The organism is Pseudomonas nitroreducens (genome assembly GCF_024170165.1).
GTDB classification, from domain to species: Bacteria; Pseudomonadota; Gammaproteobacteria; order Pseudomonadales; family Pseudomonadaceae; genus Pseudomonas; species Pseudomonas nitroreducens_C.
In genome coordinates, this window is sequence record NZ_JALJXP010000007.1 from 1 (window position 1) to 380940 (window position 380940).

A 380940-nucleotide genomic window follows, 5' to 3' on the forward strand; every position below is an offset into this window, starting at 1 on the left:
CAAACTGGCCCGGATTGCCTTTGCTCTGATGAAGACTCAACAGCCGTATCGGCCTACGGCCGATACGGTGGGGTAGACATAGAATCTCCTACAGGTGAGCATCTGTCGCAGCGAGGCGCCCGTTGCAGGCGCCAAGCGAAACGCTCCGAAACACCCACCCTCTCCGCCCGTACCCGCAGCCACTCGACACCACCGCCGCGCTCAGGGATAAAGGCTCCACTTCGAAATTGGAGTGAGCCATGCGTTTCCCCTCGATGACCGCCCTGCGCGTGCTCGACGCCGTTGCCCGCCTGGGCAGCCTGTCCGGCGCGGCCAGCGAACTGAGCCTCACCCGCAGCGCCGTCAGCCACCAACTGCACAGCCTCGAAGACTGCCTGGGCATCCCGCTCACCGAGCGGGTCGGCCGCGGCATCGCGCTGACCTACCACGGCGAATGCTTCGCCCGCGAAACCCAGCGCGCGCTGGCGATCCTCAACGAGGCGCGGCGTTTCGCCAATGCCGAGGAAGTCTCCGGCCGCCTGTGCGTGAGCTGCACGCCGGGCTTCGCCACCTACTGGCTGTGCCACCAGATCGGCAAGTTCCAGCGCGCCCACCCGCAGGTGGAGCTGAACCTGGTCTCGCCGCGGGTGCCCGACGACGTCAGCGACCGCGACGTCGACCTGTTCATCGCCTACGGCGTGGGCGACTGGACCGACCTGCATGTGGACCTGATCGCCACCCTGGACACCTTCCCGGTGTGCAGCCCGTCGCTGATCAACTCCGTTGGCGGCCTCGACTCGCCGGAAGACCTCGCCAGCCTGCCCTTCCTGCACATGGTCGATCACTCCGACTGGCTGCTGTGGACCGCTGCCGCCGGAGTGAAGAACCTCAACGTGCGCAACGGCATCGTCTTCTCCGACGCGCACCTGGTGCAGTCGGCGGCCATCGCCGGGCAAGGCGTGGCCATGGGCGATGCGCTGGTCAGCGGCGATGCCATGGCCAAGGGGCAGCTGGTGCGACTGTTCAACGTCGCCATCGAACCGCCCAACCGCTACTACTTCGTCACCGACCCGGCCAAGTCCGAACGCCCCGACGTACGGGCCTTCAAGGCCTGGATGAAGGCCGAGCTACGGATGTCCGAGCAGTTCCGCCACAGCGGCCGGACAGCCGTGATAGGTGAATGATTTCGAACAATGAGGGCGAAAAAACGCGATTGAAGCGGAGAGAGATTTGACAATACTGCGTTAAAAAAAGGCCGCTGATTTTTACCCGATCCTCACCCGGCGGCCGCTCGAACAAGAACAAGAAATCGAGGTAAGTGCAGTGGAGCGACAGCCCCAACTACGTGCCATCGGCATCGGCAAGAGCTACGGCAGTTTCAACGCGCTGGACAACGTGTCCATCGACATCCAGCAGGGCGAGTTCCTCACCCTCCTCGGGCCTTCGGGCTCCGGCAAGACCACCTTCCTGATGATCCTCGCCGGCTTCCAGGACCCGTCCCGCGGCAAGCTCGAAGAGGGCGGCGCCGACATCACCCGGCGCCCCGCCGAGAAGCGCAACTTCGGCATGGTGTTCCAGGGCTATGCCCTGTTCCCGCACATGAGCATCGAGGACAACGTCGCCTTCCCGCTGAAAATCCGCGGCGTGAAGGCCGAAGAGCGCAACCGCCGCGTACGCCACATGCTCGACGTGGTCGGCCTCGGCGAGCACCTCGGCAAACGCCCCGGCGAGCTCTCCGGCGGCCAGCAGCAGCGCGTGGCCATCGCCCGCGCGCTGGTCTTCGAGCCGGACATGCTGCTGCTCGACGAACCCCTCTCGGCCCTGGACAAGAACCTGCGCGAGCAGCTGCAGGCCGAACTGCAGCGCATCCACCGTCAGGTCGGCACCACCTTCGTCTTCGTCACCCACGACCAGAACGAAGCCCTCGCCCTGTCCACCCGCATCGCCATCTTCAACCGCGGCCAACTGGCCCAGGTCGACGACCCGCAGACCATCTACAACCAGCCCAGCAACCGCTTCGTCGCCGAATTCCTCGGCAAGATGAACCTGTTCCCGCTGAGCCAGGTGGGCCGCGCCGGCGAGCTGGCCTGCGGACGCTTCGGCGAGGCCGAGCTGCGCGCCAGCTATTCCAACGCCATGCAGGCCGAAGCGCCGCTGCTGGCGGTGCGCCCGGAACACATGCAGCTGCATAGCGCACCGCCACAGGTAAATGGCCACAACGTGGTGCAGGCCGTACTCACCGCCAAGACCTACCAGGGCGCCAGCACCGAGCTGTGCCTGGGTGCCGGCAGCGAGGGCAAGCAACCGATGAGCCTGGCCGTGCACGCCGACCACCAGGCCTCGCGCCTGGAACAGGGCGCCAAGGTCTGGCTGAGCTGGCCCATCGAGAAAAGCCTGCTGATCGCCTGAGTCGCCGAACGCGTTCCTCCCCTATTCGCCATCCCACCTGATCGGGAGCTGCCTCCATGTTCAATCCGAAAGAGTTCAATCCGCACCAGCAAGACTGCATCGAAGTCCTCATCGAAAAGACCCGTCGCGGGCAGATCGACCGCCGCACCTTCCTCAAGGGCATGGGCCTGATGGCCGCCCTGCCGCTGGCCCTGCGCAGCGGCGTGAGCTTCGCCGCCGGCGACAAGCCGCTGGTGGTGGTGAACTGGGGCGGCGATGCCATCAAGGCGTTCGGCAAGGCCTGGACCGAGGGCTTCTCCAAGGCCACCGGGATCCCGGTGAAGATCGACGGCAGCGGCCCCACCGAGGGCGCCATCCGCACCCAGCTGTCCAGCGGCCGGGTGAGCTGGGACGTGGTCGATGCGGAAAGCTCGATCCTGCAGAACCTGGGCAAGGAAGGCCTGGTGCAGCCCATCGACTACAACGTCGTGTCCAGGGACAAGGTGCTGCCCGGCTTCGCCTACGAATACGGTATTGCCGACTACATGCTCAGCTACGTGATCGCCTACGACAGCGAGCGTTTCGGCGACAAGGCACCCAAGACCTGGGCCGACTTCTGGGACGTGAAGACCTTCCCCGGCAAGCGCACCCTCTACAAGTGGATGAACGGCATGCTCGAGGCCGCGCTGCTGGCCGACGGCGTGGCGCCGGACAAGCTCTACCCGCTGGACGTGCCGCGCGCGATGAAGAAGATCGACGAGCTCAAGCCCCACGTGCTGGCCTTCTGGGGCTCGGGCGCGGAGACCCAGCAGCTGCTGATCGAGGGCGAAGTGTCCATGGGCGCCATCTGGAACACCCGCGCCCAGGTGATCACCGAGGACAGCGAAGACCGCATCAAGTGGACCTTCGACAACGCCCTGCTGGGTTGCAGCAACTGGGGCGTGCTCAAGGGCAACCCGGCCGGCACCGAGGCGGCCATGAAGTTCATCGCCTACGCCCAGGACCCGCAGTCCCAGGTCGAGCTGTTCAAGATGTTCGGCAACGGCCCGGCCAACCCCGCCGCCGCCGCGCTGATCCCGGACGACCGCAAGCACCTGAACTGCACCGACCCGGCGAACCTGCCCAAGCAGGTGATGCTCAGCCACGAGTGGTACACCGACCACTACGCGGCGACCCTGGAGCAGTACCTGACCCACATTTCCAAGTAATGCGGAGCGCAGGTCATGGCCGATAACGCCCCCTCGCGGCTCAAGCTGGGCGCCCTGCTGCTGCCGCTGCCGGTGGTTCTGATCATCTTCTACGTACTGCCCTTCCTCGGCGTGCTCGGCTGGAGCGTGACCCTGCCCGAGCCGGGGATCGAGCAGTACCAGCGGATCATGACGGACCCGGCGATCCACGACGTGCTCTGGCGGACCTTCCGCCTGTGCACCACGGTCAGCGTGGTTTCCCTGCTGATCGCCTACCTGATGGCCTACTGCTGGGTCTACAGCCCGCCGCGCTGGCAGCGCGTGGTGGAAATCTGCGTGTTCATCCCGTTCTGGCTGTCGGTGCTGGTGCGCGCGTTCGGCTGGCTGATCGCCCTGCGCAGCAACGGCCTGCTCAACGAGTGGCTGCAGTACCTGGGGATCACCAGCGAGCCCTTGCAGCTGACCCGCAACGAGCTGGGCGTGGTGATCGGCATGGTGCACTTCATGGTGCCCTTCGCGCTGTTCCCGCTGGTGTCGACCATGCGTCGCCTCGACCCGCGCGTGCTGCTGGCCGCGCGCGGCCTGGGCGCCGGGCAGATGCGCACCTTCTGGAGCATCTTCGTGCCGCAGACCATCCCCGGCATCCTCGGCGCCTTCATCATCGTCTTCGTGTTCTGCCTGGGCTTCTTCATCACCCCGGCGATCCTCGGCGGCGGGCAGACCGTGATGGTGGCCGAGTACGTCTACCTGCAGATGTTCCAGACCAGCAACTGGGGCCTGGGCGCCGCACTCTCGGTGGTGCTGCTGGCACTGGTCAGCGGGATGATCTGGGCGCTGCTGCGCATGACCCGCGTCGACAAGCTGGTGGGATAAGGAGCCGCAGAAATGAACGCACACGAAACCAAGGCACCGAGCCGCCTGCTGGCGACCATGGCGATGATCTTCATGGTCTTCCCGTTGCTGGCGGTGATCCCGGTGTCCTTCACCAGCAAGCGCTTCCTGTCGATGCCCAACGGCAACTGGTCGCTGCGCCACTACCAGGCACTGCTGGACAGCCCGGAATGGCTCTCGGCGATCGGCCAGAGCCTGATGGTCGCCACCGCCACCTGCATCATCGCGACCGCACTGGCGGTGAGCTTCAGCCTCGGCATCTGGTACCTGCGCTCGCGCCTGGCGACCCTGCTGATCGGCCTGGTGCTGCTGCCCATGGCGATCCCGCCGATGATCTCGGCGATGGTCCTGTACTTCATGGAAACCAAGGTCAGCCAGTTCGCCCCCGGCCTGGGCTATGACACCCTGGTCGGCCTGACCATCGCGCACATCGTGATGGTCGTACCCTATGGCGTGGTGACCATGCTGGTGGCCCTGAGCCAACTGGACCGGCGCATCGAACTGGCCGCGCGCAACCTCGGCGCGAGCCTGGGCCAGACCACCTTCATGGTGGTGCTGCCGAACCTCAAGCTGGGCGTGGCGAGCACGGCGCTGCTGTGTTTTGCGCTGAGCTGGGAAGAGATCGCGGTGACCCTGTTCGTCACCAGCACCGAGGTGAACACCCTGCCCCGGCAGATCTGGTCCGGCCTGCGCGACAACATCGATCCGGCCGTGGCGGCCATCTCGGTGGTGCTGATCGCCCTGACCTTCGTCGCGCTGATCGGCCGGATGATCGCCCAACGCATCGCCGCGCGGCCGGTAGGTAGCTGAGCGTAGGGCGCATAACGCTCGACGTTATGCGCCGCCCAGCGGCGCGAAAATCACACAGGGAAGCTCTACGTAGGATGGGTGGAGCGCAGCGATACCCATCGATTTCCGGCACGAGCAGCATGGGTATCGCTCCGCTCCACCCATCCTACACAGCGTTCATCCTGCGAAACTGTTGCGAAGCGCGCCGGCGGATCACTCCGCCTTCTTGCGAATCCAGTACAGGTAGGTCCCCGCCTCTTCCTGCTGCTCCACCAGCTCGTGGCCGAGGAAGACGCAGAACTTGGGGATGTCGCGGCGCGTGGAAGGGTCGGTGGCGATCACCTTGAGCAGGCCGCCGGCCGGCAGGTCGCGCACCTTGTTGTGCAGCATCATGACCGGCTCGGGGCAGTTCAGGCCGGTGGCGTCGAGAATCGCATCGACAGGCTGGGACATCACGTCACTCCAGAAAAACCAATGGCGCATTGTCGCGCAAAGCGCACCGTGCGGTCACCCTGCGTCCGTCCGGGTCACCGAACCTTGGTTGGGGGTGGGCGCCGCTGACGCCGGGCATGCTGGCGCATTGGCCTGCGTTGTCCGCCCGGACAGCCGCCTCTCGACTGGAGCCCCGATGCGCGCCCTCCTCTGCCTGTGCCTCGTCCTGCTCGCCGGCTGCGCCGCCCGCGACCAGGTCCCCGATTTCAACGCCAGCAAAGGCAAAGATCTGCCCGCCACCTGGTTCGAGGCCGTCATCACCGCCCGCGACGGCACCAGACTCTCCGCCACCGTATTCCAGCCGGCGCTGAAGGCCGGCGAGAGCGCTCCGCTGATCGTCCACACCCACGGCTGGGGCGGCTGGCGGGTCACCGGGCCGGACGGCTACTACGGCAAGAACATGATGTCCGGTCGCGCTGCGCTGCGCGCCTGGAAGGCCGGGTTCTGGGTGGTCAGCTACGACCAGCGCGGCTGGGGCGGCAGCGACGGGCGCATCGAGATGATGAACCCGCAGTTCGAGGTGCAGGATGCCAGTGCGGTGATCGACTGGGCCGCCGCGCACCTGGCCCGGCTGACCCTGGATGGCCCGAATGATCCGCGCGTCGGCATGCTCGGCGAAAGCTACGGCGGCGCCGTGCAACTGCTGGCCTCGGCGGAAGACCCGCGCATCGATGCCATCGTGCCCATCGCCACCTGGTACGACCTGGCCGACGCCCTGGCGCCGGACGGCCAGCTGAAGATCGGCTGGGGCGGCGTGCTGGTGAGCCTGGGGCTGGCCACCGGCTATGACCTGGGCAAGTTCGTCCAGGCCGATTACCTGCACACCACCGGCGGACGCATGGCCGCGCCGGTGCAAGCCGAACTGCACGCCAACAGTCTCGCCAGCTATTGCGCGGCCGGCCGCCGGCCCCACGCCGATGCGCTGCTGATTCAGGGCCTGCGCGACACGCTGTTCCCGCTGGACCAGGGCCTGCAGATCCGCCAGTGCCTGAAGCAGGGACCGGCGGACGTACGCCTGCTGGGCATGCAGGGCGGGCACATACTGCCACCGCCGTTGCAGGCCTGGAGCGGGCTGCCGCCGTTCAACAACGAACCGGTGATCCATTGCGGCTCGCGGGCGATCAACCTCTACACCGGCATAGTCGCCTGGTACGAGGAAAAGCTGCGCAAGCGCCCCGGCGCCGCCGACGGCGTGCCGGACCTGTGCATCAGCCTCGATCTGGACCAGGGCGTGGCGCTGGACGAGCTGCCTGCTCCCGGCCCCACGGTGACATTGCCGGACACGGCCATCCGCCCGGCAGTGAGCGGCCTGCTGCAACCTTCACGGTTCATTCCCCTGCAGCGCGTCAGCGAGCACAGCGCCCTGCTCGGCAGCGCCGAAATCCGCCTGGCCCAACCACTGACCGAACGCCCCGACGCGCAGCTGTTCGCCGCCCTGGCGATCCGCAGCGCCGATGGGCATACCCGGCGTCTGGACGAACAGGTGAAACCGCTGGCGAACCAGGGCAGCACACGGCTGAACGCCGTCAGCGCGAGCCTCGCGCCGGGAGATGAGGTTGGTTTGCTGGTGAGTGGCTTCAGCGACCAGTACCTGTTCAACAGTTCCTGGCGTGTTTCCCCAGTGGAGCTCAAGGGAGAGGTGCAGCTACCCAGTCTCGTGTCGCTGCAACCGCCCATGGCCGTGCGCCCCTGACTCCTCTGCCGTACGGTTCGCGAGCAAGCTCGCTCCTACAGGTCAAGCTCGGTGCGCCCCTTGTAGGAGCGAGCTTGCTCGCGAACAGAGCCGCACCAACGCTTCCCGTATCACAACTAACGCAACGGCCCGTCCGGCGCCTCGTCCAGCTGCGCCAGCAGCATCGGCTGGCCATCACCTTCGGCGGGCAGCAGCGCCCACTGCTCCTTCCTGCCCAGTCGCCGGTATACCTGCTTCACCTGGCTGCCCAGCGGCAATGGCGCCTTGAAGTGGGCATCCAGGCGCACGTTCTCGGCCAGGCGGCGCCCGGTCAGGCTGCGTGCCAGGCCCCACATGCCATGGGCGAAGGGTTTGCCGAAGCCGTAGTGCGAGGCCATCAGCCGCGACAGGTGCAATGGGTTGAAGTCGCCGCTCAGCCCGGCGTAGCGCCAGCCGACGATCTTCGGCACGCGCCACTGCACGCCGGAATGGACCGGTGCTTCCAGGGTGTGCCACTGGGCGCGCTCGGGCAGCGGATCGGGCTCGGTCCCGCCATCGAGGAAGTCGCCCCGGCGCAGGTAGGTGGTGATCGACTGCCAGTAGAGCATGTCGTGGTGCCAGGCCTCGGTGAGCACATCCACCTCCAGGCCCAGCGCGTTGCGGCGGCTGGTGAGAATGCGGCAGTCGAACTGCAGCGGCTCGTGCTCGTCGAGCATCCGATAGCGCTGGATATGGCTGCGCAGGTGGATCAGCCCGACCACCGACAGCGGCATGCGCGAGCGGCTGAGCAGGCGCAGGTGCAGCGGCAGGCTGATGACCTGCGGATAGAGCAGCGGTACGCCCAGCGCCGGGTCGAGGCCGAAGTGCTGGCGATACGCGCGCAGGTGGCGCAGGTCGAACTTCAGGGTGCGGCTGTCCATCGCCAGGTACGGCACGCGCTCGCCCTGGCCGAGGCCACGGCGCGGCAGCAGCATGCGGCTGTAACTGCCCAGGAGGGAGGGCAACTTTCGCTTCACGAACGGCTCCGGATGAATTCGCGCCGCCTAGCATGGGCAATGCCGGGCGGCGCGACAAGCCACCAAAGGTCGGGTGGCGTGACCGGACTGTTCCGAGTCGCTAGCGCTCGCCCTTCTCCAGGCGGCGCAGATGGCAGGTCACTTCCTCGCGGTCATGGTAGAGCTGCTTGCAGCCGATCTGCACCTTCAGCCCACGCTCGCGGAAGGCGTCCTCCAGGCGATCGAGGATGCGCCGCACCTCGGCGTAACGCTGCTTCATCGGCAGCTTGAGGTTGACGATGGCCTCGCGGCACAGTCCTTCGCCGATCCAGGTCTCGATCATCGCGCCGGTGCGCGCGGGCTTCTCGACAATGTCGCAGACCATCCAGTCCATGCGCTGACGCGGGCGGAAGGCATAACCATCGACGCGCTGGTGCTCGACCAGCCCGGAGTACATCAGGTTTTCCGCCATCGGCCCGTTGTCCACGGCGACCACGCGCATCTCCCGGTTGACCAGCTGCCAGGTCCAGCCGCCAGGCGATGCGCCCAGGTCCACGGCGAGCATGTCCGGCGCCAGGCGGCGGTCCCAGTCGGCGCGGGGAATGAAGTGGTGCCAGGCCTCTTCGAGCTTCAGCGTCGAACGGCTGGGCGCCTCGCGGGGGAACTTCAGGCGTGGGATGCCCATGGGCCACATGGCGCAGTTGCGCGCCTCGGCCAGGCCGATGAAGGCCTCGCGGCCGGAGCGGAAGGTCAGCAGCAGGCGCGGCAGGCTGGGGTCTTCCACCAGTTTGCCGGCTTTCACCAGGGCGGCGCGCAGGGGCTTTTCGAACTTGCGGCAGAAAGTCGAGAGCTCTTTGCCATCATTGGTGTCGAACACTTCCAGCCACAGGCTCCCACACTGCGGAAAGCCGGCCAGGGCTTCGAGGATCGCGCCGGTACGATCCGATTCCGGCAGCGCGGTGAAGCCGTCACCACGCGCCCACTGGCGCGGAAAGATCAGCTCGGAGAAGCGCAGCTGGCGCATCAGGCGATCGGCGCCGTCGGCGTCCATGCAGATGAATTCGGCATAGGCGGTGGCCGGCTTGGCTCGGGCGTAGCCGGGGATGTCCAGGCGCGCAGCGTGCTCGGACAGCTCAGCGCAGACCTCGTTCTCGAAGCCCGGGCGGCAGTGCAGTAACAGGGTATTCATCGGGGTGTCTCCTTGGCCGCGCACTATAGAGGCTACCCGCGAAGGATTCATGCAGATTCGCCGGAAATCTCCCACGACCAACGTCATTTGTTCTGAACCAGCCTCCGGATCAACCGGTCAAGAACAGATGGCAATACCCCTTCGGGCGGTCTAGCTTGAGTGGTCTGGCCCAGCCTGCCAGAAGACTGCCCGATGATTGCCCTGCCCGGCGAAGAGTGCCATCGATCGCAACCTGTCCCAATGGACCAGGCCTGCGATGGATCAGGACGTTAGCGCCCTCCTTCGCCAAGTATCGCCAGTGCGCCGTTGAATCGGCCGCGCCGCCGATCACGAGCAGAATCCAAGCCTGAGGAGAATGTCATGCCCGCAGTGGATAGCCTGAACAGCCTGCGCACCCTTGAGGTCGCCGGCAAGACCTATCACTACTACAGCCTGCCTGAAGCGGCGAAGAGTCTGGGGGACCTGGGCAAGCTGCCCATGTCCCTGAAAGTCCTGCTGGAAAACCTGTTGCGCTGGGAGGACGACAACACCGTCACCGGCGACGACCTCAAAGCCCTGGCCGGCTGGCTGAAGAGCCGCAGCTCCGAGCGCGAGATCCAGTACCGCCCCGCCCGCGTACTGATGCAGGACTTCACCGGCGTGCCGGCGGTGGTCGACCTGGCCGCCATGCGCGACGCCATGGCCAAGGCCGGCGGCGACCCGCAGAAGATCAACCCGCTGTCCCCCGTCGACCTGGTCATCGACCACTCGGTGATGGTGGACAAGTTCGCCAGCCAGTCCGCCTTCGCCCAGAACGTCGAGATCGAGATGGAGCGCAACGGCGAGCGCTACGCCTTCCTGCGCTGGGGACAGAACGCCTTCGACAACTTCCGCGTGGTGCCACCGGGCACCGGCATCTGCCACCAGGTCAACCTGGAGTACCTGGGGCGCACCGTATGGACCAAGGACGAGGACGGCCGCACCTACGCCTTCCCCGACACCCTGGTCGGCACCGATTCGCACACCACCATGATCAACGGCCTCGGCGTGCTCGGCTGGGGCGTTGGTGGTATCGAGGCGGAAGCGGCCATGCTCGGCCAGCCGGTGTCGATGCTGATTCCCGAAGTGATCGGCTTCAAGCTCACCGGCAAGCTGAAGGAAGGCATTACCGCCACCGACCTGGTGCTGACCGTCACCCAGATGCTGCGCAAGAAAGGCGTCGTCGGAAAATTCGTCGAGTTCTATGGCGACGGCCTCGCCGACCTGCCCCTGGCCGACCGCGCCACCATTGCCAACATGGCCCCGGAATACGGCGCCACCTGCGGCTTCTTCCCGGTGGACGAGATCACCCTGGGCTACCTGAGACTGTCCGGCCGCCCGGAAGACGCCGTTAAACTGGTGGAGGCCTACAGCAAGGCTCAGGGCCTGTGGCGCGAGAAAGGCCACGAGCCGGTGTTCACCGACTCCCTGCAACTGGACATGGGCGACGTCGAGGCCAGCCTCGCCGGGCCCAAGCGCCCGCAGGACCGCGTCGCCCTCGGCCATGTCAGCCAGGCCTTCGACGACTTCCTCGGCCTGCAGATCAAACCCGCCTCCACCGAGGAAGGCCGCCTGCTCAGCGAGGGTGGCGGTGGCGCCGCCGTGGGCGCGGCAGCCCTGACTGGCGAAGCCGACTACCAGCACGACGGCCACACCTACCGGCTGAAGAACGGTGCCGTGGTGATCGCCGCCATCACCTCCTGCACCAACACCTCCAACCCCAGCGTGATGATGGCCGCCGGCCTGCTGGCGAAGAAGGCGCTGGAGAAAGGCCTGCAACGCAAGCCCTGGGTGAAGAGTTCGCTGGCCCCCGGCTCCAAGGTGGTCACCGAGTACTTCCACGCCGCCGGCCTGACCCGCTACCTGGACGAACTGGGCTTCGACCTGGTGGGCTACGGCTGCACCACCTGCATCGGCAACTCCGGCCCGCTGCTCGACCCTATCGAGAAGGCCATCCAGCAGGCCGACCTGACCGTCGCCTCGGTGCTCTCCGGCAACCGCAACTTCGAAGGCCGCGTGCATCCGCTGGTAAAAACCAACTGGCTGGCCTCACCGCCGCTGGTGGTCGCCTACGCGCTGGCTGGCACCGTGCGCACCGACCTGAGCAAGGACCCGCTGGGCACCGGGAAGGACGGCCAACCGGTCTATCTGAAGGACATCTGGCCGACCCAGCAGGAAATCGCCGACGCCGTACAGAAGGTCGACACGGCGATGTTCCACAAGGAATACGCCGAAGTCTTCCAGGGCGATGAGAAATGGCGTGCGATCCAGGTGCCGGACGCCCAGACCTACACCTGGCAGGACGACTCCACCTACATCCAGCACCCGCCGTTCTTCGAGCACATCGCCGAGGCACCGCCGAAAGTCGCGAACATCGAAGGCGCCAGCATCCTCGCGGTACTGGGCGACTCGGTGACCACCGACCACATCTCCCCTGCCGGCAACATCAAGAAGGACAGCCCCGCCGGCCGCTACCTCAGCGAGCACGGCGTGGCCTACGCCGACTTCAACTCCTACGGCTCGCGCCGTGGGAACCATGAGGTGATGATGCGCGGCACCTTCGCCAACATCCGAATCAGGAACGAGATGCTCGGCGGCGAGGAAGGCGGCAACACGCTGCATGTCCCCACCGGCGACAAGCTGGCGATCTACGACGCCGCCATGCGCTACCAGCAGGACGGCACGCCGCTGGTCATCGTCGCCGGCAAGGAATACGGCACCGGCTCGTCCCGCGACTGGGCGGCCAAGGGCACCAACCTGCTGGGTGTGAAAGCGGTGATCGCCGAGAGCTTCGAGCGCATCCACCGCTCCAACCTGGTGGGCATGGGCGTGCTGCCGTTGCAGTTCAGGGACGGCCAGGACCGCAAGGCACTGAAACTGACCGGCAAGGAAGTACTGAGCATCAGTGGCCTGTCGGGCGAGCTGAAGCCGCACATGAGCCTCAAGGTCGCGGTGAAACGCGAGGACGGCAGCCAGGACAGCTTCGAGGTGCTCTGCCGCATCGATACGCAGAACGAAGTCGAGTACTTCAAGGCCGGCGGCATCCTCCACTACGTGCTGCGCAGCCTGATCTAAAGCGCTGCGGCGGCCTGCAACGGGCCGCCGCCCTCCTTCTTTCGTTTCATTTCCGTGACCAGTGGCGATACGCTATCGTCCATCTCTTGACGTCACTCTTCTGACATTTTTTTTGTGATCGCCATCAAATTTCCGATCCGGCAGCCGATAAGCTGGACAGACGTACCAATTCGCCTTTCTCCGAGATCCCAGCCTGATGCGCAACAACCAGCCGATCACCCAGCGTGAACGCACCTTCCCCGCCGAACAGCGGCTGATCTCCACCACCAACGACCGCGGCGTGATCAGCTACGTCAACGATGCCTTCAGCGCCATCAGCGGCTTCTCCCGTGAGGAACTGGTGGGCGCCGCGCACAATCTGGTGCGCCATCCGGACGTGCCGCAGGCGGTATTCGCCCACATGTGGACGACCCTGAAGAAAGGCCGCCCCTGGATGGGCATCGTCAAGAATCGCTGCAAGAACGGCGACCACTACTGGGTCAGCGCCTACGTCACGCCCGTCTATGAGCGCAACGAGATCGTCGGCTATGAATCGGTGCGGGTGAAGCCCACCGCCGAACAAGTGCGTCGCGCCGAAGCGCTGTATGCGCGGATCAATGCCGGCAAGTCGGCCATCCCCGCCCGCGACCGCTGGCTGCCTGTGCTGCTGGACTGGTTGCCGTTCATCCTGATCGGCCAGATCGGCTTCCTCATCGGCGCCTGGCTGAATTCCCACTGGGGCTTCCTGCTCGCCGCGCTGCTCTCGATCCCGCTCGGCCTGGCCGGACTTGGCTGGCAGCAACGCGGGCTGAAGCGCCTGCTGCGCCTGGCCGAGCAGACCACCTCCGACCCGCTGATCGCGCAGATGTATACCGACAGCCGTGGCGCCCAGGCACGCCTGGAAATGTCCATCCTCAGCCAGGAAGCTCGGCTGAAGACCTGTCTGACCCGTCTGCAGGACACCGCGGAAACCCTCACCGAGCAGGCCCGCGAAGCCGACTCCCTGGCCCACCACAGCTCCGCCGGCCTGGATCGGCAGCGCCAGGAGACCGAGCAGGTAGCGACCGCCGTCAACCAGATGGCCGCCACCACCCAGGAAGTCGCCGACAACGTGCAGCGCACCGCCGACGCCACTCGCCAGGCCAACAACCTGACCACCGAGGGCCGGCAGATCGCCGCCGAAACCCGCGAGGCCATGCAGCGTCTTTCCAGCTCGGTGGGTGAGACCGGCGAAGCGGTCAGCCAGCTGGCCCGCGACAGCGAGCAGATCGGTGGCGTGGTGGACGTGATCAAGGGCATCGCCGACCAGACCAACCTGCTGGCGCTCAACGCCGCCATCGAAGCCGCCCGCGCCGGTGAGATGGGCCGCGGCTTTGCGGTGGTCGCCGACGAAGTGCGCCAGTTGGCCCAGCGCACCGCCGAGTCCACAGGGCAGATTCACCAGCTCATCGCCAACCTGCAGAACACCGCCACCGAGGCCGTGCGGGCCATGGACTCCGGCCGCCGTCAGGCCGACGAAGGCGTGGAGCGCGTGCTGCAGGCGGACAACGCCCTGGTGGGCATCAGCGACGCGGTGGCCAACATCACCGAGATGGCCACCCAGATCGCGGCCGCTGCCGAGGAACAGAGCGCCGTGGCCGAAGAGATCAACCGCAACATCAGCACCATCGCCAACCTTGCCGACCAGACCTCCGGCGAAGCCCAGCGCACCGCCCTGCTCAGCGAGGAGCTGACGCAGACTGCGCATCGCCAGTACTCGCTGGTGGAGCGGTTCAACCGCTGAGGCCGGACCTGTAGCCGCTATCCTACAGGGAAAGCCCTGCGCTAAAGCTCCCCTCTCCCCCGCCCTCTCCCTTCAGGGAGAGGGCGGGGGAGAGGGAAAACCAAGATACGGACCTTCAGAGACTGACGGTTGCTCCTACAGGTGGTACCTGCCAGCTACTTGAAATCCCACTGCATCTGCGCCGGGATGCTGACGTCCCGCGAGGAGTGCACGCACACGTCGACGTAGTCGGTGAAGCGCGGCGGCGCAGCGATGCCCTCATCCAGCAGTCGCTGGTTATCGAACAGGTAGTTGAGGTCGGCGAAGCCGCTGTACAGGCGCAGCGCCCGCAGCACCAGGCGCGGGTTGGCCTTGCCGATGCGGCTCTCGAAGCTGCCGGCCAGTTCGCGCAGGTCTTCGCTGCTGACCTTGCGATAGCGCTCCCCCACAGGCTCCTCGCCACGGGCATCGGCATAGGCACGGTCAATTTCGCCGAAGGTGCACGCCGAACTGTGTCCGGCGGAGATGTGGTATAGGCCATGACTCAGCGTCGGTTTGAGTGCCAGGGCCACCAGCGCTTCGGCGCAATAGTCCACCGGGATAACGTCGATCTGTTCGTCCAGGCCGCAGGTGAAGCTCTCCAGGGCAAAGCCCATGCGGAACACCCAGAAGATACTCCCCGAAGCGCGGCAGCCCAGCTCGCGGTGCCCAACCACGATGGACGGGCGCGCCACCACCAGCGGCAACGACGGCAGCTCTTCGCGCATGCGCCGCTCGATCTCGGCCTTGGAGGCGGTGTAGTCCACCAGTTGCTCTTCGCTGTCGGGGAAGTCCCAGGACTCGCGCACCGGCGACTCACGCTGCGGGCCGCAGCACATGGCGGTGCCTACGTGGAGGAAGCGCTTGAGATTGCGCGACTGGCTGAGCAGCCGGGCGAAGGCGAAGGTGCCCTCGACGTTTACCGGCCAGATGCTCGGGTTCTTCGAGAACGAGGCCACTGCCGCGCAGTTGATCACCTGCTCCACGCGCATCAGGCGAGCGCGCTCGCCCTGCATCCAGGCGGTGTCGAGCAGGTCGCCGCAGAGGATCTGACTCTCCCGGAGGCTTTCCAGCGCAGTCTCCGGAACGCAGTGCAGACGCAGGTTGTCACGCAGCCGTTCCAGCCCCTGCTCAGGCGATTCGGCACGGACCAGGAACAGCAGCGCCGGGCTGTGGCCATCGGCGATCAGGTGGGCGGCGACGGCGCCGCCGAGGAAGCCGGTGGCGCCAGTCAGCAGCAGGCTGTGCGCGGCACCGGGAGAGTAGCGCAAGGGTTGGGGGGCAATGCGTTCAGCGTAATCGGGGTTCATGGCAGCGTTCGGCCTGTCCTCTGGAAGCGGGGCGTCGACTGCGGGGAGCCGACGCCGGCGAGGATAGGAATGCCTGCCTTAAGGGCCGCTTAGCGCAATAGAAAAGCTTCGATCCTGGCGGCAGCGCTTTCCAGATGCTGCTCGTGGGTCAGCCCGGAAGCCTTGAGTGGCTTGAGATCGTGGTCGGCAGCCAGCAGCCAGTGCAGGTGGATCGAGGGCGAAAGTGAATACGCCTCTACGCTGGGACGATCACCCAGGGCATCACGCTCGCCCTGCACGATCAGTGTCGGCGTCTGCAGTTCAGCGAGGTGGGCAACCCGGGGCTTCTCCGGCTTGCCGGCGGCATAGAACGGGTAACCGAGACAGACCAGCGCGTCGGCCCCCAGCTCGTCCGCGAGCAGGCTGGCCATCCGTCCGCCCATGGACTTGCCACCGATTGCCAGCTTGCCCGGCGCCTCGCTGCGGATCTGCGCGAAGACCTGTCGCCAGCACTCGAGCAACTGCTTCTGCGGATTCGGCGGACGGCGCTTCCCGTCCTCCCGGCGCATAGCCATATAGGGGAACTCGAAGCGCACCACCGAGATACCTCTTTCGGCCAGGCGCGCGGCCATGCCGTCCATGAATGGACTGTCCATCGGCGCGCCCGCTCCGTGAGCCAGAACCAGCGTGGCTGACAGTTCGCGCCGTGCCGGGTTCCGCAGCAGCGACAAAGGACCGCAGGCGCCCGCGACAGAGGTCTCAGGTGCCAATTGATCCGAATCAATATTCCGGGAAGTGCCTTTATCCATCCTTCACTCCGCTAATTTCGAAATTAGTACCTATCCCAAGGGGGAGGGGCGGCATACGCCGTAAGCCGTAAAAAACCTTGCCGGGATGGGCATAGCCCATAACCGTGGATGGAAGCCCATAAATGAGCACAACCAATCAGACCGCTTATAACTATAAGGTGGTCCGCCAGTTCGCCATTATGACAGTGGTGTGGGGGATCGTCGGCATGGCCGTCGGTGTCCTGATCGCCGCGCAACTGGTGTGGCCGGACCTTAACCTCGGCTTACCGTGGACGAGCTTCGGCCGCCTGCGTCCGCTGCATACCAACGCGGTGATCTTCGCCTTCGGCGGCTGCGCACTGTTCGCCACCAGCTACTACTCGGTGCAGCGTACCTGCCAGACCCGCCTGTTCTCCGACACCCTGGCTTCCTTCACCTTCTGGGGTTGGCAGCTGGTGATCCTCTGCGCGGCCATCACCCTGCCGCTGGGCATGACCTCCTCCAAGGAGTACGCCGAGCTGGAATGGCCGATCGACATCCTGATCACCATCGTCTGGGTTTCCTACGCCATCGTCTTCTTCGGCACGCTGATGAAGCGCAAGACCAAGCACATCTATGTGGGCAACTGGTTCTTCGGCGGCTTCATCCTGACCGTGGCGATCCTGCACGTGGTCAACAACCTGGAAATCCCGGTCAGCCTGACCAAGTCCTATTCGCTGTACTCGGGCGCCACCGACGCGATGATCCAGTGGTGGTACGGCCACAACGCCGTGGGCTTCTTCCTGACCGCCGGCTTCCTGGGGATGATGTACTACTTCGTGCCCAAGCAGGCCGAGCGTCCGGTCTATTCCTATCGCCTGTCCATCGTGCACTTCTGGGCACTGATCGCCGTCTACATCTGGGCCGGTCCGCACCACCTGCACTACACCGCCCTGCCGGACTGGGCGCAGTCGCTGGGCATGGTGATGTCCCTGATCCTGCTGGCTCCGAGCTGGGGCGGCATGATCAACGGCATGATGACCCTCTCCGGGGCCTGGCATAAGCTGCGCACCGACCCGATCCTGCGCTTCCTGGTGGTCTCCCTGGCCTTCTACGGCATGTCCACCTTCGAAGGCCCGATGATGGCCATCAAGACCGTCAACGCCCTCTCCCACTACACCGACTGGACCATCGGCCACGTACACGCCGGCGCTCTGGGCTGGGTCGCCATGGTCTCCATCGGCTCGCTCTACCACATGATCCCGAAGGTCTTCGGTCGCGAGCAGATGCACAGCGTCGGCCTGATCAACACCCACTTCTGGCTGGCCACCATCGGCACCGTTCTGTACATCGCCTCGATGTGGGTCAACGGCATCACCCAGGGTCTGATGTGGCGTGCAGTGAACTCCGACGGCACCCTCACCTACTCCTTCGTCGAAGCCCTGGCCGCCGGCCACCCCGGCTTCATCGTGCGGATGATCGGTGGTGCCATCTTCCTGCTGGGCATGCTGGTCATGGCCTACAACACCTGGCGCACCGTAGCGGCTGCCAAGCCGGCTGAAATGCAAGCCGCGGCGCAGATGGCCTGAGGAGACCGACATGAAACACGAAATACTCGAGAAAAACGTCGGCCTGCTGGCCCTGTGCATGGCCGTCGCCGTGAGCATCGGCGGCCTGACCCAGATCGTCCCGCTGTTCTTCCAGGACGTCACCAACACCCCGGTGGAAGGCATGAAGCCCTACACCGCGCTGCAACTGGAAGGCCGTGACGTCTACATCCGCGAAGGCTGCGTGGGCTGCCACTCGCAGATGATCCGCCCGTTCCGCGCCGAGACCGAGCGCTACGGCCACTACTCGGTCGCTGGCGAAAGCGTCTGGGACCACCCGTTCCTGTGGGGCTCCAAGCGTACCGGCCCGGACCTGGCCCGCGTCGGCGGCCGCTACTCCGACGACTGGCACCGCGCGCACCTCTACAACCCGCGCAACGTGGTGCCGGAATCGAAGATGCCCGCCTACCCCTGGCTGGTCGAGAACAAGCTCGACGGCAAGGACACGGCGAAGAAACTGGAAGTGATGCGTGTCATGGGCGTGCCCTACACGGACGACGACATCGCTGGCGCCAGCGATTCCGTCAAAGGCAAGACCGAAATGGACGCGGTGGTCGCGTACCTGCAGGTCCTCGGCACCTCCATCAAGAACAAGCGGTGACAGCATGGATATCGGGACCATTCGCGGCCTCGGCACCGTCATCGTGATGGTGGCCTTCGTCGGCGTACTGCTCTGGGCTTACGGCGGCAAACGCAAGGAGCGCTTCGACGCAGACGCGCTGCTGCCCTTCGCGGATGACCCGGTGGCCAAGCGGCACGCTGAGAATGAGCAAGCTTCTAGGAGCAACAACGCATGACTACCTTCTGGAGTCTGTACATCACTGTTCTAACAGTCGGCTCGCTGATCGCCCTGCTGTGGCTGGTATTCGCCACCCGCAGCGGGCAGTCCTCGAACACCACCGACCAGACCATGGGCCACGCCTTCGACGGCATCGAGGAGTACGACAACCCGCTGCCCAAGTGGTGGTTCCTGCTGTTCGTCGGCACCATCGTGTTCGCCGCCGGCTACCTGGTCCTCTACCCGGGCCTGGGCAACTGGAAAGGCGTCCTGCCGGGCTACGACGGCGGCTGGACCCAGGACAAGCAATGGGAGCGCGAAGAAGCCCTGGCCAAGGAAAAATACGGGCCGATCTTCGCCAAATACGCCGCCATGCCCGTGGAAGAAGTCGCGAAAGATCCGCAGGCGATGAAAATGGGCGAGCGTCTCTTCGCCACCTACTGCTCCATCTGCCACGGCTCGGACGCCAAGGGCGCCCAGGGCTTCCCGAACCTGACCGACAGCGACTGGCGCTGGGGCGGCACCGCCCAGGACATCGAGACCACCATCCTCGGCGGCCGCCACGCGGCGATGCCGGCCTGGGGCGAAGTGCTGGGCGAGAAAGGCGTGCAGGACGTCGCTGCCTTCGTCACCGCCAACCTCGATGGCCGCAAGCTGCCCGAGGGCGTGACCGCGGACAACGTCGACAACGGCGGCAAGCTGTTCGCCACCACCTGCGTCGCCTGCCACGGTCCCGAAGGCAAGGGCAACCCGATCATGGGCGCGCCTGACCTGACCCACCCGGGTGCCTTCATCTACGGCTCCAGCTACGCACAACTGCAGCAGACCATCCGCCACGGCCGCCAGGGCCAGATGCCCGCGCAGGAGCAATACCTGGGCAAAGACAAAGTGCACATTCTTGCCGGTTACATCTACAACATTTCCGGCCAGGCGAAGTAAACTCCGCGCCCCAACTCGCGCCCATTAAAACGGGCGCGAGTTTCTCACCTCCGCAATATCGCGACGAAGTGTCGCACCCTCTCTATCTCCTTTCTTCACAGCCTTCGGGTTCACGTCTAAGCTGAATTCCATTCGCAAACCTGCAATACGACTAACCTGACCCACTTTCCAGGTTGGTACGGGCGACCCGAAACAGGCGCAAACAGCGGCGCAAAGCGCTTCGGAGCAGGCGTCGAACCGGCACCGCACCAAGGCTCGGCGCGTTGCAATGGCCACCTGCTTTCTCCATACTTGCCGCCGTTTTTTTGTCCATAAAATCCAAAAACCGTGGAACCTTAGAATGAGCACAGCAATCAGTCCGACTGCTTATAACTATAAGGTCGTCCGCCAGTTCGCCATCATGACGGTGGTCTGGGGGATACTTGGAATGGGGGTGGGTGTTTACATCGCCTCACAGTTGGTTTGGCCCCAGTTGAACCTGGACCTTCCCTGGACCAGTTTCGGGCGCCTGCGTCCGCTGCACACCAACCTGGTGATCTTCGCCTTCGGCGGCTGTGCTCTCTTCGCAACTTCCTACTACGTCGTACAGCGCACCTGTCAGACCCGCCTGGTCTCTGACAGCCTCGCGGCCTTCACCTTCTGGGGTTGGCAAGCGGTGATCGTGCTGGCCGGCATTACCCTGCCGCTGGGCTACACCTCCTCCAAGGAGTACGCCGAGCTGGAATGGCCGATCGACATTCTGCTGGCCATCGTCTGGGTCACCTACGCACTGGTGTTCTTCGGCACCGTGATGAAGCGCAAGACCAAGCACATCTACGTGGGCAACTGGTTCTACGGCGCCTTCATCCTCGTCACCGCCATGCTGCACATCGTCAACAGCGCGGAACTGCCGGTCACCTGGTTCAAGTCCTACTCGGTCTACGCCGGCGCCACCGACGCGATGATCCAGTGGTGGTACGGCCACAACGCCGTGGGCTTCTTCCTGACCACCGGCTTCCTCGGCATGATGTACTACTTCGTTCCGAAGCAGGCCGAGCGTCCGATCTACTCCTATCGCCTGTCCATCGTGCACTTCTGGGCACTGATCACCCTGTACATCTGGGCCGGTCCGCACCACCTGCACTACACCGCCCTGCCGGACTGGGCCCAGTCCCTGGGCATGGTGATGTCCCTGATCCTGCTGGCTCCGAGCTGGGGTGGTATGATCAACGGCATGATGACCCTGTCGGGCGCCTGGCATAAGCTGCGCACCGACCCGATCCTGCGCTTCCTGGTGGTCTCCCTGGCCTTCTACGGCATGTCCACCTTCGAAGGCCCGATGATGGCCATCAAGACCGTCAACTCCCTGTCGCACTACACCGACTGGACCATCGGCCACGTACACGCCGGCGCTCTGGGCTGGGTAGCGATGATCTCCATCGGTTCCCTGTACCACCTGATTCCGAAGGTCTTCGGCCGCGAGCAGATGCACAGCGTGGGCCTGATCAACGCGCACTTCTGGCTGGCTACCATCGGCACCGTGCTGTACATCGCCTCGATGTGGGTCAACGGCATCACCCAGGGTCTGATGTGGCGTGCGATCAACGCCGACGGCACCCTCACCTACTCCTTCGTGGAAGCCCTGCAGGCCAGCCACCCGGGCTTCATCGTCCGTGCACTGGGCGGCGCCTTCTTCGCCTCCGGCATGCTGCTGATGGCCTACAACACCTTCCGTACTGTGCGCGGTTTCAAGCAGGCTGACGCCGATGCCGCTGCCCAGATCCCCGCTGTAGGAGCTCACTGATGAAGCACGAAGTAGTCGAGAAGAACATCGGCCTTCTGGCCTTCTTCATGGTCATTGCGGTGAGCATCGGCGGTCTGACCCAGATCGTCCCGCTGTTCTTCCAGGACGTCACCAACAAGCCGGTCGAAGGCATGAAGCCGCGCACCGCGCTGGAGCTGGAAGGCCGTGACATCTACATCCGCGAAGGCTGCGTAGGCTGCCACTCGCAGATGGTCCGTCCGTTCCGCGCCGAGACCGAGCGCTACGGCCACTACTCCGTCGCCGGCGAAAGCGTCTGGGACCACCCGTTCCTGTGGGGTTCCAAGCGTACCGGCCCGGACCTGGCCCGCGTCGGCGGCCGCTACTCTGACGACTGGCACCGTGCGCACCTATACAACCCGCGCAACGTAGTACCGGAATCGAAGATGCCCTCCTACCCCTGGCTGGTGGAGAACAAGCTCGACGGCAAGGACACGGCGAAGAAAATGGAAGCCCTGCGTACGCTGGGCGTGCCTTACACCGACGAAGACATCGCCGGTGCCCGTGATGCCGTCAAAGGCAAGACCGAGATGGACGCTGTCGTCGCCTACCTGCAAGGCCTCGGCACCATCATCAAGAGCAAACGGTGACAGTGATGGATATCGGGACCATTCGCGGTATCGGCACTGTAGTAGTGATGGTCGCCTTCGTCGGCGTCCTGCTCTGGGCCTATGGCGGCAAACGCAAGGAGCGCTTCGACGAAGACGCCCTGCTGCCCTTCGCGGATGACCCGGTCGCCAAAAAGCACGTCGAGCAAGAGCAAGCTTCTAGGAGCAACAAAGAATGACAACCTTCTGGAGTCTGTACGTCACCGTACTTACCCTGGGCACCATCTTCGCCCTGGCGTGGCTGCTGTTCGCCACCCGTCGCGGTCAGCGCAACGAAGCCACCGATGAAACCGTAGGCCATGCCTTCGATGGCATCGAGGAGTACGACAACCCGCTGCCGAAGTGGTGGTTCATGCTGTTCGTGGCCACCTTCATCTTCGCCCTCGGCTACCTGGTCCTGTACCCGGGCCTGGGCAACTGGAAGGGCCTGCTGCCGGGCTACCAGGACAAGGCCGAATTCGCCAACGGCGAACAGGGCTGGACCGGTGTGCACCAGTGGGAAAAGGAAATGGCCAAGGCCGATGAGAAATACGGCCCGCTGTACGCCAAGTTCGGCGCCATGCCGATCGAGGAAGTGGCCAAGGACGAGCAGGCCCTGAAAATGGGTAACCGCCTGTTCGCCTCCAACTGCTCCGTCTGCCACGGTTCCGATGCCAAGGGTGCCCACGGCTTCCCGAACCTGACCGACGCCGACTGGCGCTGGGGCGGCGAGCCGAAGGACATCATCGCCACCATCGAAGGCGGTCGCCACGCGGCCATGCCGGCCTGGGGCGAAGTCATCGGCGACCAGGGCGTTCATGACGTCGCTGCCTTCGTCACCACCAAGCTGGACGGCCGCAAGCTGCCCGAAGGCGTGACGGACGAGCAGGTCGCCAACGGCCAGAAGATCTTCTCCACCAACTGCGTGGCTTGCCACGGCGCCGAAGGCAAAGGCACCGCCGCCATGGGCGCGCCGAACCTGACCCACCCGGCTGCGTTCATCTACGGCTCGAGCTTCGCTCAGCTGCAGCAGACCATCCGCTACGGCCGTCAGGGCCAGATGCCGGCTCAGCTGGAGCGTCTGGGCAAAGACCAGGTGCACCTGCTCGCTGCCTACGTGTACAGCCTGTCCCATGGCGAAGGCGAGAAGAGCGCCGAATAAGCCTCTCTTTCCTACACCCATTGCGACACCCAGCGGCGCCGGTTTCTACACCGGCGCCGCTCTATTTCTGGGTCCATAATTCCTTGCGCGACCAACTGTCGCACGGTTGCAACACCCTCCACGCCGTATCATTGTTAGGCGTGCAAGCATATTTCTGACCCTCTCGGCATGTATCGACAGGGCGCCCTCCCGCTGCCGTGGAATGCACTGATGAGCAAACAGATTCCGGTCCAGGACGTCACTCCGCCCACCAAGGGCAAGGGTGAAAGCGTCGACCTTTATGCCTCCCGGGAAAAGATCTACACCCGAGCCTTCACAGGTTTCTTCAGAAACCTCCGAATGGCTGGGGGCGCCCTCCTCTTCCTCCTCTACTTCGGCACCGTGTGGCTGACCTGGAACGGTCGCCAGGCGGTTCTCTGGGACCTGCCCGAGCGCAAGTTCTACATCTTCGGCGCGACCTTCTGGCCGCAGGACTTCATCCTCCTCTCCGGCCTGCTGATCATCAGCGCCTTCGGCCTGTTCTTCATCACCGTGTTCGCCGGCCGCGTCTGGTGCGGCTATACCTGCCCGCAGAGCGTGTGGACCTGGATCTTCATGTGGTGCGAGAAAGTCACCGAGGGTGACCGCAACCAGCGCATGAAACTCGACAAGGCGCCCATGAGCGGCAACAAGCTGCTGCGCAAGATCGCCAAGCACGGCCTCTGGCTGCTGATCGGTCTGGTTACCGGCCTGACCTTCGTCGGCTACTTCGCCCCCATGCGCGAGCTGCTGAGCGATCTGGTCACCGGCCAGGCTGACGGCTGGGCCTACTTCTGGGTCGGTTTCTTCACCCTCGCCACCTACGGCAACGCCGGCTGGCTGCGCGAGCAGGTGTGCATCTACATGTGCCCTTACGCGCGCTTCCAGAGCGTGATGTTCGACAAGGACACCCTGATCGTCTCCTACGACCCGCGGCGCGGCGAAAAGCGCGGCCCGCGCAAGAAGACCGTCGACTACAAGGCCCAGGGCCTGGGCGACTGCATCGACTGCACCATGTGCGTACAGGTCTGCCCGACCGGCATCGACATCCGCGACGGCCTGCAGATCGAGTGCATCGGCTGCGCCGCCTGCATCGACGCCTGCGACAGCATCATGGACAAGATGAACTACCCGCGCGGCCTGATCAGCTACACCACCGAGCACAACCTGTCGGGCCAGAAGACCCACCTGGTGCGCCCGCGCCTGATCGGCTACGCCATCGCCCTGTGCATCATGATCGGCCTGCTGATCACTGCCGTCGTCATTCGCCCGCTGGTAGGCTTCGACGTCAGCAAGGACCGCGTGCTCTACCGTGAAAACGCCGAAGGCCGGATCGAGAACGTGTACAGCCTGAAGGTCATGAACAAGGACCAGAAAGACCATACCTACGTGCTCAGCGCCAAAGGCATGGATGGCCTGATCCTGGAAGGCAAGAAGGAGATCTCGGTCGCCGCCGGAGACATCTTCACCATGCCGGTGGAGCTGTCCATCGATCCGGAGAAGCTGCCCTCCACCACCAACGAGATCAGCTTCACCATCCAGTCGGTGGACGACCCGTCCATCAGCAAGGAATCCAGCAGCCGCTTCATCGGCCCACGGGTTCGTTGAACGCCCGCTGAACGAATTGGCACCCCATGTTGCGCATGGGGTGCCAGCACCGAACGAAGCACGTAGAATTTCGCCCGCCCCTTCACCGGGCAGCGCCCTTGCGGCACTGCCAGCGAGAGAAAAGAGACCATGCAATCGGCCATGAAAACGCCCGTGGAACCCTGGTACAAGCACCTCTGGCCGTGGATCATCATCGCCATGCTGGGCACCTCGATCGCCCTCAGCCTGACGATGGTCAACATCGCCGTGAACAACCAGGATTCGCTGGTCAGCGACAACTATTACGAGGCCGGCAAGGGCATCAACCGCTCCCTCGACCGCGAGCACCTGGCCCAGCAGCTCAAGCTGCGCGCCAAGCTCAGCTTCGACGAGCTGACCGGCGAAGTGGACCTGCGCCTCACCGGCGACAGCCGCCCGGCCACGCTCACCCTGAACCTGCTCTCCCCCACCCTGGAGTCGCAGGACAAGCACCTGGTGCTGCGCGCCAGCCCCGCCGAGCCGGGTCGCTATACCGCCAGCCTCGACGCTGCCGTGAAGGGTCGCCGCTTCGTCGAGCTGCTCGGCGAAGAGAAAGGCCAGACCTGGCGTCTGTTCGAGGAAGAGAAGATCGCTCCCGGCGGTAGCTTCGACCTCGGCGACGAGCCCCTCAGCGGAGATGAAGCCGAGCGCCCATGAGCGCCCCGCTGCCCTGTTACCACTGCGCGCTGCCGGTTCCCCCCGGCAGCCGCTTCGTTGCGCCCGTTCTGGGCGAAACCCGCGAGTTCTGCTGTCCTGGCTGCCAGGCCGTGGCCGAGGCCATCGTCGCTGGCGGTCTCGAAGGCTATTACCGCCATCGCACCGAAGCTGCGCCCAACCCTGACGCCCTCCCCGAACAGCTCAGCGACGAGCTGAAGCTGTTCGACCGCCCCGACGTGCAGCAACCCTTCGTGCAGCACCAGGGCGAGCTGGCCGAAACCACCCTGATCATGGAAGGCATCAGCTGCGCCGCCTGCGGCTGGCTGATCGAAAAGCACCTCAAGGGCCTGCCCGCCGTTGCCGAGGCCGGCCTCAACCTGTCCAACCATCGCCTGCATGTGCGCTGGTCCGACAGTGAATTGCCGCTGAGCGAGCTGCTCGCCGAGCTGCGCAGAATCGGCTATGCCGCCCACCCGTTCCAACCGGACCGCGCCGCCGAGCAACTGCACCAGGAAAACCGCAAGTCCCTGCGCCAGCTGGGCGTTGCCGGCCTGCTGTGGTTCCAGGCGATGATGGCGACCATGGCCACCTGGCCCGAATTCAACATCGACCTGAGCCCCGAGCTGCACGAGATCCTGCGCTGGGTGGCGATGTTCCTCACCACGCCCATCGTCTTCTACTCCTGCCAGCCGTTCTTCCGCGGCGCGGTACGCGACCTGCGCACCCGCCACCTGACCATGGACGTCTCGGTGTCCCTGGCGATCGGCGGCGCCTACCTGGCCGGCATCTGGACCGCGGTCACCGGCCATGGCGACCTGTACTTCGACGCCGTCGGCATGTTCGCCCTGTTCCTGCTCGCCGGCCGCTACCTTGAACGCCGCGCCCGCGAGCGCACCGCGGCCGCCACCGCACAGCTGGTCAACCTGCTGCCGGCGTCCTGCCTGCGTCTGGACGACAGCGGCCAGAGCAGCCGCGTACTGCTCAGCGAACTGCAGGTCGGCGACCGCGTGCTGGTGCAGCCCGGCGCGGTGATCCCGGCCGATGGGCTGATCCTCGATGGCCAGTCCAGTGTCGACGAATCCCTGCTCACCGGCGAATACCTGCCGCAGGCACGACAGAGCGGCGACAACGTCACCGGCGGCACCCTCAACGTCGAAGGCCCGCTGACCGTGCAGGTCAAGGCGCTGGGCGGCGACAGCCGGCTCTCCGCCATCGTCCGCCTGCTGGAGCGCGCCCAGTCGGACAAACCGCGCCTCGCCGAGCTGGCCGACAAGGCCGCGCAATGGTTCCTCATCGCGCTGCTGGTGCTCGCCGCCGTGGTCGGCCTGTTCTGGTGGCAGCACGATGCCTCCCGCGCCTTCTGGGTGGTCCTGGCGATGCTGGTGGCGACCTGCCCCTGTGCGCTGTCCCTGGCCACCCCGACCGCACTGACCGCCGCCACCGGCAGCCTGCACAAGCTCGGCCTGCTGGTGACCCGCGGCCACGTGCTGGAAGGCCTGAACCACATCGACACAGTGATCTTCGACAAGACCGGCACCCTCACCGAAGGCCGTCTGACCCTGCGTGCAGTCCGGCCGCTGGGGGCGCTGGACAGCGATGCCTGCCTGGCCCTGGCCGCCGCACTGGAGAACCGCTCCGAACACCCCATCGCCCGCGCCTTCGGCCGCGCGCCGCAGCCCGCCGAGAATGTCGAGAGCCATCCCGGCCTGGGCCTGGAAGGCCTTGTGGGCGAGCGCCGCCTGCGCATCGGCGAGCCAGCGTTCGTCTGCGCCCTGAGCGACAGCGAAGCGCCCCAGCACCCGCAGGAGCCCGGCCAGTGGTTGCTGCTGGGCGATGACCGCGGCGCCCTCGCCTGGCTGGTGCTGGACGACCGCATCCGCGACGACGCCGCCGACCTGCTCGACGCCTGTCGCGCCCGCGGCTGGCGCACCCTGCTGCTGTCCGGCGACAGCTCGCCCATGGTCGGCCGCGTTGCCGCCGAACTGGGCATCGACGACTGCCGCGGCGGCCTGCGCCCTGACGACAAGCTCGAAGTGCTGCGCCAACTGCACCAGGAGGGCCGTCGTGTGCTGATGCTGGGCGACGGCGTGAACGACGTGCCGGTGCTGGCCGCCGCCGACATCAGCGTCGCCATGGGCTCGGCCACCGATCTGGCCAAGACCAGCGCCGACGCCGTGCTGCTCTCCAATCGCCTGGACAGCGTGGTGCAGGCGTTCAGCCTGGCCCGCCGCACGCGCCGGGTAATCATCGAGAACCTGATCTGGGCAGGGCTGTACAATGGCCTCATGCTGCCCTTCGCCGCCCTCGGCTGGATCACACCCGTGTGGGCCGCGGTGGGCATGTCGATCAGTTCGCTGACCGTGGTGCTCAACGCCCTGCGCCTGACCCGGCTGCCCAAAGGCGCCGGCGCCCCGCCAGCGACCACTGCCCTGCCCGTCGCCCCGCAAGCGGCGCAGGCGCTGCCACGGAGTTGATATGCCCGCTCTCTACATCATGATCCCGGTCGCGGTGGTGATCGTCGGCATCTGCATCGCGATCTTCTTCTGGGCAGTGAACAGCGGCCAGTATGACGACATGGACGGGCCGGCCCACAGCATCCTCTTCGACGACGAAGACCCCAAGCACCAGGCCGGCATCGACGAAGCCGAGGGTGACGACTCGCACGCCAGCCCCCCGCAGGACAAGCGCGATGCCTGAACTGGCGCCACTGCTGGCGTCCGCGTTGATCCTCGGCCTGCTCGGCGGCGGTCACTGCCTGGGCATGTGCGGCGGCCTGATGGGCGCGCTGACCCTGGCCATCCCGCCGGAGCAACGCGGCCGCCGCCTGCGCCTGCTGCTGGCCTACAACCTCGGGCGCATCCTCAGCTACGCCTGCGCCGGCCTGCTGCTCGGCCTCGCCGGCTGGGCCGTGGCGCGAACGCCGTTCGCTTGGGCATTGAGGGTGATCGCCGGCCTCCTGCTGATCGCCATGGGCCTGTACCTGGCCGGCTGGTGGAGCGGCCTGACCCGTATCGAAGCCCTGGGCCGCGGCCTGTGGAAGCACATCCAGCCCTACGCCAGCCGCCTGTTGCCGGTCGCCACGGTGCCGCGTGCACTGCTGCTCGGCGCACTCTGGGGCTGGCTGCCCTGCGGCCTGGTCTACAGCACCCTGCTCTGGGCCACCAGCCAGGGCTCGGCAGTGGACAGCGCCCTGCTGATGCTCGCCTTCGGCCTGGGCACCTGGCCGGTGCTGCTCGCCACCGGCCTCGCCGCCGAGCGCATCACTGCCCTGCTGCGCAAGCGCAGCGTGCGCATGACCGGCGGCGTCCTGGTGATCCTCTTCGGCCTGTGGACCCTCCCCGGCCCGCACCAGGCCTGGATCATGGGCCACGACATGCACGCCAGCGCCGGCCTGCCCCACCATAAAGCCGCTTGATACAGGTCAACAGGCCACTGTCGGACACTCCCTAGACTGCGCAGGAAAAGCTCGCCACCGGGGAACATCGGCATGCTCGACAATATTCGCTGGGACGCAGATCTGATACGCCGATACGATCTGGCCGGCCCGCGCTACACCTCCTATCCCACCGCCGTGCAGTTTCACGAAGGAGTCGGACCCTTCGACCTGCTGCATGCGTTGCGCGATAGCCAGAAGGCCCAGCGTCCGCTCTCGCTCTACGTGCACGTGCCGTTCTGCGCGAACATCTGCTACTACTGCGCCTGCAACAAGGTCATCACCAAGGATCGTGGCCGCAGCGCCCCGTACCTCGCCCGCCTCATCCATGAAATCGAGATCGTCAGCCGTCACCTGGGTCGCCAGCAGCAAGTCGAGCAGCTGCACTTCGGCGGAGGTACCCCGACCTTCCTGAGCCCCGGCCAGCTGCGCGAACTGATGGCGCAACTGCGCACCCATTTCCACTTCGTCGAGGGCGACTTCGGCGACTACGGCATCGAAATCGACCCGCGCGAAGCCGACTGGTCGACCATGGGCCTGCTCCGCGAGCTGGGCTTCAACCGCGCCAGCATCGGCGTGCAGGACTTCAACCTGGACGTGCAGCAGGCGATCAACCGCCTGCAGAGCCTCGACGAGACCCGCGCCATCATCGATGCGGCGCGCACCCTGCAATTCCGCTCGATCAACATCGACCTGATCTACGGCCTGCCCCGGCAGACCCCGGACACCTTTGCCCGCACCGTCGAGCAGGTCATCGCCCTGCAGCCCAACCGATTGTCCGTGTTCAACTACGCGCACCTCCCCGAACGCTTCCCGCCGCAGCGGCGGATCAAGGCCGAGGACCTGCCCTCCCCCGGGCAGAAGCTGGAGATGCTGCAGCGCACCACCGAGCAGCTCGAGGCTGCCGGCTACCGCTACATCGGCATGGACCATTTCGCCCTGCCGGATGACGAGCTGGCGATGGCCCAGGAAGACGGCACCCTGCAGCGCAACTTCCAGGGCTACACCACCCACGGGCACTGCGACCTGGTGGGCCTCGGAGTGTCATCGATCAGCCAGATCGGCGATCTCTACTGCCAGAACAGCAATGACATCGCCGACTACCAGACAACTCTCGACCAGGGCCAGCTCGCCACGCGCCGCGGCCTGCACTGCAACAAGGACGACCTGATCCGCCGCGCGGTGATCCAGCAGCTGATCTGCCACTTCCAGCTGAACTTCGAGGATATCGAGGACCTCTACAACATCGACTTCCGTGGCTACTTCGCGGAAATCTGGGACGACCTCGAACGCTTCGCCCGCGATGGCCTGATCACCCTTGGCCCACACGGAATCGACGTCAGCGCTTGCGGACGGTTGCTGGTGCGCTCGCTGTGCATGCTGTTCGACCGCTACCTGCCGATGCAGAACCTGCAACGCTTCTCGCGGGTCATCTGACCCGCAAGCTCTCTCTCGCACGACCGACGGTACGGGGCCAACTGTCGCACCCTTTGCTACTGGATGTGTCCTTTGATCCAAGGAGTTGGAACAGCCCTGAACCGCACTTTTCGAAAGAGTTCGAGCCTGTTCCAACTACTACGAACCCTTCTCACCCGTCGCTGAAAGCACCGATTCAGACAGGTCGCCAACTGGCGCGGGACTTGCCGTCTGCGGTACCCTTGGTTTTTGTGTGCCATCCCATTCAAGGAACACTCATGGCCGAAACCATCAAAGTGCGCGCCCTGCCCCAGGCGCACTGCAAGGATTGCAGCCTGGCTCCGCTCTGCCTGCCCCTGTCGCTGAATACCGCCGACATGGACGCCCTCGATGAAATCGTCAAACGCGGCCGCCCGCTGAAGAAAGGCGAGTTCCTGTTCCGCCAGGGCGATGCCTTCGGCTCGGTCTTCGCCGTACGCTCCGGCGCGCTGAAGACCTTCAGCATCACTGATGGCGGCGAAGAGCAGATCACCGGTTTCCACCTGCCCAGCGAGCTGGTCGGCCTGTCCGGCATGGACACCGAGAGCTACCCGGTATCGGCCCAGGCCCTGGAAACCACCTCGGTCTGCGAGATTCCCTTCGAACGCCTGGACGAGCTGTCCGAGCAACTGCCGCAACTGCGCCGCCAGCTGCTGCGCTTGATGAGCCGCGAAATCCGCGACGACCAGCAGATGATGATGCTGCTGTCGAAGAAGACCGCCGACGAGCGCATCGCCACCTTCCTGGTGAATCTGTCCGCGCGCTTCCGCGCCCGTGGCTTCTCGGCCCAGCAGTTCCGCCTGGCCATGTCGCGCAACGAGATCGGCAACTACCTGGGCCTGGCGGTGGAAACCGTCTCCCGGGTGTTCACCCGCTTCCAGCAGAACGGCCTGATTGCCGCCGAAGGCAAGGAAGTGCACATCCTCGACTCCATCGAGCTGTGTGCACTGGCCGGCGGCCAGCTGGAAAGCTGACAGACACGAAAGCTGACCCATTGGTTGACTTTCCGGTCATCGAAAACGGGCTCGCCGACTGGCGGGCCCGTTATACTTTGGCCTCTGCAAAAACCGCATCAGGTGCACATCCAGCATGATCCTCAACCAACTCGACCTGAAGTCCGTGATCCGTGCCGTTCCCGACTTTCCCAAGCCCGGCGTCATGTTCCGCGACATCACCCCGCTGTTCCAGTCGCCGCGAGCCCTGCGCTTCGTCGCCGACAGCTTCATCCAGCGCTACGTCGAGGCCGACTTCACCCACATCGGCGCCATGGATGCGCGCGGCTTCCTGATCGGTTCGATCATCGCCTACGAGCTGAACAAGCCCCTGGTGCTGTTCCGCAAGCGCGGCAAGCTGCCGGCCGACGTCCTGGCCCAGGCCTACGAGACCGAGTACGGCGAAGCCCTGCTGGAAGTCCATGCCGACAGCCTCTGCGAAGGCGACAGCGTGCTGATCTTCGATGACCTGATCGCCACCGGCGGTACCCTGCTGGCTGCCGCACAACTGGTTCGCCGCATGGGCGCCAGCGTGTTCGAAGCCGCCGCGATCATCGACCTGCCGGAACTGGGCGGTTCGACCAAGCTCAATGACGCACAGATCCCCACCTACAGCCTGACTGCCTTCGCCCTCGACGAGCAGTGACAGGCCTCTGTCGGCAAGAAACGGGCGCTGCGGCGCCCGTTTTCGTTTCCGCGCCTCCTCTCCCCGCCCCGCTCGCCGCCGCCCCATCCAATGGCTGGTCGTGACCCGCTTGGCCTGAATCGACCCGGCCATGGCCACATATGACCTTTCGATTGTCCGACAAGACTCCGAACATGACATCAGCTAATGACACATTACGAGGTGGCATAGCGAACTAACGACAGGGCTTGCCTGGGTCGCCGCCCCTGCCGCGCGCGCCCTCCCGCACAACAAGAAGGAGTTAGTCATGAACGCCAGCACCACGCCGATCCGCGCCAATTTCCCGGTCCGCCGCATGGATTTCAGCTTCAGCGAAACGCCGAAATACTGGTGGGACGGGCAACCCTTCATGACCCACTTCATGAACAACCTGTCCTCGCTGTTCCCCTACGGCGAGAAGTTCTTCGTCGACAGCGTGCGGGCCGTGCGCGAGCGCATCCAGGACCCGCAGCTGCAGAAGGACGTCAGCGCCTTCATCGGCCAGGAAGCCATGCACTCCAAGGAGCACGCGGCCTACAACGAGTATGCCGACGAGCACGGTATCGACCTGGAGACCCTGGAACTGCGCATCAAGGTGCTGCTCGAATCCATCAGCAAGGTCACCACCAAAAAGCATCAGCTGGCGATCACCTGCGCCCTGGAGCACTTCACTGCGACCATGGCCGAGCAACTGCTCAAGCGTGAAGACCTGAGCAGCCAGATGAAATCGGACAAGATGTACAAACTGTGGATGTGGCACGCGGTCGAGGAGAACGAGCACAAGGCGGTGGCCTACGACGTCTACCAGCAGGTCTATGGCGGCTACTTCACCCGCACTGCGGTGATGCTGCTGACCACCGGGATCTTCCTCGGCGTCATCGCCGGCTTCCAGATCAACCTGCTGCGCCGCGATGGCCAGCTGTTCAACTGGCGCAGCTGGAAACACGGCCTGGGCGTGCTGCTGCACCCGCGCCGCGGTTACTTCGTCAATCTGATCCGCCCGTGGCTGGACTACTTCCGCCCTGGCTTCCACCCCTTCGACCACGACACCAAGGCACTGGAAACCCGCTGGAAGGAAACCCTGGATTTCGCCGGCTGATTTTCATGCGCCCAGGAAAACGCCAGGCAATCGCCTGGCGTTTTTCATTCAACCCATCGCGCCGAATGACGGTTTCTGTAGGAGCGAGCTTGCTCGCGAACGGACGCCGCTCCGGTGCTGAGAGGTTCGCGAGCAAGCTCGCTCCTACAAAGCATGACCGGGCGTCAGCCCTCCTGCCGGCGCGGCAGATCATCCACCGTATCGAACCAGGACAGCTGCGACGAGCACCAGACATGACACTGCGGCTGGATCAGCTCCGGCTCGTCCAGCGTCACGGTGTTGAGTCCCACCGTCTCGCCGGCGCGCACGCGGAACTCCAGCGGCGTACCGCACTTCACGCAGAAGCGCCGCTCGCCGTCCTCACTGGAGCGCCACATCCCCGGCTCGACGGCGGTATAGGCGAAGCCCGTCAGCGGAATCACCGCCCAGGGCACCGCCGGCGCGGCATTGGACTTCTGGCAGATGCGGCAATGGCAGTAACCGGTCTCTTCCGGCTCGGCATCCACCCGGTAACGTACCGCGCCGCAAGCGCAGCCGCCGAACAGGGGCAAAGGCAACATGGTGAGGCTCCCGCTAAGACCGAAGAAGACTCACAGCCTAGCCAGCAGGCCGAAGCTCTGCAGCACCGCAACGCCGGTGAAGAGCAACAGGATTTGTCTTTCTGCCAGGGCACAGACTTCCTCGCGCTGCTCCAGCGGACGCTCCAGGTAGTCCAGCGACTGCTGGAACAACTGCCGGCTGATCAGCCGCGACAGCTGGTTCAGCCCGTTCTCGTCGATGTCCGGCAACAGGTGGAACTGGCGGATGTCCTCGGCCATGTCTTCGCCGAACTCGTCCATCACCCGCGCCAATGCTTCGCGCAAAATCGGCGACGGCCCGTGCAGTTCGCGGACGCCGATGATGAAAGCCTGCGGGTTGCCCTCGACGAAGTCGAAGAACAGCCGCACCGTCTCCCGCGTCACCCGCTGGCCGCGCTCCAGGTCCAGGCCGAAAGGCACGCTGGCCACGCCCTCCCCCGGCTGCGCACGCTCGGCAGCCTCGCGGCGCAGATCGCGCAGCGGCTGGCGCAGCTGGGCGGCGATGTCGCGGATGATCGCCAGCCCCAGATCATCCACATCACCGAAGTGCCGGTAGAAGGTATTCGGGTTCAGCCCTGCTTCCCGCGCCAGCTCGCGCAGCCCCAGGCTGCTCAGGCTGCGCCGGCTGGCCGCCAGGCGCAGCGCCGCGTCGATCAGCGCGCGCTTGCCGGCGGCCTCCGCAGGCCGTTCTTCCTGTCCGATGTCCATGTGTCTGGCGCCCGACCCCACCTAAGGTTGGTTGTTCATGCGGTATACAGATGTCTACATTTCACCACGTAGACAGTTGTATACGCCAGCAATAATCATAACAGGAGCGTGGCCATGAGTACGGTTGTGAGTACCCAACCAAAGACTGCCCCCAGACACTGCAAGGTCGCCATCATCGGCACCGGGTTTTCCGGGCTGGGCATGGCGATCCGCCTGAAACAGGAAGGCGAGAACGACTTCCTGCTGTTCGAGAAGGACGCCGGCGTCGGCGGCACCTGGCGGGTCAACAACTACCCGGGCTGCGCCTGCGACGTGCAATCCCACGTCTACTCCTTCTCCTTCGAGCCGAACCCGGACTGGACGCGCATGTTCGCCCGCCAGCCGGAAATCCGCGCGTACCTGGAGAAGTGCTGGGCCAAGTACCGCCTGGAAGACAAGACGCTGCTCAACACCGAGATGGCGCGCTTCGAGTGGAACGAGGAACAACAGCTCTGGCACCTGTTCGACGCCGCCGGCAACCACTACACCGCCAAGGCCGTGGTCTCCGGCATGGGCGCCCTGTCGATTCCCTCGATCCCGGCGCTCAAGGGCCTGGAGAACTTCCAGGGCAAGGCCTTCCACTCCCAGCAGTGGGACCATGACTACGACCTGAAGGGCAAGCGCGTCGCGGTGATCGGCACCGGCGCCTCGGCCATTCAGTTCGTCCCGGAAATCCAGCCGCTGGTGGCCAAGCTCGACCTCTACCAGCGCACCGCACCGTGGATCCTGCCCAAGCCCGACCGCGCCATCAGCGACAAGGAACGTGCGCGCTTCCGCCACTTCCCGGCGGTACAGAAACTCTGGCGCGGCGCCCTCTACAGCATGCTCGAAGGCCGCGTACTGGGCTTCACCTTCGCACCCTGGGCGATGAAGCTGGTGGGCAAGCTGGCCGAGCGCTTCATCCGCCAGCAGGTCAAGGACCCGGACCTGCGCCGCAAGCTGACCCCGGACTACACCATCGGCTGCAAGCGCGTGCTCATGTCGCACAACTACTACCCGGCGCTGGCGGCTGCCAACTCCTCGGTGATCGTCGACGGCATCCGCGAGATCAAGGCTGGCAGCATCATCACCAGCGATGGCCGCGAGCGCCAGGTAGACGCGATCATCTTCGGCACCGGCTTCACCGCCAATGACCCGATCCCCCGCGGCGTGGTGTTCGGCCGGGACGGCATGGACCTGCTCGACACCTGGAAGAACGGCCCGGAAGCCTACAAGGGCACCATGACCCGCGGCTTCCCCAACCTGTTCTTCCTCATGGGCCCAAACACCGGCCTGGGCCACAACTCGATGGTCTACATGATCGAATCGCAGATCGCCTACGTGCTGGGCGCCATCAAGCTGATGGATCGCCGCGAGCTGCAGAGCGTCGAAGTGAAACAGGAGGTGCAGGAGCGCTGGAACGAGAAGCTGCAGCGCGGCCTCAACCACAGCGTGTGGAATACCGGCGGCTGCAAGAGCTGGTACCTGCACCCGGTGAGCGGGCGCAACTGCACCCTGTGGCCGGGCTTCACCTGGCGCTTCCGCGCCCTGACCAGCCAGTTCGACCCCGGCGCCTATCATCTGAAGGCCAAGCCCCTGAGCAGCCCCGTCGTCCAACCGCAACGCCACGCCGAGGAGGTACCGGCATGAAGAACTTCGAGAACAAGGTCGCCGCCATCACCGGCGCAGGCTCCGGCATCGGTCGCGCCCTGGCCGTGGAGCTGGCCTCCCGCGGTTGCCACCTGGCCCTGGCGGATGTGAATGCCGCCGGCCTCGAGGAAACCCGCCAGTTGCTCTCCTCCTCCGGCGTACGGGTATCCATCGACACCGTGAACGTCGCCGACCGCGAGCAGGTGCACACCTGGGCCGACAAGGCCGCCCGCGAGCACGGCAAGGTCAACCTGGTGTTCAACAACGCCGGCGTCGCCCATGCCGGCACCGTGGAAGCCAGCGACTACGAAGAGTACGAGTGGATCACCAACATCAACTTCTGGGGCGTGGTCTACGGCACCAAGGCCTTCCTGCCGCACCTGAAGGCTTCCGGTGACGGCCACATCGTCAACGTCTCCAGCGTGTTCGGCCTGTTCTCACAGCCGGGCATGAGCGCCTACAACGCGACCAAGTTCGCCGTGCGCGGCTTCACCGAGTCGCTGCGCCAGGAGCTGGACATGGAGCGCGGCGGTGTCTCGGCCAGCTGCGTGCACCCCGGCGGGATCAAGACCAACATTGCCAAGACCGCGCGGATGAACGACAGCATGGTCAAGGTCACCGGGCAGAACGCGGAAGCAGCGCGCACCCAGTTCAACGACCAGTTGCTGCGCACCACCCCGCAGAAGGCCGCGCAGGTGATCATTCGCGGCGTGGAGCGCGATTCACGGCGCATCCTGATCGGCTCGGACGCCCACGCCATCGACCTGATGCTGCGTCTGCTGCCGGTCTGGTACCAGAAAGTGGTCACCGGCAGCATGAAGCTGGCCAGGCGCTTCGCGCCCAAGCCCAAGCGCAAGTCCGCCGCCGAGGGCTACGAGGCCAAGTAACGCGTCATTCCCAGGAGTCCCTCTTTCCCTGTCGGGCCGGCGCCCATCCCCCTTACCCCCGGATGGGCGCCGTTTTTTTCGGCACCCGGATCACTCCGTCATCCGAAAGCCACTGCGTATACTGGCGGTCCGCCCCCTGACCTGCGCCCAAGGACGACGACCATGAGCCAGACGCTCCCCACCTTCCGCTATCACCCCGACCCACTGGCCACCGGCAGCGTGATCGCGTCGGAAGAGGCCTGCCTGTGTTGCGGGCAGAAGCGCGGCTACGTCTACACCGCCTCGGTGTACACAACGCACGACCTGCCGGAAAACTGCCTGTGTCCCTGGTGCATTGCCGACGGCAGCGCCGCGCAACGCTTCGAGGCGAGCTTCGCCGATGACTACCCGTTACTGGATGCCGGCGTGCCCGATGCCGTGGTGCGCGAAGTCTGCGAGCGCACACCCGGGTTCGCGTCCTGGCAGCAGGAACACTGGCTGAGCTGCTGCGGTGACGCCTGCGCCTTCCAGGGCGATGCGAAGCGCGAGGACATCATCGCTCTGGGAGCCGCCGGTCTGGCCGGGCATTTCCCCGACTTCGGCTGGCCAGAGAAGACCTGGCTGCAGGTCGTCGAGCACTACCAGCCGGCGGGCAATCCGGCGATCTACCACTTCCGCTGCCTGCACTGCAGCAAGGCGCACTTCGGAATGGATTTCACCTGAGTCCGAAGAGGCCGCTCAGAGTCCCATCTGCTTGGCGATGATCTCGTTCATGATCTCCCGCGTGCCGCCACCGATGGAAAGAATCCGGTTATCGCGGTAGAGCCGCTCCACCAGGCTTTCGCGCATGTAGCCCATGCCGCCCAGCACCTGCACGGCGTCGTACGTCACGCGGTCGGCGATGTCGGTGGCGAAGTTCTTGGCCATGGAGATTTCCTTGATCACGCTCTTGCCGGCCGCCATCTTCGCCGCCTGGCGGTAGGTGAACTCGCGCGACACCTCAACCTGGGTAGCCATTTCCGCCAGCCGGTGCTTGAGCACCTGGAATTTGCCCACCGGCTTGCCGAACGCCTCGCGCTCGCGGCTCCGGGCCAGCGCCTCGTCCAGCGCCAGCTGCGCAGTCATGTTGGCCATGATCGCCAGCGCCAGACGCTCGCTCTGGAAGTTCGCCATGATGCAGGCAAAGCCCATGTTCTCCGCGCCAATGAGGTTCTCCACCGGCACCTTGCAGTCATCGAAGAACAGCTCGGCGGTGTCCGACGCCCACCAGCCCATCTTCTTCAGCTTGCGGCTCACGGTGAAGCCAGGCGTGCCCTTCTCCACCAGCAGCAGGCTGACGCCGCCGAAGCCATCACCGCCGGTACGCACGGCCACGGTGTAGTAGTCGGCGCGCACGCCGCTGGTGATGAAGGTCTTGCTGCCACTGACGCGGTAGTGGTCACCGTCGCGCACGGCGCGGGTCTTCAGACTGGCGACATCGGAGCCGCCGGACGGTTCGGTGACCGCCAGTGCCATGATCTTTTCACCGGCCAGCACCTGCGGCGCTATACGCTCGCGCAGCTCCGGGCGGCCCCACTTGATCAGCGGCGGCAGACCGATATCCAGCGAGCCCAGCCCCGCCACCAGTCCGCCGGAACCACAGCGCATCAGTTCTTCGCTGGCCGCGACCTTGGCGAACAGGTCGCCCTCATGACTGCCGCCGAGCGCCTCGGGATAGCCGATGCCGAGGATGCCGGCCTCGCCCGCCTTGCGGTACAGCTCGCGGGGAAACTCCTCGGCCTCCTCCCAGTCGGCGACGTGGGGCAGGATTTCACGCTCGACGAAGCGCCGCACGCTGTCACGGACCAGGCGGTGATTGTCATCGAAGTATTCGGCGAACACGGACATGGCAAGGCTCCAGACGATTTGACTGAAACTTACCGAGCGCTTGCTTGGTTTTCAAGGCGGGACACCCGCCATCGGCTAGGACAGATGCGCCGTCCCGAACCGCTCGCGGTAGGCCGAAGGCGCCACGCCCGCTGCGCTGCGGAAGGCATTGCGGAAGCTTTCCACGGTGCCGAAGCCACATTGCCCGGCAATTCGCTCGACGCTGTCGGCGCTGCTTTCCAGCAGTTCACGGGCTCTGGCCATGCGCTCGTGCTGCAGCCAGGCCTTGGGCGTCATGCCGGTTGCCTCGCTGAAACGACGCAGGAAGGTGCGCTCGCTCATGGCCACGCGGCTCGCCAGCTCGCCGACGCTGATCGACCGGTCCAGTCGTCGCCGGGCCCAGTCCAGCAGCCCGGCGAGGTCATGCCGAGGCGCCTGCGCCACGGGCGCGGGAATGAACTGAGCCTGCCCTCCGCCGCGCTGTGGCGACATCACCAGGCGCCGCGCGACGGTGTTGCCGACCTGCGCACCGAAGTCCCGTGCCACCAGGTGCAGGCAGGCGTCGATGCCCGCCGCACTGCCGGCCGAAGTGATCAGCTGACCGGCGTCCACATAGAGCACCTGCGCATCGACCTCGATGGCCGGGAAGCGCGTCGCCAGTTCTTCGGCGTAGCGCCAATGGGTGGTCGCCCGCTGGCCGTCCAGCAAACCGGTGGCGGCCAGGACGAAGACCCCGGAGCAGATCGACAGCAGCCGCGCACCTTCATCATGGGCCTTGCGCAGCGCCTGTAGCAGTTCGGCAGAAGGCGCCTCCGCTCGATCACGCCAGCCCGGCACGATGATCGTGCCTGCCGTGTCGAGCGACTCCAGCCCGCCATCGGCGAGCACGCGGATGCCGCCCAATGCGCGCATGGGTCCTTCATCGACGGCAACGACGCGGTGGCTGTACCAGGGGAAGTCGAACTCGGGACGCGGCAGGCCGAAGATCTCCACGGCGATGCCGAATTCGAAGGTACACAGGCCGTCGTAGGCGAGTACGGCGACTTTCAGGGGATCACGGCGCATTTGGCGGAAAACTTCCTATCACTGTCAAAACCGCCACTGTAGCCGACTCCGCGAGCCACATACAGTGCTGCCATCTTCCACAGGAGCCTTGCCATGCCCAGCCTCGTCAGCCAGTTCCCCGCGGCCCTGCCCGCCGACGCCCTCGCCCATTTCAGCCACCGCCTGGCGTTCGAGACCGACTGCTCGGACGTGAACCATGCGCGACAGAACGGCGAGCAGGATTTCGTCCTGCTTGATGTGCGCCATGCTGCCGCCTTCGCCCGCGGGCACGTACCCGGAGCGCTGAACCTGCCCACCCGCGAGATCGATGCACGGCGCATGGCGCAGTTCGCGCCGGGCACCCTGTTCGTCGTCTACTGCGCCGGGCCGCACTGCAATGGCGTGCACCGCGCCGCCGCGAAGCTCGCCGCGCTGGGATGCCCGGTGAAGGAGATGATCGGCGGGGTGACCGGCTGGCTGGACGAAGGTCTGGCGCTGGTCAGTGCGTCGGGCAAATCGCTGCACGCGGAAGGTGAAGGCATCGGCTGCGCCTGCTGTGGCCGAATGCAACAAGGCCGGAATTGCTCCGGCCTTGTTCGACATTCAGGAACTGCGCGAGCGACTCAGCGACTGATCGGCCGGCGCCCGGCCAGGGCGTGGGCCAGGGTGCCGCCGTCCACCAGCTCCAGTTCGCCGCCCAGCGGTACGCCATGGGCGATACGCGACAGCACAAGGTCGCCGCCGCCGAGCAACTGGGCGATGTAGTGGGCAGTCGCCTCGCCTTCCACCGTGGGGTTGGTGGCGAGGATGATCTCGCTGAAGCTACCGGCCTTGATCCGCGCTTCCAGCTCGGGAATGCCGATGGCTTCCGGGCCGAGGCCGTCCAGCGGCGACAGGTGCCCCTTGAGCACGAAGTAGCGGCCACGGTAGCCGGTCTGTTCGACGGCAAACACGTCCAGCGGGCCTTCCACCACGCACAGCAGGCTGTCGTCACGGCGCGGGTCGGTGCACTGCGGGCAGAACTCGTCTTCGGACAGGGTGCGGCACTGCTTGCAATGACCGACGCCCTCCATCGCCCGGGTCAGCGCCTGCGCCAGACGCAGGCCGCCGCTGCGATCACGCTCCAGCAGCTGCAGCGCCATGCGCTGGGCACTCTTCTGCCCCACGCCGGGCAGGGTGCGCAGGGCGTCGATCAGTTGGCGGATCAGCGGCGTGAAGCTCATGGGGCAGTCTCAGGATTTTTCAGAGGGGTAGAACGACTGTAGGAGCGAGCTTGCTCGCGAACCCTGCCAGGCCGTGAAGGGCCGGTAGAGCGTTCGCGAGCAAGCTCGCTCCTACAGGTCTGCGGGATGCCTGGATCAGAAGGGCATCTTGAAGCCGGGCGGCAGTTGCATGCCGGCGGTCATGCCGGACATCTTGTCCTGGTTGTTCTGCTCGATCTTGCGCACGGCGTCGTTCACCGCGGCGGCGATCAGGTCTTCGAGGATTTCCTTGTCTTCCTGCATCAGGCTGTCATCCAGGGAGACGCGCTTGACGTCGTGGCGACCGGTCATCACCACGCTCACCAGGCCGGCGCCGGATTGACCGGTCACTTCGGCGTTGGCCAGCTCTTCCTGCATCTTCTGCATCTTTTCCTGCATCTGCTGGGCCTGCTTCATCAGGCCGGCCATGCCACCTTTCATCATGTCGAGTTCCTCGATTCGTTCAGTCGTCGGCGCAGGCTCAGGCCTTCGCCTCCAGGGGTTCGATAGTACCGTCGCGGACGACCGCGGCGAACTGTTGCTTCATCTGTAGCACATACGGGTCGGCAGCGATCGATGCCTCGGCCTGGCGCTGACGCTCGGCGCGCTTGCGCGCGGCGGCCTGGGCCGGGGTTTCCTGCTCGGGCTTCTGCTGGGTGACCTGCAGGGTCAGGGTGCGCCCGTGGAACTGGTTCAGCGCGTCGTTCAGGCGGCGCAGCTGGGTCGCGTTGAACAGCGCGCTCTGGCCCGGGTCCAGGTGCAGGTGCCAGTTGTCACCGTCAACGGCCACCAGGGTGCAGTTGGCGCCGATGCTGGCGGTCAGGCCGGCCAGCCCCAGACGCGGGAACAGTTCCAGCCATTCGGCGGCAAGGCCGGTGGCGGGCATGGCGGCGGGCTCGGGTTCCGGCTCGGCCTGCTCCTGCGGCGCCTCGCTCTCGAGGTAGCCGTAGGACTCCATGTCGACTTCGTAGTAGTCCTCGGCGGGCGGCGGCTCGTCGTCGCGATCGTCGTCCTCCGCCGGGGCTTCGGCTACCACCGGAGCGGGTACTTCGACCGGAGCCGGCGCTGCCGCTACAGGTGCAGGTGCAGGTGCAGGTGCAGGTGCAGGTGCAGGTGCAGCAGGCTCTACCGGCGCGGGAGCGGTAGCAACCGGTGCCGAGGGCTCGTCCCACGGCAGGTCGACCGGCACTTCGGCAACCGGCGGCTGCGGCTCGACGGCCGGAGCGACAGGCTCTGCTGCGACGACCACTTCCGGTTGCGCTTCGACTGGAGCGGGGGCCGCTTCGACGACCGGCGCGGGAGCAGCAACAGGCGCAGCCTCCACCACCGGAGCCGGAGCCGGAGCCGGAGCCGGAGCCGCCTGAGGCTGCGGCGCGGCAACGGCCGGGGCAACCTCGGCGACCGGCGCTACAGGAGCGACCGGCGCTGGCGCAACGGGAGGCGGAGCAATGGCTGCAACCGGCGCTGCAACGGCGGCGCCGGCCACTGGGTTCGGGTTGGAATCAGCCGTGGCCTTGCTGATCCCCAGGTCCTTTAGTGGTGACCTGGGCGCGCCGTCGGCATCGGCCGGGCGGAACGCCAGCATGCGCAGCAGCACCATCTCGAAACCGCCACGGGGATCGGGCGCCAGCGGCAAGTCGCGGCGGCCGATCAGGCCCATCTGGTAATAGAACTGCACGTCCTCGGCCGGCAGGGCCTGGGCCAATGCCAGCACGCGGTCGCGATCGCCCTGGCCGTTGTCCACGGCCTCGGGCAGCGCCTGGGCGATGGCCACGCGGTGCAGCACGTTGAGCATTTCGGCCAGTACGCCGCCCCAGTCCGGGCCCTGCTCGGCCAGGTGGCGGACGGCTTCCAGCAGCGCACGGGCATCGCCTTCCAGCAGTGCGTGGAGCACACCGTAGACCTGCCCGTGATCCAGGGTACCAAGCATGGCACGCACGTCGGCGGCCAGCACCTTGCCTTCGCCGAAGGCGATGGCCTGGTCGGTGAGGCTCATGGCATCACGCATGGAGCCATCGGCCGCACGGCCGAGCAGCCACAGCGCATCGTCCTCGAACGGCACATTCTCGGCGCCCAGGACGTGGGTGAGGTGCTCCACCACGCGCTCCGGCGGCATGTTCTTCAGCGAGAACTGCAGGCAGCGCGACAGGATGGTCACCGGCAGTTTCTGCGGGTCGGTGGTGGCCAGCAGGAACTTCACGTGGGGCGGCGGCTCCTCCAGGGTCTTCAACAGGGCGTTGAAGCTGTGGCTGGAGAGCATGTGCACTTCGTCGATCAGGTAGACCTTGTAGCGCCCGCGACTTGGCGAATACTGCACGTTGTCGAGCAGCTCGCGGGTGTCTTCGACCTTGGTGCGGCTGGCGGCGTCCACTTCAATGAGGTCGACGAAACGGCCTTCATCGATCTCGCGGCACACCGAGCACTGCCCGCAGGGAGTCGAGCTGACGCCGGTCTCGCAGTTCAGGCACTTGGCCAGGATGCGCGCAATGGTGGTCTTGCCCACGCCGCGGGTCCCGGTGAACAGGTAGGCGTGGTGCAGGCGCTGGTTGTCCAGCGCATTGATCAGGGCCTTGAGCACATGGGTCTGGCCGACCATTTCGCGGAACGAGCGCGGACGCCATTTGCGGGCAAGAACCTGATAACTCATTGAAATCCATCGCGACGGGTGAGCAGAAGTGCGCTAATCCTAGCGAAGCGGACCGTAAATTGCACCCGATGTCCGCACCGGTCGCTGTCGCATCTTGGCAAGGGCCGGGCTACACGGCATTGTGTTGTCGTTCTGCCATCAACGGAGCCTTGATGCGCTTCCTCGCCACCACCCTGCTGTTGACTGCCACTCTTGCCCAGGCCGACGACCGTCCCCTGCGCTTTTCGGTGGTCGACAGCTGGGCGATGCCGCTGGCCCAGATCGAGAATGGCGAACTGACCGGCGGCATCATGTTCGAGCTGTTCAACGAGACGGCACGCGAACTGGGCCGCCCGGCAGCCTTCCACATCGTGCCGCGGGCCCGCATCGAGCAGGCCCTGCTGAGCCGCTCCGTCGACGTGCGCTGCTACGTGTCGCGCACCTGGACCGAGCATGAATTCAACGACTACCGCTGGACTGCACCGCTGATGGTGCAACGCGACCTGCTGGTGGTTCGCGATGCCCCGGCCGACAAGCTGGAAACCCTGCCAAGCCAATCCGTCGGCACCGTGCTGGGCTATCACTACCCGCACCTGCAACCGCTGCTGGACAGTCACTGGTTGACCCGCGACGACGCGCGCAACCAGGAACTGGTACTGAAGAAGCTGCGTATCGGCCGCTATCAGTACGCGATCAGCAGCGAGTTCGCGCTGAACTGGTTCAACCGTGAATTGCCCGAGGCGGAGCGCCTGCGAATCGCCAGCGTGATCGAGGAAACGCCGCTGTCGTGCATGGTGCTGGACGCGCCCGAAGTCCGCGCCGACGAAGTGCTCTCGGTGCTGGCGAAGATCAAGGCATCGGGGAAGATCGAGGAAATCCTGGGGCACTATCGCTGAGGCGACAGGTGCATCGACAGGAAGGGGCGAAGGATTTTCCAGGCCCCGAAATGGAGGCGGCCCCGCCAGCCACACCCCGGCACACAATGTCCCCGCCTTGGCTGCTTCCTTCCGGACCTGACCAGGTAAGCGAGTAATCGTTGCGGGGGGACCGACAGGGCCACCATCACGAGAAGCTCGCCAGATCAGCGAGCCGCGCCATTGTAGCGGCTTGAGCGCAACTTACAAGCACTTCAAGCACTTAGCGACGCTCCTCGAGCAATTCCTGACCTTCATCACGAATTTGCCTTTTCGTTAAGGGAATTCCCCTACAGCCAATTCAGAAAATTCTAACGGTGCCGACGCTATAGGAAGAACCCGTCGCTCAAAGGCGGGCCATGACCGAGCGAGGAATGCCAGCATGTCCGTTGCACTGCGATCCACCACTCTCGTTGCCCTGCTCTTCTCGGCCCCGCTGATGGCCTACGATGGCGTCATCAATTTCAGCGGCGCCGTGGTCGAGCCCACCTGCCAGGTCGGCCTGAGCGAAGTCACCGCGAAAAGCGCGCGGGTACGCCTGAGCGAGTGCAACCGGGTCATGACGATGATGCTGAACGAGCCGCGCGGCGCGATGCCCAGCGTGCACTACCGGCTGACCGATGCGCGCGGCAAGGCGCTGGGGAACGGCGTCAAGGCCACCGGCGATACCGGCAGCGTCATCCGCGAGATCGCCAGGGACGGCGTCGCCGCAGGCCAGCGCAATGTGGTGCTGGTGGCCGAGTACCTGTAAAGGGCGTTACTGCCCCTGGAGCAGCCCTTCGGGCCGAGGCTGGGTGGAGACCTCCAGGTTCGGCCCGATGAACAGCTCCATCTTGCTGTAACCCGGACGGGTGCTGAAGGTCGAGTAGCGCTCCGCCCCCTGGTGGAACTGGAAGGCGACGCGGTATTCGCCCGAACGCAGCAGGCGCAGCGGGAAGGCGCGCGCTTCGCCCGGCTTGATCTCGCCTGCGAGGGTTTCCTCGCCGTTTTCCTTGAAGCTGTAGCTCACCGTCGGCCCGCCCACGCCTTCGTAATGAAGGACGATCTGCGGGCGCTCGGTCCAGGCCACGTAGGCCCCGAACAGCACCACCAGCGCGCCAACGCCGAGCAGGCGCTGCTTTCTTGCCTTGTCCATCTCGCTCTCCGTCAATCGCCGACCCACCCCGCCCTGCGTCGCAACGCAGCTCGGGGTGGGCCTGCCGATCAGTTCAGGCTGTCGACCAGAGCCTTGGCGGGCACCAGGCGCACCGCCTTCTTCGCGGCGATCTCGATGGTCTTGCCGGTCTGCGGATTGCGGCCGGTACGGGCAGCGCGTTCGCTGACCTTGAGCTTGCCGATACCCGGCAGGGTCAGCTCACCGTCGTTCTCCAGGGCGTCCTGGGCGATCTGCGCCAGTTGCTCGAACACCCCGCGCACGGCGGCCTGGGTCAGGTCGAGGGATTCGGCGATATCGCGAACCAGTTGGTCCTTGGTCATGGGCATGGATTGACTCCTTGATGCATTGATCTTGATGCGTTGATCGGGATGAGAGACGTGTCAGGCGCCGAGGCCATGGTCGGCCAGCAGCTTGATCAGCTGTTCTTCGTCCATTACGGCGACGCCAAGTTCCTGGGCCTTGGCCAACTTTGAACCCGCTCCCGGTCCTGCAACGACGCAATGAGTCTTGGCCGAGACGGAGCCGGCCACCTTGGCGCCCAGGCTTTCGAGCTTTTCCTTGGCGACGTCTCGGCTCATGGCTTCCAGGGTGCCGGTCAGCACCCAGGTCTGGCCGGCCAGCGGCAGGCCTTCGACCACCTTTCGCTCGCTGCGCCAGTGCATGCCGAACTCCGCCAACTGCGCTTCAACCGCCTTCGCGCGCTGGACGCGAGCGGCATCGGCGAAGTACTCGCGTACCGACTGCCTGGCCTTCTCGTTCACGCCCTTGAGGGTGCTGAGGTCGAGCCAGTCCTGACTGAGGGTGACCAGCGCATCGAGGCTGCCCGTGCGGTCGGCGAGCTTTTCGGCGCCGGTGGCGGCGATGAAGGGAATGTTCAGCTTGTCGATGAACCCGGCCAGCGTGGCGACGGCAGCGAACTCCGCGGAGACCTCGCCCTCGTCCTGCAACTCGATGCCGCGCTCCAGCAACTGGGCGATCACCTCGCGGTTGTGCTCGTCGCCAAAGAAGTTATGGATCTCGTAGGCCACCTCGCCGCCGACGTCCGGCAGGTAGGTGAGCACTTCCGGCAGCGCCTGCTGGATACGCGCCAGGGAACCCAGGGAGCGCGCCAGCAGCTTGGCGGTCTCCTCGCCCACGTCCGGGATGCCCAGGGCGAAGACGAAGCGCGCCAGCGCGGGTCTGCGGCTGTCGGCGATGGCCGCGAGCAGGTTGCGCGTGGAGACTTCGGCGAAGCCCTCCAGCTCGATGACCTGCTCGAAGGTCAGGGTGTAGAGGTCGGCCGGGGATTTCACCAGGCCCTTGTCCACCAGTTGCTCGACGATCTTGTCGCCGAGGCCGTCGATGTCCATGGCGCGGCGCGAGACGAAGTGGATGATCGCCTGCTTGAGCTGCGCCTGGCAGAACAGCCGGCCGACGCAACGGTAGATGGCGCCTTCGCTGACCGACTCCTTGCCCTTGCTGCGCTTGACCAGCTGGGTGCGCTCGACCTGCGAGCCGCACACCGGGCACTGGGTGGGAATTGCCACTGGCCGCGCGTCGGCCGGGCGGCGCTCGGTCACGACCTGCATGACCTGCGGAATCACGTCGCCGGCGCGGCGGATGATCACGGTGTCACCGATCATCAGGCCCAGGCGTGCCACCTCGTCCATGTTGTGCAGGGTGGCGTTGGACACCGTCACGCCAGCCACCTGCACCGGCTTCAGGCGCGCCACGGGCGTTACCGCGCCGGTACGGCCAACCTGGAACTCCACGTCGAGCAGCTCGGTGAGTTCTTCACGAGCCGGGAACTTGTGGGCGATGGCCCAGCGCGGCTCGCGGGCGCGGAAGCCCAGTTCACGCTGGAAGTCGATGCGGTTGACCTTGAACACCACGCCGTCGATCTCGTACGCGAGGCTGTCGCGACGGGTGCCGATATCTTCGTAATAGGCGCGGCAACCTTCTACGCCCTTGGCCAGTTTCAGCTCGCGGCTGATCGGAATGCCCCAGCCCTTGAAGGCTTCGAGGATCTCGACCTGTGTACCGGGCAGCGCGCCACCCTCGACGCGGCCGAATCCGTAGCAGCAGAACTCCAGCGGGCGGCTGGCGGTGATCTTCGAATCCAGCTGACGCAGGCTGCCGGCCGCGGCGTTGCGCGGGTTGGCGAAAGTCTTGGCGCCGGCTTCCAACTGCCGCTCGTTGAGCGCGTCGAAACCGGCCTTGGACATGAACACCTCGCCGCGCACTTCCAGCACCGTCGGCCAGCCCTCGCCTTTCAGGCGCAGCGGTACGTTGCGGATGGTGCGCACATTGACGCTGATATCCTCGCCGGTAGTGCCGTCGCCACGGGTGGCGCCCCGGGTCAGCACACCGTTTTCGTACAGCAGGCTGACCGCCAGGCCGTCGAGCTTGGGCTCGCAGCTGTATTCCACCTCAGCGCCGCCACCGAACAGGTCCGATGCTGGCAACTGATCCGCCAGGCCTTCGCGCACGCGGCGATCGAAGTCATTGAGGTCCTGCTCCTCGAAGGCGTTGCCCAGGCTGAGCATCGGCACTTCATGGCGCACTTCGCCGAAGGCAGAAGCTGCCGCGCCGCCGACGCGCTGGGTGGGCGACTCCGGAGTGATCAGCTCGGGATGCTCGGCCTCCAGCGCCTTCAGCTCGCGGAACAGGCGATCGTACTCGGCGTCCGGCACGCTCGGCTCATCGAGCACGTAGTAGCGGTAGTTGTGGTCGTCGAGTTCGCTGCGCAGCTGAGCGATACGTTCGGCAGCGGATTGGGAGTCGGTCATGCGGGAATCTCGGGCGGCAGGAGGTTGCGGCTAGAAATGCGAAGCCCCAAGGGTCGCTTGGGGCTTTTTGTGCAGCGTGCGGAAAGCTTAGCGCTTCTGGGTCAGGGCGCGTCGCTCGAAATCGATGATGCGCTGACGGTAGTGCTCGATGGTCTGCGCGGTCATCACGCTGCGCTGCTCGTCCTTCAGCTCGCCATTGAGCTCCTGGGCCAGCTTGCGGGCGGCGGCGATCATCACGTCGAACGCCTGCTTGGGGTGGCGCGGGCCCGGCAGGCCAAGGAAGAAGCTCACCGCGCGGGTGCTGAACTGGTCGATGTTGTCCAGATCGAAGGTGCCCGGCTTGACCGCGTTGGCCATGGAGAACAGCACTTCACCGTTGCCGGCCATGCTCTCGTGGCGGTGGAAGATGTCCATCTCGCCGTAGCGCAGGCCGCTTTCGAGGATGTTCTGCAGCAGCGCCGGGCCCTTGAAGCCGTTCTCGTCGCGGCTGATCACGTTGATGATCAGCACTTCGTCGACCGGCGCCTGCGGGGCCGACGGAGCGGCAGCGGCGGGAGCTGCGCGCTCCTTGTCCTTCCTGCGGTCTTTCTTCGGCTTGTCCTTCTCTGCCGGCGCTTCGTCCAGCGGATTGGGGAAATCCTCTTCGTCCAGCGGGCCGAGCAGGTTCGGCGCCGGGTCGTCCAGGTTCAGGTCGCCCTGGCGCGGCTCGCCGCGGCGCTTGCCGCGCGACTCCTTGGCGCTGACCTTGGGCAGGTCTTCCTCGTCCAGACCCGGCTCGAGGTGTTCGACCACACGGGAAGGCCCGAGCAGTTCCGGGTTGGTTTCGTCCCCGTCATCGGGCTGGTTGGCAAACTGGCGATCCAGCTTGAAACGCAGCTTGCCCTTGCCACCCCGCATACGACGCCAACCGTCGAACAGAATGCCGGCGATGACGATAAGCCCAATGACGATCAGCCATTCGCGCAGACCGATATCCATCTAATCCCGTAGCCCCTGAACAAAAAATGATGATGAAGAAAAGGACATCCTATCCCTTGAAAACGTGGAGCCAACTTCATGTTCTGACTGATGTTTTCCACGCGATACAAAAGTGGGCGTTAAGCTAACACGCTCTCACATAACTTTACACTGCCTATGGCGACACTCCGCGGCACTCTTTGCAACTTTTCATAGCCGTTGCCACCTGTGCGCGTGAAGCCAAGTCTACCCCAATCAAATCAATGCTTTAGGCATGAAACAAAGCATCTTGCCAGCATAGCTCAAGTTCAACCGGGCGATCACGCTTCGGCGAGCGCAACAGCCTCTTCCACATCCACCGCCACCAGGCGCGAACAACCCGGTTCGTGCATGGTCACGCCCATCAACTGATCGGCCATCTCCATGGCGATCTTGTTGTGGGTGATATAGATGAACTGCACTTTCTCCGACATCTCCTTCACCAGCCGCGCATAACGGCCGACGTTGGCATCGTCCAGCGGTGCGTCGACTTCGTCGAGCATGCAGAACGGTGCCGGGTTCAGCTGGAAGATCGCAAACACCAGCGCCAGAGCGGTCAGGGCCTTCTCGCCACCGGACAGAAGATGGATGGTGCTGTTCTTCTTGCCCGGCGGCCGCGCCATGATCGCCACCCCGGTATCGAGTAGATCCTCGCCGGTAAGTTCCAGATAGGCATGACCGCCGCCGAAAACCTTGGGGAACAATGCCTGAAGGCCAGCATTGATCTGGTCGAAGGTTTCCTTGAAGCGGTTGCGGGTTTCCTTGTCGATCTTGCGGATGACGTTTTCCAGGGTATCCAGCGCTTCCACCAGGTCGTCGTTCTGGTCGTCCAGGTAGCGTTTGCGCTCGGATTGCTGCTGATACTCCTCGATCGCCGCGAGGTTGATCGGGCCCAGGCGACCAATGCGCGCGGCCAGCTCTTCCAGGCGGGTTTCCCAGACCTTCTCGGCGGCGTCATGGGGCAAGGTGCCCAGCACGCCATGCAGGTCGTAGCCATCCTCGTGCAGCTGTTCCTGCAGCGACTTGCGCCGCACGTTCAGGGCCTGCCACTCCATGCGCTGCTGCTCCAGCTGGCCGCGCAGCAGTTGCGACTGCTGCTCGGCCTGGGTGCGGCGCTTCTCGGCGTCGCGCAGCTGGCGATCGGCATCTTCCAGCGCCAGGCGCGCGTGCTTGAGTTCATCTTCCACGGCCATGCGCCGGTCGAGCAGCTCTTCCAGGCGCATGCGCAGCTCTTCCAGCGGCGCGGCACCCTCCTCCAGGTTGAGGTTGAGCTGCTCGCAACGTTCGATCAGGCGCACCGCCTGGCCGTCCAGGCGCTCCAGCGCCTGGCGGGTGGATTCGTGCTGGGCGCGCAGGGAGCCGACGCGCACGGCCAGCTGGTGGGCATGATCCTTGTGCTGGCGGGACTCCTGGCGGATGCGGTCGAGCTTCTCGCGCATACCGTCGCGCTCGGCGAGCAGCGCTTCGCGGCGCTCGGTATCCACGGCCATGGCGTCCAGTGCTTCCTGCAGGCTCAGCCGGGCTTCACCCAACTGTTCCTGTTCGACGGCGTGCTGCTCGGCCAGCTCGGCCAGCTCCTCGTCCAGACGGCGGCGGCGCAGGGTCAGCTGTTCGACCTTGGCCTGCTGCGCGGACAGCTGCGCCTTCAGCTCGCCCTGGCGGCGTCCTTCGTCCTGCAGGCGGCGGCGCACCTGGTCGCGGCCTTCCTCGGCCTGGCGCTGTTCGTCGCGCAGGCGCACCAGTTGTTCTTCGACTTCGGCGAGGCGCTGTTCCAGCGTCTCGCGCTCGGCGTACAGGCGTTCAAGCTCCTGGCCACGGGCCAGAACACCGCCATCGGCGGATTCGCCACGGCGCACGCGCAGGAAGTTGCGGCCAACCCAATAGCCGTCGCGACTGATCAGGCTTTCGCCATCCCCCAGCGAAGCACGCCCGGCCAGCGCCTGCTCCAGGGTTTCGACCGGGCGCACGCGGCCCAGCCAGTAGCTCAGGTCGACGTTGGTCTCGACCTTGTCCAGCAGGCTGCCGGGACGGGAAACGGCACCAGCGGCCAGATCGAGCAGACGTAGCTCGCCCTTCTCCAGCGCGTCGAACGGCAGCCCCTTCAGGTCATCCAGCAGCACGCCGTGCAGGTCGGCGCCGAGCACGGTTTCCACCGCCAGCTCCCAGCCCGGCTGCACGCGCAGGCCTTCGGCCAGGCGCGGGCGCTGCTCCAGCCCTTGCTGGCGCAGCCATTGCGCGGTGCCGTCGCCCGGATCGAGCGCGGCCTGCTGCAGCGCCTCCAGCGAGGCAATACGGCCATTCAGGCGTTGCAGCTCGCCCTGTGCCTGGTGCTGCGCGGCGCTGCTTTCCTGCAGGGACTGGCGTACGCGCTCCAGGCGCTCGGCCAGTTCCTGCTCTTCGATCTGCGATTCTTCCAGCAGCAACTCGATGGCGGCGACCTGCTCGCCCAGCTCGAGGATCGCGGCATCCTCCGGATCGGCGGCCAGTTGCGCACGCTCGTCGTTCAGGCGGCGCTGGCGCTCGCCCTGGCGCTCCAGGCTCTGTTCGAGATGCTGGATGCGCGACTGCTGCACTTCCGCCTCACGACGCGGTTCGGCGCTCTGCTGGTTGAAGGCATCCCAGCGCTGCTGCCAGTCATGCATGCGCTGTTCGGCGTCTTCCAGGCCGACGGTGGCCTCCTCGGCGGCGGCGGCGCTGATTTCCTGCTCCGGGGCCAGGCGCTCCAGCTCCTCGCCCAGGGTGGCGAGCAAAGTGCGGTCGTGGCCCAGGTGGGATTCGGTCTCCTGGCGGGTCTTCTCCGCCTCGCGCAGGTCGTCCTGCAACTGGCGCAGGCGCTGCTGGCCGTGCTGGATGCTCTGCTCGACGCGGGCGATGTCTCCGCCCACGGAATAGAAGCGGCCCTGCACCTGGTTGAAGGTTTCCGACAGCTCGTGGTGGCCGTCACGCAGACGCTCGATGCTGGCGTCGGCGCTGCGCTGCTCGGCCACCAGCGCCTCGAAGGCCACTTCCTGGTCGCCGATGACCTTTTCCTTCTGTCCGACCTGCTCGTTCAGGTCGCGCCAGCGCAGGGCGCCGAGCTGGGCCTTGAGGGTGCGTTCCTCGGCCTTGAATTCCTGGTACTTCTCCGCCGACTGGGCCTGGCGGTGCAGGCGTTCCAGCTGGCGTTCCAGCTCTTCGCGCAGGTCGGTGAGGCGTGCGAGGTTTTCCTGGGTGCGGCGGATACGGTTCTCGGTCTCGCGGCGGCGCTCCTTGTACTTGGAGATGCCGGCGGCTTCCTCGATGAAGTTGCGCAGATCCTCGGGCTTGGCCTCGATCAGCTTGGAGATCATGCCCTGTTCGATGATCGAGTAGCTGCGCGGCCCCAGGCCGGTACCGAGGAAGATGTCGGTGATGTCACGGCGGCGGCACTTGGTGCCGTTGAGGAAGTAGGTGTTCTGGCCGTCGCGGGTCACGCGGCGGCGGATGGAAATCTCGGCGTAGCTGGCGTATTCGCCCAGCAGGGTCTGGTCGGAGTTGTCGAACACCAGTTCGATGGACGCCTGGGTCACCGGCTTGCGCGTGTTGGATCCATTGAAGATGACGTCGGTCATCGACTCGCCGCGGAGGTTCTTCGCCGAACTTTCGCCCATTACCCAGCGAACGGCGTCGATGATGTTGGACTTACCGCAACCGTTGGGACCGACCACGGCCGCCATGTTGCTCGGGAAATTGACCGTCGTCGGATCGACGAAGGACTTGAAGCCCGCCAGCTTGATGCACTTGAGCCGCATGCGCCCTTCCCCTCTCTCTTCTTATCTTTCCGCCAGTGCGGCCAGGACCAGTTGGCTGTTGTGCCGACCGTAGTCGAGCAGGACCTCGCGGATACCCGCCTCGTCGCGGCCCACCACCGCGCGCAGCAGGCTTTCGAAGCTGCCGATGAACTGACTCATCTCGCCTTTGCGGCGCTCCAGGGCCAGATGATAGGTGCGACTGATGGCCGGCAGGAGATTTTCCACGGTTTCCTGCAGGTAGGGGTTGGCGGCGAACGGGAAGGCAGCGCGCATGATGTCGAAGCTGGATTCGACGAAGGCATTGATGTCGCCGCGCTCGAGTTCGTCCAGCAGGCGCTGCTGGATCGCCATGAAGGGCGCAAGGTCGGCCTCTTCGCGCCAGGTTCGCGCCACGCTGCTGGCGAGCATGATGTACAGCTCCATCACCAGCGAGTAGAGGCTCTCGACGTGCGCGGCGGACAACTCGGACACCTGCGCGCCCCGGCGCGGCAGGATGACGACCAGATGGCGGCGCTCGAGGATCAGCAGCGCCTCGCGGACCGAGCCGCGGCTGACGTTGAGGGTCTGGGTGACCTTCTGCTCCTGGATGCGCTCGCGTTCCTTGAGCTCGCCCCGGATGATGCGTTCGGCAAGGTGATGCGCGATCTGCTCAGCCAGGCTGTCCGGGGCCTTGAACGTCATGGTTGTCCTTAAGAATCGGGGCGCTTTCGAGGGGGCATTGCGGACGCGAAGTGTAACACAGGGTGTTACCGCACCATCCCCCGCCCAAGGGGAACGACAGAACAAAGGTTGGTGCATCCGCCGGAGGGAACAGGCGCAGGATTGTCTGACAATCCTACACAAGAGACGTATCGGGAGTCGTCCATGTTCGCTTTGTTCCTTTCCTCTGCCTGGATGTTGCGTCTCAAGAAGGCCGGCTACTGGATCTGGCTGGTTCCCGTCTTCGGTATTCCCGTCAGCTACTGGTGGTCCTACGGCAGCGAGTATCCCAATGCCTGGCCCTGGCTGGTGATCACCGTGGTGTTCGGGGTGATCCCGCTGCTGGACTTCCTGGTCGGCCGCGATCCGGCCAACCCCGACGAGGTGGAGGAAGTCCCGCCGATGGAGCGCGAGGGCTACTACCGCTTCCTCAGCCTGCTGACCGTGCCGCTGCTGCTGGGCATGCTGGTCTACGGCGGCTGGGTGCTGGCCACCTACGACGCCTGGAACTGGGTTGGCCAGCTCGGCTGGATCCTGTCCGTGGGCACGGTCATGGGCGCCATCGGCATCACCGTCTCCCACGAACTGATCCACAAGGACCCGGAGCTGGAGCAGAACGCCGGTGGGCTGCTGCTGGCAGCAGTGTGCTACGCGGGCTTCAAGGTGGAACACGTGCGCGGTCACCACGTGCATGTGTCCACACCGGAAGACGCCTCGTCCTCGCGCTACGGCCAGAGCCTCTATGCCTTCCTGCCCCACGCCTACAAGCACAATTTCCTCAACGCCTGGCGGCTGGAGACCGAACGCCTCAAGCGCAAGGGCCTGCCGGCGCTGCACTGGCGCAACGAGTTGATCTGGTGGTACGTGATCAGCGCGCTGTTCCTGGTCGGCTTCAGCGTCGCCTTCGGCTGGATCGGCGCGCTGTACTTCATCGGCCAGTCGGTGATGGCCTTCACCCTGCTGGAGATCGTCAACTACGTCGAACACTACGGTCTGCACCGCCGCCGTCTGGACACCGGGCGCTACGAGCGGACCACCCACGAGCACTCCTGGAACAGCAACTTCCTGCTGACCAACCTGTTCCTCTTCCACCTGCAGCGCCATTCCGACCACCACGCCAACGCCAAGCGCCGCTACCAGGTGCTGCGCCACTTCGACGAGAGCCCGCAGCTGCCCAACGGTTATGCCGGGATGATCGTCCTCGCGCTGTTCCCGCCGCTCTGGCGCGCGGTGATGGACCGCCGGGTGCGCGCCTACTACGCCGGCGAGGAATACCAGCTGAGCGCTACCCAGCAGGCCTGATCGACCCGATCCACGCCTTGGCGGCAGGCTCTAACCGGGCTTGCCGCTTTTTTTCTTTCTGCCTGCTTGAGCCCGCCGCTCTAAGTAGGATGGCGTGGAGCGCAGCGATACCCATCAAGTCTCGCGCGGCGACAGCATGGGTATCGCCCAGGCTCCACCCATCCTACTCAGCGTCCCTTGCCATATCGTGCCTGTGGCGCCTCCTGCAAAGCACCCGACCACACCGCTTGTCACCTGCCGAAAAACTTTCTGACCATTGAGACAGAAATTTTATTGACTCAAAAGTCAGCTTTCCATAGATTCGCCTCCAGTGCCCTACCAAAAACAAGAATCAGCCTGGAGGCAAGCCTTGATCAGGTTCCTGCTCAACCGCGAGCTGCGCGTCGAAGACCGCCTCGATCCCAATCTCACCGTGCTCAACTACCTGCGCCAGAACCTGGGCAAGACAGGCACCAAGGAGGGCTGCGCCTCCGGTGACTGCGGTGCCTGCACGGTGGTCGTCGGCGAACTGATTGGCGAAGAAGGTGCCGAGCGCATCCGCTACCGCACCCTCAACTCCTGCCTGACCTTCGTATCGTCGCTGCACGGCAAGCAGCTGATCAGCGTCGATGACTTGAAGCACCGTGGCGAACTGCACGGCGTACAGCAGGCCATGGTCGACTGCCACGGCTCGCAGTGCGGCTTCTGCACCCCCGGCTTCGTCATGTCGCTGTTCGCCCTGCAGAAGAACACCGCCGGCGAGACCGCCGACGAGCGCAAGGCCGAGGCCCACGAAGCGCTGGCCGGCAACCTCTGCCGCTGCACCGGCTACCGTCCGATCCTGGATGCCGCTGAGCAATCCTGCTGCCAGAAGCAGCCGGACCAGTTCGACGTCGCCCAGCCCGAGATCATCGCCCAGCTGAAAGCCATCGCCCCGCGCGAAACCGCCGAGCTCAACAGCGGCGACAAGCGCTGCCTGCTGCCGCTGACCATTGCTGACCTCGCCGATATCTACACCGCCAACCCGCAGGCACGCCTGCTCGCTGGCGGCACCGACCTGGCCCTGGAAGTCACCCAGTTCCACCGCGAACTGCCGGTGATGATCTACGTCGGCCACGTCGAGGAAATGAAGCGCGTCGAAGTCTTCGAAGACCGCATCGAGATCGGCGCCGCGACTCCGCTGACCGACTGCTACGAAACCCTGGCCCGCGACTACCCGGACTTCGGCGAACTGCTGCACCGCTTCGCCTCGCTGCAGATCCGCAACCAGGGCACCCTGGGCGGCAACATCGGCAACGCCTCGCCCATCGGCGACTCGCCGCCACTGCTGATCGCCCTCGGCGCGCGCCTGGTACTGCGCAAGGGCAACGAGCGCCGCGAGCTGCCGATCGACGAATACTTCATCGACTACAAGGTCACCGCGCGCCAGGAAGGAGAGTTCATCGAGCAGGTCATCATCCCGCGCCCGCAGGCCAGCCAGGCGTTCCGCGCCTATAAGGTCTCCAAGCGCCTGGACGACGACATCTCCGCCGTCTGCGCCGCCTTCAACCTGACGGTCGAGAACTGCAGGATCACCGCCGTACGCACCGGCTTCGGCGGCATGGCCGCCATCCCGAAACGCGCCAGGGCCTGTGAAGCCGCGCTGCTCGGCCAGACCTTCAACAGCGCCACCTTCGAACGCGCCGCACTGGCGCTGAGCGAGGATTTCGCCCCGCTCACCGACTTCCGTGCGAGCAAGGAATACCGCCTGCTCACCGCGCAGAACCTGCTGCGCAAGTGCTTCCTGGAACTGGAAGCCCCTCAGGCCGTGACCCGGGTGACCCACTATGCATAAGCCCCAGAAGAGCCAGGAAGAACTCACTGCGCTGTTCCGCGCCGACCTCACCACCGGCGTCGGCCGCAGCGTCAAGCACGAGAGCGCGCCCAAGCACGTCAGCGGTGAAGCGCAGTACATCGACGACCGCCTGGAATTCCCCAACCAGCTGCACGTCTACGCCCGCATGAGCGACCGCGCCCACGCGCGCATCACCAAACTGGACGTTAGTCCCTGCTACCAGTTCCCGGGCGTCGCCATCGCCATCACCAAGGACGACGTGCCCGGCCAGCTGGACATCGGCCCGGTGGTAGCCGGTGACCCGCTGCTGGCGGACGGCAAGGTCGAGTACGTCGGCCAGATGGTCATCGCCGTCGCTGCCGACAGCCTGGAAACCGCCCGCAAGGCGGCCATGGCCGCGATCATCGAATACGAAGACCTGGAGCCGGTGCTCGACGTGGTCGAAGCGCTGCGCAAGAAGCACTTCGTGCTCGACAGCCACCAGCACAAGATCGGTGACTCGGAAGGCCAGCTGGCCACCGCACCGAACCGCATCCAGGGCACCCTGCACATCGGCGGCCAGGAGCACTTCTACCTGGAGACGCAGATTTCCTCGGTGATGCCCACCGAAGATGGCGGCGTGATCGTCTACACCTCGACGCAGAACCCCACCGAAGTACAGAAGCTGGTTGCCGAAGTGCTGGGCATCTCCTTCAACAAGGTGGTCATCGACATGCGTCGCATGGGCGGTGGCTTCGGCGGCAAGGAAACCCAGGCGGCCGCGCCGGCGTGCCTGTGCGCCGTGGTCGCGCGCCTCACCGGGCGCCCGGCGAAGATGCGCCTGCCGCGCGTCGAAGACATGCAGATGACCGGCAAGCGCCATCCCTTCTACGTCGAATACGACGTGGGCTTCGAGGACGACGGCCTGCTGCACGGCATCAACATCGAACTGGCCGGCAACTGCGGCTACTCGCCGGACCTCTCCGGCTCCATCGTCGACCGTGCGATGTTCCACTCCGACAACGCCTACTTCCTCGGCAACGCCACGGTGAACGGTCACCGCTGCAAGACCAATACCGCGTCGAACACCGCCTACCGCGGCTTCGGCGGGCCGCAGGGGATGGTCGCCATCGAGGAGATCATGGATGCGGTCGCGCGCCATCTGGGCAAGGACCCGCTGGAAGTGCGCAAGCGCAACTACTACGGCAAGGACGAGCGCAACGTCACCCACTACTACCAGCAGGTGGAACACAACCTGCTGCAGGAAATGACCGAGGAGCTGGAAGCCAGCTCCGAGTACGCCAGGCGCCGCGCCGAAATCCGCGAGTTCAACGCCAATAGCCCGGTGCTGAAGAAAGGCCTGTCGCTGACCCCGGTGAAATTCGGCATCAGCTTCACCGCCACCTTCCTCAACCAGGCCGGTGCGCTGATCCACATCTACACCGACGGCAGCATCCACCTGAACCACGGCGGCACCGAGATGGGTCAGGGCCTGAACACCAAGGTCGCCCAGGTGGTGGCCGAGGTCTTCCAGGTCGACATCGACCGAGTGCAGATCACCGCGACCAACACCGACAAGGTGCCCAACACCTCGCCGACCGCCGCGTCCTCCGGCGCCGACCTCAACGGCAAGGCCGCACAGAACGCTGCCGAGATCATCCGCCAGCGCCTGGTGGAATTCGCCGCCCGGCACTGGAAGGTGACCGAGGAAGACGTCGAGTTCCGCAACAACCAGGTGCGCGTGCGCGACCTCATCCTGCCGTTCGAGGAGCTGATCCAGCAGGCCTACTTCGGCCAGGTATCGCTCTCCTCCACCGGCTTCTACCGCACGCCGAAGATCTTCTACGACCGCAGCCAGGCGCGCGGCCGGCCGTTCTACTACTTCGCCTATGGCGTGTCGTGCTCGGAGGTGATCGTCGATACCCTCACCGGCGAGTACAAGATGCTGCGCAGCGACATCCTCCACGACGTCGGCGCCTCGTTGAACCCGGCCATCGACATCGGCCAGGTGGAAGGCGGCTTCGTTCAGGGCATGGGCTGGCTGACCATGGAAGAGCTGGTCTGGAACGCCAAGGGCAAGCTGATGACCAATGGCCCGGCGAGCTACAAGATTCCGGCCATCGCCGACATGCCCATCGACCTGCGGGTGAAGCTGGTGGAGAACCGCAAGAACCCGGAGCAGACGGTGTTCCACTCCAAGGCCGTCGGCGAGCCGCCGTTCATGCTCGGCATCTCGGTGTTCTGCGCGATCAAGGACGCCGTGGCGAGCCTGGCCGACTACCGCGCCCAGCCGCAGATCGACGCCCCGGCCACCCCCGAGCGCGTGCTCTGGGGCGTGGAGCAGATGCGCAAGCTGAAGCTGGCCCAGGCCGAGAAGGCTCCGGCTCAGGTCGAGCCGGCGTGATGTGACCATGGGGCAGCGCTGGCAGGGAGAGACGTCCCCACTTCCGTCCTCCGCCCTGCCAGCGCCGCCCCACCCTAATGAAGAACCGTGGCACGCCAATCGCGCCCCACGAACGAACAGACCGTAGGGCGCATAACGCGGAACGCGTTATCCGCCGTCGCCATTTCGGCGGATAACGCCCGAGGCGTTATCCGCCCTACGATTACCCCTTGAGGTTCGCAACGATGAACTGGATCAGTGCCCTCGCCGACCTGCAACAGCGCGCCGAAGCCAGCGTGCTGGTGACCATCATCGAAGAACGCGGCTCGACCCCGCGCAACGCCGGCTCGAAGATGGTGATCAGCGCCGACAAGGCCTACGACACCATCGGCGGCGGCCACCTCGAATTCAAGGCCATGCAGATCGCCCGCGACATGCTGCTGGCCCGCGAGCGCGAACCCAAGCTGGAGCGCTTCAGCCTCGGTGCCAGCCTCGGCCAGTGCTGCGGCGGCGCCACCGTGCTGTTGTTCGAACCCATGGGCCAACCGCAGGCGCACATCGCCGTGTTCGGCGCCGGCCACGTCGGCCGTGCCCTGGTGCCGCTGCTCGCCAGCCTGCCGTGCAAGGTGCGCTGGATCGACTCGCGGGAAGCCGAGTTCCCCGGCCACATCCCCGAAGGGGTGACCCGCGTGATCAACGAGGAGGTGATCGACGAGATCGACGAGATGCCCGCCGGCAGCTACTTCATCGTCATGACCCACAACCACGCGCTGGACCTGGAGCTGACCGCGAAGATCCTCGAACGCAACGACTTCACCTACTTCGGCCTGATCGGCTCCGACACCAAGCGCGCCAAGTTCGAACACCGCCTGCGCGACCGTGGCTTCGCCGCCGACACCGTGCAACGCATGCGCTGCCCGATGGGCATCAGCGAGGTGAAGGGCAAGCTGCCGGTGGAGATCGCCGTGTCCATCGCCGGCGAGGTGATCGCCACCTACAACGCCACCTTCGGTCAGGAGACCGGCAAGGGCGAGAACACCGTGGCCAAACTGTTACCCACCAGCCGCCGTGCGCGTACTGCCGAAAGCGGCGCCTGAAATTTCCGTAGCATGGGCGCGTGCCCATCCCGCCCCGGCGCCTGCACGCGCCCCGGCCCCGAAACACGACTGAAGAGAGATCGATGAGCACTCAAGCCAAAGCCTACCGCGCCAGCATCCTGCACAGCGTCGCCGACCCGGCCGAAGTCGGCGTGGAGAAGTCCTACCAGTACTTCGAGGACGGCATCCTGCTGGTGGAAGACGGCAAGGTCGCCCGCCTCGGCCACGCCGCCGACCTGTTGCCGCAGCTGGGCGGCGTCGAAGTGGTGGAATACCGCGACGCGCTGATCACCCCCGGCTTCATCGACACCCACATCCACTACCCGCAGACCGGCATGATCGCCTCCTACGGCGAGCAGCTGCTGGACTGGCTGAACACCTACACCTTCCCCACCGAGAAGCAGTTCGCCGACCCGGCCCATGCCGCCGATGTCGCCGGCATCTTCCTCAAGGAACTGCTGCGCGCCGGCACCACCACCGCGCTGGTGTTCGGCACCGTGCACCCGCAGTCGGTGGATGCGCTGTTCGGCGCCGCCGAGAAGCTCGACCTGCGCCTGATCGCCGGCAAGGTGATGATGGACCGCAACGCGCCGGACTACCTGACCGACACCGCCGAGAGCAGCTACACCGACAGCAAGGCGCTGATCGAGCGCTGGCACGGCAAGGGCCGCCTGCTCTACGCGGTGACCCCGCGCTTCGCTCCCACCAGTACCCCGGCACAACTCGACGCCGCCGGCCGCCTGCTCAGGGAGCACCCGGGCGTCTATATGCACACGCACCTGTCGGAAAACCTCAAGGAAATCGAGTGGGTCAAGGAGCTGTTCCCGGAGCGCAAGGGCTACCTGGACGTCTATGACCACCACGGCCTGCTCGGCCCGCGCTCGGTGTTCGCCCACGGCGTGCACCTGTGCGACGGCGAATGCCAGCGCCTGGCGGAAACCGGATCGGCCGTGGCCTTCTGCCCGACCTCCAACCTGTTCCTGGGCAGCGGTCTGTTCGACCTGGCCAAGCTGGAAAAGCACAAGGTCAAGGTCGGCCTGGGCACCGACGTCGGCGCCGGCACCAGCTTCTCCCAGCTGCAGTCGCTGAACGAGGCCTACAAGGTGATGCAGTTGCAGGGCATCAAGCTCGACCCGTTCAAGTCGCTGTACCTGGCCACCCTCGGCGGCGCCCGCGCGCTGGAGCTGGAGGACAAGGTCGGCAGCTTCGCCCAGGGCAACGAGGCCGACTTCGTGGTCCTCGACTACAAGGCCACCCCGCTGCTGGACTACCGCCTGCAGCAGGCGAAAACCCTGGAGGAGAAACTCTTCGCACTGGTCATCCTCGGCGACGACCGTACCGTGAAGGAAACCTTCGCGCACGGCCGCAACGTGCATCGCCGCGGCTGACCCCTTACGGCTCCGGCGCCGGGTCCTCGCTCAGGACCAACCCGGCGCCGGGGCCGCTTTTCTTTCCGGTACCCTCGCGCGTTACATCCCGCACGAATATCCCCTGCAGGAGCGGGCCATGCGCGCGATCGCGGGCATGGCCCGCTCCTGCAAAGAGCCTCTGCGTTAGCCGGCGATATCGGAATCCCGTAGGGTTCGCGAGCAAGCTCGCTCCTACAAGGAGCGCACCGATGCTGGCCTGTAGGACCGAGGGGGACGCCCAGTCCTTGCTCGCGAACCGCACGGCACTGCGCCAACAGGCGCTCCTACTCCCGCACCTCGACCAGCACCGGACAAGGCGCCCGCTCGATCACCCGCTGCCCCACCGACGGGTCCAGCAACCGTTCGATGCGCCCCAGGTGCCGGTGACCGATCACGATCAGGTCGCACTCCAGCGTCTCGGCCTCGCGCAGGATCGCCCGTGCCGGGTCGCCCGCCACCACGCCACCCGTCGCAATACCGGGTTGCAGCTGCGCCAGCGCAGCCTCCACCAGCGCCTGGGCTTGGTGCTGCTCCTGCTCGGCCGGCGGGTATTCCATGACGTCCTCGCGCGGCATGGCAAAGGCGCGATCCACAACGCAGACCACGTGCACCTGCGCCCCACTGCAACGTGCCAGCTCCCCGGCAGTCGCGATGATGCGCGGCGACTGCGCCGCACCGTCGATGGCCAGCAGAATCCGGTTGAACATGCCTTTCTCCCTCTACGAACGAAATCCGCCGCCATTCTTCGGGCCGGCGCGCGGAGCGTAAAGGCACGCAAAACGTAATGGACCATTGCATGAAACGCACGCTTGCCCATCGGGCCCATCGCAATGGAACATGAATGGCAACGCGCCAACCCTCCGGAGTCGCCATGGCCCTGCCCGATCTCAACCTGCTGGTCGCCCTCAACATCCTGCTGGAAGAAGGCAGCGTGGTCGGCGCCGCACGGCGCATGCACCTCAGCCCGCCGGCGATGAGCCGCACGCTGTCGCGCATCCGCGAGGCGGTGGGCGACCCGATCATGGTCCGCGCCGGCCGCAACCTGGTGCCGACGCCGCGCGCGCTGCAATTGCGCGAGGAAGTCAGCGACCTGGTGGAACACGCCATGCGCCTGTTCAACGCCAAGGAAAACCTGCGCATGGACCAGCTCGAACGCTGCTTCGTGCTGCGCTCCAACAACGTACTGGTGGGCGGCTTCGCCTCGCGCATGCTGGCGGTGATGAAGGAAGAAGCGCCGCGCTGCAGCCTGCGCATCGCCCCGGAAGCCGACTTCGACGACGAAGCCCTGCGGCAGAACCGCATCGACCTGTACATCGGCGCCACCTCGACGCTGGAGCCGGAAATCCGCACCCAGACGCTGTTCACCACCAGCTTCGTCGGCCTGGCACGGCGCGATCATCCGATCTTCGACGACGAGATCACCGCCGAACGCTTCGCCTCCTTCCCGCAGATCAGCGTCTCCCGCCGCGGCCGTGCCATCGGGCCGATCGACGAGGAGCTGGCGAACCTGGGCCTGCGCCGGGAAATTCGCCTCACCGCGCCGACCTTCCACTCTTCGATCTTCGCCCTGCTGGAATCCGACCTGGTGCTGCCCATCGCCGAGCACTCGCTGTGGCGCCTGGATCGCCTGGGCTTCGCCCTGCGCCAGTTCGACATCCCGCTGCCGCTGAAATCGGTGGTGATCCTGCAGGCCTGGCACCCGCGCTTCGACAACGACCCGGCGCACAGCTGGCTGCGGCAGACGGTAAAGCGGGTCTGCATCGAATTGCGCGAGAGCTCCGGGCTGTTGAGCTGAACGCCCTACAAGTGCATCAGACGCACTGATTAGCTGCAATCATTTCAATTTTCACAGCTATCCCCCTTCCCTAGACTCGGTCGCAAATACCCGAGTTGATTCCTATGCCTTGCACAGCACCGCCCATCGGCGGCGGCATCGGCCACCCCCGTGGAGGCCGGCCATGACCGCGCTCGCGCCGATTTCCGCCGCCAGCCCGCAACCGGCGAAGCCCGCCGCCCCGGTTGCCCAGCCATTCGGCCTGCGCATCGTGGTCGGCATGATCGGCGTATTGATCGCCTCCCTCAGCGCCGGCCTCAACGAGAAAGTCACCGACCTGGCCATGACCGACGTGCGCGGCGCGCTGTCCATCGGCCACGACGAAGGCACCTGGCTGATCGCCCTGTACTCGGCAGCGCAGGTCGCCGCCATGGCCTTCGCGCCGTGGTTCTCGGTAACCGTGTCGCTGCGTCGCTTCACCCTTGGCGCCATTGCCTGCTTCGCCCTGCTCGCGCTGCTCTGCCCCTTCGCGCCGAACGTCGAGACGCTCTACCTGCTGCGCTTGCTGCAGGGCTTCGCCGGCGGCTGCATGCCGCCGATGCTGATGACCGTGGCGCTGCGCTTCCTGCCGCCGGGGATCAAGCTCTACGGCCTGGGCGCCTATGCGCTGACCGCCACCTTCGCGCCGAACCTCGGCATGCCCCTGGCCGCGCTGTGGACCGAGTTCGTCGGCTGGCAATGGGTGTTCTGGCAGGTCATTCCGCTCTGCGCGGTGGCGCTGGCCGCCGTCGCCTGGGGCATCCCGCAGGACCCGCTGCGCCTGGAGCGTCTGAAGCAGTTCGATTACCTGGGCCTCGCCCTCGGTCTGCCGGGCATCCTGATGCTGGTGATGGGCCTGCTGCAGGGCGAGCGCCTGGACTGGTTCGAGTCCGACCTGATCACCCTGCTGGTGGTCGGGGGCGCCGGGTTGCTGGTGGCGTTCTTCATCAACGAATGGACGCATCCGCTGCCTTTCTACCGCCTGGACATCCTCAAGCGGCGCAACTTCACCCACTCGCTGATCACCCTGGCCGGCGTGCTGGTAGTGCTCGGCGCCTGCGCTGGCGTGCCGGCGTCCTACCTCGCCTCGGCCCACGGCTATCGCCCGCTGCAGTCGGCGCCCATGGCGCTGCTGGTGGCGCTGCCGCAGCTGGTCTCGCTGCCCTTGGTGGCTGCGCTGTGCAATATCCCGCGGGTGGACTGCCGCTGGGTGCTGGCCATCGGCATCAGCCTGTGCGGCCTGTCGGCGTTCGGCATGAGCCAGCTGACCAGCGAGTGGACGCGGGAGAATTTCTACGCCCTGCTGGCGTTGCAGATCATCGGCCAGCCGATGGCCATCGTGCCGTTGCTGATGTCCGCCACCAGTGTGGTCGCGCCCATCGAAGGACCGTTCGCCTCGGCCTGGTTCAACAGCGTGCGCGGATTTTCGGCGGTGCTCGGCAGCGCCGTGGTGTCGATCCTGATGACCTGGCGCGAGCACTACCACTCCAACCGCCTGGTCGATCACCTGGGCAACGCCTCGCAAGCCCTCGGCCTGCGCCTGGAGCAACTGGGCGGTGCCGAGAACATCGGCCGCCTGGCCGGCCAGGTGCGCGGCCAGGCCGGCGTACTCGCCGCCTCCGACACGCTGCTGGCGATGGCCTGGCTGGCCGCCGCCCTGCTCGTGCTGATTCCCCTGATGCCGCTGCGGGTCTACCCGCCGCGCCCTGTCGTGCCTAATCAATGAAAGGTCTGCCCATGTCGAAACTGAGCTCCCGCCGCGGCAGTCTGGCCCTGGTTGCCGTGCTGCTTCTCGCCCTCGTCGTCTTCCTGCTGCTGCGCCTGCTGGGCCCCAGCCGCGAGCAGAGCACCGACGACGCCTACATCCATGCCGACTTCACCCTGGTGGCGCCGAAAGTCGCCGGCTTCATCGAGGAAGTGCTGGTGGAAGACAACCAGTCGGTGAAGGCCGGGCAGGTCCTGGCGCGCATCGATGCCCGCGACTACCGCGCCGCGCTGGATGCCGCCGAAGCCGACGTACTGGCCGCCGAGGCGCGGCATCACCACGTCGCCGCCGACCTCGAACGCCAGCAGGCGGTGATCGCCCAGAGCGCCGCCCAGGTGCAGGCGGATCAGGCCGCGCTGACCTTTGCTGCGCAGGAACTGAACCGCTACCAGCACCTCGCGACCCAGGGCGCCGGGACACTGCAGAACGCCCAGCAGGCGCGCTCGCGCGTCGACTCGGCCAAGGCCGTGCTGGACAAGGACAAGGCCGCCGCCCTTGCCTCCCGCAAGCAGCTCGACGTGCTGCTCGCCCAGCAGGCCGAGACCCTCGGCGCGCTGAAACGTGGCCAGGCACAGCTGCAGCAGGCACAACTGAACCTGTCGTACACCGAGATCCGCGCGCCCTTCGACGGCATGGTCGGCCGCCGCGCCGCTCGCGTCGGCGCCTACACCACGCCGGGTAACGCATTGCTCGCGGTAGTGCCGCTGCAGGACGCCTATGTGGTCGGCAACTTCCAGGAAACCCAGCTGACCGACGTGCAGCCCGGCCAGCGCGTCGAGATCAGCATCGACACCTTCCCCGGCGAGAAACTGCGCGGCCACGTCGACAGCATCGCCCCGGCCACCGGCCTGAGCTTCGCACCCATCGCCCCGGACAACGCCACCGGCAACTTCACCAAGATCGTCCAGCGCATCCCGGTGAAGATCGTCCTCGACGCCGACCAGCCGCTGCGTGACAGGCTGCGCGTAGGCATGTCGGTGATTGCGCGCATCGACACCGACAAGCAAACCGGCCAGCACGTCGAAAAAGCACAGAAGGTAGCCGTGCAATGATCGCCGCCCGCACGCCCCTGTTCATTGCGCTGCTGGCACTCGGCGCCTGCAGCGTCGGCCCGGACTTCCAGCGCCCGGACGCTGCCGACGCGGTGAACTGGTCCGCCCGGCGCGGCGACGCGCCGAGCCAGACCCTCAATGCGCCGCTGGAGGCGCAGTGGTGGACGCTGCTGGGCGATGCGCAGCTCAACGACCTGCAACGCCGCGTGGCGGCTGCCAACCTCGACCTGCGCGAAGCCGACGCGCGCCTGCAGCAGAGCCGGGCGATCCGCCAGGCACTGGGCGGCGATGCCGTGCCCAACGTTGGCGCGGAGCTGGGCTACCAGCGCAAGCGCAACAGCGAGGCCGGCCTGAGCGACCCGTCCGGCAAAGCCGGCAAGGACAACTTCAACCAACTCGACGGTGGCTTCGACCTGTCCTGGGAGCTGGACTTCTGGGGCCGTGTGCGCCGCGAGCTGGAAGCCGCTGACGCCAACGTCCAGGCCACCGAAGAAAGCCGCCGCGACGTGCTGGTCTCGGTGCTCGCCGAGACCGCGCGCAACTACCTGCAACTGCGCGCCGAGCAGGACCTGGAAGCGATCATCCGCGGCAACCTGGAGATCGCCCGGCGCAGCCTGGAGCTGACCCGCCTGCGCCGCGCCGATGGCGTCGCCACCGAACTGGACGTCGCCGAGGCGCTGACCCAGGTCGCCAGCATCGAAGCACGCCTGCCCGACAGCCAGAAGCGCCAGGCGCGGCTGATCAATGCCCTGGGCTACCTGCTCGGCGAAGCACCCGGCGCGCTGCAGGCCGAACTCGCCCAGGCCAGGCCCGTACCACAACCACCGCGCGGCGTGCCGGTAGGCCTGCCTTCGGAGCTGGCCCAGCGCCGCCCGGATATCCGCCGCGCCGAAGCCGCGCTGCATGCCGCCACCGCCAGCATCGGCGTGGCGAAGGCAGACTTCTATCCGCGCATCAGCCTCAACGGCAGCTTCGGCTTCCAGGCGCTGCAACTGTCGAATTTCGGTGACTGGAACAGCCGCACCTTCGGCATCGGCCCGAGCCTGTCGCTGCCGATCTTCGAAGGCGGCCGGCTGAAGGGCATGCTGGCCCTGCGCGAGGCGCAGCAGCAGGAGTCGGCCATCGCCTACCGTCGCACCGTGCTCAACGCCTGGCGCGAAGTGGACGACGCACTCACCGACTACGCTGCCGACCAGCGCCGCCTCGCCAGCCTCGATACCGCCGCCGAACACGGCCGCACCGCCCTGGCCAACGCCCGCGAACAGTACAAGGCCGGCGCGGTGGACTTCCTCAACGTGCTCAGCGCCCAGCGCGAACTGCTGGCCACCGAGGAGCAGCAGGTACGTGGCCGCGAAGCCGTGGCCACCACGCTGGTGCTGCTTTACAAGTCACTGGGTGGTGGCTGGCAGCAGGCCGAGGAAAGCGTGCAGAACCTGTAGGAGCGGGCCATGCCCGCGATCGCGCCCATGGGGCGCTCCTGCGGGGAGCGACAATCCAATCCCCGGAAACGAAAAAGCCCCGCAGATGCGGGGCTTTTTTCTGGCTCGGCGATCAGGCCGCCGAGTCGGCGTCGGCCTTGCTGCGGCGCGGCTTCTTCTTGCCCGCCAGCAGGTGCGAGAACACCGCATGCAGGTCGCCGGAAGCGCCGTCCACGTCCAGGTTCAGCTTGTCGTCGATGTGCGCCATGTGGTGCATCATCAGGGTCACGGCCTTTTCCTTGTCGCCCTTCTCGATGGCGTCGAGGATCTCGTTGTGCTCGTCGAACGAGCAGTGCGAGCGGCCACCGCTTTCGTACTGGGCGATGATCAGCGAGGTCTGCGATACCAGGCTGCGCTGGAACACCACCAGCGGCGCGTTCTTCGCCATCTCGGCGAGCTTCAGGTGGAACTCGCCGGACAGGCGGATGCCGGCGCCACGGTCGCCACGGGCGAAGCTGGACTGCTCCTGTTTCACCATGTCGCGCAGTTCGGCGAGGGTATCGCTGCTGGCGTTGTCCACGGCCAGCTCGGTGATCGCGCGCTCGACGGTGCGGCGGGCGAAGAGAATCTGCCGGGCTTCATCGATGCTCGGGCTGGCCACCACGGCGCCACGGTTGGGGCGCAGCAGCACGACCTGTTCGTGGGCCAGGCGCGACAGGGCGCGACGGATGATGGTGCGGCTGACGCCGAAGATTTCGCCGAGGGCCTCTTCGCTCAGCTTGGTGCCGGGAGCCAGGCGCTGTTCGAGGATGGCGTCGAAGATGTGCGCGTAGACGATCTCGTCCTGAGTGCCGCTGCGCGCCTTGCCATTGCGCGGCTGCTTCCTGATCTGTTGCAACTGGTCGGTCATCGGAGTCGAACCCTGCTCAGCCGGGTTGAACCGGCGCGAAATCCGTGGGGGCATGAGTGGAGCTGGCCGCGGGCCAGGCATGGGGCACAGTGTACACAAAGTGGCCACTATCGTGCAGCCGTCACGAGTGACTCCCGATCGACCCCAAGGCCGCGCGGCGCAGGAACCTGGCGAAGGTCAGCGTGCGACCATTCCGACGCTTTGCTTGTAAAAATCTTTCAGCAAGACACTAAACATTATTTGAACTTTTTGTACACAACTGCATAATCGCGGCGTGACTTCCTGACCCAAAGGTCAACATTCACACCCTCACAACTCTTTCCGTTAGCGCAAGGGACGCAGGTGAACCAGCCGACGGCAAGGGACCAACAACAAGAGCGTTGAGGAGTACCGCTGTGGAAAGCACCAAACAAGAACAACAAGCCTTTGCAACCAGCCCGCCTGCTACCGGCCTGCTCGAACGCCTGTTCAAGCTCAGCCAGCATGGCACTACCGTGAAGACCGAGCTCGCCGCGGGTCTCACGACCTTCATCACCATGGCGTACATCATCTTCGTCAACCCCAACATCATGGCCGACGCCGGTATCGACCATGGCGCCGCCTTCGTCGCAACCTGCCTTGCCGCCGCGCTGGGCTGCTTCCTGATGGGCCTGTACGCCAACTGGCCGGTGGGCCTGGCGCCGGGCATGGGCCTCAACGCCTTCTTCACCTACACCGTGGTCAAGACCATGAACTACAGCTGGGAGATCGCGCTGGGCGCGGTGTTCATCTCCGGCATCGCCTTCATGATCCTGACCTTCTCGCGCATCCGCGAATGGCTGCTCAACAGCATCCCGGTCAGCCTGCGCTTCGCCATGGGTGCTGGCGTCGGTCTGTTCCTCGGGCTGATCGGCCTGAAGACCGCCGGCATCGTGGTCGCCAGCCCCGCCACCCTGGTGCACCTGGGTGACCTGACCAGCCCCGGTCCGCTGCTCGCCGCCATCTGCTTCCTGATGATTGCGGTGCTGGAATACCGCCGCGTGTTCGGCGGCATCCTGATCAGCATCCTCACCGTCACCGTGGCCGGTATCGCCCTGGGTATCGTCCAGTTCGGCGGCGTGTTCTCCATGCCGCCGAGCCTGGCGCCGACCTTCATGGCGATGGACATTTCCGGCGCGTTCAACGTGACCATGATCAGCGTGATCCTGGCCTTCCTCTTCGTACACATGTTCGACACCGCCGGCACCCTGATGGGCGTCGCCCAGCGCGCGCACCTGGTGCGTGAGGACGGCCGTATCGAGAACCTGTCGAAAGCCATGAAGGCCGACAGCACCTCCAGCGCCTTCGGCGCAGTCCTGGGCGTGCCGCCGGTGACCAGCTACGTCGAAAGTGCCGCGGGCGTTGCCGCCGGCGGCCGTACCGGGCTGACCGCCGTGGTGGTGGGCGTGCTGTTCGTCGCGGCGATGTTCTTCGCCCCGCTGGCCGGCATGATTCCCGCCTACGCCACCGCCGGCGCGCTGATCTACGTCGCCATGCTGATGATGGGCGGCATGGCCCACATCGACTGGAACGAGCACACCGAAACCATCCCGGCCATCGTCACGGTGATCATGATGCCGCTGACCTTCTCGGTCGCCGACGGTATCGCCCTGGGCTTCGTGACCTACGTGGCGATGAAGGTCTTCACCGGCCGCCACAAGGACGTGACCATCAGCCTGTACGCGCTGTGCGCGATCTTCGTGGCGAAGTTCATCTTCCTCTGAGGCAGCACTCCCCCGCTGCAAGCACAAACCCCGGCCACGGCCGGGGTTCGTGTTTCAAGGGCATTCGCCCAGAGGTCAGCCCTGTGCCGCGGCCAACTCCAGTCGCACCAGGAAGGAGGTACCGACGCCCGGACGGCTGTCGATCAGCAGTTCGCCCCCCATCGCCTCCACCAGGCTCCGCGACAGCGCCAGGCCCAGGCCGCTGCCACCCCGCCGCACCTGCTGGCTGTCCAACGGCTGAGCGAATGGATCGAACAACCCCTCCTGTAGCTCTGGAGCAATCCCCACCCCCGTGTCTGTCACCTCGATCTGCACGCCGACCAACCCCTGGGCATGCCCGCGAGCCAGCAGACGCAGCCTGATGCTGCCCCTGTCGGTGAACTTCAGGGCGTTGCCAAGCAGATTATCCAGGACGATGCGCAGGGGTTGCGGGTCGCACCAGACGCGCGTCTGCAGCGCCAGTTCGAAATCCGCCTCCACCGCGATCCCCTTGGCCCGTGCCGGCTCGCTGAGCTTCTCCAGCTTGCGTTCGAGCATGACGCGCAGGTCGACTTCCTCGGCCACCAGCGGCAGTCGCCCGGCATCGGCACGGCTGAGCATCTGCAGGTCATCGAGCACATGCAGCAAGTTGTTCGCCAGTGATCGCGCCACTCCCAGCGGCTCCCGGCGCAGATCGGGGTCGCCCTGGTTCAGCGCGAGGTCAAGCATGGCCGCGATGCTCTGCAAGGGGCCCTGCAATTCGCTGCCCATGCTGGCCAGGAACTGGCTCTTGCCGCGACTGACGGACTCCACGCGCGCATTGGTATTACGCAACACGCGGATCAGTTCATCGCGCTGGGTGATGTCGACCGCGCCGGTGATGGCACCGACCAGCACACCCTGGCTGTTGCGGTAAGGCCGGGACCAGAAGTGCACGACATGGCGTGCTGCGTTGCTGTGGAATTCGAGGTCGATGTCCAGCGGTTCGCCGCTGGCAATGATGTCCGTCAGTTGCTGGGCCAGCATCCGTCCCTCGCTCTGGCTGGCGAAGATTCCCAGGTCGGCCAGGGTGCTGCCGATCATCTCTTCCCGCGTCTTGCCCGGGATGGTATGGGCGGCTTTGTTGCAGTAGCGGATCCGGCCATCCAGGCCGCGCACGCTGATCGGATGCGGCAGGGCGTCGAGCATGCTGCGCATCAGGTCGAGCTCCAGCCGCTCTTCCTCTTCGAAGGGCGCGCCCTGGGGCTCCTCTTCCCGCACTCCGCCCTCGACCAACCCGTGGCGGCGACCGATATCGATCAGCTCCACCAGCGACTTGGCGTGCAACTTCTGCATCAGCCGCACCTTGTAGGTGCTCACGGTCTTGTCGCTGATCGACAGTTGCTCGGCGATGGCAATGTTGCTCAGGCCCCGCGCCAGCAACTGCAGGACGCTCAGCTCGCGAACCGAAAGCCCCTTGAGCAGCTCACCATGCCCGGCCTCCTCGGCCGCGCTGACACTGCCCAGCGCATGACTGGGGAAATAGCTGTGCCCCTGGGCGATCGCCCGCACCGCTTCACGCACCGATTGGGGGTTCTCCTGCTTGCTGACGAATCCGGCAGCACCGGCGGTCAGGCAGCGTCCGGCGAAGTATTCGGAATCCTGCGAGGTCAGCACCAGCACCTTCACCGGCGACTCCTGCGCCACCAGGCGCTGCAGAACTTCCAGCCCGCCCAGCCGTGGAATCGACAGTTCGAGGATCATCAGGTCCGGCTTGCACAGGCGCACCTGTTGCAGCGCATCGGGCCCGTTGTCCGCCTCGCCGACCACCTCGTGCCGGTCCGCTTCCATCATCAGCCGCAGCGCATGGCGGGTTACCGGTTGTTCATCGACGATCAGAATCCTGCTCATACCACCCCTCGGAACGGTTTTTTCCCCTCACTTCTTCTAGTCCAAATGCGCCCATCGCGCCTGCGACGCCTGAACAATCGGCTGATCGACAGGCAAAAAAAAGCCCGCAGTGTGGGCGGGCTGAGGAAGACTCCACGAAGAGTCCGGGGGGAAGTCCTACGGGCGGGGACTAGCTGCCGCGGTAGGTGGAATAGCTGTAGGGGGAGATCAGCAGCGGCACGTGGTAGTGGTCGCTTTCCGAGGCGATGCCGAAGCGCAGCACGACCTGGTCGAGGAACGCCGGCTGGGGCAGTTCGACGCCACGGGCACGGTAGTAGTCGCCGGCATTGAACAGCAGCTGGTAGACACCGGCGCGGAAATCCTCGCCCTGCAGCAGCGGCTCGTCGCAGCGGCCGTCGTCGTTGGTCACGCGGGTGGCGATCAGCTCCAGCTGCTGGCCTTCGACGCGGAACAGCTCGATCTTGATGCCGTGGCCGGGGCAGCCGTGGGCGGAATCCAGTACGTGGGTGGTCAGGCGTCCCATGGGCTTATCGGTGTCCTGCGGCGGAGCCGGCCGACACCTTCCTCCTCTGTCTTGTTGATGCGAATGAGCGGGCCGCCATCGATGCAGCCCGCGGGGGCGTTTGGGTGAAGCGAATATACCCATCGGCACAATTGATTGTATACAAAAAACTGATTCAAACTGCCAAAAAGCACCTCAGGCGCCCTCCAGGCAGCAGGCGCACAACGCCTCGCAAAGCCCGCCGAGCCCGTGCCAGGACAGGGCACACCCGGCCTCCACGCGCTAACGCACGCTGACGAATGGAATGAAACGACCGTTGCGCAGATTGTATTTACAGACCGCCCCACATTTTGTATACAATGCACCCATCAACGGCAGCGCACAGTCCACCGACCCGGCGCCGACCGCCAACCACAAGAAGGAACACTGCAGTGAGCGCTGACTACCCACGCGACCTGATCGGTTACGGCAACAACATTCCCCACCCGCACTGGCCGAACGATGCGCGCATCGCCCTGTCCTTCGTCCTCAACTATGAAGAAGGCGGCGAGCGCAACATCCTCCATGGCGATGCCGAATCCGAAGCCTTCCTCTCCGAGATGGTGGCCGCCCAGCCGCTCAAGGGCGAGCGCAACATGTGCATGGAATCGCTGTACGAATACGGCAGCCGTGCCGGCGTGTGGCGCCTGCTCAAGCTGTTCCGCAAACACGACCTGCCGCTGACCGTGTTCGCCGTGGCCATGGCCGCCCAGCGCCACCCGGAGGCGATCCGCCAGATGGTCGCCGACGGCCACGAGATCTGCAGCCACGGCTACCGCTGGATCGACTACCAGTACATGGACCCGGAGCAGGAGCGCGAGCACATGTTCGAGGCCGTGCGCATCCTCACCGAGCTGACCGGCCAGCGCCCGCAGGGCTGGTACACCGGCCGCCTGGGCCCGAACACCCGGCGCATCGTCCGCGAGGACGGCAACTTCCTCTACGACTCCGATACCTACGACGACGACCTGCCCTACTGGGACCCGGCGAGCACCGCCGAGAAGCCGCACCTGGTGATCCCTTACACCCTGGACACCAACGACATGCGCTTCACCCAGGTGCAGGGCTTCAACAAGGGCGACGACTTCTTCGAATACCTGAAAGACGCCTTCGACGTGCTCTACGCCGAGGGTGCCGAGGGCGCGCCGAAGATGCTGTCGATCGGCATGCACTGCCGCCTGCTCGGCCGTCCGGCGCGTATGGCCTCGCTGGAGCGTTTCATCCAGTACGTTAAGGGTCACGAGAAGGTGTGGATCGCCCGCCGCGTCGACATCGCCAAGCACTGGCACGAGAACCACCCGTTCAAAGCGCAGGAGAACCAGGCATGAGCCGCTTCCAGACCCTGACCCCGGCCAGCCTCGACCGCGCGGCATTCGTTACCGCCTTCGCCGACATCTACGAGCACTCCCCGTGGGTCGCCGAGAAAGCCTATGACCTGGGCGTCGACGACAGCCTGAACGACATCGAACTGCTGCAGCAGCGCATGGCCGACATCCTTCTGTCCGCCAGCCATGAAGCGCAGTTGGCGCTGATCAACGCTCACCCGGACCTCGCCGGCAAGGCCGCCGTGCGCGGCGAACTGACTGCCTCCAGCACCGCCGAACAGGCCGGCGCCGGCATCCAGGACTGCACCGCCGAGGAGTTCGCCCGCTTCACTGAACTCAACGACGCCTACAAGGCCAAGTTCGGCTTCCCCTTCATCAAGGCCGTGAAGGGCAGCAACCGCCACCAGATCCTCGCGGCGTTCGAAGAGCGCATCCACAACACGCCGGAGCAGGAGTTCCAGACTGCCCTGGCGGAGATCAACAAGATCGCGATGTTCCGCCTGCAGCAACTCTGAGCGAGCGGACCTTCACTCCCCTTCCCAGTGTCGGGGCCAATGTGAACAACGATATAAGAAGACCAGCCATGCGTACCCTGAAGATCGAGCCGTTGACCAAGGAAGCCTTCGCCCCGTTCGGTGATGTCATCGAAACCGAAGGCAGTGATTTCTTCATGATCAACAACGGCTCCACCCGCCGTTATCACAAGCTCGCCACCGTCGAAACGGCGCAGCCCGATGACAAGGCGATCATCAGCATCTTCAGCGCCGAATCCCTGGAGATGCCGCTGCGCATCCGCATGCTGGAACGTCACCCGCAGGGCAGCCAGGCGTTCATTCCGCTGCTCGGCAACCAGTTTCTGATCGTGGTCGCGCCAGTTGGCGATGTACCTGTATCGGGTCTCGCCCGCGCTTTCCTGTCCAACGGCAAGCAGGGCGTCAATTACCACCGCGGCGTCTGGCACCACCCGGTGCTGACGATCGAAAAGCGGGATGACTTCCTGGTGGTCGATCGCAGCGGTTCTGGCAACAACTGCGACGAGCATTTCTTCACCGAGGACGAACAGCTCCTCCTCGACCCCCAAGCGAACTAATAAGAGAGGCCCGCGCAGCGCGACGGCGATGCCCGGGCAAGAGGTAAAAAACTGTGGAAGCACATCTCATCGAATGGCTGAACCTGCTGGTCCGCTGGATCCACATGATCGTGGGTATCGCGTGGATCGGCGCCTCGTTCTACTTCGTCTGGCTGGAAAACAACCTCAACCGCGCTAACCCGCGCGAAGGGCTTTCCGGTGACCTCTGGGCGATCCATGGTGGCGGCATCTACCACCTGGAGAAGTACAAGCTCGCCCCGCCGAAAATGCCGGACAACCTGCACTGGTTCAAATGGGAGGCCTACTCCACCTGGATGTCGGGTGTCTGCCTGCTGACCATCGTGTTCTACCTGAACCCGACCCTGTACCTGATCGCTCCGGGCAGCGACCTGGCTCCGGCTGCCGCCGTGGCCATCGGCATCGGCTCGCTGATCGCCGGCTGGTTCGTCTACAGCACCCTGTGCGACTCGCCGCTGGGCAAGAAGCCCGCCCTGCTCGGCGCCATCCTGTTCGGCCTGCTGGTCCTCGCCGCCTACCTGCTCAGCCAGGTGTTCAGCGGTCGCGGTGCGTACCTGCACGTGGGCGCCATCATCGGCACCATCATGGTGGGCAACGTGTTCCGTGTGATCATGCCGGCCCAGCGCGCGCTGGTTAAGGCCATCGAGGAAGGCCGCGAGCCCGATCCGGTACTGCCGGCCAAGGGCCTGCTGCGTTCGCGCCACAACAACTACTTCACCCTGCCGGTGCTGTTCATCATGATCAGCAACCACTTCCCGAGCACCTACGGCAGCCACTACAACTGGCTGATCCTGACCTGCATCGCGGCGCTGGCGGTGATCGTGCGTCACTACTTCAACACCCGCCACAATGGCAACGGCATGGCCTGGGCCCTGCCCGCCGGCGCCGTCGGCATGATCGCCCTGGCGTTCGTCACCGGCCCGAACTTCCCCAGCAGTGACACCACTGCCAGCGCCCAGCCGGCGAAGGTGGAGTACCAGCCGCTGCCGGAAACTGCCATCGGCGGCAAGACCCCGGCCGAACGCGCCAAGGACGAGGAAGCCGCCAAGGCTGCCGCTGCCCAGCAAGCCCAGGCTGCTCCGGCACAGGCTTCCACGGCCGGCTCGACCGAAGGCTTCGACAAGGTCCACCACGTCATCCAGGAACGCTGCGCCGTGTGCCACTCGGCCAAGCCGACCAGCAACCTGTTCAGCACCGCGCCGGCTGGCGTGATGTTCGACACCCCGCAGCAGATCCAGCAGCTCGCCCCGCGCATCCAGGCGCAGGCCGTGGCCTCGCAGGTGATGCCGCTGGGCAACATCACCCAGATGACCCCGGAAGAGCGCAAGCTCGTCGGCGACTGGATCTCCCGAGGCGCCCAGGTTAATTGAGCCTGCGGCACGGCCAGGAAAACCGCACCTTCGGGTGCGGTTTTTTTATGCCCGCGAGATGACGTGTGCCCACCATGGCGCGGATATCGAACCGATCGCGGACGAAGTCCGCTCCCACGCGAATGCCAAACCTGGCGTAGGAGCGGACTCTGTCCGCGATTGCTTTCCGCCGGAACAAATGCCCCTGAAACAAAATATGTAGTCCACTCGACCAATGGCTACAAAAATGCCAACACCAGGAAACACGCGGCCTAGAGCCACGCAGCACCATGGAGACAAAACGTGACCGACGAGTTGTATACAAAAATCGATTGAACGTAATACACATCGCGTTTATAAAGTCCCGCACCGCTTCACCCGCTCGGCCCCGGGGGTGAGATCGGCCAGTACTTCCCGGTTGTCGTGCCCGTCCGGCAACCAGCGACTGACAACAATAAAAACCGAGGTGTTGCATGTCCGTGGTAACTGAGCGCTCCCATACCGGCTCGCCCGTCGACCAGCGTCTGCCCTTGCTGCAACTGCTGCTGGTCGGCTTTCAGCACGTTCTCCTGATGTATGGCGGCGCCGTCGCCGTCCCGCTGATCGTCGGCCAGGCCGCCGGTCTCTCCCGTGAGGAAATCGCCTTCCTGATCAACGCCGACCTGCTGGTCGCCGGCATCGCCACGCTCGTGCAATCGCTGGGCATCGGCCCGGTGGGCATTCGCATGCCGGTGATGATGGGCGCCAGTTTCGCCGCCGTCGGCAGCATGGTCGCCATGGCCGGGATGCCCGGCGTGGGCATGACCGGCATCTTCGGCGCGACTATAGCCGCGGGCTTCTTCGGCATGCTCATCGCGCCGTTCATGAGCCGCATCGTGCGTTTCTTCCCGCCGCTGGTGACCGGCACCGTGATCACCTCCATCGGCATGTGCCTGTTCCCGGTGGCGATCAACTGGGCTGGTGGCGGCAAGGCCGCGGCCAATTTCGGCGCCATTGAATACCTCGCCCTGTCGTCCTTCGTGCTGGCGGTGATCCTGCTGATCAACCGTTTCATGAAGGGCTTCTGGGTCAACGTCTCGGTACTGATCGGCATGCTGCTGGGCTACATCATCGGCGCCAGCATGGGCATGGTCAGCCTCGACGGCATCGAGCAGCGTCCGTGGTTCGACGTGGTCACCCCGCTGCACTTTGGCGCGCCGGAATTCCATCTCGCGCCGGTACTGTCCATGTGCCTGGTGGTGGTGATCATCTTCGTCGAGTCCACCGGCATGTTCCTCGCCCTGGGCAAGATCACCGACACCGAAATCTGCCCCAACCGCCTGCGCCGCGGCCTGCTGTGCGACGCCAGCGCTTCGTTCGTCGCCGGCTTCATGAACACCTTCACCCATTCCTCGTTCGCCCAGAACATCGGTCTGGTGCAGATGACCGGCGTGCGCAGCCGCTACGTCACCGCCGCCGCCGCGCTGTTCCTGATCGCCCTGTCGCTGCTGCCCAAGGCCGCCTTCCTGGTCGCCTCGATTCCGCCGGCAGTACTCGGTGGCGCCGGCATCGCCATGTTCGGCATGGTCGCCGCCAGCGGTATCCGCATCCTCCACGAAGCGGACATCGTCGACCGCCGCAACCAGCTGCTGGTGGCGGTGAGCATTGGCATGGGGATGGTGCCGGTGGTGCGTCCGGACTTCTTCGCCGCCCTGCCCCAGTGGATGGAGCCGATCACCCACAGCGGCATCGCCATGACCGCGATCTGGGCCGTGGTGCTGAACATCCTCTTCAACATCCTCGGCGAGCAAGGCCGCGACGCCCTCTGCGGGCATCACTGAGTCGTTTTCGCGGGCGTCTCCCGGACGCCCGCACCAAGCCGCGTCCAACTCCTTCGCGGCTTTTTTTCGCCTGCGATCCGGGGCTCAGGCTTCCGGTCGGTAGCCCAGACGCAGCCCGCCCCACTGGCGACCGCGCACATAGATCGGCACCGAAAGATCGTGCATCAGCTCGCCGGTATCGCGGCAGTAGGTCTGCAGCAGCATCGGCTGGTTGTGGCTGCCGCAGCGCACGCCGGTGCGGTCATTGAACAGGCGCTTGCTGCGACTCTTGAGCATGTCCACCTGCAGGTCGCCGCTCGGCGGATGGCTGAACGCCTGGTTGTGTGTCGGCACATAGCCCTCGGCGGTGCAGGCGATGGCGAACACCAGCCCTTCGTGGCGTTGCAGCAGGTCTTCCTGGATACGCGGCAGCACCTCGTCGGTATAGCGGTCGAAGCGCGTGCGGAATTTCTGCGGGCGGGTGCCGGGCAGCGGCTGGTAATCGCGGTCGAACAGGTCGTCGAAGCCGATCCGGCCGTTCTCCATGTCCGCCTCGAACTTCGCGCCGATGGCCTGGGCGCCGGCGCGGGCGAGGTCGTAGGCGCGCTGGTGATAGTCATCCAGCGCCACTTCGGCGAGGCGCTCGCTGATGGTTTCCGCCTGGCTTTCCAGCTGCATGGCGGCGTCGGCCAGACGGTGGGTCTGCTCATCACTGGCGCGCAGATCGCCGCGCACCTGTTCCACGGCGGCGAACAGGCTGTCCAGCTGGTTGCGGTTGATCTCCGCGCCCTCGGCGATCTCGGTGATCTGGGTTTCCACGGTCGCGGCAAGTCCGGCGATATCCTGCAACTGCCGCCCGGTGCTCTCCACCTGGCTGACGCCCAGGCCCAGGTCATCGGTGAGCTGGCGAATCTGCTCCACCACCTCGCCGGTCTGGCGCTGGATGTCCTCGATCATCTGCCCGACCTCGTCGGTGGCCTCGGCGGTGCGCCCGGCGAGGCCACGAACCTCCTCGGCCACCACGGCGAAACCACGGCCGTGCTCGCCGGCCCGCGCCGCCTCGATGGCTGCGTTGAGGGCCAGCAGGTTGGTCTGGCTGGCAATCGACTGGATCACCTGGGTGACCCGCTGGATATCCTCGCTGCGCGCGTTCAATGTCTCGATCAGCGCACGGCTGGCGCTGGCGCGCTGGCTCAACTGGCGCATGCAATCGATGGCGGCCTGCAGCTCGCTGCGCCCGCTGTCACTGCCGGCGCGGGCGAGCGTGGCGGCCTCCTTCGCCTGGCGGGCCAGGTTCGAAGTGGCGCGCTCGGTGTGGATCATCACCTCGGCGCTGCCGACGATCTGCTCGGCGGCCACTACCTGGGACTCCAGCTTCTCCACCAGGCGCTGTACCGAGAAGGACACCCCAGCAGCGGACAGCGCATTGCGACTGGTGCCCTGGGACAGCTCGCGGGTCAGCTCGGCGACATCCGGCAACACCGCCAGCGCACTGGCCGGAGCCGCCCCCTCGCGAATGAACCAGGGCCCCCAGAGCAGCACCGCGGCCAGCAGCAGACACAACGACAGCGGCCAGCCGCCCAGCGCCTGGGCGATGAACAGCAGCACCAGGCCGCAAGTCTGCAGGGTAAGGATGAGGACGATACGCGGACGCGCGATATCCATGGCGGCGGCTCTCTTCAGGCGGGCCCGACCGCTGCGCAGCGCAGGCACGCTGCCGGGGAGCCCGATTATTCTTGTCAGAGCCATTAGGCCGCCTGCTTCGAGCGACGGCTATCGTTCCTTAGTGGTAGACGAGGCGATGCTTGAGTCGCTACAGGCAGCTGCGTGCAGCCAGCGTGATCGCATCGTCCGGACTCGGCGCATGGCGTCGATGGAGCACAACATCACTGCCCTTGTCCGCCGCCGTCGCCTCCAGCAGCACCTCGGCGGTATCGCCGGATGCGGCGGGGATCAGCAGCCGGTAGCCAAAGCGGATTTCCTTCACCGTCGCCGACGCACGTATCGACTGCCATTTCGGCAACAGGCAGGTCATGTAGACCGAAGGCGACCTGCCACTCTCCAGCCGCAGCGCCGGCGCCTCTTCCTTCAACGCGCCCGGCGACGTGCAGCCCGCCAGCAGCGCACAGAGCAGTGTCACTCGCAGCTTCATCGGCTGACTCCCCCGTGGAATGAAGGCCTGAGGTTAGCACCCGCCCCCAGCCCGGGCAGTTCGTATCTGGACGGAAATAATCAGTAACAACTAAACTACAGAAGATGGCGGAGTGCCATATCTGCCGAATGACATTCGCCCGCCCCTCCCTCCCGATTCAAGGCAACCCACATGTCGCTGTTTCTCGACGATCGCATGCTGCGCGATTTCGCCACGGAAGACTTTACGCTCCAGCAACCCTTCCCCTGGTTCTCGTTCCAGGATGTCCTGCGACCGGAAGCCTTCCAGGCGCTGTACGACGACTTCCCCAGCCTGGCCATGTTCGAGAAGCACAACGGCATCGAGCGCGCGTACGGACAGCGCCCCCACAACCGCTATTACCTGGCGTACGAGCAGTCGATCTACAACAACCGCGAGGCTGGCAGTGAAGGCGTGGTTGCATTGAGCGACCTGCCGGTGGTCTGGCAACAGTTCATGCTGGAACTGCAGGGCAACTCCGAGTACGCCGCCTTTGCCAAGCGCATGCTCGGCGTGGACGATTTCGTCGTGCGTTTCGCCTGGCACGTTGGCGTCGCCGGCTCCGAAGTGTCGCCGCACCGCGACAGCTATACCAAGCTCGGCACCCACATCTTCTACTTCAACACCTCGGCCGACTGGCTCCCCGAGTGGGGCGGCTCGATCCTGGTGCTGAAGGACAAGAAGGTGCAGCAGGACAACCCTGACCTGGCCGACTTCGCGCAGGCGATAGGCTGCGATATCCGCGACAACCGCAGCTTCCTGTTCAAGAACACCGAGAACGCCTGGCACGGCGTGGAGAAACTGAGCTGCCCGGAAGGCCACTACCGCCGGCTGTTCAACGTCGTATTCGAACCGGTCGAGCGCGCCGCGCAGGGTCGTCGCACCAAGGCCAGGGCAAGCGGCTGGCGCCGCCTGCTCAGTCCCGCCTGATCAGACGGGCTGTACCTCCAGTCCCGGAGAAACCGGCGCCTTGCGAGGCGCCCGGACTTGATCGGATGCAGCGCCCAGGGCTCCGGCCAGCGGTAGCCACAGCCACATCCAGACAACGTTCGGCGCCGCGATGAAGAAGTGCATCTCCACCATGAACACGACCGTCGACGCCGAAAGCACCGAGAACCACAGTGGCGCCATGCCCGCGCGACTGCGCCAGAGCGTCCACAGACTGGCCAGCAGCATCACCAGCAGCGACGCCAACCCGACTCCGCCAAACTGATACAGCACTTCCAGGTAGAGGCTATGGGGATTGTGCACCACCTGCCCGGTGCTGAGCACCACATCGCCCAGCACCGAATGCGCCCCATGGCCGAACCACCAGTGCTCCCCCACGCGCTCGATGACCGTCTGCCAGACCTCGTCCCGATGGGTCAGGCCCCGCGAACCGAATTCGTAGGCCAACTGGTGATAGCCGCCGACGACCGCAGCAACCCCGCCCAATCCGATCAGCCCCAGCGCCAGCCTGCGCACGCGCCCCTGGGTAGCCACCAGAACCAGCACCACGGCACCGATCAACGCGGCCATCCACGCAGCCCGGGAGAAGGTGAAGTAGATATAGATGCCCTGCAGCAACGCACACAGCGACCACAACGAGATCATCGGCCAGCGACGACTGCGCACGGCGAGCCAGAGTGCGACGATGAAGCTGAAGGCATAGTTCATGCCCGCCTCGATCGTGATGCCGAAGTCGGCAATGCCCGGAACGCCGGAGTCATGAATATTCATGGTTCGGTAGGCAAGGGAAAACTCGCCTAACTGGGCCTTGTGCAGCATCGAGAAGGTCGCGAAACCAGCACCGGCAAGTGCCCCCGCGCTCAGCACGACACGCCAGAACCGGCCGTCCTTGCCGCCCACTGCGATGACCACCAGGCTGAACAGCAGGATCATCAGCAACTGGCGCACCGAGCTGGAAGAGTTCGCGGCCAGCGCGTTGGCCAGCAAGCCCAGCCAGAACAGGCCGAACAACAGGACGAGCACCGACATCCAGCGCGCCCGCTCACGAAGCAGGGCAACCGAACATGCCAGGACGGACAACGCCGTCATCAACCGCAGGCTCTTTTCCCAGTTGCCCGAGTCGGTGGGCCACCAGAATCGCCCGACCAGTAGACTCACCAGCAGGAGGCCCGCGAGAACTACACCTACTACTTTCAATCCCTGTGCAATTCGTTGGATCTGCATAACGTGTGCAAGGCTCGCTCAGACTGACGCGGCACTATACACGGCGCCTGCAATCTGCTGAAACAATTGCCCGACATACAGGCGGACGGCTGGCATCCGGCGTGCAGCCCCCGCGACCGAAGGGTAAACTGTCGCCCCTTTTTACCGACCAGCCTCCGAGACGACCAACCGGGGCCGGGCTTTCAAGTTGACGATGCCATGAACCACCAGCCCCTGCGCCCCGAGCCCTCCCGCCGCTTCTCCGTGGCGCCGATGATGGATTGGACTGACCGCCATTGCCGGTTCTTCCTGCGCCAGCTGTCCAGCCACGCACTGCTCTATACCGAAATGGTCACCACCGGCGCCCTGCTGCATGGCGATGCCGCGCGCTTCCTGCGCCACGACGAGTGCGAGCACCCATTGGCGCTGCAACTGGGCGGCAGCAACCCGGCAGACCTGGCGGCGGCGGCGAAGATGGCCGAAGCCGCAGGCTACGACGAGGTGAACCTGAACGTCGGCTGCCCCAGCGACCGCGTGCAGAACAACATGATCGGCGCCTGCCTGATGGCTCATCCGGCACTGGTGGCGGATTGCGTGAAAGCCATGCGCGATGCGGTAGCGATACCGGTGACGGTCAAGCACCGCATCGGCATCAACGGCCGCGACAGCTACGAAGAACTCTGTGACTTCGTCGGCCAGGTGCGCGACGCCGGCTGCCGCAGCTTCACCGTGCACGCGCGTATCGCCATCCTCGAAGGCCTGTCGCCCAAGGAAAATCGGGAGATCCCGCCGCTGCGCTACGACATCGCTGCACAGCTCAAGCGCGATTTCTCCGAACTGGAAATCGTCCTCAACGGCGGCATCAAGACCCTGGAGGAATGCCGTGAGCACCTGCAGGTGTTCGACGGCGTGATGCTCGGTCGCGAGGCGTATCACAATCCCTATCTGCTGGCCCAGATGGACGCCGCGCTGTATGGCTCCGAGCAGCCGGCCATCACCCGCGCCGAAGCCCTGGCGCGGATGCGCCCCTACATCGAGCGACACCTCGCCGAGGGCGGCGCGATGCACCACGTAACCCGCCACGTGCTTGGCCTGGCGCAGGGATTCCCGGGGGCCCGACGCTTCCGCCAGCTGCTCTCGGTGGACGTCCACAAGACCAAGGATTCCCTCGGCTTGCTCGATCAGGCCGGAGAACTTCTCGCCGGTCACTGAGTCCCGTTGAGCGTTGCATCGGCCTCGGGTAAGGTCGATGCACTCTCTATGGAAGACGCGCCATGACCTCCAAGCTGGAACAACTCAAGCAGTACACCACGGTTGTCGCCGATACCGGCGATTTCGATGCCATTGCCCGCCTGAAGCCGGTGGATGCCACCACCAACCCGTCGCTACTGCTGAAGGCCGCCGCCCTGCCCCGCTACACCGAGCACCTGGCCCGCGCCACCGAAGGCGCGCAGGGTGACGCCGGCCTCGCCTGCGACCGCTTCGCCGTCGCCGTAGGCAAGGACATTCTGGGTCTGATTCCGGGGCGCATCTCCACCGAAGTGGACGCCCGCCTGTCCTTCGATACCGAAGCCACGCTGCAGCGCGCGCACCGTCTGATCGAGTTGTACGACCAGCAGGGCATCGGCCGCGAGCGGGTGCTGATCAAGATCGCTTCCACCTGGGAAGGCATTCGCGCCGCCGAGCAGCTAGAGCGCGAAGGCATCCAGACCAACCTGACTTTGCTGTTCTCCTTCGCCCAGGCCGCGGCCTGCGCCGACGCCGGCGTATTCCTGATCTCGCCCTTCGTCGGGCGCATCTATGACTGGTACAAGAAGGCCAACAACCGCGACTACGTCGGCGCGGAAGACCCAGGCGTGCAATCCGTCTCGCGCATCTATCGCTACTACAAGGCCAACGGCTACGAGACCGTGGTAATGGGCGCCAGCTTCCGCAACCTCGGGCAGATCGAGCAACTCGCCGGCTGCGACCGCCTGACCATCAGCCCGGACCTGCTGCAACAGCTGGCCGATTCCGAAGGCGAACTGCCGCGCGCGCTGCAGCCCGGCGGCGGCGAGGCTCGCCAGGTGCTGGACGAGAGTGCCTTCCGCTGGCAGATGAACGAAGACGCCATGGGTATCGAGAAGCTGGCCGAAGGCATCCGCCTGTTCGCCCGCGACCAGGAGAAACTCGAGGCGCTGCTTGCCGGCCGCTGATCGCGGCAGAAAGCTTCGGACGAGCAAAAAAAACCGGCGCCCCAGGGCGCCGGTTTGTTTTGGGGCTCAACGAATCAGTGACGCTCCAGCGCGCTCACCAGATCGTGGAAGGCCTCGCGGTTGGTCTCATTCAGGCCCATCAGGATACGGTGGGCTTCGAGCACCTTGCCGCGCACCACCTCCTCGGACTGATCCTGGGGAGGCAGATCGGTCAGGCAATCCGAGCACGGAATCGGGCGATCAACGATGTTGAACACCTGATCGAAGCCCATCGATTGCAGCAGCCGGGTGATGTCCGCATTGGTGGTGACCAGCGTGGGCAACAGACCGACCTTCTGCCGCGAGAGAATGGACAGCTTCGCCAGGAGGCCCAGCGTGGTGCTGTCGATGCTCTGGGTTTCCGTGAGATCGATGATGATCGCCGAGAAATTCAACGCGGCGAAGATTTTTTCAATGGTGGCATCCAGCGCCGAACACAGGGTCAGTCGGACTTCGCCCACGAACTTCAGGACAAATGAGCCATCCTGCTCGGCGAACTGGATTTTACCGGTACTCATGCAAGGTTCCTGCTCAACACCAGCAAGGCAATATCATCCGGCATCTCGGACAACTTGGCCAGTCCGAAGACTTGGCGCAGGCCATCCAGGGTTCCGCCGGCGGCGACGACCTGCTCGGGCAGGGCCGTCTCCTTTTCCTTCAGCGTAGCCCCCGGAAGGACGTCGAGAATTCCGTCCGAGAACAGGGAAAGGCTGAAGGACTTGGGTAGATCGAGGACATGATCCTCGTAAGTCGCTTCGTCGAACAGCCCCACCGGCAGGCCACGGCCTTCCAGGTAGCGGGCTTCGCCGTCGACATAGAGCACAGGCAGCGGCAGGTGGCCGCCAATGCTGTAGGTCAGACGGTCGGTCTCCAGGTCGATCACGCCACCCAGCATGGTCACGTGCTTGCCCAGGTTGCAGTTGATCAGCCCGCGGTTGATGTGGCCGAGAACGTCCGACGGCTTGAACTCCGGCAACATGTCGTTGCGCTTGGACTCGTACAGCAGCCGCGTGGTCATGAACTTCAGCAGCACGGTGACGAAGGCGGACGAAGCACCGTGGCCGGAAACGTCGGCCAGATAGAAGCCGATGCGGCGGGCGTCCACGCGGAAGTAGTCGACGAAGTCCCCCGACAGGTACAGCGACGGGATGATCTGGTGGGAGAAGGCCAGGCCTTCAGATTCCCACGGCGTCTCCGGCAGCATGTTCATCTGCACCTGGCGACCGGCGTTCTGGTCTTCCTGGAGCAGGTTCAGGCTGGCCTGCAACTCGCGGTTGGCGGTTTCCAGCTTCTCGCGGTAGCGGCGGTTTTCCGAGCGCAGGAAAGCGCGGTCCAGGGCACGGCGTACCGAGTGCTCCAGGACGGCAAGGTCTTCCAGCGGCTTGATCAGGTAGTCGGCGGCGCCCAGGCGCAGGGCCTCGACGGCGTCGCTCATGACACCGGCACCGGACAGCACGATCACCGGGGTTTCCACCGCCATCTCGGTGACGCGACGGATCAGCTCGAGGCCGTCCATCTGCGGCATGCGCAGATCGCAGATCACCAGATCGGGGAGTTCGTGCTCGAAGACTTTCAGGCCTTCCAGGCCGTTGGTGGCCTGTGTGACCTTGAATCCGCTGTCTTCCAGGTAGGCGGCGAGGCTTTCGCGGACGACGTCGTCGTCATCGATAATCAGCAGCGAGGCACTGGCTTTGTGCATGGGTCATCCAGGCAAACGGCGCCGGGGTTGTGGTTTGGCGCTCATTCTAGGGAACAGCGGCGCGGGTCGGTCGCGACAAGGCGCAGACACTACTCCCATCCGCTCAAGGGTTCAAGCAGGCGCCGCCCGCACCACGAATGGCGCGGGCTGGAGGACAGGAGAGGTCTGTGTGCAAGGCCGATCAGAAGTCGTCTTCGACCTCGCCGTCCTTGACCTTGAACTCGCGGTTCTGCAGGTAGGCGTTGCGGATGAAGGTGTACTTGTCGCCGCTGATCAGCTTCTCCGACTTGAGCAGGTCGGCGCGGGTATCGACCACGTCCACGGCACGCATGCTGTTACGCACCGGCACATTGTCGATGTACGGATACGGGCCGGTGTAGGCATCCGGAATCAGCGAAGGTGCATCGCGCAGGGTGCTCGGGCCCAGCAGCGGCAGCATCACGTAAGGGCCGCTGCCCACGCCGTAATGGCCGAGGGTCTGGCCGAAGTCTTCGTCGTTGCGGCGCAGGCCCATGTGGGTGGCCACGTCGAAGACGCCAGCGAGGCCGAAGGTGGTGTTGAACAGCAGGCGGCTGGTGTCCACGCCGGCGTCGCGGAACTTCAACTGCAGCAGGTTGTTGACCAGGTTCTTCACGTCACCGATGTTGCCGAAGAAGTTGTGCACGCCATCCTGCACGAAGTTCGGCGTGACGTACTGGTACCCCTGGGCCAGCGGCTTGAGCGCGTAGGTGTCCAGGGTGTCGTTGAAGGTGAAGATCGGGCGGTTGACGCTTTCCCACGGGTCGTCTTCGCTGGCAGCCTGGGCCAGGAACGGGAGGGTGGCAAGGCCAGCGGCGGCGAGCAGGCTGAAGCAGCGTTTCGTCCATTGGACGCCTAGTGGGCGCATCGGGAATTCTCCAGTGAATGTGAATCGGGCCAGCCATGGCGGCCGCGCTATGCGGGCAGAGTATATAGAGGCGAAACGGTTTTGCAGACCCGAACCGATCTCACAGGATTTCGATTCAGGGGCACAGGATGCCGTTTCGCTTGCTTGCAATTGAAAGCATAGTGCCACTTCAGTCGGGATACCGTGCGTCGATGACAATTTCCAGCGCATCGGAGCGCCAGAACTCCTGGTCCCACTCCACCAGCCGGCCGTCTTCCACATAGCTGGAGCGCTCCACGTACAGCCCTGGCGAGCCCGGTGTCAGTTGCAGCGGCGTTGCCCGCGCCTCCACCAGCGCCGTGGAGTGCATGGCCAGCTCGGAACGAGACAGCCTCAGCCCCAGTTCCTCGCGCAGCACGCGGGTGAGCGAGGTATCCAGCCCATGATCGAGCAGGCCTGCGCACCAGCTGGCGTCCAGGGTGATTTCCTCGAGCATCACCGGCCGCTCGTCGACCCAGCGGCGGCGCAGGATGCGGAATACCTCGGCCTCTTCAGCCACCCCCATGCGCCGCGCCAACGCCGGCCCGGCCGCGCGGCGTTCGGCAGCCAGCACCTCGGTACGCGGCACGCGGCCCTGGGCCTCGACGTAATCCATGAAGCCCGTGGTCCGCGTCGGGTTGTAGCGAATGCGCGGTGGCGAGACAAACCAGCCCCGGCGGTTCTCGCGGTACAGCACCCCTTCGGTCTCCAGTTGCTGCAGCGCCTCGCGCAGGGTCACGCGGGTGCAGCCGAAGCGCTCCGCCAGCTCGCGCTCGGCGGGCAGGCGCTGGCTCAGGGCGGCATTGGCAATGTCCTGCGCCAGTTGGTCGCGGATGCGCAGGTAGTGAGGCGTAGGTTCGACCGGCATGGGCATGTTCCGCAATAAGGCGCGGCGATTATAACGGCATGGCGGCGGACTTCATCGGACCGTCACATTGGCCCGCTAATCTGGCCTAGACCAATTACCAGAAAAGCCCACCATGCCTGCAACCGCCGACCTTCCGCGCTTCACGACCCTGCTGTTCGGACTGTCGGGCGACCTGGTGGACTTCGGCGCAAGGACGCTGCCGGTTGCCCTGCAACGCACCTGCCCCGATTGTCCGCCGGAACGCCTGATCAGCGCACTCGCCCTGCCCCCGCAGGACGCGCTGGACCTTACCCTGGGCCGCCGTGCCGAGCCCCAGGAGCGCAACCGCTTCCAGTCCGCCCTGGACGCCGCCGCCCAGGCCCACGCCGAAGCCACTCCCGGGGCCCTCGACGCCCTGCAGACGCTGCACCAGCGCGGTGTGCCCTGCGCCTGGCTCGATGAGCTGCCCGGCGCCACTGCGCTGCACCTGGCCACCGCCCTCGACGACCGCCTCGCCACCGGTTTGGACATCGCCGGGCGCCAATGGCCCGCGCCGGATTCCTGCTGGCAGGCGCTGATGCAGCTGGACAGCCCGCACCTGGACGGCTGCGTGCTGGTCAGCGGCCAGCCGCGCCTGCTCCAGGCGGGCCTCAACGCCGGCCTGTGGACCATCGGCCTGGCCACCAGCGGCCCCCTTTGCGGCCACGCGCCGGGAGACTGGGACGCCCTCGGCAACCTCGACCGCGACCGCCTGCGCGCCCAGGCGACGCTGGGCCTGTACCGCCTCGGCGTGCACTCGGTGATCGATCATCTGGGCGAGCTGGATTCCTGCCTGCAGGACATCGCCGGCCGCCGCCTGAAAGGAGAAAAGCCATGAAGCAAGAGCGCCACCGCTTCCTCGACGAACTGGCCGAGCGTTTCGCCAGCCACGGCGCCGAGCCTTACGGCGAGGCTGTCAGCCAGGCCGAGCACGCGCTGCAGTGCGCCACCCTGGCCGAGCGCGCCGGTTGTTCCGACAGCCTGGTGATCGCCGCCCTGCTCCACGACATCGGCCACCTCTACGAAGACCCGCAGCTGATCGATGAACAGGACCAGCGCCACGAGGAGTTCGGCGCCAACCTGCTGCGCGAGCTGCTGCCCGAATCCGTCTGGCAGCCGATCCGCCTGCATGTGGCCGCCAAGCGCTACCTCTGCGCGGTCGATCCGGCCTACCACGCCGGCCTGTCCTGGGCTTCACGGCAGAGCCTGGCACTGCAGGGCGGGCCGTTCGACGAGCGCGGCTCCAGCGCCTTCCTCAACGCGCCCTTCTCCCAGGACGCGCTGACCCTGCGCCGGCTGGACGATCTGGGCAAGGACCCGGCCATGCGCACGCCGGAGCTGGAGCACTTCTTCCCGCTGCTCGAACGTCTTCTGCGAATTGATCGGCATCAGGCAAGGGTGCGCGCGGCGGGTTAAGCTCAAAGGCATGGCGATGGACCTTTTCCCCGCTGGGCGAGGTCCATCTTTGGGTACGTATCGCAGAAGGACACCACCATGCCGACACAACGCCTCCAGGAAGAACTCCAGGCCCTGCGCGACCAGCTGGAACGTCAGCCGCCGCTGAACGCGGAAGAGCGCGAATCGCTGCAAGCGCTGATCAAGGACATCGAGTTGCAGCTGGCCAACGAAGAGGCGCTGGCCGACGAGACCCTGATGGACAACGTCAACCTGGCCGTGGAGCGCTTCGAGGCGAGCCACCCGACGCTGGCCGGCACGCTGCGCTCCATCGTGCAGAGTCTGGCGAACATGGGGATCTGAGCCCTGGTTCGCCGCCCCTAGACGTGAAAAACCCGGCTTCGGCCGGGTTTTTCGTATCCGCGTTTTGCAGGCGCACCGAGCCTTACTGGCGCACCAGCCGGCGATTGTCCGGCTGCACCGCTTCGCTGCTGCGGTAGGGATTGATGTCCAGCCCGCCACGGCGCACATAACGCGCGTAGACGGTCAGGCGGGTCGGCTGCAGCAGACGCTGCAGGTCGAGGTAGATGCGCTCGACGCACTGCTCGTGGAAGTCCTGGTGCTGGCGGAAGGACACGACGTAGGCCAGCAGGCTCGCGGCATCCAGCGCCGGGCCGTTGTACTCCACGACCAGGGTGCCCCAGTCCGGCTGGCCGGTGACCGGGCAGTTGGATTTGAGCAAGTGGCTGTAGAGCACTTCGTCGACACGACGGGTGTCGTCGCAGCGCAGCAGTTCCGGGCGCGGGTGATCGTAGCTCTGCACTGCAATGTCCAGGTCATCGACGCAGGTACCTTCGATGACTGCCACGCCTTCGCTCGCCACTTCGTCCAGACCACGCACACGCACGCCCACCGGCGCGCCGGCAGCAGCGGACAGGTCACGCTCCATCACCGCGCGCACGGCTTCGGCGTTGTCGAAGGCGGTCTGGTTCAGCGAATTGAGGTAGAGCTTGAAGGACTTGGACTCGATGATGTTCGGCGACTGCGCCGGGATCGAGAACTCGCCGATGGCCACCACCGGCTTGCCCGAGTCGGTCAGCCAGGACAGCTCATAGCAGTTCCACAGGTCCACGCCCTGGTACGGCAGGGTTTCCGCGGTCAGGCCCAGCTCCGCCCACTTGGTGGTGCGGGAGATCGGGAACAGCAGCTCCGGCGCGTAGCTGGAGACGTATTCGCTGGATTTGCCCAGGGGCGAGTGTTCGGCGGGATGCTGCATGGGGGATGACCTGCTGGATCGGCAATGCGGGTGGTGGCGCGAGGCGGCGAGTGTATACAAATCCGCCGGTCCTTTCAGCAGCTCGCGGACGAGCCGGGCCAAGCGGTTTCCCTGTAGGAGCGAGCCGTTGGTGCGTCAGAACCCCATCCGCACGCCGGCGACCCAGTAGCCCTCCTCCTGATCTTCGCCCTCGGCACGGGCGATATCGCCACTGCGGCCGTAGGTCTTGTTCCACACGTAGCCGAAGTACGGCGCGAACTCCCGGCGCACTTCGTAGCGCAGGCGCAGGCCTGCCTCCAGTTCGCTGCCACCGGCACCCACGCCAGTGTCGCGGTCATCGGCCAGCGCCAGGTTGTACTCCAGCGAGGGTTCGAGGATCAGCCGCTGGGTCAGCAGCAGTTCGTACTCGGTCTCCAGGCGCAGGGACGGATCGCCGCGCTCGCTGAGGAACAGGTTGGCGTCCACCTCGAACCACTGCGGCGCCAGGCCCTGGATGCCCAGTACGGCGTAGCTGCGCGACGGGCCCGGCTGGTCGTCGTGACGCACGCCCACCTGCCAGTCCCAGAAGTCCGCGACCATGCGCTGATAGAGCAGCTGCACTTCGTTGTCGGTGGTGGGGCCACCGGCGTCGCGCTCGCCTTCCAGCTTCAGGCGCAGCTTCTGGTAGTCGGTGCCGTACCAGCCCTGGGCTTCCCAGCCCAGCGCCTGGTCGTTGCCGTGGAAGCGGCTTTCCAGGCGCTGGATCAGCAGCGAGCCCAGGGGCATGTCGTCCATCTCGGCACTTTCGGCGGGCAAGGCGAGGCCCAGGGTCGCCGCGCAGGCCACCGTTGCTATGCGTTTCATGGCGGTTCCTCAGAGGCTGGCGCTGGCGGGGGCCGGCTCGACTATGACCTTGCGCATCATGCCGGCGGCCATGTGGTAGATCAGGTGGCAGTGGAAGGCCCATTCACCCAGTGCGTCGGCGGGCACGTCGACGTCCAGGGTGCTGCCCGGCGCCACGCTGACCACGTGCTTGAGCGGGTTGAAGCGGCCGTTGCCCTTGTCCAGCTGCATCCACATGCCGTGCAGGTGCATGGGGTGGGTCATCATGGTGTCGTTGACGAAGCGGATGCGTACGCGCTCGCCGTAGGTCAGGCGGATCGGCTCGGCCTCGGAGTACTTCCTGCCGTCGATGGACCAGAAGTAGCGCTCCATGTTGCCGGTCAGGCGGAACTCGATGGTGCGGTCCGGCGCGCGGTAGTCGGCATAGGGGCGCATGGCCTTGAGGTCCGCATAGACCAGCAGGCGGTTGCCCGGCGCGGCCGGCTGCGGCGCCAGCCCGCTGCCCGGTGCGTAGTCGGACTTCGGCGCGGCCATGGCCGAGTGATCCATGCCCGCCATCTGCGAAGGGTCCATGCCGGCCATGCTGGAGTGATCCATGCCGGCCATGTCCCCAGCGCCAGAGTCGGCACCCTGCCCCGCCATCGCCATGCCACTGCGGTCCATGCCTTCATGGTTCATGCCCATGTCGGCCATGGTCAGCAGGGGCCGTTCGCGCAGCGCCGGCACCTCGGCCTGCAATCCGGCGCGCGGCGTCAGGGTGGCGCGGGCGTAGCCGCTGCGGTCCATGGCTTCGGCGAAGAAGGTGTAGGCGCGGTCTTCCTGCGGCTGGACTATCACGTCGTAGGTCTCGGCCACGGCGATGCGCAATTCGTCCACCGTCACCGGCTGCACGTCGTTGCCGTCGGCCTGCACCACGGTCATCTTCAGGCCGGGGATGCGCAGGTCGAAATAGCTCATGCCCGAGCCATTGATGAGGCGCAGGCGCACCCGTTCGCCGGGCCTGAACAGGCCGGTCCAGTTCTGCTCGCTGTCCTGGCCGTTGACCAGGAAGCGGAAGCCGGTGATGTCGGCGATGTCCGTCGGCGTCATGCGCATGCCGCCCCAGTCCAGGCGGTCGCGCAGGGTCGCCATGAAGCCATTGGCGCCGGAGTCGGCGATGAAGTCGCCAAGGGTGCGCTGGTTGCGGTTGTAGTAGTCGCTCTGCTTCTTCAGGTTGGCGAACACGGTTTCCGGGCGGGTGTCGTGCCAGTCGGCCAGCAGCAGGGTGTACTCGCGGTCGTAACGGTACGGTTCCCGCGCCTTCGGCTCGATCACCAGCGGGCCGTAGAGCCCCTCGATTTCCTGGAAGTCGCTGTGGGCGTGATACCAGTAGGTGCCGGACTGCTTCACGCTGAAGCGGTAGGTGAAGGTCTCGCCGGGCTTGATGCCGGGGAAACTGATGCCCGGCACGCCGTCCTGGGTGTAGGGCAGGATCAGCCCGTGCCAGTGCAGCGAAGTGTCGCGGTCGAGGGTGTTGGTGACACGCAGCTCGACGTCCTCGCCCTCCTTGAAGCGCAGCTCCGGCGCGGGCGTGCGGCCGTTCACCGTGAGCGCCTTGCGGGCGCCGTCGGACAGCTTCAGCTCGCCCTCGCCTATCGTCAGGTCATACACCCCCGCCTGCACCGCCAACGGTGCCAGCAGCAGCGCCCCCAGAGCCCACTCCCTTGCGCGGATCATCATGGCGCGCTCAGGGCTTGACGGTCAGTTTGCCGACCATGCCGGCCTGGTAGTGCCCCGGGATGTTGCAGGCAAATTCCAGGCTGGTGGCCTTGCTGAAGGTCCAGGTCAGCTCGGCGGTCTTGCCCGGCTCCACCAGCACGCTGTTGGGGTCGTCGTGCTTCATCATCTGGCCCATCGGCTGGTCGCCATGGCCCATTTTCGAATGATCCATCTGGCTCATGTCGTGCTGCATGCCGGTGGGGGTGAGCATTCCGGAGTCCATCATCTGCTGCATTTCCTGCTGGTGGCCGGCGTGCATCGCGGCGCTGCCCAGGTTGAATTCATGCAGCAGGCTGCCGGTGTTCTGGATGACGAAGCGCACGGTCTCACCTGGCTTCACGTCGATGCTTTCCGGCTCGAAGAACATCTCGCCCAGCTTGATCTCGACGGTGCGGGTGGCCTGGGCGGCCTTGGCCGGCTTGCCGAAGTCGTAGGCGTGCCCGGCATCGGCCAGGACCGGCAGGCTGATGGCGGCGGCGAGGCCAAGGACGGAGGCTTGGAGCAGATGACGCAGGGACATGGCGACTCTCCTTTAAGGTCTGTGGCCATGGTCGCTGTCGGCAGCTGAGGGCTAGCTGTCGGGAAGATTACAACTCTGTCAGCTTGGCGCTATCCGGTTCGGCGCGGGGTATAAAGAGGGCGAAAAAAAGCCCGCCGAAGGGCGGGCAAGGGGCACCACAATGAATCGGGTTCAGCAGGCCTGGCGCGCCGTCGCGGCCTGTTCCTGCATGCGCTGGAAGGTGATGTCCCCTCCTCCATCGGCCAGTGCCGGCGCGGCGGGGAACAACAACACGGCGAACAGCGTGGAAATGATCAGGTGCATGGCGAGCTCCTCGATGGCGCTGGAAAATGAACACGCCGCCAGTCTGTAACGCCGACACTGTCAGTTCGCTGACCGCCCCATTACCCTGATGACAGCTGCGCCCAGAGCGCCACAATGGATACCCGGATGAAACTGCTCATCGTCGAAGACGAACCGCGCATTGGCCAGTACCTGCAGCAGGGCCTGAGCGAGGCCGGCTTCGCCGTCGACCTGACCGCCGACGGCGACGAAGGCCTGCAACTGGCACTGGCCGGTGAACATGACCTGCTGATCCTCGATGTGATGCTGCCCGGCCGCGATGGCTGGCAGATTCTCCAGGCGCTGCGCCAGGCAGGCAGCGCGGTGCCGGTGCTGTTCCTCACCGCCCGCGATGCCGTGGAAGACCGTGTGCGCGGCCTGGAACTGGGCGCCGACGACTACCTGGTGAAACCCTTCGCCTTCGTCGAACTATTGGCCCGCGTGCGCACGCTGTTGCGTCGCGGTGGCCAGCAACTGCAGGAAACCACCCTGCAGCTGGCGGACCTCGAACTGGACCTGCTGCGTCGCCGCGTACAACGCGCCGGCAAGCGCATCGACCTGACCGCCAAGGAGTTCGCCCTGCTGGAACTGCTGCTGCGCCGCAGCGGCGAGGTGCTGCCCAAGTCGCTGATCGCATCCCAGGTGTGGGACATGAATTTCGACAGCGACACCAACGTCATCGAAGTCGCCATCCGCCGCCTGCGCGCCAAGGTCGACGACGACTTCCCGCAGCGCCTGATCCACACTGTGCGCGGCATGGGCTACGTGATGGAAGAGCGCGAAGCATGAGCGCGCGCCTGTCCCTCGGCCTGCGCCTGAGCCTGCTGTTCGCCGCTTGCACTGCCGCGGTGTCGCTGCTGGCGGGGATCATCTTCAGCCGCGCCAGCGAAGCCCACTTCATCGAGCTGGATCATCAGTTGATGGCCGGCAAGCTGGCGATCTTCCGCGACGTGCTGGGCGATGTTCGCGGCCCGGAACAATTGCCCCCGCACACCGCGGAACTGCGCCGCGAGCTGCGTCGCCATCCCGACCTCGGCCTGCGCCTGCAGGGGCCCGATGGCCAGTCCTGGTTCTGGCAGTTGCCGGCAATGAACATGAGCAGCGACGAAGCCCCCACCTACCGCGAGCTGCAAGCCCCGCTGGACGCCGGTCAGCCCGGGGGCCCGCAACTGACGCTGATCCTCGACATCACCCACCACCAGCATTTCCTGCAACGCATGCAGCGGCTGATCTGGATGACCATGGGTTTCTCCGCCCTGGCTACCGCCCTGCTCGGCGCCTGGGCCGCCCGTGCCAGCCTGCGCCCGCTGCGACGCATGAGCGAGGTGGCGGCGCAGGTCAGCGCGCACTCGCTGACCACCCGTCTGGACGCCGGGCAGATGCCGCAGGAACTGCGCGGCCTGGCCGGCGAGCTGAACGCCATGCTGGCGCGCCTGGAAGAAGCCTTCCAGCGTCTGTCGGCGTTCTCCGCCGACATCGCCCACGAACTGCGCACGCCGCTGACCGGGCTGCTGACCCAGACCCAGGTGGTGCTGTCGCGCTCGCGCGGCCTGGAGGACTACCGCGAGGCGCTGCACGGCAACCTGGAAGAGCTGGAGCGGCTGACCGCGATGGTCAACGACATGCTGTTCCTCGCCAAGGCCGACCATGGCCTGCTCACGCCCAGCAGCCAGCCGCTGGATTTGGCCGGCGAGGTGGACGAGTTGCTGGAGTTCTACGGGCCGCTGGCGGAAGAAAAATCCATTGCCCTGGAGCGCGCCGGCGAGCTGTCGGTGCAGGGCGACCGCGCGCTGCTGCGCCGGGTGCTGGCCAACCTGCTGGACAACGCCCTGCGCTTCACTGCGGACGGCGGGCAGATTCGCGTACGCCTGGAGCCGGGCCGCCTGAGCGTGGAGAACCCGGGGCGGGAGATTCCCGCCGAACGCCTGCCGCGCCTGTTCGACCGTTTCTATCGCGCCGACCCGGCCCGTCGCGAAGGCCAGGGGGAGCATGCCGGGCTGGGGCTGGCGATCTGCCGTTCCATCGTCCGCGCCCATGGCGGGGAGATTCGCTGCGAGTCGGCGCAGGGGTGGACGCGGTTCGTTATCGAGTTTCCGCAGTAACGCTTTTTGTAGGAGCGAGGGGGACGCCCAGTTCTTGCTTGCGAACGGACTCACCGGCAGCTCCAGCGTTGGGCGGGTTCGCGAGCAAGCTCGCTCCTACAAGGGGACTCACCCGCCGCGAAATGTCAGAAAAGAAAAAGGCCCCAACCGGGGCCTTTTTCATCAACGCGACGAAGCGCTCACTGCCGCATGCCGCGCCCGCTCACCAGCAGGCGCACGCAGAAGAGGTACAGCAGCACGGTCGCCACCAGCATGAAGACCACCGCCGTGCCGATACGGATGTCGGACACGCCGAGGATGCCGTAGCGGAAGGCGTTGACCATGTGCAGGATCGGGTTGGCCAGCGACACGGTCTGCCAGAACGGCGGCAGCAGCGTGATCGAGTAGAACACCCCGCCCAGGTAGGTCAGCGGTGTCAGCACGAAGGTCGGGACGATAGAGATGTCGTCGAAGTTGCGCGCGAACACCGCGTTGACGAAACCGCCCATGGAGAAGATCCCCGCGGTCAGCACCACCACCAGCACGGTGATGCCCAGGTGGTGGATCTGCAGGTCGGTGAAGAACAGCGACAGGATGGTGACGATCACGCCCACCGCCAGCCCGCGCAGCACGCCGCCGCAGACGAAGCCCAGGAGGATGGTGTGCGGCGACACCGGCGACACCAGCAGTTCCTCGATGTTGCGCTGGAACTTGCTGCCGAAGAAGCTCGACACCACGTTGCCGTAGGAGTTGGTGATCACCGACATCATGATCAGCCCCGGCACGATGTACTGCATGTAGGTGAAGCCACCCATGTCGCCGATCTGCCGGCCGATCAGGTTGCCGAAGATGACGAAGTACAGAACCATGGTGATCGCCGGCGGCAGCAGGGTCTGCGGCCAGATGCGCAGGAAGCGGCGGACTTCGCGGTAGACGATGGTGTTGAGGGCGACCCAGTTGGCGCGCAGTTCGTGACTCATACCGCCACCTTCGACAGATTCTTCTCCACCAGCGACACGAACAGTTCCTCCAGGCGGTTGCTCTTGTTGCGCAGGCTCAGCACCTGCAGGCCCTGGGCGTTGAGCTGGACGAACAGCCCGTTGATGCCCAGCGACTTGTCCACCTGCACTTCCAGCGTGTGGTCATCCACCAGCCGCACCGGGTAGCCGTCCAGCTTCGGCGCCGCGCTCAGGGTGCCTTGCAGGTCAAGGTAGAAGGTCTCCACGTGCAGCTTGTTCAGCAGCTTGCGCATGCTGGTGTTCTCCACGATGGTGCCGTGGTCGATGATCGCGATGTTGCGGCACAGCTGCTCGGCCTCCTCCAGGTAGTGCGTGGTGAGGATGATGCTGATGCCTTCCTGGTTGAGTTCGGTGAGGAAGTTCCACATCGAGCGACGCAGCTCGATGTCCACCCCGGCGGTGGGCTCGTCAAGGATCAGCAGGCGCGGCTCGTGCACCAGCGCGCGGGCGATCATCAGGCGACGCTTCATGCCGCCGGAAAGCTCGCGCGAGGCGGAGTTGCGCTTGTCCCACAGGCCCAGCTGGGTCAGGTACTTCTCGGCGCGGCCCTTGGCCACGCTCATCGGGATGCCGTAGTAGCCGGCCTGGGTGACGACAATGTCGAACACCTTCTCGAACTGGTTGAAGTTGAACTCCTGGGGCACCACGCCCAAGCAGCGCTTCAAGCCGTACGGGTCCTTGTCCAGATCATGGCCGAACACGTTGACCGTGCCGCTGGTCTTGTTCACCAGGGTGGAGAGGATGCCGATGGTGGTGGATTTGCCGGCACCGTTGGGGCCCAGCAAGGCAAAGAAATCGCCCTCGGCGACGTCCAGATCGATGCCCTTGAGGGCCTGGAAGCCGTTGCCGTAGGTCTTCGTCAGTTGACGGATGGACAGCGCGGAACTCATGGGTATTCCCGTTGCAAGTCGGTGGAAAGACGCATGTCTTTGGAAAAAGGCCTGCTTGATAAGGGTACGCCGCGAGGATTGCAACCTCCGCGGCACGCGCAGGCATTCAGGTCAGATCGGTCATCACCGCATTACGGTAGGCCGAGCGCGCCTTCAGGCGTTCGTACCAGGCCTGAAGATGCGGCTGTGCCGGGCGCTCGATGGGCATTTCGAACCAAGCATAGATGAAGCTGCCCAGCGGTATGTCGCCCATGCCGAATTGTTCGCCGCTGAGGTACGGCTGCTTCGCCAGCGCCGCCTCAGGGACCGCCAGCAGAGCCACGCAGGTATCGATGGCGGCCTGGATGGCGGCGGCATCGCGTTGCTCCGGCGGGGTGCGCAGGGTACCCCAGAACACGGTGCGGAACGGCGCGGCAAAGGACGAGGTGGTCCAGTCCATCCACTTCTCGGTGCTGGCACGCTGCTGCAGGTCCTGCGGGTAGAGGTCCGGGGCATAGCGCGCGGCGAGGTAGCGGACGATGGCGTTGGATTCCCAGAGAACGAAGCCTTCGTCGTCCAGGGTCGGCACCACACCGTTGGGGTTCAGTGCACGATACGGCGCCTCGTTGACCAGGCCGAACGCTCCGCCGGCGTCGATCCGCTCATAGGCCAGGCCGGCCTCTTCCGCGCACCAGAGCGCCTTGCGCACGTTGGAGGAATTCTTCCGGCCCCAGATCTTGAGCATGCTGCGCCTCTCTTGTTGTCGTCATTCGATGGCATCGGTCGCGTGGACGCGATTTCGGATGACGGCACCCTACCGGCTAAGGCGCCAGGAAAAAAGACACACGTACTGATGGTTACTATCGATTGCTTTCATGGGCGATTGCTTTCACGGGAGCGATGGCTTTCAGGCTTCGCTGCGCATGTCACCGTCCAGCGGCGCGTCCTCGCCGGTGAACAGGTGCGGGTAGCACTGCTTGAGGTAGCCGAAGAAGAACTCCTCGGGCACATCGGGGAACTGGCCGTGATCGCGCAGGTACTCCATGTGCCGCTCGCCGCCGCGGTTGAACGGGTGGAAGACGCTGTCGTTGCGCCCGTCGAAATCCAGCGGCAGCACGCCGAAGGCCTCGCAGAGGCCGATGTCGAAGGCCGGTGTGGCCTTGACCCAGCGGCCTTCGAGGAACAACTCGGTGTAGCCATGCATGGCGAACACCTCGCTGCGCAGCAGCTCCAGCAGGCGCGGCGTGGCCAGGTGGTTCTTCACGTCGGCCAGGCCGATGCGCGCGGGGATGCCGCAATGCCGGGCGCAGGCCGCCAGCAACGTGGCCTTGGGCACGCAGTAGGATTGCCCGGCCTGCAGCGCATGGCTGGCCTTGAGGGTCTGCGGGTCGCGGCTGAACACGTAGGGGTTGTAGCGAATCTGGTCGCGCACCGCGTAATACAGGGCCACCGCCTGCTCCAGCGGAGTCCCGCCGTCGCCCCGGTGATTTAGAGCGAACTCGATTACCCCGGGGTGGTCACTATCAACGAAGCGGCTGGGCTTGAGGTAGGGCTGCATGGCGTTGTCTCCGGGCGGTTCATCCTTGATGGCACCCACAGTCTAACCAGCGCCGGCGCCTGCCCGACAAGGCAATCCGGCCAAGCTGTCCGGCCATGCGGCCATCGTTCCGATTCGGCCAGCTAAGCTTCCGGTGCATCGTGGAGGGAGCCCCACCGGGAATACCTGCCGCTGTGTTCGCGCACTCTCGTCACCAAGCCCACTCAGGCCTGTTTTCGCCGGGCTGGGCTGTCATGGAGGAATCCGCATGCTGCTCGTCTGGTTACTCGTCCTGATCCTCGGCGTCGCCTGGCTCGCGCACCGTCGCGCCGCGCCCCTGAAGGCACTCGGCATAGTCGCCGTGTACCTCGCACTGATGAGCCTGTTCAGCCACGCCCATGGCTGGATGGTGCTGTTGTGGCTGCTCTGGGCCGTGGTCGCGGTGACCATCCTGGCCACCGACCTGCGCCGCAGCCTGTTCACTTCACGGCTGTTCGCCTGGTTCAAGAAGACCCTGCCGCCGATGTCCGAGACCGAACGCGAGGCCATCGAGGCCGGCACCGTCTGGTGGGATGGCCAGCTGTTCAGCGGCCGCCCGGACTGGCACACGCTGCTGGGCTACCCCAAGGCGCAACTGACCGAGGAGGAACAGGCCTTCGTCGACGGCCCCACCGAGCAGCTGTGCGCGATGATCAACGACTACCAGGTCGGCAAGGACATGGACCTGCCGCCCGAGGCCTGGGCCTACATCAAGAGCCAGGGCTTCTTCGGCCTGATCATCCCGAAGGAATACGGCGGCAAGGGCTTCTCCGCCTTCGCCCACTCCCAGGTGGTGATGAAGCTCGCCACCCGCAGCGGCGACCTGGCCTCCACGGTGATGGTGCCCAACTCCCTCGGCCCGGCCGAACTGCTGCTGCACTACGGCACCGACGCCCAGCGCCAGCGCTACCTGCCGCGCCTGGCCACGGGCGACGAGATTCCCTGCTTCGCCCTGACCAGCCCGCAGGCCGGCTCCGATGCCGGCGGCATGACCGACGTCGGCGTGGTCTGCAAGGGCCAGTGGCAAGGCGAGGAAGTCATCGGCCTGCGCCTGACCTGGGAGAAGCGCTACATCACCCTCGGCCCAGTGGCCACCCTCCTCGGTCTGGCCTTCAAGTGCCATGACCCGGACCACCTGCTGGGCGAGGAAGAAGACCTCGGCATCACCCTGGCGCTGATCCCCACCGATACCGACGGCGTGCAGATCGGCCGGCGCCACGTCCCGCTGGGTGCCGCCTTCATGAACGGCCCGAACTCCGGCAAGGACGTGTTCGTGCCGCTGGACTACATCATCGGCGGCCAGGAAATGATCGGCAAAGGCTGGATGATGCTGATGAACTGCCTGTCGGTGGGCCGCTCGATCTCCCTGCCGGCGGTGGGCACCAGCGCCGCCAAGGCCGGCAGCTATGTCAGCGGCCGCTATGCACAGGTGCGCGAGCAGTTCAACGTACCGCTGTCGGCCTTCGAAGGCATCCAGGAAGCCCTCGCCCGTATCGGCGGCAACGCCTGGATGATGGACAGCGCGCGGATCCTCACCGCCAACGCGGTGGACCTGGGCGAGAAACCCTCGGTGCTCTCGGCGATCCTCAAGTACCACCTCACCGAACGCGGCCGCGAGTGCATCGCCCACGCCATGGATATCCACGGCGGCAAGGGCATCATCATGGGTCCGAACAACTACCTGGGCCGTTCCTGGCAGGCCGCGCCGATCTTCATCACCGTCGAGGGCGCCAATATCCTCTCGCGCAACCTGATGATCTTCGGCCAGGGCGCCATCCGCTGCCATCCGTACGTGCTCAAGGAAATGGAACTGGCCCGCCGCGAGGACCAGGACCAGGCCGAACGCGAATTCGACGAACTACTGCTCAACCACATCGGCTTCGCCGTCAGCAACGCCGCCAGCAGCCTGCTGCTGGGCCTGGGCTTCGGCAGCTTCGACCAGGTGCCGGGCGACCGCATCAGCCGCCCGTACTACCGCGCGCTGAACCGCCTGGCCGCGTCCTTCGCCCTGCTCGCCGACTTCAGCATGATGATGCTCGGCGGCGAACTGAAGCGCCGCGAGCGCCTCTCCGCGCGCCTGGGCGATGCGCTGAGCCACCTCTACCTGGGCTCCGCCGCGCTCAAGCGCTACCACGATCTGGACAATCCGGATTACCTGCACCCGCTGCTGTGCTGGGCCATGGAGGAAAACCTGGAGAAGGCCGAAGCCGCCCTGGCCGACCTGATCGACAACTTCCCCAACCGCGCCTTCGCCTGCCTGCTGCGCGTGCTGGTGCTGCCGCTGGGCCGTCGCCACCGCGGCCCGAGCGACACGCTGGATGCGGAGATTGCCGAAATCCTCGGACGCCCGCTCAGCGACCCGGCGCTGCAGGCGATCCTCGCCGGCGCGCACCTGCCCACCGGCGCGGACGATCCAGTCGCCAAGCTCACCTTCGCCTACGACCAGCTCGCCGCCGCAGCGCCCCTGCAGAAGAAGCTGCACAAGGCGCTGAAGGAGCACGGCGTCAATCCCAAGCCGGGGCAGTCGCCCATCGATGCCGCCGTCGAGGCCGGTGTGCTGGAGGCCGCGGAAGCAGAAATCCTGCACGCCGCCGAGCACGCGCGCCGCGCCGTGATCGACGTGGATGACTTCTCCAAGGAGGAACTGGCCGGCAAGGCCGGGTGATCCTTAGCCTCCACGCACAGGGCGCCTTCTGGCGCCCTTTTTTCTCCGACGCACAGCAATGCCTGCCCCGGCTATCAGGTGCACACTGAAGGCATCACCGTCATGGAGAACCGCCCATGCGTCGAACCATCCTCCTGCTGCTCGCACTGCTGGCTGGCAGCGCCCACGCCGATCCCTGGCTCTACCCCAGCCGGCCGCGTCCTGCTCCGGCACCCAGCCCGGTCATCGACCCGATCCAGCAACAGCAGGACAGCCTGCGCCGCCAGCAGCAGATTCGGCAGAACCAGCTGGACAGCCAGCGCCTGAACTACGAGGACCAGCGCCTGCAGATGCAGCAGCAGGACCTGCAACGCCAGCAGGACAACCAGCGACGCTGGAACGAACAGCGCCGGCAGAGCGACCAGATGATCCAGCGGCAGAGGAATGAGCTGCAGCAGGACCAGCTGCAACAGCAGCAGCGGATCCTCGACCAGCAACGCCAGCAGATCGACAACCAGCGCCGGCAGATCCAGATGCGCCCGCTCCGCTGATCGTCCCGGCGGCAGCGACGGCGAAACCCGATATACTCCCCGGCCGTTTGCACACAGCTCCAGAGGAATCCCATGGCCAGCGCCTATCTCGATCACCATATCGCCCTGCTCAACCACCTGCGCATGATCCTTGGCGCCCTGGGCGAAGCCGAGCAGGTTCCCGAGGACAACCACGGCCTGTTCCTCGAGCGCTTCGACGAGCTGCTGGTGGAGCTGCCCCGCGACCCGGAAGGTGCGCAGTACCTGGGCCAGGACCTGATCAGCCAGATTTTCCACCGCTACCCGCAGATCGCCCACCTGATTCCGCGCGACCTGCTGTGGTTCTTCGGCGGCGACTGCCTGCACTACATGCCCGACGAGGAACTGCAGATGTACCAGCAGCTCGACGAGCGCCGCTTCGAGGCCGAAGAAACGGGCGAGCCCTTCGACTGGAACGCCGAGAAGCGCCTGCTGGCCCTGCCGGACGACACGCCCAAGCACTGAAATCCCCCCGCCGCAGCGCTTGTCGCCGCGTCGCGGACCTTCTGTCCAGCGCTGCACCCGGCGCACTTCGACCGTCCCGACCGGCTGCAGGCTCTCTCCGACACCAGCGACCTGTTCACTCGCCCGGGTTGTACCGGGCGCCGCGCTGATCAGACTTATCATCCACCTGCTGGTAACCGGGCACCTGCGGGTACGCCGCGAGGAACAGCCGGCTGTCGCGCAACCCCAGGCCCCGGAAACGCAAAAAGCCCGCTGTAAGCGGGCTTTTTCATGGATGGATTGTCCAGTGCAAACGAAAACGCCGCCCATCAGGGCGGCGTTTCGATTCTGGAGCGGGAAACGAGACTCGAACTCGCGACCCCGACCTTGGCAAGGTCGTGCTCTACCAACTGAGCTATTCCCGCATCAACTTGCTGTAACCTTCAGCTTTCACCGGAGGTTAACGAAAACGCCGTCCTGATGGACGGCGTTTCGATTTTGGAGCGGGAAACGAGACTCGAACTCGCGACCCCGACCTTGGCAAGGTCGTGCTCTACCAACTGAGCTATTCCCGCAGCAACTTGTTGCAACCTTCAGCTTTCGCCGAAGGGTAACGCCATTTCATCTTTCGCTCACCGCCGTGGCGATGATCGAGAATCTGGAGCGGGAAACGAGACTCGAACTCGCGACCCCGACCTTGGCAAGGTCGTGCTCTACCAACTGAGCTATTCCCGCAATGGCGTCCCCTAGGGGACTCGAACCCCTGTTACCGCCGTGAAAGGGCGGTGTCCTAGGCCACTAGACGAAGGGGACGCGGCCCGGAACTTAACATCTTTCCGACTTCAGCGCTCTGGCAGTTCTGCGTTTCGCGTCGAAGTGGCGCGCATTCTAGGGACGCTTTGGAAAGTCGTCAACCCTCCAGAGAAATATTTTTTAAATCAAAGACTTCTGAGTAAAAACTGAGCTGCCGCTATCAGCAGTATCACTAAGACATTACACTCGCGGAAAAACATCCGGAGCACTCCACGGTGTCGCCAATCGTCATTACGGTCCTGGTTCTCGTCGGTATCGCCCTGCTGGTCGCCATCGGCTACATCAATCACCTGGTGGAAAACCGCAAGCTGGAGCAGGCGCGCCTGAAAGCCGACCTGTCCGACCGCTGCCGGCGCTGCGCCGATGTTTCCGAGTCCCTGCCCGGCCAGTTCATGTCGCCGGCATTGAAGCTGCTGCTCAGTGGCTTCGAGCTGAACCTCAGCGAACGCCTGCTGAGCGTCGACAAGCAGAACGCCGCGCTCAGGCAGCGCATGGAAGAGCTGCGCGGCCTGGTCGCCAAGGGCGAGGCCATCCCGGTGAAGAATGCGCCGCAACCCATCCTCACCGAGGCCAAGGCCAAGGACGTGCGCTTCCTTTTCGAAGCGCTGCACGCCCAGCTCACCCGCTGCGCCCAGGACAACATGCTGCCGCGGGCCGAGGCTCAGAAGTGGGTCAAGGAAATCCGCCACCTGCTCACCCTCCTCCATATAGAGTTCTTCGGCAACCTCGGCCAGCAGGCGTTGCAGCAGGGCCAACCGCGCCAGGCGCGCCTGGCCTTCGAGCGCGGCGCACAGTACCTGCAGAAGCAACCGGAGATCGGCCGCTACCAGGCGCAGCTCAAGCAGATGGAAGCCCAGCTGGCCCACGCCAACGCCCTCGTGCTGGAAACCTCGCAGCCCGCCCCGGACGAACCGAGCGAGCTGGGCGACGGCCTCAAGGCGCTGGACGAAGACGATATCTGGAAGAAGAAGAACCTTTACGACTGATTCGACGTCGAATCAGAACCCCGGCCACCTTCGCCCCAGGAGCCTTGCATGAGCCTCGTCGTCTTCGGCGCCCCGCTGTCCCCCTTCGTCCGCAAAGTCCGCCTGTTCGCCGCCGAGAAAGGCTTCGACTACCAGCTGGAGAACGTCAACCCGTTCAACCAGCCGGACTGGTACCGCGAACTGAACCCGCTGCGCCGCGTGCCGGCGATCCGCGACGGCGACTTCACCCTCGCCGACTCCAGCGTCATCTGCCATTACCTGGAAGATCGCGACCCACAGCGCGCCCCGTTATGCGGTACAGGTGCCGAGTCCCGCGCGCGGATCAACTGGCTGGAAAAGTACGCCGACTACGAGCTGGCCCCGCTGACCACCTTCACGGTGTTCCGCAACCGCCTGCTCAAGCCGCTGATGGGCAAGGTCTGCGATGAAGTCGCGGTGAAAGGCGCCATGCAGGAGAAGCTCCCGGAGCACTTCGATTACCTGGAGAAGTGCCTGGGCGAGCAGCAGTGGTTCGTCGATGACCGCTTCAGCCTCGCCGACATCGCCATCGCCTGCCAGCTGGTGAACCTGCGCCACGGCGAAGAACAGCTGGATGCCCAGCGCTGGCCGAAGCTGGCCGCGCACTTCGAGCGCACCCTGGCCCGCCCTGCCCTGGCCGAGATCGTCCAGGGCGAGCTGCAGATCATCGCCAAGATCATGGCCAAACGCTGAGCCGCCGCTCCCTGCAGGAGCGGGCCGTGCCCGCGAAGCGCGGACAAAGTCCGCGCCCGAGCCCCATGAAAAAGCCCCGCCTGGGCGGGGCTTTTTGTTACCTGCGAGAAATCAGCAGTCGGAAAGGCGCAGGATAATCTCCACCAGGCGCTCGATACCGGCCTGGTCTTCAGCACTGAAACGGCCGACCGACGGACTGTCCAGGTCAAGCACGCCGATCAGCCGACCACCCTTTACCAGCGGCACCACCAGCTCGCTGTTGGAAGCACTGTCGCAAGCAATGTGGCCGGGGAAGGCGTGCACGTCTTCCACACGCTGGGTTTCGCGGGTACGCGCCGCAGCGCCGCACACGCCTTTGCTGAAGGGAATGCGCACGCAGGCGACCTTGCCCTGGAACGGGCCGAGCACCAGTTCTTCGTTGCGGTTCAGGTAGAAGCCGGCCCAGTTCAGGTCCGGCAGTTCGTTGAACAGGAACGCGGAAAACTGCGAGGCATTGGCGATGAAATCGCGCTCGTCGGCGAACAGCGATTCCGCCTGGGCGGCCAGCAGCGCGTAGCCACCGAGGCCGGCACCGGCCTGTTGCAGATCGATCATGGAGTGTCTCCTTCCAGCAATTGTCGGCCCACCCAGTAGCGGGCGAATTGATAGGCACAGCGGCCATTACGGTTGCCGCGCCCGAGCGCCCAGCGGATGGCTTCCTTCTCCAGTTCCTCGTCCCAGGCCCAGGCGGCGAGCCCGGACTTCTGCGCGAGCACCTCGATCCAGTGGCGCACCACGCTGAGGAAGTGCTCCTGGGTGAAGGGATAGAAGGACAACCACAGGCCGAAGCGGTCGGACAGGGCGATCTTGTCTTCGACGGCTTCGTTGGGGTGCAACTCGCCGTCAACCATCTTCCAGTTCTCGTTGTCGCTCTGTTTTTCCGAGACCAGGTGACGGCGATTGGACGTGGCATAAAGCAGCACGTTGTCCGGGGCCTGTTCCAGCGAGCCGTCGAGCACGCTCTTGAGGACGCGGAAATCGCCCTCGCCGGCGTCGAACGACAGGTCGTCGCAGAACAGCACGAAGCGCTGCGGCAGCCCCTGGATCAGCTCGACCACACGCGGCAGGTCAGCCAGGTGGTCGCGCTCGATCTCGATCAGACGCAGCCCCTCACCGGCCAGTTCCGCCAGCAGCGCGCGCACCAGCGAGGATTTGCCTGTGCCACGGGCGCCCCACAGCAACGCGTGGTTGGCCGGCTGGCCAGCCACGAACTGCCGCGTGTTGCGCGCCAGTTGCTCGCGCTGCCGGTCGACGCCCAGCAGGTCGTCCAGGCGCAGGTCGAGGCTGACCTTGAGCGGCTGCAGGTAGCCACTGCGGCCGTCACGGTGCCAGCGCGCCGCCAGGCTGTGCTGCCAGTCCAGTGTTTCGCGCACAGCGGGCAGCAGGGGCTCCAGGCGCACCATGAGTGCTTCGGCGCGGGCGAGAAAATCGTTCAGACGGGAATCCACGTGAATCTCCGGGCTCTCCAGGGGCAAGTCTGCGGGTGCATGCTCGGGAATTTCTTCGCCTTCGGGCTATCCCGACAGACGGTTCCGATGGGCTATGCTACGCCGCAGGAAAGCTTCTGCGAGGCGACGCTCCGCAACCATGGATATTGCGCTTACACATCGCCTCTCGTTCAAGCAGGCCAGCCTGACGGTGCTGGTGGCGTTCATCCTGGGCACCCTGCTCAGCCTCATCCAGGTAGGCGTCGATTATGCCAGCCAGGACGCCTCCATCAACCGCGAAGTGCGCGCCCTGCTGGACGTCAGCCACAACCCCGCCGCACGCATCGCCTACAACATCGACGCCGAACTGGCCCAGGAACTGGTCGTGGGCCTGCTGCGCTCGCCCGCGGTGATCCGCGCCGAGATCATCGACAACGCCAATGTACCCCTCGCCAGCGCCGACCGGCCGCCGGCGGAAAGCCACCTGCGCGGTCTCAGCGACTTCCTCTTCGGTGAGCAGCGCTCCTACGAGGAACCGCTGTTCGTCGAACACGCACCGGCCGAATCCCTCGGCGTGCTGCGCCTGGAGATCGACACCTTCGTCTTCGGCAACGACTTCCTGCGCCGCGCCGGGATGACCTTCCTCTCGGGCTTCGTGCGCAGCCTGATGCTCTCGCTGATCCTGCTGGTGCTCTTCTATGCGCTGCTGACCAAGCCGCTGGTGAGCCTGATCGACGCCCTCTCCCGCCATGATCCGCGCTCGCCCTCGCGCCTGCGCCTGCCTTGCCCGCGCGGCCATGAGCGCGACGAGATCGGCGTGCTGGTGGAGGTCACCAACCGCCAGCTCAATCGTATCTCGGTGGAGATGGAGCAGCGCCGCGAAGCCGAAGATCGGCTGACCCAGTACCTGGAAGAACTGGAAAGCATCGTCGCCGCGCGCACCGCCGAACTGAAGGCGGCCAACGCACGCCTGACGCTGTCCAACCAGGAGCTGGAACAGGCGCGGCAGAACGCCCTGGCCATGGCCCAGGCGCGCGGTAGCTTCCTGGCCAACATGAGCCACGAGATCCGCACCCCGCTCAACGGCCTGCTGGGCATGCTCGGCCTGGCGCTGGATGGCCCGCTGACCGCCGAACAGCACCAGCAGCTGTCCATCGCCCATGACTCGGGCAAGGTGCTGGTGGAGCTGCTCAACGACGTGCTCGACCTGTCCAAGTTCGAGGCCGGCCAATTGGAGCTGGAGCAGATTCCCTTCGACCTCGGCACCCTGGTGGAAGACACCGCCAGCCTGCTGTCACAGAACGCCGGCCCCGCCGTGGAGCTCACCTGCCTGATCAGCCCGCAACTGCCGGCGCAACTCTCAGGCGACCCGACGCGGGTGCGCCAGGTGGTCAGCAACCTGCTGTCCAACGCCCTCAAGTTCACCCGCTTCGGCCGCGTCGACGTGCGCGTCGAACCGCTGGGAGCTGAATCCCTGCAGCAAGGCGTCCGCATCAGCGTGCGCGACACCGGTATCGGCGTGGCACCCGAGGCCCTGCAGAAGATTTTCCAGCCCTTCACCCAGGCCGACGCCGGCATCGCCCGCCAGTACGGCGGCACCGGGCTGGGCCTGGCGCTGACACGCAAGCTCTGCGAGGCGATGAAGGGCGAGCTGAGCGTTACCTCAGAGCCGGGCCTGGGCAGCGAATTCATCGTCACCCTGCCCCTGCAGACGCTTGAGCCGGCGCAACCGCTGGCGAAACTCCGCGGCAAGCTGGTCGTGCAATGCGCCGCCAGCAGCGGGCTGGCCGCGCTGCTGCAGAACTGGCTGGCGGAATGGGGCGTGGATTACCAGCGCCTGGACATCGACGAAAGCCTCGCCGGCGTGGAGCTCGACGCACTGCTCTCGGACTGCCCGGACTGCCTGGTGGTGCTGCGCCAGAACGTCACCAGGCCGGTGCTGCTGGTCACCGCCTACGGCAACTTCCTCGAACCCGAGCTGGCCCAGCGCCTCGCCCCGCTGCGGCAACTGGCGCGGCCACTATCCCGCGCGGTGCTCTACCAGGCGCTGAAGCAGGCTTTCGAGCACCAGCCGCCGCCCTCATCGAAGGTACCCGGCGCCAGTTCGCAGGAGCAGTTCTCCGCCCGCGTGCTGCTGGTGGAAGACAACCCCGTCAACCAGCTGGTTGCACGCGGCCTGTTGCAGAAACTGGGCTGCCAGGTCGGCATCGCGATCAACGGCGAAGAAGCGCTCAAGCAACTCGAGGGCGCCGCGTTCGACCTGGTGCTGATGGATTGCAACATGCCGGTGATGGACGGCTACCAGGCTACCCGCGAAATTCGCGAGAGCGGGCGCTGGCCGGACCTGCCGGTGGTTGCCCTGACCGCCAACGCCCTGCCGGAGGAACGCGAGCGCTGCCGCGCCGCCGGCATGGACGACTACCTGGCCAAGCCCTTCCACCGCGACGAGCTGGCGGCCATCCTCGAGCGCTGGGCCGGACCCCGGCCGCGCGGCTGATTCAGGCGTCCAGCTTCGACAACTGCAGCAGCAAGCTGTCCAGCTGCTCGCGCAGGCCGTCGGTGACGCTCAGATCGATGCCGCTGCGGCACAGCAACTCCTCACGCAGCGGCAGCACCTTCCCGCGCAATGCCCCGCCTTCCGCCGTCAGCCCCAGATGCACTTCACGCTCGTCGTGCTGGGCACGCCGGCGCTGTACCAGGCCGAGCTGCTCCAGGCGCTTGAGCAGCGGTGTGAGAGTTCCGGAATCGAGCATCAGGCGCTCGCCCAGCGCCTTAACCGAAGGCTGCTGCGGCGGTTCGGCCTGCCACTCCCAAAGCACCAGCATGGCCAGGTACTGCGGGTAGGTCAGGCCAAGCGCTTCGAGCATCGGCCGGTAGCCGCGAATCACCGCGCGGGACACGGCATACAGGCGGAAGCACAGCTGGTTGTCCAGTTGCAGTTCGGCCGGCAGGGATACAGCGTCCTTCATCACAGCAGCGCTTCGATCTCGGCGGAGAGTTGCTCGGGTTTGGTGGTCGGGGCGAAACGCTTGACCAGCTTGCCGTCCTGGCCGATGAGGAACTTGGTGAAGTTCCACTTGATGCCCTGGCTGCCGAGCAGGCCGGGAGCACGCTTCTTCAGCTGCACGTAGAGCGGATGGGCCTCGGCGCCGTTGACGTCGATCTTCTTGAACAGCGGGAAGCTCACGCCGAAGTTCAGCTCGCAGAACTGGGTGATCTCTCCTTCATTGCCCGGCTCCTGCTTGCCGAACTGGTTGCAGGGGAAGCCGAGTACGACCAGGCCCTTGTCCTTGTATTGCTTCCAGAGCTTCTCCAGCCCCTTGTACTGCGGAGTGAAACCGCACTGGCTGGCGGTGTTCACCACCAGCAGGGCCTTGCCGCCGAAGTCGGCGAGGGTCTTCTGTTCGCCCTTGATGGTGGTCACGGGAATGTTCAGCAGTGCATCGCTCATCGGACATGGCTCCGGGGGAAAGTGGGAAGCCAAGAATAGTGATCAATTAAATTGCGTGCAACTCAATTGATCGCGAATCACCCAGCGATATGAAAGGCCTCAGCCTCGTCTGTAGGAGCGGGCCATGCCCGCGACCGGCCGCCAGGCCGGAATCAGCCCATGGCGACCGACCTCAGCCATGGCGTTCAGCGACAACAGCGGACGGTGTCCGCTGATCGCGGGCATGGCCCGCTCCTACAGGTGAGCGCCCAAAAGAAAAGGCCCGCTTGTGGCGGGCCTTGCGGTCACTCCTTGGGCACCAGCTTCAAGGATGCCGAGTTGATGCAGTAGCGCAGGCCGGTCGGCCGCGGACCGTCAGGGAAGACGTGGCCCAGGTGTGCGTCGCACTTGCCGCAGCGCACTTCGATGCGGTGCATGCCGTGGCTGAAGTCTTCCAGCTCCTTGACCACTTCGCCGTTCACCGGCTGGAAATAGCTCGGCCAGCCGCTGCCCGAGTCGTACTTGGCGTCGGAGTCGAACAGCGCCGTGCCGCAGCACACGCAGTGGTAGATGCCGGGGGTCTTGGTGTCGTGGTATTCGCCGGTGAAGGCGCGCTCGGTGCCGCCCAGACGGCAGACATGGAACTGCTCGTCGGTGAGTTCGTCACGCCAGGAATCCAGGGGCTTTTCCAGCTTTTCCATCGATCTGCCTCCATTAATGGAAAAAATGCCCGATGCCTCCTTTTCCGGGAATCGGGCCGCACGTATGATGCGCGTGGTTAACGTCAGGTTCAGAATCTGCCGCACAGCGACATTCTCGCGATAGAAAAGCCTTAAAAACTCTACTTTTTCGAGAATTCCACTGTTTTCCTGTCGATTTTCAGGGTCGACACCAGGGAAAAGCACTTCCGAACCCCTCATTTGACGCCAGTCTGTCACCCGCGTTACAGCCTGCCAAGTCGCCGGCCGCGGACTATTTCGGAATCCCAGATCATGCAGGTCACCAAATCGAACAAGCTCGCCAACGTCTGCTACGACATTCGCGGGCCCGTGCTCAAGCACGCCAAGCGCCTGGAAGAGGAAGGCCACCGCATCCTCAAGCTGAACATCGGCAACCCGGCGCCGTTCGGTTTCGAAGCGCCGGACGAAATCCTCCAGGACGTCATCCGCAACCTGCCGACCGCCCAGGGCTACAGCGACTCCAAGGGCCTGTTCAGCGCGCGCAAGGCAGTGATGCAGTACTACCAGCAGAAGCAGGTGGAAGGCGTCGGCATCGAGGACATCTACCTGGGCAACGGCGTGTCCGAGCTGATCGTCATGGCGCTCCAGGCACTGCTCAACAACGGTGACGAGGTGCTGATCCCGGCGCCCGACTACCCGCTGTGGACCGCCTCTGTCGCCCTCTCCGGCGGCAAGCCGGTGCACTACCTGTGCGACGAGCAGGCGGGCTGGTTCCCCGACGTCGCCGACATGAAGGCGAAGATCACCAGCAACACCAAGGCGCTGGTGCTGATCAACCCGAACAACCCCACCGGCGCGGTCTACTCCAGGGAAGTGCTGCTGGACATCGTCGAACTCGCGCGCCAGCACAACCTGGTGATCTTCTCCGACGAGATCTACGACAAGATCCTCTACGACGAGGCCCAGCACATTTCCACCGCCTCCCTGGCGCCGGACGTGCTCTGCCTGACTTTCAACGGCCTGTCCAAGTCCTACCGCGTGGCAGGCTTCCGCTCCGGCTGGATCGCCATTTCCGGCCCGAAACACAAGGCGCAGAGCTACATCGAGGGCCTGGACATCCTGGCCAACATGCGCCTGTGCGCCAACGTGCCGAGCCAGCACGCGATCCAGACTGCACTGGGCGGCTACCAGAGCATCAACGACCTGGTGCTGCCGGGCGGCCGCCTGCTGGAACAGCGCAACCGCGCCTGGGAGCTGCTCAACGACATCCCCGGCGTCAGCTGCGTGAAGCCCATGGGAGCGCTCTATGCCTTCCCGCGCATCGATCCGAAGGTCTGCCCGATCCACAACGACGAGAAGTTCGTTCTCGACCTGCTGCTTTCCGAGAAGTTGCTCATCGTTCAGGGCACCGCCTTCAACTGGCCCTGGCCGGATCACTTCCGGGTGGTTACCCTGCCGCGTGTCGATGACCTGGAACAGGCCATCGGACGCATCGGTAACTTCCTGAAAAGCTATCGCCAGTAAATCCTCGACAGTGAATCCCCGCGCATAAATGGACCTGCAGATCGACGACTTCTACAAGGATGCCGCTTCGGGCCTGCTGGCGCTCTACCAGGCCTTCCCGCGCAAGATCGCCCTCTACATCGAGGACCTGATCGGCCGGGAAGAGCCCGACGAGTTCGGCCTGCCCAGCACCCGCCACCAGAGTTGCCTGGGTGCGCTGCTGTGGCTGGCCGATGAAGGCTATCTGCGCTTCGAGGCAACCATTCGTTACGAAGCCCTCGACCAGGCGGTGCTCAGCGAAAAGGCCTTCATGCGCCTGACCCGGATCGTCCCCCACGCCGTGCGCGACGGCGAGGAACTGCCGCCCAGCGTGCGCCGCGACCAGGCCACGCTGGCCAACCAGTTGCGCGAAGCGCTGGCCGCCCGGCACGGGGAACGCATCGCGCGCCTGACCCGTCTACTCTTCGAGAGCGATCTCGGACGCTCGTAATACGAGCAAGCGACACAAGTTGAAATAGTCCCCGAGTTGAATCGCCTGGGGGCCAACCGTATATACCCCGCATACTATTCAGCGATCCCGTGCGTTACTGTGCCCGGCGATCCGGAAAGCCGCGTTCCACTGCGGTTTTCGCCAATGTCACCGTGAGGAGAAGCTTTACGCCATGATGCGCATCCTGTTGTTCCTGGCCACCAACCTGGCAGTTCTGGTGATCGCCAGCATCACCCTGAAACTGCTCGGCGTGGACCGTTTCACCGGCCAGAATTACGGTAGCCTTCTGATTTTCTGTGCCGTCTTCGGTTTCGCCGGCTCACTGGTTTCGCTGTTCATCTCCAAGTGGATGGCGAAGATGAGCACCGGCACCGAGATCATCAGCCAGCCGCGCACCCGCCACGAACAGTGGCTGCTGCAGACCGTCGAAGAACTGTCCCGCGAGGCCGGCATCAAGATGCCGGAGGTGGGCATTTTCCCCGCCTACGAAGCCAACGCCTTCGCCACCGGCTGGAACCGCAACGACGCACTGGTCGCGGTCAGCCAGGGCCTGCTCGAGCGCTTTTCCCCCGAAGAAGTGAAAGCCGTGCTGGCCCATGAGATCGGCCACGTGGCCAATGGTGACATGGTCACCCTGGCGCTGATCCAGGGCGTGGTGAACACCTTCGTGATGTTCTTCGCGCGCATCTTCGGCAACTTCGTCGACAAGGCGATCCTGAAGAACGAAGACGGCCCGGGCATCGGCTACTTCGTCGCGACCATCTTCGCCGAACTGGTCCTGGGTATCCTCGCCAGCATCATCGTCATGTGGTTCTCGCGCAAACGCGAATACCGCGCCGACGAAGCCGGTGCCCGCCTGGCCAGCACCGGCGCGATGATCGCCGCCCTGCAACGCCTGCGCGCCGAACAGGGTGTGCCGGTGCAGATGCCTGACACGCTGCAGGCCTTCGGCATCAACGGCAACCTCAAGCACGGCCTTGCCGGCCTGTTCATGAGCCACCCGCCGCTGGAAGACCGCATCGAAGCCCTGCGCGCCGCTGGCCGCTAAGCTTCAAGGCAATAAAAAGGGCGACCCTCGGGTCGCCCTTTTTCATGCCTGCGATTCAGCCGCGGCGCAGCGCGAACACCACCTCGTCCAGACAGCCAACACCGCGCTTGAGGAACTTCGGGTTGTCCGCCAGCACATCGAGGCGCTCCACCTCTTCCACTTCCCAGCCCTCGTCGAACAGCCCATGCACCTCGTTCGCCAACACAGCGAAGGGTGGGCCATCCATCTCGGCCTGGGGGTATTCCAGGGTCACCAGCAATCCACGGGCCTGGCGCGGCAGGATGGCCTGCAAATGGGCCGCGTAGTTCTCCCGCAGGTCCGGCGGCAAGGCGATCAGCGCTGCGCGGTCATACAGGCCGCTGCACTCGGCGACCTGCTCCGCCGTGACGTCGAAGAAGTCGCCCTGGAGAATCTCCAGACGCTCGTAGCTGTAACGACGCAGCGCGCCGTCCTGGGTAATCTGCGGAGTCACACCCAGTTCGACAAAGAAGTCGACCGCGGCCCGCTCGGCCAACTCGACCCCCAGCACGCGGTAACCCCATTGCGCCAGCCAGAGCATGTCCAGGCTCTTGCCACACAGCGGCACCAGCACCTGCGACTCCTCGGGCACCTCCAGGCTCGGCCAGTGGCGTTGCAGCCCGGGGTTCACCGCCTGCTGATGGAAACCGATTTCATTGCGCGCCCAGCGCGACTGCCAGAATTCATGCTGCATAGATCACCTGTTCAAACACTGCGCATGGCGCGCGGCAGCAGACAGCGCCACCAGGCGCCCCGCCTTTCTCGTTGTGCTTCCTCGGCATCGAGGATCTGCAGGCGCACCTGATCGCCACGGACCCGCTGCACGCAGATCCGGGTGCCATCGTCGAGGCGCAGGCACTCCCCTATTTCCAGCACGAGAACCTGATCGTTTTGCGGCATGACTAAATCCGATGCTCACCTAGGAAATTTCTGCAAACTTTACCGCATCGAACGAATGGCATCCTGTGAAATGCCCAGTGGAAGGCCGCATGAATTACTCTGCAATCCAGTTGGCAATTCCAACAAAACCCGATTCACCCGCGAATATTCCTACATTCAATCGACAGATCGGATCATTAGCTTCAAAAACCTATACTGGATTTCGATCTATAAGCGCGTGAACATGGAGGCATCCCAGAAGTGAGGTGCACCATGCTCCCTGCCCTTTTCATCTCCCACGGCTCTCCCATGCTCGCCCTCGACCCCGGCGCCAGCGATGCGCCCCTCAAGCGCCTGGCCCGCGAGCTGCCACGCCCGAAAGCCATCCTGGTGGTCTCCGCCCACTGGGAAACCCCGGACCTGCGCGTCACCGCATCGCCCAAGCCGGACACCTGGCACGACTTCTACGGCTTCCCTCCCGAGCTGCATGCCGTGCAGTACCCGGCCGCCGGCTCGCCGGAGCTGGCCCGGCGCGTCGTCGAACTGCTGGCCGAGGACGGCCTGCCGGCCACCCTCGATCCCGACCGTCCGCTGGATCATGGCGCCTGGGTGCCGCTGAGCCTGATGTACCCGGATGCCGATATCCCCGTCGTCCAGCTGTCCCTGCCCAGCCGTCTCGGCGCGCCCATGCAGCACCGCATCGGCGTGACCCTGCGGGCGCTGCGCGAGGAAGGCATCCTGCTGATCGGTTCGGGCAGCATCACCCACAACCTGGGCGAACTGGACTGGCACGCCGGCCCGGAAGTCATCACGCCCTGGGCCAAGGCCTTCCGCGACTGGATGGTGCAGCATCTGGAAGCCGACGACGAAGCCGCTCTGTTCGACTATCGCCAGCAGGCGCCGTACGCCGTGCGCAATCACCCGCGCGACGAGCACCTGCTGCCGCTGTACTTCGCCCGCGGCGCTGGCGGTTCGGCGATGACGGTGGAGCACGCCGGCTTTACCCTCGGCGCGCTGGGGATGGATATCTACCGCTTCGACTGAAGCTCGTGCAGGGATACCGGAAACGAAAAAGCCCCGCCAATGGCGGGGCTTTTTCATGCGCGGGGACTGACGGATCAGTCTTCGCGGTACCGACGCAGGCGCAGGGCCTTGCCAGCGACGCGGGTGTCCTTGAGCTTGGTCAGCAGACGGTCGAGGTTCTCTTCCGGCAGCTCGATCAGGCTGAAGGTCTCGCGGATCTGGATACGGCCGATGGCCTCGCGGGACAGGCCGCCCTCATTGAGGATGGCGCCCAGCAGGTTCTTCGCCTGTACACCGTCACGGGCGCCCAGGGCGGTACGGCAACGGGCCTTGCCTTCGGACGGCGGAGCCATGGTGCGCGGCGCGCCACTGCGCTCCGGGCGGTCACCACGCTCAGGACGATCACCACGCTCACTGCGCTCGTAACGATCGCTACGCTCGCGCGGGGCCGCCGGGGTCAGCGGCTGCTCGCGACGGACCGACTCCAGGTCCAGCGCCTTGCCTTCGGTCAGTTTGGCCAGCAGCACGGCGGCCAGGGTGTCCATGTCGGTACCCAGGCGACGGCACAGCTCGTCACGCACGGCGCCACGGCTGGCAACGGCGTTGGCCAGCAGCGGTTGCAGGCCGGTGGCCAGGCGGTTAAGGCGGGCTTCAAGCACGGTTTCGGCGTCCGGCAGGCGAACTTCGCCAACCTTCTGCCCGGTCACACGTTCGATCACCTGCAGCATGCGGCGCTCGCGCGGAGTCACCAGCAGCAGGGCGCGACCTTCGCGACCCGCACGGCCGGTACGGCCGATACGGTGTACGTAGGATTCCGGATCGTAGGGCATGTCCACGTTCAGTACGTGGGTGATACGCGCCACGTCGAGGCCGCGGGCGGCAACGTCGGTGGCGATGACGATGTCCAGCGAGCCGTCCTTGAGCGACTCGATCACGCGCTCACGCTGGGCCTGCGGCATGTCGCCGTTCAGCGCGGCGGCACGGTAGCCCTGGCGCTCGAGCAGCTCGGCGATGTCCAGGGTGGCCTGCTTGGTACGGACGAAGCCGATCAGCGCGTCGAACTGCTCGACTTCCAGCAGACGCAGGATCGAGGCCGGCTTCTGGTCGGCATGAACCATCAGGTGCGCCTGCTCGATGCGGGCGACGGTCTGGGTCTTGGCAGCGATGCGGACGTGCTTGGGTTCTTTCAGGTGACGTTCGGCGATGCTGCGGATCGAGGCCGGCAGGGTCGCGGAGAACAGCACGCTCTGGCGGCTGGACGGCATGGCTTCGAAGATCACTTCGAGGTCATCCATGAAGCCGAGCTTGAGCATTTCGTCCGCTTCGTCGAGCACCAGGCTCTTGACGGTGGACAGCAGATTTTCGTCGCGACGCAGGTGGTCGCACAGGCGGCCCGGAGTGGCGACCACTACCTGAGCGCCCTGGCGCAGGGCCTTCAGCTGCGGGCCCATGGGCGCGCCGCCGTAGACGGCGATGACGCCGACGCCCGGCATCTGCTTGGAGTAGGTTTCGAAAGCGGTGGCAACCTGCAGGGCCAGCTCGCGGGTCGGCACCAGCACCAGTACCTGCGGTACGCGGCGGCTCGGCTCGATCTGCGACAGCATTGGCAGCGCAAACGCGGCAGTCTTGCCGGTACCGGTCTGGGCCTGGCCGATCATGTCGTGGCCTTCGAGGATCACCGGGATCGACTGGGCCTGGATCGGCGACGGCTCTTCATAACCGACAGCGGCAATGGCAGCGAGAACATTGGGGTGAAGACCGAGCGCGGCGAAGCCGGCGGTTTCCTGGGTCATGGGTTTTGCCTCTAAGTACATCCGCAAAGACCCAATAGCCGAGCTGCGCATGCCCTGTACGACAATGAAGTCACCCAGGCAGCTGGAAGCGGGGATTTGCGAAATGAAGATTGGAAGAATGCGTCAAGGAAGTCCGCACTGCGGACACACAGACCGAGCCTGAAGCTGCGGAAAAATGCGGGATCCGAAACGAGGCCAGCGTTTGGCCGGCGCGTATCATACCGGAAAATCCTGACCAATGTGTTTCTTTTCGGAACATGCCCGGCGAACGGTCACTCCGTGGACAACACCGTCCCTGCCGGCTATACCGTGCAAGCCACCTGACCGGAGCCCGCCAATGACCGCCAGCAGCGAACCACGCATCACAGTCGAACGCCATGACCATGTCCTGCTGCTCGGCCTGAACCGGGTCGAAAAGCGCAACGCCTTCGACCTGGACATGCTCACCCAACTGGTGCTGGTCTTCGGCGAATACGAGCGCGACGACGACCTGCGCTGCGCCCTGGTGTTCGCCCACGGCGATCACTTCACCGCCGGCCTGGACCTGGCCAACATCGGCGAGACCTTCCGCACCGGCTGGACGATGCCTGAGGGCTCGGCTGATCCGTGGGGCACCTTCGGCGGCCGGCGCCTGACCAAGCCGCTGCTGGTGGCCGCGCAGGGCTACTGCTTCACCCTGGGCATCGAACTGATGCTCGCCGCCGACATCAACCTGTGCGCCAGCAACGCGCGCTTCGCCCAGCTCGAAGTGCAACGCGGCATCTTCCCCTTCGGCGGCGCCACCCTGCGCATGCACCAGGTGGCCGGCTGGGGCAACGCCATGCGCTGGCTGCTGACCGGCGACCCGTTCGACGCCCACGAGGCATATCGCATCGGCCTGGTGCAGGAAGTCACCGCGCCGGAAGAACTCATGCCCCGCGCCCTCTGGCTGGCCCAGCGAGTGGCTGCCCAGGCGCCGCTGGGTATCCGCGCGACACTTGCCTCAGCGCGCCGAAGCCTCGACGAGGGCGAGGAAGCAGCAGCGAAACTGCTGCCCGCCATGGCCAGCGAACTGCTGTCTACCGACGACGCCCAGGAAGGTTTGAAGGCCATGCTCGAGCGTCGCGAAGGCCGATTCCAGGGCAAGTGAGTGTGCCCGGAAAATCCAAAACGGAACCATCGTGCGAAAAGCGCTATATCCAAGGTATTAAAAACGCCTGGCAAGTCGCCATAATCCTTTAGTTTTTCCTTTTGATTCAAATACCTGCAAGACACAAAAGGGCTATATACAAGTTCCAATTTCGCGCCTGAAAACAAACCTCTAGAACTGACTCCAGAGCAGCGCAGCGGCTCGCCGGGATACCGAACCGGGCAGCCAGCTGACTGACGTTCTCATGGAGGAATTCGCTATGTCAGGTCCGATTCGTGTTTTCGCACTTTCCCTTCTCGTCGTTGCCCTCTCGCTGCAAGGCTGCAGCAGCCACGGCGGCAGCAGTCACCACCGCTCTTCCGATAGCAGCACCACCGACGACGGCTCCGGCTCCGGTTCCGGCGGCGATGGCAGTGGCGGCACCGGCGGGACCGGCGGTACTGGTGGCACGGGTGGAACCGATGGAACAGGCGGTACTGGCGGTACTGGCGGGACGGGCGGCACCGACGGAACCGGTGGCACCGGCGGAACAGGAGGCACTGGCGGCACCGGAGGAACGGGCGGCGGCGACGGCACCGGCGGCGGCACCACTCCGCCAGCCAGCACGACTGGCAATATTCTGACCAATACCGGCGAAGCGGTCTCCAATGTCGGCGATACCGTGAGCACTGTCGGCGCCGTGGTGAAAACAGTCGACCTGCCGGTGCTGGGCAATGGCGTCACGCAGAATGCCGGCACCCTGGTCCAGGAAGTCGGCGCCGGTGTGGACAGCGTCGGCACCGGCGTCACCAACGGCCTCGGCCAACTGGGCAACAACCCCAACGCCCTGGGCACCACCGTCGCCGGCGCCACCGGCCTGGTCAGTCATACCGGCGGCGCAGTCAGCAGCCTGGGCGACACCGTGGCGGCCATCGGCGATGCACCGGTGCTGGCCAACACCCCGCTCAACGGCGTGACCGGCCAGGTCGGAGCTCTGGTGGATGGCGTCGGCGGCAAGATCACCATGCTCGGCGACTCTCTCAGCGGCGCAGTCACCACCGGCCCGCTGAGCCAGCTGACCACCCAGCTCAGCGGCACCACCGCCGGACTGGTCGGCAAGGTCGAAGGAACCACTCGCGGCGTCGGCGCCGCCACCGGACTGGGAACGCCGGTGAACAACCTGTTGACCACCGTCGGCGGTGTTGTGACCCAGACAGGCAACCAGGTAGCCAGTGCGAATCCGGCGCTGGCACCGGTCGGCGGAATCGTCAGCGATGCGGGTCAGGCAGTCAGCGCCACCGGCGGCTTGGTCAATGGCAGCAATCCGGGCGGTGGTCTGCTCGGCAACGTTACCGGCGCACTGGGCGGCGCCACCGGCGGCAGTAATCCGGTGGGCGGCGTGGTCAGCGGCGTGACCGGTGCAGTGGGCGGCCTTACCGGCTCCCTCGGCGGCGCCACCGGCGGCAGCAATCCGGTGGGTGGCCTGGTCAGCGGCGTGACCGGCGCAGTGGGCGGCCTTACCGGTTCCCTGGGCGGCGCCACCGGCGGCAGCAATCCGGTGGGTGGCCTGGTCAGCGGTGTGACCGGCGCAGTGGGCGGTCTCACCGGTTCTCTGGCTGGCGCCGCTGGCGGCAGCAACCCGGTAGGCGGCCTGGTCAACGGCGTGGCCGGCACCGTCGGCGGCGTGACCAGCAGTCTCACCGGCGGTGGCGGCCTGGTCGCCGGGGCAGGCGTGGGCATCGGCAGCAACAGCCAGGGTTCGGGCGTGGCAGTCGGCGCAGGTGCCGGTACGACTGGCGGTACCAGCGGTCAGGGAGGCCTGCTGGGCAATACGCTGGGCGCCGTGGGTGGCGCGTTGGGTGGTGTGACTGGCGGACTGGGTGGTGGATTGGCGATCGGTACGCCCAAGCAATAATCCGAATTACACCCATACTGTGATAACCAGGAGCCACCCACGGCTCCTGGTCCCTTTTCGAAGTCGGTCTCATGGAGGAGCCAGATGCGCAAACTTGCTGTCCTGCCCCTGTTGTTGGCTGCACCTTTCGCCTGGGCCGAGCGCCCGATCCAGCTTCCCGGCTCCGATATCGAACAGACCCTCCCCCGCCCCAACCTGCCCGATGGCGAACTTCGCCCGAAGGCCCCCAAGGTCACCACGCCGCAGCCGGCGGCCAGCCAGCCGGTGCAGATTCTCCAGCAACGCATCCAGATCAAGCGCATCGAGCTGGCCGGCGGCAAGCACTACCCCGTCGCCACCTGGAAACCGCTGCTGGAACCGCTGACCAAACGCACCATCCAGGTCAGCGAACTGGTGGCGGCGGCCAAGGCCATCACCCGGCGTTACCAGGACGATGGCTACTTCATTTCCTTCGCCTACGTGCCGAACCAGAATTTCAACAACGGCGTTGCGCGCATCGTGCTGGTCGAAGGCCATATCACCCAGGTCCGCAGCAACGGCGATCTGGGCGTGCACCAGGCGCGGGTGGACCGCTGGATCGACAAGCTCAAGTCCGAGAAACCGCTGACCCGCGAGAGCTTCGAGCGCTTCAGCGTGCTGATGAGCCGGGTGCCGGGCCTGCAGCTGGCCATGGCGCTCAACCCGCCCACCACCAGCGATGGCGGGGCGGTGCTGGAACTGGCCGGCAAGCAGAAGCGCTTCGACACCGGCATGAACCTGGATTCACGGCGCAACCAGCAGCGCGGCATCTTCAACGCCGAGGTGATGTCGATACTCGGCTGGGGCGAGCAGCTGCAGTACAGCTACCTTTATCCGCCGGGCGACGACCACGAGTACTACCGCGCCTGGAACTACAGCCAGTTGCTGGGCGACAACGGTGTTCAGCTGCAGGCCGGCTACTCCAAGTACAACTCGCGCCCGGGCGACAACCTGCGCCTGGCCAGCGGCCTGGAGTTCGAGCGGCACCGGCAGAACGAGCGGGTCAGCGCCGGCCTTGGCCTGCCACTGATGCTGCGCCGCGACCTCACCTGGGACGTCACCCTGCGCGGCTACACGGTGAACGACTCCAGCCGTTACGACCTGGTCTATCCGGACATCCCCTACCGCATCGAGCAAAAGAGCAAGCTGCGGGTGGTCGGTGTGGAAACCGTCGTCCAGCAGTTCGTCGAGAAGCGCGTGCGCGCCGGCAGCCTTGCGGTCTACCAGGGCCTCAACGGCATGGGCGCTGAAACCCCGGAACCGGTGAAGAAGGACTTCACCCGCCTGCTCGGCTACGGTGCGCAGCAGGATCAGTTCGGCTCCAACTGGCAGGGCGTGGTGACCGCCGCGTTCCAGTGGAGCGACGACGTGCTGCCGGACTCCGAGCAGGTCACCTACGGCGGCGCCAACTTCGGTCGCGGCTACCCCGATGACCAGGCCTCCGGCGACAAGGGCTGGGGGGCCGCCTACGAGGTGAACTATTCCTTCCTGCGGCAGAGTACCCTGCTCAGCCAGATCCAGCCTTACGTGGTCGCCGACACCGCGCGCACTCATTACAACCAGGACGGACTGACCGAAGCCAAGCTCGGCTCGGCGGCGATCGGTGTGCGCTTCTCCGACCGCAAGCACTACCTGGTGTCGGCGGAAGTGGCCAAGCCCTTCGGCGACCGCGCGCTGGACAACAACGAACGCAGCCCGCGGCTGAACTTCGCCTTCAGTTACCAGTTCCCCTGACGCCTTCCGTTGCAGAGACTCACTGCGCCGGGCGCAGCGACTCGATGTAGGTGCGCAGCGAATAGCCCAGCTTCGGTTCGAGCTGGCCGACGCGCTTCTTCAGGCCGCGCAGGTTGAGCTTCTGGTCCAGCTCGGCGGGCACGAAGACGATCACGTTGCCTTCGGGTACCGGGCATTCCCAGTAATGCCGGTTGAAGCGCCCGCGCAGCAGCGCAGCGCCCAGCGGCCGACCATCATCGGTGCTCCACTGGTTGATCACCAGCCAGCCGCCAGGCCGCAGGCGCTCGCGGCAGGCGCCGAGGAAGTCCCAGCCGATATGCGCCGGCGCGGGGCCGGTGTCGGTGTAGAGGTCGAGGAAGATCAGGTCTGCCGGCTCGCACTCGGCCAGCTCCTGTACGGCGTCGCCGATGCGCAGGTTCAGGCGCTGGTCGTCCACCAGCCCGAGGTGCTCGCGGGCCAGGCGCGGGATGGACGGGCGCAGCTCGATGGCTTCCACCTCTTCCAGCGGCAGGTGCTTCAGGCAGGCCTGGGTCAGGCTGCCCGCACCGAAGCCGAGGAACAGCGCGCGGCGCGGGCGCGAATGGCACAGCGCGCCGACCAGCATGGCGCGCGAGTAGTCGTACTCCAGCCAGCTCGGGTCACCCATCAGCACGCAGCTCTGCTCGACCTCATCGCCGAACTCCAGGTAGCGGAAGGCGCCACTCTCGACGACGCGGATCACGCCGAAGTCATCGCGCTCCTCGACGATCAGCAGTTCTTCGTTAAGCGGCTGTTCGTCCAGCAGTTCCTCGCTCATGACCGGCTCCGGGCGGAAGCGATCATGACCATGCGATCCGCCGGGAGCGGCGAACGGCACGGATTGCCATTGAAATACAGGGGCTCGCGCACGCAATAATCCTTCGAATCAAGACGGCCAGCCACGACCGCCAGGTCGGCAAAGCCGCAAGAATAACAGCCCAAGAGGCACAACCGAGCATGCACCAGCACAACGCCCTGCGCGATTCAGCCCAGCGACACTCTGCCCCAGCGTAATTTCGCCATCAGTACGCTCGCGCGTGCTGCGCAGGCGGCTGATCGTTTTCCAGCGTTCCCCTTGGACAAGGATGTCCGCCCCTCTCCCTCCCCCCCACCCGCGCCGCGCGGGGCAAAAGCCGAGCTGATACCATGGGCGGATACCGTCCACAGCCGCGAAGATCTGCCGATGAGCCTGCCCTGGAGCCCCGATAGCTGGAGAAGCAAGCCGATCCAGCAACAGCCCGCCTACCCCGACGCCAACCGCGTGAGCGACGTCGAGCGCACCCTGGCCAGCTTCCCGCCGCTGGTGTTCGCCGGCGAGGCGCGCGAGCTGCGCCGGCAGTTCGCCGAGGTCACCGCCGGCCGCGCCTTCCTGCTGCAGGGTGGCGACTGCGCCGAAAGCTTCGCCGAGTTCTCCGCAGCGAAGATCCGCGACACCTTCAAGGTGCTGCTGCAGATGGCCGTGGTGATGACCTTCGCCGCCGGCTGTCCGGTAGTGAAGGTCGGGCGCATGGCCGGGCAGTTCGCCAAGCCGCGCTCCTCGGGCGATGAAACCATCGGCGGCGTGACCCTGCCCGCCTACCGCGGCGACATCGTCAACGGCATCGGCTTCGACGAGAAGAGCCGCGTGCCGGACCCGGAACGCCTGCTGCAGGCCTACCACCAGTCCACCGCCTCGCTGAACCTGCTGCGCGCCTTCGCCGGCGGCGGCTTCGCCGACCTGCACCAGGTGCACCAGTGGAACCTGGACTTCATCGCCAACTCGGCGCTGTCCGAGCGCTACCAGCAACTGGCCGACCGCATCGACGAGACCCTCGCCTTCATGCGCGCCTGCGGCCTGGATACCGCCCCGCAACTGCGCGAGACCAGTTTCTTCACCGCCCACGAAGCGCTGCTGCTGAACTACGAGGAAGCCTTCATCCGCCGCGACAGCCTCACCGGCGGCTGGTACGACTGCTCGGCGCACATGCTGTGGATCGGTGACCGCACCCGCCAGCTCGACGGCGCCCATGTGGAAATGCTCCGCGGCGTCGGCAACCCCATCGGCGTGAAGGTCGGCCCGAGCATGAACAGCGAGGAGCTGATCCGCCTGATCGACATCCTCAACCCGGACAACGAACCCGGCCGCCTCAACCTCATCGTGCGCATGGGCGCAGACAAGGTCGGCGACGGCCTGCCACGCCTGATCCAGACCGTGCAGCGTGAGGGCAAGCAGGTGCTGTGGAGTTCCGACCCCATGCACGGCAACACCATCAAGGCCTCCAGCGGCTACAAGACCCGTGATTTCGCGCGCATCCTCGCCGAGGTCCGGCAGTTCTTCGAGGTGCACCAGGCCGAGGGCAGCTACGCCGGCGGCATCCACATCGAGATGACCGGGCAGAACGTCACCGAGTGCATCGGCGGCGCGCGGCCGATCACCGAGGACGGTCTGAGCGATCGCTACCACACCCACTGCGACCCGCGCCTGAACGCCGACCAGTCGCTGGAGCTGGCCTTCCTCATCGCGGAAACCCTGAAGCAGGTTCGCCGCTGAATCCGACACGGGTCTCAGAGCAATCCTAAAACTGCCTCCGTTGATTGACGGTACCGGGGCGCCTACCTAGAGTGGCGCCCCGCGCGGCAGCCGCCGCGCCATGGAAACCGTCAACCAAGGAAGACCCCGATGCAACTGCACCGCTCCCTCCTCGCCCTCGTCATTGGCGCCGCCGCAGCCCTCTCCGGCTGCCAGAACGTGAACACCGACAGCCTCATGCAGTCCGGCATGCTGGCCGTGAAGGCCGCCACCCTGAGCGACGCCGAGATCAAGCAGGTCGCCGAGGAAGCCTGCGCCAAGCAGGACGCCGAAGCGCAGATCGCGCCGGCCTCCAGCCCCTATACCCAGCGCCTGGACAAGATCGCCGCCGCACTGGGCAACCCGCTGACCGGCACCGCGGTCAACTACAAGGTCTACCTCACCGACGATGTCAACGCCTTCGCCATGGCCAACGGCTGCGTGCGCGTCTACTCCGGCCTGATGGACCTGATGAACGACAACGAAGTGGAAGGAGTGGTCGGCCACGAGATCGGCCACGTCGCCCTGGGCCATATCAAGAAGGCCACCCAGACCGCCTACGCAGCCGCCTCCGCTCGCAACGCCGCTGCCGCCTCGGGCAATGCCACCGTGGCCGCGCTGTCGCAGTCGCAGCTGGGCGAAATCGGTGAAGCACTGGTCAACGCACAGTTCTCCCAGTCCCAGGAGTCGGCCGCCGACGACTACTCCTTCGACCTGCTGAAGAAGCGCGGCATCCCGCTGGAAGGCCTGGCCACCGCCTTCGACAAGCTGGCCAAGCTGAGCGGCGGCCAGGAGAGCAGCATGTTCGACTCGCACCCCGGCTCGCAGCAGCGCGCGGACCACATCCGCCAGCGCATCGCCAGCGGCAAGTGATCCTGGACGGGCCTCTGCGGAGGCCCGTTCGTTCTCAGGCCTGCGCCAGCAACCCTTGCAGGCGCTCGCCGGACGGCCGCCGGCAGTTCACCGCCACCCGCCCCAGCCCGAGCCAGTTCGCCAGCTCGCCCAGTTGCTGCGCCAGCGCGGCGTGCCCCTCTTCGCCCAGCCCCTTTTCCTCTTCGTGGACGGCATGCACCACCAGCTTGCCGGCAGCGCGATCGGAGCGCAGATCGACCCGCGCCGCCAGGCGTTCGTCGAACAGGAATGGCAACACGTAGTAGCCGTAAATCCGCTTGTGCTGCGGCGTGTAGATCTCAAGACGGTAGCGGAAGTCGAACAGTCGCTCGGTGCGGGCGCGCTCCCAGACCAGCGAATCGAAAGGCGACAGCAAGGCACTGGCGCGCACCTTGCGCGGAATCACCGGGTCCGCGAGGCAGTACGCCGGGGCTTGCCAACCCTGGACCTGTACCGGCAGCAGATCGCCCGCCTCCACCAGCTCGGCCAGTCGCGCTTTGCTGTCGGCGGGATCGAGGCGGAAGTAATCACGCAGGTCTTTCTCGGTAGCCACACCCAGCGCCTGTGCCGAATGCAGCAGCAACTGGCGCTGCGCCTCGCCTTCGTCCAGCTCGGGCAGTTGCAGCAGGCCGGCGGGCAGGACGCGCTCCGGCAGGTCGTACAGGCGCTCGAAGCCGCGCCGGCCGGCGACCGTCACCTCCCCGGCGGCGAACAGCCACTCCAGCGCGTGCTTCTCGTCGCTCCAGTCCCACCAGGGGCCGGCGCGCTCTTCGCGGGTGGTCAGGCTGCCGGCTCCCAGCGCGCCCTGCTCGCGCACGGCGTCGAGCACTCGCTGGATCACCGGCTGCTGCTCACGCCCGAAACGCGCCAGCTGTTGATAGATACCGCGCCCCTCGGCCGCGCGGCGCATGCGCCAGCGCATCAGCGGGTAGAGCTCCAGCGGCAGCAGCGAGGCTTCATGCCCCCAGTACTCGAACAGCCGGCGATGCCGTCCGCCACTCCAGGCAGCTTCTTCCAGCAGCGTCGGCGAGTAGTTGCCCAGTCGAGAGAACAGCGGCAGGTAGTGCGAGCGCACCAGCGCGTTCACCGAGTCGATCTGCAGCACACCCAGGCGCTCCAGCAGGCTGCGCACATGGCGGCGCTGCACCTCGCCGCCGGGCTTGCGCAGGGTGAAGCCCTGGGCGGCCAGGGCCAGTCGGCGGGCCTGCTTGAGGGACAAGGATTCGACGGTCGGCATCGTGGACTCCGGGGCTGGGCGAGCCCTAGAGCCTAACGCCAATCACGCTGCCTGGCTGCATCAGGCCGGTTCGCCGAGTCGCGTGGGCATCGGGAAGGGACGTGCAAAAGTGAAGACGTCCGCCGAAGGGCCTTCCAACCGCAGGCGCTCCAGCCGCTCGCGGGCCATCGTCACATCCGGCAATTCGCCTTCGGGCAGCCACCAGAGCGCGAGGCTCGGCGAAGGCAGGCGCTCCATCCAGTCGCGCTTGCTGCGCAGCACCTGCAGGTGCTCGCCGGCATAGACATACTCCTTCAGCGCCTCCACCGATTCCCACACCGACAGGTTGACGATGATCAGCGGGTCGTCGAAGACGCGAATGGCGGTGGCGTCACCCTCCTCCGTCAGCAGGCGCCAGACGAAACCGGGGCTGCGCTCGGCGAGGGCGTTGATGTGATCGAGCTGATCGACGAACCCCTTCATCAGGGGATGATCCAGCGATGCGCGGGCCTTGGCGATGTTGACCTGGGCGAGATGGTACTGGGTGGACATGGGCTTCCTTGTCATGTGGCGGGACGGGCTGGCAGAAGCGGACGACACGGCGAGGATCCGTGCCGCCCGGTGCTATCAACGGCGGACATACTCCGCCCAGAACGGACGCTCGACTTCCTGCTGGATGTCGGCACGGCTCAGGCCGATGTCCTTGAGCGCCTCATCGCTCATGGTCGCCAGTTCACGGCGCTGGCGAGCCAGTTCGTGCCAGTGCAGGACACGTTGCACGGCGCGCTTCCACAACGGTGCGGCCGGCACTTTATGGACATGGTAGGACGCTGCTACGAAACCGAGTTGACCTTTCATCATGCTTCCCTCCCTGTGGGGTTGGATGCAGTTTCAGGCTCGCGCTAAGATCAATCCAACGAATCATTCTTATGCGACCCATCTCGGAGATTGATGAATGAGCAGCTTCCCCAGCATCGACAGCGAACTGCTGCGCACCTTCGTCGCCATCGCCGACCACGGCGGCTTCACCCGCGCGGCCGAGATGGTCAACCGCACCCAGTCGGCGGTGAGCATGCAGATGAAACGCCTGGAGGAGGACGTGCTGGAGCGCAGCCTGTTCGAGCGCGACGGTCGCCAGGTGCGACTGACGCCGGAGGGGCAGATCCTGCTGGGTTACGCGCGGCGCATCCTGCGGTTGCAGGGCGAGGTGTTCAACACCTTCCGCCAGCCGCACATGGTCGGTTCGGTGAAGATCGGCACGCCCGATGACTACGTGATGCGCTTCCTGCCCAGCATCCTCTCGCGCTTCGCCGAGGCCTACCCGCTGGTGCAGGTGGAAGTCCATTGCGACTCCTCAGCGCAACTGCTGATGCGCAATGACCTGGACCTGTCCATCGTCACCCGCGAACCGGGCACCGAGATCGGCCAGTTGCTTCGCCAGGAGTCCTTCGTCTGGATGGCCGCCGAGAGCTTCTGCCCGCAGGAGCAGCGCCCGCTGCCGTTGGCGATGTTCAACACCGCCTGCTTCTGCCGCGCCTGGGCCTGCAACGCGCTGGAGGCGATGGAGGTGGACTACCGCATCGCCTACAGCAGCCCGAGCCTGTCGGCGCTGTTCGCCGTGGCCAGCGCCGGGCTGGCGGTCACGGCGCAACTGCAGAGCCTGCTCACTGGCAATCTGCGCATCATCGGTGAGGACGAGGGCCTGCCGGTGCTGCCCAACGCCAGCATCGTGCTGCTGCGCGGGCAGAAGATGACCCCGGTGACCGACAAGCTCGCCGAGTACATCGTCGAGGGCTTCCGCTCGTAAGACGGCTCAGCGCACTGCCAGCAACGCCGCGCAGACGATCAGGAATGCGCTGAAGGCCATGCGCAGCTGACGCTCGGGCAATGCATGGGCCAGGCGTACGCCCCAGGAAATGCTCACCAGCCCGCCCAGCGCCAGCGCGCTGCCCATGCGCCAGTCCACATGGCCGTGCACCGCATAGGTCGCCAGCGCCACGCCTGTGCTGGGCGCTGCCAGTGCCAGCGCGAGCCCCTGGGCAATCACCTGGGTCAGGCCGAAGACGGACGTCAGCACCGGCGTCGCCAATACCCCTCCGCCCACGCCGAACAGCCCGCCGAGAGAACCAGCGCCCAGCCCCAAGACCCCCATCCACGGCAGGCCGTAGCGCGGCGTGCTGCCGCCCTGGGGAACACGCTGGAACAGGCGCACCAGCAGATACAGGGCCAGCAGCACGAGAAAGACCACGAAGGCGGTGCGCATGCTGCGGGCATCCAGGTTCACTGCAATGCTCGAAGCGAAGAACGCGCAGACCAGGCCAGTCAGCGCCAGCACGCCGGCCTGGGCGAAGTCGATACGGTTGCGCTGGTGGTAACGCCAGATCGCCAGCAGCACGTTCGGCACCACCATTACCAGCGCGGTGCCCTGCGCCAGTTGCTGATCCAGCCCGAACAGCACGCCCAGCGCCGGAATCGCCAGCAACCCGCCGCCGATTCCGAACAGCCCACCCAGGCTGCCCAGCACGACGCCCAGCAGAAAGTCCAGGACCAGGTCCCACATGACGCACCTCCACAACAAGGTGTCCATGCTAGAAAACCCCGGCTGGATGGGAAACGCAAAGCGCAGCACAATGGCTTTGCCCTTTTCGCAAAGCCATAACCCGCGATGAACCCTTCCAGCCTCGAAGACCAGCTCGACCTCTATCTCGATGTGCTCGATAACGGCAGCTTTTCTGCCGCCGCCCGGCTGCGCCAGTTAACCCCATCGGCAGTAGCGCGGCGCATGGACGCGCTGGAACAGGGGCTGGGCTCGACCCTGCTGGTGCGCAGCACCCACAACGTGCGCGCCACACCGGCGGGCTTGGCGTTCGCCGAGCGAGCTCGGCGGATCGTCATCGAGTTACGCCAGGCGCGGGCGGAGGCGGTATCCCTGAGCACCGCGCCGGAAGGCCTGATCCGCATCGACGCCCCCGTGCCTTTCGGTCGTCGTCACCTGGCCCCGGCGCTGGCGGACTTCCTCACCGCCAACCCCGGCCTCGACGTGCAACTGCGGCTGATCGACAGCTTCACCGACACCCGCGGGGAAAACCTTGGTCAGGTCGATCTGGTCCTGCGTATCGGCACCTTGCCCGACAGCCGCCTGGTCGCCACGCGCCTGGCACCCATGCGGCGAATCGTCTGTGCCAGCCCCGCCTACCTGCAGCAGCACGGCAGGCCGGCCTCGCCACTGGAGCTGCCAGAGCACATCGGCCTCGACTGGGAAGGCCTCGCGCCGCCGCTGGCCTGGCGCTTTTTCATCGACGGCAACTTGCAGCACCTGCGGCCACGCCGACTGCGGATGACCGCCAACAATGCGGAAACGTTGGTGGAAGGTGCGCTGCAAGGCATCGGCCTTGCTCACCTGCCCACCTGGCTGTGCAGCGAATACCTGATCAGCGGCCAGTTGCTGCCGCTGTTCTGCGAGAACGGCCTGCCCGAACCGGAGCCCGGCGTCATCCACGCGCTACGCCTGGAGCGCGGCACCCACCCGCGCAGTGAACGCCTGCTGGCCTTCCTGCTGGAGCGCTTCGGCTTCCCGCCACCCTGGGATGCGGACCTTGCGGAAGCACTGTTCAAGAATTAACCATCGCGCTAAATTAATGCGCAATCAGCTCTTCGCTTCGAGCGCCCCGCCAGGAGCACGCCATGACCCAGCAAGACCCGACCTGCGAAGCCCTCAAGCTGGATAACCAGCTGTGCTTCGCCCTCTACTCCACCTCCCTGCAGATGACCAAGGTCTACAAGCCCCTGCTGCAGGCGCTGGGCCTCACCTACCCGCAGTACATCGCCATGCTGGTGCTGTGGGAGGAAGACGGCATCACCGTGGGCGAGATCAGCTCGCGCATGCTCACCGACCCCGGCTCCCTCACCCCCCTGCTCAAGCGCCTGGAGGCCGAGGGCCTGATCACCCGCACCCGCAGCCAGGCGGACGAGCGCGTGGTGCAACTGCGCCTGACCGACAAGGGCCGTGAGCTGCGCCGACAGGCGGAGAGCATTCCGGCCTGCATCCTGGCCAGCAGCGGTCTAACGTTGGACAGTCTGAAGCGCCTCCAGGAGGAGCTCGTGGACCTGCGCGGAAACCTGCAAGCCCCGTAATCCGGGGCTTATGCCAAAGCTGCAGGTCCCTTAGTCAGAAATTTTCCAACATTTATCTTGCGCACTAAATTAAATCGAACTAACTTTCACCTCACGAACTGCTTAGCGCACAAGATATTAAGCAGCCAGACATTCCCGACCAGACATACCTGACCAGACATACCTGACAGCGAACCGGAGACCACCATGCAAACCATCAAAGCCCTCTACACCGCCACCGCTACCGCCACCGGAGGCCGTGACGGCCGCGCCGTCTCCTCGGACGGCATCCTCGACGTGAAACTGTCCACTCCGCGTGAACTGGGCGGCGCGGGCGGCGAAGCCACCAACCCGGAACAGCTGTTCGCTGCCGGCTACTCGGCCTGCTTCATCGGCGCCATCAAGTTCGTCGCCAGCCAGAGCAAGAAGCAGATCCCGGCAGACGCCTCGATCACCGGCAAGGTCGGCATCGGCCAGATCCCCGGCGGCTTTGGCCTGGAAGTGGAACTGAACATCAACCTGCCGGGCCTGGATCAGGCCGAGGCTGAAGAGTTGGTCGCCAAGGCTCACCAGGTCTGCCCCTACTCCAACGCCACCCGCGGCAACATCGACGTGCGGCTGAACGTCAGCGTGTGATTCCACGAAAGGCAGAAACGAAAAAGCCCGGCATCAGCCGGGCTTTTTTGTGTCGCGGATCAGGCTCAGGCCTTGACGCGGGACTTGTACTCGCCAGTGCGGGTATCGATCTCGATCGAGTCGCCGATTTCGCAGAAGGCGGAAACCTGGACTTCAGCACCGTTCTTCAGGCGAGCGGTCTTCATCACCTTGCCGGAAGTGTCGCCACGGACAGACGGCTCGGTGTAGACGATTTCGCGAACGATGGTGGTCGGCAGTTCAACGGAAATGACTTTCTCGTTGTAGAAAACGGCTTCGCAGACGTCGGTCATGCCGTCTTCGATGAAGGTCAGCACGCCTTCCAGGTCACCCTTTTCGATCTCGTACTGGTTGAACTCGGTGTCCATGAAGACATACAGCGGGTCCGCGAAGTAGGAGTAGGTCACTTCCTTGCGATCGAGGATGATCGGCTCCAGCTTGTCGTCGGCCTTGAACACGGTCTCGGTGCCAGCGCCGGTCAGCAGGTTCTTCAGCTTCATCTTGACGACCGCAGAGTTACGGCCGGATTTGTTGAACTCGGCCTTCTGGATTACCCAGGGGGTGCCGTTGATGTTGGCAACCTGGCCAGCGCGGAACTCTTGTGCGGTTTTCATACGATTATCCGATTGGATTGGAGACAAAAATCAGGGGCCATATCATAGCCAATTTGTATAAAAACGCACCAGCCCCGCGGCAAGATCGGTTTGTTCGGTCAGTCGGCGCTGCCAATCGCCAATCCACGCGCCCCATTCGGGCAGCCGTTTTTCCAACTCTCGCCAGGCGATGCCGGCATCACCCCGGCCATTCCAGGCCATCCAGAAAGCCCCCAGATCCGACTGCAGCGCCTCATCCATCCCCTCACCGAACAGATTCAGGAAAGCTTCCAGCTTCTCCAGGTGAATATCCTCGTCCTGCTGGTAGATGTGCCAGACGAAAGGCCGCCCTGCCCATTGCGCCCGCACAAAGGAATCCTCGCCGCGGACCGCGTTGAAATCGCAACTCCACAACAGCGGGTCGTAATCCTCCTGCCGCACGAAGGGCAGCACCTGCACGCGCAGGGAATCACGCTGATACTGATCGCCGGCCGCCAGTTCCCGTCCTGCCCAGCGCTCGACGTCGGCAAGCACTCTCCCCTCGGGCACCAGCAGCAAGGTTGCGGCGGCGCTCGCAGCCAGGGTCTCCAGCCAGCCGCCCAGAGCGGAATTCTCATAGGCAAACAGCGAGATGCGCCGCTCATGGGCCCGGGGACGCACGCCAAGACCCGCCAGGAAACCCAGGCTGGCCTCCGGATCGCCCTGAAAGGCATCGCGCCGGGCGATCAGATCGCCCTCACGCAGCAGGCCGCCGGTGGCCGGAGTGAAACCGGGGAAATAGAAATACTTCTGCAAGCCGCTGGCCTGCATCGACGGCAAACCGTGACAGGATTCCACCCAGGACTCGGCACTGAGGTAGTCCAGGTTCAACCACAGGGCAGGCGTCTGCCGCTCACGCATGGCCTCTATATAGGCAGCCGGCAGCTCACAGGCGAAAGCCTCGACGACCACGTCCGCCGCAGGAGTGTCCTGCCAGGGCCCGGACCACAGGCAAACGTCCACTCCTGATTGCTGCTGTGACGCTGCCGCACCATCGGCTGCCGGACAGATGCGCACGAAAGCCGCCAGGTCGTCGACCCACAGGCGCACCTGCTGGCCATGCTCTCCGGCCAGTTGGCGGGCCAGCCGCCAGGTGACGCCGATATCGCCATAGTTGTCGACTACGCTGCAGAAGATGTCCCAGCTGGCCATGCGCATTCCTACGTACCAGAGCGTGCCTCAGAAGGCGCCAGTGTACCCGCGATCCCGGCCATGCTCCTTAAGCCGATGAATCCCTTGGAAAAAATTTTCAAAAAAGATTTGCCAAGGAGGAAACCTTTGAGTAAAGTGCGCGCCTCGACAGACACAGCGCTGTCGAGAAATCTGGTGAGGTGTCCGAGCGGTTGAAGGAGCACGCCTGGAAAGTGTGTATACGAGAAATCGTATCGAGGGTTCGAATCCCTCCCTCACCGCCAGATTCATGAAAAAGCCCGGCTAAGCAATTAGCCGGGCTTTTTCGTTTCCAGCTTCACACTTTCTTCACCTGTTGCGGCCTAGTTGCAAGTTGTCAGTTGGACAAATGCACAACGGCGATTAAACAGTTGTTCGACCATTGTCGACAGTCATCTGACAGCTTGGTTCCACTGGCCGGAAACCCGCCTCAGGCACCGTCTGACACCTGTTGGCAACACTCCTTTGCCAGATTGGACAGTTTTTGCCCAAATCGGCCTCGCACAACTGCTAACAGTGCCCGTAACATGAAAAAAAAGTGCCGTACTTGCGCTTGGTCAGTTTACTTACTACAAGTAATGAGTACTATGTAGTCCGGCTAATTTCCCAGTCATGGGAGATTGCTTTTAATGGAAATGTCCACCTTAAGGGGAACACGATGAACAACGTTCTGAAATTCTCTGCTCTGGCTCTGGCTGCTGTTCTGGCCACCGGTTGCAGCAGCCACTCGAAAGAAACCGAAGCACGTCTGACCGCTACTGAAGACGCCGCTGCTCGCGCTCAAGCCCGTGCCGATGAAGCCTATCGCAAGGCTGACGAAGCTCTGGCCGCCGCTCAGAAAGCCCAGCAGACCGCTGACGAGGCTAACGAGCGCGCCCTGCGTATGCTGGACAAAGCCAGCCGCAAGTAATAGATCTTCGGATCTGTTCGAAAAAACCGACCCCTCGGGGTCGGTTTTTTTATGCCCGCCGTTTGCTCTCCGCGGCAAAACAGGCGGGCAACAAAAAGCCCGCTCGACCGGTAACGGTCGGCGGGCTTCCTGGTGCGCGCTGCCAGTTACTGCAGCGGCACGGCGTCCTGGTCAACCGTGGCGGCAACCGAACCACCCTGCTGCACTTGCTGCGGCTGGGCAATGGCAACCGGCAGGCCATCCTCGGCGGCAACCACTTCACGCACCACGTTCCAGTCCATCTGCATCTGGCTGGCGATGTCTTCGCGCTTGAGCAGGGCGTTGATCACCGCGGTGTGCTTGTCGACCACGGACGGGTCGCCGTTGTCATCGATGGGCGCGTGGGCCTCAAGGTAGATCTTGCCTTCGCTGCGACCGAACTTGTAAGGCTCGTTGATGATGCGCACCTTGGTGCCCACCGGAATCATCGAGAAGAGCTGGGTCACATCCCAGTTGTACATGCGGAAGCAGCCGTGGCTGGTGCGGGTGCCGATGCCGAACTTCTTGTTCGAACCGTGGATCAGGTAGCCGTGGAAGCCCAGGCTCATCTTGTACGGACCCAGCGGGTTATCCGGACCCGGCGGCACCACGGTCGGCAGCGGGTCGCCATCGGCGGCGTGCTCGGCGCGGATCGACGCCGGCGGGTACCAGGCCGGGTCCTTGGTCTTGGCGATCACGCTGGTGCTGCCCACCGGCGAACCCCAGCCTTCACGACCGATGCCCAGGGCGTAGGTGTAGACGACGTTCTTGTCCTTGGGGAAGTAGTACAGGCGGTACTCGGCGAGGTTGATCACCACGCCCTCGCGCGGACCGGCCGGCAGGACGAAACGGGTCGGAATGATGACCTCGGTGCCCACGCCCGGCAGCCAGGCGTCGACGCCCGGGTTGGCGGCGATCATCTCGGAGTAGCCGAGGCCGTACTTCTCGCCGAGGTCGGCGAAGGTGTCTTCGTACTTGGCCTTGATGACCTGGACCTGGCCGACGATATCGTCGCCGGGCGCCGGCAGCGGCAATTCAATGGCGGAAACGGGGCCGGCCGAGAGCAGCGCGGCGAGGGACAGCGAGCAGGCGGCAATGACGCGCGACAACATCCGAGGATCCTTGACGTGAGCAATGAGCAAAGGGTGATCAGTTTACCACCGCAAGCTCCGTCAACGGGAGATATCAGATGAGCCAGGAACTTCGCGCGCCGCGCTTTTCCTCTTCGAGTTGTTTCAGACAGGCTGCGCAGATTCGACGATCACGCAGCAACGGCTTCTCGGCTCCGCGCCACATCGGCTGCGCCGGCAGCAGGCTGCCGCACAGCGTGCGGTCGGCCGGGGTTCCCAGCTCCAGCTGGCGCGCGACCAGATGAACCCGGACCTCGCGGCAGGCGAACAGGTCCAGCTGCTCATCGGGCTCGATCAGCTGGTAGGCGAAGAGGGTCCAGGCGGGGCGCGACATAGGGGGTTCCAGAAGGGTGCGCAAACATAGCCGAAAGGCCGGGCGCGGGGAAGCCTCTTGTCACAGCAGAGGCTTGAGCGCCGGCCACACGTTGTCGAGCAGTTTAGGCTGCGCCGCCACTGCCGGATGGATGCCGTCGGCCTGCATCATGCCCTGCACACCCCCTACCCCTTCGAGGAAGAACGGCACCAGCGGAATCTTCTGCTGGCTCGCCACGCTGTCGAAGACCTTGGCGAATGCGTCGGTGTAGCGCTGCCCGTAGTTGGGCGGCAGGCGCATGCCCAGCAGAATCACCTTGGCGCCCGACTTCCGCGACTGCTCAACCATGCCGCTAAGATTCTGTTGCAATTGCGCCGGAGCCATTCCGCGCAGGCCATCGTTGCCGCCCAGCTCGATCACCACCAGCTTCGGCTTCTGCTCCGAAAGCAGCGCCGGCAGCCGCGCCAGGCCTCCTGCCGTGGTATCGCCGGAGATCGACGCATTCACCACCTGATAGTCAAAACCCTGCTCCTTCAGACGCTTGTCCAGCAGGCTGACCCAGCCCAGGCTGGTATCCAGCCCCAAACCGGCGCTGATACTATCGCCGACGACCAACAGCGTCTGCGCCGCGGCCTGCTGCGTGATCAGAAGCAACGCCAGGCAGCCGCCCATTAGCCATGCACGCATCGGATTCTCCATGAGCGAAAGCATTCTCACCGCGCGGAACCTTAGCAAGGTTGTTTCCAGCGCGGAAGGCAAGCTGACCATCCTTCACGACCTCTCCCTCGACCTCGCCCGCAGCGACAGCCTCGCCATCGTCGGCAGCTCCGGCTCGGGAAAATCCACCCTGCTCGGCCTGCTTGCCGGGCTGGACTTGCCCAGCGGCGGCGAGATCGTCCTGCTCGGCCACACCCTGGGCAGTCTCGATGAAGACCAGCGCGCGCGGGTCCGCGCCGCCCATGTCGGCTTCGTCTTCCAGTCCTTCCAGTTGCTCGACAGCCTCAATGCGCTGGAGAACGTCATGCTGCCGCTGGAGCTGGACGGCCGCAAAGACGCCGAGCAGCGCGCCCGCGAGCTGCTGGATCGGGTCGGCCTTGGCCAGCGCCTGACCCACTATCCGCGCCAGCTTTCCGGTGGCGAGCAGCAGCGGGTCGCCATCGCCCGCGCCTTCGCTGCCGAACCGGACGTACTGTTCGCCGACGAACCCACCGGCAACCTCGACACCCACACCGGCGAACGCATCAGCGACCTGCTCTTCGAGCTGAACCGCGAGCGCGGCACCACCCTCGTCCTGGTCACCCACGACGAGCGCCTCGCCCACCGCTGCCAGCGCCATATCCGCCTGGAAAGCGGCCACCTGATCGACCACGTCGAACCCTGACGGACGAGAGCCGATGAAGCCATTGTCGCTGCCCAACCTGTTCCGCCTGTCCCTGCGCCAACTGTGGCGCGAGGGCCGCAGCGGCGAACTGCGCGTGCTGTTCTTCGCCCTGCTGGTGGCGGTGGCGGCCAGCTCCGCCATCGGCTATTTCAGCGCAAGATTGAACGGCGCGATGCTAGTACGCGCCGCCGAGTTCCTCGGCGCCGACCTGGTGCTCACCGGCACCCAGCCGGCTCAGCCGGAACAGATCGACCGCGGCCTCAAGCTCGGCCTGCAGCATGCGCAGAGCGTGGAATTCTCCAGCGTGGTGGCCACCGACAACGGCATCCAGCTGAGCAGCGTGAAAGCCGTCGGCGACAGCTATCCCCTGCGCGGTGAACTGAAGAGCGCACCAGCCCCCTTGCAGCCGGAAGTCGAAGGCGGCCGCCCGGCGCCGGGCGACATCTGGGTCGAGTCGCGCCTGCTGGCCAGCCTCGACCTGAAGATCGGCGACAGCGTCGACATCGGCCGCAAGTCCCTGCGTATAGCCCGCGTGCTGACCTACGAACCGGACCGCGCCGGCGACTTCTACAGCCTGACCCCACGCGTAATGATGAGCCTGCACGACCTGGACGCCACCGGCGTGGTGCAGCCCGGCAGCCGGGTGCGCTATCGCGACCTCTGGGGCGGCGCGCACGACGCCCTGCAAACCTATCGGCAAGCGACCCAGGGCAACCTCGCCGCCAACCAGGAACTGCAGGACGCCCATCATGGCAACCGCCAGATCGGCGACGCCCTGGGCCGCGCCGAACGCTACCTGAACCTCGCCAGCCTTGCTGCCGTGCTGCTGGCCGGCGTGGCCGTGGCGCTGTCGGCCAACCGCTTCGCCAGCCGCCGCTTCGACGCCAGCGCCCTGCTGCGCTGCCTGGGCCTGTCGCGCCGCGAAGCCCTTCTGCTGTATGGCAGCCAACTGCTTACGCTGGGACTGGTCGCCAGCGTCTGCGGCGCCTTCCTTGGTTGGCTCGCGCAACTGGGCCTGATGCACCTGCTGGGCAACCTGTTGCCACCGGAAATTCCCGAAGCCGGCATCGTTCCCGCGCTCGCCGGCATGGCGACCGGACTGGTCGCCCTCGCCGGCTTCGCCCTGCCACCGCTCGCCGCCCTCGGCCGCGTGCCGCCGCTGCGAGTACTGCGCAGCGACCTGCTGCCCGTACCGATGCGCACCTGGGCCGCCTACGGCTGTGCGCTGCTCGCCCTCGGCCTGATCATGTGGCGCCTGAGCCTGGACCTGAAACTCACCCTCGCCCTGCTCGGCGGCGGCGCCATCGCTGCGGTGATCCTCGGTTTCATCCTGCTGCTGGCCCTGCGTGGCCTGCGCCGCGCCCTCCAGGGCGCCAGCCTGCCGTGGCGCCTGGGCCTGGGCCAGCTGCTGCGCTACCCGCTGGCCGCCGCCGGGCAGAGCCTCGCCTTCGGCCTGATCCTGCTGGCCATGGCGCTGATCGCCCTGCTACGCGGAGAACTGCTGGACACCTGGCATTCCCAGTTGCCACCCAATGCGCCAAACCACTTCGCCCTGAACATCCTGCCGGCCGAGAAAGACGGCTTCGAGCAGCGCGTAAAAGCACTCTCGCCCAACGCCGAAGACCTCTATCCAATGGTGCCTGGCCGGCTGGTGGCGGTGAACGGCAAGCCCGTCCAGACATTGAAGGAAGACGTGCGCAGCGAACGCGCGCTGCACCGGGACCTCGGCCTGACCTGGTCGGCGCGCCTGCCGGCGGGCAACCAGATAGTCGCCGGCGAATGGTGGACGGCTGGCGACAAGAGCGGCCTGCCGGGCGTCTCGGTGGAAGAAAAGCTCGCCGGCAACCTCGGCCTCAAGGTCGGCGATCACCTGAGCTTCACCGTCGCCGGGCAGACCCGCGAAGCGCAGATCCGCAGCCTGCGCTCGGTGAAATGGGACAACTTCCAGCCCAACTTCTTCATGGTCTTCGAGCCCGGCACCCTGACCGACCTGCCGGTAACCTACCTGACCAGCTTCTATCTGCCGGCCACTGCGGAACGCCAGTTGATCGAACTGGCCCGCGCCTACCCCACCGTCACCCTGCTGCCGGTGGACGCGCTGCTGGCACAACTGCGCAGCATCCTCGACCAGGTGACGCTGGCGGTGGAGTACGTGCTGGTGTTCGTCCTCGCCGCGGGCTTCGTGGTGCTGTTCGCCGGCCTGCAGGCGACCCTCGATGAGCGCCTGCGCCAGGGTGCCCTGCTGCGCGCACTGGGCGCCGAACGCGGTCTGCTGATGCGCACGCGGCGCAGCGAATTCGCCCTGCTCGGCGCGGTCAGCGGCCTGCTGGCGGCGCTGGGCTGCGAGCTGATCAGCTACCTGCTTTACCGGCTGGTGTTCGACCTGCCCTGGAGCCCGCATCCCTGGCTGCTGGGACTGCCGGTGCTGGGTGCGCTGCTGGTGGGTGGCGCCGGCCTGCTGGGCACCCGCCGCGCGCTCGACGTGAGCCCATTGCGCCTGCTGCGCGAGAGCTGATCGGGTAGACTCCCCCGATCACTCTCGCCGCACTGGATGCCATGAGCCGCTACCGCCCGCCCCGCCCCGCCGGAACCCCGCTGATCACCCCCGAAGGCGAGGCGCGCCTGCGCGCCGAACTGCACGAGCTGTGGAACGTACGCCGCCCGCAGGTGACCCAGTCGGTCAGCGAGGCCGCCGCGCAAGGCGACCGCTCGGAGAACGCCGAGTACACCTACGGCAAGAAGATGCTGCGCGAGATCGACAGCCGCGTACGCTTCCTGCGCAAGCGACTGGAGAACTGCAAGGTGGTCAGCGAGCGCCCGGCCGACCCGAACAAGGTCTACTTCGGCGCCTGGGTCACCCTGGAAGACGAGGACGGCGAACAGGCCCGCTACCGCATCGTCGGCCCGGACGAACTGGACCTGCGCAACAACCACATCAGCATCGACTCGCCGCTGGCCCGCGCCCTGGTGGGCAAGGAGCTGGACGCCGAGGTGATGGTGCGCAGCCCGTCCGGCGAGAAGCTGTGGTTCGTGGTGGAAATCGATTATCCCTGAGCGCCACCCCTGTAGGAGCAGTTCAGAGCGGCTGCGGGCGGCGGGTAATCAGCCCTTGCCGAGCGACACGGGTCAGTTCGTGAACGGCTGACTCCAGCTGCTCGGCCACCGGCGACTGCACCACCGCGAAGTCGAAACTGTCGGATGGGAAGCGCGCAAGATCGGCAAAGGTTTCGGCGAACTGGATGAGGAAGGTGCGCGAACCGTTCCAGCGTTTGGGCCAGCCATCGAGGTAACGGACGAGGGTGGGCTGGTGATTGCCGCCCAGGAGAATCTTAGGATTGCGGCGCACCAGGCCCGTGGTGATCGGGGCCAGGCGCACATGCGGGTTGGGACAGGTCATGGTGTCACGTCTCCGCCTCAGGGGTCCTGCTGGACGCGGCGAGAGGCACACCGAACCAGCGCTTTAGCGGTATTTCGATGTCAGCCATGGCTGCATCCGCGCCCCGCAAGTTGCTACTTAAATCGGCGCTGTGCGGCATCCTAGAGAAGCGCCGGCAAAGCTGTCAAGGAGACTTCAGTCGATGACCACACCCCCCATGCGGCTGTTCTTCGCCCTGCCCTGCCCGGCGGAGCTGGCAGCGCGCATCTGTACCTGGCGCGATGGATTGCACCTGGACGGCCAGCCCGTCGCCCAGGCCAACCTGCATCTGACCCTGGCCTTTCTCGGCTCGGTGCCGCGCGGGCGCAAGGCCGAGCTGCGCGCCATCGGCGAGCGCCTGCCGCGCCAGGGCTTCAGCCTGGAGCTGGACCACGTCGCACGCTGGAGCAATGGCATCCTGCACCTGGCGCCGAGCAAGGTGCCGGCCCAGCTGCATGAGCTGGTACAGGCCCTGCGCGAAGAACTGCGAGCCGGCGGATTCGAGGTTGAGCACCGCCCGTTCCATCCGCACATCACCCTCGCCCGCCACGCCCATCACACACCAGCGGCGACCGCTTCCTTCCTGCTGCCCGCTCGGGCCGTTACCCTGTTCAGCTCGGAGAACAGCCCCACCGGCGTGCGCTATCGCGCCATCGGCGAGTGGCCGCTAGACAGCATCTGATCGCGCCGCCCAGTCCTGGGCGTAATCGAGAAAGCGACGCAACCCTGCCGTGGGGTACTTGTCGATATGCAGCGCCCGGAAGAAGGTGCGCCGCAGTGGCCCCAGCGGATTGTCCAGGCGCACCAGCTCGCCGCGCGCCAGCTCCGCCTGCACCACGCGCTGCGACAGGCAGCCGATGCCGAACCCGCTACCCACCAGATGCTTGATCGCCTCGGCGTTGCTCACTTCCAGCGGCGCGTTGACGCTGCCCAGGCGCGGCAATACCTGCTGCTCGAAGGTGACCCGCGTGCCCGAGCCGGCTTCGCGCAGTACCCAGCGTGCCGCTGCCAGATCCTTCAGGCTGATGCGCTCGGCCAGCGCCAGGGGATGTTCCGGCGCGACCACCAGCAGCAGTTCATCGGCCATCCAGGGCGTGAGCTGGATCTGTGGATGCTGGATCGGCGCCTCGATGAAGGCCACGTCCAGCCGGAACTCGGCCAGCGCCTCGATTACTCCGCCGCTGTTGGCCACCTGCAGCTGCAGATGGCTCTCGGGCAGCTCCGCAAGGAAACCCGCCACCACCTGCGGAAGCAGATAGCCGCCGATGCTGCGGCTGGCACCGAGGCTCAGTTGCACCGGCGCCGATTCGAACAGGCTCTCCAGCTCCGCACTCTGCGCCAGCAAGGCACTGGCCTTGGGATAGAAGGCGCGGCCATTGTCGTTCAGCGCCAGGCGCTTGCCGCTGCGATCGAACAGGCGCGTACCGAGGGTGCGCTCCAGTTCCTGCAGCGCCTGACTGGCGGCGGACTGCGAGAGCGCGATGCGCGCCGCGGCCTGGGTCACGTTGCCGAGTTCGGCGATGGCGGTGAAGGTCGCCAGTTGGCGAAGGGTGATGCGTGGCCCCATATCGATAAAACCGGTCAACCCAATAAGAACAATCCGTTTTTACACTAAGCGGGACGGCGGCACCATGGCTTCACCTTACACAAGGAGCCTGTAATGAACGCCTTTCGCCGCCTGCCCTATTACCTTCCCGGTGCCCTGCTCTGCCTGGGCATCGCCTTCGGCTCCCGCCAACTCATGGAGATTCCCGCACTGCAGCATCTGGGGCTCGGCAGCCTGACCCTGGCGATCCTCATCGGCCTGCTGGCCGGCAACCTGGGGCTGGCCCGCTTCGGCAGCATCCGCCCCGGCATCGACCTGTCGCGCCAGCAACTGCTGCGTCTGGGCGTGGTGCTCTACGGCCTGCGCCTGACCTTCCAGGACATCGCCGCCCTCGGCCCCGCGGCGCTGATCATCGACGTACTGATGGTCACCAGCACCCTGACCGCCGCCTGGCTGATCGGCGAACGCTGGCTCAAGCTGCCCCGTGAAAGCGCCCTGCTGATTGGCGCCGGCAGCGCCATCTGCGGGGCCGCCGCGGTAATGGCGAGCAGCCCGGTGCTCAAGGCGCGCGCCGAGCACACCGCCGTCGCGGTGGCCACCGTCGTACTGTTCGGCACTCTGGCGATGCTGCTGCACCCGATGATCTACGCCGCGCTGCCCAACCTGTTCGGCAGCGAGCAGGCCTTCGGCGTGTTCACCGGCTCGACCATCCACGAAGTCGCCCAGGTGGTCGCCGCCGGCCGCGCCATGGATCCGGCTGCCGCCGACGCCGCACTGATCAGCAAGATGCTGCGCGTCCTGCTGCTGGCTCCGGCCCTGCTGATCCTCGGCCGCGTCGGTTGTGCCGAAGCCGCCGAGCCGGGCACACGCCGCAAGCTGCACATTCCGGGCTTCGCCGTGTTCTTCCTGCTGGTGACCGGCCTGCGTTCGCTGGGCTGGGTACCGGAAAGCTGGCTGGCACCGCTGCAACAACTGGACGATGTGATGCTCGGCATGGCGATGGCCGCCCTCGGCCTGGCCACCCGCCTGGGCGACCTGCGCAAGGAAGGCCCCAAACCGCTGCTGCTGGGTGCCGGGCTGTTCGTCTTCCTGCTGGTGGGCGGTGGCCTGATCAATGGCGGCGTGCAATATCTCTTCCACTGATTCCGGCAGGCAAACAAAAAGGGCGGACACCTTGGGTGTCCGCCCTTTTTCGTTAGCGGCTTTCTGCTAATGCCTTGGCAATCAGCTGGACAGCTTGCGGTCCAGGGAGAACGGGCCGGCGCCGCTGATGAGCAGCGCGACGCTGATCATGATCAGGGTGAAGGCGTATTCGAAGCCGTTGGCGGTGATGAAGAAGCCATTGGCCAGGTGCACGCTGAACACGGCGACCAGCATGGCGACGATCAGCGGGATACTCGCCAGGCGCACCAGCAGGCCGAGGACCAGCGCCAGGCCGCCGAAGAACTCGGCGCTGCCGGCCAGGGTGGCCATCAGGTAGCCGGGGGTCACGCCGAGGGATTCCAGCCAACCCGCCATGCCTTGCAGGCCCGGGCCACCGAAAGCACCAAAGAGCTTCTGCGAACCGTGAGCCATGAAGGTCAGGCCGGTGGTGATACGCAGAACAGCCATGCCGGCGCCAGCGTTGGTGGTCAGGATGGATTTGATCAGCGAGTTCATGGTGCGTCCTTATGCGAGCTCTCAGGGGAGCGAAGGGTTGCGTAGGAAGTGGATGACAACCGTGGTTGCTTGGCGACCAATATATCCAGTTTTTCCGATATCAAAAGCGCAAAAACGCGCTAATTACTATCGAATAAACCGATTACTTCTTGATTGCCGCCACGCTTTCACGTGGCTCGAGGCCATCACGTTCCCGCTGATATGCAAGATAGTACTTGTTGACGCTGCTGACGTAGTTCACCACGCCCATGCCCAGTTGCTCGGCCGCCACACGCTCGACCTGGAAGAACCACTGGTTGGGGTTCAGGCCCTGGCGCTTGGCCTCCGCGCGCAGGCTTTGCACCCGCTCGGGACCGGCGTTGTAGGCAGCCAGAACGAAGGCCATGCGGTCCCGTTCGTTGATGCGCGGGCTGGAGAAGAAGCGCTTGCGCAGCATGGCCATGTAGCGGCTGGCGGCCTGCACGTTGCTGTCCTTCTGGTGCACGGTATCCACGCCCACGGCGCGGGCCGCCGCCGGGGTGATCTGCATCAGCCCGGTGGCGCCGCCAGCGCCGCGCGCGCTGGCATTGAGATTGGATTCCTTGAAGGCCACGGCGGCCAGCGCCAGCCAGTCGACCTTGTTCTGCTCGGCATAGCGCTGCAGGGTCGGGCGTACGGCCTCCAGGCGCTTGCGGTCGGGTACGACCAGCGGATTGCGCACCTGGTAGGCGCGGCGATAGAGGCGCTGGAAGGCCACGTCCTGGTCCGCCGGCGCGCGATAGTCCTTGAGGAAGCGATTGACGCTGGCGCGCAGCATCGGCGCATCGCGACGCACGTACCAGGTCATCGACTCGCTGTTGTCCAGCACCAGATGACGGTCGACGCGCAGCTTGGTGAAGACCTTGCTCCAGCGCTCGGCAATCGGCTGCTCGACCACGGTGTAGTTGAAGATGCCCGCCTGGACCATCTCCAGCACGTCTTCCACGGCCAGAGACGAATCGGTCCACTCCAGAACCAGCGGCGCCAGGCGCTTCTGTGCGAGGCGTTCGTTGACCTTGCGCACGGCCTCGCCAGCGGCGCTGCCGGCTGGCAGGGTAATGGTGCGGCCGGCGAGTTGCTCCAGGCGCACGAACTTGCGGTTGCCCTGCTTGGTCACCAGGACCAGCGGCACGTCGGCCTTCCACGGCAGGCTGGGGCTGACATTCTGGCCGTCGCGGGCCAGCAGGACCTCCCCGGGCGCGACCAGATCGCCTTCGCCGCGCTGCAGCGCACCGAGCAACTGATCCTTGGCCTTGGGAATGAATTTGATGGTAAGCGGCTTGCGCCCTGGGGCGCTGTCGTTGAGGTACTGCTCGAAGGCACGCAGGCGGCGGTACTCGACGCCGATGGGCTCGCCCTTGATTTCGCCGGAGCTGTTGCGACTCTGATTGACCAGAACCCTCAGGGTGCCGCCGGAACGGATGCTAGCCAGGTCACGGGCGTCGCTGCTTTCCTGCTCCCAGTTTTCCGGCTGGGCGGTCAGGCGCGCGGCCGCCGGCAGTGGCGTCAGGGCCACGAGGCACAGCAGTAGCAGCAACAGTCGGGTCATCCAGCTCTCCGGGGGCTCGCACTCGGCGGTGGGCCGATTAGAGTGCGGTTTCGACCGGGAGTTCCCGGCCGCCAAGGGCGCGCAAGATTCGCACAGGAGGGGATCAATACCAACCCGAAACTTCCGATAGATCTTCGGAATATTCCTCAACCTGTTGTTTTTGAAGAATTTTCGTCAAAAAAGCGGCTTTTGCTATGCTCCGCTTCCGAACAAAAGGAACAAAAATGCAACTGATCGACATCGGCGTCAACCTCACTCACCCGAGCTTCGTCCCGGAACGTGAAGCGGTCCTCGCTCGCGCCATCGAGGCCGGCGTCGTGCAGATGGTGCTGACCGGCACCAGCCTGGACGACAGCGAACAGGCCCTGGAACTGTGCCGGCAACTGGACGAAGAGCAGCGTCTTTACTGCACTGCCGGCGTCCATCCGCACGAGGCCAGCCACTGGGACAGCGGCAGCGCGAAGGTGCTGCGCGGCCTGCTGGCCGAGGACCGGGTCAAGGCGGTCGGTGAGTGCGGGCTGGACTTCAACCGCGACTTTTCGCCGCGCCCGCAGCAGGAGAAGGCATTCGAAGAACAGCTGGGCCTCGCCGTGGAACTGCAGTTGCCGGTGTTCATCCACGAACGCGACGCGGGCGAGCGTCTGCTGGCGATCCTCAAGGACTTCCGCGACAAGTTGCCGGCCGCCGTGGTGCATTGCTTCACCGGCGAGCGCCGCACGCTTTATTCGTATCTCGATCTCGACCTGCACATCGGCATCACCGGCTGGATCTGCGACGAACGCCGGGGCACCCACCTGCAGGAACTGGTGCGGGAAATCCCCCAGGGCCGGCTGATGCTGGAAAGCGACGCGCCTTATCTATTGCCGCGCACCCTGCGCCCTAAACCGAAGAACGGCCGCAACCAGCCGGCCTACCTGCCCGAGGTGCTGACCTGCGTGGCCCAGCACCGGGGCGAGAGCGCCGAGCAGGTCGCGGCCCACACCACCGAGTGCGCACGGCGCTTCTTCGGCCTGCCGGAAATTTGATCCAGCTCTCAAGATTGCCCTTCTTCGGCCGATAAGTCGGAAGCGAAAGGTGGCTTGATGCCCATCAATGGCCACCTTCATCCTTTTCACGACAATAATGGCGCCTTGCCACTATTCGACCGACAAGAAGAGATTTATGGCCGCCTGGATTCGCGATATTTCCCTCAAGTACAAATTCTGGGCCGTCAATGCGGTCGCCTTCGTCACTACCCTGCTGCTGGTGCTTTTCGCCATGCACCAGGAGCTCGACGGGCGCAACCAGCAGGCACGCCAGGATGCCGAAGCCCAGGCCCAACTGCTCAAAAGCTGGCCCGCAGGCTCGGCGCTGCCGACCTCGCCGAACCTCGTCAGCTTCGCCAGTGGCAGCGCGCCGCAGATCGCCGGAGTCGACGGTTCCGCCCTCGCCCGTGCCAATGGCTGGGTTGATCTGCAAGGCCCCCAGACCCGCAATGGTGCGCTCGCCGGCGCCTATGTACAGGAGATTGGGAACGGCCAGCGCGTCGCCGTGCTCGCCCCCGGTGCCGACTTCTGGAGCGTCTTCGAGGATCGCGCCCTGCCCTTCGCCGGCGCCGTGCTGGTGCTGATGCTGGCCCTGCTGGCCGCCTCGCAATTGCTGATCCGCTTCATCCTCACTCACCTGCTGACCCTGCGCGACGTGATGCTCCATGTGGAGAAGAGCGGCGACCTGGCCGCCCGCGTGCCCCTGGAAAGCCGCGACGAGGTCGGCCAGATGGCCACTGCCTTCAACGCCATGCAGGCCGGCTACCAGCGCGTGGTCGGCACCGTCGCCCAGGCCGCCGGGCGCCTCGATGAAGGCGCGCGCAGCCTGGCCAGCAGCATGGGCCAGGTGCGCCAGGGCATGCTCGGCCAGCAGAGCGAGACCGACCAGGCCGCCACTGCCATCAACGAGATGTCCACCACCGTCCACCACATCGCCCAGCATGCCGCCGACACCCGCGACCAGTCGCAGGAAGCCGATCGCCTCGCCGGCAATGGCCAGCAGGTGGTCGGTCGGGTCGGCCAGTCCATCGCCGGGTTGTCCCAGGGTGTGCAGCAGACCGCCGAGATGATCCAGCAACTGGCCCAGGACAGTCACAAGATCAGCAGCGTGGTCAGCGTCATCCACGGCATCGCCGAACAGACCAACCTGCTCGCCCTCAACGCCGCCATCGAGGCCGCCCGCGCCGGCGAGATGGGCCGTGGCTTCGCCGTAGTCGCCGATGAAGTGCGCAACCTCGCCAAGCGCGTGCAGGACTCCACCGACGAGATCACCCAGATGATCAACGCGCTGCAATCCGGCACCCGCGACGCCGTGGAGTTCATGCAGGAAAGTTCGATCAAGGCCGACGGTTGCGTGGAGGAAGCCCGCGAAGCCGGCGAGGCGCTGGCAGCCATCGCCTCAGCCGTGGCGCTGATGCGCGAAAGCAACACCCAGATCGCCGTGGCCGCCGAGCAACAGAGCCAGGTGGCCGAGGAAATGACCCGCTCGGTGGTGGGCATCCGCGACGTCACCGAGCACACCGTGCAGCAGACCGTCGATTCGGCCGGCACCAGCCACCAGTTGGCAGACCTCGCCGGCGAACTCAGCCGCGCCATCCGCCAGCTGCGCCTGTAATCCCTATCGCCCGCATAGCCTGCGCCCATTGGCGCGGGCGCCGGGGCAGCGCCTAGACTGCTGACATTCCGCCCGCCTGCGCTCAGGTGGGCTTTTCAGTCCCGGGAGCAGCAGCATGGGCAAACGCCACCCCAACCTCCTCGCCTGGCAGTGGCAGGGCTACGCCGCCAACCACCGCAACCCGACCAACCTGGCGCTGCACATCATCGCCGTGCCGCTGTTCATTCTCGGCGCCCTGACGCTGCTCAGCGGGCTGTTCGGCCTGAGCCTGACAGCGATCCTGCTGGGCATGATCGGCATGGTCGCCTCGCTGGCCATCCAGGGCCGCGGGCACAAGCTCGAAGAGCAGGCGCCCGAGCCCTTCAGCGACCGCAAGGACGCCGTCGGTCGGCTGCTGGTCGAGCAGTTCGTCACCTTCCCGCGCTTCGTCCTGAGCGGCAAATGGTGGCGCGCCTGGCGAAATCCCAACCGCTGAGCCGGCCATAACAGCAAGGGCGCGGCATTTCGGCCATTCAAGTACCCGGCAGGTCCGCCGATATAATCGTCGAGATTTCGTCACGAGCTGTTGAGATGTCGGCTTTTCGCCATTTTATTGGCATATTTGTCTGCCTGTTTATTGTCACGCCTGCCCACTCAGCTCCGGAACCGGTGGCCGAGCGTACCGTGCTGACCATTGCTGTGAAGGGCCAGCCGCAGCTCCTGCGCCACTACAGCCTGCGCGACCTCGAAGCACTGCCGCAGACCGAGCGGCGCTCCATGCTCCCTGACGAATCCCAGGTCTACGGCTGGCAGGGCGTGCGCCTGAGCACCCTGCTCGCCGGTTTCGACCACACCGATGCCCAGCGCCTGCGAGTTGAGGCACTGAACGACTATTCCGCCCTGATTCCACTGAGCGACCTCGACGCCTTCGACCCGATCCTCGCCTACCACCGCGACGGCCAGGCCATCGGCATCGCCGAGCGCGGCCCGCTGTTCGTCATCTACCCGATGGTCGATCACCCGGAGTTGCGAACCCAGGTCTATTTCAACCGCACCGTCTGGCAGGTAAGCCGCATTACCCTGGAGTGATCGCCGTGCCCCCGCAGCCTCCCAGGCGACGCTATCGCCGCCTGACCGTCATCATTCTCAGCAGCCTGATCGCCGCACTGACCGCCGGCGCCGGCGCGGCGCTGCTGATGGTGCACCAGCACGTCCGCCAACTGGCCCATCCCGATGCCCACAGCGAGCTGTGGCAGGCCTACCAGTTGCGCAACGAGCTGGAACGCTCGCTGAACAGCGCCCGCCAGGTACTCGCTGGCGAGAGCGACAGCGATGCCCTGGCGACGCGCGTCGAAGTGCTCGCCAGCCTCCTGCCGCCGCTGCGCAGCACGCCCGTCTATGGCTATCTGGTCGTGCCGCGCCCGGAGGTGCAGGCGACCCTGGAAAAGATCCAGCGCCTGAGCGACGCCTGGCTGCAGCGCGCACCCTGGGGCCAGCCGGCAGCGGCAAAGCAGCTGGCCGGCGAAATGCTCCGCGAACTGCCGCCGCTGCTCGAGCCCACCCATGAACTGATGGTGGCCACCAACATCGCCCTGACCAACTACATGGACGCCGAGCGCCAGGACCTGCAGCGCGCCTTCAACCTGCTGGCCTGGGTACTCTTCGGCCTCGGCCTGTGCAGCGTGCTGCTGGCCCTGCGGGTGATCGCCAACTCGCGGCGCAAGCTGCTGCTGACCCAGCGCCTGCACGACCTCAACCAGTCGCTCGAGCAACGCGTCGAACAGCGCACCCAGGAGCTGAGCGAGCGCAAGACGCTGCTGCGCTACATCCTCGATACCAGCCCCAGCGACGTCGCCTTGCTCAGCGACGAGGACTCCCGCGCCCACTACGTCAGCCCGCGGCTGTTGCAGCGCACCGGCATCCGCCCACACGAACCCTTCACCCTGCACCGGCTGTTCGACGATCCGGACGAGGAAGCGCGCTTCCGCCAGTCGCTGGCCGCCAACGGCCAACTGGACAGCTGGGAAACCCGCCTGGCGGGCAACCCGGCCTACTGGGCGATCGTCTGGGCACGCAGGATGGAGGTGGATGGCCGCCCCGCCTCGCTGGTGTGGAGCTTCGACATCAACCAGCGCAAGACCATGGAGCAGGAGCTGCGCCTGCTCGCCACCACCGACCCGCTGACCGGCCTGCAGAATCGCCATGCCTTCGTCAAACGCGGCGTCGCCCTGCTCAAGAGCGCGCAGCGTTACGATCGCCACTGCTCGGCGCTGATGCTGGACATCGACTTCTTCAAGCCGATCAATGACACCCATGGCCACGCTTTCGGCGATGCCGTGCTACAAGCCGTGGCCAGGGAGCTGACGCAGGGATTGCGCGAAATCGACCTGCTCGGTCGCCTGGGTGGCGAGGAGTTCGCTGCGATCCTTCCGGAAACCGACCTGCAGCAAGCGCAACAGGTGGCCGAGCGATTACGCAACAGCGTGCAGGCGCTGTCCTTCGCCAGTGAGGACGGCAACCACGTGGGCCTGACGCTGAGCATCGGCGTGGCCACGCGGAACGAGGGCGAGTTGCGCCTGGAAGACCTGCTCGCCCGGGCTGACCGTGCGCTCTATCGGGCCAAGGCCGGCGGGCGCAACCGCACGGAAGCCGCACCCGGCGTCCAGCTGTAGGGCACCTAGCCGAAAATGGTCACCGTCTGCCGGCCGACTGCCAGGAGCTGGCCATCCGCCGACCAGGTCTGCGCCGCGATATGCCCGTAGCCGTCGCGGGCATGCTCGATGCTCGCCAGGTACTGGCACCAGCCGTTGGCCGGCATCGCCGGCAGCGGCTGAACGAACTCCACGGTCCAGGTCAGCGAACTGGAAGGCGCCGGCGATTTCAGGTGCGGCAGGTTGGCCGGTGGCCAGGCGTCGATCAGCGCCAGCAGATGGCTGATCTCCATCGGTTCGTCGCCCACGTCATCACCGCGAAAGCGCATCCAGCCCCCCATCTCGCGCTCGCGGCTGGCCGAGAACGGCATGTGCCCGACCGCCCAGCGCATGGCGATGTTCTGGGTGAAGGCCGGCATGATCTTGCGGATGTAAGGCAGCTCCTGGCAGTCCTCGATGGCCTTGAACGCCGGTGGCGGCAGGCCTTCCATCTGCACGCTGGACTCGCGCGCCACCCCGAAGCTGCCCTGGGCCAGCAGGACCACCTGGCCGTTCTGCACGGCGCGGCAGAATACCTGGCTGACCGACTTGCCCTCGCGCAGGACTTCGGCCTCGAAGCTCAGCGGCACTTCCACCTCGATGGGGCCGACGAAGGTGATCGCCAGCGAACGCACCGGCCGCCCAGCTTCGGCCACCGCTGCCATGGCCTCGTAGGCCAGCGCCGCCACCAGGCCGCCAAAGCTGGCGCGGCCCTGGGCCCAGGTAGCGGGGATGACGATGGACAGCGGTGCAGCGCGCACCGCCCGGAGCAATTCACTGAAGGACATGATCGGACTTCCCTGAGGCTTCTGGAGACTGGCAACTGGTTGCGATCTTAGGGGCAGCGACCGCCCCGGCAAACCATCCAAAGCCTTGTCCCTTGCAGGAAATGCCCTGCCATCAATGGCCTCTATGCAGCGCCTTCTCCAGAGCTTCCAGGCTTTCGTCGGCGAGCCGCTCGGCGAGGTCGTGGCGGGCATTCCAGTGCGGTTGCAGCGGCATCAGGTCCAGCTCGCGCTCGCTGCGGATCAGCCACTGCTCGTAGTCATGCCAGTCCCCCAGGGCCGCTTGCGCGTCCTTCAGCGGCGCCAACAGGCGCTGCGGCACGGCGGACTCCTCCGGATAGGCCTCCAGCGAATAGCGCACCCGCTTGATCAGCAGGCGCAGGCGATGACGGTCGTGGGCCGGATCTTTCAGGGCGTCGCGCAACTTCTGCCACTCCCGGGCCAGGCGCTTTTCCACCTTGCGGTGCAGGCCCTTGAGCACGCCGTGGCGCTCGGACGTGCGCCACAACTGTGGCCAGCCATCCAGCCGCATCATCAGGCGCTCCCACTGCGGGCTGGCAAGCAGCGTGGCGTAGCCGGAGATCAACGCAGGCCGACGCAGCGCGGCAGCACGCTCATAGCCTTCGGCCTCCAGCACCGGCAGCAGCACCTCGAGGTCACGCAGCGGGCCACTGAGCCGGCCCATGTCGCCCAGTGCCTGCTCCAGCTCGTCGATACCGGGCATGCCGCGCACCGGGTGCAGCAGGCTGCGCAACCGGCGCACGGCGATGCGCAGGTCATGCAACGCTTCCGGGTCGGAGTCGGCCTTCAGGCGGGAAGACGCGGAGAACAGCGCTACCTCCTGCTCGATCAGATGGCTTACCAGGTAATCGCAGAAGGAGGTCACGGCAGGCTCCACTCGGATGATGAACTATCAGGTTAGCCCCGGCCAACGCAGCGGCAAGGGGCGCAATGTCACGTTCCTTTAGCGTGCGGCAGCCGCAGGCGCCAGGGCAGCTCGCGGCGCAGGCGTGCCAGGTGCCCACGCAGTTCGGCTGGCGATGCAGCCGCGCCGCCATAGCGCTGCTTCTCGAAGGCATCCAGGTAGCGGTGGATCGCCTGTGCATGGGCCGGCAGCACCTTGGCGACACGGCGACAGAAATCCCGCGCGCCCTCACCCGGCTCGCGACGCACACCCAGCGGCGCGAGCATCCGCTCGAAGCGCTGGAAGCTGCGCAACTGGACATCGACGGTGCGCTGCCAGGGCTTGAACATCACCAGCGCCAGCAAGCCCAGCAAGAGGGCGCCGCCGCCGACCAGCAGGGCGCCGACCCATTGCTGGTCGAGCCCGCCTAACCAGCGTTTGAGCATGTCGCCCTGCTGCTCGGCCTGGTAGCCCAGCACCCAGCGCTGCCAGCCATAGTTGGCGTCGTCCCAGGCCATGCGCAGTTGATTGAGCAGCGCGAAATTGCGGTAGCGCAGGGGCGAAAACGGATCGGACTCCAGGAAACTGCCTTCCTGGCTCAGGGCTGCTTCCAGCCCCTGCTCGATGCGTTCGGGAGCCACGGCGCCCGTCGGGTCGACCCGCGTCCAGCCGCGGCCGGCCTGCCAGTACTCGACCCACGCGTGGGCGTCGAACTGGCGGATCGCCAGGTAGTTGCCCGAGGTACTCGCCTCGCCGCCCTGGTAGCCGGTGACCACGCGAGCCGGAATACCGGCCGCGCGCAGGACGAAGGTCATGGCGCCGGCGTAGTGCTCGCAGAAGCCGGCGCGGGTGTCGAAGAGAAAGCCGTCGATGCGCTCCGGGCCGGCATCCGGCGGCCGCAGCGTGTAGCGGAACGGCTGCTCGCGCAGATGCCGGAGCATCGCCTGCACCAGCTCTGCCGGCTGCGGGTAGCGTTCGCGCAGTTGCTGCGCCCAGGCGCGGGCCCGGGGGTTGCCGCCCTGTGGCAAGGCAAGGTTGATCCGTTGCGCACGGGCGGCGTCATCCGGCTCCAGCTGGGCTTCCGGCCAGGAGGTGGCGCGATACAGCAGTCCCTGGCGCACCGGCAGGCGTCGCTCCAGGTGAAAGTCGCTCATCATTCGCGCGTCGCCCAGGCTGGTCTGCGCCACATCCAGCGCGAACAACCAGGGCCGGCCGTTGGGCTCCATGATCACCTGGTAATGCAGCGGCTCACCCCGCGGCTGCCATTGCGGCGGACGATCGCCACGCTGAAACGCGGTGCTCCAGCGCGCACCGTCGAAGCGTTCCAGGGTCAGCGCCCGCCAGTAAAGCTGCGAACGCGGCAGCGGCTGACCGTCGAAACTCACCCGAAAGGCCAGTTCGGGAGACTGGCTCAGCTCGACCATGTCCCCCGGCGCCATGCTGTCGCTCAGCCCGGTCATGGCCTTGTCGCCCGGCATCGGTAACGACCAGAGCGGCCCCATGCGCGGGAACAGCAGGAACATCAGCAGCATCAACGGCAGCGCCTGCAACAACAGGCCGCCAGCCAGACGCAGGGTCGGCATCGGACGCGCGGCGAAGCTGCTCTGCTGCAGCCCGATGGCCGCCGCCAGCAGGGCCAGCACCGGCAAGAGGCTGAAGACGGCGGCGAGGATGTCATCCTGGAACAGGTAGCTGGTGGTCACGGCGAAGAAGCCCAGCAGGATCAGTACCCAGGCGTCGCGGCGTGTCTTGAGTTCCACCAGCTTGATCACGAAGGCCGCGATCAGCAGCACCACGCCGGCGTCCAGGCCGATCAGCGAGCCACGGGAGAACCACACCCCCACCCCGGCCGCCGCCACCAGCGCCAGCTTGGCGACGCCGCTGGGGTAGTTGGCGCGCATGCGGAACACCTGGATGCGCCAGGCCGCGCAACCCAGCCACAGCGCGACGATCCACAGCGGCAGGTGTTCCAGGTGCGGAATGATCACCACCGCCTGGGCCATCAACAGCCAGGTCAGTGCGACCCGTGGAATCGGCTGGGCGGAAGCGCCAGTCGCGCTGCTCATCGCTTCGCCCCATGCAGTGCCAGGGCGCGCAGGCAGGCATCGCGATGGGCATCATCCAGGCCGACCGCCAGTTGCGCATCCGGCAAGCGCAGGCCGAAGGGTTGCTGGCGCAGCGACAGCTGCAGGACCCAGAAGCACAGGCGTGAAAGGCGCCCCTCGGTATCGCCGCCCAGACTGTTGAACTCCAGCCAGACGTTGCGCCCGGCCAGCGCGGAGAAATCCTTCACCAACAGGCCCTGGCCGCGCGAATAGGCCTTCCAGTGCAGGCGACGGCGCGAGTCACCCGGCTGGTAGGGCCGCAGCCCCTGGTAATCGTCGACGCCGCGCCCGCTGGGGCGCAGGCCCTCCTCGTCGTTTGCCGCCGGCCCGCTTTCGAGTGGCAGGTCGCCCGGTTGCGGATGCGGGTAGACCAGCACCGACTGGTCCAGATCCACCCAACTCCAGGCCACCAGCAGCCCCAGCGGGAAACGACTTTCCACGCGCAGGCGACCAGGGCGCAACCAGCCGCGTCGCTGCGCCGACACCGTCAGCAGCACTTCTTCGGCATGGTCTGCCGTGACATCGGCGAACTGCATGCGCTCGGCTTCCCAGCCCAGGCCGATGGCCTGTCGGGCGCGCCCTTCGCCTTCCAGGCGCACGCGAAAAGCGGCCTGTTCGCCGACGAATACCGGCTGCGCACCGAGCGCCGTCAGGCGCAGACCGCCCAGGTTCCGATAGGTATGCAGGATGGCGACGATGAACAGTGAGAGCAGCAGGAAGGTCAGGCCGTAGGCCAGGCTGTTCTGGTAGTTGATGGCGGTGAGCAGCATCAGCAGCAAGGCGACGCCGAACGCCATCCCCTGCCGGGTCGGGATAATGAAGATGCGCCGCTGGTTGAGCTGCAGCGATGGCGATGGCGGTATGCGCCGGGCTATCCAGCTCTGCCACAGCGGCCTGACCCTGACGAGCATGGCAAGCCCCTCAGAGCGCCGGCACTTCGCGCAGCAACCACTGCACCAGCGCGCCGCCGCCATGGCCCGCCGGGTCGGCCTGGTCACGCAGGCGGTGGCCGGCCACCGAGGGCAGCACAGCCTGCACATCCTCGGGAATCACGTAGTCGCGCCCGGCCAGCAGCGCCCAGGCGCGGGCCGCCGCCAGCAACGCCAGGCTGCCGCGCGGCGACAGGCCGAGGGCGAAGGCCGGCTGGGTACGCGTGGCTTCCACCAGGCGCAGCACGTAATCCACCAGGGCATCGCTGGCACGTACCTCCAGCACTTCGCCCTGCAGCGCCTGCAGTTCCTGCGGGTCGAGCATCGGTTCCAGGCGCGGCAGCAAGTCACGGCGCGCCTCGCCCAGCAGCAGCGCCTTCTCGGCGGCGCGGCCGGGGTAACCCAGGGACAGGCGCATGAGGAAGCGGTCGAGTTGCGACTCGGGCAGCGCGAAGGTGCCGCCCTGGGTCACCGGGTTCTGCGTGGCGATGACGAAGAAGGGTTCGGGCAGCGGGCGGGTCGCGCCCTCGATGGTCACCTGGCCCTCCTCCATGGCCTCGAGCAGCGCGCTCTGGCTCTTGGGCGTGGCGCGGTTGATCTCGTCGGCCAGGACCAGCTCGGAGAAGATCGGACCGGGATGGAAGACGAACTGCCCGGTGTCCTTGTCGAACACCGAGGTACCCAGCACGTCGCCGGGCAGCAGGTCGGAAGTGAACTGGATACGCTGGAAGCTCAGACCCAGCACCCGCGCCAGGGCATGGCTCAGGGTGGTCTTGCCCATGCCGGGCAGGTCTTCGATGAGCAGGTGACCGCGGGCCAGCAGGCAGGTCAGGGCCAGCCTTACCTGCACCTCCTTGCCGAGCAGCACCTGATCGACTGCCTTCAGACAATTCTCCAGCTTGGCGTGCATCCTGACCCTCTCTTCCCCGGAAAACTCCGATCCTACTGATCCAGGACAGCGCATCAAAGGCCTCGACACATTTAGTCCGCAATCTGTGATCCAGCGCTGTGATCCAGAGCGCCTAGCGCCCCAGCAGGCGCTCTGCCAGCCAACTCGCGGCAGGGCCCAGCCGACGTTGCCGCGACCAGATCACATCGACTGCCACCCGGCGCGGCCAGCCGGCGACCTTCAGTTCCTGCATACGCCCGCTGGCGAAGCGTCCTACCATCCAGCTGGGCAATTCGATCCAGCCGAAGCCCAATACCGCCATGTCCAGCAACAGCAGGTAGTTTGGCGCACTCCAGCAGCGGCCGCCGAGCAGCGGTGCGGCATCATCCAGGTAGGTGTTCAGGCGCAGCGCCCGGTAGGCCAGCAGGTCCTCGCGCTCCACCTGCGCGTGGCCGGCCAGCGGATGGTCGCGGCTGACGAAGAGGCCGAACTCGGCCTGCTCGCTCAGGGTCGCCGAGCTGACGTCCGGCGGGTAATCCTTCTGTGCCGCCAGCAGGCCCAGGCTGGCGCGCCCCTGCACGACGAGGTCGAGCACGTCGCTGTCCTCGGCGATCAGCCATTCGAACTCCAGGTCCGGATAGCGCGCATCGATCTCCGCCAGCCGGGCCTCGAATTCGGCCGACTGGTAGGTGTCCGACATCGCCAGGGTCACCCGCGACTCCAATCCACCGACGAGCTGATGGGCGAGCTGGCCGAGGCGGTCGTTGGCCATCAGCACCTCCTCGACCCGTCCGAGCAGCGCGTGACCAGCTTCGGTCAGCTGTGGCTGACGGCTGCTGCGGTCGAACAGGGTCAGGCCGAGGTCGATCTCCAGCCGGGCGATGGCCTCGCTGACGGTGGACTGGCTCTTGCCCAGCTTGCGCGCGGCGGCGCTGAACGAGCCCAGGCAGGCGGCCTCGGCGAAAGCCTGCAGGGATTCGGGGGAATATTGCATCTTGGCACCCTCTTCCATCGGTTAAGCCGATGGTATCCAACTTATATCCAGCCGGTCGACCGATGATAATGGCGCCGGACCGACGGAGTCGGCCTTCTCGTGAATTGAGAGCTTGATGCCTGGAGATACCCATGACTCCCACTAAAACCCTGAAAGAGCGGATGTTCCACGCCGGCCTTTTCGAACTGCTGGCGGTGGTCATCTGCGCACCGACCCTGGCCTGGCTGATGGACAAACCGCTGGGCCACATGGGCGCCATGACCCTGATGTTCTCGGCCATCGCCACCGTGTGGAACATGCTGTTCAACGCCGCCTTCGACCGCGCGCAGAACCGCATGGGCTTTTCCCGCACCCTGTCGGTGCGCGTGCTGCATGCCTCGCTGTTCGAGCTGGGGCTGATCATCCTGCTGGTGCCGCTGGCCGCCTGGTGGCTGTCGGTGAGCTTGCTGCAGGCGTTCATCCTCGACATCGGCCTGGTGCTGTTCTTCCTGCCCTACGCGCTGGTGTTCAACTGGGTGTACGACGTACTGCGCGAGCGCTGGGTGGGTCGGGCGCAGATGGCCCAGGCGAACGGCTGACTCTCCCTATGGATATCGCCGCGCTCGCGATATCTGGGTCGGCCATGTAGGAGCGAAACAAAAAAGCCCGCAGCGATGCGGGCTTTTTCATGCCGTGAGAAAGACTCAGGCCAGGCTGGCAGCGATCTCGGCCAGGGCCTTGGCCGGGTCGGCGGCCTGGCTGATCGGGCGGCCGATCACCAGGTAGTCGGAGCCGTTGTCCAGCGCCTGGCGCGGGGTGAGGATGCGGCGCTGGTCGTCCTGGGCGCTGCCGGCCGGGCGGATGCCGGGGGTGACCAGTTGCAGCGCCGGGTGCGCGGCCTTCAGCGCCGGAGCCTCCTGGGCGGAGCACACCAGGCCGTCCATGCCGGCCTTCTGCGCCAACGCAGCCAGGCGCAGCACCTGCTCCTGGGGCTCGACGTCCAGGCCGATGCCGGCCAGGTCCTCGCGCTCCATGCTGGTCAGCACGGTCACGCCGATCAGCAGCGGCGACGGGCCGTTGAAGGCGTCCAGGGTTTCACGGCAGGCGCTCATCATGCGCAGGCCGCCGGAGCAATGCACGTTGACCATCCACACGCCCATCTCGGCGGCGGCGCGCACGGCCATCGCGGTGGTGTTGGGGATGTCATGGAATTTCAGGTCGAGGAAGACTTCGAAACCGCGGCTGTTCAGGGTCTCGACGATACCGGCGGCGCAGCTGGTGAACAGCTCCTTGCCCACCTTCACCCGGCACAGCTTCGGGTCCAGCTGGTCAGCCAGCGCCAGCGCGGCTTCGCGGGTGGGGAAATCCAGGGCGACGATGATCGGGGTCTGGCAGGCGGACATGGGCTCTCTCGCGGGTATCGAAAAAATCGGCGCGCATTGTCGCAGAAACGCGCCGACTTCCGTAGCCCGCCCGGCAGGAATGCTGCGTCGCCGGCGGCGATCAGGCACTCAGCCGCTCGCGCAGGCGGCCGAGCATGCCCAGCAGGCTGCCGACCTTCTCCCGCTCGCGCTCCTCGCGCGGCACCTCGGCGATGCGCGCGACCTTCTGCTCGGGCTGCGCGCGCCACAGCAGTGCCTGCTCCGCGGCGGCCTTCAGGCCCTTCTCGAACAGCCCGCGGCGGATCGGCTTGGGCAGGTAGCGGAAGATCTGCGCCTGGTTGATCAGTGCCAGCAGGTCCTGGGTGTCACGGAACGGCGTGACGACGATGCTCAGCAGGCGCGGGTGGGCCTGGGCCAGGGACTTGAGCAGCGGCGCGGTGTCCTCGCCGGCGAGTTTCAGGTCGCTGATGAGGATGTCGATCGGCTCGCTGTTGAGCCGCACGATGGCCTCGGCCAGGTTGCGCGCACGGTGCAACTGGTGAGTGCCGGCGCTGCAGAACTCGCCGACGCAGGCCAGGGTTTCGGCGTCCTCGTCCAGCAACAGTACGTTGAGCGGCGCAACGACGCGGCTGATGGCTTTGGTATCGATGGGTTCGGCCGGGGCCTGGCGCTGGGCGATCTCTGCCGCCTGGCGCAGGGTGAAGGCCATTTCCTGCGGGTCCCAGGGCTTGGTCAGGTAGCGGAAGATGCCGCCGCTGTTGAGCGCATCCACCGCGGCGTCGAGGTCGGAGTACCCGGTGAGGAGGATGCGCAGGGTATCCGGGGCGATCTCCTGGGCCTGGGCCAGCAGCTCGGCGCCGGTCATCTGCGGCATGCGCTGGTCGCTCACGAGGATGTCGATACGCTCCTCGCGCAGCCGCTGCAGGGCCTTGTGCGGATCGGTCTCCACCAGCACGTTGTAGTGACGGCGGAACTGCATCGCGAGGCTGCGCAGGATGCGCTCCTCGTCGTCGACGAAGAGGATGCGGACAGGCTGCTGGCTCATGTTCAGGCGCTCCGTTTCAGTTCGCTGGCCTGCTGGATCGGCAGGCTGATGAGGAATCGTGTGCCGCGTCCGGGCACGGAAGCCACGCGGATACGGCCGCCGTGGTCCTGGACGATCTTGTAGCTGATCGACAGGCCCAGGCCCGTGCCCTGCCCCACCGGCTTGGTGGTGAAGAAGGGGTCGAAGATGCGCGCGCGCACCTCCTCGTTCATGCCCTTGCCGTTGTCCTGCACCGAGAGGTGCACATGGGTTTCATCGGCCCAGGACTTCACCTGGATCAGGCCGAACTTTTCCATGGCCTGGGCGGCGTTGGTCAGCAGGTTGAGCAGCACCTGGTTGATCTGGCTGGCGGCGCAGGCGACCTTGGGCAGAGCGCCCAGCTGGGTGGCGACCTCGGCCTTTTCCTTGATGCTGTTGCGGGCGATCAGCAGTGCGCTGCGCACGCAGTCGTTGAGGTCGACTTCCTCGCTGCGGGCACGGTCCAGGCGGGCGAAGTCCTTCAGGCCGGCGACCAGTTCGCCGATCTGCGCGAGGCCGAAGTCGGTGTCGCCGAACAGCTGATCCAGGTCGCCCACCAGTTGTTCCAGCGCGGCTTCGTCACGGGCCTGCTCGAAGGCGGCACGGGCGCGAGCCAGTTGCTCGGGAGCACAGGCCGTATCGTCCAGGCACTCGTTGAGCAGGGTTTGCGCCTCGGTCAGGCCGAGCAGCGGGATCAGCAACTCGCGCAGCAGCGCGACGTTGTTCTTCACGTAGCCCAGCGGGGTGTTCAGCTCGTGGGCGACGCCGGCGACCATCTGCCCGAGGGACGCCATCTTCTCCGACTGCACCAGCTGCGCCTGGGATTCGCGCAGGTCCTGCAGGGTCTTGTTGAGTACGCGGTTGCGCTGGGCGACGCGCTGCTCCATGGCCTTGAGCAGGTCAAGCACCGTGCCGAGGCCGAGGTAGCGGCCCTGCTCGTCGATCAGCACGAAGTCCTCGGTGATCGGGTAGCTCAGTTGGGCGGTGACCTGCTGCGCGGCTTCTTCCAGGCTCAGATCGGCGCGCACCTTGAGCGGCTGCGCGTTCATCACGTCGCTCGCCGGTCGGCGGCCCCAGAGGTCGCGGCCGAAGCGCTGCATGAAGATGTCCTGCAGGCCGTTGCGGCTGACCAGCCCCAGCGGCAATCCGCTGGCGTCCACCACCGGCAGCGAGAGGAAGGAACGGTGCTCGGCATCGAGGAAGCGCTCAGCCACATCGCTGATGCTCAGTTCCGGGGCCAAGGGCGCTACCTGGCGCAACAGCTCGTGCAGGGCGCGGGTGGTCATCGGCGAATCTCCGGTCGCTGGGATGGGCGCCAGTAGACCAGCGGCAGATTGCCATCCTGTGACAGCCGTCGCGTGCTCGGGAAGCTTCACGGCGCGGTCATCGCCCTGCAACAAGCGCCACTGCGGCGCACCCGAACGGGACGCGGGAAACACCGTCGCACCGCTTCGAAGCAGGCGAACCGGTGGCGAATGTTCACGAAACGACGCGATCCGGCAGTTTGCGACCGGGTACCGGGGAGTGGCACGGCCACTGCACGACGGCATGGGTCGTGTCTTTCATCCTCTGTCCTGGAGACCTCGCATGAGCACGCAACTCAAACCCACCCTGGGCACCCTGCACCTGTGGGGCATCGCCGTGGGCCTGGTGATTTCCGGTGAGTATTTCGGCTGGAGCTACGGCTGGGGCGTGGCCGGCACCCTCGGCTTCCTGGTCACCACCCTGCTGGTGGCGACCATGTACACCTGCTTCATTTTCAGCTTCACCGAACTGACCACCGCCATTCCCCACGCCGGCGGGCCCTTCGCCTACAGCCGCCGCGCCTTCGGCGAGAAAGGCGGGCTGGTCGCCGGGCTGGCCACGCTGATCGAGTTCGTCTTCGCCCCGCCGGCCATTGCCATGGCCATCGGCGCCTACCTCAACGTGCAGTTCCCGTCCCTCGATCCGAAGCACGCGGCGGTCGGCGCGTACCTGATCTTCATGACCCTGAACATCCTGGGCGTCAGCATCGCGGCCACCTTCGAGCTGATCGTCACCCTCCTCGCAGTAGCCGAGTTGCTGGTGTTCATGGGCGTGGTCGCGCCGGGCTTCAGCTTCAGCAACTTCGTGCTCAATGGCTGGGCCGGCTCCGACAGCTTCGGCGGCGCGGCCATCGGCGGGATCTTCGCGGCGATCCCCTTCGCCATCTGGTTCTTCCTCGCCATCGAGGGCGCGGCCATGGCCGCCGAGGAAGCCAAGGACCCGAAACGCACCATTCCCAAGGCCTACGTCAGCGGCATCCTGACCCTGGTGGTGCTGGCCATCGGCGTGATGCTGTTCGCCGGCGGGGCAGGCGACTGGAAGGCCCTCTCGGGCATCAACGACCCGCTGCCGCAGGCCATGAAAATGGTGGTCGGCGAGAACTCCGGCTGGCTGCACATGCTGGTGTGGATCGGCCTGTTCGGCCTGGTGGCCAGCTTCCACGGCATCATCCTGGGCTACTCGCGGCAGTTCTTCGCCCTCGCCCGAGCCGGCTACCTGCCACGCGGCCTGGCCAAGCTGTCACGCTTCCAGACGCCGCACCGGGCGATCATCGCCGGCGGCCTGGTGGGCATCGCGGCGATCTACAGCGACGGCCTGATCGCCCTGCAGGGCATGAGCCTGACCGCGGCGATGATCACCATGAGCGTGTTCGGCGCCATCGTCATGTACATCATGAGCATGCTCAGCCTGTTCAAGCTGCGCCGCAGCGAACCGGACCTGGAGCGCAGCTTCCGCGCGCCGGGCTTCCCCGTGGTGCCGGGCATCGCCCTGGCACTCGCCGTGGTGTGCCTGGCGGCGATGCTGTGGTTCAACCTGCAGATCGCCGGGATCTTCCTCGGCTTCATGGCGGCCGGCTTCCTTTACTTCCAGCTCACCGCCAGCCATCGCGCCAGCGCCCCGGCGGACGCTATGCTGACAGGAGCCTGACAGCCACCCACTGCGCGCCGGTTCCTGTGGCCGGCACGCAGCCACCGGGACGTTCGCATGCCGTACCAGACCTCCGTCGGTAGCCTGACCTACCACTTTGCCGACCTGAAGACCCTGCTCGCCAAGGCCAGCCCGGCGCGCTCCGGCGATGCCCTGGCGGGCCTGGCCGCCGACAGCTACGAAGAGCGCATGGCGGCGAAGATCGCCCTCGCCGAGGTGCCACTGCAGCGCTTCCTCGATGAGGCGCTGATCCCCTACGAAGCCGATGAAGTCACCCGGTTGATCATCGACAGCCACGACACCGCCGCTTTCGCACCGATCCGTCATCTGAGCGTCGGCGATTTCCGCGACTGGCTGCTGCTGGACAGCACCGACAGTGCCACGCTGTCAGCTGCCGCCAGAGGCATCACCCCGGAGATGGCCGCAGCGGTCAGCAAGCTGATGCGCAATCAGGACCTGATCCTGGTGGCGAAGAAGTGCCGCGTGGTCACGCGCTTCCGTAACACCATCGGCCTGCCCGGCCACCTCTCGGTGCGCCTGCAGCCCAACCACCCCACGGACGATCTGCGCGGCATCGCTGCCAGCATGCTCGATGGCCTGCTCTATGGCTGCGGCGATGCGGTGGTGGGCATCAACCCGGCGAGCGATTCGCCAGCCACGCTGATGCAGTTGTGGCGGATGATGGACGAACTGCGCCAGCGCTTCGAGATTCCCCTGCAGAGCTGCGTGCTCACCCATGTCACCTCGCAGATCCAGGCCATCGAGGCCGGCGCGCCGATCGATCTGGTGTTCCAGTCCATCGCCGGCACGCAGAAGACCAACGAGAGCTTCGGCATCGACCTCGCCCTGCTGCGCGAAGCCCACGCCGCGGCGCTGTCGCTGGGCCGCGGCACACTGGGCGACAATGTCATGTACTTCGAGACGGGCCAGGGCAGCGCCCTCTCCGCAGGCGGCCACCATGGCGTCGACCAGCAGACCTGCGAAGCCCGCGCCTATGCCGTGGCTCGCGAGTTCCGCCCGCTGCTGACCAACACCGTGGTCGGCTTCATCGGCCCGGAGTACCTCTACGACGGCAAGCAGATCATTCGCGCGGGGCTGGAAGACCACTTCTGCGCCAAGCTGCTGGGTGTGCCCATGGGTTGCGATGTCTGCTACACCAACCACGCCGAGGCTGACCAGGATGACATGGACAACCTGCTGACCTTGCTGGGCGCGGCGGGCATCACCTTCATCATGGGTATCCCCGGCGCCGACGACATCATGCTCAACTACCAGAGCACCTCCTTCCACGATGCCCTCTACCTGCGCAGCACCCTGGGCCTGAAGCGCGCACCGGAGTTCGACGCCTGGCTGGCGAAGATGGCGATCACCGAAGCCTCCGGGCAGTTGCGGCCGATCGGCCGTGGCCACGATCTGCTGAACGCATTCTGAGGAGCGGCAAGCATGGACCTGATCCAGAACGACCCGTGGGACGAACTGCGCGCGCACACTTGCGCGCGCATCGCGCTGGGCCGGGTCGGCTCCAGCCTGCCAACCCGCGAGGTGCTGAAGTTCGGCCTGGCCCATGCCCAGGCCCGCGATGCAGTGCACCACCCGCTGGACTTCGAGGCGCTGCAGCAGGCACTGGCCCACGAGGGCTTCCGCGTCCTGCGTGCGCGCAGCGAGGCGCCGGATCGCCAGACCTACCTGCTGCGCCCGGACCTGGGCCGCGCGCTGCATCCCGACAGCCAGTGGCAGCTCAAGGGCGAGAAAGCCGCCACGGAGCTGGTCATCGTGGTCGCTGACGGCCTCTCCTCCTTCGCCATCGAGCAACACGCGCTGCCGCTGCTGAACGCCCTGCGCGAGCGCTTCGCCACCGATTGGCAACACACGCCGGTGGTGCTCGCCGAACAGGGCCGCGTGGCCATCGGCGACGGTATCGGCCAAGCGCTGGGAGCGAAGCTCGCGCTGGTGCTGATCGGCGAACGCCCCGGCCTCAGCTCGCCGGACAGCCTCGGCCTCTACCTCACCTGGCAACCGCGCGTCGGGCGCATGGACAGCGAGCGCAACTGCATCTCCAATGTGCGCCCGCAGGGGTTGCCCTACGAGCTGGCGGCGCACAAGCTCGCCCACTTGCTGCAGCAAACCCTGCGCCTGCGGGTGAGCGGCGTGCGGCTCAAGGACGACAGCGACCTGCCCGAAGCAATTTCTGTGAACCGGCCCGCGCCTGACAAGGTCTGAAGCACAGCGTATCGTGATGTTCTACTGCCACTGTCGGAGACGGGACCATGCCCTGGTATGCCTGGTTGATCATCGCCCTAGCCCTGGGCTCCATCGTCGGCGCGCTGATGATGCTGCGCGACACCGCGAAGAAGCTCCCGCTCACCGAGGAGCAGCTCAAGCGCATCCATGAGCGCAACGCCGAGATGGATGCCAAGGAAGCCGACGACAAGCAGTGATAATCGCCTAACTGACTGACGCTTCAGTCAAAAACTGGCGGCAGGCATGGCCAGCGGCAGTCGAAATTGCCTAGACTGCGCCTCCTTTTGGGAGGAAAGAATGCTCAGGAAACTCCTGCCGCTGCTGCCAATCCTGTTGTTGCTCTGCGGATTCACGCTGGGTTTCGTCCAGCCGGTGGGGTTGCTGATCGGCGCCGTCTACCTCGCCTGGACCCTCTACGGCGAGCATCGTCTGCCGCGTCTGCTCTGGTGGCTGGTGTGCCTCGTGCTCAGTATCGCCCTGGCCGCTCACCTGCTGCCGGGCACTACCTCCTGGACCCTCTGGCCGGTGCGTCAGCTCAGCCCGGACGCTCCCGTCTATGCGCTGCACCTGTCCTGGGACAAGGCGCTGGTCGGCGCGACCCTGCTCGCCTGGTGGCTGCGCCGCGCCCCGGTACCGACGGAGAAGCGCTCGCCGGACTTCGCCGCCATTGTCATCGTCACCACGCTGTTCGCCGTGCCACTGGTGGCCGTCGCCGGTGGCCTGGTGGTATGGAACCCGAAATGGCCGCCCGGCTTCTGGCTATGGATGCTGGTCAATGTCTGCGTGATCTCGCTGACCGAGGAGGCCTTCTTCCGCGGGCTGCTGCAGAGCGAACTGGTGCGCCGCTTCGGCCCCCTCGCCGGGGTGGCAGTCGCCAGCGTGCTGTTCGGCATGGTGCACTGGCCGATCAACCCGCTGTTCGCCGTGGTCGCCGGCATCGCCGGCCTGGGCTACGGCCTGGCCTTCTACTTCAGCGGCCGTCTGTTGGTACCGATTCTGCTGCATGCGGCGGTGAACTGCCTGCACCTGCTGCTGTTCAGTTATCCGCTACGAATTATCTGAGCCAAGCCGCTTTTCTGTAGGAGCGAGCTTGCTCGCGAACCAGTTCCGCTGCGGGGGCCATTCGCGAGCAAGCTCGCTCCTACGAAGAGCCCTGCGCCAAGCGCTGGAAATTAATCGCGCATCACCAGCAGCAAAGCCTGCTCGGCCAGCTCCTCGAGGGTCAGGCTGCCCTCGGGGCGGAACCAGGTGATCGACCAGGACAGCGCCCCGGTGAGAAAGCGCCGCAGGATGAACGGGTCACCCTGGCTGAAACCGGCCAGTCGCGCCTCTTCCAGCACCTCCAGCCACATCTGCTCGTAGATGTCGCGCAGGCTGAGGATGTACGCCTGGCCCTCTTCGGACAGCGAGCGCCATTCGTAGACCAGCACCGCCATCGCCTCGCCGGTGCCGCCCGTGATCGACTGCAACTCGCAGCGGATCAGCGCCAGCAGTCGCTCGCGCAGGGTCGTGGCATCGGCCAGGGCGGCGCGCATCAGGGCGGTGTTGTAGAGGATGGTTTCCTCCATCACCGAGCGGAGGATCTCGTCCTTGCTCTTGAAGTGATGAAAGATACTGCCGGACTGGATACCCACCGCGCCGGCCAGGTCGCGCACCGTGGTGCGCTCGTAGCCCTTGCTGCGGAACAGGTGCGCGGCCGTGTGCAACAGCTTGCCGCGGGCGCTTTCCGGGTCGGTGATCTGCCCGGCCTTGACCAGCTCCAGCATGACTTCGCGGGCTTTGCGGTCATCCACGCTGCTCTCTCCCCATGAGGCCCATCGGCCGATCTGCTCAGGGCGATTCATCGAAACGCCCTGCAAGTGCTTGTGTTGTCTGACGAAATGTAAGCCCCCGAAGCCCAACCAAGCAAGCGCTTGGCCATCCAATGGTTGGGGTTGTCGTTCTTTCGGGGCTTTTCAACCAAGCGCTTGCTTGGTAATGTCGATCCATCACTCAGCGTCACGGGCAGAACAATGACTAGAACCGTACGTATCGGCTGCGCCTCCGCCTTCTGGGGCGACACCTCCACCGCCGCCGCCCAACTGGTGCGCGGCGCGGAAATGGATTACCTGGTATTCGACTATCTCGCCGAAATCACCATGTCGATCATGGCCGGCGCGCGCCTGAAGAATCCCGAGGCAGGCTACGCCACCGATTTCGTCGAAGTGATGACACCGCTGCTGGGGGACATCGCGGCCAAGAAGGTGCGGGTGATCAGCAACGCCGGCGGGGTGAATCCCAGCGCCTGCGCCAGCGCCCTGGCCACCGCCTGCGAGAAGGCCGGCGTGGCGCTGAAGATCGCCGTGGTGCACGGCGACAACCTGCAGCCGCGCCAGGGCGAGCTGGCCAAAGCCGGCATCCGCGAGATGTTCAGCGAAGCGCCGATGCCACCGATGTGCGTCTCGGTCAACGCCTACCTCGGCGCCCCCGGCATCGTCCAGGCACTGAAAGCCGGCGCCGACATCGTCATCACCGGTCGCGTGGTCGACAGCGCGGTGGTCAGCGCCGCCCTGGTGCATGAATTCGGCTGGGCCTGGAACGACTACGACAAACTGGCCCAGGCCGCGCTGGCCGGGCACATCATCGAGTGCGGCGCGCAGTGCACCGGCGGCAATTTCACCGACTGGGAAAGCGTGCCGGACTACGAGCACATCGGCTTCCCCGTCGTCGAAGTACAGGCCGATGGCGACTTCGTGGTGACCAAGCCGCAGGGCACCGGCGGGCTGGTGACGCCGCTGTCGGTGGGCGAGCAGATGCTCTACGAGATCGGCGACCCGCGTGCCTACCTGCTGCCCGACGTGGTCTGCGATTTCACCCAGGTCCAGATCGCCCAGGCAGGCGACAACCGCGTGGCCGTCAGCGGCGCGCGCGGCCTGCCGCCCACCGGGCAATACAAGGTCAGCGCCACCTACCCGGACGGCTTCCGCTGCACCGCCAGTTGCCTGATCGCCGGCATCGACGCGGTGAAAAAGGCCGAGCGGGTCAGCCAGGCGATCATCGCCAAGACCGAGGAAATCCTCATGGAACGCGGCTGGGGCCCGTACCGCGAGGTCAGCGTCGAACTGCTCGGCAGCGAGGCCACCTATGGCCCGCACGGGCGCCGCAGCGACAACCGCGAGATCGTGGTGAAGCTCGCCGTACGCCACAGCCGCAAGGAAGCCCTGGTACTGTTCTCCCGCGAGATCGCCCAGGCCGCCACCGGCATGGCGCCGGGCCTGACCGGCATAGTCGGCGGGCGCCCGACCGTGTACCCGGTAATCCGCCTGTTCTCCTTCCTGATCGACAAGGGCAGCTGCGAGCTGGCCGTGGACATCGATGGTGAGCGCCACGGTGCCGCCCTGCCCGCCCTCGACACCTTCGACCCGGCCGCGCTGGCCGACGACATTCCGGTACCGGCCGCCAAGGGTCCGGCCCAGGCCAGCGTGCCGCTGGTGAAACTCGCCGTGGCGCGCTCCGGCGACAAGGGCAACCACAGCAACATCGGCGTCATGGCACGCAAGGCCGAATACCTGCCGTGGATCGCCGAGGCGCTGAGCGAAGGCGCCGTGGCCGAATGGATGCAGCATGTGCTCGACCCGCAGCTCGGCCGCGTCAGCCGCTGGCACCTGCCGGGGACGCACAGCCTGAATTTCCTGCTGGAGAACGCCCTGGGCGGCGGCGGCGTCGCCAGCCTGCGCATCGACCCGCAGGGCAAGGCATTCGCCCAGCAGTTGCTGGAATTCCCGGTGTCGGTGCCGCAGCAGATCGCCGATGAAGTGAACGCGCACCAATGAAATGAACGTAGGGCGCATGACGCCAACGGCGTTATCCGCCAATCACAAACGGCGGATGAAGCGTGCCGCTTCATTCGCCCTACGGGTTACCTCGGAGTCAGAACAACAATGAGCTACGACTCGATCTTCAAACCCGGCCTGTTCGACGGCCAGACCATCATCGTCACCGGCGGCGGCAGCGGCATCGGTCGCTGCACCGCCCACGAGCTGGCGGCCCTCGGCGCCCACGTGGTGCTGGTCGGACGCAAGGCGGAGAAGCTGGAGAAGACCGCTGGCGAAATCATCGAGGACGGCGGCAGCGCCAGCTGGCACAGCTGCGACATCCGTGACGAGGAAGCGGTGAAGGCGCTGGTGGCGCAGGTCATCGCCGAGCGCGGGCCGATCCATCACCTGGTCAATAACGCCGGCGGCCAGTACCCCGCACCACTGGCCTCGATCAACCTCAAGGGCTTCGAGGCGGTGGTGCGCACCAACCTGGTGGGCGGCTTCCTGATGGCCCGCGAAGTGTTCAACCAGAGCCTGAGCAAGACCGGCGGCAGCATCGTCAACATGCTCGCCGACATGTGGGGCGGCATGCCCGGCATGGGCCACTCCGGCGCCGCCCGCGCCGGCATGGAGAACTTCACCAAGACCGCCGCCATCGAGTGGGGGCACGCCGGGGTGCGCGTCAACGCCGTGGCGCCGGGCTGGGTCGCCTCCAGCGGCATGGACACCTACGAAGGCGCGTTCAAGGCGGTGATCCCGACCCTGCGCGAGCACGTACCGCTCAAGCGCATCGGCACCGAGTCGGAAGTCTCCGCCGCCATCGTATTCCTGCTCTCCCCCGGCGCCGCCTTCATCAGCGGCAATACCATCCGCATCGACGGCGCCGCCAGCCAGGGCAGCCGCGCCTTCCCGCTGGTGAAGGGCAAGCCGGGGCAGAGCCGTTCCTACAATGGCTTCCACCGTGCCTACCTGCCGGACGTCCTCAAGGATCAGGAGTAAGCGATGCCCGTCATCCAATCCGAAGTCGATCCCCAGGGCGAAGCTTTCGCCCGTAACCGCGAGGCCATGCTGGCTGCCGTGGCGAGCTTCCGCGAAGTCGAGCAGAAGGTGCTGGACAAGGCCGCCGAGGCCAGGCCGAAGTTCGACAAGCGCGGCCAGTTGCTGCCGCGCGAACGCCTGAACCTGCTGCTCGACCCCGGCGCGCCGTTCCTCGAGATCTCCTCGCTGGCCGGCTACAAGCTGCATGACGACAAGGACGGCACCCAGGCCGGCGGCGGCATCATCTCCGGCATCGGCTACATCGCCGGCGTGCGCTGCCTGGTGACCGCCAGCAACAGTGCGATCAAGGGCGGCACCATCTCCCCCACCGGGCTGAAGAAGACCCTGCGCCTGCAGCAGATCGCCTTCGAGAACAAGCTGCCGGTGGTGGCGCTGACCGAGAGCGGCGGCGCCAACCTGAACTACGCCGCGGACATCTTCGTCGAGGGCGCCCGCGGCTTCGCCAACCAGGCGCGCATGTCGGCGGCGGGCATTCCGCAGGTCACCGTGGTGCATGGTTCGTCCACCGCCGGCGGCGCCTACCAGCCGGGGCTGTCGGACTACGTGGTGGTGGTGCGCGGCAAGGCCAAGATGTTTCTCGCCGGCCCGCCGCTGCTGAAAGCCGCCACCGGCGAAATCGCCACCGATGAAGACCTCGGCGGCGCCGAGCTGCACGCCCAGGTCGCCGGCACCGCCGAGTACCTGGCGGAGAACGACGCCGACGGCGTGCGCCTGGCCCGCGAGATCCTCGCCGCGCTGCCGTGGAATGCACAGATGCCGGCGCGCCCGAAAAAGCAATGGGATGCCCCGCTGCACCCGGCCGAGGAGCTGCTCGGTGTAGTCCCGGCGGACGCCAAGAAACCCTACGACGTGCGCGAGATCGTCGCGCGCATCGCCGATGGCTCGCGCTTCCTCGACTTCAAGAACGAGTTCGACAGCCAGACCGTCTGCGGCCACCTGCACATCGAAGGCCACGCCTGCGGCCTGATCGGCAACAACGGCCCGATCACCCCGCAGGGCGCAGCCAAGGCGGCGCAGTTCATCCAGCTGTGCGAGCAGAGCAACACGCCGATCCTGTTCCTGCACAACACCACCGGCTTCATGGTCGGCACCGAATCCGAGCGCCTGGGCGTGATCAAGCACGGCTCGAAGATGATCCAGGCGGTGGCCAATACCACCGTGCCCAAGCTCACCCTCGTCGTCGGCGGCTCCTACGGCGCCGGCAACTACGCCATGTGCGGCCGCGGGCTGGACCCGCGCTTCATCTTCGCCTGGCCCAACAGCCGTACCGCCGTGATGGGCGGCGCCCAGGCCGGCAAGGTGCTGCGCATCGTCACCGAGGAGAAGCACGCCAAGGAGGGCAAGGAGCCCGACCCGAAGATGCTCGACATGCTCGAACAGATGACCGCGCAGAAGCTCGACGCCCAGTCCACCGCGCTCTACGGCACGGCGAGCCTGTGGGACGACGGGCTGATCGACCCGCGCGACACCCGCGCGCTGCTCGGCTACCTGCTGGACATCTGCGCGGAGGCGGCCGTGCGGCCGCTCAAGGGTAATAGTTTTGGGGTAGCGAGGTTCTGATTGGAGGCCGGGAGTGCGGGCCGAGCCCCTCTCCCCCCGCCCTCTCCCTGAAGGGAGAGGGAGCCAAAGCGACCCGGCGTAAAGCGAACTTCCAGCGCGCTCCGAACAGCCCCCTCTCCCTTCAGGGAGAGGGTTGGGGAGAGGGCAAGGGAACAACTCAGGCTCAAGGAGAACAACAACAATGATCTTCACCCAGGAACACGAAGAACTCCGCCGCACCGTGCGCAACTTCGTCGAGCGCGAGATCAACCCCTACGTCGACGAATGGGAAAAGGCCGGGCGCTTCCCCATCCATGAGGTCTTCAAGAAGGCCGGCGAGCTGGGCCTGCTGGGCATCTCCAAGCCGGAGAAATTCGGCGGCATGGGCCTGGACTACAGCTACTCGGTGGTAGCCGCCGAAGAGTTCGGCACCATCCATTGCGGCGGCGTACCGATGGCCCTCGGCGTGCAGACCGACATGTGCACCCCGGCCCTGGCACGCTTCGGCTCCGACGAGCTGCGCGAGGAATTCCTGCGCCCGGCGATCGCCGGCGAGATGGTCGGCTGCATCGGCGTCTCGGAAGTCGGCGCCGGCTCCGACGTGGCGGGCCTGAAGACCACCGCGCGCAAGGATGGCGACGATTACGTCATCAACGGCAGCAAGATGTGGATCACCAACTCGCCGTCCGCCGACTTCATCTGCCTGCTGGCCAACACCTCCGACGACAAGCCCCACGTCAACAAGTCGCTGATCATGGTGCCGATGAAGTCCAAGGGCATCAGCGTCAGCCCGCACCTGGACAAGCTCGGCATGCGCAGCTCGGAGACCGCCCAGGTGTTCTTCGACGACGTGCGCGTCCCGCAGCGCAACCGCATCGGCGCCGAGGGCGCAGGCTTCATGATGCAGATGCTGCAGTTCCAGGAAGAACGCCTGTTCGGCGCCGCCAGCGGGATCAAGGGCCTGGAGTACTGCGTCAACGCCACCATCGAGTACTGCAAGGAGCGCAAGACCTTCGGCCAGTCGCTGATCGACAACCAGGTCATCCACTTCCGCATGGCCGAGCTGATGACCGAGATCGAGTGCCTGCGCGCCCTCACCTACCAGGCCACCGAGCAGTACATCCGTGGCAAGGACGTGACCCGTCTGGCCTCCATGGCCAAGCTCAAGGTCGGCCGCCTGGCCCGCGAAGTCACCGACGCCTGCCTGCAGTACTGGGGCGGCCAGGGCTTCATGTGGGAGAACCCGGTGTCCCGTGCCTACCGCGACACCCGCCTGGTGTCCATCGGCGGCGGCGCAGACGAAATCATGCTGGGGATCATCTGCAAGATGATGGGCACCCTGCCGGGCAAGAAGAAGGGCTGACGCCATGACCCTGCCGAACTGCGAAACCCTGCTGCTGGAAACTGAAGGCGGCGTGCTGCACGTCACCCTGAACCGCCCGGACAGCCGCAACGCCATGAGCCTGGCGATGGTCAGCGAACTGCGCGCCGTGCTCGCCGCCGTGCGCGACGACCGCGGCGTGCGCGCCATCATCCTGCGCGGCGCCGGTGGGCACTTCTGCGCCGGCGGCGACATCAAGGACATGGCCGGCGCCCGCGCTGCTGGCCCTGACGCCTACGCCGCGCTGAACCGTGCCTTCGGCGGCCTGCTGGAGGAAGCCCAGGCGCAGCCTCAAGTGCTGGTTGCCGTGCTGGAAGGCGCGGTGCTCGGCGGCGGCTTCGGCCTCGCCTGCGTCTCGGACATCGCCCTGGCGGCGGTGGACGCGCAGTTCGGCCTGCCGGAAACCAGCCTCGGCATCCTGCCGGCGCAGATCGCCCCCTTCGTGGTGAAGCGCATCGGCCTGACCCAGGCGCGCCGCCTGGCGCTCACCGCCGCCCGCTTCGACGGCCGCGAGGCGCTGCGCCTGGGCCTGGTACATGCCTGCGCGGACAGCGCCGACAACCTCGGCGAGCAGTTGGCGGAGACGCTCGACCAGGTGCGCCGCTGTGCCCCGGGCGCCAACGCCGCCACCAAGGCACTGCTGCTCGCCACCGAGACCCAGGCCCTCGGCCCGCTGCTCGACGACGCCGCCCGCCAGTTCGCCGCCGCGGTGACCGGCGCGGAAGGTGCCGAAGGCACCCTGGCCTTCGTGCAGAAACGCAAACCGAACTGGGCGCAGTGACCCAACGCGCGCACCGAACAACCCCCTCTCCCTTCAGGGAGAGGGCTGGGGAGAGGGAAACAGCCACCATGCCCAGTTTCGACAAGATCCTGATTGCCAACCGTGGCGAGATCGCCTGCCGGGTGATCCGCACTGCCCACGACCTGGGCTACCGCACCGTCGCCGTGTACAGCGAGGCCGACGCCAATGCCCGCCACGTGCAGCTGGCCGACGAAGCCGTGTGCATCGGCCCGGCGCCGGTGGGCCAGTCCTACCTGAAGCCGGAAGCTATTCTCGACGCGGCAAAACGCACCGGCGCCGGCGCCATCCACCCCGGCTACGGCTTCCTCTCGGAGAACGCCGACTTCGCCCGCGCCTGCGAGGCCGCCGGCATCGTCTTTATCGGCCCCGGCGTGGAAGCCATCCACCTGATGGGCAGCAAGCGCCTGTCGAAGATCGCCATGCTCGAAGCCGGCGTGCCCTGCATTCCCGGTTACGAAGGCGCGGAGCAGGACGACGCCACGCTCACCCGTGAAGCGCAGCGCATCGGCTACCCGCTGATGATCAAGGCCAGCGCCGGCGGCGGCGGGCGCGGCATGCGCCTGGTGACCCGCGGCGAAGACCTCGCCGAACAGCTGCGCACCGCGCGCTCGGAAGCGCAGAACGCCTTCGGCAGCGGCGAGCTGATCCTGGAGAAGGCCGTGGTGCAGCCGCGCCACGTGGAAATCCAGGTATTCGGCGACCGCCACGGCAATATCGTCTATCTCGGCGAGCGCGACTGCTCGGTACAGCGCCGCCACCAGAAGGTCATCGAGGAAGCGCCCTGCCCGGTGCTCGGCGAAGAGCTGCGCGCCGCCATGGGCGCGGCGGCGGTGAAGGCCGCCGCTTCCGTGAACTACCTGGGCGCCGGCACCGTGGAGTTCCTGCTGGACGCCAGCGGCGCCTTCTACTTCCTGGAAATGAACACCCGCCTGCAGGTCGAGCACCCGGTGACCGAACTGGTCACCGGCCAGGACCTGGTGGCCTGGCAGATCCGCGTCGCCGAAGGCCATCCGCTGCCGCTGATCCAGGAGCAGATCCAGCTCAAGGGCCACGCCATCGAAGTGCGCCTTTACGCCGAGGACGCAGGTGGCGGCTTCCTCCCGCAGACCGGCCAGGTACTGCGCTGGACGCCGCCGCAACTGGACGGCATCCGCATCGACCACGGCCTGCGCGAAGGCCAGCCGGTGACGCCGTTCTACGACCCGATGCTGGCCAAGGTCATCGCCTATGGCGCCACCCGCGACGAGGCCCGGCGCAAGCTGGTACGCGCCGTCGAGGACTGCGTGCTGCTGGGCGTGACCGGCAACCAGCGCTTCCTCGCCAACCTGCTCAGGCACCCGGAATTCGCCGCCGGCAAGGCCACCACCGCGTTCATCGGCGAGCAGTTCGCCGGCGACCCGAGCCTCGCCCCGCGCCAGCCACAGGCACTGGAACTGGCCTGCGCCGCCGCCCTGCTCTACCAGGCCTCGGCCAGCGACCGCGCGCACCAGCCCGGCCTGTCCGGCTGGCGCAGCGCGGGCAGCGCGCCGTGGCGCTTCGCGCTCAAGCATGGCGAGGAGAAGTTCGTCATCGAACTGCAGGTCCGCGAGCACGGCCCCCAGCCGACGCTGCTGGCGCGCATCGGTGACAGCGAGATCAATCTGCGCCTGCTCGGCGAAGAGAACGGCGACGCCATCCTCGAAGCCGACGGCATCCGCCGCCGCCTGCCCTTCCACCGCGATGGCGCACGCCTGTGGCTGTATGGCACGGACGGTAACCTGGAACTGCTGGACGTCACCCACGAACCGATCGGAGCCGCTGCGGGCGCGGGTTCCGGCACGGTGAAGGCGCCGATGGATGGCGCCATCGTCGACGTGCTGGTGGCCGAGGGCACGCGCGTCAGCAAGGGCCAGCTGCTACTGGTGCTGGAGGCGATGAAGATGGAACACCCGCTCAAGGCCGGCGTCGACGGCGTGATCCGCCGCGTGCAGGTGAGCAAGGGCGAACAGGTGAAATCCCGTCAGTTGCTGGTGGAGGTCGAGGCACTGGAGTCTGCCTGAACCGCTTTCGCTCGTCGCTCTTCGCAGGAGCGAGCTTGCTCGCGAACCCAGGCCCCGCAGCGGGGATTGTTCGCGAGCAAGCTCGCTCCTACAGACACCGTCAGTCCCTCAGCTGAAGACTCATAACAAGAACACGGAGCCCCAACCATGTCCCTGAAAGGCAAGACCCTCTTCATCACCGGCGCCAGCCGTGGCATCGGCCGCGAGATCGCCCTGCGCGCCGCGCGCGACGGCGCCAACATCGTCATCGCCGCCAAGAGCGCCGAGCCCCACCCGAAACTCGAAGGCACCATCTTCAGCGTCGCAGAGGAAGTCGAAGCCGCCGGCGGCAAGGCGCTGGCCCTGCAACTCGACGTACGCGACGAGAATGCGGTGCGCGAGGCGATGGCCAAGGCTGCCGACCATTTCGGCGGGATCGACGCGGTGGTCAACAACGCCGGCGCCATCAAGCTGGTCGGCGTCGAGCGCCTGGAACCCAAGCGCTTCGACCTGATGTACCAGATCAACACCCGCGCCGTGATGGTCTGCAGCCAGGCCGCGCTGCCCTACCTGAAAGCCAGCAAGGGCCATATCCTCAGCCTGTCACCGCCGATCAACCTGGCCGGCAAGTGGTTCGCCCAGCACGGCCCCTACACCGTCACCAAGTACGGCATGAGCATGCTTACCCTGGGGATGCACGAGGAGTTCAAGAAGTATGGCATCAGCGTCAACGCCCTTTGGCCGAAGACCATGATCGCCACCGCCGCCATCGAGTTCGAACTGGGCAGCCGCGACGCCTTCAAGCGCGCACGCACCCCGGCGATCATGGCAGACGCCGCTTACGCCATCCTCTCCAGCAGCGAGCGCGCCATCAGCGGACGCCTGCTGATCGACGAGGACATCCTGCGCGAACAGGGCGAGACCGACTTCGAGCAGTACCGCTTCGACCCGAACGGCGGCAGCCTGGTGCCCGACCTGTTCCTCGACTGACCGCTCGCCCCCTCACGGACTCCCGTCACGGGAGTCCGTTTACCATTCGACACAATCCCCGCCTGGCCGACCGGCCATCCCCTCCTAGACTGCGATGAACGCTCCGCCGACCGGTTTGCCGATCTGCCCGGCGGCACGCGCGCCCGGGCCATAGTCTCGCGCCAGGGAGCGGCCTAGAGTCGCGCAAAAGCGTCTGCACGCCAGACAACAATGACAATAAGGGCACGCGTCAATGAGCCACGCCGACATCATCACCCCGACCCGCTTCCTCGCCCACCTGCCGGCCACACTCGGCCGCGTGCCACGCATGCTGCGCGGGCTCTACTACACCGGCATCCGCAACCGCGAGAAGAACCTCTCCCTGGGCTGGGCGCTGGAGCGCGCCGCGCGCCTCTACCCGGACAGCCCCGCGCTGATCGATGAGCGCCGGCGCCTGTCCTACGCCCTCTTCAACGGCTGGGCCAATCGCCTGGCGCGGGCCTTCCAGGCCGAAGGCGTGGGCCACGCCAGCGTGGTCGCGGTGATGCTGGAAAACCGTGCCGAACTGATGGTGGTGCTCGCCGCCCTGGCCAAGCTCGGCGCCATCGGCGCGCTGGTCAATACCACCCAGCGCGGTCAGGTGCTCAGCCATAGCCTCAATCTGGTCAAGCCCAGCCACTTCGTGGTCGGCGAGGAGCTGCGCGAGGCTTTCGAGGACGTCCGGCCGGCCCTGGAGAACAGCGGCGGGCACTGCTACTGGATCGCCGACGGCGAAGACTCGGCACAGGCCCCGACCGGTTGGCAGAGCCTGATGCGCCTGGCGCAGGAGCAGGACTCGAACAACCTCGCCGAGACGGCGCGGGTACGCCTGAAGGACGCCTGCTTCTACATCTACACCTCCGGCACCACCGGCTTGCCCAAGGCCTCGATCATGAGCCACGGCAAGTGGATCAAGGCGTACGGCGGCTTCGGCCACTCCGGGCTCGGCCTGACCAGCAGCGACGTGCTCTACCTGACCCTGCCCTGCTACCACAACAACGCCGTGACCGTGTGCTGGAGCGCCGTACTGGCCGGCGGCGCCGCCATCGCCCTGCGCCGCAAATTCTCCGCCAGCGCCTTCTGGAAGGACGTGCAGACCTACCAGGCGACCTGTTTCGGCTACATCGGTGAGCTCTGCCGCTACCTGCTGAACCAGCCCCAATGCGCGGAGGAACACGGCAACACCCTGACCTGCATGATCGGCAACGGCCTGCGCCCGTCGATCTGGAACGAGTTCAAGGAGCGCTTCGGCATCGAACGGATCACCGAGTTCTACGCGTCCAGCGAGGGCAACATCGGCTTCACCAACGTATTCAACTTCGACAACACCGTGGGCTTCTCTCCGGCCACCTACGCAATCGTGCGTTACGACCTGGAGAACGACCAGCCGGTGCGCGGCGCCAAGGGCTTCATGGAGAAGGTCGACAAGGGCGAGGCCGGCCTGCTGATCAGCGAGATCAGCGACAAGTGGCCCTTCGACGGCTACACCGACCCGGCCAAGAGCGAGGCGGTGATCTACCGCAACGTGTTCAAGGAAGGCGATACCTGGTTCAACACCGGCGACCTGATGCGCGACATCGGCTTCAAGCACGCGCAGTTCGTCGATCGCCTGGGCGATACCTTCCGCTGGAAGGGCGAGAACGTCTCCACCACCGAGGTGGAAAACGCCCTGGGCGCCTTCCCCGGTGTGGAGGATGCGGTGGTCTACGGCGTGGAGATCCCCGGTACCAATGGCCGCTGCGGCATGGCCGCGCTGCGCCTGGCCGACGGCGCCAGCCTGGACGCCGCGCTGCTGGCGGCGCACCTGGACCGTGAGCTGCCGGCCTACGCCGTGCCGCTGTTCCTGCGCCTGCTGGCCCAGGTGGAGACCACCGGGACCTTCAAGTACAAGAAGACCGACCTCAAGCGCAACGCCTACGATCCTTCAGCCGTGACCGAGGCGCTGTTCGTGCGGCTGCCCGGCGAAACAGACTATCGGACGCTGGATGGGGCACTGTTCGAGGCGATTCGCGGCGGCGTGCATCGCTTCTGAGTCAAGCCATGGTTATACCTGCAGGAGCGCGCCATGCGCGCGACCGCGGGGCGGATAACGCTGGCGCGTAATGCGCCCCGCACGCTGGGCTCCTGGTTGCGGCGATGTTCGCGAGCGAGAACCGGGCCGTTCGTACGGAGAATCTGGGCGGTCAGTTGCGGAACTTGAACTGCAACTCGGCGCCGCGGATATCCGAGTGCCAGCTGTCGTCATTGGTTTCGCGCTCATTCGGCTCGCGCGAGATCAGCCGGCCACCCACCGCGAACGGGCTTACCTCGGCGCTCTCATCCTTGCTGCGGAACAACTGCGGCAGAATCGGCTTTTCTTCCTCCAGCGCAGTCACCGGTTGTTCCGGCTCCAGCTGATGCACCAGCTCCCTGGGCAGGCGCAGGTCGAGCTTTACCGGAGGCAACGGTTGCTTGACGACCGGATCGACCGGCTTCTTCACCTGTGCCGGGGTCTTCGACGGCGCCTTGGCCTCGGGCTTGATGGCCGCCTCGACCGCCGGCGCCTTCGGCGAGGCCACGGCCTTGGCCGCCGCGGGCTTGGCTTCCGACTCGCGCGGTTGCTCGGCGGCCGGCTCGGGCGCAGGCGCGCTGGCCGCGGGCGCAGCAGCCGGTGCAGGCGCAGGAGCGGCAGCCTTGTCCTTGTGCTCATCACCACAGGCGGCGAGCAGCAGGGACAAACTGGCAACAATGAGAATTCGGGACATCTTCATGGAGCGGACCGTCAGAAAAACCGCGCAATGCTGGCGCGAGATGCGAGGCAGAGCAAGAGCCTTGCCATGACAAACCATTACGACAATCAGTCTGACAGGCGTGCACTGAACCCAGCCTGTCATTGATCAAGGGTTGTCAGGCAGATCCTTCAAGGCGTGATCGATATCCAGGTCGGGGAAACGCTGCCGCAGGCTCTGGCGCAAGCGTTCAGCCTCCTCCTGCTGCCCCTGGTCCTGCAAGTCGCGCAGGTGCAGCAGGCTGGTGCGCGGTTCGTCAACCTCTTTCGCGAAAGCCTGCAGCTTCCCCTGGGCATGCTCGCCGGCCGGCGCGGGACTATCGGCAAGCTCGCGAGCCTCGACCCTGGAACTGGCCTTTGCCTCTTCCACCGCCTGCTTCTTGCTCATCGGCGCAGGCTTGGCGAGCGAGTCCATCGCTGCGCCAGCGGCGGCGCTGTCCCTCTGCGGCTCCGCCGCGTAGGACTCGGCAGCCGGTGCCGCCGGTGGCGCCATGGCCGGAGCGGGAGCCGGCGCGCGCAGCATCGCCGGGGCGACCGGCGCATCGAAGCGATCCGGCGCCTCCTCGTAGGTGCGCAGGGTCAGGCTCAGGCCGATGCCCAGGCTCGCCAGTCCTGCCACGGCGACACTCCAGCGCTGGCGGCTGCCGGCGCCCAGCAGCCAGTGGTGCAGACGCTGGGCCAGGCTGGGCTTCTTCTCCTGCACGGCGGCACGGGCGGCGGCCAGGATGCGCGCGTCCAGCTGCGCCGACGGCTGCTCATCGCTGTGCCGGCGGTAGTGCTCGAGCATGTCCTGCTCGTGCGGATCGCGGTTCATGGATTCACCTCCTCGGTCACCGACGGGTCGGACAACAACCGACGCAGTTTCTGCATGGCATAGCGGAGCCGACTCTTCACCGTTTCGGCCGGAGTTTGGGTCAGCTCGGCAATTTCGTTCAGTTCCAGGTCGCCATGGGTTCGCAGCAGGAACACCTCGCGCTGCTCCTCCGGCAGAGACTCCAGCGCACCCTGCAGACGCTGCTGGTCGCGGCTCAGGCTCAGCTCGCGCTCCGGGTCGATGCTTTCCCCGGCCAGCGCATCGCCGTGCAACTGCTCGTCGAAGCTCTCCTGACGCCCCTGGTGACGGCCGAGCTTGCGCCAGTGGTCGATCAGGCGGTTGCGGCCGATCTGGTACAGCCAGGTCTTGAAGCTCGCCGCACCCAGCGGCTGACTGTCGCTGCGGATCAGGCTCATCCAGGTTTCCTGGAACACTTCCTCGGCCTGGGCGTGGTCGCCACACAGGCCGCAGAGGAAGCGGAACAGGCCGAGGCGATGACGAGCGTAGAGCTCCGCGAAGGCCTCGGCGTCGCCTTGTCGGTAGCGTCGCAGCAATGCCGCGTCGCTTTCGTCCTTGGGGGATATCTTCAACTCTCTCGATCCGTAACGGGGCAGCTTTCGGCTGGCAGCTCGCCAGCGGCCGGGCAGTGCCGATGATGCGGGCGCCGGGATAGCGCCGTGGCGGGCGGGCAGAAGCTCGGGTGTAGCAAGCGGCACGGTGGCGCCTCGTCGAGGGATCAATGCCCTTGGACGAGACGATGGGGGAAAACGGGTTAACGCCGCTATGAAGCTATTACGTCGGAGCGGACTCCGGCTGCGATAGCTCCGCATTGCGGCGGATACCATCGCGGACAGAGTCCGCTCCTACGCAAGCCGGACCATTACGCGGCGATCAGCTCCTCCTGACAGAGCTGGCAGGCCAGCATGCCAAGGGTCATGATCGCCCGCTCCGCCTCACGGTCCCACGGGATGCCGCAGGTCAGGCGCAGGCAGTTGTTGAACTGCTCGGTGTTACTGAAGATCAGCCCCGGAGCGATGCTGATGCCCTGCTCCAGCGCGCGCACGTGGAGCTCCTTGGTGTTCACCTTGGCCGGCAGGCTGACCCAGAGGATGAAACCGCCCTTGGGCCGGGTCATCTGCGTGCCTTCGGGGAAGTACTGCTGCACCGCCAGCTGGTAGGCGGTCATGTTCTTGCGGTACTCCTGGCGGATGTAGCGCAGGTGCCGGTCGTAGCCGCCGTTCTCCAGGTAAGCCGCCACTCCCATCTGGGTGACGGTGCACGCCGAGTGCGTGGTGAAGGTCTGCAGGCGGCGGATCTCCTCCTGGTAGCGCTCGGTGATGATCCAGCCGATGCGCACGCCGGGGGAGATCGTCTTGGAGAAGCTCGAGCAATACACCACGCGGCCGTCACGGTCGTGGGCCTTGAGCGCCTTGGTCTGGCCCTGGTCGAACATCAGCTCGCCGTAGATGTCGTCCTCGATGACCCCGATGTTGTGTTCGGCGGTGAGCTTGAGCAGCGCCTTCTGGCGGTCCTCCGGAATGGTGCCGCCCAGCGGGTTGCTCAGGCGCGCGGTCAGCACCAGCGCCTTGATCGGCCACTGGTTGGCGGCCAGTTGCAGGGCTTCCAGGCTGATGCCGGTCAGCGGGTCGCTGGGGATCTCGATGACCTTGAGCCCGAGGATGTCGGCCAACTGCAGCAAGCCGTAGTAACTCGGCGACTCGGTGGCGATCAGGTCGCCCGGGCGGGTCATCACGCGCAGGGCCATGTGGATGGCGTCGACGCAGCCATGGGTAATGGTCACCTGGGTCGGATCCACCACCACGCCGGCATCGCGCATGCGGATCGCCACCTGGCGGCGCAGCGGCTCGTAGCCGGGGCTGAACATGTAGCTGAAGGCACGCGGGCTGGAGAAGCGGGTGACCTTGGCCAACTGCTGGTGCAGCGCGCGCACCGGGAGGTAATCCACGTGCGGCACGGCGGCGCCCAGCGGGAACACGCCTTCACGGCGTGCCTCGGCGAGCACCTGGTTGATGATGCTGCTGCGGGTGACCAGGCCCGGTCGTTCGACACGGGCGATATCCGGGGTCGAGGCTGTCAGGGCTGGCGTGCGATGCACGTAGTAACCGGACTGCGGGCGCGCGCGGATCAGCCCCTGGTCTTCGAGGGTGGCGTAGGCCTGGAGCACCGTGGCATGGCTGACGTTGAGCTGGGTGCTCAGCTTGCGCACGGACGGCACGCGCTCGCCCGGCTGGTAGACACCACGACGGATGTCTTCCGCCAGTTGCTGGGCGATGCGCTGATACAGCAGCAGATTGGACATGACGGCCATCCCTCGGGCATTGAACCGAAACAGTAGCCAAAAAGTGCAAACTGTTCCAGAACAGTCGGAAACATTCCGTCAGATACAGTTGTCCGTCCTGCTCCCTCAGATATCTCCGAGCCAGTCCAGCAGCCCCGCCACCACCAGTTGCGCGTCGGTGGTCAGGCCAAGCTTCTGCATGGCGTTGCGCTTGTGGGTGCTGATGGTGGAGACGCTGCGGTTGGTCCGCTCGGCGATCTCCCCCACCGTGGCGCCATGGGCCAGGCGGCGGATGATGTCGATCTCGGTGGGGCTCAGCGGCTTGCCGGTATGGCGCGGCGGTCGCAGCATCGGGTCGATGTAGGTCTCGCCCTTGCGGATGCGCGCGATGGCATCGTCCAGCAGGCTCAGCGGGTTGCGCTTGCAGACATAGCCCACGGCGCCGCACTTGACCGCCGCAGTCGCCAGCAACGGAGCGCCCATGACCGAGTAGACCAGCACAGGCACTTCCGGATGGTGGCGCTGCAGCCATTCGATCAGGTGCACGCCGTCACGCCCACGGGCGCCGGGCAGCGCCAGTTCGACGATGGCCAGGTCGACCTCGGGATGGGCGTTGAGCACATCCAGCAGGCTGTCGGTGTCACTGACGAAGGCCTTCACCTGCGCCAGTTCGCGCTCCAGCAGATAGCGTTCCAGACCCCAACCGATCATCGGTTGCGGGTCCGCCACGATTACATTGAACAGCTTCTTTTCCGATGACATCTCGTTCTCTCGTTTACAGCTCCCCTGAGGGGATTAGTCGCACTTGGCTATTTTCGCCAAGCTGCCACTCGAAAGATTTCGAGATCCCCCTGACAAAAAACCCCGGAGCCGAGGCTACCGGGGTTTTCCTGTGACGGGATATTGCGACGGGATCAGCGTTCGGCGCCGAGCTGGCCCTTCTCGTCGGAGAAGACGATCTCCACCCGGCGGTTCTGCGCGCGCCCCAGCGACGAGGCGTTGTCCGAGATCGGATAGGCCTCGCCATAGCCTTGCACCTGCACGCGTTTCTCGTCCACCCCCAGGTCGGTCAGCGCGTCGGCCACGGCCTGCGCACGGTCCTTGGACAGTTGCAGATTCTGCTCGCGGTCACCCTCGCCGTCGGTGTACCCCTCGATGCGGACTACCCGGCGCGGATTGAGCTGGAGGAACTGCACCAGCTTGAGCACGGTGCGATTGGCGGCGGGCTTGAGGTCCGCTTCGCCGCTGTCGAACAGCACGTCACCGAGGGTCAGCACCAGGCCGCGCTCGGTTTCGTTGGTGGCGAGGCTGACCATCTGCTGCTCCAGCCACTTGCTCTGCTCCTGCACGTTGAGCAGGCGCGCTTCGCGCATCGCCAGTTGCAGACGCTCGCGCTCCATCTGCTGCTTGCCCAGGCGCTCCTGGTTCAGGGCCAGGTTGCTGTGCTCGCGAGCGATCTCGCTGTAGCGCTGGCTGAGGTAGGAGTACTGCAGCACGTCGTCGCTGCTGCCCCAGTAGTTGGACAGGCGCTCGGCACGGGCCAGCGACTCGCCGGCACGGATCACGTCCTTGGGCGCGCTGCGCAGCACGGAGGAGTCTTCCTTCACCGCCTGGAACTGCAGGCGGGCCTGCTCCAGGGATTTCTCGCTGAGCTGGCTGTTGGCGCAGCCGGCGAGCAGTGTGACGGCGGAGAGAACGCCCAGCCACGCGCGGCGCAACAGTTGCACGGGAGTCATTGCACTTCTCCCAACTGTTTGCGCAGGCGATTGATGCTCTTGCCCTGCTCGGCCAACTGCTCGGCGCTCTTGCGCGTCAGCTCCTTGGCCTCGGCCAGACGCGCATCGAGCTCGGCCTGTTCGGCGAGCTGCCGGGCCTTCTTGTTCGAGCCGACAGCCAGGGCGCCCTTGGCGGCCTGGTACTTGTCGTCCGCGAGCTTCAGCTCGGCCACGTCATCGGTCGCACCCACGGCCTTGGCCTGTTCCAGCGCCTGCTCGGTGAGGCGCATCTGCTCGCTGGGTGCCGGGTCGTTCGTCGCACAGCCGGCCAATGCAAACAAAGCCAGGCCGGCGACCATCATCCGTCGATTGATCACGAAATCTCTTGTCCTACTCGGTGGGAGTGCTGGCAGGCTGCAGCTGCTGAGCCTTCCAGCGGGCCAGGTTGTCCTGCAGCAGGCGCTGCGGGACTCCGGCGGCCGTCAATTCTGTCATTTTTTTCGCCAGTTGTCCGCGCAGCCACGGGTCGTTACAGGCCGAGTTGTGCGACACGGTCAGGTACAGACCCTCGCTGGAGATCGGCGGTTCGAGCGGCTGCAGGTCGTCGGCCATGCCGAGGGTATCGGCGACCGCCAGGCCGGGATAGTGCTCGTAGATCACATAGTCCGAGCGTTTGAGCAGCAGCTTCTGGAAGGCCTGGGTCAGGCTGGGCACCTCTTCCAGGGTCAGTTCCTGCTTGGCGAAGCTATCGAAGTCCGGGCCGAAGCTGTTGTTCACCAGGGTGCCGCCCTTCAGGCCACGCAAGTCATCGCGACCGCTGTAGGGCGTGGTGGCGTCCTTGCGCATCCACACCACGTTCTCGGTGGTGAGGAAGGCCGGATGGATGTAGTCCATGGTCTCCAGGCGCGGCGGCGTGAGGAAGGCGCCGGCGATCAGGTCGACCCGCCCCAGGCGCGCCTCTTCCTGGGCGCGGGCCCAGGAGCCGGTGTAGATCACCCGGATGTTCACCCCGACCGCCTTGCCGATCTGCTCCAGCAGGTCGGCGTTGGCGCCGATCAATCGCTCCGGCTGCGCCGGGTCACGCCACAGGTAGGGCGGGTACTCCGGATTGCCGGTGGCCACCAGGCGTTCGCACTTGCCCGCGGCCAAACCGGCCAGGGGCACGGAGAAAGTCACCAGCAGCAGCGCCGCACGGATCAACGTGGAGCAATCAGGCATCGGTTGTCTCGCTCGCCAGAAGAAAGAACGGCCATGCTTAGAGCCGCAAAATGCTAGCGTAAAGCACACCGCCCCGATTTGGTAATAAGGACTTCTCATGAAGAAAGCCCTTCTGGCCCTTCTCCTGCTGATAGCCGTCGCCGCCGGCGTGCTCTACGCCTTCCCGTCCACCTTGCTGGCAACGGCGCAGTACGTCGAAAGCGCCCGCGCGCGGCTATCGACCAACAGCCTGCAGGTCGACGACCTCGACATCACCTACTACGAGGGCGGCCCGGAAAAAGCCCAGACCATCCTGCTGATCCACGGCTTCGGTGCCGACAAGAGCAACTGGCCGCGCTTCGCCCGCTTCCTGACCAGGGACTACCACGTCATCGCCGTCGACCTGCCGGGTTTCGGCGACAGCAGCAAGCCGGAGAACATCAGCTACGACGTCGGCACCCAGGCCGAGCGCCTGGCGGACTTCATGCGCGAACAGGGCATCGGCCGCTTCCACGTGGTCGGCAACTCCATGGGCGGGCACATCGCCGCACTGCTGGCCGCGCGGCATCCGCAGGAGGTGCTGTCGCTCGGCCTGTTCGACAACGCCGGCGTCATGGCGCCGCACCCGAGCGAACTGTTCGAGCGCCTCAAGGCTGGCGAGAACCCGCTGGTACTGCGCTCGGTGGACGACTTCCCGGCCCTGCTCGACTTCGTCTTCGTGCAGAAGCCGCCGCTGCCGTCTCGGCTGCGGGACTATCTGGCCGAACGCTCGCTGCAACGCAGCGCGTTCAATGCCATGGTCTTCCAGCAGTTGCGTGAGCGCTACATCCCGCTGGAGCCGGAACTGCCGAAGATCACCGCGCCGACCCTGCTGCTGTGGGGCGACCGCGACCGCGTGCTGGACGTCTCCAGCATCGAAGTGATGAAGCCGCTGCTGAAGAAGCCCAGCGTGGCCATCCTGCGCGATTGCGGGCATGTGCCGATGATCGAGCGCCCCGAGGAAACCGCCCGCCTCTACCTGGACTTCCTCCAGCAGAACCACGCACCGGTGGCCGTGGCGAACTGATCGCGGCCGGAAAACAGCAACGGCGCCCTGGGGCGCCGTTGCTGTTTTATCGCGTCGAACTCAGAGCTGGATCAGATTCGGAATCTGCACGTCCGGGTTGACGTCCTGCTCGTAGTCAACGCCGGCGATCTCGAAGCCGAACAGACGCAGGAACTCGGACTTGTAGCCGGTGAAGTCGGTCAGCTGGTACAGGTTCTCGTTGGTCACCTTGTTCCACAGGTCCTTCACGGTGTCCTGCACCTCCGGCTGCAGCTCCTTGTAGTCGGCGCGCAGGCGGCCGTCGGCGTCCAGGTGCGGTTCGGCGCCGTACAGGCTTTCGCGGAACAGGCCATCGACCTGCTCGATGCAGCCTTCGTGGGTGCCTTTCTCCTTCATCACCTTGAACAGCAGCGACAGGTACAGCGGCATCATCGGGATGGCCGAGCTGGCCTGGGTGACCACGGCCTTCAGCACGGACACGCGAGCGTCGCCACCGGTGGCGGCCAGCTTCTCGCGAATGCCCAGGACCTTCTGGTCCAGGTCCTTCTTCGCGGCGCCGATGGAGCCGTTCCAATAGAGGTCGTGGGTGATCTCTTCGCCCAGGTAGGTGAAGGCCGTGGTCTTGGCACCGTCGGCCAGCACACCGGCTTCCTGCAGGGCATCGATCCACATCTGCCAGTCTTCACCGCCCATCACCGCGACGGTGTTGGCGATTTCCTCAGGCGTCGCCGGCTCCATCACGCTTTCCTTGATCACTTCCTTGTCGGTGTCCAGACCACGGAAGTTGACGGCCTTGCCGACCGGCTTGAGCACGGAGTTGAAGACCTCGCCGGTCTTCGGATGGGTGCGGCGCGGAGCAGCCAGGCTGTAGACGACCAGGTCGACCTTGCCCAGGTCCTGCTTGATGGTGTCGATGGTGACTTGCTTCACTTCATCAGAGAAGGCGTCGCCATTGATGCTGCGCGCGTACAGGCCCTTGGCCTTGGCGAACTTCTCGAAGGCAGCGGAGTTGTACCAGCCGGCAGTGCCCGCCTTGGTCTCGCTGCCGGGGCGCTCGAAGAACACGCCCAGGGTGTCGGCGCCGGCGCCGAAGGCAGCGCTGATGCGCGCAGCCAGGCCATAGCCGGTGGAGGAACCGATGACCAGGACCTTCTTCGGACCGTTGGCGATGGGGCCGTGCGCCTCGACGTACTCGATCTGTTCCTTGACGTTGGCTTCACAGCCGGTCGGGTGGGTAGTGACGCAGATGAAGCCACGCACGCGCGGTTTGATGATCATGAAAACCTCGGTAGCCAGGTGTCGATTGAACACATTCAGGAACTGGAGACGACGCGCATTGTAGATGAGACACCTTCGCCGGTGGACTTCTCGGCAAAGATTCGTGACCAATGGGTCATCTGCGCGCTGAAACTGCCATTTCCCGAGGAAAATCAGGGACCTGAAATGAAAGAACCCGCCACGGGGGCGGGTTCCTTCATAGAGAGGATCGGGCTCAGACGGCCTTTTCCAGCTCCGGTACGGCTTCGAACAGGTCAGCGACCAGGCCGTAGTCGGCGACCTGGAAGATCGGCGCCTCTTCGTCCTTGTTGATCGCAACGATCACTTTCGAGTCCTTCATGCCCGCCAGGTGCTGGATGGCGCCGGAGATACCGACGGCCACGTACAGCTGCGGAGCAACGATCTTGCCGGTCTGGCCGACCTGCATGTCGTTGGGCACGAAGCCGGCGTCGACGGCGGCGCGGGAAGCACCAACGGCAGCGCCCAGCTTGTCGGCCAGGGAGTAGAGGATGCTGAAGTTGTCGCCATTGCCCATGCCGCGGCCGCCGGAAACGACGATCTTGGCAGCGGTCAGTTCCGGGCGGTCGGACTTGGCCAGTTCTTCGCCCACGAAGGCGGACTTGCCGGCATCGGCCGGGCCGGAAACGGCTTCGACAGCAGCCGAACCACCTTCGGCAGCGACGGCGTCGAAGCCGGTGCCACGTACGGTGATGACCTTGATGGCAGCCGAGGACTGCACGGTAGCGATAGCGTTACCGGCATAGATCGGGCGCTTGAAGGTGTCGGCGCTGACCACTTCGGTGATCTCGGAGATCTGGTCGACGTCCAGCAGCGCAGCGACGCGCGGCAGGAAGTTCTTGCCGTTGGTGGTAGCGGCGGCCAGCACGTGGCTGTAGCCCTTGCCCAGTTCAGCGATCAGCGGAGCGACGTTCTCCGGCAGCTGATGAGCGTAGGCAGCGTTGTCGGCGACCAGCACCTTGGCAACACCGGCGATCTTGGCAGCGGCTTCAGCCACGCCACCAACGTTCTGGCCGGCGACCAGGACAGCGATGTCACCACCGATCTTCTGCGCGGCAGCGACAGTGTTCAGAGTGGCAGCGCCCAGTGCGCCGTTGTTGTGCTCAGCGATTACCAGGATAGCCATCAGATTACTTTCGCCTCGTTCTTCAGTTTCTCGACCAGTTCAGCAACGGACTTGACCTTGATGCCAGCGCTACGGGCAGCCGGAGCTTCGACTTTTACGGTCTTCACGGTGGAAGCGGTGGAAACGCCCAGGGCGTCCGGGGTCACCACGTCCAGCGGCTTCTTCTTCGCCTTCATGATGTTGGGCAGCGACGCGTAGCGCGGCTCGTTCAGGCGCAGGTCGGTGGTGACGATGGCCGGAAGATTCAGGGCAACGGTCTGCAGGCCGCCGTCGATTTCACGGGTGACGTTGACCTTGTCGCCAGCCACTTCGACCTTGGAGGCGAAGGTGCCCTGGGCGTAGCCGGTCAGCGCAGCCAGCATCTGGCCGGTCTGGTTGTTGTCGCTGTCGATGGCCTGCTTGCCGAGGATGACCAGCTGCGGCTGCTCCTTGTCGACAATGGCTTTCAGCGCCTTGGCGATGGCCAGGGAGCTCAGTTCTTCGTTGGATTCGACGAGGATGGCGCGATCAGCACCCAGAGCCAGCGCGGTACGCAGTTGCTCCTGGGCAGCGGTCGGGCCGACGGAGACCGCAACGATCTCAGTGGCGACGCCTTTCTCTTTCAGGCGAACGGCCTCTTCCACGGCGATTTCGCAGAAGGGGTTCATGGACATCTTGACGTTGGCGAGATCGACGCCGGAGTTGTCCGCCTTGACGCGGACCTTGACGTTATAGTCAACCACTCGTTTGACAGCTACAAGAACCTTCATGGATTCCTCGTTTTTCTCCGGTGAATAGGAATGTCGCCAGACAGGCCTGGCTGGTAGTGCACGCCATCTGCGACTACATCCAGCGCAACGCGACCGCAAAACCGCAGGTATCTTGACCGCATCGACCGGGCGGGTCAATACACGAAAATACCCCTTCATAAGCCGCGGACCCCGATTCTATCAGGGTTACGCGCGATTCAAACAAACGTTTGTATTGCGCTCGATAAAGGGTTTAGATATAGCAACAGGTCTAGCTATAATGCGCCCCGCTCTTACTGGGTGGGGGCACGCCCATCCCAATACCTACAAAATGCCCAGAGCCTTGATTCAGGAGAGATCGATAGTGGAACGCGAATTTATGGAATTCGACGTCGTCATCGTCGGCGCCGGCCCTGCCGGTCTGTCCGCCGCATGCCGACTGAAACAGAAGGCCGCCGACGCCGGTCAGGAAATCAGCGTCTGTGTGGTCGAGAAGGGTTCCGAGGTGGGCGCCCACATCCTCTCGGGCGCCGTGTTCGAGCCCCGCGCGCTGAACGAGCTGTTCCCCAACTGGAAGGAACTCGAAGCGCCGCTCAACACCCCCGTCAAGCGCGACGACATCTATGTGCTCAAGAGCCCGGAAGCAGCGGCCAAGGTGCCGAACTTCTTCGTGCCCAAGACCATGCACAACGAAGGCAACTACATCATCTCCCTGGGCAACCTGTGCCGCTGGCTGGCCCAGCAGGCCGAAGGCCTGGGCGTCGAGATCTACCCGGGCTTCGCCGCCCAGGAAGCGCTGATCGACGAGAATGGCGTGGTGCGCGGCATTGTCACCGGTGACCTGGGCGTCGACCGTGAAGGCAATCCGAAAGAGGGTTACTACACCCCGGGCATGGAACTGCGCGCCAAGTACACCCTGTTCGCCGAAGGCTGCCGTGGCCACATCGGTAAACAACTGATCAAGAAGTACAAGCTCGACAGCGAAGCCGACGCCCAGCACTACGGCATCGGCATCAAGGAAATCTGGGACATCGACCCGTCCAAGCACGAGCAGGGCCTGGTAGTGCACACCGCCGGCTGGCCGCTGAACGACGACAACCCGGGTGGCTCCTTCCTTTATCACCTGGAAAACAACCAGGTGGTGGTCGGCCTGATCATCGACCTGTCCTACACCAACCCGCACCTGTCGCCGTTCGACGAGTTCCAGCGCTACAAGCACCACCCGGTGATCAAGCAGTACCTGGAAGGCGGCAAGCGCGTGGCCTACGGCGCTCGCGCCATCTGCAAGGGCGGCCTGAACTCGCTGCCGAAGATGGTCTTCCCGGGCGGCGCGCTGATCGGTTGCGACCTGGGCACCCTGAACTTCGCCAAGATCAAGGGCAGCCACACCGCCATGAAGTCCGGCATGCTGGCCGCCGACTCCGTGGCCGAAGCCCTGTTCGCCGGCCGCGAAGGCGGCGACGTGCTGAACAACTACGTCGATGCCTTCAAGGGCAGCTGGCTGTACGACGAGCTGTTCCGCAGCCGTAACTTCGGCGCGGCGATGCACAAGTTCGGCGCCATCGGTGGCGGTGCGTTCAACTTCATCGACCAGAACATCTTCGGCGGCAAGCTGCCGTTCACCCTGCACGATACGACTCCGGACTACGCGACCCTGAAGAAGGCCAGCGAAGCGCCGAAGATCGACTATCCGAAGCCGGACGGCAAACTCAGCTTCGACAAGCTCTCCTCGGTGTTCCTCTCCAACACCAACCACGAGGAAGACCAGCCGATCCACCTGAAGCTGACCGACCCGAACACCCCGATCGCCAAGAACCTGCCGCTCTACGACGAGCCTGCGCAGCGTTACTGCCCGGCCGGCGTGTACGAAGTAGTGAGCAACGACGACGGCAGCAAGCGCTTCCAGATCAACGCCCAGAACTGCGTGCACTGCAAGACCTGCGACATCAAGGACCCGGCCCAGAACATCACCTGGGTGGCCCCCGAGGGCACCGGCGGTCCGAACTACCCCAACATGTAATTGAGTTGGCGGTAACGAAAAAGGCTCCCTCGGGAGCCTTTTTTGCAAGTTCGAAAAAGTTGTAGCGAAGCCGGAATCGAACTACCGGCCGCGTTCAGACCAGTAGGTCACGGCTGCGGCGCGATGGGGAAGAACTCCCCCGAACTCCAGACGACCAACCACTCAACGCCGTCGATCTCGCGGGGAACTGCCAGTTCCACCAGTTGGTAGAACACGTTGCGATGGATCAGCGCTTCCAGGTTTACCCGCACCAGCACATAGGGCGACGGCTCCTGGGTCTGCGGGTCCAGTTCGACCCGGATCGGATGCGCAGCATCGGCCACCACGTCGTCCTCGACGTTAGTGGTGAAGCGCAGCACCTGCTGCTGGCCCTCCCCCTCAACCGCCAGGGTGACGGCAACAAACGGCGCGTCATCGACGGTGATTCCGCACTTCTCCACCGGGGTGACCAGGAAATAGTCGTCGCCATCGCGGCGGATGATGGTGGAGAACAGGCGCACCATCGGCTTGCGGCCAATCGGCGTGCCCAGGTAATACCAGGTGCCGTCGCGGGCGATGCGCATGTCTATGTCGCCGCAGCAGTCGGGGTTCCACAGATGCACCGGCGGCAGCCCCTTTTCCTTGCTGGCGGGGATCTGCGCCAGCAGGTTGCCGGCCCGGTCCGATTGAGTCTGTGGATCAGTCATTGGTACTCCTCACGCGTCTTCACCCCCAGCAGGCTGCGGGCATAGTCTTCCAGCGGTCGCCCGATCAGGTCCTCGGGGCTGGCGTCATAGAATGTCAGAAAACCGCCGCGGCTGCGGATAGTCGCACTGTCCACCAGGTAGCGGTTGTCGGTCTCGATCAGCATCACCTGGATCACGCTGCGATCGCGGCCCACGGCGTTGTCGGTGTCTTCATACTGCTCGTAGGTGCCGGCATTGTCCTCCCCACGGGCGAAGCGCGTATACAGCAGATAATTGGCGCCCGCCGCGCGCGCCTCCTGCATCGCCCCTTCCAGCCCCAGCGGGGTCTTGGCCCGGCGCACCAGCGGGAAGTACTGGACGAAGCCCTTGAACGCCTCCTCCGCCACCACATTGGGCCGCGCATAGGGATGGCCGGGCGGCACGAACGGGCCCTGGGCGATATAGATGAAGGAATCCTGCTGCAGGCGCCAGTTCGAGGTGCGGCGCGTCTGGCTGTGATCGAGGAAGCCCGCGTCGCGCAGGTAGTAATCGGTGCCGTCGGCCAGGTCGTTGGGGCTCATGCAACCGCCCAGGGCGGCGAAGGCAAGGATCAGTATCAGATGGCGCATGCAAAGTCTCCGGAGCCGGCGACGAAAAACCGGCATTCGGGCAGGCAATGCAGCTTCCGCGCCATCACAGTCCGCGCTGCCATTCCTGGCGCAGGTGCGCACGCTGGGGTTGCTCGATGGCCTGGCGGACCTGGGCGAGCAACTTCGCCTTGTCCGCCCCCAGCGTGCCCTTGAGCACCAGGTAGTTGGACGCGTGGTCGCTGCGGAACACCGTGTCGCGCAGCTCCAGCGCACTCAGCAGGCGCTCGACCTCGACGAACAGTTCCGCCTGGGTCAGCGGCTGGAAGTCCGGGAAGCCGGCGCGGTAGCGCTCCTCGCCGGTCGGGAAGCTCACCACCAGGGTGGAGAGGAACTCCGGCTGCGCCTCGTTCATCAGGCGCGCCGAGTTGTCGGCATGCTGGGCGCTCAGCGTGCTGCCGCCCAGGCCGTTGAGGACCATCACCGAGCGCTTGATCCCCGCCTCGCCCAGCTTCTGCAGGGCATCCAGCGTCGAGGCATAGGTCTCGCCCTTGTTCACCCGCGCCAGCACTTCGTCGTCGCCGGACTCGGCGCCCACGTAAGCCATGCGCAGGCCGGCATCGGCCAGTTCCTTCAGCTCCTCCACCGATTTCTTGCGCAGGTTGCGCGGCAGGCAGTAGCTGGAGACGCGATCCACCTCGGGCATGTGCTCACGGATCGCGCGCAGGATGTTGAGCAGGCGCCGCGTCGGCAGCACCAGCGCATCGCCGTCGGCGAGGAACACCCGCTGGACGATCAGGCGCTCGCCGCAGCGGCGAATCTCTTCCAGCACTTCGGCTTCGTCGCGGGCGCGGAATTTCTTCTGCGGTTGCGTGTACATCTCGCAAAAGCCGCACTGGTTCCACGAGCAACCGTTGGTGACCGGAAGGATGAGCGAGTGCGCCTCGCTCGGCGGCCGGAACACCGGCTCGATGTAGGAGATGGGGAATTCGTTGGGCATGGGCTAATCAGGTCTTGAGGGGCGATCTCAGCCGCCGATGATCTTCATGATGGTGACGCCACCGGAGAAGGCGACTTCCTGCTTGTCCGCCAGGGCGCTCACCAGTAGCCGTTGCAGGGCCGGAAGTGCCTGGTGGCGGGGTTTGTCCAGCAGGTCGCCGACATAGTGGCGATTGCTCGACGACAGGCAGCCATGCAGCCAGCCGGTGGACGACAGGCGCAGGCGCGAACAGGTCCGGCAGAACGGCACACTCTCGTTGGCGATCACGCCGAAGAAGCCCTGCCCCGGCACCTCATAGCGCAGCGCGGTGGCATCCACCGGCGCATCTGCCTGGATGTAGGAATGGCGCGCACCAATCAGCTCGAGCAGCTCGGCCATGCCGATGAACTGCTGGTTGAAGCCGTTCGGGTCGCGAGCCAGATGGCCCATGCGCATCAGCTCGATGAAGCGCAGCTCGAAGCCATGCTCCAGGCAATAGTCCAGCAGCGGCACCACCTGGTCGAGGTTCTGCCCGCGCAGGGGCACCATGTTCAGCTTGATCTTCAGGCCCGCCGCGCGAGCCTCGTCGAGCCCCTTGAGCACGGTGGCCAGGTCGCCGCCACGGGCGATACGCCGGAAGGCGTCGGCATCCAGGGTATCGAGGGACACATTGAGGCGGCGGATGCCGCAGTCCAGCAGCAGCGGCAGCTTCTTCGACAGCAGCTGGCCGTTGGTGGTGAGGGCAATGTCCTGCAGGCCGAGGCGGCTGACGCCATGCAGGAAGACGTCCAGCTTCGGGCTGACCAGCGGTTCACCGCCGGTGACCCGCAGCCGTTCGATGCCGGCTGCCTCGATCAGGTAGGCGACGCCGCGCACCAGGGATTCGGCGGGGAGTTCGTCCTGCGCAGCGACCAGACGCTTGCCGTCCGGCACGCAGTAGGTGCAGGCGTAGTTGCATGCGGCGGTCAGGCTGACCCGCAGGTTGCGGAAGCGCCTGCCCTGGCGGTCGACGATCATGCTCGGCTCCGGTGGGAATCACTCATGCAAGTATATCCCCACCGCCGGCCGGCGCCCTGTCGCCACAGCGACGATGGGCGACTTGAATGGCGACTCAGCCGGCCGGCGTATCGCCGTCGCGCTTGCGCTTGTTGCCCATGCGCACGCCGATGTCCATGAGGAACTGGAAGAAGCCCTCCTGGTCCTCCAGCACTTCGCGCCAGAACGGCGAGTGGTACAGCGCCACGGCGCCATGCACCAGCGCCCAGGCCGCGCAGTAGTGGAAGTAGGCCGGCACGTCTTCCAGCTTGCCCGCGGCGATGCGTTCCTTGATCAGCTGGCTCAGGCGCTCGAAGTTGGATTCGCGGATCTTGTGCAGCTCCTCGACCATCTCCGGGACCTGGCTGGTCTTCACCACCTTCTCTTCCAGGCGGTCGAACAGGCGGTAGCGCTGCGGGTCGCGCATGCGGAACTCGAAGTAGGCGCGCGACAGGCGCTCCTTGTCGCGGGCGACGTCTTCGGAGTGGAACAGGTCGGCCAGATCGCGCTCGTAGTCCAGCATCAGGCGCAGGTAGATCTCGGCCTTGGACTTGAAGTGCTTGTAGATGGTGCCTTTGCCGATACCCACGGCATCAGCGATCATTTCGACCGTGACACTGTCTTCGCCCTGTTCGAGGAACAGCTTGAGGGCGGTATCGAGGATTTCCTGTTCGCGACGGCGGAATTCGCGAACCTTGCGCGGCTCTTTCTGCATAAAAAGACTGTTCGGTCAAAAATAGTCAAAATTCGAAGCCGCGTATTATGCCTATTCAGCGCCAAATTGCACGGATCATCCGACATGATTAGCTTTTCTTCCGAGTTTCCCCAACAAAGCGGCCTGCGCTACCTGAACCACGCGGCGGTCGCCCCCTGGCCCAAGCGCGCCGCAGACGCGGTGGCGGCCTTCGCTCAGGAGAACATCCTGCAGGGCGCGCGCGACTACCCACAGTGGCTGACCATCGAGAAACGCCTGCGCGAGCGCCTGATGCGCCTGGTCGGCGCCCGGACCACCGGCGATATCGCCCTGGTGAAGAACACTTCCGAAGCACTGTCGTTCGTCGCTTTCGGCCTGGACTGGCGCGCCGGCGACCAGGTGGTGATCAGCGACCAGGAATTCCCATCCAACCGCATCGTCTGGGAAGCGCTGAAGCCGCGCGGCGTGGAAGTCATCCAGGTGAGCCTGGACGGCGACGACCCGGAAGGCGACCTGCTGGCCGCCTGCACCGCGCGCACGCGCCTGCTGTCGATCAGTGCCGTGCAATACGCCAGCGGTCTGCGCATGGACCTGGAGCGCCTCGGCGCCGGCTGCCGCCAGCGCGGCGTGCTGTACTGCATCGACGCCATCCAGCAACTGGGCGCCCTGCCCTTCGACGTGCAGGCCTACGACTGCGCCTTCGCCATGGCCGACGGGCACAAGTGGATGCTCGGCCCGGAAGGCCTGGGCGTGTTCTATTGCCGCGCCGCCGAGCGCGAGCAACTGGCACTGCAGGAATATGGCTGGCACATGCTGGAGAACGCCGGCAACTACGACCTGGCCGACTGGCAGCCGGCCCGCAGCGCGCGACGCTTCGAATGCGGCAGCCCGAACATGCTCGGCGCCGTGGCGCTGGAAGCGAGCCTGAGCCTGCTGGAAGAGGTCGGCATGGCGACGGTTGGCGACCTCATACAGGCACGCGTTCAGCAACTGCATGATGGCCTGGGACGTATCGACGGAGCTTCGCTGCACAGCCCGCAAGATCCGGCCCGTCGCGCCGGCATCCTCACTTTCAGCCTCGCCGGCTGGGACAACACCCGCCTGCTTGAGCATCTGCGCGCCGAGCAGGTGGTGTGCATCCAGCGTGGCGCCGGCATCCGCTTCTCGCCCCACTTCTACACCAGCGACGCAGTCATCGAGGAAACCCTGGGGTTGATCGGAGCCCTGGCGAGGCAATGACGCAGGCGCGACCGAGAAAACTGCTCAGCCCGGTGTGATGTATTCCAAATCCGTTTAAAAAACTCCGGGCACCCTGTGGCAGTCGCCGCATCTTGGCCAATACTGGTAGATACCGGTGCGCGGCATCTCCCCCCAAGTGCCCCGCCGGTGAAGGTACCGAGGATCGCGTACCTTATTGTTACACTCCTAATGGTCTTGACCCGGATTCATCCCCCAGAACCCGGGTTTTTTTTGCGCGCAGGAAATGTATCCGCGCCGACGCAATCAGGTCGCGAGCGGGAACAGCCGGCGGAAGTTGGCGGTAGTCTGCTCGGCCAGGGTTTCGAAGCTCACCCCGCGCAGCACGGCCAGGTACTCGGCGACCTCGCGCACGTACTCGGGCAGGTTCGGCTTGCCGCGGTGAGGCACCGGCGCCAGGTAGGGCGAATCGGTTTCCACCAGCAGGCGATCCACCGGCACCTGGCGGGCCACTTCACGCAACTGTTCGGCATTGCGGAAGGTGACGATACCCGACAGCGAGATGTAGAAGCCGATATCCAGTGCCGCTCTGGCCATCTCCCAGTCTTCGGTGAAGCAGTGCAGCACACCGGCTTGCGGCAGCGCTGCCTCGCGCAGTAGCGCCAGGGTGTCGGCGCGGGCCTCACGGGTATGCACGATGACCGGCTTGCCGGTGACCTTGGCGGCCTCCAGGTGCAGGCGGAAGGCTTCCTGCTGCAACTCGGCGGCTTCGGGCTCGTAGTGATAATCCAGGCCGGTCTCGCCGATGGCCACCACGCGCGGGTGGTTCAACTCGCCCAGCAGCCAGTCCAGCGCCGGCGCGGCGCCAGGCTCCAGGTCCAGCGGATGGACGCCCACCGAGCAATGCACGTCGGCATAGCGATCAGCCAGGTCCTTCACTGCCCTGGCATTGTCCGCACTCACGCCGATGCACAGGAACTGGCTGACGCCACGCGCGCGGGCGGCGTCCAGCGCGGCATCCAGCGACCCGTCATGGGCGGCGAGATCGAGACGATCGAGGTGACAGTGGGAATCGACCAGCATGAAAACACTCTCCGGAAATGACGAAGCGCCCGATCGGGCGCTTCGTGGCTGCAGCCTGTAAAGCCTGCAAATTCTACATGGTATGGGTCGGGCGGTCCGACTTCAGCGCGCCAGCGAGGTAGGTCTCGATCTTGTTGCGCGCGGTGTTGTCGCCGTCGTTGAACTGCACGCCGATACCGGCGGCGCGGTTGCCCTGGGCGCCCTTCGGGGTGATCCAGACCACCTTGCCGGCCACCGGGATCTTCTCCGGCTCGTCCATCAGGTTGAGCAGCATGAAGACCTCATCGCCCAGCTTGTAGGTCTTGTTGGTCGGAATGAACAGCCCGCCGTTGCGGATGAACGGCATGTAGGCGGCATACAGCACGGATTTGTCCTTGATGGTCAGGGACAGGATTCCGTTACGCGGACCCAGATTTGGTGGCAAGCTCATTCAGCTGTCCTGGCAGATTTTTCCGATGGCCGGATTCTAGCCCGGCCCGGGCAGACTTGCCCACTGTACGAACAAGGCTTCGAGAAGCAAGGCACGATTGAGGTTGGCTTTATTGAGGACTTTCTGCCGTTGCAACAGCAACCAGTCCTGCATCGCCAGCACCTTGGGCTGCGTCGATTTCTCGGCGAGATACTGCACGACCTTGCGCATATCCGCGAGCCCGAGACCCTCTTCATCGCGGGCCAACTGGTAGCGCAGCATCAGCAGCGCCCAGTCGCAGAACCAGTCGAACAGTAGCGGCAAGGGTACGCCATTCAGGCTTTCCGCCAGCTGGCCAGGCGCAACCTGCTGCTTGAGCAGCTTCTTGACGCCCTCTACCACCTGCGCACGCTGCTCGCGCACCCCCTGGCCCTGCAGGCGCTGAGCGGTCAGCGGCGAGCCGCCGGCCAGCACCAGCAACTCCTCCAGCGCTTCCGGCGACTCATCCGGCAGCGCACCGGCCAGCCAATCACGGGCCTGCGCGGCGCTCGGCTGCGGGCAGGCCTGCTGCACGCAACGGCTCTTGATGGTCGGCAGCAGGCGGCTGGGCTGGTGGCTGATCAGCAGCAGGACAGTATTGCCCGAAGGCTCTTCCAGGCTCTTGAGCAGCGCGTTGGCGGCATTGAGGTTCATCGCCTCGGCCGGCTCCAGCAGCACCACCTTGCGACCGCCGAGTTGCGCGGTCTGCACCACGAAATTCACCAGTTCGCGCACCTGGTCGACACGGATCGGCTTCTCCGCCTCTTCCGGCTCCAGCAGGAAATAATCCGGATGGGTGCCGGCCGCCAAAAGCTGGCAGGCCTTGCATTGACCGCAGGCCTTGCCGCCGTCGGGGCGCTGGCAGAGCAGGAAATGCACGAAATTTTCCGCCAGCACACGCTTGCCGATGCCGGCAGGACCGTGAAGCAGATAGGCATGGGCGTGCTGCGGACGGTTGCTGAGCTGCTGCCAGAGGCCCTGCTGCCAGGGGTAGATGTCAGCCATTGAGGCGCTCCAGCAAGGCCGGCAGCAGCTTGTCCAGGTCACCCTGCACCTCGGCCAGCGACTGCGCGGCATCGAGGATGTGATAGCGCCCCGGTTCGGCGTGGGCGCGATTCAGATAGGTGTTGCGCACCGCCTCGAAGAAGGCCCGGCCTTCCTGCTCGAAGCGGTCCAGGCGACCACGGGCGGCGGCGCGGGACAGGCCGATTTCCACCGGCAGATCGAAGACCAGGGTCAGGTCCGGGCGCAAGCCGCCCTGGACGAAGCTTTCCAGTTGCGCGATGCGCTCGACCGGCAGGCCGCGACCGCCACCCTGGTAGGCGTAGGTGGCGTCCGTGAAGCGATCGCAGAGGACTACGGCACCGCGCTCCAGGGCCGGGCGGATCACCTGGGCGATGTGCTGCGCGCGGGCCGCGAAGACCAGCAGCAGCTCGGTATCCGCCGCCATCTTTTCATCGCTCGGATCCAGCAGCAGCTCGCGGATGCGCTCGGCCAGTGGCGTGCCGCCGGGCTCGCGGGTCAGCTGGACCTCGATGCCGCGCTCGCGCAGACGATCGGCCAGGTACTCGCGATTGGTGCTCTTGCCCGCGCCTTCGGGGCCTTCCAGGGTGATGAACAGGCCGGTCACTCGGCTCACTCCTTGTGTTATCGGGCTACTGCGCCGCCGGTGCATCGCCGGCGGGTGCATCCGCTGCCGGCGTGTGCTGCGGAACGGGCGCCGGACTGGAACGGTAGTCGGCGCGACGCTTGATCTGGAACTCCTGGACGGCCTTGTTGTGGTCGTCCAGGTTGTCGGAGAAGGTATGGCTGCCGTCGCCGCGGGCGACGAAGTACAGGCTCTGCCCGGCCACCGGGTTGAGCGCGGCGTGGATGGCCTCGCGACCGGGCAGAGCGATGGGCGTCGGCGGCAGGCCGGCGACCACGTAAGTGTTGTAAGGCGTCGGCGTGCGCAGGTCGGTGCGGGTGATCCTGCCGGCATAGCGCTCGCCCATGCCATAGATGACGGTCGGGTCGGTCTGCAGCAGCATGTTCTTCTGCAGGCGGCGCACGAAGACGCCGGCGATCTGGCCGCGCTCCTGGGGCACGCCGGTTTCCTTCTCCACCAGCGAAGCCATGATCAGCGCCTGGTAGGAGTCCTTGTAGGGAAGCTCCTGCGCGCGCTTGTCCCACTCCTCGGCGAGGATGCTGTCCATGCGCTGGTAGGCGTGCTTGAGGATGTCGACGTCCTTGGTGCCGCGGACGAAGCGGTAGGTGTCGGGGAAGAAGCGGCCTTCCGGGAAGACACCGGGCTTGCCCAGCCTCGCCATGACCTCGGCGTCACTGAGGCCGTTCAGGGTCTGCTCCAGCTTGGGCTGGCGGGCGAGCAGCTCGCGCACCTGGCGGAAGTTCCAGCCCTCGACCAGGGTCAGGCCGTACTGCACCACGTCGCCTTCGCGCCACAGATCGAGCAACTGGGCGGCGGTCATACCGGGAGTCAGGCGGTATTCGCCGCTGTGCAGCGCCTCACCGGCCAGGTTGAAGCGCCAGTAAAGGCGCAGCCAGAAACCGCCATGCAGGACGTCTTCGTCCTCCAGGCGAGTCAGCAGGCGCCCGGGGGTGGCGCCGCTGGGAGCGTCGAGCAGACGCTCTTCGGTGAGCTGGAGCGGCTGCTGCAGCGCACGGTGCTGCTCCCAGGCCGCCAGGCCCAGCAAGAGCCCGGCCAGCAGCAGGCCGCCTTCCAGCAGCACCAGCAATTTGCGCATCACGTATCAGGAATCCAGAAGTTCGCGGAGTTGGCCCTGCAGTTTACGGGTCAGCGGCCCGACCGGCCAAGCGTGCTCGGCCATGCCGCGCACCGGCCAGATACCGTAGAGGCTGTTGCAGAGAAAGACCTCATCGGCCTGCGCCAGTTCGCCGTGCTCGATGTCGCGGACGATGACCGGCAGCCCCAGGTCGCGCGCGCGTTCGAGGATTTCGGCGCGCATCACACCGGCGACGCCACAGCGGCTGAGCTCGGCGGTGATCAGCTCACCCCGTATCACCAGGAACAGGTTGCTGAACACGCCCTCGACGATGCGCCCGGAAACATCGCGCATCAATCCTTCGGCGAAGGCCGGGTCGCTCCACTCGGCGCGGGCCAGGACCTGCTCCAGGCGATTGAGGTGCTTGAGGCCGGCGAGCAACGTCTGCTCCGCCAGGCGAGTGGTGCAGGGGAAGAGCGTGACGCCCTCCTCACGGTGCTTCACCGGGTACGCCGGCGCAGGCGAAGCCAGCAGCAGGCGACGCACCTGGGCGTCGGCCTGCGGGGCGTAGCCGCGCGCGCCTTCGCCACGGGTCAGCATCAGCTTGGCGACGCCATCACCGAGCAGGGCGGAAAACCGCAGGAGTTCGTCTTCGACAAGATCGAGAGAGACCGGCAGGCACAGGCGCCGAACGCCCTCCTCCAGCCGCGCCCGATGGCGCGCCAGCAGGCGCGGACGGCCTGCGGACACGCGGATGGTCTCGAACAGCCCGTCACCGTAGGCCAGCCCGCGATCACGCGCGGACAGGGCCTCGGCACTCTGGCCGTCGATCCAGCTCAGCATCAGCCGTGGAACCGGCGGAACACCAGGGAGCCGTTGGTGCCACCGAAGCCGAAGGAGTTGGACAGGGCGACCTCGATGGGACGCTCCTTGGCCTGATGGGCGACCAGGTCGAGGTCGCAGCCTTCGCTGGGGTTGTCCAGGTTGATGGTCGGCGGGGCCACCTGATCGCGCAGCGCGAGCACGCAGAAGATCGCTTCGACCGCACCGGCGGCGCCCAGCAGGTGGCCGGTCATGGACTTGGTGGAGCTCATCGACAGCTGGTAGGCATGGTCGCCGAAGATCGACTTCACTGCGGCGATTTCCGCGATGTCGCCGGCCGGGGTCGAGGTGCCGTGGGCATTGATGTAGTCGACCTGCTCGGGGTTCAGCCCGGCATCGCGCAGCGCGGCCTTCATGCAGCGGGCAGCGCCGGCGCCGTCTTCCGGCGGAGCGGTCATGTGGAAGGCGTCACCGCTCATGCCGAAGCCCACGACCTCGGCATAGATGCGCGCGCCACGGGCCTTGGCGTGCTCCAGCTCTTCCAGCACCAGCGCACCGGCGCCGTCGGAGAGCACGAAGCCGTCGCGATCCTGATCCCACGGGCGACTGGCCCTGGTCGGCTCGTCGTTGCGGGTGGACAGCGCGCGAGCGGCGCCGAAGCCACCCAGGCCAAGACCACAGGCCGCCATCTCGGAACCGCCGGCCACCATCACGTCCGCGTCGCCGTAGGCGATGTTGCGTGCGGCCATGCCGATGTTGTGGGTGCCGGTGGTGCAGGCGGTAGTGATGGCGTAGTTGGGGCCCTGCAGACCGAGGTTGATCGACAGGAACCCGGAAACCATGTTGATGACCGAGCCGGGCACGAAGAACGGCGAGATGCGCCGCGGGCCCTGCTCGAACAGCGAACGACAGGTGTTTTCGATGTTGGTCAGACCGCCGATGCCCGAACCGATGGCAACGCCGATGCGCTCCCGGTTGGCGTCGGTGACTTCCAGGCCGGAGTCGCGTACCGCCTGGTAGCTGGCGGCGAGGCCGTACTGGATGAACAGGTCGAGTTTGCGAGCCTCCTTGGCGGACATGTATTGCTCGACGTCGAACCCTTTCACCGAGCCGCCGAAACGGGTGGCAAAGGCGGACAGATCCATGTGTTCGATCGGGGCGATACCGCTGCGCCCGGCGAGAATGCCTTCCCAACTGCTCGGCACATCCACACCCAGGGGCGACAACATTCCCATGCCAGTGATGACTACGCGTCTACGCGACACTGTGACTTCCTCTCATGTGTTTCACGGCAATAACGCCGGCAGATGCCGGCGTTAAAGAAAAGCCGCACGCCTTTGCAGGCCGTGCGGCTTCTTTCGTCGGGGAACCGACGACTACGTCTTATGCCTGGTGGGCAACGATGTAGTCGATGGCTTCCTGAACGGTGGTGATCTTTTCGGCTTGCTCGTCGGGGATTTCGGTCTCGAATTCCTCTTCCAGAGCCATCACCAGCTCAACGGTGTCAAGGGAGTCGGCGCCCAGGTCTTCGACGAAGGAAGCGCTGTTGGTGACTTCTTCTTCCTTAACGCCGAGTTGCTCAGCAACGATCTTCTTGACGCGTTCTTCGATGGTGCTCATACCTTGTTTTCACTCCTATGGACAATCCGTACAGCTGGGCTGCGGGTAAGTGTATAGAAAGGGTTTTCTGCATTTCAAGCTGAACGCTGACACCCCTTCGTGGCACCCCAGATGCTCTGTCTATTCCGGCGTCACGACGCCTGGATGATTTTAGACAGCGCATATGACATCGCCACGAAGGAACTCGTCACATCAGCTCATGTACATTCCGCCATTCACCGGTACCGTGGCACCCGTTACATAAGCTGCGCCCTCGGAAGCGAGGAATGCTACCACTTTGGCGATCTCTTCGGCTTGTCCCAGTCGACCCAGCGGAATCTGGCCGAGCAGCGCTTCGCGCTGGGCCTCCGGCAGTTCGCGAGTCATGTCGGTGTCGATGAAGCCCGGAGCAACCGCGTTGACAGTGATAGCACGGGAACCGACTTCACGCGCCAGGGCGCGGGTGAAGCCTTCCAGGCCGGCCTTGGCAGCGGCGTAGTTGGTCTGCCCGGCATTACCCATGGCACCGACGACGGAGCCGATATTGATGATGCGACCCCAGCGAGCCTTGGTCATGCCGCGCAGGACGGCTTTCGACAGACGGTAGAGGCTGTTGAGGTTGGTGTTGACCACATCGAACCACTCGTCGTCTTTCATGCGCATCAGCAGGTTATCACGGGTGATACCTGCGTTATTGACGACGATAGCCGGGGCACCGGATTCCTTCTGGATGGCTTCGACCACGGCGGTCACGGACTCGTCATTGGAGACGTCCAGCACCATGCCCGAACCCTGGATGCCGTTTTCCTTGAGGTATTCGGAAATTTTCTGCGCGCCGGACTCGCTGGTCGCGGTGCCAACCACGGTGGCGCCCATGCGACCCAGTTCCAGCGCGATGGCCTGGCCAATACCACGGCTCGCGCCGGTAACCAGGGCAACCTTACCTTGCAGACTCATGCCTTATCTCCTGTTCAAGCCAGAGCCGCGCGGGCTGCGCCGAAGGCATCCGCGGAATCCAGGTTGTGGGTGGTCACGCCCTTGGCGCAACGCTTGTTCAAACCAGCCAGCACCTTGCCCGGACCGCACTCGACCAGGTCGGTGACGCCCTTCTCGGCCAACAGCTGCACGCTCTCGACCCAGCGGACCGGGCTGTACAGCTGCGCCAACAGGTCGCGCTTGAGCGCCGCCAGATCGGCCGGGACCTGGGCAGTAACGTTCTGCACCAGAGCAATCTGCGGCATCTGCCACTGCACGGCTTCGACAGCCTCGGCGAAACGCTCGGCAGCCGGGCGCATCAGTTCGCAGTGCGACGGCACGCTGACCGGCAGCGCGACAGCGCGCTTGGCGCCGCGGGCCTTGCACGCCTCGATGGCACGCTCGACGGCCTTGGCCGCACCTGCGATCACCACCTGACCGGGGGCATTGAAGTTCACGGCGCTGACCACTTCACCCTGGGCCGCTTCGGCGCAGGCGGCGAGGACGTCAGCGTCTTCGAGACCGAGGATGGCAGCCATGCCGCCAGTGCCGGCAGGAACAGCTTCCTGCATCAGCTGACCACGACGCTCGACCAGCTTCACCGCATCGGCGAAAGCCAGGCTGCCAGCGGCGACCAGTGCGGAGTACTCACCCAGGCTATGGCCGGCAACATAAGCCGGCTGCACACCACCTTCGGCCTGCCACAGGCGCCACAGGGCGATGGAGGCGGCGAGGATGGCGGGCTGGGTCTTGTCGGTCTGGTTCAGGCGTTCTTCCGGACCTTCCTGCACCAGAGCCCAGAGGTCATAACCCAGGGCAGCGGAAGCTTCGGCGAAGGTATCGCGGACAACGGCTTGTTGTGCACCCAGCTCGGCGAGCATGCCGAGCGACTGCGAACCTTGACCGGGGAATACGAAGGCGAGGGATGCGGACATTGCAACAGGTCCCTTTTGTCTGTGTCGTCAAATGGATAACGCCGGCGAGAGCCTGGCGCATTGAACTGACAGTTGGATGACGGTCTGACGACCGCGGTCACATTAGAGCAGATGTTCCAGACGGCCATGCAGCCGCTGGGGCAGATTCTCGCGCACTTCCAGCAGCGCACGACGCAAGGCGCTCTGGATGCCCTCCTCTTTCGCACTGCCGTGGCTCTTCACCACGATGCCCTGCAAACCAAGGAAACTCGCACCGTTGTGCTGGGACGGCGTGAGATCACCGCGCAGTCGACGCAGGAACGGCATCGCCATCAGGCCGACCGCCTTGGCCGGCAGGCTGGAATTGAATAATTCTTCCAGGCGCGCCGCAACCATAGCCGCCAAGCCCTCGCTGGACTTGAGCAGGATGTTGCCGACAAAACCGTCGCACACCACCACATCCGCCAGTCCGCGATACAGGCCGTCGCCCTCGATGTAGCCGATGTAGTTCAAACCCTGCGCCTGCTGCAGCAGACTGGCCGCCAGCTTCACCTGCTGGTTGCCCTTGATGTCCTCGGTACCGACATTCAACAGCGCAACCCGTGGATTGCTCTTGCCCAGCGCTTCCGCCGCCACCGCACCCATGACGGCGAACTGATAGAGGTGCTCGGCACTGCAATCGACATTGGCGCCCAGGTCGAGCAGATGGCAATGACCGCTCTGCGTCGGCACAGCCGTCACCATCGCCGGGCGATCGATGCCGGGCAACGTCTTGAGCAGGTAGCGGGAAAGCGCCATCAGCGCACCGGTATTGCCGGCACTGACGCAGGCATGGGCCTTGCCATCACGAACCAGTTCGAGGGCAACTCGCATGGAGGAATCGGGCTTGCCACGCAACGCCTGGGACGGACGCTCGTCCATCGTGACGACTTCGCTGGCGTGGTGGACGTGAAGACGCTGACGCTCGACCGGAGAAAGGCCGCGCAGGTGTTCTTCTATCAGAGGAGCTTGGCCGACGAGGACCAACTGGAGGGAAGCATACTCGGCCAGAAAGGAAATGCAGGCCGGAACAATGCAGTGGGGACCGTAGTCCCCACCCATTGCATCAATCGCGATGATTGGTGCGGACAAAGATTACTCGTCAGAGCCTTTGTCTACGACCTTGCGGCCGCGATAGAAACCGTCCGGGGAGACGTGGTGGCGCAGGTGAACTTCACCGGTGCTCTTTTCCACGGACAGAGCGTTCGCGTCCAGGGCATCGTGCGAACGACGCATGTCACGAGCGGAACGGGATTTTTTGTTCTGCTGAACAGCCATGATTGATTAACTCCTAAACGTTTGGGTCACGCTTCAACTGCGCCAGTACGCTGAACGGATTGGGCCGCTCTTCGACGTTCTCGCTCGGTTCGGGCGCTGTAGCGTATCCCACCGGCTGCTGGCAATCCTCAGGGTCATGGACCGGCACGATGGGCAAGGCGAGCAGCAACTCGTCCTCAGCCAGCGAGGTCAGGTCGATGGGGTCATCCCCCACTTCCAACGCATCGTAGCCACTGGGCAGATCATCGATCGACTTGCCTTCCGGGATGATGACGTAATCGTACGCACCACCCACATGGAATTTAGCCGCTTCGAGACAGCGCTGGCATACCATGCTCACCTCGCCATTGAGCTCGACGTGCATGACCGCCAACTTCTGCTGATCACGGAAGAAGGAAAACTTCGCGTGAATATCGCCATCGCTGCTGGTCAGTTGCTCGCTGAGACGTGCCATCTTGGCGATCGGCAGCACACCCTCGAGGGTGGCGGCGCGCTCGACCAATTTGCGCGGATCAACGTGAGGTGGTATCGGTCCATTCAACATAAGCGCGCCATTATAGGGATGCACCCGAAGCTGTCAAAGGAAATTAGCCATAAACCGCTGTATGGACAGCCCTTTTCGCTAGAATCGCGGTGACGCTCCGAAGGAATTATCCATGCTACCCCTGATCCTTGCATCCAGCTCGCCCTACCGCCGCGAATTGCTGCACCGCCTGCGCCTGCCGTTCGAAAGCGCCAGCCCCGACATCGACGAAACCCCGCTGCCCGGCGAGAACGCCGAACAACTGGTGCGCCGGCTGGCGGAAAGCAAGGCACGCGCCCTGGCCCAGCACTATCCCGCCCATCTGATCATCGGCTCCGACCAGGCCGCGGTTAACGGCAGGCGGATTCTCGGCAAACCCCACGACCTCGAGCGCGCGACCGAGCAACTGAAAGATGCCAGCGGCAAGAGCGTCAGCTTCCTCACCGGACTCTGCCTGCTCAACAGCCAGAGCGGCGAAGCCCGGATCGATTGCGTGCCCTTTACCGTACACTTCCGCGACCTCGACGAAGCACGCATTCGCCGCTACCTGGAGGCCGAAAAACCCTTCGACTGCGCCGGCAGCTTCAAGGCCGAAGGCCTGGGTGTCAGCCTGTTCCGATCCACCGAGGGCGAGGATGCCACCAGCCTGGTCGGACTGCCGCTGATCCGCCTGGTGGATATGCTGCTTGCCGAACAGGTACAAATCCCCTGATCCGGAAAGCCTGAGCCTGAACCTGAAATGAAAAGGCCCGGCAATCGCCGGGCCTTTTTCCTTCCTTATATAAGGAAGCGCACTCAGCGCAGGACCGGACCCTGCCAGCCCATCCACATCGCCATGCGCTCGGCGACGCTGGCGCCCAGCTTCTTGGTGAAACGGTCGAAGGCAGTTTCCTGGACGGTGTAATCCACGATTTCCTTCTCCTTGATGATCTCGCGCGCCACGTAGCTGGAGCTGCCCAGACCATCGATCAGCCCCAACTGCAGCGCCTGCTCGCCGGACCAGATCAGACCGGAGAACAGCTCGGGATGATCCTTGTCCTTCAGACGATCGCCACGCCCCTTCTTCACCACATCGATAAACTGCTTGTGGGTGGTATCCAGGACCTGCTGCCAGAAGGCCGTTTCATCCGGCTTCTGCGGCTGGAACGGATCGAGGAAGGCCTTGTGCTCGCCCGAGGTATAGATGCGGCGATCCACACCCAGCTTTTCCATGGTGCCGACGAAGCCGAAAGTCGCCGCCGTCACACCGATGGAGCCGACCAGACTGGCCTTGTCCGCATAGATATCATCCGCGGCACTGGCGATGTAGTAGGCACCGGAAGCACCGAGATCACTGATGACTGCATAGACCTTGATATCCGGATGCTCACCGCGCAGGCGCTTGATTTCATCGTAGATATAGCCGGATTGCACCGGACTGCCGCCCGGACTGTTGATACGCAGGATAATGCCCTTGGTGCCAGTATCCTCGAACGCGGAACGCAGCGCGCCGACAATGTTGTCGGCACTGGCCGGCTCGTTATCGGCAATCATGCCTTTCACTTCAATCAGTGCCGTATGGCTGGCACTGCGCGACGCAGACTTGGACAAGCCACTGAAAGGACTGAACAGCGCCAACGCACCGAACAGGTAAACGAAGGTCAGCAGCTTGAAGAAAATGCCCCAGCGACGCGACCGGCGCTGCTCCTGGACACCCGCCAGCACAGCCTTCTCCAGCAATTTCCAGCTCTTGTCGTCACCTGCCGTGGTTTGCGCAGCCTTGCTATCGTCCGCCTTCCATTCATCCGACATCAGTTGCCTACCTCGAGCACCGGTTTGACCGAGCGCCCGGCGAGCCAGGCGCGCAATTCATTGAAATGATTCACTTCCAGCACCGGAGCATACTCCCGAAGGGTCTCCAGCGACTGAGCACCATAGCCCACCGCCACCGAATCCATGCCAGCGCGGCGCGCCATTTCCAGATCGAAGGGCGAATCACCCACCATCAACGCATCGCGGGCATCGACCCGGCAATGCTCGAGAATTTCGTGCAGCATGCGCGGGTCCGGCTTGCTCGCCGACTCATCGGCAGCACGGGTGATATCGAAGAAATCCGTCCAGCCCTGCCCCGCCAGCACACGATCCAGCCCGCGGCGATTCTTGCCGGTAGCGACCGCCAACTGATAGCCCGCCCCGCGAAACTCAGCCATGGCCTCAGCCACGCCCGGAAACAGCGGCGAAGGCTGCACTTCCAGGCTCAGGTAGTGATTGCCGTAGTCCAGACGGAAGCGATCCAGCGGCTCGCCCTCCTCTACTTCCGGATACAGCGTCTGGATAGCTTCCGGCAGGCCCAGGCCGATGATGCCCTTGATGGCAGCATCGCTGCGCTCCGGAAGACCGGAACCGACCGCCGCGACCCGCATCGCCTCGACGATACGACCGATGGAATCCACCAGCGTGCCATCCCAGTCGAAGATCAGCAGGGAATACTCACGCATCCAGACGCTCCACGGTGCGCAACCAGACCTCGTCCACCGGCGCCTCCAGCTCCAGCGCACCGCCATCAGGCAGCGGCACACGCAGGTAGGCCGAGTGCAGGAACAGGCGCTTGCCGCCCAGCTCGCGGATCTCGCGGGAGAAATCTTCGTCGCCGTACTTGGGATCGCCAGCGATGGAATGGCCAGCGTGCTTGGCGTGAACACGGATCTGGTGGGTACGACCAGTGATCGGACGCGCCTCCACCAGCGTGGCGAAATCACCAAAGCGGCGCAGCACCTTGAACTCGGTCAGCGCTTCCTTGCCTTCGGGATTCACTTCCACCACACGCTCACCGGAGCGCAGGTTGTTCTTCAGCAGCGGCACGGCAATCTGCTTCTTCGCCGCCGGCCAGTTACCGCGCACCAGGGCGTGGTAGCGCTTGTCCACGATGCGCTCGCCACGCAGGGCGTCGTGCAGGTGACGCAGCATGCTGCGCTTCTTGGCGATCATCAGCAGACCGGACGTATCGCGGTCCAGGCGGTGCACCAGTTCCAGATCCTTGCACTCCGGACGCAGCTGGCGGAAGGCTTCGATGACGCCGTAGTTCAGGCCGCTGCCACCATGCACGGCGATACCGGTGGGCTTGTTCACCACGATCAGCGCCTTGTCTTCATAGACGATGGCGGCTTCCAGGCGCTCCAGCAGGCCCTGGGCCAGCGGCACCGGCTCGTCGCGCTCGGCCAGACGCAGCGGCGGCACGCGTATCACATCGCCGGCCTGCAGCTTGTACTCGGGCTTGATGCGGCCCTTGTTGACCCGCACCTCACCCTTGCGAAGGATGCGGTAGATCAGGGTCTTGGGCACGCCCTTGAGCTGGGTGCGGAGGAAATTGTCGATTCGTTGGCCGGCATACTCCGGCGCGACTTCAAGCAGCTGAACGCCGGAAGTCGGAGGGGCGGGATTCGTCATCCGGATATAATAACAATTTTTCATTCAATTGAAGCACTTAATCATTGCTGCTATATTCGGGAGGCCGCCAAAAGTGGCCAGGCCTGCGGATGATCGCGTAATCGCCATCCCCAACCGCCTGCAAACACATTGAACGGACACGAGGCAGTCCCCGGAAGCGTTGCAACGGCCCGAGCGATTCTCGCGCCGACAGCGCCTCGAAACCCAGGCCTTCAGACATGACCACGGCAGCCAATGTCGCCGTGATAAAAGCCAACCCCGCTCCCGGATTCAGCGAGTGGCACCCGGTTCTTAGGGAAATGTGCAGGGCGGAGATGCACAACTGTCGGATTGCGTTGCGTTCATGCCTTGAACGCATGCCTTGAACGTAGACGCACCTTGTCGTCCGCATCTGACAGCTAATTCCTCCTCCTGATGAGTGCTTGTTCTGACAAAACAAGTAGGAAACGTAGTCGCGGCACAGCAGATTCTCCTTGCTGCCGCTGGACACGGGAATGGTCCGCCGTTCCTGAGTACGTGCCTTAGCACCGACCGTGAGAGTCGTGTGTGCCGATCGCCGTTTCCGGTGGCCCCGGAAACCATTGGTACTACATGAAAAGAATGCTGATCAACGCAACTCAACCCGAAGAGTTGCGTGTAGCGCTGGTAGACGGCCAACGCCTGTTCGACCTGGACATCGAGTCCGGCGCGCGCGAACAGAAAAAGGCCAACATCTACAAAGGCCGTATCACCCGCATCGAGCCGAGCCTCGAGGCCGCATTCGTCGACTTCGGCGCCGAACGCCACGGCTTCCTCCCCCTCAAGGAAATCTCCCGCGAGTACTTCAAGAAGAATCCTGAAGGCCGCATCAACATCAAGGACGTCCTGAGCGAAGGCCAGGAAGTCATCGTCCAGGTCGAGAAAGAAGAACGTGGCAACAAGGGCGCCGCCCTGACCACCTTCATCAGCCTCGCCGGCCGCTACCTGGTGCTCATGCCCAACAACCCGCGTGCCGGTGGCATCTCCCGCCGCATCGAGGGCGAAGAGCGCAACGAACTGCGTGAAGCCCTGAACGGCCTGACCGTTCCCGGCGACATGGGCCTGATCGTCCGCACCGCGGGCCTGGGCCGCAGCTCCGAAGAGCTGCAATGGGACCTGGACTACCTGCTGCAACTGTGGGGCGCCATCAAGGAAGCCTCCGGCGAGCGCAGCGGTCCGTTCCTGATCTACCAGGAAAGCAACGTCATCATCCGCGCCATCCGCGACTACCTGCGCCAGGACATCGGCGAGGTGCTGATCGACAGCATCGACGCCCAGGAAGAAGCCCTGAACTTCATCCAGCAGGTCATGCCGCAGTACGCGAGCAAGGTGAAGCTCTACCAGGACAGCGTTCCGCTGTTCAACCGCTTCCAGATCGAGAGCCAGATCGAAACCGCCTTCCAGCGCGAAGTGAAGCTGCCGTCGGGCGGCTCCATCGTCATCGACCCGACCGAAGCCCTGGTGTCCATCGACATCAACTCGGCGCGCGCCACCAAAGGCGGCGACATCGAAGAAACCGCCCTGCAGACCAACCTGGAAGCGGCCGAGGAAATCGCCCGCCAGCTGCGCCTGCGTGACATCGGCGGCCTGATCGTCATCGACTTCATCGACATGACCCCGGCGAAGAACCAGCGCGCCGTGGAAGAACGCGTCCGCGAAGCCCTGGAAGCCGACCGCGCCCGCGTGCAGGTTGGCCGCATCTCGCGCTTCGGCCTGCTGGAAATGTCCCGTCAGCGCCTGCGTCCGTCCCTGGGCGAGACCAGCGGCATCGTCTGCCCGCGCTGCAACGGCCAGGGCATCATCCGTGACGTCGAATCCCTGTCGCTGGCCATCCTGCGCCTGATCGAGGAAGAAGCCCTGAAGGACCGCACCGCCGAAGTTCGTGCGCGTGTGCCGTTCCAGGTTGCCGCCTTCCTGCTCAACGAGAAGCGCAACGCCATCACCAAGATCGAGCTGCGCACCCGCGCGCGCATCTTCATCCTGCCGGACGACCACCTGGAAACTCCGCACTTCGAAGTTCAGCGCCTGCGTGATGACAACCCCGAACTGCTGTCCGGCCACGCCAGCTACGAGATGGCCCCGGAAGAGCACGAGGAAGTCCAGCCGGTCAGCGCCACCCGCACCCTGGTTCGCCAGGAAGCCGCGGTGAAGACCGTTTCCCCGCAGAGCCCTGCCCCGCAGCAGGCTGCCGTCGAAGCACCGGTCGCCGTCGAAGCCACCAAGCCCATGCCTGAGCCGAGCCTGTTCCAGGGTCTGGTGAAGTCGCTGGTAGGCCTGTTCGCCGGCAGCAAGCCGGAGCCGACCCCGGTCGCCGCCGAGAAGCCCGCCACCGAGCGTAGCGAAGGTCAGGGCGAGCGCCGCAACGGCCGTCAGCAGAACCGTCGCCGCGACGGTCGCGATGGCGGTCGTCGTGATGACGAGCGTAAAGAACGTGGTCGCCGCGATGAGCGCGGTGAGCGCACTGAGCGCCCGGCTCGCGAAGAGCGTCAGCCGCGTGAAGAACGCGCCGAGCGCCAGCCCCGCGAAGAGCGCCAGCCGCGCGAGGAGCGTGCCGAGCGTCAGCCGCGTGAGGAACGCCAGCCGCGTGAAGAGCGCGCCGAACGTCAGCCGCGCGAAGAGCGTCAGCCCCGCGAAGAACGTGCCGAGCGCCAGCCGCGCGAGGAGCGTCAGCCCCGCGAAGAGCGTGGTGAGCGCGCCGAGCGTCAACCGCGTGAAGAGCGCCAGCCGCGCGAAGAGCGTCAGCCTCGCGGTGAGCGTGGCGAGCGCGCCGAGCGTCAGCCCCGTGAAGAGCGCCAGCCGCGCGAAGACCGTCAGGCTCGCGATGCCGCCGCCCTGGAAGCCGAAGAGCTGCCGAACGAGGAGCTGCTGGATCAACAGGACGACGAAGGTTCGGACGACGACCGTCCGCGTCGCCGCTCCCGTGGCCAGCGTCGCCGCAGCAACCGCCGCGAGCGCCAGCGTGAAGCCGGTGTGGATGGGGCTGAAGGCGCAGAAGGTGAAGTGAGCGCCGAAGGCACCGCCGAACAGGCTGCCTCCGACACTCCGTCGCCGGCCGCCATGGTCGCTGCCGCCGCTACTGCCGTAGCCGTTGCCGAAGCTGCCGCCGAGCACGAGCAGCCCGCTGCTCAGGCCGAAGCCCAGCCGCTGGAATCCGGCGTGGTTGAAGCCGTACGCACCGAAAGCGCCCTGGAGCAGACCATCGAGTTCCTGGCCAAGCCCACCGAGCAGGCTGCCGAGCCGGTAGAAGCCATCAGCGAAACCGTTGAAGTGGCTGCCGCCGAGTCGGTTGTCGCGGAAGAAGCGTCGGCTCCGACTGCTGAAACCGTGATCGAAGCCGTCGCCCAGCTGGTCGAGGAGCCCCAGGCAGAAGCCCCGGTGGTTACCGAGGAAGCTCCGGCTGCCGCTGCGACTGCCGCCGAAGAAGCTCCGGCCGTTCCGGCCAACGCCACCGGCCGTGCCTCCAACGACCCGCGTGAGCGTCGTCGCCAGGAACGCGCTGCCCGTGAAGCCGCTGCCGCTGCAGCCGCTGCTCCGCAGGTAGAGCAGGCACCGGTCGTCGAGGCCGTGGTTGAAGAAGCCGCCGCGGTGGAAGCCGAAGTTGTGGTCGAGCCGACCGCTGAAGCCACCGTCGAGGCCGTCGAGGCCGAGGTGGTGAACGAAGCTGCCGAGCCGGCTGAAGGCGAACAAGCCGAGAAGACCGAGGAAGAAGAAGGCACCGTGGTGGAAAAGCACCACAGCTGATAGCTTCCTGAACTGAAAAAGGGGATGCCACGGCATCCCCTTTTTTATTGTCCGTACTGCAGGGTCGCCTGTTACGCAGGAGCGGGCTCTGTCCGCGATTGGCCTCCGGCGCTATGCGGACCTAGCGCGGACAGAGCCCGCTCCTACGATCCGTTCAACACCGGCGCAGGGAGCGGTTCGCGAGCAAGCTCGCTCCTGCACTCCCGGCCACGGGCACAAAAAAGGGGATGCCGTGGCATCCCCTTTTCCCATCCGGCGCGGACTCAGTAGAGATTCGGCTCCATCTCCAACTCCACGCCGAAGCGCTGGCGGATATCGTCGCGAATGCGCTCAGCCAGGGCATGCAGCTGCGCGCCGGTAGCACCGCCGTAATTGACCAGCACCAGCGCCTGCTGCGCATGCACGCCAGCGGCACCGTCGCGGAAGCCCTTCCAGCCAGCCTTGTCGATCAGCCAGCCGGCAGCGAGCTTCATCTGGCCATCGCCCTGCGGATAGGCCACCAGATCGCTGTAGCGCAGGCGCAGCGCGTCGGCCTGCTCGGTGGACACCACCGGGTTCTTGAAGAAGCTGCCGGCATTGCCCAGCACTGCGGGGTCAGGGAGTTTTTCCCGGCGGATCGCACAGATCACCCGCGAGACATCGACGGGCGTCGGCTCGGTCACGCCCTCCTCCGCCAGGCGCTGGCGCACCGGGCCGTAGTCCAGATGCAACTTCGCCGCGCGAGTCAGGTTGAAGCGTACCCGCAGGATCAGCCAACGGCTCGACTCACGCTTGAAGCGGCTTTCGCGGTAGGCAAAGTCGCAGTCTTCCAGCGCGAACTCACGCAGCTCTCCGCTCTCGCGGTCCAGCGCGGTCAGGCCGGCGAATACGTCCTTGATCTCGACGCCGTAGGCGCCGATGTTCTGCATCGGAGCAGCACCGACGGTGCCAGGAATCAGGCTGAGGTTTTCCAGCCCGCCAAAGCCCTGGGCCAGGGTCCAGCGCACGAAGTCATCCCACACCTCACCCGCTTCCGCCTCGACCACCACATGCTCGCCGTCGTCACTGATGACACGCACGCCACGGGAAGCCATGCGCAGCACCAGCGCCTCGACGTCACGGCTCAGCAGCAGGTTGCTGCCGCCGCCAATGACCATCAGCGGCAGACCCTTTTCGGCGGCGACGGCGATACCGGCGCGCACCTCGGCATCATCGTGCGCCTGGACGAACCAGCGCGCCGCGACCTCAACACCGAAGGTGTTGTAGGGCTTGAGGGAAATGCGTTCTTGCAGTTGCAGCGTCACAGGCGCCCCTTCACTTCCGTCAGCAGGCCGTCGCAGGCCCTTTCCACCAGGTCCAGCACCTGCTCGAAACCGTCTTCACCGCCGTAATACGGATCGGGGACTTCGTCGACTTCCAGCGCGTAGCGGCGCAGGAACAGGTCCAGCTCCGCCTGGCCGCCGCTGCCGCGCAGATGCTTGAGGTCGCGCAGGTTGGCGTTGTCCATGGCCAGGACCAGGTCATAGTGGGAGAAGTCGGCGACGCGGACCTGCCGCGCTCGCAGGCCCGACAGATCGTAGCCACGGCGCAGCGCAGCGGCACGGGTGCGGGCGTCCGGTGCCTTGCCGACATGCCAGTCGCCGGTGCCGGCCGAGTCGATCTCGATGCGATCCTCGAGGCCCGCTTCGCGGACCTTCTGGCGAAATACACCTTCGGCGGTGGGCGAGCGGCAGATATTGCCCAGGCAGACGAACAGGACCTTCATCAGGCCCCCAGGATGCGCCGCACGCGCTCCAGGTCTTCCGGGGTGTCGACGCCGGCCTGCGGTGCTTCCAGGGCATCGGCCACGTGGATGCGCACACCGTGCCAGAGCGCGCGCAGCTGCTCCAGGCACTCGGTGTCTTCCAGCCAGCACGGGCCCCACGCCACGAAGTCGCGCAGGAAGCGCGCACGGTAGGCGTAGATGCCGATGTGGCGGCGATACGGCACGTTGGCCGGCAAGCTTTCGCGGTCCACCGCGAAGGCATCGCGCGCCCAGGGCAGCGTGGCGCGACTGAAGGTCAGGGCCAGGCCATTCTTGTCGCTGACCACCTTGACGATGTTCGGGTTGAACAGCGCCGCCGGGTCGTGGATTTCCTCGCACAGGGTGGCGATGCCCGCCTCCGGGTGTGCGGCGAGGTTGGCGGCCACCTGGTCGATGATCGACGGCGGCACCAGCGGCTCGTCGCCCTGCACGTTGACCACGATGGCGTCGTCGGCCAGGCCCAGCGCATCGGCCACTTCCGCCAGTCGGTCGGTGCCGGAGTTGTGCTCGGCGCGGGTCAGCACCACCTGGGCGCCGAAGCCCTGGCAGGCATCGAAGATGCGCGCATCATCGGTGGCGACCACTACCTGGGTGGCCGCACTTTTGCCGGCCTGCGCCCAGACGTGCTGGATCATCGGCTTGCCGGCGATGTCCTGCAGCGGCTTGCCGGGCAGGCGGGTGGAGGCGTAGCGGGCGGGAATGACGACGGTATAGGCCTGGCTCATGGCGTTACTTGTCCAGCCGCTCGTCGACGTTCAGGGTACGCGCCTCGCCTTCGAGCATCACCGGGATGCCATCGCGCACCGGGTAGGCCAGGCCATCGGCCTTGCAGATCAGCTCGGACTTGTCGTCGGTGAGCTTGAGCGGGCCCTTGCACAGCGGACAGGCGAGGATATCGAGGAGTTTCGGGTCCATGGTGCGTTCCTTGAGCTTAAACAGCGAACAGTTTGAATGCGGGCAGCGCCGGATTGCGACGGCGGATCAGCGGGCGAGCAGGCGCTCGAGCTGAACGTCGAACCAGGCGACGAAGGCCGGCGACGGCTGCGCTTCGACGGCGAGGTACCACCAGTCGGGCGCGGCGAAGGACCGGCATTTCACCGCGTCCTTCTCGGTCATGACCAGCGGCAGTTCCGGCGTGAAGCGCAGCTGCTCGGCGGTGTAGGCCGCATGGTCGGGGAAGGGATGCGGAATCGGCCGCCAGTTTAGCTCCTCGAGCGTCGTGAAGAAACGCTGCGGATTGCCAATCCCGGCCAGCGCGTGCAGCGGCTGACCGGCGGGGAAATGCTCGACGCCACGGCGCTCGCCGCTGACCAGGTTGACCAGGGCAGAAGGTCGCAGGGCGAAGGAGAAGGCTCCCGGCGGATCGGACGGTGCGCCGTTGTGCAGCACGGCGTCGACTTCGGCCAGACGCTCGGCCGGCTCGCGCAGCGGCCCGGCAGGCAGGCAACGGCCGTTGCCCAGGCCGCGCGCAGCATCGATCAGCACCAATTCCAGGTCACGGGCCAGGCGGTAGTGTTGCAGGCCATCGTCGCAGAGGATCAGGTCCAGCGGCTCTTCGGCCAGCAGCGCGCGCACGGCGCTGGAGCGGTCCGGGTCGATCATCAGCGGCACGCCGCAGCGGCGCACGATCATCAGCGGCTCGTCGCCCGCCTCGGCCGCCGATTGCTCGGCGCGCACGCGCCAGGGCGTCTGCGGCGGCTTCGCGCCGTAGCCGCGACTGACCACACCGACCTTCAGCCCACGGGCGCGGCAGTGTTCGATCAGCCAGAGGATCATCGGCGTCTTGCCGGTACCGCCCACGGTGACGTTGCCGACCACGACGATCGGTACGGGCGCGCGGAAGGCCGGCTTGGCGCCGGAGAGGAAGTCCTGCCGGCGGCCTTGTACGACACGCCGGTAGAGCAGTTCGAGCGGCCTGAGCAGGGCAAGGGCCGGGTGGCCCTTGTACCAGGCATCGAGCAGGCGGTCGGAGAGCGCCATCAGGGGGTCTTCTTGTCCGCCCGGGACTCGATGGTGGTGATGCGCAGGTGGGTGAAGCCCAGCTTGCCGGCAGCATCCATCGCGGTGACCACGGACTGGTAGTCGACCTTGCCGTCGGCGGTGATCACCACCGGCAGGCTGTTGTCGCCAGCGGACTCGCGCTGCATGGCGTTCATCAGGTTTTCCAGGTCGTCGCGCGCCAGGCTCTGGCCATTGAGCGCGTAGTGGCCTTCGACGCTGATGGAGATTTCCAGCTGCTTGATCTCGGTGGCCTCGGGCGGCGTGCCGCTGACCGCTTCGGGCAGTTCGACCTTGAGCTGCGAGGGCTTGGTGAACGAGGTGGCAACCACGAAGAACAGCAGCAGCACGAAGATCACGTCGATCAGCGACGCCAGGTTGATGAAGACGTCCTCGCGGGCCGCTCCGCCCGCTCTGCGGCGGAATTTCACGCTTTGCCTTCCTCGACAAAGTCGACTTCGCGATCGCCCTGGACCACTTCCACCAGCTTGATGGCTTCCTGCTCCATGGCGATGACCAGTTCATCGACACGGCGCAGCAGGTAACGGTGGAAGAACACCGCCGGGATCGCCACGACCAGGCCCGATGCAGTGGTGATCAGGGCCTTGGAGATACCGCCGGCGAGCATCGGCGCGTTGGCCATGCCGTCGCCCATGAAGGCACTGAAGATCTGGATCATGCCGAACACGGTCCCCAGCAGGCCCAGCAGCGGCGCCATCGCGGCGATGGTGCCCAGGGCGTTGAGGTAGCGCTCCAGCTCGTGGATGACGCGGGACGCGGCCTCCTCGATGCACTCCTTCATGATCTCGCGACCATGCTTGGAGTTGGCCAGGCCGGCAGCGAGGATTTCACCCAGCGGGGAGGACGCGCGCAGGTCCTTGAGGGCCTGGCTGTTCATCTTCTTGTCCTTGATCTGCTTCCACACCTGGCCGAGCAGCTGCGGCGGGGCCACACGGCTCAAGCGCAGGGTCCAGAGACGTTCGGCGACGATCGCCATGGCAGCGACGGAGCTCAGCAAGATCGGCAGCATCATCCAGCCGCCAGCTTTGACCAGTTCCCACACAGTGGTGAATCCCCTGAAAAAAAGTGGCGCCACTCTAGCACAGGGGCCGTGGCGAGCCGACCGCCCGAGGCTCAATTTTCCTGCCAGAAATGTGCGCCTTCGCGCACTCCCCGGACCTCGCCATGGGCACCGAGCGTCAGGGTCAACCCGCCCTGCTCCGCCGTATCCTGAATCCGGATGCCCAGCGCGCGGAAGCGCTCGACGACCGACGGATGCGGATGGCCGTAGGGGTTGTTGGCGCCCCGGGAGATGATCGCCGTCGACGGCCGGATCGCCCGCAGGAAGGCTGCCCCGGAGGAACTCCGGCTGCCATGGTGCCCCGCCAGCAGCCAGTCGATCTGCTCGCCCGGATGCGCAGCCAGCCAGGCGAGTTCGGCGGGCTGCGGGAGGTCACCGGTGAGCAGGATACGCTCGCCGTTGGCCTCGATTTCCAGCGCGCAGGAACGGTCGTTGCTCTCGCCGGCCCCCGTCCAGGCCCAACTGGAGAGTCGAACGCCATCGACCTGCCACACCTCCATGCCACAGGGGCGCGCCTGCAGCTCCTCTGGCAGGCGCTCAGGCTCACCGCTGATGACCTGCGTCGGCCGCAACGAGCGCTTCACCGCCACGGCACCACCGGCATGGTCGTTGTCCGCGTGGCTGAGCATCAGCCTATCCAGATGCCCGATGCCCAGGCTGCGCAGCGTCGGCACGACCACGCGCTCACCGATGTCGAATTCGCCGTTGCGCGCCCCGGTGTCGTAGAGCCAGACCTGACTGCGCGTGCGGATCAGCACCGACAGCCCCTGCCCCACGTCCAGCACGCGGATCTCGGCCATGCCCGGCGCGGGCAACGGCACCGCCGGCCAGAACACCGGCAGAAACATCGCCAGCCCCAGCGCACGCAATGGGACACCGGCCGGCGCAAGCAGCAGGAGTGCGCCCAGCATCGCCAGCGCCAGCGCCCAGGCGGGCGCGGCTACCGGCTGCCAGGCGGGCGCCAGCCCGGCCATCCAGCCCAACAGCCGGAACAGCAATTCCAGCAGCCCGCCCGACACCCAGAGCAAGGCCTCACCCAGCCAGGGAATTCCCAGCGCCAGGCTCCCCAGCAGCGCCATCGGCACGACGATCAACTCGACCCAGGGCACGGCGATCAGGTTGGCGACCACCCCGGAAATGCTCAACGGCAAACCGAGGGCAATGGACGCCGGCAGCAATCCGACCGCCATCAGCCATTGCGCGCGCAGCCAGGTGCGCCAGGCGGTCCAGCGCCCCAGCCGCCCCGAGAAGCCGAAGATCAGCAGCGCCACCGCCGCATAGGACAACCAGAAACCCGGCAACAGCACGACCAGCGGCTCGACCAGCAGCACCGCCAGCAGGGCGCCGAGCAGCGGGGCCCAAAGTCCGCGATGGCGATAGCGCAGACGCCACAGCAGGACGATGGAGACCATGACGCAGGCGCGCTGCAACGGCACCTCGAACCCAGCCATCAGGCTGTACACCCAGGCACCGCCTGCAGCCAGCAGGCAGGCACAGGGCAACCATGCAATTCGCGCCGGCCAGCAACCGAAGCGCGCCAGCCCGGCAACCAGCGCATAGAGCAGGCCGGCCAGCAGCGAGATGTGCGAGCCGGAGATCACCATCAGGTGCAGGGTTCCGGTGTCCTGCAGGACCTGCCAGTCCGCCGTGGTCAAGCCGGAGGCATCGCCCAGCACCAGCGCGGCGAGTGCCCCGGAGCGACCGTGGGCATCCACTGCCAGCAGGCGTTGCCGCCAGGCTTCGCGCCAGGCGCGCGGACCGCTGGAAGCCTCCAGGCGCTGCCCGTCCTTCACACTGCCGGTGGCGCCGATACGCTGGGCGGTGAGCCAGGCCTCGTAATCGAACCCCGCACCATTGGCCATGCCGTGGGGGCGCTTGAGTTTCACCGCCAGCCGCCAGCGCTCGCCGCCCGCCACCGGGGGCCCGCCGAACCAGGACAGACGCAGCGTGGCAGGGACCTTCGCACGGGGGCTGGAGACATCGGCGAGCTGGAAGCGCACCGATGGCCCCGAGCGATCCGGCAGGCCCTCTACCTTGCCCTCCAGCCACAGCGTGCGGCCGTCCAGCTCCCGCGCCAGGCGATCATCCAGCGCCCACTGCGCCGACTGGCAGGCCCAGGCGAAACCGAGCAGGAACAGGCCGATGAAGTAGCCGCGAGTGAACAACAACGGCAGCGCGAGCAGCGCGAGAAGCAGCAGGACCCAGCCGGATGGAAGCGCCGGCAATCCCAAGGCCAGCGCGAGCATCCCTGTACGAGGCAACGGAGCGACTCCCCGACCCTGGCGCGACCGCCGATCCGATTGGTCTGCGGCGGTTACACACGGACATAGTTGGCAACGAATGACTGTCACCTAGCTAGGCATAATGGGCCGTCGTCCGTCTGCCAGAGATTTCCCTCATGCCGCGCCGAATCTTCAAGCGCTACATGCCGGATCCGGAGAGCATCAGGAACCACAAGGGCCTGCGCTTTCTCGGACCGCTGATCCAGTCGCCCAACCTCTGGCACCTGAATCGCCGCTCCGTATCCCGCGCCATGGGCATGGGACTGTTCGCCGCGTTCATCCCGATCCCACTGCAGATGCTGCTGGCCGCCTCGCTGGCGGTGTGGGTGCGGGCCAACCTGCCGATCTCGGTGGGGCTGGTCTGGCTGACCAACCCGATCACCATGCCGCCGGTGTTCTACTGCACCTACAAGATGGGCGCCTGGATCATGGGCATCCCGGCACGCGCCCTGCCCGACCACCTGACCTGGGAATGGATCAGCGGCGAGCTGTCGATGCTCTGGCAGCCCTTCCTGCTGGGTTCGGTGCTCTGCGGCATCCTGGTGGGCATCCTCGGCTACCTGGCGACCGAGGGTTACTGGCGCTGGTGGATCGGCCGCAGCTGGCGGCGCCGCCGGGCGCTGCGCAATCTGCAGCAAGGGCTGTGAACTTTTCGCAGGAGCGAGGGGGACGCCATCGTTCTTGCTCGCGAGCCACCCCGCTCTTGAGCTGCCGGTAATTCCGTTCGCGAGCAAGCTCGCTCCTACGCAAGGTGCCACCCTGAAACGAAAAAGCCGCCCCTAAGGGCGACTTTTTAATGGATCGGACAATCACTCGTAACGCAGCGATTCCGCCGGCTGGGTCGAGGCCGCGCGCCAGGCCGGGTACAGCGTGGCGAGGAAGCTCATCGACAGCGCCGCGACGCAGATCAGCACGATGTCGCTGATCTGCGGGTCGGACGGCAGGTAGTTGATGAAGTAGATGTCCGAGTTGAACACGTGGGTGCCGGCGACGCGCTCCAGGGTCGAGACAATGGCGGTGACGTTGTACGCCGCCAGCACACCCAGTACGCAGCCGATCACGGTGCCGATCAGGCCGATCACCGTGCCCTGCACCATGAAGATCGCCATGATCTGCTTCGGCGTGGCGCCCAGGGTGCGCAGGATGGCGATGTCGGCGCGCTTGTCGGCCACGACCATGATCAGGGTGGCGATGATGTTGAAGGCGGCGACCGCAACGATCAGCAGTAGCAGCAGGCCGATCATGGTCTTTTCCATCTTCATCGCGCTGAACAGGCTGCCCTGGGTGTGGGTCCAGTCCACCGAGCGATAGCCGTCACCCAGTTGCCTGGCGATGGCCGCGCCCACTTCCGGCGCCTGGAACAGGTCCTTCAGGGCGATGCGCACGCTCTGCACCTGGCCGGGCTGCCAGCGCATCAGGCTGGCCGCGTCGTCCACGTGAATCAGTGCCAGGGTGCTGTCCAGTTCGGCACCCACCTTGAAGATACCGACCACGTTCAGGCGCTGCATGCGCGGGGTGATGCCGCCGGGCGCGGTGCTCGGCTCAGGGACGATCAGCAGCAGGCTGTCACCGACGTTGACGTGGAAGCGCCGCGCGGTGATCTCGCCGATGACCACGCCGAACTCGGTGGCCTTGAGGTCGTCAAGGCTGCCGCGGACCATGTGCCGGCCGATGATCGACACCTGGGTTTCCAGCGCCGGGTCGACGCCATCCACCTCGATGGGCTGCATCATGCCCTTGTAGGAGAGCATGCCGTCGACTTCGGTGTAGGGCACCGCGCCGACGATCTTCGGGTTCTGCTTGGCCACCTCGGCCACGTGTTGCCAGTTGTCCAGCGGGCCGCTGGTCTGCTGCAGCACGGCATGCGGCACCATGCCGAGGATGCGCGAGCGCATTTCCTTCTGGAAGCCGTTCATCACCGAGAGCACCACGATCATGGCCAGCACGCCCAGGGCGAGGCCGATCATCGAGGTCAGGGAGATGAACGAGATGTAGTGGTTGCGTCGCTTGGCACGGGTGTAGCGGGTGCCGATGAAGACGGACAGGGGTCTGAACATTCCGTTATCCCTCAGGCGGCGACCAGCCGGCCCTCCTCCAGGCGCAGCACACGGTCCATCTGCTGGGCGAGGTGGGTGTCGTGGGTCACCACCAGGAAGGCGGTACGCAGGGACTGCGACAGCTCCAGCATCAGCTCCTGGATACCGTGGGCGGTGTGCTGGTCGAGGTTGCCGGTGGGCTCGTCGAGCAGTACCAGCTTCGGCGTGTTGACCAGGGCGCGGGCGATGGCCACGCGCTGGCGCTCACCACCGGACAACTCCGACGGCTTGTGGCTCAGGCGATGCCCCAGGCCCACGCGCTCCAGCAGTGCGGTGGCACGCTGGCGCGCCTCGGGGATCGGCGTCTTGCCGATCAGCAGCGGCATGCAGACGTTCTCCAGCGCGGTGAACTCCGGCAGCAGATGGTGGAACTGGTAGACGAAGCCCAGCGCGCGGTTGCGCAGCAGGCCGCGCTGCTTCTCGTTGAGCGCCGACAGCTGTTCGCCGGCCAGCCAGACGCTGCCGGTGCTGGGCGTGTCGAGGCCGCCGAGCATGTTCAGCAGGGTGCTCTTGCCCGAGCCGGAGCTGCCGACGATGGCCACGCGCTCGCCGGGCAGCAGCTCCAGCTGCACGCCGGAGAGCACCTCGACCGACTGCGGGCCTTCCTCGTAGCGCTTGCCGAGATCGCGGCAGCTCAGGACGGCCTGGTCGTTGGGGGTCGGCTTACTCATAACGCAGGGCCTCCGCGGGCTGGGTGCGGGCCGCACGCCAGGCCGGATACAGGGTGGCGAAGAAACTCAGGATCAGCGCGGCGCTGCACACCAGGATCACGTCCTCGCTCATCAGTTGCGAGGGCAGGTAATCGATGAAGTAGACGTCCGCGTTGAGGAACTTGTGGCCCAGCAGGCGCTCCAGCAGGGCGATGGCGGAGCTGACGTTGAGCGCCGCCAGGATGCCCAGCACGCCGCCGATGAAGGTGCCGATCACGCCGATCACCGTGCCCTGGACCATGAACGTCGCCATGATCTGCCCCGGCGTGGCGCCCAGGGTGCGCAGGATGGCGATGTCTGCCTTCTTGTCGGTGACGACCATGACCAGGGTGGAAATGATGTTGAACGCGGCGACCGCGACGATCAGCAGCAGCAACAGGCCGATCATGGATTTCTCCATGCGGATCGCCTGGTACAGGTTGCCGTGGCTGCGGGTCCAGTCGCGGGCGAAGTAGTCGTTGCCCTTCAGGGTGCGGGCGATTTCCCAGGCGGTGCGCGGCGCCTGGAACAGGTCGTCGAGCTTCAGGCGCAGGCCTTCGACCTGGCCTTGCTTGAGGCGGCGCATGCGCGCAGCGTCGTCGATGTGGACCATGGCGACGTAGCCGTCCAGCTCGCCGGCGCCGACATGGAAGGTGCCGACCACGGTGAAGCGCTTCATGCGCGGGAACATGCCGGCCGGGGTGACCGAGACCTCCGGGGCGATGAAGGTGACCTTGTCGCCCAGCTTCACGCCGAGGTTCTTCGCCGCCTTGTCGCCGATGATGATGCCGAACTCGCCGGGCTTGAGGCTCTTGAGCGAACCTTCCTGGAAGAACTGGTCGATGATCGAGACCTTGCTCTCCTCGTTCGGGTCCACGGCGTTGATCAGCACCTTCTGTACCGTGCCGCCGGCGCTGAGCAGGCCCTGCATCTGGATGAAGGGCGCGACCTCCAGCACGTTGGGGTGCTGGGTCTTGATCTGCCCGGCGATGCCCTGCCAGTCGGAAATCGGCTGGTAGGACTCGACCGTGGCGTGGGGCACCATGCCCAGCACGCGGGTGCGCATCTCGTGGTCGAAGCCGTTCATCACCGAGAGCACCACGATCATCACCACGACACCCAGCGCGAGGCCGATCATGGAGGTGAGCGAGATGAAGGAAACGAAGTGGCTGCGGCGTTTGGCGCGTGTGTAGCGCGTTCCGATGTAGACGGAAAGGGGTCTGAACATGTGGGGCCGAATGAGAAGGTGAAGAGTGCGTCGGGCGTCAGTTCCATCTGGCGTGCGACTTCCGTGTGGCGAGGCCAGGCAGGCGGCCTTACACTCAGACCATCACTGCTGCCGTGGGTTCGCCATGTCCACTCCAGACGCGGATGACCGCCGCGAATACTATCGTATTGAAGATACGCTCGCATTGGAATTTCGCCCGCTGCGCGAGGACGAAATCCAGTCGCAAGAAGTGCTTCAGGATGATTCCGCGCTGTTCAATCTGCTCAGCGACCTGCACCTGACCGACTTCGAGTCGCAGCACCTGCTGCGCCATATCAACGAGCGCGACCGCCCGCTGGCCAGCTACTTGAAGGTGATGAACAAGCGCATCGACCTGATCGCCCAGGCCCTGACCCAGAGCCTGCTCAGCGAGATCGGCCCGGCGCGCAAGGTCACGCTGTCCGAAGGCGGCATCAATTTCCGCGACGCCCGGCCGCTGCCGGTCGGCCAGGACCTGGCGCTGAAGATCATCCTGCTCCCCCACGGCCTGGGGCTGCTGCTGCGCGCCAAGGTCACCCATTGCCAGCAGCAGGGCGAAGGCGACTACGAGATCGGCACCGAATTCGAGATGCTCGGCGACGCCTCGCGTCAGTTGCTGGCCCGCCACATCCTCCAGCGCCAGGCATTGGAACGCCGGCAGGCCAAGGCCCGCGAAGAATGAACCCAGGGAAATCCATGCGCCATCTGCTGCTCCTGTTGAGCCTTGTCACCCCGCTGCCACTGCTGGCGGATACCATCGAGATCCCCGTGGGCAGCCAGGGAGACCCGCACATCGTGCTGCCGGCTCGCGGCGAGAGCCAGAAGGCGGTGCTGGAACGCTTCGGCCTGCCGGACCAGGAGCACCCAGCGGTGGGCAAACCACCCATCTCGCGCTGGGACTACCGCGAGTTCAGCGTCTATTTCGAGAGCGGAGTGGTGGTCGATGCCGTCCGCCAGCACCGTTCGCAATACCTCAAGGACCTCTCACCGACTCCCAAGGAGCCCCAGTGACTCTGATCTATGGCCATCGCGGCGCCAAAGGCGAAGCACCGGAAAACACCCTGAACAGCTTCCAGCGCTGCCTGGAGCATGGCGTGAAGCGCTGCGAACTGGACCTGCACCTGTCCCGCGACGGCGAGCTGATGGTGATCCACGACCCGACGCTCAAGCGCACCACCGGCCGGCGCGGGAAAGTCTCCGAGCAACTGGCGGACGATCTGGTGACCATGGACGCCCGCGACGGCGGTCCGGGCTGGCTGCGCCCCTGCCCTATCCCACGTCTGGCGGAACTGTTCGAGCGCTGCGAGTTCGAGCACTGGCAGCTGGAAGTGAAAAGCGCGTCGAAGGATCGTGCTGGCCGCACGGTGCAGGCAATCCACCAGCTGGTGGGCCGTTTCGGCCTGCGTGACCGGATCACCGTGACCTCGAGTTCGCGCACGGTGCTGCGCGCGCTGGAGGAGCTGGCTCCGGAACTGTCACGCGGACTGGTGGCCGAGTACGCCTGGCTCGACCCGCTGAAGGTCGCCGCACACTATGGCTGTGATCTGCTGGCGCTGAACTGGATGCTGTGCACCCCGGAGCGCTTGCTGAAAGCGCAGAAGCAGGGGCTGCATGTGTCCGTCTGGACGGTCAACGAGCCGGCGCTGATGCGCCGGCTCGCCGATTTTGGCGTGGATAGCCTGATCACAGACTTTCCCGGTTTGGCCACTGCCACGATCGGGAATCGCTGAGCAGGTTCCCCCCGACCGGCTCAGGCCGCCGGTCGGGGTACTTCAAAAAATCCGGTTCAGGCCGTCGAACGCCGCTACGCGGTAGGCTTCGGCCATGGTCGGATAGTTGAAGGTGGTGTTGACGAAGTACTTCAGGGTGTTCAGCTCACCCGGCTGGTTCATGATCGCCTGGCCGATGTGGACGATCTCCGAGGCCTGGTCGCCGAAGCAGTGCACGCCGAGGATTTCCAGGGTGTCGCGGTGGAACAGGATCTTCAGCATGCCCACCGGCTCGTTGGAGATCTGCGCGCGGGCCATGCCCTTGAAGAAGGCCTTGCCCACTTCGTAGGGGATCTTCGCCACGGTCAGTTCCTGCTCGTTCTTGCCGATCGAGCTGATCTCCGGAATGGTGTAGATGCCGGTCGGCACGTCGTTGACGAAGCGCCAGCCATCGTGCTCGACGATGTTGCCGGCAGCCGAGCGGCCCTGGTCGTAGGCGGCGCTGGCCAGGCTCGGCCAGCCGATCACGTCGCCGGCGGCATAGATGTTCGATACCGAGGTGCGGTAGTTCTCATCCGTCTCGATCTGGCCGCGGCTGTTGACCTTGATGCCGATGTTCTCGAGGCCCAGGCGGTCGGTGTTGCCGGTGCGGCCGTTGCACCACAGCAGGGCGTCAGCCTTGATCTTCTTGCCCGACTTCAGGTGCAGGATCACCCCGTTGTCCAGGCCTTCCACGCGCTCGTATTCCTCGTTGTGACGGATCAGCACGTTGTTGTTGCGCAGGTGGTAGCTCAGCGCATCGGAGATTTCGTCGTCGAGGAAGCTCAGCAGCTGGTCGCGGGTGTCGATCAGGTCCACCAGTACGCCCAGGCCACTGAAGATCGAGGCGTACTCGCAGCCGATCACGCCGGCTCCGTAGATGATCAGACGGCGCGGGGTGTGGCTCAGGGACAGGATGGTGTCACTGTCATAGACGCGCGGGTGGTTGAAGTTGATGTCCGACGGCCGATACGGACGCGAACCGGTGGCGATCACGAACTGGTCGGCCACCAGGCGCTCCACGGCGCCGCTGGGGGTGACGACCTCGACTGTGCGCTCATCGACGAAGCTGGCGGTGCCGTTGAACATGTCGATGCGGTTGCGGGCGTAGTAGCCGGTGCGCGAGGACACCTGCTTGGAGATCACCCGCTCGGCGCTTTTCAGCACGTCCGGGAAGGAGAACCAGCGCGGCTCGCCGATCTGGCGGAACATCGGGTTGGTGTTGAACTCGATGATCTGCTTCACCGAGTGACGCAGCGCCTTGGACGGGATGGTGCCCAGGTGCGTGCAGTTGCCACCGACCACGCGACGGCTGTCGACCACCGCCAGCTTGCGCCCGTACTTGGAGGCGTTCATCGCCGCCCCCTCGCCTGCCGGGCCCGTGCCGAGAATCACCACGTCGTAGTTGTAGACAGCCATGCGTACTCCTTCAGAACAGGCCGGGACGCCCGCGTGGCGCTCCCGGCGAAGCCCCGGCACCACATGCGCCGAGGCGGATCGAAATCATTGGCGCAGCTTAGCCCTGCGGCAAAAGGCTGCACATTAGCGGTTGGTCGGCAGGTAGGCGAATTTTGCCGTCACTACATGCCATTGCCACCCAGCGGACCGTCATCATGCCCGCCGAAGCTTTCATTCAGGCGACGGGAACAGCGCTTCGAAGCGCGTCGTCGCGCGGGTCACGAAGCCCTCGCCCTGGCGCACGATGAAGAAGGCCGCCAGGCCATTGCGCTCGGCAAAGGTATAGCCCTCCTCCGGCCCCAGCACCATCAGCAGCGTCGACAGGCCATCGGCGCGCAGGGCCTGGGCTTCCGCCACGGTGACCGCCGCCAGCGTATGCCTGACCGGCGCGCCGGTGCGCGGGTCGAAGGTGTGCGAATAACGCTGTCCACCCTCTTCGAAGTAGTTGCGGTAGTCGCCGGAGGTGGACAGGCCGATGCCGTCCAGCGCCACCGAGCGCTCCACCTGCCGCTCGCGCTCGCCGCTGGGCACTTCCAGCGCGATGCGCCACGGCTTGCCGTCGGGCTTGTGGCCCACGGCCTTGAGTTCACCAGTGATTTCCACCAGGTAATCGGTCAGACCAAGCTCGGCCAGGCGCGTACTGACCCGGTCGACGGCATAGCCGGCGACGATGCTGTCGAAGTCCAGCTGCGCATCGACGTCCTTGCACAGCTGATCGCCATTCAGGCGCAGATGCCGATGGCCGACGCGGGCACGCGCACGCTCCAGCGCGGCAGCATCGGGCACCTTCTCGGCGCGCGACTGCGGGCCGAAGCCCCAGAGGTTCATCAGTGGCTCGACCGTGAGGTCGAAGGCGCCGCCGCTCTGCTGCGCCAGCTGCTCGCCGTAGCGCCAGAGCGTCAGCATGTCCGCCGGCAGGGCCATGCAGGCGCCGCCTGGCAAGGCGTTGAAGCGGGACACCACGGAGTCGTCGCGGTAGGTGGAGAACTGCTCGTCCAGGCTCGCCAGTATCCCGTCGACCTCGGCCTTGAGCTTCGCCGCCTCAGGCGCCGTGCCGGTGGGCACGTACTGCACCGCGTAGCTGCTGCCCATGGTCGGCCCGCCGAAGCGCTCGACGGATTTCCCGCAGCCACTCAGGGTTGCCAGAACCAGCACGATCAACAGGCTTGCACGGGACAAGGTCATCTCCATCAGCCGCCAGACGCGCGGCGCCGGGCATTCTACCGCAAGCACCCGGCGCCACTGTTGCCGCTCTGGCAAAGGTGCGTTACCAAAAGAAAACGGGAGCCGAAGCTCCCGTTTCTCAACCGGTTCAGGCGTTGGCCTTGCCCGGGGACTTGCGCTTGAACAGGTAGCACACACCCATCAGCACGATCCACACCGGGATCGCGTACACCGACACGTCGATGCCCGGGATCTGCAGCATGATGCCGAGGATGAACACCACGAAGGCCAGGCACAGCCAGTTGCCGTAGGGGTACCACAGCGCGCGGAAGAACGGCTGCACACCCTTGGCGACCATGGCCTTGCGGAACTTCATGTGGGCCAGGCTGATCATCGCCCAGTTGATCACCAGGGCGGCGACCACCAGGGACATCAGCAGCTCCAGCGCCTGGTGCGGGATCACATAGTTGACCACCACGCAGGCCAGGGTGATGAAGGCCGAGACGCCGATGGCCAGCATCGGCACACCGCGGTCATCGACCTTGGCGAAGGCGCGCGGGGCATCGCCCTGCTCGGCCAGACCGAAGAGCATGCGGCTGTTGCAGTACACGCAGCTGTTGTAGACCGACAGCGCGGCAGTCAGCACCACGAAGTTCAGGATGTGGGCCGCGTACTCGCTGCCCAGCAGCGAGAAGACCTTCACGAACGGGCTGCCGCTGTAGGGGTCGCCGGCGCTGTTGATGCTCTGCAGCAGGGCATCCCAGGGGTACAGCGAGAGCAGCACGGCCAGGGCGCCGATGTAGAAGATCAGGATCCGGTAGATGACCTGGTTGATCGCCTTGGGGATGACCTTCTTCGGCTCGGAGGCTTCGGCGGCGGTGATACCTACCAGCTCCAGGCCGCCGAAGGAGAACATGATGATCGCCAGGACCATCACCAGACCCTTCCAGCCGTTGGGGAAGAAGCCGCCATGAGCCCACAGGTTGCTCACCGAAGCCTGCGGGCCGCCGTTGCCGCTGGCCAGCAGCCAGACACCGAGCAGGATCATGCCGATGATGGCGACGACCTTGATGATCGCGAACCAGAACTCGGTCTCGCCGAAGGCCTTCACGTTGAACAGGTTGATGGCGTTGATCAGAACGAAGAACACCGCTGCCGTCGCCCAGGTCGGGAAGTCCGGCCACCAGAACTGGATGTACTTGCCGACCGCGGTCAGCTCCGACATGCCCACCAGGATGTACAGCACCCAGTAGTTCCAGCCCGACATGAAGCCGGCGAAACCGCCCCAGTACTTGTGCGCGAAGTGGCTGAAGGAACCGGCGACGGGCTCCTCGACGATCATCTCGCCGAGCTGGCGCATGATCAGGAAGGCGATGAAACCACCGATGGCGTAGCCGAGGATCATCGACGGGCCGGCGGATTGCAGGACCCCGGCAGAGCCGAGGAACAGGCCGGTACCGATGGCGCCGCCGAGGGCGATCAGCTGGATGTGGCGGTTCTTCAGACCGCGCTTCAGCTCGCCTTCATGCAGATGTTGTCCATCCATTTGAAGTCTTTCCAGGTTCGGGAATTGGCAGATTTTATTGATGATTATGCTGGAGCCAGTAACGAAAAACGGGAGCCCGAGAGCTCCCGTTTATCTAGACCGCCTGGATCAGCGCGGGAAAGCCGGCGGGTTCACGCCAGCCATGTCTTCCATCACGCGGACGACCTGGCAGCTGTAGCCGAATTCGTTGTCGTACCAGACGTAGAGGACGACGCGGTTGTCGTTGGCGATGGTCGCCTCGGCATCCACGACGCCCGCATGGCGGGAGCCGACGAAGTCGGTGGACACCACTTCCTGGGACGACACGAAGTCGATCTGCTTCTGCAGGTCCGAGTGCATGGCCATCTGGCGCAGGTACTCGTTGATCTCTTCGCGGTTGGTGGCCTTTTCCAGGTTCAGGTTCAGGATGGCCATGGAGACGTTCGGCGTCGGAACACGGATGGCGTTGCCGGTCAGCTTGCCTTTGAGAACCGGCAGAGCCTTGGCAGCAGCGGTAGCGGCGCCAGTCTCGGTGATCACCATGTTCAGCGGCGCGGCGCGGCCACGACGGCTGCCCTTGTGGAAGTTGTCGATCAGGTTCTGGTCGTTGGTGAACGAGTGAACGGTTTCGACGTGGCCGTTGACGATGCCGTACTGGTCGTTCACAGCCTTGAGCACCGGCACGATGGCGTTGGTGGTGCAGGAAGCGGCGGAAACGATCTTGTCGTCAGCGGTGATGTCGCCATGGTTGATGCCGTGGACGACGTTCTTCAGGGCACCCTTGCCCGGAGCGGTCAGGATCACGCGGTCGATACCCGGGCACTTCAGGTGCTGGCCCAGGCCTTCGGCGTCACGCCACTTGCCGGTGTTGTCGACCAGCAGGGCTTTCTTGATGCCGTACTGGGTGTAGTCGATCGACGCCGGGTCGTTGGAGTAGATCACCTGGATCAGGTTGCCGTTGGCGGTGATGGTGTTGTGTTCTTCGTCGATGGTGATGGTGCCATCGAACGGACCATGCACGGAGTCACGACGCAGCAGGCTGGCGCGCTTGACCAGGTCGTTCTCGGCGCCCTTGCGGACGACGATGGCGCGCAGGCGCAGGCCGTCGCCGCCACCGGTCTTCTCGATGAGGATGCGCGCCAGCAGGCGGCCGATACGACCGAAACCGTACAGGACCACGTCGGTGCCTTCGCGGGCGCCGCCGTTCTGCTTGCCGACCACGTCGGCCAGCTCGTCCTTGGTGAACAGCTCGATGCTGCGGCCGTTACCTTCGGTCTTGAACTTGGCAACCATCTTGCCCAGGTCTACCGAGGCTGCGCCCAGCTTGAGCTCGCTCATCGCCTTGAGGATCGGGAAAGTGTCGTGAACCGACAACCCGCCTTCTTCGGCCAGGCGGTGACGGGCGAAACGGTGCGCTTTGAGGATCGCGATCACCGAACGGTTGATCAGGCCACGGCCGTAGATCGAGGTCACCACGTTGTTGTTACGGTACAGCTGACCGATCAGCGGAATCATGGCTTCCGCGAGGGCTTCACGATCGATCCACTCACCGAGACACTGGTCGGGCTTCTGGGTCACGGGCAATACCTTCCACATGTAGGAGAAGAAAAAAGGGGCTACATTATGACGGCGTGAACAATCGCCGGCAATCCGCAGCGGTCGTATGACTGACATCCGTCAATCGGGATAGTTACAATCCCCCGGGTCAAATCCCTCGACCGGAGCCACGACTGCCCGTGTCCGTATTGCGCATTCCCTCGCTGCCGACCGCTGCCGGCAAGCAATCCTGGGGCAACCTCCCCGGAGCCGCCCTGAGCCTGGCCATTGCCGAAGCCGCCGGGCCGGCAAAGCGTTTCACCCTGTTGCTGACCGCCGACAGCCAGAGCGCCGAGCGCCTGGAGCAGGAACTGCGCTTCTTCGCGCCGGACCTGCCGGTGCTGCAGCTGCCGGACTGGGAAACCCTGCCCTACGACGTGTTCTCGCCGCACCAGGACATCATTTCCCAGCGCGTCGCCACTCTTTACCAGCTGCCCGAGCTGCGCCGCGGCGTGCTGGTGGTACCCATCACCACCGCCCTGCACCGCCTGGCGCCGGCCAAGTTCCTGCTCGGCAGCAGCCTGGTGCTGGATGTCGGCCAGAAGCTCGACGTCGAGCAGATGCGCAGCCGCTTCGAGGCCGCCGGCTACCGCTGCGTGGACACCGTCTACGAGCACGGCGAGTTCGCCGTGCGCGGGGCGCTGATCGACCTGTTCCCGATGGGCAGCGAACTGCCCTACCGCATCGATCTTTTCGACGATGAAATCGAGACGCTTCGTACATTCGATCCGGAAACCCAGCGCTCCATCGACAAGGTGGAGAGCATTCGCCTGCTGCCGGCGCGCGAATTCCCCCTGCGCAAGGAGGCAGTCACCGGTTTCCGTGGCCGTTTCCGCGAGCGCTTCGACGTCGACTACCGACGCTGCCCGATCTACCAGGACCTGGCCAGCGGCCTGACACCCGCCGGTATCGAGTACTACATCCCGCTGTTCTTCGAAGATGGCGAGACTTCGACGCTGTTCGACTACCTGCCGCAGGACACCCAGGTGTTCTCCCTGCCGGGCATCGAGGGCGCCGCCGAGCAGTTCTGGACCGACGTGCGCAGCCGCTACGAGGACCGCCGCTACGACCCGGAACGCCCACTATTGCCGCCAGGTGAAGTCTTCCTGCCGGTGGAAGACTGCTTCGCCCGCCTGAAGAACTGGCCGCGCGTGGTGGTCAGCCCGGAGCCGATCGACACCGGCGTCGGCCGCGAGCGCTTCCCCGCTGAACCGCTGCCAGAACTGGCCATCGAAGCCAAGGCCACCGAGCCGCTGGCGCGTCTGCGCCAGTTCATCGAGCAGTTCGACGGTCGCATCCTCTTCACCGCCGAATCCGCCGGCCGCCGCGAAGTGCTGCTGGAATTGCTGGCGCGGCTGAAGCTGCGCCCGGTGGAAGTCGAGGGCTGGCCGGGCTTCCTGGCACACAAGGACCGCCTGGCGATCACCATCGCGCCGATGGACGAAGGCCTGCTGCTGGACGCCGACAAAGGCCAGCCAGGCATCGCCCTGGTGGCCGAGAGTCCGCTGTTCGGCCAGCGCGTCATGCAGCGCCGACGCCGCGAGAAGACCCGCGATGGCGGCGAGAACGTCATCAAGAACCTCACCGAGCTACGCGAAGGTGCGCCGGTGGTACACATCGACCACGGTGTCGGCCGCTACATGGGCCTGATCACCCTGGAGATCGACGGCCAGAACGCCGAATTCCTCGCCCTGCAGTACGCTGACGAAGCCAAGCTCTACGTGCCGGTGGCCAACCTGCACCTGATCGCCCGCTACACCGGCAGCGACGACGCCCTGGCGCCGCTGCACAAACTGGGCTCGGAAACCTGGCAGAAGGCCAAGCGCAAGGCGGCCGAACAGGTTCGCGACGTCGCCGCCGAGCTGCTCGACATCTACGCCCGCCGTGCTGCGCGCAAGGGCTACGCGTTCAAGGACCCGCAGGTCGACTACGCCACCTTCTCCGCCGGCTTCCCCTTCGAGGAAACCCCGGACCAGCAGACCGCCATCGAAGCGGTGGTAGCCGACATGCTCGCCGACAAGCCGATGGACCGTCTGGTCTGCGGCGACGTCGGCTTCGGCAAGACCGAAGTGGCCATGCGCGCGGCCTTCGTCGCGGTGCACAGCGGCAAGCAGGTCGCCGTGCTGGTGCCGACCACCCTCCTCGCCCAGCAGCACTACAACAGCTTCCGCGACCGTTTCGCCGACTGGCCGGTGAGCGTCGAGGTGATGAGCCGCTTCAAGTCCGCCAAGGAAGTCGAAGGCGCCGTGGCGCAGCTGGCCGAGGGCAAGGTCGACATCGTCATCGGCACCCACAAACTGCTGCAGGACGACGTCAAGTTCAAGAACCTCGGCCTGGTCATCATCGACGAAGAGCACCGCTTCGGCGTGCGCCAGAAGGAGCAGCTCAAGGCCCTGCGCAGCGAGGTGGACATCCTCACCCTCACCGCCACGCCGATCCCGCGCACGCTCAACATGGCGGTGGCCGGCATGCGCGACCTGTCGATCATCGCCACGCCGCCAGCGCGCCGCCTCTCCGTGCGCACCTTCGTCATGGAAGAACAGAAGTCGGTGATCAAGGAAGCCCTGCTGCGCGAGCTGCTGCGCGGTGGCCAGGTCTACTTCCTGCACAACGAAGTGAAGACCATCGAGAAGTGTGCCCGCGACCTGGCGGAGCTGGTTCCCGAGGCACGCATAGGCATCGGTCACGGACAGATGAACGAGCGCGACCTGGAACGGGTGATGAGCGACTTCTACCACAAGCGCTTCAACGTGCTGGTGGCCTCGACCATCATCGAGACCGGCATCGACGTGCCCAGCGCCAACACCATCCTCATCGAGCGCGCCGACAAGTTCGGTCTGGCCCAGCTGCACCAGCTGCGCGGGCGCGTCGGCCGCAGCCACCACCAGGCCTACGCCTACCTGCTCACCCCGCCGCGCAAGCAGATGACCCCGGACGCCGAGAAGCGCCTGGAAGCCATCGCCAACGCCCAGGACCTGGGCGCCGGCTTCGTGCTGGCCACCCACGACCTGGAAATCCGCGGCGCCGGCGAACTGCTCGGCGACGGCCAGAGCGGGCAGATCCAGGCGGTGGGCTTCACCCTCTACATGGAAATGCTCGAACGTGCGGTGAAGGCCATCCGCAAGGGCGAGCAGCCGAACCTGGAGCAGCCGCTGGGCGGCGGCCCGGACATCAACCTGCGCGTACCGGCGCTGATCCCCGAGGATTACCTGCCGGACGTCCATGCCCGCCTGATCCTCTACAAGCGCATCGCCAACGCCGCCGACGAAGACGGCCTGCGCGAGCTGCAGGTGGAGATGATCGACCGCTTCGGCCTGCTGCCTGACCCGGCGAAGAACCTTATCCGTCTGACTTTGCTGAAATTGCAGGCAGAAAAGCTCGGGATCGTGAAGGTAGATGCCGGCCCGCAGGGAGGCCGGGTAGAATTTGCCGCCGATACCTGCGTCGACCCGCTGGTGCTGATCAAGATGATCCAGAGCCAGCCCAATCGGTACAAATTCGAAGGGGCCACCCTCTTCAAGTTCCAGGTGCCCATGGAGCGCCCGGAAGAACGGTTCAACACGCTGGAGGCGCTGCTCGAGCGCCTCACGCCACAGACTCATTAAGGACCCTGTGCATGCGCCTGTTCCAACCCTTGCTGCTGTCGCTGGCGCTACTGTCGCCAGCCGCGTTCGCCGAGCCCTACCAAGTGGAGCTGATCCTCTTCCAGCAGTCCGGCGACGCCGTGTTCGCCAGCCGCCCCGCGCCCGACGACTGGGCCAAGGGCGCGCAACCGCCGGGCCCGGACAGCTCGCGCCCCACCGCGATGGACGCCCAGGTCGCCAAGCTGAAGCAGAACGAAGGCTTCCAGGTCCTGATGCACAAGGCCTGGCGCCAGGAGATCGATGCCAATCCGGTGAGTGTTTCGCTGACCGAAGGCGCCCAGCATGACGGCCACTTCCCGGTGGAAGGCACCGTCACCCTCAGCCAACAGCGCTTCGTGAACACCCAGACCGACTTCTGGATCAACCAGTTCGGCCAGGACGGCCTGCTCGCTGCCAGCCAGCACATGGTCCAGGAAGCCAGCCTGAAGAACAGCGTGCTGACCTACCTCGACCACCCGAGCCTGGGCATGCTGATCAAGGTGACCCCGCTCAACGCCAAACCGGCGTCCGCCCCGCCGCCCGGCATGGAAGACGAAGCACCGACCGGCCCGGACGCGCCGCAGCAGCAACAAGCGCCGGCCGCCCCGGCAGACGGCGGCTTCGAAGCCCCGCCGCCAGCACAACCCGCGCAATAAAGAAAAAGCCCGGCATCTGCCGGGCTTTTTCTTGGGGCTTATCGTAGGAGCGAGCTTGCTCGCGAACCACCTGGCAGCGTGCCTTGCCAGTTCGCGAGCAAGCTCGCTCCTACAGGAAACCATCAGCTCACCAGCACCCGCCCCAGCACTTCACGCACCTTGCCGATACCTTCGTGCAGCGCCTGCTCGATTTCGGCCATGGTGATGATGCCACTGGACTTGCCGGCCGCCGGGTTCACCACCAGCGACAGGCAGGCGTAGGGCAGGTCCAGCTCGCGGGCCAGCGCGGCCTCGGGCATGCCGGTCATGCCGACGATGTCGCAGCCGTCGCGCTCCAGCCTGGCAATCTCCGCCACGGTTTCCAGGCGCGGGCCCTGGGTCGCGGCGTACACGCCATGACTGCTGTACGCATAGCCCAGCGTCTGCAGGGCGGCGATCAGCTTGAGCCGCAACGGCTCGTCATAGGGATGGCTGAAGTCGATGTGGGTGACATGCTCGATGTCGCCGGCGAAATAGGTGTGCTCACGACCCCAGGTGTAATCGACGATCTGGTGCGGCACGCAGAGATGGCCGCTGCCCATGGCGGCGTGGATGCCGCCCACGGCATTCACCGCCAGGATGGCTTCGGCACCGGCCTGCTTCAGCGCCCAGAGGTTCGCGCGGTAGTTCACCTGATGCGGCGGGAAGCGATGCGGGTGGCCGTGGCGAGCGAGGAAGAGTACCTCGCGGCCGGCGAATTCGCCGCGCTGGACAGCTGCCGAGGGCGCGCCGTAGGGCGTGTCCAGCTCGATGGCATCCTTCAGGGTCAGCCCTTCCAGCTGGGTCAGGCCGGTGCCGCCGATGATGGCGTAGACAGTCATGCTTCTATCCTCAAATTGTCCCTGCGATCTCGCAATCTAGAGCAGAACAAGGCGGAAGACTGGATCGGACGCGGAGTTGACTTCCTGTCAATGAGCAGTCCGATCCAGTCTTCCAACGCAGTTATGCCGACGCGCAGCAGATCGCAATCAGTCGATCAGTTGAGCGGCGCGCAACTCTCCGACAGCCTGCTGCCAGCGCGGCAACTGCTTGTATTCGATGCCCGGCCAGGCCTTGGCGCGCATGCGTTGCAGACGCTGCGGCGCAGTGACCTTCAGGCACTGCAGGGCGCTCAGGGCCAGCTCGGCGGAGGCGCGATCGTTGCACACCAGGCCCATGTCGCAGCCCGCGCTCAGCGCAGCCTCGATGCGATTGGCGGCATCGCCGACCACATGGGCGCCGGCCATGGACAGGTCGTCACTGAAGATCACCCCGTCGAACCCCAGTTCGCCGCGCAGAATGTCCTGCAGCCAGCGGCGCGAGAAACCGGCGGGATTCGGGTCGACCTGCGGGTAGATCACGTGGGCCGGCATCAGCGCGTCCAGCTCGCCGGACAGGCGCTGGAACGGCACCAGGTCCACGGCGCGAATCTGCTCCAGCGTGCGCTCGTCCTCGGGGATGCCCACATGGGAATCCACTTCCGCCCAGCCGTGGCCGGGGAAGTGCTTGCCGGTGGAGGCCATGCCGGCGGCACGCATGCCGCGGATGAACGCGCCGGCCAGCGCAACGGCGCCCTCAGGATTGCCTTCGAAGGCGCGGCTGCCGACCACGGCGCTACGCTGGTGATCCAGGTCCAGCACCGGCGCGAAGCTCAGGTCGAGCCCAACCGCCAGCACCTCGGTCGCCATCAGCCAGCCGCATTGTTCAGCCAGTCGTTCGGCATTGGCATTGTCGGCGATGGCACGCATCGCCGGCAGGCGCAGGAAGCCCTGGCGCAGGCGCTGCACGCGGCCGCCCTCCTGATCCACCGCCAGCAGCAGGTCGGGGCGTACCGCGCGGATGGACTCCATCAGCTCGCGCACCTGGCGCGGCGATTCGATGTTGCGGGCGAAGATGATCAGGCCACCGACTTCCGGGTGGCGCAGTATCTGGCGGTCCTCGGCGGTGAGCCAGGTGCCGCCGATGTCGAGCATCAGGGAGCCTTGCATGTGCGTTCCTTTCAATACAGTTGCGCCGCCTGCCACTCGGGGCAGGCGGCCTCTTCGATTCGAACCCGGCAATGGAGCGGCACCTGCGGAAAGAGTTCCAGCAGGTCGTCATTGCGCAGGCGGATACAGCCGTGGGACAGCGGCGTGCCCATGGGCTCGCAGTCCGGCGTGCCGTGCAGGTAGATATAGCGGCGGAAGGTATCGACCTCACCCAGCCGATTGCGCCCCGGCTCGCAGCCACTGAGCCAGAGGATGCGCGAGAGGATCCAGTCGCGGCCGGGGAATGCCTGGTGAAGCTCGCTGGTCCAGGTCTCACCGGTCCAGCGCCGCCCCTTCAGTACCGCCGCCCTGGGCAGCCCCTCTCCGATGCGCGCACGGACCTGGTGCAAGCCTCGCGGCGTGCAGCCGGAGCCGTTGCGCTCCCCCGCACCGTTGGCGGCGCTGGATATCTGGATACGCACGACAAGACGCCCCGCAGCAAAGCCGTAGAGCATCTGGTCAGCAAGGGAGATATGGAGAAGATCAAGATCGGCCATGGCCGGCTACTGTAGCCGATCAGGCTGACGCAGCCCAGCGCGAAGCCGGGCCAGGATCAGACCTTGGCGGGCGCCTGGGCAGTACTCGACTTGCTCCGGGGCTTGAGCTGCGCCCCCGCCAGCGAAGGATCGCTGACGCCACTGTCGGCACGCATGCCGGCGGCGAGGAACGGCACCATCAGGCGCATGACCTGCTCGATGGAAGTGTTCACGCCGAAATCGTTTTCGGCCATGGCACGCAGCGCCTTGATGCCGGACATGCTGAATACCGCAGTACCCAGCATGAAGTGCACGCGCCAGAACAGTTCCAGCGGCGGCAGGCGCGGCGCGGACTCGTGCACCAGCAGCATGTAGCGGCGGAAAACCTTGCCGTAGACCTCCTCGAGGTACTTGCGCAGGTGTCCCTGGCTCTGGCTGAAGGCCAGGCCCAGCAGGCGCATGAAGATCGACAGGTCGTTGCCGCTGCGCGGCTTCACCGCCATGGCCTGGACCACGAGCAGCTCGAGCAGCTCCTCCAGGGTGGCGCGCGGCGCATCGGGCTTGGCCTGGCGACGATCCAGCTCCTTCTCGAGGCTGGCGCAGAACGGCCCGAGGAAGCGCGAGAAGACCGCCTGGATCAGCGCCTTCTTCGAACCGAAGTGATAGTTCACCGCCGCGAGGTTCACCCCCGCCTTGCTGGTGATCAGACGCAGGGAGGTTTCGGCGAAGCCCTTCTCCGCGAACAGCTGTTCCGCAGCATCCAGGATGCGTTCGACGGTTTCCGACTGGGCCATGGCTACTCCGCCTGACAAACACTTGTTTGAAACATACGTTTCAGCGTCTTGTATTGTCAAGCAAAGTGCGATGGATTGTTACCAATATCATGGCAATGCGACGAGACACCTAATAGACAGCAAGACGCTTGCCAAGCCCGAAAGGTTACATGCACGAACGTTCCACCGACCGCCGCGCCCAATAAAAGCATTGCCAGCCCGCCATCACTGTATATAATTCCAGGCACTGTATAAAAAGCCAGAGTATGGACATGCTGAAGCTCACGCCGCGCCAAGCCGAGATCCTCGCCTTCATCAAACGCTGCCTGGAAGCCAACGGCTATCCGCCCACCCGCGCGGAAATCGCCCAGGAACTCGGCTTCAAGTCGCCCAACGCCGCCGAGGAACACCTGAAGGCCCTCGCCCGCAAGGGTGCCATCGAGATGACCCCGGGCGCCTCCCGCGGCATCCGCATCCCCGGCTTCGAGCCCAAGGCCGCCGCCAATGACGACGAACTGCCGATCATCGGCCGTGTCGCCGCCGGTGCGCCGATACTCGCCGAACAGAACGTCGACGACACCTGCCGGATCAACCCGACCTTCTTCAACCCGCCCGCCGACTACCTGCTGCGCGTGCGCGGCCAGAGCATGAAGGACGTCGGCATCATGGATGGCGACCTGCTCGCCGTGCATGTCACCCGTGAAGCGCGCAACGGCCAGATCGTCGTCGCCCGCCTGGGTGAAGAGGTGACGGTGAAGCGCTTCAAGCGCGAAGGCAGCAAGGTCTGGCTGCTCGCAGAAAACCCGGAGTTCGCCCCTATCGAGGTCGATCTCAAGGAACAGGAACTGGTCATCGAAGGCTTGAGCGTCGGCGTAATCCGTCGCTGAACAGGAGACACCCATGCAGTACCCGCAGCCGCAGAACCTGCCGCAACTCCCGCTGTTCCAGGAAGCACTCTGGGCAAGCGGTACTGCTCCCCTGCTTCCGGAGCTGATGGAAGAAGAGCCCGTCGCCGAGGAAAGCGCCTTCAGCGAGATCGCCCTGCGCGGCCTCCCCGGCCAGTGCCTGATGCTGCTGGCGCCGATGCTTCGCGAGCTGAGCGAGGAAAGCGATTCGCGCTGGCTCACCCTCATCGCCCCGCCGTCCAGCCTGACGCCGGACTGGCTGCGCAAGGCCGGCCTGAACCGCCAGGGCATCCTGCTGTTGCCGGCCCGCGATCAGGCCGCGGCCCAGGCACTGGCCTGCGAAGCGCTGCGTCTGGGCAACAGCCACACCGTGGTGAGCTGGCTGAACCTCAGTGCCAAAGCACGCACGCAACTGTCCCGCGCCGCCGTTGCCGGCCAGGCGCAGAGCCTGAATATTCGTCTGGGATAAGCTGATCGGAAAGCTTCGCCGCGGACGCGGCGAAGCGGCAGAACTCAGTGCAGGACGCGCGGGCCTTCGTCGTCCATGTTCATGTCGCCGCCTTCGGCGAGACGACCGGCCATCTGCACGCCGACATTGAACATCGCCTTGGCGATCTCGATGTGCTGGCCCTGCAGGAAGCCCTTGGCATCAGCGGAGAATTCCAGGGTCACCAGCGCCTCCTCCTCGTCCGCGCGACGCAGCACGATACGCCCGTCAGGCAGCTCGACAATTTCCAGAAATGAGGTTGGCATAACAACGTTCTCCACAGCAGAACGCGTAGTGTAACAGCCACGTCCGCCACACCCTAGCCAAAGCTTGCACGGACCGACCGGAAGGCCGGCACGCTGTGGAGCAGGAATCAGAGCTCGGTGAGCGATGCGCGGAAGCGCAGCACCAAGTCCTTCAGGGATTTGCGCCAGGCTTCCAGTTCGTCATTGCCGAGCTCGACCGACACGTCGTCGTCGACATTCACCGCCTGGATCAGCGGCTGGGTCGGATCGACCTTGGCCTTCTTCGGCTCGCTCGGCGGCTGGAACAGCGCGGCATAGGCGGCCAGCAGGCGACCCAGCCAGGCCTCCGGCGATTGCGCCAGTTCGACCATCTCCGCCAGCTCCGGACTGGGAGCGGCTGCCAGCACCTCGGCATTGAGCAGCATATCGACGCGCGGCGCACCAGCCTGGGGCAGGCGGTAGTAACCGGCGATCTCATGGGCCACGCCCAGCACCGCTCCGTAGAGATGAAACAGCGCCGCTTCGCGTTCGGCCTGGATGCGCGCCTGGGCGTTCATCGCACGGGCCGCATCGGCGTTGCGCCAGACTTCCAGGGCAAGGCCGGCGAAGAACAGCTTCTGGTTGGTGCGGGTATAGAGTTCGTTCGCCATGACCTGGCCCTCTGCAGTCGACTTCGGCAGTATAAGCACGCCCCGCCTCGGCGGGGCGCGCCTTCCATCAGCGCTTGTCTTCGACCTTCCACTTGCCGCCGTCGAAGAACGCACGCCAGCCGGTGGGCTTGCCGTCGACTTCGGACTGCACGTACTGCTCCTTGGTCTTGCGGCTGAAGCGGATCACCGCGGGGCGGCCATCCGGGTCCTTCGCCGGAGCGGCGAGCAGGAAGTGGTACTTCGGATCCAGCTCTTCCTTGTGCGGAATCAGCTCGGCCACCAGCGGAGCGCGGGTCTCGCGGTTCTTCGGGAACTGGCTGGCAGCCAGGAACAGGCCGGAAGCGCCGTCACGCAGTACGTAGACGTCATCGACCTTCTCGCACTTGAGTTCCGGCATGCGGATGGCGTCCATCTTCGGCGGCGCGGGCTCGCCGCTCTTGAGCAGCTTGCGGGTGTTCTTGCAGGTCGGGTTGGTGCAACCGAAGAACTTGCCGAAGCGGCCGGTCTTGAGCTGCATCTCGCTGCCGCACTTGTCGCATTCCAGGCTCGGACCTTCGTAGCCCTTGATGCGGTACTGGCCTTCCTCGATCTCGTAGCCGGCGCAATCCGGGTTGTTGCCACAGATGTGCAGCTTGCGCTTCTCATCGACCAGGTAGGCGTCCATCGCGGTGCTGCAGATCGGGCAGCGGTGCTTGCCACGCAGTACGCGGGATTCGGATTCGCCCTCGTCATCCGCGGCGATCTCGTCGCCCGGAATCAGGTTGACGGTCGCCTTGCAGCGCTCTTTCGGCGGCAGGCTGTAGCCCGAGCAGCCAAGGAACACGCCGGTGGAGGCGGTGCGGATCATCATCGGCCGGCCACACTCGCGGCAGGGGATGTCGGTCTGGGTCGGCTGGTTGGCGCGCATGCCATCGTTGGAGGCTTCGGCCAGGTCGAGCTTCTTGCGGAAGTCGCCATAGAACTCGTCCAGCACGTTTTTCCAGTCGCGCTCACCCTGGGCCACGTCATCGAGGTTCTCTTCCATGCCGGCGGTGAAGCCGTAGTCCATCAGGTTGGAGAAGCTCTCGTTGAGGCGGTCGGTAACGATGTCACCCATTTTCTCCGCGTAGAAGCGGCGGTTGTGGGTGGTGACGTAGCCACGCTCCTGGATGGTGGAAATGATCGCCGCATAGGTCGACGGGCGGCCGATGCCGCGCTTTTCCAGCTCCTTGACCAGGCTGGCTTCGGAGAAGCGCGCCGGCGGCTTGGTGAAGTGCTGGCTCGGATCGAGCTTGAGCAGCTTCATGGCGTCGCCCTGGTTCATTTCCGGCAGGACGTCGTCCTCGCCCGGCTTGCTCTGCTGCGGCAGCACCTTGGTGTAGCCGTCGAACTTGAGGATGCGGCCCTTGGCGCGCAGCTCGAAGTCACCGGCAGCGGCGCTGACGGTGGTGGACAGGTACTCGGCCGGCGGCATCTGGCAGGCCACGAACTGGCGCCAGATCAGGTCGTACAGGCGCTCGGCGTCGCGCTCCATGCCCGACAGCTGGGTCGGACGCAGGTTGACGTCGGAAGGACGAATCGCTTCGTGCGCTTCCTGGGCGCCTTCCTTGCTCGAGTAGAAGTTCGGCTTGGCCGGCAGGTATTTCTTGCCGAACTCGCTGTCGATGAAGCCGCGCACCATGTCGATGGCGTCGGCCGACAGGTTGGTCGAGTCGGTACGCATATAGGTGATGTAGCCGGCTTCGTAGAGTCGCTGGGCCATCATCATGGTCTTCTTCACCCCGAAGCCCAGGCGGTTGCTCGCGGCCTGCTGCAGGGTGGAGGTGATGAACGGCGCCGAAGGCTTGCTGGAAGTCGGCTTGTCTTCGCGCTTGGCGATGCTGTAGCTGGAGGACTTGAGCTTCTCCAGCGCGGCGGTGGCCTGGGCTTCGTTCAGCGGCTTGAAGGCTTCGCCCTTCTCGCGCACCACTTCGAAGCGGACCTTGTCGTTCTTCGGCGTGCCGAGGTCAGCGTGGACTTCCCAGTACTCTTCCGGGACGAAGGCGCGGATCTCGCGCTCACGCTCGACCACCAGCTTCACCGCCACCGACTGTACACGGCCGGCGGACAAGCCGCGGGCGATCTTGGCCCACAGCAGCGGCGAGACCATGTAGCCCACTACGCGGTCGAGGAAGCGGCGTGCCTGCTGGGCATTCACGCGGTTGATGTCCAGCTCGCCGGGCTGGGAGAAGGCCTCCTGGATGGCCTTCTTGGTGATTTCGTTGAAGACCACGCGCTTGTAGCGCGAGTCGTCGCCGCCGATGGCCTCGCGCAGGTGCCAGGCAATGGCCTCCCCTTCGCGGTCCAAGTCGGTTGCGAGATAGATGGTGTCGGCATCCTTGGCCAGGCGGCGCAGCTCCTCGATCACCTTTTCCTTGCCGGGCAGGATCTCGTACTTGGCCTTCCAGCCATGCTCCGGGTCGACGCCCATGCGGGTGACGAGCTGGCGCTTGGCCTTCTCCTTCGGCGACAGGGCCGGCGCCTCGGCAGCGGTCTTGCGCGTTTTTGCCGCAGGCTCCTTCGACGCGGACGAGCCGCTGGTGGGCAGGTCGCGGATGTGGCCGATGCTCGACTTCACCACGTACTGGTTGCCCAGGTACTTGTTGATGGTCTTGGCCTTGGCCGGTGATTCCACGATGACCAGCGATTTACCCATGGATCGGAAGATTCCTGCGTCGAAAAGATGAATTTATAAGGAGGGAGGAGCTAGGAGCGGCACCGCTATATATAGTGGCGGTCGCGCCAAGGTCAAGCTTGGCTTTCGCCAGACGGGCGTGTCAGAAGACCCAGCGGATCGTCTTCGGCGCTCACCAGGGCGAAGCGAGGAACGTTCTCGCCATTCACTTCCACTGCCTCGGTGAACATGCTCAGCGGGCGTACCCAGAGGCCGAATTCGCCGTACAGCGCCTGGTAGATCACCAGCTCTTCCTCGGTCTCCGAATGCCGGGCGACACCGAGCACACGGTACTGCTGTCCCTTGTAATGTCGATACAGTCCGGGCTGCAAGTGCATGTCGGTTCTCCCTCGGCCGGCCAAAAGGCGGCGATTGTGCTCATTGCGCGGCCGTCGGGCAATCCCCGGCCGACAAAAACGAAAACCGGGGCACATGGCCCCGGCTCTCCCATCGACGAAAGCTTAGACGCGTTCGAAGACGGTGGTGATGCCCTGACCGAGGCCCACGCACATGGTGGACACGCCCAGGGTGCCACTGTTCTGCTTCATCACGTTCAGCAGGGTGCCAGAGATACGCGCACCGGAGCAGCCGAACGGGTGACCCAGGGCGATGGCGCCGCCGTGCAGGTTGACCTTCTCTTCCATCTTGTCGAGGATCTTGAGGTCCTTCAACACCGGCAGGGCCTGTGCGGCGAAGGCTTCGTTGAGCTCGAAGAAATCGATGTCGTTGATGGTCAGGCCAGCGCGCTTGAGCGCCTTGTTGGTCGACGGAACCGGACCGTAGCCCATGATTGCCGGATCAACGCCCGCCACAGCCATGGCGCGAACCACGGCCATCGGCTGCACGCCGAGGTCCTGGGCGCGCTGGGCGCTCATGACGATCATGCAGGAAGCGCCGTCGGTGATCTGCGAGGAAGTACCCGCGGTCACGGTGCCGCCTTTCGGGTTGAAGGCCGGCTTCAGGGCCGCCAGGCTTTCCAGGGTGGTTTCCGGACGGATGGTTTCGTCGAAGTCGAAGACCTTCAGGAAGCCGTTCTCGTCGTAACCTTCCATCGGGATGATTTCGTCTTTGAACTTGCCTTCCTGAGTCGCTTTCCAGGCCAGCTGGTGCGAACGCACGCCGAACTTGTCCTGTGCCTCGCGGGTGATGCCGTGCATCTTGCCCAGCATTTCGGCGGTCAGGCCCATCATGCCCGATGCCTTGGCGGCGTACAGGGACATGTGCGGGTTCGGATCGACGCCGTGCATCATGCCGACGTGGCCCATGTGCTCCACGCCGCCGATGACGAAGACGTCACCGTTGCCGGTCTGGATCGCCTGCACGGCGGTGTGCAGGGCGCTCATGGACGAGCCGCACAGGCGGCTGACGGTCTGGCCGGCGCTGGTGTGCGGGATCTGGGTCATCAGCGACGCCATGCGCGCGATATTCCAGCCCTGCTCCAGGGTCTGGTTCACGCAGCCCCAGATCACGTCCTCGACTTCCGCCGGATCGATCTTCGGGTTGCGCTCCAGGAGCTTGCTGATCAGGTGCGCGGACATGTTCTCCGCGCGGGTGTTGCGGTGCATGCCACCCTTCGAACGGCCCATCGGGGTGCGGCCGAAGTCGACAATGACGGCATCTCTCGGATTCAGGCTCATAAATTCACTCTCGCTCTATTCGTTGCGCACTCAACCGAAGAACTTCTGGCCGTTCTTGGCCATTTCACGCAGCTTCGCGGTCGGGTGGTACAGCGCACCCAGGTCGGCGTACTGGTCGGCCAGTGCGACGAATTCGGCCACACCGATGGAGTCGATGTAACGCAGGGCACCGCCACGGAAGGGAGGGAAGCCGATGCCGTAGATCAGGCCCATGTCGGCCTCGGCAGCGGTTTCGACGATGCCGTCTTCCAGGCAGCGCACGGTTTCCAGGCACAGCGGGATCATCATGTAGTTGATGATGTCCTCGTCGGTCAGCTCGCGCTGCTCGGTGACGATGGACTTCAGCAGCTCATAAGCCTGCGGGTCGGTGACTTTCTTCGGCTTGCCGCGCTTGTCGGTTTCGTAGGCGTAGAAGCCCTTGCCGTTCTTCTGGCCCAGGCGGTTGGCGTCGTACATCACGTCGACGGCAGTCTTGCCTTCCACCGCCATGCGGTCCGGGAAGCCTTCAGCCATCACGTCGCGGCCGTGGTGGCCGGTGTCGATGCCGACCACGTCGGACAGGTAGGCCGGGCCCATGGGCCAGCCGAACTTCTCCATGATCTTGTCGATGCGCACGAAGTCCACGCCGAAGCCCAGCAGCTTGGAGAAGCCGCCGAAGTACGGGAACAGAACGCGGTTGACCAGGAAGCCGGGGCAGTCATTCACCACGATGGGGTTCTTGCCCATCTTCTTGGCGTAGGCCACGGTGGTGGCAACGGCGACGTCGCTGGACTTCTCGCCGCGGATGACTTCGACCAGCGGCATCATGTGCACCGGGTTGAAGAAGTGCATGCCGACGAAGTTTTCCGGACGCTTGAGCGCCTTGGCCAGCAGGTTGATGGAGATGGTGGAGGTGTTCGATGCGAGGACCGCATCTTCCTTCACTACGCCTTCAACTTCGGCCAGAACGATCTGCTTGACCTTCGGATTCTCGACCACGGCTTCGACGACGATGTCGACGTTGCCGAAGTCGCCGTAGGACATGGTCGGGCGAATGGCGTTCAGGGCCTCGGCCATCTTGGCCGGGGTCATGCGGCCTTTTTCGACGCGCTTGCCCAGCAGCTTCGAGGCTTCGTTCAGACCCATCTGGATACCGTCTTCACGGATATCCTTCATCAGGATCGGAGTGCCCTTGGAAGCGGACTGGTAGGCGATGCCGCCACCCATGATGCCGGCGCCCAGTACGGCGGCCAGTTTCACGTCCTTGGCGATCTCGTCGTACTGCTTGGCCTTCTTCTTCAGGTCCTGGTCGTTGAGGAACAGGCCGATCAGGCTCTGCGCAACCGAGGTCTTGGCCAGTTTCACGAAGCCCTGGGCTTCGATTTCCAGCGCCTTGTCACGACCGAAGTTGGCGGCTTTCTGGATCGACTTGATCGCTTCGACCGGAGCCGGGTAGTTCGGGCCGGCCTGGCCAGCAACGAAGCCCTTGGCGGTTTCGAAGGCCATCATCTGCTCGATGGCGTTCAGCTTGAGCTTTTCCAGCTTCGGCTGACGGCGGGCCTTGTGGTCCAGCTCGCCGGCGATGGCGCGCTTGACCAGGTCCAGAGCGGCGGCTTGCAGCTGCTCCGGAGCCACAACGGCATCGACGGCGCCGACTTTCAGCGCGTCTTCAGCACGGTTTTCCTTGCCCGAGGCGATCCACTCGACTGCGTTGTCGCAGCCAATGATGCGCGGCAGGCGAACGGTGCCGCCGAAGCCCGGGTAGATGCCCAGCTTCACTTCCGGCAGGCCGACCTTGGCGGTGGCGCTCATGACACGGAAGTCGGCAGCCAGGCACATTTCCAGACCGCCGCCCAGGGCGATGCCGTTGATCGCGGCCACGGTCGGAACGTTCAGGTCTTCGAAGTCGCTGAAGATCTTGTTGGCTTCGAGGTTGCCGGCCAGCAGCTCTTCGTCAGGCAGCTTGAAGTTGTCGACGAACTCGGTGATGTCGGCGCCGACGATGAATACGCCCTTGCCGCTGGTCACGATCACGCCCTTGACGGACGCATCGGCCTTGATGGTATCGACTGCTTGGCGCAGTTCATTCAGGGTGAGTCGGTTGAACTTGTTGACGGACTCGCCCTTGAGGTCGAAATTCAGTTCGACGATGCCGCTCTCAAGAGCCTTAACCGTGATGGCTTTACCTTGGTAAATCATCAACTGATCTCCACGCTAGGGAAGCTTGAAATCACACGTCGGACACCGTGTATCGGGACCGTTCGGCAGCGCCGAGGATAGTCCCAAAGCTTGCGGCACACCCGCCGACGCGATAGCCGGGGCGTTCTGTCCGAGTCGTCGCACATGGCAAACGCTCGATTCATACGCCCGTTTGATTTGGGTGCGCCCACCTTCTAGCAAAAGCCAATGCTTGTCAATCGGCGAGACGTAACAGTCGCAAAGCGGCCGGGGCGTCTGGCGCGGACCATTCAGCGCAGCCCTGACGCCCTATTCATCATGCCTATCGTGACAATTGCCACCTGGCACCCTCGTCCCGACAGCCACTGGTCAAACCCCATGGCCCGCGCTAGAGTCGGGCGCAATGGCGATCTGCCTTCTGCCAACGCCGGCAGACGCCTGGAACCTGTGGAAAACAAAACAACAAGAAGCCCATGGCTCCAAGGAGTTGGAACGATGCCCAGCCGTCCGCTCGCGCGTCTGCTGTCTGCGCTCGCGCTCACCGCCCTGCCCCTCATCGCTGCCGCCGACGCCGCCAGCGACCTGCTCAACGTCCACCAGACGCGCCTCTCCGCCCAGCGCAGCCTAGGCGACTTCTTCATGTTCAATGCGATGGAGGGCGACCAGAAGTACGCCAAGATGGTCGAAGCCTCGTCGCAGAGCGCTACCGACGCCCTGGGCAAGCTGGGGGAAATGCCCGGCAACGAATCGAAGAAGCTCAAGAACGAACTGCAGGATGAGTGGAAAGCCTACGCAACCCAGCTGCACACCCTCACCGGCGCGCTGGACAAGAGCGGCTACACCGACCTGCAACCGGTAGCCGACCTCGCCGCGCAGAACCGCAAGCTGCTGGATACCGCCGAGCAGCTCTACGCGAAAATCCAGGAAGAAAGTGGCAGCAAGGTCCCGCCGCTGACCCAGCAGACCCGCGAGCAGAGCTTGCTGATGCAGGACATCGCGGTGGACTACGCCTCGCGCAACGCCTCGGTGGGCGCCAGCTTCTTCGGCGGCGGCGAGGAGCGCCCGCTGGACGATCTGGCCAACCGCTTCGCGATCAACTTGGTGAAGCTGCAGCAGGCGCCACAGACCACGCCGGAGATCGGCCAGGAGCTGCGCGGCGTGGCGATCAAGTGGCGCTACATCGAGAAATCGCTGCAGAACTACAACCAGAACAGCGTGCCCTTCCTGATCAACAAGTACTCCGACCGCATCATCGAGGACCTGGAGAAAGTCTCCGGCCTGTATGCCGCGCAGCAGAGCTGACCGCCTCAGGCATGCTGTTTAAGGAAGCTGGCGACCCGCTCGAGGTCGCTGCTGTCGCCCCGCTCGCCCCAGTACAGCGCGAGGAACTGGGGCGTCGCCTCGACCATGTAGACGTCCTTCGGCAGGCTCGCCAGCGCCTCGGCCAGCTCGGCGGGTGCGTTCGCCTCGCGCCAGCGGTCCAGCCAGACGCCCGGCTCGCTCTGCCAATAGCACCAGGCATCGCGGTTCTTGCCACGGGCACGGTGGTACTGCGCACACTGCCGCGGCGGCTGCCGCTCCAGCCAGTGCGGCCACTCCTGCTGCGCCATCTGCATGGCCAGGCCCAGGCGTCGCGCCTGCAGGCGCAGATCCATCTGCCCGCGCTGGCCGCGCGAGGGGATCAGCCAGGTCAGCGGGCTGAGCACCAATGCGATGAGAAGAATTACCATCCACGTGGTCATATCGGTTATACCGGTCAAACAGGTCAAGCACGGCCATTGGGGCCATACTGATTGATAACGAGTCCCCCGGAGGAGACACTCATGCCCTACCAACACATTCTGGTCGCCGTCGACCTTACCGAAGAGTGCGACCCGGTGATGAAGCGGGCGGTCGCACTGGCCAAGGCCAATGATGCCCGGCTCTCGGCGGTGCATGTGGTCGAGCCCATGGCCATGGCATTCGGCGGCGACGTGCCGATGGACCTGTCGATGCTGCAACAGCAGCAGTTCGACCAGGCCAAGGAACGCCTGCACCAGTTCACCCTCACCTACGCCGAGATCACCAGCTCCCAGTGCCACCTGGTCTACGGCCAGCCGCGCCAGGAAATCCACCGCCTCGCCGATGAACAGGACTGCGACCTGATCGTGGTGGGCAGCCACGGCCGCCACGGCCTCGCCTTGCTGCTGGGCTCCACCGCCAACGACGTGCTGCACGGCGCACCCTGCGATGTCCTTGCCGTGCGCCTGCAGAAAACCAGCTGAAGCTACCCAGATAGAACGACGGGCCCTGCGGGGCCCGTTGCGCTTCAGGCCCCGAGCATGTCCCCGCTCATCAGCAGCGGCCGCACTTTCTGCAGCTGCGCCTCCAGCGAGTAGCTCATGCTCGACGCCATGGAGAAGAAGCTGAGGAAAGCCTTCAGGTTCGAGTCGCCGTCACAGGTCTCGTGAATCCGCTGCCAGAACGCCTGGTTCACCAGCTGCAACTGCTGGAACTGCTTCACCAGCCCCTTCAGCTCCCAATCCGCATGCCGCCCCTCGCGGAAGTTGAAGTACTGGCGCATCAGGTACAGCGACACCGCGCGCAGGATGAACTCCTGGTTGCTGGCGAAGGGCAGGTGCTGCTGCGCCATCGGCTTGAGCTTGCCCAGCAGCGGGCAGGCACTGGTGGCCATGATCACCCCGAGCAGCGCGCGCAGACCCTCTTCCAGCCCCGCGTGCTTGATGTACTCGCGCTCTGGCGTACGGACCTGCACCGAGACCTTCTTGAAGGCCGGCAAACCACGGAAATCCTCGATCACCCGGTGCAGGTCCACCGCCGCAGGGCAGTGGCTGTACTGCGCCGGGTTCAGCGGGCAGTTGCTGCAACGGTTGTTCTCCAGACGCGTCCAGCGCGGGGTCTGGGCGGCTATCTGGGCGTCGTACTGGCGCTCCAGTTCGATGCGGTAACTGAACTCGTGCTCATCATCCAGGGTGATGCGGTACTCGATTGCCATTCGGCCATCCCTAACAGTCTTTGATCAGCGCTACGCACGGGCACACCACCGGACCGAACGGATCACTCTTCCAGTTCGGCCCAGCGTTCGATCAATTGGTCCAGCTCCCCTTGCAGCGACCCCAGGCGATCCAGAACAGCCTGCGCCTCGGTCGGCGGACGCTGGTAGAAAGTCGGCGCTGCGGTTTCTGCTTGCAGCGCAGCCATTTCCGTCTCCAGGGCCTCGATCTGCCCAGGGATGGCTTCCAGTTCGCGTTGCAGCTTGTAGCTCAGCTTCTTCTTCGGTGCCGCCGCTTCCACCGCAGCAGCCGGAGCGGCTACCGGTGCTTCGGCGACAGGTGCGGCGGCCGGCTTGTCGCCCTTCTCCTCACCCACGCCGAGCAACTTGGGCGAGCCGCCCTGGCGCAGCCAGTCCTGGTAGCCGCCGACGAATTCGCGCACGCGCCCCTCGCCTTCGAATACCAGGGTGCTGGTCACCACGTTGTCGAGGAAGGCCCGGTCGTGGCTGACCATCAGCACGGTGCCGTCGAAGGTCAGCAGCACTTCTTCCAGCAGTTCCAGGGTTTCCACGTCCAGATCGTTGGTCGGTTCGTCCAGCACCAGCAGGTTGGCCGGCTTGCTGAACAACTTCGCCAGCAACAGGCGTGCCCGCTCGCCACCGGAGAGCGCTTTCACCGGGGTCCGGGCGCGCTGCGGGGAGAACAGGAAGTCGCCCAGGTAGCTGAGGACGTGGCGATTCTGCCCGTTGATGGTGATGAATTCGCGACCTTCGGAAATGTTGTCGATGACGGTCTTTTCCGGCTCCAGCTGGTGACGCAACTGGTCGAAATAGGCCACTTCCAGTCGGGTGCCTTCCTTGACGCTGCCGGAAGTCGGCTGCAGGTCGCCCAGCAGCAGCTTGAGCAGCGTGGTCTTGCCGGTACCGTTGGCACCGAGCAGGCCGATACGGTCACCGCGCTGCAGGACCAGGGAGAAATCGCGGATCAACGCCGGGCCACCCGGGTGGGCGAATCCGGCTTTCTCGACGACGATCACCTGCTTGCCGGACTTCTCGGCCGTCTCCATCTGGAAGCTGGCCTTGCCCTGGCGCTCACGGCGCTCAGCGCGTTCGTTACGCATCGCCTTCAGCGCACGCACGCGGCCTTCGTTACGGGTACGGCGGGCCTTGATGCCCTGGCGAATCCACACTTCCTCCTGGGCCAGGCGCTTGTCGAACAGTGCATTGGCCGCCTCTTCCGCCGCCAGTTCCTGCTCTTTATGCACGAGGAAGCTGGCGTAGTCGCCGTTCCAGTCGATCAGGTGACCGCGGTCCAGCTCGAGGATGCGGGTGGCCACGGCCTGCAGGAAGGAGCGGTCGTGGGTGATGAACAGCACGGCACCGGGGAAGTCCGCCAGGGCGTTTTCCAGCCAGGCGATGGCACCGATGTCCAGATGGTTGGTCGGTTCGTCCAGCAGCAGCAGGTCGGGCTCGGCCACCAGCGCCTGGGCCAGCAGCACGCGACGGCGCCAGCCGCCGGAAAGCTCCGCAAGGGTCTTGTCGGCCGGCAGCTGCAGGCGGCTCAGGGTGGTGTCCACCAGTTGCCCGAGGCGCCAGCCGTCACGGGCTTCGAGGTCCTGCTGGACGTGCGCCAGCTTGTTCAGGTCCTCTTCGCTCTCGATGTGCATGCTCAGGTGGTGGTAGCGCGCCAGCAGCTCGCCGACCTCGGCCAGGCCCTCGGCGACCACGTCGTAGACGGTGCGGTCGTCGGCGCGCGGCAGCTCCTGCGGCAGCTCGCCGATCTTCAGCGAGGGAGCGCGCCAGATGTCGCCGTCATCGGGTTTCTGCTCGCCCTTGACCAGCTTGAGCATGCTCGACTTGCCGGTGCCGTTGCGGCCGATGATGCAGACCCGCTCACCGCGAGCGATCTGCCAGGACACCTTATCCAGCAGCGGAGTGGTGCCGAAGGCGAGGGACACGTCGGTTAACTTGAGCAGGGTCATGAGGGCATCTTCCGTAAAACAGGGCGCGCAGTTTAAGGGAAAGCGCGGAAAAGTCAGAGGGGGGCGGACAAAGTGCAGAGGCGAGACATTCGTCCGCCTTTGAGCCAGGCAGCCCTGGTGGCGCTTTCACCCCCTGCGCGCAACAGGCTAAGCTACCCGGCAGCGGGCGCGCGCCATTCCTGCGCCCACCGATCATCTTCCCGGAAGAGCCATGCGCGGTCGCCTTTTCTCACTGTTTTCCTGCCTGATCCTCAGCCTGTCCGCTTCGACAGCCAACGCAGCGTCCCTGCCCCAGCAGCGCCAGATGTACGACGAGGCGCAGAAGGCCCTGGCGCGCGGCGACAGCGGCCCGTACTTCAGCTATCAATCGGCACTGGCCGATTATCCGCTGCAGCCGTACCTGGCCTACGACGAACTGACCAGTCGCCTGAAAAGCGCCAGCAACGCCGAGATCGAGCGCTTCATCGAGCAGCACGGCGACCTGCCGCAGATCAACTGGCTGAAACTGCGCTGGATGCGCCAGCTGGCCGATCGCGGCGACTGGAATACCTTCGTGCGTTATTACGACCCGAAGATGAACTTCACCGAACTGGATTGCCTCTACGGCCAGTACCAGCTGGGCCACGGCAACAAGGCCGATGGCTACGCCACCGCCGAGAAGCTCTGGCTGGTCGGCAAGCCGCAGCCTGATGCCTGCGACACAACTTTCGCCATGTGGCAGGCCGACGGCCAGCTCACCGAGGAGAAGGTCTGGAAACGCCTGAAGCTGGCCGCCGAGAAAGGCAACTACAGCCTCGCCACGGTGCTCTCCAAGCGCCTGCCGACCCTCGGCAGCCAGGGTGCGCTGATGGTCAACGTGGCGCAGAACCCTGCGCAGCTGAGCCAGACCACCCGCTTCGGTGCCCGCGACCACGCCACCGCCGATGTGGTCGGCCTGGGCCTGCGCCGCCTCGCCAAGCAGGACCCGGAAAAGGCCATCAGCCTGCTCGACTACTACAGCTCGGTGCTGCCCTTCTCCAGCGACGAGAAAGTCTCCATCGCCCGCGAGATCGGCCTCAGCCTGGCGCGCCGCTATGACCCGCGCGCGCTGCCGATGATGGTCAAGTACGACCCGCAGCTGCGCGACGACACCGTCACCGAATGGCGCCTGCGCCTGCTGCTGCGCCTGGGCCGCTGGGAGGAAGCCTACGAGCTGACCCGCGCCCTGCCACCGTCGCTGGCCGAGACCAACCGCTGGAAATACTGGCAGGCGCGCTCGCTGCAACTGGCACAGCCGCAGAACAAGCAGGCCATCAGCCTGTACCAGCCGGTGGCCGGCGAGCGCGACTTCTACGGCTTCCTCGCTGCCGACCGGATCAACGCGCCCTACCAGCTGAACAACCGTCCGGTGTCGCCGGATGCAGGCACAATGCAACGCGTGCGCAATGCGCCGAGCACCCGCCGCGCCCTGGAGTTCTACGCCCGCGGCGAGATCATCAATGCCCGCCGCGAGTGGTACCACGCGGCCCGCCACCTGAGCCACGACGAGCTGCTGGCCCAGGCAAAGATCGCCTACGACATGCAGTGGTACTTCCCGGCCATTCGCGCGATCAGCCAGGCCAAGTACTGGGACGACCTGGATATCCGCTTCCCCATGGCCTACCGCAACACCCTGGTGCGCGAGGCACGCAACCGCGGCCTGCACTCCAGCTGGGTGTTCGCCATTACCCGCCAGGAAAGCGCCTTCATGTCCGATGCGCGCTCCGGCGTCGGCGCCACCGGCCTGATGCAGCTGATGCCGGCCACCGCCAAGGAAACCTCGAAGAAGTTCGGCATCCCGCTGGCCTCGCCGCAGCAGTTGATCGTGCCGGACGTGAACATCCAGCTTGGCGCCGCCTACCTGAGCCAGGTACACGGCCAGTTCAACGGCAACCGCGTACTCGCCACCGCCGCCTACAACGCCGGTCCCGGCCGAGTGCGCCAGTGGCTGAAGGATGCGCGTCACCTGGCCTTCGACGTCTGGGTAGAGACCATTCCGTTCGACGAGACCCGCTCCTACGTGCAAAACGTGCTGTCGTACGCGGTGATCTACGGGCAGAAACTCAACGCGCCGCAGCCCATCGTCGACTGGCACGAACGCTTCTTCGACGAACTCTGACCCCTCCACCGCCCGGCACTTGCCGGGCGGTCTTCATCCCCTCAAGGAAAAGGAAATTCCATGCGCCAGTCGCTCCTCTCCCTCACCGTCCTGGCCGCCGGCCTGCTCAGTGCCGATCTGGCCCTCGCCGCCTGCGAGAAACCGCGCAACGCCTTCGACAGCGTGTACTGCCTGAGCACCGAATACGCCCAGGTGGACCGCGAGCTGAACAATGAATTCGGCACCCTGCGCAAGATGCTCAACGACGGCCAGAAGGCCGCACTGAAGAAGAGCCAGATCGCCTGGATCAAGGACCGCGACGCCCAGTGCAGCTACGAGCGCGACGGCGGCTACTTCGTCAACCTGCAGTGCGCCGTGGACAAGACCAACGAGCGCCTGGGCGTACTGCGCGAACGTGAGCGCGAGTGCCAGAGCACCGGTTGCGTCGACAGCAAGCTGTAAATCCCGCGTCATCCGGCGCGCCCCTCCGGGCGCGCCGCCTCAGCGTCATTTCAGCGTTACTCCAGCACTTCCACCGGCATGCCCAGCCGCAGCTCGCCGCGATTCTCCGCCACCAGGTTCTGACCGAACAGGGCTTCGCCATTGACGTTGCGGTAGTCCAGCAGGGTCGCCAGCGGCTCACGGGCGGCATCGCGCTCGCCGGTGTGCGGGTCGATGGTGGTGAGGATGCAGCGCGAGCAGGGCTTGGCTACCCGGAAGGTGACCTCGCCGATGCGGATGCGCTTCCAGCCGTCCTCGGCGAAGGGCGCGGCGCCGGTGACCACCAGGTTCGGGCGGAAACGCAGCATCTCCAGCGGGCGGCCGACCTTGGCCGACAGATCGTCCAGCGAGCCCTGGCCGATCAGCAGCAGCGGGAAGCCATCGGCGAAGTGCACGTGCTCACCGGGCTCAGCGTAGGCGGTATCCACCTGCCGCGCGCGCTGCTCGGGCATCTGTACCAGGCGCACCTCTCGACCGAGGAAGGTGCTCAGCCACTGGGCAGCCCCGTCGCCGGCATCCGGCACCTGCAGCATGTCGCGCCAGATCATCACGCCACGCAGATTCTCATCGCTGCCCGGCACTTCGACCAGCAGATCGTCCATGCCCGGAGCGCGCAGGAGCAGCGCGCCGAAACCGTCCTGCCAGCGCGCCTCGATGCGGCCCATCTGCGGCAGCAGGCGCTGGGTCAGGAAGCGGCCGTTGGCAGCCTCCACCACCATCCAGCGTCGGTCACCTTCCAGCCCCAGAGCATCCAGGCGCACGGACCCCAGGGACTCGTAGGCGGTGGACTTGACCGGGTAGCGGTAGAGCTCGCTCAGGCTGTACATCACAGGCTTCCTTTCATGCAGGCGAAAGCGACCTTATACGGCGTGGGACGCGCGTCTAGCAATGGGGGCGCATTTGTCGCGGGCATCACCCGCTCCTACAGACATGCCGGATGCTGCGCAGGGGCCGCGAAGGATTTCGCGGAGAAGCCCCGCTCCTACGAAAGCGACGCGGGGCTCACCCTGTAGGAGCGGGCCATGCCCGCGAACCGTCGGCAAGGCCGACGGTCAGGCATTGCGATCAGGCGGGGACTTTCTGCAGGCGTCGGCGCACCACTTCCACCAACTGGTCCGGCTGGAACTTGGAGAGGAAATCGTCGCAGCCGACCTTCTTCACCATGGCATCGTTGAAGCTGCCCGACAGCGAGGTGTGCAGCACCACATAGAGGTCACGCAGTCGCGGGTCGTTGCGGATCTCGGTGGTCAGCCGGTAACCGTCCATTTCCGGCATCTCGGCGTCGGTGAAGACCATCAGCAGTTTCTCTTCCATGTCCAGGCCTTCGTCCGCCCAGCGCTTGAGCTGTTGCAGCGCGCGCAGACCGTCAGTGGCCACGTGCAGGCGCAGACCAAGCTGACCAAGCGTGTCGCGCAGCTGGGAAATGGCCACGCTGGAGTCATCCACCACCAGCACTTCGCGGCCACGGGTCTGGCTGAGCAGCTTGTCGTCCAGACGGTCGCTGGAGACGCGGGTGTTCATCGGCACGATCTCGGCCAGCACCTTTTCCACGTCGATGATTTCCACCAGGCGGTCTTCCACCTTGGTGATCGCGGTCAGGTAATGCTGGCGGCCGGCCCCACCGGGCGGCGGCTGGATCGACTCCCAGTTGAGGTTGAGGATGCGCTCCACCCCGCCCACCAGGAAGGCCTGCACCGAGCGGTTGTACTCGGTGACGATGATGGTGCTGCTGGCATCCGGGGTCAGCGCGCGCATGCCGATGGCGCGGGACAGGTCGATCACCGGCAGGGTCTGGCCGCGCAGGTTGATGACGCCGCAGATCATCGGGTGGCGCTGCGGGATCAGGGTCAGGCGCGGCAACTGCAGCACTTCCTGCACCTTGAACACGTTGATCGCGAACTGCTGCCGCCCGGCCAGGCGGAAGACCAGGATTTCCAGGCGGTTTTCGCCTACCAGTTGGGTGCGTTGATCGACAGTGTCGAGAATACCGGCCATGCCTGCTCCAGATTCGGAATGAGTCGTGCGGGAACGCTATCGGCCGCCTCTTGCGGAACAAGATACTGGCCGTGCGCCATCATGCACGACTTGCCCGGTCCGGGCCAGACCGCTCAGCCCTTCGGCGTGCCGAGCCGCCCAGTGGCCGAGAGCAGTGGCGAATCCGCCGGCAGGTGCATGGAGAGTGCCGCCGGGCGCACCTCGAAGCGCAGCTTGCGGCCCTCCAGCGGCTCACCATCGAGGTTGACGTCCAGCCCCTCGCGGGCCTCCACCTCGACCCAGGGCACCCGCGCGCGGATGAACACATCCTGGGTGCCGAAACCGCTGCCAAGCAGTGCGCCGAGGGTGCCGACCATGTCCTGCGGGGTCGGCAGGATGCTCACGTCCAGCAGCCCGTCGTCCGCCATCGCCTGCGGGCAGAGCACGTGCCCGCCGCCCGCCTGCCGGCCGTTACCAATGCCCAGGGCAAGGAACTCACCTTCCCAGCTGAAGTCCGGCCCGCTGAAGCGCCCCTGCGCCGCGTGCACCTCAGAGAAACGCGTCAGCCCGGTGAGCAGATAGGCCGCGCCGCCGAGCAGCTTCTTCAGGTCTTCCGGGGTGTTGGCCGTGACCTTCGAGCCGAAGCCACCGGTGGCCATGTTGAGGAATAGCTGCCCATCCACTTCGCCCAGGTCGATGGGCCGTGCCGGCACGTCCAGCAGCGCCAGCGCGGCGGCCGGTTCCAGCGGCACGCCGGCGGCGCGGGCAAAGTCGTTGGCGGTGCCCAGCGGCAGGATGGCCAGGCTGGCCTTGCCGCCGGCCTGGGCCAGCGCCTCGGCGACATCACGCACGGTGCCATCGCCGCCGCCGGCGATCAGCGTCGTGTAGCCCGCCGCCAGCCCCTCCTCCACCAGCCGCCGGGCGTCGCCGCCCTCCCAGGTCACCCGGACATCCAGCGCCCGCCCCGTCTCGCGCGTGGCCAGCACGGCAGCGCGCACCTCTTCGTTGGCGGCTTGCTTGCCATGCAGGATCAGCAGGGCCTTGGGTTGCGTCATGGCGGGTTTCCTCCCGGTTGAGCCATTGGATATGGACTCAGACTAGCGCGAGGGGAATTCCTCCCACTGGATTTGCCGCTCAGGCCGGGTAGCCGGTGATCTCCCGGATGCTCTGGTACAGCGGCTTGAGCTGCTTGTACATGCGCTGGTAGACCTCGCTGTACAGCCGCTCGTAGGTGCGCTGCGCCTCAGGGCGCGGGTGGAAGACATCGCCGACGCGGGTCATGGCGGCGATGGCGCTGGTGAAGTCCGGATAGAGCCCCAGGCCCACCGCACAATCGATGGCCGCGCCCAGGCCGGACGCCTCGTAAACGTGCGGGCGCTCCGCCGGCAGGCCGAAGATGTCGGCGGTGAGCTGCATCGCCGCATCGCTCTGCGAACCGCCGCCGGCCACGCGCAGGCGCTGGATGCGGGTGCCGGAGCGCTTCTCGATGCGTTCCTTGCCCTGGCGCAGGGCGTACGCCAGGCCTTCGAGGATGGCGCGGTAGATATGCGCGCGGGTGTGCACGTCGCCGAAGCCGACTATCGAGCCCTTGGCCTCCAGCCCCGGCTCGCGGATACCCGGCGTCCAGTAGGGTTGCAGCATCAGGCCCATGGAGCCGGCGGGCACACTGTTGACCAGTTCGTCGAACAGTTTCTCCGGCTCGACGCCCAACTCCTGCGCACGCTGCATCTCGCGCAGGCCGAACTCGCGCTTGAACCAGCTGACCATCCAGAAGCCGCGGTAGATCATCACCTCGGTGTTGAAATGATCGGGAATCGCCGCCGGGTACGGCGGGATCAGTGGAATAGTCTCCAGGTAGCGCGAGCGGGTGGTGTTGATGGTCGCGGTGGTGCCGTAGGACAGGCAGGCCACGGTCGGATCGATGGCGCCCGCGCCGAGCACCTCGCAGGCCTTGTCGGCGCCGGCGGCGATCAGCGGCAGGCCCTCGGGAATCCCGGTCAGGCGGCTGGCTTCGGCAGTGATCTCGCCCAGTTTCTCGCCGGGCTTGAACAACTCCGGCAGCTGCTCACGGCGTACATCCAGCGCCTGCCACTTCCAGTCGCGTGGCGCGGCCCACTGCAACTTCTTGTAGTCGAACGGCAGGTAGGCAACGCTGCAGGCGACCGAGTCCACATAACGCCCGCACAGGCGCTGGGTGAGGAAGCCGGACAGTAGCAGCACCTTGTGCGTGCGCTGGTGGATGTCCGGCTGCTGCTGGGCAACCCAGTTCACTTCGGCCTGGGTGCGGAAGTAGTCCACCGCGCCCTGCGCGCCCACCAGCTTGAACAGCCAGCCCCACGGCCCCTTGATCGACCCTTCCAGTTCGGCGCGGCGCTGGTCCAGCCAGATGATCGCCGGGCGCAGCGCCTGACCGGCTTCGTCGACGTGGATCACCGTGCCGCGCTGGGTCGTCAGCGAGACGCCACGGATACGACTGCGGTCGACATCGACGCTGGCCCAGAGGCGTTTGCACGCTTCGCCCAGTTGTTCCCAGTAATAGTCCGGGTGCTGCTCAGCCCAGCCGGGCTGTGAGGAGAAATAGGCCTCCAGCTCGACCTTGCCCTTGCCCACCAGGTTGCCCTGGAGATCGAAGAGCAGCGCGCGCACGCTCTGGGTGCCGTTGTCGATGGCCAGCAGGTAGTTCTTGTTATCCATGGGGCTCTCGTTCCAGGGGGCCGCGGTCAATGCGGCAGGCTGTAGCAGCGTTGCCACAAGGCCAGGTAGTCCAGTTCTTCGCGTTTCCAGCGCGCGTCGTCCCAGCCCAGGCGTGGCTGGCACAGCGCGCGAATCCTCGGCAGCTCGTGGGCGCCGCCGTCGGCCAGCAGCAGGCCGATGCGGGTACGGCGCAACATCAGGTCGTCCAGGTGCAGCACCAACTCGCCTTCCGCCGCCCAGGCCAGTTCGGCCCAGAGTGAATCGGTATGGCCGATGCACTCGCTGCCCACGGTTTTCAGTACCCGCGCCAGCTCCGGCAATGCGCGGCCATGACGACCGCGCAGACGGGCCTGCTGCGGCGGTGTCAGCCCGGGCAGATCAACCGCTTCGACAGGTTCGAAGACCTGTTCTCCCGCCGCTTCCAGCGCGCGCTCCAGCATCGGTGCGCAGGCGGCGAGCACCTCCAGCGCCAGCAGGCGGAAGGTGGTGAGCTTGCCGCCGGCCAGGGTCACGCAGCCGGGCTCGACCCACAGCGCATGTTCGCGTTTCTCGTCGGATGGCTTGAGCGATGGCGCGCCATCACTGACCACCGGGCGCACACCGGCCCAGGTGGAGCGCACATCCGCCGCGCTGATCTGGGCAGACGGGAACTGCTGTGCGCAGGCCGCCAGCAGGTAATCCACTTCCTCACGGCTGATGGCGGCGTCGTCATCCAGCGGGTCGCGGTGGTCGAGATCGGTGGTGCCGACCACGGTCGCGCCCTCCCAGGGGAAGACGAACACCGGGCGCTGGTCCTGCCCGTGCATGAAGCTGAAGGCGTGGGCGACCGGCAGGCGCCAGGCCGGCAGCAACAGGTGGCTGCCGCGCAGCGGGCGGATGTGCTCGCTGCCGTGCTTCTGCCGCAGGGCATCGGCCCAGGCACCGGTGGCCAGCGCCACGGCGCGGGCGCGGAAGTTGAAACGCTGGCCGCTTTCGCTGTCCTCGGCGACCAAGCCTTGCACGCGACCTTCGCGGCGATCCAGTTCGATCACCTTCAGGCCATTCAACGCTTCGCCACCTTCGCCGCGCGCTTCACCGAGTACGCGCATCACCAGACGAGCGTCATCCGTCACGGCGTCCTGGAAGCGGGTTCCACCCAGCAGGCGATCTTCCTTCAAGCCGGGCGCCAGGTAGCGCAGCTCCTCCAGGCGATAGAACAGATGATTGCGCCGCCCCGCCAGCGCGTCGTACAGCGACAGCAACGTGCCGAACACCCGCGGGCCGGGGAAGCCGCCCTGGTAGTGCGGCATGATGAAGCTCAGCGGATCGACCAGCCCCGCGGCCTCGCCGAGCAGGCGCTGGCGCTCGCGCACCGAGTCGCGGGTCAGGCCGAACTGGCCCTTGGCGATGTAGCGCAGGCCGCCATGGACCATCTTCGACGAGCGACTGGAGGTCCCCCAGGCGAAGTCACGCTGCTCGATCAGCAGGCAACGCCAGCCGCGCCGCGCCGCTTCGCGGAGGATGCCGGCGCCGGTGATGCCGCCGCCGACCACGATCAGGTCCCAGTCACGCGCCGCCAGTTCCGGCAGCGCCTGGGCGCGCCATGCCGCATTCCAGGCCATGGATTCAGTCCTGCAGCAGGGTGCCGGGGTTCAGCCGGCCGGACGGGTCGAAATGCCCGGCCAGCGCCTTGATCGCGGCCATGCCCAGCGGCCCCTTCTCCACCGGCAGGTAAGGCGCGTGATCCTTGCCCACGCCATGCTGGTGGCTGATGGTGCCGCGATTGTGGGCGATGGTCTGGCTGGCGGCATGCTTGAGCTTGCGCCAGCGCTCGTGTGTCTGCGCATAGCTGGCGGCCGGGCGGAACACGTAGGTGGTGTAGATGCTCGACCCTTCGCCGTAGACATGGGACAGATGAGTGAATACGTGCACCCGCTCGCCCTCGGCGGCCAGGCCGTCGCGCAGGCTGGCTTCGATGCGGTTCAGCAGGTTGTCGACGTTGGACCAGTCGGTGGCGGTTTCCAGGGTGTCGACCACGTAGCCGTTCTCCCACAGCGCCTCGCGCAGGTAGGGGAAGCGGAAGCGGTTCTGCGCCCATTTCCTGCCCAGCAGGGTGCCGGTGAACACACCGCCGAATGCCTTGAGGATGCGCCGCGCGGCACGCAACGAAGTCGCGTTCTGCGCGCGGTCGCCGGTGACGCCGAAGGTCAGCATGCACTTGCCCTCGGCCGCGCCGCGCAGTTTCAGGTAGCGCTCCAGCCAGGCAATCTGCCCCGGATGGCCGGCCAGCGCGAGCTGGGTGGTGGTCTCCACGGCATTGGACAGGCGCAGCATGGACAACGGCACGCGCGCCTGGGTCAGGGTGCGGATGCCTTCCAGCGCCTGCTCCCAGGATGGCAGGAACACCGCGTAGAAACGCTCGTCCTCGGCGATGCGGGTGACCCGCACTTTCACTGAAGAAAGAATGCCGAAGCGGCCTTCGGAGCCCATCACCATTTCGCGAAGGTCGGGGCCGGCGGAGGATGCCGGGAAGGTCGGGATCTCCAGGCTGCCGGCGAAGGTTTCCAGGGTGCCGCCGGCGAACAGTTGCTCGATGCGCCCGTAGCGCAGCGACTGCTGGCCGCTGGAGCGGCTGGCGACCCAGCCGCCGAGGGTGGAGAGCTCCCAGGACTGCGGGAAGTGGCCGAGGGTATAGCCTCGGGCGCGCAGCTGGCTTTCCACCTGCGGGCCATTGGCGCCGGGACCGAAGGTGGCGATCAGGCTCTGCTCGTCCAGCTCCAGCAGGCGGCTCATGTGCTCCAGGGAAATGGTGAGCACAGCCTTGTCGGAGGTCGGCGGGTTGATGTGCCCAGCCACCGAGGTGCCACCGCCGTAGGGGATCACCAGGCAGTCCCAGAGCTCGGCGAACTTCAGCAGCTCGCGGATCTGCTCGGCGGTCTGCGGGTAGGCCACGCCATCGGGGAATACGCCGAAGTCGCCTTCGCGCATCGCCAGCCAGTCCGGCAGGCTCTGGCCGCGAGCGTGCAGCAGGCGGTCGCGGGCTTCGCGCACCACCAGCGGATGCTCGGGCAGGCGCGACGCCGGCACCTTGGCCAGCACCTGCTCCAGCGTCGCGTCCGGCAGCGTCAGGCCAGGGCCAACCAGTTCGGCAAGAAATGCGCGCCCGTTATCGGGCAATTCCACCACCGTCGTTTCTTCACCCCAGCCGTTCCAGCGTCGCATGCCCGCTCCTTTTATTCAGGGTCTGTCTTGGCTATTTCAGTGCCGCTTGATGGCTGCCTATACTAGCCAGCCGCCCTGCCCTGTCACTGTCGGATCAAGACAGGCGCAGTTGCCGATCGAGACACCCAGAACAAGAACTCACGCCATGCATTCCCTCGGCTACACCTCCGTCCCCGCACTGCTGAAATACCTGCGCCACGCTGAGTCCCTCGGCATGGACCTGGACGTCGCCCTCCAGGCGGCTGGCCTGGAGCGCTCGCAACTGAGCGACAACAGCCAGCGCCTGCCCAGCGAGGCCCACGAGCGCCTGCTGCAGCATCTGTGCGCGCACTCGGGCGATCCGCTGTTCGGCCTGCATTCCGCACGCTTCGTGCAGCCGGGCTCATGGAGCGTACTGGGCTACATCACCATGAACTGCGCCAACCTGGGCGAAGCCATGGGCCGCATCATTCCCTACGAGAAGCTGGTCGGCGACATGGGTGTCAGTCGCCTGGAGCCCGGCGCGGATCACATCAAGCTGATCTGGAACTGCCGCCACGAGGCCGCGCAGATCCGCCGGCACATGGTGGAGAACGTGCTGGCGTCCTGGCTGCTCTATGCGCGCTGGATCGCCGACACCAATGGCTCGCCGCAGGAAGTCTGGTTCGAGCACGCGCAGCCCGAGGGCGCCGATGTCGCCGAATACGAGCAGCTGTTCGGCTGCCCGGTGCGCTTCGAGCAACCCTTCAGCGCCCTGCTGGTGCCCCTGCAGTTGCTCAGCTATCCACTGCGCCAGGCCGACGCCAACCTCCTGCGCACCCTGGAAGAGCACGCCCTGGCGCTGATGGCCGAACTGGACGACGACGAGCCGCTGCCGCTGCGGGTGAAGAACGCCCTGCGCCTGCTGCTCAAGGATGGCCTGCCGCGCAAGGAGCGCGTCGCCGAGCGTTTCGAAATGACCGTGCGTACCCTGCAGCGCCATCTGCAGCAGGCCGGCACCAGTTATCAGCAGATCCTCGACGAGCTGCGCCAGGAACTGGCCGAGCACTACCTGGTGCACAGTGACCTGCCGATCCAGGACATCGCCCAGTACCTGGGTTTCACCGAGTCGCGCTCGTTCCACCGCAGCTTCAAGGGCTGGACCGACCAGACGCCCGGCGAGTATCGCCAGCAGCATAAAAAAACGCCGGTCTGAGACCGGCGTTTTTCATCGAGCCATGCAGCGGTTTGGCTTCAGGCCGGCCTGTCGGCCGGATCGCGGATGAATCCGCTCCTACAAATGCACCGGCGCCACGCCGTATCTGTAGGAGCGAGCTTGCTCGCGAACCGCCTCACACCGAAGCTCAGCGCGCGGAATGTTCGCGAGCAAGGACTGGGCGTCCCCCTCACTTCCACAAAGGCAGGCTCAGTCGAGCAGTTCGCTGAACGGAATGAAGGTCAGCCCATCGCCTTCGGCCAGCGTCGTCCCCTCGCGCACTTCCGCCAGCCCTTCGGCCCAGGCGGCGCTGCGCAGTACGCCGGAGCTCTGGTTGGCATAGGGCACCGCACGACCGTTCTCCAGACGCGCTCGCAGGTACTCGCGGCGATTGCCCGGCTTGGTCCAGTTGAACCCGGCCGGCACCTGCAGGCGCAGCGGCTCGACCTTCTGCATGCCGAGGCGGCGCATCAGGTACGGCCGCGCCAGCAGCGCAAAAGTCACCAGGGTGGAGGCGGGATTGCCCGGCAGGCCGATCACCGGCACCTGCTGGTAGTGGCCGACGGTCAGCGGCTTGCCCGGCTTGATCGCCAGTTTCCACAGCGCCAGCTCGCCCGCTTCACGCAGGGCCGCCCCGAGGAAGTCCGCCTCGCCGACTGAAACGCCGCCGGTTGAGAGGATCAGGTCGACGTTCGACAAACCGGCCAGGGCCGCACGGGTACGTTCCAGGTCGTCCGGGAGGATGCCCGCGTCCACCACTTCGCAACCAAAGCGCAGCAGCCAGGTGCGCAGCAGGTGGCGGTTGCTGTTGTAGATCTGCCCGAGCGCCAGCGGTTGGCCCGGCTCCACCAGTTCATCACCGGTGGACAGCAGCGCCACGCGTGGACGCCGGCGCACCTTCAGCTCTGCGTGGCCGAGCGAAGCGGCGAGGCCGATCTCGATCGGCCCCAGTCGCGTGCCGGCGGGCAGCACGCAATCGCCCTTGCGGGTTTCCTGGCCTTGCGGACGGATGTGCTGGCCGGCTTCCAGCGCTTCGACGAAGCGCACACGACCGTCCTCCAGCACCGTGACGTTTTCCTGCATCTCGACGCAATCAGCGCCTTGCGGCACCGGCGCGCCAGTGAAGATGCGCACGCAGGTGCCCGGCAGCAGCGGCTCGCCTGCCTGCCCGGCGAAGATTTTCTGGCTGACCGGCAGCGCCTCGCCCTGCCAGTCGGCCAGGCGCAGGGCGTAGCCGTCCATGGCGCTGTTCGGCCACGGCGGCAGGTCCAGCCCGGCCAGCAGCGGTTCGGCCAGCACTCGGCCGTCGGCCTCGCTCAGCAGCAGGACTTCGGTATCGCGGATCGGCGACTGCTCCGCCAGGCTCAGCAGACGCGCCAGGGCGTCTTCGACCGGCAGCAGGCCGGGTTTGTCGCAGCAGCTCATCCGCGGCTCTCGCAGGGCGCCGCCTTCTTCAGGTGCGGGACGAAGTTGCACGGACGATGGCTGGCGTCCAGTTGCTCGCCGAGGATGCCATCCCAGGCGGTGCGGCAGGCATTGGTGGAGCCCGGCAGGCAGCAGACCAGGGTGCCGTTGGAGAGGCCGGCCAGGGCGCGGGACTGCACGGTGGAGGTACCGATGTCGGCCACGGAAATCTGCCGGAACAGCTCGCCGAAACCGTCCACCACCTTGTCCAGCAGGCAGGTCACGGCCTCCGGAGTGCTGTCGCGGCCAGTGAAGCCGGTGCCGCCGGTAACCAGCACTACCTGCACTTCGTCCTCGGCGATCCAGGTCGCGACCTGGGCGCGGATACGGTAGAGGTCATCCTTGAGCAGAACGCGGGCGGCCAGGTTGTGGCCGGCGGCCTTCAGGCGGTCGACGAACAGCTGGCCGGAGGTGTCGGTTTCCAGGGTGCGGGTGTCGCTGACGGTGAGGACGGCGATGTTCAGCGGGACGAATGGCTGCTCGGCCTTGTGGCTCATGATGAGGGCCCTTGCTTGTGAGGTTGGAATGCGCGGTGTTATATCACAGGCCCGCCCCGGAGACCCTGACATGCCACAAGCCCCGCTGCCCCTCTGTTCCGTCCTGATTCTCGCCGGTGGACGCGGCCAGCGCATGGGCGGCCAGGACAAGGGCCTGCTGGAGTGGCAGGGGCGCCCGCTGGTGAGCTATGCCGCCGCGCTCGCGCGCCCCTTCAGCGACGACCTGATCATCTCCTGCAACCGCAACGCGGACATCTACGCCGGCTTCGCCGACCGCCTGGTGCAGGACGACAGCACGGACTTTCCCGGACCGCTGGCCGGCATCCGCGCCGGGCTGGCCGTCGCCCGCCACTCCCATCTGCTGGTGCTGCCCTGCGATGCGCCGCTGCTGGACGCCGACCTGCTGGAACGCCTGCTGCGCGCATCCGCCGCAGTGCCGGGCGTCGTGCACATGCTGCGCTGCGGTACGCAGTGGGAGCCGCTGTTCAGCATCATCCCCGTGGTGCTGCGTGCCCGGATACAAGAAGCCTGGGACCAGGGCGACCGCAGCCCGCGCCATGTGTTCTCGAACCTGGGCCTGCAGGCGGTGGACTGCCCCGCCAATGATCCACGGCTGGCCAACCTGAATACCCCGGAGCTGCTCTATCGTGCCCGATAGCGACAGGGTCGAAAATTTTCCGGGAACTATGCTGCAAGGCACCCGGTCAGACTTTTCGTACTTTTTAGTTCGCCCATCAGGAGATTCACCCATGAACAAACGGATGCTTCCCGCCTTCCTGCTCGCCCTGGGCTTTAGCGTGCTCGCTGGTTGCTCCACGCCGTCCGTCATCACCCTGAACGATGGACGCGAGATTCAGTCGGTCGACAAACCCAAGTACGATGATGAATCCGGCTTCTATGAGTTCGAACAGCTGGATGGCAAAACCGCCCGTGTGAACAAGGATCAGGTACGGACCGTCAAGGACCTCTGATTCTCCCGGTGGTGAAAACGCCCCGCAGGCCCTGATCGGTCTGCGGGGCGTTCGCGTTTTCCCGGGGGGCGAAAAGTTTTTTCAAAAATTTTTCGCTAACCCCTTGTGCGTCAAAAGTTTTTCGGTAGAATGCGCGCCAACAAACGGAGCGTAGCGCAGCTTGGTAGCGCGTCTCGTTCGGGACGAGAAGGTCGCTGGTTCGAATCCAGTCGCTCCGACCAAATCCCGAAAAACCCGCCTGACGGCGGGTTTTTTATTGCCTGCGATTTTTCCTCAGACGAAGAATTCGAAGACACAAGAAAGCCCGTCCACCGGATGGGCTTTTTCATGGGCGAATCAGAGCTGCCCGGACTTGCGCAGCGCGACCTGCGACAGGGCACTCCAGTCCAGCTCGCCATCACCGTGGGCGATGGCTTCGAGCAGGTTGTCACGCAGGAGGCTGGCGAGCGGCAGCGGAACCCGCTGTTCATGCCCGGCCGACAGCGCCAGACCGACATCCTTGAGCCCCAGCACCAGGCGGAAGCCGGCCGGATCGAAACGCTGCTCGGCGATCTGCGCACCGTAGTTGCGGTAAACCGGTGCGTTGAACAGGGTGTTGCCCATGATCTCCATGAACTCGCCCGGCGCCACGCCGTAGGTTTTCACCAGCGCTGCACTCTCCCCCATTGCCTCGATGGCGCTGGCGATCATGAAGTTGCCGGCAATCTTCACCGCAACGGCACGCAGCGGGTCGTCACCCAGCGGCCAGGTCTTCTGCCCCAGCACATCGAGAACCGGTTGCGCCCTGGCGATGGCGGCTTCGGGGCCAGCAGCCAGGATGTTCAGCTTGCCGGCGGCGGCGACATCGGTGCGACCGAATACCGGCGCGGCGACGAACTCGACGCCCTGCTCGCGGTGCAGCTCGATCAGCTCGCCGACAAAGGCGGTGGACAGCGTGGCCATGCTCAGGTGAACCAGACCTGCCCGGGCCGAAGCCAGGGCGCCGCTGTCGAGCAGCACGGCGCGGGTGGAGGCATCGTCGGCCAGCATGGAGATCACCAGCTCGACATCGAACGCCTGCACGGGGCTGGTGGCGGCGATGGCGCCCAGCTCGACCAGCGGCTCGGCGGCGCCGGGAGAGCGGTTCCACACGACGACCTGATGCCCGGCCTTGATGAGGTTGGCAGCCATGGCAGCACCCATGCCGCCCAGTCCGAGAAATCCGATCTTCATTGCAATGCGCCTCGCATCGGTTGAATGAGGAGAGGGAGAGCCGCCGAAGGCATCAGCAGCCCAGGAAAGCAGCGACCTGCGCGGCGTCGAACGGCCAGTTGAGTTCGGCGCCGGAATCACAGCGGCGCAGCACAGGAATGCTCAGGCCGTATTGCTCGACCCATTCCTCGCGGTCGGCGATATCCACCAGTTCGACCAGCAATCCATGTTCGACGAAGGGCATCAGCAGCGCTTCGGCCACTTCGCAGAGGTGGCAACCAAGGGTGCCGAAGAGTTGGCATTCCGGGGGCATGGCGGGCTCCAGGGTTGGCGACATGGGTTCAGACTCCGGCGTGCTTGAGCAGCGTGTCGGCCACGGCGCGGGCTTCTCGCCCCTGCTGCGCCGGGCCCTGCATGTGCGCCATCACCAGCACGCCTTCGAGCAGGTATTGCAGCTGGCGCGCCAGGGCTTCCGGCTCCGTCGCACCCAATCGCGTGAGTTGGGCCGCGAAAAAGCGCCCGAGGAAAGCCTTGTGCTCGGCGGCCTGCTGGTGGATGGGATGTTCACGGTCATGGAATTCGCCGGCGGCGTGGATGAAGGCGCAGCCGCAGAAGTCCGGGCCGTTGAGGACTTCCTGCAGGCCGTCGAAGACCGCCAGGATCGCCTCGCGCGGCGCGAGGATGCGTTCGGCCACTTCCATACGCTCGACCATGCGGGCGTGGCGCTCTTCCAGCGCCGCCATGATCAGTTCGTCCTTGGACTTGAAGTGCTTGTAGAGCGTCATCTTCGCGACGCCCGACTCGGCGAGGATGCGGTCGATACCGGTGGCGTGATAGCCCTCGCGGTAGAACAGATCCTGGGCGGTGGCGAGCAGCAGCTCGCGTTTGCTGGATGCCATGGCATTACCTCCTGACCGGACATTATGCGCGAGGCTCGGCGCCCATGGGGAGCGAGAGCGGTAGTGCACGGCCGATTGGCGGGCGGTCATTTCACTTGAACTATACAGACCTGTCTGTCTAATATCTATTTCGCCTCCCACAAAAACCGTCCCACAACAACATCGCCAAGGACTCCTGCCATGAAACTCCACGACGTCGCGCTTTCCGGTAACTGCTACAAGGTTCGCCTGTTCCTCGGGCTCATCGGCCAGAAAGCCGAGCTGCAGCCGGTGGACCTGATGGGCGGTGCGCACAAACGCCCGGCCTTCCTGGCGATCAACCCGCGCGGCCAGGTGCCGGCACTGGAGGATGGCGAACTGCGCCTGGGCGACTCCCACGCCATCCTTGCCTACCTCGCCCGGCAGTACGCCGAACCGCACTGGTACCCGCAGGAAGCCATTACCCAGGGCCGCATCGCCAACTGGATGAGCTTCTCGGCCAACGAGGTGCAGCACGGGCTGGCGATGGCGCGGGTGATCCAGTTGTTCAAGCGCCCCGGCGACCTGGCCGCCGCCCAGGCCAAGGGCCGCCATGCGCTGGAGCTGCTGGACGCGACGCTGGCCGACCACCGCTGGCTGGCGCAGACGGACAAGCCGAGCATCGCCGACATCGCCGTCTATCCCTACGTCACCCTGGCGACGGAAGGCGGCCTGGAGCCGTCCGGCTATCCCTACGTGCAGGACTGGCTGGCCCGCGTGCGCGCCCTGCCCGGCTACGTCGCGCAACCCGCCTTCTGATGCTCTTCCGATTGGCCGCACCGCCGTCCACACGACGGCGCACTCCTCCGCTCCACGACAAGGAAACTTCGATGCGTCTGCCATCCCTGCTGCTGGCCGGGCTGTTCGCCATGGCCTGCCTGAGCGTCCAGGCCGCCGACCTGCGCTTCTCGCTGATCCGCACCTCAGGGGTCACCACCCTGGATGCGTTCACCGTGGCCGGCGGCGACTGGACGCAAAAGGTCCCGCTCAACCACACCGCCGTACTGATCCAGCACCACGCCGCCACCCTGCTGTTCGACACCGGGCTGGGCAGCCAGGCGGACGCGCAGTTCAAGCAGGACATGCCCTGGTGGGACAAACCCCTGTTCCAGTACGAAGGCCTGAAGCCCGCGCGCGAGCAGCTGCAGGGCAGCGGTATCCGCATCGACCGGATCATCCTGTCCCATGCCCACTGGGACCATGCCTCGGGGCTATCGGACTTCCCGGAGGTCCCGGTCTGGGCGACCTACGACGAGATCAACTACGCCCACATCGCCCAGCCGCCGGCGGTGTTTCCCAGCCAGTTCCGCCACCCGGTGAAATGGGTGCCCTTCCAGTTCGATTCCGGTCCCTTCCTGGGCTACGACCGCAGCCTCGACCTGTTCGGCGACGGCAGCCTGGTACTGGTGCCCATGCGTGGCCACACGCCCGGGTCGGTCGGCCTGTTCATCACCCTGGATGACGGCCGGCGCTTCTTCTTCAGCGGCGACACCACCTGGCGCCTGTCCGGCTTTACCGGCCCCCACGAGAAGTTCTGGGTCAGCCGCCAACTGGTGGACAGCAACCGCGACCAGACCCTGGCCGAAGTGGCCCGCGTCCACGAACTGATGCTTGCCTATCCAAAGCTGACCGTGGTGCCCGCCCATGACGCCCAGGTCCAGGACAAACTCGGCTACTACCCCCTCTGGATTCAGTGAAAGCCACGCCCGCCGCCGCTCAGCGCTTCAATAGCCAGCTTACTAATCAGCGACTAAGGTCTAAGAGTCGTCAACATTCGGTAATGATTTAGTAGATAGGCTGTAACAGATTGACATGCCGGCCCTGATCCAGTCGGCATCATCAAACTGCCCCAAGCGCTCGAGGAGACAATAACAATGAGCAAGACCCCGATCGCCCGTGCCGTGGCTTTGGCCTCGCTGGGTACCAGCTTTATCCTTCCGACACTCGCCCATGCCGACTTCATCAAGGACAGCAAGGCCACCGTCGAACTGCGCAACTTCTACTTCAACCGCGACTTCCGCCAGGACAGCCCGGCCCCTGCCCAGAACAAGGCCGAGGAATGGGCCCAGGGCTTCATCCTCAAGTACGAATCGGGCTACACCGACGGCACCATTGGTGTCGGCGTCGACGCCCTGGGGACCCTGGGCCTGAAACTCGATTCCTCGCCTGACCGCAGCGGCACCGGCCTGCTGCAGCGCTCATCCAGTGACAAGCGCGCCGAAGACAGCTACGGCGACCTGGGCGTGACCGCCAAGCTGCGCGCGTCCAAGACCACCCTCAAGGGCGGCACGCTGATGCCGAAGATGCCGGTGGTGCAGTTCAACGACACCCGCCTGCTGCCGCAGACCTTCAGCGGCTTCGCCCTGAACTCCGCGGAACTCGACGGCCTGACCGTCGACGGCGGCCGCCTCTACCAGGTCAACCAGCGCGATTCCTCGGATTACGAGGACATGACCATCACCGGCGGTGGCAAGCGCAACATCAAGCTGGGCGATAGCCTCACCTCCAACAAGTTCCTGTTTGGCGGCCTCACCTACAAGTGGACCGACAGCCTGAGCACCAGCTACCACTACGGCGGCCTGGAAGACATCTACAAGCAGCACTACCTGGGCCTGATCCACGTGCTGCCGATCGCCGACAAGCAATCGCTGAAGTCCGACATCCGCTGGGCCAAGTCCGATGACGATGGCGGCAGCAACGTCGACAACAAGGCGCTCAACGCCATGTTCACCTATGCCCTGGGCTACCACGCCTTCGGTCTCGGCTACCAGAAGATGAGCGGCGACACCGGCTTCGCCTACATCAACGGCACCGATCCCTACCTGGTGAACTACATCCAGATCGGCGACTTCGCCAACAAGGACGAGAAATCCTGGCAGGCGCGCTACGACTACAACTTCGCCGGCCTGGGCATCCCCGGCCTGACCTTCATGACCCGCTACGTGAAAGGCGACAACATCGACCTGATCACCACCGACGGCGAAGGCAAGGAATGGGAACGCGACACCGATATCGCCTACGTATTCCAGGACGGCCCGCTGAAGAACCTGGGCGTGAAGTGGCGTAACGCAACCATGCGCACCAACTACACCAACGATTACGATGAGAACCGTCTGATCGTCAGCTACACCATGCCGCTCTGGTAACCCTCACGGCATGACGAAAAAGCCCGGCATCTGCCGGGCTTTTTCTTGTCCTCGCCATCGGCGAATCAGTCCTGGCTGAGCGCACCGATCTTGTGGATCGACAGGTCAGCCCCGTAGTACTCCTCCTCCTTGGTCAGACGGATGCCCACGGCCGACTTCACCAGGCCGTACACCAGCAGACCGCCGGCGAAGGCCACCGTCACACCGAGCAGGGTGCCGACCGCCTGGCTGGCCAGGCTGACCCCACCCAGCCCACCCAGCGCCTGCTGGCCGAAGATGCCGCAGGCGATGCCGCCCCAGGCACCGCACAGGCCGTGCAGCGGCCAGACGCCCAGTACGTCGTCGATCTTCCAGCGCACCTGGGTCGCGGTGAATGCCCAGACGAACAGCGCTCCCGCCACCATGCCGGTCGCCAGGGCGCCGATGGGGTGCATCAGGTCGGAGCCGGCGCAGACCGCCACCAGTCCGGCCAGCGGACCGTTGTGCAGGAAGCCCGGGTCATTGCGGCCGACCAGCAGCGACGCCACCGTGCCGCCGACCATCGCCAGCAACGAGTTCACCGCCACCAGCCCGCTGGCACCGGCCAGGGACTGCGCGCTCATCACGTTGAAGCCGAACCAGCCGACGATGAGAATCCACGAACCGGCGGCCAGGAACGGAATGTTCGACGGCGCGAAAGCGACCAGCCGACCCTCGCGGTAACGACCATTGCGCTGGCCCAGCAACACCACCGCCGCCAACGCCAGCCAGCCGCCGAAGGCATGCACCACCACGGATCCGGCGAAATCATGGAAAGCCGCGCCGAACTCGGCCTTCAGCCAGTCCTGAAAACCGAAGTTGCCGTTCCAGATCAGGCCTTCGAAGAACGGATAGACAAAGGCGACGATCAGCGCCGTCGCGCACAGCTGCGGGCCAAAGCGGGCGCGCTCGGCGATGCCCCCGGAAATGATCGCGGGAATAGCCGCGGCGAAGGTCAGCAGGAAGAAGAACTTCACCAACGCATAGCCGTTCTCATGCGCCAGGGTCGCCGCCGGTTGCAGGAAGGTGACGCCATAGGCGATCCAGTAGCCAATGAAGAAGTAGGCCAGGGTCGAGATGGCGAAATCCGAGAGGATCTTCGACAGCGCATTCACCTGGTTCTTCAGGCGCACCGTGCCCACCTCCAGGAAAGCAAAGCCCGCGTGCATGGCCAGCACCATGACCGCGCCCATCAGGAGGAACAGCGTGTTGGAACCGTGGACCAGCGTCTCTACGGCACTATTGAGGTTTTCCATCGCTACAGGCAGCCCCGGATATCAAGGGGAAAGCACCAAAACGGCTCGCGGCGACCCCGAGTCGCACCACACTGAAGCAGCGGCGCACCACAGAGGAGCCGAGTGCTGAACCAGAATGGCCCACGAGCCATCCGACCAGCTTCGCAATTTCTTGTACTTCCTTATGTTTTTCAGTGGTTTGAGCTCAGATTTCCGGCCACTCCAGGCACCGGAAACGCCCCGCCGTGGGGCGCTCCGCTCTCCATGCGCACCAGAGAAATGCAAGCGGCATACCACCGGCCAACCAAACAGCGGCTAGGCTTCAACTCGCACGCGAGAGCGGCCCCGGCGCAAATTTATGAGAAACTTTCCAGCGACACTGGGGCTCGAAATCTAGGAACCTCAACCCGCACAAGGAGCATCACATGCCTCGCAAGACCGCAGTGAACGCCGCCAAGGATGAACTCCTGGCCGAATTCCAGGCCCTCGTCAGCGACACCGAGAAACTCCTGCAGAGCTCGGCTGACCTGGCCGGCGCCGAAGCCGACCAGATGCGCGCGCAGATCCACGAGAGCCTCAAGCGCGCCCGCGATGCCATCTATTCCACCAAGGACTCCGTGCGCGACCAGGGCAAAGCCGCTGTGGACGCCACCGAAGACTACGTCGGTGATCACCCGTGGCAGGCCGTGGGCATCGCCGCAGGTGTCGGCTTCCTCCTCGGCCTGCTGGTCAGCCGGCGCTGATCGATGAGCGACGGAATGGACGCCGGGCCGAAGTCTTCGGCCAACTCCCCTTCCCCGCGGCGCTTCGGCGCCGCGGTTCTGGGCCTGCTGCACGGCCACATCGAACTGCTCGGCGTTGAGTTGCAGGAGCAGAAGACCCGCACGGTGCAGATGCTGTTGATGGCTGGCCTGGCGCTGGTCTTCGCCCTGCTCCTGCTGATCGCCCTGTCGGTACTGGTGCTGATCGTCTTCTGGGACAGCTACCGCCTGCAGGCCGCCATCGGACTCTGCCTCTTCTATGTGGCCGGCAGCCTCTTCTGCGCCTGGCGCCTGCACCTGCTGGTCAGCGACGAGAGCTCGCCGTTCAGCGCAACCCTTGAAGAGCTGGCCCGTGACCGGGAGCGACTGTTGCCATGAGCGAAATGCCCGACGCCCGTAATCTGACCCGCGCCGAACTGCGCAAGGCCATCATCCGCCTGCGCCTGGAAATGCAGCGCCAACAGATCCGCCAGGAAGGTGAATTGCTGCTGCAGCCCCTGAAGCAGGCACGCAACCTCGGCCAGAACCTGCGCAGCGGCCTGAGCGGCAGCACCCCGCTGTGGGGCGCCGGCGGAGCGGCCGCACTCGCGCTGCTGCTCGGACGAAAACGCGGCTGGGTCCGCCTGTTGCGCATCGGCATCGCCCTCGCACCGATCATCCTGCAGATGCGCAGGAAGCCCGATCACCAGGACCCGCCGGCGCCCTCGACGCATCTCTGACGTCCAGACTGGCCACATTCCTGCTACTGGCCACATTCTTGCTAAGTAACAGTGAGCGGCGCTCAAGCGCTTCCCTGTCACGCCACTAAGGATGTGTCCCTTGATCGACGGGCAACCCATCGCCTGCTTCCAGCCCTTCATCGACACCGCAACCGGCCTGATTGCCGGTGTCGAAGCGCTGGGGCGGCTGCGCCAGGACAACGGCGACCTGCAATCGGTCGGCCCGCTGTTCTTCAACCCGCGAGTCGGCCTCGCCGAACTGCGCCGCCTCGACCGGCAGATCCGCGACGCCGCCCTCGCCCGTATCCATGAAGCGCCCAAGGACTGGTTCCTCAGCCTGAACATTTCGCCACGCTGGATCAGCCGCCTGCGCCCGAACCAACCCCTGCCCAGCCTCAAGCAACTGCAGCAGCAAGGCGTGCCGCCCGAGCGCGTGGTCTTCGAGATCACCGAACTGGGCGGCGCCCACCAGCGCCTGCCGGAAGTGGTTGCTCGCTACCGCGATGCCGGCGCACGCATCGCCATCGACGATTTCGGTGCCGGCTACTCGCAACTGGACCGCGTGCTGGCACTGCAGCCGGACATCCTCAAGCTGGACATGCGCCTGTTCCAGGAAGCCGCCCGCGGCGGCCCCAGTGGCGAAGTGGTCAAGGCCCTGGCGCAGATGGCCGAAAAGACCGGCTGCTGGATCATTGCCGAGGGCGTGGAAACCGAAGAGGAAATGGACTTCGCCCTGGAGTGCGGCGCGCGCTATGTGCAGGGCTTCCTGTTCGCCAAGCCGGCGCTGGAATTCCCCGCCAGCGACGCCTTCCGCGAAGCCTTCGCCCAGCGTCGCGACCACTATGTGCATCGCAAGTTGCAGGAGCGCTCCAACCTCATCCAGCTGCGCCAGCAGCTCTCCGAACTGATGAACATGCTGCGCCCCTGGGCAGAGGGCGGCGCCATGCTCAGCAGCCTGCCGCCCGCACCAGAGTCATTCGGCCGCCTGTTGCGCATCTACCAGTGCGACCGCCACGGCACGCAGACTTCGCCAAATCTGGAATGGAACGGCCTGTTCTGGAAGGAGAACCGCCGCTACCTGGGCCACAACTGGTCCTGGCGCCCCTACTTCTACCAGTTGCTCGCCGAGGGTTGGGAAGAACGCCGACTGACACTCTCCAACACCTACCGCGACGCCACCACCAACCAGTACTGCATGACCGCCGGCCAGTTCATCGACCAGGGTCGACGCCTTCTGCTCATCGATATCGACGCCGAAGGCCTCTAGCGCCGCGATTGAGATTGCCGGCGCGAACGGCTAGCGTTGCCGGTAACTCTCTCGATTGCGGAAAGAAGAATGGATTGGCACACCCTGCTCCCCCGGGAGCGCCTCGGCAAACCGGTGCACAGCAGCGCAGAACTGGGCCGCAGCGCCTTCCACAAGGACCACGACCGGATCATCTTCTCCGGTGCCTTCCGCCGCCTCGGGCGCAAGACCCAGGTGCACCCGGTATCGAGCAACGACCACATTCACACCCGCCTGACCCATTCACTGGAGGTCGGTTGCGTCGGCCGCTCACTGGGCATGCGCGTTGGCGAGATCATTCGTGACCGCCTGCCGGAATGGTGCGACCCCGGGGACATGGGCGTGATCGTCCAATCCGCCTGCCTCGCCCACGATATCGGCAACCCGCCCTTCGGCCACTCCGGCGAAGACGCCATCCGCCACTGGTTCCAGCAGGCTGCCGGTCGTGGCTGGCTGGATGGCATGAGCGACGGGGAACGCTCGGATTTTCTGCACTTCGAGGGTAACGCCCAGGGCTTCCGCGTCCTGACCCAGCTCGAGTACCACCAGTTCGACGGTGGTACTCGCCTGACCTACGCCACCCTCGGCACCTACCTGAAGTACCCCTGGACGGCACGCCACGCCGACTCACTGGGCTACAAGAAGCACAAGTTCGGCTGCTACCGCAGCGAGCTGCCACTGCTGGAGCAGATCACCCAGAAGCTGGGCATGCCGCAGCTGGAAGATGAGCGCTGGGCGCGCCATCCGCTGGTCTACCTGATGGAGGCCGCGGACGACATCTGCTACGGCCTGATCGACCTGGAAGACGGCGTGGAAATGGAGCTGCTCGACTACAGCGAAGTGGAAGCGCTGCTGCTCGACCTGGTCGGTGACGATCTGCCGGAAACCTACCGCCAGCTCGGTCCGAAAGATTCGCGCCGACGCAAGATGGCGATCCTGCGCGGCAAGGCCATCGAACACCTGACCAATGCCGCTGCTCGCGCATTCGTCGAACAGGAAAAGACCTTGCTCGCTGGAAGCCTGCAGGGCGATCTGGTCGAGCACATGCATGGCCCGGCCAAGCGCTGCGTGCAACGCGCGAAGGCAATGGCGAGAGAGAAGATATTTCAGGACAAGCGCAAGACCCTGCACGAGATCGGCGCCTACACCACCCTGGAAATCCTGCTGAACTCTTTCTGTGGCGCCGTACTGGAGCAACACCGCCAGAGCACGCCATCGTTCAAGAACCAGCGCATCCTCGACCTGCTGAGTCACTATGCGCCGGACCCGAGCTGGACGCTCTATCGCTCCTTCCTGCGCGTGACCGACTTCATTGCCGGTATGACCGACAGCTATGCCACCGAGATGGCGCGCGAAATGACCGGCCGCTCCAGCCCGAGCTGAAGCTGCCGCGCAGGCTAGGCGGCCAGCTTGCGCAATTGCTGCAACAGATCGTCCTGCAAGATCGCCATCGCCTGCTCGACTGCCAAGGCCCGATTGCCCAGTTCCCGGCTGTCGAGACCATCCTTGCAGCCGCCTTCGAGCTTGCTGCAGAGGTCCTGGAGCATGTCCGCATTGACCAGTCGTGCTGCGCCCTTGATACGGTGGGCCAGATCGGCCAGCTGCTTCCAGTCGCCTGCCTCGCAGAGGGGCCGGACCTGGTCGATATCGATCCGGTTGCTGCTGTGCAACTCCTCCAGCAGGCGGCGGATCAGGCCAGGATTTCCGCCAGTCATTTCCCGCAGAGACTTCAGGTCGAAGCCATGGACCTGCGTTTCCACAGTTGCCTGATCGTCGTGGGTAGCTGACATCTTCGGCACAGCATCCAGTCGCGCGCGCAAGTTATCCAGGCCTATGGGCTTGAACAGGCAATCATCCATGCCGGCCTGCCGGCAGTTTTCGATCTCGTCGGGCTGGGCGTTGGCCGTAAACCCGAAGATCACACAGGGTTCGGCTTCCATCTCCTGTTCAAGCTCGCGAATTCGGCGAGCCAGGCCATAACCGTTCAGCACCGGCATATTGCAGTCGGTGATCACCAGATCGAAGTCCCCAGGATGCCACAGCTGCAATGCCTGGGAGCCGTCGGATGCCACCTCGACCTGGTGCCCCAGGTGCTCCAGTTGCTGGGTCAGCAGCATCCGGTTGGCCACATGGTCGTCGACCACCAGGACCTTCAGCGAATGGGCAGTCCTCGCGGCCCGCACGGCCTGCCCAACGTCGCATTCGGGCAGGCTTTCCAGGGTCTGCAGCAACAAGCGCACTGCGACCGTTGTGCCTTCGCCGGGCCGGCTTTCCATGCGCACGGTGCCGCCCATCATCTCCGCCAGCTTGCGACAGATGGTGAGCCCCAGACCTGTGCCACCTCGACTTGCATTGCCGCTACGGGCCACCTGACTGAAGGGCTCGAACAACTGGCGCTGCTCCTCTTCGGAAATACCGATCCCGCTGTCCTGCACACTGACCTCGAGGGCCAGCCGCTCGCCAGCGACGCGCTCGCCGCAGACACGAATCTTCACATGGCCGGAATCGGTGAACTTGATGGCATTGCTGACCAGATTCGACAGGATCTGCTTGAACCGTAGCGGATCGATCAACACGTCGCAGGCAGCTTCCGCCTCGATCTCCATCCGGAGTTCCAGCGCCTTCTGCCGCGCCAGGCCATCGAATACGCGCGCTACGGACTCCACCAGCTCTCGCAGATGGGCGCGCTCCGGCATCAACGTCAGACGCCCGGACTCGATCTTGGCCACATCGAGGATGTCGCCGATCAGCGTCAGCAACGAGCGCGCGGAATCGTAGGCGACCTCAACCGGCTCACGCTCCCAGTGCCCCTGGTTCGCACGGGTGAGCGCCAACTCGAGCATCCCGATCACCGCATTCATCGGCGTGCGGATTTCATGGCTCATGGTGGCCAGGAAGGTACTCTTCGCGCGGTTGGCCTCCTCAGCCTGCTCCTTCGCGGCTTCGAGCTGGTGGTGCAAGCGCTCGCGCTCGGTGACATCGATCCAGCCCGTCACCACACCGGAAACATCCCCCCCCGGCCCGCGGTACGGAGTGGCCCAGTAATGTATTTCCCGAACCTCGTCGCGAATCTGCAGGATCAGATCGGAGGCCACTTTCCCGTCCTGCTCCATGGCCTGCTGATGCATCTGCTGCAACCTTTGCGCGTCATCCGCCTGTAGCCAGGGACAGTCCACCACCCGCGAACCTTCCACCGACTCGCGCGGCATGCCGGTTTCCTTGAGGAAACCGATGTTGCAGGTGACCAGTCGCCCATCACGATCACGCACCGCCACAGGCTGCGGAATACCATCGATCAAGGCGCGCTTGAATTCGAGACGGTAGCTGAGCTCTTTCTCCAGATCCCGGCGGCGGCGCACCTTGCGCCAGAGCCACCCGTTCCACAGCAATACGATGAGCAAAGCCAGCGCTGCAGCCCAGGCGAGCTGGATGAACTGTTTGCGGTAGCCCTGCCAGATGCTGTCCGGCCTGTCCACGCTGGCAGACCAGCGCGTGGTGATATTGCTCAGGTCTTCGGGCGCGATGGCCAGCAGAGCCTTGTTCAGGATACTGAGCAGCTCGGGGTCCGCCTGGGACACCGCCAGCGAGAACTGCCCGGGTTCGCGATCCAGGGCCAGGGCAATCCTGAGATCCGGGTAATAGCGGGAGATCAGGTAGTTGGCCGACGACAGCAGGTGAATGCCGGCGTCCACCTTTCCTTCACTGATCATGGCGAGGTCGTCGACATTATTCTCGACTTCCAGCAGCTTCACCCGCGGGTGGCGGGCGCGCATGAAGTCCGCGATGATGGAACCTCTGGGAACGGCAACGCTGTGTCCATCGAGATCATCCAGGCTGTGGAGCCAGTCGCTTCCCTTCGGTACCACGACAACGAAGGACGCGGTCATGTAGGGGCGTGTAAAACTCAGCCACTCCTCGCGCTGAGCAGTCGGAGTCAACGCCGCAATCACATCCGCCTTGCCCGTGCGCATCTGGTCCAGCATCGCCGTGACGCTTGGCTGCGGGCGCACATCGAATTCGATCCCGGTTCGGCTCTGGACAAGCTCCAGCAGATCGGCAGCGATACCGCGAAACTGGCCCTGGGCATCGAAGAATGAAACAGGAGCCAAGGCCTGGTCGATCACGACTTTCGGCTTCGGGTGGCGGTCCACCCAACGCTGCTCCTGAGGCGTCAGGATGAGACGTAGGCCGGCGATGGGACTGCTACCGCCAGGACTCCAGCGACGCTGAATGGCCGTCTCGGCCTGGCGTGGAATCGCGTTCAGGGTACGGTCGATGATGTCCAGCAACGTCCGGTCGGAGGCATTCAGGGCAAAGCTGAAACCCTGGCCGTTGAAGCTGGCAAAGTTGAGCAGCCTGAGATTGGCCAGATATCCCTGGCTGATCAGGTATTGCGCACTGAAGGCATCGCCGACGAAGAGGTCCGCCTGACCGAAGGCAACCGCTTCCAGCGCCCGGCGCACAGACTGGTAGCTTTGCACGGTGGCGCCGGCCAGATACCTGTCGCGATCATCTGCCGGGTAGTAGTCGCTGACCACCGCAATGTGTTTTCCCGCGAGCTGTCCGCTGCTGTCCAGACGCGTGCTTTCCGGCCCGATGATGACCGGCTGGTTGGGAAAGTATGGGACTGAAAGCGCAACGTCCGGCCGCGCAGCCTCATACCCTGTAGCGCGACTCAATAGGTCGATTTCTCCGCGAGACAGCGCGGCCACGGCGGCATCTCTGTCGGGATAACGTCGTACTTCGATCCGAACATTGAGCGAGTCGGCAATGATCCCGACGATATCGGCAGTGATGCCCTCGAGATCGGCCCCACTACCCGTGATGTCGAACGGCGGGTAATCCGGAGCGGTGACCCCCAGGCGCAACGTGCGCTTGTCCCTGAGCCATTGCCAGTCGGAATCGCGCAGTTGCACCCCTGACAGGCTCGTCGGCCGAACGAGCCAGCAGGTTGATCGAGGTCCAGTCGTGCGGCTCCGCCATCACCCATCCGCAACAGATGAGTAGCAGCACACTGACGCAAAAGCGGAAGCGGCACATCAAACACCTCAGACCAGCGCGTTCCGCTTGGCGAACTCGATCAGGTCAACCAGCGAATGGGCATTGAGCTTCAGCAGCAGCCGGGTCTTGTAGGTACTGACCGTCTTGTTGCTGATGAACATCTGTTCGGAGATTTCCTTGTTCGAATAACCATTCGCAAGGTACTGGAGGACAGCCATCTCACGATCCGAGAGACGCTGGATGAGCTCCTGATCGTCCATCTGGCCATTGTTGCGACGAGTCTGGCGCACCGCCGTGCTGGGGAAGTAGTTGTAGCCGGCGACCACCGCGTTGACAGCGCTGATCAGCTCGGACAGGCCGCCTTGCTTGCAGACGAATCCCGAGGCACCCGCCTGCATGCAGCGCATGGCGAACAGCGAGGCGCTCTGCCCGGTCAGCACCAGCACTTTGAGCGGCAGCTCGAAGGCGGAGATACGGCTGATCACCTCCAGGCCGTCGAGACGGGGAATACCGATATCCAGGACGACCAGGTCGGGAACCAGGTCCTTGACGAGCGAAAGCGCATCTACGCCATTGTCGGTCTCACCAACGATGACATGGCCTTCCTTTTCCAGCAGCACACGCATTGCCATGCGAATGACCGGGTGATCATCGACAATTAGAACTTTGCTCATCAGCTTCCTCCCTCAGACCCTTCGTAAAAATGTCCTTCGGTAAGATATATGCAGAGCCGGCGCTGTCGAGATTACCTACCCTCAATATTGGCCATTAGAGGGCTTTCCTACACAACATCTAAATAATTCCTACAAGGAACCTTAAATATTTTGACGCCACATCAAAACCGGCAAGAAATTCCTGATAGGAAACGGCAGAAAATCTGACTACGTTTCCTGACAATCCTCCTCACTGTCGCTGCTTTTCCCATCTACCAGAGGCTCGATATACGCCTGAGCTACTCGTCGCGACCTGACCTTCGTCACTCGGCTTCCGGCAGCCACAGAGATCACGCCAACCCCTCTGACTAGGCCATTACGCCATGGACCATCCCAGTTGCACTCATCGCCGACCATTCCCGACACGGCCCTTGATCACATTTGCTGTCAGCCAGCGTCTGACAATCGCCCTGCCTCTTCCCCTCGCCAGACAGATCGGCTATCGAACACAGAAGGGTTAATACGGAGTCTCTTCTGAAACTTTCACAATCAAGATAACGACGCAACGACTCGAACCAGCATATATCGTGAAACTCAATTACCACCCAGAATCATGAACCACAAGAAACTCCTTGACCGGAGAACTTAACCCTCATTCAACCGGACAATCAGAGCGATGCATTGGCGAATCAACATATCCAGCAGCAATAAATCCTGATACCCGAAAATGGATAGCACTGAATTAACCAACCGCAATCACCGACTGAACCCCATTACAGCCTGGAGTTTTACGTGCAGGACAACAAATTCAGCATCCTGATAGTCGAAGACCATCCCTTCCAACTGATCGCCACACAAATGCAACTGAACAGATTGGGCTTCTTCCGCCTGGCGCCCGCTCTCAATGCCAATGAAGCGCGGGAGGAGTGTGCACGCCGCAACGAACCGTTCGACTTGCTGCTCTGCGATATCAACCTGCCGGACACTGACGGCATAGAACTGCTCGGCGAACTGGCCGAAGCCGGCCATATTCGCCAGGCGGTCCTCCTGAGTTGCCGCGATACCGAAGACCTGCAGGCCTTGCAGAAAACCCTGCGTGCACGGGGTTTACCCATCCTGGCTTGCCTGTCGAAGCCACTCGATGAATGGGCGCTGCTGCAGACCCTGGAAAAGGACAAGCGCCTCAGGACGCGGGCAGATTGACTGGCTGGTCCGGGTACCAGGCATCGATCAGCGGGCTGAGGCTGAAACCTGCGAGTTCCGGCTGCTGCTTCAGCCATCCGTCGATCAATTCGCGCTGCTCCAGGCTCACCGAGCCGCGCCGGGCGAGGCAGATGAACCCATACTCGTCGCAACCGCTATAGACCAGATCGTTGGGTTCGACGGCAACGGCCGCAAATCGCTCCATGAAAGCACTAACGGCCTCTTCGCCCGTCCCTTCCCTGTACTGAAAACTCAGTTCGAAGCCGAGCTCCTGGAACTCATCGACACACAACTTCTTGCGTAAACGACGGGAACGATGGGTCGCCATCTGAATCTCTCCTCAGGAGGGCTTTCGCCGCTCGATGCACGAGTATGTCCGGAACATATCCGGGACTTGCGCGAACAATGTCCCGATGTGCCTCTCCGGGACGACTGGCATCCGAAGGCCAGCGCATCCTGGAACGGCTTGCGGCATAATGTGTCGCAGCTCCCGGTCCAACAGGGAGTATTTCATCTGTAGTGTTGCGCTTCATCTTTTCATTTTTTCAAGTCAATGCCCGACCACTGGGATGTCATCTTTTCTATGTTCAAGTCTCTGCGTGTCCTCGCTCTCGCTACCTTATTGCCCTTCGCCTTGCCGGCCGTTGCCCAGATCAACAGCACCCTGCCCGAACGTGTACAGAAAGCGCTGAGGGCCAGCAAGCTCACCGACGACGCCCTGTCGCTGGTGATGATTCCCCTGGAAGGCCCCGGCAACGCCACCTATTTCAACGCTGACGTCTCGGTGAACCCGGCGTCGACTATGAAACTGTTCACCACCTATGCTGCCCTGGAAATGCTCGGCCCGACCTACCAGTGGCAGACCGAGTTCTACACCGACGGCCAGCTCAAGGACGGCACCCTCAACGGCAACCTCTATCTCAAGGGCGGCGGCGACCCGAAGCTGAACCTGGAGAAGCTCTGGCTGATGATGCGCGACCTGCGCGCCAATGGCGTGAACAAGGTCACCGGCGACCTGGTGCTGGATCGCAGCTATTTCAACATCCCGCAACTGCCGGTCTTCAACGACGACGGCGGCGACGACAACAAGCCATTCCTGGTCGGCCCGGATTCTCTGATGGTCAACCTGAAGAGCGTGCGTCTGGTGATCCGCACCGAAGGCAGCAAGGCCACCGTGCTGATGGACCCGCCGCTGGCGAACGTGCGTATCGACAACCAGATCCAGGTGAGCAAGGCCGCAGCCTGCCCAGCCTGGCCGAAGCTGCGCTTCAACCCGGTGACCCAGTTCGACGGCACTTCGCTGGTCGCCACCGGGCAGATTCCGCAGGGCTGCAGCGCCCAGACCTACATGTCCCTTCTCGAGCACCCCGCCTATACCGCCGGCGCCGTGCGCGGTATCTGGCAGGAGCTGGGCGGCAGCATCCTCGGCAAGGACCGCGAAGGTACCGTGCCGAAGAACGCCACCCTGGTAGCCCGCGCCATGTCGCCGGACGTCGTGGAAATCATCCGCGACATCAACAAGTTCAGTAACAACACCATGGCCCGCCAGCTGTTCCTCTCGGTCGGCCGCCAGTATCGCAATGGCGCCGACGCAGACGACGCCCAGGCCGCCCAGCGGGTGATCCGCCAGTGGCTGGCGCGCAAGGGCATCACCGCGAGCCATCTGGTGATGGAAAACGGTTCGGGCCTGTCCCGCGACGAGCGAGTCAGCGCCCGCGAAATGGCCGCCATGCTCCAGGCTGCGTGGCACAGCCCCTACGCCGCGGAGTACATCTCCTCGCTACCGATCGTGGCGAAGGACGGCACCATGCGCAAACGCCTGCGTGGCACGCCCATGGCCGGCGAAGCCCACGTGAAGACCGGTACCCTGAACACCGTACGCGCGCTCGCCGGCTTCAGCCGCGACGCCAACGGCCGCACCTGGGTAGTAGTGGCAATCCTCAACAGCAACCGGCCGTGGGGTGCCTCGTCGATCCTCGATCAGGTGTTGCTCGACCTCTACAGCAGCACCAAGCGCTGACCCCACGTGACCCCGGCCAACTGGCCGGGGTCTTCGCATCAGGCTTCGACCTTCTCCAGACGATCCCGTCCCAGTCGCTTGGCGCGATACACCGCGCGGTCCACCTTGCGCATCAGGTCGTCCGCGCTTTCGCCAGGGCACCAGGAAGCAACGCCAAAGCTCGCCGTCACCACACCGACACCCTCCATCGGCTGCCCGCGCAGGGCCCTCCAGAGTGCCTCTGCCAGTTGCCAGGCCTGGTCCGTGGTGCTCCCCGGGCAGAGCACCACCAGTTCCTCGCCACCGATCCGGCAGAACACATCGACTTTGCGCAAGCGCTGCGCGATGCGCTGACACAGGGTGACCAGCACGATATCCCCCGCCTCGTGACCGAAGCGGTCATTGATGTCCTTGAAGTGGTCGATGTCGAACATCACCAGCGACAACGGCTCGCCACTGCGGGCACAGCGCGCCATGGCCTGATCCAGTTGCTCCTTGAAGTAGCGGCGATTGTGGATGCCCGTCAGCGCGTCGGTGACTGACAGGCGCCGCAACTCCATCTCCGCCTCCTTGCGCCGGGTAATGTCGGTGGCGACGCCCAGGAATCCCGTGGTGTTGCCCGCAGAATCGCGCACGCCGGTAATGATCAGATTGATCTTCAGCTGCCGGCCATCACGGCGCACGCAGGTCCACTCGTGCTCCTCGTGCCCCTCGCCCACGAGAGCACCGACGACGTCGAAGCCGCGAATCTCCCGTCCAAGAATGCTCGACAGGTCCTGCGCGCGGCGACGGATCTCGTCCTTGACGAAGACATTCTCCGGCACCGGCCGCCCGATCACCTCCTGGGCGCTGTAGCCGAACATGCGCTCGGCGCCCACGTTGAAGCTGCGCACGAAGCCGCGCAGATCGGTCGAGACGATGGCCACCTGGGTCGCCGCATCGAGCAGTCCGTGCAGGCGACTGTTGACCTCGCCCAGCTCCAGTTCGGCGGCCTTGCGCGAACTGATGTCGGTCTGGGTGCCAATCATGCGACGTGGCGAACCATTGTTGTCGCGCTCCACCACCTGGCCACGATCCAGCACCCAGAGCCAGCGACCACTCTTGCAGCGCAACCGGTGCTCACTCTGATACAGCGAGGTTTCGCCGCGAAGATGCCGGCGCAACGCATCGCAGCGCGCGTCCTTGTCATCGGCATGGACCCGGCTCAGGCTCTCGTCGGTGGTCGCGCCCACCTCGCTGTCGCGGTAACCGAGCATGGCCTTCCAGGCATGGGAATAGAACACGTTGCCGGTATCCAGGCTCCAGTCCCAGACGCCATGGCCAGCGCTGTCCATGGCGAAATGCAGGCGCGCCTGGTTCTCCTGCAGCTCCAGCTGGTTGGCCCGCAGTTCAGCGGTGCGCTCGTCCACCAGTTGCAGGGCGCGCTGGCGTTGCCCCAGCAGCGCCAGCACATAGCCGGCCAGCAACAGCGAAGTCAGCCCGCCAGCGAACGCCACCCAGAGCTGCGGGTGCCCCTGGTTACGCCGCAGGAAGTCGCTGGAAGGCTCGACGCGCACCAGGTAGTCGCGGCCGGCAAACGGCAGGTGCCGCTCGGCAACCAGTCCCGCCGTCTGATCAGCCGCTACCGGGCTGCGATACAGCGGCACATCCGGACGCGGGTCGCCAGCATCGCGCAGCGTCAGCGCCAGCTGCTCGCCGCGTGCTTCCGATCCCTGCTCGATGAGCAGGCGGTAGCTGATCGCCGCCAACAGAATGCCCTGGATGCCGACTCGGGTTTCGGCTGTCGGGCTGGGCGTGCTGCTGCGATAGAGTGGCGCCGCCAGCAGCAGACCGGTGGAATCCGCCGGCGGCGCACCGGGCAGGACCACGGGCATCGAGGCCGCTACCGAGCGCGTCTTCACCACTCGCTGGGTCAGCTCGCGCCCCGGCAGGGTCGAGTTGAGGTCCAGGCCCAGGGGCATCTCCTGCAGGTATTCGGAAGCGCCATAGAGGACGGGAAAATAGCGCTCGCGAACCTGCGCCGGGATCGGCTGGCCCTGCAGGTCCAGCTCGAAAAGCATGTAGTCGAGCATGCCGGCATCATGGGCGCGGGCTTCAAAGGCGGCGCGCTGATGCTGATCCACGCGCGGCAGCCAGGCGTAACCCAGCGTGTCGCCCAGCAATGGACTGACGAAGTGTTCGAACTCCTCACGGGAAACCTTCGTGGAGTTCTCAAAGAAGCGCTGGATCGATTCCAGTTCGCTCTGCTGATTCGATAGCCGCTCGCGGACGCGCTCGATCCGCTCGTTGGCGGCGAGGGAAAACTGCTGCTCCAGGAAGGTGCGTGCATTGCGCCACACATTCCAGCCCAGCAAGGCCGTCAGCAACAGGCCAGCCACCAGCACGACGCCGGCGGCACGCAGGGCCTTCTTCTGGCTGGCGACTCCCTGAGCGGCGGGCAACTGCTCATAGGCCGGCAACTGAGTCATGCGCTTTCCCAACTCTCAGGGTGACTCAGTTTTTATAGCAGCCGATGGCCATTTGCCCAGCTTTGGCACGACGCACGGCCCAGGCCGCGCGCCGCTCGGGCCTCAACGTACGCTGATGCGCCAGGCACGGTGGATCTTGCTGTTGCGGGCAAAATCCTGGTCCAGCGTCTGGGCGCTGATTTCCTCGACCTGGTAACGCGCTGCCAGCCCTTCATCCAGTTCGAACTTGCGGAAGTTGTTGGAGAAGTACAGCACCCCGCCCCTGGCCAGTCGCGCCATGGCCAGGTCGATCAGTTCAACGTGGTCGCGCTGCACATCGAAAACGCCTTCCATGCGCTTGGAGTTGGAGAAGGTCGGCGGGTCGATGAACACCAGGTCGTATTCGCCGCGGTCCTCGCGCAGCCACTCCATGACGTCGCTCTGCACCAGACGCTGTTTGTCGGAGAAGCCGTTGAGCGACAGGTTGCGCCGCGCCCAGTCCAGGTAGGTCTTCGACAGGTCAACGCTGGTGGTGCTGCGCGCATCGCCCTTGGCGGCATGTACGGTGGCCGTGGCGGTGTAGCAGAACAGGTTGAGGAAGCGCTTGCCGGCAGACTCGCGCTGGATGCGCAGGCGGATCGGGCGGTGGTCGAGGAACAGGCCGGTGTCGAGGTAGTCGGTCAGGTTGACCAGCAGCTTCACGCCGCCCTCTTCGACCTCCATGAAGCGGCCTTCGGCGTTCTGCCGTTCGTACTGCTTCTTGCCGGACTGGCGCTCGCGACGCTTGATCACGATGCGCTCGGTGGGAATGCCCAGCGCCTGCGGCAACGCGGCGAGCGCGTCGAGCAGACGGATCTGCGCCTTCTCCGGGTCGATGGACTTGGGCGCCGCGTATTCCTGCACGTGCGCCCAGTCGCGGTAGAGGTCCACGGCCAGGGCGTACTCGGGCATGTCGGCGTCGTACACCCGGTAGCACTCGATCTTTTCCTTGCGCGCCCACTTGCCCAGCGCCTTGACGTTCTTCTGCAGGCGGTTGGCGAACATCTGCCCGCCTTCGCTCAGACGCGCCTGTTCGATCACCGCGGCACCCTGGGGCGGAGCGGCATCGCTGCGTTCGCCACGCTCGCCGGTCACGAACTGGCGAGGCTCCACGTCGAGCATGATCAGCTTGCAGGGCAGCGCGCCGTTGAAGAAGGCGTACTGCTTGTGACTGCGGATGCCCATGCGCTTGCCCAGCTCCGGCGCACCGGTGAAGATACCGGCGCTCCAGCCCAGGCAGCTCTGGCGCAGGCGCTCGCCCAGGTGCTGATAGAGGTAAAGCAGGCTGGCTTCATCACCCAGGCGTTCACCGTAAGGCGGGTTACAGATGATCAGGCCCTTCTGGCCCTTGTCCGGGCGCGGCTCGAAGGTGGCCAGCTCACCCTGGTAGATCTTCACCCACTCGGCCAGGCCGGAGCGCTCGATGTTGTTGCGCGCCGGCTGGATCAGGCGCGGGTCGGCTTCGTAGCCACGAATCCACAGCGGTGTCCTGGCCAGGCCGACTTCCGCACGCTGCTGCGCCTCTTCGATGAGTTTCTTCCAGATCGCCGGCACGTGGCCCAGCCAGTTGCTGAAGCCCCAGCGCTCGCGCTTGAGGTTCGGCGCCACATCGGCGGCGATCAGGCCGGCTTCGATGAGGAAGGTGCCCACGCCGCACATCGGGTCGGACAGCGCACCTCCTTCGGCGGCGATCTTCGGCCAACCGGCACGGATCAGCACGGCAGCGGCAAGGTTTTCCTTCAGAGGAGCGGCGCCCTGCTGCAGGCGGTAGCCACGCTGGTGCAGGCTGTGGCCGGACAGGTCCAGCGACAGGACCGCCTGGCCACGATCCAGATGCAGGTGCACGCGGATGTCCGGGTTGACCTTGTCCACGGTCGGGCGCTTGCCGAACTCGGCGCGCAGGTTGTCGACGATGGCGTCCTTCACCTTCAGTGCGCCGAAGTGGGTGTTGTCGATGCCCGAGCCCTTGCCGCTGAACTCCACCGCCAGGCTGCCGCCGGCATCCAGGTGGTCGCTCCAGGACACGGCATTGACGCCCAGGTAGAGATCTTCGGCGTTGCTCACCGGGAAGCGCGACAGCACCAGCAGCACGCGGTTGGCCAGGCGCGACCAGAGGCACAGGCGGTAGGCCGTCTCCAGGTCGCCCTTGCCACGAATGGCCGAAACCTGGGCGCGCGCCTCGGTCAGCCCGAGTGCCTGGGCTTCCTCCAGCAAAAGGCCATCGAGCCCTTTCGGGCAGGTGAGGAAGAGATCGTGCAAATCCGACATGCAAATAGTTCCCGGGCCGCAGCCCTTTCATCAAAGCCGCTAATGGCCTTGTCGGCCACCTTGGGTTCATTCGAGAGAACCCAGGCAACCCCTGTCATCATTTTCAGGGATGGACCGGCAACCGGCCTGCGGCCTCGCGTCGCAGAAAGTCATCCCACTCGTCGGAACGAGAGGTGGTCTCAATTAGACACACATTCCTCTTGATCCTTGGCAAGCTCCCGCCCCTGGCGGGTTATGCCGTACTGGCATTTTGCAAACCGGACGAACCTTATGGCCCAAACCCATAAGAGTTACGTCCTTATGACAAATTGGTCATTCACAGCCCCGGAACCTTTCGATAGAACTCGGGGTAATCCTTCACCGCAACGGTGTCGGGCGGGGCGCGTCACGCCGGCAATGCGCCCCATTGGCGGAATATTCCGCCCGGCCTCCCTGGGGGGCCAACGGGACATAACAGTCAACAAGTGAGGGCAACACCCTATGAGAAGACTTAAGCGTGATCCGTTGGAAAGAGCCTTTTTGCGCGGTTATCAGCACGGCATTACTGGAAAATCTCGCGACCTCTGTCCGTTTACCCATCCCACTACCCGGCAATCCTGGCTCAACGGCTGGCGTGAGGGCCGCGGCGACAACTGGGATGGTTTGACCGGCGCCGCCGGTATTCAACGAGTGAACCAATTGCAGCACGCAACAGGCTGAATCCAGGGTCACCCACGACTTCCCCAAGCCGCCCCATCCGGGCGGAAAAGGGCGCAAGCCCAAGGGCTCCGAAAGGAGCCCTACTTATTTCTCCTGCCTGACCTTATGCCCGCTTCGCCGCCGCAATGGCATCCACCGCCTCGCGGATCAGCGCCGGGCCCTTGTAGATGAACCCCGAGTAGATCTGCACCAGGCTCGCACCCGCCGCGATCTTCTCTGCTGCATGGGCACCTTCGGTGATGCCGCCAGCGGCGATGATCGGCAGACGACCGCCCAGCTCACCCGCCAGCACCTTGACGATGTGGGTACTCTTTTCGCGCACCGGAGCGCCCGACAGGCCACCCGCCTCGTTGCCGAACGGCAGGTGCTCGACGCCCTCGCGCCCCAGGGTGGTGTTGGTGGCGATCACCGCATCCATACCCGACTCGATCAGGGCGGCGGCGACCATCGCGGTTTCCTCGTCGCTCATGTCGGGGGCGATCTTGATCGCCAGCGGAACACGGCGGCCGTGCTGCACGGCCAGGTCTTCCTGGCGCTGGCGCAGCGCTTCGAGCAGTTGCTTGAGCGAGTCGCCGAACTGCAGGCTGCGCAGGCCGGGGGTATTCGGCGAGCTGACGTTGACCGTGACGTAGCTGGCGTGGGCGTAGACCTTGTCCAGGCAGATCAGGTAGTCATCGACCGCACGCTCGACCGGGGTATCGAAGTTCTTGCCGATGTTGATACCCAGCACGCCCTTGTACTTCGCTGCCTTGACCCGCTCGATCAGGTGATCGACGCCATGGTTGTTGAAGCCCATGCGGTTGATGATCGCGGTGGCCTGCGGCAGGCGGAAGATGCGCGGCTTGGGGTTGCCCGGCTGCGGACGCGGGGTGACGGTGCCGATCTCGACGAAACCGAAGCCCAGCTGGGCGAAGCCGTCGATGGCGTCGCCGTTCTTGTCCAGGCCGGCGGCCAGCCCTACGGGGTTGGCGAATTCCAGCCCCATGACCATTACTGGCAGGCTTTTCGGCGCCTGGGTCAGCAGGCCGTTGAGGCCCAGACGGCCACCCGCGCCGATCAGGTCGATGGACAATTCATGGGAAGTTTCCGGGGAGAGCTTGAACAGGAGCTCGCGGGCCAGGCTGTACATGGTCGGGCATCGGTCGGCAAAATGGGGCGCTATTATAGCCAGCCCGCCCTCGCTCACGCGAGGCGACGCAGCGCCAGCAGCCGCCCGGAGTCGTCGAATTCCAGCTCGAAGCTGCCGTGGACTCCGGAGTGAGTGACGAATGGACGCAGGTGATGGGCCGGCAGATTGACCCGTCGGCCATCGCGACTGGTCACCTGGACCCGGTTGGCATGCCCGCTATAGAGCGCCTGCAGCCGCTCCGCCGACAGGGATATATCCAGCACAACGCAAGCCATGGAGGCCTCCAGCAAGTGAAGGAAAGAATTTTGCCACAACGCATGCGCCCAACAGCGCCAGGGTTTTCTATGCTTAGGGCAATTCGCCGCGCATCGGGCCCGGCGCTTCCTGCACTGACCTGCTGGCCATCGGGAGTCTTGCGTCGTCCATGAGTCAACCACCTCGCCCCCGCAGCGTGACCAGCCGGCTGGCCGCCTTCGCCCAGCGCCTGGGCATCGGCAGTACCGATGGGCGGAACGTCGCCGAGCGCAGCCGGAGCCTGTCCCTGCCTTTCGAATCCCTGCCCGACTGGCCCGCCGGTCTGGGCTGGCAATCCGGCGCGCCGCTTTACCGGCTGATCGACCTGCCGCGCGGCGCGCTGTCCGGCCCGGTGCAGGAAGACAAGGCGCGCATCCACAGCGTTCTCAAGCGCCTGGTGGCCAGCCACCGCGAAGAGCATCCCGCCGTCGACATTCGAAGCATCGATGGCCTCTGCTGCCGCAGCCTGCTCGATAGTTCCCTGGCGGGGCTCGAAGAACTCTCCAACTGCGAGCAGTGCCGCAAGGTGCGGATCATCAGCTACAACGACTTCACCAAGGTGCTGGGCGTGGCCCTTCCCGGTTTCGAGCGCAAGGCGCCACTGCAATTACGCAGTGCGGGCTGGCACGGCGCGCGGTTGTTCCGGGAAGACGACAATCATCCCTGCGAACTGGCCAACGCAGTGGTCTACGCCCGCCGCCGGGGGCTGGAGATCATTCTGCCGGCAAGTATCCAGCGCTTCGAACTGCAAGCGTCCGTGCTGGATGAACTGGAGCGTGACTTCCACATGCTGGCCATGCCGGCCAAGGCCTGGAGCGACGCGTCCTTCATGGAACTGCTGCTGGAGACCGGCATGCCCTATGCCCGCTTCGGCCTGTTCAACTCCGAAACCCCGGAGAGTCTGTTGCTGCCTCGGGACCATCCGCAGTCCGACGCCTTCGGTCAGGGGCTGCGGGAGGCCGGTGCGCCGGATGTGATCGCCTATCTGCGCCGCGCCGGCAAGACTGCCTGACCCGCCCGGTCATTCCTCAGGCGCATCCTCGCCGAGCAGGCGCTCTTCCTCGTCCAGGCTTTCCAGCACCTCATGATGTCGGGCTCGCCACTCTTCCAGGCTGAGCCCAAGGGTCGCCAGCAGCTGCGGATTACTCTTCACCAGGTAGACCGCCGCGCGCTGGGCGGAGTCCTCCACCTTCCAGTTCACCTCCTCCGAGTCGATCGGCCCTTCATAGGTGATCCAGCGGGCGAAGTCCGGATACACGCTGCAGACCTTCTGGAAATCAAGGTCGCGCATGCGCTGGTTGCCGTACTCGATGTTCTCCACATCCTTGGGCTTCATGTCGACCGTTTCGGCGAAGGCCCGGCGTGACAGTCCCGTCAACGAGCGAAGCGCCCGTAGTCTTTCTCCCGCGGTGAACAGGAAACGTTTCTTCATCATGCGTCATCCATCTCCGAGACCGCCAAAGCCTGGAAAAACACCCTAACAACTAGGATAAATTCGCTGCCCAAGCCGCGAGCAATGGCCGTGGATCAAAGAGACGGGATGGTGCGGGACACAGCATGAACGAGGAAAGCGAATTCAGCCCGGACCTGGTCGCCGGTGGCTATTACGTGACGCCCCAGCGCTTTGCGCAGCTGGTCGGTCTGAACGATCGTCCCGCCATTGTGCAAGGCTGGATCGATCAGGGAGCGATACCAACTCTCCGCCTGGGCGGCCAGGTCCTCATCGACCTGGGCGCCCTGCTGCTGATGACCCAGCCTGATCAGGCCTGATCCGCCTCCTGGGCGGCCTGCAGCGCCGGTACGGCGGGAATGCCGATATCCACGCAGAGCGCCAGGACGCGCTCCAGGTCATTGCGATAGACCAGCACGCACTGCAACGCGGTATCCAGCGGCTCGCTGAAGTCCACCAGCACGTAGCCGCCCTTTTCCGGGTACAGCGCACCGAGCTGAGTCTGGATGCGGTTCAGCGCGGCAAGCGGTTCGGCCTTGCGCAGTTGCTTGGCCTGCAGCACGAAGCTCACGCTCGGGTCAAAGGAGGCACGGATCTCGCCGAACAGCTCCTCATAACTGTCGCCCATGAACAGCACGATTTCCGGCAGGCTGCCCACCACCACCCACTCACCCAGCGGGATGGGGAAATCGTCGTCGTAGTTGATGTCCGGATTGGCGGCGAGGAAGGCCGCCGGATCGGCGTAGGCCTGCGAAGCCTCGTCGGCGACCTGCTGGATCTCGTCTTCACCGAGGCAGCCGGAGCTGATCAGGGTGAGGAGTTCGACGAGTTGCGCTTTCATGGGGAGGTCCTGAATAGGGATGAACAGCCGGAAAGGATATCCGCATTCGCCGTAAAACGCCGCTGCCGGGAACTTTCCGCAGGAAAAAGACGTCCCAAGTCACCCGAACCAATACTCATTATTGAACGGGATGATTTCTGCTCGCCTCGAGCGGTTGATAGCCTGACAACCATCCCGAACCAGCCTGCGTGTGAAAACCATGAACCGTGCCCTCGCCCTTCTCTCCCTGACCCTGCCTTTATGGCTGGTGGGCTGCGCCAGCCAGCCGGCGCCGCAGCAAGAGCCCTACAGCGATGAGCAGGTGAAGTCCTTTGCGCTGAAGATGCTGGGGACCAGCAACATGTCCGAAGAGCTCTATGCGAAGTACCGTCGGGCGCTGACCGAGCCGCGCGTGGATGGGCGGAGCGGGAGCTGATCCTGCACCTCCGTACGATCCATCACCCTCTCTTCTCCGCGACATCCATCGCAACGATTTTCGCCCCCCGCTGAACATCCCGAAGTCCACGCTCCCTGGCAGGAGCGGGCCATGCCCGCGATCGCGCCCATGGGGCGCTCCTGCAGGGGATTTCCGTCGTTTCCGCACGTCCATGCGCTGCGAATCACAGGAAGGAACACGACGCGAGCTCGCGTCAGCATCCAGCCGCAAACCCGAGCCGAAAAAAAGCCCCGCACGAGGCGGGGCTGGAGCATCAAAAGGTCTTGAAGGCGTTGCGCGTCAGACCGGGCACACGCCCTGCTGGTTGCTCTGCGCCAGGTCGAGCAGCTCGCGATTGGCCACGGCGTACATGGCGTAGTCGGTGCTGGTGGAGGCACGCAGCTCGACCAGCATGGCGCGCCAGCGGGCCACCATCGGGGCGTGCTGGTCCAGCCAGAGCGCCACGCGCGCATCGATCTCCGCCGGGCCGTCCTGCATCTGCAGCACGGAGACGGTGATCGCCCGCTGCTGCCAGTCCAGGTCGTCGCGGAAGGCTTCACGGGCCAGCGCCTGCCAGTTGTTCTCCACCGGCAGAGAGCTGATCTGCTGCAGGTACCAGGTCAGTTCCAGCTCGCTGCCCAGGGCGAAGTAAGCGCGCGCCACGTCGGCCGGGTCACGGCCGGTGACGTCCGCCGCTTCGATGATCGGCAGCAGGGTGTAGAGGTGACTGGTACCGGCGACCATGCGCGCCAGCAGCTCCGGCACGCCAGCATCGACGTAGGCCTGGTAGCGTGCCTGCCACAGCTCGCGGGTGGGGCCTTCGAGCAGCTCGTTGAGCTTCAGGCCCAGCGCGGCGATGCGCGGACCGAAGTGCGCAACGTCGCGGGCGGCATCCTGCTCGTTACGGCGACTACGCAGGAACCAACGGGTCGCACGGCGGCCCAGACGCATCAGTTCGTCCATCAGGGTCAGCTGCACTTCCGCCGGCACCTGGTAGTCCAGCGCCTCGATCTGGCGGAACCAGTGGGGCAGATGGAAGACATCACGCACGATCACGTAGGCACCCGCCACGTTCGCCGGCGTCATGCCAGTGGACTCCTTCAGGCGCTGCACGAAGGTGATGCCCATGTGGTTGATCAGGTCGTTGGCGATCTGCGTGCTGACGATCTCGCGCTTCAGGCGGTGCTTGCGCATGGCCGGGCCGAAGGTATCGACCAGGGTCTGCGGGAAGGCCGTCTCCATGTCGCGGGTCAGGTAGTCATCGTCCGGCACCAGCGAGCCCAGCAGCTGCTCCTTCAGATCGATCTTGCTGTAGGAGATCAGCACCGACAGTTCGGCGCGGGTCAGGCCCTGCCCGGCGGCGATGCGCTCAGCGAGGCCTTCGTCAGTGGGCAGGAACTCCAGCGCGCGGTCCAGCTTGCCGCGGCCTTCCAGGTCGCTCATCAGCCGCTTGTACTCGGCGATGCGCTCGCGGGCGCGGCGCTCGGCCAGGGACAGCGCCTGGGTCTGCTTGTAGTTGTTGCCCAGCACCAGATCGGAGACCTGATCGGTCATTTCCGCCAGCAGCTTGTTGCGCTGCTTGCTGGTCATGTCGCCGGCGGTCACCACCTCGTTGAGCAGGATCTTGATGTTCACCTCGTGGTCGGAGCAGTCCACACCACCGGCGTTATCGATGAAGTCGGTATTGCAGGCGCCGCCATTGAGGCCGAACTCGACCCGCGCCAGCTGCGTCATGCCAAGGTTGCCGCCCTCGCCCACCACCTTCACCCGCAGGTCGCGGCCGTCTACGCGCAGGCCATCGTTGGCCTTGTCGCCGACGTCGGCATGGGTTTCATCGCTGGACTTCACGTAGGTGCCGATGCCGCCGTTCCACAGCAGGTCCACGGGTGCCTTGAGCAGCGCATGGATCAGCTCGGTCGGGGTCAGGCGCTCGGCATCGATGTCGAAGCGTGCGCGCACTTCCGGAGTCAGGGTGATGCTCTTGGCGCTGCGCAGGAAGATGCCGCCACCGGCGGAGATCAGCGAGGCGTCGTAGTCGGCCCAGCTGGAGCGCGGCAGATTGAACAGGCGCTGGCGCTCGGCAAAGCTCGCCGCCGCATCCGGGTTGGGGTCGAGGAAGATGTGCATGTGGTTGAAGGCGGCAACCATCTGCAGCTTGTCGGACATCAGCAGGCCGTTGCCGAACACGTCGCCGGCCATGTCGCCGATACCGATGACGGTGACGTTGTCCTTCTGCACGTCGATGCCGCGCTCGCGGAAGTGGCGCTGCACCGAGACCCAGCCGCCACGGGCGGTGATGCCCATGCCCTTGTGGTCGTAGCCGGCGGAGCCGCCGGAGGCGAAGGCGTCGCCGAGCCAGAAGTTGTAGTCGGCGGAGATGCCGTTGGCGATGTCGGAGAAGGTCGCGGTGCCCTTGTCCGCCGCTACCACCAGGTAGGGATCGTCCGGATCGTGGCGCACCACGTTGGCCGGCGGCACGAGCTGCCCTTCCTTGATGTTGTCGGTGATGTCCAGCAGCCCGGAGATGAAGATGCGGTAGCAGGCGATGGCCTCGGCCTGGATTTCATCGCGGCTGCCGCCGACCGGCAGGCGCCGCGGGATGAAGCCGCCCTTGGCGCCGGTGGGCACGATCACCGCGTTCTTCACCTGCTGCGCCTTCACCAGCCCCAGCACCTCGGTACGGAAGTCTTCTTCGCGGTCGGACCAGCGCAGGCCGCCACGGGCCACGTCGCCGAAGCGCAGGTGCACGCCTTCCACGCGCGGGCAGTAGACGAAGATTTCGAACTTCGGCGTCGGCCGCGGGATTTCCGGGATGGCCTTGGGGTTGAACTTGAAGCTGAAGTAGCTCTTGTTCTGCCCGGCCGCGTCGGGCTGGTAGAAGTTGGTGCGCAGGGTCGCCTTGATCAGGTCGAGGTAGCGCCGCAGGATGCGGTCCTCGTTGAGCACCTGGACGTCGTCCAGGGCGGTGAGGATGGCCTGTTCCAGCTTCTGCTGCTTGTCTTCCAGGTCCTCGGCGGTGAGCTTGCGGGCCAGGTAGAAGCGGGTCTTGAACAGGCGCACCAGTTCGCGGGCGATATCCACATGGGCGTTCAGCGCGCTGGCGATGTAGCCCAAGTCAAAGCCCAGGCGAATCTGCTTGAGGTAGCGGGCGTAGGCACGCAGCAGCGCCACGTCGCGCCACGGCAGGCCGGCGGTCAGCACCAGGCGGTTGAAGGCGTCGTTCTCGGCATCGCCATTGACGATGTGGACGAAGGCATCCTGCAGGGTTTCGTTGAGCTCCTGGATGTTGACGTCCAGGCCTTCGGCGTAGGTGAAGGCGAAGTCATGAATCCAGTACTCGCGGCCATTGGTGTGGCGCAGGCGGTAGGGGAACTCGCCGAGCACGCGCAGGCCGAGGTTCTCCAGGATCGGCAGGACGTCCGACAGCGCCAGCGGTGTGTCGGCGTGGTAAAGCTTGCAGTGCAGCTGCTGCTCTCCCTGGGCCAGCGGCTGATAGAAACTCATCACCAGCGGGCGGCTTTCGGACAGGCTGGACAGGTGCTGCAGGTCCACCACCGCGAAGTGCGGGGCGAAGCGCTCGCGGTAGCCGGCCGGGAAGCCTTTCGGGAAGTCTTCCAGCAGGTTGTTGCCCTGCCCTTCGCCGAAGTTCTCCAGCACCAGCGCGGCGTAGTCGTCCTGCCAGGAGCGGCAGGCCTGGATGGCTTCCTGCTCCAGCTGGGCGGCGTCGACGTCGATGCGGTTCTTCGGATCGACGCGCAGGATGAACTGCACGCGGGCCAGGGTGGATTCGGAGAAGAAGGTCCAGAACTCGCAGTCGCTGGCCTTCAGGCGCTCCATCAGCACCTGCTGGATCTTCATCCGCGTTTCGGTGGAATAGATGTCGCGCGGCACGTAGGCCAGGCAGTAGGCGAAGCGGCCGTACGGGTCCTTGCGCAGGAACAGGCGGATCTTGTTGCGCTCCTGGATCTGCACGATGGACATGGCGGTGTTGTACAGCTCGTCCACCGGGGTCTGGAACAGGTCGTCGCGCGGCAGTACCTCGAGGATCTGCGCCAGTTCCTTGCCCAGGTGCGCCTTGCTGTCGAAGCCGGAGTTCTTCAGCACCGCGGCGACCTTGCCACGGATGAACGGGATGTCGAACACGCTCTCGGCGTAGACCGCCGAGGTGTACAGGCCGAGGAAGCGGAACTCGCGGACGACCTTGCCCTTGGCATCGATCTCGCGGATCGACACGTAGTCCGGGTAGGCCGGACGGTGCACGCGGCTGGGCTGGGAAGCCTTGGCGAAGGACAGCAGGACCGGCTCGCGCAGGTAGGTGACTGCGTAGTCCTCGATGTGCAGGTCTTCCTTATTCAGGCCGGCGCGCAGCAGTTTGGTCAGGCCGAGGAAGGCCTTCTCGTCGTACACCAGATGGCCGCCGTCGGCCTCATCGTGCACGGTGAATTCTTCATAACCGAGGAAGGTGAAGTGGTTGTCCAGCAGCCACTCGAGGAAGGCACGCACCTCGGCGGTCTCTTCGGCGCGGGCCTTGGACTTGGACTTGCCCAGCCAGGCCAGCAGCTCTTCAGCCTTGGTGCGCATGGCCGGGAAGTCGGCGACCGCCAGGCGGACCTCGCCGAGCACGTCCAGCAGGGCTTTTTCCAGGGTGCGCAGTTCGCCGGCCTGGGAGACGCGGTCGATCTCCAGGTACATCAGCGATTCCTGGTGCACATCCTTGCCGGTGCTGTTCTTGGGCAGGATTTCCAGCAGCTCGCCCTTGGCATTGCGGCGTACGCTGAGCACGTTGGTCTGCAGGGTGTGGATGCTGTAGCCGCGGCGGTTCAGCTCCATGCGCACCGAGTCGACCAGGAATGGCTGGTCCGGGTGCAGCACCTGGACGGCAGTGTGGGTGGACTGCCAGCCGTGCTTTTCGTAATCGGGGTTGTAGACCGCCACTTCAGGTTCGGCGGGCTTGAAGCGTTCCAACAGGCGCCAGGAAGACAAGGTGCAGCCGACCAGGTCGGACAACCTGCGCTGGGTCAATTCGTCGAGGGAGATGAAGCCGAAGAACTGCTCGGCGAACAGGGCCACTTGTGGCAGACCCTTGTCGTCGACGTGCTGCGCCAGGGCCGCTTTCAGTTGTTGCTGGAAGTCGGCTTTGCTGGCTGCGGTGAAGAACGCCATGTTGTTACTCCACTGGGCTCGTTTTGTTGGATTGAGCGTAGAACGCATATCGTCTTGTGTCGGGCCACAGGTATAGACGGGCAGTGTGACCCTCGATTGACAGCCGCGACCGGCCGGTCATCGATCCCACCGAGCTTATCGGGAGTCACCCGGCGCTGGCTTACGGGGCTGCGACATATTCGGTCAACGGCATGCAGGCGCCGTGTCCAGGCAAGGGCGACCGATTTCGCAGTACGATCGTTCCGTATCTGCCGCAGGAAATATCAAAGCGCTATCATGGTGATTCCTGCCCTGGAACGGACGCCATGCAACGCCACCCGCCCCTGCACCGCCCGCTGCTGCGCCACCTGGATAACCTGCTGGTCACCCTGCTGGGCGCCGCGCTGCTGGTACTGGCCTGGCTGTTCCTCGACGAGGCCGTGCGGCCGCTGCTGATTGGAGCAGTCCCGGTCTACCTCGGCGTGCTGCTGCCGCGCATCGTCGGCCGCGACGAACGCCTGCGCCGCGTCGAAGCCGCGCGCGAGCGCTCGGTGCGCGAGTGGGGTTTCTGCAGTCGCGACCGCAACGGGCCGTGGATCAACTACATCGACTTCCCGCTGGTCTGCGAGGACCCGGTATTCGACGGCCGCTTCTTCTATAGCGAGTGGCTGGTGGTGCACGACGGCCGCATCATCATCAATCCCGGCCCCGCCAACGTGGACCTCGCTGCCGGTACCGTGGGCTACGACTTCGGCTGCGCCCGCACCTACGCCTGGGACGGCTGTTCGCCAAAGGTGCCGTTTTTCTGGCTCGCCACCCTCGGCACGCCGGACTGGTGGGAACACCTGGAAAGCGTGCAGTGCCTGCGCCACGGCCGGCAGAAGGAACGCGTGATGTTCTGGCCGGTGGCGCACCACGCGAGCCTGGTGCACGACGCGCTGTACCAGTTCCTCAACGTCGCCCCGGTGACCAAGGCCGAGGCGGACGACCTGTTCCACCGCATGCTCCTGCGCGCCGGCATGCCGCGTCTGGTGGCCCGGGTCTATCGCTTCGCCGTGGTCCATGGCGGGGCGCGCGACATGCGCCGCCAGCGCAACCCCAATACCTCGCTGCGCTGCCTGACGCCCCTGCCCGGCCTCGAAGCCCCTCGGGAACCACTAGCGCCGCACACGGCTCGAAGCGCAGCGCTGCAAGAGTGACGGCCGATGCAGTAAAGTAGGCGGCCCGACAGCCCCACCCTTAGTCCCAGGAAATCCACGCGATGGAACATCGTGAGTCGCTCCTTGCACTGCGCCAGTATCTCTCCAGCCAGATCCTCGGCCAGGAAAAGCTCATCGAGCGGCTGCTCATCGCCCTGATCGCCGACGGCCACCTGCTGGTGGAAGGCGCACCGGGCCTGGCCAAGACCAAGGCGATCAAGGATCTGGCCGAGGGCCTGGAGGCCGAGTTCCACCGCATCCAGTTCACCCCCGACCTGCTCCCGGCCGACATCACCGGCACCGAGATCTATCGCCCGGAAAACGGCAGCTTCGTTTTCCAGCAGGGGCCGATCTTCCACCACCTGGTGCTGGCCGACGAAATCAACCGCGCACCGGCCAAGGTGCAGTCCGCCCTGCTCGAAGCCATGGCCGAGCGCCAGGTCAGCGTGGGCCGCAGCACCTATGACCTGCCGCCGCTGTTCCTGGTGATGGCGACACAGAACCCCATCGAGCAGGAAGGCACCTACCCGCTGCCCGAAGCCCAGCTCGACCGCTTCCTCATGCACGTGAAGATCGGCTACCCGGAAGCCTCCGTGGAACGCCGCATCCTCCAGCAGGCCCGTGGCGAAGCCCTGCACGGCGAGACGAAGCCGGAGCGCCGGGTGACCCAGGAAGCCATCTTCGCCGCCCGCCACGAAATCCTCGGTCTGTACATGGCCGACGCCGTGGAGGAGTACCTCGTACAACTGATCATGGCCACGCGCACTCCGGCCAAGTACGACGCCGAGCTGGCCGAATGGCTGTCCTACGGCGCCAGCCCGCGCGGCTCCATCGCCCTGGACCGCTGCGCACGCGCCCATGCCTGGTTGGCCGGGCGCGACTTCGTCAGCCCCGAGGACATCCAGGCGATGCTCTTCGACGTGCTGCGTCATCGCCTGATCCTCACCTTCGAGGCGGAAGCCGCCGGGATCGACCAGGACCGTGTGGTCCAGCGCATCCTCGACGTGGTCGCCGTCGCCTGACATGCACAACGTCCTGGCGCCCGGCGTGGCCGTTTCGCTCGGCGAGCTGATCGAGATCCGTCACCGCCTGCGCGAAGTCCAGCTGTTCTCGACGCCCTCGCGACGCAGCCCGCTGATCGGCCTGCACCACTCGCGCCTGCGCGGCCGCGGCGTGGACTTCGATCAGGTGCGCGTCTACCAGGCCGGCGACGACGTGCGCACCATCGACTGGCGCGTCACCGCGCGCACCCAGGAGCCGCACACCAAGCTGTTCCATGAGGAGCGCGAGCGTCCGGTGTTCGTCCTGGTCGAGCAGAGCACCCGGCTGTTCTTCGGCTCCGGCCTGAGCTTCAAGTCGGTGCTCGCCGCCCGTGCCGCCGCCTTCATCGGCTGGGCCGCGCTGGCGCACAACGACCGTATCGGCGGGCTGGTCTTCACCGACAGCGAATGCCATGAGATCAAGCCACGGCGCAGCAAGCAGAGCCTGCTGCAGCTGTTCAACCTGATCGTGCGCGCCAACAACGCCCTGCTCGCCGGCTCTCACCTCAGCCACAGCGGCGACGGCTTCGGCATGGCCTTGCGCCGCGCCCGCGAGGTACTGCGCCCCGGCAGCCTGATCATGGTGATCTGCGACGAGCGCGCGCTCAGCGAAGTGGCCGAACAGCAACTGTCGCTGCTGGCACGGCACACCGACCTGGTCATGCTGCCGGTCTCCGATCCGCTCGACCACGCCCTGCCCGCTGCCGGGCTGCTGAGGTTCGCCGAGGGCCAGGCGCAGCTGGAACTGGACACCCACATCGACGAGCAACGCCTTGCCTACCGCGCCCTCGGCGAAGCCCGCCGGGAGCGCTGGCAGCGTCTGGCCCTGCGCCTGGGCGTGCCGCTGCTGCCGCTGAGCACCCAGGAAGAACTGGTGGAACAGCTGCGCAACCTGCTGGAACAGCACCAGCCGGGCTACGCGAAATGAACCCTCTCGACCAGCTGCAACCGCTGATCGAACCCGCTGCAGTGCCGTGGTGGCCGCCGGCGCCGGGCTGGTGGCTGCTCGCCGCGCTGGTTCCGCTGCTGCTCTGGGCGCTGTGGCGCCAACGCCAGCGCTGGCTGCCCCGGCGCAAGGCCAAGGTCGTCGTCGAGGTGCCGCTGGACCCACTGCGCGAAGCCGCGCTGGAAGAACTCAAGCGCCTGCCGCGCCCCTACGACCGCGCTCCGGCCGGCCCCTGGCTGCAGGCGCTCAATGGCCTGCTCAAGCGCCTGTCGCGGGCGCGCTGGCCGGACAGCCACAGCCACACCCTGAGCGGCCGCGCCTGGCTGGCCTTCCTCGATACGCGCTGCCCGGCCGCCGGCCTGACCCGCTGGATGATCCTCGTGGAGGGCGGCTACCGCGCCGAGTGCAAGCTGGACGACAAGGCCATCGACGGCCTCGCCGCCTCGGTGGAAACCTGGGTGCGCAAGCATGTTTGAGTTCGCCTGGCCCTGGGTCTTCCTGCTCGCCCCGCTGCCCTGGGTGATGCGCTTCATCCTGCCGCCGGCCGACAACGGTGAAGCGGCGATCAAGGTCAGCTTCCTCAAGGAACTCGAAGGCCTCGCCGGCCGCCGCGCACGCGCCCGCCTGCCGGCCTGGCGCCAGCAGGCGCCCTTCGCCCTGCTCTGGCTCTGCCTGCTGCTGGCCGCCGCGCGCCCGCAGTGGGTCGGCGACCCGCTGCCGATCCCGGCCACCGGCCGCGACCTGCTGGTGGCAGTGGATGTCTCCGGCTCCATGGACTACGCCGACATGACCTGGGACGGCGCCCAAGTCAGCCGCCTGGACCTGGTGAAGAAGCTCTTCGGCGACTTCATCGAAGGCCGCCGGGGTGATCGTGTCGGGCTGATCCTGTTCGGCACCCGCGCCTACCTGCAGGCGCCGCTGACCTTCGACCGCCACACCGTGCGCATCTGGCTGGACGAGGCGCTGATCGGCATCGCCGGCAAGGACACCGCCCTGGGCGACGCCATCGGCCTGGCGGTCAAGCGCCTGCGCCAGCGCCCGGCCGAGAGCCGCGTGCTGGTGCTGATCACCGACGGCGCCAACACCGCCGGCGAGATTTCCCCGCAGACCGCCGCCAGGCTCGCCGCCGAAGAACAGGTGAAGGTCTACACCATCGGCATCGGCGCCGATCCCAAACAGGGCGGCGTCGCCGGGCTGTTCGGCCTCAACCCGGGGCTGGACCTGGACGAACCGACGCTCAAGGCCATCGCCGAAAGCACTGGCGGCGAATACTTCCGTGCGCGCAACGGCGAAGAGCTGCAACGCATCTCCGACAGCCTCGACCAGCTCGAACCGGTGGAGCAGAAGCCGACCCAGGCGCGCCCGGCCATCGCACTGTACCGCTGGCCGCTGTTGCTGGCCCTGCTGATCAGCGCGGCGCTGGTCATCGGCACCCTGTGGCCACCCGAGGACTGGCGCTGGCCGGCCTGGATGGCGCGCCTGCAGAAGGAGCGCCGGCCATGAGCCATACTTGGCCGCACCTGTTGCACCCGCTCTGGCTGGCCCTGCTGCTGCCGCTCGGCTGGCTGCTGTGGAAACTCTGGCACCGCGAACGCCGCGCCGGCCGCTGGCAATTGCTGCTGCCCCAGGCCTTCCATCCCTGGCTGCTGTCCGGCGGCAGCGGCCGCCATGAGCGCCGCCCGTGGATCTACCTCGGCATCGCCTGGCTGCTGGCCGTCCTTGCCCTGCTCGGCCCGAGCTGGGAACAGGTGGAACAACCGACCATGGAGCGCAGCGACCCGCTGGTGGTGGTGCTGGAACTCACCCCGCAGATGCTCGCCACCGACCTCAAGCCGACGCGCCTGGAACAGGCCCGGCACAAGCTGCTCGACCTGCTGCAGAGCCGCAGCGACGCGCAGACCGCCATCGTCGTCTACGCCGGCAGCGCCCATACGCTAGTGCCGCTGTCCAATGACCTGGGCACCGCGCAGAACCTGCTGGACGCCCTCAAGCCATCGATCATGCCCGAGCCGGGTGAGCGCGCCGACCTGGCCGTGGCCCAGGCGCGCCGCCTGCTGGACAACGGCGCCGAGGGCAACGGCCGCATCCTGCTGATCACCAGTGCCCTGGACGCCCGTGAACGCCAGGGCATCCGCCAGGCACTCAAAGGCAAGGGCAAGGACCTGCTGCTGCTCGCCGTGGGCACCCCCGGCGGCGCCCCCATCGCCCAGGAAGACGGCACCTTCCTCAAGGACGACCAGGGCAACATCCTCGTGCCGCGCCTGGACGAAAGCTCGTTACGCGCCTTTGCCACCGACATGGGTGGGCGCTTCCAGCGTCTGCGCGCCAGCAGCAGCGACCTGCGCTCCCTCGGCCTGCTGGACAGCACCCAGGGGCTGCAGGTGAGCGAAGAGGATGCCCTGCTGCGCCTGCAGCGCTGGGCGGACCAGGGCTACTGGCTGCTGCTGCCGTTACTGCTGCTCGCCGCCTGCGCCGGCCGCCGCGGCTGGCTGTTCAGCCTGCCGCTGATGCTGCCGCTGCTCTGGGCGCCACCGCAGGACGCCAACGCCTTCGAGTTCAACGACCTCTGGCTGCGTCCGGACCAGCAGGGACAGCGCCTGCTCGACGCCGGGCACCCCGCCGAAGCCGCCGAGCGCTTCGACGACTTCCGCTGGAAGGGCCTGGCGCTGTACCGCGCCGGCGACTACGTCGATGCCGCCCAGGCTTTTGCCCAGGGCGATGACGCCGCGGACCACTACAACCGCGGCAATGCCCTGGCAAAGCAGAACGAACTGGAGGCCGCTATCGACGCCTACGACCAGGCGCTGGAACGTGATCCCGAACTGGAATCGGCCAAGCGCAACAAGGCACTGCTCGAAGACCTGCTGCGCCAGCGCAAGGACAACCCCGCAGGCGATGGCACCGACCAGCCACCGCAGCAGAACCAGGACCCTGCCCAGAGCAACGACCCCCAGGCCGCCAAGCCGCAGGATCAGCAGCATGAGGAAGAACACTCCAGCGAACGCGACTCGCAGCCGGCACCGGCGGCGAAGAACCCTTCGCAGGAGGCCGACCGCCCCTCCGCCAGCCAGAGCGATAAGCCCGGCGAGGATGCCGGCGAAGAACAGGAAACCAACCCGGAAGATGCCGGTCCACTGGATGACGAGCGCCGTCAGGCCCTGGAACAGTGGCTGCGGCAGATTCCCGACGATCCGTCCGAGCTGTTGCGCCGCAAGTTCTGGTACCAGCAACAGCAGCAGCGCCAGGAAACCAACCCATGAAAAGGCTGATCTGCCTGACCTTGCTCTGCCTCGCCGCTTTCCACGCCGAAGCCAGCCTCACCGCCAGCGTCGACCGCGCGCGCCTGAATCAGGGCGAGAGCGTCGAACTGACGCTGGAGTCCGACGACCCCACGCTGTTCGGCAAGCCCGACCTGAAGCCGCTGGACGAGCAGTTCGTGGTACTCGGCACCCGCCAGGTCAATCGCCTGACCACGCTCAACGGCAAATCCCAGGCCACCACGCGCTGGATCATCACCTTGCAGCCGCGCAACGAAGGCAAGGTGGAAATCCCGCCGATCCACCTGGGTGGCAACGCCAGCGAACCGATCAGCCTCGACGTGCTCAAGGCCGAGGACAGCGCCGAGGGCCAGAAGCTCGCCCCGGTGTTCATCGACGCCAGCGTCGACCGCGAGGAAAGCTGGGTGCAGGCTCAGGTGATCCTCACCCTGCGCATCTACCACTCGGTGTCGCTGTACGACGACAGCAGCCTCAGCCCGCTGCGGATGAACGACGCCCGCGTCGAGCAACTGGGCGAGCCGCGCACTTACGAGAAGGACATCAACGGCGTTCGCCACGGCGTGATCGAAGTGCGCTACGCGATCTTCCCGCAGAACAGCGGCACCCTGGAAATCCCCGGCCAGACCTTCAATGCCACCCAGGTCGCGCAACGCCGCAACGAGGACAACAACCCCTTCGGCCCGCCAACGGGCAAACAGATTCGAGTGGTCTCGCCGAGCATCCCGCTGCAGGTCGCCCCCAAACCGGCGGACTATCCCAAGGACGCGCCATGGCTGCCCGCCCGTTCACTCAGCCTGACCGAGACCTGGAGCCCGCAACCCGAGGAAGCCAAGGCCGGTGAGTCGCTGACCCGCAACATCATGCTGCGCGTCGAGGGGCTCTCCAGTGCCCAGCTGCCACCGTTGCCGATCACCCTGCCCGAGGGCCTGCGCCATTACCCGGACCAGCCGCAGCTGGCCAACGAAGCCAGCGACCAGGGCATGATCGGCAGCCGCGAGGAGCGTGAAGCGCTGATCGCCGACAAGGCCGGTCCGCTGGAACTGCCGCCGGTGGAAGTCGTCTGGTGGAACACCCAGGAGCGCCGCGTCGAGCGCACCAGCCTGCCGGCACGGACGCTGCAGGTCGCCGCCAACGCACAACTGGAAGAACACGCCGAGCCCCCTGCTGCGCCCAGCGAAACGCTCGTCAGCGACGTGCTGCTGTGGCCCTGGCAGCTCGCCTGTGCGCTGCTCAGCCTGACCACCCTGCTCGGCTTCGGCCTGTGGTGGCGCGCCCGTAGCCAGCCGGCGGTGATTCGCGTGGCGCAGGCCGGCCCGAGTACCCGCACGCTGCTCGACGAACTGCGCCGCGCCTGCCAGGCCAACGACTCCCACGCCACCCGCCAGGCGCTGGATGCCTGGGCCCGCCAGCAGCCGGAAACCCTGGCCGACATGGCGGCGCGCTTCGTGCCGCTGTCCGACGCGCTGGATGGCCTCAACGGCGCGCTCTACAGCGACAGCGAAGGCGGTCGCAACTGGCAGGGCGAAGACCTCTGGCGCGCCATCCGCACCCTGCCCGGCGCCGACCCGGATGCGCCGCCAGCGCCGGAAGCCAGCAGCCTGCCGCCGCTCTACCCGCGCTGACGGCTATGCTGGAGGCATCCCTGCCAGAGGTGCCTCCATGCCCGTCCACCGGCTGATTCCGGCGCTGGCCGCCGGCCTGCTGCTGATCTGCAATCCGCTCCTGGCGGCCGACATCCTGCCGCCGGCCCAGCCACTGCAGGGCCCCGGCGGTTCGCACTACGCCCACGCCGACGTGCGCCAGTGGCACTTCAACACCGAGGGCAACGAATACTGGGTATTCACCCCGGACCGCCCTGCCCCGTCCAGCGCGCCTGTCGTGGTCTTCACCCACGGCTGGAGCGTCATGCAACCCGACCTCTACCGCGCCTGGATCGAGCACATCGTCCGGCGCGGCGCCATCCTCATCTACCCGCGCTACCAGGCGACGCTGAAGACGCCGGCGGCAGAGTTCCTGCCCAACGCCGCCGATTCCGTGCGCCACGCCCTCGCCGATCTGCAGGCGGGCAAGCTGGGGGTGAAGCCGGAGCTGGAGCACGTCGCCTACGTCGGCCACTCCGCCGGCGGGCTGATCGCCAGCGGCCTGGCTGCCTCCTGGCAGCGTCTCGGCGTGCCGCAACCACGGGCGCTGATGGCGGTGGAGCCGGGGAAGAGCAGCGGCCCGCGCTGGCGCCAGGTACCGCTGGAGCCATTGGCAGACATTCCCGCCGGCACCTTGCTGCTGGCGGTTTGTGGTGATGAGGACGAACGCGTCGCCTGCGACGACGCGCGGCGCGTCTACGCCGAGAGCACCCAGGTCGCACCACGCGACAAGGACCTGCTCCTGCTGCGCAGCGACCGCCATGGCAGCCCGCCGCTACTGGCCAACCATGCCGCACCGACCGCACCGCGCTTCGACCCGCGCTATCCGCCCAGCGACTCTTCCAGCTGGCTGCTCAACCGTGTGCAGGAGCGTGTGAAGCAGCGGCTGAAACAGGGCCAACCGTCGGCGCACAACGCGCTGGCAACCGATGCGATGGACTGGTTCGGACCCTGGAAGCTGTTCGATGCGCTGTGCGATGCGGCCTTCTACGGCCAGGACCGCGACTACGCGCTGGGTGGCGGGCCGGCGCAACTGTCCATGGGACGCTGGAGCGACGGGACGCCGGTGAAGGCGATTCAGCGGTTGTCCCCATCCCACCCCTGAGGGTTCGGACGCGTGGCGGGTTCGCGAGCAAGAACCAGGCGTCCCCCTCGATCCTACGAAGAACTACGCCGCTCTGGCTCTGGCTCTGGCTCTGGCTCCTAAAGACTTCCAGAGAATTGTCCGCACGCTCCGGAGTGCCCCTTTCAGGAGGCCGAAGGTGATCGGAGTTTCAGGGGTTGAGCGACATGGATGTCGCGAGAGCGTTGTCGGGCCAGGGATGGCCCGTCAACGCGGGCCCCTGGAACTCCGAAGAACCGAGGGTACTTTTTGCGAAGCGAAAAGCCGGATGCCAGGGGCGAGACCTTTGCCTACTTTGGGTCTTTCCAAAGTAGGTCGCCCGAGGGGGCGAAACACTATGCCCGCGCGCACGCCGAAGCGGCGCAGAAATGCCCAAGCCAAAGCAGCAAACCTGCAACACCAGAAAAACGTCGGCCCTGCCGACAGATCGCGGGCATGGCCCGCTCCTACAGGGTCCAGCCGACTCAGTTGGCGCTGCTCTCCATCACCGCCCCCTTGAACACATCATCCAGCGGCACCTGGTAACCGATAGCCAGCCGATTGGTCTCATTGGCCATCGCCACCACCGCCATCAGCTCGCCGAGCATGCCGTCATCCATCCCCGCCTTGCGCGCCGCCGCACCGTGGGAACCGATGCAGTAGTTGCAGTTGTTGGTGACGCTGACGGCGACGTAGATCAGCTCCTTCACCAGCGGATCCAGCTGCCCTGGCCCCATCACGTCCTTGAGGCTTTCCCAGGTGCGCTTGAGGGTCTGCGGGTGGTTGGCCAGGGCCTTCCAGAAGTTGTTCACCCAGTCGATCCTGCGGGTCGCCATGATGTCGTCGTAGACGGCACGGACTTCGGGACTGGCTTCGGCATACTCGATGAGCTGGAAGGACATGGGGACTCCTGACGAAAAGGAATAAGAAAAGCAGAATTCAGAATTGGATGGCGGAACGAACGATGGAGAAAGATAAGGCGCTTTCTCCCATCCCCGTCAAGGAATCAGACCCATGCAACGCCTCCCCACCCTGCTCTTCGCCGCCGCCCTGCTGCCCGCCGCGAGCCAGGCTGCCCAGCCCGGCCTGTGGGACACCTACGCCAGCCTCAAGCAGCACACCTTCGTCGACCTGACCCACGCGTTCGACAGCAACACTCCGCACTGGAAAGGCTTCGAGCCCATGGGCCGCAAGACGCTCTACAGCGTGGACAAGGATGGCTTCCAGGTGGAGCTGTACAGCCATGTCGGCCAGTGGGGCACCCACGTCGACCCGCCGGTGCACTTCCACAAGGGCCTGCGCAGCGTCGACCAGCTCGATGTGAAGGAACAGTTCCTGCCGCTGGTGGTGTTCGACATCCACGAGCAGGTGGCGAAGAACCCCGACTACGTGCTCACCCTCGCCGATGTGCAGGCCTGGGAGGCCAGGCATGGCGCGGTGCCGGAAGGCTCCTTCGCGGCGTTGCGCACCGACTGGTCCCAGCGCTGGCCGGATCAGGCGAAGATGCAGAACCAGGACGCCAGGGGCGTGGCGCACTACCCGGGCTGGAGCAAGGAGGCACTGGTGTACCTCTACGAGACGCGCAAGATCACCGCGTCCGGCCACGAGACCACCGACACCGATCCGGGCATCGCCACCAGCAAGGATGACTACTCGCTGGAGTCCTACATCCTCGGCACCAACCACTACCAGATCGAACTGCTCGCCAACCTCGACAAGGTTCCCGAGGCCGGCGCGCTGGCGGTGGTGAGTTTCCCGAAGATCGCCGAGGGCACCGGCTTCCCGGCGCGGGTGTTCGCCATCCTGCCGTGAGCCTCCGATAGGTCAGAGTGAAGCGAAACCAATCGCGGACGAAGTCCGCTCCTACGTGACCTCATGCATCGTAGGAGCGGACTCCGTCCGCAATGACCCACCGGCGGCTCCGAGTCCCAGTCCGAAGGCCATAAAAAAACGCGGCCCGAGGGCCGCGTTCTTCATGGCTTGCGCGTCGATCAGTGAACCAGGATCGAAGCCTTCTTCTGACGCACCTTCTCCGGGTTGATCAGGAAGCGCGCCAGCGCCGGCAGCAGCCATAGGGCGCCGAACATGTTCCAGAGGAGCATGAAGGTCAGCATCAGGCCCATGTCGGCCTGGAACTTGATCGCCGAGAAGATCCAGGTGGCGACGCCGATGGCCAGGCACAGGCCGGTGAACAGCACCGCTTTACCGGTGGACTTCAGGGTCTCGTAGTAGGCCTCCTGCAGGGACAGGCCCTGGCGCAGGAAGGACTCCAGGCGGGTGTAGATGTAGATGCCGTAGTCCACGCCGATACCCACGCCCAGCGCGATCACCGGCAGGGTCGCCACTTTCACGCCGATGCCCAGCGTGGCCATCAGCGCGTTGCCCAGTACCGAGGTGAGGATCAGCGGCAGCACGATGCACAGGGTCGCGGCAACCGAGCGGAAGGTGATCAGGCACATCACCGCCACGCAGATGTACACCAGGATCAGGATGGTCAGTTCCGAGTGCTTGATCACGTCGTTGGTGGCAGCCTCGATACCGGCGTTACCGGCGGCGAGCTTGAACTTCAGGTCGTCCTTCTCGTTGGCCTTGGCGAAGTCCTGCACGACGGCCACGGCACGGTCGAGGGTCTCGGCCTTGTGGTCGTTGAGGAACACCAGCAGGGGCGCCAGCGAGCAGTTGCTGTTGAACAGGCCTTCGGCGCGGCTGATGGAGTTGTTCAGCACGTCCTGGTTGCGCGACAGCGACTCCCACTTCAGGTTGCCTTCGTTCATGCCCTTGATCATCTGCTTGGAGACGGTGACCAGGGAGATGGCCGACTGCACGCCCTGGGTGTTCTCCAGGCGCCAGGCCAGCTCGTCGATGGCGGACAGGGTCTTGTGGGTGGAGCAGCCTTCGGCCTCGGACGCCACCATCACCACCAGCACATCGGAGCTGGTCGAGTAGTTGCGGATGATGAAGTCGTTGTCCAGGTTGTAGCGCGAGTCCGGACGCAGTTCCGGCGCGCCCTGGTCGAGGTCGCCGATCTTCAGGTGATGGCCCTGCCACATGCCGCCGGCGAACATCGCCAGGGCGATGACCACGGAGATCGGCGCCACGGACGGGCTGGCGAAGTTGGACAGCGCACGCCAGAAGGGATGGTCGCGCACGGCGTCTTCCTTGCTGCGCTGCACCGCCTTCTTGCTGATGCCGATGTAGGAGATGGCGACCGGCAGCAGGATCAGGTTGGTGAACACGATCACCGCCACGCCGATGGAGGCGCCGATGGCCAGTTCGCGGATCACGCCGATGTCGATCACCAGCAGGGTGATGAAGCCCACGGCGTCCGCGAGGATCGCGATCATGCCCGGCAGGAACAGCTGGCGGAACGTACGGCGGGCGGCCAGCAGCGGGGTTTCCGCGTCACTGGACTGCAGGGCGATCCCGTTGATCTTCTGCACACCGTGGGAAATACCGATGGCGAAGATCAGGAACGGCACCAGCATCGAGTACGGATCCAGCCCGAAGCCAATGATGTGCAGCAGGCCCAGCTGCCAGATCACCGCCACCAGCGTGGTGGACAGCACGGCGATGGTGGAGCGCACGCACTTGGTGAACCACAGCAGCAGCACCAGGGTGATGACGAAGCAGATGCCGAAGAAGCCGACCACCATCAGCAGCCCGTCGATCAGGTCACCGACCTTCTTGGCGAAGCCGGTGATGTGGATCTTCACGTTGGGGTTCTGCAGCTGGTACTTGTCGCGGATCTTCTCTTCCAGTTCATGGGAGAACTGGCGGTAGTCCAGCTTCATCAGCTTGCCCTGGTCCTTCGGGTCCGGGTAGACCTCCAGCAGCGGCACGTCGACGATGCTCGACTTGAAGTTGTTGGCCACCAGGCGGCCGATCTGGCCGGACTTGAGCACGTTGTTGCGCAGCAGGTCCAGGGCCTTGGCGGAACCGTCGTAGGTCTGCGGGATCACTTCGCCACCGGCGAAGCCTTCCTCGGTCACCTCGGTCCAGCGCACGCTCGGGCTCCACAGCGACTTCATGCCGGAGCGGTCGACGCCGGGGATGTAGAAGACCTCGTCATGGATCTGCCGCAGCGTCTCCATGTATTCCTTGGTGAAGATGTCGCCATTCACCGCTTCCACCGAGATGCGCACGGTGTTGCCGAGGTTGGCCAGGTCGTTGCGGTGCTCCAGCATGTTCTGGATGAACGGGTGCTGCAGCGGGATCATCTTCTCGAAGCTGGTGGACGGACGCACCTGCGTGGCCGACCAGGCAAGGAAGACGGTCACCAGCAGGCACGCGATGATCACGAACGGCCGGTGGGTGAAGATGATGCGTTCCAGGAAAGTCGCCTTGTCCTGTTGATGCTTGTTCAGAGCGTTCATTGCGGCTCCCCGGCTTATTGTTGTTCTGTCAGCTCGGCGCCGGTCGCCGAAGCCAGGTGGATACCGCCCTGGCCGACCAGGACCAGGTTGCCATTGCCGGCCGCGCTCACGCCCGCGAGGGACAGGCGATCCGGACGGTTGACGACGCTGAAGCTGACGCCGTCGTCCTTGCTCTCCAGCACGCTGCCGCCATGGCCGACGACGACGATGGTGCCGTCATCCAGCAGGCTACCTTCGGAGAGACCGAACTCCAGCTCGCCGCCATTGGCGGTGGGCAGGCTGACCTGCTGCCAGGTGCCGCCGAAATCGGTGGAGCGGAACAGGTGACCACGCAGGCCGTAGGCCAGCACGGTGCCGGCCTGGGTGGTGCCGGTGGCGTCGAACAGCGAGCCTTCGTACGGGCCCTGGAGTTTCTCCCAGGTCTCGCCCCAGTCCTTGGAGCGGAACATGCTGCCCGCCTCGCCGACCACGAACAGGCCGGAATCCTTCACCGCCGTGATGGCGTTGAGGTGGTACTGGTCTTCATTGTCCAGGCGGTCGCTGACGTCTTCCCAGTGCTGGCCGCCATCGGTGGTTTCCAGCAGCGCGCCATAGGCGCCCACGGCCATGCCGTGGTTCTCGTCCTGGAACCAGATGTCCAGCAGCGGCGCTTCGCGCTTGAGGTCCTCGAACTGGCGCACCCAGGTGGTGCCGCCATCGGTGGTCGCCAGGACCTGGGCGTCATGGCCGACGGCCCAGCCCTTCTTGTCGCTGATGAAGAACACCGAGGTCAGCAGCTGGCGGGTCGGCACGGTGGCCTGGGTCCAGCTCTTGCCTGCGTCGTCGGAATAGAGGATGTGCCCGTGATCGCCCACCGCGACCAGACGCTTGCCGGCATGGGCGATGCTCAGCAGCAGGCTGCTGGAGGCCTTGGCGGAAACGATGGAATTGGCATCACTGGCGGCGTCCGTTGCGGCAACGGCGTGCAGCGGAGCCAGGGACATCATCAGGAAGGAAAACGCGCCGAGCAGGGAAACCGTCTTGCGCGACATCGGGAAGGAGCTTCGCACTCCCGATACGGGCTGCTCGCTCGAAGTGCGCCACAGGGGCTCACGCATATGCCTTTACCTCTTTTTCTTATGCAGGCGGTATGTAGTTTGGAGCTATATAGCCAGCCTTTTCCGGGGCTGACAATTAACGGCACGTTATCTTTTGTTAAGCCCTGACCGCCTCACTCGAAAGGATGAGTGCAAATTGCCACCTCAGCCGAAAGCCGCACGTTCAGGGGCTTGCAGCGGGTGAAGCGGTAACACTTTGTGCTTCTGTCAGAGCGAATCCGACAAGTTCTTCGACCGCCGATGACGAGGCTCGCCGAGGCACGGATTCTTTTTGTAGGAGCGAGCTTGCTCGCGAGCCACTCAGCCGGCGACTCCGCAACTGGGCGGGTTCGCGAGCAAGCTCGCTCCTACGAAGTTCAAACCCGCCAATAGAAAAAGCCCCGCCGAGGCGGGGCTTTTTATTGAAGCGACTGACTCAGCGAGTACCGCGGCGACGCAGTGCGGACGGGCTGAAGTAGGAGTCGTCCGGTACGGCCTGGCCGAAGTCGATGGTGCTCGGCTCTTCGTTGTCCAGGTTCTGTACGTGGTAGCGACGGGCCTGCAGGTCGTGGAAGGTATCCAGAGCGGTCCAGGTGGTGGGCAGCTCGTAGTAGTTCTTCAGGTAGGCCAGCGATACACGCCACAGCTCGCCGCGACCGTCGTACTGGTCGACTTCGGCGGCGCCCCAGCTGTCCTCGTCGAGGAACAGCACGCGCTTGGAATAGATGTGGCGCGCGCCCGGCTTCAGGGTGCCTTCGACGACCCACACTCGGTGCAGTTCGTAGCGGGTGTACTTCGGGTTCAGGTGGTTCGGGGTCAGCAGATCCTTGTACGACACCTCAGGGCTGGAAACCTTGTAGTTGTTGTACGGGATGTACATTTCCTTCTTGCCGATCAGTTTCCAGTCGTAGCGGTCCGGCGAGCCGTTGAACATGTCGGTGTCGTCGGCGGTACGCAGGCCGTCGGCGGCAGCGATAGGGGTGTCGTAGGCCAGGTTCGGCGCACGGCGCACGCGGCGCTGGCCGGCGTTGTAGCCCCAGGCCTGACGCGGCTCCTTGACCTGATCGAGGGTCTCGTGGACCAGTGCGGCACCACCTGCCAGGCGAGCCGGGCTCTTGGTGAACGACAGGTAGTAGAAAAGCAGGTTGTTCAGGTCAGCGAAGCTCTTGCCCTGGATGTAGTACTTGAACAGCGCTTCCTGCTGTGAGGTCACCAGCGAGTAATCACCGTTGCGCTGCACGGCCACTTCCGAGGCGCGACGCACGACGTAGGTGCCGCGGTAGCGGGCAATGTGGTTCCACACCGCTTCCACGCCGTTCTGCGGGATCGGGAACGGGATGCCGCCGAAGGCATCGACGAAGCCGTTGCCGCCCTCGGCCAGCTTGGCGCTGGTGGCGTTCTTGAAGGTGTTGTCGTACACCCACTGCGGCGCCGAACCGCTGCGGCGGCTCGGGTACACCGGCATCTGGAAGGTGTCCGGGTAGGTGGCGAACAGCGCCAGGGTGCCCGGGGTCAGGTTGGCCTTGTACTGGTCCAGGTTCGCCTTGGTAATGGTGTACAGCGGCTTGTCGGCGGCGAACGGGTCGATGTGGTGCTGGCCTGGCTTGTAGCCGGCCGGCGCCTGGGTGATGCCGCCGGTCCAGGCCGGGATGGTGCCGGCGGCGTTGCCGGCCTTTTCCGCGCCCAGCGGGGTCAGGTTCGACTGCAGCTTGGCCGCGTCCTGCGGGGACACCGCCGCCAGGGCGCTGCCGGCGGACAGGGCCAGGGCCACTGCGGCGCCGACCAGGGTACGCATGTTGCGCATGTTGCTTCTCCGTGAGATGTGCGCGGCGGGTACTTCTGCACCCCGCCGCGCGGCTTTCATAGGATCTGTTTTCGTTAGAACGAGTACTTGACGTTGAAGCCCACGTTGTCGCGGTCGCGTGCGGCGTTGTTCTGCCCGGCGCCGTAGAACTCGGTGTATTGCAGCTCGGCTTCCAGGGCGTTCAGGTAGGTCGCCTTGACGCCCAGGGTGTAGGCCTTGCGGCCTTCGATGAAGTTGCCGGTCTGGTAGGAGTTGCCTTCGAAGTCGTCCTTGTAGACGGCGTAGGGCGAGATGTTCACGCCGGCGAAGACGTCGTTCCAGGTACCCGACAGCAGCAGGGTGTAGCCGTAGGCGTTCTTGTTCACCTGATCGTCGCGGTCGTAGCCGGAGATGTAGGCGCCGTTGCTGCGGCCGGAGTAGTAGCGGGTGCTGCCGTCGTACGCGGTGTACTTCAGGTCGCTGCCGCGCAGGTGCTCGGAGGCCAGTTCCGCCACGCCCATCAGCGAGTCGAAGGACAGCGACGGGCCGAAGTTGTAGATGGTACCCAGCGAGGTGTTGAAGGCCTCGACGCGCTCGTAGTTGTGGATCTGGTCGCTCATCGAGACCTGACCGCCACCGATGTTCACGGTCTTGCCGCTGGCCAGGCCCGGAGCCTGGACCAGCAGGTCGCCCAGCAGGTCGTTGGTGGTGGCGATGCCGATCGGCAGGTTCGGACGGTAGGCCAGTTCACCGAACACCGAGGCATCGCCCACGGTGGTGTTGAAGCTGAAGCCGTACATGCGGATGTTCTCGACGTACTCGCGACGGGCGTTGACCTGGTTGGCCACGTCCACGGAGGTCGCGCCGTTGACCAGGCTCAGCACCTGGCCGGCCAGGGCGTTGCCGCCGCCAGCCGCGCTCACCAGCTGGTCGTAGGAGGTGAAGCCGCCAATGCCGGCCAGCTGGTCGAGGTTCACACCGGCGTAATCGCTGTTCAGGTCGGCGTAGATGGTCGGCTCTTTCGAGTGGTAGTTCACGAAGTAGAAGCCGAACTCGGTGGAGTTCAGTTCTTCGGCCACGTAGTGGAAGGCCACGCCGAACTGACCATCGTTCTTGGCGTTGATGTCCTTGCCGACGTTGGCGACCTTGAACACGCCGTTGGAGTCCAGGTAGCTGGTGCCCTGCAGGCCGCCCACGTTGGCAGCGGACAGCTGCGGGTAAAGGGTCTGGAACAGCGGATTGGAGAGCGCACCCACGGTGGTGTAGGCCGTGTTGCCGCCGTCGGCGAACAGGTCGGTCTCGGAGAAGAAGGTGCCGACCGGGTCGATGCGGGTTTCTTTCCAGTTCCACTGGTAGAAGGCGTCCATCGACAGGTTGTCGGTCAGGCCGATGTTGAAGCTCGCGGCTTCGACCGGCATCAGCACTTCCTTCAGCTCGGCGCCCGGCAGGCGGAACTTGGCAGCGTCCACCGGGTTGGTGGTGTTGACGCCACCACGGTAGAAGATGCCCTCGCCCCAGTTGAACACCTGGCGGCCCAGGCGCGCGGTCAGCGGGTGGTCGGCCACATCCCAGTTGCCATAGACATAGGCATCGAGGATCTCGGCGCGGTTACCGGCGGCGTCGCGGGTCTCGCTGGTGAAGCGGTCGCTGTTGGGGTAGGTCTGGCTCGGCTGCGCCGGATGGTTGTTGTCGTAGTAGTCGTTGCGCTTGTCCATGATCTGGGTGTCATAGAAAGCCGAGCCACGCACGAACAGGCCGTAATTCTTGTAGGTCGCTTCCAGGTCGGAAGTGATCTTGTACACCTCGGAAACCAGGCCGGTGTCGAAGTTGCGGTTGCCGTCGTTGCCGTTGATGTCGTTGTTGGTCTTGTCCTGACCCTGTACGCGCCACAGGGTGCCGTAGGAAACGGTGCTGTCCAGCGAGCCGGAGACTTCGTTGTCGAGGAAGCTGAACTCCACGGCGGTCGCCTGGGCGGACATCAGCAGCGGCAGGATGCCTGCCAGGGCAAAGCCCGCACGAGCAGGCGCATAACGCAAGACGGGCTTGCGAACTGGGATTTCCATTAGGACTCACTCCATGGACTGATCATTCTTTGGCGGTGCCGCCACTGCGGGCGGTTCACCGTTTTCAGCCGTTACTCCACGGCCTTGTTGTCGTCGATCTGAAGGAAACTCCCCCAAGGTGCTCGACATGCCTCCCGCCCCATCGGACGGGCAAAGGCTAAGCGGGGTCCGTCGGTGCAACCCCAGTGCCAACAGCACCGATGTATCCGAATCTGCTTACAAAAAATAAAGAATCTGCGCGCTACTTTTTGTGACTGGTCGTTCACTGACCAAATCAAGTCGCCGATTGCGCCATTTAGCACCCCGCATGGCGCAATCGGCCCCTGAAGGCGCGACGCAGACACATCGGTGTTTTTCGCCCACTATCACAAAGCGATAAGAATGATATCGATTAATTCCGATAGGTAACAAAAAGGTGTTACCAACAAAAGTTGGTAACACCTTTTCGACAGTACATTGCGCCCCCGGGACGGGGCGCGGCGGGAGTGTTACGCGAGGCTCTTGCTGACCACTTCGTATACATCGCTGGACAGCTCGCCGGACGCGAGGACACGTTCCAGCTCCGCCTTCATCAGCGCCTGGCGCGCCGGTGCGTACTTGCGCCAGCGGGTCAGCGGGGTCAGCAGGCGCGAGGCGATCTGCGGGTTGAGCGCATTGAGGGTGATGATCTGGTCGGCCAGGAAGCGGTAGCCGGCGCCGTCCGCACGATGGAAGTTCACCGCGTTCTGGTTGGCGAAGGCGCCGATCAGGGCGCGGATCTTGTTCGGGTTCTTCAGGGTGAAGGCCGAATGCTTCATCAGCTCCTGCACACGTTCCAGCCCGCCCGGCAGGGTGCAGCCGGCCTGGACGCTGAACCACTGGTCCATCACCAGCGGGTCTTCCTTGAAGTAGTCGGCGAACATCGCCAGTGCTTCGCCCTTCTCGGTCTCGAACGACGAATTGACCAGCACGGCCAGCGCGGTCAGGCGCTCGGTCATGTTGTCGCAATCCTTGTACTGCTCCTGGCAGGCGGCGAGGACCTCGGCCTTGCCGCTCTGCATGAGGTAGGACAGGGAAATGTTCTGCAGGCTGCGGCGGGCGATGTGCGACGCCTCGGCGACGTAGGCGGTCTCGCGGGACTGCTTGCGGTTGGCCTGATAGCGCTCCCACAACGGCTCATGCAGCGCCGCGCCGATCTGCTGGCGGGCGAACTCGCGGGCCGCGTGGATGGCCTCGACATCCGCCACTTCGCTGATCTCGGTAAGGTACGCCTCGCTGGGCAGCGAGAGCATCTCGGCGACCATGGCCTGATCCAGCCCGGTATCCAGCAGCAGGGTGCGGAAGGCGGTGATCAGGCGCTCGTCGAGTACCAGTTTGTCGCCACGCTGGTGCTGGCCGATCAGCTCCTGCAGGACCTGCACGGACAGTTGCTGGCCGGCTTCCCAGCGGTTGAAGCCGTCCTCGTCGTGCTGCATGAGGAACATCAGCTGGTCGCGGTTGTAGGGGAAGCTCAGCTTCACCGGCGCGGAGAAACCACGCAGCAGCGACGGCAGCGGCTTCTCGGCCAGACCGACGAAGGTGAAGGACTGCTCGGCCTCGGTCACCTGCAGCACGCGATCACTGCCATGGGCGTGCTCTTCGCCCTGCAGACGCAGCGAAAGCGCATTGCCCAGCTTGTCGAGCAGGCCCATCTGCACCGGGATGACGAAGGGCTGCTTCTCGCTCTGTCCCGGAGTCGCCGGGCAGCTCTGACGGAAGGTCAGGGTGTAGCTCTGCGCGGCGGCGTCGAAGCTCTCCTCCACGGCCAGGCGCGGGGTGCCGGACTGGCTGTACCAACGCTTGAACTGGGTCAGGTCGACGCCGTTGGCGTCTTCCATGGCCTTGACGAAGTCGTCGCAGGTCACGGCCTGGCCGTCATGGCGCTCGAAGTACAGGTCGGTGCCCTTGCGGAAGCCGTCGGCGCCCAGCAGGGTGTGAATCATGCGCACCACTTCCGAACCCTTCTCGTAGACGGTCAGGGTGTAGAAGTTGGAAATCTCGATGAACGAATCCGGGCGCACCGGGTGCGCCATGGGGCCGGCATCCTCGGCGAACTGATTGGTGCGCAGGAAGGCCACGTCCTCGACGCGCTTGACGGTGCGCGAGTTCATGTCGGCGGAGAACTCGCTGTCGCGGAACACGGTGAAGCCTTCCTTGAGCGACAGCTGGAACCAGTCGCGGCAGGTCACGCGGTTGCCCGACCAGTTGTGGAAGTATTCGTGGGCGACGACACCTTCGACGCGCTGGTGCGCGGCGTCGGTGGCGGTCTCGGCCTTGGCCAGCACGCAACTGGAGTTGAAGATGTTGAGGCCCTTGTTCTCCATGGCGCCCATGTTGAAGTCGTTGACCGCGACGATCATGAAGATGTCCAGGTCGTACTCGCGACCGTAGACCTTCTCGTCCCAGCGCATCGAGTTCTTCAGGCTGTCCATGGCGTGCTGGACCTTGTCGATGTTCTCCGGCTCGACATAGATGCGCAGGGTGACTTCGCGCTCGCTCAGGGTGGTGAACTGGTCTTCCACGCACCAGAGGTCACCGGCGACCAGGGCGAACAGGTAGGCCGGCTTCTTGAACGGATCCTGCCAGGTCGCCCAGTGGCGGCCGCCCTCTTCCGAGCCGCTGGCCACCGGGTTGCCGTTGGAGAGCAGCACCGGGTACTGGTGCTGCTCGGCCGACAGCGTGGTGGTGAAGCTGCTCATCACGTCCGGGCGGTCGAGGTAATAGGTGATCTTGCGGAAGCCTTCGGCTTCGCACTGGGTGCAGAACATCTTGCCGGACTTGTACAGGCCTTCCAGCGCGGTGTTGCTTTCCGGGTGGATGCGCACGGTGCTGTCGACGGTGAAGGTCTGCGCCGTCGGCTGCAGGGTCAGGTGATTCTCGTCCTGCTGGTACTGGCCGGCTTCGAGGGCCTGGTCGTCCAGCGCCAGCGACAGCAGCTCCAGCTGCTGGCCGTCGAGCACCAGCGGCGGCAGGCCGTCGCCGCGCTCCGGGTTGCGGCGCATCACCAGCTGGGCGTGGACCAGGGTGTGGTCCTCGTACAGCTCGAAGGTCAGGTTGGTCTCGTCGATCAGGTATTCGGGCGCCTGATAATCCTTGAGGTAGATGACTTTCGGTTGCTCGGTACGCATGGCTTCTGGCCCCTTGGAAGGCGGCAGGCGGGATGGGCCGGCCGGAGGAATACTGACTCTAGCGATTGGAGTCGGCGCGGGCGAGTCGGGAACGCATCTATCCCTGGATGCGTTTCTCTCTAGATGAGAGCTCTGGCCCGAAAATTCAATGCAGGTGCGATCAGGCAGCGCTGATGGCCAACTGGTACGCGGTGAACTTGCGCACGTTGATCACGCCGGTATCGAAGATCAGGTACTGGCCCTTGATACCCTGCAGGGTACCCTCGACCACCGGCGTCTTGTCCAGATCGAAGCTGGTGATCTTGGCCAGGTAGGCCTCCACCGGGTAGCGGATCTCGATGGGCTCCATGTCGATCACCGGCTGTATCGCCTGCAGGCCGAAGCGCTGCTGCAGGGCGACGATGCCCTCGGCGCAGGCGTCGAAGATCTGCTCGCGGATGGCCACCAGGTCCAGCGGCTCGGCCTCGCCCTTGAGCAAGGCGCGCCAGTTGGTGCGGTCGGTGACCTGGCTGCGCAGCAGGTCTTCGACGAAGCCGGACTGCTGGCGGGTCGCCACGCGCATGATCGGCAGCGCCTGGCGCGCACCCTGGTCGATCCAGCGGGTCGGCACCTGGGTGGCGCGGGTGATGCCCACCTTGGCGCCCGACGAGTTGGCCAGGTAGACCACGTGGTCGGTCATGCAGAAGCGCTCGCCCCACTCCGGCTCACGGCAGGAGCCATCCTCGTAGTGGCACTTCTCCGGGCTCATGATGCAGCTGTCGCATTGCGCCAGCTTGGTGAAGCACGGGTAGCAGTAGCCCTGGGCGAAGCTCTTCTTGGTCTTGCGCCCGCAGTGGCAGCAGTTGATCGCGCCCAGGTACTCCAGGCGCACGGTCTTGCCGATCAGCGGGTTGACCGGGATCTGCGCATCGCCCAGGCGGAAGGCGTACTGCACGGGGCTTTCCAGGCGCGCCGACATCTTGTCCAGGGCGCCACGTCCAATCTCGACCATCAGTGCAGCGAATTGGAGGAGAAGAGGATGTTCGGGATCGGCTCGGCGTGGGATTCGCAGGCCTGCGGGCCCATGTAGCCGGTGCGCTGGTCCTCGGGCAGGTTGTCGATCTCCCAGGCGATCATGGCCTGCAGCGACAGCTCCTTCTGCTCCTGGGAAAGCTTGCGGCCATCAGGCCATTTGCCGATTTCCACGGCCAGCTTGAGGCTCTCGTAGATTTCGGGGGTGATGTTCTCGATCATTTCGGCGAAGGACGACATGGGCCGGCTCCTGCAGGGGAAAAACGAAGCCGGCATTCTACCGGGCGAACGCCTTGCGCGCACGAACGCCGGTCAATCGGTTGCGCAGGTCATCCTGTCCATGCTGGACACGCGGGCGCTTGTTGGCCTCGGCAGGGGGCAACAGTCTTCCTCTGAAGGTCCGTGCCTGGACTTTCCCTCTCCCCCGCCCTCTCCCTAAAGGGAGAGGGAGCCGATCGTGCCAGCTGACGCCATAGTTTCATCCTGCACCGAATGGTCCCCTCTCCCTTCAGGGAGAGGGTTAGGGAGAGGGGGCAGCCCCTGCGCAGGACTTCACGTATGAGCGCGTCAGACCGCGCGGCGCCGCGCCAGCAACCCGCCGACCAGGCCACTCAGGCAACCCGCCACCAGCCCGCCGACGTGGGCGCCGTTGGCGATGGAGCCGAAGCCGAGCAGGTCGATCACCCCGGACAGGCACACCAGCAGCCAGATCAGCATCATCGCCACCACGCCCCTGGGCAGGTGATAAGCCGGTGTCGGCGCCATGCGCTGGAAGATCCAGCAGTGGCCGAGCAGGCCGTAAAGCACACCGGACAGGCCGCCGAACAGACTCGGCCCGCTGAAGCCGTACTGCACCAGGTTCGACACCAGGCCGAAGCCCAGGCTCAGCCCCAGCAGCATCCAGGCGCCCTGGCGATATTCGATGCGCCGGCCCAGTTCCCAGTACCACATGGCGTTCATCGCCAGGTGCAGCCAGCCGAAGTGGATCAGCATGGGCGTGAACAGGCGCCACCACTGCCCCTGCGCCAGCGAATCGGACAGCGGATAGAACAGCGCGCGATCCTCCCCGACCATCTGGAAATTCTGGAAGGTGAACCAGCGCAGCGTCTCCGGGGAGGTGCCCAGCAGGGTGATGGCCGCCACCACGAAAGTTACCAGCAGCACCGCGGCCGTCATGCGGCTCATCTTCAGTTGCTGGACGAAACCCGGTCCGCGGCGCTGAGTCTCGGCCGGCACAGCGAACTGCGGATCGCCTTGCGGATAACGCTCATAGAGCGTTCGAACCTGCTCCGCCAGTTGCGCGTTGGGCACCCAGAGCACCTGCTCGCCGGATTCCTCGCTGACCCGGAACGGCACGTTCAGCCGCTGCAGCAGGGTGACGAACTGCCCCAGGTCGACCGCCGCCGGCAGCCGCATCGCTTCAATTGCGCTCACTCATCGCCCTCCGGACGCTTCACATCCACCCAAACGAACTTGTTGCGGTCCAGCCGCGTCTCCTCGTCCAGCCGGTAGGCCGCGAGCTTGCCGTACATCACCGCGCTGTAGTCCAGGCAGGCGAGGTTCGGGCGGATCGGCGCCGGGGTGCCGCGTCGCCAGTAGTGCCCGACGAACAGCAGCGGCTCGTCGGCGCCGTAGGTCAGCAGGCGCGACTTCTGCTCCTCGCTCAGGCGCTCGCTGGCCACTTCGTCGGGCAGCGCGTCGGGCTGGAACACGATGTCGCCGTAGGTCTCCGGCGCGCGGTCCTCTTCCCAGAACTTGGTACGGAAGAACGCGCGGGTGAAACCGTCGCTGCCGGTCAGCGTCAGGCCGTTGGGCAGGCGCATGTCGGTGCCGCGCAACAGGCGGTCGCAGGCCTGCTGGGCAAAGCTTCCCGGCTCGGCGGTGGCCATGAGGAAGGCTTCGTCGATGCGCCCATCGGGGAACTGCTGGCGCAGCGCGTCGATCACGTCATGGTCCCAGCAGGCGTGGACCATGCGGAAACGCCCGGCATCGAGGAACAGCGGCATCTCCTGGAACCAGCCGAGGAAGTCGCGCCAGTCCGCCGGGTGGCCTTCGAACTGCTCCAGCGTCTCGCGGATCAGCCGGGTGTGGCGCGGCGTATGCTCGCGCACGTACTGGCGGCCGCTGCCGGGCGCAGCGGGGGTGGACCAGCCGAGGGCGTTGAATTCGTGGTTGCCCATGATGCACAGCGCCTCGCCGGCGGCGACCATGTCGTGCACCCGGTGCAGCGCCTCGCGGATGCGCGGGCCACGGTCGATGAGGTCGCCGAGGAACAGCGCCTGGCGCCGCGCATGTCGCCACACGCCGCCCTGCTGCCGGTAGCCGAGGCGCTCCAGCAGGTGGTCGAGGGTGTGCGCGCAGCCGTGGATATCGCCGATCAGGTCGTAGCCGCGTGCGGGGTCGAGTTCCATCACTCGCTGCTCCCGAGGCGGCTGCCCCAGCCCAGCTTGGTCCGACAGACCTCGTAGTAGTTGTGGTCGATGGGGTGGATCAGGCGCAGCTTCTGCGGCTTCTTGCTCACCGTGACGGTATCGCCCGGCGCGCAGGTGAAGTGGTTCTGCCCATCGCAGGAAATCTGCGGGTAGATCTGCATGTTCGGCGAGACGACGATCTTCAGCTCGCTGTTGCCGTCCACCACGATGGGCCGGCTGGAGAGCATGTGCGGGTACATCGGCACCACCACGATGGCATCCAGCTTGGGATGCATGATCGGCCCGCCAGCGGACAGCGCGTAGGCGGTGGAGCCGGTCGGGGTGGCGACGATCAGGCCGTCGGCCTTCTGGCTGCAGACGAACTGGCCGTCGATGTACAGCTCGAACTCGATCATCCGCGTGGACTTGCCGGGATGCAGCACCACGTCGTTCAGCGCGTCGCCCTGGCCGATGGATTCGCCGTGGCGACGCACCAGCGCGTCGAGCAGGAAGCGGCTCTCGACGATGTACTGGCCGCCGAGCACTTCGGCGACCTTGGTTTCCAGTTCGTCAGGGCGGATATCGGTGAGGAAGCCCAGGCTGCCGCGGTTGATCCCCAGCACCGGCACCTTGTGCCGCGCCAGGGCGCGCGCAGCGCCGAGCATGCTGCCGTCGCCGCCGACCACTATCACCAGGTCGCAGATCTCGCCCATGATCTTTCGCGAACAGGTCTGCAGGCCGTGGCCCGGCAGGACCTCGGCAATGGTGTCCTCGAGGATCACGTGCAGGTGGCGCTCGGTGAGGAACTTCTTCAGCCGACGGATGGTTTCCAGAACCTGGGTGCTGCCCAGGCGGCCGATGATGCCGATATTGCGAAAGGGTTCCATGGGACTCCGGACGGCGTTGCGCTACTCGAATAACGGAATTATGGGCGAAACGCCGAAGCAGCGGCAAACCGCAGCGTGGCCGGACTGAGCCGGTAGCGGCTAGGCTTGGGGTATGACCGACTTCACCGCCCTGCTTGACGAGCTGCTGATCGAGCTGCGCCAGCCGCAGGTCCGCGACCTCGCCTGGACGCTGCTCTCCCCGCCCCTGCTGCACCCCGGCAGCCCGGCGCTGCGCCACCCGCTGAGCGCCAGTCGCTGGTACTCGCAGCCCGCGCGGCTGGCCGACTGGCTGCGCGCCCAGGAACGCGCGCCGGGCGAACTGCTGGCGCAGCTCGAGTCCGCGCCGCACCAGCGCCTGGGCCGCTACTACGAACGCCTCTGGCAATACGCCCTGGAGCGCGCACCGGACGTGCGCCTGCTCGCGGCCAACCTGCCGGTGCGCGACAACGGCCAGACCCTGGGCGAACTGGACCTGCTGCTGAAGGACGACGACGGCCTGCATCACCTGGAGCTGGCCATCAAGCTCTACCTCGGCCCCAGCGACGACGGCCCCGACTCCTGGCTCGGGCCGGGCGCCGAAGACCATCTGCTGCGCAAGATCGGGCACTTCTACCAGCACCAGCTGCCGCTCTCTTCCACCGCGCAGGGGCTGGCCGTGGTCCGCGAGCACAGCGACGCCCAGCCGCGGCCGGGCCTCTGGCTCGGCGGCTACCTGTTCTACTCCTGGCCCACGCCCTGCCCGCCGCCCGCGGGGGCCAGCGGCAACCACCGGCGCGGCCGCTGGCTGCACCGGCGCGCCTGGCCGGCCTACCAGGCACAACAGCCGGACGACTGGCAGGCGCTGTCGCGCAAGGGTTGGCTAGCCCCAGCCGCCGAGGATGAAAGCTGGGGCACGGAGCGCTTCGCCACCTGGCTGGCAGAACTGCCGGAAGACGGTTTCCCGCAGATGCTGGCGCGCATGGAGTTCCACGAAGGGCGCTGGCGGGAGCAGGAGCGCCTGTTCCTGGTGGGTGACCGCTGGCCGCGGGTGCACAGCGGTTACTCGCGCTGAGCGGCCAGGGCCTTCAATCGCTCGTCCAGCGCTCGCCGCCCCTGCAGGCCGCCGCTGTGGATCGCAATGATTCGCGCACCGCTCGCGATGCGCCCCGCCGCGACCTCATCGTGCAACGCCAGCAGCAACTTCCCGGTGTACAGCGGCTCCAGTGGCACGCCGCACTCGGCTTCGGTCGCCAGGATGAAGCGCGCCAGCGTCGCGTCGATCCGCGCGAAGCCGCCGCGGCTGGCGTCGAGCAGGCGGTAGCCGGCATCGCCTGCGCCACCCTCTCTCAACAGTTCAGGCACCTGTGTTTCGATACCGTATCCCGGCGGCAGTGCCATGGCGCCAACCACCGGATGCGCTCCACCCTCGCCGAGTACCAGGCCGGCCAGGGTCGTGCCAGTGCCGCAGGCCACCCAGAGCTGCTGATAGTCATCCCAGCCGAGAGCACCCAGTTGCCCGCGAACCTGCGCAATCAAGGGTGAGCAGCCCTGCGCAGCGGCCAGCCCGCCACCGCCTTCGCCGACCGCCAGCAACTGGGGATATCGCTGGCGCCAGGGCGACCAGAAATCGGCGTCGTGACGCCGGCGATAACCACCGTAGCCGAGCCAGTGGAGCTGCATGCCGAGCTGACGCAGATCGGTCACCGTGGGATTGTCCTGCACGTCTCCACGCAGCAATCCGACGGTCTCGAAACCAAACCGCGCGCCGGCCGCCGCAACCGCGTGCAGGTGATTAGAGTGCGCTCCGCCGAGGGTCATCACGCCGCTCAGGCCGAGGTCGGCGGCCTGCTTCAGGTAAGGCGCGAGCTTGAACCATTTGTTGCCGGAGACCAGCGCATCCACCTGGTCCAGGCGCAACAACGCCAGCTCGACGCCGGCATGGTCGAGCCAATCCAGATCGACGCGTTGCAGGGGGGCTTCGGGGCGCCAGTCGGGGAACCGCACGGCGCCCCGGTCAGCCGGTGGTGACGCTGCGCAGTCGGCCGGCGGTCTTGTGCCGGGAGCAGCAGTTACTGTCGCCTTCGACGAAGCGGCCGGGGGTTTCCACGCGATCAATGGGCATGGCGCAGCGTTCGCCGTTGGACAGGCGTCCTTCGCAGGCGGGTTGCTGGTAATGGGCGAGCCAGCTGCGGTACTGGTCTTCGGCGACGAAGCACTTGGCCGCGGCGTAAGCCATGGGGTTTTCCTGGTAACGGGCGACATCCTGCAGCGACAGGGTCAGATGACCGGCGCCGGGATGGTACACCACGAAGATCACCCCCATGCCGGCCAGGCGCTCCAGCACCGAACCATCCGCCGCCCTGGCCGCCAGCGCATCCAGCTCCAGGCGCAGACCTTCGGCGCCCTGCTGCAGTTGCCCGGCAAGCTCGCGCAGCTGGGCGGTTTCCTCGCGCAATTGCTCGGCTTCCTGGCGCAGTTGCTGATTCTCCTGCTTCAACTGCTGGTCCAGCTCGTTGCGGTAGCCCAGTTCGACGTCGCGGACGGAAATCTGCTCCTTGTAACGAGCTTCCAGGCTGGCCAGGCGGACACGGGATTCTTCCTCGATCTGCTGACGCAGCTGCTCCAGCTCGTCGCGGCCGCTTTCTTCGATATGGCGCAACTGTGCGGTCAGCTCCTCACGTCCGCGCTGGAAGCCATTGGCCTGGCCATCCAGCTCGCGGCGCAGGCCGGCATTGATCTCTTCCTCGCGCTTCAGGCCTTCGCGCAGCGCGGCGAGCTCAGCCTGCAGCACCTTGACCTGCTCCTGCGCGCCAAGCTTCAGGCGGCTGAGCTCCTGCTCATGCTGCTGGCTGATCTGCGACAGGCGGGTTTCATGCTGGCCGAGCAGTGCGGCGGTCTTCTGCTGGTGCTCTTCGAGCATCGCACGGGCGAGCTTTTCGGCCTCCTCGCGGGACTCCTCGGCGGGTGCATACCACTGGTGCTCGTCGGCCATCTGCAGGCGCGCGAGTTCCACGGCGGCCGGCTCCTCGTCCACCAGCATGCCCAGGTTGTTGCGCTTGATCGCTTCACGCAGTTGCACCAGATGGTTCTGGGCGGTGTCGAGGGCCGGGTCCCACAGGTGCATCTGGTGCCAGGACACCGGGCACTGACTGCGGCAGGCCAGACGGATGGGCCCGGCGCCCATATCGGGGCCACGACCGGCACGGTCGGCCAGGTTGCGCAGCGGCAGGTTCCAGCCCTTGTCGGCTTCGCCCTTCTCGTCGAAGTCCAGGTAGAAGAACACCACCGCCTTGACCAGCAGGCGCGGGTTGATCAGCACATAGGCGAGCTGCATCTGCTGATCGGCGTATTCCGGCATCTGCACGACGTTGTCGAGCAGTGCCTCGAATTCCGGGTAGAGCATTTCCCTGCAGACGCCACGGTCGTTGAAGAAGACCACGGCTTCCACCATTTGAGGCTTCTTCTGCATGCTCATCGATTGACCTCTGGGCTGGTGCGGGAGGAAGTCTGAAAAAAGGGTCTGTCAGAAATGCAGCACCCAGACGCGGGAAAATCCCGACATTCGGCCAAGTCTAGGGGAATTAATGTCGCAGGCAATGTGACTCGGTTGGCACCCGCCCCGGCGGTCGGGCCGGGCGGTTAACCGGCTGGAGAATTCTGTGACGCGGTTGGATTTTTGAAAGGGTTTCCGGGCCCGGAAGGGAACTTTTCCGGGCCCGGTTTTGTGATCCTTATCTCAGCCGAATCAGATTTCAGCGGCCAGGCGCGACCCCTGGTTGATGGCGCGCTTGGCATCCAGCTCGGCGGCCACGTCGGCGCCGCCGATCAGGTGCACGCTCTGGCCGGCAGCGACCAGGCCGTCGTGCAGTTCGCGCAGCGGGTCCTGGCCGGCGCAGACGACCACGGTGTCCACCGGCAGCACCTGCGGCTCGCCGCCGGCGATGCTGATGTGCAGGCCATCGTTATCGACCTTGAGGTACTCGACGCTGTTGAGCATCTGCACCTGCTTGTTCTTCAGGCCCGTGCGGTGGATCCAGCCAGTGGTCTTGCCCAGGCCGTCACCGACCTTGGACTTCTTGCGCTGCAACAGGAACACCTGGCGCGCCGCGGCGTGCGGATGCGCCTGGATGCCGGCGATGCCGCCACGGGCATCCAGGTTCTCGTCGATGCCCCACTCCTGCCAGAAGGCATGGCGGTCCAGGCTGGTGGATTCGCCGGCATGGGTGATGAACTCGGAAACGTCGAAGCCAATGCCGCCGGCACCGATCACCGCTGCACTGTTGCCGACCGGCTTGCGCTCGAGGATGGCGTCCAGGTAGCTGATCACCTTGGCATTCTCGATGCCCGGAATGGCCGGGGTGCGCGGCACGATGCCGGTGGCCAGGATGACCTCGTCGAAGCCGCCCTTGAGCAGGTCGTCAACGCTGACGCGGGAATTCAGCTGCAGGTTCACGCCGGTGGTTTCCAGCTTGCGCTTGAAGTACCGCAGGGTCTCGTAGAACTCTTCCTTGCCCGGTACGCGCTTGGCGACGTTGAACTGGCCGCCGATCTCACCGGCGGCGTCGAATAGGGTCACTTCGTGGCCACGCTCGGCCGCCACGGTAGCGGCGGACAGTCCGGCCGGGCCGGCGCCGACCACGGCGATCTTCTTCACGTGGGTGGTCGGGATGTAGTTCAGCTCGGTTTCGTGGCAGGCACGCGGGTTCACCAGGCAGCTGGTCAGCTTGCCGCCGAAGGTGTGGTCCAGGCAGGCCTGGTTGCAGCCGATGCAGGTATTGATCTCGTCGGCGCGGCCTTCGGCAGCCTTGTTGACGAAATCCGGGTCGGCGAGGAACGGACGGGCCATGGAGACCATGTCGGCGTCGCCTTCGGCCAGCACCTGCTCGGCGATTTCCGGAGTGTTGATGCGGTTGGTGGTGCACAGCGGGATGCTGACTTCGCCCTTGAGCTTGGCGGTGACCTTGGTGAAGGCCGCGCGCGGCACCTTGGTGGCGATGGTCGGGATACGCGCTTCGTGCCAGCCGATGCCGGTGTTGATGATGGTCGCGCCGGCCTTTTCGATGGCCTTGGCCAGCAGGACGATCTCGTCCCAGGTGCTGCCGCCTTCCACCAGGTCGAGCATCGACAGGCGATAGATGATGATGAAGTTCGGGCCTACGGCCTCACGCACGCGGCGGACGATTTCCACCGGAAGGCGCATGCGGTTCTCGTAGCTGCCGCCCCAGCGGTCGGTACGGTGGTTGGTGTGGGCGACCAGGAACTGGTTGATGAAGTAGCCTTCCGAACCCATGATCTCGACGCCGTCGTAGCCGGCCACCTGGGCCAGGCTGGAGCAATTGACGAAGTCGGCGATCTGCTTCTCGATGCCTTCTTCATCCAGCTCGCGCGGTTTGAACGGGTTGATCGGCGCCTGGATGGCACTGGGCGCGACCGACTTGGGGCTGTAGGCGTAACGGCCGGCGTGGAGGATCTGCATGCAGATCTTGCCGCCCGCTTCATGCACCGCCTGGGTGACGATCTTGTGCTTCTCGGCTTCTTCGGCAGTGCTCAGCTTGGCCGCGCCGGAGTAGACGCCGCCCTCCTCGTTCGGGCCGATGCCGCCGGTGACCATCAGGCCGACGCCGCCACGGGCACGCTCGGCGAAATAGGCCGCCATGCGCTCGAAGCCCTGGGGCTTCTCTTCCAGGCCGGTGTGCATGGAGCCCATCAGGGTGCGGTTGCGCAGGGTGGTAAAGCCCAGGTCAAGCGGTGCGAGCAGGTGCGGGTAAGTGGCGGTCATGGTTCCTCCGGCATTCACGATGATGCCGCGCCCTCAGCCTGCGGTCGCGGAACGGCGGGGCATGGGGCGCGGTCGGTATGGGGCAGACTCTAAGGAGCGCACCCTCGCCGCTCAATGATCGAAAATGACAAGTTACTGACCAAAGATGACACCCCGTCTTGGCAAGGCCCAGCCCAACCCCTACCCTGTGGTGCATCCCATGAGTACCCGTCCTCTATGCGCAAGCTGATCTTCCTCGTCCTGGTCATCCTTTTCGCCGGCTATGCCGGCTGGGCAGAGCGCCGCCCGGTGGGCCACTACCTGTCCGACCTGCGCAGCGAGGTCGCGCTCAACCAGGGCCAGCCGTCCGAGCGCGGCAACCTGCTGGGCGTGCAACCGGAGCTGTTCACCCAGGACTACCAGAGCGTCGAGCGCCTGCGCCTGAAGTTCCACGCCTACCTGGCCAAGGCCCGCGACGAAGGGCTGATCAACCCGCGCACCGTGGTGGTGTTCCCCGAGCACATCGGCACCTGGCTGGTGGCCGCCGGCGAGAAGCCCGAGGTCTACCAGACCGAGCACATCGCCGAGGCCATGGAATGGATGGCCGCCAGCAATCCGCTGAAACTGGCGCGCGGCTGGCTTGGCGCCAAGGGTGAGGACCGCATGGCCGATGCGCTGTTCCGCATGAAGGCGGTGGACATGGCCCACGACTACCAGACGCTGTTCGGCTCGCTGGCGAAGGAGTTCGGCGTGACCATCGTCGCCGGCTCCATCGTGCTGCCCAACCCGCGCATCGTCGAAGGACAGATCCGCACCGGCAACGGCCGCCTCTATAACGTCAGCCAGGTCTTTGGCAGCGACGGCCAGCCGCTGGGCAAGCCGCAACGCAAGCTGTTCCCTATCGACGACGAGAAAGGCTTCACCCGCGGCGGCGACGCCGACGACCTGCAGGTCCTGCAGACCCCGGCCGGGCGCCTGGGCGTGCTGGTCTGCGCCGATAGCTGGTACCCGGCGAGCTACCGCGCGCTGGCTGTGAACAAGCCCGACATCATTGCAGTGCCCGCCTTCCTCACCGGCAACGGCAGCTGGAGCAAGCCGTGGAAGGGCTACAACGGCGGCGCGACGCCGGACGACGTGACCCTCAAGCCCGGCGAACTCTCCGAAGGCGAAGCTTGGGAGCGCCTGGCGCTGGCCGGCCGTCTCGGCGAAAGTGGCGCCCACGCCGGCATCACCGTGTTCTTCCGTGGCCATCTCTGGGACCTGGGCAGCGACGGTCGCAGCCTGGTGGTGAATGGCGACAGCCACACCCTGGCGCCCGACGGCCCCGGCGCGCGTCTCATCAATATCTGGCTATGAACCGCCCGACCATGCGCCTCGGCGACCTTTCGGTGGGTTTTGTCCACAGCCTCGCCGATGCGTTGGCGGAGAGCGGCGTCGCCCCGCAATCCCTGCTGCAACAATACGGACTGGACGCGGCACGCCTGAGCGAGCCCGGCGCGCGCCTGTCGATCCCCCGCTACATGCGCCTGGGCCACGCGGCCATCCAGCAGAGCGGCGACCCCGCCCTCGGCCTGCGCATGGGCCAGCTGAGCCGACCGAGCCAGAGCGGCCTGGCCGGCGTCACCGCGGCCCAGGCACCCAACCTGCGCGCCGCCGCCCGTGCGCTGATCCGCTTCGAGCCGCTCTACGCGCAGAACTACCGTGGCCAGAGCAGCTTCATCGAGGACGCCGGCGGCGCCTGGCTGCGCTTCTACTCCATCAGCCCGTACAACGCCTACAACCGCTTCGTGGTGGATTCGGTGCTGGCCGGCTGGGTGAGCATGCTCGGCAGCATCGGCGCGCAGCCGCTGCGCCCGGAGAAGGTCGCGATCGAATACCCGGCACCTGCCTGGGCGTCGCGCTTCGAGGAAATGCTTGGCTGCCCGGTGGAGTTCGGCGCCGAACACAACCAGCTACGTCTGGACCAGGCAACACTGGCACGCGCCAACCCGGACCACTGCCCGAGCACCTGGCGGCAATTGCTGGATATCTGTGAAAAGGAACTGGAGCAGCTGACCCGCACACGCAGCCTGCGCGAACGCGTTGCCCAGTTGCTGGGCCCGATGCTCAACGGTCGCGAACCGGACCTGGAGGAAGTCGCCGCCCGGCTCAAGCTGCCGACCTGGACGCTACGCCGCAAGCTGGCCGAGGAAGGCACGCAGTTCCGCAGCATCCTCAACGACACCCGCCGCGACCTGGCGATGATCTACATCCGCGACACCGACCTGGCCTTCGGCGAGATCGCCTACCTGCTCGGCTTTGCCTCCGCCGAGGCCTTCCAGCGCGCCTTCAAGCGCTGGAGCGGGCAGACGCCGGGGGAATTCCGCCGCGCCCAGCGCCACAGCGCCTGATCACATCTCCGTGGCGTCGTCGGCCGGCTCCGGCAGATCCTGTTCCACGGCGTGCAGCTCCAGCAGTTCTTCCTGATAGTCGTCCATTGGCTTTTCTCCTGACCGTTCGATCCGGTTTTAGCAAAGACCACGGGAAAAAAGCTAGACGGCCAAGGTGAACGACCTGTGACAGCGTCTTACATGGCGGCAGGTTTTTTCGGACGGAAACGAAAAAACCCTCAGGTATTGCTACCTGAGGGCTTTCGAATATGGCGCAGCGGACGGGACTCGAACCCGCGACCCCCGGCGTGACAGGCCGGTATTCTAACCGACTGAACTACCGCTGCGTGTCGGTTGGACTTTCGTCCGATAAAGCAACCTCCTTGCGCCTGGAGTGAATCACTCGACAAGCTGGTTCGGGGTAGGAACCAAGGAGGGGAAAATGGCGCAGCGGACGGGACTCGAACCCGCGACCCCCGGCGTGACAGGCCGGTATTCTAACCGACTGAACTACCGCTGCGCGTAACTTGCGAGAGTGGTGGGTGATGACGGGATCGAACCGCCGACCCTCTGCTTGTAAGGCAGATGCTCTCCCAGCTGAGCTAATCACCCTTCGTCTCGAAGTGGGGCGCATTCTACAGCCGGCAGAGCCTAAGTCAATGCCCTGATTGAATTTTTTTTCATTTCCCGCGAAAAAAGTTCGGTGTGCCGTCAGTGGCCTCAAGTCCACGCGCAATCCAGCCTCAGGAAGACTCTACTTCCGTAGGGGTGGAGCTTATCCGCGAAGCTCTTCTTCTTGGGGCGATACATGATGCCAACCTGTAGGAGCGCGCCATGCGCGCGATCGCGGGCATGGCCCGCTCCTACAGGGGAACGCTATGCCCGACACCGAAGTCAGAAAAGAAAAAGGGCGACCCTCGGGCCGCCCTCCTCTTCCACACCCGACAATCAGTCGAGGTAGATCATCTTGCGCGTCATGCCGCCGTCAATCACCAGCTCCTGGCCGGTGACGAAGCCGGCACTATCGCCGATCAGCCAGGCCACCGCCGAAGCGATGTCCTCCACCGTGCCGACACGGCCGACCAGATGCTGGTCATGATCCAGCTCGGTCAGTGGCTCGGCCTCGCGTTCGCGCAGGTCGCGGGCATCGATCCAGCCAGGGGAAATCGCGTTGACGCGGATATCCGGGCCCAGGCTGCCGGCCAGGGCATGGGTCAGCGACAGCAGCCCGCCCTTGCTCGCCGCGTAGGCCTCGGAATTCGGCTCTGACTGGTGCGCCCGGGTGGAAGCGATATTGACGATGGCACCACCGTGCGCGCGCAGGTACGGCGCGCAGTGCTTGGCCAGCAGCATCGGACCCGTGAGGTTGACCGCCAGGGTGCGGTTCCACTCGTTCAGGCCCAGGCTTTCCAGCGCCGTGTTGTGCGGCCGGGCGATCGCTGCATTGCTGACCAGCGCATCGAGGCGACCGAACTGGCCGATCAGCTCAGCCACGGCCGCAGCCACCTGCCCTTCACTGGCCACGTCCAGCGCAATGAAGCTGGCACGCTCACCGAGCGCCGCCGCCACTTTAGGGCCGCGCTCGCGGTCGATGTCCGCCAGCACCACCTGCCAGCCCTCGGCGACCAGCCAGGCGGCAATGCCCAGGCCGATGCCGTGTGCTGCACCGGTGACCAGCACCACCTGGCCGTTGCCCAGGGCGTCCATCATGCTCACAGCGCCGCCAGGCCTCGCGCCAGATCGGCCTTGATGTCATCGACATCTTCCAGGCCCACGGCAACGCGGATCAGGTTGTCACGGATACCGGCGTTCTCGCGCTCCAGCGGCGACAGGCGACCGTGGGAGGTCGTGGCCGGGTGGGCGATGGTGGTCTTGGTGTCGCCCAGGTTGGTGGTGATGGATATCATCCGGGTGGCATCGATGCAGCGCCAGGCTGCGGCCTTGTCACCCTTCACCTCGAAGCTCACCACCGCGCCGAAGCCCTTCTGCTGACGCTTGGCCAGTTCGTGCTGCGGGTGACTGGGCAGGCCTGCGTAGTAAACGCGATCCACGCCCGGCTGCTGCTCAAGCCACTCGGCGACCATTTGCGCCGAGGCGCTGTGGGCCTGCATGCGCACGCGCAGGGTTTCCAGGCCCTTGATGAAGATCCAGGCGTTGAACGGGCTGAGCGTCGGGCCGGCAGTGCGCAGGAAGCCGACGACGGGCTCCATCTGCGCGCGGCGGCCGGCGACCACGCCGCCCATGGTGCGGCCCTGGCCGTCGATGTACTTGGTCGCCGAGTGGATCACCACGTCCGCGCCCAGCTTCAGCGGCTGCTGCAGCGCCGGGGTGCAGAAGCAGTTATCCACCGCCAGCAGCGCGCCCTTGGCATGAGCGATTTCGGCCAGCGCGGCGATATCGACCAGCTCGGCCAGCGGGTTGGACGGCGATTCGACGAAGAACAGCCTGGTGTTCGGCTTGCAGGCCGCTTCCCAGGCTTTCAGGTCGCTCAGCGGCGGGTAGTCCACCTCGATGCCGAAGCGCTTGAAGTACTTCTCGAACAGGCTGATGGTCGAGCCGAACACGCTGCGCGAGACCAGCACGTGATCGCCGGCGCTGCACAGGCTCATCACCAGGGAAAGGATGGCCGACATGCCGGTGGACGTGGCCACCGCCTGCTCGGCGCCTTCCAGCGCAGCGATGCGCTCCTCGAAGGTGCGTACCGTGGGGTTGGTGTAGCGCGAGTAGACGTTGCCCGGCACTTCACCGGCGAAACGCGCGGCCGCATCGGCAGCACTGCGGAACACATAGCTGGAGGTGGTGAACAGGCCTTCGCCGTGTTCCGCCTCCGGGGTGCGGCGTTGCCCGGCGCGCACTGCGAGGGTGTCGAAACCGACACCCTCCAGGTCGCTGTCCAGCCGGCCGGCTTCCCAATCCTGAGCCATGCCTGCTCTCCTTAGTCGTTATAGAGATCGATGATGGCGCTGACCGCGGCACCCTTGGTCTTGGTGGAGTCGTTGCGCGCCTGGTCGATCTTGTTCAGATAGGCTTCGTCGACGTCACCAGTGACGTACTCACCGTTGAACACGGCGCAGTCGAAGCGGTCGATCTTGATCTTGCCGCCCTCGGTGGATTCGATCAGGTCCTGCAGGTCCTGATACACCAGCCAGTCGGCGCCGATCAGCTCGCCGACTTCCTCGGTGCTGCGGTTGTGCGCGATCAGTTCGTGGGCGCTCGGCATGTCGATGCCGTAGACGTTGGGGTAGCGCACTGCCGGGGCGGCGGAGCAGAAGTAGACGTTCTTCGCGCCGGCCTCGCGGGCCATCTGGATGATCTGCTTGCAGGTGGTGCCGCGAACGATGGAGTCGTCCACCAGCATCACGTTCTTGCCGCGGAATTCCAGCTCGATGGCGTTGAGCTTCTGGCGTACCGATTTCTTCCGCGCGGCCTGGCCGGGCATGATGAAGGTACGGCCGATGTAGCGGTTCTTCACGAAGCCTTCGCGGAACTTCACGCCCAGGCGGTTGGCCAGCTCCAGCGCGGCGGTGCGGCTGGTGTCCGGGATCGGGATGACCACATCGATGTCGTGGTCCGGACGCTCGCGGAGGATCTTGTCGGCCAGCTTCTCGCCCATGCGCAGGCGCGCCTTGTAGACCGAGATGCCGTCGATGATGGAGTCCGGACGGGCCAGGTAGACGTGCTCGAAGATGCACGGCGCGTACTGCGGGTTGGCCGCGCACTGGCGGGTGTAGAGCTTGCCGTCTTCGGTGATGTACACCGCTTCGCCCGGAGCCAGGTCGCGGATCAGGGTAAAGCCGAGGACGTCCAGGGCCACGCTTTCCGAGGCAATCATGTACTCCACGCCGTTCTCGGTGTGACGCTGGCCGAAGACGATCGGGCGGATCGCATGGGGATCGCGGAAACCGACGATGCCGTAGCCGGTGATCATCGCCACCACGGCGTAGCCACCCACGCAGCGGGCATGCACGCCGGCGACGGCGGCGAACACATCTTCCTCGGTGGGCTGCAGCTTGTTGCGCACCGCCAGCTCATGGGCGAACACGTTGAGCAGCACTTCCGAGTCGGAATTGGTGTTTACGTGGCGCAGGTCGGATTCGTAGATTTCCTTGGCCAGCTGCTCGACGTTGGTCAGGTTGCCGTTGTGCGCCAGGGTGATGCCGTAGGGCGAGTTGACGTAGAACGGCTGCGCCTCGGCGGAGCTGGAGCTGCCCGCGGTCGGGTAACGCACATGGCCGATGCCGATCTTGCCGACCAGACGCTGCATGTGACGCTGCTGGAAGACGTCACGGACCAGGCCGTTGTCCTTGCGCAGGTACAGGCGGTCGTCCTGACAGGTGACAATCCCCGCAGCGTCCTGGCCACGATGCTGGAGAACAGTGAGGGCGTCATAGAGCGCCTGATTCACGTTCGACTTGCCCACGATACCGACGATGCCACACATGCGACGCAACCCCTAGTTGGTGTTCAGGCTAAAACAATTCCGTATTCGGCAGTATCCACCGGACCTGCCGTAGCGGCGACGGCTACCCGTCGCCTCCGCCCACCCGTCACTGGGTCGGCAGCAAGGACCCTACTCCGGATGGCGGAGTGATGGTCACGCCGGACATCCACTGCCCGGCAAAAGTCAGGATGAAGTTCTTCGACCAGTCGGCGACCATCAGGAAATGCGGCATCAGTACCGATTGCTGCCACCACGGGTCCTGTTGCACCGGCGCAAGGCTCAGCAGACCGACCAGCAGAACCACCAGCAGCACGCCACGGGCGCCACCGAACACCATGCCGAGCACGCGGTCGGTGCCGGACATGCCGGTCACCCGCACCAGCTCGCTGATGAGGAAATTGACGAGTGCGCCCAGCAGCAGCGTGACGACGAAAAGCAGCGCGCAGGCGGCGATGACACGCCCCGAGGGCAGCTGGATGTAGGGTGCGAGATGCTCGGCCAGGGCGCCGCCGAACATCCAGGCGACCGCACCGGCTACGATCCAGGTGACCAGCGACAGGGCTTCCTTGACGAAACCACGGCTCAAGCTGATCAGGCTGGAAATGACGATGATGCCGATCATCGTCCAATCGACCCAGGTAAATGCCACGTTGCGGCCCAGAAACGGAAAGGCCCCGCATTTTAGCAGAGGCCTTCGATTTAGAAGAGCCCCAGTTTGACTTGGGGCCGATTGAAAGAATCTAACGAACGGGCTCAGCCCCGCTCAGGCTGGAAGCGCACCACGAAACCGTTGAGCTTCTGCTGCTTGCCGAGCTGGTCGCGCAGTCGGTCCGCCTCGGCGCGTTCGACCACCGGCCCGACAAATACGCGGTTCATGCCGTCGAAACTGCGCACGTAGGCGTTGTAGCCCTGGCTGCGCAGGGACTTCTGCAGCTCGTCAGCGCGAGCACGGTTGGACAGGCTGGCCAGTTGCACCGACCAGCTCACCGGCAGGTTGTTGCTGTCCAGGCGCTGGGCCGGCTGTTGCACCGGAGCTGCGGGGGCAGCGCTGGCTTGAGCCGGCTGCTGAGCCGGCGCGGCAGGCTTGGGCGCGGCCGGTTGCGGGGCCGGAGCCTTGGGCGGCGCCGGCTGGGCCTGCTGGGTCGGCAGGCTGGCGATGGGCGCGGAAGGCGCCTGCGCCGGAGCTGCTTCGGCTGGCGGCACGGCGTTATCCGCGTCTTCGACCTGCGGCTCGGGAACTTCGGTGGGTTGCACTTCGACCGCGGGCATCGCTGGCGGCTTGGGCATCACCGGCGCCTCGACCACCACCTGGCGTACATCATCCTCGCGGGAGAACAGCATCGGCAGGAAGATCACGGCGAGTGCCAGCAGCACCAGCGCTCCGACTACCCGCTGCTTGAGCCCCTTATCGAGCAACGCCATGCACAACTCCCCTTAGGTCCACTTATTGAGCAGCTCATCGAGCCGCTTATTGGGCAGCCTTGGCGAGCCACTCCAGGGCATCCGCCACGCTGTAGAACGAACCGAACACCAGGATCTCGTCATCGGTGCCCGCCGCATCGCATTGCGCCACCAGCGCCGCGGCGATATCGCCATGGCAGCTGACCTGCGCCCCGCGAGCCTGCAGCGCGGCTTCCAGCTCTGCGGCCGGTCGGCTGCGACCGCTGGGCAGCGGCGCGACGGCCCAATCCTGCACCAAGCCGAGCAAGGGTTCCAGTACGCCGTCGAGATCCTTGTCCGCCAGCAGACCGAACACCGCATGGCGCACACCCTTGGGCGGCGCCGCGCGCAAGCGGCTGGCGAGGTATTGCGCCGCGTGCGGATTATGCCCGACGTCGAGCAGCAAGTGGCGCTCTTCGCCGTGCCATTGCACGGTGCGGCGATCCAGGCGACCGGTCACGCGGGTACGCTGCAGCGCGGCGACCAGTTGCTCGGACTGCCACGGCAGATCCAGCAGGGCATAGACCTGCAAGGCCAGCGCCGCGTTCTCCATCGGCAGGTCGAGCAGCGGCAGGTTGTGCAGGCTCAGCGCTTCGCCGGTGGCGGAGCGCCCGCGCCAGTGCCAGTCGCCCTCGCCCATCGCCAGGTCGAAGTCGCGACCGCGCAGGACCAGCGGCGAGCCGAGCTTGCGCGCCTGCTCCATGATCGGCGCCGGCGGTTCCAGGTCACCGCAGACCGCAGGCTTGCCGGCGCGGAAGATGCCGGCCTTCTCGAAGGCCACGCTTTCGCGGGTATCACCCAGCCAGTCGGCGTGATCGATGCCGATACTGGTGACTGCCGCGATGTCGGAGTCGATCAGGTTGACCGCATCCAGGCGACCGCCCAGGCCGACTTCCAGCACCACCGCATCGAGGTGGGCGCGCTCGAACAGCCAGAAGGCCGCGAGGGTGCCCATCTCGAAGTAGGTCAGGGAAATTTCGCCGCGGGCCGTCTCAACGGCGGCGAAGGCTGCGCAGAGCTCCTCGTCGCTGGCCTCGACGCCATCGATGAGCACGCGCTCGTTGTAGCGCAGCAGATGCGGCGAGCTGTACACGCCGACGCGCTGGCCCTGCTCGCCGAGCAGGGCGGCGAGGAAGGCACAGGTGGAACCCTTGCCGTTGGTGCCGGTGACGGTCACCACGCGGGGCGCGGGGCGCCCCAGGCCAAGCCGGCCAGCCACTTCACGGGAGCGATCCAGCCCCATGTCGATAGCCGTGGGGTGGAGTTGTTCGAGATAGCTGAGCCAGTCGGCAAGGGTACGTTGGGTCATCCTGCGAGCGCGGTACTTGGAGTGTGGGTGAATTTGGCCAGCAGGCTGGCGAGCCGCTGACGCATTTCTGCACGGTGGACGATCATGTCGATGGCGCCGTGCTCCAGCAGGAACTCGCTGCGCTGGAAGCCTTCCGGCAGCTTCTCGCGCACGGTCTGTTCGATCACCCGCGGGCCGGCGAAGCCGATCAGGGCGCGCGGCTCGCCGACGATCACATCGCCGAGCATCGCCAGGCTGGCGGACACGCCACCGTAGACCGGATCGGTCAGCACGGAGATGAACGGAATACCTTCTTCGCGCAGGCGAGCCAGGGCGGCGGAGGTCTTGGCCATCTGCATCAGGGAGATCAGCGCTTCCTGCATGCGCGCGCCACCCGAAGCGGAGAAGCAGATCATCGGGCAACGGTTTTCCAGGGCATAGTTCGCCGCGCGCACGAAGCGCTCGCCAACGATGGAGCCCATGGAGCCGCCCATGAAGGAGAATTCGAAGGCGCTGACCACAACCGGCAGGCCCATCAGCTTGCCGCTCATGGAGATCAGCGCGTCCTTCTCGCCGGTATCCTTCTGCGCGGCCGTCAGGCGGTCCTTGTACTTCTTGCTGTCGCGGAACTTCAGGCGGTCCACCGGCTCCAGCTCGGCGCCCAGCTCCTCGCGGCCTTCCTCATCGAGGAAGATATCGATGCGCGCGCGGGCGCCGATACGCATGTGGTGATCGCACTTGGGGCAGACGTCGAGGGTCTTTTCCAGCTCCGGACGGTACAGCACCGCCTCGCAGGACGGGCACTTGTGCCACAGGCCTTCCGGAACCGAGCTCTTCTTCGCCTCGGAACGCATGATGGAAGGGATCAGCTTGTCTACCAGCCAGTTGCTCATGCTCACGTCTCCAGTGCAGGGGCACAGCGCGGTGGGTTGCGCGTGCCTCTGAGCAAATTCATCGTCGCGGTTTCGACCTCAAGGCCGGAACCCCTCGCAAACAAAGGCGCCGCCTGGGGCGTCGCCACGGATACAGCTCTCGATGCGGGCCGCCGGCGGACAAGGTTGTCAGCACCGACGACGCCCAGCGCCACCCGCAGGTGGCGATTGGGTAGTGGACGGCGGCGGGCCGCTCGTCGTCACATGAAGATTCCGCGTCAGGCCACCGAACGACACTGGGCGATGAAGTCGCGGATCTTCTGCGCATCCTTGATGCCCTTGCTTGCCTCCACCCCGCCGCTCACATCCACGGCGTAAGGGCGCACCTGGGCAATGGCATCGGCCACGTTGGCCACCGTCAGGCCACCGGCCAGGATCAGCGGACGCTGCACATCCTTCGGCACCAGGGACCAGTCGAAGGCCAGCCCGGTTCCGCCAGGAATACCCTCCACGTAGGTATCGAGCAGGAAGCCACTGGCCTGTGGATACTTCGCAATCTGCGCCGCCACGTCGTCACCCGGCTTCACGCGCAGGGCCTTGAGGTAGCGCTTGTGCCAGCCGGAGCAGGCCTCCGGCGTCTCGTCGCCGTGGAACTGCAGGACGTCCAGCGGCACCGCGTCGAGGATTTCCCCCAACTCGCAGCGACTGGCGTCGACGAACAGGCCGACGGTGCTGACGAAGGGCGGCAACGCGGCCACGATCGCCCGCGCCTGCTGGATGCTCACCGCACGCGGGCTCTTGGCGTAGAACACCAGGCCGATGGCGTCGGCACCCGCCTCGGCGGCGGCCAGGGCATCCTCGACTCGGGTAATACCGCAGATTTTGATGCGAACGGCGGACAAGATGCAGCAACCTTCAGGCAATTGATCGATCGATGGTAGCAAATGACCCTGGCATCGTCAGCCAAAGGTATCCGGCAAACTTGAAAGGAAATGTGGCCCCAGGTAGCGCTCGGGCAACACGAACTCCTCCGGGTATTCCACGCTCACCAGGTACAGCCCGTAGGGGTGCGCAGTGATACCGCTGGCGCGCCGATCGCGCGCGGCCAGCGCCTCCGCCGCCCACTCCACCGGGCGCTCGCCGGCACCAATGGTCATCAGCATCCCGGCAAAGTTGCGCACCATGTGATGCAGGAAGGCATTGGCACGGACATCCAGCACGATGAAGCGCCCATGCTCGATCACCTCGAGATGGTGCACCGTCTTGATGGCCGACTTGGCCTGGCACTGCACCGCGCGGAACGAGGTGAAGTCGTGGGTACCGACCAGCGCCTTCGCCGCTTCACGCATGCGCGAGACATCCAGCGGACGGTGGTTCCAGGTGACTTCCTCGGCCATATGCGCCGGGCGGATCTGGTCGTTGTAGATCACGTAGCGATAGCGCCGTGCCATGGCAGTGAAGCGCGCATGGAAATGCGCCGGCATCACCTTGGCCCAGGTCACGCTGATGTCGTTGGGCAGGTTGGCATTGGTGCCCATGACCCAGGCGATGAGCGAGCGCTCGGCGGTGGTGTCGAAATGCACCACCTGCCCGCTCGCATGCACCAGGGCATCGGTGCGCCCCGCGCACATCAGCGAAACCGGATGGTCAGCCACCCGCGACAGGGCTTTTTCCAGCGCGCCCTGCACGGTCGGCACTCCATTTTCCTGGCGCTGCCAACCGCGATAACGCGAGCCTTTGAATTCGACGCCCAGGGCAATCCTGGAAACGCCAACGGCGGCCGATTCGGCCGCCGCTGAGGGTACTGCTTCAATCATCTATCTGGAGCCTTCCGGCTCAGGCGATACGCCCGAGCAGTTCGCGAGCTTCCTGCTGCTGGTTGTCGTTACCCTCGGTGATGACTTCATCGAGGATGTCGCGGGCGCCTTCGGTGTCGCCCATGTCGATGTAGGCACGCGCCAGGTCGAGTTTGGTGGCCGCCTCGTCAGCGCCGGAGAGGAAGTCGAAATCGTCTTCATCATCGGCACCGTCGCCCGGCAGGTCCAGATCGCCTGCGGCGAAGCTCTCTTCCGCCAGCGATTCGACGGGAGCCTGCGGCTCGTCGTTCTGCGCGGAGAGACGGTCCAGCTCGGCACTGACCTCGTCCAGTTGGGCGGCGAAGCTATCGTCGGCCTTGGCAGGCGCCGGCTCATCATCCGCCAGGGACAGGTCGAAATCGTCCGGCAGATCGTCGGCTTGCGGCGCCTTGTTCTCGATATCCAGGCTGAACTCCTCGGGGCTCACGCCGGACAGCGATGCGGTGTCGTCGTCCAGACCCAGCAGGAAGTCGTCTTCCGCCGAAGCCAGGGTGGAGTGGGCGTCTTTCTCCAGACCCTTGTCCAGGTCCAGGGAAAAGTCGCTCAGGTCGTCGACCAGCGACGGGGCCTCGACCTTGGCGACCGGCTCTTCCGGCAGATCCAGATCGAAGGCGAAGTCGTCCTCGGCCTTGGTGCTCGGCGCTGCGGCAGGCGCACCGCCCAGGCTCAGGTCATCATCCAGGTCGAAGCTGCCGAAGGACAATTCGTCGTCCTGCTGCACAGCCGGAGCGGCGGGCTTGTCGCCACCCAGCTCGAGGTCGTCCAGCGCCAGGTCGAAGGCGTCATCCAGATCATTGTGCGACTGAGTGACGGGCTCGGCCGCTGGCGGAGTCGGCTCCACTTCGAAGTCGTCCAGGCTGAACCCATCGAGATCATCACCGGCCGCTGCTGCGGCAGCGGCCAGGCCACCACCCACGGCAGCCAGGGTGACCATGCCCGGGTAGCGGGACTTGAGCTGCTCGACCTGCGGCTCGGCGCCGCCGATTTCACGCAGTTCGTTTTCCTGGCGGGCGAAACCTTCGCGGTCGCCGATCTCGGCATAGACCTCCATCAGTTTCACGCGCAGGTCGGTGCGCTGCGGCTCGTCATAGATGGCGCCCTGCAGCAGTTCGGCAGCCTGGTTGAAGCGGCCGTAGGCGATGTAGATGTCCGCCTCGCCCAGCGCATCGCTGGTCTGCGCAGCCACACGCTCGGGGGCAGTCTGAGCCGGGGCGGCGACTTCGGCGGCCTGCGGTACGTCCAGGGTGTCCAGTTCGCTGCCGGCGAGGGCCAGATCGTCGTCCAGGTGCGGCTCGTCGTCACCGGCGTAGGCAGCAAGCCCTTCCTGCTCCTTGGCGGCACGGCGACGGGAAATGATCATCAGCAGGACCAGCAGGGCCAGCAGCGCGCTACCGGCGATGGCGCCCAGCCAGATCGGATTGGCGAGGATCTCGTCGACGAGGCTGGTCTCGGCCTGCGTGGCCGGCGCGGCAACGGGAGCCGGAGCCGGCTTCTGCGCTTCCGGCGCGGGGGCTGCTGCAGCTGGAGCCGGTGCGGGCGCCGGAGCCGGTTGCGGTGGCGCCTCGGCGGCAGGGGCCGGCGGAGTGCCCGCATCGCCACCCGGAGCCGGTGCGGCCGGTTGCTCTGCGACCGCAGGAGCCGGCGGAGTGGCCGGCTGGGCAGCCGAGTCAGCGCCCGGCACTGGAGCCGGAACGGCAGCGGCGCCATTGGCGGCGGCAGCCTTGTCATTGCCCAGCTCGCTCTGCAGCTTGGCCAGCTGTGCATCCTTCAGCGCGATGAGCTTCTGCAGCTTGTCCATCTGGCTCTGCAGGTCGGTCATGCGGCCGGTCAGCTCGTCGTTCTCGCGACGGGTGCTGTCGAGGCTTTCCTTGGTGACGGCCAGCTTGTCCGCGACGGCCTGGCCGTCCTTGCTGCCCTTGTCGCCACCCTTGGGCTTGCCGCTCTCGCCGGAGAGCAGGCGCAGGCTGTCCTTGGTTTCGGCCTGGGCCGGGGCGTTGCCGGCGCTGGCGCGCGGCGTGGCGTCCAGCTGGCGGGCGCCGCCGGTGGGCAGGCTGCGGCCTTCACGCCAGGCGGTGTATTGCTGGCTGACTTCGGCAGCGGCATCCGGCTGGGTGCGGGCCTTGATCTGCTCGGCGTCGGGCAGGCGCAGCACCTGGCCGCTCTTCAGGCGGTTGATGTTGCCGCCGAGGAAGGCGTCGGGATTGAGGTCCTGGATCGCCAGCATGGTCTGCTGGACGGAAACGCGGCCATCCGGGCGCGCACGGGCGGCGATCTCCCAGAGGGTGTCGTTCTTGCCGGTGCGGTACTCATTGCCTTCCAGGCGGCGCGAAGAAGCTGCCGGAGCTGCCGGAGCGGCACGCTCAGCGCTGGGAGCAGGCGTTGCACGCGGCGCAGCGGGAGCGGCCGGGCGCGCCATCGGAGCGGGAGCGGCCATCGGCGCGCGCGGCACGGCGGCGGCGGTCTGCGGCGAATACATCGGCGGGTCCAGCAGCACGGTGTACTCACGCAGCAACCGACCATTGGGCCAGAGCACTTCCACGAGGAAGTTCAGGTAGGGTTCCTGCACCGGCCGGTCGGAGGTCACGCGAATGACGCTCTTGCCGTTGGGCTTGACGATGGGAGTGAATTTCAGCCCGGTCAGGAAGTACTGACGGTCGACGCCGGCCTTGTTGAAGTCTTCCGGCGAAGCCAGCTTCGGGATTACCTCGGCCGCGGACAGGTCACGAACTTCGACCAGTTCGATTTCGGCATCCAGCGGCTGGTTCAGCGCCGAACGCAGGTGGATATCCCCCAACCCCAGCGCATGTGCCATGCCCGAGGTCAGTGCCGAAGCAGCTGCGATTGCCTGCACCAGTTTGCGAAGCCGGACCATATAGTAATCCCTTGTTTTAATAGCTTTTTTCTGGATTAGAACAACGTCTAACGGGCGCCGCTGCCCACTACACTGTCCGTTTTCACGGCAGTGCTCTCCCCTGTCAGCGACGTTCCCGGCCAGTATTGCCAAGCTAGAATACTTCTTCAAATATTCGGTAAGTATCTTTTACAGATAGTGTTTTATCAACAATTCGCCCAAGTTCACAGCATTCAGGGCTGCGCCTTTTCTCACATTATCTGACGCAATCCACAAATTCAGTTCGCACGAATCTGTCAGACCGGTCCGTAGGCGACCGACGTAAACACTATCCTGCCCCTGTGCATCACCGATGACAGTCGGGTAATCGCCTTCCACCAGCTCGATGCCTTCGGCAGCGTCCAGAGCGGCGCTGACCGCCGCCAGGGAAACCGGGGCCGCCGCCTTGATGGAAAGCATCAGGGTATCGCCAAAGAATACCGGCGCCAGACTGCAGGTCACGTTCAGGCCGTTCTTCAGTTCGGGGAACAGCACCGCGAGCTCTGCCGCGATGCGGCGCTCGACCAAGGAATAGCCCTGTTCGTCGACGCCGCCCAGTTGCGCCAGCATGTTGAAGGCGAACTGGCGATCCACCAGCCGCGGCTCCAGCGGACGCGCATTGAGCAGCTCGGCGGTCTGCCGCGCCAGCTCCTGCACACCCTCGCGCCCCAGCGCGGAAGCGGACAGGCAGGCGCTTACCGTGACCTGGCGAAGTTCCAGCACGCCACGCAGCGCGGCGAGCACTTCGGCAACCTCGGCGGCCGGTGCTGCCGGGGCGGCAATCAGAGCAGGAAGTTGCAGGGCCTCGACAGCGTCGCCGTTCACGCAGGCCTGGGCCAGCAGCGCGGCGGCATCATTCAGCGACGCACCACTGAGATCGATCACGCTGCAACCGGCCGCACGGGCGCGCGCCGCACAGTCGGCAGCGGCGTCAGCAGCCACGGAAAGGAAGACCAGGCGCACTTTGGCGAAGTCGAAATCATCGAGCTTGCCGACCCGGATGTTGCGCCCACGGAAGGCAATCGACTTGCCGGCGGATTCGCCGCTGGCCAGCAGATACAGGTTGGCGACGGGGAAGTCGCGCTCTTCCAGCAGTTCGACCAAAGCCTCGCCAACGAGTCCTGTGGCGCCTACTACGGCGATGTCGAGTGTTTCAGGCATCCGGGGTCTCACAATCGGTGGGTAAAGTAGCGCAGCACTTTACTGCCCCCACCGGCGACGAAGCAATCGAGGGCTCCGCCGCCTATCGCCGCAGCTCAGGGGCGCGGCGCGCCCTCCGTAGCCTGGGCGGTCAGCGGCGCCGTTACCTGGGCGACGTCCCCGGCCGCAGCCTGCGGATTGCCTGCCTGCGGAGCAGCCTGGGTCTTGGCGCGATCCTGCTCGGCCAGACGCGCGATCAGGCCGGCAATCTGCGAGTCCTTCAACTCGATCAGCTTGTTCAGTTTCTGGGTCTGGCTTTCCAGGTCGGAAATCCGGCTGCGCAGCTCATCACCTTCGCGGCGCGCACTGTCCAGGCCTTCCTGAGCCACGGCCAGTTGCTCGGCCTCGACCTTGCCCTGGTCCTTGCCCGGCTGGCCGGAGATCAGGCGCAGGTTGTCGCGCTCTTCGGCTTTCGCCGGCGCACTGCCCGCCTCCGCCTTGTGGGTGGCATCCAGCTGGCGCCCCTGCTGGGCCAGTTGCGGATTGCGCCTGGCCTTCCACTGCGAATTCTGGGTTTCCACGTGAGCCACGGCCTGGGCATGGCTCTGCTCGCGAACCTGCTGCTCGCTGGGCAGGCGCAGCACCTGGCCGACCTTCAGGCGATTGATGTTGCCATCGACGAAGGCATCGGGGTTCATCTGCTGCATCGCCGCCATGGTCTGCATGACCGACACGCTGCTGGACGGCCGGTTGCGCGAGGCGATGTCCCACAGCGCGTCGTTGCGCTGGATGCGATAGCTGTCGGCCGGCGCATTGGCTACCGACGGCACCAGCGGTTGCGCCTGCGGCGCGCGAACCGCAGCCACCGGCGCGATGGCCGGCGGCGTCACCGGGCTGGCCACATAGCTCGGCGGGTCCAGCAGCAGGGTGAACTCGCGCACCAGTCGCCCCTGCGGCCAGACCACCTGGAGGACGAAGTTCACGTAGGGCTCGCGAATCGGCTTGGACGAGCTGACGTGAATGACGCCACGGCCATTCCTGCCGACATCGGGGGTGAATTTCAGCCCGCTGGTGATCACGTTGCGGTCCACACCCAGGCGCTCGAAATCTTCTGCCGAGGCGAGGCTGACCACAACCTCCTCGGAGCTGAGGTCGGCCACGCCGCGCAGGTCGATATTGGCCGAGAGGGTCTGCCCCAGCACGGCCCGCGAAGAAATGTCGCCCAGTTCCAGGGCGCCTGCCATGCCCGGCATGAACGCCGCGGCGACTGCCGTCGCCAACCACAACCTGTGTAACCGAGCCATCCTCTCCCCCGCTGCTTGCTTGCCGTCGGCCGACGCGAAAAGGCGCGCCGAAACCTGTCCCCATGGACGGGCTGCGAGGATAGCGACTGGTTCCCGGTGGCTTTTCCGGGTGCGTCACAGAAACTGGCGCCAAAGAGCCGGCAACCGGACAGACTGGCGTTTTTGTGCAGCGGTTCACCTACACACAGGGAACTTCTCGTGCTCCACAAAGCACGACGCCGGCTCAGGGCCGGCGTCGCGGGGTTCACACTCAGGAGCGGATCAACGCTCGAGCAGGATGCGCAGCATGCGACGCAGCGGCTCGGCGGCCCCCCACAGCAGCTGGTCACCCACGGTGAAGGCGCCCAGGTACTGAGTGCCCATGTTGAGTTTGCGCAGGCGGCCGACCGGAACGCTCAGGGTGCCGGTGACGGCCGCCGGAGTCAGTTCGCGCATGCTGATCTCGCGCTGGTTCGGGATCAGCTTCACCCAGGGGTTGTGCTGGCTGATCAGGCCTTCGATGTCCGCGATGGGCACATCCTTGTTCAGCTTGATGGTCAGCGCCTGGCTGTGGCAGCGCATGGCGCCGATGCGCACGCAGATGCCGTCCACCGGGATCGGGTTCTTGAAGCGGCCGAGGATCTTGTTGGTCTCCGCCTGGCCCTTCCACTCTTCGCGGCTCTGGCCGTTGGGCAGTTCCTTGTCGATCCACGGGATCAGGCTGCCGGCCAGCGGCGCGCCGAAGTTCTCGGTGGGCATGGCGTCGCTGCGGATGGCTTCGGCGACCTTGCGGTCGATGTCGAGGATGGCACTGGACGGGTTGGCCAGGTCATCGGCGACGGAAGCGTTGATGGCGCCCATCTGCTTGATCAGCTCGCGCATGTTCTGCGCGCCGGCGCCCGAGGCCGCCTGATAGGTCATGGCGCTCATCCACTCGACCAGGCCGGCTTCGAACAGGCCGCCCAGGGCCATCAGCATCAGGCTGACGGTGCAGTTGCCGCCGATGTAGTTCTTGGTGCCGGCGTCCAGCGAGTTGTCGATGACCTTGCGGTTCACCGGGTCGAGGACGATGACCGCGTCATCCTGCATGCGCAGGCTGGAAGCGGCGTCGATCCAGTAACCCTGCCAGCCGGCTTCGCGCAGCTTGGGGAAGACTTCGCTGGTGTAGTCGCCGCCCTGGCAGGTCAGGATGACGTCGAGGGTTTTCAGTTCCTCGATGCTGTAGGCGTCCTTCAGGGGGGCAATGTCCTTGCCAATGGACGGACCTTCGCCACCCACGTTGGAGGTGGTGAAGAACACCGGCTCGATCAGGTCGAAGTCCCGCTCTTCCAGCATCCGCTGCATGAGCACCGAACCCACCATGCCACGCCAACCGATCAGACCTACACGCTTCATCGCTACTACACCTTCAAATATTTAGAGGGCCGTCGTTCCCGCCTTCCTGCAGAAGCGCGGGAACGAGCGAGCCGGACAGATTACAGATTCCGCAGTGCTGCGACTACCGCGTCGCCCATTTCGCGGGTGCCGACCTTGGTGCAGCCTTCGGACCAGATGTCACCGGTACGCAGGCCCTGGTCGAGCACCAGGCTCACGGCCTTCTCGATGGCGTCGGCGGCGGCGCCTTCGTTGAAGGTGTAACGCAGCATCATCGAAACCGAGAGGATGGTCGCCAGCGGGTTGGCGATGCCCTTGCCGGCGATGTCCGGGGCGGAACCGTGGCACGGTTCGTACATGCCCTTGTTGTTGGAATCCAGCGAGGCAGAGGGCAGCATGCCGATGGAGCCGGTGAGCATGGAAGCCTCATCCGACAGGATGTCGCCGAACATGTTGTCGGTGACCATCACGTCGAACTGCTTGGGTGCGCGGACCAGTTGCATGGCGGCGTTGTCGACGTACATGTGCGACAGCTCGATGTCCGGGTAGTCCTTGGCGACTTCCTCGACCACTTCACGCCACAGCTGGCTGGAAGCCAGGACGTTGGCCTTGTCCACCGAGCACAGCTTCTTGCCGCGCACGCGGGCCATGTCGAAGCCGACGCGGGCGATGCGGCGGATTTCGCTTTCGCTGTACGGCAGGGTGTCGTACGCCTGGCGCTCGCCGTTCTCCAGCACGCGCTGCTCGCGCGGCTGGCCGAAGTAGATGCCGCCGGTCAGCTCGCGGACGATGAGGATGTCCAGGCCGGCAACCACTTCGGGCTTCAGGCTGGAGGCATCGGCCAGTTGCGGGTAGAGGATGGCCGGACGCAGGTTGCCGAACAGGCCCAGTTGCGAGCGGATTTTCAGCAGGCCGCGCTCGGGGCGGATGTCACGCTCGATCTTGTCCCACTTCGGGCCACCCACGGCGCCCAGCAGCACGGCGTCGGAAGCGCGCGCGCGCTCCAGGGTCTCGTCCGCCAGCGGTACGCCGTGCTTGTCGATGGCGGCGCCGCCGATCACGTCTTCGGTCAGTTCGAAGCCCAGGGCGAACTTGTCGTTGGCCAGCTCCAGCACCTTGACCGCTTCGGCCATGATTTCCGGGCCGATACCGTCGCCGGGGAGAACCAGAATCTGTTTGCTCATCGCTTGTTTCCTTCGGAAAAGTTTAAAAGCCGCAGGCTCCTGCCCGGAGCCTGCGGCTTGAAGCTTGCAGCCGTTATTTGATGGCCCAGAGCACCAGCACGTCGGTGCTGAAGGAACCCTCGGCGTCGATCTCGAAATACTCGCGCACCTCGTCGCCCATCGAAAGCTGCAGGGCACGAATGGCCTGGCGCATCACTTCGGGGGTGCGCATGCGCTCGACCCAGGACGTGAACTCCAGGCGCAGGCGCTGGCGCTGGCGCTTCTGCGCAGTCACCGCAAGACCCGCCTCCCCCACTAAACGCGCCCACTCCGACGGGGAGTAGTCACGCACGTGGCTGGTGTCGCGCAGGACCTCGACAGTTTGCAGATAGGTATCCAGCAGCGGCAAGCCCGGCGCGGCGACATCGATGAAACAGGCCACGCCGCCCGGTTTGAGCACCCGGCGCACTTCCCGCAGCGCCTGGCCGACATCCCGCCAGTGGTGCGCGGAATAGCGGCTGAAGACGAAGTCGAACTCGCCGTCGTCGAACGGCAGCTGCTCGGCGGCGCCACAGCGCGTGGCGATGTTGGCCAGGCCGCGCTCGGTGGCGGCCGAGGCCACCACGTCGAGCATCTGCTGGGACAGGTCGTAAGCCACCACCTCGCCGGCCAGCGGCGCGACGTTGAAGCTCACGTGCCCTGCCCCGCAGCCCAGGTCCAGCACGCGTGCACCAGTAGTCGCCGACAGTCGCTCGCGTAGCTGGGCGAATTCCTCGCCCTGGGCGTGTACGGCGCTGGTCAGGTAAGCGTTGGCCTGGGCGCCGAACTGGCGCTGGACCACTTGCTCGTGGCGACTCTCGGTCATGGTGCTCTCCTTACAGAGTGATGCGGCGCCGGTCAGGCGTCGCGGAACAACCAGGGTTGGTTCTGCTTGTAACCACCTTCGAAACTGCGGATGGCCTCGGCGTCCTGCAGGGTCAGACCGATGTCGTCCAGGCCATTGAGCAGGCAGTGCTTGCGGAACGCGTCCACTTCGAAGCTGTACTGCTTGCCGTCCGGGCGGGTCACGGTCTGCGCGGCGAGGTCGACGGTCAGCTGGTAACCCTCGGTGGCTTCGCACTGAGCGAACAGCTCGTCGACTTCTTCGTCCTTCAGGATGATCGGCAGCAGGCCGTTCTTGAAGCTGTTGTTGAAGAAGATGTCAGCGAAGCTCGGCGCGATCACGGTGCGGAAGCCGTACTCGTCCAGCGCCCACGGCGCGTGCTCGCGGGAGGAACCGCAACCGAAGTTCTCACGGGCCAGCAGCACGCTGGCGCCCTGGAAGCGCGGGAAGTTGAGGACGAAGTCCTTGTTCAGCGGACGCTTGGAGTTGTCCTGGTTCGGCTGGCCCACGTCGAGGTAGCGCCACTCGTCGAACAGGTTCGGGCCGAAGCCGGTGCGCTTGATCGACTTGAGGAATTGCTTGGGGATGATCTGGTCGGTGTCGACGTTGGCGCGGTCGAGCGGCGCGACGAGACCGGTGTGCTGGGTAAAGGCTTTCATGTTCGGTCTCCTCAGGCCTGCATCAATTCACGTACGTCGATGAAACGACCGGTCACGGCAGCCGCGGCGGCCATCGCCGGGCTCACCAGGTGGGTGCGACCACCAGCGCCCTGACGACCTTCGAAGTTGCGGTTGGAGGTGGAAGCGCAATGCTCGCCGCTCTCCAGGCGGTCCGGGTTCATCGCCAGGCACATGGAGCAGCCCGGTTCACGCCATTCGAAGCCGGCTTCGATGAAGATCTTGTCCAGGCCTTCCTGTTCAGCCTGGGCCTTCACCAGACCCGAGCCCGGCACGACCAGCGCCTGCTTGACGCTGGCAGCGACCTTGCGGCCCTTGGCCACGGCGGCGGCGGCGCGCAGGTCTTCGATCCGCGAGTTGGTGCAGGAGCCGATGAACACACGGTCCAGCTGGATATCGGTGATCGCCTGGTTGGCGTTCAGGCCCATGTACTTCAGCGCACGGACGATGGAGTCGCGCTTGACCGCATCGGCTTCGGCCGCCGGGTCCGGCACGTTCTGGTCCACCGCGAGGACCATCTCCGGGGAAGTACCCCAGCTGACCTGCGGCTTGATGTCTTCGGCACGCAGTTCGACGATGGTGTCGAAGTGCGCATCGGCGTCGGAAACCAGGTCGCTCCAGGCTTCCACGGCCTTGTCCCAGTCTCCGCCCTGCGGCGAGAACGGACGGCCCTTCACGTATTCGACGGTCTTCTCATCGCACGCCACCATGCCGACGCGGGCGCCCGCCTCGATGGACATGTTGCAGATGGTCATGCGGCCTTCCATGGACAGGTCGCGGATGGCGCTGCCGGCGAATTCGAGGGCATGGCCGTTGCCGCCCGCGGTGCCGATCTTGCCGATCACCGCGAGGACGATGTCCTTGGCGGTCACGCCGAAGGGCAATTTGCCTTCCACGCGGACCTGCATGTTCTTCATCTTCTTGGCGACCAGGCACTGGGTGGCGAGCACGTGCTCCACCTCGGAGGTGCCGATGCCATGGGCCAGCGCACCGAAGGCGCCGTGGGTCGAGGTGTGCGAATCGCCGCAGACCACGGTCATGCCCGGCAGGGTCGCGCCCTGCTCCGGGCCGACCACGTGGACGATGCCCTGGCGGACGTCATTCATCTTGAATTCGAGGATGCCGAAGTCGTCGCAGTTCTCGTCCAGGGTCTGGACCTGGATGCGCGACACTTCGTCGGCGATGGCCGCCAGGCCGCCCTTGCGCTCGACCTGGGTGGTCGGCACGTTGTGGTCCGGGGTCGCGATGTTCGCGTCGATGCGCCACGGCTTGCGGCCGGCCAGGCGCAGACCTTCGAAGGCCTGCGGCGAGGTCACTTCGTGGAGGATGTGGCGGTCGATGTAGATGAGCGACGAACCATCGTCACGGCGCTTCACCTCGTGCATTTCCCAGAGTTTGTCGTAGAGCGTCTTGCCGGCCATCAGAGAGTCCTCATCAGCGTCTTTCTATGCCCCTTGGGCTTGTGGGGATGATCCTATGGAAAGGCACCGAATAACTCAAATTCATATTTTTTATCCAAAGGATTCCCACGAGGAATACGGTGCGTTATAAAAGTCGGGCGCCGCTTCCAGAGCGCAGGGAGTCGACATGGACCTGACCAGCCTCAACACCTTCCTCGCCATCGCCGAATCCGGCAGCTTCTCCGAAGCCGGCGAGCGTCTGCACCTGACCCAGCCGGCGGTGAGCAAGCGCATCGCCGCCCTGGAGAACCAGCTGGGAGTGCGTCTGTTCGACCGCGTTGGCCGCGAAGTGACCCTCACCGAGTCCGGCCGCGCCCTGCTGCCGCGCGCCTACCAGATCCTCAGCGTGCTGGACGACACCCGTCGCGCCCTGACCAACCTCAATGGCGAAGTGAGCGGCCGGCTGGTCCTGGCCACCAGTCACCACATCGGCCTGCACCGCCTGCCACCGCTGCTGCGCGCCTTCACCAAGGCCCACCCGCAGGTGGCGCTGGACATCCAGTTCTGCGACTCGGAAGTGGCCTACGAAGAAATTCTCCACGGCCGTGCGGAACTGGCCGTGATCACCCTCGCCCCGGAAACCGCCGAGCCGGTGCGCGCCGTACCGGTGTGGGACGACCCGCTGGACTTCGTCGCCGCCCCCGAACACCCGCTGTCGGTGCAGGGCCCGGTGTTCCTCGCCGACGTGGCGCGACACCCGGCGGTGTTCCCCGGCGGCAACACCTTCACCCACCACATCGTGCGCCGCATGTTCGAAGCCGAGGGCCTGACGCCGAACATCGGCATGAGCACCAACTACATGGAGACCATCAAGATGATGGTCTCCATCGGCCTGGCCTGGAGCGTGCTGCCGCGCACCATGCTCGATGACAGCGTCGTGCGCCTGCCGCTGCAGGACATCCAGCTCAGCCGCCAGCTCGGCTACATCCTGCATACCGAGCGCACCCTGTCCAACGCCGCACGGGCCTTCATGCGCCTGCTCGACGCCCAGGCGGGCGGGCTTGCGCCTGTCGCGGCCTAACCTCTATTGTTCTGACAGAACTAGAAGAAGGGGCCCGAATGCCCGTCCGCACACCCGTTCGCGTTAGCCGGCCCCACTTGGCCGGCGCCGCCAGACTCAGGGGGAGCGCCGCATGAGCCGCGATCCGCTCACGCCCCCGCACGCCTCCGACGGACAGGACAAGTTCGCCAAAGCCTTTCATACGGCGCCCGATGCCATGGTCATCACCGACCGGGACAGCGGAAAATTCCTCGAGCTCAACGCCAGTTTCGTCGACCACTTCGGCTGGAGCCGCGAAGAAGCGCTCGGCCGCACCTCGGTGCAACTCGGTCTCTGGCACAGCCTCGACGAACGCCAGCGAATGCTCGACAAGATCACCGCCGAACGGCAGATCGACGGCTTCGACGTCACCCTCATCACCCGCGCGGGCGAAGTCCGCAGCGCCCGTGTGTATGGCTGCCAGATCGAACAGGATGGCCGCCCGTGCCTGGTACTGACCGTCCGCGACATTACCCGCATGCGCGCCCAGGAACGCGCCCTGCGCGACAGCCAGGAGCGCCTGGACCTGGCGCTGGATTCCGCGCAACTGGGCATCTGGGACTGGCACATCCCCAGCGGCCTGCTCTACGGCTCCGCCCGCGCCGCCGTGCTGCACGAATTGCCTGACCGGGATTTCCACGGCCCCTTCGGCGAATTCTTCGCCTGCGTCGACAAGTCCGACCGCCAGCGCATGCGCCAGGCCTACTCCCGGCTCGCCCGCGGGCCGGAGAACGACTACCAGTTCACCTACCGCGCCCAGCTGGACTCCGGCGAGGTCCGCTATCTGGAAAGCCGTGCACGGCTGTACCGCGACGCCCGCGGCAAACCGCTGCGCATGGCCGGTACTCTGCTCGACATTACCGAACGGGTGCTGCGCGAGCGCAGCCTGGAAGCTTCGGAAGAGAAGTTCGCCAGCCTGTTCCAGGGCAGCCCGGACCCGATCTGCGTATCGCGCGTGCGCGACGGCGAGTTCGTCGAAGTGAACCCGAGCTTCTGCAGCACCTTCGGCTGGCTCGCCGAGGACATCATCGGCCGCTCGTCCCACCAGATCACCTTCTGGGCCGACCACCACCAGCGTTCGCGGTTGTTCGAACAACTGATGCGCGACCATTCGCTGCAGAACATCGAGGTGCAGTTCCTCACCCGCGACGGCCAGAGCCTCACCTGCATGGTCGCCAGCCGGTTGATCTGGGTCGACCGCCAACTGTGCATCCTCTCCAGCTTCCGCGACGTCACCCGCCGGCTGCAGGCCGAGGCCGCGCTCCAGGCCAGCCAGGAGAAGTTCGCCAAGGCGTTCCACTCCAGCCCCGACGCCATCACCATCACCGAGCGCGAGACCGGCCGCTACATCGAGGTCAACGAAGGCTTCCATCGCCTGACCGGCTACCGCACCGACGAGGTGATCGGGCAAACCTCCCTGGGCATCAATATCTGGGCCGACCCGGACGAGCGCCTGAACATGATCGCCGCGCTGAACCGCGACGGCTTCGTCCACCATCTGGAAATGCGCGGCCGCCACCGCGACGGCATGATCAAGACCGTGGACGTGTCGGTGGAACCGATCGAACTGGGCGGCGTGAACTGCCTGCTGCTGACCGCCCGCGACACCAGCGAGCTGCGCGAGGCCGAAGCGCGCATCCAGCACCTCGCCTACCACGACGCCCTGACCGACCTGCCCAACCGCGCCCTGCTGATGGACCGCCTCAAGCAGCAGATTTCCCTGCTGCAACGCCACAGCCTGCGCGGCGCCCTGCTGTTCCTCGACCTGGACCACTTCAAGCACATCAACGACTCGCTCGGCCACTCGGTCGGCGACTCCATCCTGCAGATGGTCACCGCGCGCCTGGAAGCCAGCGTGCGCCAGGAAGACACCGTGGCCCGCCTGGGCGGCGACGAGTTCGTGGTGCTGATCACCGGCATCGAGGGTAGCCGCCTGGAAACGGCCCAGCAGGTCCGCCAGCTGGCGGAAAAACTCCGCGACCTGCTGGCCGAGCCGATGCTGCTGGACGGCCACCGGCTGCAGATCACCCCGAGCATCGGCATCGCGCTGATCCCCGACGACGGCGCGACTCCGGACGACCTGCTCAAGCGCGCCGACATTGCCATGTACCGCGCCAAGGACGCCGGGCGCAACACCGTGCAGCTGTTCCACGAATCCATGCAGCAGGCCGCCAGCGAGCGCCTGCGCCTGGAGAACGGCCTGCGCATGGCCCTCGCCCGTCGCGAATTCAACCTGCACTACCAGCCGCAGGTGGACGCCCGCGATTCGCGCATCGTCGGCGCCGAAGCACTGCTGCGCTGGCGTCACCCGACTCGCGGCCCGCAATCGCCGGCCAGCTTCATCCGCGTGCTGGAGGACAGCGGGCTGATCGTCGAAGTCGGCCAGTGGGTCATCGAGGAAGCCTGCCGCACCGGCGCGCGGCTGCTCGCCGAGGGCCGCATCGACATCGAGAATTTCAGCCTGAGCGTGAACATCAGCCCGCGGCAGTTCCGTCAGAGCGACTTCGTCGAGCGCCTGCTCGGCCTGCTGCACAAGACCCGGCTGCCGCCCAGCCTGCTGAAGCTGGAGATCACCGAGGGCATCGTGATCCAGCAACTGGACGACACCATCGCGCGCATGGAGCGTCTGCGCGAGATCGGCGTGCGCTTTGCCATGGACGACTTCGGCACCGGCTACTCCTCGCTGACCTACCTCAAGCGCCTGCCGGTGGACAGCCTGAAGATCGACCAGAGCTTCGTCCGCGACGCGCCCAACGACAGCAACGACGCGGAAATCGTCCGCGCCATCATCGCCATGGGCAAGAGCCTGGGCCTGGAGCTGATCGCCGAAGGCGTGGAAACCCCGGAGCAGCTGGCGCTGCTCGCGGAGCAGGGCTGCCACCAGTACCAGGGCTACCTGTTCAGCCGCCCGGTGCCGCTGGAGGAGTTCATCGCCCTGCTGCCGGGCTGCGAGCAGCAGGCGACCTGAGGCCCGTCACTCGGCGGGCCGCAGTTCCGACATCACCACCATCACCTGGGCCTCGTCGGCTTCGCCGTCGTTGAGGTACAGGTGGCCGACGCTGCTGTCGAAGTAGGCCGTCTCGCGCGGCCCGATGCTGACCGACTCGCCCGTCTCGAACTGGATGCGCACGCGGCCGGCCACCACCATGGCGAACTCCTGGCCGGGGTGGCGGACGAAATCGTCGAACTCGCCGACCTCGCGGGCGAAGATGCGCGCGTACAGCGGCGTCATGCTGCGTTGCGGGAAATCGCCGGCGATGGGGTAGTACTCGTAGCCGCCGGTGTCGTAGCCCGCCGTGTCATCCACCTGGGTCTTGACGAAAGTCTTCAGCCCCGTCAGCCCGCCGACGGGCGGCAAAGGCCGGAACAACTGGGCGATATCCACCTGCAGGGCGCGGGCGGCGGCGGCCAGCTTGTCGTAGCTCACCGCGACCTGCGCCAGCTCCATCTTCGACAGGGTGGAAACCGCCACGCCAGACAGGTCGGAGAGCTGTTTCAGGGTCAGCTTCTGCTGCTTGCGAACCGCCCGCAGGCGCGCACCGACTTCGTCTCGATCCAGTTGCTGGGGCTTGGGTAGTGCCTGGGCGGTTTCGCTCATGGGACGTCTCGTGAGGGGGCCGACGAAAGTTTACCGGGCCTTGCCTTTGGCGCAAAAATTCTCATATCTTAGATTTCTCACATACGAGAAAATCTGCAGAAGGCCCTTGCAGTGAGCCATTTCGATTTCGTCATCATCGGCGCCGGCATTGCCGGCACCTCCCTCGCCTACCGCCTGAGCGAGACGCACAACGTGCTGGTGCTGGAGCGCGAAGAGCAGCCCGGCTACCACGCCACGGGGCGTTCCGCCGCCATGTTCATGGAGGCCTACGGCACGCCGCAGATCCAGGCGCTGACCCGCGCCAGCCGCGCCTTCTACGAGAAGCCGCCAGCGGGCTTCAGCGAGCATCCGATCCTCACCCCGCGCGGCTGCCTGTACGTCGGCGGCCCCGAACACGTCGAACTGCTCAAGCGGGCCGAAGCCACACCCGGCGTGCAGCGCATCAGCACCGAACAGGCGCTGGAATTCCTTCCCGTCCTGCGCGCCGACACCATCATCGGCGCGCTCTACGAGCCGGACGCCCGCGACCTCGACGTGCACGCCCTGCACCAGGGCTACCTGCGTTCGCTGCGCCAGCGCGGCGGCGAACTGCGCTGCAACCGCGAGCTGCTCTCGGCCCGCTATGCGAACGGCCGCTGGGCGCTGGAACTCAGCCACGGCGAAACCATACAGGCCGCGCAACTGGTCAACGCTGCCGGCGCCTGGGCCGATCATGTGGCCAATCGCTGCGGCATCCGCCCGATCGGCCTGCAACCCTGCCGTCGCACCGCCTTCACCTTCCCGGTGCCCGATGGCATGGACATCAGCCGCTGGCCGACGGTGATCGGCATCGACGAAAGCTTCTACTTCAAGCCGGACGCCGGTCAGCTGCTCGGCTCGCCCGCCAATGCCGACCCGGTGGAGGCGCAGGACGTGCAGCCCGAGGAACTGGACATCGCCCTGGGCGTGCACCACATCGAGGAGCACACCACCCTGGCGATCCGCCGACCGAACCACTGCTGGGCCGGCCTGCGCTCCTTCGTCGCCGACGGCGACCTGGTGATCGGCCAGGACGCGCAGAACCCGGCGTTCTTCTGGCTGGCCGCCCAGGGCGGCTACGGCATCCAGTCCGCCGACGGCGTGTCGCGCCTGGCCCAGTCGTTGCTGCTCGGCCAGCCATTGCCCGAATCCCTGCGCCAGGAAGGCGTCGATCCCCGACGCCTGAGCCCGGCGCGCCTGCGTTGAATTCCCCCGGAGACCTTAGAATGAGCGATATCCAGCGTTACCCCAGCAGCCTGCCCTTCCCCTTCTCCCGCGCCGTGAAGGCCGGCGGCTTCCTGTTCCTGTCCGGGCAGATCCCGATGACCGCAGACGGCCAGGTGGTGAAGGGCGATATCCAGACCCAGACCGAAGCGGTGATGACCCGCATCGCCGAAAGCCTGGAAGCCTGCGGCGCCAACTACTCGCAGGTGGTGAAGGCCACCGTATGGCTGTCCGACATGGCGCACTTCGCCGGCTTCAACGAGGTGTACAAGCGCTACTTCGAACAGGGCCTGCCGGTGCGTTCCTGCGTGGCTTCGGCTCTGGCGCTGGGCGTGGACGTCGAAGTGGAAGTCCAGGCCTACGTCGGCCAGGCGTGACCCCTTCCGGCCCGGCCGCGCGCGGGGCCGCTCCCATAACAACAACAGAGTCTCGATCATGAAAACCAGTCTCAAGCTCGGCGGGGCCTACATCGGCCTGGTGGTGGGCGTCGGCTTCGCCTCGGGCCAGGAGATCCTCCAGTTCTTCGGCGGCTTCGGCCTCATGGGCCTGGCCGGCGCGCTGGTGGCGCTGGCACTGTTCGCCTTCCTGCTGATGAACCTCTACCAGATCGGCAGCCGCCTGCAGACCCAGTCGCACAAGGAAGCCATGGAGTACATCTGTGGCAAGCCGCTGGGCCGCGTCGTCGACCTGATGCTGACCTTCTTCCTGTTCGGCACCATGGTGGTGATGTTCGCCGGCGCCAACTCCTCCTTCGAGCAGCAACTGGGCATCGGCCACTCCATCGGCGGCATCGTCCTCGGCGTGCTGACCGTGATCACCGTGTGTCTGGGGCTGAAGCGGGTGATCACCCTGATGAGCCTGATCACCCCGGTGCTGATGATCATCGTGGCGATCATCGCCATCTACGCGCTGACACATATCCACAAGCCGCTGGCGGAGCTGGAGCAGATCGCCCTGGCGGTGCCGCACCCGGCGCCCAACTGGCTGTTCGGCGCGCTGCTCTATGTCTCCTATAACGTCGCCGCCACCGCAGCGGCCGTGGTGGTGATGGGCGGCAGCGTGGCCAACCTGCGCACCGCGGCGATGGGTGGTGTGTTCGGCGGTATCGGCGTGGGCGTGCTGATCCTCGCCATGGCCCTGGTGATGCTGGTGCAGATCGACGTGATCGGCGGCAGCGCCATCCCCACCCTGTTGCTGAGCAACAACATCGCGCCCTGGTTCGGCGACGTGATGCTGGCCCTGCTGCTGGTGAAGCTCTACTGCACCACCAGCGGTTTCGCCTACACCCTGGCCGCGCGCTGCGCCGCCTATGGCGTGCCGTTCCGCGTGGCGACCGTGGTCGCCGTGGTACTCGCCTTCATCGCCAGTCAGGTCGGCTTCGTCAAGCTGGTGGGCCTGGTCTATCCGGCCATGGGTTACCTGGGCTTCGTGCTGATGGTTGCCATCGTCATCGCCTGGTGGCGCAATCGCTCGGCGCCACTGCCGGATCGCCAGAACGCCTGATCGAGGCAAAAACGAAAACGCCCGTCTCTGGCGAGACGGGCGTTTTGCTTTGCGGCTACGGCCCGGCTGATGCCGGGATGCTACTCAGCCTTCGATGGCCGGGTTCTGGCCGTTGATGGCGATCCGCTTGGGCTTGGCTTCTTCCGGAACGATGCGCACCAGCTCGACACTGAGCAGGCCGTTCTTCAGCGATGCGCCCTGCACCTCGATATGGTCGGCGAGGCGGAACGACAGCTTGAAGGCGCGCTGGGCGATGCCCTGGTGCAGGTAGGTGACGCTCTCGGAAGCCTTTTCGCGCTTGCCGCCGTTGACGGTCAGCACACCGCGCTCCACTTGCAGCTCCAGGTCTTCCTCCTGCAGGCCGGCGGCAGCGATGACGATGCGGTACTGGTCGTCACCATGCTTCTCGACGTTGTAGGGCGGGTAGGAACTGCCGCCTTCACTGCGCAGGGCGGACTCGAACAGATCGTTGAAGCGATCGAAGCCGACGGACTGGCGGAACAGCGGGGCGAGGGAAAGGACGTTGCTCATGCGAATCTCCTGAAATTTTCAGCAAGGTATGATCGGGAGCCTGACATCAGAACTCCGGTGCGGGACCCGTCTTCGGCCTCCCGCAGGAACATAGATTGGGCTGCCCGGATTCATTTCAAGCCCCTCTTCGCAACAGGAAGATTTCCATGGACAAGGTCATGCTGATCACCGGTGCCAGTCGCGGTATCGGCGCCGCCACCGCCCTGCTGGCCGCCGAGCGCGGCTTTGCCGTGGCGCTCAACTACCGCCGCGAGCGGGAAGCGGCCCTGGCGCTGGTCGCGCAGATCACGGCGGCCGGCGGCAACGCACGCGCCTTTGCCGCCGACGTGGCGAACGAGGAAGACGTGCTGCGCCTGTTCCGTGAAGTGGACGAAGCCTTCGGCCGCCTCGACGTGCTGGTGAACAACGCCGGCATCCTGGAGCGCCAGATGTGCCTGGTGGACATGGACGTGGCGCGCCTGCAGCGGGTGTTCGCGGTGAACGTCACCGGCACCTTCCTCTGCTGCCGCGAGGCGGTGAAGCGCATGGCGCGCGAGCACGGCGGCGCTGGCGGAAGCATCGTCAACATCTCGTCCATGGCCTCGCGCCTGGGCTCGCCCAACGAATACATCGACTACGCGGCCGCCAAGGGCGCGGTGGACAGCCTGACCATCGGCCTGGCCAAGGAAGTGGCGGCGGATGGCATCCGCGTGAATGCCGTGCGGCCGGGGCTGATCCGCACCGAAATCCACGCCAGCGGCGGCGAGCCAGGGCGCGTGGAGCGCCTGCAGTCGGCGATTCCGCTGGGCCGCGGTGGTGAAGCGGAAGAAGTGGCGCGGGCGATCCTGTTCCTGGCTTCGGATGAGTCCAGCTATAGCACCGGCGGTTTCGTCGACGTCAGCGGCGGGCGATAACCTGTACGAGCGCGCCATGCGCGCGATCGCGGGCATGGCTGTTCTGGTCAAGTTCTGCGCGGGGGCGGCCCTCTCCCCCGCCCTCTCCCTGAAGGGAGAGGGAGCCGTCCGTACCGGCTGACACATTAGTTTCATTCTGCGCCGAACAGTCCCCTCTCCCTTCGGAGCGGGGCGCGTAGCCAGGGCTAGGGAGAGGGCGGCTCAGCGTTTTTCCAGCGAATTCGAGTCAGGCTGCGACTTCGATCTCGACCTGCAGCATCCGGTCGAGCACTTCGCAGTCATGCTCGCGGCGTACCTGGACGAACAGCTCCACAGCTTCGGGATAGCTGCGGGTGAGCATCCCCAGCCACTGTTTCAGACGCCCCGGCGCATAGCGCGGCGCCAGCTTGCGCCGGGCCTGGCGCCAGAAGTCGTCGAGCAGCACACGCACTTCCGACCAGGGCATCTGCACTACCTCGCGACCATCGCGCCAGGCGGCGATCTGCCGGGCGAGGTCCGGGCGGGAAACCAGCCCGCGGCCGAGCATGATGTCCGCCACGCCACTGACGGAACGGCAGCGCTGGTAGTCCTCAAGGGTCCAGACTTCGCCATTGGCGAACACCGGCACCTTCACCGCATCAGCCACTTTCGCCACCCACTCCCAATGGGCCGGCGGCTTGTAGCCCTCCGCCTTGGTCCGCGCATGCACCACCACATGGGCGGAGCCGGCATCGGCCAGGGCGCGAGCACAGTCGATGGCGCCGTCCGGGCTGTCGTAGCCCAGGCGCATCTTCGAAGTCACGGGAATGTGCGCAGGCACCGCACGGCGGACGGCCTCGATGATGCTGAACAGCAGCTCGGGCTCCTTGAGCAGCACCGCGCCGCCACGGGAACGGTTCACCGTCTTCGCCGGGCAGCCGAAGTTCAGGTCGATCACCGGAGCGCCCAGCTCGCAGGCCTGCACGGCGTTTTCCGCCAGCAGCTGCGGGTCGGAACCGAGCAGTTGAACGCGCATCGGCACGCCGGCACGGGTGCGGCTGCCATGCGCCAGTTCCGGAGCGAGCGCCAGGAACGACGAAGGCGGTAGCAGCCGGTCGTTGATGCGGATGAATTCGGTGACGCACCAGTCGATGCCGCCGACACGGGTCAGCACATCGCGGAGGATGTCATCTACCAGCCCCTCCATCGGGGCCAGGGCGATCTGCACGGGGGAATCTCGGGCTATGGCGAAGGCCGCGGATTGTAGGGAATGCGCCGCGCCGGGAAAAGCGCGGCACGACGGATCACGCGCCGGCGGCCACGGTTTCCGGGGAGAGCAGCGCGCGGCCGTAGCCCTCGATGAACTCCGACGGCATGCGCTTGGGCTTGCCGCTGGACAGCTCGATGCAGACGAAGGTGGTCTGCGCACGCAGCAGGGTCAGGGCATCCGCCGGACGCACCAGCTGGAAGTGCCGGGTCATCTTCAGGCGCTGGTCGGACTGGACGATCCAGGTCGCCAGTTGCAGCTGTTCGCCTTCGTAGGCGGCGGCCAGGTAATCCACCTCGTGGCGCACCACGGCCATGGCGCGATCCAGCCGGCGGTACTCGGCCAGGTCCAGGCCCAGGCTCTGGGAGTGACGCCAGGCACAGCGTTCCAGCCAGCTGACGTAGACGGCGTTGTTGGCGTGGCCGAGGCCGTCGATGTCCTCGGACTTGACCTCGATATCGATGACGAACGGGTCGGGCAACTGCCAACTCATGAAGCGTGCTCCAGGCTTGCGGCCAGCGCGATCGCTTCGGCGGCCAGTTGGGTGATCTGGTCCCAGGCGCGGGCGCGGACCAGGCTGGGCGGCGCGATCCAGGTACCGCCGACGCAGGCGACGTTGGGCAGGCGCAGCACGTTGAGCAGGTTTTCCTGGGTGATGCCGCCAGTCGGGCAGAAGCGGATGCCGGAGAAAGGCGCCTTCAGGCTCTTGAGCATCTTGATCGCGGCGTTGCCGTCGGCCGGGAAGAGTTTCAGCGAGCGGTAGCCGTACTCCAGCGCCACCAGCACTTCGGACGGCGTCATCACCCCCGGCAGGAAAGGCAGTTTCGCATCGTCGGCGGCGGCCACCAGGCGCGGTGTGCAACCGGGGCTCACCGCGAATTGCGCACCGGCGTCGCGGGCCTCCTGGAACTGCTCGGTGTGGATCAGTGTACCGGCACCCACGACCATCTCCGGCAGCTCGCGGCGGATCTCGGCCACCGCATCCAGCGCCTGCGGCGTACGCAGGGTCACTTCCAGCACCCGCACGCCACCGTCGTACAGGGCGCGGGCCAGATCACCCGCCAGCGCCACGTCATCGATCACCAACACCGGCATGACCGGGCGAGCCTGCTGCAGCACCCAGTCCAGCGACAGATTCATGCATTCCCCCAATCGACCACCCGCGTGCGCAAGACCTCGCGCCCAGGCCGGGGCGGCCGGAAATGCCCGAAAGTCTACGCCAGCGCGCCGGGCCTGACGACCCGCAACGGGCCATCATGCAACGAAAACGGCGGCCTGTAGCCGCCGTTATCAAACGGGTGAATGAGTCAGGATGCCAATGCCAGGGGCAACGGCATCTCGACTTCCTCCAACAGCTCCAGGATCGCCTCGGTGACCACCGCATCCGCCAGCACGCGGTGATGCCCGCCCTCCTTCAGGCGCAGCAGCCGGCTGCGCGGCCAGGCGTCGTGAATGGCCGCGGACTCGCCAGCCCGCACATAGCGATCGTCTTCCGCGTGCACCACCAATCCGGGGAAATCCAGCCGATAGCGCGCGACATCCAACTGCTTGGCAACGATGCCCGTGCGCCCCTCGATCATGCGGATGAAGCGTGACCGCGCCACTGGGGGCAGGCCGACCATCCGCGAGAAGCCGCGCAGAACGCCCAGCACATTGCTCGGCGCGCCGATGGTCACCAGCGTTTCGGTACGCAGGCCCATCTGGGTCGCGAGCAAGGCGCTGGCACCGCCCATGGAATGGCCGATCACCGCGCGCAGCGGCGGCAGTTCGTCAGCCGCTTCGAGCAGGGCGCGGGCGAACAACACGATGTCCGCTTCGCGCCCCGGCGAGCGACCGTGGCCCGGTCCGTCGAGGGCGATGACACCATAGCCGGCACCCACCAGTTTCTCGATCAGCGTGGCGAATTGGGTGGGGCGCCCTTCCCAACCGTGCATTAGCAGCACGGCGGGGCCTTCACCCCAGCGCAGCGCGGACAGGCCGAAGCGCAGGGTGACGCGCTCGGAGCTGGCCAGCAGCGGCAGCTCCCAGTCGCGCGGGGCGTATTGATTGGGCGTCACGAACAGCTGCCCCATGCGCTTCGCCGCCCACTGCGGCGCAACACGTCCCAGGGTGGCATTGAATCCTCGAACCCAGCTCAGACTGCTCATTTGCCGTACCTCCTCAGATCACCGCTTTTTTCGCGGCACGCAGGACACGATCGGACAGGTCGCCAGTGCCCAGGGCACGAGCCAGAGCCAGTCCGCCAATCATCAGGGCCAAGTCGCTGAGCACGCTGTCGATTTCCTCGGGGCGGCCGGCCAGCGCCGCGACCATCAATTCCACGTGCTCTTCCAGGGTCTGGCGGAAACCTTCCGGCAGGTTGGCCACCTCGTTCAGCGAACTGGGGATCGGGCAGCCGTCCTCCTCGGTATCGCGGTGCTTGCGCGACAGGTAGAACTGCGCGGTCAGTGCGCGGCGCTCAGCGAAGGTCGATTGCGGGTCGAAGCGCTTGAGCCCCTCGCGGCGCTTGGCGAGCAACTCGCGGAAGGCCTCCAGCATCAGCGCGTCCTTGCTCTCGAAATGCGAATAGAAGCCGCCCACCGTCAGCCCCGCCGCCGACATCACCTCGCCCACACTGGGGCCGACCGGCCCGTGCTGCAGCAAGGCGCTGGTGGCGGCGGAAAGAATGCGTTCGCGGGTCTGGGCTTTCTTGTCGCTCATGGCTGACTGCTCGCTCGGATAAAATATTATGGAGAGAATATTATTCTCATAATAAAAATCGGCAAGCAGAAAGCGCGACCACTGGTCGGAGGAACATTTTCTGGAGGGAGAAAAAACAAAAGGGCCACTGAAAGTCTCAGTGGCCCTATAGGCATCGCAGAGCGATAAAAATGGCGTCCCCTAGGGGACTCGAACCCCTGTTACCGCCGTGAAAGGGCGGTGTCCTAGGCCACTAGACGAAGGGGACATATCCTTCGAAGAAACCCACCAGGCGGTGGATTCTGGCTTCATCCCGTACGGGAATTTGGTGGAGCTAGACGGGATCGAACCGTCGACCTCTTGCATGCCATGCAAGCGCTCTCCCAGCTGAGCTATAGCCCCAGATGACTCTGGCTGACGACGCGAACGCATCGTCGCTGGATAAGTGGCGTCCCCTAGGGGACTCGAACCCCTGTTACCGCCGTGAAAGGGCGGTGTCCTAGGCCACTAGACGAAGGGGACGCAAAACCTTCGATTTCAGCCTTGTCCGGACCAGACAAAGCTTACTGGTAATTTGGTGGAGCTAGACGGGATCGAACCGTCGACCTCTTGCATGCCATGCAAGCGCTCTCCCAGCTGAGCTATAGCCCCAAAGTACCGCTGGATCTACCGTTCCGCTTCGCCCTGTCAGTTCAGTTCGTCGCTGGAACGGGGCGCATCTTAGGGGCGAGGCGAACCCCTGTCAACAACATTTTTTCAGATTTCTTATTTTTTTCTCCCAAAGAACAAACACTTATGTGACCACCCCGGTTTTCGCCCGGCGAAATCCGCGGCTCGCCTGCCCTCCCCGGTTCACCCGCCGGCGCCGTCGCCAGCATGAAAAAGGCCGGACGTTTCTCAGCGCCCGGCCTTTTTCAGTGTAGGAAAGAACTCAGGAGCCGATGGCGTCGCGAATCTTTTCCCACTCCTTGGCTTCTTTCTTCGACGCACCGCCCAGCAGCTCCAGGGCCTGGCGCAGGCGATAACGCGACAGGTCGGCGCCGAGGATCTCCATGGCGTCGAGCACCGATACCGAGCTGGCCTGACCGGTGATGGCCGGGAACATCAGCGGCATCACGTCACGCAGCTTGAGGCCGAGGTGCTCGGCCACGGCCTGGATGGTCGCGGTGATCCGCTCCTTCTCCCACTGGCGCAGTGCTTCGAGCTTCCACAGCACCAGTTGCAGCACCTGGCGAACCTGGGTGGCGTCGAGCTTCTTGTGCTCGAACAGCTTGGCGTCCAGTTGCACGCCGCCGCTGAAGAAGAAGCCGGCCAGCGGAGCGATCTGGCTGAAGTTCTCCACGCGGCCTTGCACGTGCGGAGCGATCTTCATCAGGTATTCGGGGTTGAGCGCCCACTTCTGCACTTCCTTCGCGAAGTCCTCGACGGACAGCTCGCGAATCCACTGGCCGTTCAGCCAGGAGAGCTTCTCGATGTCGAAGATCGGACCACCCAGCGACACGCGGGACAGGTCGAAGTGCTCGATCATCTCCGCCAGGCTGAACTTCTCGCGCTCGTCGGGCATGGACCAGCCCATGCGGCCGAGGTAGTTCAGCAGCGCCTGGGGCAGCAGGCCCATGCGCTCGTAGAAGGTGATCGAAGTGGGGTTCTTGCGCTTGGACAGCTTGCTCTTGTCCGGGTTGCGCAGCAGCGGCATGTAGCAGAGCACCGGCTGCTCCCAGCCGAAGTACTCGTACAGCTTGATCAGCTTGGGCGCCGAGGGCAGCCACTCTTCGCCGCGCAGGACGTGGGTGATGCCCATCAGGTGGTCGTCGACCACGTTGGCCAGGAAGTAGGTGGGCAGGCCATCAGCCTTCATCAGCACCTGCATGTCCATGCGGTCCCACGGGATTTCCACGTCGCCACGGAGCATGTCCGGCACCACGCAGACGCCCTCGGTCGGCACCTTCATGCGCACCACGTGGGATTCGCCGGCGGCGATACGCTTGGCCGACTCCTCTTTCGCCAGGTGCATGCAATGGCCGTCGTAGCGCGGGGTTTCCTTGCGCGCCTGCTGCTCGGCGCGCAGTGCGTCGAGGCGCTCGGAGGAGCAGAAGCAGGGGAAGGCATGGCCCTTCTCGACCAGCTCGTCGCTGTACTGCTTATAGATGGCGCCACGCTCGCTCTGCCGGTACGGGCCGTGCGGGCCGCCGACGTCCGGGCCCTCGTCCCACTCGATACCCAGCCAGCGCAGCGCGTCGAAGATCTGCTGTTCCGATTCGCGGGTCGAGCGCACCTGGTCGGTGTCCTCGATACGCAGAATGAACTGACCGCCGTGCTGGCGGGCGAAGCAGAGGTTGAACAGCGCGATATACGCGGTGCCGACGTGCGGGTCGCCGGTGGGAGACGGCGCGATACGGGTGCGGACTGTGGTCATGAAGGCTCTCGTGTGCAGCAATTCTTCGTGTAAAGCGGACAGCGCGCGACGGCGCGCGCGCTCATGGGTGCGATGGTATCAGGCGGGCCGCCTTCGGCTCCAGCCAGCGACCGGGGTCGATGGGCAGGTTATTGATCAGGAAGTCGAGGAAAGCCTTCACCTTCATCGCCTGGAAGCGCCGCGACGGGTACACGGCGTACAACTCGCCCACCGGCAACTGGACCTGCGGCAACACGCGTACCAGGCGACCGCTGGCCAATTGCTCGTCGACGATCAGCTCGGGCAGCGAGGCGATTCCCACCCCGGCCTGCGCAGCTTCGCGGGCAAAGGTGATGTTGTTGCAGGACAGTACCCGGTGGCAGGGTACGGTTTCCCCGCGCAACGGCCAGTAGCGCTGGGAGTCGGCCTGCAGCAGCACGGCGCGGTGGCCGGCCAGTTCCTCGACGGTTTCCGGGCGACCGTGGCGTTTCAGATACTCCGGACTGGCACACAGGCAGCGGTTGGTGACCAGCATGCGCCGGGCGATCAGGGTCGAATCCTCCGGCTGGCCGACCATGATGACGATATCCACGCCCTCCTCCAGCGGATCGACGGTGCGCGAGCTCAGCTCGACCTCGGCGGTGATCTGTGGATAAAGGTTCATGAAGTCGCCCACCACCTTGGCCAGGTACATCTGGCCGAACTCGATGGGGGCGCTGATCCGCAGCAATCCCGAAGGCGCCTGCTGCAGTTGCATCACCGCCTGCTCCGCCTCGGCGAAGTCATGCATGATCTGCCGGCAGCGGTCGTAGTACGCCTGCCCCACTTCGGTCAGGCGCAACTTGCGGGTGGTGCGGTTGATCAGGCGTACGCCCAGGCGTTCTTCCAGCAGCGCGATACGCCGGCTCACCGTGGACTTCTGCATCCCCAGGCTCTGCGCCGCCTGGGTGAAACTGTGCAGTTCCACGACGCGGGTGAAGATCAGCGCATCATCCAGCCCCATGATTGTTCCCTATAAGCAACAAAGTTTCCGAAGTGTAGCGGCTACGTGCCGCCACGGAACACTGTTACATTGGCAAACATTTTTTGGCCAACCAAACGCTCGTTTACCTATGCCCGCACAATTGAAACGCCGCCTGTCCGTGTTCTTCATCATCCTCGCCGTGGTCGCCCTCGCCTTCCTGGCGCGCTGGTATTTCATCGGCCGCTTCGTCGAGAGCACCGACAACGCCTACGTGCAGGGCGAGATTACCCGCATCGCCAGCCAGCTCGGCGCCCGCGTCGACGAGGTACTGGTGCAGGACAACCAGCATGTCGAGAAAGGCCAGTTGCTGGTGAAGCTCGAAGCTGCCGACTTCCAGCTCGCGCTCGACCGCGCCAGGGCCACCCTGGCCACCCGCGAGGCGGAGCTGGAGCAGGCGCGCAGCAAGCTCAAGGGCCAGACCAGCATGATCGCCGCCAGTGCGGCCGACGTGAACGCCAGCCAGGCTACCCTTGGCCGCACCGAGGTCGACCTTGGCCGCGCCCAGGCCCTGCGCAAGCCCGGCTACGTGTCGGAAGAGCGCGTGACCACCCTGGCCGCCGACTCCAACGTCGCCCGCTCCCAGGTGGCCAAGGCCCAGGCCGACCTGCAGGCCCAGCGCGTGCAGCGCGAAACCCTGGGTACCGACGTACAGCGCCTGCAGGCGCAGATCGAGAGCGCCCGCGCCGACATCACCCAGGCCGAGATCAACCTCGCCCGTACCGAAATCCATGCGCCGGTCAGCGGCCTGGTCGGCCAGCGCGGCGCCCGCGTCGGTCAGTACGTGCAGGTCGGCAGCCAACTGCTGTCGCTGGTGCCGGACGACGGCATCTGGGTCCAGGCCAACTTCAAGGAAACCCAGATCGGCAAGATGCGTCCCGGCCAGACCGCCAGGCTGGTGTTCGACTCCTTCCCCGACCAGCCCATCGAAGGCCAGGTGCAGAGCCTGTTCGCCGCCTCCGGCGCGCAGTTCAGCCTGCTGCCGCCGGACAACGCCACCGGCAACTTCACCAAGGTGGTACAGCGCATTCCGGTCAAGATCACCTTCGCCGACGACAACCCGCTCAAGGGGCTGATCCGCCCGGGTATGTCCGTCGCAGCTGAGGTCGAGCTGGGTGGCCGGTGATCAACTGGTCCGGCCGGTCGGCGAACCGACCCGTCGCGACTGGATCGCCGTGTTCAGCGCCATGCTCGGCGCGTTCATGGCGGTGCTCGACATCCAGATCACCAACTCTTCGTTGAAAGACATCCAGGGTGCGCTGGCCGCCACCCTGGAGGAAGGCTCGTGGATCTCCACCTCCTACCTGGTGGCCGAGATCATCATGATCCCGCTCACCGCCTGGCTGGTGCAGCTGCTCTCGGCGCGCCGGCTGGCCTGGATGATCTCCGTCGGTTTCCTGTTCTCCTCCCTGCTCTGCTCGTTCGCCTGGAACCTGGAGAGCATGATCGTGTTCCGCGCCATGCAGGGTTTCACCGGCGGCGCGCTGATCCCCCTGGCCTTCACCCTGGCGCTGATCAAGCTGCCGGAACACCACCGCCCCAAGGGCATGGCGCTGTTCGCCATCACCGCCACCTTCGCACCCTCCATCGGCCCGACCCTGGGTGGCTGGCTGACGGAGAACTTCGGCTGGGAGTACATCTTCTACATCAACATCCCGCCGGGCCTGCTGATGATCGCCGGCCTGCTCTACGGCCTGGAGAAGAAGGAAGCGCACTGGGAACTGCTGAAAAGCACCGACTACGCCGGCATCGTCACCATGGCCATCGGCCTGGGCTGCCTGCAGGTGTTCCTCGAGGAAGGCCACCGCAAGGACTGGCTGGAGTCGAACCTGATCGTCAGCCTGGGCAGCATCGCGCTGGTCAGCCTGATCCTCTTCGTGATCCTGCAGACCTCGCGGCCGAACCCGCTGATCAACTTAGGGATTCTGCGCAACCGCAACTTCGGGCTGTCGAGCATTTCCAGCATCGGCTTAGGGATGGGGCTGTACGGTTCGATCTACGTGCTGCCGCTGTATCTCGCGCAGATCCAGGGCTACAACGCCATGCAGATCGGCGAGGTGATCATGTGGATGGGCGTGCCGCAGCTGTTCCTCATCCCACTGATTCCCAAACTGATGAAGATCATCGAGCCGCGCCTGCTCTGCGCTGTAGGCTTCGGCCTGTTCGGCATGGCAAGCTTCTTCTCCGGCGTGCTCAACCCGGACTTCGCCGGCCCGCAGTTCAACCAGATCCAGCTGTTGCGTGCCCTCGGCCAGCCGATGGTGATGGTCACCATCTCGCTGATTGCCACCGTCTACCTGCAGCCGCAGGACGCGGGCTCGGCTTCCAGCCTGTTCAACATCCTGCGCAACCTCGGCGGCGCCATCGGCATCGCGCTGCTGGCGACCCTGCTGGATAGCCGCGCCAAGGTCTATTACGACTACCTGCGCGAAGCCGTCGTGCCAGTGAATGGCGCGGTGGACGAACGACTGGCACAGCTGACCTCGCAACTGGGGACGCAGCAGGCGGCGCTGGGCAAGATCAGTGAGATCGTCCACCAGCAGGCGGCGATCATGGCCTACAACGACGCCTTCCACGCCATTGGCATCGTGCTGGCGATCAGCATGGTGGCAGTGCTGCTGACCCGCCCGCTGCCGGCAGGCATGGGGGCTGGCGCGGGGGCCGGGGCGCACTGAGCAACACAATAAGTCCGCCCCCAAGACTTGAGCCAGCCTGAAATGCCCTCTCCCCCGGCCTCTCCCTGAAGGGAGAGGCCGGGGGAGAGGGCGTCAGGCGCGTTGATCAGCCCATCGCCACCATGCGATCGCGCAATTTGCCGATCTCGTCGCGCACCCCGGCCGCCGCTTCGAACTCCAGATCGCGGGCCAGCTGGTACATGCGCTCCTCCAACTGCTTGATGCGCTTGCCGATCTCGTCGGGCGTGCGCAGCTCGTTCTCGTACTTGCCGCTCTCCTCCGCCACTTTCGCCAGGCTGCGGCGCTTGCCCTTGGCGCCCGGCACCACGGCACCTTCGAGGATGTCCTTGATGTCCTTCTTCACGCCCTTGGGCACGATGCCGTGCTTGGCATTGAACTCCAGCTGCTTGGTGCGGCGGCGCTCGGTCTCGTTGATTGCCCGCTGCATCGAGCCGGTCATGTTGTCGGCGTAGAGGATCGCCTTGCCGTGCAGGTTCCGCGCGGCGCGGCCGATGGTCTGGATCAGCGAACGTTCGGAACGCAGGAAACCTTCCTTGTCCGCATCGAGAATCGCCACCAGCGCCACCTCGGGCATGTCCAGGCCCTCGCGCAGCAGGTTGATGCCCACCAGCACGTCGAACTTGCCCAGGCGCAGGTCACGGATGATTTCCACCCGTTCCACGGTATCGATGTCCGAGTGCAGGTAGCGCACGCGCACGTCGTGGTCGCCCAGGTAGTCGGTGAGGTCCTCGGCCATGCGCTTGGTCAGGGTGGTGACCAGCACGCGCTGGTCCACTGCCACACGCTTGCCGATTTCCGAGAGCAGGTCGTCCACCTGGGTGGTTGCCGGGCGGATTTCCACTTCCGGGTCGACCAGGCCGGTAGGGCGTACCACCTGCTCGACCACCCGGCCGGCGTGCTGATCCTCATAAGGGCCGGGCGTCGCGGAGACGAAGATGGTCTGCGGGCTGATCCCTTCCCATTCCTCGAAACGCAGCGGGCGGTTGTCCAGTGCCGAGGGCAGGCGGAAGCCGTACTCCACCAGGGTTTCCTTGCGCGAACGGTCGCCCTTGTACATGGCGCCGACCTGGGGAACGCTGACGTGGGATTCGTCGATCACCAGCAGGGCGTTGTCCGGCAGGTAGTCGTAGAGGGTCGGTGGCGGCTCGCCGGGACCGCGACCGGAGAGGTAGCGCGAGTAGTTTTCGATGCCGTTGCAGTAGCCCAGTTCGAGGATCATCTCCAGGTCGAAGCGGGTGCGCTGCTCCAGGCGCTGGGCTTCCACCAGCTTGTTGTTGGTGCGCAGGTAATCCAGCCGCTGCTTGAGCTCGGCCTTGATGTGCTCCACCGCCTCGAGCAGCGTCTCCCGCGGGGTGACGTAGTGGCTCTTGGGGTAGAAGGTGAAGCGCGGCAGCTTGGTCAGCACCTCGCCGGTCAGCGGGTCGAAGGCAGCGATGTTCTCCACTTCGTCGTCGAACAGCTCGATGCGGATGGCCTCGAGGTCCGATTCCGCCGGGAAGACATCGATCACATCGCCGCGCACACGGAAGGTCGCGCGGGCGAAATCCATGTCGTTGCGGGTGTACTGCAGGCTGGTCAGGCGGCGCAGCAGCTCGCGCTGGTCCATCTTGTCGCCACGGTCCAGGTGCAGGACCATCTTCAGGTAGGACGCCGGGTCGCCAAGGCCGTAGATCGACGACACGGTGCAGACGATGATGGCGTCCTTGCGCTCCAGCAGCGCCTTGGTCGCCGACAGCCGCATCTGCTCGATGTGGTCGTTGATCGAGGAATCCTTCTCGATATAGGTGTCCGAGGACGGTACGTAGGCCTCGGGCTGGTAGTAGTCGTAGTAGGAAACGAAGTACTCGACGGCGTTGTTCGGGAAGAAGGTCTTGAACTCGCCGTAGAGCTGCGCGGCCAGCGTCTTGTTCGGCGCCAGCACCATGGTCGGGCGCTGCACCTGGGAAATGACGTTGGCGATGCTGAAGGTCTTGCCCGAGCCGGTCACCCCCAACAGCGTCTGGTGCGACAGCCCCGCTTCCAGCCCTTCCACCATCTGTCGGATGGCCTCGGGCTGATCACCGGCGGGCTCGAATCGCGAATCCAGCTGAAAAATCGACATGGGAACCTCGCTTTGGCGTGTGACGCTTCGGTCGCCAAAGCGTCATACCAGTCGAAAAGCACGCGCGACAACTCGCCGCCTGCTGTAGAGGCCTATATAATACCGGCCCGTCGACGCAACCCCCAGCGCCGTGTGCGGGTGGGTTGCAATTGCACTTCACTCCCGCCTTAGAGCTGCTGCCAAAATGAGTCTGTTCTCCGCTGTCGAAATGGCCCCCCGTGACCCGATCCTGGGCCTGAACGAAGCTTTCAACGCCGATACCCGTCCGGGCAAGATCAACCTGGGCGTAGGCGTTTACTACAACGAGGAAGGCCGTCTCCCGTTGCTGCGTGCCGTACAGGCCGCGGAGAAAGCCCGCATCGAAGCCCACGCACCGCGCGGCTACCTGCCGATCGAAGGCATCGCCGCCTACGATTCGGGCGTGCAGAAGCTGCTGTTCGGCGCTGATTCCGAACTGCTGGCCGAAGGCCGAGTGGTCACCACCCAGGCCGTCGGCGGTACCGGCGCGCTGAAGACCGGTGCCGACTTCCTCAAGCGCCTGCTGCCCAACGCCACCGTCGCCATCAGCGACCCGAGCTGGGAAAACCACCGCGCGCTGTTCGAAGCCGCCGGCTTCCCGGTGCAGAACTACCGTTACTACGACGCCGCGACCAACGGCGTGAACCGTGCCGGTCTGCTGGAAGACCTCAACGCCCTGCCCTCGCAGTCCATCGTTGTGCTGCACGCCTGCTGCCACAACCCGACCGGCGTCGACCTGACCATGGACGACTGGAAGCAGGTCCTGGACGTGCTCAAGGCCAAGGGCCACGTGCCGTTCCTCGACATCGCCTACCAGGGCTTCGGCGACGGCATCGACGAAGACGCCTCCGCCGTGCGCCTGTTCGCCAAGTCGGGCCTGAACTTCTTCGTGTCCAGCTCCTTCTCCAAGTCGTTCTCGCTGTACGGCGAGCGCGTTGGCGCCCTGTCGGTCGTGACCGACAGCCGCGAGGAGTCCACCCGCGTCCTGTCCCAGGTCAAGCGCGTGATCCGCACCAACTACTCCAACCCGCCGACCCACGGCGCCAGCGTCGTTGCCGCCGTGCTGAACAGCCCGGAACTGCGTGCCGTCTGGGAAGAAGAGCTGGGCGAAATGCGCACCCGTATCCGCGCCATGCGCGTAGCCATGGTCGAGCAGCTGGCCGCCCTGGGCGCCAAGCGCGACTTCAGCTTCGTTGCCGAGCAGCGCGGCATGTTCTCCTACTCCGGCCTGACCGCCGAGCAAGTTGAGCGCCTGAAGAACGAGTTCGGCATCTACGCCGTCGGCACCGGCCGCATCTGCGTCGCCGCGCTGAACAACGGCAACCTGGACACCGTCACCCGCGCCATCGTCCAGGTGCTGTAAAAAAACCAGGGGAAGTCGTCGGCACGATGTTGACTTCCCCTTTTTAATCAGTAAGATACGCCCCGTTGTTCCGCGATAGCTCAGTCGGTAGAGCAAATGACTGTTAATCATTGGGTCCCTGGTTCGAGTCCAGGTCGCGGAGCCAGAATTCAAAGCCCTCGGCACATGCCGGGGGCTTTTTTATTGGGCGCTGGACTCTCTCCAGGGACTACGTCCCAGGTGATTCCCCCTTCGGGGCCGCGCTGAAGCGCGTTCGGCTGACGCCGTCGAGTCCAGGTCGCGGAGCCAGAATTCAAAGCCCTCGGCACATGCCGGGGGCTTTTTTATTGGGCGCCGGACTCTCTCCAGGGACTGCGCCCCAGGTGATTCCCCCTTCGGGGCCGCGCTGAAGCGCGTTCGGCTGACGCCGTCGAGTCCAGGTCGCGGAGCCAGAATTCAAAGCCCTCGGCACA

Annotated in this window: 344 protein-coding genes, 14 tRNA genes, 1 other RNA gene and 3 pseudogenes; 156 read left to right on the forward strand and 206 right to left on the reverse strand. The window is 65.5% G+C overall.

The window, feature by feature from the left end; all coding sequences use genetic code 11:
- Window positions 1–239: 239 nt before the first annotated feature.
- The 5 genes from J2T47_RS15050 (at window position 240) to J2T47_RS15070 (ending at window position 5255) form a co-directional block, all read left to right on the forward strand.
- On the forward strand, window positions 240–1163 hold the full coding sequence (locus tag J2T47_RS15050; RefSeq protein WP_253448184.1) for a LysR substrate-binding domain-containing protein: 924 nt from the start codon (window positions 240–242) through the stop codon (window positions 1161–1163).
- Between the two features lie 139 nt (window positions 1164–1302).
- Window positions 1303–2388, forward strand: a complete 1086-nt coding sequence (locus J2T47_RS15055) for an ABC transporter ATP-binding protein (RefSeq protein ID WP_138214726.1) — start codon at window positions 1303–1305, stop codon at window positions 2386–2388.
- A gap of 56 nt (window positions 2389–2444) precedes the next feature.
- Window positions 2445–3575 carry an ABC transporter substrate-binding protein gene (locus J2T47_RS15060; protein WP_253448188.1) on the forward strand — a complete coding sequence of 377 codons (1131 nt, stop codon included), beginning with the start codon at window positions 2445–2447 and terminating at the stop codon, window positions 3573–3575.
- Window positions 3576–3590: 15 nt separating this feature from the next.
- Window positions 3591–4427, forward strand: a complete 837-nt coding sequence (locus J2T47_RS15065; RefSeq protein WP_253448191.1) for an ABC transporter permease — start codon at window positions 3591–3593, stop codon at window positions 4425–4427.
- Window positions 4428–4439: 12 nt separating this feature from the next.
- Window positions 4440–5255: an ABC transporter permease gene (locus J2T47_RS15070; RefSeq protein ID WP_253448194.1), complete on the forward strand. Its 816-nt coding sequence runs from the start codon at window positions 4440–4442 to the stop codon at window positions 5253–5255.
- A 192-nt stretch (window positions 5256–5447) separates the two neighbouring features.
- Here J2T47_RS15070 and tusA read toward each other — a convergent pair whose 3' ends face one another.
- Window positions 5448–5687 (reverse strand): sulfurtransferase TusA, encoded by a 240-nt coding sequence (gene tusA / locus J2T47_RS15075; RefSeq protein ID WP_015477744.1) that lies wholly within the window; start codon window positions 5685–5687, stop codon window positions 5448–5450.
- A 175-nt stretch (window positions 5688–5862) separates the two neighbouring features.
- Here tusA and J2T47_RS15080 point away from each other — a divergent pair, with 175 nt between their 5' ends.
- Complete coding sequence (locus J2T47_RS15080; RefSeq protein WP_253448197.1) at window positions 5863–7419, forward strand: alpha/beta hydrolase; 1557 nt, start codon at window positions 5863–5865, stop codon at window positions 7417–7419.
- 116 nt (window positions 7420–7535) lie between these two features.
- Here the strand turns inward: J2T47_RS15080 and J2T47_RS15085 are convergent, their stop codons facing one another.
- Entirely contained in the window at window positions 7536–8414 is an 879-nt protein-coding gene (locus tag J2T47_RS15085; protein WP_253448199.1) for a MaoC family dehydratase, read from the reverse strand.
- A gap of 100 nt (window positions 8415–8514) precedes the next feature.
- Window positions 8515–9582, reverse strand: coding sequence for a 23S rRNA (cytidine(2498)-2'-O)-methyltransferase RlmM (gene rlmM / locus J2T47_RS15090; protein WP_253448202.1), 1068 nt, complete (start codon window positions 9580–9582; stop codon window positions 8515–8517).
- 360 nt (window positions 9583–9942) lie between these two features.
- Between rlmM and acnA the strand changes: the two genes are divergently transcribed.
- Both acnA and J2T47_RS15100 read left to right on the forward strand, forming a co-directional pair.
- Entirely contained in the window at window positions 9943–12675 is a 2733-nt protein-coding gene (gene acnA, locus J2T47_RS15095) for an aconitate hydratase AcnA (RefSeq protein WP_253448205.1), read from the forward strand.
- Window positions 12676–12871: 196 nt separating this feature from the next.
- On the forward strand, window positions 12872–14437 hold the full coding sequence (locus tag J2T47_RS15100; protein WP_253448208.1) for a methyl-accepting chemotaxis protein: 1566 nt from the start codon (window positions 12872–12874) through the stop codon (window positions 14435–14437).
- Between the two features lie 155 nt (window positions 14438–14592).
- Here the strand turns inward: J2T47_RS15100 and cprA are convergent, their stop codons facing one another.
- Both cprA and J2T47_RS15110 read right to left on the reverse strand, forming a co-directional pair.
- Window positions 14593–15765, reverse strand: coding sequence for a cationic peptide resistance protein CprA (gene cprA, locus J2T47_RS15105; RefSeq protein ID WP_253448211.1), 1173 nt, complete (start codon window positions 15763–15765; stop codon window positions 14593–14595).
- An 89-nt stretch (window positions 15766–15854) separates the two neighbouring features.
- Window positions 15855–16553: an alpha/beta family hydrolase gene (locus tag J2T47_RS15110; protein ID WP_253448214.1), complete on the reverse strand. Its 699-nt coding sequence runs from the start codon at window positions 16551–16553 to the stop codon at window positions 15855–15857.
- Between the two features lie 122 nt (window positions 16554–16675).
- Here J2T47_RS15110 and ccoN (J2T47_RS15115) point away from each other — a divergent pair, with 122 nt between their 5' ends.
- From ccoN (J2T47_RS15115) to J2T47_RS15195, 17 genes are all read left to right on the forward strand, one after another.
- Window positions 16676–18100, forward strand: coding sequence for a cytochrome-c oxidase, cbb3-type subunit I (gene ccoN / locus J2T47_RS15115; RefSeq protein WP_192294940.1), 1425 nt, complete (start codon window positions 16676–16678; stop codon window positions 18098–18100).
- A gap of 10 nt (window positions 18101–18110) precedes the next feature.
- Complete coding sequence (ccoO, locus tag J2T47_RS15120; RefSeq protein WP_192294941.1) at window positions 18111–18719, forward strand: cytochrome-c oxidase, cbb3-type subunit II; 609 nt, start codon at window positions 18111–18113, stop codon at window positions 18717–18719.
- A 4-nt stretch (window positions 18720–18723) separates the two neighbouring features.
- Entirely contained in the window at window positions 18724–18915 is a 192-nt protein-coding gene (locus J2T47_RS15125; protein WP_253448217.1) for a cbb3-type cytochrome oxidase subunit 3, read from the forward strand.
- Entirely contained in the window at window positions 18912–19835 is a 924-nt protein-coding gene (ccoP, locus tag J2T47_RS15130) for a cytochrome-c oxidase, cbb3-type subunit III (RefSeq protein ID WP_253448220.1), read from the forward strand. The genes J2T47_RS15125 and ccoP (J2T47_RS15130) overlap by 4 nt, the downstream gene beginning before the upstream one ends.
- 340 nt (window positions 19836–20175) lie before the next feature.
- The gene (gene ccoN, locus J2T47_RS15135; protein ID WP_045209126.1) at window positions 20176–21618 is read left to right on the forward strand and encodes a cytochrome-c oxidase, cbb3-type subunit I; all 1443 of its coding nucleotides are present in this window, start codon (window positions 20176–20178) and stop codon (window positions 21616–21618) included.
- Window positions 21618–22226: a cytochrome-c oxidase, cbb3-type subunit II gene (gene ccoO / locus J2T47_RS15140; RefSeq protein ID WP_017516817.1), complete on the forward strand. Its 609-nt coding sequence runs from the start codon at window positions 21618–21620 to the stop codon at window positions 22224–22226. Before ccoN (J2T47_RS15135) ends, ccoO (J2T47_RS15140) begins: the two co-directional genes overlap by 1 nt.
- Window positions 22227–22231: 5 nt before the next feature.
- Window positions 22232–22423, forward strand: a complete 192-nt coding sequence (locus J2T47_RS15145; RefSeq protein ID WP_024763940.1) for a cbb3-type cytochrome oxidase subunit 3 — start codon at window positions 22232–22234, stop codon at window positions 22421–22423.
- Complete coding sequence (gene ccoP, locus J2T47_RS15150; RefSeq protein ID WP_081518549.1) at window positions 22420–23385, forward strand: cytochrome-c oxidase, cbb3-type subunit III; 966 nt, start codon at window positions 22420–22422, stop codon at window positions 23383–23385. The genes J2T47_RS15145 and ccoP (J2T47_RS15150) overlap by 4 nt, the downstream gene beginning before the upstream one ends.
- Window positions 23386–23595: 210 nt before the next feature.
- Window positions 23596–25011: a cytochrome c oxidase accessory protein CcoG gene (gene ccoG / locus J2T47_RS15155; protein ID WP_253448223.1), complete on the forward strand. Its 1416-nt coding sequence runs from the start codon at window positions 23596–23598 to the stop codon at window positions 25009–25011.
- 129 nt (window positions 25012–25140) lie between these two features.
- A complete protein-coding gene (locus J2T47_RS15160; protein WP_253448227.1) occupies window positions 25141–25686 on the forward strand; it encodes a FixH family protein in 546 nt (181 codons plus the stop codon).
- Window positions 25683–28160, forward strand: a complete 2478-nt coding sequence (locus tag J2T47_RS15165; protein WP_253448230.1) for a heavy metal translocating P-type ATPase — start codon at window positions 25683–25685, stop codon at window positions 28158–28160. Before J2T47_RS15160 ends, J2T47_RS15165 begins: the two co-directional genes overlap by 4 nt.
- A gap of 1 nt (window position 28161) precedes the next feature.
- Window positions 28162–28383, forward strand: a complete 222-nt coding sequence (gene ccoS, locus J2T47_RS15170) for a cbb3-type cytochrome oxidase assembly protein CcoS (RefSeq protein ID WP_253448232.1) — start codon at window positions 28162–28164, stop codon at window positions 28381–28383.
- Window positions 28376–29101, forward strand: a complete 726-nt coding sequence (locus J2T47_RS15175; RefSeq protein WP_253448235.1) for a sulfite exporter TauE/SafE family protein — start codon at window positions 28376–28378, stop codon at window positions 29099–29101. Before ccoS ends, J2T47_RS15175 begins: the two co-directional genes overlap by 8 nt.
- 72 nt (window positions 29102–29173) lie before the next feature.
- Entirely contained in the window at window positions 29174–30556 is a 1383-nt protein-coding gene (gene hemN, locus J2T47_RS15180) for an oxygen-independent coproporphyrinogen III oxidase (RefSeq protein WP_253448238.1), read from the forward strand.
- Between the two features lie 257 nt (window positions 30557–30813).
- On the forward strand, window positions 30814–31548 hold the full coding sequence (gene anr, locus J2T47_RS15185; RefSeq protein ID WP_253448241.1) for a transcriptional regulator Anr: 735 nt from the start codon (window positions 30814–30816) through the stop codon (window positions 31546–31548).
- 115 nt (window positions 31549–31663) lie between these two features.
- Window positions 31664–32212, forward strand: coding sequence for an adenine phosphoribosyltransferase (locus J2T47_RS15190; protein ID WP_045209111.1), 549 nt, complete (start codon window positions 31664–31666; stop codon window positions 32210–32212).
- A 286-nt stretch (window positions 32213–32498) separates the two neighbouring features.
- Window positions 32499–33329 (forward strand): metal-dependent hydrolase, encoded by an 831-nt coding sequence (locus J2T47_RS15195; RefSeq protein ID WP_081518556.1) that lies wholly within the window; start codon window positions 32499–32501, stop codon window positions 33327–33329.
- Between the two features lie 164 nt (window positions 33330–33493).
- On the opposite strand, the gene J2T47_RS15200 is transcribed toward J2T47_RS15195, so the two are convergent.
- On the reverse strand, window positions 33494–33889 hold the full coding sequence (locus J2T47_RS15200) for a GFA family protein (RefSeq protein ID WP_253448244.1): 396 nt from the start codon (window positions 33887–33889) through the stop codon (window positions 33494–33496).
- A gap of 30 nt (window positions 33890–33919) precedes the next feature.
- Complete coding sequence (locus tag J2T47_RS15205) at window positions 33920–34615, reverse strand: TetR family transcriptional regulator (protein ID WP_253448247.1); 696 nt, start codon at window positions 34613–34615, stop codon at window positions 33920–33922.
- A 76-nt stretch (window positions 34616–34691) separates the two neighbouring features.
- On the opposite strand from J2T47_RS15205, the pseudogene J2T47_RS15210 reads away from it, so the two are divergent.
- The 3 genes and pseudogenes from J2T47_RS15210 to J2T47_RS15220 all read left to right on the forward strand — a co-directional run bounded on the left by J2T47_RS15210 (window position 34692) and on the right by J2T47_RS15220 (window position 37872).
- Window positions 34692–36283, forward strand: a pseudogene (locus tag J2T47_RS15210) (flavin-containing monooxygenase).
- Window positions 36280–37170: an SDR family NAD(P)-dependent oxidoreductase gene (locus J2T47_RS15215; RefSeq protein ID WP_253448253.1), complete on the forward strand. Its 891-nt coding sequence runs from the start codon at window positions 36280–36282 to the stop codon at window positions 37168–37170. The pseudogene J2T47_RS15210 and the gene J2T47_RS15215 overlap by 4 nt, the downstream one beginning before the upstream one ends.
- A gap of 162 nt (window positions 37171–37332) precedes the next feature.
- Window positions 37333–37872: a CbrC family protein gene (locus J2T47_RS15220; RefSeq protein ID WP_253448256.1), complete on the forward strand. Its 540-nt coding sequence runs from the start codon at window positions 37333–37335 to the stop codon at window positions 37870–37872.
- A 15-nt stretch (window positions 37873–37887) separates the two neighbouring features.
- Here J2T47_RS15220 and J2T47_RS15225 read toward each other — a convergent pair whose 3' ends face one another.
- The gene (locus J2T47_RS15225) at window positions 37888–39036 is read right to left on the reverse strand and encodes an acyl-CoA dehydrogenase family protein (protein ID WP_253448259.1); all 1149 of its coding nucleotides are present in this window, start codon (window positions 39034–39036) and stop codon (window positions 37888–37890) included.
- 75 nt (window positions 39037–39111) lie between these two features.
- Complete coding sequence (gene ftrA / locus J2T47_RS15230) at window positions 39112–40080, reverse strand: transcriptional regulator FtrA (RefSeq protein ID WP_253448262.1); 969 nt, start codon at window positions 40078–40080, stop codon at window positions 39112–39114.
- Window positions 40081–40173: 93 nt separating this feature from the next.
- Here ftrA and J2T47_RS15235 point away from each other — a divergent pair.
- Window positions 40174–40614, forward strand: a pseudogene (locus J2T47_RS15235) (rhodanese-like domain-containing protein); the annotation flags it as partial.
- A 68-nt stretch (window positions 40615–40682) separates the two neighbouring features.
- Here J2T47_RS15235 and recR read toward each other — a convergent pair.
- The 3 genes from recR to dnaX all read right to left on the reverse strand — a co-directional run bounded on the left by recR (window position 40683) and on the right by dnaX (window position 43947).
- Window positions 40683–41282, reverse strand: coding sequence for a recombination mediator RecR (recR, locus tag J2T47_RS15240; RefSeq protein ID WP_253448265.1), 600 nt, complete (start codon window positions 41280–41282; stop codon window positions 40683–40685).
- 135 nt (window positions 41283–41417) lie between these two features.
- Window positions 41418–41744 carry a YbaB/EbfC family nucleoid-associated protein gene (locus J2T47_RS15245; protein ID WP_045209089.1) on the reverse strand — a complete coding sequence of 109 codons (327 nt, stop codon included), beginning with the start codon at window positions 41742–41744 and terminating at the stop codon, window positions 41418–41420.
- A gap of 37 nt (window positions 41745–41781) precedes the next feature.
- Window positions 41782–43947, reverse strand: a complete 2166-nt coding sequence (gene dnaX / locus J2T47_RS15250; protein WP_253448268.1) for a DNA polymerase III subunit gamma/tau — start codon at window positions 43945–43947, stop codon at window positions 41782–41784.
- 152 nt (window positions 43948–44099) lie between these two features.
- On the opposite strand from dnaX, the gene J2T47_RS15255 reads away from it, so the two are divergent.
- A complete protein-coding gene (locus J2T47_RS15255) occupies window positions 44100–44822 on the forward strand; it encodes a substrate-binding periplasmic protein (protein ID WP_253448272.1) in 723 nt (240 codons plus the stop codon).
- 60 nt (window positions 44823–44882) lie between these two features.
- Here J2T47_RS15255 and ffs read toward each other — a convergent pair.
- Window positions 44883–44979: signal recognition particle sRNA small type (ffs, locus tag J2T47_RS15260), an RNA gene on the reverse strand.
- A 243-nt stretch (window positions 44980–45222) separates the two neighbouring features.
- On the opposite strand from ffs, the gene J2T47_RS15265 reads away from it, so the two are divergent.
- Window positions 45223–45591 (forward strand): hypothetical protein, encoded by a 369-nt coding sequence (locus J2T47_RS15265; protein ID WP_253448275.1) that lies wholly within the window; start codon window positions 45223–45225, stop codon window positions 45589–45591.
- 6 nt (window positions 45592–45597) lie between these two features.
- Here the strand turns inward: J2T47_RS15265 and J2T47_RS15270 are convergent, their stop codons facing one another.
- From J2T47_RS15270 to J2T47_RS15295, 6 genes are all read right to left on the reverse strand, one after another.
- Window positions 45598–45975, reverse strand: a complete 378-nt coding sequence (locus tag J2T47_RS15270) for a hypothetical protein (RefSeq protein ID WP_253448278.1) — start codon at window positions 45973–45975, stop codon at window positions 45598–45600.
- A 68-nt stretch (window positions 45976–46043) separates the two neighbouring features.
- Window positions 46044–46346 carry an HU family DNA-binding protein gene (locus J2T47_RS15275; RefSeq protein ID WP_256204898.1) on the reverse strand — a complete coding sequence of 101 codons (303 nt, stop codon included), beginning with the start codon at window positions 46344–46346 and terminating at the stop codon, window positions 46044–46046.
- 30 nt (window positions 46347–46376) lie between these two features.
- Window positions 46377–48764 carry an NAD-dependent DNA ligase LigA gene (gene ligA, locus J2T47_RS15280; protein ID WP_253448281.1) on the reverse strand — a complete coding sequence of 796 codons (2388 nt, stop codon included), beginning with the start codon at window positions 48762–48764 and terminating at the stop codon, window positions 46377–46379.
- Between the two features lie 87 nt (window positions 48765–48851).
- Window positions 48852–49742 carry a cell division protein ZipA gene (gene zipA / locus J2T47_RS15285; RefSeq protein WP_253448284.1) on the reverse strand — a complete coding sequence of 297 codons (891 nt, stop codon included), beginning with the start codon at window positions 49740–49742 and terminating at the stop codon, window positions 48852–48854.
- Window positions 49743–50041: 299 nt separating this feature from the next.
- Window positions 50042–53530: a chromosome segregation protein SMC gene (smc, locus tag J2T47_RS15290; RefSeq protein ID WP_253448287.1), complete on the reverse strand. Its 3489-nt coding sequence runs from the start codon at window positions 53528–53530 to the stop codon at window positions 50042–50044.
- Window positions 53531–53551: 21 nt separating this feature from the next.
- The gene (locus tag J2T47_RS15295) at window positions 53552–54211 is read right to left on the reverse strand and encodes a GntR family transcriptional regulator (RefSeq protein WP_253448290.1); all 660 of its coding nucleotides are present in this window, start codon (window positions 54209–54211) and stop codon (window positions 53552–53554) included.
- Window positions 54212–54394: 183 nt separating this feature from the next.
- Here J2T47_RS15295 and J2T47_RS15300 point away from each other — a divergent pair, with 183 nt between their 5' ends.
- The 5 genes from J2T47_RS15300 to guaD all read left to right on the forward strand — a co-directional run bounded on the left by J2T47_RS15300 (window position 54395) and on the right by guaD (window position 62191).
- Window positions 54395–55531 (forward strand): alkane 1-monooxygenase, encoded by a 1137-nt coding sequence (locus J2T47_RS15300; protein ID WP_253448293.1) that lies wholly within the window; start codon window positions 54395–54397, stop codon window positions 55529–55531.
- A gap of 349 nt (window positions 55532–55880) precedes the next feature.
- A complete protein-coding gene (xdhA, locus tag J2T47_RS15305; protein ID WP_253448296.1) occupies window positions 55881–57344 on the forward strand; it encodes a xanthine dehydrogenase small subunit in 1464 nt (487 codons plus the stop codon).
- Window positions 57337–59727, forward strand: coding sequence for a xanthine dehydrogenase molybdopterin binding subunit (gene xdhB, locus J2T47_RS15310; protein ID WP_253448299.1), 2391 nt, complete (start codon window positions 57337–57339; stop codon window positions 59725–59727). Before xdhA ends, xdhB begins: the two co-directional genes overlap by 8 nt.
- A 224-nt stretch (window positions 59728–59951) precedes the next feature.
- Window positions 59952–60803: a xanthine dehydrogenase accessory protein XdhC gene (gene xdhC, locus J2T47_RS15315; protein WP_253448302.1), complete on the forward strand. Its 852-nt coding sequence runs from the start codon at window positions 59952–59954 to the stop codon at window positions 60801–60803.
- A gap of 83 nt (window positions 60804–60886) precedes the next feature.
- Window positions 60887–62191, forward strand: a complete 1305-nt coding sequence (gene guaD, locus J2T47_RS15320; RefSeq protein WP_253448305.1) for a guanine deaminase — start codon at window positions 60887–60889, stop codon at window positions 62189–62191.
- Window positions 62192–62496: 305 nt separating this feature from the next.
- Here the strand turns inward: guaD and J2T47_RS15325 are convergent, their stop codons facing one another.
- A complete protein-coding gene (locus tag J2T47_RS15325) occupies window positions 62497–62919 on the reverse strand; it encodes a universal stress protein (protein WP_253448307.1) in 423 nt (140 codons plus the stop codon).
- Between the two features lie 164 nt (window positions 62920–63083).
- On the opposite strand from J2T47_RS15325, the gene J2T47_RS15330 reads away from it, so the two are divergent.
- The 4 genes from J2T47_RS15330 to J2T47_RS15345 all read left to right on the forward strand — a co-directional run bounded on the left by J2T47_RS15330 (window position 63084) and on the right by J2T47_RS15345 (window position 68281).
- On the forward strand, window positions 63084–64007 hold the full coding sequence (locus J2T47_RS15330) for a LysR family transcriptional regulator (RefSeq protein WP_253448310.1): 924 nt from the start codon (window positions 63084–63086) through the stop codon (window positions 64005–64007).
- Window positions 64008–64170: 163 nt separating this feature from the next.
- Window positions 64171–65751 carry an MFS transporter gene (locus J2T47_RS15335; protein ID WP_253448313.1) on the forward strand — a complete coding sequence of 527 codons (1581 nt, stop codon included), beginning with the start codon at window positions 64171–64173 and terminating at the stop codon, window positions 65749–65751.
- An 11-nt stretch (window positions 65752–65762) separates the two neighbouring features.
- On the forward strand, window positions 65763–66842 hold the full coding sequence (locus J2T47_RS15340) for an HlyD family secretion protein (protein WP_253448316.1): 1080 nt from the start codon (window positions 65763–65765) through the stop codon (window positions 66840–66842).
- On the forward strand, window positions 66839–68281 hold the full coding sequence (locus J2T47_RS15345; RefSeq protein ID WP_253448319.1) for an efflux transporter outer membrane subunit: 1443 nt from the start codon (window positions 66839–66841) through the stop codon (window positions 68279–68281). The genes J2T47_RS15340 and J2T47_RS15345 overlap by 4 nt, the downstream gene beginning before the upstream one ends.
- A gap of 112 nt (window positions 68282–68393) precedes the next feature.
- Here the strand turns inward: J2T47_RS15345 and J2T47_RS15350 are convergent, their stop codons facing one another.
- Window positions 68394–69170, reverse strand: a complete 777-nt coding sequence (locus J2T47_RS15350) for a GntR family transcriptional regulator (RefSeq protein WP_017517526.1) — start codon at window positions 69168–69170, stop codon at window positions 68394–68396.
- A gap of 395 nt (window positions 69171–69565) precedes the next feature.
- Between J2T47_RS15350 and J2T47_RS15355 the strand changes: the two genes are divergently transcribed.
- Entirely contained in the window at window positions 69566–70912 is a 1347-nt protein-coding gene (locus J2T47_RS15355) for an NCS2 family permease (RefSeq protein WP_151187671.1), read from the forward strand.
- A 75-nt stretch (window positions 70913–70987) separates the two neighbouring features.
- On the opposite strand, the gene J2T47_RS15360 is transcribed toward J2T47_RS15355, so the two are convergent.
- On the reverse strand, window positions 70988–72781 hold the full coding sequence (locus tag J2T47_RS15360; protein ID WP_253448323.1) for an ATP-binding protein: 1794 nt from the start codon (window positions 72779–72781) through the stop codon (window positions 70988–70990).
- Window positions 72782–72950: 169 nt separating this feature from the next.
- On the reverse strand, window positions 72951–73304 hold the full coding sequence (gene uraH, locus J2T47_RS15365) for a hydroxyisourate hydrolase (RefSeq protein WP_024763899.1): 354 nt from the start codon (window positions 73302–73304) through the stop codon (window positions 72951–72953).
- Between the two features lie 410 nt (window positions 73305–73714).
- On the opposite strand from uraH, the gene puuE reads away from it, so the two are divergent.
- The 5 genes from puuE to J2T47_RS15390 all read left to right on the forward strand — a co-directional run bounded on the left by puuE (window position 73715) and on the right by J2T47_RS15390 (window position 78924).
- Window positions 73715–74650: an allantoinase PuuE gene (gene puuE, locus J2T47_RS15370; RefSeq protein WP_253448326.1), complete on the forward strand. Its 936-nt coding sequence runs from the start codon at window positions 73715–73717 to the stop codon at window positions 74648–74650.
- Window positions 74647–75162 carry a 2-oxo-4-hydroxy-4-carboxy-5-ureidoimidazoline decarboxylase gene (gene uraD / locus J2T47_RS15375; RefSeq protein ID WP_253448329.1) on the forward strand — a complete coding sequence of 172 codons (516 nt, stop codon included), beginning with the start codon at window positions 74647–74649 and terminating at the stop codon, window positions 75160–75162. Before puuE ends, uraD begins: the two co-directional genes overlap by 4 nt.
- Window positions 75163–75230: 68 nt before the next feature.
- Window positions 75231–75737: an ureidoglycolate lyase gene (locus J2T47_RS15380; RefSeq protein WP_138214778.1), complete on the forward strand. Its 507-nt coding sequence runs from the start codon at window positions 75231–75233 to the stop codon at window positions 75735–75737.
- Between the two features lie 53 nt (window positions 75738–75790).
- Window positions 75791–77125: a urate hydroxylase PuuD gene (locus tag J2T47_RS15385; protein ID WP_253448331.1), complete on the forward strand. Its 1335-nt coding sequence runs from the start codon at window positions 75791–75793 to the stop codon at window positions 77123–77125.
- 452 nt (window positions 77126–77577) lie between these two features.
- Window positions 77578–78924, forward strand: coding sequence for a nucleobase:cation symporter-2 family protein (locus tag J2T47_RS15390; RefSeq protein ID WP_253448334.1), 1347 nt, complete (start codon window positions 77578–77580; stop codon window positions 78922–78924).
- A gap of 84 nt (window positions 78925–79008) precedes the next feature.
- Here the strand turns inward: J2T47_RS15390 and J2T47_RS15395 are convergent, their stop codons facing one another.
- Window positions 79009–80652, reverse strand: coding sequence for a methyl-accepting chemotaxis protein (locus tag J2T47_RS15395; protein ID WP_437180985.1), 1644 nt, complete (start codon window positions 80650–80652; stop codon window positions 79009–79011).
- Between the two features lie 64 nt (window positions 80653–80716).
- The gene (locus J2T47_RS15400; RefSeq protein ID WP_253448340.1) at window positions 80717–81055 is read right to left on the reverse strand and encodes a hypothetical protein; all 339 of its coding nucleotides are present in this window, start codon (window positions 81053–81055) and stop codon (window positions 80717–80719) included.
- Window positions 81056–81226: 171 nt separating this feature from the next.
- Here J2T47_RS15400 and J2T47_RS15405 point away from each other — a divergent pair, with 171 nt between their 5' ends.
- The gene (locus J2T47_RS15405; protein WP_253448343.1) at window positions 81227–82003 is read left to right on the forward strand and encodes a hypothetical protein; all 777 of its coding nucleotides are present in this window, start codon (window positions 81227–81229) and stop codon (window positions 82001–82003) included.
- On the opposite strand, the gene J2T47_RS15410 is transcribed toward J2T47_RS15405, so the two are convergent.
- Window positions 82004–83179 carry an O-antigen ligase family protein gene (locus J2T47_RS15410; protein ID WP_253448346.1) on the reverse strand — a complete coding sequence of 392 codons (1176 nt, stop codon included), beginning with the start codon at window positions 83177–83179 and terminating at the stop codon, window positions 82004–82006.
- A 264-nt stretch (window positions 83180–83443) separates the two neighbouring features.
- Between J2T47_RS15410 and dusA the strand changes: the two genes are divergently transcribed.
- Both dusA and tal read left to right on the forward strand, forming a co-directional pair.
- Window positions 83444–84436, forward strand: a complete 993-nt coding sequence (gene dusA / locus J2T47_RS15415) for a tRNA dihydrouridine(20/20a) synthase DusA (RefSeq protein ID WP_253448348.1) — start codon at window positions 83444–83446, stop codon at window positions 84434–84436.
- Window positions 84437–84498: 62 nt separating this feature from the next.
- A complete protein-coding gene (gene tal, locus J2T47_RS15420) occupies window positions 84499–85419 on the forward strand; it encodes a transaldolase (protein WP_253448351.1) in 921 nt (306 codons plus the stop codon).
- 74 nt (window positions 85420–85493) lie between these two features.
- Here tal and rssC read toward each other — a convergent pair whose 3' ends face one another.
- The 4 genes from rssC to J2T47_RS15440 form a co-directional block, all read right to left on the reverse strand.
- On the reverse strand, window positions 85494–85976 hold the full coding sequence (gene rssC / locus J2T47_RS15425) for an anti-sigma factor antagonist RssC (RefSeq protein ID WP_017517513.1): 483 nt from the start codon (window positions 85974–85976) through the stop codon (window positions 85494–85496).
- Window positions 85973–87157 (reverse strand): two-component system response regulator RssB, encoded by a 1185-nt coding sequence (gene rssB / locus J2T47_RS15430; protein WP_253448354.1) that lies wholly within the window; start codon window positions 87155–87157, stop codon window positions 85973–85975. The genes rssC and rssB overlap by 4 nt, the downstream gene beginning before the upstream one ends.
- Before the next feature lie 181 nt (window positions 87158–87338).
- Window positions 87339–88043 (reverse strand): MlaA family lipoprotein, encoded by a 705-nt coding sequence (locus tag J2T47_RS15435; RefSeq protein ID WP_253448357.1) that lies wholly within the window; start codon window positions 88041–88043, stop codon window positions 87339–87341.
- A 169-nt stretch (window positions 88044–88212) separates the two neighbouring features.
- Entirely contained in the window at window positions 88213–88929 is a 717-nt protein-coding gene (locus tag J2T47_RS15440; protein ID WP_253448360.1) for a UTRA domain-containing protein, read from the reverse strand.
- A 112-nt stretch (window positions 88930–89041) separates the two neighbouring features.
- Here J2T47_RS15440 and J2T47_RS15445 point away from each other — a divergent pair, with 112 nt between their 5' ends.
- From J2T47_RS15445 to J2T47_RS15455, 3 genes are all read left to right on the forward strand, one after another.
- Window positions 89042–89785: an HAD family phosphatase gene (locus J2T47_RS15445; protein WP_253448363.1), complete on the forward strand. Its 744-nt coding sequence runs from the start codon at window positions 89042–89044 to the stop codon at window positions 89783–89785.
- A complete protein-coding gene (locus J2T47_RS15450; RefSeq protein ID WP_253448366.1) occupies window positions 89782–90363 on the forward strand; it encodes a phosphonate degradation HD-domain oxygenase in 582 nt (193 codons plus the stop codon). Before J2T47_RS15445 ends, J2T47_RS15450 begins: the two co-directional genes overlap by 4 nt.
- A gap of 78 nt (window positions 90364–90441) precedes the next feature.
- Window positions 90442–90705 (forward strand): DUF4404 family protein, encoded by a 264-nt coding sequence (locus tag J2T47_RS15455; protein ID WP_024763885.1) that lies wholly within the window; start codon window positions 90442–90444, stop codon window positions 90703–90705.
- Window positions 90706–90787: 82 nt separating this feature from the next.
- On the opposite strand, the gene queF is transcribed toward J2T47_RS15455, so the two are convergent.
- The 5 genes from queF to J2T47_RS29220 form a co-directional block, all read right to left on the reverse strand.
- On the reverse strand, window positions 90788–91618 hold the full coding sequence (gene queF / locus J2T47_RS15460; RefSeq protein WP_253448369.1) for an NADPH-dependent 7-cyano-7-deazaguanine reductase QueF: 831 nt from the start codon (window positions 91616–91618) through the stop codon (window positions 90788–90790).
- A 135-nt stretch (window positions 91619–91753) separates the two neighbouring features.
- Entirely contained in the window at window positions 91754–92461 is a 708-nt protein-coding gene (locus tag J2T47_RS15465) for a copper resistance protein B (RefSeq protein WP_253448372.1), read from the reverse strand.
- 9 nt (window positions 92462–92470) lie between these two features.
- Entirely contained in the window at window positions 92471–94156 is a 1686-nt protein-coding gene (locus J2T47_RS15470) for a copper resistance system multicopper oxidase (RefSeq protein ID WP_253449007.1), read from the reverse strand.
- A 10-nt stretch (window positions 94157–94166) separates the two neighbouring features.
- A complete protein-coding gene (gene copI, locus J2T47_RS15475; RefSeq protein ID WP_253448375.1) occupies window positions 94167–94718 on the reverse strand; it encodes a copper-resistant cuproprotein CopI in 552 nt (183 codons plus the stop codon).
- A 171-nt stretch (window positions 94719–94889) separates the two neighbouring features.
- Window positions 94890–95021, reverse strand: coding sequence for a co-regulatory protein PtrA N-terminal domain-containing protein (locus tag J2T47_RS29220; protein WP_301295556.1), 132 nt, complete (start codon window positions 95019–95021; stop codon window positions 94890–94892).
- Between the two features lie 126 nt (window positions 95022–95147).
- Here J2T47_RS29220 and J2T47_RS15480 point away from each other — a divergent pair, with 126 nt between their 5' ends.
- Both J2T47_RS15480 and J2T47_RS15485 read left to right on the forward strand, forming a co-directional pair.
- On the forward strand, window positions 95148–95828 hold the full coding sequence (locus J2T47_RS15480; RefSeq protein ID WP_253448378.1) for a heavy metal response regulator transcription factor: 681 nt from the start codon (window positions 95148–95150) through the stop codon (window positions 95826–95828).
- The gene (locus tag J2T47_RS15485) at window positions 95825–97141 is read left to right on the forward strand and encodes a heavy metal sensor histidine kinase (RefSeq protein ID WP_253448381.1); all 1317 of its coding nucleotides are present in this window, start codon (window positions 95825–95827) and stop codon (window positions 97139–97141) included. Before J2T47_RS15480 ends, J2T47_RS15485 begins: the two co-directional genes overlap by 4 nt.
- Window positions 97142–97320: 179 nt before the next feature.
- On the opposite strand, the gene J2T47_RS15490 is transcribed toward J2T47_RS15485, so the two are convergent.
- The 4 genes from J2T47_RS15490 to J2T47_RS15505 form a co-directional block, all read right to left on the reverse strand.
- Entirely contained in the window at window positions 97321–98100 is a 780-nt protein-coding gene (locus J2T47_RS15490; protein ID WP_253448384.1) for an ABC transporter permease, read from the reverse strand.
- Complete coding sequence (locus tag J2T47_RS15495; RefSeq protein WP_253448387.1) at window positions 98097–99029, reverse strand: ABC transporter ATP-binding protein; 933 nt, start codon at window positions 99027–99029, stop codon at window positions 98097–98099. The genes J2T47_RS15490 and J2T47_RS15495 overlap by 4 nt, the downstream gene beginning before the upstream one ends.
- Before the next feature lie 106 nt (window positions 99030–99135).
- Window positions 99136–99753 (reverse strand): glutathione S-transferase family protein, encoded by a 618-nt coding sequence (locus J2T47_RS15500; RefSeq protein ID WP_253448390.1) that lies wholly within the window; start codon window positions 99751–99753, stop codon window positions 99136–99138.
- Between the two features lie 162 nt (window positions 99754–99915).
- On the reverse strand, window positions 99916–100566 hold the full coding sequence (locus tag J2T47_RS15505) for a transglutaminase-like domain-containing protein (protein WP_253448393.1): 651 nt from the start codon (window positions 100564–100566) through the stop codon (window positions 99916–99918).
- A gap of 247 nt (window positions 100567–100813) precedes the next feature.
- Here J2T47_RS15505 and J2T47_RS15510 point away from each other — a divergent pair, with 247 nt between their 5' ends.
- The 3 genes from J2T47_RS15510 (at window position 100814) to J2T47_RS15520 (ending at window position 104262) form a co-directional block, all read left to right on the forward strand.
- Complete coding sequence (locus tag J2T47_RS15510) at window positions 100814–103249, forward strand: acyl-CoA dehydrogenase (protein WP_253448396.1); 2436 nt, start codon at window positions 100814–100816, stop codon at window positions 103247–103249.
- 116 nt (window positions 103250–103365) lie between these two features.
- On the forward strand, window positions 103366–103779 hold the full coding sequence (locus tag J2T47_RS15515) for a PA2816 family glutamine-rich protein (protein WP_253448399.1): 414 nt from the start codon (window positions 103366–103368) through the stop codon (window positions 103777–103779).
- A gap of 72 nt (window positions 103780–103851) precedes the next feature.
- The gene (locus J2T47_RS15520; protein WP_253448402.1) at window positions 103852–104262 is read left to right on the forward strand and encodes a PA2817 family protein; all 411 of its coding nucleotides are present in this window, start codon (window positions 103852–103854) and stop codon (window positions 104260–104262) included.
- A gap of 328 nt (window positions 104263–104590) precedes the next feature.
- Here J2T47_RS15520 and J2T47_RS15525 read toward each other — a convergent pair.
- From J2T47_RS15525 to J2T47_RS15540, 4 genes are all read right to left on the reverse strand, one after another.
- Window positions 104591–104666, reverse strand: a tRNA-Gly gene (locus J2T47_RS15525).
- A 74-nt stretch (window positions 104667–104740) separates the two neighbouring features.
- A tRNA-Gly gene (locus J2T47_RS15530) sits at window positions 104741–104816 on the reverse strand.
- An 84-nt stretch (window positions 104817–104900) separates the two neighbouring features.
- A tRNA-Gly gene (locus tag J2T47_RS15535) sits at window positions 104901–104976 on the reverse strand.
- Between the two features lie 2 nt (window positions 104977–104978).
- Window positions 104979–105054 (reverse strand) — tRNA-Glu (locus J2T47_RS15540).
- Between the two features lie 215 nt (window positions 105055–105269).
- On the opposite strand from J2T47_RS15540, the gene J2T47_RS15545 reads away from it, so the two are divergent.
- On the forward strand, window positions 105270–106040 hold the full coding sequence (locus tag J2T47_RS15545) for a hypothetical protein (protein WP_253448405.1): 771 nt from the start codon (window positions 105270–105272) through the stop codon (window positions 106038–106040).
- Between the two features lie 48 nt (window positions 106041–106088).
- Entirely contained in the window at window positions 106089–106751 is a 663-nt protein-coding gene (locus J2T47_RS15550) for a glutathione S-transferase family protein (protein WP_253448407.1), read from the forward strand.
- A 111-nt stretch (window positions 106752–106862) separates the two neighbouring features.
- Here the strand turns inward: J2T47_RS15550 and J2T47_RS15555 are convergent, their stop codons facing one another.
- Window positions 106863–107345 (reverse strand): GAF domain-containing protein, encoded by a 483-nt coding sequence (locus tag J2T47_RS15555; RefSeq protein WP_253448410.1) that lies wholly within the window; start codon window positions 107343–107345, stop codon window positions 106863–106865.
- Entirely contained in the window at window positions 107342–108238 is an 897-nt protein-coding gene (locus J2T47_RS15560; RefSeq protein ID WP_253448413.1) for an ATP-binding protein, read from the reverse strand. Before J2T47_RS15560 ends, J2T47_RS15555 begins: the two co-directional genes overlap by 4 nt.
- Window positions 108239–108332: 94 nt before the next feature.
- Between J2T47_RS15560 and J2T47_RS15565 the strand changes: the two genes are divergently transcribed.
- Window positions 108333–110714: an ATP-binding protein gene (locus J2T47_RS15565; protein WP_437180986.1), complete on the forward strand. Its 2382-nt coding sequence runs from the start codon at window positions 108333–108335 to the stop codon at window positions 110712–110714.
- Window position 110715: 1 nt separating this feature from the next.
- Here the strand turns inward: J2T47_RS15565 and J2T47_RS15570 are convergent, their stop codons facing one another.
- The 4 genes from J2T47_RS15570 to msrB form a co-directional block, all read right to left on the reverse strand.
- Window positions 110716–111186 carry a MarR family winged helix-turn-helix transcriptional regulator gene (locus J2T47_RS15570; protein ID WP_253448419.1) on the reverse strand — a complete coding sequence of 157 codons (471 nt, stop codon included), beginning with the start codon at window positions 111184–111186 and terminating at the stop codon, window positions 110716–110718.
- Window positions 111186–111668: a glutathione peroxidase gene (locus J2T47_RS15575; RefSeq protein ID WP_253448423.1), complete on the reverse strand. Its 483-nt coding sequence runs from the start codon at window positions 111666–111668 to the stop codon at window positions 111186–111188. Before J2T47_RS15575 ends, J2T47_RS15570 begins: the two co-directional genes overlap by 1 nt.
- A gap of 99 nt (window positions 111669–111767) precedes the next feature.
- A complete protein-coding gene (locus tag J2T47_RS29225) occupies window positions 111768–111893 on the reverse strand; it encodes a hypothetical protein (RefSeq protein ID WP_301295557.1) in 126 nt (41 codons plus the stop codon).
- 59 nt (window positions 111894–111952) lie between these two features.
- The gene (gene msrB / locus J2T47_RS15580; RefSeq protein ID WP_081518626.1) at window positions 111953–112348 is read right to left on the reverse strand and encodes a peptide-methionine (R)-S-oxide reductase MsrB; all 396 of its coding nucleotides are present in this window, start codon (window positions 112346–112348) and stop codon (window positions 111953–111955) included.
- Between the two features lie 291 nt (window positions 112349–112639).
- Here msrB and J2T47_RS15585 point away from each other — a divergent pair, with 291 nt between their 5' ends.
- The 3 genes from J2T47_RS15585 to htpX all read left to right on the forward strand — a co-directional run bounded on the left by J2T47_RS15585 (window position 112640) and on the right by htpX (window position 115368).
- Entirely contained in the window at window positions 112640–113851 is a 1212-nt protein-coding gene (locus J2T47_RS15585; protein ID WP_253448427.1) for a pyridoxal phosphate-dependent aminotransferase, read from the forward strand.
- Window positions 113852–113879: 28 nt separating this feature from the next.
- Complete coding sequence (locus J2T47_RS15590; RefSeq protein WP_253448430.1) at window positions 113880–114320, forward strand: hypothetical protein; 441 nt, start codon at window positions 113880–113882, stop codon at window positions 114318–114320.
- A 172-nt stretch (window positions 114321–114492) separates the two neighbouring features.
- On the forward strand, window positions 114493–115368 hold the full coding sequence (htpX, locus tag J2T47_RS15595) for a protease HtpX (RefSeq protein ID WP_081518629.1): 876 nt from the start codon (window positions 114493–114495) through the stop codon (window positions 115366–115368).
- Between the two features lie 55 nt (window positions 115369–115423).
- On the opposite strand, the gene J2T47_RS15600 is transcribed toward htpX, so the two are convergent.
- Window positions 115424–116080: a thiopurine S-methyltransferase gene (locus tag J2T47_RS15600; RefSeq protein WP_253448433.1), complete on the reverse strand. Its 657-nt coding sequence runs from the start codon at window positions 116078–116080 to the stop codon at window positions 115424–115426.
- Between the two features lie 11 nt (window positions 116081–116091).
- Window positions 116092–116286 (reverse strand): hypothetical protein, encoded by a 195-nt coding sequence (locus J2T47_RS15605; RefSeq protein ID WP_253448436.1) that lies wholly within the window; start codon window positions 116284–116286, stop codon window positions 116092–116094.
- Between the two features lie 252 nt (window positions 116287–116538).
- On the opposite strand from J2T47_RS15605, the gene J2T47_RS15610 reads away from it, so the two are divergent.
- A complete protein-coding gene (locus J2T47_RS15610) occupies window positions 116539–117309 on the forward strand; it encodes a DODA-type extradiol aromatic ring-opening family dioxygenase (RefSeq protein WP_253448440.1) in 771 nt (256 codons plus the stop codon).
- Between the two features lie 74 nt (window positions 117310–117383).
- Here the strand turns inward: J2T47_RS15610 and J2T47_RS15615 are convergent.
- Window positions 117384–119116, reverse strand: a pseudogene (locus J2T47_RS15615) (DEAD/DEAH box helicase).
- 302 nt (window positions 119117–119418) lie between these two features.
- Here J2T47_RS15615 and J2T47_RS15620 point away from each other — a divergent pair.
- The 3 genes from J2T47_RS15620 (at window position 119419) to J2T47_RS15630 (ending at window position 123856) form a co-directional block, all read left to right on the forward strand.
- The gene (locus tag J2T47_RS15620; protein ID WP_253448443.1) at window positions 119419–120210 is read left to right on the forward strand and encodes a crotonase/enoyl-CoA hydratase family protein; all 792 of its coding nucleotides are present in this window, start codon (window positions 119419–119421) and stop codon (window positions 120208–120210) included.
- Window positions 120211–120469: 259 nt separating this feature from the next.
- Window positions 120470–122104 carry a collagen-like triple helix repeat-containing protein gene (locus tag J2T47_RS15625; RefSeq protein ID WP_253448447.1) on the forward strand — a complete coding sequence of 545 codons (1635 nt, stop codon included), beginning with the start codon at window positions 120470–120472 and terminating at the stop codon, window positions 122102–122104.
- Between the two features lie 84 nt (window positions 122105–122188).
- Entirely contained in the window at window positions 122189–123856 is a 1668-nt protein-coding gene (locus J2T47_RS15630; protein WP_253448451.1) for a ShlB/FhaC/HecB family hemolysin secretion/activation protein, read from the forward strand.
- A 19-nt stretch (window positions 123857–123875) separates the two neighbouring features.
- Here the strand turns inward: J2T47_RS15630 and J2T47_RS15635 are convergent, their stop codons facing one another.
- On the reverse strand, window positions 123876–124652 hold the full coding sequence (locus J2T47_RS15635; protein WP_253448455.1) for a spermidine synthase: 777 nt from the start codon (window positions 124650–124652) through the stop codon (window positions 123876–123878).
- A 405-nt stretch (window positions 124653–125057) separates the two neighbouring features.
- On the opposite strand from J2T47_RS15635, the gene J2T47_RS15640 reads away from it, so the two are divergent.
- Entirely contained in the window at window positions 125058–126404 is a 1347-nt protein-coding gene (locus J2T47_RS15640; protein WP_253448458.1) for a class II 3-deoxy-7-phosphoheptulonate synthase, read from the forward strand.
- Between the two features lie 129 nt (window positions 126405–126533).
- Window positions 126534–127295 (forward strand): M48 family metalloprotease, encoded by a 762-nt coding sequence (locus J2T47_RS15645; protein ID WP_253448461.1) that lies wholly within the window; start codon window positions 126534–126536, stop codon window positions 127293–127295.
- A gap of 34 nt (window positions 127296–127329) precedes the next feature.
- Here J2T47_RS15645 and J2T47_RS15650 read toward each other — a convergent pair whose 3' ends face one another.
- The 3 genes from J2T47_RS15650 to J2T47_RS15660 all read right to left on the reverse strand — a co-directional run bounded on the left by J2T47_RS15650 (window position 127330) and on the right by J2T47_RS15660 (window position 129390).
- Window positions 127330–128550, reverse strand: a complete 1221-nt coding sequence (locus J2T47_RS15650) for a winged helix-turn-helix domain-containing protein (RefSeq protein WP_253448465.1) — start codon at window positions 128548–128550, stop codon at window positions 127330–127332.
- A 60-nt stretch (window positions 128551–128610) separates the two neighbouring features.
- A complete protein-coding gene (locus J2T47_RS15655; protein ID WP_253448469.1) occupies window positions 128611–129081 on the reverse strand; it encodes a DUF3291 domain-containing protein in 471 nt (156 codons plus the stop codon).
- A gap of 75 nt (window positions 129082–129156) precedes the next feature.
- Window positions 129157–129390, reverse strand: coding sequence for a DUF1127 domain-containing protein (locus tag J2T47_RS15660; protein WP_437180987.1), 234 nt, complete (start codon window positions 129388–129390; stop codon window positions 129157–129159).
- A 94-nt stretch (window positions 129391–129484) separates the two neighbouring features.
- Here J2T47_RS15660 and J2T47_RS15665 point away from each other — a divergent pair, with 94 nt between their 5' ends.
- Complete coding sequence (locus J2T47_RS15665) at window positions 129485–130336, forward strand: LysR family transcriptional regulator (protein ID WP_253448472.1); 852 nt, start codon at window positions 129485–129487, stop codon at window positions 130334–130336.
- A 6-nt stretch (window positions 130337–130342) separates the two neighbouring features.
- Here J2T47_RS15665 and J2T47_RS15670 read toward each other — a convergent pair whose 3' ends face one another.
- Window positions 130343–131089 carry a sulfite exporter TauE/SafE family protein gene (locus tag J2T47_RS15670; protein WP_253448475.1) on the reverse strand — a complete coding sequence of 249 codons (747 nt, stop codon included), beginning with the start codon at window positions 131087–131089 and terminating at the stop codon, window positions 130343–130345.
- A gap of 105 nt (window positions 131090–131194) precedes the next feature.
- Here J2T47_RS15670 and J2T47_RS15675 point away from each other — a divergent pair, with 105 nt between their 5' ends.
- The 3 genes from J2T47_RS15675 to J2T47_RS15685 all read left to right on the forward strand — a co-directional run bounded on the left by J2T47_RS15675 (window position 131195) and on the right by J2T47_RS15685 (window position 133278).
- Complete coding sequence (locus J2T47_RS15675; RefSeq protein ID WP_253448479.1) at window positions 131195–132151, forward strand: LysR family transcriptional regulator; 957 nt, start codon at window positions 131195–131197, stop codon at window positions 132149–132151.
- A 62-nt stretch (window positions 132152–132213) separates the two neighbouring features.
- Entirely contained in the window at window positions 132214–132663 is a 450-nt protein-coding gene (locus J2T47_RS15680) for a MarR family winged helix-turn-helix transcriptional regulator (protein WP_253448482.1), read from the forward strand.
- Between the two features lie 186 nt (window positions 132664–132849).
- A complete protein-coding gene (locus J2T47_RS15685; RefSeq protein WP_138214829.1) occupies window positions 132850–133278 on the forward strand; it encodes an organic hydroperoxide resistance protein in 429 nt (142 codons plus the stop codon).
- A 65-nt stretch (window positions 133279–133343) separates the two neighbouring features.
- Here the strand turns inward: J2T47_RS15685 and efp are convergent, their stop codons facing one another.
- Entirely contained in the window at window positions 133344–133910 is a 567-nt protein-coding gene (gene efp, locus J2T47_RS15690; RefSeq protein WP_138521874.1) for an elongation factor P, read from the reverse strand.
- A gap of 42 nt (window positions 133911–133952) precedes the next feature.
- Window positions 133953–135080, reverse strand: a complete 1128-nt coding sequence (gene earP, locus J2T47_RS15695) for an elongation factor P maturation arginine rhamnosyltransferase EarP (RefSeq protein ID WP_253448486.1) — start codon at window positions 135078–135080, stop codon at window positions 133953–133955.
- Between the two features lie 173 nt (window positions 135081–135253).
- Here earP and J2T47_RS15700 point away from each other — a divergent pair.
- Window positions 135254–135343: transfer RNA gene (locus J2T47_RS15700), tRNA-Ser, on the forward strand.
- 413 nt (window positions 135344–135756) lie between these two features.
- Window positions 135757–136008 (forward strand): outer membrane lipoprotei OprI, encoded by a 252-nt coding sequence (gene oprI, locus J2T47_RS15705; RefSeq protein WP_017517003.1) that lies wholly within the window; start codon window positions 135757–135759, stop codon window positions 136006–136008.
- A 146-nt stretch (window positions 136009–136154) separates the two neighbouring features.
- Here the strand turns inward: oprI and J2T47_RS15710 are convergent, their stop codons facing one another.
- The 3 genes from J2T47_RS15710 to J2T47_RS15720 all read right to left on the reverse strand — a co-directional run bounded on the left by J2T47_RS15710 (window position 136155) and on the right by J2T47_RS15720 (window position 138156).
- Window positions 136155–137138: a L,D-transpeptidase family protein gene (locus tag J2T47_RS15710; protein WP_045211466.1), complete on the reverse strand. Its 984-nt coding sequence runs from the start codon at window positions 137136–137138 to the stop codon at window positions 136155–136157.
- A 73-nt stretch (window positions 137139–137211) separates the two neighbouring features.
- A complete protein-coding gene (locus J2T47_RS15715; RefSeq protein ID WP_081518646.1) occupies window positions 137212–137490 on the reverse strand; it encodes a hypothetical protein in 279 nt (92 codons plus the stop codon).
- A 60-nt stretch (window positions 137491–137550) separates the two neighbouring features.
- Window positions 137551–138156: an arylesterase gene (locus J2T47_RS15720; protein WP_253449013.1), complete on the reverse strand. Its 606-nt coding sequence runs from the start codon at window positions 138154–138156 to the stop codon at window positions 137551–137553.
- Window positions 138157–138166: 10 nt separating this feature from the next.
- On the opposite strand from J2T47_RS15720, the gene J2T47_RS15725 reads away from it, so the two are divergent.
- From J2T47_RS15725 to greB, 3 genes are read left to right on the forward strand one after another with little or no spacing between them, the layout of a single operon-like run.
- Window positions 138167–138850 carry an ABC transporter ATP-binding protein gene (locus J2T47_RS15725; protein WP_253448489.1) on the forward strand — a complete coding sequence of 228 codons (684 nt, stop codon included), beginning with the start codon at window positions 138167–138169 and terminating at the stop codon, window positions 138848–138850.
- A 13-nt stretch (window positions 138851–138863) separates the two neighbouring features.
- The gene (locus tag J2T47_RS15730; RefSeq protein ID WP_253448492.1) at window positions 138864–141365 is read left to right on the forward strand and encodes an ABC transporter permease; all 2502 of its coding nucleotides are present in this window, start codon (window positions 138864–138866) and stop codon (window positions 141363–141365) included.
- 41 nt (window positions 141366–141406) lie between these two features.
- Entirely contained in the window at window positions 141407–141904 is a 498-nt protein-coding gene (gene greB / locus J2T47_RS15735; RefSeq protein ID WP_045211475.1) for a transcription elongation factor GreB, read from the forward strand.
- A 22-nt stretch (window positions 141905–141926) separates the two neighbouring features.
- Here greB and J2T47_RS15740 read toward each other — a convergent pair whose 3' ends face one another.
- Window positions 141927–142247: a hypothetical protein gene (locus J2T47_RS15740; RefSeq protein ID WP_138214836.1), complete on the reverse strand. Its 321-nt coding sequence runs from the start codon at window positions 142245–142247 to the stop codon at window positions 141927–141929.
- 181 nt (window positions 142248–142428) lie between these two features.
- On the opposite strand from J2T47_RS15740, the gene thpR reads away from it, so the two are divergent.
- The gene (gene thpR / locus J2T47_RS15745; RefSeq protein ID WP_253448495.1) at window positions 142429–142947 is read left to right on the forward strand and encodes an RNA 2',3'-cyclic phosphodiesterase; all 519 of its coding nucleotides are present in this window, start codon (window positions 142429–142431) and stop codon (window positions 142945–142947) included.
- Here the strand turns inward: thpR and J2T47_RS15750 are convergent.
- Window positions 142933–143832 (reverse strand): LysR family transcriptional regulator, encoded by a 900-nt coding sequence (locus tag J2T47_RS15750; protein WP_253448498.1) that lies wholly within the window; start codon window positions 143830–143832, stop codon window positions 142933–142935. The genes thpR and J2T47_RS15750 overlap by 15 nt on opposite strands.
- Window positions 143833–143925: 93 nt before the next feature.
- Between J2T47_RS15750 and J2T47_RS15755 the strand changes: the two genes are divergently transcribed.
- Window positions 143926–144954, forward strand: coding sequence for a YeiH family protein (locus J2T47_RS15755; protein WP_253448501.1), 1029 nt, complete (start codon window positions 143926–143928; stop codon window positions 144952–144954).
- 81 nt (window positions 144955–145035) lie between these two features.
- Here the strand turns inward: J2T47_RS15755 and J2T47_RS15760 are convergent, their stop codons facing one another.
- A complete protein-coding gene (locus J2T47_RS15760) occupies window positions 145036–145470 on the reverse strand; it encodes a DoxX family protein (RefSeq protein ID WP_253448504.1) in 435 nt (144 codons plus the stop codon).
- A gap of 142 nt (window positions 145471–145612) precedes the next feature.
- Window positions 145613–147037 (reverse strand): transglycosylase SLT domain-containing protein, encoded by a 1425-nt coding sequence (locus tag J2T47_RS15765; protein ID WP_253448507.1) that lies wholly within the window; start codon window positions 147035–147037, stop codon window positions 145613–145615.
- Window positions 147038–147261: 224 nt separating this feature from the next.
- On the opposite strand from J2T47_RS15765, the gene J2T47_RS15770 reads away from it, so the two are divergent.
- The 5 genes from J2T47_RS15770 to J2T47_RS15790 all read left to right on the forward strand — a co-directional run bounded on the left by J2T47_RS15770 (window position 147262) and on the right by J2T47_RS15790 (window position 152328).
- Window positions 147262–148062, forward strand: coding sequence for a TatD family hydrolase (locus J2T47_RS15770; RefSeq protein ID WP_253448510.1), 801 nt, complete (start codon window positions 147262–147264; stop codon window positions 148060–148062).
- Between the two features lie 136 nt (window positions 148063–148198).
- The gene (locus tag J2T47_RS15775; RefSeq protein WP_253448513.1) at window positions 148199–149677 is read left to right on the forward strand and encodes a methyl-accepting chemotaxis protein; all 1479 of its coding nucleotides are present in this window, start codon (window positions 148199–148201) and stop codon (window positions 149675–149677) included.
- Between the two features lie 115 nt (window positions 149678–149792).
- On the forward strand, window positions 149793–150152 hold the full coding sequence (locus J2T47_RS15780) for an Mpo1-like protein (RefSeq protein ID WP_253448516.1): 360 nt from the start codon (window positions 149793–149795) through the stop codon (window positions 150150–150152).
- Between the two features lie 188 nt (window positions 150153–150340).
- The gene (locus J2T47_RS15785) at window positions 150341–150745 is read left to right on the forward strand and encodes a molybdopterin-dependent oxidoreductase (protein ID WP_253448519.1); all 405 of its coding nucleotides are present in this window, start codon (window positions 150341–150343) and stop codon (window positions 150743–150745) included.
- On the forward strand, window positions 150745–152328 hold the full coding sequence (locus tag J2T47_RS15790) for a GGDEF domain-containing protein (RefSeq protein ID WP_437180989.1): 1584 nt from the start codon (window positions 150745–150747) through the stop codon (window positions 152326–152328). The genes J2T47_RS15785 and J2T47_RS15790 overlap by 1 nt, the downstream gene beginning before the upstream one ends.
- 5 nt (window positions 152329–152333) lie before the next feature.
- Here J2T47_RS15790 and J2T47_RS15795 read toward each other — a convergent pair whose 3' ends face one another.
- From J2T47_RS15795 to J2T47_RS15820, 6 genes are all read right to left on the reverse strand, one after another.
- On the reverse strand, window positions 152334–153134 hold the full coding sequence (locus J2T47_RS15795) for an acyl-CoA thioesterase (RefSeq protein ID WP_253448524.1): 801 nt from the start codon (window positions 153132–153134) through the stop codon (window positions 152334–152336).
- 112 nt (window positions 153135–153246) lie between these two features.
- The gene (locus tag J2T47_RS15800) at window positions 153247–154017 is read right to left on the reverse strand and encodes a CHAD domain-containing protein (protein WP_253448527.1); all 771 of its coding nucleotides are present in this window, start codon (window positions 154015–154017) and stop codon (window positions 153247–153249) included.
- Between the two features lie 68 nt (window positions 154018–154085).
- Window positions 154086–156101, reverse strand: a complete 2016-nt coding sequence (locus J2T47_RS15805) for a transglutaminase TgpA family protein (RefSeq protein ID WP_253448530.1) — start codon at window positions 156099–156101, stop codon at window positions 154086–154088.
- Window positions 156098–157051 (reverse strand): DUF58 domain-containing protein, encoded by a 954-nt coding sequence (locus tag J2T47_RS15810; protein WP_253448533.1) that lies wholly within the window; start codon window positions 157049–157051, stop codon window positions 156098–156100. Before J2T47_RS15810 ends, J2T47_RS15805 begins: the two co-directional genes overlap by 4 nt.
- Window positions 157052–157061: 10 nt before the next feature.
- Window positions 157062–157979: an AAA family ATPase gene (locus J2T47_RS15815; protein ID WP_253448536.1), complete on the reverse strand. Its 918-nt coding sequence runs from the start codon at window positions 157977–157979 to the stop codon at window positions 157062–157064.
- Window positions 157980–158091: 112 nt separating this feature from the next.
- Window positions 158092–158952 (reverse strand): LysR family transcriptional regulator, encoded by an 861-nt coding sequence (locus tag J2T47_RS15820; protein ID WP_253448539.1) that lies wholly within the window; start codon window positions 158950–158952, stop codon window positions 158092–158094.
- A 131-nt stretch (window positions 158953–159083) separates the two neighbouring features.
- Between J2T47_RS15820 and J2T47_RS15825 the strand changes: the two genes are divergently transcribed.
- Window positions 159084–159530 carry a multidrug/biocide efflux PACE transporter gene (locus tag J2T47_RS15825; RefSeq protein ID WP_253448542.1) on the forward strand — a complete coding sequence of 149 codons (447 nt, stop codon included), beginning with the start codon at window positions 159084–159086 and terminating at the stop codon, window positions 159528–159530.
- A gap of 105 nt (window positions 159531–159635) precedes the next feature.
- On the opposite strand, the gene pyrF is transcribed toward J2T47_RS15825, so the two are convergent.
- The 3 genes from pyrF to J2T47_RS15840 all read right to left on the reverse strand — a co-directional run bounded on the left by pyrF (window position 159636) and on the right by J2T47_RS15840 (window position 162662).
- Window positions 159636–160334, reverse strand: coding sequence for an orotidine-5'-phosphate decarboxylase (pyrF, locus tag J2T47_RS15830; RefSeq protein ID WP_024764511.1), 699 nt, complete (start codon window positions 160332–160334; stop codon window positions 159636–159638).
- Between the two features lie 100 nt (window positions 160335–160434).
- Window positions 160435–161358 (reverse strand): response regulator, encoded by a 924-nt coding sequence (locus J2T47_RS15835; RefSeq protein WP_253448545.1) that lies wholly within the window; start codon window positions 161356–161358, stop codon window positions 160435–160437.
- 2 nt (window positions 161359–161360) lie between these two features.
- Window positions 161361–162662, reverse strand: a complete 1302-nt coding sequence (locus J2T47_RS15840; RefSeq protein WP_253448548.1) for a sensor histidine kinase — start codon at window positions 162660–162662, stop codon at window positions 161361–161363.
- Window positions 162663–162963: 301 nt separating this feature from the next.
- Here J2T47_RS15840 and eat point away from each other — a divergent pair, with 301 nt between their 5' ends.
- The 5 genes from eat (at window position 162964) to J2T47_RS15865 (ending at window position 167631) form a co-directional block, all read left to right on the forward strand.
- Window positions 162964–164328, forward strand: a complete 1365-nt coding sequence (gene eat / locus J2T47_RS15845; protein ID WP_253448551.1) for an ethanolamine permease — start codon at window positions 162964–162966, stop codon at window positions 164326–164328.
- 57 nt (window positions 164329–164385) lie between these two features.
- On the forward strand, window positions 164386–165759 hold the full coding sequence (locus tag J2T47_RS15850; protein ID WP_253448554.1) for an ethanolamine ammonia-lyase subunit EutB: 1374 nt from the start codon (window positions 164386–164388) through the stop codon (window positions 165757–165759).
- A gap of 12 nt (window positions 165760–165771) precedes the next feature.
- Window positions 165772–166548 (forward strand): ethanolamine ammonia-lyase subunit EutC, encoded by a 777-nt coding sequence (eutC, locus tag J2T47_RS15855; RefSeq protein ID WP_253448557.1) that lies wholly within the window; start codon window positions 165772–165774, stop codon window positions 166546–166548.
- Window positions 166549–166595: 47 nt separating this feature from the next.
- Window positions 166596–166766 carry a DUF2897 family protein gene (locus J2T47_RS15860; protein ID WP_253448560.1) on the forward strand — a complete coding sequence of 57 codons (171 nt, stop codon included), beginning with the start codon at window positions 166596–166598 and terminating at the stop codon, window positions 166764–166766.
- Between the two features lie 100 nt (window positions 166767–166866).
- Entirely contained in the window at window positions 166867–167631 is a 765-nt protein-coding gene (locus tag J2T47_RS15865) for a CPBP family intramembrane glutamic endopeptidase (protein WP_253448563.1), read from the forward strand.
- Window positions 167632–167741: 110 nt separating this feature from the next.
- Here the strand turns inward: J2T47_RS15865 and J2T47_RS15870 are convergent, their stop codons facing one another.
- Window positions 167742–168362, reverse strand: coding sequence for a TetR/AcrR family transcriptional regulator (locus J2T47_RS15870; protein ID WP_253448566.1), 621 nt, complete (start codon window positions 168360–168362; stop codon window positions 167742–167744).
- Window positions 168363–168581: 219 nt separating this feature from the next.
- Here J2T47_RS15870 and J2T47_RS15875 point away from each other — a divergent pair, with 219 nt between their 5' ends.
- The 8 genes from J2T47_RS15875 (at window position 168582) to J2T47_RS15910 (ending at window position 180205) form a co-directional block, all read left to right on the forward strand.
- Window positions 168582–170381, forward strand: coding sequence for an acyclic terpene utilization AtuA family protein (locus J2T47_RS15875; protein ID WP_253448569.1), 1800 nt, complete (start codon window positions 168582–168584; stop codon window positions 170379–170381).
- Window positions 170382–170489: 108 nt separating this feature from the next.
- Complete coding sequence (locus J2T47_RS15880; protein ID WP_151187715.1) at window positions 170490–171365, forward strand: SDR family oxidoreductase; 876 nt, start codon at window positions 170490–170492, stop codon at window positions 171363–171365.
- Between the two features lie 3 nt (window positions 171366–171368).
- Complete coding sequence (gene atuC / locus J2T47_RS15885) at window positions 171369–172985, forward strand: geranyl-CoA carboxylase subunit beta (protein WP_253448572.1); 1617 nt, start codon at window positions 171369–171371, stop codon at window positions 172983–172985.
- Between the two features lie 181 nt (window positions 172986–173166).
- Window positions 173167–174327: a citronellyl-CoA dehydrogenase gene (atuD, locus tag J2T47_RS15890; RefSeq protein WP_253448575.1), complete on the forward strand. Its 1161-nt coding sequence runs from the start codon at window positions 173167–173169 to the stop codon at window positions 174325–174327.
- 4 nt (window positions 174328–174331) lie between these two features.
- The gene (gene atuE / locus J2T47_RS15895) at window positions 174332–175126 is read left to right on the forward strand and encodes an isohexenylglutaconyl-CoA hydratase (RefSeq protein WP_253448578.1); all 795 of its coding nucleotides are present in this window, start codon (window positions 174332–174334) and stop codon (window positions 175124–175126) included.
- 68 nt (window positions 175127–175194) lie between these two features.
- On the forward strand, window positions 175195–177186 hold the full coding sequence (gene atuF, locus J2T47_RS15900) for a geranyl-CoA carboxylase subunit apha (protein WP_253448581.1): 1992 nt from the start codon (window positions 175195–175197) through the stop codon (window positions 177184–177186).
- Between the two features lie 147 nt (window positions 177187–177333).
- Window positions 177334–178155, forward strand: a complete 822-nt coding sequence (locus tag J2T47_RS15905; RefSeq protein WP_253448584.1) for an SDR family oxidoreductase — start codon at window positions 177334–177336, stop codon at window positions 178153–178155.
- A 232-nt stretch (window positions 178156–178387) separates the two neighbouring features.
- Window positions 178388–180205 (forward strand): long-chain-acyl-CoA synthetase, encoded by a 1818-nt coding sequence (locus tag J2T47_RS15910; protein ID WP_253448586.1) that lies wholly within the window; start codon window positions 178388–178390, stop codon window positions 180203–180205.
- A gap of 151 nt (window positions 180206–180356) precedes the next feature.
- Here the strand turns inward: J2T47_RS15910 and J2T47_RS15915 are convergent, their stop codons facing one another.
- The 8 genes from J2T47_RS15915 to J2T47_RS15950 form a co-directional block, all read right to left on the reverse strand.
- Complete coding sequence (locus tag J2T47_RS15915) at window positions 180357–181001, reverse strand: hypothetical protein (protein ID WP_253448587.1); 645 nt, start codon at window positions 180999–181001, stop codon at window positions 180357–180359.
- A 48-nt stretch (window positions 181002–181049) separates the two neighbouring features.
- Window positions 181050–181754 carry a hypothetical protein gene (locus J2T47_RS15920; protein ID WP_253448588.1) on the reverse strand — a complete coding sequence of 235 codons (705 nt, stop codon included), beginning with the start codon at window positions 181752–181754 and terminating at the stop codon, window positions 181050–181052.
- Window positions 181751–182344 (reverse strand): RNA polymerase sigma factor, encoded by a 594-nt coding sequence (locus tag J2T47_RS15925; RefSeq protein ID WP_253448589.1) that lies wholly within the window; start codon window positions 182342–182344, stop codon window positions 181751–181753. Before J2T47_RS15925 ends, J2T47_RS15920 begins: the two co-directional genes overlap by 4 nt.
- 290 nt (window positions 182345–182634) lie before the next feature.
- On the reverse strand, window positions 182635–184074 hold the full coding sequence (locus J2T47_RS15930; RefSeq protein WP_253448590.1) for a PLP-dependent aminotransferase family protein: 1440 nt from the start codon (window positions 184072–184074) through the stop codon (window positions 182635–182637).
- A 105-nt stretch (window positions 184075–184179) separates the two neighbouring features.
- The gene (locus tag J2T47_RS15935; protein ID WP_253448591.1) at window positions 184180–184815 is read right to left on the reverse strand and encodes a response regulator transcription factor; all 636 of its coding nucleotides are present in this window, start codon (window positions 184813–184815) and stop codon (window positions 184180–184182) included.
- Between the two features lie 152 nt (window positions 184816–184967).
- Window positions 184968–185789, reverse strand: a complete 822-nt coding sequence (locus J2T47_RS15940; RefSeq protein ID WP_253448592.1) for an OmpA family protein — start codon at window positions 185787–185789, stop codon at window positions 184968–184970.
- Window positions 185786–186130, reverse strand: a complete 345-nt coding sequence (locus tag J2T47_RS15945) for a DUF4398 domain-containing protein (protein ID WP_301295571.1) — start codon at window positions 186128–186130, stop codon at window positions 185786–185788. Before J2T47_RS15945 ends, J2T47_RS15940 begins: the two co-directional genes overlap by 4 nt.
- A 28-nt stretch (window positions 186131–186158) precedes the next feature.
- The gene (locus J2T47_RS15950) at window positions 186159–186986 is read right to left on the reverse strand and encodes a substrate-binding periplasmic protein (protein ID WP_253448595.1); all 828 of its coding nucleotides are present in this window, start codon (window positions 186984–186986) and stop codon (window positions 186159–186161) included.
- A 97-nt stretch (window positions 186987–187083) separates the two neighbouring features.
- On the opposite strand from J2T47_RS15950, the gene J2T47_RS15955 reads away from it, so the two are divergent.
- Window positions 187084–188031, forward strand: coding sequence for an alpha/beta fold hydrolase (locus tag J2T47_RS15955; RefSeq protein ID WP_253448597.1), 948 nt, complete (start codon window positions 187084–187086; stop codon window positions 188029–188031).
- 60 nt (window positions 188032–188091) lie between these two features.
- Here the strand turns inward: J2T47_RS15955 and fabV are convergent, their stop codons facing one another.
- From fabV to J2T47_RS15970, 3 genes are all read right to left on the reverse strand, one after another.
- The gene (fabV, locus tag J2T47_RS15960) at window positions 188092–189288 is read right to left on the reverse strand and encodes an enoyl-ACP reductase FabV (protein WP_253448599.1); all 1197 of its coding nucleotides are present in this window, start codon (window positions 189286–189288) and stop codon (window positions 188092–188094) included.
- Window positions 189289–189502: 214 nt separating this feature from the next.
- Entirely contained in the window at window positions 189503–190432 is a 930-nt protein-coding gene (locus J2T47_RS15965; RefSeq protein WP_253448601.1) for an electron transfer flavoprotein subunit alpha/FixB family protein, read from the reverse strand.
- The gene (locus J2T47_RS15970; RefSeq protein ID WP_184586861.1) at window positions 190432–191181 is read right to left on the reverse strand and encodes an electron transfer flavoprotein subunit beta/FixA family protein; all 750 of its coding nucleotides are present in this window, start codon (window positions 191179–191181) and stop codon (window positions 190432–190434) included. The genes J2T47_RS15965 and J2T47_RS15970 overlap by 1 nt, the downstream gene beginning before the upstream one ends.
- A 310-nt stretch (window positions 191182–191491) precedes the next feature.
- Between J2T47_RS15970 and J2T47_RS15975 the strand changes: the two genes are divergently transcribed.
- Window positions 191492–193180 (forward strand): electron transfer flavoprotein-ubiquinone oxidoreductase, encoded by a 1689-nt coding sequence (locus J2T47_RS15975; protein WP_301295560.1) that lies wholly within the window; start codon window positions 191492–191494, stop codon window positions 193178–193180.
- Between the two features lie 107 nt (window positions 193181–193287).
- Here the strand turns inward: J2T47_RS15975 and J2T47_RS15980 are convergent, their stop codons facing one another.
- The 5 genes from J2T47_RS15980 to J2T47_RS16000 form a co-directional block, all read right to left on the reverse strand.
- A complete protein-coding gene (locus J2T47_RS15980; RefSeq protein WP_253448604.1) occupies window positions 193288–193866 on the reverse strand; it encodes a DUF1285 domain-containing protein in 579 nt (192 codons plus the stop codon).
- Complete coding sequence (locus J2T47_RS15985; RefSeq protein ID WP_253448606.1) at window positions 193863–194474, reverse strand: DUF4823 domain-containing protein; 612 nt, start codon at window positions 194472–194474, stop codon at window positions 193863–193865. Before J2T47_RS15985 ends, J2T47_RS15980 begins: the two co-directional genes overlap by 4 nt.
- Window positions 194475–194538: 64 nt before the next feature.
- The gene (locus J2T47_RS15990) at window positions 194539–195432 is read right to left on the reverse strand and encodes a radical SAM protein (RefSeq protein ID WP_253448608.1); all 894 of its coding nucleotides are present in this window, start codon (window positions 195430–195432) and stop codon (window positions 194539–194541) included.
- 27 nt (window positions 195433–195459) lie between these two features.
- A complete protein-coding gene (locus J2T47_RS15995) occupies window positions 195460–196428 on the reverse strand; it encodes a GTP 3',8-cyclase MoaA (protein ID WP_253448610.1) in 969 nt (322 codons plus the stop codon).
- A gap of 94 nt (window positions 196429–196522) precedes the next feature.
- A complete protein-coding gene (locus tag J2T47_RS16000; RefSeq protein WP_253448612.1) occupies window positions 196523–197161 on the reverse strand; it encodes a TetR/AcrR family transcriptional regulator in 639 nt (212 codons plus the stop codon).
- 84 nt (window positions 197162–197245) lie between these two features.
- On the opposite strand from J2T47_RS16000, the gene J2T47_RS16005 reads away from it, so the two are divergent.
- The gene (locus tag J2T47_RS16005; protein WP_253448614.1) at window positions 197246–198379 is read left to right on the forward strand and encodes an aminotransferase class V-fold PLP-dependent enzyme; all 1134 of its coding nucleotides are present in this window, start codon (window positions 197246–197248) and stop codon (window positions 198377–198379) included.
- 264 nt (window positions 198380–198643) lie between these two features.
- On the opposite strand, the gene J2T47_RS16010 is transcribed toward J2T47_RS16005, so the two are convergent.
- From J2T47_RS16010 to J2T47_RS16070, 13 genes are all read right to left on the reverse strand, one after another.
- Complete coding sequence (locus J2T47_RS16010) at window positions 198644–199420, reverse strand: TatD family hydrolase (protein WP_253448616.1); 777 nt, start codon at window positions 199418–199420, stop codon at window positions 198644–198646.
- Window positions 199421–199493: 73 nt separating this feature from the next.
- Window positions 199494–199850 (reverse strand): PilZ domain-containing protein, encoded by a 357-nt coding sequence (locus J2T47_RS16015; RefSeq protein WP_009621447.1) that lies wholly within the window; start codon window positions 199848–199850, stop codon window positions 199494–199496.
- Window positions 199851–199886: 36 nt separating this feature from the next.
- Window positions 199887–200873, reverse strand: a complete 987-nt coding sequence (locus J2T47_RS16020) for a DNA polymerase III subunit delta' (RefSeq protein ID WP_253448618.1) — start codon at window positions 200871–200873, stop codon at window positions 199887–199889.
- Complete coding sequence (gene tmk, locus J2T47_RS16025; RefSeq protein ID WP_253448620.1) at window positions 200866–201498, reverse strand: dTMP kinase; 633 nt, start codon at window positions 201496–201498, stop codon at window positions 200866–200868. The genes J2T47_RS16020 and tmk overlap by 8 nt, the downstream gene beginning before the upstream one ends.
- A gap of 25 nt (window positions 201499–201523) precedes the next feature.
- Window positions 201524–202612, reverse strand: coding sequence for an endolytic transglycosylase MltG (gene mltG, locus J2T47_RS16030; protein WP_253449016.1), 1089 nt, complete (start codon window positions 202610–202612; stop codon window positions 201524–201526).
- Between the two features lie 6 nt (window positions 202613–202618).
- Entirely contained in the window at window positions 202619–203434 is an 816-nt protein-coding gene (pabC, locus tag J2T47_RS16035) for an aminodeoxychorismate lyase (protein ID WP_253448622.1), read from the reverse strand.
- Window positions 203434–204678, reverse strand: a complete 1245-nt coding sequence (gene fabF / locus J2T47_RS16040; protein WP_253448624.1) for a beta-ketoacyl-ACP synthase II — start codon at window positions 204676–204678, stop codon at window positions 203434–203436. Before fabF ends, pabC begins: the two co-directional genes overlap by 1 nt.
- Window positions 204679–204796: 118 nt before the next feature.
- Window positions 204797–205033, reverse strand: a complete 237-nt coding sequence (gene acpP, locus J2T47_RS16045) for an acyl carrier protein (RefSeq protein ID WP_015477931.1) — start codon at window positions 205031–205033, stop codon at window positions 204797–204799.
- Window positions 205034–205225: 192 nt separating this feature from the next.
- Entirely contained in the window at window positions 205226–205969 is a 744-nt protein-coding gene (fabG, locus tag J2T47_RS16050) for a 3-oxoacyl-ACP reductase FabG (RefSeq protein ID WP_037014455.1), read from the reverse strand.
- A gap of 14 nt (window positions 205970–205983) precedes the next feature.
- Window positions 205984–206922, reverse strand: coding sequence for an ACP S-malonyltransferase (gene fabD, locus J2T47_RS16055; protein ID WP_253448626.1), 939 nt, complete (start codon window positions 206920–206922; stop codon window positions 205984–205986).
- A gap of 102 nt (window positions 206923–207024) precedes the next feature.
- Window positions 207025–208032 (reverse strand): phosphate acyltransferase PlsX, encoded by a 1008-nt coding sequence (plsX, locus tag J2T47_RS16060; RefSeq protein WP_301295561.1) that lies wholly within the window; start codon window positions 208030–208032, stop codon window positions 207025–207027.
- 3 nt (window positions 208033–208035) lie between these two features.
- The gene (gene rpmF, locus J2T47_RS16065) at window positions 208036–208218 is read right to left on the reverse strand and encodes a 50S ribosomal protein L32 (protein ID WP_009621425.1); all 183 of its coding nucleotides are present in this window, start codon (window positions 208216–208218) and stop codon (window positions 208036–208038) included.
- A gap of 13 nt (window positions 208219–208231) precedes the next feature.
- Window positions 208232–208762 carry a YceD family protein gene (locus tag J2T47_RS16070; RefSeq protein ID WP_253448629.1) on the reverse strand — a complete coding sequence of 177 codons (531 nt, stop codon included), beginning with the start codon at window positions 208760–208762 and terminating at the stop codon, window positions 208232–208234.
- 112 nt (window positions 208763–208874) lie between these two features.
- On the opposite strand from J2T47_RS16070, the gene J2T47_RS16075 reads away from it, so the two are divergent.
- A complete protein-coding gene (locus tag J2T47_RS16075; RefSeq protein ID WP_253448632.1) occupies window positions 208875–209453 on the forward strand; it encodes a Maf family protein in 579 nt (192 codons plus the stop codon).
- An 83-nt stretch (window positions 209454–209536) separates the two neighbouring features.
- Here J2T47_RS16075 and sppA read toward each other — a convergent pair whose 3' ends face one another.
- The 3 genes from sppA to rluC are packed head-to-tail and all read right to left on the reverse strand — an operon-like array spanning window position 209537 to window position 212167.
- Entirely contained in the window at window positions 209537–210532 is a 996-nt protein-coding gene (sppA, locus tag J2T47_RS16080; RefSeq protein ID WP_253448635.1) for a signal peptide peptidase SppA, read from the reverse strand.
- Window positions 210532–211218 (reverse strand): HAD-IIIA family hydrolase, encoded by a 687-nt coding sequence (locus J2T47_RS16085; RefSeq protein WP_253448638.1) that lies wholly within the window; start codon window positions 211216–211218, stop codon window positions 210532–210534. Before J2T47_RS16085 ends, sppA begins: the two co-directional genes overlap by 1 nt.
- The gene (gene rluC, locus J2T47_RS16090) at window positions 211211–212167 is read right to left on the reverse strand and encodes a 23S rRNA pseudouridine(955/2504/2580) synthase RluC (RefSeq protein ID WP_253448641.1); all 957 of its coding nucleotides are present in this window, start codon (window positions 212165–212167) and stop codon (window positions 211211–211213) included. Before rluC ends, J2T47_RS16085 begins: the two co-directional genes overlap by 8 nt.
- Window positions 212168–212758: 591 nt before the next feature.
- Here rluC and rne point away from each other — a divergent pair.
- Window positions 212759–215926, forward strand: coding sequence for a ribonuclease E (gene rne / locus J2T47_RS16095; protein WP_253448644.1), 3168 nt, complete (start codon window positions 212759–212761; stop codon window positions 215924–215926).
- A 263-nt stretch (window positions 215927–216189) separates the two neighbouring features.
- Here rne and murB read toward each other — a convergent pair whose 3' ends face one another.
- The 8 genes from murB to J2T47_RS16135 all read right to left on the reverse strand — a co-directional run bounded on the left by murB (window position 216190) and on the right by J2T47_RS16135 (window position 223034).
- Window positions 216190–217209 carry a UDP-N-acetylmuramate dehydrogenase gene (gene murB / locus J2T47_RS16100; RefSeq protein ID WP_253448648.1) on the reverse strand — a complete coding sequence of 340 codons (1020 nt, stop codon included), beginning with the start codon at window positions 217207–217209 and terminating at the stop codon, window positions 216190–216192.
- Window positions 217206–217670: a low molecular weight protein-tyrosine-phosphatase gene (locus J2T47_RS16105; protein ID WP_253448651.1), complete on the reverse strand. Its 465-nt coding sequence runs from the start codon at window positions 217668–217670 to the stop codon at window positions 217206–217208. The genes murB and J2T47_RS16105 overlap by 4 nt, the downstream gene beginning before the upstream one ends.
- Window positions 217670–218434, reverse strand: coding sequence for a 3-deoxy-manno-octulosonate cytidylyltransferase (gene kdsB / locus J2T47_RS16110; RefSeq protein WP_253448655.1), 765 nt, complete (start codon window positions 218432–218434; stop codon window positions 217670–217672). Before kdsB ends, J2T47_RS16105 begins: the two co-directional genes overlap by 1 nt.
- A gap of 4 nt (window positions 218435–218438) precedes the next feature.
- Window positions 218439–218624 (reverse strand): Trm112 family protein, encoded by a 186-nt coding sequence (locus J2T47_RS16115; protein WP_009621404.1) that lies wholly within the window; start codon window positions 218622–218624, stop codon window positions 218439–218441.
- A 66-nt stretch (window positions 218625–218690) separates the two neighbouring features.
- Entirely contained in the window at window positions 218691–219689 is a 999-nt protein-coding gene (lpxK, locus tag J2T47_RS16120; RefSeq protein WP_253448658.1) for a tetraacyldisaccharide 4'-kinase, read from the reverse strand.
- Window positions 219689–220138, reverse strand: coding sequence for an ExbD/TolR family protein (locus J2T47_RS16125; protein ID WP_017519261.1), 450 nt, complete (start codon window positions 220136–220138; stop codon window positions 219689–219691). The genes lpxK and J2T47_RS16125 overlap by 1 nt, the downstream gene beginning before the upstream one ends.
- The gene (locus J2T47_RS16130; protein WP_253448661.1) at window positions 220135–220770 is read right to left on the reverse strand and encodes a MotA/TolQ/ExbB proton channel family protein; all 636 of its coding nucleotides are present in this window, start codon (window positions 220768–220770) and stop codon (window positions 220135–220137) included. Before J2T47_RS16130 ends, J2T47_RS16125 begins: the two co-directional genes overlap by 4 nt.
- Before the next feature lie 71 nt (window positions 220771–220841).
- Window positions 220842–223034 (reverse strand): DNA internalization-related competence protein ComEC/Rec2, encoded by a 2193-nt coding sequence (locus J2T47_RS16135; RefSeq protein WP_253449022.1) that lies wholly within the window; start codon window positions 223032–223034, stop codon window positions 220842–220844.
- 152 nt (window positions 223035–223186) lie between these two features.
- Between J2T47_RS16135 and J2T47_RS16140 the strand changes: the two genes are divergently transcribed.
- The gene (locus J2T47_RS16140; protein WP_253448664.1) at window positions 223187–223717 is read left to right on the forward strand and encodes a DUF2062 domain-containing protein; all 531 of its coding nucleotides are present in this window, start codon (window positions 223187–223189) and stop codon (window positions 223715–223717) included.
- Window positions 223718–223879: 162 nt separating this feature from the next.
- On the opposite strand, the gene J2T47_RS16145 is transcribed toward J2T47_RS16140, so the two are convergent.
- The 3 genes from J2T47_RS16145 to J2T47_RS16155 are packed head-to-tail and all read right to left on the reverse strand — an operon-like array spanning window position 223880 to window position 227083.
- On the reverse strand, window positions 223880–225127 hold the full coding sequence (locus J2T47_RS16145; protein WP_253448667.1) for a lipoprotein-releasing ABC transporter permease subunit: 1248 nt from the start codon (window positions 225125–225127) through the stop codon (window positions 223880–223882).
- A gap of 11 nt (window positions 225128–225138) precedes the next feature.
- Window positions 225139–225837, reverse strand: coding sequence for a lipoprotein-releasing ABC transporter ATP-binding protein LolD (gene lolD / locus J2T47_RS16150; RefSeq protein WP_017519266.1), 699 nt, complete (start codon window positions 225835–225837; stop codon window positions 225139–225141).
- Complete coding sequence (locus J2T47_RS16155) at window positions 225830–227083, reverse strand: lipoprotein-releasing ABC transporter permease subunit (RefSeq protein ID WP_253448670.1); 1254 nt, start codon at window positions 227081–227083, stop codon at window positions 225830–225832. Before J2T47_RS16155 ends, lolD begins: the two co-directional genes overlap by 8 nt.
- Window positions 227084–227207: 124 nt before the next feature.
- On the opposite strand from J2T47_RS16155, the gene J2T47_RS16160 reads away from it, so the two are divergent.
- Genes J2T47_RS16160 through J2T47_RS16170 form a run of 3 tightly spaced genes read left to right on the forward strand, consistent with a single transcriptional unit; the run spans window position 227208 to window position 228831 of the window.
- Window positions 227208–227783, forward strand: coding sequence for a PilZ domain-containing protein (locus J2T47_RS16160; RefSeq protein WP_253448673.1), 576 nt, complete (start codon window positions 227208–227210; stop codon window positions 227781–227783).
- A gap of 14 nt (window positions 227784–227797) precedes the next feature.
- Complete coding sequence (locus tag J2T47_RS16165) at window positions 227798–228112, forward strand: phosphodiesterase (RefSeq protein WP_253448676.1); 315 nt, start codon at window positions 227798–227800, stop codon at window positions 228110–228112.
- Window positions 228109–228831, forward strand: coding sequence for a glycerophosphodiester phosphodiesterase (locus tag J2T47_RS16170; RefSeq protein WP_253448679.1), 723 nt, complete (start codon window positions 228109–228111; stop codon window positions 228829–228831). Before J2T47_RS16165 ends, J2T47_RS16170 begins: the two co-directional genes overlap by 4 nt.
- Window positions 228832–228873: 42 nt before the next feature.
- Here J2T47_RS16170 and sthA read toward each other — a convergent pair whose 3' ends face one another.
- The 4 genes from sthA to J2T47_RS16190 form a co-directional block, all read right to left on the reverse strand.
- The gene (gene sthA / locus J2T47_RS16175; protein ID WP_045211662.1) at window positions 228874–230268 is read right to left on the reverse strand and encodes a Si-specific NAD(P)(+) transhydrogenase; all 1395 of its coding nucleotides are present in this window, start codon (window positions 230266–230268) and stop codon (window positions 228874–228876) included.
- Between the two features lie 210 nt (window positions 230269–230478).
- Window positions 230479–231492, reverse strand: coding sequence for an FAD:protein FMN transferase (locus J2T47_RS16180; protein ID WP_253448682.1), 1014 nt, complete (start codon window positions 231490–231492; stop codon window positions 230479–230481).
- 127 nt (window positions 231493–231619) lie between these two features.
- The gene (locus J2T47_RS16185) at window positions 231620–233017 is read right to left on the reverse strand and encodes an amino acid permease (protein WP_253448685.1); all 1398 of its coding nucleotides are present in this window, start codon (window positions 233015–233017) and stop codon (window positions 231620–231622) included.
- Window positions 233018–233125: 108 nt separating this feature from the next.
- The gene (locus J2T47_RS16190) at window positions 233126–234592 is read right to left on the reverse strand and encodes a glyceraldehyde-3-phosphate dehydrogenase (RefSeq protein ID WP_253448688.1); all 1467 of its coding nucleotides are present in this window, start codon (window positions 234590–234592) and stop codon (window positions 233126–233128) included.
- Between the two features lie 140 nt (window positions 234593–234732).
- Between J2T47_RS16190 and mfd the strand changes: the two genes are divergently transcribed.
- Entirely contained in the window at window positions 234733–238197 is a 3465-nt protein-coding gene (gene mfd, locus J2T47_RS16195; RefSeq protein WP_253448691.1) for a transcription-repair coupling factor, read from the forward strand.
- 11 nt (window positions 238198–238208) lie between these two features.
- Window positions 238209–238871, forward strand: a complete 663-nt coding sequence (locus tag J2T47_RS16200) for a CsiV family protein (protein WP_253448693.1) — start codon at window positions 238209–238211, stop codon at window positions 238869–238871.
- A 122-nt stretch (window positions 238872–238993) separates the two neighbouring features.
- Here J2T47_RS16200 and J2T47_RS16205 read toward each other — a convergent pair whose 3' ends face one another.
- The 4 genes from J2T47_RS16205 to J2T47_RS16220 form a co-directional block, all read right to left on the reverse strand.
- A complete protein-coding gene (locus tag J2T47_RS16205) occupies window positions 238994–239731 on the reverse strand; it encodes an S-methyl-5'-thioinosine phosphorylase (RefSeq protein WP_253448695.1) in 738 nt (245 codons plus the stop codon).
- Window positions 239732–239878: 147 nt separating this feature from the next.
- The gene (nagZ, locus tag J2T47_RS16210; RefSeq protein WP_253448697.1) at window positions 239879–240877 is read right to left on the reverse strand and encodes a beta-N-acetylhexosaminidase; all 999 of its coding nucleotides are present in this window, start codon (window positions 240875–240877) and stop codon (window positions 239879–239881) included.
- Window positions 240878–240888: 11 nt separating this feature from the next.
- On the reverse strand, window positions 240889–241413 hold the full coding sequence (locus J2T47_RS16215) for a L,D-transpeptidase (protein ID WP_253448700.1): 525 nt from the start codon (window positions 241411–241413) through the stop codon (window positions 240889–240891).
- 56 nt (window positions 241414–241469) lie between these two features.
- A complete protein-coding gene (locus J2T47_RS16220) occupies window positions 241470–242186 on the reverse strand; it encodes a TetR/AcrR family transcriptional regulator (protein ID WP_253448702.1) in 717 nt (238 codons plus the stop codon).
- Window positions 242187–242437: 251 nt separating this feature from the next.
- Between J2T47_RS16220 and lexA the strand changes: the two genes are divergently transcribed.
- Window positions 242438–243052 carry a transcriptional repressor LexA gene (gene lexA / locus J2T47_RS16225; RefSeq protein ID WP_026079098.1) on the forward strand — a complete coding sequence of 205 codons (615 nt, stop codon included), beginning with the start codon at window positions 242438–242440 and terminating at the stop codon, window positions 243050–243052.
- A 13-nt stretch (window positions 243053–243065) separates the two neighbouring features.
- On the forward strand, window positions 243066–243539 hold the full coding sequence (gene sulA, locus J2T47_RS16230; protein WP_253448704.1) for an SOS-induced cell division inhibitor SulA: 474 nt from the start codon (window positions 243066–243068) through the stop codon (window positions 243537–243539).
- A gap of 44 nt (window positions 243540–243583) precedes the next feature.
- Here sulA and J2T47_RS16235 read toward each other — a convergent pair whose 3' ends face one another.
- The 6 genes from J2T47_RS16235 to fadB all read right to left on the reverse strand — a co-directional run bounded on the left by J2T47_RS16235 (window position 243584) and on the right by fadB (window position 250959).
- Window positions 243584–243823 carry a hypothetical protein gene (locus tag J2T47_RS16235; protein ID WP_253448706.1) on the reverse strand — a complete coding sequence of 80 codons (240 nt, stop codon included), beginning with the start codon at window positions 243821–243823 and terminating at the stop codon, window positions 243584–243586.
- Between the two features lie 107 nt (window positions 243824–243930).
- The gene (locus J2T47_RS16240; RefSeq protein ID WP_253448708.1) at window positions 243931–244452 is read right to left on the reverse strand and encodes a DUF6586 family protein; all 522 of its coding nucleotides are present in this window, start codon (window positions 244450–244452) and stop codon (window positions 243931–243933) included.
- A 67-nt stretch (window positions 244453–244519) separates the two neighbouring features.
- On the reverse strand, window positions 244520–247126 hold the full coding sequence (topA, locus tag J2T47_RS16245; RefSeq protein WP_253448710.1) for a type I DNA topoisomerase: 2607 nt from the start codon (window positions 247124–247126) through the stop codon (window positions 244520–244522).
- 92 nt (window positions 247127–247218) lie between these two features.
- A complete protein-coding gene (locus J2T47_RS16250; protein ID WP_253448713.1) occupies window positions 247219–247482 on the reverse strand; it encodes a DUF1653 domain-containing protein in 264 nt (87 codons plus the stop codon).
- Window positions 247483–247605: 123 nt separating this feature from the next.
- Window positions 247606–248781, reverse strand: coding sequence for an acetyl-CoA C-acyltransferase FadA (fadA, locus tag J2T47_RS16255; RefSeq protein WP_081519444.1), 1176 nt, complete (start codon window positions 248779–248781; stop codon window positions 247606–247608).
- Window positions 248782–248811: 30 nt separating this feature from the next.
- Window positions 248812–250959: a fatty acid oxidation complex subunit alpha FadB gene (gene fadB / locus J2T47_RS16260; RefSeq protein ID WP_253448742.1), complete on the reverse strand. Its 2148-nt coding sequence runs from the start codon at window positions 250957–250959 to the stop codon at window positions 248812–248814.
- A 474-nt stretch (window positions 250960–251433) separates the two neighbouring features.
- Here fadB and J2T47_RS16265 point away from each other — a divergent pair, with 474 nt between their 5' ends.
- Window positions 251434–252240 (forward strand): hypothetical protein, encoded by an 807-nt coding sequence (locus tag J2T47_RS16265; protein ID WP_253448744.1) that lies wholly within the window; start codon window positions 251434–251436, stop codon window positions 252238–252240.
- Window positions 252241–252245: 5 nt separating this feature from the next.
- On the opposite strand, the gene J2T47_RS16270 is transcribed toward J2T47_RS16265, so the two are convergent.
- On the reverse strand, window positions 252246–252680 hold the full coding sequence (locus tag J2T47_RS16270) for a hypothetical protein (RefSeq protein WP_253448747.1): 435 nt from the start codon (window positions 252678–252680) through the stop codon (window positions 252246–252248).
- A gap of 81 nt (window positions 252681–252761) precedes the next feature.
- On the opposite strand from J2T47_RS16270, the gene J2T47_RS16275 reads away from it, so the two are divergent.
- On the forward strand, window positions 252762–253202 hold the full coding sequence (locus J2T47_RS16275; protein ID WP_024766849.1) for a universal stress protein: 441 nt from the start codon (window positions 252762–252764) through the stop codon (window positions 253200–253202).
- Between the two features lie 44 nt (window positions 253203–253246).
- On the opposite strand, the gene J2T47_RS16280 is transcribed toward J2T47_RS16275, so the two are convergent.
- Window positions 253247–253933 carry a DUF6901 family protein gene (locus tag J2T47_RS16280; RefSeq protein ID WP_081519440.1) on the reverse strand — a complete coding sequence of 229 codons (687 nt, stop codon included), beginning with the start codon at window positions 253931–253933 and terminating at the stop codon, window positions 253247–253249.
- A 62-nt stretch (window positions 253934–253995) separates the two neighbouring features.
- Window positions 253996–255912, reverse strand: coding sequence for an ATP-binding cassette domain-containing protein (locus tag J2T47_RS16285; protein WP_253448749.1), 1917 nt, complete (start codon window positions 255910–255912; stop codon window positions 253996–253998).
- 211 nt (window positions 255913–256123) lie between these two features.
- Here J2T47_RS16285 and J2T47_RS16290 point away from each other — a divergent pair, with 211 nt between their 5' ends.
- On the forward strand, window positions 256124–258049 hold the full coding sequence (locus tag J2T47_RS16290; RefSeq protein ID WP_253448751.1) for a transglycosylase SLT domain-containing protein: 1926 nt from the start codon (window positions 256124–256126) through the stop codon (window positions 258047–258049).
- Window positions 258050–258109: 60 nt separating this feature from the next.
- Window positions 258110–258490, forward strand: coding sequence for a lysozyme inhibitor LprI family protein (locus tag J2T47_RS16295; RefSeq protein ID WP_253448754.1), 381 nt, complete (start codon window positions 258110–258112; stop codon window positions 258488–258490).
- A 56-nt stretch (window positions 258491–258546) separates the two neighbouring features.
- Here J2T47_RS16295 and J2T47_RS16300 read toward each other — a convergent pair whose 3' ends face one another.
- From J2T47_RS16300 to J2T47_RS16325, 6 genes are all read right to left on the reverse strand, one after another.
- The gene (locus tag J2T47_RS16300; protein ID WP_253448756.1) at window positions 258547–259356 is read right to left on the reverse strand and encodes an MOSC domain-containing protein; all 810 of its coding nucleotides are present in this window, start codon (window positions 259354–259356) and stop codon (window positions 258547–258549) included.
- 238 nt (window positions 259357–259594) lie between these two features.
- On the reverse strand, window positions 259595–260524 hold the full coding sequence (locus J2T47_RS16305) for a chemotaxis protein CheV (protein WP_253448759.1): 930 nt from the start codon (window positions 260522–260524) through the stop codon (window positions 259595–259597).
- Window positions 260525–260637: 113 nt separating this feature from the next.
- Window positions 260638–261558 (reverse strand): lipid kinase YegS, encoded by a 921-nt coding sequence (gene yegS, locus J2T47_RS16310; protein ID WP_253448762.1) that lies wholly within the window; start codon window positions 261556–261558, stop codon window positions 260638–260640.
- A 79-nt stretch (window positions 261559–261637) separates the two neighbouring features.
- Window positions 261638–263197, reverse strand: coding sequence for an FGGY-family carbohydrate kinase (locus J2T47_RS16315; protein WP_253448765.1), 1560 nt, complete (start codon window positions 263195–263197; stop codon window positions 261638–261640).
- Window positions 263198–263223: 26 nt separating this feature from the next.
- A complete protein-coding gene (locus J2T47_RS16320) occupies window positions 263224–264798 on the reverse strand; it encodes a glycerol-3-phosphate dehydrogenase/oxidase (RefSeq protein WP_253448768.1) in 1575 nt (524 codons plus the stop codon).
- A 4-nt stretch (window positions 264799–264802) separates the two neighbouring features.
- Window positions 264803–266398 (reverse strand): FAD-binding oxidoreductase, encoded by a 1596-nt coding sequence (locus J2T47_RS16325; RefSeq protein ID WP_253448771.1) that lies wholly within the window; start codon window positions 266396–266398, stop codon window positions 264803–264805.
- Window positions 266399–266543: 145 nt separating this feature from the next.
- On the opposite strand from J2T47_RS16325, the gene gliR reads away from it, so the two are divergent.
- The gene (gliR, locus tag J2T47_RS16330; RefSeq protein ID WP_253448774.1) at window positions 266544–267572 is read left to right on the forward strand and encodes an AraC family transcriptional regulator GliR; all 1029 of its coding nucleotides are present in this window, start codon (window positions 266544–266546) and stop codon (window positions 267570–267572) included.
- A gap of 210 nt (window positions 267573–267782) precedes the next feature.
- Here gliR and J2T47_RS16335 read toward each other — a convergent pair whose 3' ends face one another.
- The gene (locus J2T47_RS16335; RefSeq protein WP_253448777.1) at window positions 267783–268997 is read right to left on the reverse strand and encodes a molybdopterin molybdotransferase MoeA; all 1215 of its coding nucleotides are present in this window, start codon (window positions 268995–268997) and stop codon (window positions 267783–267785) included.
- Complete coding sequence (moaB, locus tag J2T47_RS16340; protein ID WP_081519428.1) at window positions 268994–269533, reverse strand: molybdenum cofactor biosynthesis protein B; 540 nt, start codon at window positions 269531–269533, stop codon at window positions 268994–268996. Before moaB ends, J2T47_RS16335 begins: the two co-directional genes overlap by 4 nt.
- Before the next feature lie 70 nt (window positions 269534–269603).
- Between moaB and mobA the strand changes: the two genes are divergently transcribed.
- The 3 genes from mobA to J2T47_RS16355 all read left to right on the forward strand — a co-directional run bounded on the left by mobA (window position 269604) and on the right by J2T47_RS16355 (window position 270725).
- Window positions 269604–270191, forward strand: a complete 588-nt coding sequence (mobA, locus tag J2T47_RS16345; protein WP_253448780.1) for a molybdenum cofactor guanylyltransferase MobA — start codon at window positions 269604–269606, stop codon at window positions 270189–270191.
- Window positions 270192–270282: 91 nt separating this feature from the next.
- Window positions 270283–270504, forward strand: coding sequence for a YgdI/YgdR family lipoprotein (locus tag J2T47_RS16350; protein ID WP_253448783.1), 222 nt, complete (start codon window positions 270283–270285; stop codon window positions 270502–270504).
- 144 nt (window positions 270505–270648) lie between these two features.
- Window positions 270649–270725, forward strand: a tRNA-Pro gene (locus tag J2T47_RS16355).
- A gap of 115 nt (window positions 270726–270840) precedes the next feature.
- On the opposite strand, the gene J2T47_RS16360 is transcribed toward J2T47_RS16355, so the two are convergent.
- The 3 genes from J2T47_RS16360 to J2T47_RS16370 are packed head-to-tail and all read right to left on the reverse strand — an operon-like array spanning window position 270841 to window position 272594.
- Entirely contained in the window at window positions 270841–271716 is an 876-nt protein-coding gene (locus J2T47_RS16360) for an NAD(P)-dependent oxidoreductase (protein WP_253448786.1), read from the reverse strand.
- A gap of 52 nt (window positions 271717–271768) precedes the next feature.
- Complete coding sequence (locus J2T47_RS16365) at window positions 271769–272008, reverse strand: glutaredoxin family protein (protein ID WP_301295577.1); 240 nt, start codon at window positions 272006–272008, stop codon at window positions 271769–271771.
- Between the two features lie 28 nt (window positions 272009–272036).
- Entirely contained in the window at window positions 272037–272594 is a 558-nt protein-coding gene (locus tag J2T47_RS16370; protein ID WP_253448792.1) for a TetR/AcrR family transcriptional regulator, read from the reverse strand.
- Between the two features lie 180 nt (window positions 272595–272774).
- On the opposite strand from J2T47_RS16370, the gene J2T47_RS16375 reads away from it, so the two are divergent.
- The 3 genes from J2T47_RS16375 to J2T47_RS16385 all read left to right on the forward strand — a co-directional run bounded on the left by J2T47_RS16375 (window position 272775) and on the right by J2T47_RS16385 (window position 275758).
- Complete coding sequence (locus tag J2T47_RS16375) at window positions 272775–273371, forward strand: glutathione S-transferase family protein (protein WP_253448796.1); 597 nt, start codon at window positions 272775–272777, stop codon at window positions 273369–273371.
- Window positions 273372–273442: 71 nt separating this feature from the next.
- Window positions 273443–274309 (forward strand): MBL fold metallo-hydrolase, encoded by an 867-nt coding sequence (locus J2T47_RS16380; protein WP_253448799.1) that lies wholly within the window; start codon window positions 273443–273445, stop codon window positions 274307–274309.
- Window positions 274310–274486: 177 nt separating this feature from the next.
- A complete protein-coding gene (locus J2T47_RS16385; protein WP_253448801.1) occupies window positions 274487–275758 on the forward strand; it encodes an OprD family porin in 1272 nt (423 codons plus the stop codon).
- 65 nt (window positions 275759–275823) lie between these two features.
- On the opposite strand, the gene J2T47_RS16390 is transcribed toward J2T47_RS16385, so the two are convergent.
- Entirely contained in the window at window positions 275824–277032 is a 1209-nt protein-coding gene (locus J2T47_RS16390; protein ID WP_253448804.1) for an ammonium transporter, read from the reverse strand.
- Window positions 277033–277436: 404 nt separating this feature from the next.
- Between J2T47_RS16390 and J2T47_RS16395 the strand changes: the two genes are divergently transcribed.
- The 5 genes from J2T47_RS16395 (at window position 277437) to J2T47_RS16415 (ending at window position 281159) form a co-directional block, all read left to right on the forward strand.
- Complete coding sequence (locus J2T47_RS16395; protein ID WP_045211754.1) at window positions 277437–277754, forward strand: DUF883 family protein; 318 nt, start codon at window positions 277437–277439, stop codon at window positions 277752–277754.
- A gap of 15 nt (window positions 277755–277769) precedes the next feature.
- Window positions 277770–278150: a phage holin family protein gene (locus J2T47_RS16400; protein WP_253449025.1), complete on the forward strand. Its 381-nt coding sequence runs from the start codon at window positions 277770–277772 to the stop codon at window positions 278148–278150.
- Window positions 278147–278491, forward strand: coding sequence for a hypothetical protein (locus J2T47_RS16405; protein ID WP_253448807.1), 345 nt, complete (start codon window positions 278147–278149; stop codon window positions 278489–278491). The genes J2T47_RS16400 and J2T47_RS16405 overlap by 4 nt, the downstream gene beginning before the upstream one ends.
- Before the next feature lie 100 nt (window positions 278492–278591).
- A complete protein-coding gene (locus J2T47_RS16410) occupies window positions 278592–279758 on the forward strand; it encodes an EAL domain-containing protein (RefSeq protein ID WP_253448810.1) in 1167 nt (388 codons plus the stop codon).
- Between the two features lie 69 nt (window positions 279759–279827).
- Window positions 279828–281159 (forward strand): deoxyguanosinetriphosphate triphosphohydrolase, encoded by a 1332-nt coding sequence (locus J2T47_RS16415; protein ID WP_253448813.1) that lies wholly within the window; start codon window positions 279828–279830, stop codon window positions 281157–281159.
- A gap of 14 nt (window positions 281160–281173) precedes the next feature.
- Here the strand turns inward: J2T47_RS16415 and J2T47_RS16420 are convergent, their stop codons facing one another.
- Complete coding sequence (locus J2T47_RS16420; RefSeq protein WP_253448817.1) at window positions 281174–284692, reverse strand: transporter substrate-binding domain-containing protein; 3519 nt, start codon at window positions 284690–284692, stop codon at window positions 281174–281176.
- A 132-nt stretch (window positions 284693–284824) separates the two neighbouring features.
- Entirely contained in the window at window positions 284825–285451 is a 627-nt protein-coding gene (locus J2T47_RS16425; protein WP_088416832.1) for a response regulator transcription factor, read from the reverse strand.
- Window positions 285452–286222: 771 nt separating this feature from the next.
- Here J2T47_RS16425 and J2T47_RS16430 point away from each other — a divergent pair.
- Window positions 286223–286633: a response regulator gene (locus J2T47_RS16430; protein WP_253448820.1), complete on the forward strand. Its 411-nt coding sequence runs from the start codon at window positions 286223–286225 to the stop codon at window positions 286631–286633.
- Here J2T47_RS16430 and J2T47_RS16435 read toward each other — a convergent pair.
- The gene (locus J2T47_RS16435) at window positions 286614–286961 is read right to left on the reverse strand and encodes a YggL family protein (RefSeq protein WP_253448824.1); all 348 of its coding nucleotides are present in this window, start codon (window positions 286959–286961) and stop codon (window positions 286614–286616) included. The genes J2T47_RS16430 and J2T47_RS16435 overlap by 20 nt on opposite strands.
- Window positions 286962–287216: 255 nt before the next feature.
- Here J2T47_RS16435 and dacB point away from each other — a divergent pair, with 255 nt between their 5' ends.
- On the forward strand, window positions 287217–288653 hold the full coding sequence (gene dacB, locus J2T47_RS16440) for a D-alanyl-D-alanine carboxypeptidase/D-alanyl-D-alanine endopeptidase (protein WP_081519410.1): 1437 nt from the start codon (window positions 287217–287219) through the stop codon (window positions 288651–288653).
- A 38-nt stretch (window positions 288654–288691) separates the two neighbouring features.
- Here the strand turns inward: dacB and J2T47_RS16445 are convergent, their stop codons facing one another.
- Entirely contained in the window at window positions 288692–291100 is a 2409-nt protein-coding gene (locus tag J2T47_RS16445) for a sensor domain-containing diguanylate cyclase (RefSeq protein ID WP_253448829.1), read from the reverse strand.
- A gap of 102 nt (window positions 291101–291202) precedes the next feature.
- Window positions 291203–293386: a bifunctional 23S rRNA (guanine(2069)-N(7))-methyltransferase RlmK/23S rRNA (guanine(2445)-N(2))-methyltransferase RlmL gene (rlmKL, locus tag J2T47_RS16450; RefSeq protein WP_253448832.1), complete on the reverse strand. Its 2184-nt coding sequence runs from the start codon at window positions 293384–293386 to the stop codon at window positions 291203–291205.
- Window positions 293387–293866: 480 nt separating this feature from the next.
- On the opposite strand from rlmKL, the gene rmf reads away from it, so the two are divergent.
- The gene (gene rmf / locus J2T47_RS16455) at window positions 293867–294085 is read left to right on the forward strand and encodes a ribosome modulation factor (protein WP_081519407.1); all 219 of its coding nucleotides are present in this window, start codon (window positions 293867–293869) and stop codon (window positions 294083–294085) included.
- A 103-nt stretch (window positions 294086–294188) separates the two neighbouring features.
- Here the strand turns inward: rmf and J2T47_RS16460 are convergent, their stop codons facing one another.
- Window positions 294189–295214: a quinone-dependent dihydroorotate dehydrogenase gene (locus J2T47_RS16460; protein ID WP_253448835.1), complete on the reverse strand. Its 1026-nt coding sequence runs from the start codon at window positions 295212–295214 to the stop codon at window positions 294189–294191.
- A 53-nt stretch (window positions 295215–295267) separates the two neighbouring features.
- Entirely contained in the window at window positions 295268–295489 is a 222-nt protein-coding gene (locus J2T47_RS16465) for a DUF2835 domain-containing protein (RefSeq protein ID WP_253448838.1), read from the reverse strand.
- A 149-nt stretch (window positions 295490–295638) separates the two neighbouring features.
- Between J2T47_RS16465 and J2T47_RS16470 the strand changes: the two genes are divergently transcribed.
- The gene (locus J2T47_RS16470; protein WP_253448840.1) at window positions 295639–296520 is read left to right on the forward strand and encodes a DUF6685 family protein; all 882 of its coding nucleotides are present in this window, start codon (window positions 295639–295641) and stop codon (window positions 296518–296520) included.
- Window positions 296521–296529: 9 nt separating this feature from the next.
- Here J2T47_RS16470 and J2T47_RS16475 read toward each other — a convergent pair whose 3' ends face one another.
- Complete coding sequence (locus J2T47_RS16475; RefSeq protein WP_253448842.1) at window positions 296530–296943, reverse strand: helix-turn-helix domain-containing protein; 414 nt, start codon at window positions 296941–296943, stop codon at window positions 296530–296532.
- 122 nt (window positions 296944–297065) lie between these two features.
- Between J2T47_RS16475 and J2T47_RS16480 the strand changes: the two genes are divergently transcribed.
- On the forward strand, window positions 297066–297278 hold the full coding sequence (locus J2T47_RS16480) for a DNA-binding protein (protein WP_253448844.1): 213 nt from the start codon (window positions 297066–297068) through the stop codon (window positions 297276–297278).
- Here the strand turns inward: J2T47_RS16480 and J2T47_RS16485 are convergent.
- A complete protein-coding gene (locus J2T47_RS16485; protein WP_253448846.1) occupies window positions 297269–297799 on the reverse strand; it encodes a hypothetical protein in 531 nt (176 codons plus the stop codon). The two genes, J2T47_RS16480 and J2T47_RS16485, sit on opposite strands and share 10 nt — an antisense overlap.
- A gap of 199 nt (window positions 297800–297998) precedes the next feature.
- Here J2T47_RS16485 and J2T47_RS16490 point away from each other — a divergent pair, with 199 nt between their 5' ends.
- Window positions 297999–298214 (forward strand): hypothetical protein, encoded by a 216-nt coding sequence (locus tag J2T47_RS16490; RefSeq protein WP_253448848.1) that lies wholly within the window; start codon window positions 297999–298001, stop codon window positions 298212–298214.
- Window positions 298215–298514: 300 nt separating this feature from the next.
- Here the strand turns inward: J2T47_RS16490 and J2T47_RS16495 are convergent, their stop codons facing one another.
- Window positions 298515–303377 (reverse strand): NAD-glutamate dehydrogenase, encoded by a 4863-nt coding sequence (locus J2T47_RS16495; protein ID WP_253448850.1) that lies wholly within the window; start codon window positions 303375–303377, stop codon window positions 298515–298517.
- Window positions 303378–303682: 305 nt separating this feature from the next.
- Here J2T47_RS16495 and J2T47_RS16500 point away from each other — a divergent pair, with 305 nt between their 5' ends.
- The 8 genes from J2T47_RS16500 (at window position 303683) to J2T47_RS16535 (ending at window position 312564) form a co-directional block, all read left to right on the forward strand.
- The gene (locus J2T47_RS16500) at window positions 303683–304555 is read left to right on the forward strand and encodes a DUF1353 domain-containing protein (protein WP_253448852.1); all 873 of its coding nucleotides are present in this window, start codon (window positions 303683–303685) and stop codon (window positions 304553–304555) included.
- Window positions 304556–304617: 62 nt separating this feature from the next.
- Complete coding sequence (locus J2T47_RS16505) at window positions 304618–305577, forward strand: AAA family ATPase (protein ID WP_045211803.1); 960 nt, start codon at window positions 304618–304620, stop codon at window positions 305575–305577.
- A gap of 1 nt (window position 305578) precedes the next feature.
- Complete coding sequence (locus J2T47_RS16510) at window positions 305579–306523, forward strand: DUF58 domain-containing protein (RefSeq protein ID WP_253448855.1); 945 nt, start codon at window positions 305579–305581, stop codon at window positions 306521–306523.
- Window positions 306520–307017, forward strand: a complete 498-nt coding sequence (locus J2T47_RS16515; RefSeq protein ID WP_253448858.1) for a DUF4381 domain-containing protein — start codon at window positions 306520–306522, stop codon at window positions 307015–307017. The genes J2T47_RS16510 and J2T47_RS16515 overlap by 4 nt, the downstream gene beginning before the upstream one ends.
- A complete protein-coding gene (locus J2T47_RS16520) occupies window positions 307010–308044 on the forward strand; it encodes a vWA domain-containing protein (RefSeq protein WP_253448861.1) in 1035 nt (344 codons plus the stop codon). The genes J2T47_RS16515 and J2T47_RS16520 overlap by 8 nt, the downstream gene beginning before the upstream one ends.
- The gene (locus J2T47_RS16525) at window positions 308041–309801 is read left to right on the forward strand and encodes a VWA domain-containing protein (protein WP_253448864.1); all 1761 of its coding nucleotides are present in this window, start codon (window positions 308041–308043) and stop codon (window positions 309799–309801) included. The genes J2T47_RS16520 and J2T47_RS16525 overlap by 4 nt, the downstream gene beginning before the upstream one ends.
- The gene (locus J2T47_RS16530) at window positions 309798–311441 is read left to right on the forward strand and encodes a BatD family protein (protein ID WP_253448867.1); all 1644 of its coding nucleotides are present in this window, start codon (window positions 309798–309800) and stop codon (window positions 311439–311441) included. The genes J2T47_RS16525 and J2T47_RS16530 overlap by 4 nt, the downstream gene beginning before the upstream one ends.
- 37 nt (window positions 311442–311478) lie before the next feature.
- The gene (locus tag J2T47_RS16535) at window positions 311479–312564 is read left to right on the forward strand and encodes an alpha/beta hydrolase fold domain-containing protein (RefSeq protein WP_253448870.1); all 1086 of its coding nucleotides are present in this window, start codon (window positions 311479–311481) and stop codon (window positions 312562–312564) included.
- A 482-nt stretch (window positions 312565–313046) separates the two neighbouring features.
- Here J2T47_RS16535 and J2T47_RS16540 read toward each other — a convergent pair whose 3' ends face one another.
- Complete coding sequence (locus J2T47_RS16540; protein ID WP_253448873.1) at window positions 313047–313463, reverse strand: carboxymuconolactone decarboxylase family protein; 417 nt, start codon at window positions 313461–313463, stop codon at window positions 313047–313049.
- Between the two features lie 112 nt (window positions 313464–313575).
- On the opposite strand from J2T47_RS16540, the gene J2T47_RS16545 reads away from it, so the two are divergent.
- A complete protein-coding gene (locus tag J2T47_RS16545) occupies window positions 313576–314373 on the forward strand; it encodes a cyclase family protein (protein WP_253448876.1) in 798 nt (265 codons plus the stop codon).
- Between the two features lie 179 nt (window positions 314374–314552).
- Here the strand turns inward: J2T47_RS16545 and J2T47_RS16550 are convergent, their stop codons facing one another.
- From J2T47_RS16550 to J2T47_RS16595, 10 genes are all read right to left on the reverse strand, one after another.
- The gene (locus J2T47_RS16550; RefSeq protein ID WP_253448879.1) at window positions 314553–316934 is read right to left on the reverse strand and encodes an efflux RND transporter permease subunit; all 2382 of its coding nucleotides are present in this window, start codon (window positions 316932–316934) and stop codon (window positions 314553–314555) included.
- Between the two features lie 14 nt (window positions 316935–316948).
- Window positions 316949–317965, reverse strand: a complete 1017-nt coding sequence (locus J2T47_RS16555) for a WD40/YVTN/BNR-like repeat-containing protein (protein ID WP_437180988.1) — start codon at window positions 317963–317965, stop codon at window positions 316949–316951.
- Between the two features lie 481 nt (window positions 317966–318446).
- Window positions 318447–319814, reverse strand: a complete 1368-nt coding sequence (locus tag J2T47_RS16560) for a DUF1329 domain-containing protein (RefSeq protein ID WP_253448885.1) — start codon at window positions 319812–319814, stop codon at window positions 318447–318449.
- 74 nt (window positions 319815–319888) lie between these two features.
- Entirely contained in the window at window positions 319889–321856 is a 1968-nt protein-coding gene (locus tag J2T47_RS16565) for a DUF1302 domain-containing protein (protein WP_253448888.1), read from the reverse strand.
- Between the two features lie 488 nt (window positions 321857–322344).
- A complete protein-coding gene (pepN, locus tag J2T47_RS16570; protein ID WP_253448891.1) occupies window positions 322345–325002 on the reverse strand; it encodes an aminopeptidase N in 2658 nt (885 codons plus the stop codon).
- Window positions 325003–325162: 160 nt separating this feature from the next.
- A complete protein-coding gene (locus J2T47_RS16575; RefSeq protein WP_253448894.1) occupies window positions 325163–325993 on the reverse strand; it encodes a DUF2797 domain-containing protein in 831 nt (276 codons plus the stop codon).
- Window positions 325993–326253, reverse strand: a complete 261-nt coding sequence (locus J2T47_RS16580; RefSeq protein WP_253448897.1) for a YeaC family protein — start codon at window positions 326251–326253, stop codon at window positions 325993–325995. The genes J2T47_RS16575 and J2T47_RS16580 overlap by 1 nt, the downstream gene beginning before the upstream one ends.
- 327 nt (window positions 326254–326580) lie before the next feature.
- Window positions 326581–327447, reverse strand: coding sequence for a rhomboid family intramembrane serine protease (locus tag J2T47_RS16585; protein ID WP_253448900.1), 867 nt, complete (start codon window positions 327445–327447; stop codon window positions 326581–326583).
- Window positions 327444–328424: a metallophosphoesterase gene (locus tag J2T47_RS16590; RefSeq protein ID WP_253448903.1), complete on the reverse strand. Its 981-nt coding sequence runs from the start codon at window positions 328422–328424 to the stop codon at window positions 327444–327446. The genes J2T47_RS16585 and J2T47_RS16590 overlap by 4 nt, the downstream gene beginning before the upstream one ends.
- Entirely contained in the window at window positions 328424–329311 is an 888-nt protein-coding gene (locus J2T47_RS16595; RefSeq protein ID WP_253448906.1) for an NAD(+) kinase, read from the reverse strand. The genes J2T47_RS16590 and J2T47_RS16595 overlap by 1 nt, the downstream gene beginning before the upstream one ends.
- 112 nt (window positions 329312–329423) lie before the next feature.
- Between J2T47_RS16595 and J2T47_RS16600 the strand changes: the two genes are divergently transcribed.
- Window positions 329424–330362, forward strand: coding sequence for a DUF1853 family protein (locus J2T47_RS16600; protein WP_253448909.1), 939 nt, complete (start codon window positions 329424–329426; stop codon window positions 330360–330362).
- Here the strand turns inward: J2T47_RS16600 and J2T47_RS16605 are convergent.
- From J2T47_RS16605 to J2T47_RS16615, 3 genes are all read right to left on the reverse strand, one after another.
- Complete coding sequence (locus tag J2T47_RS16605; RefSeq protein ID WP_253448911.1) at window positions 330350–331294, reverse strand: 1-aminocyclopropane-1-carboxylate deaminase/D-cysteine desulfhydrase; 945 nt, start codon at window positions 331292–331294, stop codon at window positions 330350–330352. The two genes, J2T47_RS16600 and J2T47_RS16605, sit on opposite strands and share 13 nt — an antisense overlap.
- Before the next feature lie 10 nt (window positions 331295–331304).
- Window positions 331305–332765 carry a chromosome partitioning protein ParA gene (locus tag J2T47_RS16610; RefSeq protein WP_253448914.1) on the reverse strand — a complete coding sequence of 487 codons (1461 nt, stop codon included), beginning with the start codon at window positions 332763–332765 and terminating at the stop codon, window positions 331305–331307.
- Between the two features lie 270 nt (window positions 332766–333035).
- Window positions 333036–335069, reverse strand: a complete 2034-nt coding sequence (locus J2T47_RS16615) for an FAD-dependent oxidoreductase (protein ID WP_253448917.1) — start codon at window positions 335067–335069, stop codon at window positions 333036–333038.
- A gap of 216 nt (window positions 335070–335285) precedes the next feature.
- Here J2T47_RS16615 and J2T47_RS16620 point away from each other — a divergent pair, with 216 nt between their 5' ends.
- Window positions 335286–336404 carry a carbon-nitrogen hydrolase family protein gene (locus tag J2T47_RS16620; RefSeq protein WP_253448920.1) on the forward strand — a complete coding sequence of 373 codons (1119 nt, stop codon included), beginning with the start codon at window positions 335286–335288 and terminating at the stop codon, window positions 336402–336404.
- On the forward strand, window positions 336401–337438 hold the full coding sequence (locus tag J2T47_RS16625) for an AraC family transcriptional regulator (protein WP_253448923.1): 1038 nt from the start codon (window positions 336401–336403) through the stop codon (window positions 337436–337438). Before J2T47_RS16620 ends, J2T47_RS16625 begins: the two co-directional genes overlap by 4 nt.
- A 249-nt stretch (window positions 337439–337687) precedes the next feature.
- Here the strand turns inward: J2T47_RS16625 and J2T47_RS16630 are convergent.
- The 20 genes from J2T47_RS16630 to leuC all read right to left on the reverse strand — a co-directional run bounded on the left by J2T47_RS16630 (window position 337688) and on the right by leuC (window position 358145).
- Window positions 337688–337764 (reverse strand) — tRNA-Asp (locus J2T47_RS16630).
- 96 nt (window positions 337765–337860) lie between these two features.
- Window positions 337861–337937: transfer RNA gene (locus J2T47_RS16635), tRNA-Asp, on the reverse strand.
- Window positions 337938–337953: 16 nt separating this feature from the next.
- Window positions 337954–338029, reverse strand: a tRNA-Val gene (locus tag J2T47_RS16640).
- A gap of 336 nt (window positions 338030–338365) precedes the next feature.
- Window positions 338366–339127, reverse strand: a complete 762-nt coding sequence (locus J2T47_RS16645) for an SDR family oxidoreductase (RefSeq protein WP_253448926.1) — start codon at window positions 339125–339127, stop codon at window positions 338366–338368.
- A gap of 2 nt (window positions 339128–339129) precedes the next feature.
- A complete protein-coding gene (locus tag J2T47_RS16650) occupies window positions 339130–340341 on the reverse strand; it encodes an O-succinylhomoserine sulfhydrylase (protein WP_253448929.1) in 1212 nt (403 codons plus the stop codon).
- 11 nt (window positions 340342–340352) lie between these two features.
- Complete coding sequence (gene purF / locus J2T47_RS16655) at window positions 340353–341858, reverse strand: amidophosphoribosyltransferase (RefSeq protein ID WP_253448932.1); 1506 nt, start codon at window positions 341856–341858, stop codon at window positions 340353–340355.
- 106 nt (window positions 341859–341964) lie between these two features.
- On the reverse strand, window positions 341965–342507 hold the full coding sequence (locus tag J2T47_RS16660; RefSeq protein WP_192401520.1) for a CvpA family protein: 543 nt from the start codon (window positions 342505–342507) through the stop codon (window positions 341965–341967).
- Between the two features lie 104 nt (window positions 342508–342611).
- A complete protein-coding gene (locus J2T47_RS16665) occupies window positions 342612–343280 on the reverse strand; it encodes an SPOR domain-containing protein (protein WP_253448935.1) in 669 nt (222 codons plus the stop codon).
- Between the two features lie 46 nt (window positions 343281–343326).
- Complete coding sequence (gene folC / locus J2T47_RS16670; RefSeq protein ID WP_253448938.1) at window positions 343327–344607, reverse strand: bifunctional tetrahydrofolate synthase/dihydrofolate synthase; 1281 nt, start codon at window positions 344605–344607, stop codon at window positions 343327–343329.
- On the reverse strand, window positions 344604–345479 hold the full coding sequence (gene accD / locus J2T47_RS16675; protein WP_045211873.1) for an acetyl-CoA carboxylase, carboxyltransferase subunit beta: 876 nt from the start codon (window positions 345477–345479) through the stop codon (window positions 344604–344606). The genes folC and accD overlap by 4 nt, the downstream gene beginning before the upstream one ends.
- Window positions 345480–345736: 257 nt before the next feature.
- Complete coding sequence (locus J2T47_RS16680; protein WP_081519369.1) at window positions 345737–346360, reverse strand: phosphoribosylanthranilate isomerase; 624 nt, start codon at window positions 346358–346360, stop codon at window positions 345737–345739.
- A 57-nt stretch (window positions 346361–346417) separates the two neighbouring features.
- On the reverse strand, window positions 346418–347275 hold the full coding sequence (truA, locus tag J2T47_RS16685) for a tRNA pseudouridine(38-40) synthase TruA (RefSeq protein ID WP_253448941.1): 858 nt from the start codon (window positions 347273–347275) through the stop codon (window positions 346418–346420).
- A 19-nt stretch (window positions 347276–347294) separates the two neighbouring features.
- On the reverse strand, window positions 347295–350186 hold the full coding sequence (locus J2T47_RS16690) for a FimV/HubP family polar landmark protein (RefSeq protein WP_253448944.1): 2892 nt from the start codon (window positions 350184–350186) through the stop codon (window positions 347295–347297).
- Between the two features lie 168 nt (window positions 350187–350354).
- The gene (locus J2T47_RS16695) at window positions 350355–351365 is read right to left on the reverse strand and encodes an aspartate-semialdehyde dehydrogenase (RefSeq protein ID WP_253448947.1); all 1011 of its coding nucleotides are present in this window, start codon (window positions 351363–351365) and stop codon (window positions 350355–350357) included.
- A gap of 95 nt (window positions 351366–351460) precedes the next feature.
- The gene (locus J2T47_RS16700) at window positions 351461–352648 is read right to left on the reverse strand and encodes a type IV pilus assembly protein FimV (RefSeq protein WP_253448951.1); all 1188 of its coding nucleotides are present in this window, start codon (window positions 352646–352648) and stop codon (window positions 351461–351463) included.
- A gap of 261 nt (window positions 352649–352909) precedes the next feature.
- Complete coding sequence (gene asd / locus J2T47_RS16705; RefSeq protein ID WP_045211887.1) at window positions 352910–354022, reverse strand: aspartate-semialdehyde dehydrogenase; 1113 nt, start codon at window positions 354020–354022, stop codon at window positions 352910–352912.
- Window positions 354023–354102: 80 nt separating this feature from the next.
- The gene (leuB, locus tag J2T47_RS16710; protein ID WP_253448953.1) at window positions 354103–355185 is read right to left on the reverse strand and encodes a 3-isopropylmalate dehydrogenase; all 1083 of its coding nucleotides are present in this window, start codon (window positions 355183–355185) and stop codon (window positions 354103–354105) included.
- Between the two features lie 73 nt (window positions 355186–355258).
- Window positions 355259–356029, reverse strand: a complete 771-nt coding sequence (locus tag J2T47_RS16715) for a class I SAM-dependent methyltransferase (RefSeq protein WP_253448957.1) — start codon at window positions 356027–356029, stop codon at window positions 355259–355261.
- A 32-nt stretch (window positions 356030–356061) separates the two neighbouring features.
- Complete coding sequence (gene leuD / locus J2T47_RS16720) at window positions 356062–356706, reverse strand: 3-isopropylmalate dehydratase small subunit (protein ID WP_253448960.1); 645 nt, start codon at window positions 356704–356706, stop codon at window positions 356062–356064.
- Window positions 356707–356717: 11 nt separating this feature from the next.
- Window positions 356718–358145 (reverse strand): 3-isopropylmalate dehydratase large subunit, encoded by a 1428-nt coding sequence (leuC, locus tag J2T47_RS16725; RefSeq protein ID WP_253448964.1) that lies wholly within the window; start codon window positions 358143–358145, stop codon window positions 356718–356720.
- 166 nt (window positions 358146–358311) lie between these two features.
- Between leuC and J2T47_RS16730 the strand changes: the two genes are divergently transcribed.
- On the forward strand, window positions 358312–359205 hold the full coding sequence (locus tag J2T47_RS16730) for a LysR family transcriptional regulator (protein ID WP_253448966.1): 894 nt from the start codon (window positions 358312–358314) through the stop codon (window positions 359203–359205).
- A gap of 112 nt (window positions 359206–359317) precedes the next feature.
- A complete protein-coding gene (locus tag J2T47_RS16735; protein WP_253448969.1) occupies window positions 359318–362191 on the forward strand; it encodes a sensor domain-containing protein in 2874 nt (957 codons plus the stop codon).
- Between the two features lie 6 nt (window positions 362192–362197).
- On the opposite strand, the gene J2T47_RS16740 is transcribed toward J2T47_RS16735, so the two are convergent.
- Window positions 362198–362821 (reverse strand): helix-turn-helix domain-containing protein, encoded by a 624-nt coding sequence (locus J2T47_RS16740; protein WP_253448972.1) that lies wholly within the window; start codon window positions 362819–362821, stop codon window positions 362198–362200.
- A gap of 111 nt (window positions 362822–362932) precedes the next feature.
- Between J2T47_RS16740 and J2T47_RS16745 the strand changes: the two genes are divergently transcribed.
- From J2T47_RS16745 to J2T47_RS16755, 3 genes are read left to right on the forward strand one after another with little or no spacing between them, the layout of a single operon-like run.
- On the forward strand, window positions 362933–364045 hold the full coding sequence (locus J2T47_RS16745; protein WP_253448975.1) for an NAD(P)/FAD-dependent oxidoreductase: 1113 nt from the start codon (window positions 362933–362935) through the stop codon (window positions 364043–364045).
- Window positions 364046–364065: 20 nt separating this feature from the next.
- Complete coding sequence (locus tag J2T47_RS16750) at window positions 364066–364440, forward strand: RidA family protein (protein WP_081519357.1); 375 nt, start codon at window positions 364066–364068, stop codon at window positions 364438–364440.
- A 58-nt stretch (window positions 364441–364498) separates the two neighbouring features.
- The gene (locus J2T47_RS16755) at window positions 364499–365566 is read left to right on the forward strand and encodes a YkvI family membrane protein (RefSeq protein ID WP_253448977.1); all 1068 of its coding nucleotides are present in this window, start codon (window positions 364499–364501) and stop codon (window positions 365564–365566) included.
- An 84-nt stretch (window positions 365567–365650) separates the two neighbouring features.
- Here J2T47_RS16755 and J2T47_RS16760 read toward each other — a convergent pair whose 3' ends face one another.
- On the reverse strand, window positions 365651–366097 hold the full coding sequence (locus J2T47_RS16760; protein ID WP_081519355.1) for an Hsp20 family protein: 447 nt from the start codon (window positions 366095–366097) through the stop codon (window positions 365651–365653).
- A gap of 146 nt (window positions 366098–366243) precedes the next feature.
- Between J2T47_RS16760 and J2T47_RS16765 the strand changes: the two genes are divergently transcribed.
- Window positions 366244–366990: an SDR family oxidoreductase gene (locus J2T47_RS16765; RefSeq protein WP_253448980.1), complete on the forward strand. Its 747-nt coding sequence runs from the start codon at window positions 366244–366246 to the stop codon at window positions 366988–366990.
- 226 nt (window positions 366991–367216) lie between these two features.
- Here the strand turns inward: J2T47_RS16765 and J2T47_RS16770 are convergent, their stop codons facing one another.
- From J2T47_RS16770 to J2T47_RS16820, 11 genes are all read right to left on the reverse strand, one after another.
- Window positions 367217–368176 carry a tRNA dihydrouridine synthase gene (locus J2T47_RS16770; RefSeq protein WP_253448984.1) on the reverse strand — a complete coding sequence of 320 codons (960 nt, stop codon included), beginning with the start codon at window positions 368174–368176 and terminating at the stop codon, window positions 367217–367219.
- Between the two features lie 76 nt (window positions 368177–368252).
- On the reverse strand, window positions 368253–368708 hold the full coding sequence (locus J2T47_RS16775; protein WP_253448987.1) for an acyl-CoA thioesterase: 456 nt from the start codon (window positions 368706–368708) through the stop codon (window positions 368253–368255).
- Window positions 368705–369355, reverse strand: coding sequence for a bifunctional 4-hydroxy-2-oxoglutarate aldolase/2-dehydro-3-deoxy-phosphogluconate aldolase (locus J2T47_RS16780; RefSeq protein ID WP_253448990.1), 651 nt, complete (start codon window positions 369353–369355; stop codon window positions 368705–368707). The genes J2T47_RS16775 and J2T47_RS16780 overlap by 4 nt, the downstream gene beginning before the upstream one ends.
- A gap of 167 nt (window positions 369356–369522) precedes the next feature.
- On the reverse strand, window positions 369523–370362 hold the full coding sequence (locus tag J2T47_RS16785) for an alpha/beta fold hydrolase (RefSeq protein WP_253448992.1): 840 nt from the start codon (window positions 370360–370362) through the stop codon (window positions 369523–369525).
- A gap of 13 nt (window positions 370363–370375) precedes the next feature.
- Window positions 370376–370915, reverse strand: a complete 540-nt coding sequence (locus tag J2T47_RS16790; protein ID WP_253448994.1) for a TetR/AcrR family transcriptional regulator — start codon at window positions 370913–370915, stop codon at window positions 370376–370378.
- A gap of 171 nt (window positions 370916–371086) precedes the next feature.
- Window positions 371087–371162: transfer RNA gene (locus J2T47_RS16795), tRNA-Glu, on the reverse strand.
- 58 nt (window positions 371163–371220) lie between these two features.
- Window positions 371221–371296: transfer RNA gene (locus J2T47_RS16800), tRNA-Ala, on the reverse strand.
- A 44-nt stretch (window positions 371297–371340) separates the two neighbouring features.
- Window positions 371341–371416: transfer RNA gene (locus J2T47_RS16805), tRNA-Glu, on the reverse strand.
- 53 nt (window positions 371417–371469) lie between these two features.
- Window positions 371470–371545, reverse strand: a tRNA-Ala gene (locus J2T47_RS16810).
- A 280-nt stretch (window positions 371546–371825) separates the two neighbouring features.
- Window positions 371826–373310 (reverse strand): glutamate--tRNA ligase, encoded by a 1485-nt coding sequence (gltX, locus tag J2T47_RS16815; protein WP_253448996.1) that lies wholly within the window; start codon window positions 373308–373310, stop codon window positions 371826–371828.
- 61 nt (window positions 373311–373371) lie between these two features.
- Window positions 373372–374292, reverse strand: coding sequence for a LysR family transcriptional regulator (locus J2T47_RS16820; RefSeq protein WP_253448999.1), 921 nt, complete (start codon window positions 374290–374292; stop codon window positions 373372–373374).
- Between the two features lie 109 nt (window positions 374293–374401).
- Here J2T47_RS16820 and J2T47_RS16825 point away from each other — a divergent pair, with 109 nt between their 5' ends.
- Complete coding sequence (locus J2T47_RS16825) at window positions 374402–375436, forward strand: HlyD family secretion protein (protein WP_253449001.1); 1035 nt, start codon at window positions 374402–374404, stop codon at window positions 375434–375436.
- 49 nt (window positions 375437–375485) lie between these two features.
- Window positions 375486–376985, forward strand: a complete 1500-nt coding sequence (locus tag J2T47_RS16830) for an MDR family MFS transporter (protein WP_253449028.1) — start codon at window positions 375486–375488, stop codon at window positions 376983–376985.
- 106 nt (window positions 376986–377091) lie between these two features.
- Here the strand turns inward: J2T47_RS16830 and uvrB are convergent, their stop codons facing one another.
- Complete coding sequence (gene uvrB, locus J2T47_RS16835) at window positions 377092–379107, reverse strand: excinuclease ABC subunit UvrB (RefSeq protein ID WP_253449003.1); 2016 nt, start codon at window positions 379105–379107, stop codon at window positions 377092–377094.
- A gap of 184 nt (window positions 379108–379291) precedes the next feature.
- Here uvrB and J2T47_RS16840 point away from each other — a divergent pair, with 184 nt between their 5' ends.
- Both J2T47_RS16840 and J2T47_RS16845 read left to right on the forward strand, forming a co-directional pair.
- A complete protein-coding gene (locus J2T47_RS16840) occupies window positions 379292–380488 on the forward strand; it encodes an amino acid aminotransferase (protein WP_045211941.1) in 1197 nt (398 codons plus the stop codon).
- A gap of 69 nt (window positions 380489–380557) precedes the next feature.
- Window positions 380558–380633 (forward strand) — tRNA-Asn (locus tag J2T47_RS16845).
- Window positions 380634–380940 lie beyond the last annotated feature (307 nt).

What these genes read in the sequence shown, in the direction of transcription:
- J2T47_RS15050 (WP_253448184.1), top strand. Translation starts at nt 240, where the DNA reads ATGCGTTTCCCCTCGATGACCGCCCTGCGCGTGCTCGACGCCGTTGCC.
- J2T47_RS15060 (WP_253448188.1), top strand. Translation starts at nt 2,445, where the DNA reads ATGTTCAATCCGAAAGAGTTCAATCCGCACCAGCAAGACTGCATCGAA.
- J2T47_RS15065 (WP_253448191.1), top strand. Translation starts at nt 3,591, where the DNA reads ATGGCCGATAACGCCCCCTCGCGGCTCAAGCTGGGCGCCCTGCTGCTG.
- J2T47_RS15070 (WP_253448194.1), top strand. Translation starts at nt 4,440, where the DNA reads ATGAACGCACACGAAACCAAGGCACCGAGCCGCCTGCTGGCGACCATG.
- tusA (WP_015477744.1), bottom strand. Translation starts at nt 5,687, where the DNA reads ATGTCCCAGCCTGTCGATGCGATTCTCGACGCCACCGGCCTGAACTGC.
- J2T47_RS15080 (WP_253448197.1), top strand. Translation starts at nt 5,863, where the DNA reads ATGCGCGCCCTCCTCTGCCTGTGCCTCGTCCTGCTCGCCGGCTGCGCC.
- rlmM (WP_253448202.1), bottom strand. Translation starts at nt 9,582, where the DNA reads ATGAATACCCTGTTACTGCACTGCCGCCCGGGCTTCGAGAACGAGGTC.
- acnA (WP_253448205.1), top strand. Translation starts at nt 9,943, where the DNA reads ATGCCCGCAGTGGATAGCCTGAACAGCCTGCGCACCCTTGAGGTCGCC.
- J2T47_RS15100 (WP_253448208.1), top strand. Translation starts at nt 12,872, where the DNA reads ATGCGCAACAACCAGCCGATCACCCAGCGTGAACGCACCTTCCCCGCC.
- cprA (WP_253448211.1), bottom strand. Translation starts at nt 15,765, where the DNA reads ATGAACCCCGATTACGCTGAACGCATTGCCCCCCAACCCTTGCGCTAC.
- J2T47_RS15110 (WP_253448214.1), bottom strand. Translation starts at nt 16,553, where the DNA reads ATGGATAAAGGCACTTCCCGGAATATTGATTCGGATCAATTGGCACCT.
- ccoN (WP_192294940.1), top strand. Translation starts at nt 16,676, where the DNA reads ATGAGCACAACCAATCAGACCGCTTATAACTATAAGGTGGTCCGCCAG.
- ccoO (WP_192294941.1), top strand. Translation starts at nt 18,111, where the DNA reads ATGAAACACGAAATACTCGAGAAAAACGTCGGCCTGCTGGCCCTGTGC.
- J2T47_RS15125 (WP_253448217.1), top strand. Translation starts at nt 18,724, where the DNA reads ATGGATATCGGGACCATTCGCGGCCTCGGCACCGTCATCGTGATGGTG.
- ccoP (WP_253448220.1), top strand. Translation starts at nt 18,912, where the DNA reads ATGACTACCTTCTGGAGTCTGTACATCACTGTTCTAACAGTCGGCTCG.
- ccoN (WP_045209126.1), top strand. Translation starts at nt 20,176, where the DNA reads ATGAGCACAGCAATCAGTCCGACTGCTTATAACTATAAGGTCGTCCGC.
- ccoO (WP_017516817.1), top strand. Translation starts at nt 21,618, where the DNA reads ATGAAGCACGAAGTAGTCGAGAAGAACATCGGCCTTCTGGCCTTCTTC.
- J2T47_RS15145 (WP_024763940.1), top strand. Translation starts at nt 22,232, where the DNA reads ATGGATATCGGGACCATTCGCGGTATCGGCACTGTAGTAGTGATGGTC.
- ccoP (WP_081518549.1), top strand. Translation starts at nt 22,420, where the DNA reads ATGACAACCTTCTGGAGTCTGTACGTCACCGTACTTACCCTGGGCACC.
- ccoG (WP_253448223.1), top strand. Translation starts at nt 23,596, where the DNA reads ATGAGCAAACAGATTCCGGTCCAGGACGTCACTCCGCCCACCAAGGGC.
- J2T47_RS15160 (WP_253448227.1), top strand. Translation starts at nt 25,141, where the DNA reads ATGCAATCGGCCATGAAAACGCCCGTGGAACCCTGGTACAAGCACCTC.
- J2T47_RS15165 (WP_253448230.1), top strand. Translation starts at nt 25,683, where the DNA reads ATGAGCGCCCCGCTGCCCTGTTACCACTGCGCGCTGCCGGTTCCCCCC.
- ccoS (WP_253448232.1), top strand. Translation starts at nt 28,162, where the DNA reads ATGCCCGCTCTCTACATCATGATCCCGGTCGCGGTGGTGATCGTCGGC.
- J2T47_RS15175 (WP_253448235.1), top strand. Translation starts at nt 28,376, where the DNA reads ATGCCTGAACTGGCGCCACTGCTGGCGTCCGCGTTGATCCTCGGCCTG.
- hemN (WP_253448238.1), top strand. Translation starts at nt 29,174, where the DNA reads ATGCTCGACAATATTCGCTGGGACGCAGATCTGATACGCCGATACGAT.
- anr (WP_253448241.1), top strand. Translation starts at nt 30,814, where the DNA reads ATGGCCGAAACCATCAAAGTGCGCGCCCTGCCCCAGGCGCACTGCAAG.
- J2T47_RS15190 (WP_045209111.1), top strand. Translation starts at nt 31,664, where the DNA reads ATGATCCTCAACCAACTCGACCTGAAGTCCGTGATCCGTGCCGTTCCC.
- J2T47_RS15195 (WP_081518556.1), top strand. Translation starts at nt 32,499, where the DNA reads ATGAACGCCAGCACCACGCCGATCCGCGCCAATTTCCCGGTCCGCCGC.
- J2T47_RS15200 (WP_253448244.1), bottom strand. Translation starts at nt 33,889, where the DNA reads ATGTTGCCTTTGCCCCTGTTCGGCGGCTGCGCTTGCGGCGCGGTACGT.
- J2T47_RS15205 (WP_253448247.1), bottom strand. Translation starts at nt 34,615, where the DNA reads ATGGACATCGGACAGGAAGAACGGCCTGCGGAGGCCGCCGGCAAGCGC.
- J2T47_RS15215 (WP_253448253.1), top strand. Translation starts at nt 36,280, where the DNA reads ATGAAGAACTTCGAGAACAAGGTCGCCGCCATCACCGGCGCAGGCTCC.
- J2T47_RS15220 (WP_253448256.1), top strand. Translation starts at nt 37,333, where the DNA reads ATGAGCCAGACGCTCCCCACCTTCCGCTATCACCCCGACCCACTGGCC.
- J2T47_RS15225 (WP_253448259.1), bottom strand. Translation starts at nt 39,036, where the DNA reads ATGTCCGTGTTCGCCGAATACTTCGATGACAATCACCGCCTGGTCCGT.
- ftrA (WP_253448262.1), bottom strand. Translation starts at nt 40,080, where the DNA reads ATGCGCCGTGATCCCCTGAAAGTCGCCGTACTCGCCTACGACGGCCTG.
- recR (WP_253448265.1), bottom strand. Translation starts at nt 41,282, where the DNA reads ATGAGCTTCACGCCGCTGATCCGCCAACTGATCGACGCCCTGCGCACC.
- J2T47_RS15245 (WP_045209089.1), bottom strand. Translation starts at nt 41,744, where the DNA reads ATGATGAAAGGTGGCATGGCCGGCCTGATGAAGCAGGCCCAGCAGATG.
- dnaX (WP_253448268.1), bottom strand. Translation starts at nt 43,947, where the DNA reads ATGAGTTATCAGGTTCTTGCCCGCAAATGGCGTCCGCGCTCGTTCCGC.
- J2T47_RS15255 (WP_253448272.1), top strand. Translation starts at nt 44,100, where the DNA reads ATGCGCTTCCTCGCCACCACCCTGCTGTTGACTGCCACTCTTGCCCAG.
- J2T47_RS15265 (WP_253448275.1), top strand. Translation starts at nt 45,223, where the DNA reads ATGTCCGTTGCACTGCGATCCACCACTCTCGTTGCCCTGCTCTTCTCG.
- J2T47_RS15270 (WP_253448278.1), bottom strand. Translation starts at nt 45,975, where the DNA reads ATGGACAAGGCAAGAAAGCAGCGCCTGCTCGGCGTTGGCGCGCTGGTG.
- ligA (WP_253448281.1), bottom strand. Translation starts at nt 48,764, where the DNA reads ATGACCGACTCCCAATCCGCTGCCGAACGTATCGCTCAGCTGCGCAGC.
- zipA (WP_253448284.1), bottom strand. Translation starts at nt 49,742, where the DNA reads ATGGATATCGGTCTGCGCGAATGGCTGATCGTCATTGGGCTTATCGTC.
- smc (WP_253448287.1), bottom strand. Translation starts at nt 53,530, where the DNA reads ATGCGGCTCAAGTGCATCAAGCTGGCGGGCTTCAAGTCCTTCGTCGAT.
- J2T47_RS15295 (WP_253448290.1), bottom strand. Translation starts at nt 54,211, where the DNA reads ATGACGTTCAAGGCCCCGGACAGCCTGGCTGAGCAGATCGCGCATCAC.
- J2T47_RS15300 (WP_253448293.1), top strand. Translation starts at nt 54,395, where the DNA reads ATGTTCGCTTTGTTCCTTTCCTCTGCCTGGATGTTGCGTCTCAAGAAG.
- xdhB (WP_253448299.1), top strand. Translation starts at nt 57,337, where the DNA reads ATGCATAAGCCCCAGAAGAGCCAGGAAGAACTCACTGCGCTGTTCCGC.
- xdhC (WP_253448302.1), top strand. Translation starts at nt 59,952, where the DNA reads ATGAACTGGATCAGTGCCCTCGCCGACCTGCAACAGCGCGCCGAAGCC.
- guaD (WP_253448305.1), top strand. Translation starts at nt 60,887, where the DNA reads ATGAGCACTCAAGCCAAAGCCTACCGCGCCAGCATCCTGCACAGCGTC.
- J2T47_RS15325 (WP_253448307.1), bottom strand. Translation starts at nt 62,919, where the DNA reads ATGTTCAACCGGATTCTGCTGGCCATCGACGGTGCGGCGCAGTCGCCG.
- J2T47_RS15330 (WP_253448310.1), top strand. Translation starts at nt 63,084, where the DNA reads ATGGCCCTGCCCGATCTCAACCTGCTGGTCGCCCTCAACATCCTGCTG.
- J2T47_RS15335 (WP_253448313.1), top strand. Translation starts at nt 64,171, where the DNA reads ATGACCGCGCTCGCGCCGATTTCCGCCGCCAGCCCGCAACCGGCGAAG.
- J2T47_RS15340 (WP_253448316.1), top strand. Translation starts at nt 65,763, where the DNA reads ATGTCGAAACTGAGCTCCCGCCGCGGCAGTCTGGCCCTGGTTGCCGTG.
- J2T47_RS15345 (WP_253448319.1), top strand. Translation starts at nt 66,839, where the DNA reads ATGATCGCCGCCCGCACGCCCCTGTTCATTGCGCTGCTGGCACTCGGC.
- J2T47_RS15350 (WP_017517526.1), bottom strand. Translation starts at nt 69,170, where the DNA reads ATGACCGACCAGTTGCAACAGATCAGGAAGCAGCCGCGCAATGGCAAG.
- J2T47_RS15360 (WP_253448323.1), bottom strand. Translation starts at nt 72,781, where the DNA reads ATGAGCAGGATTCTGATCGTCGATGAACAACCGGTAACCCGCCATGCG.
- uraH (WP_024763899.1), bottom strand. Translation starts at nt 73,304, where the DNA reads ATGGGACGCCTGACCACCCACGTACTGGATTCCGCCCACGGCTGCCCC.
- uraD (WP_253448329.1), top strand. Translation starts at nt 74,647, where the DNA reads ATGAGCCGCTTCCAGACCCTGACCCCGGCCAGCCTCGACCGCGCGGCA.
- J2T47_RS15380 (WP_138214778.1), top strand. Translation starts at nt 75,231, where the DNA reads ATGCGTACCCTGAAGATCGAGCCGTTGACCAAGGAAGCCTTCGCCCCG.
- J2T47_RS15390 (WP_253448334.1), top strand. Translation starts at nt 77,578, where the DNA reads ATGTCCGTGGTAACTGAGCGCTCCCATACCGGCTCGCCCGTCGACCAG.
- J2T47_RS15395 (WP_437180985.1), bottom strand. Translation starts at nt 80,652, where the DNA reads ATGGCTCTGACAAGAATAATCGGGCTCCCCGGCAGCGTGCCTGCGCTG.
- J2T47_RS15400 (WP_253448340.1), bottom strand. Translation starts at nt 81,055, where the DNA reads ATGAAGCTGCGAGTGACACTGCTCTGTGCGCTGCTGGCGGGCTGCACG.
- J2T47_RS15405 (WP_253448343.1), top strand. Translation starts at nt 81,227, where the DNA reads ATGTCGCTGTTTCTCGACGATCGCATGCTGCGCGATTTCGCCACGGAA.
- dusA (WP_253448348.1), top strand. Translation starts at nt 83,444, where the DNA reads ATGAACCACCAGCCCCTGCGCCCCGAGCCCTCCCGCCGCTTCTCCGTG.
- tal (WP_253448351.1), top strand. Translation starts at nt 84,499, where the DNA reads ATGACCTCCAAGCTGGAACAACTCAAGCAGTACACCACGGTTGTCGCC.
- rssC (WP_017517513.1), bottom strand. Translation starts at nt 85,976, where the DNA reads ATGAGTACCGGTAAAATCCAGTTCGCCGAGCAGGATGGCTCATTTGTC.
- rssB (WP_253448354.1), bottom strand. Translation starts at nt 87,157, where the DNA reads ATGCACAAAGCCAGTGCCTCGCTGCTGATTATCGATGACGACGACGTC.
- J2T47_RS15435 (WP_253448357.1), bottom strand. Translation starts at nt 88,043, where the DNA reads ATGCGCCCACTAGGCGTCCAATGGACGAAACGCTGCTTCAGCCTGCTC.
- J2T47_RS15440 (WP_253448360.1), bottom strand. Translation starts at nt 88,929, where the DNA reads ATGCCGGTCGAACCTACGCCTCACTACCTGCGCATCCGCGACCAACTG.
- J2T47_RS15445 (WP_253448363.1), top strand. Translation starts at nt 89,042, where the DNA reads ATGCCTGCAACCGCCGACCTTCCGCGCTTCACGACCCTGCTGTTCGGA.
- J2T47_RS15450 (WP_253448366.1), top strand. Translation starts at nt 89,782, where the DNA reads ATGAAGCAAGAGCGCCACCGCTTCCTCGACGAACTGGCCGAGCGTTTC.
- J2T47_RS15455 (WP_024763885.1), top strand. Translation starts at nt 90,442, where the DNA reads ATGCCGACACAACGCCTCCAGGAAGAACTCCAGGCCCTGCGCGACCAG.
- queF (WP_253448369.1), bottom strand. Translation starts at nt 91,618, where the DNA reads ATGCAGCATCCCGCCGAACACTCGCCCCTGGGCAAATCCAGCGAATAC.
- J2T47_RS15465 (WP_253448372.1), bottom strand. Translation starts at nt 92,461, where the DNA reads ATGAAACGCATAGCAACGGTGGCCTGCGCGGCGACCCTGGGCCTCGCC.
- J2T47_RS15470 (WP_253449007.1), bottom strand. Translation starts at nt 94,156, where the DNA reads ATGATCCGCGCAAGGGAGTGGGCTCTGGGGGCGCTGCTGCTGGCACCG.
- copI (WP_253448375.1), bottom strand. Translation starts at nt 94,718, where the DNA reads ATGTCCCTGCGTCATCTGCTCCAAGCCTCCGTCCTTGGCCTCGCCGCC.
- J2T47_RS29220 (WP_301295556.1), bottom strand. Translation starts at nt 95,021, where the DNA reads ATGCACCTGATCATTTCCACGCTGTTCGCCGTGTTGTTGTTCCCCGCC.
- J2T47_RS15480 (WP_253448378.1), top strand. Translation starts at nt 95,148, where the DNA reads ATGAAACTGCTCATCGTCGAAGACGAACCGCGCATTGGCCAGTACCTG.
- J2T47_RS15485 (WP_253448381.1), top strand. Translation starts at nt 95,825, where the DNA reads ATGAGCGCGCGCCTGTCCCTCGGCCTGCGCCTGAGCCTGCTGTTCGCC.
- J2T47_RS15490 (WP_253448384.1), bottom strand. Translation starts at nt 98,100, where the DNA reads ATGAGTCACGAACTGCGCGCCAACTGGGTCGCCCTCAACACCATCGTC.
- J2T47_RS15495 (WP_253448387.1), bottom strand. Translation starts at nt 99,029, where the DNA reads ATGAGTTCCGCGCTGTCCATCCGTCAACTGACGAAGACCTACGGCAAC.
- J2T47_RS15500 (WP_253448390.1), bottom strand. Translation starts at nt 99,753, where the DNA reads ATGCTCAAGATCTGGGGCCGGAAGAATTCCTCCAACGTGCGCAAGGCG.
- J2T47_RS15505 (WP_253448393.1), bottom strand. Translation starts at nt 100,566, where the DNA reads ATGCAGCCCTACCTCAAGCCCAGCCGCTTCGTTGATAGTGACCACCCC.
- J2T47_RS15510 (WP_253448396.1), top strand. Translation starts at nt 100,814, where the DNA reads ATGCTGCTCGTCTGGTTACTCGTCCTGATCCTCGGCGTCGCCTGGCTC.
- J2T47_RS15515 (WP_253448399.1), top strand. Translation starts at nt 103,366, where the DNA reads ATGCGTCGAACCATCCTCCTGCTGCTCGCACTGCTGGCTGGCAGCGCC.
- J2T47_RS15520 (WP_253448402.1), top strand. Translation starts at nt 103,852, where the DNA reads ATGGCCAGCGCCTATCTCGATCACCATATCGCCCTGCTCAACCACCTG.
- J2T47_RS15550 (WP_253448407.1), top strand. Translation starts at nt 106,089, where the DNA reads ATGAGCCTCGTCGTCTTCGGCGCCCCGCTGTCCCCCTTCGTCCGCAAA.
- J2T47_RS15555 (WP_253448410.1), bottom strand. Translation starts at nt 107,345, where the DNA reads ATGATCGATCTGCAACAGGCCGGTGCCGGCCTCGGTGGCTACGCGCTG.
- J2T47_RS15565 (WP_437180986.1), top strand. Translation starts at nt 108,333, where the DNA reads ATGCTACGCCGCAGGAAAGCTTCTGCGAGGCGACGCTCCGCAACCATG.
- J2T47_RS15570 (WP_253448419.1), bottom strand. Translation starts at nt 111,186, where the DNA reads ATGAAGGACGCTGTATCCCTGCCGGCCGAACTGCAACTGGACAACCAG.
- J2T47_RS15575 (WP_253448423.1), bottom strand. Translation starts at nt 111,668, where the DNA reads ATGAGCGATGCACTGCTGAACATTCCCGTGACCACCATCAAGGGCGAA.
- J2T47_RS29225 (WP_301295557.1), bottom strand. Translation starts at nt 111,893, where the DNA reads ATGCCCGCGATCAGCGGACACCGTCCGCTGTTGTCGCTGAACGCCATG.
- msrB (WP_081518626.1), bottom strand. Translation starts at nt 112,348, where the DNA reads ATGGAAAAGCTGGAAAAGCCCCTGGATTCCTGGCGTGACGAACTCACC.
- J2T47_RS15585 (WP_253448427.1), top strand. Translation starts at nt 112,640, where the DNA reads ATGCAGGTCACCAAATCGAACAAGCTCGCCAACGTCTGCTACGACATT.
- J2T47_RS15590 (WP_253448430.1), top strand. Translation starts at nt 113,880, where the DNA reads ATGGACCTGCAGATCGACGACTTCTACAAGGATGCCGCTTCGGGCCTG.
- htpX (WP_081518629.1), top strand. Translation starts at nt 114,493, where the DNA reads ATGATGCGCATCCTGTTGTTCCTGGCCACCAACCTGGCAGTTCTGGTG.
- J2T47_RS15600 (WP_253448433.1), bottom strand. Translation starts at nt 116,080, where the DNA reads ATGCAGCATGAATTCTGGCAGTCGCGCTGGGCGCGCAATGAAATCGGT.
- J2T47_RS15605 (WP_253448436.1), bottom strand. Translation starts at nt 116,286, where the DNA reads ATGCCGCAAAACGATCAGGTTCTCGTGCTGGAAATAGGGGAGTGCCTG.
- J2T47_RS15610 (WP_253448440.1), top strand. Translation starts at nt 116,539, where the DNA reads ATGCTCCCTGCCCTTTTCATCTCCCACGGCTCTCCCATGCTCGCCCTC.
- J2T47_RS15620 (WP_253448443.1), top strand. Translation starts at nt 119,419, where the DNA reads ATGACCGCCAGCAGCGAACCACGCATCACAGTCGAACGCCATGACCAT.
- J2T47_RS15625 (WP_253448447.1), top strand. Translation starts at nt 120,470, where the DNA reads ATGTCAGGTCCGATTCGTGTTTTCGCACTTTCCCTTCTCGTCGTTGCC.
- J2T47_RS15630 (WP_253448451.1), top strand. Translation starts at nt 122,189, where the DNA reads ATGCGCAAACTTGCTGTCCTGCCCCTGTTGTTGGCTGCACCTTTCGCC.
- J2T47_RS15635 (WP_253448455.1), bottom strand. Translation starts at nt 124,652, where the DNA reads ATGAGCGAGGAACTGCTGGACGAACAGCCGCTTAACGAAGAACTGCTG.
- J2T47_RS15640 (WP_253448458.1), top strand. Translation starts at nt 125,058, where the DNA reads ATGAGCCTGCCCTGGAGCCCCGATAGCTGGAGAAGCAAGCCGATCCAG.
- J2T47_RS15645 (WP_253448461.1), top strand. Translation starts at nt 126,534, where the DNA reads ATGCAACTGCACCGCTCCCTCCTCGCCCTCGTCATTGGCGCCGCCGCA.
- J2T47_RS15650 (WP_253448465.1), bottom strand. Translation starts at nt 128,550, where the DNA reads ATGCCGACCGTCGAATCCTTGTCCCTCAAGCAGGCCCGCCGACTGGCC.
- J2T47_RS15655 (WP_253448469.1), bottom strand. Translation starts at nt 129,081, where the DNA reads ATGTCCACCCAGTACCATCTCGCCCAGGTCAACATCGCCAAGGCCCGC.
- J2T47_RS15660 (WP_437180987.1), bottom strand. Translation starts at nt 129,390, where the DNA reads ATGATGAAAGGTCAACTCGGTTTCGTAGCAGCGTCCTACCATGTCCAT.
- J2T47_RS15665 (WP_253448472.1), top strand. Translation starts at nt 129,485, where the DNA reads ATGAGCAGCTTCCCCAGCATCGACAGCGAACTGCTGCGCACCTTCGTC.
- J2T47_RS15670 (WP_253448475.1), bottom strand. Translation starts at nt 131,089, where the DNA reads ATGTGGGACCTGGTCCTGGACTTTCTGCTGGGCGTCGTGCTGGGCAGC.
- J2T47_RS15675 (WP_253448479.1), top strand. Translation starts at nt 131,195, where the DNA reads ATGAACCCTTCCAGCCTCGAAGACCAGCTCGACCTCTATCTCGATGTG.
- J2T47_RS15680 (WP_253448482.1), top strand. Translation starts at nt 132,214, where the DNA reads ATGACCCAGCAAGACCCGACCTGCGAAGCCCTCAAGCTGGATAACCAG.
- J2T47_RS15685 (WP_138214829.1), top strand. Translation starts at nt 132,850, where the DNA reads ATGCAAACCATCAAAGCCCTCTACACCGCCACCGCTACCGCCACCGGA.
- efp (WP_138521874.1), bottom strand. Translation starts at nt 133,910, where the DNA reads ATGAAAACCGCACAAGAGTTCCGCGCTGGCCAGGTTGCCAACATCAAC.
- earP (WP_253448486.1), bottom strand. Translation starts at nt 135,080, where the DNA reads ATGGCCAGCTGGGACATCTTCTGCAGCGTAGTCGACAACTATGGCGAT.
- oprI (WP_017517003.1), top strand. Translation starts at nt 135,757, where the DNA reads ATGAACAACGTTCTGAAATTCTCTGCTCTGGCTCTGGCTGCTGTTCTG.
- J2T47_RS15710 (WP_045211466.1), bottom strand. Translation starts at nt 137,138, where the DNA reads ATGTTGTCGCGCGTCATTGCCGCCTGCTCGCTGTCCCTCGCCGCGCTG.
- J2T47_RS15715 (WP_081518646.1), bottom strand. Translation starts at nt 137,490, where the DNA reads ATGTCGCGCCCCGCCTGGACCCTCTTCGCCTACCAGCTGATCGAGCCC.
- J2T47_RS15720 (WP_253449013.1), bottom strand. Translation starts at nt 138,156, where the DNA reads ATGCGTGCATGGCTAATGGGCGGCTGCCTGGCGTTGCTTCTGATCACG.
- J2T47_RS15725 (WP_253448489.1), top strand. Translation starts at nt 138,167, where the DNA reads ATGAGCGAAAGCATTCTCACCGCGCGGAACCTTAGCAAGGTTGTTTCC.
- J2T47_RS15730 (WP_253448492.1), top strand. Translation starts at nt 138,864, where the DNA reads ATGAAGCCATTGTCGCTGCCCAACCTGTTCCGCCTGTCCCTGCGCCAA.
- greB (WP_045211475.1), top strand. Translation starts at nt 141,407, where the DNA reads ATGAGCCGCTACCGCCCGCCCCGCCCCGCCGGAACCCCGCTGATCACC.
- J2T47_RS15740 (WP_138214836.1), bottom strand. Translation starts at nt 142,247, where the DNA reads ATGACCTGTCCCAACCCGCATGTGCGCCTGGCCCCGATCACCACGGGC.
- thpR (WP_253448495.1), top strand. Translation starts at nt 142,429, where the DNA reads ATGACCACACCCCCCATGCGGCTGTTCTTCGCCCTGCCCTGCCCGGCG.
- J2T47_RS15750 (WP_253448498.1), bottom strand. Translation starts at nt 143,832, where the DNA reads ATGGGGCCACGCATCACCCTTCGCCAACTGGCGACCTTCACCGCCATC.
- J2T47_RS15755 (WP_253448501.1), top strand. Translation starts at nt 143,926, where the DNA reads ATGAACGCCTTTCGCCGCCTGCCCTATTACCTTCCCGGTGCCCTGCTC.
- J2T47_RS15760 (WP_253448504.1), bottom strand. Translation starts at nt 145,470, where the DNA reads ATGAACTCGCTGATCAAATCCATCCTGACCACCAACGCTGGCGCCGGC.
- J2T47_RS15765 (WP_253448507.1), bottom strand. Translation starts at nt 147,037, where the DNA reads ATGACCCGACTGTTGCTGCTACTGCTGTGCCTCGTGGCCCTGACGCCA.
- J2T47_RS15770 (WP_253448510.1), top strand. Translation starts at nt 147,262, where the DNA reads ATGCAACTGATCGACATCGGCGTCAACCTCACTCACCCGAGCTTCGTC.
- J2T47_RS15775 (WP_253448513.1), top strand. Translation starts at nt 148,199, where the DNA reads ATGGCCGCCTGGATTCGCGATATTTCCCTCAAGTACAAATTCTGGGCC.
- J2T47_RS15780 (WP_253448516.1), top strand. Translation starts at nt 149,793, where the DNA reads ATGGGCAAACGCCACCCCAACCTCCTCGCCTGGCAGTGGCAGGGCTAC.
- J2T47_RS15795 (WP_253448524.1), bottom strand. Translation starts at nt 153,134, where the DNA reads ATGTCCTTCAGTGAATTGCTCCGGGCGGTGCGCGCTGCACCGCTGTCC.
- J2T47_RS15805 (WP_253448530.1), bottom strand. Translation starts at nt 156,101, where the DNA reads ATGAGCAGCGCGACTGGCGCTTCCGCCCAGCCGATTCCACGGGTCGCA.
- J2T47_RS15810 (WP_253448533.1), bottom strand. Translation starts at nt 157,051, where the DNA reads ATGCTCGTCAGGGTCAGGCCGCTGTGGCAGAGCTGGATAGCCCGGCGC.
- J2T47_RS15815 (WP_253448536.1), bottom strand. Translation starts at nt 157,979, where the DNA reads ATGCACGCCAAGCTGGAGAATTGTCTGAAGGCAGTCGATCAGGTGCTG.
- J2T47_RS15820 (WP_253448539.1), bottom strand. Translation starts at nt 158,952, where the DNA reads ATGCAATATTCCCCCGAATCCCTGCAGGCTTTCGCCGAGGCCGCCTGC.
- J2T47_RS15825 (WP_253448542.1), top strand. Translation starts at nt 159,084, where the DNA reads ATGACTCCCACTAAAACCCTGAAAGAGCGGATGTTCCACGCCGGCCTT.
- pyrF (WP_024764511.1), bottom strand. Translation starts at nt 160,334, where the DNA reads ATGTCCGCCTGCCAGACCCCGATCATCGTCGCCCTGGATTTCCCCACC.
- J2T47_RS15835 (WP_253448545.1), bottom strand. Translation starts at nt 161,358, where the DNA reads ATGAGCCAGCAGCCTGTCCGCATCCTCTTCGTCGACGACGAGGAGCGC.
- J2T47_RS15840 (WP_253448548.1), bottom strand. Translation starts at nt 162,662, where the DNA reads ATGACCACCCGCGCCCTGCACGAGCTGTTGCGCCAGGTAGCGCCCTTG.
- eat (WP_253448551.1), top strand. Translation starts at nt 162,964, where the DNA reads ATGAGCACGCAACTCAAACCCACCCTGGGCACCCTGCACCTGTGGGGC.
- J2T47_RS15850 (WP_253448554.1), top strand. Translation starts at nt 164,386, where the DNA reads ATGCCGTACCAGACCTCCGTCGGTAGCCTGACCTACCACTTTGCCGAC.
- eutC (WP_253448557.1), top strand. Translation starts at nt 165,772, where the DNA reads ATGGACCTGATCCAGAACGACCCGTGGGACGAACTGCGCGCGCACACT.
- J2T47_RS15860 (WP_253448560.1), top strand. Translation starts at nt 166,596, where the DNA reads ATGCCCTGGTATGCCTGGTTGATCATCGCCCTAGCCCTGGGCTCCATC.
- J2T47_RS15865 (WP_253448563.1), top strand. Translation starts at nt 166,867, where the DNA reads ATGCTCAGGAAACTCCTGCCGCTGCTGCCAATCCTGTTGTTGCTCTGC.
- J2T47_RS15875 (WP_253448569.1), top strand. Translation starts at nt 168,582, where the DNA reads ATGACTAGAACCGTACGTATCGGCTGCGCCTCCGCCTTCTGGGGCGAC.
- J2T47_RS15880 (WP_151187715.1), top strand. Translation starts at nt 170,490, where the DNA reads ATGAGCTACGACTCGATCTTCAAACCCGGCCTGTTCGACGGCCAGACC.
- atuC (WP_253448572.1), top strand. Translation starts at nt 171,369, where the DNA reads ATGCCCGTCATCCAATCCGAAGTCGATCCCCAGGGCGAAGCTTTCGCC.
- atuD (WP_253448575.1), top strand. Translation starts at nt 173,167, where the DNA reads ATGATCTTCACCCAGGAACACGAAGAACTCCGCCGCACCGTGCGCAAC.
- atuE (WP_253448578.1), top strand. Translation starts at nt 174,332, where the DNA reads ATGACCCTGCCGAACTGCGAAACCCTGCTGCTGGAAACTGAAGGCGGC.
- atuF (WP_253448581.1), top strand. Translation starts at nt 175,195, where the DNA reads ATGCCCAGTTTCGACAAGATCCTGATTGCCAACCGTGGCGAGATCGCC.
- J2T47_RS15905 (WP_253448584.1), top strand. Translation starts at nt 177,334, where the DNA reads ATGTCCCTGAAAGGCAAGACCCTCTTCATCACCGGCGCCAGCCGTGGC.
- J2T47_RS15910 (WP_253448586.1), top strand. Translation starts at nt 178,388, where the DNA reads ATGAGCCACGCCGACATCATCACCCCGACCCGCTTCCTCGCCCACCTG.
- J2T47_RS15915 (WP_253448587.1), bottom strand. Translation starts at nt 181,001, where the DNA reads ATGGTTTGTCATGGCAAGGCTCTTGCTCTGCCTCGCATCTCGCGCCAG.
- J2T47_RS15920 (WP_253448588.1), bottom strand. Translation starts at nt 181,754, where the DNA reads ATGAACCGCGATCCGCACGAGCAGGACATGCTCGAGCACTACCGCCGG.
- J2T47_RS15930 (WP_253448590.1), bottom strand. Translation starts at nt 184,074, where the DNA reads ATGTCCAATCTGCTGCTGTATCAGCGCATCGCCCAGCAACTGGCGGAA.
- J2T47_RS15935 (WP_253448591.1), bottom strand. Translation starts at nt 184,815, where the DNA reads ATGTCATCGGAAAAGAAGCTGTTCAATGTAATCGTGGCGGACCCGCAA.
- J2T47_RS15940 (WP_253448592.1), bottom strand. Translation starts at nt 185,789, where the DNA reads ATGACTCCCGTGCAACTGTTGCGCCGCGCGTGGCTGGGCGTTCTCTCC.
- J2T47_RS15945 (WP_301295571.1), bottom strand. Translation starts at nt 186,130, where the DNA reads ATGATGGTCGCCGGCCTGGCTTTGTTTGCATTGGCCGGCTGTGCGACG.
- J2T47_RS15950 (WP_253448595.1), bottom strand. Translation starts at nt 186,986, where the DNA reads ATGCCTGATTGCTCCACGTTGATCCGTGCGGCGCTGCTGCTGGTGACT.
- J2T47_RS15955 (WP_253448597.1), top strand. Translation starts at nt 187,084, where the DNA reads ATGAAGAAAGCCCTTCTGGCCCTTCTCCTGCTGATAGCCGTCGCCGCC.
- fabV (WP_253448599.1), bottom strand. Translation starts at nt 189,288, where the DNA reads ATGATCATCAAACCGCGCGTGCGTGGCTTCATCTGCGTCACTACCCAC.
- J2T47_RS15965 (WP_253448601.1), bottom strand. Translation starts at nt 190,432, where the DNA reads ATGGCTATCCTGGTAATCGCTGAGCACAACAACGGCGCACTGGGCGCT.
- J2T47_RS15970 (WP_184586861.1), bottom strand. Translation starts at nt 191,181, where the DNA reads ATGAAGGTTCTTGTAGCTGTCAAACGAGTGGTTGACTATAACGTCAAG.
- J2T47_RS15975 (WP_301295560.1), top strand. Translation starts at nt 191,492, where the DNA reads ATGCCCAGAGCCTTGATTCAGGAGAGATCGATAGTGGAACGCGAATTT.
- J2T47_RS15980 (WP_253448604.1), bottom strand. Translation starts at nt 193,866, where the DNA reads ATGACTGATCCACAGACTCAATCGGACCGGGCCGGCAACCTGCTGGCG.
- J2T47_RS15985 (WP_253448606.1), bottom strand. Translation starts at nt 194,474, where the DNA reads ATGCGCCATCTGATACTGATCCTTGCCTTCGCCGCCCTGGGCGGTTGC.
- J2T47_RS15990 (WP_253448608.1), bottom strand. Translation starts at nt 195,432, where the DNA reads ATGCCCAACGAATTCCCCATCTCCTACATCGAGCCGGTGTTCCGGCCG.
- J2T47_RS15995 (WP_253448610.1), bottom strand. Translation starts at nt 196,428, where the DNA reads ATGATCGTCGACCGCCAGGGCAGGCGCTTCCGCAACCTGCGGGTCAGC.
- J2T47_RS16000 (WP_253448612.1), bottom strand. Translation starts at nt 197,161, where the DNA reads ATGCAGAAAGAGCCGCGCAAGGTTCGCGAATTCCGCCGTCGCGAACAG.
- J2T47_RS16005 (WP_253448614.1), top strand. Translation starts at nt 197,246, where the DNA reads ATGATTAGCTTTTCTTCCGAGTTTCCCCAACAAAGCGGCCTGCGCTAC.
- J2T47_RS16010 (WP_253448616.1), bottom strand. Translation starts at nt 199,420, where the DNA reads ATGCTGGTCGATTCCCACTGTCACCTCGATCGTCTCGATCTCGCCGCC.
- J2T47_RS16015 (WP_009621447.1), bottom strand. Translation starts at nt 199,850, where the DNA reads ATGAGCTTGCCACCAAATCTGGGTCCGCGTAACGGAATCCTGTCCCTG.
- J2T47_RS16020 (WP_253448618.1), bottom strand. Translation starts at nt 200,873, where the DNA reads ATGGCTGACATCTACCCCTGGCAGCAGGGCCTCTGGCAGCAGCTCAGC.
- mltG (WP_253449016.1), bottom strand. Translation starts at nt 202,612, where the DNA reads ATGCGCAAATTGCTGGTGCTGCTGGAAGGCGGCCTGCTGCTGGCCGGG.
- pabC (WP_253448622.1), bottom strand. Translation starts at nt 203,434, where the DNA reads ATGCTGAGCTGGATCGACGGCCAGAGTGCCGAGGCCCTGTCCGCGCGT.
- acpP (WP_015477931.1), bottom strand. Translation starts at nt 205,033, where the DNA reads ATGAGCACCATCGAAGAACGCGTCAAGAAGATCGTTGCTGAGCAACTC.
- fabG (WP_037014455.1), bottom strand. Translation starts at nt 205,969, where the DNA reads ATGAGTCTGCAAGGTAAGGTTGCCCTGGTTACCGGCGCGAGCCGTGGT.
- fabD (WP_253448626.1), bottom strand. Translation starts at nt 206,922, where the DNA reads ATGTCCGCATCCCTCGCCTTCGTATTCCCCGGTCAAGGTTCGCAGTCG.
- rpmF (WP_009621425.1), bottom strand. Translation starts at nt 208,218, where the DNA reads ATGGCTGTTCAGCAGAACAAAAAATCCCGTTCCGCTCGTGACATGCGT.
- J2T47_RS16070 (WP_253448629.1), bottom strand. Translation starts at nt 208,762, where the DNA reads ATGTTGAATGGACCGATACCACCTCACGTTGATCCGCGCAAATTGGTC.
- J2T47_RS16075 (WP_253448632.1), top strand. Translation starts at nt 208,875, where the DNA reads ATGCTACCCCTGATCCTTGCATCCAGCTCGCCCTACCGCCGCGAATTG.
- sppA (WP_253448635.1), bottom strand. Translation starts at nt 210,532, where the DNA reads ATGTCGGATGAATGGAAGGCGGACGATAGCAAGGCTGCGCAAACCACG.
- J2T47_RS16085 (WP_253448638.1), bottom strand. Translation starts at nt 211,218, where the DNA reads ATGCGTGAGTATTCCCTGCTGATCTTCGACTGGGATGGCACGCTGGTG.
- rluC (WP_253448641.1), bottom strand. Translation starts at nt 212,167, where the DNA reads ATGACGAATCCCGCCCCTCCGACTTCCGGCGTTCAGCTGCTTGAAGTC.
- rne (WP_253448644.1), top strand. Translation starts at nt 212,759, where the DNA reads ATGAAAAGAATGCTGATCAACGCAACTCAACCCGAAGAGTTGCGTGTA.
- J2T47_RS16105 (WP_253448651.1), bottom strand. Translation starts at nt 217,670, where the DNA reads ATGAAGGTCCTGTTCGTCTGCCTGGGCAATATCTGCCGCTCGCCCACC.
- kdsB (WP_253448655.1), bottom strand. Translation starts at nt 218,434, where the DNA reads ATGAGCCAGGCCTATACCGTCGTCATTCCCGCCCGCTACGCCTCCACC.
- J2T47_RS16115 (WP_009621404.1), bottom strand. Translation starts at nt 218,624, where the DNA reads ATGGACCCGAAACTCCTCGATATCCTCGCCTGTCCGCTGTGCAAGGGC.
- lpxK (WP_253448658.1), bottom strand. Translation starts at nt 219,689, where the DNA reads ATGGCGCTCTCCGACCGCCTGCTCGATGCCTGGTACAAGGGCCACCCG.
- J2T47_RS16135 (WP_253449022.1), bottom strand. Translation starts at nt 223,034, where the DNA reads ATGCTCGCGCTGGCCTTGGGATTGCCGGCGCTTCCATCCGGCTGGGTC.
- J2T47_RS16140 (WP_253448664.1), top strand. Translation starts at nt 223,187, where the DNA reads ATGCCGCGCCGAATCTTCAAGCGCTACATGCCGGATCCGGAGAGCATC.
- J2T47_RS16145 (WP_253448667.1), bottom strand. Translation starts at nt 225,127, where the DNA reads ATGTTCAGACCCCTGTCCGTCTTCATCGGCACCCGCTACACCCGTGCC.
- lolD (WP_017519266.1), bottom strand. Translation starts at nt 225,837, where the DNA reads ATGAGTAAGCCGACCCCCAACGACCAGGCCGTCCTGAGCTGCCGCGAT.
- J2T47_RS16155 (WP_253448670.1), bottom strand. Translation starts at nt 227,083, where the DNA reads ATGTTCAGACCCCTTTCCGTCTACATCGGAACGCGCTACACACGCGCC.
- J2T47_RS16160 (WP_253448673.1), top strand. Translation starts at nt 227,208, where the DNA reads ATGTCCACTCCAGACGCGGATGACCGCCGCGAATACTATCGTATTGAA.
- J2T47_RS16165 (WP_253448676.1), top strand. Translation starts at nt 227,798, where the DNA reads ATGCGCCATCTGCTGCTCCTGTTGAGCCTTGTCACCCCGCTGCCACTG.
- sthA (WP_045211662.1), bottom strand. Translation starts at nt 230,268, where the DNA reads ATGGCTGTCTACAACTACGACGTGGTGATTCTCGGCACGGGCCCGGCA.
- J2T47_RS16180 (WP_253448682.1), bottom strand. Translation starts at nt 231,492, where the DNA reads ATGACCTTGTCCCGTGCAAGCCTGTTGATCGTGCTGGTTCTGGCAACC.
- J2T47_RS16185 (WP_253448685.1), bottom strand. Translation starts at nt 233,017, where the DNA reads ATGGATGGACAACATCTGCATGAAGGCGAGCTGAAGCGCGGTCTGAAG.
- J2T47_RS16190 (WP_253448688.1), bottom strand. Translation starts at nt 234,592, where the DNA reads ATGTGGAAGGTATTGCCCGTGACCCAGAAGCCCGACCAGTGTCTCGGT.
- J2T47_RS16200 (WP_253448693.1), top strand. Translation starts at nt 238,209, where the DNA reads ATGCGCCTGTTCCAACCCTTGCTGCTGTCGCTGGCGCTACTGTCGCCA.
- J2T47_RS16205 (WP_253448695.1), bottom strand. Translation starts at nt 239,731, where the DNA reads ATGACTGTCTACGCCATCATCGGCGGCACCGGCCTGACCCAGCTGGAA.
- nagZ (WP_253448697.1), bottom strand. Translation starts at nt 240,877, where the DNA reads ATGCAAGGCTCCCTGATGCTCGACATCGGCGGCACCTGGCTCACCGCC.
- J2T47_RS16215 (WP_253448700.1), bottom strand. Translation starts at nt 241,413, where the DNA reads ATGGCCGATCTTGATCTTCTCCATATCTCCCTTGCTGACCAGATGCTC.
- J2T47_RS16220 (WP_253448702.1), bottom strand. Translation starts at nt 242,186, where the DNA reads ATGGCCCAGTCGGAAACCGTCGAACGCATCCTGGATGCTGCGGAACAG.
- lexA (WP_026079098.1), top strand. Translation starts at nt 242,438, where the DNA reads ATGCTGAAGCTCACGCCGCGCCAAGCCGAGATCCTCGCCTTCATCAAA.
- sulA (WP_253448704.1), top strand. Translation starts at nt 243,066, where the DNA reads ATGCAGTACCCGCAGCCGCAGAACCTGCCGCAACTCCCGCTGTTCCAG.
- J2T47_RS16235 (WP_253448706.1), bottom strand. Translation starts at nt 243,823, where the DNA reads ATGCCAACCTCATTTCTGGAAATTGTCGAGCTGCCTGACGGGCGTATC.
- J2T47_RS16240 (WP_253448708.1), bottom strand. Translation starts at nt 244,452, where the DNA reads ATGGCGAACGAACTCTATACCCGCACCAACCAGAAGCTGTTCTTCGCC.
- topA (WP_253448710.1), bottom strand. Translation starts at nt 247,126, where the DNA reads ATGGGTAAATCGCTGGTCATCGTGGAATCACCGGCCAAGGCCAAGACC.
- J2T47_RS16250 (WP_253448713.1), bottom strand. Translation starts at nt 247,482, where the DNA reads ATGCACTTGCAGCCCGGACTGTATCGACATTACAAGGGACAGCAGTAC.
- fadA (WP_081519444.1), bottom strand. Translation starts at nt 248,781, where the DNA reads ATGAGCCTGAATCCGAGAGATGCCGTCATTGTCGACTTCGGCCGCACC.
- fadB (WP_253448742.1), bottom strand. Translation starts at nt 250,959, where the DNA reads ATGATTTACCAAGGTAAAGCCATCACGGTTAAGGCTCTTGAGAGCGGC.
- J2T47_RS16265 (WP_253448744.1), top strand. Translation starts at nt 251,434, where the DNA reads ATGCCCAGCCGTCCGCTCGCGCGTCTGCTGTCTGCGCTCGCGCTCACC.
- J2T47_RS16270 (WP_253448747.1), bottom strand. Translation starts at nt 252,680, where the DNA reads ATGACCACGTGGATGGTAATTCTTCTCATCGCATTGGTGCTCAGCCCG.
- J2T47_RS16275 (WP_024766849.1), top strand. Translation starts at nt 252,762, where the DNA reads ATGCCCTACCAACACATTCTGGTCGCCGTCGACCTTACCGAAGAGTGC.
- J2T47_RS16280 (WP_081519440.1), bottom strand. Translation starts at nt 253,933, where the DNA reads ATGGCAATCGAGTACCGCATCACCCTGGATGATGAGCACGAGTTCAGT.
- J2T47_RS16285 (WP_253448749.1), bottom strand. Translation starts at nt 255,912, where the DNA reads ATGACCCTGCTCAAGTTAACCGACGTGTCCCTCGCCTTCGGCACCACT.
- J2T47_RS16290 (WP_253448751.1), top strand. Translation starts at nt 256,124, where the DNA reads ATGCGCGGTCGCCTTTTCTCACTGTTTTCCTGCCTGATCCTCAGCCTG.
- J2T47_RS16295 (WP_253448754.1), top strand. Translation starts at nt 258,110, where the DNA reads ATGCGCCAGTCGCTCCTCTCCCTCACCGTCCTGGCCGCCGGCCTGCTC.
- J2T47_RS16300 (WP_253448756.1), bottom strand. Translation starts at nt 259,356, where the DNA reads ATGTACAGCCTGAGCGAGCTCTACCGCTACCCGGTCAAGTCCACCGCC.
- J2T47_RS16305 (WP_253448759.1), bottom strand. Translation starts at nt 260,524, where the DNA reads ATGGCCGGTATTCTCGACACTGTCGATCAACGCACCCAACTGGTAGGC.
- yegS (WP_253448762.1), bottom strand. Translation starts at nt 261,558, where the DNA reads ATGACGCAACCCAAGGCCCTGCTGATCCTGCATGGCAAGCAAGCCGCC.
- J2T47_RS16315 (WP_253448765.1), bottom strand. Translation starts at nt 263,197, where the DNA reads ATGGATAACAAGAACTACCTGCTGGCCATCGACAACGGCACCCAGAGC.
- J2T47_RS16320 (WP_253448768.1), bottom strand. Translation starts at nt 264,798, where the DNA reads ATGGCCTGGAATGCGGCATGGCGCGCCCAGGCGCTGCCGGAACTGGCG.
- J2T47_RS16325 (WP_253448771.1), bottom strand. Translation starts at nt 266,398, where the DNA reads ATGCGACGCTGGAACGGCTGGGGTGAAGAAACGACGGTGGTGGAATTG.
- gliR (WP_253448774.1), top strand. Translation starts at nt 266,544, where the DNA reads ATGCATTCCCTCGGCTACACCTCCGTCCCCGCACTGCTGAAATACCTG.
- J2T47_RS16335 (WP_253448777.1), bottom strand. Translation starts at nt 268,997, where the DNA reads ATGAGCTGCTGCGACAAACCCGGCCTGCTGCCGGTCGAAGACGCCCTG.
- moaB (WP_081519428.1), bottom strand. Translation starts at nt 269,533, where the DNA reads ATGAGCCACAAGGCCGAGCAGCCATTCGTCCCGCTGAACATCGCCGTC.
- mobA (WP_253448780.1), top strand. Translation starts at nt 269,604, where the DNA reads ATGCCACAAGCCCCGCTGCCCCTCTGTTCCGTCCTGATTCTCGCCGGT.
- J2T47_RS16350 (WP_253448783.1), top strand. Translation starts at nt 270,283, where the DNA reads ATGAACAAACGGATGCTTCCCGCCTTCCTGCTCGCCCTGGGCTTTAGC.
- J2T47_RS16360 (WP_253448786.1), bottom strand. Translation starts at nt 271,716, where the DNA reads ATGAAGATCGGATTTCTCGGACTGGGCGGCATGGGTGCTGCCATGGCT.
- J2T47_RS16365 (WP_301295577.1), bottom strand. Translation starts at nt 272,008, where the DNA reads ATGCCCCCGGAATGCCAACTCTTCGGCACCCTTGGTTGCCACCTCTGC.
- J2T47_RS16370 (WP_253448792.1), bottom strand. Translation starts at nt 272,594, where the DNA reads ATGGCATCCAGCAAACGCGAGCTGCTGCTCGCCACCGCCCAGGATCTG.
- J2T47_RS16375 (WP_253448796.1), top strand. Translation starts at nt 272,775, where the DNA reads ATGAAACTCCACGACGTCGCGCTTTCCGGTAACTGCTACAAGGTTCGC.
- J2T47_RS16380 (WP_253448799.1), top strand. Translation starts at nt 273,443, where the DNA reads ATGCGTCTGCCATCCCTGCTGCTGGCCGGGCTGTTCGCCATGGCCTGC.
- J2T47_RS16385 (WP_253448801.1), top strand. Translation starts at nt 274,487, where the DNA reads ATGAGCAAGACCCCGATCGCCCGTGCCGTGGCTTTGGCCTCGCTGGGT.
- J2T47_RS16390 (WP_253448804.1), bottom strand. Translation starts at nt 277,032, where the DNA reads ATGGAAAACCTCAATAGTGCCGTAGAGACGCTGGTCCACGGTTCCAAC.
- J2T47_RS16395 (WP_045211754.1), top strand. Translation starts at nt 277,437, where the DNA reads ATGCCTCGCAAGACCGCAGTGAACGCCGCCAAGGATGAACTCCTGGCC.
- J2T47_RS16400 (WP_253449025.1), top strand. Translation starts at nt 277,770, where the DNA reads ATGGACGCCGGGCCGAAGTCTTCGGCCAACTCCCCTTCCCCGCGGCGC.
- J2T47_RS16405 (WP_253448807.1), top strand. Translation starts at nt 278,147, where the DNA reads ATGAGCGAAATGCCCGACGCCCGTAATCTGACCCGCGCCGAACTGCGC.
- J2T47_RS16415 (WP_253448813.1), top strand. Translation starts at nt 279,828, where the DNA reads ATGGATTGGCACACCCTGCTCCCCCGGGAGCGCCTCGGCAAACCGGTG.
- J2T47_RS16425 (WP_088416832.1), bottom strand. Translation starts at nt 285,451, where the DNA reads ATGAGCAAAGTTCTAATTGTCGATGATCACCCGGTCATTCGCATGGCA.
- J2T47_RS16435 (WP_253448824.1), bottom strand. Translation starts at nt 286,961, where the DNA reads ATGGCGACCCATCGTTCCCGTCGTTTACGCAAGAAGTTGTGTGTCGAT.
- dacB (WP_081519410.1), top strand. Translation starts at nt 287,217, where the DNA reads ATGTTCAAGTCTCTGCGTGTCCTCGCTCTCGCTACCTTATTGCCCTTC.
- J2T47_RS16445 (WP_253448829.1), bottom strand. Translation starts at nt 291,100, where the DNA reads ATGACTCAGTTGCCGGCCTATGAGCAGTTGCCCGCCGCTCAGGGAGTC.
- rlmKL (WP_253448832.1), bottom strand. Translation starts at nt 293,386, where the DNA reads ATGTCGGATTTGCACGATCTCTTCCTCACCTGCCCGAAAGGGCTCGAT.
- rmf (WP_081519407.1), top strand. Translation starts at nt 293,867, where the DNA reads ATGAGAAGACTTAAGCGTGATCCGTTGGAAAGAGCCTTTTTGCGCGGT.
- J2T47_RS16460 (WP_253448835.1), bottom strand. Translation starts at nt 295,214, where the DNA reads ATGTACAGCCTGGCCCGCGAGCTCCTGTTCAAGCTCTCCCCGGAAACT.
- J2T47_RS16465 (WP_253448838.1), bottom strand. Translation starts at nt 295,489, where the DNA reads ATGGCTTGCGTTGTGCTGGATATATCCCTGTCGGCGGAGCGGCTGCAG.
- J2T47_RS16470 (WP_253448840.1), top strand. Translation starts at nt 295,639, where the DNA reads ATGAGTCAACCACCTCGCCCCCGCAGCGTGACCAGCCGGCTGGCCGCC.
- J2T47_RS16475 (WP_253448842.1), bottom strand. Translation starts at nt 296,943, where the DNA reads ATGATGAAGAAACGTTTCCTGTTCACCGCGGGAGAAAGACTACGGGCG.
- J2T47_RS16480 (WP_253448844.1), top strand. Translation starts at nt 297,066, where the DNA reads ATGAACGAGGAAAGCGAATTCAGCCCGGACCTGGTCGCCGGTGGCTAT.
- J2T47_RS16485 (WP_253448846.1), bottom strand. Translation starts at nt 297,799, where the DNA reads ATGAAAGCGCAACTCGTCGAACTCCTCACCCTGATCAGCTCCGGCTGC.
- J2T47_RS16490 (WP_253448848.1), top strand. Translation starts at nt 297,999, where the DNA reads ATGAACCGTGCCCTCGCCCTTCTCTCCCTGACCCTGCCTTTATGGCTG.
- J2T47_RS16495 (WP_253448850.1), bottom strand. Translation starts at nt 303,377, where the DNA reads ATGGCGTTCTTCACCGCAGCCAGCAAAGCCGACTTCCAGCAACAACTG.
- J2T47_RS16500 (WP_253448852.1), top strand. Translation starts at nt 303,683, where the DNA reads ATGCAACGCCACCCGCCCCTGCACCGCCCGCTGCTGCGCCACCTGGAT.
- J2T47_RS16505 (WP_045211803.1), top strand. Translation starts at nt 304,618, where the DNA reads ATGGAACATCGTGAGTCGCTCCTTGCACTGCGCCAGTATCTCTCCAGC.
- J2T47_RS16510 (WP_253448855.1), top strand. Translation starts at nt 305,579, where the DNA reads ATGCACAACGTCCTGGCGCCCGGCGTGGCCGTTTCGCTCGGCGAGCTG.
- J2T47_RS16515 (WP_253448858.1), top strand. Translation starts at nt 306,520, where the DNA reads ATGAACCCTCTCGACCAGCTGCAACCGCTGATCGAACCCGCTGCAGTG.
- J2T47_RS16520 (WP_253448861.1), top strand. Translation starts at nt 307,010, where the DNA reads ATGTTTGAGTTCGCCTGGCCCTGGGTCTTCCTGCTCGCCCCGCTGCCC.
- J2T47_RS16525 (WP_253448864.1), top strand. Translation starts at nt 308,041, where the DNA reads ATGAGCCATACTTGGCCGCACCTGTTGCACCCGCTCTGGCTGGCCCTG.
- J2T47_RS16530 (WP_253448867.1), top strand. Translation starts at nt 309,798, where the DNA reads ATGAAAAGGCTGATCTGCCTGACCTTGCTCTGCCTCGCCGCTTTCCAC.
- J2T47_RS16535 (WP_253448870.1), top strand. Translation starts at nt 311,479, where the DNA reads ATGCCCGTCCACCGGCTGATTCCGGCGCTGGCCGCCGGCCTGCTGCTG.
- J2T47_RS16540 (WP_253448873.1), bottom strand. Translation starts at nt 313,463, where the DNA reads ATGTCCTTCCAGCTCATCGAGTATGCCGAAGCCAGTCCCGAAGTCCGT.
- J2T47_RS16545 (WP_253448876.1), top strand. Translation starts at nt 313,576, where the DNA reads ATGCAACGCCTCCCCACCCTGCTCTTCGCCGCCGCCCTGCTGCCCGCC.
- J2T47_RS16550 (WP_253448879.1), bottom strand. Translation starts at nt 316,934, where the DNA reads ATGAACGCTCTGAACAAGCATCAACAGGACAAGGCGACTTTCCTGGAA.
- J2T47_RS16555 (WP_437180988.1), bottom strand. Translation starts at nt 317,965, where the DNA reads ATGTCGCGCAAGACGGTTTCCCTGCTCGGCGCGTTTTCCTTCCTGATG.
- J2T47_RS16560 (WP_253448885.1), bottom strand. Translation starts at nt 319,814, where the DNA reads ATGCGCAACATGCGTACCCTGGTCGGCGCCGCAGTGGCCCTGGCCCTG.
- J2T47_RS16565 (WP_253448888.1), bottom strand. Translation starts at nt 321,856, where the DNA reads ATGGAAATCCCAGTTCGCAAGCCCGTCTTGCGTTATGCGCCTGCTCGT.
- pepN (WP_253448891.1), bottom strand. Translation starts at nt 325,002, where the DNA reads ATGCGTACCGAGCAACCGAAAGTCATCTACCTCAAGGATTATCAGGCG.
- J2T47_RS16575 (WP_253448894.1), bottom strand. Translation starts at nt 325,993, where the DNA reads ATGGTCGAGATTGGACGTGGCGCCCTGGACAAGATGTCGGCGCGCCTG.
- J2T47_RS16580 (WP_253448897.1), bottom strand. Translation starts at nt 326,253, where the DNA reads ATGTCGTCCTTCGCCGAAATGATCGAGAACATCACCCCCGAAATCTAC.
- J2T47_RS16590 (WP_253448903.1), bottom strand. Translation starts at nt 328,424, where the DNA reads ATGGAACTCGACCCCGCACGCGGCTACGACCTGATCGGCGATATCCAC.
- J2T47_RS16595 (WP_253448906.1), bottom strand. Translation starts at nt 329,311, where the DNA reads ATGGAACCCTTTCGCAATATCGGCATCATCGGCCGCCTGGGCAGCACC.
- J2T47_RS16600 (WP_253448909.1), top strand. Translation starts at nt 329,424, where the DNA reads ATGACCGACTTCACCGCCCTGCTTGACGAGCTGCTGATCGAGCTGCGC.
- J2T47_RS16610 (WP_253448914.1), bottom strand. Translation starts at nt 332,765, where the DNA reads ATGAGCATGCAGAAGAAGCCTCAAATGGTGGAAGCCGTGGTCTTCTTC.
- J2T47_RS16615 (WP_253448917.1), bottom strand. Translation starts at nt 335,069, where the DNA reads ATGACCGCCACTTACCCGCACCTGCTCGCACCGCTTGACCTGGGCTTT.
- J2T47_RS16620 (WP_253448920.1), top strand. Translation starts at nt 335,286, where the DNA reads ATGCGCAAGCTGATCTTCCTCGTCCTGGTCATCCTTTTCGCCGGCTAT.
- J2T47_RS16625 (WP_253448923.1), top strand. Translation starts at nt 336,401, where the DNA reads ATGAACCGCCCGACCATGCGCCTCGGCGACCTTTCGGTGGGTTTTGTC.
- J2T47_RS16645 (WP_253448926.1), bottom strand. Translation starts at nt 339,127, where the DNA reads ATGATGGACGCCCTGGGCAACGGCCAGGTGGTGCTGGTCACCGGTGCA.
- J2T47_RS16650 (WP_253448929.1), bottom strand. Translation starts at nt 340,341, where the DNA reads ATGGCTCAGGATTGGGAAGCCGGCCGGCTGGACAGCGACCTGGAGGGT.
- purF (WP_253448932.1), bottom strand. Translation starts at nt 341,858, where the DNA reads ATGTGTGGCATCGTCGGTATCGTGGGCAAGTCGAACGTGAATCAGGCG.
- J2T47_RS16665 (WP_253448935.1), bottom strand. Translation starts at nt 343,280, where the DNA reads ATGGCGTTGCTCGATAAGGGGCTCAAGCAGCGGGTAGTCGGAGCGCTG.
- folC (WP_253448938.1), bottom strand. Translation starts at nt 344,607, where the DNA reads ATGACCCAACGTACCCTTGCCGACTGGCTCAGCTATCTCGAACAACTC.
- accD (WP_045211873.1), bottom strand. Translation starts at nt 345,479, where the DNA reads ATGAGCAACTGGCTGGTAGACAAGCTGATCCCTTCCATCATGCGTTCC.
- truA (WP_253448941.1), bottom strand. Translation starts at nt 347,275, where the DNA reads ATGATTGAAGCAGTACCCTCAGCGGCGGCCGAATCGGCCGCCGTTGGC.
- J2T47_RS16690 (WP_253448944.1), bottom strand. Translation starts at nt 350,186, where the DNA reads ATGGTCCGGCTTCGCAAACTGGTGCAGGCAATCGCAGCTGCTTCGGCA.
- J2T47_RS16695 (WP_253448947.1), bottom strand. Translation starts at nt 351,365, where the DNA reads ATGCCTGAAACACTCGACATCGCCGTAGTAGGCGCCACAGGACTCGTT.
- J2T47_RS16700 (WP_253448951.1), bottom strand. Translation starts at nt 352,648, where the DNA reads ATGGCTCGGTTACACAGGTTGTGGTTGGCGACGGCAGTCGCCGCGGCG.
- asd (WP_045211887.1), bottom strand. Translation starts at nt 354,022, where the DNA reads ATGAAGCGTGTAGGTCTGATCGGTTGGCGTGGCATGGTGGGTTCGGTG.
- leuB (WP_253448953.1), bottom strand. Translation starts at nt 355,185, where the DNA reads ATGAGCAAACAGATTCTGGTTCTCCCCGGCGACGGTATCGGCCCGGAA.
- J2T47_RS16715 (WP_253448957.1), bottom strand. Translation starts at nt 356,029, where the DNA reads ATGACCGAGAGTCGCCACGAGCAAGTGGTCCAGCGCCAGTTCGGCGCC.
- leuD (WP_253448960.1), bottom strand. Translation starts at nt 356,706, where the DNA reads ATGAAAGCCTTTACCCAGCACACCGGTCTCGTCGCGCCGCTCGACCGC.
- leuC (WP_253448964.1), bottom strand. Translation starts at nt 358,145, where the DNA reads ATGGCCGGCAAGACGCTCTACGACAAACTCTGGGAAATGCACGAGGTG.
- J2T47_RS16730 (WP_253448966.1), top strand. Translation starts at nt 358,312, where the DNA reads ATGGACCTGACCAGCCTCAACACCTTCCTCGCCATCGCCGAATCCGGC.
- J2T47_RS16735 (WP_253448969.1), top strand. Translation starts at nt 359,318, where the DNA reads ATGAGCCGCGATCCGCTCACGCCCCCGCACGCCTCCGACGGACAGGAC.
- J2T47_RS16740 (WP_253448972.1), bottom strand. Translation starts at nt 362,821, where the DNA reads ATGAGCGAAACCGCCCAGGCACTACCCAAGCCCCAGCAACTGGATCGA.
- J2T47_RS16750 (WP_081519357.1), top strand. Translation starts at nt 364,066, where the DNA reads ATGAGCGATATCCAGCGTTACCCCAGCAGCCTGCCCTTCCCCTTCTCC.
- J2T47_RS16755 (WP_253448977.1), top strand. Translation starts at nt 364,499, where the DNA reads ATGAAAACCAGTCTCAAGCTCGGCGGGGCCTACATCGGCCTGGTGGTG.
- J2T47_RS16760 (WP_081519355.1), bottom strand. Translation starts at nt 366,097, where the DNA reads ATGAGCAACGTCCTTTCCCTCGCCCCGCTGTTCCGCCAGTCCGTCGGC.
- J2T47_RS16765 (WP_253448980.1), top strand. Translation starts at nt 366,244, where the DNA reads ATGGACAAGGTCATGCTGATCACCGGTGCCAGTCGCGGTATCGGCGCC.
- J2T47_RS16775 (WP_253448987.1), bottom strand. Translation starts at nt 368,708, where the DNA reads ATGAGTTGGCAGTTGCCCGACCCGTTCGTCATCGATATCGAGGTCAAG.
- J2T47_RS16780 (WP_253448990.1), bottom strand. Translation starts at nt 369,355, where the DNA reads ATGAATCTGTCGCTGGACTGGGTGCTGCAGCAGGCTCGCCCGGTCATG.
- J2T47_RS16785 (WP_253448992.1), bottom strand. Translation starts at nt 370,362, where the DNA reads ATGAGCAGTCTGAGCTGGGTTCGAGGATTCAATGCCACCCTGGGACGT.
- J2T47_RS16790 (WP_253448994.1), bottom strand. Translation starts at nt 370,915, where the DNA reads ATGAGCGACAAGAAAGCCCAGACCCGCGAACGCATTCTTTCCGCCGCC.
- gltX (WP_253448996.1), bottom strand. Translation starts at nt 373,310, where the DNA reads ATGACCACAGTCCGCACCCGTATCGCGCCGTCTCCCACCGGCGACCCG.
- J2T47_RS16820 (WP_253448999.1), bottom strand. Translation starts at nt 374,292, where the DNA reads ATGGGGCTGGATGATGCGCTGATCTTCACCCGCGTCGTGGAACTGCAC.
- J2T47_RS16825 (WP_253449001.1), top strand. Translation starts at nt 374,402, where the DNA reads ATGCCCGCACAATTGAAACGCCGCCTGTCCGTGTTCTTCATCATCCTC.
- uvrB (WP_253449003.1), bottom strand. Translation starts at nt 379,107, where the DNA reads ATGTCGATTTTTCAGCTGGATTCGCGATTCGAGCCCGCCGGTGATCAG.
- J2T47_RS16840 (WP_045211941.1), top strand. Translation starts at nt 379,292, where the DNA reads ATGAGTCTGTTCTCCGCTGTCGAAATGGCCCCCCGTGACCCGATCCTG.